Source organism: Ferrimonas balearica, from assembly GCF_019802055.1.
GTDB classification, from domain to species: Bacteria; Pseudomonadota; Gammaproteobacteria; order Enterobacterales; family Shewanellaceae; genus Ferrimonas; species Ferrimonas balearica_A.
Map to the genome: position 1 here is coordinate 1262846 of NZ_JAHVHW010000007.1, position 446625 is coordinate 1709470.

The window sequence follows — 446625 nt, forward strand, 5'->3', positions numbered from 1 at the left end:
AGGTAATCGCCAAGATACCTACTGACTCCGGTGGAAATACTATGCTGTGGGCCGTGCGAAACGACGACGGTGAGATATACCGGGAGTTCACCAGCACCGGTATGGGTTCGATGTTTAAGGTCGTCGGAGCAATGCAAAAGCTCGACTTTACAGACGAACTTGAAGGCAACTTCAGCCCCAACAAGTACGACGGCATCTTCCGTCGCGACAAATAAATCATTACACCACCACTACGTTATCCACTGGGCGCGGAGGCAATCGCCATTCGCGCCCGAACTGTTCCTGCAGTCAGGCTTCCGGCTCGGCCACGCCACACATCCTGACGTAATCCACCAGCGCCTCCGGGCTTGGGTCCAGACCATTCATCTCCTCGGGCTTCATCCGAACACCGCCCGAATTGCATCGTCTTCCGCCCGGGACGCCATTACCTTTTCAGCAGCAATCAGCGCGTCGAGCATTCCGCTCAATACGGCGCTTTGGTTGTGCTGGTAATAATGGTGATCGGTTTCTTTGGCGAGCATCCCGGCGCTGTTGCAGACCGCGACCAGTCGGTTGTCACCGGGGCGAGCTGCGCGGCGCGCCATTCGATAAGCCAGTTGGAACTGTCGTTTTGCGATGTTCATGGGGCACCTCAGAACGGGATCTCGTCGGTTTGGCTGGGCGAACAGGCCCAGGCGGCAAGACAGACGTCCCGGAAGATGGAGAGATCACCATTGGCGGCGGCAAAGATGTTGGCGAAGTCCTGCGCCAACGTGTCGAACACCTGCGCCTCCCCCAGCCGGTAGTGCCAACGGGCGGCACTGAACGCCAGCTTGAAGGCGCGCTTGTGCGGACTCAGATGGCGGTAGCGGCCCGCTTTGCAGAGCGCGGTAACGTGGGCATGGTCATGGAGCAGCATCAGCACCCTCCCTGCGCCAGAAGGCGGCGAAGGTAGCGGCAACACGCGCGACGGTACCGCGCCTGCTCTGCCGATTGGGGGCGGCCACCAGGTAAGCTGCCGTGATAGGAGTTGATCAGGCGTACCCGACCTATGGCCCGGTAGCCCTTGGGGTTATGGGTGGTAATCACAGCTGTTCCCCTTCCGGGGTGATCACCACCAGCTTTGCGCCCAGTGCTTCGAAGTACTTGGCCTTGGGGTTATTGGAATTTTCAGCCTTACAGAATCCTGCAGCACTGGTTCCAGCTTTCTTGGCAGCTTGCCGAAGCGTAAGACCTTGGCTTACTCGTAAAACACGTAATTGCGATCCCAGCATTTGAAGTCCTCCCGGGTGATGGTTGGCACGCCTTTGTCGCAAAGTTAACTAACTAGATTCCACCGGCTCAATACCCCCTTGCTGGGGCACTTTTCTATGTTTGACTGAGACTTAGATGGTCAACTTTTGGTTGAAAAGTTATGAATTTGGACAGCCTTATAAGAGACGCAATCGACGCTACACCGGGGCGTAACGCGAAGTCGTTGGCGGCAGAATTGGGTGTGAGTAGGCAAGCAGTGTGTCGCTGGGCGCAGTGGCGGAAAACACGCATCTTCCCGGATTTCCATCACATCGAGCAGATCGCCGAATACGCGAAAGTTCCGACAGTGTGCGTCTACATGGCGGTTATGGCGGCCAAGTGCCCTAACCCCTCTGTCCGAAGGGATCTACAGCGTGTACTTGTTAACCTGGAGGGTGCTCAGTAATCGAGCAGTGTATATTATGTTAAATGCGCAATGTAAGACGACCAGTCTGATTGGTTATTGCATCCATCCGCTGCTCGCTTCCGTCGCGCTCCTGACTTTTACAGCGCCCCGCGGTCCTACCCGGTTGTCGCTGTGTTGGATGCGCCACGATGACTCATTTCCCTAACTGTGTGTGTTGCGTGCATGCCTGCACGTATCTGCCAGTCGCCAAATCAAAAGCCCCGCTGCTTTCTCAAAGCAACGGGGCTTGTTCTTTTCACGGCGTCTGTCTCGGTTAACTTGCGTCAGCAAGCCAATCGAAGATTCGGGTGTACTGTTCGCCGTGGCTGTCCTCAACGGTAACGAGCATTCTCCAAACCATATAGTTGGATGAACAACTTCCGTAGATCACTTCCGCGTGCCCGCTTTCATCGAACATGACCGGGATGACCCCCATAAACATGTCGCGGCCCTCGATGCGCGCACTGACTACCCGATCGCCCTCTGGCAATGTGAGTTGAAGAGTCAAAGGCTGCTCGCTGGGAGCATGGTGCGGCGCCAGAGTCAGCCCGACAGAACTGACGATGCAGGCTCCCTCGCTGAACTGGCAAAGACTGGGATCAATCGCCTTTTCTACCGATGGTTGCGGTGCCTCAGAGCACGCGACCAACGTCATAACAAAAGGAATCAGGAGCCGTTTCATTGTGTGAAGTCCTTGTACTTGTACGCCGTTTGTACCCGGTTTGAGCGGCGATTATAGAGCAGAACACCAATCTGAATAAGGTTTAACCGTTTGATGACCGGTTAAATTCACACCAATAGTTCAATAATTTACCTATCTGATAACAGTTCTTTGCTACTTTGATCCAGATCAGCCTTTTCCAACGTGGCCTCTCTGGGTTTTTTGACCTGCCTCAAGTATCATGGCCGTGCCTTGATTGATATCACGTTGCGGCAAATCCTGGGACATGAGCAGGCTAAAGAACTGATGTCCTGCCGCCAGGCACACAGTAAATGCAGAAATTGCAGTGGAAGCATCGATATGAACCTGACCCATCCGCAAACCGACTACAACTATAAGGTTGTACGACAGTTTGCCATCATGACTGTTGTATGGGGTATTGTCGGCATGGCTGTGGGGGTGTTAATCGCCGCCCAGTTGATCTGGCCCGCCCTTAACTTTGACACTCCGTGGCTGACTTACAGCCGTCTCCGTCCCCTTCACACCAACGCGGTGATCTTTGCCTTTGGTACCAGTGCCCTGTTTGCCACTTCCTATTATGTGGTTCAGCGTACCTGCCAAACCCGGCTGTTCTCCGATAAGTTGGCCGCCTTCACCTTCTGGGGTTGGCAAGCCATTATCGTTGCTGCTGCGATCACTCTGCCGCTGGGTATCTCCACCAGCAAAGAGTATGCAGAGCTGGAGTGGCCGATCGACATCGCCATCACCCTGGTCTGGGTGTGTTATGCGCTGGTGTTCTTCGGCACGCTGATCAAGCGTAAGACCAGCCACATCTATGTGGCCAACTGGTTCTTCGGTGCTTTCATCATTACCGTTGCTGTACTGCACGTGGTGAACTCCATGGCGATCCCGCTGAGCATGTGGAAGTCTTATTCCATCTACGCTGGCGCAGTCGATGCCATGGTTCAGTGGTGGTACGGCCACAACGCCGTAGGCTTCCTGCTGACCGCTGGCTTCCTGGGTATGATGTACTACTTCGTGCCTAAGCAGGCTGAGCGCCCGGTATACTCCTACCGCCTTTCCATCGTGCACTTCTGGGCGCTGATCTCCCTCTACATCTGGGCCGGTCCGCACCACCTGCACTACACCGCCCTGCCCGACTGGACTCAGTCTCTGGGTATGGTGATGTCCCTGATCCTGTTCGCGCCCTCCTGGGGTGGCATGATCAACGGCATCATGACCTTGTCCGGCGCCTGGCATAAGCTGCGTACTGACCCGATCCTGCGCTTCCTGATTGTCTCTCTGTCCTTCTACGGTATGTCCACCTTCGAAGGCCCGATGATGTCCATCAAGACCGTGAACGCCCTGTCTCACTACACCGACTGGACTGTTGGTCACGTGCACTCCGGTGCTCTGGGCTGGGTAGCCATGGTATCCATCGGTTCTCTGTACCACCTGATCCCGATTCTGTTCGGTCAGACTCGCATGTACAGCGTCAAGCTGATCAACACGCACTTCTGGCTGGCCACCATCGGTACCGTGCTGTACATCGTTGCGATGTGGATCTCCGGTGTAATGCAGGGCCTGATGTGGCGCGCTGTGAACGCAGACGGCACGCTGACCTACAGCTTCGTAGAAGCGCTGTCGGCCTCCTATCCGTTCTACTTTGTACGTTTCGTTGGTGGTGTCTTCTTCCTGGCTGGCATGTTCCTGATGGCGTACAACGTCTACCGCACCGTGACTGCGCCCAAGGGCAGCATCGCGGAACAACCGGCAGCCGCAGCGGCATAAGGAGTACCGACCATGAAATTCAAACACGAGCTTGTTGAAAAGAACGTCGGTCTGCTGGCCATCTTCACCGTCATTGCCATCAGCTTTGGTGGTGTTGCTGAGATTGTTCCGCTGATTTTCCAGCAGGAAACCACTCAGCCGGTTGACGGCCTCAAGCCTTACACCGCTCTGCAGATGGAAGGCCGCGATGTATACATCCGTGAAGGCTGCGCCAACTGTCACAGCCAGATGATCCGTCCTTTCCGTGCGGAAACCGAGCGTTATGGCCACTACTCCGTAGCCGGTGAGTCCGTCTGGGAACACCCCTTCCTGTGGGGCTCCAAGCGTACCGGTCCGGATCTGGCCCGCGTCGGCGGTCGTTACTCCGATGATTGGCACCGTGTTCACCTGATCGATCCCCGTGCCGTTGTGCCGGAGTCCAACATGCCTGGTTTCCCCTGGCTGGAAGAGAACGTGCTGACCGGCGAGCATACCGCCGCCAAGCTGAAACTCTTCCGTGACCAGTTCGGCGTACCCTACGGCTCCGATGAAGAGATCGAAAAGGATGCTGCCAGCGTTAAAGGTAAGACTGAGATGGACGCCATGATCGCTTACCTGCAGGTATTGGGCACCGCACTGAAATAAGGAAGAGATAATGGATTACGGTACCTTTCACGGTTTTTACACCCTCGGCTTGTTGTTCGCCATGATTGGGGTGTTTGCCTGGGCTTACTCCAAGAAAAGGAAGCCGTCCTTCGACGAAGCCGCCAATCTGGTTTTCGCCGATGAGGACAAAGCGAAGGGATCCATTAAGGAGTAATCGCAGATGAGTAACATTTTAAGTGTCATCGTCATCTTCTGTGTTCTGGCGGTTTTGGTGGGCAGTTTACTGCTGCTCATCTGGTGTCAGAAGGACAAGATGGGGAAAGAGGAAGGTGAGTCCATGGGGCACACCTTCGACGGCATCGAGGAGATCAACAACCCGCTGCCGAAATGGTGGAGCTACATGTTTGTCCTCACCATCGTATTTGGTGTTGGCTACCTGGCCCTCTACCCCGGCATGGGTAACTTTGCCGGCCTGCTGAACTGGACCTCTGCCAACAAGCAGATCGTTAACCTTGAGCAGTCTCGCGATGAGGCCAGTGCCGCACGCGCAGACGATGCCAAGGCGCTGGTACAGTACGACCGCGAAGTGGCTGCCGCTGACGCGCACTTCGGTCCTATCTTCCAGGCGTTTGCTGCCCGCAGCATCGAAGACCTGGCTCAGGACGAAGAAGCCCGCAAGATTGGTCAGCGTCTGTTCCTGCAGAACTGCTCCCAGTGTCACGGCTCTGACGCCAAGGGCAGTCGCGGCTTCCCTGACCTGACTGATGGCGGCTGGCTGTATGGTGGCGATCCGCAAACCATCAAAACCTCCATTCTCAATGGTCGTCGCGGCATGATGCCTCCGAAAGGTGGCCTGCCGATTACCGACGAGGAGATCCCGGCATTGGCTGAGTACGTGCTGAGCCTCTCCGGCCGTGACCACGATGCGGAAATGGCGGTTGCTGGCCAGGCTGCATTTATGAAGGGCTGCTTCGCCTGTCACGGCATGGACGGTAAGGGTAACCCGCTTCTTGGTGCTCCGAACCTGACCGATGACGCCTGGGTTTACGGTGGTTCCCGCGGCTACATCATTGAATCCATCACCAACGGTCGTGCAGGTGTTATGCCCGCATGGAAAGAGGTGCTGGGTGAGGAGAAGGTTCACCTCATCTCCTCCTACGTTTACAGCCTCAGCGCAGAGTAAACCGCAACGCCCCGCCTAGTGCGGGGCGTTTTACTTTATGGCCGACCAAAACAACATAACGACAACAGGCCACACACACGAACAGATCATTGTGGATCGCTTAAGCGAACAGCAAAGCGTTCAGCAATCTTAAAAATGGTAGTGCGATCCCTCCATCGCCTCAGTAGTATGGGAGCCCGCTCCCAATGGAAGGTAGAAACATGAAAGTGACCCCCTGGTATAAGCAGTTCTGGCCCTGGTTTCTGATTATCTTGCCGGCCTGTGCTGTCGCAGCCTCTGTCTACACCTTTTTCATCGCTGCCAACTCCCAGTTTTCCATGGTGTCTGAGGACTACTACAAGGAAGGCAAAGGGATTAACCAGGATCTGTCACGGATCCGTGCCGCCAAGAACCTGGGCCTGACGTTCGCCCTGGAAGTGGATGAGAACGAGATCCGCATCATTCAGCATGGTGGCAAGACCATCGATACGGCGATTGAGCTGGAGTTCCACCACGCCACCCTTGAACAGTATGACTTTGTAGAGAAGCTGTTTATGGACGGTACCGGCACCTATCGTCTGCGCCTGGACGCCCCGCTTCAGGGTAAATGGCTGGTGCAGATCGACGCCTACGACCAGAGTTGGCGCCTTCAGACCCGCGCCACCCTGCCCCACGACGGTGTGATCTGGTTGAACTGATATGAGCCTGGCCATGACTTCGCAGCGCTGTTATCACTGCGATGAGCCGGTACCGGCCAACGCAACCTTTTCCACCCTGATCGATGACGTTGAGCAACCGATGTGTTGCCCTGGCTGCGCCGCCGTTGCCGACGCCATCGTTTCCGCAGGGCTATCCGACTACTACCGCTATCGTACCGAGAAAGGCCAGCAGCAGGATGTCCCTGAAGCGTTGGCCAGTCTGATCGCCTATGACCTGGATGAGGTGCAGCAGGAGTTCGTCGCTGCTCGAGGCGATCTGAAAGAGGTGTTGCTGTCCGTCGATGGGATCAGTTGCGCCGCCTGCGCCTGGTTGATTGAAAAACATCTGGCCGCCCTGCCCGGTGTTGCCCGAATCAGCGTTAACACCACAACCCAACGTGCAGTGCTGCGTTGGGATGCTGGCCAGCAAAAGCTGTCTGATCTGCTGTTGGCGATGAACCAGATTGGCTACCACGCCGCGCCGTTCCAGCAAGACGCCCAGGAGGAAAAGAACGCCCGAGAGAGCCAGAACTTCCTGCTTCGGATTGGCCTTGCCGGCCTTGCCACCATGCAGGTGATGATGCTGGCCGTGGCGCTCTATACCGGCTACTTCTACGATCTGGAGCCGGAGTACCGGGACTACTTCCGCTGGGTCAGTATGATTTTTGCGACCCCGGTGGTGCTCTACTCCGCCCAACCTTTCTACTTCAGCGCGCTGCGGGCGCTGATGAGCTTACGCGTCAATATGGACGTGCCGGTGTCCATCGCGATTCTCCTCGCGTATGGCGCCAGCTGTGTCGCTACGGCCAAAGGCACCGGTGAAGTGTTCTTTGAGTCGATCTCAATGTTCACCTTCTTCCTGCTGCTGGGCCGTTTCTTTGAACAGCGCGCCCGCCGAAAGGCCAGTGAGAACGCCAGTAACCTCCAGAAGCTTATCCCCGCAACCGCACTGTTGCTGGAGAATGGCGAGGAACGACAGGTGGCGGCGAAGAGCCTTAAGCCGGGCCAACGCTACCGGGTATTGCCGGGTCAACGCATTGCCGTAGATGGCGTGTTGATCAGCGGCGAAAGTGGCGTCAATGAATCGATGCTCACCGGTGAGCAGGAGCCGGTTCGTAAACTCGTGGGCGCCCCGCTCTATGCCGGCACGGTCAACCTCGACCAGCCTATCGAAGTCGAGGTCACCACCGTTGGTGCGGAACAGCGCATCAACACCCTGGTGAGACTGCAGGAGGAAGCGGCGGCCCAGAAGCCCCAGATTGCGGAGTTCGCCGACCGGGTGGCCCAATATTTTGTGCCCGTCATCCTGGTACTGGCGCTGCTAACCTATCTGTTCTGGCATCAGTTCGCCCCGGAAGATGCCTTCTGGATCATGCTCTCCGTCCTGGTTGCGACCTGCCCCTGTGCACTCGCTCTGGCCACACCAGCAGCACTCACCTGTGGCACCAACCGGATGATGCAGCAGGGCCTGTTGGTCAAGAGTGCACGGGTCCTCGAAGCCCTGCCCAAGGTTACGCATCTTCTGTTTGATAAGACCGGCACCCTCACTGAGGGCCAACTGAGCATTCAGACCGTCCATCGCTTCGCTGAGCAAGAGGATCAAAACACTCTGCTGAAGCTGGCTGCGGCTCTGGAGGCCCACTCCTCCCACCCGGTAGCGAAAGCCTTTGCTCCCCATCGTGATCTGGCACTTCAGGCCCACTCGGTCATCAACCACACCGGACAAGGCCTGGAAGGGATCATAGACGGTCAGCGCTACCGTATCGGCCAGCAACGCTTTATCGGTACTGAACTGGGTGAATCCGGTTGGGTCTTCCTCGCCCGTGAAGAACAGGTGATTGGCGCCTTTGAACTGGCCGACCGCCTGCGTCCCGATGCCCCGGACACCATTGGGCAGCTTCAGCAGCAAGGTATGATTTGCGAGATGCTCTCCGGTGACCCCAACCCGCGTGCGCTGGATCTGGCAGAGCAAGTCGGCGTGAGTCATGCACTGTTTGACCGTAGCCCGGAACAGAAGCTTGAGCGGGTTGCCGAACTGCAGAGACAGGGCCACCGTGTCGCGATGTTTGGCGACGGCATCAATGATGCGCCGGTATTGGCCGGGGCGAATGTCTCCGTCGCCATGGGCAGCGGTACGGATTTGGCCAAATGCCATGCTGACCTGGTGTTGCTGGGCGATAAATTGGGGCCGGTGATCCGTGCCATCGATACCGCCCGCGAAACCAACCGGGTGATCCGGCAGAACCTGGCCATCTCATTGTGTTATAACCTGCTTATTCTGCCCTTGGCGGTCAGTGGCAATGTGCCGCCCTATCTCGCGGCTGCTGGTATGTCGCTCAGTTCGCTGGTCGTTGTGGCCAACAGTCTGCGCCTTTTGAAGAAAACCTCATGAGCATCATCTACGTTCTGATCCCGATAGCCATACTGTTTGTCTGCTTTGCGGTCGCAGCCTTCTTCTGGGCGGTTCGCAGTCGTCAGTACGACGACCTCGACCGTGAGGGCTACTCCATCCTGTTTGACGAAAAAGACCCGAAAAACAAACCGTGAACGGCGAATATCAGTTCTTTGCGGCGCTGCTGGTTGGCCTGATGGGCGCTGGGCACTGTTTTGGCATGTGTGGGGGCATCGTCGGCGCGTTTAGCCAGGCACTGCCTGCTCACCGCCCACTGGGCCAGCGTATGGGCTTTCTGTTTGCCTATAACTCCGGTCGGATCTTTAGCTACATTGTGGCTGGTGCTGCGGTTGGCGGTTTAGCTGGCGCGCTCGGCACCCTGTTTCAACTGGACCACTATCTGGCTGTGCTGCAACTGCTGGCAGGCGTCATGCTGGTGCTGATGGGGCTGTATATCGCTCAGTGGCTCCCCCTGCTTGCTCATGTAGAAAGAGCCGGAAAGCCGATCTGGCAGGCTATGGCGCCGTTACGTCAGCGTTTTCTGCCCATCGACACCACAGGAAAAGCGCTTGGCGCGGGCATGTTGTGGGGCTGGTTACCCTGCGGGCTGGTGTACTCTACTCTCACCTGGGCATTGGCCTCCGCCAACCCGGTAGAAGGGGGTATCATAATGGCGGGTTTTGGCCTGGGTACCCTGCCAGCACTGGTCGCAATGGGCGCTGCAGCAGATAAAATTGCGCAGATTATCCGGAAAAAGCAGGTTAAGTGGTTGAGCGCAGTGGTGTTAATTGCCTATGGGGGGCAAATGTCATATATTGCGCTAAATCAAATAATGTAGCCTGATTGGGACCTGTCAGGTACCATTGAACGGATACTGACCAATGGGAACAGCATGAAATTGGATAGCCTACACGCAAAGCGGCAAGCCGGCAGTGGTTGCACCATTCACTGCCACGACTGCAGCCTTTCAGAGTTGTGTATTCCTTTTACGCTCAGCACCAATGAGCTGGATAAGCTGGACTCGATCATCGAGCGAAAACGGCCGATTCAGAAAGGTGATCTGCTGTTCCAGTCCGGTCAACCTCTCCGTTCACTCTTTGCCATCCGTTCTGGATCCATTAAGTCCTACACCATCACCGAGTCCGGTGAAGAGCAGATCACCGCATTCCACCTAGCTGGCGACGTTGTGGGCTTCGACGGCATCCATGCCGACACCCACCAAAGTTTTGCCCAGGCCCTGGAAACGGCCATGGTGTGTGAAATCCCCTTCGACACCCTCGATCAACTCTCCGGCTCCATGCCGCGTCTTCGTCAGCAGATCATGCGTCTGATGAGCAACGAGATCATGGGCGACCAGGAGATGATTCTGTTGCTGTCCAAGAAGAACGCAGAGCAGCGCCTGGCCGCGTTCATCAGTAATCTGGCCACCCGTTTTGGCAATCGCGGTTTCTCCTCCAAAGAGTTCCGCCTCTCCATGACACGGGGTGACATCGGTAACTATCTGGGGCTCACCGTAGAGACCATCAGTCGCCTGCTGGGCCGGTTCCAAAAGTCGGGTCTGATTGAGGTGAAAGGCAAGTACATCACCATTACCGACCCGGACGCGCTACAAGAGTTAGCCGGACACGCCCGCATCGGTCGCTAAGTTCTCTCAACGCCCAGCTAAATGCTGGGCGTTCTCTTGTTGGTATCTGATCTAGAACAAGGAAAAAGGCCCAGCTTTTGCCAACCTATAGGTGAGGGCCATTGGCTTAAGGAGACACTCATGGGAACCTACAAACGCATCCTGGTCGCGATTGACCCCACCCACGAGGCGCAACCTGCGCTCATCCGGGCGGCACACCTGGCCAAGTGCTGCGATGGCCATCTGACACTGCTGGTCTGCATCTTTGATTTCTCCTACGAAATGACCTCCATGTTGTCGGTCGACGAACGAGAAGCGATGCGAAACAGCATTGTCACTCAACGCCAGGCATGGCTGGAACAGCAGGCACGCACCTATCGGGATCAGGGCATCTCCGTCGATACCAAGGTGGCCTGGCACAACCGTCCCTTTGAAGCGATCATTGAGCAGGCGATTACCGGCCAGCACGATGTGATAGTCAAATCCACGCATCACCACGACAAGCTCAAATCCGTTATCTTCACCCCGACAGACTGGCACCTGCTGCGGAAATCTCCGGTGCCGGTATTGCTGGTCAAAGAGGGGAACTGGCCTGAGCAGGGCAAAGTTCTGGTGGCGGTGAATGTTGCCGCTGAGGATGAGGCCCACCAAACGCTGAACGACCATATCATCGGTCATGCCAAGAAGCTGGCCCGGGCCATCAATGGCGAGATCCATCTGGTTAATGGTTACCCGGGCACGCCGGTTAATATCGCCATCGAGTTGCCTGACTTCGATGCTCACGCCTATAACGAATCGCTGAAGGCCCACCATCAGCTTCGCATCAGCGAACTGGCTCGACAGCATGATATTGATGAGCAGCACTGCCACGTTATCGAAGGCTTGCCGGAGGATGTGATCCCAGAGCTGGCTGAAGAGTTGGAAGCGGAGTTGGTGGTGCTGGGCACCGTTGGCCGCACCGGCTTCTCTGCAGCCCTTATCGGCAATACCGCAGAGCACGTTATTGACAGTCTGGAGTGCGACCTGCTGGCGATCAAACCGGAAGGCTTTGAGTCGCCGGTAAAACCGGAGTGATCCCAATCACCCCCTACAGCTACGGCGGCCTATAGTGCCGCCGTTTTCTTTGCCTGCCCCTTTACCCTTGCGGGTCTTGCTGGAATAATGCCGCACCTGTTCACTAGGCCTTTTTGAGGACTCCATCAGTGCAAGAGCTGAGTCAGAAGCAACAAACCCGGCTAAACAAACTGCAAAAGCGGCTGCGCCGCGAAGTAGGCAGCGCCATCGACGATTACAAGATGATCGAAGAGGGCGATGTGGTGATGGTATGCCTGTCCGGAGGTAAGGACAGCTACACCCTGCTGGATATCCTGTTGAATCTGCAGCATCGTGCACCGGTAAACTTCCAGTTGGTGGCAGTCAATCTGGACCAGAAGCAACCGGGATTCCCTGAAGAGATCCTGCCGGACTACCTCAAAACACTTGGGATCGCTTACCACATCCTGGAGAAGGACACTTACTCCATCGTTAAGGAGAAGATCCCGGAGGGCAAAACCACCTGCTCTTTGTGCTCTCGCCTGCGTCGTGGCACCCTGTACGGCTTTGCCCAGAAGATCGGTGCAACCAAAATCGCGCTCGGCCACCACCGTGACGACATCATTGAGACGCTGTTCCTGAACATGTTCTACGGCGGCAAGCTCAAAGCGATGCCACCTAAGCTGCTGTCCGACGACGGCGCGAATATGGTGATCCGTCCGATGGCGTACTGCCGCGAGAAAGACATCGCAGAGTACGCCGATCTGAAGGCGTTCCCCATCATTCCGTGCAATCTGTGCGGCTCTCAGGAGAACCTGAAGCGCAAGATGGTTAAAGAGATGCTCAACGACTGGGACAAGCAGTTCCCGGGCCGCATCGAAACCATCTTCACCGCCCTGCAGAACACTGCCCCCTCTCAGTTGGTTGACCGCAACCAGTTCGATTTTGTCGGACTGGAGCGTGATCCGGACGCCGAGTTTACCGGTAGCGTTGCTGAAGCTGACCTGCCAGCGTTCGACTTCCTGGATGCCGACAACTCCGGTCATATTCAGCTGGATAAGCGTCAGGAAGAGGCGCGTATTGACGTGGTCAACGTCTACCAACCCTAAACCGCGTTAGACGAAAAGGGCCCCATTACGGGGCCCTTTTTGGATCTGGCTACCGCTGCCCTACCCCAACTTACCGCTTCAAACGTTGCTTGGTCGAAAAAAGGGCCGCAATTGCGGCCCTGTCTTAGCGCTCGATGTAGGGACTGATCCAGATAGGCGGTTGGGAAAACACCACAGTGTCCTCTCCCAATTGGTCCAATCGCAAAGTGAGGCGACCAGAGTCGACTTCTGCTTCCCACTTGGCAGGCTGAACCTCGGTGCCCTCCGCCAGCATCACCACAACGCCGCTGACGTCAGGTTGCAACCAGCGGAAGGGAAAGCCAGCGAAACGCTTTAACACGCCGTCAAACTGCCCCACCATCGCCTGCCAATCAGATTGGGTAAACCGTTGCTGAGTCGTGTCGCTGTAGCGAAGTTGCATCGCGAAATCGCACTGGGCCTCGTCTTCAACCTGAACGCTCAGCACCGCTTTATGGTCTTTGAGCTCAGCATCGAACGGCACCAGAAGTTCCTGGCGAGGGCCGATGGTGAGTGGCAGGGTGTTACCCCGATCGATGATGCTGCCCCCCTGAATGGTGCAGGGCTCGCGACGCTCCCGGTGGTTCAGGTAGAACGCCATGCTGACCAGGGGATAGTCGGTTTTATTGACCACCTTCAGACGATCATAGAAACCGCCATATTCGAGATTTAACGCCTGTGCAGGCAGCGCTAACGCAGCAGTGAGCGCCGCGGCAATCGTCCGTGATTTCATAGCAGATAGGTCCGATTTTGATTGAGCATGGTGAGCAGCTCATCGATGTAAGCTTCTTTTCGCTCTGAATAGCGGATCAATCCCGGGATCAGGTCTTCTGCGCTGGGGGTTTTCCCTTGCAGTCGCATCTTCTGGCGAATATCCCGCAATTCCCGGTAAGCGGGATTGGTATTCAGGTTACGCAGATAGGAGGAGACCGAGTCCTGGACACTGTCAAAACGGGCGACCTCATGATTCATCCCACCCTGACGTTGATTGGGTACCAGGCCACACCCTTTTCGGAAACACCACTGGCCAAAATAGTTCTGGCCTTCGCGGGCAAAGCGGGAACTGCCCCACCCTGTCTCATTCGCGGCCTGAACCAGCACCATGGCGGTGGGAACCTCATCGACGCGAACCAGCAGGTCATCAAGGGTTTCCGGGGTAAAAGCACGGATCTCAACACCGTACACGCCAGCCAGATTGGAAAGGTGGGTAGACTCAGCCTCACTCAGGGGCTGACTCAACAACAAACGTTCCTGAGCGCGCTGAATGAAGGCGCGTTGCTCCGCGATCTTGCGGTTCTCCGCTTCGACCATAGGACGAAGAAAGTTGAAAAACGCCTCCTTCTTCTCAGCCACATCGGTGTAGGCATCGAAATCGGGTTGGCGACTGACCGGAGCGTTTTTGACCACCCTCAGTCCCGCCATTGGCGCTTCGGGACGAACCGCTTCGGTCTCAACCCAGAGCAATGCTGCAGCGACAGCACTGAGGCCCAGAACCACGCTGGCCAAACGGCCGGTTTTAACTGCCATGGTTACGCCTCAAAGTGAGAGTCAGAACGGGTTTCTTCAGACTTGGGCTCCTCAGGGGTAGCCGCTTGCGGAGAGAGTTCAGGGAACAGTTCCCGGAACAGCACACCCTTCATATGGAAGAACATCGGGATCGCGAGTACGAGACCAAGCCCCATCGGGATGGTGGCAACCATCAGGATGACGATCATCGCGGAATAGACGGTGATCACCGCAAACAGTTGGCCATGCACCACCTTGGCGGAATCAATCATTGCCTTGATTGGGGAGCCGCGATGGAACAGGTAATAGAGATTCGCCTGGCTCAATACCGCCATAAGGTAGACACCGGGGAGTACCAGCAAGAATAGGCCGAGGTTAACCACTACCGCAGTGACCAGGGCAATCAGCGACAGCGGGACCGCCATGGCCCAACTCCGGAACACCATGCTCATCTCAACCGGTTGGCCGGTGGCACGGCGCCACCCCATGTACGCCAGGGCGGCTTCAAAAGGGGCCAGGATAAGAACCAGAATCAGCTGTACCGGTTCCATAGACTGTTTGAGCTGTTCGGCGTCGGTAAGATCCAACCCCTGCATGCTGGCATACAGTTGCACCAGCAACATGGCGCTGGCCACCAGAATGACAAAGGTTAACAGCGATGCCCCAAGCAGGGGGTTCAGGTTTTGGCGGGTTAACTCCCACGCTTCCCTGAGTACCGCAAATACGTCCAGTTTCTGCATCGATTTTCGCGTTAGGTTTCTGGGTCAAAACGGCGATTATACCCATCCCCCACCCGACAAAAAACGTCGAATCTTCCGATTGTGCTGTAAAGAAAACCGAAGTTTACACCTTAACCGGTACCAGAAGGACGAAAATCACCAGCACAAGCGTGCTGAGCAGGTACAAGCGAATGAGCGATCCTTGTTTCATCATTTGGCCCTGTTCGTTGGAGGGCCACTGAGTATAGGCAACTTTTTTAAGGGGCAAACGAAAAACCCCCACCGATGGGTGGGGGTTTCGAAGATGGAGGCGCGTCCCGGAGTCGAACCGAGGTCCACGGATTTGCAATCCGCTGCATAGCCACTCTGCCAACGCGCCAAGGCTTTCAGGCTGTCCCCGAAAGCGCGAGCAATTAAAACAGAAAGGACCGAGGGACACAAGCGCCGTTTGCACTCTGCCAGAGCAGATATTTGAAGTTGCTCTAATTTTTCAATGAACCACCTGTTTGAGTGGTTAAAAAACGTCAGAAGAGGCGAATTTGGCACCACCGAGCCGCCGGTTCAGTGGCGTTCGAAACATAAAAAAGGCGCCTTAATTGGCGCCCTTTTAGGTTCGGTATCGGCTTAGTAGACCGAAGCGATGGCTTGGATAAGCGTCGGCAGGTTGGACTCGGTCATGCCAGCGACATTGATGCGACCGGAGCCAACGATGTAGACTCCGAAATCCGCTTTCAGTTTCTCGACCTGGTCTTTGTTCAGGCCAGAGAAGCTGAACATGCCGTTTTGCTGCTCGATAAACCCGAAGTCACCCGGTACACCGGCTTCCGCAAGTCCAGCAACAAAAGCCTGACGCATGCGATGAATGCGTTGGGACATCTGCGCCAGTTCCTCAAGCCACAGGGCTTTAAGTTCGGCGTCGGCAAGAATGGTCGCCACAATTTGTGCGCCATGAGACGGCGGGTTGGAGTAGTTGGTACGGATCACGCGCTTCACTTGCGACATGCCCCGCTCTGCGGCGTCGGCATCGCCAGCCACCAGAGTCAGAGCGCCAATACGCTCGTTGTAGAGACCAAAGTTCTTGGAGAAAGAGCTGGCCACCAACAACTCCCCCAACTGCTCTGCAAAGTGGCGCAAACCTGCCGCGTCGCTTTCAACGTCTTTGGCAAAACCCTGGTAGGCAAAATCAAACAGCGGCAACCAGCCATGGGCCTTGGCGCTGGCCGCCATCTGTTGCCACTGCTCGAAACTCGGATCGACGCCGGTCGGGTTGTGACAGCAGCCATGAAGGATCACTACATCGTCGCTGCCCAGGCTGTTCAGGTCGGCCAACAGTCCATCGAAGTCCAGGGCACGGTTCGCTGCGTCGTAGTAGCAATACTCCTTCACCTCGAGGCCAGCACTTTCAAAGATGCCGCGGTGGTTGGCCCAGGAAGGGTTGGAGATCCAAACCCGCTTACCCGGCAGGTTAGTGGCAATAAAGTCGGCTGCAATTCGCAGTGCACCAGTACCACCGGGCGCTTGTGCTGCACGGGCACGGCTGGCTTTGATCACCTCGTGGTCAGCACCAAACAGAAGAGACAATACTTGCTCCCGATACTGGGGATGACCATCAATACCGAGGTAGCCCTTGGTGGATTCGGTTTCCAGAATGTGGGCCTCAGCGTGCTTTACGCAGGTCAGGATCGGGGTCTGGCCAGCCTCATCCTTGTAGACACCCACACCAAGGTTAATCTTGTTATCGCGGGGATCAGCGCGGAAGGCTTCGTTCAGGCCAAGGATTGGGTCAGCTGGAGCAAGTTCTATCTTTTCAAACATGGGCTTAAGGACTAACAGCTAGAGGAGGGTCGAGCGCCCGTTATACCATGCTCAAAATGCTCTGTCAGCGGGGGGAACTCCCTCTTCCGGTCATCTCTACAAATCCGACGCCGTCTTGGCTTCCCGTCACCTTGACCGGTCCCTCCCAGTAAACGATGTCCAACTGATTGCGTTGATCCTGCGAACGGGTTTCTATCTTCAGTGATATTCCATATTTTGGCAGCGAAAGCGTCCATTTGACCGGATAGGTTGAGTCACCCAGTTCCACCCACTCTTCCGCTTGCCAGTGAATAACATCATTCGCTAACGCAATGAGGGCCCCATCGGGTTGGATCAGAGAACCATCGCAATGGTCTTGCCCAGACTCAGCCGCCAGCAAGCAGAACACCATCAGGTTTTGGCCATCATCGAGTTGAAGCCCCATCCAGTCCCAGCCGCTAAAGCGCTCATCCAGAAACGCCGAAGACCACTCCCTGTCCAGCCATGCCGAGCCGCTGACCTTTCGCCAACCGTCACCCGGATCGAGGTAGCCCTGAACGCGCAATCTAGGGAGGCTGTAGTAATAGGATGCCAGTTTTCCGTCGCCACTTTTGTCGCTGAACCCCTGGTCGCCGTGCTGTACCAGGGGGCTGTCGTCCAACTGAAGGGCGATGGCCAATCCTGCTTCGCTGGCCACCAGATGGAGAGGCTGCAGTGACGTCCCCGCGCTGCGGAGCCACCAGTGGTCGATGCCTGCCACAAAAGGCTCAGGCTCAATCCGAACCTGGGCAGCGCGACCAGCCCGCTGCCAGGCCCGATGATGGCCTTCGGTTTCATGCATCAGGTGGGCAAGATAGCCTTGCCCGTCCCACCAAAAGCTCTGGGTGCCCGCCGGCCCCCGGAATCGAAACAGGGTCCACTGCAAACCATGGTGTTCACCGTGTTCATCCGAGAGATTGGCAGTGACATACCACCACTCAAGACCATATTCACCATGAGGACCATGGTCCCTTGGGAACGTCAGGGTGTAGCCGGGTTCGACCGGAACGCCAAACTCGGAGGTCACAAAGCCAGGAGGTGTGGGCTGTCGTTCACACCCCGTCAGCATCAGGGCGGCGGCGAGCAGTATGCCAGTCCCTGCTGCACCACCAATCTGCCCAGGTTTCCTCTCCATGCCTAACTCTCCATCGCCATCATTGTGGCCGGTGCTGTTTTCAGTTCCCGGTAGGTTGGCCATATCGCCAGCACCAGGCCGCCGGTCAGCGCCATCACCAGATAGCTCCACCAGCCCCCACTGAGGGGATGTACTGCCATGGTCCAACCAAAGCTCAAGGGGTTCACCAGGCTGAGCAACTGGTATCCAAGGATCTGGCCCCCAACCATGCCAATCAACAGGATAGCGAGCAGGAGTGCGAACACCTGCCAAACCCGGGCCCAAAGCAGTTGGCCCGGCGTGACACCGATGGACAGCAGCACCCCATGGTCATGACGCCATAACCGACTGGCCGACGCTACGCTGGCCAGCCAACTGACAAACCCAACGAGCAAGGTCAGGCTCGCCAGGGCATTGGTGATCACAAAGGTGCGGGAAAACAGGGTTAAGGCCAACTCTCGCAGTGCGCCCTGAGGCCGAATCGCACCATCGGGGATCCCCAATTCAGTAAGACGGTCTCTTACCCAGTCGGGCGAATCTGGCGTGGTGATGGCCACGCCCTCAAGCGGGACATGTCCGAGCCCGGCCTCAACCAGGTCTCGCTGCATAGTCACCTGGCCACCCGGGTTTCCGTAGTCGTACTGAATCGCCACAAGCCGACAGCTTAATGTTCTCTGGCCGCTTTGAATGGGGATACGCGCGTCCAGGGCCAGCCCCAGTTGAAGTGCCAGGGGCTCATTGACGATGCAGCCCCCCTCCCCCATGGCTGTCCACCAGTCCGGGGTCGATGCCTTGAAATGGGTAAAGGGCCAGGGCTGTTCCGTCGCTTCGTGAACCACGATCCGAACCGGGTAGTCGTTAACGCTACCATGACGAGAACCAATGGTTTCCACATACACCTCATCAGGGAGCGAATTCAGCTTCCCCAGCCAGGACCTCAGCGTTTTCTCCTGACCTCCAATGTAGTAATCCGCGAACAGGCGCTGATTCAGATGGTCTACCAGAGCCACTTCAAATGACCCCACCATCACCCGGGTAGAAACAGCCATCGCCAACGCCAACGTGATCGCCATCGCCGCCAAAGACAGGTGCTGCCGTTGCCGCTCCTGGTCCGACGCTGCCCAAAGCAGGGTTGCCGCCTGCTCCGGAAGAAGCCGAAGACTGAGCGCAGCCAACCCTCGCTGTACCCACGCCATCAGTTGCGGCGCGACCAGCAGGATGCACAATACCGTCAGGGCACAAACCAGCAGCGCCTGCCAAGCCTGCGTGGCGTTTTGCCAAAGCAATAGGGTCACCAAAACGCACAGGGGCAAAGACCATCTTGCCCAACGCCCCTGGGGTCGCCACAGTGTCCAGGCGCCCATCAACACCATTGAGCCCCATAACAACACGCTGATCTCCAGTGCCTGAACCACAGACCAGTTCACCTGCAATCCACTGCGCATCCCGTACAGGTTTACCAGGGTATCGCCAAGGCCCGGAGCCAGTTGTTTGGCCAGTGCCACGCCGACCGCACTGCCAATCGCCCCACAAAGCAGCGCCAGAACACTCCACTCGGTTAAGATCACCCACAGGTACTCTCGGCGTGTAATGCCCAACTGCTGCATAACACGATGAGCCCGGCGCCGTTTGAGCAGCAATCTTTCAAACGCGTGAAAGGCCAATAACAGCGCGACCGCAAAGGCCAGTACGGAAAGCGCGGAGAGGTTGAGGTTGAGTGCAGCCAGCAATCCCTTCTGAGCCGGATTGTCCTGAGTTACGAGGCTCAGTTCCGGCGGCAGCAAGTTCAACACATGCGCTTTGTCCACCTCCGTCAGAGCGGGCAGCGTCAGATAGGTCAGCTTATCGTCACTGTCGAGCACCTGTGCCAGGGGAGCCAGATCCATCAGGAGAAAGGGGCCGAGACCCTCAACCAGGGTGATGGGTGGCAAACGGGTTCCGTCACTGAGTTGTAACTGTTGTCCGGCTACCCAACCGCGCCTTTCAGCCAGGGCGCGATCAGTCAGCATGGTCCACTCATTATGATGGGCTAGCAGGGTGTTCCCAGCGTTTCTTAATCGAAGCCAATCCCCTTCAGTCAGCAGCGCCCTGCCCTCCAGCATCGGTTCGGTATCGATGCCAGCGCGACGCAACGAAAGCCAAAGGGCATGAGGTATGTGATGCCCCGAGATTGAGGCCTGTATTCTCCAGGGGCGCGAGTCCTGAGTCTGTTCGCTCGACTGTGCGAAGCTGGCTCGTGCCGCCCGATTCAATACTTCGATGGCGCTTAACAATGCCCCGGCGTTGACCAGACCCAAAACCAGCCAGAGCATCAGTGCCCGATGCTGGCGCCACTCTCCCAGAATCCATCGAAACCAAAGCCCCGCCATCATCCAGTCGCCTGATGAAGTTGGCCGCTGTGTAGGCGTAGCCGATAGTCAAACCCCCGCGCCAGGGATTCACTGTGGGTGACCATAATGACCGTACTGCCCAGCTCCCTGGCTAAAGCTTTAAGTTGAGCGACGACGATCTGGCTGTTGGACTCATCCAGATTACCGGTTGGTTCATCCGCCAGAACCAAACCCGGCTCATGGATAAGCGCCCGGCACACCGCGACACGTTGCTGCTCCCCTCCACTAAGTTGATGAGGATAGCGGGACAACAAAGCCGACAGCCCCAGGGCATCGGCCAGCATCTGAAGACGGCGTGGCTTGCCCTGCCGACCCAGCAAGCGATGGGGCAAGAGAAGGTTGTCGTAGACACTCAGGCTTTCCAGGAGTTGGAAGTGCTGAAACACAATGCCGATTCTGCGCCGGAACAGCGCCAGCTCAGTGGCGCTCTTGCCAACCAGGTCATAACCCAGAACGGTGAGCGAGCCCTGTTGGCACGGTTCCAATCCCGCCATCAGGTTCAGTAGCGTGGTTTTTCCGGTGCCACTGTCTCCCACAAGGCTGCACTGAGCACCCGCAGGAAGGGAGAGGTCCAGCCCACTGAGGATGGGCCGGGGATGGGTACCGTCGAGGCGGCTAAAGTGCAAGGCGCTGATCTCAATCATGATCAAACCTTACGTCAGGAATCGGGTTCAGGCTCAGAAGCGCAGAAAAAAATCTCGCTGAGACAAAACCTGTTCAACCACCGCCAGGCTGTACTCGTTTACCTTCCAATGGGCCGGTGCCCAACCGTCAAGAAAGCGAGCAAAGTCGGCAACAGCGACGGGATAGAGCCTGCGCCACTCCTGCTCCAGCTGCTTGCTGGACGGCTCCGGAAGGGTCAGGAAATCGGCCAAAAGCTCAAAGTAGCGGTTGAGCCAGTAGTCCGTCTGTTCCTGCAACTCCGGGCCATCGAACACACTGCCAAGAAAATAGGCAAGATCAACCACGCCTGCGCCGCGCCCAACATACTGAAAGTCCACCGCAGCGACAGACGCTTCGCCAAAACAGAAGTTGGCGGCCTTAGCGTCCCCATGAACCAGGGTTTGCCAACGCGCCCCCTTCAGGGTCCGGTCGATATCTGAGGCTGCTGCCTTCAGGGAAGCATTTTCCATCCGTTGCCACTCCTCCTGCCGGGTATCCAGGTGCCAGTAGCCACCTCGCGCCCACAGGCCCGTGCCCTTGTCGCCAATAAACCTGGCATGGAACTGTGCTAACCAGCGAATGCAATGGTCTATCTGGGCCGGACCAGGTGTGTCGAAACGCTGGTCAAACCCTTCACTGTCCAAATCGGAGAGGAGAAGGTAGGTAGTGTTATCGAGTGAGGTGATACCAAGGCAACGGGGCCAGACGGCATCAACAGGCGAAAAGCGGCGGTACCAACGCTGCTCTACAAGATAACTTTCCAGCTTGCGTTGATGGCCGACGTCAGTATGCCACCCCCTCGGGTGGCGCACTTCGGTCGGTGGCGCAATCCGTTTCAGGATGACCCGTCGCCCATCTGGCCAAAGCCAGCGCTCAATGGCGCCATACCCGCTCCATAGGGACTGAATCGGTTCGCAGTGCGTAGGAGGATCGACATGCAGCAACTGCCCGATGATCGCAGAAGATTGCTGAGTCACAGCTTCGCCAACTGACGATCATGCCAGCGCCCCAACAGCAACAGAGCCAATATCGCGCCAGCCAGAGCAAAGGCCATATCCGACTGGGTGTCCCACACATAACCCTGAGTGCCCAGGAAGGCGTCGGCGGCTTCATCGCTGAGCAGCGCAACCCACCACTCGATCAGCTCATATAATGCGCTGAACGCCAGGCAGACAGACACCACAAACAGGTTCATCCAGCCACGGCTTTTCACCACGGCACGCCGGATAAGGATCTCCCTAGCCAGGATGGCGGGAACAAAGCCCTGCATCAGGTGCCCCACCTTGTCGTAGTTGTTGCGCTCAAAGCCGAAGATCGGCTTGATGGCATCAAACAGAGGCACTTCGGCATAGGTATAATGACCACCGACCATCAGCACGATGCAGTGCGCCAGAATCAGCAGGTAGAGCATGGGCGTGAGGGGGAATCGACGATAGGTGTAAAGCAGCAGTGCCGCGCCAATAAGGGCCGGAGCCACTTCAAGGAACCAGGTCAGGGTGTCCTTGGGCTGATAGCCGGACCAGAGCAGTACCAGAGTAAATACCACTCCCCAGAGAATGGGCTTGATCATCTAAATGCCGGATTAGCTGGAAATTATGGTCACCAATGTTACCTCATGGGCTTAACCGGATGCGAGGCTCAACGCAGTCGCCCGAGTGCGACCTGCCGTTTGCTGTACAGCCAAAGCATCAGCGCGACGACAAAGATGGTGGCGGTAAACGCCAGCGCGACACTGTCGCCCATCACTGCCAGACCGTCTTCAAGCACAAAGTTGTGTATCGTGGTCAACACCATGGCCAGCAGTGAGATCAGGAAGACCGGCGCCGCAGCCGCCTTTCGCATCAGCAGCAATACGGAGCCTAATACGCCGCCCCAAACCGCTATCGCCCAGGCGGTTACCACCCAGGTGGGAAACCCGTAAAAGAACGCCAGCTGCGCCTCGGTAAACTGGCTCATATATTCACTGTTTCGGGTTTGGGTCATCAGGTAATCCATCGCCCCCATTAAATTCCAAAGCAGGGAGAGGACGCCTACCACCCAGAGGTGCCACGGAGTCTTTTTGCGGGAGGGTTCGAGCAGAGAGTGGGCCATAAGCGCCTCAACCAGTTGACCTTATCTTTGCTTCAAGCTAGTTCGGGTGACGCAATGCCGCAACCCTCACAAGGCGATTCTTTCCGCTTGAATCAACAGGTTACGAGGGGTGGTCGCGCGGTCAGTAAAACGAGCTAACGTGACACGGTAGCCCTGCTCCTCAAGGTAACAAGCCCGATCCAGCACCAGATAGAGCTCAAGAGGGCGGCTGAACAGGCTACGGACCAGACTCAGTCGGCGAACCAGGTGCCAACGCTTCTGCCCTTCCTGTTCCAGACCCAGCCAATCCAGGTTGTCCGGCAGGGTGATCCCCTTCTCTCCGGCAGCCCAGTGGCAAAACGACGCAAACCCTTCGCCAAAGCGCTGCTTCTTGCAGGAGGGAACGCCTTCGTCCCTCTGCTCCGGCGCCACCTGCTCCACTAAGGCCTGATAGCCCAGACGATAACTCATCTCCTTGCCTCGGAGTCTCTGTACCCGTTTGGGGGCAGTGGCCGTCTCCTGTACCGCAATGCGTAACTCCTCCCGGGACAGCGCCAGGTTGTGTCGCTCACCGCTAATGGAAAAGGGTTGATAGAGGGCGTTACGGGTCAGGTGATAACAGCAGGGGCTGACCGTCAACGCCGCGGTACTTTGTTCCGCAGCGTGACGCAGTAGTTGACCGTGAAGATCACCGCAGGCGTGAAGTGCCACAGCGTGCTGGTTCTGTTTCACCTCCTGTGCGGCGCGATGGTCCAGCGCGTCAGCGCAAACAAAGCGCTGAGGCAATGCCGCACGATACGCCAACTTCTCACCCTCTTCACACAGCACCGCATCCCACTCCAGGCTGGTTACCTCCACCTGGTATTGCTGGCCAATCAAACGCCCGAGGTGTCCTTTACCCGCGCACCACTCAAGCACCGGGCCCTTGGGCTGCCCCATCGATGCCGTAAAGGCGGCTATCTGGGTCCACTTCCGACCGGGGATGTGGCTGAATTGGCGGTTGTCGACATTTTGAGGCAACTCAGCCTTCAGTGTGGATAACTGGCACAGTCGGATGAGTGCGTTCAGGTCAGGCAGCGACGGGGAAAAGCGCTTGGACGCTTCGGCAGGATCCTGCTCAAGCAACTCAACGGTCTCTTCATCCAGAGCAACAACCTGTTGGGCCAGGTTGGGATACGCGTTCATCCAGTCCGGGTTATGTTCGCGAAAGGGATTGGCGCGCCAGATGCTTTGGTGTTGTTCCAGCAGCAGGTGGAGTTCAGAAAAGAGGGACGCTAGTGGCATAAGGAAGGCGTTACGGAATAAAACGCCATGGTATCAAATCTCCTATTAGCCCCAAAGCACCCGGTTTCTGCCCTCCTCTTTAGCACGGTACAGCGCCTTATCGGCCCGCTTAATCACCGAACCGATGTGTTCATGCTGGCCATGGCGTTGAGCGCTACCGATGCTGATGGTTAAGGTAACGCGGGCCTCACGGATCTCTCCAGCCGGGGTTGGCTGAGTTACGGTTAGGACTCGATTCTCTACGGCAGCTCTGAGTGACTCCAGCGCTTCGTCCACCTCCTGTCTTGCTGCGCGTCTAAATACCAGGGTGAACTCTTCACCGCCGTAGCGGTACGCCCTGGCACCCTTTACCCCTCTAAGCTGGCTGGCCAAGGAGCGCAGAGCCAGATCCCCCCAGGTGTGGCCATAGGCGTCGTTAAACTGCTTAAAGTGGTCTACATCCAGCATGGCGATATGAACGCGCGGACCCGCATTCGACAAATCACCATCAAGGGTTCTGCGTGCCGGCAGACCGGTTAAGCCATCCCGGAATGCCAGCCGATAAGCGCCGTCGAAGACCACCAGTACCAAAATGGCACTGATGCCGGTATAGAGCAGAACGGCACCTGGCCAAGGCATTGGCCATCCACTGACCAACCAGGCCATCGCTCCAAGCAGTAATGGGATCAGTTCGTCCCGTTTTCCGCGCATCATCGCATTCAGATAGCGCGCCGCTGGAAGCGCAAACAGATAGTGCATCGGCGTATCCAAGAGCGACCCGCCCAGATGGGGGCGTAGCCAGTCCCAGGAAAGGTTCTGGAGCAGCAGGCACTGGGCCAGCAGCCAGGTGAACCACCCCATCAGGTAGGCGCCGTTGGCGGGGGCACCGGGCAGCAGGAGGAGATTCAGTGCCAGCAGGAGGTAGATGTTGTTGTCGCTAAGAACAAAAAAAGGTTCAAGCCCGGTAAGAGGAGACTGAAAGGGATAGGCTACCAGCAGGAGAAGACCGAGGTAGCTGTAAAAGGACAGGCGAAACCGCCAGGCCAGGCCTACAGACAACAGCAACAATCCCACCGGGATCAATTCCAGCGACAGGGCATGGTGATCCAGCTGGGCTTGCCACATCGGCAATCCCAAAACCACGGCGACCACCACAATGGCACACCATAGGATGGGGCTCAGTTCCCGAGTCATCGTGTTAAGGCAGACCTGGCAAAAAGTTTCATGGTGAGTTCACCAGTCGACCTGAACCCTCTTCATCTTGAGCTAAAAACAAAAAAAAGCGGCCAATGGCCGCTTCTCTTTTTTACAGGAGACGTTTCAACAACAGGTCCGCCTTAACCCGATTAAGCCGCTTAAGCAGCTTGGCGACCGGCGTGGGGTAATCGTCGACACTTTCCAGATCCTGGAAGTTCTCAACCCGCTTGGTGTGCTCCAGAATGCAGGCACGCTCCTCATCGAAACGGTCCTTCAGCCTCGCCTCCGGGTCGGTGATCAGCAGACCATTCTCTAGGTCCAGCGCCCAGGCGCGAGGATTAAGATTGTTGCCGGTCAGCAGATAGGCATCGTCGTCCACCTGGATGCCCTTGAGGTGGTAACTGTTATCGTTATGCCACCACAGTTGCAAATTGAGCAAGCCTGAGTCGATGGCGCGCTGATGGCGTTTAGCGAACCGCTTGAGGTTCTGCTCATACAGATAGGGCAAACCTCCAACGGGGGAAAACGGCTCATCAGGCTTAATGTAGAAGTCGTTTGCGGTCTTATCGCCCACCACGATGGTTACCCGAACACCCTGCTTCAGGAGTCGGCCGATGGTCTGAGTCAGCTGACTGGGCAGGTTGAAATACGGGGTGCAGATAAAGGCTTCCCGCTCCGCACTCTTGAGAAGGCGAACAATGGTTCGGTTTAGCAGATTACCCTGTCGCCCCAGCCCCAGTAGCGGGATAACACGCAAATCGGAATCGTCATCGCCTTTGGGTAACTGGTAGCGGGCCCGACTCAGGTGATGCTTAAACGCCTTAATCTCCCGGCGCAGTACTTTTGCGCTGGGGACCGGTGCGTGCAGCAGCGACACCACTGCCGGGCTGGCGATCAATTCATCGCGAATGAACGCCAACATGCTGTCGGCCAATTGGGCATTATGAATAAGGTGATAGCGGTCGTAACGGTAGCGCTCGCCGACGCCCATATAGACGTCATTAATGCTGGCGCCACTGTAAACCACAGTGTCATCGATCACGAATCCCTTCAGGTGCAGTACCCCTGCCCACTCACGATTCTTAACCGGCACACCGTAGATCCCGATGGAAACATCCGGGTACTCAGCGGCAGTATCACGATAGAACTGATCGTTGCCCACCTGAGGACCTTTGCCAATCAATCCGCGCTGGGCTCGATGGAAGTCCACCAGGACCTGAACATCCAACTCAGGACGCTGCTGTTTGGCCTGGTAAAGGGCATGCAGCACCTCACGGCCTGCCGCATCCTCCTGGAGGTAGAGCGCTGCGATGTAGATTCGGTGACGGGCGGACGCGATCAACTGCAACAGCCGCTCTCGGTAACAACGAGTGTCGGTGATGATCTCTACCTGCTCCGGGCTCAGACTCTGACTGGCTAGCCCGGCAAGCCAGTGATATTTAGAAGTGCTCGCCATTTTCGTAATAATGACGCTGAGACAGTGGAGATACGATCACCGCGACGTCCAGTTGCGGTGCCTGACACAATTCGCGGATAGCATTGGTGATCAAATTGGCGACCTGATCCTGCACTTCCAATCCACGATCAAACCACAACAGTTCAACCATGGGGTAGCCTCCTCCGGGTTGGCCCCGGAAAAAGAAGGTACTGGCGATGGCTTCAATGGTGATGTGATCATCCGGGCAGGCGAAAAGTTGGCTGAGAGGGTCGATAAGCACGTCGCTCAGAGCCTGGACCTGTTCAGTCGCCAGTCCACGGACTCGCAGATGGGGCATGGGTCGCTCCAATAGAATAAAAAATCTAGCGCGCTAGTTAATCAGACCCTTAGGGATTGGGCAAGGGGGGTTCCGAGCTTACGGTCGCAATGGAGGATAAATGCACCGGAAACAGCAGCAAGCCGTGACCATCGTCACGGCTTACGATATTGAGTTAACCGCTGTTTTACGCGTATTGAATTGCGATAACGGCCAACAGAACGATGGTGCCTAAAGCAAAAGCGGTACCCAGTAACGCATTACGAAGATCCGTATTCATCCCTTTTCTCCCTAATCCAAATCACCTAACCTCATTATGGACAGTGAACAACGACCATTGCAACAAAGCCATAACACACTGATATGCGACTGATCTCTACCCTTTTATTGCTTCTCTCCCCCCTCACTCTGGCTCAGCCGGCGGACTTTGCGACCCTGTTGCCCCAAGGCAGCCAACTGGGACTTGTGGTGATGAACGACCAGGGTAAGGTGATCGCGGAGCATCAAGCGGATACCTTGATGGTACCCGCCTCAACCGTAAAGCTGATCACGGCCACCGCGGCGTGGCTGACGTTGGGCGAATCCTTCCGTTACGAGACCGAATTGCGCGGGCAGGTTAATGGCGGAGCGGTCATGAGGGGCAACCTCACTTTGACGATGCGGGGCGACCCCACACTGACCCGTGCTGATCTGTTCCGTTTGATCGGCGAGTTAAGGCGCCAGGGCGTCAAGGTGATTGAGGGCGACCTGATCATCGATGGCACCGTCTTTTCCGGCTATGACCGCGCCAAAGGATGGCCCTGGGATGATCTTGGTATCTGCTTTTCCGCCCCGGCATCCGCCTACATTCTGGATCATGGCTGTGCCGATGTTCGTCTGACACTGCGTGGCGATAAAGTCGCCCTGGAAAAGCCAGCCCACCTTCCTCTCGATATCGATAACGATGTCCGTATCGGCCCTGAGACTGAGCACTGCCCGTTGGAGATGTCCCGATTAGGCGCCAACCGTTATGTCCTGTACGGCTGTACAGAGCGCAGCAAGGCGCTGTCATTGGCCATTGATGACCCCAGGTCTTACCTTCAGGCGGTGCTGCGGCAGCAGCTACTGGAGCTGGGCATTACTCTGAAAGGGGTTGTCCGGTTTGGTACCGGTGAAGGGGACGTTTTGGCCAGCCACCGCTCTGCCCCACTGCCGGATCTGATCAGGGAGTTGCTGCATGAGTCGGATAACCAGATTTCAGACTCACTGCTTCGTACCCTTGGTCAGAAGCGTTACGGGCAGGGGCGCTACGCGCTTGGCGTTGAAGCCAGCATCAATGCATTGAAACCTTTGGGCCTGGATCTTAGCGGCGCCGCCTTGATGGACGGGTCCGGCCTGTCCCGATACAACCTGTTGTCGCCGAGGCAACTGGCTGAGTTATTGATGCTTTGGCAAACCCACCCAGCCCTGAAAGGCTTATCCGATAAGCTCCCGGTCGCCGGCGTCAGCGGCACCCTGGCTCACCGCCCCGGCACGCGCGATATCAAGGGTCTGCTGCGGGGCAAAACCGGGACCTTTGGCCAGGTTGCGAATCTGGCTGGCGTTCTGGAAACGCCCAGCGGTGATCAGTGGGTCGTCGTTCAGATGGTGAATGGCATGGTGGGCCAACCGGCCCAACGACGAGCCCGTCTCGCCGAATTTGAATCACTTTGGTACCAGTGCCTGCTGAGCCGCTGCCTGCCCAGCCTTCAGGAATCGGTCGCATCCGCCGATAACCTTAAGACTCAACCGCAATGGAACTCAGGCTCATGACCGAATCCTGGCGACGGATGGCACAAACTGCTCAGGGAGAGGCGCTGGTTCAACAGGCCGCTCAAGCCTTCTACGCCGAAGGGCGGTGGCCTTTGCTTGCACTGGCTCAAAGAGAAGGAGAACACGTTCGCCTGATCTGTGTATGCCACAGTGGCCAGACGCTTGCGCCCATAGAGTATCGCCTTGAGCATTCCCCTTGCCGTTCGCTCTACCAGTCTGATCGCCCGTTGGATTCCCTTATCTTTTATCCCCAGTTAAAACACTTCTCCCAGTGGCCTCTGGCGAAACAGTTTGAGCTAGGGTGTTATCTGGGACGACGGCTGGATCTGCCCGATTCGATCGGCGAATTTCACTTGTTCATTATGGATAAGCTCAGCCGGGCGGAGCAGGAACTCCCGCGCCGACTGCTGATCACAGCCAGTGAGCGACTTTCGATGGACATCAAAAGGCAGACAGAACACCAGGAGCTTATCGCCCTTCGTCAGCTACAGCACAACAACCCGTTTGCCTTTGCCCGGCTCTGCCCTTCGGGTCGGCTGCACCAGGTCTCTGAAGGATTCGCAGAGCAGTTTGCCCGTCCTATGGATGAGCTGAACGGCGCGTTTCTCTCCGACCTGGTCGAACTTGGCCCCAACCTCGCTCTGCGGGATCTGTTGACAGCCCCCGCAGGCCTCCGTCGTCCCTGTCGGCTGAAACAACCCAATGGCCAGCTCACCCTCGTTGAACTCTCTCTTACTCCCGTAGATAGCCAATTGGGCCACCTCCTGACCCTGGTCCCTGCTCCGGAGGGACAGAACAGCGGTTTCGAACACGGCAGTCTGGGTGATGAGACCCTTCTCCATGATCGGGTCCAACATGAATTGGCCCGATTGCACCGTAACCATCAGGTTGCCGCGCTATTTTTTATCGGCGTCGAGGGACACCCTGTCAGCCAGGCGCAATGGAAAGCCCTGAATACCCTGCTGAGGCCACTTCTGCGGTCCGAGGATCTGGTTGCTCAACGGGATGAAGCCCACCTCGCGGTTCTGACGGCCTGCTTTGATAACAAGGGCCAACCGCCTCGGGAGCAGATGAACGCCATCGCTCGAAAACTCTATGATCAGTTACGTGACTGGTTGCCCCATGGCGAAGGTCAGTTGCTGTTTAAGAGCCGTTTGCTCACCGCATGGGATAAGGACCCCGCCCAGATCCTGGATCCGGAGTTAGCCACCACCTGGGTGTTACCCGATGCGGATGACGCGCGCAAAACGATCCGCTGATAGACCATAGCCAAGAAGAAATCGAACCTTTTTTTCAGGCTCTTAGTCGAGTTTTCTCTGGGTAGAGTGCGAGATCTTGTCTATACCTAAAAAACTGCATGCTGTATCGCAGTCCGAACAGGGGAGGCAATACGATGTCGATGAAGAGTGCGAAAGAGTTTGCAGTTTGGATGATCGAACGGTTTGGGGATCACCAATCTGGCGTCTATCTCAGCAAATCGGATTTGAGAGAACTGTCCGGCCGTCAAACCCTGAGACAGGACTTTATCGCTGATCTGCACTTTGAACTCACCCGGCATGGGATGGGTTTTGTCAGTGATGCGTTAAAGGAGAAGTACTACCTGTTCTATCTGCCGGAGATCCACTGGAAAGCGGTTGCTGACCGCTACGCCAATCCCAGCAATGTTCACAGCTTGGGGCGTCCAGCATTAAGCCAGCGTAACGGATGAAAAAACAGGGGGCTGGAGCCCCCCGTTTTATTTTCCTCAGAACTGGTCGTGTGGCAGGTCCATTACGCAGGATTCCGGCGCCCGGACTGACGCCAGGTGGGCATCAAAGCGAGGGAAAAGCCGACTAAAGAAGAATCGGGCCAGCGCCTGTTTGCGCTGCACGAAGGCCGGCTCCAACTGCTGTTGATCACGCTCAGCAGCGGCCACCATCTTAAGCCAGAGGTACCCATACACCGCATAACCGGTTGCATGGAGGTAGTCCACGGCCGCGGCATTGATGGCGTCCCCCAGACAGTCACGGGAGCGGAACTCTCCCGCAACTTCCAAGAGCCGGTCAAACGCCTGGTTAACCTGAGCGACCTGCTGCTGCCATTCGGGAGAGACAACCTCCAACTCCTGCTTCACCTTTTGCATCAGCGTCTTCAGCATCGCGCCCTCTTTGGGCAACACTTTACGACCGAGCAAATCCAGCGCCTGAATGCCATTGGTGCCTTCGTAGATCTGCGCAATACGCACGTCCCGCACCAACTGCTCAACGCCGGTCTCCCGGATATAGCCATGGCCACCAAACACCTGCTGTGCCGCAACGGTGCTTTCCAGTCCGGTATCGGTAAAGAAGGCCTTGGCCAGAGGGACCAGCAAGCCCACAAGGTCCGCCGCTTCACTGCTCTCTTCGTGCTTGAGCTTATCCAGGCTCTCACCGGTCAGTACCGCAAGCGCCCGGCCGGCTTCGGTCATGGACGCAATCTGCAGCAACATTCGGCGTACATCACCGTGAACGATGATGGGATCGGAGCCGTTACCCAGCCCCTGACCACTGCCCTGCCCCTGCTTACGCTCCAACGCGTAATCCCTGGCCATCTGATAGCCCGCTTCCGCACAGCCAAGGCCCTGAATGCCAATGGAAAGGCGCTCATAGTTCATCATGGTGAACATGGCTGCCAGGCCACGATTCACCTTGCCAACCAGGTAACCTTTGGCGTCATTAAAGTTGATCACGCAGGTGGCGGACGCTTTGATACCCATCTTGTGTTCGACTGAGCCACACTCAACGCCGTTGGCTTCTCCCAGAGAACCATCGTCGTTCACCTGGATTTTCGGAACCAGGAACAGGCTGAGCCCACGGGAGCCGCCAGGGGCATCCGGCAGTTTCGCCAACACCAGATGGATGACGTTTTCCGTCAGGTCATGATCGCCGCCGGTAATGAAGATCTTGGTCCCGGTAACGCGGTAGCTGCCATCTTCCTGGGGAACGGCTTTGGTGCGGATATGGCGCAGATCGGAACCTGCTTGCGGCTCGGTCATGTCCATAGCACCGGCCCACTGGCCACTGTAGAGCATCGGCAGATAGCGTTCTTTCAGCTCATCGGCACCATGGCTGGCAATACAGAGTGCGGCACCGGCGGTCAGAGAGCTGTAGAGGGCAAAGGCGTTGGACGCGCCGTAACACATCTCGTCAAACAGCACGCCGAGCATCTTGGGCATGCCCATGCCGCCATATTCCGGTTCACCACTCAAACCAACCCAACCGGATTCCGCAAAGGTTTGATAGGCCGCCTGGTAGCCTTTTGGCGTGATCACCTTGCCGTCGACCAGACGTACGCCCTCTTCATCCCCATCGCGATTCAAGGGCGCCACCAGCTCATTTGTGATCTTCGCGCCTTCGTCCAGGATGGCGACGGCAGTGTCCATGTCGACCATCTCCGCTAACGCGGGTAGCGATTGCCAGAGTTCGCTGGCCTGAAACACGTTATCCAGCAGAAACTGCATCTCCTGGATGGGCGCCTTGTAGTGCATGGGTGGCTCCTTGCAGATGTAAACGACTTTTTAAAACGGTTGTTTTAGTTTAGGGACACGAGCGCGCAGGTCAAGGCCTGCATAATGGCACAGGCCTTTTACAGGACCGGAGATCGGGGTCAAAGAAGTGGAAAAAGAAAAAGCGGCCTCAGCCGCTTTTGTTCAACCCTTGTGCCAGATGACTCATGGCAAGACTGACGCCCCCCAATGACCAGCCACCGTCGACGGGTAACACCACGCCGGTGATGTAACTGGAGAGCGGACTGCTCAGTAGCTTGGCGGCATTCGCCATATCCTGCCACTGACCAAGTCGCTGCAGAGGAACCGTGGACGCGACTTTAGCCTGCAAAGCCTCGCCCGGTGCCAGCCTGTCCATCCCTTCCGTATTGGCAATGGGTCCAGGAACCAGTGAGTTAACCCGGATCCCCTCCCTTCCCCACTCCAGCGCCAGGGTACGAGTCAGCATATCGACGCCTGCTTTGGCCGCACAGACGTGAGACTGCATCGGCATCGCCTGATACGCCTGTGGCGCAGAGATGTGGATCAGATGCCCACCAGGGCGCGTCAAATGGGGGTACCCAAAGTGGGCCACATGAAACGCACCATGAAGGTCGATCTCGGCGACCGCCTTGAACCCGTTCGGTGAGAGTGTGGCTGCGGGGGCTGGAAAGTTTCCGGCAGCGCCACTGACCAGCACATCAATGCTGTCCCAGTGCCGGGCCAGTTCAAGATACATCGCCTCAACCCGGTCGGGATCTCTGACGTCTACCTGAAAGCCAAGCGCCTCGGCAGCACCGGCCTGCTTCAGATGTTCAACAGCCGCATCAACCTTGGCTGAGTCGCGACTGGCCACCGCAACACGGGCACCCGCTTCGGCAAACCCCAGTGCGATACCGAGATTGAGTCCGGAGGTGCCGCCCACAACCAGCACTCGATGATCTTGAAATTCCATTCTGCCCTCCCTGGCCAAGGTTTGGGATCAGAGGCTGGCGTTGATCGCCTTAAGGGTCGCCAGCGGATCCTCAGATTGAGTGATTGGACGCCCAATCACCAGATAGTCACTGCCCGCCTGAATCGCTTCAGCTGGCGTCATCACACGACGCTGGTCACCCAGATCGGCACCGGCCGGGCGGATCCCCGGGGTAACCAGTTGGAAATCCTGACCCAGTTCGGCTTTGAGCATAGCCGCTTCACGGGCAGAACACACGACGCCGTCCAGGCCCGCCTGTTTCGCCAGGGAGGCCAGCGCCAATACCTGTTCGTCACCAGAGCGCTTTACACCCAGCTCCGGCAATTCCTCTTCACCCATGCTGGTCAGCACCGTTACTGCGATCAGCTTAGGCGCTTTCTCACCATAGGGCGCCAACGCCTCCTTGGCGGCTGCCATCATCTTGCTGCCACCGGTGGCATGGACGTTCACCATCCACACGCCCAGCTCTGCGGCAGCGGCAACGGCGCGAGCCACAGTGTTAGGGATATCGTGGAATTTCAGATCCAGAAAAACCTCGAACCCTTTATCGGCCAACGCTTTGACAAACTGCGGACCAAACAGGGTAAACATCTCTTTGCCCACTTTCAGGCGGCACTGGCTCGGATCAATGCGGTCAACGAACGCCATAGCGTCCTTCTCTGAGGCAAAGTCCAGGGCAACCAGAACCTTAGGATCTGAAATCATGTATCTCTCCATTATTACTCACCATCCAAGCCACGGATCCGTTTGATCTGTCCCCATGACTTGCAAGAGGGGCAATGCCAGTAAAGGGTGTGGCCGGGAAAACCACAGTTCTGACATCGATATTTGGGTCGCAGCCGGATCTGCTTTTCCACCAGATCCGACAGCAGTACCAGGCTGTCTTTTGCTTGCTCCGAGTCGACCAGGGCCAATTGCAAACGCATCAACTGATGGAACCCGCGCATGGTGGGCTGACGTTTCAACTGACTGAGGATTAACTGCTGCGCCGCATCAGCGCCCTCCTCCCGCTCAACCAGTTTAGCCAGAGCCAGCAGGATACTGACCTGGCCCTCTTTAACTAACAGGTCCTCAAGGATCTCACGATAGCGGAGCGCACGGTCTTGGCGTTGGTACGCTTCCTCAATCGGCTCCACCAGTTCCACCGCAAAGCCACCGCTCTGTTCACACAAGCGCTCAAAGGCCGCAAGTGCGTCTTTGTCCCGGCCCTCTTTCAGGGCCAGTCGTGCTAACTGCACATTGGCTCGGGCGCATTGAGGGTCTGTTTTCAGTGCTGTATTGAGGAGTTTAATAACGGTAGCGCTATCCTGCTCAATACCAGCCAGTTCGCAATAATAGTGCGCCACGGTGGGCAGCAGGGCTTTACGACTGGCGCGCTTAAATCGCTTGGCCACACGGATCGCTTTCCACCACTCTTTGGTTGCCTGGTAGATAGAAAGCAATTGACGCTCGGATTCTTCGCTGTGGTCCGGATCTTTCACCAGTTGCAGGAAGATCTCTTCGGCTCGGTCATAGAGACCGGCGGCCAGAAAGTCCTTGCCAAGTTCCATCATCGCCAGATCTCGCTGTTCAAAGCTGATATTGGGACGGGCAATCAGGTTTTGATGGATCCGGATGGAGCGGTCAACTTCGCCGCGCTTACGGAACAAGGTTCCAAGGGAAAGGTGGGTGTCGAAGGTCTCCTCATCAACCTGCAGCATGTCGATAAACAGATCCACCGCCTTATCGGGCTGGTCCGACAGCAGGAAATTGAGGCCTTCGTAGTAGTTTCGGGAAAGCTGCTGCTGGTTGTTTTGCTGCTTAATGCGAATGCTTCGCCGGCCCATGTACCAACCATAGGCTGCGGCAATGGGCAGCAGCAAAAACAGCAACTCAAGCATCAGGGCGCGTCAGCCGCCTTGACGTCATCCTTGCTGGCTTTGGGGCGCAGCTTACGGATGATCAGCTTCTGGCGAAGGATGATACCGAGGGCCAACAGCCAGCTAAGGATAAATCCGGTCAGGAAAGTCGCCCCCAACAACATGGGCAGGGAGACCTCCCCCTTGGCGATAAAATAGTTGACGGTAACGACCTGATCATTCTGGGCACCAAAGGCCATCATCAGTACGAATAACGCCGCGATCACGGCGGTGATCAAAAAGGCTTTCACACTGACCCCGCTAACTCTCTCGATAGGTTCAGACGATTATCCATTAAAAACCAGTCCCTTGCCATAAGGGGCAAAAAAAACCCCGCCAGTATGGCGGGGTTTTGTTCAGCTCACTCAGAGCGAGTCATTCACGCGTTCACGCAACTCTTTGCCGGGTTTGAAATGGGGGACGAATTTGCCACTCAATTCAACCGACTCCCCGGTTTTGGGGTTACGGCCAACTCGCGGAGCGCGGTAATGCAGAGAGAAACTTCCGAAGCCACGGATCTCGATACGATCACCATGTTCCAGAGTGGTTGCCATCTGCTCCAGCATCTCCTTAATGGCTCCCTCCACTTCCTTACCGGAAAGGTGGGACTGCTTACTGGCCAATCTTTCGATAAGTTCGGACTTAGTCATCCTCGCTCTCCTGCAAGCCAATTGCTGTCACCATCAGGGGAGGTTTCCCTCCCCTCATTGCGGCGATCAGTCGTTACGGGCAGCCTTGAAGGCTTCAGCCATGGCGCTGGAGAACACAGTTTCTTCTTGCTGGTTCAGAGCGTCGATGGCTTCTTTCTCTTCCGCTTCGTCCTTAGCTTTGATGGACAGGCTGATGTTGCGGTTCTTGCGGTCTACACCCATGAACTTAGCTTCAACAGACTCACCAACGCTCAGTACGGTGGAAGCGTCTTCGATACGGTCACGAGAGATGTCAGCTACACGGATGTAGCCTTCGATGTTCTCGCCCAGCTCTACAGTGGCGCCTTTGGCGTCAACAGCAGTGATGGTACCAATAACAATAGCACCTTTCTTGTTGTCGGACAGGTACTTGTTGAACGGGTCTTCTTCGATCTGCTTAACGCCCAGGGAGATGCGCTCACGCTCAGGGTCTACAGACAGTACAACGGCAGAGATTTCTTCGCCTTTCTTGTACTCGCGAACCGCGTCTTCACCAGTGGAGTTCCAGGAGATGTCGGACAGGTGAACCAGACCGTCGATGCCGCCTTCCAGGCCGATGAAGATACCGAAGTCAGTGATGGACTTGATCTTACCGGATACCTTGTCGCCCTTGTTGAAGTTGCGAGCAAACTCTTCCCACGGGTTAGCTTTACACTGCTTCAGACCCAGGGAGATACGACGACGCTCTTCGTCGATGTCCAGAACCATAACTTCAACAGAGTCACCCAGGTTAACAACCTTGGACGGGTGGATGTTCTTGTTGGTCCAATCCATCTCGGAAACGTGTACCAGACCTTCAACGCCTTCTTCGATTTCAACGAAGCAGCCGTAGTCAGTCAGGTTGGTTACGCGACCGGTCAGCTTGGCGCCTTCCGGGTAACGCGCAGCGATGGATACCCACGGATCTTCGCCCAGTTGCTTCAGGCCCAGGGATACACGAGTGCGCTCGCGATCGAACTTCAGAACCTTAACGTTGATCTCGTCGCCAACATTCACGATTTCGCTCGGGTGCTTAACGCGCTTCCAAGCCATATCGGTGATGTGCAGCAGGCCGTCAACGCCGCCCAGATCTACGAACGCGCCGTAGTCGGTCAGGTTCTTAACGATACCTTTAACTTCCTGACCTTCAGCCAGGTTCTCCAGCAGCTGCTCACGCTCAACGCTGTTCTCAGACTCGATAACCGCACGACGAGAAACAACAACGTTGTTGCGCTTCTGGTCCAGCTTGATCACCTTGAATTCCAGGTCTTTGCCTTCCAGGTGAGTGGTATCACGCACCGGACGAACGTCAACCAGGGAGCCCGGCAGGAACGCACGGATGCCTTCCAGCTCAACGGTGAAGCCGCCTTTGACCTTACCGTTGATAACACCGATAACGGTCTCTTGCTCTTCAGCAGCTTTTTCCAGACGTACCCAAGCTTCGTGACGCTTGGCTTTTTCGCGAGACAGCTGGGTCTCACCGAAACCGTCTTCAACGGCGTCCAGAGCTACATCAACTTCAGAGCCGACTTCGATTTCCAGCTCGCCTTTGGCGTTCTTGAACTGTTCGGCCGGGATCGCGCTTTCGGATTTCAGGCCAGCGTCAACCAGAACGATGCCGTTCTCGATGGCGATTACAGTACCCTTAACGATGGAACCCGGACGGGTTTCCAGGCTCTGCAGGGACTCTTCAAACAGTTGAGCAAATGATTCAGTCATGTAAATTTAAGTTTCAATAGGTCGTCCACGTTCATCCTGATCGTGGGGTAGTTGCCTTTAGTTCGCAGCGTCCTGCCGCAAACACCAAAATGGACCGCCCTATTTGGGCTGGTCCAAACTTGTCACCACGTGGCTCAGCACCGCATCAAGTACCTGATCGATGCTCATCCCCGTGGTATCAATCTCGAGCGCGTCTTCAGCAGGCTTCAACGGGGCCACAGCCCGGTTGGAATCCCGCTCATCGCGTTCACGTATCTCGCCTAAAAGGCGGTCAATGCTAACATCATAGCCCTTTTCCTTCAACTGGGCGTAGCGGCGTTCTGCACGCTCCTCCGCACTCGCAGTCAGGAAAATCTTGGCTTGGGCAGTCGGGAAAACCACGGTGCCCATATCTCGGCCATCGGCAATCAGTCCAGGTTGTTCGCGAAACGCCCGCTGACGACGCAGCAGTGCTTCTCGAACCCGCGGCAAAGCGGCCACTTTGGACGCCGCATCCGCGCACTCCTGAGAGCGGATCGCCTTAGACACCGCTTCGCCTTCCAACACCACTTTGACGCCGTCATCACTCGGATGGAATTGAACATCCAGGTGGGCGGCAAGCAGCGAAAGCGCTTCTTCGTTGTCCAGTTCCACATCATGGTGGATGGCAGCCAGAGCCAGAACCCGGTAAATCGCACCGGAGTCGAGAAGGTGCCAGCCGAGCTTGTTTGCCAGCAGTTGGCAGATGGTGCCTTTACCGGCCCCGCTGGGGCCGTCAATGGTAATAACCGGTGCCTGATCAGGCATAGTTATCCTCCGGAATTCTGTACATGCCGACCTGTTAATGCAATGCGCCCGGCCGGCTGGGCGAGCGCATTATACACGAGTTCAAACAGATAGCAGCGCCTGTGCCGATCTTCGGCGCAATTTCTTGCGCGTCAGCGACAGAGACTGGCTAAGCGGTCGAAGTAGTCCGGAAAGGTTTTCGCCGTACAATCGGGGTCGTTGATGGTGACCGGGACACCACCGACCGCCAACAGCGAAAAACACATCGCAATCCGGTGATCATTGTAGGTGTCAATTGCGGCATGCTGCAGAGAATCGACCGGTTCAACCCGAAGATAGTCGTTCCCCTCCTCAACAATGGCGCCGACTTTCTTAAGCTCGGTGGCCATCGCCGCCAAACGGTCGGTTTCCTTAACCCGCCAGTTGTAGACGTTACGGATGGTGGTCGGCCCCTCGGCAAACAAAGCGGTGGTAGCGATGGTCATGGCGGCATCGGGGATATGGTTCATGTCCATATCGATCCCTTTCAGGCTACCGCGACGTGCAGTGATGCTTTCATCTTGCCATTCGATCTCCGCGCCCATCGCCGCTAAGGCATCCGCAAAGTATTTGTCCCCCTGCAGGCTCATGCGGCCCACTCCATGTACGGTGATCGGCCCTCCACCAATGGCGGCTGCAGCGAGGAAGTAGGACGCGGATGAGGCGTCTCCCTCAACCAGGAACCGTCCCGGGCTGGTATAACGCTGACCGGCGGCAATATGGAACTGACGATATTCGCGGTTTTCCACTTCAACGCCAAAACGGGCCATCAACGCCAGTGTGATGTCGATATAGGGCTTGGAAACCAGGTCGCCCTCAACATCAATTGTCAGGCTGTCCTGACACAGCGGAGCAACCATCAGCAGGGCGGTCAGGAACTGAGATGAGATGGAACCGTCGATACTGACACGGCCTCCGCTTAATTGGCCAGCGTGGATTTTCAGGGGTGGAAAGCCGTCCGCCTCCAGATATTCGATCTCCGCACCGAGCGGGCGGAGCGCATCCACCAGGTGGCCGATGGGACGCTCTTTCATCCGCGGCTCACCGGTCAGGATGTAATCGCCCTGCCCCACCACCAGTGCGGCACACAAAGGGCGCATTGCGGTACCGGCATTACCGAGAAACAGTTCCAATGCTTCGGCACCGCGAGCCACAGGTCCCCCCTGGCCGTGCACCAGGATCTCACCGCTCTTTTCATCCCACTGATACGCCACCCCCAGTTGCTTGAGTGCATTCAACATATGCCGAATGTCGTCAGAATCGAGCAGGTTTGTCAGTGTGGTATCACCTTCCGCCAGGGCAGCCAGCAGCAGTGCACGGTTGGAGATGCTCTTGGAGCCCGGGAGGTAGACGTCACCCTGGACGTGGGAGATAGGGGAAAGCGGTAACTGTTTCATGGTACTCCAAAACAAAAAGCGGAAGCCGAAGCTTCCGCATAATGGCCCGAAGCCACCTAGATGTCCATACGGACGGCTTAGCGCTGAGCCAGTACCACGTCCATGGCCGCCATAAAGCGGGTGTTTTCCGCTTCGGTACCGATGCTGACCCGTAGGTGGTTCGGCATGCCATAGCCCGCGATGGGCCGCACAATGACGCCCTGATGCAACAGCGCCTGATAGATGGCATTCGCGTCACCCACCTCAACGGTAATGAAGTTACCAACGCTGGGAATGTAGGGCAGCGCGCGCTCCTTAAAGTAGGACTCCAGACGCGCCATCTCTTTCTGATTCAGGGCAATGCCCGCTTCAAGGTATTGGGTGTCGTCCAGTACCGCAGTGGCTGCTGCCAGGGCCAGACTGTTGCAGTTGAAAGGCTCTCGAACCCGGTTGAGCAGGTCCGCGATATCGGCGCTGGTTAACGCGTACCCCACCCGCAAGCCTGCCAGCCCGTAGGCCTTAGAGAAGGTGCGGCTGATGATCAGATTGGGGTAACGGTTAAGCCATTGGTGGGTTTCCCCACGCTGCTCCGGCTTAACGTACTCGTAGTACGCTTCATCAAGCACCACCAGAACATTGGACGGCACCTTGGCCAGGAAGGCTTCAATCGCCTCCGGCTGCAGGTAGGTGCCGGTCGGGTTGTTGGGGTTGGCGATGCAGATCAGTCGGGTCTTGTCGTTAACGCGGGCCAGCATCCCTTCCAGGTCATGTCCCCACGCTTTGGAGGCGACGGGTACTGCGGTGGCGCCTACAGACTGGGTCAGCAGCGCGTAGACGATAAAGGCATGCTTATCGAAGATCACTTCACTGTCCGGACTCACAAAAGTGCGGAACAGGATCTCCAGCACTTCATTAGAGCCATTCCCCAAGGTGACCTGCTCGGCCGTTACTTGCCAGCGTTCAGCCAGTTTCTGCTTCAGGTAGAAGCCATTGGCGTCGGGATAACGCGTCAGCTCTGCCGTCGCGGCTTCGATCGCCGTTTTGGCCAGAGGGCTGAGACCCAGAGGGTTCTCATTGGACGCCAGTTTGACGATGTCCTGAATGCCGAGCTCCCGCTCCAACTCTTCGACCGGCTTGCCGGGCTGGTAGGGGTGCAGGCCCAGAACGCCCCGGTTGGCCAGGGTCTTAATATCCATATTGATGATCCTTTGCTTATGCTCTTCCCGCCTCAGCATGAGTGCGGGCAAACTCATCCATAAACCGAACCAAGGCGTCAACTCCCGCCTCGGGCATGGCGTTGTAGATGCTGGCGCGCATACCTCCAACCATACGGTGTCCTTTCAGGGCTTTGAGCCCGGAGGCTTCCGCTTCAGCCAGAAAGCGCTGGTCCAACTGCGCATCGTGCAACTGGAATGTAACATTCATCTCGGAGCGATGGCCCGGGGCAACCCGGTTTTGGTAGAAGTCGCTGCCGTCAATAAAGTCATACAGCTTGTTAGCCTTAGCCCGGTTGCGGGCCGCCATCTCGGCCACCCCGCCCTGCTGCTTCAACCATTGAAACACCTCACCCGCCAGATACCAGGCAAAGGTGGGCGGGGTGTTGTACATGGAGTCGTGCTGGGCCGCGAGGGTGTAGTCCAGAATGGCTGGACACTTGGGATCGGCGTGGCCCAGCAGGTCACGACGGACAATCACCAGAGTCAGACCCGCCGGCCCAATGTTCTTCTGTGCTCCGGCATACAACAAGGCGAACCGTGACACATCCAGCTCTCGGCCGAGAATGCAGGAGGAGAGATCCGCCACCAGCGGGGCCTGCACTTCCGGGATCTCAAACATCGCCACTCCATCCACGGTTTCATTCGGACAGTAGTGCACGTAGGTATAGCCTGCGGTGTCCGGGATCCGGGAAAGATCCAGAGTTTGGGATTCGCAGCGCAGATCGAGGCGGTCGATCTCCCCGTATTTTTCAGCTTCTTCCGCCGCCGCTACGGACCATTGCCCGGTTTCCAGATAGAGTGCCTTACCCTGCCCCAACAGGTTCATCGGAATGGCGGAGAACTGTCCGCGAGCACCACCATGCAGAAAGAGCACGGCGTAGTTGTCCGGTATGCCCATCAACTCCCGCAGGTCCTGCTCTGCTCTTTCAGCAACGGCCATATAGTCGCTGCTGCGGTGGGAGAGCTCCATCACGGAGACACCCAGTCCCTGGTAGTCGCAGAACTCCTGCTGCGCCTTACGCATGACTGCGGTCGGCAACATCGCCGGACCGGCACAAAAGTTATATATGGTCACGTACTATTCCCTCTGAATAAAAAACGGGCGCCTCATCAGAGGCGCCCGTCTTCAATGTTGCTTATTCGTCGGCGCCCGTATCTTCGGTCTCGCCAGACTGGCTCTCGGCCGGGCTGTCCGCGGTGCTTTCGCCTTCCGCACCCTCTTCGAGCAATGCCTCATCCACCTCGACTTCGTCGATGCGCTCAAGGCCCACAACCTGCTCGTCTTCTGCGGTACGGATCAGGCGAACACCCTGGGTGTTTCGACCGACTTCGGACACTTCAGAAACGCGGGTTCGCACCAGGGTGCCACGGTTGGTGATAAGCATGATCTCATCATTCTCACCCACCTGAACGGCACCGACCACCAAACCATTACGCTCGCTCACCTTAATGGAGATTACCCCTTTGGTGGCACGGCTCTTGGTCGGGTACTCCTCCTGCGGCGTACGCTTACCAAAGCCGTTTTCGGTCACGGTCAGGATGGCGCCATCGTCGCGAGGCACGATAAGGGAAACCACTCGGTCGCTGCCTTCCAGGTTGATACCGCGAACACCGGTTGCGGTACGACCCATGGAACGAACCTGGTCTTCGTTGAAGCGCACCACTTTGCCGGCGTCGGAGAACAGCATCACTTCGTTGTCACCTTCGGTGATATCAACGCCGATAAGCTGATCGTCATCTGCCAGGTTAATGGCACGGATTCCGGAAGAAAGCGGACGGCTGTAGGCGTTCAACGCGGTCTTCTTAACGGTGCCCTTCGCAGTCGCAAACAGGATGTACTTATCTGCGGAGTACTCCTCTACCGGTAGGATGGCGGTGATACGCTCACCTTCGCTCAGCGGCAACAGGTTCACGATCGGACGGCCACGGGCAGTACGGCTGGCCAGCGGCAGCTGGAACACCCGCATCCAGTACACTTTACCGATGGAGGAGAAGCAGAGGATGGTGTCGTGAGTATTGGCCACCAGCAGACGCTCAATGAAGTCTTCATCCTTCATCTTGGTCGCGGACTTGCCTTTACCACCACGACGCTGGGCTTCGTAGTCACTCAGAGGCTGGTACTTCACGTAGCCCTGGTGAGACAGGGTCACAACCACATCTTCCTGGGTGATCAGATCTTCCATGGAGATGTCGGCGGAAGCGGCGCTGATCTCGGTCATGCGATCGTCACCATACTGCGCTTTCACTTGCTCCAGCTCTTCACGGATCACTTCCATCAGACGAGCGGTAGAACCCAGGATGTGTAGCAGCTCAGCAATCTGTTCGAGCAGCGCCTTGTACTCGTCCAGGATGGACTCGTGCTCCAGACCGGTCAGCTTGTGCAGACGCAGGTCCAGGATCGCCTTGGCCTGCTCCAGAGTCAGGTAGTATTTACCGTCACGGATGCCGAACTCCGGAGTCAGCCACTCGGGACGGGCAGCGTCATCGCCCGCTTTCTCCAGCATGCCGGCTACGTTACCCAGATCCCAACCACGGGACAGCAGCGCTTCGCGGGCTTCGGCCGGAGTCGGAGACTGACGAATCAGTTCGATCACCGGGTCGATATTGGCCAGGGCAATCGCCAGACCTTCAAGGATGTGCGCGCGGTCGCGAGCCTTACGCAGCTCATAAACGGTACGGCGGGTCACCACTTCACGGCGGTGACGGATGAAGGCTTCCAGCATCTCCTTCAGGTTGAACACTTTCGGCTGGCCGTTGGCCAGAGCCACCATGTTCATCCCGAATACGGTCTGCATCTGGGTCTGAGCGTACAGGTTGTTCAGCACCACTTCCGGCACTTCACCACGCTTCAGCTCAATCACGATGCGCATGCCGTCCTTATCGGACTCATCACGCAGACCGCTGATGCCTTCAATCTTCTTGTCTTTGACCAGCTCAGCGATCTTCTCGATCAGACGCGCTTTGTTTACCTGGTAGGGGATCTCGTTGACGATGATCGCTTCGCGACCATTCTTGTCGGTCTCCACCTCGGTTTTGGCACGAACATAGATCTTGCCACGACCGGTGCGGTAGGCGTCAAAGATGCCTTTACGGCCATTGATGATACCGCCAGTGGGGAAATCGGGACCGGGGATGATCTCGATCAGTTCATCAATGGTGGCGTGTTCGTTGTCGATCAGGTGCAGACAGCCGTCCACCACTTCGGTGAGGTTGTGGGGCGGGATATTGGTGGCCATACCCACGGCGATACCGGAGGCGCCGTTTACCAAAAGGTTGGGTACCTTGGTCGGCAGTACCGCTGGGATCTGCTCGGTGCCATCGTAGTTCGGCACATAATCGACGGTCTCTTTGTCCAGGTCCGCCAGCAGTTCGTGAGCAATGCGGTCCATGCGCACTTCGGTATAACGCATCGCTGCGGCGGAGTCACCGTCCACGGAACCGAAGTTACCCTGACCATCTACCAGGGTGTATCGCAGAGAGAATGGCTGAGCCATACGGACGATGGTGTCATATACCGCGCTGTCACCGTGCGGGTGGTACTTACCAATTACATCCCCGACCACACGGGCGGACTTCTTGTAAGGCTTATTCCAGTCGTTGCTCAGTTCGTTCATCGCGAACAGAACGCGACGGTGAACCGGCTTAAGGCCATCACGAACATCCGGCAAAGCCCGCCCAACGATTACGCTCATCGCGTAATCCAGGTAGGAGCTTTTTAGTTCTTCTTCGATGTTAATCGGCGTGATTTCTGTAGCCTGATCAGTCATAGAAACTAAATTCCCTCACAGCGCCCGCCACGACGGCAGTCGCCCCGGTCTTACCGGAAAAAACAGTGATTTGGCATTCTAACACAAGCCACCGTCAATAGAAGCGCACAAACATGGTTTCGCTGCAGCCCCCGCCATGGCTATAATCGAGCCCAGTCAGAGCCTGCCAGAAAGCGGATAAATAGATGTATAACAACGCAAATGTGGATCCTTCCGAAGTCGCTAAGTTTGAACAACTTGCAGCAACCTGGTGGGATCCCGAAGGCCACTCCGGCCCCCTTCACAAACTCAACCCCCTGCGAACCGCTTATATTGAGCGTCACGCCGACGGGCTTTTTGGTAAAAAAGTGGTCGATGTGGGTTGTGGTGGCGGCTTGCTCAGTGAGGCTATGGCCAAACTGGGCGCCCGGGTTACCGGTCTGGATATGGGCGAAGAACCTCTTGAAGTCGCTCGTCTTCACGCCCTGGAAAGCGGCGTAGATGTGGATTACCTGCAGGCCACGGCTGAACAGCATGCCGCAGATTATGCCGATCAGTATGATGTGGTGACCTGTATGGAGATGATTGAGCATGTGCCGGATCCGGGTTCCGTCATTCACGCCTGCGCCGAACTGGTTGCGCCTGGTGGTCACCTCTACCTTTCCACCATTAACAAGACGCCGCTGGCTTACCTCACCACCATTGTGGGTGCAGAACAGGTGCTCAAGGTGCTGCCGAAGGGCACCCACGACTACAACAAGTATCTGCGTCCGTCGCAGCTGATCGCCTGGTGCGAACAGGCCGGTTTGAAGGTCCGCCATGCTGATGGCGTTCGCTACAACCCTCTGACCCAGACTTTCAGCATGACCTCCTCCATGGCGGTCAACTACATGATTCACGCATACAAGCCGGAGGCCTGATGTCGATTCAGGGGGTTTTGTTTGATCTTGACGGCACTCTGCTGGATACGGCGCTGGATCTCGGCGCCGCCGCCAACCGTGCCCTCGCCCGCTACGGCTATCCGCCGTTATCCGATGAGCACGCCTACCAATACAGCTCCCACGGCAGCCGGGGCCTGCTTCAGGCCGCACTGGGACCACTGTTCGAGCGCACCGACTATCACCCCCTGAAAGACGCCTTACTGGACGCCTACCTGGCTTCACTGTGTGTCCACACTCGTCCCTATGATGGCATCCATGAGCTGTTGACCCGGCTCGATGCACAGGCAGTGCCCTGGGGCATTGTGACCAATAAGCCCGGCTGGCTGACGGATCCGCTGCTGGCACAGTTGCCTCTGTTCGCCAGCAGTCGCATCAACGTCAGTGGTGACACCTTCGACGTATCGAAACCTCATCCCAAGCCTCTCCTGGCCGCCGCCGAATCTCTGCAAGTCGATCCCGGCGGTATCCTTTATGTCGGCGATGCCGAGCGGGATATGCAGGCAGCTCAAAGCGCCGGTATGAGAGGGTGTGTCGCACTCTGGGGGTATTTGAGGCCAGAAGACAGCCCTCTGGAATGGCCCGCCGAGTGGTTTTGTGACTCACCCTATTCGCTGGTAAACAAGCTCGGCTTTAATGAGTGAGAAATACGCAAACGATCCACTGGATCGTTTTTTTTTGCCAGGGCATTCCCAAGCGGGAAAAAGGTGTGCTAGGGAAGACATTGCGCCCTATAGCGCCCTTGCAGGGTTAGGCGCTACTAACCCCTTTGCTTTGGCCTCAGCTTACCCACAATTTTGTCCACAGCCCGCCCTCTTGAACCCACCCCGAAACCGCCCTATCTTGTAGTCATCAAATGACGGTCACCTATATGTTGTGGTGACCAGAACATCAAACACACTAGTCGGCACCGCAGTTTGGATGCCTCTTCACCTAGGCTGGGTTGAAGAGCCTTCGTTCCGAACGCACGCCGCTTTTTTGTGTTTTAAGGGCTAAACCACGGACCAGAGCACAGGGCATGAACAGTAACCTACTCGTGACGAAACGAGACGGTCGGAAGGAACCGATCGATCTCGAAAAGATCCACCGCGTCATCTATTGGGCCGCAATGGGGCTTGATAATGTTTCCGTATCCCAAGTGGAGTTGGCGGCACAGATCCACCTCTACGAGGGGATCGAAACCGAGGCCATTCACGAGACCCTGATCAAGGCCGCCGCCGACCTGATCAGCGCAGAGAATCCGGACTACCAGTACCTGGCTGCCCGTCTTGCGGTGTTCCACCTGCGAAAGAAAGCGTTTGGTCAGTTTGAGCCGCCCCACCTCTATGATCATGTGGTCAAGATGGTGGAGACCCGTCGTTACGATGAACACCTGCTGGCGGACTACTCCCGTCAGGAGTTCGATGAACTGAACGCCTACATCGATCACTGGCGTGATATGAAGTTCTCCTACGCCGCCATCAAGCAGATGGAAGGCAAGTACCTGGTGCAAAACCGGGTAACCGGCGAGGTGTACGAGAGCGCCCAGTTCCTCTACATGCTGGTTGCCGCCTGCCTGTTTGCCGATTACCCCAAGGATGTGCGTCTCGAGTACGTTAAGCGCTTCTATGACGCCACCTCCAAGTTCAAGATCTCCCTGCCCACTCCGATCATGAGCGGTGTGCGTACCCCGACCCGTCAGTTCAGCTCCTGCGTACTGATTGAGTGTGGTGACAGCCTGGATTCCATCAGCGCCACCTCCACCTCCATCGTGAAGTATGTGAGCCAGCGTGCGGGTATCGGCATCAACGCCGGCCGCATCCGCGCTCTGGGTAGCCCGATCCGGGGTGGCGAAGCGTTCCATACCGGTATGCTGCCGTTCCTGAAGCACTTCCAGACCGCGGTGAAATCCTGCTCCCAGGGTGGCGTTCGTGGCGGTGCAGCCACTCTGTTCTACCCGCTGTGGCACCTTGAGGTTGAGGACCTGCTGGTTCTGAAGAACAACCGCGGTACCGAAGCCAACCGTATCCGCCATATGGACTACGGCGTGCAGATCAACCGCACCCTCTATCAGCGTCTGATTGAGGGCGGCGAGATCACCCTGTTCTCCCCCTCTGACGTACCTGGCCTGTATGACGCCTTCTTTGCCGATCAGGACGAGTTTGAGCGCCTGTATACCCAGTACGAGCAAGACGATTCCATTCGTAAGAAGCGCGTTAAAGCGATCACCCTGTTCAGCCTGATGATGCAGGAGCGCGCCTCCACCGGACGCATCTATATCCAGCATGTGGATCACTGCAACACCCACAGCCCCTTCGATCCGAAAGTGGCGCCGGTGAAGCAATCCAACCTGTGTCTGGAGATCGCCCTGCCCACCAAGCCGCTTACCCACCCCGAGGATGAGAATGGTGAGATCGCCCTGTGTACGCTCTCAGCCTTTAACCTGGGTGCCATTGAGGAGTTGAGTGAACTGGAAGAGCTGGCGGATCTGGCCGTACGCGCCCTGGACAGCCTGCTGGACTATCAGGACTACCCCATCAAGGCCGCCAAGATCAGCACCATGAACCGCCGCACACTGGGGATCGGTGTGATCAACTTCGCCTACTACCTGGCTAAGAACGGTGTTCGCTACTCCGATGGCAGTGGTAACAACCTGACTCACCGTACCTTCGAAGCGATTCAGTACTACCTGCTGAAGGCCTCTGTTGGTCTGGCCAAAGAGAAAGGCGCCTGCCCGGCCTTTAACGAAACCACCTACAGCCAGGGCATCCTGCCCATCGACACCTATAAGTCGTCCCTGGACGCCATCTGTGATGAGCCGCTGCACCTGGATTGGGATGCGCTGCGTGCTGAGATTCTTGAGCATGGCCTGCGTAACTCGACGTTGTCCGCGCTGATGCCCTCTGAGACCTCCAGTCAGATCTCCAATGCCACCAACGGCATTGAGCCGCCCCGTGGTCTGGTGAGCGTGAAGGGCTCCAAAGATGGGGTGATGAAGCAAGTGGTGCCTGGCATCGAAACCCTGCGTGACAAGTACGAGCTGCTTTGGACCATTCCGAGCAACACCGGCTATCTGCAACTGGTTGGCCTGATGCAGAAGTTTGTGGACCAGGCGATCTCCGCCAACACCAACTACGACCCCAGCCGCTACGAAGGCAATAAGATGCCGATGAAGCTGTTGCTCCAGGACCTGATGCTGGCGTACAAGTACGGTCTGAAGACCCTCTACTACCAGAACACCCGTGATGGCCAATCCGATAGCCAGAGCAAGGCTGACGATAACGACTGCGCCGGCGGCGCCTGTAAGATCTAAGGGACAGAGACCTCATGAGCCAACTGTATAGCACCTTCTCACGCATTCAGAACGACGCGCTCAAGGAGCCGATGTTCCTTGGCAATCCGGTGAATGTGGCCCGATACGATCAGCAGAAGCACCGTATTTTCGAAGACCTGATTGAGAAACAGCTCTCCTTCTTCTGGCGTCCGGAAGAGGTTGATGTCACTCAGGATCGCATCGACTACAACAAGCTGCCGGATCACGAGAAGCACATCTTCATCTCCAATCTGAAGTACCAGACCTTGCTGGACTCCATCCAGGGCCGCAGTCCCAACGTGGCGCTGCTGCCTCTGGTGTCCCTGCCGGAGTTGGAGACCTGGATTGAAACCTGGTCCTTCTACGAGACGATCCACAGTCGCTCCTACACCCACATCATCCGGAATATCGTGAGCGATCCCGGCGTGGTGTTCGACGACATCGTCGTGAACGAGCAGATCCAAAAGCGCGCTGGCGACATCTCGCAGTACTACGATGACCTGATCCACGCGACTCAGCTGTATCAGCAGTTCGGTGCCGGCACCCACGAGATCAATGGCAAGTCAGTAACGCTCTCTCTTCGTGATCTCAAGAAAAAGCTTTACCTGTGCCTGATGTCCGTCAACGTGCTGGAAGCCGTGCGTTTCTACGTCAGCTTCGCCTGCAGCTTTGCCTTTGCTGAGCGCAAGCTGATGGAGGGTAACGCCAAGATCATCCGCTTTATCGCCCGTGATGAGCAGCTTCACCTGGTGGGCACTCAACACATGATCAACCTGATGGCCGACGGTAAGGATGACCCTGAGATGGCGGAGATCGCCATCGAGTGCCACGCCGAATCCGTCGAAATCTTCCGTCGTGCGGCGGAGCAGGAGAAAGCGTGGGCGGCCTATCTATTCAAAGATGGCTCCATGCTGGGCTTGAACAAGCAGATTGTTGAGGATTACGTTGAGTTCATCACCAACGAGCGTATGTCCGCTATCGGCTTCACGCCCATCTTCGATAAGCGCAGTAACCCGCTGCCGTGGATGAGCACCTGGTTAGAGAGCGACACCGTGCAGGTGGCACCTCAAGAAGTGGAGGTCTCCTCCTATCTGACCAACCAGATCGACAACAACCTGGGTGCATCGGATCTGAAGGATTTCGAACTCTGATGGCTCGGATCACCCTGGCCTGTGGCCAGCAGTTGATCCATCAGGATGACCAGACCCCGCTGCTCCGTAGTCTTGAGCATCACGGTCATTACAGCGAGTGCCGCAGTGGCTATTGCGGCGCCTGTAAAACCAACCTGGCAAAAGGCAAGGTGCGTTACCTGACGACTCCAATGGCCTACCTGAAACCGGGCCAGATCCTGCCTTGCTGTTGCGTGCCCGATGGGGACATTGAGTTAGCCTGACTCAAACAAAACCGCGCCATCAGGCGCGGTTTTTTGTGCCCTGCCCCATTTCAGGTCTCTTTCCCTTTCAGAGAGGCATTGAAACGAGCCTGAATCTCCTGCTCGGACAGATCCTCCGTATGGGTCGCTATGGTCCAGATGTGCCCAAAGGGGTCCTGAAGGGTGCCGGAACGGTCACCGTAAAACTGATTCTCTACTGGTCGCAGCGGTTTTGCACCCGCGGTAACCGCTCGTTCAAACACCGCGTCCACGTTCGCGACATACAGACAGAGCGTTACCGGCGAGCCACCATAGTGGGCCGGTGCAAAACTGCCCATCTCTGCACTTTCACTCCCCAACATCAGCGCGCTGTCTCCAATGCTCATTTCGGCGTGGCCTACTGAGCCATCAGGCAGCAACATCTCCATGGTTGTCACCGCGCCAAACACCGTTTCGTAATAGGTCAGGGCGGCCCTGGCATCCTCTACCATCAGATAGGCATTAAGTTGAGAGCCCGTTGGAGAAAAGTGCACATCGCTCATATTCCGCTCCTGTTGCGCTAAGACACGACTATTCAGGTATGGCAGAGCCGCAGCCAAAGCACAAAAAAGCCCCGGATAGCCGGGGCTTTATCAAGCGGAACAGAGATTAAAGCGCGGCAGCCACCTCGGCAGCCTGGCGGATCGCCCGCTTGGCGTCCAACTCAGCAGCAACATCGGCGCCACCGACATAACGGTACGCCACGCCCGCTTCGGTCAGGGCGTCCCCCAGCGTGCGGTTGGACTCCTGCCCCGTGCACAGCACAACGGTGTCCACCTCCAGCAGTTTCTCCTCACCCTTATGGCGGATATGAAGGCCCGCATCATCCACCTTCAGATACTCCACGCCGGACCACATCTTCACACCACGATCTTTGAGCACCGCGCGATGGATCCACCCGGTTGTCTTACCCAACCCTTTTCCAGGTTTGGTCGATTTGCGCTGCATCAGGTGGATCTCTCTGGCGGATTCAAAGGCGGTGCTATCCCGCTCAGTCAATCCCCCATTGCTTTGGTACTTCGGATCGATGCCCCACTGTGCCAGCCAGGTGTTTGGATGCAGGGTGGCCGACTCGTGCGCTTCCGACAGGAATTCGCCCATATCAAAACCGATGCCGCCCGCCCCCATCAACGCCACACGCTGGCCAACCTCCCGCTCACCACGCAGGACCTGTTGATAGGTCACCACCTTCTCATGGTCGACACCCTCAAGGCCCGGGACACGGGGCGTCACACCGGTTGCGAGAATCACCTCGTCGAACGCTTTCAGCGCTTCCGGGTCCGCACGTTCGCCCAGCTTAACGGTTACGCCAAGCCGATTCAGACGCTGACTGAAGTAGGCCAGGGTTTCTTTAAACTCCTCTTTACCCGGGATCCGGGCTGCCAGATTAAACTGACCACCCAGCTGACTCTCCTGCTCAAAGAGCGTGACTTTATGTCCACGCTCAGCGGCATAACACGCGGACGCCATCCCGGCGGGACCGGCTCCCACCACTGCAACGGATTTGGCTTCCGCTACGGCTGGCAGCGTCAGTTCCGTTTCATAACAGGCGAAGGGGTTCACCAGACAGGTGGCGCGCTTCAACGAGAACGTATGGTCGAGACAGCCCTGGTTACAAGCGATACAGACATTGATGTCCTCTCGCTCACCGCGAGCAGATTTCTCAACGAAGTGCGCATCGGCCAGTAGAGGACGCGCCATCGACACCATGTCCGCCTGACCGCTGGCCAGAATCGTCTCCGCCACCTCCGGGGTGTTGATGCGGTTGGTGGCGACCAGAGGCACTTTCACCTCACTGCGCAGACGCTCAGTAATAAAGCTGAACGCGCCGCGCGGGACACTGGTGGCAATAGTCGGGATCCGGGCCTCGTGCCAACCAATCCCGGTATTGATGATGGTAACGCCCGCTTCCTCCAGCCACTTGGCCAGTTGCACCACCTCTTCCCAATCGTTGCCCCCTTCAACCAGATCGAGCATGGAAAGTCGGAAAATAATGATGAAATTGGATCCTACGGCCTCGCGCACTGCCCGAACCATCGCCAGGGGAAATCGAGCGCGGTTTTCCAAAGAGCCGCCGTACTGGTCAGTGCGCTCATTGGTGCGCCGGCAGAGGAACTGATTCAGCAGATACCCTTCAGAACCCATCAGTTCAACCCCGTCATAACCGGCTTTCTGAGCCAGTCTGGCGCATCTGGCGTAATCCTTGATGGTTCGCTTGATGCCGCTTTCACTCAGTGCTTTGGGCTTGAAGGGCGAGATGGGCGACTTCACCGGACTGGCGCTGACGCAGAAGGGGTGATAACCGTAACGTCCTGAATGCAGGATCTGAAGGCAGATTTTCCCCCCTGCCTGGTGCACCGCCTCGGTGACCCGACGGTGTTTGCCGACCTGCCAGGGAAAGCTCAATTGACTGGCGTGAGGCGAGAGGCGACCACGGAAATTGGGCGCGATACCGCCGGTAACGATAAGGCCCACACCGCCTCGGGCTCGTTCCGCATAGAAGGCCGCCAACTTGTCGAACCCACCCTTCTCCTCTTCCAGTCCCGTGTGCATGGAGCCCATCAGCACTCGGTTCTTGAGTTGAGTAAAGCCCAGATCCAGGGGCGCCAGCATATGGGGGTAGGAGTTGCTCATCCTTAAACACCTATTTCAAACATTTGTTTTAGACTATCTCGACGTGACCCCCATCACAAGCCGCCTCTACATCAACCCTCAATAAAGCCTTACAAAACAGCTGAAATTCCGCCTCCACCATTTCATTCGCATGAGATAGCATAGTGTTGAGATACTCTATGGAAGGCAACGCATGTCGACACAACCTTCATTGATTAAACGACTTTTCCGTTTTGTCGCCAGCTTTTTGAACACCACACGCAAGGTGATCGTCAATCTGGTGTTTTTCGCTGTACTGGCCATCGTCATCGTCGCCCTGAGCGGAGATGAGCTGGAGCCGGTTCCCGATGGTGGTGCCCTGGTACTGAGATTGGATGGGATCCTGGTTGAACAGAAACGTCCACTGGACCCTATGGAACTGATTACCGGCCAGGGCAATGATCGTCCCAAAGAGATCCTGATGTCGGATCTTCTGCTGGCGATCAACGAAGCGGCCAACGATGACCGTATCAGCGGCATCGTACTCAAACCCGGAAAGATGAGCGGAGGCCTGGCCAAGCTCGAAGAGGTAGGTCAGGCACTGGAGCAATTCAAGGAGTCAGGCAAACCGGTTATCGCTCAGGCTGGCTGGCTGGACCAGGGCAACTACTTCCTGGCCAGTTTCGCCGATGAGATTCAACTGAATCCCGGCGGCGTGGTCTCCATCGACGGCTTTGGCATGTACCGGGTCTACTACAAGGAGGCCCTGGAGAAGCTCAAGGTCAACACGCACCTATTCCGTGTGGGTAAATACAAGTCTTTTGCTGAGTCTTATACCCGCAATGACATGTCGGACGAGGCCAAAGAAGCCAATCAGGCGGTTCTGACTGACCTCTGGGGCAGCTATGTTGGCACCGTTGCCAGCAATCGCGATCTCGACGCTGCGCAGTTCTCCCCTACTCTGGCGACCCTCAATGCTAATCTGGAAGCCGTTGGCGGCGACATGGCCAAACTGGCCCTCACTCAAGGTCTGGTGGATGAACTGAAGACCGATATCGAGATGCGGGAAGAGTTGATTGAGCGCTTTGGCACCCAGCCTGATGACGAGCACGCCATTAAGGCGATCGGCCTGAGCGGCTATCTCGCACACGTTCGTCCGATGCTTGAAGCTCAGGGGGAAAACCAGATCGCCATCATCGTGGCGAAAGGCACCATCCTTAATGGCGACCAGCCCGCGGGCACCATTGGTGGCATCAGCACCTCCCGATTGCTTCGAGAAGCCCGGGAGGACGACAAGGTTAAAGCGGTTGTACTTCGTGTAGACAGCGGCGGCGGCAGCGCCTATGCGTCAGAACAGATCCGTCAGGAGGTTCTGGCCCTACAAGCAGCCGGTAAGCCCGTCGTTGCCTCCATGGGTTCTGTTGCCGCCTCCGGTGGATACTGGATCTCCGCCAATGCTGACCGCATTTTCGCTCAGCCGACTACCATCACCGGTTCCATCGGCATCATCGGTCTTATCACCACCTTTGAGGAGAGCGCTGCGGCATTGGGTATCCATGCAGATGGCGTCGGGACCACAGAGATGGCCGGACTGAGCGTCCTTCGTCCGCTGCCGGATGGCTTTAAGCATCTGGTTCAGCAGAGCCTCAACAAGGGTTACCAGGACTTCATTCAGCTGGTATCCACCGCTCGTAACCTGCCACTGGAGCAGGTCGATGAGATTGCCCAAGGACGGATCTGGAGCGGTAAAGCGGCACTGGAGAACGGTCTGGTGGATGAGATGGGCGAGTTGGACGACGCCATTGAGACTGCGGCCAACCTGGCCCAACTTGAGGCATACGACACCCGGGTGATCGGACCCAAGCTATCGCCTGAACAGGAGATGCTTCAGCAGTTCTTCGGAGCCGCTGGCACCTACCTGCCTGAGGTTGAGGTGCCGCAGTGGCAGCAGGTGCTGAATGCCCTGACCGCACCGCTTGAGGCTCAGCTAAAGCTGGATGACCCCAACCACCGCTACCTGCTGTGCCTGGAGTGTGCTCCGCTTAGCTAACTCATCGATAGCGTTATGAAAGCCCGGCCATGCCGGGCTTTCTTTTGCCCCCTTCGCCGCTATAATCGCGCCAACAGCACGACCAAAGAGTCCTGAACATGCAAAGAAAACGGATCTACGTCGCTTACACCGGCGGCACCATCGGTATGCAGCGAACCGAGAACGGCTTCGCCCCGGTGGCCGGCTTTCTCACCGAAAGCGTCAATGCCAACCCGGAGTTTCATCGTCCGGAGATGCCGGAGTTCGAGATCCACGAATACGACCAGTTGATCGACAGCTCCAACATGAGCCCCCATGACTGGCAGCAGATAGCGGACGACATTCAGGCCCACTACGACCAGTTTGACGGGTTTGTGATCCTCCACGGCACCGACACCATGGCGTTCACCGCCTCCGCTCTCTCCTTTATGCTGGAGGATCTGGAGAAACCGGTGATCGTCACAGGCTCACAAATCCCTCTGGCCCAGTTGCGCTCCGATGGTCAGCAGAACCTGCTGAACGCCCTCTACATCGCCGCCAACTACCCCATCGCCGAGGTGTGTCTGTTTTTCAACAACACCCTGTTGCGCGGAAATCGCAGCACTAAGGTGCATGCCGACGGTTTCGCGGCCTTTGACAGCCCCAACCTCAAGCCCTTGCTGGAAGCTGGCATTGAGATCCGCCTCGGTGACGCCGTACTGGCTAAGCCCAGCGGAAAAGCGCTCAACGTCCACAAGATCATTCCCCAACCCATCGGGGTGGTCACCCTCTATCCCGGCATCAGTACTGACGTCATTGCCAACCTGTTACGCCAGCCAGTGAAAGCACTGATCCTGCTCTCCTTCGGTGTCGGTAATGCACCGGAGCGGGAAGATCTGCTGTCGCTGCTCAAGGAAGCCTGTGAACGGGAGATACTGGTGGTCAACCTGACCCAGTGTCTGCAGGGCAAGGTGAATATGGCTGGCTACGCCACCGGCAATGCACTGTCCCGCTGCGGCGTTATCAGCGGCTTCGATATGACCACCGAGGCGGCCCTGGCAAAACTCCACTACCTGTTGTCTCAGGACCTCAGTTTTGAAGAGCGCCGTCGCCTGATGCAGACCCCCCTGCGTGGCGAGCTGAGTCACTGAGTGACCACGTTCAGCGGACAATAAAAAAGGCGCCTCAGGGCGCCTTTCTGTTACTCCGGTTTCAGTCGTGCTAAAGGCGCTTCCCGAAACTGTCTTTTTAATTCCGCCTTAGAGAGGTGGATGATGTTGCCGTCCGGCCCCACCGTCAGATGCTGGTCCTGATTACCGTGTTTGGCTTGCCAGGCAATCACCGCCTGCATCGCAGAATCACGCTGCTGTTCTGTCAACACTGTTCCATCGGGCCATTTGCCAGTCTCCACACCAGTCTGCAGTCTCTCAACCAGTTCCGGTGTCAAACTGTCTACCATCGCTTGCCAGTTCACGCTTATTTACTCCTTTTGGCGAGCAGGATCCGCACCCGGGTGACGAGATACGCGACAAAGCCCAGGCTCATCAAGCCGATTCCGACAGGCGCGCGCCAGCCATCTGCGGCTTCGCCGCCCCACCACCACAGGCCAAATCCGCCGACAAAGGCGAACAGGGCGAGGAAACTCTGGGTCATCAGGCTCTGATTGTGCTTGATCTGACGGATCCGGTTAGCCCGTTCCAGGGACTCGGGATCGTCGGTGCGTGCAAACTGACAATGGGGACAAAAAGGGGCTTTGTCTGAGATCCGTTTGGCACATGCCGGGCAATGTATCAACGCCATTGGGCACTCCCTGTTGATGTCTGAGCGCCCACTATAGGGCGCATGGCAGCTTCAGTAAAGCGTGCGGAGGGTCACTTAAACCCCGTACCATGCGAGGTAGGCACGCAACGCCCAGCCGGGCATATAACCCACCCGACGGGCCACCACCCTGCCCTCACCGTCCACTATCACATAGGCCGGGAAAGCGGGTACCCCAAAATTCTCTGCCAGTTGATTATTTCCCAGCCAGATGGGGCCGATGTCCGGATGGCCTTCGAGGAAATCCGCCATCTCCTGGCGGCTTTGGTATGCGAGCGCCACCAGATGGACCTCCCTGCCGGATTCACGCAGGGCATCAACACTGTCGATGGTCAGATCGCAGATGGCACACCAGGGAGCAAAGAGATACAGCAATTGGGCACGCCCGGATTCCGGCAGGATCTGATGCCCCCCTTGCCAACCCGCCACTTCTGACTGAGGTGCCAGTTCGCCAACGGGTGTCATGGCCAGGCCTCTGAGCCATCCACCGCCCCAAAGCGCTAAAGACAACACCAGAACCCAAATAACCCCTTGCTTCAGCATGTTTCGCTACTCCGTAAAAAAGAAAAATCCAGCCCCGTTACCGAGGCTGGATTGGCGATGCGGTTAACGCGGGTCTTACGGTAATACGAGACCGGTTACGCCCAGCATCTTTTTCATCACGCCGATCACCTGGTTGCTGTAACCAAACTCGTTGTCATACCAGACGTACAGTACAGCGCGGTCGCCATCGACGATGGTGGCCTGGGAATCAACGATACCGGCGAAACGGGAACCAACCAGATCGCTGGAAACGATCTCGGTGGATTCGGTGTAATCCACCTGGTTCTGCAGGTCGGAGTACAGCGCGGTCCAGCGCAGGTACTCGTTCATCTCTTCACAGGTGGTTTCGCTGCCCAGGTTCAGGTTCATGATCGCCATGGACACGTTGGGGGTCGGAACGCGGATGGCGTTACCAGTCAGCTTGCCTTTCAGCTCAGGCAGTGCCTTAGCTACGGCCTTGGCGGCACCGGTAGAGGTGATCACCATGTTCAGCGGAGCGCTGCGGCCGCGGCGGTCTGCTTTGTGGTAGTTGTCGATCAGGTTCTGGTCGTTGGTGTAGGAGTGTACCGTCTCTACGTGACCATTCTTGATGCCAAACTTATCGTTTACGGCTTTCAGAACCGGGGTAATGGCGTTGGTGGTACAGGACGCTGCGGACATGATGGTGTCCTCGTCCAGAATGTCCGCATCGTTTACGCCATATACGATGTTCTTGATGCCGCCGCTGGCCGGGGCAGTCAACAGTACCTTGGCGGCGCCTTTGGCTTTCAGGTGCAGACCCAGTCCCTCTTCATCCTTCCAGATGCCGGTGTTATCCACTACCAGAGCGTTGTCGATACCATATTGGGTGTAGTCGACCTGGTCAGGGCTGTTGGCGTAGATCACCTGGATGTAGGTGCCGTTGGCGATCAGCGCATTGTTCTCGTTATCCACTTCGATGGAACCGTTAAACGGACCATGGATGGAGTCACGACGCAGCAGGCTGGCACGCTTCTCCAGATCACCGTCACGGCCACCACGTACCACGATGGCACGCAGGCGCAGGGTGTTGGAAACACCGGTACGCTCAATCATCAAGCGAGCCAGCAGACGACCGATACGGCCAAAGCCGTACAGTACAACGTCACGAGGCTCCAGCTCTTTACCCAGCGCACCTGAGAGTTGGTCTGCCATGTAGGCGTCAATCTCGGACGCGTCATTGTGGTTGCGCCAGTAGTTCACAGCCAGCTTACCGATATCCACACGGCAATGCTTTACGTCCAGGCGGCTCAGCGCCTCAACGAAGGGGAAGGAATCGCGCAGACGCAGCTTTTCACCTTCATACTTGGACACCAGGCGATGGGCTTTGGTGATGTCGATGGTAGAAGCGTTCAACAATGGGCGGCCGTAGATTTGTACTTCAACCCCTTGGTTGCGGTACAGCTTGCCGAGCAGAGGCTGCATCGCCTCGGCCAGTTCGAAACGCTCTTGCCAGCTTTGAAGGTGTTTGTCTGCGGTCATGTACAGAGTCCTATGAAGATGTTCCTTTGGGGAAACAATAGAGCACGCTGAAAATTATTATTCATTATGCTTTCCGCCGCCTACCTTGGCGGCCCGGGAAAGCGCGGCTATTCTACAGAAAACTGTCGCGCGATTTCCAGCGCACCCCAGAGTCCAACCTGTTGCTAAATAACAGAATTTTTCGCCAAGGAGTGGCAATTGTGGTAATTCTCCGATCATGAAAACCCTTCCCCTGATGGCCGTTATGTCGGTCACATTGCTTTCCGGTTGCGACCGGGCCCCCAATGCTCGTGACATCTGCAACGACACACCAGCCCTGTGCACGGACCTCAATACCTCGGGTTGGTGCCGACACAATCGCGCCGCCGTCATTCACGCCCGTTACCAGTTTCAGTCCACCGCTGACGATGCCCACCGCTTTAATGAGATTGTGGAGTTGGAACAGTATGTGGAGTGCATGAGTAACATCGCCCAGATGGTAAGCCGTACCCCCGGCAAGTCCATTGAGCAGGAGCGAAGCCTTTTCTATCTGAAGGGGTTGGAATCACTGGAGAGCCTGCAAAAAGCCACCAGCAAGGCATCCCATCCGGGGTTAAGTCTCTATCATTGGACGCGTTTTAACGACACCGACGCGTTAGAGCGATTTCTCTCCGCGGAGTCAAAAGACCAGATCGAGGGGCTCCTTCTTAAGCGATTAACCGGCATCTACTTCACTAAGTCGAACCCAGAAAAAGCGAAGCGTTATCTGCTCGATGTCGTGGAAGCCAATCCCCAGGCGGCTCGCCTGGATCAGGAACTGTTAACCCAGCTGGGCTTTGTCATGAATGAGCTCGGAGAGCATCAGGCCGCGTTTCTTTTCACCTACCTTGGTCAACGCAATAACAACCTGGCGAGCCCCACAGCGCTGGCCCAGCACCTCGGTTTACCGACCCAACAGACCGAAGCGTTGGTTCAACGGGCCGACGAAATGGCCAATGCCATGAGAGACGGGGAACCCATCCGGGAGAGGTTCAATCTGTAAGGGAATTTCATCAAAAATCGCCTTCAACCGGCGATTTTTTTGTCTGTCCCGGCAGTGTTCGAAAGGGTTGTCTAACCTGAATCCAAACAGCGTCGCTCTGCACCGGGGCAAAGGTCGCTGGTTGCGGTGCGGGCACATCGTTTAATTACCAACATTTTGACCAAAAACACTTGACCGACCGCGACAATATTGTAATTTTACTACATATCGACAAGGCATTACGGAATGAACGCTATGATCAAAGTCGCTATTAACGGTTACGGTCGGATTGGTCGCAATGTGGTCCGGGCACTGTACGAAAGCGAAAAGCAGTACCCCATTAAGATCGTCGCCATCAACGACCTCGGCGATGCCGCCATCAACGCCCACCTCACCAAATATGACACTGTCCATGGCCGCTTCAATGCCAAAGTCGAACACGACGACAGTGCCATCACCATCAACGGTGATCGAATCCAAACCTTCTCTGAGCGTGACCCGAGCAAGCTGCCCTGGGCCGACCTGGGTGTCGACGTGGTATTCGAGTGCACCGGTATCTTCACCACCAAAGCCACCGCTTCCGCACACATTGAAGCGGGCGCCAAGAAGGTGATCATCTCCGCGCCTGGCAAAGAGGTGGACGCCACTGTGGTATACGGCGTTAACCAGGACATCATCACCTCTGACATGACGGTGATCTCCAACGCCTCCTGCACCACCAACTGTCTGGCGCCGTTTGCCAAGCCTCTGCATGATGCCCTGGGCGTTGAGTCCGGCTTGATGACCACCATCCACGCCTACACCAACGATCAACGTCTGTCCGACGTTTATCACTCCGACCTGCGTCGTGCCCGTGCCGCCGCAATGAATATGATCCCGACCAAAACCGGCGCCGCAGCCGCCGTTGGCCTGGTGATCCCGGAATTGGCCGGCAAACTGGACGGTGGCGCCGTTCGTGTCCCGACTGTGAATGTTTCTTTGGTTGACCTCTCCTTTATCGCCAGCCGCGATACCACTGTGGAAGAGGTTAACGCCATCGTAGAGAAAGCCGCCAGTGAAGGGGTTCTCTCTGAAGTTTTGGCGGTAAACCACGAGCCCCTGGTTTCCATCGACTTCAACCACTGCCCGATGTCTTCCACTTTCGACGCAACTCAGACCCGAGTAAGCGGCCGACTGGTTAAGGTCATGGCGTGGTATGACAACGAGTGGGGCTTCTCCAACCGCATGCTCGACAATGCGGTCGTACTGATGAACGCCAAGTAAGGGTTCTCAGGAACAAAAACGCCGGCGATTGCCGGCGTTTTTTTATGCGTTAATCAGGCCCCAGGCAAGCAGGCCACCCAGCAGCATCCACACCAACGGCAACCCCATGGTAGCCCCCTTTGGTTGAGGCGCAGCGTTCGGCTGCCCGGCAAGCTGAATCAACTCAGCCAACTGCTCAGAAACCCGGGCTGATGGGTACTCCATACCACTGCCGACGTGATGCAGCGGAGATTGGAAGCGGTCCAGGCGAAAGGTTCTGCGACTTCCACGCAGTACGCACACTCCCTCCAGATATTGACGTCCCTCTTCCGTCACAAAAAAACGGCATAGCCGGACATCCCTTTTGGAGATCTGCCCATCCCGGTCCGCATAATCGAAACGGCATCGGATCACCGGCAGGTTAATGCTGCACAGTTCCCGGACGGCGGTGGTGGATTCCATCCCCATACTCCTCGGTATCAATCGTTTGAAAACCATAAAAAAACGCTCGCCAAAAGGCGAGCGTTTTTGTCCCGAATCCGGTTACCCCGCAATCGCTTTACGGGACAGTTCGGTAATGCGTTCCCACTCTCCGTTGGTAATGGCATCCGCTGGGGCCACCCAACTGCCACCAACACAGGCCACGTTGGCCAGTTTCAGGTAATCCTGATAGTTGTCCGGGCCAATACCACCGGTCGGGCAGAACGTCAGTCCAGCAAGAGGGCCAGCCATCGCTTTGAGGGCCTTGGCGCCACCGCTGGATTCGGCCGGGAAAAATTTCAGGTGGTCATAACCCTGCTCAATCGCCTTCATGGCGTCAGAAACGGACGCTACGCCGGGGATCAGGGCGATGGGGGCTCGCTTACCCGCTTCCAGCAAACTCTTGGTTGCGCCGGGGCTGATGGCAAATTGCGCGCCCGCTTCGATCACCGCATCCAACTGCTCTGGGGTCAAAACGGTGCCCGCACCAACCAGAGCTTCCGGTACCGCCTCACGAATGGCACTGATGGCATCCAGAGCGCAGTCGGTACGCAGCGTCACTTCCAGAATTTCGATCCCACCAGCGACCAGCGCTTTGGCCAAAGGCACTGCCTGATCGAGCTTTTCAATCACCATCACTGGCACCACTTTGCTGCGGGCAAAGATGGCACTCGGCGGATAAAGCCAGTTAGCAGACATAGGATTTCCTTATTTCAACAGAGCCGACGCACCCAACTCCGGGCTGGCTAACAGGTTACGGAATTGGCTGAAGAGCTCGCGGCCCATGCCCTCGTTGTTGCCACCCAGTTCAGGCAGCGAGATTTCACGCTTGGCCAGCTCCTCGTCGGAAACCAGCAACTGAAGTTCACCACGTTCGGCATCCAGACGGATGCGATCGCCGTTCTGAACCTTGGCCAGCAAACCGCCATCCAGTGCTTCCGGTGTGACGTGAATCGCAGCAGGCACCTTGCCCGATGCACCGGACATACGACCGTCGGTCACCAGCGCCACTTTAAAACCGCGGTCCTGGAGCACAGCAAGTGGCGGCGTCAGCTTATGCAGCTCAGGCATACCATTGGCTTTCGGCCCCTGGTAGCGAACGACAACGATGCAGTCACGGTCCAGTTCGCCGGCCTTAAAGGCGCCATCGAGATCGTGCTGATCTTCCAATACCACCGCCGGGGCTTCGATGACACGCTTCTCCGGATCGACTGCGGAAACTTTAATCACAGCACGACCCAGGTTGCCATTGAGCAGATTCAATCCGCCGGTGGCCTGGAAGGGGTTGGAAACCGGACGCAATACCGACTCATCACCGGACGCGCGCTCAGCGTCCACCCATTGCAACTGGCCCGCTTCAAGCACCGGCTGCTTGGTGTAAAGCTCAAGCCCACTGCCCGCCACAGTACGAACGTCCGGATGGAGGAATCCGCCCTCCAGCAGTTCCCGGATCAGGAACGCCATCCCGCCCGCACTTTGGAAGTGGTTGATGTCCGCCTCGCCATTCGGGTATACCCGTGCCAGCAGAGGAACGGCAGCGGAGATGTCCGCAAAGTCCTGCCAGGTGACCTGGATGCCCGCCGCCCGAGCCATCGCCACGAGGTGCATGGTCAGGTTGGTGGAACCACCGGTTGCCAGCAGAGCAACGATGCCGTTGACCACCGCCTTCTCATCGTAGATCTCCGCCAGGCTGTAACCGCCCTCGCCTTGAGCATGACGGCAAACCTGCTTGGCCGCCGCATCGGTAAAGGCCGAGCGCATGCCGTCAGTCGGGTTCACAAATGAAGAGCCCGGCAACTGCAGACCCATCGCTTCGATCACCAGTTGGTTGGAGTTGGCGGTGCCATAGAAGGTGCAGGTGCCCGGACTGTGATAGGAAGCGGATTCCGCTTCCAGCAGAGCGTCATCACCCACTTTGCCCTGTGCATACTCCTGACGTACTCGGGCCTTCTCTTTGTTGGGCAAGCCGGACGGCATCGGTCCAGCCGGCACAAACAGGGTCGGCAGATGACCAAAGCTGAGCGCGCCCATCATCAGGCCAGGAACGATCTTGTCGCAAATCCCGAGCAACAGAACACCGTCAAACATCGCATGGGATAACCCCACCGCAGTGGACATGGCGATCACTTCACGACTTAACAGGCTCAACTCCATACCGGGCTGCCCCTGAGTGACGCCGTCACACATCGCAGGCACACCGCCCGCCACCTGGGCAATGGAGCCGATCTCCCGGCAGGAGGCTTTGATCGCTTCCGGGTAGGTGGCGTAGGGCTGGTGCGCAGACAACATATCGTTGTAAGCCGTAATGATGCCCACATTGGATTTGTTGAACTGCTTCAGATCGGATTTATCTGCCTTGCCGCAGCCGGCAAAACCGTGAGCAAGGTTGCTGCAGGAAAGCTGACGACGCTGAACACCCTGGCGGCGCTGCTTGTCCATCCGCTCCAGATACTCGGCGCGGGTGTCGCGGCTGCGCTCAATGATTCTTTGGGTAATGGTTTCGATGGTCGGGTTAAGCATCAGGCTTTACTCCAGTAAACGTCGACGGGCACCTTACGCTGATCCAACACAGCTCGAATGGGCATCGCTTTCGCATCCTGACTGGAAAGGGCCTCGTCCAGTACCGTCTTCTTGCTCTCGCCACTCAGGTGCAGGTAGATCTGGCGGGCATTGAGCAAGCTCGATAGCGACAGGGAGATCCTCGGATGGGGCGCCTGAGTCGGTCTAACCGCCAAACAGACCGCATCGGTGGTCAATCCCGCTTCCAACTCCTCCGCGCAAGGGAACAGGGAGGCGGTATGACCGTCATTACCCATGCCCAGAATGACCACATCGAAGGGTCGCGGAAGATTGGAGAGAGTTTCGGACGTCATGGCAGCACCCGCTTCCGGCGTGCCATGGATGTTATACAGTCCACGGAATTTCGCTTTGGCGGCTTTGTCCTGCAACAGGTGCTCGCGTACCAGACGCTCGTTGCTGTCAGGGTGATCCGCTGGAAGCCAGCGCTCATCAGCCAGCGTGATGTAGACCTCTTGCCAGTCGATGGCGATGGCACGCAGTTTGTGGAACAGCGGCACCGGAGTGCTGCCGCCGGATACCACCAGAGAAGCCTTGCCACGAGTGTCTACCGACTCTTGAAGCGCGTTGGCAATACGTTGTGCCAGCGCAGTGACCAGCTCGTCACTGTGCTCAAAGGATTTGAATACAGGCAGCGCGATGGCAGTCATGGTTTACTCCTCCCAGGAACGACCGTCACGGGTGATCAACGCGACCGAGGCAACCGGACCCCATGTGCCGGCCGGGTAGCTCTTGGGCTTCTCATTGGAGCGCGCCCACGCATCCAGAATGGAGTCACACCAGGTCCAGGCCTGCTCCACTTCGTCCCGACGGACAAACAGCGCCTGGTTACCCAGCATGCATTCGAGCAGGAGTCGCTCGTACGCATCCGCAATGCGCTCGTTTTTAAAGGTGTCGGAGAAAGAGAGATCCAACTTGGTGGTTTGCAGGCGCTGGGTCTGGTCCAGTCCGGGCACCTTATTCATCATCTGAATCTCAACCCCTTCATGGGGCTGCAAACGAATGGTCAGCTTGTTCGGTGGCAGTTGGCGATAGCTGTCACGGTAAAGGTTGTGCGGCGGGTTCTTGAAGTGAACCACGATCTCGGAGTGCTTGAACGGCATCCGCTTACCGGTACGCAGGTAGAAAGGCACACCGGCCCAGCGCCAGTTATCGATGTCCACCCGTAGCGCAGCAAAGGTTTCGGTATTGCTGTCCAGGTTGGCGCCCTCCTCTTCCAGATAACCCGGAACAGGCTGGCCCTTCAGGAACCCGGCGGTGTACTGACCGCGCACGGTGTTCTCGTAGATGTTTTCCTGATTGATTGGGCGCAGGGACTTGATCACCTTCACCTTTTCATCGCGGATGGAGTCCGCGTTGAGATTGACCGGGGGATCCATTGCCACCAGAGCCAGAACCTGAAGCAGGTGGTTCTGAATCATGTCTCGCATCTGGCCTGCTTTGTCGAAGTAATCCCAGCGTCCCTCGATCCCCACCTCTTCCGCCACGGTGATCTGGACATGATCGATGGTCCGGTTATCCCACTTGGAGGCAAACAGGGAGTTAGCGAATCGCAGTGCAACCAAGTTCTGAACCGTTTCTTTACCGAGGTAATGGTCAATACGGTAGATCTGGCTCTCTTCAAAGTAGGCCGCCACCTGATCGTTGATGACCATGCTGGATGCGAGATCATGCCCAATAGGCTTTTCCAGAACAACTCGGGTATCAGGTTTGATAAGGCCAGTGGTTTGCAGACAGCCGCAGATGGTGCCGTAGATGGCTGGAGGCGTCGCAAAGTAGTTGACCATCACATGGTCATCCTGAACTTCATCACGAAGTTTCAGGTAGGCTTCTGCGTCAGTGAAATCAAGGCCAACGTAGGTCAGACGAGCGACAAAGCGCTCAAGGGTGGTGGTGCAGAGAGGCTCTTTGACAAAGGTGTTGAGAGCGTCGTTGACGACCTGATGATACTCCTCGAGGGAGAGGTCCTGGCGTGCAACGCCTACAACGCGGGTCTCGGGATGCAACAGCCCCGCTTTGTCCAACTGGTATAAAGAGGGGAGCAACTTACGGCGGGCCAGATCCCCCCGAGTGCCAAACAGGACAAAATCACATGGCTTATTTGCCGAGTCACTTGCCATTGTCACATCCAACTCCTTGTTTCGGCGGCGCGCCGCTGAATGATGTAATTTAACTACATTAGAAAGAAAAATTCCGGCGAGCGCAAGTGGTTAGGACGGGCGCCTTGCTGGCTAACTTTCAATATTGTTTGTAATATACCGGAACACGCTCCATATCGCCGAACCGGATTACCGAGAGGTGCTGGCTTTACAGTATAGTGATTGCCAATGCCCCCTCCCTACTCCTTTACGCGGCGAGTGGGATACGTATCAGGGAAAAGAGTCTGATTGAATGAATACGCTCGAAAAGATCCAAAAGAACCTGCCCAACTTCAGTAAGTCTGAGCGGAAAGTGGCAGAGGTGATTCTGGCCAACCCACAGACGGCCATTCAGTCCAGTATCGCCACCTTGGCCAAGATGGCGGACGTCAGCGAGCCCACGGTTAACCGCTTCTGCAGACGACTCGACACCAAAGGGTTCCCGGACTTTAAACTCCACCTCGCCCAGAGCCTCGCCAACGGCACTCCCTACGTTTCCCGCCACGTTGAAGTCAACGACACCGCTGAAGCCTACAGCAACAAAATCTTTGAATCCTCCATGGCCGCGCTGGACTCCGCTCGCCAGTCCATCGACCCCAATCAGATCAACCGCGCCGTGGACATGCTGACCCAGGCAGATCAAATCTCCTTCTTCGGTCTGGGCGCCTCTTCCGCTGTTGCCCATGACGCCCTCAACAAGTTCTTCCGCTTCAACGTACCGGTCGTCAGCTTTGACGACGTACTGATGATGCGCATGAGCTGCATCAACGCTCGTGAGGGTGCGGTACTGGTGCTGTTCAGCCACACCGGCCGAACCAAGACTCTGGTCGAGGTAGCCCGCCTGGCGAAAGAAAACCACGCCCAGGTCATCGCCATCACCAGTAAAGACAGCCCCCTGGCCCGAGAAGCGACTCTGGCGGTGACCATGGATGTGCCGGAAGACACCGACCTTTACATGCCGATGGCGTCCCGCCTGGCGCAGATGGTGGTGGTTGACGTACTGGCCACTGGCTTTACCCTGCGCCGTGGTCCCCGCTTCCGTGAAAACCTGAAACGTGTAAAGGAAGCCCTGAAAGAATCCCGCTTCGAAAAGAGCCAACCTCTCTGATCCCCAAGGGCCGGTATTCACCGGCCCTTTTTCTATCCCGCTGCAACTACACTTATTCTGGCCCTAGACCCAGTTCACAGATAATGAACTATTTTGACACCATAAATGTATGTAATTTTCTTTCATTTCTGGTGCGTTACTTGTAGCATCTCTAGCCAGTACAGCAACGTATAAGCATCCCTGACGGAGTCAATCATGTTCCGAAGAACCAAGATTGTAACCACCTTAGGCCCGGCCACCGATCGAGATGACAACCTGGAAAAGATCATTCTCGCTGGCGCTAACGTGGTACGGATGAACTTCTCTCACGGCACTGCCGAAGACCACATTGCCCGTGCCAATCAGGTGCGCGAATTAGCCAAAAAACACAACCTCCACGTCGCCATTCTGGGTGACCTGCAAGGTCCTAAAATCCGTGTTTCCACCTTTAAAGAGGGCAAGGTACATCTGCAGATGGGCGCCCCCTTTGTACTGGACAGCGCCCTGCCCAAAGGTGAAGGCGACATCAACGCCGTAGGCCTCGACTACAAAGCTCTTCCCGACGACGTGGTACCCGGCGACATTCTGCTTCTCGACGATGGTCGGGTGCAGTTGCGGGTAGAAAAGGTGGAAGGCACTCAGGTGCACACCACAGTGACTGTTGCCGGCCCTCTGTCCAATAACAAAGGGATCAACAAGCTGGGTGGCGGCCTCTCCGCAGCGGCACTGACCGACAAGGACAAAGAGGACATCAAAACCGCCGCCAAAATCGACGTGGACTACCTCGCTGTTTCCTTCCCCCGCAGCGGTGATGACCTCAACTACGCCCGTCAACTGGCGCGTGAAGCAGGCTGCCGTGCACTGATTGTCGCCAAGGTAGAGCGTGCTGAAGCGGTTGCAGATAATGACGCTATGGACGACGTCATCCTGGCTTCCGATGTGGTGATGGTAGCCCGTGGCGACCTGGGTGTTGAGATTGGTGACCCGGAACTGGTTGGTGTGCAGAAGAAGCTGATCGCCCGCTCCCGTCAGCTGAACCGTGTGGTGATCACCGCCACCCAAATGATGGAATCCATGATCACCAGCCCGATGCCCACTCGAGCCGAGGTGATGGACGTCGCCAACGCCGTACTGGATGGCACCGATGCGGTAATGCTCTCTGCGGAAACTGCCGCTGGCAGCTACCCGGAAGAAACCGTTCAGGCGATGGCGCGGGTTTGCCTGGGTGCCGAGAAGCACCCGAGCGTGGTCGTCTCCAAGCACCGCCTCGACGAGAAGTTCAAAACCGTTGAAGAGACGATTGCACTGGCCACCATGTACGCGGCCAACCACCTCGATGGCGTGAAGGCGATCGTGGCACTGACTGAGTCAGGCAACACTCCTCTGATCATGAGCCGCATCACCTCTCCGCTGCCGATCATCGCCCTCTCCCGTCATGGTGCCTGCCTGAACCGTATGGCGCTGTATCGCGGTGTTCACCCGATTGAGTTCGACTCCACCGAGCACACGGAAAACACCATCGTGAAGGCCGCTATGGAGCGAATTGTTGCTGAAGGCCTGCTGACCTCCGGCGACAAGGTGCTGATGACCAAAGGTGACATGATGGAAACCGTAGGTGGCACCAACACCTGCAAGATCGTGACCGTCGAGTAATGGATAGCGACCACAAAAAAACCGGCCAGATGGCCGGTTTTTTTATGCGCTTTGCTTAACCGATGTGGGTCAGACCGCCCATGTAGGGCTGCAGCGCTTGCGGGATCTCGATGCGGCCGTCCGCTTGCTGGTAGTTCTCCAGAATCGCCACCAGAGTACGGCCAACAGCCAGACCGGAGCCGTTCAGAGTGTGCAGCAGTTCCGGCTTCTTCTCACCGGCGCGGCGGAAGCGGGCCTTCATGCGGCGAGCCTGGAAATCACCCACGTTGGAGCAGGAGGAGATTTCTCGGTATTTGTTCTGGCTCGGTACCCACACTTCCAGATCGTAGGTTTTGGTAGCACCAAAACCCATGTCACCGGTACACAGAACCACTTTGCGGTAGGGCAGACCCAACAGCTGAAGCACCTTCTCTGCCTGACCAGTCAGTTCTTCCAGTGCGTCCATGGAGTCTTCCGGCTTCACCAGCTGCACCAGTTCCACTTTGTCGAACTGGTGCTGACGGATCAGGCCGCGGGTATCACGACCGGAGGAACCCGCTTCGCTACGGAAACAGGGGGTGTGTGCGGTCATGCGTACTGGCAGGTCCGCTTCGTCCAGGATCTCGTCACGGGCAAAGTTGGTCAGCGGCACTTCGGCAGTAGGGATCAGAGACAGCTTGCGGTCGCTGTCTTCAGACAGCGGCTGGGTGTGGAACAGGTCCTCACCAAACTTGGGCAGCTGACCGGTGCCAAACAGACTGTCCGGGTTCACCAGATAGGGAACATACATCTCGGTGTAGCCATGCTCGCTGGTGTGCAGGTCCAGCATAAACTGGGCCAGAGCACGGTGCATACGGGCCACTTGACCGCGCATCACAACAAAGCGGGAACCGGACAGCTTGGCAGCCATGCCGAAGTCGATGCCATTGATCGCTTCACCCAGATCCACGTGATCCTTGATCTCAAAGTCGAACTGACGCGGCTCACCCCAACGGCTTACCTCGACGTTCTCGTCTTCGTCAGCGCCGACCGGCACGGACTCATGCGGCAGGTTTGGAATGCCGGCAGCGATCTCATCCAGTTCTGCCATCAGCTCAGTCAGTTCGGCTTTTTTCGCATCCAACTGACCACCCAGCTCGGACACTTCAGCCAGCAGCGGCTCGATGTCTTCGCCACGAGCCTTGGCCTGACCGATGGACTTGGAGCGACTGTTACGCTCGGCTTGAAGCTGCTCGGTTTCCACCTGCAGCGACTTGCGGCGCTCTTCCAGATCGTTAAGACGGGTGACATCCAGAATGTAACCGCGAGTGGCTAGGCGCTCAGCGGTCTGTGCCAGATCGGCACGGAGAAGTTTGCTGTCTAACATATCGCTCTTTTATTTGCTGTATGAGTAAACCCACTGTTGTCCCAGAAACACCATCAACAGACAGAGCACCAGATTCAGCAGTATATTCAGCAGGGCCTTGACCCACTCCCCCTCCTGCATCAACAGCAGGGTCTCATTGGAGAAGGTGGAGAAAGTGGTTAAGGCGCCCAATAGCCCGACTCCGATCAACGCCTTCCAGTGTGGCGAGAGTTCGAAGCTGGCTCCAAAGGCGTACAGGGCCCCCATCGCAAAGGACCCCACGCAGTTAACCGCCAGTGTACCAAAGGGAAAGGCGGTTCCGAATAGCCGTAAGGCAAGAATTGATGTGCCGTAGCGCAAAGTTGCACCGATTGCACCGCCCAGCGCCACCGCCAACCAATTACTCATCCCGTTTTACCTCACTTTGGCGATCCAATTCTGCAAGATACGCCAACTTTTCAGCGATTTTCTTCTCCAAACCACGCTGTGTAGGGTGGTAGAAGCTGGCATCGGCAAGCGCTTGGGGAAGATATCGCTCGCCAGCGGCATAGGCACCGGGTTCATCGTGCGCGTATCGGTAGTCTGCCCCGTGCCCCAGCTCCTTAAGCAATTTGGTCGGGGCATTGCGAAGATGAATGGGCACCTCCTGATCCGGGGTTTCCCGCGCCAACTGGCGTGCCGCCTTGAAAGCGGTATAAACCGCATTGCTCTTTGGCGCACAAGCGAGGTATACCAAAGCTTGCGCAATGGCTCTCTCCCCTTCGGCGGGACCGACACGATGGAAGCAATCCCAGGCGTTCAGGGCCACTTCCATCGCTCGGGGGTCGGCATTGCCCACATCTTCAGATGCAATCGCCAGGCAGCGACGGGCCACATAGAGTGGATCCCCTCCCCCTTCCAGAATTCGGCAGTACCAGTACAGCGCGCCATCCGGGTTACTGCCCCGAACCGACTTATGTACGGCGGAGATCAGGTCGTAGAACTGGTCCCCTTTATTATCGAATCGGGCAACCGGCTCGCCTGCTACCTCTTTCAACAGTGCCTCGGTCAGTTGGCCCTGATCGGCCATATCGGCCATGAGTTCCAGCAGGTTGAGAGCACGCCGGGCATCGCCATCCACCAGGGAGGCCAACTGCCTCGCCACACTGTCAGGCAGGGTCAAACCAAGCTTTCCGAGCCCTCTTTCCTTGTCATTCAGAGCCTGCTCGAGAATGATCAGGATGCCGGACTCATCCAGCTTCTTAATGACATAGACCCGGGTTCGGGAAAGTAAGGCGTTGTTGACCTCAAATGAGGGATTCTCAGTGGTCGCACCGATAAAGATGACGGTGCCATCCTCGATGTGGGGCAGGAAGGCGTCCTGCTGACTTTTATTAAAGCGGTGGACCTCGTCCACAAACAGCAACGTCTGGCGACCATGGGCCGCCGCTATGTCCTTGGCTTTATCGATGGCGGCTCGGATCTCCTTTACCCCGGAGGTTACCGCAGAGATCCGTTCGACATGGGCGTTGGCGTAGCGTGCCACCAACTCGGCCAGGGTCGTTTTTCCAGTACCTGGCGGACCCCACAGCAGCATGGAGTGGGCGCGTCCCGCCTCCAGCGCTGCCCTGAGTGGCTTGCCCGGTCCGAGAAGGTGTTCCTGACCGACGTAGTCGTCCAGGGTTTCCGGCCTCATCCTCGCCGCGAGGGGGCGAAAATCGGGGCCGAAATTGAGGCTCATGGAGGTCATGGATTACGTTGATCGTCTACCAACGTGCCTTCCGGTGGCGCAAAGTGAAAGCGCCCGTCGTCCAAAGGGCCATTACGGAACTGAGACAGATCCATCGTGGTGGTCACCTGCTGTCCATCCACCAAAGACAGCTTTTCGATGGCGTCACCATCAAAGCAGATCGCCATGCTCTGGATCGTTTCCGCCTCGTTGGGCGTCAGGGTAAAGCACTCCCCCTGCTGGGTGATCTGGTACGCCTCCCACGCCTCTTCATCGTCACTGGAGAGCAGTGACAACGGCGTTTGACCGGTGGCGTCGGTCAATGCGTAGATGCTGACCTGCTCCAGCATCGGATCGTACAGGTAGACATCTTTGCCGTCCGAGAGAATGACACTCTCTTCCGGGCTGTTCTGGTGCCAGGCAAAGCGATTGGGTACCGCCATGGCCAGTGTGCCCTGCCCCTCTTGAAGCACGGTGCCGTCTGACTCCGTGACCACCTGAGAAAACTCGGCCTCAAAAGCCGGTACTGTGGCGAGTTTCGCTTTCAGTGCCTGTTGTGGCGCTGCCATTGCCATGGGAGCAGCGACTGCCACCGCCATGGAGAGGATCCATCTGTTTATCATTGCTGAGGTCCGGGTACCAACACGTCTCGGTTACCATTATGGCCCGGTGAACTCACCAGACCGCTCTGTTCCATCTGCTCAACCAGACGAGCCGCCCGGTTATAGCCAATCTTGAGTTTGCGCTGAACACTGGAGATCGACGCGCGGCGGCTCTCCAGCACGAAGGCGACGGCCTCATCGTAAAGGGGATCGGATTCCTCTCCCCCTTCCGCCGTTTCGCCAGGAAGCAGAATCTGTTCCCCACCGGTTTCACCGGCCAGGATCTCCTCAATGTACTGAGGTTTGGCGCGGGCAGACCAGTCCGCCACCACCTTATGCACTTCGTGGTCATCCACAAAAGCACCATGGACACGGATCGGGACACCGGTACCCGGGGGCAGGTAAAGCATGTCACCCTGGCCAAGAAGCTGTTCAGCCCCCTGCTGATCCAGGATGGTGCGGGAATCCACGCGGCTGGAAACCTGGAAGGCGATCCGGGTTGGAATGTTGGCCTTGATCAAACCGGTAATCACGTCGACCGACGGGCGCTGGGTCGCCAGGATCAGGTGGATACCCGCCGCACGCGCTTTCTGAGCGATACGGGCGATAAGTTCCTCCACCTTCTTGCCCACGATCATCATCATGTCGGCAAATTCATCCACCACCACCACGATGGCAGGCAGTTTGTCGAGGTCCGGCGCTTCGGTCTCCATCGACTGTTCAGGCTGCCAGAAGGGGTCTTTGATCGGTTCGCCCGCTTCCTTTGCTTCCTTCACCTTGGCGTTGTAGCCCTTGAGGTTACGAACACCCAGTGCGGACATCAGCTTATAGCGACGCTCCATCTCGCCCACACACCAACGCAGGGCATTGGACGCTTCCTTCATGTCGGTCACCACCTCGCAAAGCAGGTGGGGGATCCCTTCATAAACCGACAATTCCAGCATTTTGGGGTCGATCATGATCAGGCGAACATCCTCGGGCGTGGATTTGTACAGCAGGCTGAGAATCATGACGTTCACGCCCACAGACTTACCGGAGCCCGTGGTGCCCGCCACCAGCAGGTGAGGCATCTTGGCCAGATCCACCACTACCGGATACCCGGAGATGTCCTGCCCAAGCACCATGGTGAGATCGGACTTGGCCTGATCGAACTGTTCGCAATCCAGCACATCGCGCAGATACACGATCTCGCGGTGCTTGTTAGGCAACTCAAGGCCGATCACCGACTTGCCGGGAATCACCTCTACAACGCGAACCGAAACCGCCGACAGGGCTCGCGCCAAGTCTTTGGCCAAATTGGTGATCTTGGAAACCTTCACGCCCGGCGCGAGATCCAGTTCGAAACGCGTAATTACCGGGCCGGGATGCACATCCACCACCTGTGCGGTGACATTGAAGTCCAGCAGTTTCGCTTCCACCAGGCGAGCGATAGCGTCCAACTCCTCCTGGCTGATGGGATTCTGGGACTTATTGGGGCGGTCCAGCAGTTCCAGTGTCGGCATGGGCGTCGAGGGGGCTTCCGGCAGGGTCGTTCCGGACTTATCCAGCGCTTCCTGCAGGTAGGGCTCCAGTGCCGGTTTGCTGGCTGGGACCGCTACCTCTTCCTGCTCTTCGGGACCGATGACCCAGGGCGGCGTCAGTTCCGGTTCGACACGGACATCCGGGTCGAGTACCGGCTCCGCATCAATAACTGGCTCAAATTCGGGCTCCTGCCAGGGCTCGCCGCTCTTTCGAACCGGTTCAGCACTGTCGTAGTCGTACTCACCCTGCTCTTCGGAGCGGCTCTTACGTCCTTTAAAGCGCTCTACCAGCTCCATAAAGCCACGGGTATCTTCGGTATCACGATCCTCGTGGGCGAAGTGCTTGGGCAGTTGCCATAAAAAGACCCCCACCGCGATGGTCGCCTCGCCGATCTTCTCGGCAATCGTCAGCCAACTGATGCCGGTCATCAGAGTAAAGCCCGCACCGATAAAGCACAGCAGGAACAGCGTGGTACCGAGCAGATTGAAATAGGGCAACATGGCTGCACTGACGACGTCACCGACTACGCCACCAGCAGAGAAATAATGAATGTCGTCGGCATTCATCGACGCCAGGGCGGCAAAGCTGAGCATGGTCAGCAGAAAGCCAATCACCCGAAGGCCGACAGAGAAATAGTCGAGTTCGGCAAGACGGTAGGCCTGGTGGAATGCGAGCCAGCCGATCGCCGCGCACACCGGTGGTACCAGATACGCTGTCAGGCCAAACACAAAAAACAGGATGTCTGCGATCCAGGCGCCGACCGCGCCCATGGCATTACTGACCGGACCTTCCCAGGCCGTCTGACTCCAGCCCGGATCGGCGGGGTGGAAAGTCGCCAGGGCCATCAACATAAACAGCGCCATGATGGCTGTGAGGATCAAGCCCCCTTCCATCAAACGCTGAAGGCCCGTCATTGGTTGCAGATTGGACGATGACAAGTGTCGCTCCTCGACCGGTCCAAAAAAAGATAGATAACCTGCCTACCTTACCAAAAGGCACGGAATGTTACCTACCGTTGCGTTGCCATCGCACTGCCATAGAAACAAAAAGTGCCCCGATTGGGGCACTTTTGTTCAGATACCGGTTGTTCAGGCTGAAGCGCCGTTGGAAATCTGAACGCGACTGGTCTGCTTTACCTCTTCCATCACAACATAGGTGCGGGTGTCCTTGACGGAAGGCAGGCGCAGCAGTGTATCGGAGAGCAGACGACGATAAGCGGTCATATCGCTTACGCGGGTCTTCAACAGATAATCGAAATCACCGGAAACCAGGTGGCACTCTTGAACGTCTTCCAACTCCATAACGGCGCGGTTGAACTGTTCAAAAACTTCTGGGGTGTCGCGGTTGAGGGAGATCTCGACGTAAACCAGCAGAGAGGCGCCGAGGTAGTGCGGGTTGACCTGAGCAGTGTAACCGAGAATGAATCCTTGACGCTCCAGTCGCTTTACCCGCTCCAGGCAGGGGGTGGGACTGAGACCAACTCGCTTGGAAAGCTCCACGTTGGAGATCCGGCCATCCCTTTGCAGTTCATTCAGGATGTTACGGTCGATTCTATCAAGTTCTTTCAACGGCTTTTTCTTGTTATATGCCATAAATACTTCCTTAGTTCCCGTCTAACGCGGGATATTGTCCTGTGTGCACCCAAATAAATCGGGGGAAATGCTCCCGACGGGAGAATATACTAACCGAGCGCCTAAGGCCAAGTAAAATATCGCGAATCATTTAACAGCGATGCAATCCAACAATAACCCTAATAAGAGGACGGAGAAGCATGATCATCGGTGTACCCAAGGAAATTAAGAACCACGAATATCGCGTCGGCATGGTACCCGCCAGCGTGCGGGAACTGACCAACCGAGGCCACGAAGTGCTGGTTCAAACCCAAGCGGGCATCGGAATTGGCTGTACCGATCAGGATTATATTGACGCTGGTGCAAAGATTCTGCCCAGCGCGGAAGCGGTCTTCGCAGAAGCGGAGATGATTGTAAAAGTGAAAGAGCCCCAGGCAGTGGAACGTGCCATGTTGCGTCCCGGTCAAATCCTCTTCACTTACCTGCACCTGGCCCCGGATGCTCCCCAAACCGAGGACCTGGTTAAGAGCGGTGCGGTCTGCATCGCGTACGAAACCGTAACCGACGCCCGTGGCGGCCTTCCCCTGCTGGCCCCCATGTCTGAAGTTGCGGGTCGCATGTCCATTCAGGCGGGTGCGCAGGCGCTGGAGAAATCCAACCAGGGTCGCGGCATGTTGCTGGGCGGCGTTCCCGGTGTAGAGCCGGCCAAAGTCGTTGTTATCGGTGGTGGTATGGTTGGCCGTAATGCTGCCCTGATTGCCGTTGGTATGGGCGCGGATGTGACCATCCTGGATCGCAACGTCAACGTACTGCGTGACCTGAACAACCAGTTCGAGAACCGCGCCAAGGTGATCTACTCCACCGCCGAAGCGCTGGAAGAGCATGTGCTGCAGGCAGATCTGGTGATCGGTGGTGTTCTTATCCCCGGTGCCGCTGCACCGAAACTGGTTACCCGAGAGCACATCGCTAAGATGAAGCCGGGCGCTGCCATCGTAGACGTGGCCATCGACCAGGGCGGTTGTGTGGCTACCTCCAAGCCGACCACTCACCAGGACCCGGTGTTCATCGTTGATGATGTAGTTCACTACTGTGTGGCCAACATGCCGGGCGCCGTTCCGCGCACCTCCACCTTTGCGCTGAACAACGCCACCCTGCCCTACATCATTGCTTTGGCGGAGAAAGGCTATGTCAAAGCCCTGCTGGACGATCAGCACCTGATGAACGGTCTTAACGTCATCGACGGCAAGATCACCTGTCCGGAAGTGGCCGAAGCCCTGGGTTACGAGTACCACGATCCCAAGGAACTGGTAAAAGCCTGATTAAGGCAATCGGCTTTATCTATACAACGGGGGCAACTGCCCCCGTTTCTTTTACCTGTCCTTTTTTTTAGAATCCCGTGCACAGCGATAAAGACTCGGAGAGTTTGATGAGTGACGTAAAGCATTGCCAACTGTTGATCCTGGGTTCCGGCCCTGCGGGCTATACCGCCGCGGTGTACGCCGCCCGTGCCAACCTGAACCCGGTAATGATCACCGGCATGCAGCAGGGAGGCCAGCTCACCACCACCACGGAAGTGGAAAACTGGCCCGGCGATCCGGAGGGCCTCACCGGTCCCGGTCTTATGGAGCGTATGAAGGCACACGCCGAGCGCTTTGAAACCGAAATCGTATTCGATCACATCAATGAGGTGGACCTGAAAACCCGCCCCTTCCGCCTGAAGGGAGACAGCGGCGAGTACACCTGTGATGCACTGATCATCGCCACAGGTGCCAGTGCCAAGTACCTTGGCCTGGAGTCCGAAACCGCGTTCCAGGGCCGCGGCGTATCCGCCTGTGCCACCTGCGACGGTTTCTTCTACCGCAACAAGCCTGTCGCCGTTGTTGGTGGCGGTAACACCGCAGTGGAAGAGGCGCTGTACCTGTCCAACATCGCGTCAGAAGTTCACCTGGTCCACCGCCGCGACAGCTTCCGCGCCGAGAAGATCCTGGTGAACCGCCTGATGGACAAGGTGGAAAATGGCAACATCGTGCTGCACACCGACCGTACTCTGGACGAGGTGCTGGGTGATCAGATGGGCGTAACCGGTGCCCGCATCCGGGACACTCGTTCCGACGCCACCGAAGAGCTGAAAGTAGACGGCGTATTCATTGCCATCGGCCACCAGCCCAACACCCAGATCTTCGAAGGCCAACTGGATATGAAGGATGGCTACATCCTGGTTCAGAGCGGGCTTGAGGGCAACGCCACCGCCGCCTCCGTACCGGGTGTGTTTGCAGCTGGCGACGTGATGGACCACAACTACCGTCAGGCGATCACCTCCGCCGGCACCGGTTGTATGGCAGCGCTGGATGCCGAGCGTTTCCTCGACGCTCAGTAATTCCACCCTGTTTGAATTCACAATGGGGCCTCCGGGCCCCATTTTGTCAGGTTCTCCATGGACAAAGACACTGAACGCCAGCTCACCGGCTGGTTAAAGCAAGCCGCGCAAGCTGGCCGCAACTGGCAGCGTATGGCCACCCTGTTGGGGTTTGCCAATGGCCTGCTGATCATCGCTCAAGCCTGGCTGATGGCCAATCTGCTGCACGGACTGATCATCGACGAGCGGTCCCTCTCCGAATTTTCCACCACTCTGATTTTGCTGTTTCTTCTTTTTCCCGCGCGCTCCCTGTGCCTTTGGGGCAAAGAGATAGCTGGCTTTGAAGCCGGTGCACGGGTCAGACAGCAACTGCGCAGCCAACTGCTGGACAAGCTGGGCCGTCTCGGCCCCGCCTTCATTCAGCAGCAACCCAGTGGTGCCTGGTCCGCCATGTTGCTGGAGCAAGTGGAGAAGCTGCAGGAGTTTTACGCCAAGTATCTGCCCCAGATGATGCTGGTGGGTCTGATCCCCGCAGCGATCCTGGTGGTGGTGTACCCCATCAACTGGGCGGCAGGCCTGATCTTCACTGTAACCGCGCCCCTGACCGTGCTCTTTATGGTCGTCGTAGGCATGGGGGCGGCTGACGCCAACAAACGCAACTTCCTGGCACTGGCACGACTCTCCGGCCACTTTCTGGATCGGCTCCGTGGGCTTCGCACTGTCCGACAGTTCGACCGGCTCGACGCAGAGGTCGAGCGGATGTCGATGGCATCGGAACAGTTCCGCCGCCGTACCATGGAAGTGCTGCGGATGGCGTTCCTCTCCTCTGCGGTACTGGAGTTCTTCGCCTCCATCTCCATCGCCGTTGTCGCGGTCTACTTTGGTTTCTCCTACCTGGGTGAACTGAACTTCGGCCACTACGGTCTTGGCGTCAGCCTGCTGACCGGCCTGCTGGTGCTTATCCTGGCTCCTGAGTTCTTCCAACCCTTTCGCGATCTGGGCGCCTTTTATCATGCTAAGGCACAAGCATTGGGTGCCGCGGAGTCGCTGATCCGCTTCCTGGACACCCCGGAGTTATCTCATCAGCATCAAACCGAATTGCCCGCGTCAGGACAGATCGAACTGTCTGCTGAGAACCTGGTAGTGACCACCGCCGACGGTAAGCCGCTGACTGCCCCCATCAACTTCAACGTAAGCAATGGGGAACTGATGACGGTGGGTGGCGTTACCGGCAGCGGCAAAACCTCCCTGATGCAAGCGATGATGGGTTTCCTGCCCTACCAGGGAAGCCTCACCGTCAATGGCCGGGAGTTGTCCGAACTGCCCCGAGGGCACTGGCTGACTCATATCACCTGGCTGGGTCAGAACCCCGTGCTTCTGCACGGTACCGTGGCCGAAAACCTGCGACTGGCTGACACCAATGCGTCCGATGACGCCCTTTGGCAAGCGCTGGAGCAGGCCCATGCGGCGGAATTTGTGCGCCGCCTGCCCGGCCAACTTAACTATCTGGTTGGTGATCGGGCTGGCGGACTCTCCGTCGGTCAGGCACAACGATTGGCCCTTGCCCGAGCTTTGCTGAAGCCCTCCCCCCTGTTGCTTCTGGATGAGCCCAGCGCCAGCCTCGACAAAGAGAGTGAAACTCTGGTGAATGACGCATTGAGCCTTGCCCGCCAGGGCCGAACTACGATCCTGATCAGCCATCGCCCTGAACAACTTGCACAAGGTGATCAGCAACTGCATCTGGGAGGCCTCAATGGGTGATTTAAAGCCGTTTTTGGCGCTCTACCGCCAGCACTGGGGAAGACTCAGTCTTGGGATTTTGCTCGCTGTACTCACTCTGCTCGGCAGCATTGGATTGCTCTCGCTGTCCGGTTGGTTTATCGCCGCTACGGCGGTAGCTGGGTTGGTGATCACCCGAAGCGCCGAGTTCAACTACATGATGCCTGCCGGGGGCGTGCGCTTTCTGTCCGTCAGCCGTACCGTTGCCCGATGGGGCGAACGGGTGGTCAGCCATGACGCCACCTTCCGGCTGCTGGCCACGCTCCGCAACTGGTTTTTCCAGCGTCTGGCGCCCCTGGGGCCGGGGCAGCTTAAAGATCTGCGTGACGCTGACCTGCTCAATCGCATGGTGGCTGACATCGATGCGCTGGATCACCTTTACCTGCGACTGATCACGCCAGTGGTTGCCGGGGCGATCTCGATTCTGGCGCTGATGGGATTGATCGCCTTTTTTGATGGTCAACTGGCGCTGATCCTTGGCGGCACTCTGTTTGCCCTGCTGGCGCTGTTTCCGCTGGTGTTCTACCGGCTGGGACTGAAGCCCGGAGAGGCACTTTCCGAGCGTCTTACGGATCTTCGCCTGCATCTTGGGGACTGGCTTGAGGCTCAAAGTGAGTTGGCGGTCTTCGGCGCCACTGAAAACCAGCGTTCCAAACTGCATCAGCAGGAGTCCGCCCTGGTGGCCGGGCAACGGTCTATGGCTCACCTTACCGGGTTTTCACAGGCACTGATTACCACCCTCAATGGTTGGGTTCTGCTGATGATGGTGGTTCTGGGCTGGCAACAGATTGGCGCCGCAACGCCTCCGGGACCGCTGTTGGCACTGCTGGTGTTCGCGACACTGGCGAGCTTTGAAGCCCTGGCACCGGTTGCGAATGCTTTCCAGCACCTGGGCCATACACTGACTGCAGCGCGCCGCCTTCGCCCCATCCTGGAGATGACACCGGACCAAACCTTTGGCGAACTGTCGGCGCCCAAAGCGTTTGAGACCTTGTCACTGAAGGCGATCCAATACCGTTACGAAGGGGGGCTCGATCCGGTTATCCATGGCCTGAACCTGACCCTGAGCGCCGGAGAAAAGGTCGCCATTCTCGGTAAGACCGGCTGCGGCAAGTCCACGCTGCTGGACCTGCTGACCCGCCAGTTCTCTCCTAAGGGGGGCGAAATTGAACTGAATGGTCAGCCCGTTGAAGCCTACTCTCACAGCGCACTGAGCCAGACCATCTGCCACATCAGCCAACGGGTACACCTGTTCAATGACACCCTCGCGGACAACCTGAGGCTGGCCAGGCCGGGCGCCTCTGATGAAGAGTTGATCAGCGCTTTGGAGAAAGTCGAGTTGGGTTACCTCGCGGCAGACAATGGCCTGACACAGTGGCTGGGTGAAGGTGGACGCCAGCTCTCCGGTGGTGAACGTCGCCGTCTGGGCCTGGCTCGCGCCCTGCTTCACCCCGCTCCGGTACTGTTGCTGGATGAGCCTACCGAGGGCCTGGACGAAGGCACAGAAAGTCGGGTTCTGGCAGCGATGCTGGCCCACCAGCCGAATCGCACTCTGCTCTACATCACCCATCGTCGGGCGGCATTGGAACAGATGGATCGGGTTTACACCATGGACAACGGGTGTCTCACTCCGACCGTAAATTGAGCGCAAAGCAACGGGGCCAATTGGCCCCGTTTTTTACATCGCTTTGTCGACCCGAACCTGCCCGCCGGAGAGGTAAACCACCCTCACCTCCTGTCCGGCCCGAAACACCATTCCCGGGTCATAATCCTGAATCACCATCAGGCGTTCATCCCCTTCGGTCAGAATCATCATCTCAACCAGACGGTACTGCCGAACCTGCTGTTGATTGGCGGAACGGTTCGCCAGGCCCGCCCCTGCCAACGCGCCAAGTACCGTGGCCACATCCTGACCGCTGCCACCACCAAACTGATGGCCGATAACGCCGCCGATTAAAGCGCCGCCAAACACCTTCCAACCTCGGTTGCGATCCTCAATCAACTCTTCTCGACTCACCTCTCTCACTGACTCTACTGAGCCATAAACCACCTTTTCGACCGGCACTGCCTGGTTACGGTTGTAGTTTGCCAGCGCATTGGCCGCTAGAATGAAACCTATCAGCATCAGGGAAAGACGTTTTATCAGCATGGTGACACCTACCGGTTAGATCCATGCCAATACTATAAGCCCAATATGGTCAGTGCCGTAAGCTATCTGAATCAACACGCACAGTGGTTCCCGCCCGCGCACCAGGCGCTTGAAGAACCCAACGGTTTGCTCGCCATCGGGGGAGACCTCAGCCGAGATCGGCTGTTGCACGCCTACAGAAACGGGATCTTTCCCTGGTTCAATCCCGGAGACCCCATCCTTTGGTGGAGCCCCGACCCCCGGGCCATATTTGACCTTCCCGCCTTTGTGCCCCCGCGCAGCCTGAAGAAATGCGTCCGACAGAACGGCTGGCACTTCAGCGTGAATCTCGCCTTTGATGAGGTGATCGCCGCCTGCGCCGAACCAAGAGCTAAGCAGGATGGCACCTGGATAAGCCCCGATATGCAGCACGCCTATCAGCAGTTGCATCGCAGCGGTCACGCTCACTCTGTCGAAGTGTGGCAAGGGGACATCCTGGTTGGCGGACTGTATGGGCTGGCTCTGGGGGGGGTCTTTTGTGGAGAGTCCATGTTTCATCGGGTCAGCAACGCCTCAAAAGCCGCTTTCTGGGCACTCGCCTGCCACTTCTCAAAAGCGGGCGGCCGGATGATCGATGCCCAGGTGCCCAATGATCACCTGCTCCGTCTTGGGGCCCAGATGGTCCCACGCATGACTTTTCTTGAGCGCTTGCACGCGCTGCGTGACCGGCCGATGCCCGACGCCATCTGGCAACCCGCGAGGTACGAATTCGATGTCTGATATTCGTCATCTCAGTCTGGGTCTGAGCCAGAGTTTCCCGTGCAGCTATCTACCCGACCAGTTCGAGCAACTGCTGGTCAATCGGGAACCAGTAGACGGCGGCCAGTTCGAACAGCTTCTGGCCCTGGGTTTTCGCCGTTCAGGTGGCCAGATCTATCGCCCCCATTGTCAGGCCTGTCAGGCATGCGTGCCGGTTCGCCTGCCGGTTCAGCGCTTTCAGCCCAGTCGCTCGCAAAAACGGGTGATCAGCAAAAACCGGGATCTGGTTTGGCGCGTAACCACCCGCCCTACCCCGGAGCAACAGGCGCTTTACCTCGAGTACATCTGCCAGCGTCACAATGACGGGCCCATGTATCCGCCGTCACTCGATCAGTTTGATCGCTTTTTGGTGTGCGACTGGCTTGAACAGCTCTACCTGGAAGCCTGGCTGGATGACGATCTGGCGCTGGTCGCCGTAACCGATCTGCTGCCCAACAGTCTGTCAGCCACCTACACCTTCTTCCAACCCGCACTGGCAGACCGATCCCTAGGCACCCGTGCGATTTTGGCCCAGATTGGATTGGCTCAGCAGCTTGGTCGAGACTATCTATACTTGGGCTACCAAATCGACGACTGCCAAAAGATGGCTTACAAGACACACTTCCAACCTCTACAGCGGCTTGAGGGCCAGCAGTGGCTGGATTGGCGGGGTTGACGCCTTTACAGCGCAGGTCTTTTGCGGCATGATACGCCGGATTTTTTCTCAGACTTAACGGGATGATTTGCTAGATGGCAAAAGAAGACAGCATCGAGATGCAGGGCACGGTTCTTGAAACCCTGCCCAATACCATGTTCCGGGTGGAACTGGAAAACGGACACGTGGTTACCGCCCACATCTCCGGCAAAATGCGTAAGCACTACATCCGCATTCTGACCGGCGATACTGTGACTGTGGCGCTGACCCCCTACGATCTGACCAAAGGTCGCATCGTTTTCCGTTCTCGTTGATCGGTCATCCCCAAGATTGAAAAGCCCGGCGATTGCCGGGCTTTTTGTTTTCAGGTGGTGGCTTCAGCCATGGTTTCCGGGTACTGGAAGGTTAAGCCGTCATCGGCCACCTCGACCGTTACCCGGCCCCCTTTCTGCAGTTGGCCAAACAGGATCTCATTGGCCAGAGGCTTCTTAATCTCCTCCTGCACCAGACGCGCCATGGGACGGGCGCCCATATCCCGGTCATAGCCCTTCTCTGCGAGCCATACACGGGCATCTTCGCTGACCGACATGCACACACCCTTGGCGTCCAGCTGCGCCTGAAGTTCCACCAGGAACTTGTCGACCACCTTGGCAATCACCTGCATATCCAGATGGTTGAACCAGATGATGGAGTCGAGGCGGTTCCGGAACTCAGGGGTAAACACCCGGTTAATCTCGCTCATCGCATCCGGGCTGTGATCCTGCTGTTTGAAGCCGATGGACTTACGGATGGTCTCCTGTACGCCGGCATTGGTGGTCATCACCAGAATCACATTGCGGAAGTCCGCCTTGCGACCGTTGTTGTCGGTCAGGGTACCGTGGTCCATCACCTGCAGCAGCAGGTTGTAGACGTCCGGGTGCGCTTTCTCAATCTCATCCAGCAGCACCACGGAATGCGGGTGTTTCAGTACCGCGTCTGTCAGCAGCCCGCCCTGGTCGTAACCGACGTAACCCGGAGGTGCGCCAACCAGTCGGCTGACACTGTGGCGCTCCATGTACTCGGACATATCAAAGCGGATAAGCTCTACACCCAGCTGGCGTGCCAACTGCTGAGTCACCTCGGTCTTACCGACGCCGGTAGGTCCGGCAAACAGGAAGTTACCCACCGGTTTGCCCTCGTTGCCCAGCCCACTGCGAGCAAGACGGATGGCGGCGGTCAGGGCATCGATAGCCGGGTCCTGACCAAACACTACCATCTTCAGGTTACGGTCGAGGTTCTGCAGAACCTCTTTGTCCGTTGCGGAAACCGACTTAGTGGGGATCCGAGCAATCTTGGCCACAATCGCTTCGATATCGGAAACGCTGATGGTTTTCTTACGCTTGGAGGCTGGCAGCATCGCCATCCGGGCACCGGCTTCATCAATCACGTCGATTGCCTTATCGGGCAGGTGGCGCTCGTTGATGTGCTTGGCCGCCAGATTAGACGCTGCACTCAGCGCAGCCTGGGTATAACGCACCTGGTGATGATCTTCGTAGCGGCTCTTCAGTCCCATCAGGATCTGAGTAGTTTCTGCTACGGAGGGCTCGACCACGTCGATCTTCTGGAACCGGCGGGCCAGCGCCCGATCCTTTTCAAAGATCCCCTGGTACTCCTGGTAGGTGGTGGATCCAATGCAACGCATCCGACCACTGGACAGAAGTGGCTTGAGCAGGTTGGACGCATCCATCATCCCACCGCTGGCCGCACCGGCCCCGATGATGGTGTGGATCTCGTCAATAAAGAGAATCGCCTTCTCGTCCCGCTGCAACTGCTTCAGCACGGACTTAAAGCGCTTCTCAAAGTCACCACGGTACTTGGTGCCCGCCAACAGCGCGCCCATATCCAGGCTGTAGATGGTGCAGCCCTGCATCACTTCAGGCACTTCATCCTGGGTAATGCGGTACGCCAGACCTTCGGCAATGGCGGTTTTACCGACCCCTGCCTCACCCACCAGCAGCGGGTTGTTCTTACGGCGGCGGCACAACACCTGAATGGTGCGTTCCAGCTCCTGATCCCGACCGATCAGCGGATCGATTCGACCGTTGGAGGCGAGTTTATTGAGGTTGGTAGCAAAGTTTTCAAGCTTTTCGCCACTCTCCTCTTCTTTCTCGGTGAAGGTGCTCTCGTTGCTTTCAGCACCACCAAAACTGTCCTCATCCTGGCTGTCCCGCTTGACGACGCCATGGGCGATAAAGTTGACCACATCAAGCCGGGAAACGTCGGACTTTCTCAGCAGGTAGACCGCTTGGGACTCCTGCTCAGAGAAGATGGCCACCAACACGTTGGCGCCGGACACTTCGTTGCGTCCGCTGCTTTGAACATGGAACACCGCTCGCTGAAGCACACGTTGGAAGCCCAGCGTGGGTTGAGTCTCACGCTCGGTATCATCGTCCGGGATCAGGGGGGTGGTTTGTTCAATAAACACGGACACCTCCTGACGGAGGTTTTCAATTCTGGCTCCGCACGCCTCCAGGGCTTCGCGGGCGGAGGGGTTTTCGAGTAGCGCCAGCAGCAGGTGTTCCACCGTCATAAATTCATGACGGCTGCGCCGGGCCTGTTGAAACGCGTTGTTCAGCGTGATTTCCAGGTCTTTATTCAGCATGTGCGCTCCCCATTACCCCTAGTGTTCGCATCAGGCGCTCTCCGTGGAGCAGAGCAAGGGATGCTCGTGCTCACGGGCGTAACGATTCACCTGTGCAGCTTTGGTCTCAGCGACATCGTGGGTAAACACCCCACAAACGCCCTTCCCCTTGTAATGTACGGTCAGCATCACCTCAGTAGCCTGTTCTGAGCCCATGGAGAAGAACTTGGTCAGTACCTCTACCACGAACTCCATGGGAGTGTAGTCGTCGTTATTCAGGACGACCTTGTACATCGGAGGCGGTGCTATCGCCTGGGATTGCTTCTCATGTTCTACGACATGATCAAGCTCGGTGTCTCTGCTCATGGTAAAAGCTTAGTCACTCCATTTTGATGTTGCAGTCAGGTAAATGGGGCTTTTACCCCTTGACTGCGTTGTTATCTTTTTGTTAATTGGTAACTGTCAGCGCTCGAACGCTGCCACTCTCCAGTGCTTACCTTTCGTTATATGGGCAGCGGAGAGTGATTACAAGATCATTTGGGAAGGACTCAAAAAGAAGGAAGTCGAGGTATGGCTCAAGGAACGGTGAAGTGGTTTAACAATGCCAAAGGGTTCGGATTCATCTGCCCCGAAGGGGGCGGTGAAGATGTCTTCGCGCATTATTCAACCATCGAGATGGAAGGCTATCGCACGCTCAAGGCGGGCCAGGTTGTCGAGTTTGAGATGGAAGCAGGCCCTAAGGGGATGCACGCCTCAAACATTCAACCGGTTAACAAGTGAGTTTCCATCGCTAAGGGTGACCGACGCAAACAAAAAAGCAGACCATCTGGTCTGCTTTTTTTTGCTTTAATGCCGCTTACATGTTGGCAATCACCGCATCACCAAACTCGGAGCAACTGAGCAGCGTTGCGCCTTCCATAAGACGCTCGAAGTCGTAGGTGACCGTTCGGGCAGCAATCGCGCCTTCCATCCCTTTCACGACCAAATCCGCTGCTTCGGTCCAACCGAGGTGACGCAACATCATCTCTCCGGACAGGATCAAAGAGCCGGGGTTCACCTTATCCAATCCCGCGTACTTGGGAGCGGTACCGTGAGTGGCTTCGAACAGGGCCACACCATCACCGATGTTGGCGCCCGGCGCGATACCGATACCACCAACCTGGGCCGCCAGAGCATCAGAGATGTAGTCGCCATTGAGGTTCATGGTAGCGATCACATCGTACTCGGCGGGTCGCAGCAGGATCTGCTGAAGGAACGCATCGGCAATCACATCCTTAATGACGATCCGTTTGCCGGTATTCGGGTTGGTCAGCTGGCACCAGGGTCCGCCATCCATGAGTTCCGCACCAAACTCCTCTTGCGCCAGCTGGTAACCGAAGTCCTTAAAGGCACCTTCGGTGAACTTCATGATGTTGCCCTTGTGGACCAGGGTCACGGAGTCACGATCGTTGTCGATGGCGTACTGGATGGCTGCACGCACCAGGCGCTCGGTCCCAGCCTTGGAAACCGGTTTGATGCCAATACCGCACTGATCGGTAAAGCGGATTTTGGTGACGCCCATCTCCTGGGTCAGGAAACGGATTACCTTATTGGCATCGGCGGTTCCCGCCTGCCATTCCACGCCAGCATAGATGTCTTCGCTGTTCTCACGGAAGATCACCATGTCGGTCAGTTCAGGCTGCTTCAGGGGGCTGGGGGTGCCCTGGTAATAACGTACCGGACGCAGGCAAACATACAGATCCAACTCCTGACGCAGTGCCACGTTCAGGGAGCGGATGCCACCGCCTACCGGCGTGGTCAGCGGTCCCTTGATCGCCACACGGTAGTTCTTTACGGCTTCCAGAGTCTCCTGAGGCAACCAGGTGTCCGCACCGTAAACCTGCGTAGACTTCTCACCGCAGTAGATCTCCATCCACTGAATCTTACGTTTGCCGCCATAGGCCTTCTCCACCGCGGAGTCCAGCACCTTGCGCATCGGTGGGGTTACGTCCACGCCAATCCCATCCCCTTCAATAAACGGAATGATGGGTTGGTCCGGCACCTGTAACGCACCACTGTCTGTGATCTGGATGATCGCTCCCTCAGCGGGTGGGTGGATCTTCGATTCCATCTTCGACTCCTTGTGTCCTACGTTCAGTATTTGGTGTCTGTTTTTTCGACGCCAAGGATAGATTACCGGGCTTTGGCATTTGCCGCCAGATACAAAAAAACCGCCGAATATCGGCGGTTTAGCTTTTACCCTACGACCAAAGTTTAAGCTGGCTCGGAGAGTTTTACGGCCTCTTCGATGCTGGAAACGAAGGCAGACAGGCTGTTGTTGAAGGTCTGGCTGGGGCGCATCGCGCGGCTGACCAGAATCGGGTCCGGACGGTAGTAACCGCCAATGGCCAACGCCTCACCCTGTGCCGCATTCAATTCCGCCACAATGGTGGCTTCCTGTTCGGTCAACGCTTCCGCCAGGGGGGCAAACAGCGCTTGCAGCTCAGCGTCTTCATTCTGCGCCGCCAATACCTGGGCCCAGTACATTGCCAGATAGAAATGGCTGCCCCGGTTGTCCAGTTCACCCACTTTGCGCGAAGGAGACTTGTTGTTTTCCAGGAAGAGTCCGTTGGCAACATTCAGCGCTTCCGCCAGGACTCTGGCTTTCTGGTTGCCGCTCTTGAGGGCCAGATCTTCCAGCGATACGGCCAGTGCCAGGAATTCGCCAAGAGAGTCCCAGCGCAGGTGGTTCTCCTCAACAAACTGCTGAACATGCTTAGGCGCGGAGCCACCGGCACCGGTCTCGAACAGTCCACCACCCTGCAGCAGCGGCACGATGGAGAGCATCTTGGCGGAGGTACCCAGCTCGAGGATTGGGAACAGGTCAGTCAGGTAGTCACGCAGCACGTTACCGGTAACAGAGATGGTGTCTTCACCGGCTTTCACGCGATCCAGGGTATACGCCATGGCGTCAACCGGCGCCAGGATCTTAATGGTCAGGCCCTGGGTGTCGTGCTCGGCCAGGTAAGCGTTGACCTTGTTGATCAGGTTGGCGTCATGGGCACGCTCGGCATCCAGCCAGAACACCGCCGGGTTACCGGTCAGACGGGAACGGGTCACAGCCAATTTGACCCAATCTTTGATCGGCGCATCCTTGGTCTGGCACATACGCCAGATGTCACCCGCCTCAACGGCGTGCTGCATCAAAACTTCACCGTCCTGAGCGACCACGCGAACCGTGCCCGCCTTGGCGATCTTGAAGGTCTTGTCGTGAGAGCCATACTCTTCCGCTTTCTGCGCCATCAGGCCCACATTGCTGACGTTCCCCATCGTAGTGGGGTCAAAGGCACCATGTTCCTGGCAGAAGGCGATGGTGGCCTGGTAGATGCCCGCATAACAGCGATCCGGGATCACGGCCTTGGTGTCCTGAAGCTGGTCATCTTTGTTCCACATGCCGCCGGAGCTTCGAATCATCGCTGGCATGGAGGCGTCGATGATCACATCGGAGGGTACATGCAGGTTGGTGATCCCCTTGTGAGAGTTCACCATCGCCAGATCCGGGCCTGCGGCCAAACCGGCGGCCAGGTCGGCTTCAATCTCGTCACGCTGGGCTTGGGGCAGCGCGGCAATTTTGGCAACCACGTCACCCAGACCGTTGGAGGCGTCGACTCCCAGTTGGGTAAAGGTATCGCCATGCTTGGCAAAAAGGTCGGCAAAGAAGGTTTCCACGCAGTAGCCAAACATGATCGGGTCAGACACCTTCATCATGGTGGCTTTCAGGTGCAGGGAGAACAGCAACCCCTGCGCCTTGGCATCTGCAATCTGCTCAGCGAAGAAGGCTTTCAGCGCCTTGCCACTCATGCGGGCACTGTCGATAACCTCTCCAGCCTGAAGGACGGTCTCCGCCTTCAGAACTTCGATATCGCCGGCTTGGTCGACCAACTCAATGCGAACGCTTTGAGCGGCGGTGGATACATAGGATTGCTCACTGCCGTAAAAGTCACCGTCGTTCATGTGGGCCACGTGGGAGCGGGAATCCGCGCTCCAAGCACCCATAGAGTGCGGGTTCGCTTTCGCGTACTGCTTAACCGCATCCGCAACACGGCGGTCGGAGTTGCCCTCACGCAGCACCGGATTCACTGCGGAGCCCAGCACTTTGGCGTAACGGGCCTGTACGGCTTTCTCTTCGGTGGACTTCGGCTCTTCCGGGTAGTCCGGCACATCAAAGCCCTGGGACTGAAGCTCAGCAATGGCGGCTTTCAGTTGGGGGATCGAGGCGGAGATGTTGGGAAGCTTGATGATGTTGGCGTCAGGGGTCTTGGCCAGCTCACCCAATTCAGCCAAAGCGTCGCCAATGCGTTGCGCTTCGGTCAGCTTCTCGGGAAAATTAGCAAGGATACGGCCGGACAGGGAGATGTCTCGGGTCTCAATATCGATATTGGCGGCGCCGGTAAAGGCCTGAACGATGGGAAGCAGAGATTGGGTTGCCAGTGCGGGCGCTTCGTCCGTGTGGGTATAGATTATTTTAGACATCAGATTGTCCTTATTATTATGGGCACGAAAAGGCGGGCCCAAGTCTCAAAATCGGCGCTCATGATAGATCAATCACAGAGTGAACGGAACGACATTGGGTCAAACCTTCATACCAAACTGGAAAGTAAAATTCCTTTATGCATCAACGTAATAACAGGGCACCTGGTCAGGCCAGAACACAAAAACCCCGCCAGAACAGGCCTTTGCGGCGTCCGAAGAGCGACAAAGGCCCCCGTCGGGTTGTCCTGTTCAACAAGCCATTTGATGTGCTTAGCCAATTTACCGATGGCGGCAATCGAGCCACGCTTGCAGACTACATCACCGAGCCGGGGGTGTACGCTGCAGGCCGCCTGGACCGGGACTCCGAAGGGCTGCTGCTGCTGACCAACGATGGTTCGCTGCAGGCCAAACTGACTCAGCCCGGAAAGAAAACCACCAAAACCTACTACGTACAGGTCGAAGGTGAACCGAGTGATGACGCGCTGCAGGCGCTCCGTGATGGTGTCACTCTGAACGATGGCCCCACCCTGCCCGCCAAGGTTGAGCGAATCGCTGAGCCCCACTGGCTGTGGCCACGCAATCCCCCGATTCGGGAACGTAAAGCGATCCCCACCAGCTGGATCAGCATCACCATCATTGAGGGGCGTAATCGTCAGGTGCGCCGGATGACGGCCCATGTCGGCTATCCCACCCTGCGCCTTATCCGCTACCGCATTGGCAACTGGACACTGGACGGTCTGGCCAACGGCGAGTACCGGGTCATCACACAGGACAAAGGATGAGCCAGCCACGTTACCGACCCTATGTCACGGTGGCCTGTGTGGTCGCGGCCAAGGGCAGTTACCTGCTGGTTGAGGAGTGCATCGCCGGGGAGCGGCGATTCAATCAGCCAGCGGGACACCTTGAAGCGGGCGAATCCGTGATTGAGGCGTGCGCGCGTGAGTTGCTTGAAGAGACCGGGTTGCAATGTCAGCCGCACAGCCTGGTGCGGATCCATCAGTGGCGCACTCCGGATGGCATCGAGTTTTTGCGCTTTACCTTTGGGCTCCGTCTCGATGAGCAGCCCGCGGTTCAACCCAGGGATCCGGCAATTCTGGCCTGCCACTGGCTGACCCGGGAGGAGATCGCCCTCCTTGGACCCCAATTGCGCAGCCCACTGGTGCTGGCCTCCATCGATGACTTTGAGAAGGCCTCCGGCGTACCGCTCTCGATTCTGGATGATCGCTTAATGACCAACTGACGGCGCCTCAGATGAGCCCCCTTCGCCATTCGCGCCAACCGGGGTTTCGTGGTAGAATACGCGCCCGAAATTTTCAATCTGAATTTTGCACAGCGGAACCCCTATTACGATGTCAGATAACCGCAACAAAAAGGTGATCGTCGGCATGTCCGGCGGCGTTGATTCCTCAGTCTCAGCCTACCTCCTGCTTCAGCAGGGTTACCAGGTAGAGGGTCTCTTCATGAAAAACTGGGAAGAGGATGACACCGAGGAGTACTGCGCCGCGTCACAGGACCTGGCTGACGCCCAAGCGGTGTGCGACAAGCTGGGCATCGAGTTGCACAGCGTAAACTTCGCCGCCGAGTACTGGGACAACGTGTTCGAGTACTTCCTGGAGGAGTACAAGGCCGGTCGTACCCCGAACCCGGACATCATGTGCAACAAGGAGATTAAGTTTAAGGCCTTCCTGGAGTTTGCGGCCGAGGCACTGGGCGCGGATTACATCGCCACCGGTCACTATGTGCGTCGACGCCAGCGTGAAGATGGCCAGTTCGAGATGCTGCGTGGCCTGGATAACAACAAAGACCAGAGCTACTTCCTCTACACCCTGAGCCACGAGCATGTGGCGCAGACTCTGTTCCCGGTTGGTGAACTGGAGAAGCCGGAAGTCCGTCGCATCGCCGAAGAGCAAGGCTTGATCACCGCGGACAAAAAAGACAGCACCGGCATCTGCTTTATTGGCGAGCGCAAATTCAAGGACTTCCTGGCGAAGTACCTGCCCGCCCAGCCCGGCGATATCGAAACCACCGAAGGGGAAGTGATTGGCCAGCATGATGGCCTGATGTATCACACCCTGGGCCAACGTAAAGGCCTGCGCATCGGCGGCATGAAAAATGCGGGCGACGCGCCCTGGTACGTGGTCGATAAGGATCTTGAACGAAACGTGCTGATCGTTGGTCAGGGCGCCGATAACCCGCGCCTCTACTCCAACGGTTTGGTTGCCAATCAGCTGCACTGGGTAGACCGTCTGGGCCCGCAGGGCGAAACCGTGATCTCGGTGAAGACCCGCTACCGCCAACAGGATATCCCTTGCACCGTAACGCCGCTGGAGAATGGCGAGTTGGAAGTGCGCTTCCATGAGCCGGTCAGCTCCGTGACACCCGGCCAGTCTGCGGTGTTCTACCACAATGAAGTCTGCCTGGGTGGCGGCATCATTGATCGCGTTATTCGATAAGCGGGACCACTATGCGCCAATCTCTCTCCCAAAGTAACATGGCCTTCGCTGGCCTCTGCCTGGCAGTACACCAGGTACGTGAACTGTCCCGTTTTGGTCGCGTCGACGAAGAACTGCTCGGCGCTACCCTCAACACCGTACTGGTCACCGACCCGGATAGCGCCGAAGACGTTTATCAAGGCTGCGATCTCCGTCTGGGATACCAGACTCTGGTTGACCAACTGGGTGATGGTAATAAGAAAGACGTGGACCTGACCCGTTACGTGGTCGGCATCCTCGCTCTGGAGCGCAAACTGAGCAGCAAGCCTGCCGCCCTGTCGATGCTGGCGGAGCGTTTGTCTCAGGTGAAGCGCCAACGCCACCACTACGAAGTGACCGATGAGCAGGTGCTGTCCAATATGGCGTCCGTTTACTCCGACGTCATCAGCCCCCTCGGTGCCCGTATTCAGGTGGTGGGCTCCCCCGCCCAACTGCAACAACCCCTGAACCAATACCGAATTCGTGCCCTACTGCTTGCAGCGATCCGATCCGCGGTGCTGTGGCGCCAGCTTGGTGGCAAACGCCGTCAACTGGTGCTGTCTCGTCGCGCCATGGTGAAAGACGCCACGCAAGCCCTACAACATCTATAAAATCATCGACCTCATCAAGGAGCTTACATGGAGCTTTCCAGCCTGACTGCCGTTTCCCCGGTGGATGGCCGCTATGGCAGCAAAACCTCGGAATTGCGCGGAATTTTCAGCGAGTACGGCCTGATTAAGTACCGGGTCCAGGTAGAGATTGCCTGGCTGAAACTGCTGGCCACCTGCCCTGAAATCACTGAAGTTCCCTGCTTCAGCGAAGCGGCCCTGGCACATCTGGACGCCATCACCGAGCAGTTTGGTGAAGCCGATGCGGGCCGGGTAAAAGAGATCGAGCGAACCACTAACCACGACGTTAAAGCGGTTGAGTACTTCATCAAGGAGCGTCTGGCGGACAACGCCGAGCTGGCGGCTGTCGGTGAGTTTGTTCACTTCGCCTGTACCAGTGAGGACATCAACAACCTGTCCCACGGCCTGATGCTGCACAACGCCCGTGAACATGTGATCCTGCCTTACTGCCGCCAGCTGATCGACGCCATCAACGAGCAGGCACGCAGCCATGCCGCCATCCCAATGATGGCTCGCACCCACGGTCAGCCCGCCTCCCCCACCACCATGGGTAAAGAGATGGCCAACGTGGCCAAGCGTCTGGAGCGTCAGCTGAAGCAGATTGAAGCGGTTGAGCTTCTGGGTAAGATCAACGGTGCGGTAGGCAACTACAACGCTCACCTGTCTGCTTACCCCGATGTTGACTGGCATCAGCTGTCCGAGCGCTTCGTGACCAGCCTGGGTCTGACCTGGAACCCCTGGACCACCCAGATTGAGCCGCACGACTACATCGCTGAGCTGTTTGATGCGCTGGCTCGCTTCAACACCATCCTGATCGACTTCGATCGCGATGTGTGGGGCTACATTGCCCTGGGTCACTTTAAGCAGAAGACCATCGCCGGTGAGATTGGCTCCTCCACCATGCCTCACAAGGTTAACCCGATCGATTTTGAAAACTCTGAAGGTAACCTGGGCCTGGCCAACGCCCTGTTCCAGCACCTGGCAGCCAAACTGCCGGTATCCCGCTGGCAGCGTGACCTGACCGACTCCACCGTTTTGCGTAACCTGGGTGTTGGTGTGGGCTACAGCCTGATCGGCTATCAGTCCACCCTGAAGGGCATCAGCAAGCTGGAAGTGAACGAGCAGAGCCTGCTGAACGAGCTGGACAGCAACTGGGAGCTGCTGGCAGAGCCGATCCAGACTGTGATGCGTCGCTACGGCATCGAAAAGCCCTACGAGAAGCTCAAAGAGCTGACCCGTGGCAAGCGCGTAAATCAGCAGATCATGGCTGACTTTATTGATGGCCTTGAACTGCCGGAGTCTGTGAAGGTGGAACTCAAGCAACTGACCCCGGCCAACTACATCGGCCGCGCCGCTCAGTTCCTGGACGAGTTATAATCGTTCCAGCCCCCAATCAGCGCCGCCTTCGGGCGGCGCTGTCGTATCGACAGGACGTCCAGGATGAAGCTTAATCTCGATATCCCCGCCTTTCTTCAACAGCACTGGCAACAACAGCCCTGCGTTATCCGCCAGGCCATCCCTGAATTTGAAGACCCGATTGAACCCGATGAGCTGGCCGGTCTGGCCCTTGAGGAGAGTGTCAGCAGCCGCATTGTGATTCGCGATGGAGAGCGCTGGTTCAGCGAATCCGGTGGACGTGAGGATTACAACGATCTTGGCGGTCAAGACTGGCAGTTACTGGTTCAGGCGGTTAACCATCACCATGGACCCGCCCAGTCGCTGTGCGAACAGTTCCGGTTCTTGCCAGACTGGCGTTTCGACGACCTTATGGTCTCTTTTGCGGTGCCCGGGGGCGGCGTGGGTCCCCATATCGACAATTACGACGTATTCATCCTCCAGGGCCAGGGAGAGCGCCGTTGGCAGGTTGGGCAACAGGGAAGCCACCGCCCCAGGCCGAATTGCCCTGGCATGGCGCTGGTTGAAGATTTTGAGCCCATCATCGATGTCGTAATGCAGCCCGGAGACCTGCTCTACATCCCGCCTGGCTTTCCCCATTGCGGGCAGACCCTGACTCCCTCACTTTCCTACTCTCTCGGTTATCGAGCCCCCAGCCAACAGGAGTTACTCGGAGCCCTGGCAGACCACCTGCTAGACAGCGACCAGGGTAAGCGGCGGTTTACCTCCTCCTCGGAATCTGCGCAGCCGGGAGTGCTCAGCCTGACACACCAGAAGGGGATGATGACCCTGCTGCAAAGCCTGTTTGATGACCCGGCACAGTGGCAGGACACTCTGGGTCGACTGCTCAGCCAGAACCGGTTTGAGCTTGATCCCTGGCCCCCATCCCCAGCGTTAACCCAGACAGAGATCGCTGAGGCGCTTGGACAAGATGCGGCGCTCTATCGCCTGGCCGGTCTTAAGGTGTTACAGCTGGAGGGCGCACCGGCCACGGACCTTTACCTGGATGGAGAGCGTTACTCTCTGCCTGAGCCTCTGGCCGACACCGCGACCCTGCTCGCCAACCGTTTGACCCTTGAAGCGAGTGAATGGCGCCCGCTTTTTCAGCTCGCCCCGGATACCCTGCTGGAGTGGCTGAATCTGGGCTACTGGCAACTGGATCACTGACACGACACATGCCTCGCTCCGCATCAAAAAACCCGCAGCCTCAGGACTGCGGGTTTTCTTTATCTACATTGATGACGCTACATGCAGGCTTCGATCTCCAGCCCCAGCTCAGCAGCAACAAATCCGCCCAGCGAGGCCATAGAATCATCCGGGATAACGCCGACATCCGCCAAAGCGCGGGCCAGGTTACGGAGGCCAAGGCGTGGAGAGTCAAACGAGCTGGAGTGCTCACCCATCATGCCCATCTGAGCAAATACCGCCGAAGCCTGACCCCAACAGGCTGCATTGCCCGCCGCCATGCTTTCCGCTTCTGCCACCGCTTTCGGGTTGTTGAGGCAGCGCTCCAGCGAGAGCCCCAATTCCGCCATCAGGTAGTCGGCCAGTGCTCCCATCGTGGGCGCGGAGAGCAGGCCGATGTCATACAGAGCCCGCGCCGTATTAGCGAGGCCAAGCCGGGGATTGCTTTGCTGGCTGGCGTGCTCTCCCATCGCCCCGAGTTGAGCAAAGGCCTGAGTGGCTTCCCCCCAACAACTGTTGGGCGTGGCGTGTACCGACGGTGAAACGGAGAGCAGCAGAAATCCGGCAGAGAACAACGATAAGGACAGAGAACGAGTCAGAGTCTTCACGGCATATACCTCATAGAATTTTCGAGAACAGATCCGGTCGATCCCTGAACGCGTAATAAGCCAAGTGAAATGGTCAGCTTCTGTGGCGGACTCAGAGACTTAGTCATAGTTCACATGGTGCAGCAGAGCAAGCGGTCGCCCTGCCGCAAGGCAGGCGTGCCCTTGACCTTATCCGGTGCTGCGCGTTTCCCTATGCCGAAACAAGAAACGGCCCCCTTTTGGGAGCCGTTTTGCGATATTCATTGAGACATCAATGCCTTCAGTTGACCATCGGCATCTCTTCCCAGATACGCTCATCCTGGTGCATGTTGCCCAGTCCTTCGGCACGACTGACCAGCATGCGAGCCAGGTCCTGCTGAGTCTTATCGGGACTCCGTATCAGGTTTTCCGCTTTCAGTTGCCATGCCAATGAAAAATGGCGAAGTACCTCACGCGCATTGGGCGCCGTACTCTCAGGGATGATGTCGGTGGGCAGGTCGCCGCTGAGCACCCAGAATCTGCGTTTTCTCGGGCCGTTCTCTTCGATTTTCCAGACAGCAACCAGAGGCGCCAGTACGCGGCTCTCTTTCATCACCACCTTGCCGGGCAAAATACCCTTTTCTGCCATGAACTTATTTGCTTTCTGAAACTGCGCTCGCACCCAGGCCGCTTCTTGTTGTTCTGTATTTGCCTGTTCAGTCATCTTCCCTTCCTGGCGAATTGTGATGGAGATCAATAGACCGGAACTTTTCATGACGTTAACGTCAATGTCAAGATGCCTTTCCAGTCTCCTTACCCATGGCCACTGCTCCGATTTGGTGGCAGGGGTCAGCACTGGTAAGGTGCCCCCATAATCACAACGAATGGGCCAATTTACAAGGCCCTCAACGGCACGGAGTAAGCAAGGTGGCTCTCTTTTCCCATCCCTCATTCGATCACCATGAACAGGTGATGTTCGTCCACGATGAAGCCTCTGGTCTCAAAGCGATCATCGCTGTTCATGACACCACACTGGGGCCCGCTGTTGGCGGTTGCCGCATGTGGCCTTACGAGTCCGAAGAGGATGCGCTGAATGACGTATTGCGCCTCTCTCGCGGCATGACCTACAAAAACGCCCTGGCCGGCCTGGAGTTTGGCGGTGGCAAATCAGTCATCATCGGCAACCCCAAGTCCGACAAATCCGAAGCACTGTTTCGTGCCTTCGGCCGTTTCGTCGACTCCCTTGGCGGCCGCTACTACTCAGCAGAAGACGTGGGCATCACCACGTCGGACATCATGATCGCCCATCAGGAAACCCCCTATATGGCGGGCCTTGAAGGCAAGAGTGGTGATCCCTCCCCCTACACCGCTCTGGGTACCTACCTGGGCATCAAAGCGGCGATTAAGCATCAGCGTGGTATCGACTCCCTTGAAGGGATCAAAGTTGCGGTACAGGGTCTGGGACACGTTGGTTTCCACCTTTGCCGTCATCTGCACGAAGCGGGCGCAAAACTGGTGGTGTGTGATCTGAGCGAAACCCAGCTGGAGCGGGCGCGCACTGAGTTTGGTGCCGAAGTGGTCGAACTGGACGCCATCTATCGTCAGGACGTTGACGTCTATGCGCCGTGCGCCCTGGGCGCCACCATCAACGACGACACCATCCCTCAGCTGAAGGCCACCATCGTCGCTGGCTGCGCTAACAACCAGTTGGCCGAGCCGCGCCATGGCGAAATTCTGAAAGAGAAAGGGATTCTTTACGCGCCGGATTACGTCATCAACGCTGGCGGCATCATCAACGTCTCCTTCGAGCGGGACTACAACCCGGATATGGCGGAAGCCAAGGTACGTAAGATCTACGATACCCTGCTGACCATTTTTAAGGACGCCGATGACAGTGGCAAAACCACTGCTGTAGTAGCGGACGAGATGGCACAGGCCATTATCGCAAACGTCCGAAACAAGTAAGGCGGATGAGCGTGCAGAAAGGGGCCTGAGGGCCCCTTTCTTTATTCCAACTCAACAGAGAAACTGCCGGACTTCCGTATCAGGACAATGGGCTCAGGTGAACTGTCGTCCTTTCTGGCGACATAGACCACCCAATAGTCGACATACGGCGTGTTCCAGTCGTAGTAGTAACCCACCGAAATCTCATCCTGCTCATGGTAAAGAGGGTGTTCTCCAAGCAGGTGAGTGCGGTGGCCAACAGAGCCCTTAAACGCCTCCCACATGTCGTACGCCTCGCCAAAGCCTCCCGCCACAGCTTCAATCTGGTTGCCAAGTCCCACTTCGTAGCGACGATCCAGGGGGTATCCGGCATTAGCAACCCGCGCATTCGCCCCACCCCCGCCAAAATGGCTGACATGCCCCCGCTCAGCCATCTCCCGGGCTTTCTCCTGCGCAACCACGGCGAGGATCCCGTCGCATTTCAGTGAACGCCGTTTCTGTTCTGGGTCCTCAATAATCAAGCGTGCCAGTTCCCTGGCCTTAGGGTGCAGACCGCACTCCAATGGAACCGCCAAAGTAGTGGCAGCAAAGATAAGCGCTAATGACATGACAGTCCCTTGTATGTAATAACGACTAATCAACGTGCCAAAGTCGGGTCGCGTTGGCAAATCTGATGCATTTCACTCCACCAGAGAGTATCCTTGTGCGCTGCGTTTTATGGCGATTGAAGAGTAAACCATGCCTGCACTACCGATCCCGGACCACGACATGCTGAAAGCGTGGTTGGAGCAGTATCAGATCGAATACTACCTTTGCACTAGCTGTGAAGGGCTGCACCTGCCGCAATTGCAGGATCTGAATGGGATCTATGACGCCAAAGTGGAGATCGAGGGGGATTTTGTCTACTGCTCGGCCTCCATCGAGCTTCGCCCAACGGGCGTGATGCCTGCGCACGCGGAGCTGGGCCGTCTCAACACCCATTACCCGACCCTGAAGATCTTCATCGAGATGGTGGATGACACCCTGCCCCGTCTGGTGATGTGCCACAACCTGGCTCTGCGTCCCGGTATTGAGGAGGCGCAGTTCATCTACTTCGTGCGGGACTGCATGGAACAGATGGAACAAGCGGCCGAGGAGATTAAGAAGATGGGCATCATTTTCTATCCCGAGGAAGAGGTCGAGGCCCCATCCCCCGCAATGATGCATTAAAAAAAACGCCGGCTTGCGCCGGCGTTTTTACTATCAGGCAAAGATCATGGCCCCGAGGGCAACAATCATTGACAGGCTGCCAACAGTGGCACCCAAGGCAAATTTCAGATCTTTATTCACTGATCATTCTCCAAATCTTACGAATTGGCTGTCCCCACGGGTAGAGTAAAGATCACGTCCGAAAATCACTATCCCAACCCCGGCAAAATGCGAATCGGATCACACCTTTTTACCTTTGCACCAGATTAGGTCAAACCCGCTTTCTTCCTGAAAATCTGACCCATTTTCTGGCTCTGTCAGCGCGGCGTTTTCTGCTAAGATTGAGGCCCAACAAGTTGTTTTGCATAGGCTATCGATCATGTCACAACTCCTGCACACCATGTTTCGCGTCGGCGATCTGGACCGTTCCATTCAGTTTTATACCGATGTGCTCGGCATGAAGTTGCTGCGTAAGTCCGTCAATGAAGAGTACAAATACACCCTGGCCTTCGTGGGTTATGGCGAAGAGAAAGATGGCCACGCGGTGATCGAACTGACCTATAACTGGGGCGTAGACAAGTACGAGATGGGCAGCGCCTTTGGCCATATCGCACTGGGCTTTGAAGACATCTATCAGGCGTGCGACAAAATCCGCGCCGCAGGTGGCTCCATCACTCGCGAGCCCGGCCCGGTTCTGGGTGGCTCTACCCACATCGCGTTCGTGGAAGACCCGGACGGCTACAAAATCGAACTGATCCAACGCTCCCAGGCGGGTGAAGGGGTCGGTGCCTGATGCTTTTCGGGGGCGCACTCTACGCCCCCGGCTTTCCGCTATGACTCTGCTGTTCCTCACCCTGTTTCTGGCTCTGATTATGGTCAGTGGCCACCTGGTGGCCCTGCCCCTTTACTTGGCAATGAGTCTGCTTACGCTTCTTGCGTTCGGACTGGATAAACGCCGTGCTCTAACCGGCGGTTACCGCCTGCCGGAACGCTTTCTGCACTCCCTGGAACTGCTGGGAGGCTGGCCCGGCGCCCTTATTGGTGCACGCCAGTTCCGCCACAAAACCCAGAAACGAAACTACTTGTGGACGCTGTTTGCCATCGCGGGCATCCACTACCTCGTTTGGGCAGCCCTCGCCTGGTTGGCACTGGTTGAGCGCTCAGCCCTATAACTAAAAACGCCAGCCCAAAGGCTGGCGTTTTCTTTTAATCGGCTCGACTCAAGCCAAAATGCTGGTAGGCCCTGTCGGAAGCGATTCGGCCCCGGGGCGTCCGCTGCAGGAATCCCTGCTGGATCAGGAAGGGCTCCAACACGTCCTCGATGGTTTCACGCTCCTCACCAATCGCGGCTGCCAGGTTTTCCAACCCCACCGGACCACCGGCAAATTTGTCGATGATGGTCGTCAGCAGCTTACGATCCAGGTAATCAAAGCCCTCTTTGTCCACATCAAGCAGATCCAGCGCTTTGGCTGCCACTTCAGCGGTGATCACCCCGTCAAACTTCACCTCGGCAAAGTCCCGCACCCGGCGCAACAGCCGGTTGGCGATCCGGGGCGTGCCTCGGCTGCGGCGGGCAATCTCTACAGCGCCTTCCGTTTCCATACTCAAACCCAGCACTTCCGCACTGCGCTGTACGATGTGGGTCAGGTCTTTGACGTTATAGAACTCGAGACGCAGAGGGATACCGAAACGGGCGCGTAATGGTGAGGTCAAAGCCCCGGCTCGGGTGGTCGCCCCAATAAGGGTAAAGGGGGGCAGATCGAGCTTGATGGAGCGTGCTGCCGGCCCCTCACCAATCATGATATCCAGCTGATAGTCCTCCATCGCCGGATACAGCACCTCTTCAACCACCGGGCTGAGTCGGTGGATCTCATCGATAAAGAGCACATCGTTGGGTTCCAGGTTGGTGAGCAGCGCAGCCAGGTCTCCCGCCTTCTCCAGAACCGGACCGGAGGTGGATTTGATGTTCACCCCCATCTCGTTGGCGACGATATTGGCCAAGGTGGTCTTACCGAGGCCCGGAGGGCCGAAAATCAGCAGGTGATCCAGCGCTTCACCTCGGTTACGGGCCGCCTGAATGAACACCTCAAGCTGGGCTTTGGCTTCATCCTGGCCGGTGTAGTCGGTCAGCATCTTCGGGCGCATGGCCCGATCGATCACCTCTTCATCCCGGCTGGCAACCGGAGCAGCAACCAGACGATCCGCTTCAATCATGGTTCACTCCTTACAGCATCGCTTTCAGCGCATCGCGGATGAGCTGTTCGGAGGTCATCCCCGGGGCCGCCACTTTGGCCACCACTTTGCTGGCTGCGGGGGCCTTGTATCCCAAAGCCACCAGCGCCGCGATAGCGTCCTCTTCCGGATCCGGAGCGGTCACCAGGGTATTCTCAATCGGGTTTACGCCCGCCAGGCGGTCGGCGTAGGGGGTCAGCAGCGGGCCACCAAAATTCTTCAGGCGGTCACGCATCTCCACAACCAGTCGCTCTGCGGTCTTTTTGCCGACGCCGGGCAGTTTGGTTAATCCGGTGATGTTTTCCGCCTGCACGGCATCCACAAACTGCTCTGCGGACATGCCGGAGAGGATCCCCAGTGCCATCTTGGGGCCAACGCCGTTGGTCTTAATCAACTCCCGAAACAGCGCACGCTCCTCTTTTGAGGCGAAGCCGTACAGCAACTGGGCATCTTCACGCACCACGAAGTGGGTGAAGATAACGGCTTCCACGCCAAGTTCCGGCAACTGGTAGAAACTGGTCATGGGCAACTGCACTTCGTATCCCACACCACCACACTCCAGCACCACTTCCGGTGCGGCTTTCTCTACCAGTACTCCACGAAGGCGTCCAATCACGGCCATGCTCCCCTTGAATAGGTGTTCTCGACGGTTCGAGACTCCGACAGCAAAACCACTGTCGATATTTACAGTATTTGGCAGATAGTAACGGATTTACCTGAGGTCGTCATCTGGCGCGGCAACAAAAAAGCAGGCCGAAGCCCGCTTTTTCTTCCACCAAAATCAGCGATAACGCCCGCCTACCCGACTGGTGGCCTTGCCCGCCATCGCCACTAATCCCCGTTGCATGTTGGCGTGGGTGATCGCGATAGCCAGCGCGTCGGCAGCATCCGCCTGCGGGGTGCCGGGCAGCTTCAGCAGATGCTTTACCATATGCTGCACCTGTTCCTTCTTCGCACCGCCAGTGCCGACAACGGCCTGCTTAATCTGGGTTGGGCTGTACTCTGCAACGGTCAAACCGCCGTTCAGCGCCGCTACGATGGCGGAACCCCGCGCCTGACCCAGCTTAAGCGCCGAATCGGCATTACGGCCCATAAAGACCCTTTCGATCGCCAACTCCTCGGGCTCAAACTGTTTGATCAGTTCGGAGACTCCATCGTAGATGATCTTCAAACGTGCGGGCAGTTCCCCCTCTGGCAGGCGGATGCATCCGCTGCCCAGGTACTGATACTGGCGTCCACAGAACCGAATCACACCGTAACCCGTTAGGCGCGAGCCGGGGTCGATACCCAAAATGACGGTCACAGAGTCAGCCCAGCTGCGCCATTACGTCGTCGGAGATATCGCCATTGTGGTACACCTCCTGAACGTCATCGTTGTCTTCCAGCACGTCGATAAGACGCAGAAACTTCTCGGCGGTCTCCAGGTCCAGCTCCGCCTTGGTGGAGGGCACCATGGTCACTTCCGCGTTATCTGAGGTCAGTCCGGCGGCATCCAGCGCATCCTTCACCGCGCCAAAGGTCTCCGGCGTGGTAAAGACGTCAATGGCGCCATCCTCTGCAGTTTCCACATCTTCGGCGCCCGCTTCCAAAGCGGCATTCATCACCGCTTCCTCATCGGTGCCGGGAGCATAGGAGATCACGCCCTGCTTGGTGAACAGGTATGCCACAGAGCCGTCAGTGCCCAGGTTGCCGCCCGCCTTGGTAAAAGCGTGGCGAACCCCGGATACGGTGCGGTTGCGGTTATCGGTCATGGTTTCGACCATCACGGCCGTACCACCGGGGCCGTACCCTTCATAGATGATGGTTTCCAGCTCCTGCCCATCCAGTTCACCGGCACCCCGTTTGACCGCGCGGTCGACGGTGTCTCGGGTCATGTTGTTGGACAGGGCTTTATCGATGGCAGCACGCAGGCGGGGATTGGAATCGGGATCGGAGCCACCTTCACGGGCCGCGACGGTCAGTTCGCGAATCAGCTTGGTGAAGATCTTGCCCCGCTTGGCGTCCTGTGCCGCTTTGCGGTGTTTAATGTTGGCCCATTTACTGTGACCTGCCATATCGACTCTCCCTCAAAACAATACCGCCCGGGCAGAACCGGGCGGTAGTCATCTTACTTATTCGGCCTTCTCAGCCGGAATGTGCTGAATTCCCAGCTCCAACAACTGCTCGGCATTGGCCAGGCCTGGCGCGCTGGTCAGCGGACAGGCTGCAGTGGTGGTTTTCGGGAAGGCCATCACCTCACGGATGGACTCGGCACCCACCATCAGCATCACCAGACGATCCAGGCCAAAGGCCAGACCGGCGTGCGGCGGAGTGCCGTACTTCAGGGCGTCCAGCAGGAAGCCAAACTTCTCTTTCGCTTCCTGGTCATCGATGCCCAGTACACGGAAGGCCGCGGACTGCATCTCGGCACGGTGGATACGGACAGAACCGCCGCCCACTTCCACACCGTTCAGCACCATGTCGTAAGCGTTGGACAGCGCGCCGTCCGGGTTCGCTTCCAGCTCTTCCGGAGTCATATCACGCGGTGCAGTGAAGGGGTGGTGCAGCGCGTAGTAGCGGCCATCGGCCTTCTCGAACATCGGGAAGTCCACAACCCACAGCGGCGCCCAACCTTCAGCCACCAGGCCAAAGTCTTCACCAGCTTTCAGACGCAGCGCGCCCATGGCATCCGCCACAACCTTGGCATCGTCGGCACCGAACAGCACGATGTCGTTCGCTTCAGCACCGGTGCGCTCAACGATGGTGTTGACGATCTCGTCAGACAGGAACTTGGCTACCGGAGACTGTACGCCTTCAATGCCTTTACCGGTCTCGTTGATCTTCATCCACGCCAGACCTTTGGCACCGTAGATGCCAACGAACTTGGTGTAATCGTCGATCTGCTTGCGGGACAGGGACGCGCCACCCGGGATACGCAGTGCCGCAACACGGCCTTCCGGATCGTTCGCCGGGCCGGAGAACACTTTGAACTCGACGTCGGTCAGCAGGTCGGCCACGTCAGTCAGTTCCATCGGGTTACGCAGATCCGGCTTGTCGGAGCCGTAACGACGCATCGCCTCTTCGTAGCTCATGTGCGGGAATTCGGGCAGATCGACGTTCATCATCTTCTTAAAGATGGTGCGGATCATCGCCTCGGTGACCGCCATCACCTCTTCGGCGCTCATAAAGGAGGTTTCGATATCGATCTGAGTGAACTCCGGCTGACGGTCAGCACGCAGGTCCTCGTCACGGAAACACTTTACGATCTGGTAGTAGCGGTCCATGCCGGACATCATCAGCAGCTGTTTGAACAGCTGCGGAGACTGCGGCAGCGCAAAGAACTGGCCTTTGTGGGTGCGGCTCGGCACCAGGTAGTCACGGGCGCCTTCCGGAGTCGCGGCGGTCAGGATGGGGGTTTCCACATCCATAAAGCCCTGGTCGTCCAGGAAGCGACGCACTTCAGAAGTGAAGCGGGCGCGGAACTTCAGCTTTTCGCTCATCTCAGGACGACGCAGGTCCAGGTAGCGATACTTGAGGCGCTGCTCTTCAGACACATCGGTGTTGAAATCGATCGGCAGTGGCTCTGCCTTGTTGATGATGGTCAGTTCACGACCCAGCACCTCAATGGCGCCGGTGGCCATATTGGCGTTTACCTGGCTTTCGGGACGTCCGCGTACCAGACCTTTGACCTGAACGCAGAACTCACCACGCAGACTGGATGCGGTTTCGAACACCTCCGGGAGATCCGGATCGTACACGACCTGTACAATCCCTTCGCGATCACGCAGGTCGAGGAAAATCACTCCACCCAGGTCACGACGACGGTTAACCCAACCGACCAGAGTAACTTCTTGTCCGATAAGTGTTTCGGTAACGTGTCCGCAGTAATGGCTGCGCATCGACAGCTCCTGTATTCAATGCTGGTGAGGGGGGCGTATCAGGCCCCCGTCAGGGAAAAAGGGCAAAGGCGGCATTATAGAGAAAAGTTGAAACAAGCAGAAGGCCAAAGACCCGGTCATTACGGACTGTTGCTCAATGTTCAGGCAACTTGGTAGCCGCCCCCGCCCTGCCCCTTCACAAACCGCAGTTGTCGATCCGCGGCCTGAAGCAAACCCACTGCGTCAGCACCATGCTGGGGGAACACCGCAACACCGATACTGGCACTCACCGAAACCTCGGTTCCGTCCAGATCTATCGGCTGATCCAGCTCCATCATCAGCACCTCGGCCACATGTCTGGCAGCGGCCACGCTTTTCACCTGATTCAGAATCACCACAAACTGATCGCCTCGCAGCCTCGCCAGCGTGTCGGAACGCCGCAGTCCGGTGCGCCAGCGCTGCACCACCTTGTTCAGCAGCAGGTCGCCCTTATCCCAGCCCAATCGTCGGTTCAAGGCGCCGAAACCGTCAAGATCCAACAGCAGAACGGCCATCTGTCGATGCTCCCGGGCATGAACCAACAATGCCTGACCCAATCGGTCGTCCAGCATACTCCTTCCCGGCAAGCCGGTGACAGGATCAATCCCGTCGATACGCTGATGTTGTTGTTCCAGCTCCCGACGCTGAATCTGCTCCCAGCGCCAACGGCGATAGATCAGGATAAAACCGAGTGCCAGCACTGGAATCACGGTAACGGAAATCCAGAACAGGACCCCAACCATCCCTCTCATCATCGACGGCTCCCCTTGGCTTCGGGGCTCACCGGACCGGCTCACAGAGTGTACGGCCTGATTAAGATAGGGCTGCCAGGCTGCCTCCTCCTCCGGCAACGAGAGATAGATCCCCAGTCGAGGGGGATCCACTAACGTCGAGACAAAGAGTGAAGGATGGCTTATCCCCCAATGCTGCCATTGTGCTTTTGGTAACAACAGCACTTGCCCTGATTCCAACGCACTGACTGCGGCCGCCCGGTTTCGTACCGTCCTGAAGGCGTTGAATGGATAATGGCGCTTAAGCCAAAGTGACTCCGGGCTTCTGTCCAACACGACCAGAGGCAGAGATTGCATGGCCAGGGAAACCCCTTCAGGCAAGGGCGTTTCGCTGACCAGTACGTAGTTCAGCCAGAGTATCGGATGCGCCCATGGCGAGAGTGGGTTCGATTCCCCCTCGATGGCTAGGCTGACCGGTACCGGTCTGTCTCCTGATTCGGGAGGCTGTTCGGTTAGCATGGTGACCCCGAGTACCCGTCCCAACTGGCTGAGCATCCTTTCCACATCCAGAGAGGACCATGCCCACTGTGGCAGAGTCGAGCGCTCCACCAGCCAGGGGCGGGGATCAGAGATCAGGGGGCGAGCCACGCCCCCAACCAGTGAAGTATCTGAAGAGAGCGTCCAATACTGGGTCAGCGCCAACACCTGCTTCGGTGGCAGTTCAGCAAACCCGCGTTTCACCCTTTCTGTGAGCGCGTTGTCACCGATTGCAACGAGGACATTAAGGGGAATTGCAGGGGTAGCCAGGGTGAGCGCTTCCAGCGTGTCATCCAGAACCGGAACCACCGCTTCAGGCAGCAACACGCCGTCGACCTTGTGATCTGCCAACATGGACAACAGATCTGAAGGCTGATCGGAACTGAACCGGGTAATCTGTTGCGGCCTATTGGACAGCCAGGTCTCATAGCCAGCATTCGTGTAGTAACCCAGCGCCAGCTCGGGTCGCGCCAGCAGTTCCTCATTCTGCCCTTTACGGACAATCAGCACCGTGGGTACCTGATACAGCTCGTACGCTTTTTCCAGGCCCAGTTTGCCCACTTCGGCAGCAACGTGTCCGGCGAACAGGTCCAGTTCCCCCTTGCGCAGCGCTGATAACCCGGCGGGGCCCAGACCAGCAGTGACGAACTGAACCGGCACGCCAGTTTGAGCGGACCAGGCGCGCCACAGGTCCACCAGCAGCCCGGTAGCCCGGCCGCCCTTTCCGTTATACATCAGTGGCGGCATATCGGCGGTGACCCCCACCTTTAGGGGTGCCTGAGGGTTGGTCTGGCCAAGCCAGCGTCGGGCCAGCACTTCGCGGACACCCGCGCCGATCTGATTCAGATCCTGATTTATCTGCTCAATACGCTCTGCCTGCTCCGGTAGCGTGGCGGCACTGACTTCAATGGTGGCCAATGGCAAGCGGCGATGGGCCGGAAACTGACGGGAGATGCGATGCTGTTGCTCCGAATGCTGGAGGTAACCATCCAGGTTGGCGAAAGCCATCACTTCGCCATTCAACGCCGCTGTCAGCAACGCCTCGCGGGAGGGAAAGCGCACCAACGCCGCGGAGGGCAGCCGATTGGTCAGCAACTCCTCGTGAACGGATTGGGCCACCACACCGATGCGATACGGGGCCAGATTGGCCAGTTCGGTCATCCGTGGCAGGTCGCGGTGGATGAAGATTTGAAGAGGAACGGTCAACAGCGGTTCTGAGAGCGCAAACCGTGCTTCCCTTTTGGCACTTCGGGCCACGCCAGCGTGAAGGTCTACTCGACCCTCTGACAGGGCGACGATGCTGTCGGGCCAACTCATCAATTCGAAGGTCACAGGCTGACCGTTCTGTTCCGACCAACGCCGCCAAAAGTCCACCAGATAACCGGCAGGCTCATTCTGACTGTTGCGGTATTGGTAGGGGTAACTGTCTTGCGACACGGCAATTCGCATCGGAGCGGTTTGCGCCTGCCCATCCGGGGCGACGGCAAAAAGTAAGGCTAAAAACAGCCAAAAGGCGACTCGGATCACGGCAATTCCTTGTGAACTTCCTCAGCGGCAAATCAGTGACTTCCTGTCACTGGCGATATCTTGCCCAGGTTGGATCTATATTAACCGCCTTATCGGTTCTGTCTACGGTCTAGGTTGCTGCCCTTCGCCCCGCACCGCTACAATATTTTTTGTTCATTCAGGAAGCTATCATGACCTCCGAACAAGACCGTATTTTCTCCAAGCCACTGGTGAAAGTGGCTGATTTCCGATTCGACGATAAAGTCGCGTCGGTCTTCCCCGATATGATCTCCCGCTCCATTCCCGGTTACGGGCAGATCCTGCATACCCTCGGCGAGATCGCTGAGCGTCGCGCACAGCCCCAAACCCGGGTCTACGACCTGGGCTGTTCGCTAGGTGCGGCCACCACCTCCATACGGCGCGCTCTTGGCGAGCGTGACGTTGAGATCGTTGCCATCGATAACTCCGAGGCGATGGTCAAGCGTGCCCGCGAGCATCTGGACGCCTTTGTCAGCCCGATCCCGGTAGAACTGGTGTGCGCCGACATTCGGGATGTGGCGATTGAGAACGCCTCGATGGTGGTACTGAATTTCACCCTGCAGTTTCTGTCACCGGATGACCGTGATGCCTTAATGGCTAAGATCTACCAGGGCTTGGTGCCTGGTGGCGTACTGGTGGTGTCGGAGAAGCTGGTGTTTGATCAACCGAATCTCCACGAGTTGCTGGATGACCTGCATCTCGACTTCAAGCGCGCCAATGGCTACTCCGAACTGGAGATCAGTCAGAAACGTAACGCGCTTGAAAATGTCATGCGCCCTGACACCACTGAGCGACATATGGCCCGCTTTAAAGCCGCCGGCTTTTCCGAAGCTGGTTTGTGGTTCCAGTGTTTTAACTTCGCCTCCATGGTGGCCATCAAGTAATGGATTTCAGTCGTTTCTATCAGCGCATCGCCGGCAGCAAGCTCAGTCACTGGCTTGAGACCGCCCCTGCACAGCTCTCGGCCTGGCGCCGCTACCATCGCAATGGTCAGTTCCCCAAGTGGGAGAAGGTGATCGCCAAGTTGCCTGACCGCACTCCGACGGTTCGGGAGATCGAGCACGAAGTGCGCATCGGTGCCGCCGATGAACTGCCCGGCGGCGATGTCAGCAAGATCCATAATCTGCTTCGCTGCCTGCACCCCTGGCGCAAAGGGCCGTTCCACCTTTATGACATCCATATCGATACCGAATGGCGCAGCGATTGGAAGTGGGACCGACTCAAGCCCCACATCTCGCCGTTGAAACACCGCACAGTGCTCGACGTCGGTTGTGGCAGTGGTTACCACATGTGGCGAATGCTTGGCGACGGCGCCGACCTGGTGATCGGTATCGATCCGTCAGACCTGTTCCTGGCCCAGTTTGAAGCGGTCAGAAAGCTCTACGGCGGCCATGAAGATATCCATCTTCTGCCCCTCGGCATTCAGGATTTGCCGGCGCTGCATGCCTTTGACACCGTTTTTTCCATGGGAGTGCTTTATCATCGGCGTTCCCCCATCGACCACCTGATTCAGCTTCAGGACCAACTTAACGACGGCGGTGAGTTGATCCTGGAAACTCTGGTAATCGATGGCGACGAAAATCAGGTACTTGTACCCAGTGATCGTTATGGAAAGATGAACAATGTCTGGTACATTCCCTCATCAAAAGCCTTGATGCTCTGGATGCGGAAGTGCGGTTTTGAAAATGTGCGTCTGGTGGATGAGGCGATCACGAGCACCGACGAACAACGCCGCACTGAATGGATGACCAACGAATCCCTCGCCGACTACCTGGATCCTAACGATCCAAGCCGTACCATCGAGGGTTACCCGGCGCCCAAACGCGCCATCATCATCGCCAATAAAGCCCAAAAAACCGGATAAGGAAGAGAAGATGAAGCAAGCCCGTTCACTGGCCCTGGTTTTCACCGCATTGCTGGCCACCGGCTGCGCCCAGCAGCAGGCGGCACCGCCGGCGACCGAGCAGCAGTTGACCAACGCCATGGCCACCCAGCTTGCTCAGATCGAAACGATGCTGGTCAAACGCTGCGACTCCGAAGTGGCAGCCACCACCGAGTACCAGGCGCAGGTACTGACTGAGCTAAACGGCATGAACGTGGGCTTGCTGGCTCTCGCCGAAAAGGCCACCGTTCCGCAGGTGACCTGTCCGGAACTGCCTGCCGATCCGCTGAACCTGGGCGATAAGTTTGTTCTTGGTGAAGTAGAGCGGGTTTATATCCAGGAAGTGGGCCAGGCATTTGACGCCCGGGTTGATACCGGGGCGGTAACCTCCTCCATCAGCGCCACCAACATCCGTCTGTTCGAACGCAACGGTGAACAGTGGGTCCGCTTCGATATCCCCAACAGCGAGATCGCGCCAACGGAACAGGCCACCGAGCCGAAAGAGCCCGCTACCGCCGAGGAGAGCAAAGCCGCAGCTCCCGCCATCACCGTGGAAGCCCGTGTGGCTCGATTCGTCAACATCAAGAAGGCGTCCAGCGAAGAGCCGCAGCGCCGCCCGGTGATCCGCACTCGGGTACGCCTGGGTGATTACGTTACCGAGACAGAGATGAATCTGACCGACCGCAGCCATATGGAATACCCGGTGCTGCTCGGACGGAAATTCTTCAAGGATATCGCCGTGGTTGATGTCAGCCGCAAATACATTCACTCCGGAGATGGCAGCCAGTCTGCTGCGGAATAAGGACTTTGCCCGTGTCACGCAAACCGTTTTATCTGCTGATCTTTGTGCTGATCGCCGCTGGCGTCGGCTACAACTACCAGCGCCACGTCAATGACGGGATCCCATTCCTTCCCGGCACCAGCCAAACCAATTGGACCGTTGAAGCACGTATCACCTTCAATGGTGAGGGCGCCGTTGAGGCCAGCTTTGCGCTGCCCTCCGATCCCGCTTTTAAAACTTTGAGCGAATCCGCCGCCTCACCCGGCTATGGTCTGGCCATGACCATGGAGGGCGATGCACGGCGCGCCACCTGGACCACCCGTGAAGCGTTGGGACGTCAGGAGCTTTACTACACCACCAACCTGGTTCCCACCGGTGACACCGCGCTGCCTGAGATCGCTGAACTACCAGCGCCTGAGGCGGTTGTCTGGGACGAAGGGCTGGATACCGCTGCGCAGGCAGTCATCGAAAAAGCGTGGCAGAAGAGCGCATCCAACACCTCTTTTGCCCGTGAGATCGCCGAAGCGGTAAGTAAGCCGGACCAGCAGCAAAATGTCGCTCTTCTGCTCTCCCGTTATGCACCGGCCCCACTGATGACCCGATTGGTTCAGAGCGCCGGCGTTCCCGCACGCGAAGTGTACGCTCTGAAACTGGAAGATGGACGCCGCCGTCAGGACCTGATCCCGATGGTTGAAGTGCTCGACGATGAGGAGTGGCACCTGTTCAATCCGGCCACCGGTGAGCAGGGGCGCGATGACAAACTGCTGTTGTGGCAGCGCCACAGCACCTCCGTGCTGGACGTAACCGGCGGCAGCAACTCCAACGTCTCCTTCTCCATGATCGAGGACACCCGCCCTGCCCTGGCCACCGCCATCGATATGATGGATAACGGCGGTCTGGCCTCACTCTCCCTCTACAACCTGCCGTTGGAAGAGCAAAGCCTGTTGCGCGGCTTGTTCCTTATCCCCATTGGTGTGCTGGTTGTGGTGTTCCTGCGGGTGATCGTCGGCCTGAAGACCTCCGGTACCTTTATGCCGGTGTTGATCGCGCTGGCCTTTATTCAGACCAAACTGCTGACCGGTCTGGTGGGCTTCCTCCTGATTGTGGCGGCTGGCCTGGTTATCCGCTCCTACCTCTCCAATCTGAACCTGCTGTTGATCTCCAGGATCAGTGCGGTGGTGATTGTGGTGTTGGGGATCATTGCCGGATTCACCCTGCTGGCCTTTAACCTCGGCCTGACCGAGGGCCTGACCATCACCTTCTTCCCGATGATCATTCTGGCCTGGACCATTGAGCGTATGTCCATCCTCTGGGAAGAGGAAGGCGCCAAAGAGGTAATGCTTCAGGGCGGTGGCAGCCTGCTGGTAGCCACCATCACCTATCTGGCGATGGACAACGACCTGGTTCGCCACTGGGCGTTCAACTTCCTGGGTGTTCACCTGATCATCCTGGCGCTGGTGCTGATGCTTGGTCAGTACACCGGTTACCGTCTGCTTGAGCTGCGTCGATTCCGTCCGCTGGCGGGAGAGAAGTCATGATCTTCGTCGATCCCCGCCGCCTGAAAGCCCGTGGGATCATGGGCATGAACCGGCGCAACATCAGCTATATCGGGCGCTACAATCCGCGTAGCCTGTATAAGCAGGTGGATGACAAGCTGATCACCAAGCAGTTGGCACTGAAGAACAATATCGCCACCCCGGACCTGATCGCCGTAATTCGTGAACAGCACGAGATCGACGAGGTTCATCAGATGGTGGCGGGCCGCGACGGCTTCTGCATCAAGCCCGCGCAGGGTTCCGGTGGTAAAGGCATTCTGGTGATCACCAAGGTCGAGGATGGGCGCTACTTCAAGCCCTCCGGCGACGAGGTGACGCCCGTTGAGATGGCCCGCCACTGCTCCAATATCCTCGCTGGCCTGTTCAGTCTCGGCGGCAAAAACGATGTGGCGGTGATTGAAGCGCTGATCCGCTTTGACCCGGTATTTAACGGCATCTCCTACGAGGGGGTGCCGGATATCCGCCTTATTGTGTTTAAGGGCTACCCGGTAATGGGGATGCTGCGCTGCTCCACCCACGCGTCGGATGGCAAGGCCAACCTTCACCAGGGTGCGGTGGGCATCGGCGTTGACATTGCCACCGGCAAAGCGATTCGGGCGGTACAGTTTGACGAGCCGGTCAACCACCATCCGGATACCGGAGAGGACCTGTTCCAGGTTCAGGTACCCCACTGGGATCGCCTGCTGGAACTGGCCTCCGGCTGCTACGAAATGTCCGGCCTCGGCTATCTGGGCACCGATATGGTGCTGGACCGCGACCGTGGTCCGCTGCTTCTGGAGTTGAACGCTCGCCCCGGTTTGGCGATCCAGATCGCCAATGATCGCGGTCTGCTGCCGCGATTGCGGAAAGTAGAAAGCCTCGGTGACATTCCGGTGCCGGTTGAGGAACGCATTGCCCGAGCCAAGGAGTGGTTTGGTGAAGGCCGGGAAGACTGAACGGTTCCGACACTCCCTTAACGCCCTGGCTCTGGCTGGGGCGTTGTTCATTCAACAAGCCAACGCGGCCGAGTTGCTGAACTACTGCCTGAACCAAATCGATGCGGTCGGTGCGCCCGCTGGCACCCCGCTCAACCGCCATCGTCAGTTTGGCCAACTGGTGCTGCTGCAGGACCAACTCAAATATCTGGCGCAAACCGGCAACAGCGACGACCTGGGACGCTGTACCCTCGCGCTGCAATCCGCCATGGGCCAATACCGGCCGCAGTCCCCGCCGAATCCTGAGCAACTGAGCCTGGAAACCCAGCTTATCCATCTCGACAAACATCCGCTTAAGTCGATAACCATCCGCTCCGAGCGCTGCTGGTTGGGGGTCGAATCCACGCCCTCACAAACGCTGGATCTGGAGAGCGGGTCCGTTTCCCGTTACCTCAATCAGGCCGAGGATCCCCTTTGTCGGGAGCGCGTCTGGGTGGCCTATCAGAACCGCGCCAATCCCGATGCGGACCGTCCCCTCAGGCGTTATCGCGAGAACGCTGAGCGACTCGCCTGGCAGGCAAGCTTTCCCAGTGATGCCCACTGGCAACTGCGCCACACCCCGCTGACAAGCCCGGTTCAGGTCGAACAGTTCCTGAATGGCTTAACCCCGGATGGCGATCGCCTCCCGTGGCAGCCCGCCCCCGGTTCGGCCCCCCTGTCGCAGGAACCGACGCAACTGGCACAGGAAAGCCTGGGCTACCTGATTCAACAGTTTGGTCTGTCTCTGCTCCCCATCGACGAACGCCAATGGCAGGTTTGGGACGGGGCACGTCTGCTCGGTTACCTGGAGCTGTCGGCAGGAGAGAGCAACCGGCAAACCACGCTTCAGTCTCACTGGGTAGGATTGAGTCCGGCTGTCGTTCAGATGGTGTACCGCGAGAAGCCCTGGTATCCCCGTCACTGGCACCAATGGTTGGCCCAAACCGCCGAAACCCTGGTTTCCATGGCTGGCCGTCCACTGCCGTACCAGATGCAGCCCAGTAGCGGAGCCGGCTATGGGTTTGGTCGCGCGCTGGCGCGCTCTGAAGGGGTTCAGCGTCAACTCCTTGGGGCTTCCCTGCCCCCAAGGCCATTGTTCGACGCCACCGATCTGTACCAGGCCCAAATGGCGCTCGCAGTCGCCACACAAAATCCCTGGTCCCCCACTGCGCTGCAACGCACCAGCGACGCCTTGTTTGAACGCTATTTTGCGCGCCCTGCACCAAAGGGGCTTACGCCCTGGCCCGGCCACAGCGACTGGGCCATCGCCGGTGCCCGTGCCTATCTGCCCCTGTGGTATGCCAATCAGGGTCAGACACTGCTGGAGCAAAGGCTGAGCGGCACCCTCAGTCCAGAACAGCTTTGGCAGCAACTGACCTTTCTTTCTGAATCAGAAAACGAAAAAGGCCCGGCGGAATTCGCCGAGCCTTTTGAGCGTCACCCTCGTTCGGATCAGGCGGCCGACAACTCCGCGATCTGATTGCGCGCCAGTTCCAGCCCCGCTTCACCACCGGCCACACCCTCGGCGTTGATGGCGGTTACCTGGGTAATGCCGATAAAGCCCATCACGGTCTTCAGGTAGGTGTCCTGATGATTCATGGCAAATGCCGGGCTGGTGGAGGAGTAGTTACCGCCACGAGCGCTAATCAGTACCGCCTTCTTATCCCCCAGCAGACCTTGAGGACCATTTTCGGTGTAGCGGAAAGTGACGCCAACTCGACAAATCTGGTCAATCCAGGCTTTCAGGGAGGACGGCACTGAGAAGTTGTGCATCGGCGCACCAATCACCACTTCGTCGGCAGCCAGCAGCTCTGCTACCAGTTCATCAGACAGGGCAATCGCGTCCTGGGCCTCACTGCCGCGGTCCGCTTCCGGCGTGTAGAAAGCGCCAATGGTGGCCATATCCAGATGCGGCGGCGGATTCACAGCCAAGTCCCGCTCAATCACCTTCCCCTCCGGGTGGCGAGCCTGCCAGCTTTCAACATAGCGTGCTGCAAGGTCGCGAGTATGGGATTGGGTCAGGTTCGGGCTGGAATGAATCACAAGCAAGGTGGTCATGGGAATACTCCGTCACTAAGATTTGTTGTCCATTTTAAGTTCACGAAAGCGAAAATAAATCGCATAATCCCGCTCAAACCATTCGATGGAATAGAACAGTCATGTACCGACCTCACTCCACGCTGGAACAGTGGCGCATCCTCCAGGCCGTAGTCGACTGCGGCGGTTACGCCAAGGCCGCAACGGCACTGAACAAAAGTCAGTCCTCCCTGAACCATGCGGTGGCCAAACTGCAGCAACTTCTGGGTGTTCCCCTGTTGGAGGTGAAAGGACGAAAGGCGGAACTGACGCCCCAGGGCAAGGTTCTGTTACGCCGCTCCCGCGCTCTGACGTCGGAGATTGAGCATCTGGAGATGCTGGCAGCCAACCTTGAACAGGGCTGGGAACCGGAGATCACCCTCTCCCGGGAGATCCTCTACCCCACACAGGCACTCTACCAGGCGATGAGCCGCTTCTACCCGGAGAGCCGTGGTACGCGCCTTACCGTAATTGATAACGTGATGAGCGGCACCGATGCGGCCCTGGCTGACCCGAGTTACGATCTGGTGATCACCGCCCGCACGCACCCTGGCTACCGTGGTCAGACGCTTGGCGCCATCCGCATGCTGCTGTTGTGTCACCACGAACACCCTCTGACCAAGGCCAATGTTATTGATGACAGCCGCCTCTCCCAGGAACTGCAGTTGGTGATTCGGGATACCGGCAAGGACGCGAATAAAGATCTGGGCTGGCTGAAGGCGGAACAGCGCTGGACCTTCTCCAACTTCCATGAGGCGATCGCCGTACTGCAGCAGGGCGTTGGGTTCTGCTGGGTACCAGAGCATTTGGCCCAGCCCCATTTGCAGAACGGCACCCTGACCCACCTGACCCAGGCCACGGTGGATTTCTCACTGCTGCCCCTGTCGCTGATCATCCCTAACCCTCACCGACTCGGGCCCGCCGCCCGGCGCTTTGCCCAGTTGCTGCTGGAGTCCAGCCCCATCGCCCAGCAGGCTGCCACCGCACCGGTTTAACCGGCTCCAAAAGATACAGGGCGTGCTGTATGACCAGCGCGCCCTGCACGTTGCCACGACAAGTGACATCAACGCCCTCTTCGCGCCATCACAAATAGGAAATTGGGCTGGGTGCTTAGCCGAAGGAAGGCTTCCGGGTTGCGCTCTTTGAGCCGCTGAGTTGGCGAGCCCTCCTGGAGCATGGTGATCACAAAGCCGCTATCCGTCACCACACCGATCTGCTCCCCAAGGGAGCGGCGATAAAAGGTCACGGTTACCGGCATGCCAACGGTATCCCACTGTTCGGTGATCGCTTCGCGGGCAAAGTAGTTACCGGAGGGTGAAACCTCGGCGTCCGCCACCGGATGGTGAGTGGAGAACAACAGATGGCCCCCCGGTTTTAGCACCCGGGCACACTCAGCAAAAAAGCGGCTCTGATCTTCCAGGTAGTGGATCATTAAGGGGCTCAACACCAGATCATAATGGCCATCCTGCTCTCCCGGCAGTCCCTCTGAGAGGTCCTGTTGGTAACAGCGAACCTGTTGTTTGCCCCCAAAACGCGCCTGAACGATTTCAACCATGTTCGGCGAGAGATCCACCGCCGTGACTTCGGCACCGCGTGCCAGAAGCTCAGCCACATACTCTCCGGAGCCACAGCCCAGATCTAGAACCCGTTTCCCGATCAGATCAGGCAACGTCGCATCCAGCATCGCCAGAGTGGTCGGGCGCTCATATTCGGCGTTGTAGTCGTTGTCTTTCACCACATCCGCATAAGCGCGGGCGTGCTTGTGATACATCTCACTCATGCTTCGCTTTCCGCCAGTATTCCGTTTCGCTTATTCTGAACCGTCACTTTCGCCGCTTTGTCGGGCTTGCTAAACACCGCTGCGGAACAGGCCTGATGAACGGCACCGCATTATGCCGTATCCATCAGACAGCGCAATCAACAGCCCGAGGCCAGGGGATTCACGCCTGCTGACAAGCAGGCAACTGGACGGATGCTCCAATCAGCGCGTACCCGTTCGCCTGAAACAGCAACCGGACGTGACCTGGATTGCAACCCCGCAACCCGTACGCGACACGCTTTGCTCCCAATGCGTTCATATTGTGACCCCCGTCACCCCTGCTTTTACCCGACCGGCTCCCAACTCGTTTCCAACCTGTCATCACATTCTTAACCCCCGTTCACTTTTTACGATCTCACTGCAAAACAAAAAATGAAGGGAACCTTGAGATGATGAAACACACTTTTCCGATTGCACTGGCTCTGACCCTGGGTCTCGGCGGCTGCAGCAGTGATGACGACGAAACAGCGCCGATCCCACCGCCAAACAACACCCCACCGATTGCTGAGTCGGACTCGGTAACGGTCTACCGCGGTGAAACGGTTGAGATAGACGTTCTTGCCAACGATTCAGATCCCGATGGCGATGCGATCCATATCGTTGAGAGCCAACTGACCATTACCGAAGCCGGGCTTATCTCCTACAGCGCTGCCGCAGACGCGCCGCTGGGCCAAAAGGTGTTCAGCTACACCATCTCCGACGGCGAACTGGAAGACAGTGCTCCGATCTACATCACCGTTAAAGCAAAAACCGAGGTGCCCTCTGAAGCCACCTTTGTGACGGCCGACACCTGTAAATCCTGCCACTCCGGGCACTATGAGCAGTGGCAAGACACAAAGCACGCCCACGACTATCGCCGCCTTTACACCGAAGAGAACAAAACCATTGAGGCGATCATCCCGGAACTGGACTGGGGCACCGAAGCCAACCCGCAACGTCACACCATCTGGGGCATGCCTTATCAGTTCTCCACCTACAAAACTGAGGATGGAAAATACTACGCTCAGCTGCATGACGGTGTGGACCCGACAAAGTCCGTCACCTACCGCATCGACGGCATCTCCAGTACCACCTCGAAGCAGTTTGTCAGCTACGACTTCCCCTCCGACGACGACCCGAATGTCGAGAGCAGCTACGGTCGTATGATGCCCTTTGCCTGGTTTAACGACGGCAATGTGCAGCGCTTTACCGGCTTCTACACGACCGGGGCGTTCTGGCATAAAGACGGTAGCCTGGTTCAGGAGGGAGACATTATCAATTCCGCCTTTGTCGGCCCCATCGACCAGCGTGAAGAGCTCAAAAAGATGAGTTGGGACAACCAATGCCTGACCTGCCACGTCACCGGCGGCAAGGTGCTGGAATGGGACGAGAGCGAGCTTTATGGCATGTTGGCTGGCCACACCAACTCCAAAGACTCAGAGGCTGTGGAGGACGGGATCAGCTGTGAGCGTTGCCACAACGAGGGTTCGCTTCACGCCAGCAGCATGAGCGGCGATGACATCGCCAACCCGGGCAAAATGACGTTCCAACAGTCGGTCGATTCCTGTGCCCAGTGTCACCAGATGTTCAAACACCCGGACATCTACCACTACTCTCAGCCCTACATTCCGGCACTCGACGACGAAGGCAACATCACTACCGGCCAGGGTCAACATTACCGGGTCGGGGACGAACTGACCCAATTCACCGAGTTTGATCCGCAGGGCATGTTCCTTGGAACGACGTTCCGTAAAGGGCAGAAGAACCAGGTCCACGACTACATGAGTTCCAGCCATTACGAGGCTCAAATCGATTGTGTGACCTGTCATGAACCTCACACCATGGGGATGCAACGAGAGGGAGATGCTCTGTGCACAGAGTGTCACGCCGACAAGGGCAGCAACCACACCCTGGCGATCCACGACATGGTGGGGGCCACCTGTATCGACTGCCACTTCGTTGCGACAGAGTCGGTGGCAACTCGCTGGAGCAACGATAACCATACCTTCAAGGCGATCAGCCCGGTTGAGTCACTCGCCAACTTTGATGCACTGGCCCCTTACACCCGGGGCGAGGGAACCAACCCACAAATGACCAAGCTTTGGGGCATGCTGCAACAGATGGGTGGCGCAAACGGTGTGTGTTATTCCAACGGCATCTACCGCAACAGCAGCTACGTGTGCGACTCGTTTGATGTTCTGCCCAACGCGTGCAGCAACTGCCACAGCAGCGAGCATCCGCAGCCGGGTGTCTTTGATGATACCGAGCGGGCCAAGCTGATCCAGGCCACCGAGCGCTATCAGCGCTTCCTGGACCAGCAACAATAATTACCCCCCTGTATATTCAGGCACGCTAAGATGGGCACCGGCTAAGCTGGTGCCCTTCTTTAGGGCATGGTCAATGAGATATGGACAAGCGATGACACCCCAACAGCGAAAACGACACCTGCTACGAACCGCTCTGAAATTGATCGAGGAGCGGGGTTATGTTCAGTTCAACTTCCGTGAACTCAGTGCAGAGGCCAAAGTCTCCATCGGCTCCCTCTACCGCCTGTTTCCGACCAAAGAACATCTTCTGACCACCCTATGGGGCGAGCACATTCAGCGGATGCACGAGTCCTACCAGGTGTTTGAAAACTTTGGCCTGACCGACAAGGAGCAGATCATCTGCAGTGCTTGTTGGCCGTTCCTGAGACAAAAGCTGTCGGCACGCTCCTTTGTCATCGAGATGATTGGCGCCAATCATCAAATGTTCGATGAGCTCAGTGACCAATCGAAAGCCGAGTTGGAGGCGCAGTTTAATGCGGTTTTGCAGAAGCGCTTCAATCAGTTTGCTCGTGCGGTCAAAAGTGGAGCGCTGAACCCTGACGACGGTAAGATCCGCACTGCTATCAAGCAGTTGACACTCATATCCCGGGGGGCAGTGATGATTCAGCAACACGTATTTGTCCCTCCGTCCACTTTCCAGTTGGCGGAGATCATTGAAGCCTGTGACCTGATACTGAGCCAGTTGGAGTGGCGGTCCGACGCCTCCCGGGTCGACGCAAGAAGAATCGAGCTGGCGCTGCGAACCACCTGCGATGTCGCAGCACAACAATCGGATTAACCTGCCTTTGGGCTGAAGATATCAACACACCGGTTGTCGGCTTCGCGCACAGATCCAACACCACAATCGCCCGACTCCAGTGCCGAGTATCCCACCAGCGTGATAACCGGACGCCGGATAATCCTATGGCCACGCCGGATTCGGCTTTATCCAATCCTGCAATGCCACACAAATCTGCGCAGATCCTCTCCGCCGCATCCAAATATTAACGCCTTGTTATCCCTACCGATCCCCCGCCGGGTGTGGTACAGATCGTTCTTTGTCCGCTCATCCCTCAGGGAATAACGATAATCGACAAGGAGTTTTGGATGGACACCCTTTCCCAACTGGTTGGCACAGTAAACGGCATTGTCTGGGGGATCCCCATGCTGGTGCTGATCCTTGGTGTCGGCCTCTATCTGACTATTGGCCTTCGCGTGATGCCGGTGATGAAACTGGGCACCGGCTTTCGCCTGCTGTGGCAGGGCCGTCAGGACAAAGGGGAAAAAGGCGACATCAGTGCCTTCAACGCCCTGATGACCTCCCTCTCCGCCACCATCGGTACCGGTAATATCGCCGGTGTGGCTACTGCCATTGCCATGGGTGGCCCCGGTGCGCTGTTCTGGATGTGGTGCACCGCGCTGGTGGGCATGGCCACCAAGTACGCTGAAGCGGTGTGTGCGGTGAAGTACCGCGAAACGGCGGAGAACGGCGAATTTGTTGGCGGCCCGATGTACTACATCAAAAACGGCCTCTCCTCCAAGTGGACCTGGCTGGCCACCGCCTTTGCGCTGTTTGGCTCCATCGCCGGGTTCGGTATCGGTAACGGCGTGCAATCCAACTCCGTGGCTTCCGCCCTGCAAAACAGCTTTGGCATCCCGGTTGAACTGACCGGTGTAGTGCTGATGCTACTGGTTGGCGCCGTACTGATGGGTGGCATCAAGCGCATCGCCACTGTGGCGGGCAAGCTGGTGCCCCTGATGGCCGCCTTCTACATCGGCGCCGGCCTGGTGGTTCTCGCGCTTAACGCCTCTGCCATCCCGGGCGCCATCGCGTTGGTGATTGAAAGCGCCTTTACCCCGGTAGCGGCCACCGGTGGCTTTGCCGGTGCTGCGGTCTGGGCCGCCGTACGCTTTGGTGTGGCTCGTGGCGTATTCTCCAATGAAGCGGGCCTGGGCTCCGCCCCCATCGCGCACGCTTCCGCCAAAACCAATGATCCGGTTCGTCAGGGTCTGATCGCCATGCTGGGCACCTTTATCGATACGCTGATCGTCTGCTCCGTTACCGGTCTGGCGATTGTGGTCACCGGTGAATGGACCAGCGGCGTCTCCGGCGCTCCCCTCACCTCTGCGGCCTTTGGGTCCGTCGTCCCTCAAGGGGAAGTGATTGTGGCCATCGCCTTGGCGGTGTTCGCTTTCACCACCATTCTGGGCTGGAGCGTCTACTGTGAGCGCTGTGTTCAGTACCTGTTGGGCGACAAAGCGGTTAAGCCGTTCCGTCTGGTGTTTACCCTGGCGGTTCCCCTGGGCGCCATCGTCTCCCTCGACTTTGTCTGGCTGCTGGCTGACACCCTGAACGCCATGATGGCGATCCCCAACCTGATCGCTCTGGTACTGCTCAGCCCGGTGGTATTCAAGCTGACCCGTGAGTACTTTGCTCGTAACGGTGAAGCCAACCCGGCAACCGAATCTCAGTAAGGTTCGCCTAAACAACAAACGCCCCGGTTTACGCCGGGGCGTTTTTGTTTTCCCCTCTGCAACACCCCATTAGGCAGGGCCAACCCGGGCGCCTTTTGGCCCAATCCGACATCCGCTGCGTAACAGAGGGAAATCCGCCAGCACGAGAGGTTAATGTGAAGCGTGCTCTGCTCTGGTTCCGTCATGATCTGCGGTTGGATGACCACCCCGCTCTGCTTCGGGCCGCCGAAGCGAAAGAGCATCTTATCTGTCTCTACTGTGTCGAACCCCGCTGGTTTGTGGCGGACAACTGGCAGTGCCAGCGGGTCGGTGCCCATCCCTGGCGCTTTATTCTCGAGGCGCTGTCCGACCTCAACCAACGCCTTGAAGCCCTCGGCCAGCGCCTGGTGGTTCAGGTAGGGGACCCTCTTACGGTGATCCCCCACCTGATGCGAAACCACTGGATCGATAAGCTGATCATCACCGCGCCGTTTGGTGAAGAAGAACGCCAACAGTACCTGTCGCTGCAGCACTGGCTCGGCCCCAGACGATGTGAGGTGCATCAGGCTCACACCCTGTTCACCCTCGATCAATTGCCCTTTGCCCTCTCTGACCTCCCGGGCACCTTCAGTCAGTTCCGTAAAGCGGTCAAAGGGCTCGATTGGCGTCCCATAGCCCCCCCGGTTAAGTCGCTGCCACCTCCGCTCCCCATCGGCAGCCATGCTCTGCCCGCTGCCACCATCGAACCCAACCGCCACTATCACGGTGGCCAAAGCGCCGGAGAGGCGCACCTCGGCCACTACTTTTCCAGCGACGCACCAAAGCAATACAAACTGACCCGAAACGCACTGGATGACTGGGAAAGCTCCACCAAGCTCTCCCCCTGGCTGGCACAGGGCTGCCTCTCTCCCCGACGGGTGATGGCCGAACTGGAAAAATACGAAGCGCAACACGGCGCCAATGAGTCGACAGAATGGATAGGCGTGGAGTTACTGTGGCGTGAATACTTCCAGTGGACCGCTCTGGCCCACGGCACACGACTTTTTGCCTTTAGCGGAACCGCCGGAGTGCGTCGCCCTACCAGCTTCTATCCCGAGCGCTTTGCCCGCTGGTGTCAGGGACAAACCCCCTACCCCATCGTGAATGCGTCGATGCGGCAACTGAACTGCACCGGGTTTCTCTCCAATCGGGCTCGGCAGCTGGTGGCCAGTGCTTTGGTTCACGAACTCGGCATGGACTGGCGCTACGGTGCAGCGTACTTCCAACAACAGTTAATCGATCACGATGTGGCCTGCAACTGGGGCAACTGGCAATACCTGGCGGGGGTTGGGGCCGACCCAAGAGGTTGGCGCCACTTCGATCTGGAGAAACAAACCGAACTGTACGACCCGGAACGACGGTTTATCCGACGCTGGCAGGGAGAAGCAGCCGCCGCCATGGACAGTCAGGACTCCGTTGGCTGGCCGGTCAAAGCATGAAACCCAGAGCCGAAAAGGTCTGCCCGGTTTGCCATCGTCCATTTCAATGGCGGCGACGTTGGGCCCGCTGCTGGGACGATGTCAGGTACTGCTCTCGCCGCTGCCGCCGTCATAGAACCTCGGAAGGAGTGCAAAATGATCCACACCCTCAGACTGATTCTGGGTGACCAGCTCAACCCAAACCACAGCTGGTTCCGGCAGCGGGATGACGGTGTGCTCTATCTGATCGCAGAGCTGAAGCAGGAAACCGGTTACGTTCGCCACCATATTCAAAAGCTTTGCGCCTTCTTTGCGGCGATGGCGGCGTTTGCCAGTGAGTTACAGCAGGCGGGTCATCGGGTCCGACACCTGACGCTGGACGATACAGCTGCCTACCCTGACCTGCCAGCGCTGATTCGGGCGGTGTTCGAGGAGAGCGGCGCCACCCGCTTTGAGTTTCAGCGGCCCGACGAGTATCGCTTGCTGAAGCAACTGACCTCACTGGACCTCCCCATCGCCGCTCAGCAGGTGGATACCGAACACTTCCTGTTGCCCTTTGAGGAGATCGATACCCACTTCCAGCGCAACAAGGCGCATCGGATGGAAACCTTCTATCGCACGATGCGAAAGCGGTTCGCTCTGCTGATGGAGGGGGACAAGCCGCTTGGAGGTCAGTGGAATTACGACAAGGAGAACCGTCACGCGCTCAAACCGATCGATTGGGCCACCATCCCTGCCCCGCTCTGCTTTGGCAACGATGTTATGGCCATCCGGGCACGACTCGACCGTCACCAGACCGACTCCATTGGACGGCTGGAGGGGGCGTTGATCTGGCCCATCAACCGAACCCAATCCCTCGAACTGTTAAGCCACTTCTGCCACTACGCCCTGCCCGGCTTTGGCCGGTTCCAGGATGCCCTGTCCGAGGGCGCCCCCCATAACTGGAGCCTGTTTCATGCCCGGCTGAGCTTCAGCCTCAACACCAAGATGCTGCACCCGATGGAGGTGATCCAGGCCGCCATCAACGCTTACCAACATAACGAAGCCATTACCCTGCCCCAGGTGGAGGGGTTTGTCCGTCAGATATTGGGGTGGCGGGAGTACGTTCGGGGCATCTACTGGGCCAATATGCCCGGCTATGAAACGCGAAATCACTTTAAGGCAACCCGTCCGCTGCCGAGCTGGTTCTGGACCGGAGAGACCCGGATGGCCTGTCTGCGTCAGGCGATCACCCACTCGCTGGATTACGCCTACGCTCACCATATTCAGCGCCTGATGATCACCGGCACCTTTGCCCTGATGATTGGCGCAGACCCCGATGAGGTGGATGCCTGGTACCTGGGGATCTACATCGATGCCATCGAGTGGGTGGAACTGCCCAATACCCGGGGAATGAGCCAGTTTGCCGATGGTGGCTTGCTGGCTTCCAAGCCCTATGCGGCGAGTGGAAACTATGTGAACAAGATGAGTGACCACTGCCAGAGTTGCGCTTACAACGTCGCCGCCAAAACCGGAGAGGATGCCTGTCCCCTCAACAGCCTCTACTGGCACTTTATGGCTCGGCATGATCGGGAGCTGGCCCGCAACCCCAGGATCGCCGTGGTCTATCGTGGTTGGGACAACCGTCCAGAGGCAGAGCGTCAGGCCATTCTGGCGCGGGCCGAGTGGTGCCTGGAGAACCTGGACGCGCTTTAATCTCCGGGCACTTTTCTGGACAGAGACTGGTACGCGTCCCGTATCGCCATCAGCGCCATATCCTCCTCGGCAAGCCGGATGGCGATGTCCCGCAGCCGCTTTTCATGCTCGCGATGGTCCACGCCATCGACCTTGGCTTTGTAGTGAAACTCGTGGGTCATGTCACCCCAGGCATCCTGGAGCTTTGAGCGGATCTGAATTTCACACAGCATCTGGGCCACCTCTATCCGGGTTTCCCGGGCGCTGCCCTGAATGCTGTCATACCCTACCTCCGCCAACAGATGGATGGCGCGATAGCCTGAGGGTTTGGGAGCCCGAATGTAATCCTCCACCTCGGTTTGAAAGGTCAGGTGTTTGGAGGCGGAGATGATATGGAGCATGCCGATGCAGTCATCGACAAACCAGCACACGACTCGGGCACCAATCAGATCGGTAATGGCGTCCGTGGGCTTTTCAAATGCGGGCCAGCCACGCCGGGCCAGTTTGCTCAGGACGCTGTTGAGGGATTTAACCCGGGTGGTGACCAGCACCGCCTCGTTGGGTAACTGGTGACGGCGGCAATAGGCTTGCGCCAACTGCTCCAGGCGGATCTGCAGCAACGCCCGGATCCGCTCCAGTTCATCGCCGTAGCGGCCAAAGAACTCAACCAGGCGATCTCGGGCCTGCTCCGCTTCAAGGTGGGGGATTTCCGACATTGGGCCTCCGAATTGCTCCCGTCGTAACCCTATGAGTGTACGCGTTATTCAATCAAGCGTGCTTACCTGGATCAAAGAGATCGCCATAGCCGTTGGTAAAGCGGATGCGCAACCCGACCTCAATAATAACGCGTCAGTCTTCAGCGTCTGTTTTGGGTGCCGGACTGCCCTGCTGCCCCCCATTTTCAAACCGGCTTCGGAACGCCGTGGGCGTTACCTGGTTATGGCGCTTGAAGTACTTAACAAAGTTGGTGGTATCGTCAAAACCCAGCTCAAAAGCGATGGACTGAATCGAGCCCCCTTTCATGGATAACTTGCGGGTTATCTCCAGATTGAGACGAAAATCGATGATCTGCTTCGCGGTCCGGCCGCAGCACCGTTTGCACAGGAGATTGAGGGATTTGTAGCTCAGGTACATCTGCTCAGCGTAGGTCTTGGCTTCCCGATACTGGGCAAACTGGTTCTCTACGCGCTCAAGGAAATCATTGAAACGCGCGCGATCCTCATCATTGGCAGCGGAGCCGATATGTCGACGCTCCCGGGCCAGCTTTAACACCAGCGCAGAGAACAGCAGTTGAGTAAACACATCGTCATCGCCTCGCTCCTTCTGAGCCGTCGCAATCTCATTCAACATCGCCTTGCAGGTCTGATTGATGGTGTCATCCATAGGCAGCACCGGCGAATGGGTCAGGCTCATATGGAAAGGCACAAAGTAGGAGTTGCGAATATTGGCTGAACACTCAGAGAAAAAGGCCGGCGTGATACTGACCATTTTCCCCAGGGGACGGTCGTCGGGGTCAAAGGCGTGGATCTGATTCTTATTGATAAAGATGACACTGCCATCCCGGTAGGGGTGTTCCACGCCGTCCACCTGGTGACACCCCGACCCGCGTTCAATGTAGATCATGCAAAAATAGGCGACCCGATGCGGCTCAAACAGATCGCAGGCGTTGCTGCCCTGGTGCTGGCGAAAATGCTCCAGGTCCAATACCTCAATCCCAGCGGATGGATTAAAGGAAGTACGGTACCCGACGGTTGGAATGTCTTCAAAACGGTTCACAGTGCGGCCCTCAATAACCCCTTAATTGCCATCGGTTAGGCCCAGACAGTACCGCTTACCGCGCCATGCCGGGCTTGGCAGCCTTTCCCGCATGCCATTAGGGTCGTCCGATGGGATAAACAGATCAATCGCGCAGCGTCGGGCATGTGACCACCATTACACCTTGCCACCAGGCTTTCGGTTATGCGGTTTTCTTTTGCTCGTTTCATCCACATTTCCTTTCGCTTTAAAGACGCGCAGTCGCAACAGAGAAAGTACTGGCAAACCGTTAGCCGCTACAGGTCCGGGTGACCAGCCAAATGGTCGATTTGATACCAGGTAAAAGATTTGTGAAACGGATCAGACAGGTCGAATTCCTTTAATTTCGAGCAAGTTTTATCTGCTGAAAACTGAAGCATTAAACAGAAAGCGCCCGAGTTAACGGGCGCTCTGACGCAATTGGGCTGACGCCTTACAAAGGGGTTACTTTTTTGGCAACGTCGCCACCTCATTCTCCGCCACAATTCCTGAGTAGACCGGTTCCCAATCTTTCCATACCGGCTGCAGCCCCTTTGTCACAAGGGCATCTGCTACCGCCTGTGGCGTACGGTCATCGTCGATGCTGAACTGCTCCAGATCATCACTGCGCTCGGCATAGCCTCCCGGGCGGGTGCTTGAGGCGGCCGAAGCGGTGGTGATCCCAAGGGGGAAGACATTATCCCGAAAGTGGGCCGACTCCCGGGTGGAGAGCGAGAGGTCCACCTCCGGAGCAAACAGTCTTAACGCGGCAATCAACTGCACCAACTGACGCTCCCCTACCGGCGACACCGGCTCCAATCCCCCGGTACAGGGACGAAGACGGGGGAAGGAGACCGAATAGCGGCTGCGCCAGTAGGTACGCTGCAGGTAATCCAGATGCAGAGCCACCATCGCCGCTTCCACCCGCCAACTGGCCAGTCCCAGCAGAGCACCAATCCCAATCTTGTCGATTCCTGCCTGTCCCAGGCGGTCCGGCGTTTCCAGACGGTAGCGAAAGTCGGTCTTATTGCCGCGCAGGTGGTGTTGGGCGTAGGTACGGGAATGGTAGGTCTCCTGATACACCATGACCGCATCCAGCCCCAGGGTTTTCAGCTCCTGATATTCCGCCGTGTCCAGCGGCTGAACCTCCATCTGCAGATAGGTAAAGTGGGACTTCACCCGGGGCAGCATTCGGCGGAAATAGTCCATGCCCACCTTGGTTTCATGCTCCCCGGTCACCAGCAGGATGTTGTCAAACCCCATCGCTTTGATCGCCTGAAGCTCCCGCTCCAGCTCTGTTTCATCCAGCGTATGGCGCTTAATGCGGTTACTCATGGAGAAACCACAGTAGTCACACTCGTTGGCGCAGAGGTTGGAGAGGTAGAGGGGCACGTAGAGCCCCACATTGTTGCCAAAGCGCTGTCGCGTCAGCTGCATGGAGCGTCCTGCCAGCCCCTCAACGTGGGATTCTGCCGCCGGTGACACCAGCGCCAGAAAGTCCTGCCAGTCCCGCTTTGGTTTGGCCAGTGCCTGAACGACATCCGCTTCCGTTTTGCTGTTGATGGTCAGCGCCAGCGCATCCCAATCCTGCTGCTGCCATTGGAGATAGAAACTCATTGTCTGACCTCAGCTCAGAAACCCGGTCAATGGACTGGTGGCGGCAGCCTGAGTCGACACCGCGCCCAGCCCGGACTCATAGGCGATGCGGCCGGAGGCGACCGCCAGCTTAAAGGCTTCGCCCATGGCAACCGGGTTACCCGCCACCGCCATCGCGGTATTCACCAACACCGCATCAGCGCCCAGCTCCATCGCCCAGGCGGCGTGGGACGGCGCACCAATACCCGCATCTACCACCACGGGCACTTTGGCCTGTTCAATGATGATCTTAAGGAAGGCTTCGGTTTTCAGTCCCTGGTTGGAACCGATGGGCGCCCCAAGAGGCATCACGGCGGCGCAGCCCGCCTCCTCCAGCCGCTTACAGAGCACCGGGTCGGCGTGACAATAGGGCAGCACCACAAAGCCTTCAGCGCAAAGCACCTCGGCCGCTTTCAGGGTCTCGATGGGATCCGGCAACAGGTAGCGCGGGTCCGGGTGGATCTCCAGCTTCAGCCAGTGGGTGCCCAGCGCCTCCCGGGCCAGACGAGCGGCGTAGATCGCCTCCTCTGCGGTGCGCGCGCCGGAGGTGTTGGGCAACAGGTCCACGCCAATCGCCTTCAGCGGGGAAAAGATGTCCCCCTGAGCTCCGGTCAGATCGACCCGTTTCAGCGCCAGGGTCACCAGTTGTGAGCCAGACGCGGCGATGGTCTCCTGCATCAGCGCATTGGAGGCAAATTTACCCGTGCCGGTAAAAAGACGAGAGGAGAAGGTTTTGTCTGCGATGGTCAGCATTATCAGCCTCCGGCAATGACGGAAAAGAGGTCCAGGGTGTCGCCCTCATTCAGAGGGGTCTCTCCCCAGCGGGGCTTACTGACCACCTGGCCATTCAGCGCCACGGCTACACCGGGCTTGTCCTGGCCAAGGTTGGCCACCAGTTCGGCGACGGTGGCCGCCGATACCTGTTGGGGTTGTTGATTCAGGATGATTCTCATGGCGTTACTCACAAAGCGCATTGGCGCATACCGGACACTCCGGTGATTTGGCGAGCGCAAAGCGCTGCCACTGAAAATGCAGGCCGTCAAAACGGTGCAGCCCCGCAGGCGAATCCAGCCCCAGCAGAAGCTGAATCGCCAGCAACGCCTGCAGGGTACCGACGGTGCCCACCACCGGACCCACGATTCCCGCTTCAGCACAGGACGCGGACTGGGTGTGTTCATCGGGATCGCTCAGGCAGGCAAAGCAAGCCGAATCGGCGCTTTGGGGCTGAACCACCAGCAACTGGCCCTGCCAGCCGATCGCCGCACCGCTGACCAACGGTTTGCCCGCCTTTACGCAGGCAGCGTTGATGGCGTGGCGGGTGGTCAAGTTATCGGTGCAATCCAGCACCAGATCCGCCCCGGTCAGCAGTCTGGGCAGAGTTGAGGCGGTCGCCATCCGGGTTTCCACCTCCACCTTGATTGCCGGGTTATGACGACCCACCCACTCTGCCGCCGCCTCTGCCTTGCTGCGCCCCACATCTGCAGGCGTATAGAGGGTTTGCCGGGGCAGATTTGAGAGAGACACCGCGTCGGCATCCACCAGGCGGAATCCGCCGATGCCAGCGCCCGCCAGGTACTGCAACACTGGGCAGCCAAGGCCCCCCAGCCCGATGATCACCACCCGTTTCTGCGCCAGTAGGTTTTGCCCGGACTCCCCCCATTGAGGCAGCAGCAACTGGCGGCCATAGCGAAGGAAATCCTGATCAAGCAACATTGGACACCTCGGTCGCCAGAGTGGGCCAAGCATCAAACGCAGCCTGCAGACTGGTCAGTGCTGCGCTCACATCGGTTGCCTGAGTCACCGCGCGCACCACGGCGATGCTGCCCACCCCGGTTTTGGCCACCTCAATCGCTCGCACCTCATCAATGCCCCCAATGGCCACCGCCGGACAGTGCGGCTGAACCAGTGCAACATAGCGATGCAGTCGGTCCAGACCCTGCGGTGCCGACGGCATCGCTTTGGTGGGGGTCGGGAAGATGTGCCCCATGGCGATATAACTGGGCTTCAGGGCGTGGGCACGGAGGATCTCAAAGTAGCCGTGGGTGGAGAGGCCCAGCTTCAGGCCGGCACGTTGAATCGACGCCAGATCGGCGGATTCCATATCCTCCTGACCCAGATGCACCCCATAGGCACTGTGTTTGATCGCCAGTTGCCAGTAATCGTTGATAAAGAGCCGGGCCTGATGGGCATGGCCCAGTTCAATGGCCCGGGCGATCTCCGTTTCCACGATATGTGGTGATCGGTCTTTGATTCGCAGCTGCAGGGTTTTTACCCCCAGCGTCAGCAGGCGCTCCACCCACTCAACGCTGTCCACCACCGGATAGATCCCCAACTCCGCCACTTCGCTCTCCGCAAAAGGGGCTTCCGGCATATTGACCGAGGCGTTCAGGCCATACGCTCGTGCCAGCGGACTGCCGGGCAATGGCACCGTCGGGAAATCGTTCAGCCGTGTGGGCCAGCCGGTACGCGCCAGCGGGCCCGGGCCTGCGCCATAAGCAACGGCGGCAGACAAGCCGTTGTGCAGATAAGCCCGAACCACCGACAGCGCATCCTCCAACACGTAATCCTGTGCCAACAGGGTCGCCAGTGCCGAAGAGAGCGTGCAGCCGCTGCCGTGGGTGTGTTGAGTATCGATGCGGGGGCCGTCAAACAGGGTCTTCAGGCCCGCGCTGAATAGCAGATCGACGCAGCGACCCGGATGCAGATGATCAAAGTGGCCGCCCTTGGCCAACACAGCGCAGACGCCGCGATCCAGCAACCGCTGACAGGCTTCGACCACCGCCTTCGGGCTGTCTATCGCCACGCCGGTCAGTGCGGCCAGTTCATCACCATTGGGGGTGATCAGCGCCACATAGGGAAACAGGGGGTCGAACTGGTCCATCGCTTCGCTGACATTCAGCATGGCGCCTGAACTGGCTACCAGAACCGGGTCCAGCACCACCGGGGGCAGCGCCCCCTGACGGGCTTCAAACCAGTGGGTCAGTGCCTCGATATGGGCCGGACCCGGCAGCAGGCCAATCTTGATGGCGGCGGGTGGCAAGTCTGCCCAGAGGGTATCAAGCTGGGCCAAAAAGCCTTCTATGGAGATCGCTTCCACATGGTCCACCGCCACCGAGTTTTGGGCGGTGATGCAGGTGATGACGCTACAGCCGTGGCCGCCCAGATCGTGCATGGTCAGCAGATCCGCCTGTATCCCTGCCCCGCCGCCGGAATCACTGCCAGCGATGGTCCAGACGATGGGACGGCGCGATGCCGCTCCGTTGACCTTACTCATGGCTTCACCTCGGAATACAGCTGGGCACCGCCCTCCCGGAACTCCTGCGCTTTCTGCGCCATACCGGTTTGGGCTTCAACGGTGTCGATCTCGATGCGGTTGGCCTGGTTGGCCGCGAAGTCCCGCACCTCCTGGGTGATCTTCATGGAACAGAATTTGGGGCCGCACATGGAGCAGAAGTGCGCCACTTTCGCACTCTCCTGAGGCAGGGTGGCATCGTGGTAGGCCTTGGCGGTTTCCGGGTCCAGGGAGAGATTGAACTGGTCCTCCCAACGGAACTCGAAGCGGGCCAGAGAGAGCGCGTTATCGCGGATCTGAGCGCCTGGGTGCCCCTTCGCCACATCCGCGGCGTGGGCGGCGATCTTGTAGGCGATCAACCCCTGCTTCACATCCTCCTTATCCGGCAGACCCAGATGCTCCTTCGGGGTGACGTAACAGAGCATGGCGCAGCCGTACCAGCCGATCATCGCGGCACCGATGCCGGAGGTGAAGTGGTCATAGCCAGGGGCCACATCGGTCACCTGCGGGCCCAGTGTGTAGAACGGCGCCTCCATGCAGTCTTCCAGCTGCTTCTCCATATTGATCTTCACCAGATGCATCGGCACATGGCCGGGGCCTTCGATGATGGTCTGTACGTCGTGCTGCCAGGCGATGCGGGTCAGTTCACCCAGGGTTTCCAGTTCCGCAAACTGGGCACGATCGTTGGCGTCCACAATGGCGCCGGGGCGCATGCCGTCCCCCAGTGACAGAGATACATCGTACTGGGCGCAGATCTCGCAGATCTCGGCAAAATGCTCGTAGAGGAAGTTCTCCTTGTGGTGATACAGACACCACTTGGCCATGATGGAGCCGCCCCGGGACACGATGCCGGTGACCCGTTCGGCGGTCATCGGGACATAACGCAGCAACACACCGGCATGGATGGTGAAGTAATCCACCCCCTGCTCCGCCTGCTCGATCAGGGTGTCCCGGAAGATCGCCCAGGTCAGGTCTTCGGCGATGCCATTCACCTTCTCCAGCGCTTGATAGATCGGCACGGTGCCAATCGGTACCGGAGAGTTACGGATGATCCACTCCCGGGTTTCATGGATATGGCGCCCGGTGGAGAGATCCATCACCGTATCGGCGCCCCAGCGACAGGACCACACCAGCTTCTCCACCTCCTCCTCAATGGAGGAACTGACCGAGGAGTTGCCGATATTGGCGTTCACCTTCACCAGGAAGTTGCGGCCAATGATCATCGGCTCCGCTTCCGGGTGGTTGATGTTAGCGGGAATGATCGCCCGTCCACGGGCGATCTCATCCCGGACAAACTCCGGCGTGATCGCCTCCGGCAGATTGGCGCCAAAACTCTGGCCCGGGTGGGCTTTCTTCAGGATTTCGTTTCGGATCCGCTCCCGGCCCAAATTCTCCCGGATCGCCACATACTCCATCTCAGGGGTGACGATTCCGGCGCGGGCATAGTGGAGTTGGGAGACGTTTTTACCCGCTTTGGCGCGGCGGGGTTTGGGCAGCTGTTCAAAACGAAGATGGTCAAAACCGCCATCCGCCAGACGCTGTTGGGTAAAGCGGGAGGAGACCTCCTCCAGCGCCTCTGTGTCATCCCGTTCCAGGATCCAGCCCTGACGCAACTTGGGCAGGCCAGCGCGAACGTCCAGCTGCGCGTGAGGATCGCTGTAGGGGCCAGCGGTGTCGTAGACGGGGATCGATTCGTTGTCCCGGGTGATGGGATTGTTCTGGTCGCCGCCAATCACCGAGGGCGTCAGGTGAATCTGTCGCATCCCCACACGAATGTCATCGCGGGAGCCGGTGAGATAGAGCTTCTCAGAGTTGGGAAAAGGGTGCCCTTTCAGGTTATCCAGAAAGGTTTGTGCCGCGTCGCGGCGTTGACGGCGGGAAACGCCGTTTTTCGGGGTGTCAGTCGACATTGCAATCTCCAGGTGTTCCCTATGGAAAATTGCCTGCCGGACGTGAGCCTGTTGGCGAACAAATTGTGCGCCCCCGGATGGAGGTTCCCTGGCTTTGCAGGGATCGACTTGCACTGATAGCTCAGACAAGCCACTGGGGGCGTTGCTTGTTTTCCTACGCCGGTACTAACCGGTTCAGGTTCCACGGATCCCGCTTTCGCGATCTCAGCCCATTCATATTGGGCACTCCGACAAGACCGCCGCAGTATGGCAATAACCCGCCCCAAGTACAACTCGGAACAGTGCTACCCGTCTGGATCATTCCCAATCCATTCAACCGCTTGATAGCAATTTCGCAATATGGCGATCCCGCTCTCAGAACCCGCGCGTCAGCAGCGGGAAATTTCGAATCGGTTGTTACACTGCGGTCATGCCCTGGCCGGCGTTGTCTGGCCTCAACGGAACCGAGAAGAGAAGTCCGATGCCCGCTTATCAAACCCTACTGGACGACGCCGCGCGACTGGTGCGGCTGCACACCCTGACACCGGCGCAAAAGCAGCTGGCTCTCTATCAACGCCTGGAAGCCGAACTGCCGGGCTGCAACTACAGCGACGATGTGGCCGAAGCGGTCAAGAGTGGCCTGCTGCACGAGATGTTCGAGCCCGCCGCCCCCTTCAAGCCCCGCTATACCCTGCCGGACTACGCCAAAACCCTGACCGGCGGCAGCGAGTTTCTGGAGCTGGAACCGGCGCAGGATCTGGACGATGCCCTGCACCTGCTGACCATCCTCTATCAGCACGTGCCCTCGGTCACCACCTACCCGGTCTTTCTCGGCCATCTCGATACCCTGCTGGAACCCTTTGTTGGCGACCTGTGCGATGAGCAGCTCTACAAGAAACTGCGCCGCTTCTGGCAGATGATCGATCGCATCGTGCCGGACTCCTTCGCCCACGTTAACCTGGGACCCCAGGACAGCCGTGTGGGTCGCACCCTGCTGCGCATCGATGCCGAGCTGGCGCAATCGGTTCCCAACCTGACCTTCCGCTACCAGGCGGGCGTCACCCCGGACGATCTTCTGGCGCTACTGACCAACAACATCATCGCCTGCAATAAGCCCCATATCGCCAACCATGAGCGGATCGCCAAAGATTTCGAAGGCGACTACGCCAACGTCAGCTGCTTTAACTCCCTGCCGCTGGGCGGTGGTGCTCACACCCTGCTGCGCCTGAACCTGCGGGTCTCCTTTGCGCTGTGTGACGGCACCGTCGAGGACTACCTGAACACTGCCCTGCCCCGCTGCGTCGACCTGATGGCCCGGGGGCTGGAGCACCGCATCCGTGGATTGGTGGAGGACACCCAGTTCTATCGCCACCACTTCCTGTGTCAGGAAGGGCTGCTGGATCCGGCTAAGTTCACCGCCATGTTTGGGATCTACGGCACCGCCGAACTGGTGAATCAGCTGATGGCTGCTGCCGGGAAATCCGGTCGCTACGGTCTGGATGAGGAAGCCAATACCCTGGCGGAAACCCTGATCGCCGCCTACGCCGAAGCGGTCGACAAGATTGAGATGCCGCACTGCCTGAACAACAAGGTGATGCTGCACGCTCAGTCCGGGATCTCCTGCGACACCGATGAAACTGCGGGCACCCGCATCCCCATCGGCGAAGAGCCGGACCCGGCCAGCTACATCCGCGCCACTGCCCGGATGCACACCTACTTCCAGGCCGGGGTCAGCGACATTCTGGGCTTCGACCCCACCATCCGTCGCAACCCGGAAGCGATGACCCGTCTGATCCGTGGCGGCTTCCGTCTGGGCATGCGGGTGTTTACCGCCAACCTGAGCGATAACGATCTGGTGCGCGTCACCGGTTTCCTGGTGAAGAAATCGGACATCGAGAAGTATCGCAACCAGGCTGAGCGCCACCAGTCCACGGCACTGGGGCTGGAAGCGGTGGATGTGGGCCAGATCCTCAGCCGTCAGGCGCGGACCCTGAACCACGAACAGAACCCCTCCAACCTGTGGTAAGCCTGAAACCGCTGGCACCCGCGCCTGGCGGCCTGACCCTGGGCGCCATCAAAAGACCGGAGCTTAACGCTCCGGTCAACCGGGTCCTGCCCTTCTCCTGCGTAGACGGCCCCGGCAGTCGCATGGTGGTGTTCTTCCAGGGCTGCAACATGCGCTGCGTCACCTGCCACAACCCGCAAACCATCGGACACTGCAATCACTGTCTTGACTGTGTGCCGCACTGTCCCCATCAGGCGCTGCAGGACGCCAGCGTTAATGGTAAGCGGCGTTTGCAGCATAAGGCGGACCAGTGTGAGCGCTGCGATCACTGCCTGCCCCACTGCGAGCGCAGCGGTTCGCCCTATGCCCGCCGTTACGGCGTTGAGCAATTGCTTAATGAGATCGCCGACCACGCTCTGCTGCTGGATGGGGTCACCTTTTCCGGCGGCGAAGCCACTCAGCAGCATCGCTTTCTCACGGAGCTTCAGGCCCGCCTGAAGCGCCATCCCAAAGCCGCTCATCTGAGCCTGCTTATCGATTCCAATGGCTTATTGGATACGGCGCAGTGGGCTCCGCTGCTCACCCACAGCGACGGCGTGATGCTGGACATCAAAGCGATGGATCCGGCCCTGCACAAACGGCTGACCGGTCGGGACAACGCCAAGGTGCTGGCCAGTGCCCGACATCTGGCGGAGCAGGACAAACTCGCCGAACTGCGCTTTCTGGTGATCGTGAACCAGAATGACAGCCAGGAAGAACTCGATGCGTTGGCGGCCTTTATCAAGAGTCTGCCGGGAACGCGCCCCCTTAAGCTGAACGGCTTCCGTCACCACGGCGTCGGCGACACGGCAAAAACCTGGCCTGAAACCCCCAATGAACGCCTGAAAGCGATCGCGCAGTGGTTTGTGGAACAGGGTATCGACGCCCGGGTCAACGGCGAGTTCTGATCCCTTGCGAGCTGACGGGGGCACTGTTAACCTTGCTGGCCCCCGCAGTACAGGAGTTCCCCCACCGTGTCACCATTGCTGGAACGTGACGTTTATCTGTTTGATCTCGATAACACCCTCTATGCGCCGGAGTCCGGCATTCTTGACCAGGTTGGCCAGCGCATGCGCGACTTTGTTGGCCGCCAGTTCGATCTGAACCCGGCTGATGCCCAGGCGTTCTGCCAACGCTACTACAAGCAGTACGGCGGCACCCTGCGTGGTCTGCAACTGCATCACCCGGAAGTCGATCTCGACGCCTTCTCCCAATACGCCCACGACGTCGCCCTGGATGCACTGCCGCGAGTACCGGAACTGGCCGACGAGTTGTTGGCTACCCAGAAACGTCGGATCCTCTTTACCAACTCTCCCCGCGCCTATGCCGAACGGTTGCTCGACCACCTGGGCCTGAGCCACTGCTTCGAAGGCTTATTCAGCGTCGAGCAGGTGGACTTTCAGATGAAGCCCCACCCTCACGCGTTCAAAACCATCTGCGATCACTTTGGTTTTCATGCCGACAGCGCGGTGATGTTTGATGATCAGCCAGACAACCTGAATACCGCCCGCACCATGGGGATGCGCACGGTTCTGGTAAACCGCCACGATCTCGCCAACCCGGACGCCTGCTACCGCACCGAAAACCTCACCGGCTTTCTCAGCGAACTCAACCGACGTTAACCTGCGCCCTTTGCCCGGGATGGTCTACCCTTGCAGAAACCACTGCCTGGGTGGGAGGGCTTATGATCCGCCACTACTACCTCAGCACCAGCCTGTGGGAGCTGGAGCTGGTGGAGCGGCAGCTGGAAAAACAGGGATTGAGTCCAGCCCAGATCCACGTGCACAGCCGTCATCCGTCGCTGATTCGACGGTTTCGGCTGCTGCCGGTCTCCTCGTTGATCCTTTACGATCTGCTCTACTACGCCTGGCGCGGTCTGCAACTGGGCGCAGGTCTGGCGATGACCATGCTCGCACTGGCGTTCTGGTGGGGCGTCGGCGGGCTGGGTTGGGTGCCTATCTGGATGTTTGCTGCTCTGGTACTGGGCTTCTGCACCTGGGAGGGTGGCCTTATCGGCCTGCAGCATCCACACCATCGCATCGACAGCTTTGATAAAGCGATCGCCCAGGGGATGCACCTGCTGATGGTGGATGTGGCTCCAGGACAAACACGCTCTCTCGATGTCGTGATTGCCCGCCATCCTGGCCTGATGGCCCAGGGCACCGCAGAGGGCGTGCCTCAACCCATGCTCACTTTTCAGGAGCGGGTGATGCAGTGGCGCGGACGTATGAAACGCTGAACCCCTTCCGCATCTGGTCATCTAACAACAACGCCCCCAAAATCGGGGGCGTTGTTGATTCCGGGATCGCACGAACTTGAGCCATCAGGAATCATCCAGATTCTTTCTCGACGCCACCTCCGGGGACCGTGCCGGGGCTCGCAGCACCTGATGCCCCCGAAAGCCTCGTACCGTGCCGATAGCAGCGGTCATCCAAGCGCAAAGCAGCCCAACAAACAGCAGGACCGCTGCCCACTCAAACAATGCCAATCCGGTATGCAGGGCGATTTGGGTGGTGCCGGTGACGCAGGTACCAACCGGAAAGGTAAAGGCCCACCAGGTCAGGGCAAACGGCATCTTTTTGCGAATGGCGCGAAGTGTCAGCAGCCCCGCCATAAAGGACCAGTAGAACGCAAAACCCCAGACCGGAATGCCGTACAGGGTGGCCATCGCATTCATGCTGCCTGCCAATGGCTGCTCGACGATATCCAACGCTACCAGGCCCAGAGCCCCTGCCGCCGTAATCGACTGGCCCAAAGGCCCCAGCACAATCCAAAGCGTGGGCACCCTTGCCCCACCAGAGGTGCCGTAGTGCGCCAACCGGCTCCAGATCAGCGTAATGATGATCAGCGCACCAACCAGGCTGACACCAAACAGGGCATAACAGAGAAAGAGCATGGTCTGCTGCAGCGCCAGCCCTGTAGCGTGAGGGATCAGCATGGCACCAATGGCGGCAGAAACCATCGGTGACACTACCGGCATCAGCCAGCCACCGAACGCCGCATCCGGCCGTACCCTGTGGTGGGTAAAAAGTCGAAAAGGCACGACGATGGCCACAATAAAGCCGCTGATGGTGCCAATACACCACAGGGTCCAGGCGATGGTTAACACCGTCTGATGAGAAAACAGATTGTGGCCAAACAGCAGAGTGCCACCGGCGATGGTCATCAGTGCCATCGGCGGTGCGCCCCAGAACTGCGACATCACCGGGTCATCAAAGTGGTGTGCGTAGACATGGGGCTTGCGAACCACCTGAATCAGCAATACCACCACTAGAGCAAGCAGCATCAGGCTGGCTAGGGACCACACCACCAAACCAAAACCGGCCAGTTTTGGCCCCACCAAAGGCAATCCAATGGCGGCATTGGCAATGATGCCGGTGCCCATCACCGAGGCGAACCAGTTAGGGCCAAAGTGTCTGCCAATGGCTTGAGGATCAGTTGCTGACATCGTGCTTTCCTTGAAGGCCAGTTAACGCCCTGTTCCCTGCCCCTATTTGGGCTTTCAGGGGAGCGGATATCGCCCGGCTTTCTTTGCGGTGTCGTCGCAACTTACTGAGGTGTCCATGAATCCACATGAAGCTTCCAGGCACCATCTACAAGCTTAAAAACCAGCACAAAGCGGCTTTTGTGGACCCCGGACTCGGCATCCGTGATGATCAGTTCGCCGGTTGCATAGGACAGGTTGCCCTGCTGCTCAGCATTTTGAGTAATAAGTTCGACGTTCTTGGGATTGGATTCGATAACAGAGACCCAGAAAGGTCTTATCGCCGCTTTTCCGCAGGTCAGCGGTGCTTGGGGGGCGATGATGCAGGCGTCATCCGTGTAGTCGTTAACCAGATAATCGATGTCTCCGGCCACGATGGCTTTGGCGAACGCCTTGTTGGCCGCGTCCAGCTGCTCCAATACGGATTCCGCGTTTCCCGTTACCGGAATCAGCAAACCCATCAAAGCCGTCAGGATTACCGCGATTCGACTTTTCATCACTCGCTCCTCTTTCAACCTCACGCGCCAAACGGAGTCTAAAGCGTAGCCAACGGCTTAGTCAGGGACCCAGTTTTCCATTGGGATTAAGTGAAAGCGCTACTTTAGGGAAATCACCGATGGCCAATGGTTTTGCATTTGAAAGGGCCAGCCGGTGACGCGGAGCGGATACCAGAGATAAAAAGCTAAAGCGCACGGTACGGTTTGTGCCGTCTATTACAGAGTTTGGTTTTCAGCTTTCGGGAAAGGGTGTTGCCTGGAGGCAAGGAGCGGTCATTCATCGTCCAGATATACGCGGGTGCTATCGGCCCGCAGCGGTCAGTCAGGTGATCTGGCTGCACGTCTGCTTTCGAGGGGTTAGCTGACGCTCGAATTTATCGGGATCGATTGACTGCACCCCAAAGCAAGGTGAACAAAACGAAGATAAACATGCTAACTGCAAACTTGTGTTCGTAGCTGCTGTCAGCGACCCACCAGAACAAGATAACCAACGGAATTTACAAGTATTTCATTTGAATTTTTTCATACTATTAAGTTTGGTGGCTAGGCCTCGATAGTCGCTTAACGGCCAATTGCGGTCAGTCGAGGACGCTGCCTGAATAGCCGCTCTTTGCTCCACTGCGGACGCCCAAGCTTGGTTCAATTAACGAGCGTTAACCTTCTTCGACCTTAGCCAGTGCAATCCCTGCAACGCCAAGCAGGCCAGATAGAAAGTTATGGCCACCAAGCCGAGGAACACTGGCCAAGTCGCAACGTAGAGATGAGATGCTCCGGGATAATAATCTGGACGTTCTCGTACCAATAGCAGGTAGCCATATGCACATAGGCTAAGTAAGAGCACTGCATCAGCAGCCACTGAATAAACCCTAGTTCCTCGAATTTTAAAATTGGTTCGAGAGGCAATTGAGAGTGCAGCAAACGAAGGTAATGCTGAGGCAAGGCCTACAGCAACAGCGAAAAACAGCATGAAGCTATCTACACCCTGAGCAAAACCGCTTCTAAAGAGATCGAACAAGGCATTTGTTGTGGCCATTGCCACGAGTGCCACGCTCAGTATCGTTCGGTTCATAAGTAAAAACACTGCTGAGGAATTTGCACTACTTCGTTACACCGTACAGGAACGTGTAGTCCTCGAAAAGCCGGTAATGAGCGTTACAATCCTCTCCCCATGGCCTGCAACGGCTTTTCGCACGGGCGCTTAACGGCCAGGAGCAGTCAGATGAAGCAAATCGAAAAACGTCTGGACTTCACGACAAAGGAGACACTTCGCAATCCAGCTAAGACACAACTTCTGCGCAAGCACTCATCATCGCATCAACGATGTTGGTTCCATCAAGTGAAAAACTAAACTTGCCCAAGCTTGGGGCTTCTACAACCATGTCTTGGCTTTTCAGAACTGATCCCCAAACAGCTTCTGCATCTTCATTTATCAAAAAATAGTGCCAACCTAATTCACTCTGGTACTGACTGATTGCTTGGAACTTTGACTTTCCGGCACCGATAAGAAGTTCTCTTTGCTCGACGAGTCCTTCTTTATCCAACACTTGAACTTGAATAACCCTGCCCTTAACCGGCCTTCCTTTAATTGAATATTCTGAATTAGTGCGAGCCAAACCGACCACCACAGAGAGTTGGGCTTCCCCGCTAACAGAAGAAATTGGCAGCATTGATTTGCTATAGCAGGCGTTTTCGCCGTAGGAAATTTCCCATCGATTGTCATCGATGTTTGCTGCCGAGACACCGAATGTTGCCATAGCGATAGTGAGCCAAAGTGACTTAGTCATGATGTCTATTGTGTGTAGCGTGAGTGCTTCAGATACCAACCAAGCTATAGAAAGATTAAGCGATATGGAAGTTTATGCCTACCACTACAACGGCCGCTATCCGCCCATAAGCGACCGTTCGGTCAGTTCCCGTCTATGACCGCTTGGAGCACAAAGCGGTCTTCCTCGCCAAAGCCCCTAACGACCGCTTCGGGGCGATTACCGCCTTTTTCTCGTTCAGACCGTGCGCCACAGGCAGCACGCTACGGCAAGGTCAGCATTCTGAACCGGAGAGGTGGGGTTCCGCGTAGCGTGGGCTTCTAGCCCACGGGAAATCTTCCCTCCCGACGCCGCAGAGAAAGAAACGGGGCGCATCACTGTGCGCCCCCTTAGCAAGCTTGATGGCTCTTGCTCGTTTACACCATCAACGCTTGCAGCTCCATCATGCCGTGGCGGCGGTAAGGTTCGGCCAGGGCGTAACGACTGTGGCTAACCAGGCCGGTGTGAAGATAAAGCGCCCGGTCCATCGCCCGCTGCACCTCCCTTCCCCGCTCTTGCATGGACAACTCGGTAAAACGCGGATGCAACGCATGCTGTTCGGCGGCGCTCAGACGTTCAGTGAAATGCTCTCCGGAGTAGGACATCTGGGCAGAGAGGCAGTCCATCGCTTCCTCCTTCTGTTGCCATACATCCGCCAGAGAGATACAGCAGTTGGGATGCTTGGGGCTCATATAGTAGATGGTCGGCACCGGATGGGGAGCCAGTTCCGGCATCGACTCCAGGCCAAAATCCCTTCCCGCCAGCGCTATAGCTTCGAGAATCAGCAACATCGCTGGACGGCGGTCCGGATCAAGGTCGTCGAAGCTGTGTTCGGGGTCTTGGGTAATGATGATATCCGGGCGGGTTTCCCGAATGACCCGAACCAGCGCCAGTTTGTACTCCCGGCGCAGGTCGATGCCGCCACGCTCGAAGTCGTTGAAGTCGATGCGCTCTACTCCCAACACCTCTGCGGCGCGCCGAAGCTGCGCTTTCATCTCATCCTTTGCCAGCATGATTGACGCGAATGAGCGCCCGCCACTGTTGGCATTGATCGCGAGCGCACCACCGCACTCAACCATCTCCATGCCATACACGCCGATAAACAGAATTCGCTGACTCATAACGCTCTCCTAGAACTGGTAACGGTAATTGAATTGCAGATTGCGAGGCGTGCCCCGAGTGGTGATCGGATCGCGGTGCTCTTCCGGCGCTGAGGAACCCGGGTTAAACACACTGACGTCGTAGTCATTGTTCAGTGCATTCTCGAGCCTCAGGTTGAATTGGTGTCGGGCCAGACGATATTGCGCGCCCAAATGGAGCAACCAGTAATCCCCCGCCACCGTCTGGTATTGCGTGAACTCACCGGTGTAATGCCCCTGGATAAACAGCTGCAGAGATTCGGATGCCCGGATGTTCAGGTCAGCGCTGGCCAGCCATTTGGGCACCTCGTCCAGCTGTTTATCGCTGCCCTCCTCCTCGCTTTTGGCATAGCTGGTGGCCATATCGAGTTGCCAGTACTCTCCGGAGGTATTGAGCAGGAGTTCCACCCCATAAGTCTCTACCTGGCCCTCCAGATTGCGGAAGTATTTGTCCTCAATGCCGATCAGGTCATCCACCTGTCGCCAGAACAACAGCGGTTCCAGGGTCCAGTCGGACAGGGATACCAAAGCGCCCAGATTGGCATTAAGGCTGTATTCCGGTTTCAGGTTGGGGTCACCGATGATGCCGCCCTCCTCTTCAACCGAGTAGAGCTCTTCAGCGGTCGGCAAGCGAAACCCGGTGCCCAAAGAGGCGTTGAGCCGGACCCTTTCGCTGTACTGGGATTCACCGCCGATGCTCCAGTTCAGACTGTCTCCCGCGCCGGAGATGTCGCTGTAGCGCAGGCCTAAAGCAAAATCAGTATTCAGAATACGGGGACGGAACTGGGCAAACAGAGAGGTAACGGTTTCGGTTTCGCTGACAAACTCCATCACCTCATCTTCGCCCCGGTAGCGCTGCAGTTCGGCTCCGAAGAGCCAGCTCTGATTGGTTTGTTGATCCCAACGGAGGATCGCCTTCAGTCCGTAATCCTCAAACCCCCAGTAGCTGTTGTTATCCATCACGATAATGTCGCCGGACTCATTCTGGTCGATGCGGCTGTAGTAACTGTCCCACGCGTGGTAATAGGCCTTAAGTTGCAGCATCCAGCTGGGATCCAGCCGGTGCTGGTAATCCAGCGTGGCTATCCGTTCTTCGCGCTGATTATCGCTGTCGATGGTGCCGTAGGGGCGAAGCCGTTCCAGATCGCTGTCATTCCACTGTGCCAACAGGGTGAGATAGCGGTCCGTATCCAGCACCCATCGCACCTTGCCCCCCAGATTGGCGACCCGGTATCCACGCTTAACGTCATCGGCGGCGGTCCAGTGGATGTCGCTGTCCTGCCAGAGTTGATGGCCCTCGCTCAGGGCGTAGGCGCCAAACAGGGACAACTCAACCGGCCCATAGGCCCGGCTGAGAAAGAGATCGGTATTCAGGCTTGGCAGCGTATCGGTCCCGATGTTAACGCTGGTTTCGCTCTCCCCCTGGTAGTTGCGGGTGACGATATTGATCACGCCTGCGATGGCATCACTGCCATAGATGATCCCCTGGCCGCCTTTCAGTACCTCAATCCGCTCGATGATGTTGGGGTTCAGGCTGTCCAGGTAGATGCCACCATAAAGCCGATTGTTGAGACGGTTGCCATCAATCAACCAGAGGATGTCCTGCTTGCGGGAGCCCTGGAGGGAGTAATAGGCGCCATCAAACCGACCCCCTTTTCCCGCCGCAAACAGCCCGGGCACCAGTTGCGCCAGGATGTCGTTGATGTCCCCCTGGCCAAACTGTTCAATCTGCTCCCGCTCAACGATGACCAGGCTGTTGCCTAAGCGGGCCTGATCCAGCGCCAGGCTCTCCTCCAGAGTTCGGTGGGTGACCACCATCACCTCATCCACCGCCAATACCGAGGGCGCCGTCTGTGCCAGTGCGATGGCAACGAGCAGCCTTACTTTGTTCATACCAAGTTCCTTTTGTTGTCCTGACGCCCCAGCACCGTGACCTGCGGCCGCCCGTGGACGCCGGTGGCAATGTGGGTTTCGACGCCGTATGCCTTCAGCAGATTTGACTGGGTCAACACCTGCTCCGGCGCGCCGCTGGCGATCTGCTCGCCATCGGCCAGAAGCAGCAGTTGGTCGCAATACTGCGCGGCAAGATTCATATCGTGAAAGCTGGCGATGACGGTGAGGGACCGTTGCCGCAACAGCGAGAGCAGATGATGGAGATGGAAGATGTCCAGGTGGTTGGCAGGCTCATCCAGCAGCATTACCGGGGTGTCCTGAAACAGAGCCTGCGCCAGCATGGTTCGCTGGACCTGCCCCCCTGAAAGCCGCTCCAGTGGCATGCGGCGCAACGCCGTAAGCCCACAGGTTTGCAGCAGTTGATCCAACCAGGTTCGGTCCAGAACCCGATCCGGCGCTTTGCCGAGCGCCACCACCTGCTCCACCGTTAAGCCACCACAGGGGGCGTTGTGTTGCACCATGATGGCCAACTGATGCGCCCGCTCTCTCGGCGTCATGGTCAGCAGCGACTGATCAGAAAACCACAGCCGCCCTTCTCCGGCAGGCAGCAATCCCGCCAACGTCTTCAGCAGTGTGGTCTTGCCACAACCATTTGGCCCCAGCAGCCCCAGCCACTGCCCCTGTGGCAAGCGCAACTCCAGCGGCTTGGAAAGACGCAATCCGTGGCTGGCCAGTTGCAGGTGATCAATGAACAGCATTGGCCTGTCTCCGGATTAGGGACAAAAGCATTGGGGCGGTCACGATCGCCAGAGGAATGGAAAGGGGGATTTCCGTTGGGGCGAGCATGGTGCGGCAGAGAAGATCGACAGCAATACAGAGGATCGCGCCCATCAGCGCTGCGGTGGGGATCAGAATTCGGTGGCCAGCTCCCATCCAGAGTCGGCACAGATGGGGCACCAGCAATCCCAGAAAGCCCACTACACCAGCACTGGCGACCGCCAGTGCGGTCAACAGCAGAATCACCAGGGCAAGAAGACGACGGGTGCTGACCAGAGTCAGGCCGAGGGACTGGGCTTTATCCTCTCCCAGTAGCAGACGGTCCCACTCATGGCTGCGTAGGATAAGCAGTGGCAGTGCGATCACCAGCGCGAGGGACAGGGGCAACAACTCGCGCCATTCGGTGCCCGCCAGGGACCCCATCAACCAGTGCAGGATCTGGCTCAAAGCCCGTTCATCCCCCATCAACATCATCAGGGTGGTGAGTGACGAGCCCAGTGCACTGATGGTGACACCGCAAAGGATCAGCGCAAACGGCGCCAGCCTCAGCCCCTTCTGCTGGGCGGTGACCATTACCAGTGCGAAGGTCAGAGCCGCGCCCAGAAGCGCCAGCAGCGGCTGAGGTACGGAGAGCCCAAGGGTCAAGCCGCCCACAGCAAAAAGGGATGCCCCATTAGCGATGCCAAGCAGATAGGGATCAGCAAGGGGATTGCGCACCAGCGTCTGACTCAGCACGCCAGCGACCGCCAGTGCCGCCCCAACCAGCGCCGCCAGCAGGGCCCGGGGCAAACGCATCTCCCAGATGATCGCCTGTGCCAGGGCGTGATCACTCTGGCGTCTGAGACCTCCCATTAGCTGATTGAGATCCAGTGGCAGCGCGCCCCACGCCAGACTCGCCAGCAGCAACAGCAGCAACACACCGATCCCCAGCCCGTAAACGGTAGCCGGATTGGCAGGCCCCCTCATGGCTGCCAGGCCCGAAACAGTTGATGCGCACGCTCAATGCCATCGGGAAGACGCACGCCCGCCATCGTTTCAGAGAACGCGATGGGGTGAAGTTGTCCGGCGGTCAGAGCGTTGAGGTAACGGGCATAGAGCGCGCCATTCAGATAGGCCTGTTTTTGGTCGAAGGAGGACCAATTGGAATCCACCATCAGGATCAGATCGGGCTGACGACTCAATATCGTTTCCCAGGAGAGATGGCCCCAGGACTTCGGCAGATCAGCGGCGACATTGATGCCACCCGCTTGCTCAATCAGCAGGTTGCCAGCACCACAGCAGCCCGCCACATAGGGCAGATCATATTCACGCAACCACAGCAGTACCTTGGGCTTTTGCTGCGATTCCGGCCACTGCAGTTTGGAGAGACGCTGTTGCTGTGTCTGGACCCAGCTTTCCGCTTCGGCTTGCAGGCCGGTGAGCTGGCCAAGGTTCGCCATATCGCGATACAGCCCGTCCAGCGTCACCGTCTGTCGGGCGCAGGCGGACTCAAACAGGTAACTGCGGGCACCGTAGGCAAGCCAGCGCTCCCGGGCTCCTACACCCCAATCACTAAAGGCGCTGGAAAACCCGGCCACCAGCAAGTCAGGCTTCTCTGCTAACAGGGACTCCGGGTTGGGATACTCCCTGGCCAGAGTTGGAATGGCGTCAAACCGTTCGGCCCAGCGGGACGCCGGGGCATCGTCCTGGTACGCCTGCGCCAGCAGTTGTTGGTCAGCGCCAATGGCGATCAGGGCTTCCGTGGCCTGCTGGTTCAGAGACACGATGCGCTCTGCCTTGGGGGCCGGGGCAAGGTGAACACCACAGTTCTCAATGGCACCGGCGGAATACGCAGACACTGGCAACAGACTCCATACCAGCATGAACAGCAATGACAGCAACCTCACTTCACTCGCTCCTTGATTTCGGTGTGAAGATATTAGATTTCGTCATACTTTGTGTTTCTGATCAGAATCAATAAAATGTGAAGACGTGAAAATTCGTAATACCGAGGATTGAAACGATGACGACTGAGCGGATCACCGTGTCACTGGACAGTGACCTTTTGTCGGAACTGGATCAGATGACGGAACAGGGAGGCTATCGCAATCGCAGCGAGTTCTTCCGGGACCTGATCCGGGAGCGCCGCTCAGAACAGTTGATACAGGCCGAACCGGATACTGAATGTCTGGCGACACTCAGCTATGTGTTCGATACGCGCAAACGCACCCTGCTTACCCGGCTGCAGGACAATCTGAATCAACACCACGACATCGTGAGGGCCAGTCAGATCGTCTGCCTGGACAACCATTTCCGGTTGGAGAGTGTGGCTCTGGTGGGTAAGGCGTACGAGCTGAACCAGTTTGCCAATCTGCAGTTGAGTGAAAGCGGTGTGATGAACGGCTGTCTGCACCTGGTGCCCATGATCCTGGAAAACACCATCTGATCCGGCACTGATATCACTTAGCAGTTGTGGGGGGCCTAGGTCCTGCCACCAATCAGCAGCAGGATAAGCATCCTGAACCGCAGAGAGGGAGCGTCCCGTAGCGTGGGCCTATGGCCCACGTAACCCGTGAGATTCGTGCGATTTTCGCCGATTGCCGTTCTCGCCGTGCGCCACAGGCAACACGCTACAGCAGGATAAGCATCCCGAATCGCAGAGAGGGAGCTTCCCGTAGCGTGGGCCTATGGCCCACGTAACCCGTGAGATTCGGGCGATTTTTGCCGGTTGCCGTTCTGGCCGTGCGCCACAGGCAGCACGCTACAGCAGGACAAACATCCTGAACCCTTGAATCCCCGGTGTTGGTAAGGCGTTCAAGGTCAATATTCATCGTCGTAGTCACAGGTGCTGACGACGGTGTGGTCGAGGTTATTCCAGGGCGGCGGCAATTGCTGGTTAAAGGCCGTCAATTCGGATGTGCCTGCGTGTATTTCGCGGATCGCCGGTAGAGTTCGGTTGAGGTGATAGCGCAGAGCCGACTCTTGCTGTCCGATGGCGCAGAAATAGCGGGCCAGCACCGGCAAATACTCAACTCTGTCGATCAGCGACAACACCGCATCGGCCAGAACCGGAGCCCCGGCCTGACCCATCAACCGAGAAGCACAGGGCCAACGGGTAAATTGTTCAATCAACTCCGCCAGCAGCTCACGGCCTTCGTCACTGCCGGCGGCAACAGCGGGGAAAAAGTGTTTTTCACTTTGCACTTTATCGCCACCAGGTTGCGTTGCGACAAAGGCAAAGAAGAGATGGCCTGCCTGAATGTTGCGCTCAAAGTAAGTTTGCCACGCTGGCATCAGCGCATTGAGACGCTCTAGAGACGCCAGACGGTCACCTTGCTCCTCCAAGTCTCCACATGGGATATCCACCTGACCGCTGGTCATAGGCGTACCCATAAGCGGCGCAGGCAGTTGCAGATCAAAGTGGGTGCGCTGACAGAGTACCGGCTTGGACTCAGCCGCCTCACATAGGGGAACCGGTGCCGCAGTAGGAAGCACCACCTGCCAGAGCGTTGCCCACTCAGGATCGCCAATGGCCAGGGTGAGGATGCTGTTGGCTGGCTCTTGCCCCTCGTTTTTGACGTCGAGGATGGTCAGTTGATCGTGCCAATGGCTCAATGACGCTCTCTCGCCATTGGGGGCCACCCGTTGAAGCTGGTATAGCGGCGAGAGGAGTTCGCCCTGGGATGAGAGGCACTGCACGTAGCCGTCCTGCCACGCCAGCCAGATCTGCTCGCCATCGTCGCTCAAGTACACGCAAGTTAGACACTCAATAAAGCTCTGCAGCGCATCATTGTGACTTGCACTGTGATCGCCTCCAGCGATGGCGTCCAGCGCTTCCACCAGCTCGTCGCAGTCATACTCATCCGCTATTTGGTTCGGCAACAGGGTGCGTACCGGTCGTGACCAGCGCACCTGCTGGCGGTGAAAGTCGATCAGTTGCAGCTCAAATTGGTAAGCCGTTTGACCGTCAGCGCTTTGGACTGCCCTTAGCGACTCGGCGTTGGCCGTGAGCGCCAGCCCGTGGCGTTGGTGAAAGAAGAAGGTTTCGCGCACCGATATCGTCTCCGGTGCGGGTTTGCCGGTCAGGGACACTGGGGTCGTCTGGCCACTTTGGGGAGCGTAACGAACCAGGCCATGAGTGCGAAATTTATAACCGGGCTTGCCGCTGTGCTGATAGAAGACAAAGTCGCCGCTCTCCAGCGCGACCATGCTGCCACCGACAAAATCGAACTCGCAGGGCGGATACTCTGTGACCTGAAGGGAATCCAGATCGATCCGGAACAGGCGGACTTCGCTGAATCGCTCTCCCTGTCTGCGTGCCATCAGCCACAGGGTCGATCCTTGCAGGCTGACATCCTTAAACGGCATCAAACCTAACTTCAGCAAGGGCGCGACCGCCACCTTAACGCCGCTCTGGAAAGGCCAGATATACAGATTGCCCCGCTCATCCAGCGCGACGATGCGGTCGTCACCGAGCCAGGACCGCCACACCACATCGTGTTCGCTGCCGGTCAGTTCGAACTGGCTCAGCACCTCAGTGGCGAGTTGGGAGTTGTCATGAACCTGCACCTGATTAAAACCGCCACCGTAAAACAGCCGGTGTGTGTGTAGATTTTGAGTATTCAACATCTGTCCTTGCGTTGTGGGTGTTGCGCTGGCAATCGATAGGCCATTCTCATGGGGCGTCAGATTAACGCGCCAGATTGAAATCGAACTAATGAACAAACACAACACTTCAACAATGTGATGACGCACATGAACAGCACTCACCAAAAGGTGATAGCAGAACACAGATCGATAATTGGAACCAAAGGGGCCAGAGTGACCAGATGCTGCCTGGGGCGGCACCAGCAACAATGACCAGAAGACTGGATAAATCCCCGGCACATAAAATGCTGATAGACGGTATATTCACTTAACGCCGAGAATATTTTGGATATCACTCAAAATCATTCTGATTACATTCGCTCTGCAATATCTCTTTAGGAGTTAACAGCGTTATCAACCATGACCAAATCAAAAATGAATTTCTCTAATTCGTTGTCGACACTATCCACGTCACGTAGACTTCCGCGCTTTGTATCCACACTCCCCTATTCAGAAAATGCAGATGGCCTATTGGACATCATGCTGTCACGGTAAAGGTATTTTATGATCAAGGCTTTAAGGCAGGAGACTGCGTTACTTGCCGGTATTATTGCTATTGTATTTTTCAGTCTACATGGCGGTGCACTGTTAAATGCGAACAGTCCGCCTGCGGCTTACATTGCGTCGACCGGTTTACTCTTTTATGTCGTAATGATATCGATCTTTGCGGTTGTACGTCACTCCGATGCCCTCGCCATTAAACTGGGCGACCCATATGGAACGCTGATCCTGACGTTATCGGTGGTGTTGCTGGAAGTCATCATGGTTTCCTCTGTGATGCTGACGGGAGAATCGAACCCAGTGTTGGCCAGAGACACCATGTTTGCCGTTATCATGGCGGTATTAAATGGACTTGTCGGTATTACACTATTGATTGGCGGAATAAAGTTTCGTAGTCAGGTCTTCAATCTGGATGGGCTAAAATCCTATCTGGTTGCCATTATCCCTTTGGCGATGCTTTGTCTCATTCTTCCCAGCTTCACGAGCAGCAACAGTTTCGGCAATATGTCCGCGGGATTAACCTGGACATTGGTGATTACGTCAATCGCACTCTATTTTGTTTTTCTGTATGTGCAAACCAAAAGCCACACGCACTTCTTTGTCGATGCGGATCATGAAGACAAGCACACCCATCATGGCCCGCTGGAAAGTAACCTTTATCACAGCATTTTGTTGATTTGCTATCTGCTCGTGGTGATTGTTTTGGCGAAGAACCTGGCAATTCCCATCAATGACAGCATCACCCTTCTTGGTGCGCCCGCAGCACTTGGAGGACTGGTTGTGGCGTTGATTATTCTGGCGCCAGAAGCCGTGGGTGCCATCAAGTCCGCTTTGTCCAATCAACTGCAGCGCGCAATGAACCTGTTTTTCGGCTCAGTGTTGGCAACCATTGCACTGACTGTACCGGCAGTACTGCTTATCTCTGGGATGATCAACGAGCCCATTCGCCTGGGCCTGAAACCTGCTGAAATGGTTTTGCTTGTCACTACACTGATGATGACGACGGTAAGCTTCAGTAGTGGCAAAACCAATACACTTAACGGGGCAACCCACCTGGTTCTGTTCGTGGCCTACATCATTCTGATGTTCGACTGAAATCACACTCATGCCCTGAACACTTGTAGTCCAGGGCATGCACTCTTCCAAGGTATTCCGCCCCACAGAAAAACTCCCTGTTCGCTATACCGGCAACGTAGTCTTAGCCCCTCTTCGGCCACGTACCCGGCCGCGAGCCCTGGACGGTGGACGGCCTCTTCCGAAGCCGTTAACTTTAGTGGAGTTCCCCGGAGCAGATGACGCAATCCCAACGCCCTTGAGCAAAAGATCACATTCAAAGGATAAGCAGCATGAAGGACATACGGGATTTAGACCTTAACTTGTTAAAGTTATTACAAGTCGTTGTTGAAACCCGCAATACGCATGCCGCCGCAGAACGACTGGGTATATCGCAGACCAGTGTGAGTCGAGGTATCACAAAGCTGAAAGAGGTTTTTGGAGACCAGCTTTTTGTCCGAAAAGCGCATGGTGTCGAGCCTTCCGAACTGGCACTAAAGTTGGCCGAGGCTGCCGACGAGATGTATCGACCGCTGTCGAAGGTCATTGAGTCTTACCAAGGCTTTAACCCAAAGGAGTTTGGCGGAGAGATCACCGTTTGCATGCACATCTATTTCCTGGAGCTCTACGGCGCCGGTATCTTTGAAGCATTGAAGCGTGCCCTGCCAAGAGCCAGCTTCAACCTCAGTGTTTGGCAACCCCACTCTCTGACGGACATGCTCAATGGCAAAATCGATTACCTGATTCATTTTGACGGCTTTAAGTTTCCACAAGATATCTATCTGAACGCACTGATAGATATCGACATCTGCCTGGTAGCGAGAAAGGCACATCCAGTCCTCTCACACTCGTCCAATTTGGAAGATATTCATCATCTCCCATTAGCCCGCATCACCATCGATGGCATCAATACCAAGCGAACACCCATCGAAGCATTCTATCAGTCGAGGGGGTATCAGGCGCACTACACTCTGGTCACTCACAGTGTCCATGTTTTACTGGCGCTGCTGAAGCAATCCGATGCCATCCTGTATGGAAGCCGAACTATGAAGCAGCTAAGCGACGAGGTCGCCACCTATCCGTTGCCCCAACTGCCCAATGAGATGCGAAAAGTACAGGTCAACGGAGGCTACCTACAAACTAAGCGGGACTATCCGTTGAATCAGCTTATCCACGAAACCATACAGCGCTATTTTGACGATGTGGTTCAGCCTGAACAACCGCCAGGGGAAACCGGCTAGCCTGATGCATCCAGCCGTATCGAAGAGGTCCGAGACGGATAGATCAGGCTGTCTTTGATCTCATATTTGTACTCATAACTGAAGTCAGGGAATGGGTAGTTATTGGCTTCATGCCACATCCGGATGGTATTTGCTGCCTTTTCTTTAAGTGAACCATCTATCGCTTCCAGAGAACCGACAAACTGATACTGATTGGAGAACGCCAATTGAGCACCAACTGAGTCGATCTGTTCCATCACCATAAACAGGACATCCTCCTGGATAGCGGTAAATTCTTCGTGGCTTCGGCAACGGATGTATGCCAGGACGTTGACATGAATTGCAAACTCTCCCACCCCGGCCAAACGCACCCGCACAGGCTCCTCTTCCAGCATTGGATGTCTCAATAGAACACGCCGCAAATTCACCAACAGCAGCTTCAGTTGATCCTGACTCAGTTCTGAGCGAATCCGGAGCGTATGCTCCATTCGCCGTTTATCCCGTCGTTCAAGGTTATCAATCTCCATGTTCGCAAACTCCGAGTTCGGAATGGTGATGAGCGACCGCTCCAGGGTTCGGATCCGTGTTGAACGCAGCCCAATGCTTTCAATGGTTCCCAGGTTGCCACCGTATTTGCAGAGTTCTCCAATCTTGATGCCCCCATCGGCGTAAAGCGTCAGGCCATTGATGACATTCTCCAGTACCGGGCGAACCGCCAGCGCAACGGCCAGGCCACCAACGCCAAGACCTGTCAGGATTGGAGATATGGAATATCCCATAAACTCAATAACATAGATCCCAACAACAACGATGGTCAGGCCGCCGAATATGCGTGCCAGCACCGTGATCAGAGACGAGTCGACATGCTCACCATTGTGTTTATTGAAGGCGTAGACCATCGCGAAGTAGTTAAACAACGCCATAATGAGCCAGGACATAAAGAAAAATTGGCCAAGAATAAAGACGGAAGTCAGGAACTGATAAACCCCGCCGGTAACCCATATCCCATCATCAATCACCTTTCGCGCGGCAAACAGAAGCAAAACAATGCCAATTAATGCAATGATCTTGCCCGTCTTCCAGCGAATGCCCTTATGCTCAAAATGCGTATCCCAGCGAACACCAAGTCCAAAGCTCACGCCGATAAGAGCCCTACAAGCAATGAAGACAAGTATCAGCGCTGTCCACTGCCATACCGGTAACGGGCCATACATCTCACTGAAGCTATCGGGCAGCGTTTGAATGATGCTTCTTGGCAGCAGTGGGCCGGGAGAAAGCAGAAACTCGTGGTAACTGAGTTCCCTATCAGGCTCTCGGTAAGGCAGTACTCGCATGGTTCGATACAAGCCTGGGAGCTTTTGAATCGAGGTTGCCGAGAAAACGTATTGCCCTTGCCGCTCGCCTTCGTCCAGTTTAATGATCGTCAGGTCTGTGCCGGAAAAGCGCCAATGAGTTAACTCCGTCTGCTCTGGCGTAAGTTCCGGCGCACTCCACAACAGCGCTTCATCAAAACGATCCAGGACTTCTCTGAGCAACAGTACCCGCTCCATCACAACCACTTTTCGGCTGCGATTGGGTATCAAAGAGAGGTCCAGAGTTCGCACCAACTGCCCATAGGCGTGGTTCGCGATGTCGGAATTGAACTCTTCCTTTCTCCATTGCTCAATCAGGACGTCTGAGGCCAGCAGGAAACTCTCAAGGGTGTTTTTAGGGCTGGATGTGTCAGCAAACTCAAGGCGAGTACCGTCAGCCATGGCGACTGATGCGCCGACTGACAGTACGAATAACAATACGAGTTTTGGCATTGCGATTTCCGATGGGGATGAACAGATCGGCAATTCCCGGATTTCCCAATGCGCTTAACGTGGCATAAGGTCAATCAGGGCAAATCAGCAGAGGTGGGCCTGTTGGATGCACCACACCCGTGCACAAAGCGCGTTTGGCACAGAGGGCGTTCTGCTGCGGTCAGCAAAATGCCGGCGAAGGCGGTTGATCCAATTTCGAGGCGGTAGAGCCCGGAAGCATTTCGGTTCCGGAACCACACCGTGAACCTGCCTCCGGGCGCGCTAACTCGATGGGCTCAGTTAATGTATCGATTAAAGAACTGACGAATTTCTTTAATCGCATCCTCCGACTCAGGAACGTCGGCGTTCAAACCCAACAAATAGTCGCCGTGGGATTGGCCATCATAAACATGCAACTCTGACTTGATATCAGCGCGTCTTAGCAAGCGATGCATTCTTACCGTATCGCTCAGCAACAAATCCCGGGTTCCGGTCATAAAGATCGTGGGAGGGAAATAGGTAATCTCGGCATAGATCGGCGAGATAAGGGGATTTTTCTGGCTGTAATCCCCTGCGTAAAGATCGAAGGTGCCCTGCAAAATGCCTTCGCGCTTACCAAGAGGATCAAGACCTTCGAGCACGTACCAGGAATCCGATGTTTCCTTCAGATCGACGACGGGCGTTCCTACAAACAGGGCTCCCGGAAGGGGCAAGTCTTTTTCTAACAGCTTCAATGTGGTGGCCAGAGTCAGATTTCCTCCCGCTGAGGTGCCAAATATTGCGGTTTCTTCCGGGTTCTGAGTCTCTATCAGCGCTTTCCAGACCGATACGGTATCTTCCAGTGCAGCAGGAAAAGGATGGAGAGGGGGTTTACGGTAGTTGATTGAGACAACTTTGGCACCCAGACCATTGGCCATCCAAACCGCTTCTCTCAAAGCGGCTTCATCGCCACCAAACACAAATGCCCCCCCATGAATGTGCATCATCCACTTATCCTTGTATTCCGGACTCACAGATTTTGGCGTGATGAAAAAGGTTTCGACACCCGCAAGCACTCGCTTTTCAACCAAGATGCCTAAACGCTCCACACTCTTCATGGCCACTTCGATTCCCTGTGCATCAAACTGCTTTTGAAGCTCTATCCATTGCTCTGTGTTTTCAGGGATCGCTACCGCAGACTTCGAGGCATCAACGGTTCGGTTTTCGATCAGCTGACTCAGGGGTTCAGACAGCCCCGTCGGCGTCGGAATGTGTCGTTCAACAACCTTCGAATTGGCAAAAACCGGAACGGAAGACAAGCTCACCAGTAACACTGGTAACAGGGATCGTACGGGGAGTAGTTTCATTCTAATAACTCGGCATCTAGCTAACGAATCGAATCACAAACACGAGCGACATTATTCAAGTCGCCTACGGGACAGGCCATGAATTAGAGAAATTCAATTTTGGAGGGCAGACCAGCAATCCGAGTCAATCGACACTGCTCTGGGATGACACCGAACGACGAAATGCCGTTGCCCCACAGCAACGGCATTGCAGCGAATTCCCCGCATTAGCCTGGCTGGCATTGCGAACGGCTTTCGTGGCACCGAGTTACCCGTTCTCAGAGACTGAAAATCCGGCTTCTCGGCTCTGATTGCGTTATCCGGTCAAGGTCCGGTAAAGAAATGCGCCATCCGGTTAAAGAAGGTGTATTCACTTTCCAGCGCCATGATCGCTACCAGCACCAGTATGGCCAGTGGCGGCAGCAGGATGGCGTAGATCAGCGCCAGTCGCTCCCACATCATGTGCATAAAGACGCTGATGATCAGGCCCGCCTTCAGCACCATAAAGATCAGGATAAGGCTCCAGCGCAGCATCCCCTGCAGGTGCAGGTAGTCCACCATGTAGGAGAGTCCGGACAGGACAAAAAGCAGAAACCAGATTTTGAAATAGAGCCCGAGTGGGTGTTGTTGCTGTGTCTGTTCCATGCCGGCTCCTTACCACAGATAGAAGAAGGCGAAGATAAAGACCCAAACCAGGTCCACAAAGTGCCAGTACAGGCCCACGGTTTCCACGATGCCGTAATCGCCGCTGGCCTCGTAATCACCACGGGCCACTTTGCGGGCGTAGATCGCCAGCAGCAATACACCGATGGAGACGTGAAGCCCATGGAAGCCGGTGATCATAAAGAAGGCGGCGCCGAACTGGGCCGCGCCCATCGGGTTGCCCCAGGGACGTACCCCCTCCTCTATCAATTTGGTCCACTCGAACGCCTGCATCCCAACAAAGCTGGCGCCCAGTATGGCAGTGGCGATCATTAGCAGCGCCGCCGTCTTCCGATCCTTGCGATAGCCGTAGTTCACCGCCAGCGCCATGGTGCCGCTGGAGGTGATCAGGATAAAGGTCATGATGGCGATCAGAACCAGGGGGATGGAGTGCCCCGCGATGGTCAGGGCAAACACCTCGGTGGTCAGCGGCCAGGCCTCCACCGCCGACATCCGGGCGGTCATGTAGCCCACCAGGAAAGTGCCAAAGATGAAGGTATCGCTGAGGAGGAAAATCCACATCATCGCCTTGCCCCAGGACACCTTAAAGGTCTCCTGGTCATGGCTCCAGTCCGCCACTACGGTGGACCAGCCGCGCTCTTGGTGTTGCATCGTCCGCTCCTTAAGGCACGTCAACTGGCTGCACACCGCAGAGTGCCGCCAGCGCCTGATAGGTTTCCGGAGTGCTGGTCAGCAGGGCAAACAGCACCAGCCATAACCCCAGCAGAAAATGCCAGTACTGCGCCAACAGGCCCAATCTGGCCACCGCTTCCCTGCTTGCACCCTGCCAGAGACCCGGTAGCGTGCGTCCCCAGATCGCCAGCCCCACCAACAGGTGAGCCCCATGCAATCCGGTTAATAGAAAAAAGAAACTGGCGGCCGGCGTGCTGCTGACGCCATAGCCGCGTTGGGAAAACAGGCTCCATACCCCCCACTGTCCCAGCAGAAACGCCAATGCTGCGATACCGGAGAGGATCAAACACCCCCGTACCAGTATGGCAGCGCCAGCGCGCCCACTGACCACCGCCATATGCAGCAGCACGGAACTCATCAGCAGAAAGACGGTGTTACGCCACAGGGGCATGGCGTCAAACAGGGGCTGCCAGGGCGCTTCGGTCAGCGGTTCCCAGTCGCCCACCTGGGAGCGAATGATCATCGCCAGGATAAACAGCATAAACATGGAGGTGATCACCGCGAACATCAGGTGAACACAGGTGCGCAGCGCGTTAACCGGGCGCCCTACCTTCGCCGTCACTCCCGGTGTCAGCCAGGGTTTTTCCGTCAGGGTACTCATGAGCCCGCCTCCTGTGGCCCGGCGTCATGGCCGGTTCTGGCGTCCTTATCGCTGTCAGTCAGCCCCCAGTCGCTGGTCTGAGGCAGGAAGTCCTCAGGCGCCCCGGGCACGCTGTAGTCGTACGCCCAGCGGTACACCACAGGCAGTGCCGGTCCCCAGTTGCCGTGTCCCGGTGGGGTCTGCGGCGTCTGCCACTCCAGACTGGCTGCACCCCAGGGGTTGGGGCCGGAAGCCCGCCCTTTGTAGTAGCTCCAGGCCAGGTTGAACAGGAACAGCAACTGGCTGAACCCGACAATCAGCGCGGCGACGGTAATAAAGGCATTGAGGGTGGCCGCTTCGGGCGGAATAAAGTCGTAGTTTTCGAAGTTGTAGTAGCGTCGGGGCATGCCGAGCACACCGGCGTAGTGCATCGGGAAGAATATCGCCCAGGTGCCGAGGAAGGTGATCCAGAAGTGCAGTTTGCCCAGGGTGTCATTGAGCATCCGTCCGGTGATCTTGGGATACCAGTGATAGATCCCGGCAAAGATCACCATGATGGGCGCCACCCCCATCACCATATGGAAGTGAGCCACCACGAAATAGGTGTCGGACAGGGGCAGGTCCACCACCACATTGCCCAGGAACAGGCCGGTCATCCCGCCAAACACAAAGGTGAGGATAAAGGAGATGGCAAACAGCATCGGCACATTCAGGCGGATGTTGCCGCGCCAAAGGGTCAACACCCAGTTGTAAACCTTAATGGCGGTGGGCACCGCGATGATCAGGGTCGACACCGCAAAGAAGAAGCCAAAGTAGGGATTCATGCCCGACACATACATATGGTGGGCCCAAACGACAAAGCTGAGACCCCCAATCCCGACGATCGCCCACACCATCTGGCGATAGCCAAAGATGTTTTTGCGGGCGTGAGTGCTGATCAGATCAGAGACGATGCCGAAGGCCGGCAGCGCCACGATATAAACCTCGGGGTGGCCAAAGAACCAGAACAGATGCTGGAACAGGATGGGGCTGCCACCGGCATAGTCCATCTGCTGCCCCATGGAGACGATGGCGGGCATAAAGAAACTGGTGCCCAGCAGTTTATCGAACAGCATCATCACCGCACTGACAAACAGGGCGGGAAACGCCAACAGGGCGAGCACGGTGGCGGTCAGGATCCCCCAGATGGTGAGCGGCATCCGCATCAGCGACATGCCCCGGGTGCGCGCTTGCAGCACTGTGGTGACGTAGTTCAGGCCGCCCATAGTAGCCGCAGCAATAAAGATCGCCAGCGACACCAGCATCAGCACGATGCCGCCATCGACGCCGGGGGTGCCGGGCAAGATCGCCTGAGGGGGATAGAGGGTCCAGCCTGCGCCGGAGGGGCCGCCGGTAACGAAAAAGCTCGCCATCAGGACGATCACCGCCAGGAAGTAGAACCAGTAGCTGAGCATGTTCAGGAAGGGAAACACCATATCCCGGGCCCCCACCATCAGGGGGATCAGGTAGTTGCCAAAACCACCTAGGAACAGCGCCGTCAGCAGGTAAACCACCATGATCATCCCGTGCATGGTGACCATCTGGTAGTAGTTGGCCGGTACGATAAAGTCGAAGCTGCCGGGAAAACCCAGCTGCAATCGCATCAGGCTCGAAAGCACCAACGCCACCATCCCGATGGCGATGGCGGTCAGGGTGTATTGAATGGCGATCGTCTTGTGGTCCTGACTGAACACATAGGTCTGCCAGAATCCCAGCTCATGATGCGTATCGTGTGAGTCCTGCTGTGTGGTCATGCGACCCCCTCCCGGCCTCAATTACTGCTTCAGGCTTTCTATGGTCTGGATCAGATCCAGGATCTCTGCTTCGGTCAGGCTGACCACCGGCATCACCGGTGGGTAACCCTCCACCACTTCGGCGTTTGGGTCGATGATGGCGCGGCGCAGGTAATCCTCATCCGCGATCACTGTGGTGCCATCCAGCAGCGTTCGTTCACTGCCCGCCAGTCCAACCCAGGTTGGCCCCACCAGCTTCTGGCCATCGACGCTGTGGCAGGCTAGGCACCCTTTGGCCTGAGCCAGATCCACACCGGTTAGGCTCTGGTCCGGTTGGGCATCAACGGCGCCACTCACCGGCGGCGCTGCCGGAGCCGCTTCCACCTCACCCGGTGCCCCGCCCTTCTCTTTCATATAGGCAATCAACGCCGCGATCTGCTGATCACTGAGGTCATAGGGGGGCATCACGTTGGCGTAGCCCTGCACCAGTTTGGCGGCGGGTTCGCGAATCGATTCGATCAGGTAGGCGTCGTCCACGGTCAACTCTGTGCCATCGCTCATCACCTCCGCACGCCCGTAGATCCCGCTCCAGCTTGGACCCAGTGGGCTGGCAGCAAAGCCATGACAGCCCATGCAGCCCTGCTCAGTCGCCAGTTTCTCGCCCTCCCGGGCCAACGGACTGAGGGTGGTTTGGGCCAGCGCCAGCTGCGCTTCCGCAAAGGTGGGTTGCTGCGCCAGCCAGAGGGCGTATTCCGCTTCCGGTTGCACTACCACTTTGCCGCGCATATTGAAGTGCCCCACTCCGCAGTACTCGGCGCAAAGGATCTCAAACTCCCCCTCCACGGTGGGGGTAAACCAGAAGGAGGAGACGATGCCGGGCACCGCATCCATCTTGGTGCGGAACTGGGGCACGTAGAAGTTATGGAGCACGTCGAGGGAGCGCAGTTGCGCCTGCACCGGGCGATTGAGCGCCAGATGCAGGGTCGGCGTCTGGATCAGCCGGTCATCCTGACTGGCCGGGTCCAGAGGATCCAACCCAAAAGGGTTGTCGGCACTCACCCTTCGCACATCGGATTTGCCCAGTACACCATCGTCACCGGGCAGGCGGAACGCCCAGCCCCACTGTTTGGCCATGGCCTCCACCGGCAGCGCGTCATCGGGAACCGACACCACTTCGGAATAGACGTACAGGCCGGGGGCCAGCATCGCGATAATCCCAAGGGCGGACAAGCCAGTCAGCCACAGCTCCAGCTTTTTGTTCTCGGGTTCGTAATCGGCGGTACGGTCGGGTCGGTAGCGGAACTTGATGATGGCGATGATGGTAAAGATCATCACCGCAAGGAAAACCAGCCCGGTCACCAGAACGGTGATGCCGATGGTCAGATCGATGTCGCCCCAATTGCTCGCCAGGGGGGGCAGATCCCAGGGGCCGACGAAGTGGAAAATCACCGAAGCCACCAGGATCAGGAGCAGAACAATGGCGATGGCCATAAGCGCACAGTCTCCCGAAATGTCGCATCTCAAGGACGCGGCCCCGGCAGCACCAGACTTCCCTACAGAGTGTGGCTTTCCCAGCGGGTGCAAGCCGAAACATACTGAAGGCTAGGCACAATTTTTCGCTTTCGCTAGTTGGACGAGTTTTCCGGGCAAACAAGGCGGAGCATGTATGAAGGTTGGCCATTGTTTTGGCCAGACGACTGAAGCGCGGCGTCAAAAACGACGAAGCCCCCAAAAACGGGGGCTTCGAAGCGAAAAGGGCTTATCGGCGGGTATAGAGCGCAAAGGCGGGATGAGCCCGCAGCGTGTCCATGGAGCCGCTCAACCCGAAGTCGTAACCACAGAGCCTGAAATTGCCCCGCATCGCGGCGTCATAAACGATGTCGGCGGTATCCAGCGGCGAGAAGTAGGCGTAGTAGATGTCGTCCGGCCACACCTCAACCTTGATTGGACGGTAGCGGTTGTTGTTGTTAAACCGCATCTCGGCACAGCTGCGGTCGCCCTGAGCGGTCAGCTGCGACCACAGTTCACCCTGAGTTGCCCGACTCCCCGGCCACTTGATGATAAGACCATCGTGGTTCATCAGCAGCTCATAGGTGTCCGGCATGGCAACACTGTGCTGAAACTCCGGTGCGGTGGGCTTCAGCGCGGGTTTCGGCACCTCAACAGTCTGTTGTTCCGATTGGGTCTGAGGCCAGAAGGTCAGCACAAGCACACCCAGCACCACCGCGGCACCAATGGCCCCCAGAGCCTTACTCTGGCGCTTGATCAGCGGCACCAGTTGGTTGCCCAGGCGCCCTACTGTTTCACCCAGTCTCGGACCTTTGGGTTCATCGTCCCAGTAGCTGTTGGTGGATTCCGCGGCTTCATAAAGCTCATCCAGCGTGCTTTCGGGGTTCAGAGGCGTCATTGTCGGCTCTGAACCGTCCATCGAAGGTTCAACCCGCTGACGGGCGCTCACCGGCTCTGCAGCCAGGGGGGAAAGATCCACCGGGCCACTGTAGCCCAAGTGCCCTTCGGAACCCGGCGCGTAGCGGGCGCGAAGGCGGCTTTCCGGCAGGGCTGCCAGGGCCAGAACGGCCAGGGCAAACAGCCCGGCCAATACCATCGCAAGACCAGTGAACGGAGCGGCCAACTGGGCCGCCGCCATGGCCAGCCAGAGCGCCAGCAACACGAAAGCCAATGTGCCCGGACGGGCGCTGTCATTGAGTCGTCGCCGGGCACTGGCCAGCACTACTGCAGCGCCAGGCAGCGCCACCAGAGCGCCTGCTGCTGCACGAACCATGGGGGTTGCGGTGACAAAGAGCGCCACGTAGAGCAGGAAAACCAGCACCAGAGCCAGCCCAACCAGTGCAGTGCGCACTCGGCTGTCCCGGCCCTGATTACAAATTAGCGACTTCAGCAATGGCACAGAAATTCCTCAATTCACAAGAGCTAAACGGGGATTAGGGTGAGCCTACCGGATCCACTCCCACCTGTCAGCGGTCGCCGTAAACGATGCCCGGTTGCGGATCAATCTTCGTGGATCTGAACGGTAAACACCGGCACAGGCACCACGACGCTCTGAACCGCCTTATGCAGCCAGGCCAGTTCGGTGCGGTAGTGACCCGTGGTCGAGAAGTAGCAGAGCTGCAGATGGAACACCCCGTTGTCGTAACCGCAGGTCACGATCTCCGTCTGAACCTCCGGGTGGTCGACGTAGGCGCTCAAAGCGCGCTCTACCCCTTCCACATGCTCCGGCGCCAGGTCGAAACTGACGTCGATGCGCATCAACGAAAATGGCGCGCGCTCCTGCGCACCGGATGGGTCCTTTTTCATGGGGCGTTCCACGATGAGTCAAACTGGCTCTAGTGTACCCCAACCGAAGCGGGAAATAACCGCGAACCGGGCCGGTTGTCTAAGCCGCATTCAGAGTGGCAAAAATGGCGCATTTTTAACCGCCAAAACACGGTCTCCGCTCAGCTTTTCACCACTTGATGAGGCAGCGCAATTTCGCCGTGTTTTTCGCTGGAACCGGGGCGGTCCAGCGAGTAGACTTGCGCGCCCTTTTGGCAGATAACGTAGAACGAGATGGCACAGCAATTCGAACTGGTGGCGATCGAGGGTAACATCGGCGTAGGCAAGTCTACCCTGGTTCCCAAACTGGTAGAGCGGTTGAACGAGATCGACGATCGCCCGTGGAAGATGATCCTGGAAGACGTGGACACCAACCCGGAGTTTCAGCGTTTGCTGGCCGCCTTTACTCAGGATCCCAGCCAGCGCATCGCGTTCCAGCGCTTTATCACCAACCATCGTGCTGAGCTGTGTCAGGATCTGGACCCGGCCTACAACTACGTTCTGGAGCGCTCCCTGTACTCCGACCTGGTGTTCTGTCAGGCCAACCTGCAGGAAGCCTGCCGCCCGGACGGCGCCGATCTGACCTACTACTACGACATCTGGGACAAGCTGGACCACTACCCGCAAGTGACCTCCGTGGTCTACCTGCGCTCTGAGCCGCTGCTTTCCTACCAGCGCATGCTGGATCGTGCCCGCGAAGCGGAAAACGGCACCGCCTACGCGTATATCAAGCTGCTGTCCGATTGTCACGACACCTTCCTGCCCCACATCTGCCGGCAGAAGGACACCATGCTGCTGACCGAAGACTGGAGCCACTTCGGCTGCCACGACCGGATCGCCCGCCGCATTCTGCACAAGCTGTAACGCACAGCAAAACGCCGTCCAATGGGACGGCGTTTTTGTTTCGGCTCAACCGGATTAACCGGCCCGCGCCAGCAGCGGTGCCACCACACGGGGCATCACCCCCTGCAGTTTGGCAATCGCGACCCCGTAGTTGGTGATCGGCACCCCGCGTCGGGTGCACTCCCGCAACCGCCGCAGCATCTCGGCCCGGTTGAACATGCAGGCGCCACAGTGGAGCACCAGAGCGTAGGACTCCAGATCGTCTGGGAAGTCGTGCCCCGCCACCACATCGAACTCAATCTGCTTGCCACTGTAGCGGCGTACCAGCGCCGGCAGCTTCACCCGGCCGATGTCTTCATCCTGAACATGGTGGCTGCACGCCTCGGCAATCAGCACCCGGTCGCCATCTTTGAGACGATCCAGCGCCGCCGCCCCCTCGACCATCTGCGCCAGGTCCCCTTTAAAGCGGGCGAACAGGCTGGAGAAGGTGGTCAGGGGTACAGACTCGGGCACCAGTGGCGCCACGGTTTTGATCGCCTGGGCGTCGGTTACCACCAGCGCCGGAGGTTCCGGCAACATGGCGAGGGTCTGGGCCAGTTCGGTTTCCTTACAGATCATCGCGATGGCGCTGTGGTCCAGGGCTTCCCGCAGGATCTGCACTTGAGGCAGGATCAGCCGGCCTTTGGGTGCGGCCATATCGATGGGCACCACACACACCACGGTATCTCCCGGACCATAACAATCTGCAGCCAGTACCGGCTTGGCCTTCAACTCCTCCGGCGCCAGCTCAAACAGCGCCTGGCAGATGGAGCGGCGACCATGGCCAGCAACTGAGCTGGCCTGCTGAAACGGCAGTCCCTGCGCGTCACACCAGATCAGGTCGTCGGCGCTGGGGCTGGCCAGATCGCCCTTGTTGAACACCACCAGTACCGGCAGGCCCAAATTGCGTTGAGACTCGATAAAGGCCCGGTCCGCTTCGGTCAGTCCCAGTTCATCGACGACATAGAGCGCCATATCAGCGCGGTTCAGCGCCTTTCTGGTGGCAGCAACCCGCAGGTTACCCAACTCCCCCTCATCGTCGATCCCGGCGGTATCGATAAAGGTCACCGGACCCAGGGGCAGCAGTTCAAACGGCTTGTTAACGGCGTCTGTTGTGGTACCCGCGGTATCGGAAACGATGGAAACGTCCTGACCGGTGAGGAGGTTCAGCAACGAGGATTTGCCCGCGTTGCGGCGGCCGGCAAGCGCGATGTGGTAGCGCATCCCTCTCGGGGCCTGGTCGGTAACGGCATTACACATAAAGAGTCCTCAGACTGTCGCCCCGGCTGGCGCTGGCAATACGGCCGGTAGCGGTGATGGCGGCTCGCACCTGTTGCAGGCGCGCTTCCAGTGCCAGGGTGCTGCTGTTTTTGCCGGGGTAGATCCCGTAGCGTTCAAACACGGTATCCGGCGTAAACGAGGGCATCACCACGTTGCAGCCCCGACTCAGGGCCTGCTCACGGGCGCCACTTCGCAACGCGTCCAGGGAGCTGGTGGCAGGGATGTTTGCGCCCGGGTTCATCAGCCGCAGAATGGCGCTGACCCGATGGCTTTTCAGCACCGACCCGTTGGGCGCGTCGGCCAGGGGGGTTTGCGGGTGGGAGACAAACGGTCCACAGGCGAGCATATCCAATTGCAGATCGGTGAGTTGCAGCAGATCTTCCGCCAGCATGGCATCGGTAATGCCGGGCAGATCGGTGATCACGCCGCTGCCGGTCTGGTATCCGAGCCGCTTCAGGGCGTGAAGCCGACCCAGTCGGGCATCGAAGTCGGCGCCGGGTCGCAGTTCCGCAAAACGCTGGCGATTGAAGGTTTCCATCTTCAACAGGTAGCGATCCGCCCCCGCCTCCCGCCACGCTTCGAGCTCTTCCGCGTGTCGGTCGCCCAAAGAAAGCGTGACAGCGATGTCCGCCCGGGACTTGATGGCACGGATCAACGCCGCCACATCATTCAGACGGTAGCGATAATCGTCCGCCGACTGCAGTACCACAGAGCCCATACCCAGCTCGATGGCGCGATCCACCGCGTCCAGAATGGCGTCACTGTTCAGGCGATAGCGCCGGGCCTGACGGTTGTTGCGGCGCAATCCGCAGTAGTGGCAATCGTGGCGACACAGATTGGAGAACTCCACCACGCCACGGAGGTACACCTGGTCCTCAAACACGGCACGGGTGACAGACTCCGCCTGCTGAAACAGCCAGGCATCATCCTCACCACTCAACAGGGCAAGGATCTGGCTCTTCTCCAACAGAATCGGTTTGATGCCTGCAGATGGCGTCATCCACGCACCTCCCCTTCCCGGCTTTGGTACAAGGCTGAGCGACACTCCGACACGTGACGGTAACAGGCGCGTTCCCAGAGGCTGCTGTTTGATGCCAGAGGGGCACCGGACAACCACTCCTCCACCTGCCCTTCAGACAAGCCTCCGAGCACCAGCCACAAGCCATCGGATGCGGGCACAACGGAGTGGGCGTAGTGGCCGACGATGATCTGGTCATCGCAGATCAGCACCGGCTGTGTGGGCAATTGGGTGGTCTGCACCCACATCACCTTCTCCAGGTAACGGGACTGCAGATCCGCACACCAGGTGTCGGACTGTTTCACCAGTTCGGCCCGGTGGCTGTCCATCAGAGTGGGCCGCAACATGGCTTCAAACTCGGCTTGCCAGGGACCTTCGCCGCTTGAGATCAGGATCAGCCGGGCCAGATCACCACTGGCCAGTTGCTGCTCTAACGCATTGCCGATGCCGTTGGTGGCAAAGTTGCTGTAGAGCGCGGCATGCAGCAGTACTGTGCAGCTGGATTCGATCGCGCGGATAAGCGCCTCGGGATCCAGCCCCACCCAACCGGTCAGCGCGCCATCCGGTGGCGTTGCGTTGCTGCTCATAAATAGATGTCCCTTACGCCATCGTCGGTTTGGGTCAGACATTGACTGACGTTGCGGCGTCTTGCCGGGCTCATCTTGGCCAACTCTTTTTCGATCAGGGCGTTACCCGCCTCACGGGTGCCTTCGCTGGCGTGATCATTCAGGTATTCGCGGAACGTGATCAGAGCGTTGGGCTGGCAGAACTTGCTGATGAACTGCTGCTTGGCCAGACCCATAAAGTGGTCGCCGGTGCGCCCTTTGCGATAACAACCGGTACAGAACGAGGGGATGGAGCCAGATTCGGTCACCAGTTCATAGATGATGTCGTCCATGGGGCGATGGTCCCCCAGGGTGAACTGGGAAGCGTCCGCATGCTCCTCCTCTGCGGCCTGATAACCGCCCGGATCGGTACGGGAACCGGCGCTGATCTGGGAAACCCCCAGCTCCAGCAACTCTTTGCGCAGTTCGGCGCTCTCACGGGTGCTCATGATCAGGCCGGTATAGGGCACCGCCAGCCGGGTAATGGCCACAATGCGCTTAAAGGTGTCGTCATCCACGTCGAAAGGCGGCCGTTCTGACAGTTCAGAGCCGTGAGCCGGTTCGATGCGGGGGAAAGAGATGGTGTGGGGGCCAACGCCGCAATCGCGTTCCAGCACCTCAACATGGCGAAGCATCGCCAGCAGTTCAAAACGGTGGTCGTAAAGACCAAACAGCGCACCGATGCCAACGTCATCGATGCCCGCTTCCATCGCCCGGTGCATGGCGTACAAGCGGTAGAGATAATCGGTTTTCTGGCCCTTCTTGTGGACCGAAGCGTAAGTGTCCGGGTGATAGGTTTCCTGGAAACACTGGTAGGTGCCGATGGCGGCGGTCTTCAGCACTTTGAAATCGTCAATGCTCATCGGCGCGCAGTTGACGTTGATGCGCCGGATGTTGCTTCCCGGAGCCAGCTTCACCTCGTACATGGTGCGAATGCTGTCCACGATCGCCTCAACATTGTTGCGGGGGTGCTCGCCATAAACCGCCAGCAGACGCTTATGGCCCATCCCCAGCAGCACCTCCACCTCCTTACGGATCTCGTCCTGCTTCAGGGTCTTGCGCTTCAGCCCCTGGTTGTCGGCGTTAAAGCCACAGTAGCTGCAACTGTTGGCACAATGGTTGGACACGTACAGGGGGGCAAACAGCACGATGCGATTGCCGTAGATGGTGTCTTTAACCTGACGGGCCAGGTCGAACAGTTGCTGGTCGAGATCCTGATAGGGGTTCTGCAGCAGGATGGCCGCATCGGAAAGGCTCAGCCCCTCGCATTGGGAGGCTTTAACCAACACCGCCAGCACCTGCTCACGGCTTGGAGTGGCGTGCTCATTCAGGGTGCCCCAGATGGCGTCAGCATCGATAAAGCTGGTGGTGGGATCGTAATCGCGGATATGCAGTTCGTGGTGCGCAGACATGAAAACTTCTCAGATCGACAAGGTGTCAAAAAACAGCAGTCAGTAATCTGACTGCTGTCTGTGGTGTGGCTTATTCGCGTGGGATCACTTGCTGGCTTCGCCGTTGGCGTGAACCGGAACGATCTCCTGCTCTACCCACAGCGGGGTGTACTCAGCGGCATCGTGGTAAGGCACCTTGCCGTGAATCATCATCGCCTTGAAGTCATCGAAGCGGTATACCGCCAGGAACAGGTGAACCGGCAGGAAGGCAGTCAGCACCAGGCCGGAGACCAGGTGGCCCATACCCAGAACGTAGGTCACGTCACGGGGCATGGCGTGAGGCAGCAGCCACAGCGCCAGGCCGGAGAAGATCAGGATGGTGCCGCCAATCAGAACGCAGGCACCAAACAGCTTCTGGCCGGAGTTGTACTTGTTCATCGGCGGAACCGGTACCTTCTTACCCAGCAGGAACTTCTGCGGGTAACCGCCCAGCACCATGAACCATTTCACGTCGCGGTCGGAGAAGGAGAAGACACGGGCAACAAACAGCACCACACGGTCAAAGGCGATCAGAGTGAACGCGATGGCATCCAGCGCCATCACCACGCCAGCCACAATGTGGATGTCGTAGGTCAGCGCCATGCCCGCTTCAGAGAGCGGCTTGAAGAACAGGATCAGGCCAGTCGCGGCCAGCGGCAAAAAGCTCAGCAGCAACACGTAGTGGAAAACACGCACGCTCAGAGGGTGCTTGAGAATGGGACGGGTGTCGTGACTCATGGTTACTCCCTCAACCTTTCAGTTTGGTGCGGTCAACAAAGTGGGTGTGCAGCAGTTCGTGGGACAGGTGTCCCAGCGGCTCACCACCGAACTCTTCGTAGTACTTGGCCACGGCCGGGTTGGCGTGGCTCACGCGCAGGGCTGCAATGGCGTCGTCTTTGTACAGGCCAGCAGTACGAGCCTTGATGTACTCGTTACGGTTCTGGATGCGGCTGGCGATCCAGCCAACCGGCAGCGCCAGTGCCGCCATAAAGGCTGCACCAACGGCCATAAAGCGACGGCGGGACAGGAAAAAGCTGTCTTCAACGAAATCGTAGGTTTTCTTGCTCATCATTCTGTCCTATCAGAGAGTGCCGACCCAGGAGGAGCCGCTGCGATCGATCGGTTGACCGCCGCCGTTTACGCAACCGCCTGCACAGTTCATCACTTCGATAAAGTGATACGGAGAGGTGCCCGCCATGATGTCGTTCAGCAGGGGCTCGACGTTGTTGCCCATGTCATGAACCACGGCAACCTTAACGGTGACCTCCTGACCCAGGTGCTTGTCAAACAGCGTGATCTCGGCATCTTTGACGCCTTTCAGGCCACGAACCGGTTCCAGCTCCAGACGAGCCATCTCTTCGCCGGTCAGCACCTTATGAGCGGTACGAACTGCCGCTTCCATCACACCGCCGGTCGCGCCAAAAATGGTGCCCGCGCCGGTGTACTCGGAGAACATGCTGTCGCCATCAAACTCTTCCGCCTTGGCCAGATCGATCTCCAGCAGCTTCAGCAGTTGAGACATCTCGCGGGTGGTCAGTACCGCGTCCACGTCCTGGTAAGCCTTGGCGTGACGGCCATGCTCTTTGTGGTATTCCCAGGCGTCGTTGAACTCCGGACGGGAGGCTTCCACCTTCTTCGCGGTGCAGGGCATCACGGAAACGGTAAAGATCTGCTCCGGCGGCATGTTGTACACCTTAGCGCCGTAAGTCTTGGCCACGGTGCCCGCCATCTGCTGCGGAGACTTGGCAGTGGAAAGGTTGTCCAGCAGTGTGGGGTACTTGGTTTCCAGGTAGCGTACCCAGGCCGGGCAGCAGGAAGTGAACTGAGGCAGCTTGCCGGCGTCCTTGTCGCCCTGCACCGTGGCGTGCAGGCGATGGATGAACTCGGAGCCCTCTTCCATGATGGTGAGGTCAGCCGCGAAGTTACAATCGAAAATCTTGAAGCCGGCCTGATTCATCGCGCCGTAGAGCTTCTTGGTCACCAGTTCGCCTTTGGGCAGGCCAAACTCCTCACCCACTGCCACACGTACCGCCGGTGCAATAATGCCTACAACGGTGGTGTTCTTGTCCGCCAGTTTCTCGATGACGGTTTGCAGGGCGCTGTGGGTCTCTTCGATGGCATCGAAGGGGCAGTTGATCAGACACTGGCCACAGCCAACGCATTTGTCGTGATTGACTCGATGCGCCGCACCGGAAGCGCCCTCAATGGCGCCAGTGGGGCAGAACTTCTTACAGGCGTCACAGCCTTTGCACTTGGCGGCCTGGATCTCAATGAGACCAGATATCTCGCCGGGCTGATAAGTGGTGGCAGTCATTAGCGTAATGCATTCCTTGTTGTGATTGTTTTTACCCTGGCCCGGCGAATACCGTTCGCTCACATCGAACACACCGAGTCGAGCGCCGAAGACTGTAGGCGAAATGCACTGGTCGGATTTTTGCGTTAGGTCAAATCTGCCCGCCAACCCCCGGATATTTGACGATATTTGAGGTTTTTTTAGCGTCCCAGGCGAGCTTTGAGGAAATAATTTTTCCTCCAAAGCGCTGGTTTTAAAGGCGGTTTTGGCGTTGTTGTCGAAATTGGGAGCTTATCCGACCAATCGACAACAAAGTTAGGAATTGCATAGATTTACAAACCCGTTAACGGCAAATATCTTCGACTTAGGCTCAGTACCGATATCTCGTATTTGCCGTTACGGTATGTCGTAGGAACAGTTCAAACCGTTTTACTCAGGCGGGAGGAAGCGGCTCTTCAGGACGGTGAGGACAGCGCCTGGCTCAAGGCATCAATAAAGGCCCGAACCGTCGCGGTGACATGACGGTTGGGCGGGTAGCAGGCCCAGATCGGTTCGGGCTCAGGTTGGTATGCCTCGAGTACCGGCACCAGCCTACCCTGCTCAAACGCCTCCAGCAGGTAGTGTTCGGGAAGCTGTGTCAGTCCCAGCCCCCGTGTCGCGGCTTCCAGCAACGCCACACCACTGTTGCAGCGAAATGCACCACTGATCTTCATGCTGGTGGGCCGTCCCTCGACGTTGAATCGCCACAGATCGGAAGTGCCGACAAGACAGCGATGCTGGCTCAACTCCTCTACTCCACCCGGCGTGCCATAGCGCGCCAGATATTCGGGTGCCGCGCATACTGCCAATGCGCGCTCCCCCAAGCGGCGGGCCTTCAAAGAGGAATCCGGCAGGTCGCCGATGCGGATCGCCAGGTCGAGCCCCTCCTGAACCAGATCCAGCCGTTGATTGCTGAGCATCATCTCTACGCTCACCTTGGGGTACTGGGCGCAAAACTCCGCCATCAATGGCGCCAGTATCTGCTCGCCAAAGTTGACCGGTGCGGTCATACGGACTCGCCCGCTTGGTTCCGTCTGTTGCTCACTCAGCAGTCGCTGGGCTTCCTCAAGACCATCAAGCAGCGGCCGGCACAGCTGATAAAACTGGCGGCCACTCTCCGTCAGGCTGACCCGGCGCGTGGTTCGGTATAACAGCTGAGAACCCAACCGAGCCTCCAGCGCCGAAACCTGGCGACTGACCTGGGCCGTCGATATACCAAGGCGCTGACCGGCAGCGGTAAAGGACTCCGTCTCCGCCACCGCCACAAATTCATTGATCCCTTCCCACTGCGCCATAGGGGCCCTCATTATTACCGGTGTGCAAAAGTGATTTTCAGTTTGGCCCAATTATCATCAGACAGAGAGTGAATACAATGCCGTCTATGCTTTGGGGCAGCACATACGCCCCCAACTGTTCACCACGGAGCACACCATGACCCCACAAACTCTGAAGTCCAAAGCCGCCGTAGCCTGGGGCCCCGGCCAACCGCTCTCCATTGAGACCGTTGACGTCGCACCGCCTAAAGCCGGTGAGGTTCGCATCAAGATCATCGCGACCGGTGTGTGCCACACCGATGCCTTTACTCTGTCCGGCGATGATCCGGAAGGGGTATTCCCGGCCATTCTCGGCCACGAAGGGGGCGGTATCGTTGAATCCGTGGGTGAGGGCGTCACCAGCGTTAAGGTGGGAGACCACGTGATCCCGCTGTATACCCCAGAGTGCGGTGAGTGCAAATTCTGTCGCTCCGGCAAAACCAATCTGTGTCAGAAGATCCGAGAGACTCAGGGTAAGGGCCTGATGCCCGATGGCACCACGCGCTTCAGTAAGGACGGCAAACCGATCTACCACTACATGGGTTGCTCAACCTTCTCCGAGTACACCGTGCTGCCTGAGATCTCTCTGGCCAAAGTGAACCCGGCTGCCCCACTGGAGGAGATCTGTCTGCTGGGTTGTGGCGTCACCACCGGGATGGGTGCGGTGACCAACACCGCCAACGTGCAACCCGGTGACACCGTCGCCGTATTCGGTCTGGGTGGCATCGGCCTCTCCGCCATCATCGGCGCGGCGATGGCCAAAGCCGGTCGCATCATTGCCATCGACATCAATGAGAGCAAGTTCGAGCTGGCCCGCAAACTGGGCGCCACCGACTGCGTGAACCCCAAGGATTACGACAAGCCGATTCAGGAGGTGATCGTTGAGATGACCGACGGCGGCGTGGACTTCTCCTTCGAGTGCATCGGTAACGTCCATGTGATGCGCAGTGCACTGGAGTGCTGCCACAAAGGCTGGGGCGAGTCCGTGATCATCGGCGTGGCCGGTGCTGGTCAGGAGATCAGCACCCGTCCGTTCCAGTTGGTGACCGGTCGCGTTTGGCGCGGCAGTGCCTTCGGTGGTGTAAAGGGCCGCTCTGAGCTGCCGGAGTACGTTGAGCGCTACATGGCGGGCGAGTTCAAGCTGGATGACTTTATTACCCACACCATGGGTCTGGAAGCCATCAACGAGGCCTTTGACCTGATGCACGAAGGCAAGAGCATTCGCTCCGTTATCCACTTCGACAAGTAAAAACCTGCGCCAAGGCCCCCGCTCCCCGGGGGCCAATTTCGGAACACACAATGACATCACTGACCCAAATCAGTGCCAATCGCAGTTTTGGCGGCTGGCACTATCAATTGGCCTACGATTCAGAGGCGCTGAACAGCCGCACCCGGTTTGCCCTGTTCCTGCCTCCTCATGCCAGCGCAGACCATCCCGTTCCAGTGCTGTACTGGCTGTCGGGCCTGACCTGCACCGATGAAAACATGATGCAGAAAGCGGGTGCACACCGTATTGCCGCAGAGCTGGGCATCGCCATTGTTGCCCCAGACACCAGTCCCCGCGGCGATGAGGTGGCAGACGATGCGGAATATGACCTCGGTCAGGGCGCCGGGTTTTACCTGGATGCCACACAGGCGCCCTGGTCTGCACACTACCGGATGGAGCGATTTGTGGTGGAGGAGCTTCCCGCTCTGATCGAAACCCACTTCCCGGTGTCCGACCGCCGTGCCATCTCCGGCCACTCAATGGGCGGACACGGTGCTCTGGTGCTGTCGCTGCGCCATCCGGGTCGTTACCTGTCGGTTTCCGCCTTCAGCCCCATCAGTCACCCCAGCCAGGTTGCCTGGGGTCAGAAAGCGTTTGAAGCGTACCTGGGGAACGACACTGCGCTGTGGCACCAACATGACGCCACCGAACTCTTGTGTCGCGCCACGGAAGATAATTTCTGTCCGACGCTGGTAAGCCAGGGGCTGGCCGATCCCTTTCTGGACAACCAGTTACAGCCACACCACCTGGTGGACGCCGCCGGGGCCAGTGGCTATCCGCTCACGCTGGAGCAGCATGCGGACTACGATCACAGTTACTACTTTATCGCCACCTTTATCGAGCAGCATCTGCGCTTCCATCAGGAGGTGCTCAACGCCCGGTAATGCCGTGGTGCCGTCCCCAAATTTGGAGGCAGTATGGCCGTAGGATTTACCCGTGATGGCGCGGTCAATGAACAGATCGACGCCACTCTCGAAGATGCCATTGCGCAGATCCGTGCTCAGCAGAGCCATGGACAAAGTGCCCAGTTCTGCATCGATTGTGATGAGCCCATCCCCACTGCACGCCGGCGCGCCCTGCCCGGCGTCCAGCGTTGTCTGGCGTGTCAGGCCCTGGCGGACGAGCAGGTTCGCCGTCACAGCCTGTACAACCGACGAGGCAGTAAAGACAGCCAACTGCGTTAAGGGAGGGGAGATGAGCAACTTGCAACTGATCCAGGTGACGCCTGCGCTTGAGAACGTCTACTACCAGTTGGCACAAGCCTATGAAGGGGAGTTTTCCCGACTGACCCGTCGCAAGCCGTTGGCTGACGGACGTTTTATGCACGACACCCAGCTGGGCGGCGACATCCAGGGCTATCTCTACTACGTGAACGATCGCCCCTGTGGCCTGTCAGCAATTGAACATCGGCCGGGGGAGCATGAGATCAGGGAGTTTTACGTGGTGCCCGCCTGCCGGGGCGCCCGTATGGGGCAGCGGTTTGCCCACGCCCTGTTCGATCTCCATCACGGGGTCTGGATAAGCAAGCAGATCACCGGTGCGGATGAGGCGGTGCGATTCTGGCGCCGTACCATCGATGAGTACACCCATGGGGCCTTTGAGGAGGCGCAGGTCACCGATCCCTATTGGGGACCGGTGAACCAGTTCCGGTTTCGCCGGATTTAGCGCTGCTGGCGCTGATACGCCTGAAGCGTGTTGCGGAGCAGGCAGGCGATGGTCATCGGCCCTACGCCACCGGGCACCGGCGTGATGGCGGACGCCACCTGAGCCACTTCATCAAAGGCCACGTCACCGACCAGACGGGCTTTGCCATCACGCTCCACCCGGTTGATGCCAACATCCAGCACCACCGCACCCGGTTTCACCCACTCCGCTTTGACCAGTTCAGGGCGGCCAACGGCGACGATCAACACATCCGCCTGACGGCAGAGGGCTTCGATATTCTGAGTGCGGGAGTGCACCAGGGTCACGGTGCAGTGCTGCTGCAGTGCCAGCAGTGCTGCGGGCTTGCCCACGATGTTGGAGCGGCCCACCACCACCACGTGCTTGCCCGCCAGTGCCTCACCCATGGTCTGGCGCAGCATGATCAGGCAGCCCAGCGGCGTGCAGGGAACCAACGCATCCGGCGCGCCGACCAGAAGACGACCCAGGTTTTCCGGATGAAAACCGTCCACGTCCTTCTCCGGGGCGATCGCCTGGAGCACCTTCTGCTCATCAATGTGCTTGGGCAGGGGCAGTTGCACCAGGATACCGTGAACATCGGGGTCGTCATTGAGGTCAACCAGCAGTCCAAGCAGGTCTGACTCCATGGTTTCCACCGGAAGACGGTACTCCCGGCTGGCGATTCCGGCTTGCTGACACTTCAGCAGCTTATTGCGAACGTACACCTGACTGGCCGGGTCTTCACCCACCAGCACCACCGCCAGTCCGGGGATCGGCTTGCCCGCTTCGGTCAGCGCACGAACTTCGGCGCCAATCTCGTCGATCACCTGATTGGCGATCGCCTTGCCGTCGATCAGGGAGGCAGTCTGTGTAGGGGAAGTGTCAGTCATTGTTATTCTCGTCGGGCCAAAGGAACCGGGGAGCTTACCGGAGTTCCGGCCAGACCGCGGCGACCTGGATCACGACGTGCAAAAAGGTGCGATCACCGTCGCCTTCGTTTATCTGGCTGTTTTGCGGTAATAACTTGCCAGCGCCAGTAAGCGAGAGGGTTCATTTTCAGCGGCATAACGTCATAATAACGGTCTGCCTTTTCGTGGCGCAGCGACGTTGCGAAGATGGGGTTTTACCCTACCCTGCTATTTTGGGCTCTGCCCACCATCCACCAGGAAACAAGATGTCCCTCTTTGTGCATTTGGGCTGGTTTTTTCGACAGCACGCCCGAACCTATGCGCTGGCCGTTTTGATGCTGCTTGTTGTGGCGATTCTGAACATGCTGGTGCCCTACCTGATTGGCCAGACCGTTGACGGTCTCCTGGCCGTGCCCAAAGGCGGGGACTGGGATGGCGGCTACCTGCCTCACCTGTGCGCGATCGCGCTGGCCCTCTATCTGCTTCGCTTTGGCTGGCGCGTGGTGCTGTTTGGCACCTCCTACCAACTGGGCACCGTGCTGCGCCACCGTTTCTATCAACGTCTGACCCGTCAGGGCCAGGCGTTTTACAGCCGCCACAACACCGGCGACCTGATGGCCCGCGCCACCAACGACATCGACGCGGTCGAGATGGCGGCCGGAGAGGGCATTCTGTCCGGCTTTGACGGCATCCTCACCTTCCTGCTGGTGCTGGCGATGATGTTTGTGGTGATCGACTGGCGCCTGGCGCTGGTGGCGTTGGTGCCCTTCCCCTTTATGGGTTGGGCCTTTTACACCATCTCGAAGCGATTGCATCTGCACTTCCGCGACTCTCTGGAGAAGTTCTCCACCCTGAACGACGCCACTCAGCAAGCCATTGTCGGGGTTCGGCTGGTTAAGGCGATGGGGCGGGAACAGGTGGAGAGCGACCGCTTTAGTGCCATCGCCAACGACGCCGCCAAGAGCAACTACGAAGTGGCCCGCACCGAAGCCCTCTATGACCCGGTGATCTTCGTCTGCCTGACCCTCGCCACCGGCCTGACGCTGGGTTACGGCGCCTGGTTGATCCACCATAACGAGTTGACGGTGGGACAACTGACCAGTTTCTCCCTCTACCTGGGTCAGTTGATCTGGCCAATGTTCGCCTTTGGCTGGCTGCTTAATATTGTTGAACGGGGCAGCGCCGCCCATGGTCGCATCGAGTCGATGCTGCAGGTGCCCGACAGTGTCGAGGATCGCGGCAGTGCCGACGTAGAGGACACCACGCTGACGGTCACCGACCTGACCTTTGCCTATCAAAGCGGTGAACCCGACGCATTGAAATCCCTGAGCCTGACCCTGTCTCCCGGTCAGACCCTGGGCATTGCCGGGCCGACGGGGTCAGGAAAAACCACCCTGGTGCAGCTCTTGATGCGCTACTGGGAAACGGCACAAAACCAGATATCTCTGGGCGGCAAACCGCTGGACCACTACCGGCTTAACGCCCTGCGCAGCGCCTTTGCCTACGTGCCTCAGGACAGTTTCCTGTTCAGCGCCAGCATCCGCGACAACATTGCGCTGGCCTGGCCCGATGCGCCGGATGAGGCGGTGGCCGAAGCGGCACGACTGGCGGCCATTCATGAGGACATTCTGCGCTTCCCCGAGGGCTATCAAACCCTGGTGGGGGAACGGGGCGTTACCCTCTCCGGTGGCCAGCGCCAACGCATCGCCATCGCCCGTGCCCTGCTCTCCCGCGCGCCAATTCTGGTGTTGGACGATGCCCTCTCTGCGGTGGATGTGGGCACGGAACAAACGATCCTGACTCACCTCCGCACCCACCGGCCGGAGCAGAGTCGCATCATCATCAGCCATCGTCTGGCTTCAATGGCGGATGCGGACGAGATCATCGTGCTGAGCCATGGTGAATGCAGTGAACGGGGGAAACACACCACCCTGGCCAACCAGGACGGCTGGTATGGCCGGATGTGGACCTATCAACAGATGGAGGCGCAAATCCATGAGCAGCAGTAAGGCCCGTGGCGGCACTTTCGCCCTGTTGACGGGCTACATCTACCGGGACAAGCCATTGCTGGCCAAGGCGCTGACCCTATTGGTGCTGGCCACCGTTTTTGATGTGGCAGGCCCGATTCTGGCCAAGATCTTTATCGACGACCACCTCCTGAAAGGGGACTTCGCCCCGATGGCACTGGGCGGCCTGCTGCTGCTCTATGCGGTAACCCAATTGGGCAGCGCCTGGCTCCGTTACCAGCAAACCCTGCGCTTCTCCGAGATGGCGCTGAATGCGGTGCTCGATATCCGTCGTCGGGTATTCGGCCATGTGGTGCGTCTGCCGATGAGCTACTTCGACCACGCCCGCACCGGTCAGCTGGTCAGTCGCATCACCAACGACACCGAGTCGATCAAAGACCTCTATGTCCAGTTCCTCTCCAACGTACTGGGCAACGCCATCCTTCTGATTGGCATGCTGGTGGCGATGGCGCTGCTGAACATCAAACTGATGATCATCGCCCTCGCGCTGGTGCCGACGGTGTTGCTGATCATCTACCTGTATCAGCGTTTCTCCGGCCCGGCGGTGACCCACTCCCGGGCATTGCGCTCCGACATCAACGCCAACATCAGCGAATCGATCGCCGGGATGGCGGTGATTCAGGCCACCGCTGGACAGGAGCGTTACCTGGGCCACTTCGATCAGGTCAACGGCGAATACTATGGCGCCCGGATGAAAACGGTGCGGATCGGCGCTGCGCTGCTGCGTCCCGCCATCGACATGCTGGCGGTTCTGGTGCTGGTGGGGATCATCGCGCTGTTTGGCATTGAGGTGGTTGCCGGGGTTGCCGAAGTGGGGGTGCTTTACGCCTTCCTGAGCTACATGGGGCGCTTTACCGAACCCCTGGCGGAGATCACCCAGCGCTTTAACCTGTATCAACAGGCGATGGTGGCCGGTGACCGGGTCTCCACCCTGCTGGAACAGGAGGAGCAGCACTACCAGGCAGAGCAGGCCCGTGTTGAACGGGGCGCCATCAGCCTCAACAACCTGCGCTTCGGCTACAGCGACGATAAACCGGTGCTGAAGGGGCTGAATCTGTCGATCCCGGCAGGCGGTTTCTATGCGGTGGTTGGCCACACCGGCAGCGGCAAGAGCACCCTGCTCTCCCTGCTGTTGAACTTCTACCCCAGTGCCAACGGGCAGATCCAACTGGATGGCCGTGACCTGGCGGAGTATGGCCATGATGGTCTGCGTTCCGGCGTCGGCCTGATCCCGCAGGAACCCTTTGTGCTGGCCGCCAGCCTTTACGATAACATCGATATGGGCCGCGGGCTGGGCCAGGACGCCGTGGAACAGGCAGCCAGACGGGCGCACCTCCATCATGTGATTGAAGCGATGCCCGAGGGCTACCAGACCCAGCTGGGTGAAGGGGGGCTGCGACTCTCTACCGGCCAGCGGCAGCAGTTGATCATCGCCCGCGCCCTGGCGGCCTCACCGCGCATTCTGCTGCTGGATGAAGCCACCGCCAACGTGGACAGTGAAACGGAACAGGTGGTGCAGGAAGCCCTGAACGATCTGCGGGGCGAAGTGACACTGATCGTCGTGGCCCATCGTCTCTCCACCATTCGCCATGCGGACCGGATTGTGGTGCTTTCTCACGGTGAGATCATCGAGCAGGGCGATCACGCCGCACTGATGAGCGACCCGACCGGCCACTATCGCGCCATGTACGAACTGCAGTTGCAGGCTCTGAAAGTGGCTCAGGCAGAGGAACCGGAATCGGTCAGCCTGGCGTAAGCCGTTACCGGCCTAATGCCAGGTAGGCGGCCTGCACCGCCTCCTGGCCGTACTGGCGCTCCAGGGCCCGGATGGTGAAATGCCCCCGGGCCATGCGCTGGTAATGGTCCATAAACAGGGTGTTGATGGTGGCCCCTCCCGCTGCGCCAATGGCGGGGATAGCCTGGGCCGCCACCTTCTGCGACACCTGCACGGAAAAGCGCTGCGCCACCGAGGTGATAAGCCGGATCAGCACCGGGGCGCCTTCACTGGTCATCCCGCGGCTCGCCAGATGCTCTGCGGCCTGGGTGACCGACTGAGCCAGCGCCGCCCGCACCGCAAAATAGCCCGACTCCGCCCCATCGTCCGCGTCCCCCTTGCCGCCCAGGGCAAACACCGTCAAACAGGCCAACTGAGTATCGGTATCGTGAAGATCTTCGCCCTCGGACCGGGCAATGTCGGCGATGGCCCTCAGTATCAGGGTGGTGGATACCGGCAACTCCAGCGCCAGGGCGGGTAAACCAAAGAAGCCCCCAACGCCGCCGCTGGTGGCCACCGCGAACTTATGCATCCGGGTTGAAGGCTGGGCAGACTCGCCGGTTTTCATCGTGCGAATCGCCGCTTTTAGCGCCTGATTCAGCGCCGTTTGCGTCAGGTTGTTAACCTTTTCCCGCCAGCCCGAGGGCAAGCGTTTCATCCCCGCTTCAATGGGGCTGCCCAGTTTGTCACTGATGCGGGCGGCCAGGCCCGGCGACTCCAGCCACTGCCGCGCTTCAACAAGGCGTTGGCGGTCCGCTTCCGTGAGGGGAATCAATTCACCGTTCATGGCGATAACTCCGTGCCAGCTGCTGTTCACAGCGCTCTGCCAGAAAAGCGCGCAGACTCTGGATGCGGGCGCTGAGCTGACGCCGATCCGCGCAGATAAGATTCAAAGGCGCTGCCTCCCCCATCCAATCGGAGCACACCACGTTCAGCCGCCCGGCAGCCAGGTCGTCCGCCACATCCAAACGGGATTTATAAGCGATGCCCTGCCCCGCCAGCGCCCAGCGGTGAACCGCTTCACCATCGTCGGCGCTGCGATCCCCCTTCACTTTTACCGTCAGGCTCTCACCATTACGGCTGAACGCCCAGCGATCATGGCGGTAGGCATCGAGATGAAAGCAGAGGCAGTTGTGATCGCTGAGTCGGGCCGGGTGGTCCGGTTCGCCATAACGCCCGATGTAGGCTGGCGACGCCACCAGCACCCGCCGATTGTTGGGCGCAAGGGGTAGTGCCACCAGATTCGAATCTTCCGGCTCACCATAGCGCAACGAGAGATCGGAGCCGGTTTGATAGAGATCGGAAAGGCGGTCGGAGAGTTGCAGTTGCAAGGTCAGTTGCGGGTGCTGTTCCAGAAACTGATCCAGCCAGGGCAGCAGGGTTCGACGTCCCAGATCCGACGGCAGAGACAAACGCAGGGGGCCCGCAAACTGGCTCTGGTTGGAACGAACCGCCTCGGCACCGCTTTTCAGCAACGCCAGCGCCTCGGAGCAGTGGCTGAGAAACCGCTCGCCCTCATCGGTCAGCTTGAGGGAGCGGGTCGAACGCACAAAGAGGGCCACCCCCAGTTCGTTCTCCACCCGCTTTAATGCCGCACTGGTGGCGGCCGGAGTGAGATCCAATTGACGGGCAGCGGCAGACAGACTGCCCAGGCGTGCCGTCAGCACGACGATATCCAGATCCTGCAGAGCCTTCATTTTCAATTATTGTTTGAAACAGCTTGTGCCAGACTCTAGTTTTTCAAACCAACAGCGTCAAATAAGCTGGCCCCTATCGAGAACAATGGAGATCCCTGATGAGCCAGACCATGAAAGCCGTGGGTTATCACCACAGCCTGACGATCGACGCCGACGACGCCCTGCTGGATGTAACACTGCCGATCCCGGAGCCGGGTCCTAATGACCTGCGGGTACGGGTTGAAGCGGTGTCCGTGAACCCGGTGGACACCAAGATCCGCGTCCGTGTTCAGCCTGCCGAAGGGCAAACCCAGGTACTGGGATGGGATGCTGCTGGCGTGGTGGATGCGGTTGGTAGCGCAGTGGAGGGGTTCGCAGTGGGTGATCGGGTCTGGTACGCCGGTGATGTGTCCCGCCCCGGCAGCAACAGTGAGCTTCAACTGGTGGACGCCCGTATCGCGGCCCACCGCCCTTCATCACTGACCCCGTCTGCAGCCGCCGCCCTGCCCCTGACCGGCCTGACCGCCTACGAGATGCTGTTTGACCGTCTGGGCCTCTGCACCGACACCGACCACAGCGGGGACAGCCTGCTGGTGATTGGCGCCGCCGGTGGCGTGGGTTCTATTCTGGTTCAACTCGCTCGCCAACTGACCAACATCCGCATCATCGCCACCGCGTCGCGTCCTGACAGCCAGAAGTGGGTGTCTGAGCTGGGTGCTCATCATGTGGTGGATCACCGCGGGGATCTGGTTCAGCAAATCAATGAACTGGATTGCCCACCGGTCAAGTACGTGGCCAGCCTGAACCAGACCGACAGCCACCTGGCTGCCATCGCAGAGGTGATCGCTCCTCAGGGCAAACTCTGTCTGATCGATGACCCGGCCAGCTTCGACATCATGCCGTTTAAGCGCAAGAGCGTGTCGATCCACTGGGAGTTTATGTTTACCCGTGCCCTGTTCCAGACGAAGGACATCCAACGCCAGCAGACGATACTGACCCACATCGCCGCGCTGGTGGATAAGGGCCGGATCAGCACCACCGTGGCGGAGCACTTTGGCACCATCAACGCCGCGAATCTGAAGCGGGCCCATGCCCTGCTGGAATCTCAGCAATCCCGGGGCAAAATCGTACTCGAGGGCTTCTGAGACCTTTCGGTTGCCGACCATAGCCGGGTGCCCTCCGCGCCCGGCATTATCCGGTTCTGGCCCGAACCCCGACATTGCTTGGGGAGTCTTTCCCTAACCCCCTGATAGATCCCAGCCTTTCAAAGCCATACCGCAACTGCATAAGCCACCGACAGCCTGATGCGTGCAGCATTTATTGCACCAACAATAATTGTGCTATATTTTCTGCACATATGACTTATGTGCTGCTTTTTATGCACACAGACCAAAACCATCAGCAATCCCGGGGGAAACATGGGCAAAGTGGCGGTACTGACCGGGGACATCGTGGATTCCCAGCAACTGACCAATCCAGAGCAGGAGGCCTACCTGCATGCACTGGAACAGACTATCTCATTGTGTGCTGAGCGGTTTGGGGCCCGGGGTGAGATCTTCCGTGGCGACGCCTTTCAACTCTTGGTTGAGCATCCCGGCCATGGCCTGCTGGTCGCCCTGTTGTTTCGCCTGACTTTGCGCACCCTTCCCCACCAAAAACAGCCCATTGATGCCCGCATCGCCCTGGGGATTGGAGAGTGTGAGACACTCCCCGATCGGGTATCGACCGGCCGGGGGGAAGCCTTCGTACTCTCCGGTCGTCAACTGGATGAGATGAACGACGCCCGCTTGGCGATTCGCAGCACTTCCCCCACTCTTGAGCTGTTTCTGCCGGTTCTGTTTCGCTATCTGGACACGGCGGTATCTGGCCTCAATGCCAACGCCGCCCACGCCCTGCTGCTCAAACTCACCCACCCCACCCTCACCCATGAAGCTCTGGCGAAGAAGATGGGGGTAGGACGCACCTCCTATACCCGGTTTCTCAACCGGGCGGCGTACGCCACCCTCGACGAAACCCTCTCCATGTTCGAAAACGCGATGGGCTGTGATAGGTTCTGGAAAACGGAAGGATAATCAGACCATTTAGGGGCGCCATTGACCGACCTGCCGCTGCTCATCCTGCTTCTGCTGGGCCACCTGCTTGGCGATTTCTACCTGCAGCCCGATCGCTGGGTGGCTGAGCGCAATGAACGCCACAGCCAGTCGGTCTGGTTACCGGTTCATGCCCTGCTCCATGCCACCCTGTCCGGCCTGTTGGTCTGGGCCTATATTGGCACCAGCAATGCCGCTGCCATCGCCTTTCTGGTGATGTTTCTCTCCCACTACATCGTGGACCTGATCAAGTCCTATCAAGCCCCGACTCTAAAGTGGTTGGTGGCGGACCAGTTACTCCATCTGTTCTGGCTGGTCGCGATCTGGCTGATGGTGACTCAGAACGGTTACCCCCACCTGCTGGACTGGCTGCAAGCGGCCCTGAATACGCCACTGTTGCTGGTGATACTGGCCTACCTGTTGGCGATGAAACCCGCCTCGATTCTGATCTCTACGCTGCTCGGCCGCTGGCACCTGGATTTTGAGGATCTGCCTCACGCGGATGATGCATCTGAGGGCATACGGAGCACCCATACCCTCGCCTCTGCGGGCGAATACATCGGCTATATCGAGCGCGGCCTGATTGTCACCTTCCTGCTGACCAACCAGATCGCCGCCGTCGGCTTTGTGCTCGCCGCCAAGTCGGTTTTCCGTTTTGGTGATCTCAAGGATCGGCATGACCGAAAATTCACGGAGTACGTGATGATCGGCACCTTCGCTTCCATGGCGACCGGATTTGTTATCGGCCTGCTGTTGAAACTGGGGTTAGAGGCGCTTTAGCGCCATGCCCCCTGAAGCAGGGTCGTCAGGTAGTACCCAACCCAGATACAGGCGGTGTTGATCAGCGCGCGTGCTATCCAGGGGGCGTTCCCAAAGGTGAGATTTCCCGCTTTTGAGAGCACCACCATCGCGCCCATCAGGGTAAACCAGGGAGTCAGGAAGAAGATTGGCCGCCACTTCACCAGGCTGACAGCAATATCGTGAAGCGCGCCGCTGACCAGGAAGGTCAGTATCACCGCGATCCAGAGCGGCAAGACCTTATGGAGTGGTCGCATCACGTAGCGGGAGAGGTAGTAGCCCCAGATGGGGTTCCAGTAGTGCCAGAAACCGTGAAAGGAGTCTGCGCCGAACGATCGATGCAACATCGCCTGCAGGGAGCCCGGGGAACCCAGCGGCACACCATTGCGTTTTTTAACGTACTCCGCGAGCGATATCCTTCTGTGCATCCTTGCCCTGCTCCACCTGACTCCGGTTGTCTGAACCCTCACCTTAACACCCTGACCCTTTCAGGCCACGGCCAAACGGGATGCACGCGCTCAAAAAAGAGGGGGACCAATTCGGCCCCCCGGTCACGGCATTAAGCTGGTCGCCCGCTAGCACCCTGAGCCCGAAAGGCTGTCCGGGGTGGGCACCAGATTGTCGAAGTAGGCGTCAAAATCCGCACCGCACATACTGGGTATCCCCGCCGGATTAGACTGGCTTCTCGCACCACCACACATGAGCGCCTCGCCACAGCTCAGGGTACTGATGTCGACGATGGGATAACGGAAATGCCTTGGTGTGCCCTCAGCGCGATTATGAACCGTCCACCAGGTGGGTCTGGCTGAACCTAGCCAAACCGGGCAGGAGCCGGAATCTCCCACCGCCTGAAACGCAGGCCGCCCCGCATAGAAGCTCATATTGTTGCTGTCACCAGGCACAAAACCGGCGCGGGTGTTGTATCCACAGCCGCCGGAGTAGTAACCCACATAGATCTTCTCCTCCCCTGACGGCGGATAGCTGGACCCAAGTGACTCAGAACTGCACCAGGGCGGCACAGCGGTATTGGTCCACTTACTTCCCTGGTAATTGGCGTCAACGAAGCAAACCTGATTGGGCTCAGAGTCGCGGATATTCAAGCCCGCATCGACGGTGTTGTTGGTGATAAAGATCCGGGCCTTCCCCGAGGAGTCAAACCCCAGGGTATCGTCCATAAAGGCCTCTACCGTTTGGCTGGACTGGTAGCCGACACCATTAACGGTTGAGCGCATCAGATTGGTCCAGGCAGTGTTGTCCGCCACCCGCCAGTTGTTGTACCCCGCAAACGCATCCAGTCCCCCCATCACCAGCGGCTTGCTGTCGACATCCACAAAGCCGGTGTCCTGGTAGGTTCCGGTGCTGCTGCCGCAGGTGGCAGCGGTGGTCAGGGGGAACGCGCAACCCTGCCCATCGGCGTCAGACACATCATCCAGACGCAGCAACCAGAGATCGTTGGTGCCATTGAGCAGAGCCACATTGCTGCGGCTGTAAGGCACACCCGCTACCGCTATCTGTGTCTGCAAGCGGCGATAGATGCGGGAAACGGTGGTTTTCGCCAGGTCACACTGGGTTTTGGTTTGAGTACCGGCCGGAGGCGAATCACAGACATCGCGCACCGTGGTAACGTCCGGCGTCGCTAACCCCTCATCCACCGCAGCCTGCCAGGCCCGAAAGTGGCGCGCTTCCGCATAAAGATTGGCTGCCTGCGCCTGGATCCCATAGAAGTAGTGGGTCAGATCCTGAACCTGGGCGTAGTAGTCGGTGTCGCCAAAGGTGAAGGAACCCGGTTGGGGAAAGCTCTTTACGCAGGCTGCCATCAAGCCATCAATGCCGCCGGAGGGCACCAGTTGGGTGTGGATACGGGTTAGTCGGGTGACCACCCCGTCATTGGTGTCCAGCACTGCATTTACCCAGGTTTCCATGCAGTTCTCTATGTCTGAGACAGCGCAGGAGGTGGTGGGTGGCAGATCGCCATTGGCGGTGCGATCGGACCAGTCCTGCAAGATGTTGGTCCAGGTGGTGATCTGAGCCACATCATCCGAGATGGTGTTAAACGCCGTGGAGCACTGTCCGGTCTGAATCTCACCTGCAATCAGACTGAGGGCCTGATTCACTTCGGTGGTCAAAGCCGCGATCTGCTCCGATATCCCCTCCAGTTCGTCAACGATTGGCGAGAGATCCACCAGGGGACTGTCGCTTTGGTTGGCGATCCCCAGTGAGCCCAGCAGATAGCTGGTTGCGGTGCTGCCAATCGAGCTGCCCACGCCTCTCAAAACCGCAGAGAACAGTGCGGTTGCCGGATTGGGGCTGGCGCCTAATGGGGCGGTTGCCTGCATGGGCTGCGAATCGGTCGTTGACGGTAGGGGGCCGGATGTATCGCCATAGGCATGGAGACCGGTAATGGTGAGAAAACGTGTGCCCTCCTCCAATCCCAGTTTGTGTTTTTGCACCAGCAGGACCAGGTCCATCAACGCGTCGTGGTTGAGATCGTCATACAGGACCTCCTGACGCCAGGGTCGAGCCTGGTTGGGACCGAGGCGCAAACTCTCGGTGTCGATGGCCAGGATGTCGGCCTCATCCGATTCGGAGCCATAGAGCACCACCGCCACCAAACCGCGCTTTTCCAGTTTCTTAAAGCACTGTTCCGGTTCACTGGCGTTACGCCAAGGGGGGGAACCATGTATGTCGCTCCCTTCATCCTGATGAGGTGACTTTCCTCGAGTACCAAGAGTGATAAGGGCACAGGCCACATCTTCGGGCAGATACTCCAGAGTGTCGGCGTCGAACTCAACGGTACGGTTTGGGTTGGCAAGCGTGGGGGCTATGGAAAGGCACAGCGCCACGAAGAGCAGAAAGGCGGCAGGTATCAAGCGAATGACTGGGTTCACAATCTTCTCCTTAACCAGGCGGGAGAAACGTCCAATTAGTTTTTAGGCACAAAGATCCCCACTGGTTGAAGGTGTGGTTTATGGGGATCCAGCGAAGAAAACGCTTAATAAGGCTAGGTCACTATTTGGGATGCGGGTTGGAAATTACGCCAATATCCGGCAAACCGTGAATAACGGCTGGATTTGGGTTGCCAACAGCCGGTTCTGTCAGCAACCCGTCTGGCGTGGTCTGTGCATTCTGACTTCGGGTTAGAGTCCAATCTTGAGGTTATCTGCCTGCTGGATCCAGTTCAGAAAGGTGGACGCGACGGGAGAGAGGGATTTGGCCTTATGGTGGGCCAGGTACCAGTGGGATTCTATCGGCATCCCCTCCACCGGCAGAATCGCCAGTCCGGAGTCACCCCCAAAAGCCAGAGTGTGAGTGGAGATCACCGAGACCCCAAGGCCGGACATTACCGAGTGTCGAATCGCCTCGTTACTCTCAACCGTCATACGCACATTGAGCTTAACCCCCTGCTCCCGCAGAAAACGCTCCAGCGCATAACGGGTACCAGAGCCATGTTCACGGATAAGGAACGGCTCCTGGGCAAACTCGGCCAGGCTGATCCGTTTCCGTTTGGCCCAGGGGTGATCCGCCGCCGCGATCGCCACCAGAGGGTTATCAAGGAACTCATGGAGGGAGAGCGGCGCATCCTGTGGTGGGTGGCTGAATACGTAGAAATCGTCGCGGGCTTCTGAGAGACGGTCGATCACCTGCTGCCGGTTCCCCACCTTAAACTCAACGTCGATCTGGGGAAACCGCTCCAGGAATCCCCCCAGCAGGTGAGGAATAAAGTATTTGGCGGTGGTCACCACCCCCAGTCGCAATGTCCCCCGCTTAAGCCCCTTCAACGCCGCCAGGTCCATCTCCATCCGTTCGAAACTGGCCAGCACTTCGATGGCGGTTTCCAGGGCACGCTCACCGGCATCGGTAAACTGCAGGCGCCGACCGACCTGATGGTAGAGATCAGCGCCCAGGGTTTCACTGAGTTTCTTCAACTGCATCGATACCGTGGGTTGAGTAAGGTGCAGGCGCTCTGCCGCGCCACTGACGGTGCCGGCCTCTCTCAGGGCCAACAGAATCTCCATCTGTCTCAGGGTCGCTCGGGCACTCATTCCACTCTCCTGTACGCTCCCTTCCCAACTTGTCACTATCGGCAAAGGAGAGTTAATCCAACAATCAAACACTTAACGCCAAAATATAGGCGTTTATCTATATAAATTAAATTTTTTTTCGATTTCCATCTATTTTGATTTGGGAGCACACTTCGCGGCGTTAAGGAATTACCGGAGGATGGAATTATGTCGCGTCGCCTCGCTTTTGAAATGACCATTGCCATGAGCCTGATGCTGATGGGAGGGGCTCTGGCCACCGCGCAAATCAGCGACTGGAGTCTGGCCATGACCGGTCTGATTCTGATGACCACCAGCCTGGTTCTGCGCCCACGCCCGCAACTGCAAACCGCTGCAGCGGAGCGCTAAGTCATGGGTCTGGACATTGTTGTCGCCTTCTTTGTACTGGGCGCTGCCGCCCAGTTTGTCCGGGCCGAACTGAGTCTTCCCAAAAGCCTCTATCAATCCCTGGTTATCTTTCTGCTGCTGGCCATCGGCCTCAAAGGCGGCATCGCCCTCTCCAAGCACGTTAATCCGGCTCTGCTGATAGAAGCGGGCGCCATTCTCGCTTTCGGCTTTGTGCTGCCGCTGATCGCCTTTCCCCTGCTGCGCAGCTTCGGCCACCTGCCCCGGCTGGATGCCGCCACCATTGCGGCACACTACGGTTCGGTCAGTGTGGCCACCTATGCGGTAGCGGTGGCCTTCCTTGAGAGCCGTGGACTGGAGTACGAGCCCTACTTCCCCCTCTTTGTTGCCCTGCTCGAAGCGCCTGCCATCGCCGTCGGCTTGTGGCTGGCCAGCCGCAAGGGCGAAAGCACCGACGGTAAGGCGATCCTGCGCGAGATGATGCTGAACCAGGGCATGGTTTTGCTGCTGGGTGGCCTGTTGATCGGCTGGTGGGGCGGCGACCGGGCCGAGCGCATCATGCCCTTCTTCGGCGAGCTGTTCCACGGCGTACTGGCGCTGTTCCTGCTGGCGATGGGCCAGAAAGCCGCCGAGCGCTGGCGTGAACTGGGCAATAACGCCTCATTCCTGGCCAGCTTCGGCGTGGCCATGCCCCTGATTGGGGCCCTGCTCGGCACCGGGCTGGGCTACCTGCTGGGATTCAGTCAGGGCGGTACCATTCTGATCGCCACACTTGGCGCCAGCGCCTCCTACATCGCCGTGCCCGCTGCCCTCTCTGCCGCGCTGCCCAAGGCGGATCTGGGACCGGCCATCACCGCCTCGCTGGGCATCACCTTTCCCTTCAATGTGCTGGTGGGCATCCCCCTCTACAGCGCGTTGATCACCCGTTTTATTCATTAAGTTCGGAGCCATCATGTCTCAACCGAAAGTCAGCATCATCATGGGTTCCCAGTCCGATTGGGCCACCATGGAAGAAGCCACCAAGCCGCTGGAAGCGCTGGGTGTGGCCTATGAAACCAAGGTGGTTTCCGCCCACCGCACCCCGGATCGCCTCTACCGCTTCTGCAACGAGGCCCATGAGCGCGGCATCCAGGTGATCATCGCCGGTGCGGGCGGTTCCGCTCACCTGGCGGGCATGGCCGCTGCCATGACCCACCTGCCGGTGGTCGCGGTGCCGGTCTCCAGCCGCAACCTGAAGGGGATGGATTCTCTGCTGTCCATGGTGCAGATGCCCCGCGGTGTGGCCGTGGCGTGTCAGGCCATCGGCGGCGCAGGTGCCTACAATGCGGGCCTGATCGCCGCGCAGATGCTGGCCCTGGGTGATGCAGAGCTGACCCAACGCCTGATCGACTGGCGCAGCAGCCAGACCGACTCCGTTGCGGAAGAGGTCGTGAAATGAAAATCGGCATCATCGGCTGCGGCCAGCTGGCACGGATGCTGGCCCTGGCGGGATGGCCCCGGGGGCTGAGTTTCAGCTTCCTGGCTGGCCCGCAGGAAGATCCGGCACCGGTGACCGGCCTTGGCCCCATCTATCGCATGAGCGAGGGCGAGAGCGCCGAATCGATCTACGAAGGGCTCGGACGCCCCGAGGTGATCACCACTGAGCGTGAGCAGGTGGATGTGGCGCTGTTAAGTGCGCTGAAAGCGTTTGCGCCGGTGTACCCCGAAGCGCACGCGGTTTCCGTCTGCCAGCACCGGGCGCGTGAAAAGCAGTTTATCAATGATCAGGGCATTGCCACTGCGCCCTGGCGTCCCATTGATGGCAAAACCGACCTGATCGCACTGGGTCATCAGCTGGGCTGGCCGCTTTTTATCAAGAGCTGTGAAGATGGCTACGACGGCTACAACCAGTGGCGTCTCAATGGCCCGGACACGCCCCTTCCTGAGATACCGGAGGGCGTGGAGTGCATCGCCGAGGGCGGCGTAGCCTTTGAACGTGAGTTGTCGCTGGTCGCGGCGCGTGCGAGCAACGGCAAGGTGGCCTGCTATCCCCTGACGGAGAACCACCATACTGGCGGGATCCTCCAACACTCCCTCGCTCCGGCACCGTCACTGCCAGAGGGGCTGCAGGCAAAAGCGGAAGAGATGGCCCGGCGATTGCTGGAAGCATTGAACTACGTTGGTGTGCTGACGCTGGAACTGTTTCTGGTGGACGGCGAGCTTAAGATCAATGAGTTGGCCCCGCGGGTGCACAACAGCGGTCACTGGACTCAAAGCGGCGCCCTCACCTGCCAGTTTGAGAACCATGTCCGAGCCATTGCCGGCCTGCCTCTGGGGCCCACCAGCGCCCCTCAGCCAAGCGCCATGGTCAATCTGCTGGGTGTTGAGCCGCCCAATCCGGTGATCTGCCCGGACGCCAAGCTGCACTGGTACAACAAATCCGTGCGCCCGGGCCGTAAGGTGGGCCACCTGAATCTGACCCACTCAGACCCCAGCCAGCTTCACCGCCAGGTGGAGGAGTTGGTGGCGGTGCTCTACCCCTGAGCGCACACCAGGGCGCTGTTCATTTCAGGCACTTTTGCCAGAACAGCGCCTTGCCCATTTTTGGGTCCAGTTCATACCCCGCAAAACCCGCTCGGCGATAGGCTTCCTGCGCCCCCCGATTCCCCTCCAGCACCTCAAGCGTCAGCTTGATGCAGCCCCGCTCTCTGGCGAGCCGCTCCAGCTCTGCCAGCATCGCCTGCCCCACACCCCGGCCCCGTTGAGTTGGCACCACCACCACATCGTGAATATTGAGCAAGGGCTTGCACTCAAAGGTGGAGAATCCGCTGAAGGCATTCAGCAGGCCCACCGGCTCTCCATCCAGATAAGCCAACAGCGAGATAGCGCCGGGAACATTGGCCAATGCCGGGCCCAGAGTGGCTTTTACCTGAGGGTTCAGCGGAGCACCTCCGCCCATGGGATCCCGGGCATAGATATCCAGCATCTGCGCCAGTACCGCGCAATCCTCTGGGTTGTGGTAGTCGGCGGTGCGGATGGTCAGGGTTGTCATTGTGATCGCTTCCTTTCGCTTAATGGGGGGTCAAAGAGTTGGGGGCAGGTATCCCGTTTCAGGTAGAGAGGATGTCTCGGCGCCCCGCTAAGGCAGCGCCCCAGGCACGTCAACCGATAGCCGGAGAGCGGCCCTTCCAGAACCGCACGTGCCCGACTTTGCCTGGCGCCCTTGGCGCCCCACGCCACCAGTATGGCGTCACTCTCCCTGGCCAGACAGCTCAACCAGTGGTCATTGAGGGGGCCAACCGGATCCGCAGGGTGGCGAAGGTCGGAGGGCCTGGGACTGCGCCAGGCGTAAAGGTTGGCCAGCCACAGGCTGCCAAAGCCCCATTGTCGGGCGAAGGCGATGCAGCGACGGGAGGTGGGATCATCCCGCTCCCCATCGGCGGTTGAGGGGTTGAGGCCCACAACGAGCAACCGGGAACCCGCCGGGTGCCAGTTTCGCCATAGGGCGTAACGATAATCTCCACAGGGGGAGAACACGGCTCCACGTTTCATGATCAGTCCAACTGGTGAAAAGCCCGAAGAAAGTCGTTTTTGGTCTGCTCAAACTTATAGTGCCCCGGACTGTTCAATGCACGTTTGGGCTCGGTAAAGGCGGGCATGACATAGCCCCAGTTGGAGTTTCGGGCAAAGGCCACCACCACATTGACATGGCTGTCCGTCCAGCGGTTAACGATGGGGTGGCGCTCGCCGCTGGCTTCCACCGTTTTCACCTGGATGCGGTGATAGTTGGGACCGTCGGAGATCAGAATGTCGGTCTGGTGGCCATTATCCAGAACCGGGGTAAACACCTGCCAGCCATCCTGCATCAGCCAACTGATAACGATGCTTTCGTAGGCGGTATTTTTCAGAGCCTGATGGGTGCCCTCAGCGGTTGGCGTCATCCTTCTGGGCATGGTCTCTCCTTATCAGGGGTCTGGTAGGTTCGGGCCAGTCGGTGGCCCCAGGTGCTCGATGGTCAGCGTATAGCGGCCCACCTCATCCCGGCGGGCCGCATTGCGCATCAGGTAGGTCAGAATGCGATATTCACCGTCCATGGCGGCCTCCCCCTCATACTCGGTACCGGAGGTGGAACCGATAAAGAGCGCCGTGTCCTGGTTTGGGCCGGTGACATTGAAATATTGGAACCGGTTGTCGCTATCCAGCACCACTGACCAACGCTGGCCCTGGCAGAGGCTGACCCGGTATTCCATCAGCTCATAGCCTTTAAGCCGCCCCTGCACTGAGACTTTGCCATCCCCCTCCAGACTCAGGGGTTGAATCGGATGCTCGGCAGCCCCCAGAGAAACGCTCAACAACAGCAGCGTGGTCAAAACGATTTTCATGGCGCTTCCTCATCAAAGGTCACGGCAGTCTGCTGCTGATGACGCACCACCACGGTGTCCGCCAGTTTGTCGTGCCAGCCCTGCTTGCGCTTATCGATGCCGACCCAGATCAGCCCCAGCAGAAAGGGGATGGTGCTGACGTAGTAACCCAGGTAGCGAATTACCAGTTGCCCGGTGGTGGGTTTGCCGCCGGTCTTGGCGTCCACGATTTTAAGTTTCAGCAGCATTTTGCCGGGGGTGGCGGATTTGTAGCTCCAGAAGATCAACACGGCAATGGCGGGAAACAGGTAGTTAAGCAGAATGTCCCAGGTGCCATAGAGAAAATCCTGGGAGATCCAGTACTCCTCACCGTAGATAAAGGTCAGGATCGGCGCGATGATCATCGACAACAACAGGGTGTCGATCAACGCCGCCCCCACCCGAATCCAGAATCCTCCGTAGACCAGTTCCTGTTCCTGTTGTTGCATATGTTCGCTCCTTAGCGACGCCACCACTGGCGTGCCCACATGGCGCCGATGCCGGTCAGGCTAAAGCTGGGCAGGGTCGGCGCAAACCAGCTGATGAAGGTATCCCAGACAAAAGACCACTGTGTCCGGGCTCCGGAGCGGAAGATCCCGCCAGGATTCTCCCACCAGTCCCAGGCAGCCATCAGCGTCGACAGCAGTGCCGCCACCAGAACGCCCCACAGTGCCCCTCTGATCGCCGCCCTCACCCACCGGTTGCCATTCATTGCCATCAATACACCTCAATACCAAAAGCCAGCAGACGACGGGGCAAAACCTCGTCCAGGTTGGCGAGGTCAGCCTGATAGAGCTGAATCAGCTTCAATCCAAGCTGGCGATACAGGGTTTGACGTTCACCAAGTGTCTCCGCATCCAAACCCTCCACGTAATCAATGTAGATGGCTCCACGGGGAAGGAAAAAACTGCAGTAGGTTTCATTGACCTGGCCCAGGGTTTCCCTGACCGGCCGCTCGTAAGCGTGGGCCAGGCCAGCCAGATAGAGCCAGTTGTCGATGGTCAACTCTTCGACTGAGCGGACATAGTGGCCATCCAGAGTGCGGTACTTGGCATCAAACTTGGCCCGGAAACTGGCGATGGACCCATGGGTGGACTCCTTATCTGCATCCTTGCCCAGCGCTTGTGCCAGCGCTCGCTTAAGCAGCGGATCGGTTACCAGCGCCGCTGGCCAGAGGCTATAGGGGGCGCCACTGCGCTTGTCCGCCTGCTGAATCCCCCCGGCCGCTCTGCCGGAATCGGTCACCCGCCACCCTTTCGGCGCAGGCGCCAGGTAGCCCACTTCATGCAGCAATCCAAGCAGGCTCTCTCGCCCCAGTCCGGTGGATTCAGACAATTTGGACACACTCAACAGTCCCTCGGCAGCGGGCAGAGTGAGGTTTTCAGGCCACACCACATACTCACCAAACTTCTCGCTGTGGGCGGTGCCACCGCCCGCCAGTCGCCCCTGCTCCGTCAGGCACCAGCGCTCCGCTTCCCTGACCAGGTAACCCGCTTTGGCAAGGCGGTCAAACAGGGTTTTGGCGGGCATCCCAAGGGTCTTGGCCAGAGCGGTGGTGGAGAGGGTTTTGGCCATAACAGGCTCCGAATCGTTCCAGGTTTTCGACAGAGTATCAGTAAGAAAAATCAAAGGCTAACGGGGACTTAGCATAGCAATGCCCCTATTCAGTTACCGATTTCCTCACGGACACCCGACCGGACAGAAAAAAGTGTCCGCCCCGGACACTTCGGACAGTGCCGGACAGCAACAGGCGGCGTTGCACAAACGCCAAAGCCTGAGATTTCAACGAGTTACAGCACATCAGAAAAAGTGGCACGGCTCCTGCTCCTTATGACGCCATAGGTCATTGAGAAACAAGCGGACACTGTGATGATTCAGGATACTTCCGGACAGGATGTGGTACGGCAACGCCCCCGGGCGCGGCGCTGGTTGTGGCCCACCATTGGGCTGACCCTGCTGCTGGCCAGCGGTGGCTACCTGTGGGCCAGTTACGGCCAGGGACAACAAAGCGTGCGCGGCAGCCGCCTGCAGATGGCCACGGTGGAGCGCGGTGACATGGTGCGGGAGATCGCCGCCCGGGGTCGCATCGTCGCCGCCAATGCGCCGGTGATCTACAGCCCCTCTGCCGGACGCATCGCCCTTCAGGTTCAAGCCGGTGAAATGGTCGAAGCGAATCAGCTGCTCGCGGAGATCGACAGTCCGGAACTGCAGGCGGAGCTGTCTCAGCAGCAGGCGGTCGAGGCCAGTCTGGCGCTGGACCTGCAACGCCGAAACCTGGATGCCCGCCGCACCGAACTGGAACTGCAACGTCGGTTGGATCAGGCCAAGGTCACCCTGGTGGCAGCGGAGCGCGAGAAGCGTCGTGCCGACAAAGCCGCCGCGACAGACCTTATCAGCGACATCGATCACCAACAGGCCCAGGATGAATTCGCCAGCGCCCGCATCGCTCACCAGCATGCGGAGCAGGAGATCGCCCTGGCCCGGGACACCCTGAAGTTTGAACAGCAGGCCGCCGAGGTCGAACTGAACCGGCAACGGCTGCGGGTCGCTGAGCTGCAACGTCAGGTGGACGCGCTGTCACTGCGGGCGCCGCTGGATGGTCTGGTGGGCAACACCCTGGTTGAGGAGCGAGAGCAGGTGGCCGACAACCAGCCGCTGCTCTCCGTGGTCAGCCTGACCGACTACCAGGCGGAACTGGACGTTCCGGAGAGCTATGCCGACGAACTGGGCCTGACCATGCCGGTGGAACTGGAGGTGGGTGGCCGTACCCTTTCAGGAGAGATCGCTGGTATTTCCCCGGAGATCGTCGCAAACCAGGTAAAAGTCCGTGTCCGCTTTGATGCCAGTAACGTCAAACTGCGTCAGAACCAGCGCCTGACCGCCCGCATCCTGCTTGAGTCGCTGGAGAACGTGCTGATGGTGCGACGCGGCGCGTTTATCCAGTCAGGTCAGGGCCGGATCGGTTACCGCATCGAGGGCCAGCTGGCCCACAAAATTCCCCTTCAACTGGGCGCCTCCAGCCTCACCCATATCGAGGTGATTCAAGGGCTGGATGCCGGCGACCAGATCATCATTTCCGATCTCTCAGGGCTGCTGAACAGCAGCGAGATCTTCATTAAGTAAAGGAGTTCCCCATGCTGCACATGGATAACATTGGCAAGGTATTTCGTACCGACCTGATCGAGACTCACGCCCTGAGAGGCTTCCACCTTGAGGTAAAAGAGGGCGAGTTCGTGGCCGTCACCGGCCCCTCCGGTTCCGGTAAAACCACCTTCCTCAACATTGCCGGACTGCTGGAAAACGCCAGCAGCGGCCGCTACTACCTGGATGGCGAAGAGGTCAGCATGCTGACCGACCGGGAGCGTTCTCTGCTGCGCAATGAAAAGATCGGCTTCATCTTCCAGGGCTACAACCTGCTGCCGGACCTCAACCTGTTCGACAATGTGGATGTGCCCTTGCGCTATCGGGGTTTCAGTGCCGCAGAACGAAAGCGCCGAATTGAGCAGGCGCTGGAGCAGGTGGGCCTGGCCGCCCGGATGAAGCACCTGCCCTCCCAGCTTTCCGGTGGCCAGCAGCAGCGGGTGGCGATCGCCCGTGCTCTGGCGGGTGAGCCCCGCATTCTGCTGGCCGACGAACCCACCGGAAATCTCGACTCCATGATGGCGCGACAGGTGATGGAACTGCTGCGGGAGATCAACCGCGCCGGCACCACCATCATCATGGTGACCCACGATGCGGAGCAGGCAGCACAGAGCCAGCGCAACATCCATCTGGTGGATGGACAGGTGTGTGATCTGGCGATGCTCAACCGTCGCCGGGATACCGATCCCATCGCGGCCCAGGCATAAGAGGGGCGGATCATGTTTCTCTACTACGTCAAACTGGCCTGGTTAAGCCTTAGGCAGAGTCCGGTGATCAGCGCCCTGATGGTGCTGGCCATCGCCATTGGTATCGGCGCCGCAGGCACCAGCCTGACGGTACACCACACCATGAGCCACAACCCCATGGCCCACAAGGATGACCGCCTCTATGCGGTGCAACTGAAAAGCCATCATGACGATCACCACAGTGGCACCGATGATGGCCTGTATTACCAGATCACCTATCAGGACGCGCACAACCTGAGCCAGCAGTCCGGGCCGGTGCGCCAATCTCCGATGATTCGCACCGGGTTCACCGTCAAACCGGCCAATCCGGAGGTCCACCCCTTTATCGCCGATGGACGCGCCGCCAGCCGCGACTTTTTCGCCATGTTCGATGCGGTGTTCCAGCATGGCGCCCCCTGGAGCGAGGCCCAGGATCAACTGGCTGAGCCCGTTACCGTCATCAGTCAAAGCCTGAACGACAAGCTGTTTGGCGGCGGCAACAACGTGGGTAAAACCATCGACGCCAACGGCCAGAGCTACACCGTGGTGGGGATCATTGACGACTACAAGCCGCAGCCGCTGTTCTACGACGTCAACAATGGGGCCTTTCACGAGCACGAGGAGATGTTTATCCCCTTCAGCCTGCTGCCCGTCCACGAGATCGAAGCCTGGGGCAACTCCAATGGCTGGAAACAGGAGAACATCAACAGCTATGCCGACCGTCTTAACTCCGAGATGTATTGGGTGCAGTACTGGGTTGAACTGACCGGACCGGAACAGAAAGCGGAATACCAGCAGCAACTGGCGGCCTACATCGAGCAGCAACAGGCACTGGGCCGCTTTCCCTCTGAAAATCCGACATCCAGCCTGCGTACCGTCAGTGAGTGGCTCGATTACAACGAAGTCGTGAGCGAAGACAACCGGATTCTGCTTGCCCTCTCTTTCCTGTTCCTGCTGGTTTGCCTCGTCAATATGGTTGGCCTGCTGCTGGCCAAGTTCCTGCGCCGGGCTGCCCACGCGGGCATCCGTCGCGCCCTTGGGGCCAATCGCGGACAGATCCTGGCTCAGCACCTAGTGGAGGTGGCGATCATTGGTTTGTTTGGTGGCGTACTGGGCAGCGTATTGGCGCTGGTGGGTCTGGCCGGGCTGAGGCAACTCTATCCGGGCTATGACCAGCTGGCACGGATGGATCTGACCATTCTCGCCACTCTGATCGCCCTCTCGCTGGTGGCAGCCCTGATTGCCGGACTCTATCCGGCCTGGCGCATTGGCCGCACCAACCCCGCCACCTACCTCAAGAGTCAGTAAGGAGCCGACCATGTTTGAACTTCGCCCCATTTTTTCGGCCCTGCTGCGCAGTAAAAGCGGGCCTCTGCTTATCATTCTGCAACTGGCGCTGACACTGGCGGTGGTCGCCAACGCCGCCCACATCATTCAGGAGCGTCTGACGCTGATGGCGCGGGACAGCGGCGTGGTGGAATCGGAGCTTATCGCCTTTACCGTGGCTGAGATGCATATGGATAAGGACTTCATCAGCCAGCGACGCATGGATGAGCAGGCGTTGCGAGCCATTCCGGGGGTTATCGATGCCGCTGCCAGCAATCAGGTGCCCCTGACCGGAAGCGGATCCTCCACCACAGTCTCCTCCAAGCCCGAGGGTGAAGAGGGTGGCGTCGATCTGAACCTGGGCTATTACCAGGGCAATGAGCACTTGTTTCCCACCCTGGGCCTGACGCTGGTGGAGGGAAGAGCCTTTACCGCCAACGACATCCTGACCGATGCGACGCCCGCTACCCTGCCCTCCCAGGTGATGCTGAGCCGCTATGCCGCAGAGCGCTACTTTCCCGAAGAGAGCGCCGTGGGCAAGCAGATCTACCTGCACGACCATGCCGTTGAGGTGGTCGGCGTATACGACACTCTGCAAACCCCCTGGGCACACCGGGACCACACCTACGCCAGCGCCATCGTACCGATGGAAAACGGCAACTTTTTCGCCCGCTACATGGTGCGTGTCGAGGCCAGCCAGCGCGATGCGGTGTTGACCCAGATAGAGGACGCCATGCTGAAAGTCGCGCCGGACCGGGTGATTCTGAGTCTTCGCAGTTTTGACGACATCCGCTCCCGGGCCTACCGCAATGACAACGCCATGGCGAAGCTGCTGGGGACCGTTATCGTCCTGCTGCTGGTGGTCACCGCATTGGGCATTGTCGGTCTGGCCAGCTACAGCGTCGGTCAGCGCCGTAAGCAGATCGGCACCCGCCGTGCCCTGGGCGCCACCCGCGCCGCCATCGTTCGCCACTTCCTGACGGAAAACCTGATGATCTGTGTGGCGGGTGTGGTGTTGGGCACCCTGGCAGCCTTTGCCCTGAACCAGTACCTGATGCATCACTACGAACTGACCCGCCTGCCCCTGGCCTATCTGGGCAGCACGCTGGTGGGTCTGGTGCTGTTGAGCCAACTGGCTGCGGCGACACCGGCGATAAAAGCGGCACAAGTTTCTCCGGCCCTTGCCACGCGGTCTGTGTAATCAACAGGTACTGGATACCTTGTTAAAAATCCGTAACCTATGATGAGCGAATCAGGGAGCTGAGTGGCCATGGACCGAATTCTTATCATTGACGACAACCCCGCTATTGGTGAGGCGCTGTCGCTCTTGCTGGAGCTGGATGGCCACCAGACCCTCTGCTGTACCTCTCCCGAAGCCGCTCTGGAGATGGTGGAGCAGGAGGAGATCGCACTGGTGATTCAGGACATGAATTTCAGTGCCGACACCACCTCCGGGAATGAGGGCCGAACCCTGTTTCATGCATTACAGGCCAAACAACCCGGCCTGCCGATTGTGCTGCTGACCGCCTGGACCGATCTGGCGATGGCGGTTGAGTTGGTCAAAGCGGGCGCCGCCGATTACCTGGGCAAACCCTGGGACGATCAGAAACTGCGACTCACGGTCAACAACCTGCTGGAGCTGTCCCGCCTGCGCCGTCAGGAGAAAGCGCGCCACTATCAGCAGGCCAGCCAGTTAAAGCGACTCTCCCGCTTTGATCTCTGTGGCATGCAGGTGCACAGCCCGGCGATGGTTGCCCTGCTGGAAACCGCCACCCGGGTCGCCGCCTCCGACCTGCCGGTGCTGATCACCGGCCCCAACGGTGCCGGTAAGGAGCGCATCGCCGATATCCTGCACGCCAACTCCTCCCTGCGGGATCAGCCCTTTATCAAGGTCAACGTCGGTGCCCTGCCGCCGGAACTGATGGAAGCGGAGTTGTTTGGCGCCGAGGCGGGCGCGTATACCGGCGCCACCAAAGCCCGTATCGGCCGCTTTGAAGCCGCCGATGGCGGCACCCTGTTTCTGGACGAACTGGGCAACCTGCCCCTATCCGGCCAGATAAAGCTGCTGCGTGTGCTGCAAACCGGTGAGTTTGAACGGCTTGGCAGCCACCAGACCCGAAAGGTGCGTGTTCGGGTGATCAGCGCCACCAATGCCGATCTGCCCGCCGCCATTCAGGCCGGGACGTTCCGGGAAGATCTCTACTACCGGCTCAATGTGGTGCAACTGGCGCTGCCGGGTCTGGCGGAGCGGCCGGAGGAGATCCTGCCCCTGGCCGAGCACTTCCTGGCGGAGCAGGCCCAACTGAGTGAAGCCGCTTGTCGCGCGCTGATGGCGCACCCCTGGCCCGGCAATGTGCGGGAGTTGGAGAACGCCATCGCCCGCGCCGCTCTGCTGTGCCAGAACGGCGTGATCAACGAGGCAGATCTGGCGTTGGAGCGTCCGCCTGTTGCGCCCACCCGCTCTCCCGCAGAGTTGGATGAGGAGGCGATCACTCAGGCGCTGGCTTGCCATGGAGGGGTGATTGCCCGGGCCGCCCGGTCATTGGGGATCTCCCGGCAACAGCTGTATCGAAGGATGGAGAAACTGGAGATGGTGCGTTGAGCATACGGGTTCTGCTGGTTCTGCTGGCCGCACTCTGCGCCGGCCTTGCCGCCGCCTTTACGGTGGCGATGACGGCACTGCTTCCCGCTTTCTTTGGCCCCATGCCCGAGTGGATGAAAATGGGGCTGATCACCCTGATGCTGTTTCCCCTTCTCGCTACCCTGCTGTTCTACCTCACCCGCCCATTGCGGCAGGGTCTGGCCTCACTGGAGGCCGGAGTGCTCAACTTCTCCGACAGCGATTTCAGTGCTTCACTGCCAGTCCGCGGTTCTCCGGAGATCCGCGCATTGGCGACCCACTACAACCAGATGGCGGTAAAACTGCGTCAGGAACGCTACACCCTGCACCAACGGGAGCTGATTCTGGATAAGGTGATTCAGAACTCGCCGGTACTGGTACTGCTGATCGACCGGGAGCAACGCATCATCCTGGCGAACCGGGAAACCGAGCGCTTCTTTCAGCGCACTCACCTTGAGGGGCACCAGTTCGATACGCTGCTGGCCGAGCAACCGGAAGCGGTGCGGGCGATGTTCCAATCCCATCAGGAGGGACTCTACTCCCTCGCGGAATCGGACCGGCAGAGCGAAACCTACCACCTGGTTCAGGGACAGTTTCAACTGCACAACCTACCCCATCGCCTGATCCTGGCCCGTCGACTTACCCGTGAACTGGCCCGTCAGGAAGCGGCCGCCTGGAAAAAGGTGATCCGGGTGATCAGCCACGAACTCAACAACAGCCTCGCGCCCATCAGTTCCATGAGCCACAGTGGCCGTGCCCTGTTGAACGAACAGAGCGATCCCCGGTTGCAGCGGGTGTTCAACACCATTGAGGAGCGCTGCACCAGCCTCAACCGTTTTATTCAGGGCTACGCCACCTTCGCCAAACTCCCGGCCCCAAGGCCGGAAGCGGTGGTCTGGTCCCCCTTTGTGGAGGCACTCAAGGCGCAATACCCCTTTACCCTGTCCGGCCCCCTGCCGGAACAACCGGGTTGGTTCGACCCAAGCCAGTTGGAGCGGGTACTGGTAAACCTGCTGAAGAACGCCCGGGAAAGCGGCAGCGCCGCCCCTGAGGTGACCCTCTCGATTCAGACGCAGGGGGATGGCGTGATGATCACCGTGGCAGACAGAGGCAACGGCATGAGCCCGGCCATACTGGATCAGGCCCTGCTGCCCTTCTACTCCACCAAGCACCAGGGCACTGGACTGGGGCTGGCGCTATGCCGGGAGATTACGGAAGCCCACGGCGGGCAGATTCAACTGCAAAACCGCGACGGAGGCGGCCTGAAAGTCAGCCTGTGGCTGCCAGAGGGAACGGCCCAAAGCGCGGCAGACGCAGCGGTGACAACAAAGCAGGGATGAGAGTCTGGCAGCGAGCCGTCCGATAGAAAGCGGTGGCGACTCATGCAACCTATTTTAACGAGCAAAACCACCCGCCGTGTTACTACCACATCCACGAAAAGACTGACTTTGGCGCGCTATCTAATGGCTGGTAAGGCGCCAGGAGTGGCCAGTCACAATTTCTATTGCTCTACCCTCTTGAACCCACAATCCCGAGGGCCTGGGCGCAGGCGGTGTCGTGGGATGGCCGCTGTCGCAGGCCCAAAGTAGATTTTGTGACGTGTCTCAAAATGGCCTTGGATGGACGGGCTGCCGGTACCGCTTTAGCATACGATGGCGAGCTAGCGGTCCCGTCCCAGTTGAGTGGCTGGATAAGCAGAAGAATTGAGGGTATTGAGGGTGATAGGAGTGATAAAGGAAGGGCTGGAAAACCTCAAGGCAAAGGGAGTTGGCATGTATAACCAGTGCCTGCATCGCGCGAGAGTTGGTCTGGTCTGCTGCCTGGTGAAGGATAACGAGGGACTTGAGCGTATCTCTGGGCAGCTAAGTCGGATGTGGGCAAGCAAAGGCCAAGGTGAGGGCGAGGCGGAGAAATCGGCTGAGTACCTGGATCTGACTCCTAGTGTGCAGGCCGGTAGCGATTGCCCGTACAGCTTACGTCTTGAGGACTTTCTGACCCGACCGTTGGTGAACGGCATTGCTGTGACAGGCGGGTATGGAACTGGCAAGTCAAGTTTTCTGCATAGTTTCTTCCAGCAAGAGGGCCGGCCCTCTCACATCGTGATCACCTTGGGGTGCTACGGCGCCAGCAGTAACGCGCAAGTGGTCCAGTCTGCTTATCCTGACGCGTCTGTGGATGGGTGTAGTGAGGAGGAGGTGCGCCGGCTGGAGACTGCGGTACTGAAACAGATCCTCTATCGTCAGGCTGACGATACCGATCGCGCTTTAAGACTACGCGATGCTGGTTGTCCCGGTATTTCGGGCGGGGACTGGTTAAGGGCTTTCCTGCTGGCAGCCCTTCTAATGGGCGGCCTGACCGGCATGATCGCCGGTCGGGAGGAGGTCTGGGCCTGGTTGTACGGATTGATGACGTCGGACTCAGGGTTTGTGCTGGTGGCGGTGGTGCTGTGTGGGTTAACCCTTCTTGGTGTGATCGCGTATTTCTTCACCGATGTCCTTGGGCTTATGCGAAAGGTACGGTTGTCGAAGATCAACCCGATTAGCGGCGAGCTGGAGTTGGACCATGCCGGCTCCCAACCAGAGTCGTTATTTAACCGCCATCTTGAGGAGTTACTGGTCTACTTTGGCAACAGCGGCGTCGAGGTTGTGATCTTTGAGGACATGGACCGCTTTAAGGGCACGGCCATCTTTGAGCGTCTCAAGGAGCTCAACAAGATCATCAATGACTCGGACAAGGTAAGGCAGCATGTGCGATTCATTTATGCGGTCCGGGAGGATGTGTTCCAGCTGAACACGGACAAGACCAAATTCTTCGATGCCAACATCTCCATTTTGCCAGTGGTTTCGCCGTTCAATGCAAAGGGTCACCTTCAGGCTGAGCTTGAGCGGGCTGGTCTGTGGATGGGTTCATGGGACTGGGAGCAGAAAAAGAAGCCTCTGATCTCCCTGATCACTCTGCACATCCAGGACATGCGGATGCTGAAAAGTCTGGTGGCCGATCTGCAATGCCATATGGACGTGCTTAGAGCTGACTGGCCCAATGAAACTACTGAGCAGGGGCAGCGTGGCGGTGAGACCCAGGCCATCCTCTTCTCTTATTGCGCCTATAAGGTCTTTTACCCGAACGATTTTGCCAAGATGCTCACTGGCCAGGGTGTGCTTGGGCAGCTGGAAGCCATGGGCAAGGTAGTTGCGGGGTTGCGGAGTGACGTTGCTCGGAATAAGCGGGAGAATATTGAAGAGACCCTGGCAGAGCTTGCTCAAGAGCGATTCGACGGCGCGGACGAGCTTGGTCACCTGCTTCGCTCAAAACTGTTGGAGCTTCGACCGGGTTCGGGTTTGGCTCAAAGCAACCTAAACGGTGTCCAGCTAAATAGTGCGCCGGAGGATTTTCTCAAGAAGGTTCTAGGGCTGAATGGCCAAACTGCTGTGCAGTTGGTTTTCGCGAATCAATACGTGAACAATCATGGCCACAGAAACGTAGACGGCCTGTTGGATGCGATGGTTCCAAATATCCGGCTCCGAGCTAAGCGGTTGGCCGAGAAGGAAACAGAAACGGTCGCTACCTTGCAGGAAGAGGTTATTGCGCTAGAGCGTAAGATCGCCGCAATTGCTGTGGCCGAGGCAAGTAGCTGGATTAGCGCCATTGAAGGCGAGGATCTGCTGGCTGGCAAGCACGAGCACATCGATGCACTCAATGTTTGGTACGAAGAACTCAAAGCGATGCCGCTCTTACGTGCCTTGTTGCTGAATGGGGACCTCCGTGAGAATCACAAAAACTACACCAGTCGAGCCAAGCCCGGTGCGCTGACGGCTCAAGACTATGAGTTTCTTCGGGCGCTGACTGGAGGCGGTGAGTACTATGCGGGGTACCTCTGCACGGATTACAGCGAGATTTTGCCTGATCTTCGGATAAACAATGCTCGTTCACCGGCAGCATACAACCATGGGCTTGTGTGCCACTTGCATGAGAGTCTCGAGGCGGGCGACGGTCCGAATCGGGCTCTGTTGGATGCCATCATCGATGCGCACTACAACCTAAAAGGAGATTGTGCGGAACGGTTGGTGGCCCTGCACACAGTAGCCAAAGAGAGGGCGTTTAGCTATGTGGCCAGGCATTGTAATTACGCGATCGATTCATTGGCTGATCTTGCAGGGGATGATGAACGGTCGGTGCTGTCAGTCATTTTTGCGGTATTAGGGGAGCAAGCTAACCTAGGGGGGAGTGTCATCATCTTGGAAAGTACCACTGACTCCTTGCAGGCGAAGATCGACAATGACCCAAAGGCATTGTTGGTGGCGTTAGCGCGCGGTCCGAAATTCTTTAAGCAGATCGCAGATGGCATGGGAGATTACGGTGTTCGCTTCAAGAACCTGGGTGGCGCACACTTGGACCCCAGTGTAATCCCGACGGCTGTCAAGGAGGAGGTCGTAGAATTGAATCGGGCCACGCTGCCTGTTGTCGCCGGGTTTTATGGCGGCACAGAAGCCCCTAGCTTGCCGGTTCGATACCGTGATCTCCCGTCGAATAAGAAAGGTTTTCAAGCCTACTTGGCGATCCCAGAGAATTCGACTCGTTTTGCGCGGATGATCCTGGAGGGTCAGGTGCTGGCAGTCCCCGATGGAGCAGTGTTTGAGTTGGCGAAGGTACTGGAGGTTGAGTGTGAGGTTTTAAAACTGACACCAGAGACCTTGATCGGGGAGGCCAGCTTTGAGGTAGACGATACCTCGGCGTGGCTTGAGGCCCCGCTTCACCTAGCCTCCGCGTTCAAGAAGCGGAAAGTATCGCCTAAGTGGGGCAACGTAATTGAAGCCCTGAGGTTTGGCGGAGACGATGTTGATGTTAAGGCGGCCCTGGATGCGGCCATATGCCTCTTTATGTCGGACCCGACTGTGAAACCTGCTTTGCTGGAAAGCGTGGATGGCCTGGATGAGGACGTCCGTGCAGACCTGTGTAAAGCTATTGAGATGGGTCGTATTCCACTTGAGGTTGGGTTCGATTACCACGTGATGATGGCCGATCCCTTTGAGGCTGAGGCTCTGCGGTCTATGTCCCGTGAGGAAATCGAGCGTTATCAGGGGACCCGAATGCTTAAGCCGGATGAGGAGACAATCCGGGTTTTGATCGAGAAAGGCCTTGTCCATAAAGCGGCCCAACTGGTGCTGGACCATGTTGATAACTTGTTCAAAGACGGGGTGTGGCGGATTGGGCTGGGACCCTATGCTGGACTGGCAGAGACGCTTATAACCTCGGCTAAATTGAGCAAGGAGCAGCTGTTTACCCTCATTTCTGAGGGGGCTGTGTCGGCCAAAGCACTTGCAGAGTCCCCCCTAGTACGACGCCTGATCCTCCCGCCGGTGGGTGAGGTAGAGTTGCCAGAAGGTAAACCGCTTAAGCATGACGAGGTGGCTATGGATTGTGCCGAGCAGGCGGGTCTGGCGTTCGAAGTACCAATGATCCCGGAGAATATCCTAAGCGCACTGCTCGTGGACAATGCGTTGTCTAAGGATTACAAATTTAGAGTCCTTATTGGTCAGGCGAAGCACCATGCCTCGGCGATTTGGGATTTCACCAGGCAGGCGATGGGTGAAACCTCAGACGTTAAAGGCATGAAGGGTTTAACCCTGGCTGACAGCAATCTGGGCCGCGCACTGGGCGTGGCAATGGTGCAGGCTGGGGCGATCTCTTCGGTTTCCCTAAGGGGGGGTGGGGTTGTGGCTTACAATGCTTACCGCCAGGGGCCGGTCCCCGCTTAAGGCCCTTTAAGTTCGCCGGCGCTCGTCGCCGGCGACTTATAGTGGGGTAGGCGAAGAAGAGTTCAAGGGGTCAGGGTGATCGAAACCCCGAGTGACTCCTTTGGGGGCGATAGCAGCCCCCCAAATTTAAGTAACCCGCCCGCTCCGTCGCCGACTTCGAGGGCTTGCGTGCAGCGCAAACCGCAGGGAGGCAAAGGGGAGTCCAGAGGGGCGAAGCCCTTCTGGTTGCTGCCGCCAACGCGGCGCCCATCCTTACATTCCACCAAGCCGATCATGCCGCAGGCATCCTCTTTCCCCCTACCCCACCTCAGCATTACGCCACCAAATATTCGCTCAGCAACGCTTCAATGGCGTTGACCACCTCCGCGCAGGTTTCGGCGTTGAGGGCGTCCGGGTGGGGCGATGCAAAATGGCCGGTGTCATTATCGAAGTACTGACCGGACGCGTTGGCAAAATCCTCGGAGAGTGCTGCCCGAACCACGATGTCCGCGCCGATGCTGAGATCCCCTCCGGCGATACCAAACGCCTCCGTCACCATCTTGCTGCCCAGCAATGAACCGGGATTGACCGCTACGATGATGGGGTCCGTTGGCGCCCGGTTCAGCCCCCAATATCGTGACCACATGGTCAGAGCCAGTTTGCTCTGGGCGTAAGCGGCGCCATCGGAGAGAAGACGCTCTCCCCGCATGCCGTCGAGTTCGACACTGGACTGAGCCGCCGAAGAGAGGTTAACCACCCGCCCTTCTGACCCAAGCAAAGGGGCCAATTTCCTCGCCAACAAGTAGGGAGCGAGCGCATTGACGACAAAGCGGGTATCCCAGCCCTGCTCGGCCCGTTTATGAGGCGTGGCGTAGACCCCGGCGTTGTTGATCAGCACATCCAGCCGGGTGCCGGATGCGAGGATATCGGAGGCCATCGCTACCACCTCGTCGAGGTTGGAGAGGTCCGCCAGACAGGTTTGTATCGGGCCTGCCCCGGGAAGTGCGCTGAGCATCGCCTGACAATCCGCCAGCTTTTTCTCGTTGCGACCGTGGATCAGCAGAGAGTGGCCCGCCTCCGCAAGGTAGCGTGCGGTGGTCAATCCAATCCCGTCGGTGGCGCCGGTAATCAGAATGGTTTTCGCCATGGTCAGGCGCTCCTTAATCGCAATGGTGCCGAAACCCACGGTTTCGACGCCGGTTAATCCACAATTCCGTGGCCGCACGCTCCACAACAGAATGCGCCGGACGATGCCATTGAGTGTATGGGCAAAGTGCGCTGTTCGCCCGTTGATCGCGGTAAACGATTGGAAAAATGAAAGATGCGTAGTGACGGGTAGCGTGGGCTTACAGCCCACGGCCGCACCCAATTCAGAACCTCCTGTCCGTGGGCTAAAAGCCCACGCTACGGATCAACTGCCGTAAGACACGCAATAAAAAAGCCTCCACAAGGGAGGCTTTTTTTCAGGATTCCGGGCGGCTTAGTCCAGAGAGATGGCCGCTTCCAGAGTCAGCTTGATCATGTCGTTCAGAGTCAGCTGACGCTCTTCCGGAGTCAGGTGCTCACCGCGAACGATGTGGTCGGTAACGGTCATCATCGCCAGTGCCTTGGCACCGAACTCAGTGGCCACGCCGTACAGGCCAGCCGCTTCCATCTCCACACCCAGCATGCCGTACTTGGCCATGGTGGCGTAGCGGCTCTCGTCCGGGCTGTAGAACAGGTCGGAAGTGTAGACGTTACCCACGTGGTAGTTGGCGCCCAGCTTCTCTGCCGCATTCACGGCGGCAGACAGCAGGCCGAAGTCCGCGATCATGGCGAAGTCGGTGCCCGGGAAGCGGGTGCGGTTAACACCAGAGTCGCTGGAAGCGCCCATCGCCAGTACTACGTCCATCATCTTCACGTCGTCGGAGATGGCGCCGCAGGAACCGATGCGGATGATGTTTTTCACACCGTATTCGGTGATCAGCTCTTTGGCGTAGATGGAGATGGACGGTACGCCCATACCGGAGCCCATCACGGAGATGCGCTTGCCCTGGTAGGTGCCGGTAAAGCCCAGCATGTTACGCACGTCGCACACCTGCACCACGTCTTCCAGGAAGTTCTCAGCGATGTACTTGGCACGCAGCGGGTCGCCCGGCATCAGTACGGTTTCAGCAAAAGCACCTTCCGGCGCATTAATGTGAGGAGTCATGTGAGTTCTCCGATTATTGGAAGGTAAACAGCAGGCCCGCAATGGTGCCGCTCATCAGGTTAGCCAGGGCCGCAGCCAGCAGGCAGCGAGGGCCGATTTGACCCAGGATATGACGACGCTCTGGTGCCATCGCGACCAGACCGCCAATCACCATGGCCAGTGAGCCGAAGTTGGCAAAGCCACACAGCGCAAAGGTCACGATGATCTGAGTTTTCGGGCTCAGGGTTTCGGATACGGCCATAAAGTCGACGTATGCCACGAACTCGTTGATCGCCAGCTTCTGACCGATAAAGGAGGCCGCCACCTGTGCTTCCGCCCACGGCACACCCATTACCCAGGCCAGCGGCGCCAGCAGCACACCCAGAATGGTTTGCAGCTGCAGTTTGGCTTCGGCAGCGCTCATTACGGCTTGCACGGCAGCGGCGTTATTGTCGCCCAGGTTCAGAGTGCTGAGGTTGTCGATCAGCACGGCGCGATCAACGCTGGTGACCCACTGGCCAATCTCAGCGGCATTCAGGCCGGAGGCTTGCGCCAGAGAAGCGGCAAAGTCGCCAAAAGCAGGCAGGGTGCCGGCGGTGGCCTGCAGGGCGGAGAAGGCCGCAGCCAGGTCAGCGTTGCCGTAACCAAAGAATGCGGCAGTCCCCGCAATCATGCCGTTGATCATGGCGATCAGGGCCACGAACGCCAGCAGCAGCGCGCCCACCTGCAGTACCTGCTGCATCCCCATGCTGGCACCGGCGGCAGCGGCATCCAGGACGTTGGCGGGCTTGTCTTCGACCTCGTCCACCACTTTGTTCAGATCCTCTTCCGCTTTTTCGGTTTCCGGACACAGCAGCTTGGCAAACAGCAAGCCAGCCGGTGCCGTCATAAAGCAGGCGGTCAGGATGTACTTGGGATCGATGCCCAGGGAGATGTAGCCAATCATGGTGCCACCCGCCACGGAAGCCAGACCGCCGGTCATCACGGCAAACAGCTCAGAGCGGGTCATGCGGTTCACAAAAGGACGCACCATGGAGGGGGCTTCAATGGGGCCCACAAAGATGTTGGCGGTGGCGGAGAGGGATTCCGCGCGGGAGGTGCCGAGAATGGAACGCAGCACACCACCGATACCACCGATCACCTTCTGCATCACGCCCAGATAGTAAAGGACGGAGATCAGGGCGCTGATGAACACCAGCGGGCCCAGTACGTGGAGCAGGAAGATAAAGCCAACCTTAAAGTTGGCCAGGTCTCCCAGCAGGAAGCTCAAGCCGGAGTTGGCGTAGCCAATGACGCTGTTCACACCATTGGAGGCGGCCTGGAGGACGCTCTGGCCAGCGGGCACAAACATCACGAAGGCACCAAACGCCACCTGAAACGCCAATGCGCCAGCAACGGTGCGCACGTTGATCGCACGCCGGTTCTCAGAGAACAGCAGGGCGATACCGATCAGGGTCGCCATCCCCAGCAAACTGATGAAAACTTCCATAAAAATTACCACGAACTTAAGAGTTAGGTTCGATGGTAATTTCATTCGATGAAGTGTCGAGAGAGCCAGATCACAGCCCGGCACCCGTGTCGCAAGAGGCTGCTCAAGCCTAAGAAAACCGGTGACTTTCTCGCCACAACCTCACATCAGGCCCACCCTCACGACACCGCCGGGCAACATCCACAACAGCGCCATTACTATCGGTCAAATTCCATACCGATTCACTCTCGCTTGTGCGGGTCAAATAGTGAGCGCACAGGGCGTAATTATCTTTCAGATTCGTTCTGAAAGAACAGTCGATAGCGGCAAGGGCTGGTGATTACTTTGCCGTTTTACACCAAAGGGCATACAGGCTATCCACATCGCCGCTACAAAGCAGCGGCATTGCCGCCTTAAGCTCCGCCTCCGGCCATAACCACCAGGCCATCTCAAGCAGTTTGGCGACCTGCGCTTCCTCAAATCGATGACGGATAACGCGAGCCGGGTTGCCCGCCACGATAGCGTAGGGGGGCACATCCTTTGTGACCACCGCCCGTGCCGCAATAACGGCGCCATCGCCGATTTGGATACCGGGCAAGATCATCGCCTCACTGCCCACCCAGACGTCATTCCCCACAACCGTATCCCCGGCGGGTTGCCAGGCATCCTGTGCGCCCTCAAAGGCGGGATTGGACTGGTAGAAGAAGGGAAAGGTGCTGACCCAATCGGTCCGGTGGCCCTGATTGCCCGCCATAACAAAGACGGCACCGGTGCCGATGGAGCAGTAGCGGCCGATGATCAGCTTATCCACGTCGGTACGGTCCGGAATCAGGTAACGGACGCACTGCTCGAAGGGGTGGCCGTGATAATAGCCGGAGTAATAGCTGTGCGCCCCCACCTGGATATTGGGGTTGCTGACCTGTTCAGAGAGGGGTTTGCCCACAAAGGGCGATTCAAAGTAGTTGCTCATAACGCTCCTTAAGAGGAAGCGCAATGATAGTTCAGCGCCCGGCTTTATGACGTGCGCTGGCTGGCATTTGCTGGCTCAGATTCAGGGTTGTTCCGGGGTGGCCGTGATCCAATGGGGTGATCCCAGCGCCACTATGTCCTCACCCTGGGCCAGCAGTGCACTGTCGTCGTCACAGAGCACCACCGGATAACCAACCCGCTGGGCCAATGCCCGGGCGTCAGTGCTGATCGCCATAGAAGCGTGCGGGACAAACAGCAGTGGCAACAACTGAAGGCCGGACATCTCGTCGAGTGCCACCTCATTCCTGTCACCACAGAGCAGCGCCGATTCCACCGACTGGGTCATCACCATCGCTCCGGCACTGACCCCCACTATCGCCCTGCCCGACTCAACCCTTTCACGCAGGCAGGACAGCAGCCCCCGGTGACGAAGCGCAGCAAGAAAGCGGAATGTATTGCCCCCGCTCAGGTGGACCACATCGCAATCCAACACCTTTTTGGCCACATCTGCGTCATAGCGTCCCTCCAGTTCGAGGTAGTGCACCTCACCGGCCCCCATACTGCGATAGCGCTGCATCACCGGCTCAAAATAGTGCCACTGGGGGTCGGGTTGTGAGGCGATATAGCCGATGGAGGGGCGGTTCATGCCCGCCATTACATGGCGTAGCGCGGTCAGAGCGACCGGACGCTCCGGATGGCTGAGTAGCGCGATCATCCGCTGACAGGCTCCTGTTCACTGACGGCGGCCGGGGCACCTTGCTGCGACCGGCCCCGCACAAAGGTGTTCTTCACCCGGCGGGAACGCAGCATGTACGGCACCCAGATGGCGCAACTGACCACGGTGCGCATCATCTGATCGGCGGTTTCTTTGTCCCAAACCGGCATATCCGGCAGCACCAGCGTGGTGACCCAGATATCCAGGGGGATAAACAGCAGGAAGCTGAGCAGCACAATGATATAGAGGCGAGGAAACCAGTGGTGACGGGTAAAGTAGAGGCCGATCAACACCAGGGTGGCCACCAGCATCACCAGGTTAAAGGCGAGTTCGCCGATGATCAGAGGGCCCCAGAGCGGGTGATAACTCTCCAAGTTGAGATCGGTAATCACCTCAAAGGTGCCATCGGTAAAGAGTTCCGGATAGAAGCGAAGCTCCATAAACAGCCGAATTGGCGCGATGCAGACCCCTATCCCCACCAGAATCAGCCAGCCTCCCAGGCCAACCGGCCCCGGGTCAGCGTCCACTGCCGTTTGCGTATCCTTGCTCATCCGTGTGCCCTTGTGTGGTGTCGTCCATCCAGGACGACTCAAACCACTAACCTAGCAACCAAGTGGTTGATGTCACAAGTGGAATCATCAGTCCAAACGCTTCTTAAAGCGCAACGATGCCACTACCAGGCCGATTACAGTAAATCCCGCCAGCCAGATGGCGTCGGGTTGCAGGTCAGCCAGGGACGCATCCCTGAGAATGACACCCCTGATCGCTCGCATAAAGTGCGTGGCGGGCAGCACCTCTGCAATCTGCTGCGCCAGTTTCGGCATCCCCTCATAGGGGAACATAAATCCGGACAGCAGAATGGAGGGCAGCAGCACAAATACCGTCATCTGCATCGCCTGAAGCTGATTGGTGGCCAGCGTTGAGATCACCAACCCCAAAGACAGACTGGCAGCAATAAACAACCCGGTGATCCCCGCGAGGCTGGCCAGCGAGCCACCTAATGGCACATGAAACACCCAATAGCCCAGCCCCAGAATGATGGCGACCTGGATAAAGCCGATGAACACGTAGGGGATGATCTTACCCAGCATCAGCTCAATGGAGCGCACCGGCGTGTTGATCAGCATCTCCATGTTGCCGCGTTCACGTTCACGTACAATCGCGGCAGAAGTAAACATGATCATGGTCATTGTCAGGATCACGCCGACCAATCCCGGCACAATGTTCACCGCGGTTCGCTGCTCCGGATTGAAAAACAGGGTGACCTCAAAGGTGGGCACACTGCGGTTGGCGGGCTGGCGCAGGAGTTCTTTCAGCGGCATGGCGCGCAACCCTTTAATGGCGGCCGCAATCATGGTGTCGGAGCCATCCACCAACCAGTGCGCCACCGGGCGGCTGGTCTCTTCGTCCGTGGCCGGCGGCGTCCCCAGCCCGACGCTTTGATTACGGACCAGACGCTGGCTGAGGTCCTCCGGTATCACCAGTGCAGCCCGCACCCGTGAGCCTTTGATGGCCTCATTCGCCTCCTCGATGGTGGCGTACTGCTCAGTAAAGGTGACCACCTGGGTGGCACTGATGGTCTGCACCAGAATGCGCGACAGCGCGGTATCGCTTTGGTCCACCACCGCTACGGGGATATGGCGAATATTGGTGTTAATAGCGAACCCAAACAGCATCAGCTGAATAAGGGGGATCATCACCACCATGCCAAAGGTCATGCGATCCCGGCTGAGCTGAGTGAGTTCCTTACCGACAATCGCCAGAATGCGACTAAGACTCCGCATTTGCCTGCCCTCCCCGGCCACCGGTGCAGGTGACAAAGACGTCTTCCAGGCTGGGGCGAACCGGTTCAATACTGGTTGCCGAGCCCAACATCGGTAACGTGGCGAGCCAGCGCTCCGGCGACTCGATCCTATCCGCAATCAACACCCGCAGACGCGCCCCCAACTGGGCGGCGGACATCACCTCGGGCAGCGCCATCAATTGCTTTTTCAAGGCACGCAGATCCGGCGCGGCCACCTCAACGACCCGGGCGCCCATATTGGTCATCAACCCTTCCGGGCTGCCGTCAGCGCGCTTCTGCCCCTCCTCCAGAATCGCCAGACGATGACAACGCTCCGCTTCATCCATGTAGTGAGTCGAAACCAGAATGCTGGTGCCCTGATCGCACAGGTCGAACAGTTGCTCCCAGAAGTCCCGACGGTTTTCCGGGTCCACCGCCGAGGTGGGCTCATCGAGAAACAGCAGCCGGGGTTTGTGCAGCACCGCTGCCGCCAGAGCCAGACGCTGGCGCTGACCTCCGCTCATGCTTCCTGCCCGTTGATTGCCTCGGTCAGCAAGGCCGTAAACCGACAACAGCTCCTCGATCCGTTTGCGGCTCTCCCGGTATGGCAGGCTGTAGATCCGCGCCACAAAGCGCAGATTCTCCAGCACCGTCAGGTCTTCATAGAGAGAGAACTTCTGGGTCATGTAGCCGATCTCCCGCTTAAGCGCCTCGGCATCACCGGGCAGCGGGTGTTCAAGCACTCTTACCGTGCCCTCTGAGGGGGTGAGCAGTCCGGTCAGCATCCGGATGGTGGTGGTTTTGCCGCAGCCGTTGGGGCCGAGAAAACCGTAGATGGTGCCTGGCGCCACCTGAAGGTCGATGCGGTCTACTGCGGTAAAGTCGCCAAATCGCCGGGTCAGCCCCTGGGCTTCGATTACCCACTCCATCCGCTTACTCCCCGACCGGCATATCAACCTGGACCGGCACGCCACTGGGCAAGCCCGATGCGGAATCCGGCAGCTGAACCTCAGCCAGATACATCAATCGGCTGCGCTCCTCCTGATTCAGGGCGTAATAGGGCGTAAAGGCCGGTTCCTGGCTGATCCAGCGCACCCGGCCCTTGATCGGCTCAGACAAGCCATCCACATGCACTGCCAGTTCGATGCCGCTGGTGATGCGCACGCGATAGGGCTCTGGCACATAGATACGGGCATAGGGAGCGGCCCCGGCAAGCAGCACCGCTACCGGGCTTCCCACGGTCACCCGCTCACCCAGATTCCAGGGCAGGCTGTCCAGAACGCCGTCCCGGGTGGCGGTGACGGTGAGATCATCCAACCGCTTGCGTTCACTCTCCAGCGAGGCCTGATTCGCGGCCAGCTCTGCGGCAGCCATGCGCAGATCCTCTTCCCGGGTGCCGTTGGTCAGCTCCCGGAGTTGTTCCTGGGCACTGCGAAGATTGGCATCTGCCGCATCCCGATTGGCCAGCGCCCGGTCCAGTTCCGCCTGGCTGATCATCCTGGCGGCCACCAGGTCACGATTGCGTCGGTAGGTTTGCTGGGCATCCACCAGCGTAGCCCGAGCACCGGCAACACGAGCCTGAGCGGCGGCCACCTCCTCCTCCCGCGCCCCGTTACGAAGCTTCTCCAGATTCGCTTCGGCCCGCAGCACCTCGGCTTCCGCTCTGGCAACCATGGAGCGCTGTTGGCGATCATCCAACTGAACCAGCACATCCCCGGCCTGAACCGTGTCGCCCTGAGCCACCGGCAATGCCACCACCACTTCGTTAACCGTTGCGGTCAACGCGACCCTGTCCCGCTCCAGCGTGCCCAGCGCAAGGTGGGACGCCTGGGGGGAGCAACCCGCCAGAACCACAAAAACGAAAGTCCAGACCACTCGTGCCATGGTGTGCCTCATTGGTGCCTTTGTCTGCTGTTACTGTTGGTCAAATCCATTTGGATTACAAGATGATGAGATCAAGCCCAGGAGCCCTTTATTAAGCTCATTCAACCCCGTTCACTTCGCTTGTGCATCGGCCGATTGGGCCATGAATGGCTACACTGACAAAGGCATCCCGACATTCCGGTGGCCCATTTATGAGTGCAGAAGCTCGAGTTCACATACTCCAGGGTGTGCTTCGTGTGGCTGGCGTCATCATGGCGCTGGGCTGGTTGCCCCTGTCCTGGCTCTGGCCCTCTGGCTGGGGCTGGCACCTGGAGACGGACCACCTCTACTTCGAACTGATGCTGGGGATCTACGCGACTCTGGGCGTGTTCCTGTTCTGGGCAGGCAGCGACCCCCTCGCCCACCGCAGTCTGATCTGGTTTGCTGCGTGGTCCAGTCTGGTACACGCTGGCATCATGACCTGGCAGGCGCTTGCGGATCCTGCCCACTTTGGCCACTTCTGGGGCGACGTCCCCGCGCTGTTGTTGCTGGCCGTGTTGATCTTCCTGCTGATGCCGAAAAAGGGGTGGGACCTCTCCTAGCCTCACATTGCACCCGTTATGCCCCTGTGATATACGGAGTACTTTGTTGTTTTCACGGAAGATTTGGCTGTGCAGGATCACACGCAAGACCTGGAGTTCGTACGCTCCGCCACTCTGAGCACCATCGCCCACACCGACATTCGCCCCAGTCAACTCCACGGATTTGGCCTTCACGCAACGGCAACCATCCCGGCGGATACCCTCCTCTGTGTGCTGGATGGTCAAGTGATGCCCATCGCCCATTACCAGGCGATTGAGGAGCAGGTCGGCCCCACACTGGGCGGTTACCGCAAGTACGTGTACATGGAGTGCAACTACCTGGACAAGGAGACTCTGCTCGCCCGTCCATTCCGCACCAGCTACAGCTACATCAACCACTCCCGGACTCCGAACACGGTCCTGCTCCGCCATCCCCTGCGCCTGGTTGCGCTGCGGGATATCGGCCCGGATGAGGAGCTGACCGTGGATTACCGGAAGGAACAGCTTTCCGACGATTACCTGAACGATCCCGCCAAACAGTTTCTCTAAGCGGGGCTCGTCAACATGATTACCATCCGCGTGATGTGCGTTCAGCCCATTGAGGTGAGCGTGGACCAGTATGAAAACCTGCTGGTTCGAAAGTCCCATGCCCGCTCCCTGCGGGACCGCTACAACAACAACCCGTTTCAAACCCGCTGGCTACAGCAGTTCCGCCAGCACCACCGCAAATTCGTGAACTACAAATCGCTGTTCTCGGACTCCACCAGCCGGGTCGATGCCAATCTGCTGAAACCCGACCTGCAGCAACCGGCGTTTCTGGTGGGCGGTGAGCATGACCTCTCCCAGTACCTGCTACCCGAGGAGACGGTGTACGACCTGGTGTTTGATCCCCGCTTCTTCAACTTCGTGCTGGTTTACGAGTTAGCCTTTGCGCTGCCGGACCACAAGCTGGGACAGATCCTGACCGCCGACCAGGCGGATGTCCGCCAGGACGACCTCTACAACACGGTTCGCGGACTGATGGTGAAGGAGCAGGATGACAGTCCCCTCTCTGAGTGGGCCAATCAGATCCGTGCTCAGGTGCTGGGTGAAGTGGAGCAGCTCTGCCGTTCCGAGCGCCGCCGCAATAGCCTCAAGGTTGCCAGCATCGGCAATAACTCCGGCAACATCACCCTGTTTGTGGACGCCTCCGCCCGGGACGAGCGGATTAAGAACCTGTTCCTGAACTGCAACGCCAACGCCGAACGCCTGCTGGGCAACCGCACAACGGTGGTGGACAATGACAAGGTTCACTACGCCTTTTTTAGTCGTTTTCACACCATTATCAGCGACGATCCCCGCTATTACCTGCGTTATGCCCCCATCCAATACCACATCCAGTTCATCTGGTTCTATGTGCGCTACTACAGCGAGATCATGGAAGCACTGAACCACCATGTGCTGGCTCTGAACAGCCGCGCCCGCATCGGCAGTAAGCGCCACGTGATCGACGAGTACATCAACAAGATTGAACAGCTGAAGATGCACAATGAGAACTTCAAGCTGGCGATCGAATCGGACAACAGTGCGGTGTACGCCAAGATTGAGGGCAAGTGGAACATTGAGAGCAGCCTGGCAAACGCTCAGTCCTATGTTTCCTTCTTTAAGGACTATCTGGAGCGGGCCTACATCCGCAAAGCGGAACGAGCCAGCCAGCGCCAAAACCACATTCTGTTTGTGATCTCCTGCATTCAGATCCTGGGTTTGATCAGCATCTGGAGCGACTACCTCGGCCTCTCCAAACTTCAAACCGCCATCATGGGCGTCAACCACCAAAGCGCCGATGAATGGGTACTGCATATCAACACCTGGTTACCCATCGGACTCTTTGCCAGCCTCATCTCCCTGGTGGTGTTTGCCTACGTCAAACGGGAGTAACCCATCACAACAGGAAAGCCCGGCTCAGTTGTTAACGCGCTGAGCCGGGCTTTTTTTTGGTAGGGGCCCACTGCTCCACCCGTGCGCAAAACGGTTCAGGTCTGCGCCTATTCTTCCGAGTCGAAATCCAACCCAAAGGTGGGAAGCTTTTGGGAAAGCCTGATGCGCTGCGCGGTGAGTATAAAAAATGGCCCTCAAGGGGCCATTAATTACTGGGCTATTCGCCATTAACCGTGCGTTTGGCCTTATTGGGTGAACTCCGGATATTCGAAGTCATGACACTCCGCGCACCAGTTTTGCGCGGGCTTATGCTCGCTGTGGCAGAAGGTACAAGGAATATCCGCACCCCAGTGAGGTGAGTTGTGCGGGTTATCGGCGTGGTGCTCCGTCGCCTTAGCCAACTCTTCATAGGTGCCGTGACACGTCATGCAAGCGGCTTCTGGAGCGGGCTGCTTCAAACCATCCTGATGACAGCTTTTGCAGTCTTTCTGTTCATACATAAAGCTGTGGTTCTGACGGCCTTCACGGTCACCCGCCACGTTAATCAGTTCGCCAGCTTGGGCTCCAAACGCAAGCACAGTGCAGAACACTGCAATCATCGGTTTCATCGTTTCACTTCCTTGGTTCAGGCTTTGGCAACTTCTTCACCGGCGATGATGCCGAAGGAGAACGCGTCGGGGCAGGAGCAGGATGTCAGGCGAATACGGCCAAACATGCCTCCGGTGGCTTCGCCACAGGCGTAGAAACCGGGAATGGGCTTCTGAGTATTGATATCAATCACCTGAGCGGCGGTGTTGATCCTCACGCCACCTTGCGTGTACGTGAAACCAGGCTGAGTTTTAATGGCGTAAAAAGGCGCCTGCTCGACGGTAACACCGTTAAGCTCGGCGACGTTTTTGCCAAATAGGGGATCGGTGCCAGCTTTGATGTTGGCGTTGTACTCGGCCAGCGTGGCTTTCAGGCCAGTCAGGTTAATCCCTTCCGCATCACAGAGGGCTTCCAGCGTGTCGTATTTGACGATGGTCCCCTCTTTGAGGGCCAACCCGAGTCGCTGCTTGTCGTGGAAACTGTCAATGCCCTGCTGGTCGTAGATGTTCCGAGGGAAAACCCCACCATTCTTATCCATCATGTAGCAGATGGCTTCGGCCAGGGTCTGACGGTTGTTTTGTTCATTCACGAATCGCTTGCCGGTTTTCGGGTCGACCATCGTGCCCCATTTCATGTCTTCGGTTGGGATTTTGAAAGAGAACCGCATCAATGACATATGGATGGGATGTGCACCGGCGGCAATCATCGATTTCAGTGCGCCGGACGTTGCACCAATGGCGGTTTTTGCCGGGATGTATTCGCGAATATTGGGGAACTCCGCACTGCGGAACTCAACGTCTCGCGAGTATCCACCGGACGCCATCACCAACCCCTTAGTGATGCGATAGTTTTTGTACACACCACTGGTGTTTTCGCGGTCATCATTGGCCAGCGTTCGGTCGAAGTGATAGTTCTCACGCACCTGGATCCCAACAACCCGTCCGTCATCATCCCGATAGATTTTTTCAAACTTGGTGCGTCTGCGGATCTGACCGTTGAGGGTTTCCACAAAGTAGCGACGCAGAGGACGCAAAATGCCATTACCGCCCCCACCGATGGGGTAAAGGGTACGAGGCACGCTGTGGCCGCCCAGGAATTTCAGCTTGTCATGAAATTGGGCGCCACGCTCGATGGCCCAAGGCAGGGCACGGGTTGTGGTTTCCGCCATCTTCAAGGTCAGTTCGTAGTGGTTTTGGTAGCCACCTGCCTTTGACATGTCGTTGGCAAACAGCTCAGCGCTGTCTTCGATCCCTTGTTGTTTCTGCAGGTGACTGTTCACCACCGCGAAGTTGAGGCCACTGATGGCGGAGGTTCCCCCCAACATCGGCAGTTTTTCCAGCATGACAAGACTTTTGACGCCATTCTCGATGGCACTGATGGCCGCGCAGGTGCCCGCCAGGCCTGAGCCAACAACGACAACTTCAAAGGTCTCATCCCATTGAATGCCCTTATCGACTGGCGTCATGGCCATGACGGGAGCCGCCGCTCCGGCGGCACCTAATGCCAGGCCTTGCTTAAGGAAATTACGGCGCGAAACCGCGGTGGATTGAGCCATCCTGAACTCTCCTGATGTGTGTTTAATACCCACTCAGTTGACGTTAACCAGGTCTGGCTTAGCGATAGTGGTTTACCGCACCACGGAATTGAGTGTGACCTTTACCTCGATTAAGTGGGGGATAACCAAAAAAACAAATTCACTTTAATCCTGAAAATATGGAACCTATTCCGGCCCTGAATTAAGCTCAGTATTTTTCACAAAAATAATATTTAAATGAGGCTTTTCCCGACTGGTAGATGCATTATCACTCCCATATGAGTAGGACACCCAAATGGAAGCCACTGAGTTGTGCCAAAACCAGAATCTCATGGAAAACGCTTTAAAAAACGCGCACTCATAGCCACTTCCTTCGCCCTTTCACCGAGTCAACGGAGACCCTTTGCGCCATGGAAGCGGCACAGCTAAACCTTGTCCCCTGATGGTGAAGCCGTTAACTTACCTCAGCGATTCATAATAACTAGCGCATGGAGGTGCTATGCAATTGGCTTTGCGACTCGTTGTTTTAGGGGTCCTGCTCCCTTGTGCCGTGCTTGCACAACCAATGGTAACCATCAGTGGCCAGGTAACTGACAGACAGGGTCAACCCGTTTCCCGCTGCGACGTGATTTTCAATCCCAGCAGTTGGATTGGAGACGACTCGCTCTACTTCAAATGTGACGCCGAGGGGCGCTATCTTGCCGAGATCCCGGCTGGACACTACAACTCGATGTACAGCCTGGATCTCCCCGAATATGGGAAGACTCAACTGGAGTTTTGGGGATGGAACCTGCAGTTCGTTCAGGACGAAGTGATAGACATCGCTTTTGATACCATTGAGGTCTATTCCCTAAGTGTCTGGGCATCCAATGGCGGCTCACAATCCATTTTTGCCGCCTTTCGTCCGATGCACCTCGCCTCAGCTCTGGAGCCCAAGATATTCAATCAAACCATTGCCGGGAAGGAAAAGGCCATCTTCGACATCACGCCTGAACTCGACGCTCGATCCATCGAGGGAAGCATTGATGGTCAACCTATCGAATTACTCAGCCATCACTGGGTCTACGAGCGCTTGAACAGTTGCAACAATGTGCCCAAAACACTCAACACGGAAAACGGCTGTTTTATGCCGATGATTGTCGCTCAGTTTGTTCGGCCGAAACTTGAAGAGGGCAAGCACCTGCTTCGCGTCCGTTTGACCGATCTCGCTACCGGCGAAATTGGCGAGGGGATCACCCACTTTGTCAGTAATCAGAAGGGACTGGGCTTCTAAAGCTCGACCAAGCCTGGATGCAAGCCGGTTGAAAGAGTGAAGAGCGACCCTGCCCTACCCCTATCAACCGGCTTCATAATGCCGGACTGCCGCCACTGGACACCGCACCGCTATCGCCAAGTTGAGCGCTAAAGTGGGTGTCCAGTTAACGTCCAGTGTTCTACGACGCCAATTTCACATAGCAGCGTTGATCCGGAGCCAGGATCAATACCCGGGCCTGCGCGCTTTTGCCTGTCGATGCGCCATCTTGTGAGATGTCCACACCAAGGCAAGGGAAGACGATGAGGTCATTCCTCGCAATCAACACGTTCACCAGGTGCTCATCGTAAGCAACATTGATCTGAGGCGATAACGTCAGTGGGTCCAGGTTGGACAGTACGGTTTGTCCATTGATGATGACATCGAGCGGCTCCGTCGCAGCCGGGTCTCTTGCATCAATCAGGAACAGGGGCACCATCCCTTCAGCGGGTTGAACCTCAGGTTTATCGGTTGAAAAAAGCCGATAGCGACCTGCCAGTTTATTCCCAACGGCGAAAATCCAGGTTTGTTTCTCGCCATCCACATCTATCAGGCTTTCAACCAGTACGTCTTTTGTATTCCGGTCTATCGACGCAACGGACAGTTTTGTTATTGATTCTCTGCCAGAGCCATATCGCCAGTTGGTACGCTCACTGGTACCATAAAGAAGATGACCAACACTGAGACTGTAACGATGATTCGCATTGTCGAACGCATAATAGTCCGAGATGGAATAATCTGTACCATCATAGATGAAATCAAATATCCGAATATCTAAAGTTGCCTTATTTTGGTAAGGCGTTTGAGTCGTTAAACTTTCCTTACCACTCTCTCCTCCACAGCCATATATACCACTTGCCACTAAGGCAAACAGAATCACTATCTTGTTCATAAATTTCACCACGTGCTGATATGCAAAAGAAGTCGAGTGTTAAAGCGAAATGCCGTTTTTATCCATCAGTGCAACAACCATCTTCGGGCAGCGAAACACTTTTCCGATATACAGCCAGGTAGGCTCCGGGTTCATCACCGTCACTGAGTAGCGACTTTCCATATAGGCCAGGGTGGCTTCAATGGTGGCACACCACCGTCCATCGACTTGAGCCTCAGGATGCTCAGACAAGGGGAGGATGTGCCATGATGAAGCGCTTATCTGCGGGCAGATATAGACACTCCCCTGCTCATCAACAACCACTTCGCCACCCAATCGCGCTTCACGAAAGCGCTGATTAACGTCTTCTTTCGCACCTGTATTAATCTTTATGGAGTATAGATATGGCATAACTTTACATCTGATCGATTATTTTTCAGGTAATGGGATGATGGATGCCGGTATCGCTTTACGGCTACAGAAACTCCCGTGGGTCTCTGATACTGAGATCAACATCATCTAGATATTCAGCCAACTTACTGACCGACTTAACGGAAATTTTATTTCGCCAAAGCTCAACAAGTCCTTCTCGCTCAAGCCATTTCATGACTTCATTAACTCGCTGTCTTGCAATTCCAGTCATATCGCTGAGTTGTTGTTGAGAGATGGATATCTCCAATGGCAATTTTTTACTGTTAATATGAGCCAATATCTCCAGTAGTTGAAAAACAATCCTGACATTCATGTTTTCATTGTTTATCAACTGACTTTGCAACCACTTATCTCTCGACTCAAAACTGAGAGAGTAAAACCATTTGTATATTTCAACATTCTTCTCAGCAATGGCCGCGATCTGTCTGTTGCTGAAATGGATGATGGAGCAGGGCTCAATCTCGACAAACATGAAGGGAGAAAGCGATGACCCCTGCTCCATGTAGTTTCCAAACCAGTCACCCTGCCCCACGATGACGCAGTTGGCGGTCTTCAGGCTGGGGGTCTGTATCCCGATAGCCAAAGTGCCGCGCTCAACAAAGTTGATCCCCTGGCTGATCAGTTCGAACTCCTTAAAGTTCGAGTCTTCCATCAATATTCTCTGGGCAATGGACGTTAACTCCGCCGTCAGCTTTGACGACAGCGATGTGGTCCACCTCAACGGTATGGAAGTTACGTCATTGCCCATCGTGCTTGCCTTTAACGCGCCTGCTTATTAGTGAGTTGCCGGGTGACACTCAGCCCAATCTTTTCACCGGCTCTGTCTGATTGGTTGAAGTATAACCATCCGCCTTCTCCCGGAAGTATCCGTTAGCGGACACTCGGGATGACCTTTGAATCGGGACTCGCGCCGGATCGCTCAATCCGATACTCTGCCCCACTCCCAAACGCATCGGTTTATGGTTCCTGTAGGGGCCCCTTCAACTTAAGAGTCAACAATGCAGCACCATTTGCTCGAAGCCTATCAGGGCGAGATCTACGGCATCGGTTTTTTTCAGCACATGCTTGAGCAACGTCCCGAAGATGAGGCCGAGTTGTGGCAGGCTCTGTTGGCTGTGGAGATCCGAACGGCAGCGCTATTGGTTCCGGAACAGGCGGTCAAGGTCAGCGCCCCGGAGCGTGCCGCCCTGTTGCGCAAAGGGATCAATGAGGCCCGTCGTTGGCAGGCGTTGCCCCAGCCGCAACTGCTTTCGACCCTGTGCGACTGGGTGGGGCCCTACGAGGTGCGCTACCGGCAGTGGGCGGAGCAGGACAGCGCCCTTAAGATGGTGGCCGAACACGAAACCGCTCTCTATCAGAGCCTTTGTCATGCCCGGGATGGCCTGCCCTTTCATCCGCCACTGCAGGCGTTTCTGACACGCTACTCCTTGTAAACCTCAAATTCGCCGGGCCGCCAGGTTTTCTCAAACCAGGGTTCCAGCGGCCCATACAGTCTGAGTACCGCAAACCACCCTTTGTCCGGTGTGGTCTGGATCCAGTTGCTCTCTCCCTGTGCCGGAGGCGTGGGGCCAAAGTAGAGGTCCACGGAACCATCCTCGTTGTAGTTCAGCGCATCCCGCACATTGTTTTTGCTGGGGAAGCGTTGGTCAGTTTGCAGTTCCGAGCGGGTCTGTGTGTCATACACCACCACGGACCAGAAGTTCTTGGCCGGTACCGGCGCTGGCAGGGTCAAGCGGTAGCTCATGGTTCCATCCAGGAAAGCCCCCTTTGCATCCGTTGCGCTAAAGGCGTACTGCGACCCCACTCCGGGGATCTCCAGCGCCATCGCGGGCGTATTGACCGTCGCCGCATAGAAAAACAGCGTGCGGGCATCCAGATTACGTCCCCCGTCACCATCGGCAATCAGCCATCGGTAATCCCCTCCGACAAAGCCGGTATACCAGCCGCTATCCGGGTAGAGGAACGCCTCGGGAGCACGGGGCTTCAGCCAGATGGTGCGCGCCGTGGCGTTGCCAACGGCCGCCGATTCTTTAAGCAGTTTGGCCATACGGGGGTCCGGCTCAAAGGGCTGGCCTTTCTGCATCCCGATGGCGCTCGCCAGACCCAGCAGATGCGGGGAAAACAGCTCTGCCGGCTCCCGTTGTATCACCGCGTTCACCTCGTCAAAAAAGTGCTCATTGTTGGCGTGAATGGTGTTAAAGCTGCGCTCAGAGCCATTGATAAAGGTCATTGGCGGCGGTGACTTCACCTGGCTTAGCGGGTACACCTTCAACCCCTCCCGCCACATGGTGACCGCCGGCTCCGCCCTGCCCTCCACCAGCATTCCCCGAAGGATTACCCAGTTCACATAGCTGGCTGATTGGGCAACGAAGTAATCCCGGCCATCAACGCTGACTGGCTTGTTGTCTTTAGAGGGCTCAATCGTCCCCTGATAATCCGGCGGCAGGATCAGGTAATGACCGCCTTTGCCCGCATCCGGTCCCGGACGCCCCATATCGATCACAAAACGGAAGAAGGCGTCGTTGACCGTGCCCGGCCCGGCTCCGGGCGGCACCTCCACCACTGTGGGGCCGTCCCGCTCCAGATCGAGAAACACCGACGCGTATACGGTGTCGGTATTGCCGGTCAGGAACAGGGGGCGGGCGTCCATCAACTGTTCAAACAGCACCGCCTCGTTAAACCGAGTGGCCCCGATATCTGCCAGCCCACGGCGCAACGCCTCCATAGAAGCCGCCGGGACAAAGTTCAGGAACACCTCAACTCCGCGCATAAAGTCCAGATGGTCATAGAGCGCGGTAACCGTTTCAGGCGTTGGCCGACCATCATCAAAGCGCAGCTCACCCAAGCGGGTCTGCACCGTGTCGGGCGTCGTAATCGATTCGGGAACCGGGGGATAGGCTCTAGGCTCCGCCATCACGGCGGAGGTAACCAGAAGAAACAGGGAGATAAAGCAGGGTGACGCTTTCATCTTGCGCTCCTTTGTCTGGCGCTTCGTGAATTCACTTTCAGAGGGTTAAGCCCTCCTTAGCGTAGTCGGCTTTTGGTGCCAGCTCGCCCTTCCCAAAGGGGTGTTTGTCTCTCGGTAGAACGGCTTGGGTTCTATTCTCTAGAGTCCACTACCTCGTTGTCCTGACCCTAAAGGAGCGAATTCAATGCGATTTTTCTCTCTGTTTCTGGCCTCCTTGCTGACGGCCTCTGTAACGCCGGTTTTCGCTGAGCAGGCGGATACCCTTTATCGGGGAGGAGCCATCCTGACCATGAATGATAACCAGCCTCGCGCTGAAGCACTGGCTGTGAAAGATGGCCGCATCATCGCCGTGGGAAGCGAGTCTGACGTGATGAAGTTCAGCGGCGCCAACACCCAGGTGCGGGAGTTGGACGGTAAGGCGCTTATCCCCGGGTTTGTCGACGCCCATGGCCACGTTGCTGCCGTAGGCTTACAGGCGCTGGCTGCCAACCTGCTACCGCCACCCGATGGTGACGTTAACAGCATTGCGGCACTTCAGACGGTGCTGCGCCAGTACGCCAGCGAATACGAAGCGCGTATCAATCGGGTGAACGCCATCATTGGCTTTGGCTATGACGACTCCCAGCTTAAGGAGCAGCGCCATCCAACCCGACAGGAACTGGACACGATACGGGATGACATTCCGATCTACATCGTTCATCAGTCGGGCCATCTGGCGGTGGCCAATACCAAGGCGCTCGAGGTCGCAGGCATCACCGAGCAGACTGAAGAGATGCCGGGAGGCGTGATCCGGCGGGAGGCAGGTAGTCAGGTACCTAACGGCGTGTTAGAGGAAACGCCCCATTTTATCGCCCTGCAAAAGGTGCTTGGCAATCTGGATGCCCAAGGTGCCATGGAGATGATTCGGGCGGGGAGTAAACTGGTTACGACCTACGGTTACACCACGGCGCAGGAGGGGCGCGCCACCACCGGACAGGTGCTGTCGATGCAGGCCCTGGCTGCAGGGGATGATGGGTTTGAGATCGACATCGTGGCTTATCCTGATGTCCTGGTAGACCGTGCCTTTATCGCCGAGCAAGTCTCCCGGGACTACCTCAACCGGGTCAGGGTTGGTGGTGCCAAGCTCACCATCGACGGGTCTCCCCAGGGCTTTACCGCCTGGCGGGATCGCCCCTATTACGCCCCACCTGAGCAACTTCGCGGCGATTACGTCGGTTACCCTGCCGCTTCACCTGATCAGGTGTTTGACGCCGTCAACTGGGCCTTTGCCAATGATATTCAGCTGTTGACCCACTCCAATGGCGAAGCCGCCACCGACTTGCTGTTGGCCGCCGTCGGCGCCGCAGAGGCCCAACATGGCAACGAGGATCGCCGTGCAGTGCTAATTCATGGTCAGTTTTTGAGGGAGGACCAAGTGGACAGTATAAAGCGGCTCAAGCTGTTCCCTTCGCTGTTCCCCATGCACACCTTCTACTGGGGCGACTGGCACCGCGAACGCACTGTGGGACCGGAACGAGCAGACAACATCTCTCCCACTGGCTGGGTATTGGCCAGAGGGATGCGATTCTCTACCCACCACGATGCCCCAGTGGCATTCCCTGACTCAATGCGGGTACTGGACGCTACCGTCACGCGCCGTAGCCGCAGTGGCGACATCATCGGACCGACTCACCGGGTCGATGTGATGACGGCTCTCAAAGCGATGACCATTTGGCCTGCCTGGCAGCACTTTGAGGAGGACGATAAAGGGTCTTTGGAGCCAGCAAAACTGGCGGATCTGGTGGTGCTCTCTGCAGATCCTACGGCCATCGACCCTGAAAATCTCGACCAAATCAGAGTGTTGCAGACCATCAAGGAGGACCGGGTGATCTATCGGGCTGACGAGCCCGCCACCACCAGCCTGTTGTGGTCACCCAATCACCGCAAAGTGGCGCCGGATGGGCCGTTCTGGCGCCTCATGCTGCATCCCGCTCACCCCTACTGAGCTGTAAAACCTTACTTTCGCCTTACTCACTGCCTACCTGGAGTGGTTCAGCCTCTGAACCACTTTGGGTAGGCTTGTTCCGGTCCGCGTTCGACACGGCAAGTCTCACTTTTTAAGGAATAAAAACAATGCGGTACCTTATCTGGACAACGGATGAACAGTCCGACCTGCTCTACGCCTCTGCCCCCGTTCAGGAGCCTCACCAAGCCTATTTCTCCGCTTCGGTCATGCCTCACTTGCGTCCGGTGACCGCCGACTTCTATATCGGCAGTTTCGCGGTTCTGGTGCAGACCACGGCGCGATGGAGCTATCTGCTGGCCGAAGACAAGCTGTATTGGTGCATCCTGTGGACGCCCGGGATGCTGGTGTTGGAGATATCGGAAGAGGGCACCCTGCGTGCTGCCGCCATCCGCCGGGGACCCGCCAATGAGCCCGCAACGGGGCCACAGCACCATCTGGTGTTTGATGCCTGGAACGCTCAGGAGGACGCCAGCCACTATCGAGCCAACGGCTTTGCCCCGGCGACCGAGCAGGAGCGCAGCCGGTTTACCCGATGCATCTCTCAGCTGGATCGCCTTGCTCCACAGGTGGACGCCCGGTTCCAGGAAAAACCGGAAACTTTTCTGGCGGATTGCATCGCCAACATCGCCCAATGGGCGGGCAATGGCCGCTGATTCAGCGTTACAAAACATGAAAACCCGCTTACTGCTGCAACTCCGCGCACTGCATCGGTTCAGTGCGTCGGAGCCCTCACTCCCCTCAGAGCAACAGGTTCGGGCGTTCGAACAGCGCCACCGCCTCATGCTCCCCCCTATTTATCGAGCCTTTATTATGGAACTGGGTTATCTGAACCCCGGTGGCCTCGAACTGCTTCGTTTGAGCTGCCCCCAATGCCCCGACCTTGACCTGGAAACCCTGCTGCATAAAGCACGCCGAAGAGGATTGCCCAACGAATTGCTGCCCTTCGTTCACCATGATGGCCAACACTACTGCTTTGACCTCGGCACGCCTGAGCCCGAGCACGGTGTGGTGTTTTGGCATCCCGACGGAGAAGCCGGTATGGACACCTGGCAGGATTTTGAACAGTGGGTGGAGTTCTGTTGGCTGCCCCTGGCCCGGGCGTAATCCCGGAAGTGAGTCACTGTCCTGAGTCCGCGCTTCAATATCCCGCTGGCGTAGCATTGGAGATTCATCACGCCAGCCTTTCAGAAAAAGTTCATCTTTCCCCAATCTGTCAAAATACCCTTTAGTTTCATTGAGATAGATAACCACCTTTGCCCCACCTCTGCCACCGATCACAAAGTTAATGCACCGTTAACATTTCTGACATGCCGCGCCATCAGGTTGTGCACCGACGTGGCAACGCCGTTTGCTTGTCACGCCTACGAACAAGACAACCCAATGTGTGATTTGGAAACGACAATGAACAACTCTTTCAAGCTTTCTCTGTTGGCAGGCGCGCTTCTGGCGGTGCTGACTGGTTGCAATATCGATGGTTCCGATGGTGTGGATGGTGCTCAGGGCGCCCCGGGTGAGCAGGGACCGGAGGGTCAACCCGGCGCCGATGGTCAGGCCGGCAGCCTGACCCGCCTGGCGACCGTACCTCTGGGTGCCGAGGTGACCGGCATCTTCCTGACAGAACAGGGGGATCTGTTCTTCAACCTGCAGCACCCCTCAAGCGCCAATCTGGAAACCGACCACAACGGCATCCCCTATAACCGGGGCACCGTTGGCGCTTTGGCCGGGATCAACCTCAACCAGCTGCCGATGGATCTGGTGGACGCCCCGGTTCCGATCTCCCCTAAAGAGCAGGAAACCGTGGTCACCGCTTATGGCCAGTACCAGGTGCTGGGACAGAACGGCGACACCTATGAGGGCAAGCTGGCTAATCGCCTCGGCGTGGTGATGAGTCTGGATGGGGAAACCGCTGTGGTGGACACCGACATGCCAGACTTTAACGCCTTTATTCCCAATGGTGAGGGCAAGGGCTACCTGTTCACCAACTGGGAATACATCCCCGGTGGCATGAGCCGCCTGGCTTTGGCTAAGCAGGAAGACGGCAGTTGGAAAGTGGAAGACGCCCTGATGGTGGACTTCGCTGCCGTACACGGCACCGCAGCCAACTGCTTTGGCAGCCTGACCCCCTGGGGTACGCCGCTCTCTTCCGAAGAGTGGATCGTCAACTCCGACCTCTCCGGCACCACGGATCCGAGCTGGAACGCGCCGGGGAATGAGGATGTGGCCCGAATGGACACCATGACCGGCGATGCCTTCCCCAACCCCTACCGCTATGGCTACATCATCGAAGTCACCGACCCCAAAGGCACCCCCGCGCCCGCCAAACACTACGCGATGGGTCGCTACGAGCATGAAAACGGCGTGGTGATGCCGGATCAGCGCACCGTCTACCTGTCTCAGGACGACACCGGCGGCGTCATGTTTAAATTTGTGGCGGACGCGGCTGGAGATCTCACCTCCGGCACCCTGTATGCCGCCAAACTGACTCAGGATGCCGGCAGCAATGAGCCGCAAACCACCGGTTTCGACATCGCGTGGATCGAGATGGGCAGCGCCAACAACGATGAGGTGGAAGCCTGGATCGCCGAATTCGATGACATCGACACCAGTGATTTCGTTGAGGGCCAGTCCAGCTACCTGACCCTGGCTGACGTGGAGGCCTGGGCAGCAGGCGCCGCCAACTACCCCACCGTGGCCGAAGGCGGCAACCCGGTTACTGCAGGCAAGCCGATGGACGATCGGGTGGTGTTCCTGGAGTCACGTCAGGCCGCCAACCTCAAAGGCGCAACCGCCGAATTCCGCAAGCTGGAAGGGATCAACATCAACGCCAAGCGTGCCGAAGAGGCCGTTGATGGCGTCGATCTTATCCCGGGTGAAGACGTCACCCAGGCGTACGTTTACTTCGCCATCGCTGATCTGGACAAGACCATGATCGACGGTGAAGGGGACATCGCGCTCTCCAGCCGGGTGAAGGATTGTGGCGGCGTTTACCGCATGCCGTTGGAGACCGGCTACAACGTCAGCCGGATTGAGCCGGTACTGATGGGCGGCACCTACCGCGACAGCCTGACCGGCGCGGAGCGCTGCGATGTGAACCAGTTGTCCCAGCCGGACAATGTGGTGGTGATGGAGGATGGCCGCATTCTGATTGGCGAAGATGGCTTCCAGGTCAACAACACCCTGTGGCTGTACCGCCCCCTGAGCAAGTAAGCCCCACCCAGCCGGAGCGGCGTGCCGCTCCGGCCTTTCTGCGCAGAATAACAGTATGAAATCAGTCAGCTTTGCCCTGATCCTGCTGCTGGCCATGCCCGCATTAGCACAGGACACCCTGCCCCTCGCCTTACGCGACGACATCCCGGCTCAGGCCTATCTTGATCAGGATGTGCTTTATAACGGCGAGTCGGTGATCCCTCCTCAGTGCTATACCCGAACAGAGGGGCAGTACAACCCCTGCTACGTCTGCCACCAGAGCTACCGCGACGGCCGACCCAACATCATGAATGACGGCGATCTTCAGGGCAGCTACGAGTTCTCCGAGCTGGGTTTTAACAACCACTGGCAGAACCTGTTCCGGGACCGCAGAGCCCAGATCGCCGCCATCGAAAATGCCGAGATCGACGCCTACATCCAGCAAGACAACTACACCCCCTGGATCGCCCGCCTGAAAGCCGGTGATTGGCAGGGCGCGATTCCGGAGATCCGGGGTCTCGCCTACCCTGAACGCGCCTTTGACAGGGAGGGCTTTGCCCGGGATGGCAGCCAGTGGGTGGCGTTCAACTACAAACCCTTCCCCAGCACTTTCTGGCCCACAAACGGTTCCGCCGGGGATGTGATGATCCGTCTTCCTGCACCGTTCCGTCAGGTCGATGGCGTGGAAAACCGGGACCTCTACCTGGCCAACCTCAGCCTGCTGGAGATGGCGATAAAGCAGCAGGACAGCCTTAGTGTCCCGGCGCTTTCGGAACGTCGCGCTGGCGTAGATCTCAATGGTGATGGGGAGCTGTCGGACGCGATCCACACCCTGCCCCGTCACACCCACTATCTGGGAGACGCAGCCGAACAGCCCCTCACCGATATGCTCTATCCCCAGGGCACAGAACTGCTTCACACAGTGCGTTACCTGCAGGTCGACGCCTTTGGCCGCATCGGTCCGGCACCGCGAATGAAGGAGGTCCGGTATATGCGTAAGCACAACACCACCACGCCACTCCAGCTTCGCTCTGCGTACTACGGCGAACAGAAGGAGAAGGTGTTTGAGCAGCTGCCTCAGTCCACGTTCCATGGTGATCGTGGCCTGGCCAATAACTTCGGCTGGACACTGGATGCCCACATCGAGGACAAGCAGGGCCAGTTGCGTCAACAAAAACCCCAGGAGTTGGCTTTCTGCAACGGCTGCCACAAGACCATCGGCACCACCATCGATCAGGTGTTCTCCTTTGCCCGCAAGCTGGATGGCGAGGCAGGATGGGGCTACCTGGACCTGACGGTTCAGCAGGACGCGCCGGTACGGGGTGAAGCGTTCGGCGAGTACCTGACCTACCTGGCCCGGGTCGGCGGTGGCGACGAGTTTCGGCAGAATGATGAGATGCTGGCACGCTGGTTTCAGGCTGATGGCAGCGTGAAGGCCGACAAGGTGGCAGCACTGCCCCACATCGGCGCGCTGATTCTGCCTTCGCCTCAGCGCGCTCGTGACCTGAACAAGGCCTATCGGCTGATCGTACAGGAGCAGAGTTACCTGTTTGGTCGCGATGCCGTGCTGGCGCCCGCCGAAAACGTCTATCGTCAGGTGGCGCCTGATGCGGTGCCCCTGCCCGAGACACACCAGCACCTTTACGACCTGCGTCTGAACTGGCGGGCGGTGGGTTCGCGGCTTTCCGCCGCAGTGATGGACTCCACGCCATGACGGTGCCGGACCTGTTTCTGGTCAGTTGCCTGGCCATGGGGGCCGGGATCGGAGCAGACGTGGCTTTGGCCAGCGCCGGAGCCGCCTCCCTGCCACGGCGGGCGCGCTGGTACTGGCTCACCGGCGTCTGTGCCACCCATACCCTGTTTCCGATGGCCGGGTATCTGCTCACCTTTTTTTCGGCGCTGTGGGTTCCGGCTCTGTTGCCCGCTCTGGGGGTGCTCGCCGCCGCGCTGATCTTCCGTTTTTATCTGGATGCAATCCGTCAGCCCGTGGAATCGCCAGCCTTGCTGAAACAACTCAGTTGGCCGCTGCTGCTGGCGATCAGTTGGGACGCTTTATGGTCCGGCCCTGCCAAGTCCGCCCAGGTGCTGGGCTGGACACCCTTTTGGGTCTGGTTCTCCTTCTTTGTGGTGGGATTGGTGGTACTGGGCTTCGGGGTATTGGGGTTGCGCCTCGGCCGCATGCTGCTTCGCCTGCCGATCAGCGCCGGTGCCTGTCACTATCTGCAACTGACGATTCTCGGTTACTTCGGCGCTCTGGCGCTGTGCCGTTACAGCCTGACCTGGGAGGTGCCTGCTTGGGTATTGTTCAGCGTGTCGGCCCTGATCACCGCTCTGGGGCTGATATCGAGAGCTGCGCCACAGCTTTTGCGTAACCCGTAATTTCCCCTGTTTATTGCCGGTATGGGGGGCTATACTGGCCCTCCTTCTCTTCTCAAGGCATCTGTTACACCGTGAATCTGTTGAGAGTTTTGCTGCTGTCACTGCTGATGGGCTTTACTGCCCAGGCACTGGCGCACACCTCAGCCGATGTTCATCCCGGTCATCAACAGGTGTTTTCCGGTGCGCCCGACGCCCATGATGCGCCTCATCAGGTGGATTGGGGTCTGTTTACCTCGCCCCGCCTGCTGCAGCTGTTTCAACGTATCGCCCCTCTGCCAGAGCCGGATTACGAGCTGCTGATTGAGTTCGCCGTCCCCCTGGCACTGGAGCTTCAGCTGGGCTACGTTGAGCCTCGCTCGCCTCAGTTGGACTGGCATCTGAATATCCGCCCTCCCCGCAACCGCCTTGGTGGCTGGAAAGAGAGTAACCAACTCTACCGTCATCTCGGTCAACGCAACCCCATCGTCTGACTCTGCCCCGGCGCCCTTTGCCGGACACACTCCCGTGCGCCACTGAGCACGCGGGGACCGCGCACCATCCTAAGGCTCCGGCCTGACTGAGTGCGCACTGAAGGCCCCAAGTCGGCCTCATGCAGAGAATGATGATGAAACCACACTCCCAAACCTCGGCGGTGATCAACCGATATCCCGCCTGGAAATACGTAGTGCTGATTGTCACCCTGGTGGTGATGACCCTGAGTGCCCTGCCCTCCTGGTATGGCGAAGACGCCGCCATTGATATCCACTGGCAGCAGGCCCAGGATGCGCAACGCACCCAGCAGTACCTTGAGTCCCAGGACATTCACGTTAAAGCGATCACTCAAGATGGTGATCAGACCCAAATCGTCCTGAGCGACCCCAACAGCCAGTTTGCTGCCCAGGCCGCCCTGAAAAAGTGGATCGGCCCGGAGGACAGTCTGGCCCTTTCTCAGCGTCCCGCCGCGCCGCAATGGCTGCTGGGTATGGGCTTTGAACCGATGAGCCTCGGCCTGGATCTCCGTGGCGGCGTGCAGTTCCTGCTGGACGTGGACATGGACCCGGTCTTTGCCGCCCACCAGCAGGGCCTGCTTCAATCCCTCCGCGGCACCGTCCGTGGTGTTCGTGCTCAGGCCCAGTTTGACCACAGCGTGACCACCGGACAGTTGGATGAAGCCCAGCGTTCGCAAGCAGTGGCCCTGGTGCAGAAGGACTATCCGGACTGGACGGTTCGCAGTCATGGTGACGGCTTGAGCTTCACCATGAAGCCGGAAACGGTAGAGGAGTTGACCCGTCAAACGGTTCAGCAGAACCTGCAGATCCTGCGCAGCCGGATTGAGGAACTGGGCATCACCGAAGCGGTGGTACAGCGTCAGGGCGCAAACCGTATCCGCATCGAACTGCCCGGTGTGCAGGATCCGGTGGCCGCCAAGAAGGTGATCGGCGCCACCACCAGCCTGGCCTTCTATGAAGTGAATGTGAAAGAACCGGTTCAGGGCAAAACCCTGCCCCTGGCTCAGGGCGGCACCGTCTCCGTGAAGCGACTGCCGGTATTGACCGGTGAGCACATCATCAATGCCAGGGCCAGCCTGGACCAGATGGGGCAGCCCCAGGTTGAGATCGTGCTGGACGCCGCCGGTGGCCGCATGATGTCTGACTTCTCGCGCAATAAGATCGGCTTTCCGATGGCCACCGCTTTCAGTGAGTACCGCCAGGATAACCAGGGCCGCTCAGTGGTGGACACCGAAGTGATCAGCGTGGCCACCATTCAGGCCCATCTGGGCAGCCGCTTCGTAATCACCGGCAGCGGCTCCATGGCGGAAGCACAGCAACTCGCGCTGCTGTTGCGGGCTGGCTCCCTGACTGCCCCGGTGGTGATTGTCGAAGAGCGCACCATCGGCCCCACCCTGGGTGCCGAGAACATCGAGAACGGCTTTAAAGCCCTGGCGGTGGGCATGGGCGCCACCCTGCTGTTTATGGCCCTCTGGTATCGCCGTCTGGGCTGGGTCGCCAACGTCGCCCTGGTGGCTAACCTGATCACCCTGTTTGGCCTGATGGCCCTGCTGCCCGGCGCGGTACTCACCCTCCCCGGCATCGCGGGTCTGGTACTGACCGTGGGGATGGCGGTAGACACCAACGTACTGATTTTCGAACGGATACGGGACATGGTCCGGCAGGGTCACAGCCTGGCTAAAGCCATCCACTTGGGCTTTGACCGGGCTCTGACCACCATCTGGGACGCCAACCTGACCACCATGATCACCGCACTGGTGCTGTACTCCATCGGTAATGGTCCCATTCAGGGCTTTGCCCTGACCCTGGGCCTTGGCCTGATGACCAGCCTGTTTACCGGTGTATTCCTCTCCCGTGCCCTGATCAACCTGGTCTGGGGCCAAGACGCCCGTCGTAAGGTGACCATATGAGATTCGATATTCGCTCCCTGACTCACTGGCGCTACCTGACGGCGCTGTTTTCCGTGGCCCTGACTGTGGTGGCCCTGCTTGCCCTATCGGTTCGGGGCCTGAACTGGGGCATGGACTTTACCGGTGGGGTGATCACCGAGGTCAAGATGGATGCCCGCTACAGCGGCCCCGACCTCACCCAAAGACTGGAACAGGCAATGGGCGAAAGCGTCAGCCTGGTTCAGGCGGGCGAGCCCGGTCGTTGGCTGGTCCGCACCGGACCGGTGGATCCCGCCGCAGAAAACGACATCACTGCGCTCTCTGTGCTGCAGGGGATCGACCCCGATGTGCAGCTGATTGCCTCCAGCGTTGTCGGTGCCCAGGTGGGCCAGGAACTGGCGGAAACCGGTGGATTGGCGGTGCTGTTCTCCATGCTCGCCATTTTGTTCTACCTCTGGTACCGCTTTGAGTGGCGACTGGCTTCCGGTGCGCTTCTGGCACTGCTGCACGATGTGGTGGTGGTGCTGGGCCTGTTTGCGATCACCCAGATGGAGTTCAATCTGACGGTACTGGCGGCGGTTCTGGCGGTGGTGGGCTACTCACTCAACGACTCCATCGTGCTGTCCGACCGGATCCGCGAGCTGCTGCTGGCCAAACCTGGCTGGCCGCTGACCCGCATCAATGACACCGCCGTACGTCAGACCTTCTCGCGCACCATGGTGACCTCCGGCACAACGCTGACCACTGTTGCAGCAGTATGGGTCTTCGCGGGGGCCTCATTGCACGGCTTTGCGATTGCCCTGTTTGTAGGAATCGTCAGCGGTACCTGGTCCTCCATTGCCATCGGCACCGTTATGCCGGAGATGGCCAAGCTGAGCCCGGAACACTACCGCCCGGAGCCGATCCCGGATACGCCGTAAGCGATCCCATTCGGCGCCAAAACCCACAACCAAAAACACGGCCAATTGGCCGTGTTTTTTTATCCGTAAAAGCCGGACTTATGCACTCAGGCGATGGGGTAGCTGGATCAGACCCGGCCAGTTATCGGCACACTCGATCACCGATTTCAGTGAGAGGCTGATACAGGCATCCGGATCCCCTCCCATCGCATTGGCCTCATCGCTGTCCGATTCCATCAGCGGCGTCAGGGTTACAGCGATATCAAGATCAGTAAAGGTCATAAAGGCTCCTTGTCGCTTGGACATTGCTGCATTAAGTAAAGCGCAATTGAGCAGGCGCGCTGAAGAGCATCCCTGACTCATCTGACAGTATGATGAACGCATTGATGTCGGCTATGGGCCAGCAAACGGTAGGCACAAAAAAGCCGGGGCAAGCCCCGGCTTTTTTTGATGCTTAACGCGATCAGCTCTGACGAGTGTCTACATAAGCTTCCAGTTCAGCAACGGATACGGTGGCGATGGCTTCGCCGTCCAGGCTGAACTCAACGCGGTCGCCCTGACGCTGGCCCAGCAGCTGGCGCTCGGTACCGTCTTCAAAGAACAGGTTCATGCGGGTGCTGTCCTGATCCAGGTACTCCATCTGGATACGCTCAACCTTGCCCTGGAGCTTCTGATCCAGCTTGGGGTTTTCGGTCAGGCTGCTGTCCAGGTGCTGGTTCACCTTGAAGATCGCTTCTACCGGCATATCAACAACCGCCGGAGAGCGGCCGGTGATCGGGTTGGTGCCGGTCCAGAACTCGATGCTGTTGAAGATAAACAGGTCAGCCATGCTGGCGATGCCGTATACCGGGCTCATCAACATAAACAGACCAGCGCGGCCGTAGCGGTTGTCCACAACAGACAGGTTAGCTTTGGTTACGGCGGCGGATACGCCCATCTGGCCCATGCAGCCAGTCAGGGAGGAGGTGGTCAGGGCAACAGCCACTGCGCTCAGAACGAGCTTCTTCATCTCAAACGTCCTATGAAAAAAAACCGGCGGATTATAGGCGCGTGATTAAGAAGAAAACACTCCAGACCAGTCGTTTGGCGATTATTTAACCCAAGTGAATTCAGGTATCCCAAAGATGAATCTGGTGAGATAAAAAGTGTGGCGAAGAGCTATAGACAGAGAGCGCAGATCCCCGGTTCAGGATTTTTTATCACGGTCGCCCATCGGGTTAAAAAACGCCCCAAACAGTTGCGTTGGATTAAACTCCTGCATCCGTTTTAGCTCCTGCTGCCACTGTTGTTGCTGCCCCAGCAAACTGACCATGGCCTGCTCCAGCCACTGTCCCGCCATACCGCTCATCTGACTGTCATAAAGGCGGATGATCTCTTCCAGGAACTTATCGGTCAGCACAGAGGCGTGTCCTTCACTCTCCATCTCTGCCAAAACCTGCAGCAACACCTGACGGGTCAATGGCGCGCCGCTCTTGGAGTCCACCACTTCGAAGCTCTGGTAGCTCTTGATGTAGTCCCGCACATCCGCCAGCGTGATGTAGCGCTTCAACTCCGTGTCGTAGAGGCGGCGGTTGGGATAGCGTTTGATTAACTTCATGGCGACGTCCTGTGCGGGCTTTGGCTCAGTGTAGGGAGTTGGTCCCGGCATGGAAAGGACCAGAAGCCACAGGATACAATATGAATTTTTTGTGCGCTGCACAATTTTGCTTGATCTTTCATCAATGGCTGCCTAAATTGAACAGGAATTGTGCAGTGCACAATCGTTATTCAAAGCACTTTATGGGAGCTCTATCCATGTTTACTGACGTTAAGACCCAGTTTGATGAGCAGCTGCAGCGCAACATTGAGGCCAACAGCAAGGTGCGTGAATTGAGCACCCAATTCGCCAGCGATGCTGCAATGCGAAACAACGATTTTGTTAATCAGATGGTGCAAAGCAGCCTGGAAAACAGCCAGGCATTGGCCCAGTGCGCCACGCCGACACAGTTGCTGGAAAAGCAGGTGGAACTGACCAATCAGTTCCGGGAAGGGGTGGAGAGCTATCTGAAGACCAGCTTCGAGGCACTGACCCAATACGGCCAGACTGTCACCGAGTTGACCGGGGAACTGGTGCAAGCCAGCAGCCCTAAAGTCACGCCCTCCAGCCGCCGCAAGAACCCCAAAGACGCTTGATCCCAGCCCTACCCCCAACCCGTCGAGCGGCGAGTTGGGGGTCTCTTTTTCAAATTGCCAAGCGGGTCACACTCCATTCGGCAAACTACCCCTTTTGAGGCAGTGTGCTTGTCAAAACAATGCGTTACGGTTTTGGCATTAAAAGAAGGAGAGTGCGATGTTCTGGCGGATCCCGTTACTGGTTCTGGCCTACCTGCTGTTGGCTGCCCATTTTATGCGTTTTGGCGCTCAGCTCCCTATGGCGGTGCTGGCTTTGGCTCCGGTGCTGCTGTTTGTCCGAAAGCGATGGGCCATTCAACTGCTGCAAGCCGGGCTTGTGATTGGTGTTGTTGCGGTCTGGTTTCCCAGCACGCTTGAGTTCATTAACCAACGGCAGTCCGTTGGCGCTCCCTGGCTCAGGCTGGCCGCCATCATGGGTGGCGTGATGCTGTTTACCCTGAGCGCCGCCTGGGCGATTCATCCCTTGTGGCGAGACGCTAGACCGAAGAGCTAGATCAAAAAAGACCGGCAGTTACCGGTCTTTTTTCGTGCCTCTATCAAGCGGCTTTGCTGGTTTTCGCCGAGGCTTTTGCAACCGGTTTGGCCGCTTTCCCGCCTTTCAGCAACGTCATCAACTCAGCCTTCCGCTCTGCCAGGTACAGCGCCAGTTCTTCGAGCTTTTCCTCTTCCACCAGCGCTGACTGGGCCAGAATCGGCTCCAGTGTTTCAGCCAGATCCAGCATCTTGTCGTAGGCGTCCGCTTCGGCTTTGGTTGAAAAGGTCATCCGCTCCTCTCCGTCCCGCTCCACCACGTACTTGACGATCACCGCCATGTCCGCATCCTCATTGTCATTGGCTCAATCCGCGCCCAGAGTAACAAAGGGCCCTGGATAAATAAACAGTGTTTTGTGCAAAGGGTAATCTCACCCTTTAATTCAGGCTTGGCTACGCTTTAGAGAACAGAGAAGGATAAGTGAGTGATTCCCGCCCATTTTGTGGCAACGCCACCCTGCGCGTCGGAGTCCCTCAATGCTAAGGAAAGCCAGTCAACCATGAGCCGTTCCGTTTTACTTTGGGCGTTACGCAGAAAAGCGCAACGCTGGTGGCGTTTTCGCCTCCGAAATCTGCAGTTTCTTTTGGCGCGCCCTCATATCCATATCGTGGTTCACGAGCCTGAGCGTTGGGTTCTGGGCTATTTCGAGTGGCTGAACCGCTATCATCCCGTGGTATTCCAGCATCTGCGCTTCAGTTGCAGCGATGGCCTGTGCGCGCACTGGTGGCCCGGCGGTCGGGCGCTCTTTCCCTGGTTGCCACTCTCAGGCCAGGACCTCACCGCGCCACCCACCTCGGGGTTACTGGCGCTGGAGCAGCATTACCGGGAAAAGGGGCTGCCGGTGCTCAATCCGGTCTCGGAATTAAGCCACACTCGCCACGCCACCGCACTGGCCACCGCCCAGGAGTTGGGTATGCAGTGTGCGCCTCTCCAACGCTGCCATCAGGAGAGCGATTTCAACGCGCTGAGCCTTGACCTTGGTTTGCCCTTTTTACTCCGGGATCTCAGTGCCCTGGATCAACGTCCGATAACCATCCACAGTCGTCTGCAGTGGCAACAGGTGCCCTGGCGGCAACTGAAGCAGCCAGTGGCGTGCAAAGGATTGGGTTGCAAGTCGGAGAGCAATCAGCAGTTGATCCTCGGTGTGGCCACCGGAGAGCAACTCACCCTCTTTCACCCCCAGTTCATGCTACCGGTTTCTTTACCCGGCGTGGATGCGGGTGCAATCCACCGACTGCAGCAGTCACTTGGGCTCGAGATGCTGGCGCTGGAGTTCAGCCTGGACAACCGTGGGGCATTGGTGTTGCGCAATGTGGCGCCGTTAGCCCCCATGCTGGAGAACGACGCGCGGCTGAATGTCAGTGCGGAAAGGCAACAAGCCTGCTATGCCGCACTGCTCGAGGCACTGCTCAGCGGTGTTGGATGGCACTACGATGGGATGCGGCTGTCCATCCCGTCAACGCCATTGCATCGTGTGTCGGCTGATTATCTCCACCAGGAGATTGAGCGCGCCCGCAACCAGAATCAGCGCCAGCGCCTCGTCATACCGAAACAGTTCAAACGCGCTGTCGACGAAAAAGCCAAGGGTCGCAATACCGAGCATGCCCATCATGGCGGTTTCCCGCACCATCGACTCAAACCGGTACATCAGCAAACTGGTCATCCCCGGGTAGACCCTGGGTAGCAGTTCGTAATGGTGGCGATTGGCACCACGACTGGCGTCCGGCCTCAAGGGCAGCCGGTCCGCTTCCCGCGCTGTCAGAAACGCCACCAGCGCACCATTATGCAGTGCCAACGCCAACGCGGCGGGCAACATGCTGGGACCCAGCACCAGAACCAGTACAAAGGCGAGCAGCAACTCCGGTACGGATCGGCCCAACAGCAAGCCGGCCTGGCCCAGATAACGCCAGCGCCCGACCAGGGCACGACTGGCCCAAGGCCAGAACAGCAGGGCAAACAGAAAACTCAGCGCCAGCGCGAGGCCCGACACCAGCAAGGTGCCTCGCAACCCCTGCCAAAGCTGCGGCATCAACGCCTGCCCCCAGCTCAATAGACCCGAGAGATCCCCCTCCAGCAGCGGCACGGGCCAGATCGCCTGCCCCAGAAAGTGCCATAGCCAGCTTGGGTCGGGCCATAAAGCGTCAGGAAGCCAGTACAGTGCAGCAGCGCCAAGAGGGATCAGCAAAGCAGGTCGGGCCCACCATCGCAGGGTGCCAATCAACAGCAGGAATAGCCAAAGCAGCGCGCCCCCCTCGGCGTAGTACCCCTGCCGATACGCCGTTTCAAGATAAAACCCCAGTGTCGGCAGCCCGATGAATCCCAGTACGGTTGAGGAACGCAATGCGCACTCAAAACGGTATCGGGTGTAGCTCTTCAGTGCTGGCCACATGGGCGCCAACCGTGCATACAGCACCCTGTCGAGCCAGCGGGTCTGTGGCGGCAGGGCTCGCTCCACCTCGACCGGTGATTGGTCGAGGATTTCTGAGTAGACCCGGGCAAACATGGCACCGAACGGCAGCGTCAACGCCAGCACCCCCGTCAGTCCCGACAATCCGAACAACTGCATAAAGATCAGAGCCCAGAACAGCTCATGAATCGCCCGAATCCAGGCACAGATCCCACGGACCCACCAGCGATGGTAAAACAGGGCAATGATGGCCCCCAGCGCCACCCCACCTCCGGTGCCTAGCAGTGCAAAGGCCAACGTGGCGAACAGCGCTTCGGCCAGATGCTCAGTGGCAAAGAAGTCAGGAACAAGCAGCCCTTGTCCGAGTCGCGACAGCTCGTTCAGAGGCTCGGTGCGGGTTAACGTCAGGTCGCCGAGAAACACGCAGAGCAAACCGACCAGAGCAACGCCTCCGGTCAGTCGCCTTAACGACCGGGTCATCATAGATAGAGGGCGTCCAGATCGGACTGAATAACGGCCACCGCTGGCCGGTCCCACAGGATGCGCCCCTCAGACAGACCTATCACCCGGTCAAAGCAGGCCCGCGCCAGCGACACATCGTGCAGCGCCACAATGGCGCCCTGATGGCGGGACAGTGCTATCTCCATCAGCGCCCTGCCCTGCACAGCATCCAGGGCGGACACCGGCTCATCTCCGATAAATACCGGCTTGTTGCGGCACAAGGCCCGGCCCAGTGCGGTGCGCTGACGCTGGCCTCCGGACAGATTGGCCACCGGTGTCATCAACTTGTCGGCGATGCCCAGGGAGTCGCACAGCGCGGCAATGTCGCGGCGAGGGCCCGGCAAGGGCCAAAGCAGGTTAAGCAGATTGTAGAAACTGTTGTGACGTTCCAGCTGCCCCATATAGATGTTGTGAAACACCGAGAGGGGCTCTACCAGCCCCTGCGCCTGGGGGCAAAGGGCAATATGCTCAGGGGCCTGCTGGTATAGGTGGGAGAGTAAGGTGGTTTTTCCAACCCCTGAACGGCCAAGCAGTGCCACTTTCTCGTCGGTGCCGATGGTCAGGTTCACCCCTTCCAGAACCGGCACCTCCCCCTGTGTCAAAGTGGCATTGTCCAGCCGAAAGGGCGTCATCAACGCAGCAGTCCGATCGCCTCCGCCACTTCGGCGATTGGCTGATAGTCTTCATTGCTGGCTTCAACAAACCCCTGACGAGGAAACGCGGCGAGCAGGTCCGGATCGCTCATGGCCAGCAGCGCCGCTTTGACTCTGGCACTGAACCCCTCACCGAAGCGGCGATCCAGATCCCCACGCACCGTCCAGTGGTAATCGGGATACGGCGGTGTTTCCCACATCACTTTGATCTTGGCCGGGTCCACCTGGCCGTCACGAATCGCCTGCTGCCACACCTTGTAGTTCACGGCTCCAGCGTCGTAAACCCCGGCCTGAACCTGGGCCAGGGTGCGGCTGTGATCCCCGGAAAAGCCAACGCGGCTGAAGATTTCAGAGTCCTTACCCAGGTACTTTTCGATGTAGTACTGGGGCATCAACCGACCGGAGGTGGACCCCTTCGCGCCGTAGGTAAAGCTCAGACCCATCAGGTCTTCCCGCTTCAGTTCCCGCTGATGCGCCAGGCCGGTTTTGGTGTTCACGACGAAATAGGTGCGGAAAAACTGGTCTTCGTAGCCCTGAGCGATCGCCTGAGAGCCTGGCACCATACGCCGTGCCTGCAAGCCGGAAAGACCGCCGAACCAAGCCAACTGGACCTGATTGTTGCGAAACGCGGTTACGGCGGCGGAGTAGGATTTCACCGGCAGATAGCGCACCTCGACCTCCAGCGTGTCGGACAGGTATTCGGCCACCTGTTCGAAGCGGGTTCGCAACTTCCGCTCATCCTGATCCGGGATTGCGGTAAAGTACAGTGTCTCGGCGCCGGCCTGCACCGACAGCAACAGCACGACTGCAACCAACAAAGCACGAATCATGACGTCATCCTTGGTGAAAAAGGGGAACGGTATTCTACTTCAATGACCGTTTTTTGCCATTTCTGTTAACAGGAAATGAGAATGCCAGCTCACGATTTTGCTACAGTGGCGACACTCTGCTCTGCAAGTTCAGCAAAGATACAGCCGTGAAGCGTATGCTGTAACGGTTTTAAAGCCTTTTCGGACACCCGGTATGCAAATTCTCGTTATTGAAGATGATCCGCTCCTCTGCCACCACCTCAAGGTTCGCCTGACTGAGATGGGAAACCAGGTCCAGGCCAGTCAGACCGCTTCCGAAGGGGAGTACCTGGCCAACAACTATCCGCTGGACATTGCGGTGATCGATCTGGGCCTGCCAGATGAAAGCGGCTTGTCCCTGATCCAGCGCCTGAGAGAGCAGGACAAAGCCTTCCCGATCCTGATCCTGACTGCCCGCGACAGTTGGCAGGACAAGGTTGAAGGCCTCAATGCCGGTGCAGACGACTATCTGGTTAAGCCCTTCCGCATGGAGGAGTTGATGGCCCGTCTGAACGCCCTGGTGCGCCGCAGCGCCGGTTTTATCAAGCCTGAGATCAGCTGTGGCAACCTGAAGATGGACCTGACCGGCAAAAGCGTCACCCTGGCGGGCGAACTGCTGGAGTTGACCGCGTTTGAGTATCAGATCCTTGAGTACCTGATGCGTCATCATCAGCAGGTGATCTCCAAACAGCGTTTGCTGGACGTGCTGTACGAGGATCGGGAGGGCGACCCCAATACGGTTGAGGTGATGATCTCCCGTCTGCGTAAGAAGTTGATCAGTGGTGGCATGGACAACCCGATTGTTACCATTCGCGGTCAGGGCTATCGCTTTAACCAGGCCTGCCAATGACCATGCGTTTTCGCCAGCTTTGCCAGCGTCCCACCATATTTCGACGGGTCATCGGCACCTCGATGATCGTGCTGACGCTGGCGATTCTGACGCTGGCCGGTGCTGAGCGCTATCTCAACGAAAACGACCTTTATGGCCGTACCGCCCGAACCATTCCCTCTCAGCTGGCCTACATCGGTGAGGAGTTGCGGGAGGATGGGGTGCAGATTGGTTCAGGCACGCTGGCCAGTGACGAGCAGTTCAAACCCGGCGCCAACCTGTTCGCGGTGTGCCACGACACCCTCGGCAGCATCTTCGTCTCCCGTGGTGCCCGAAGCCAGGGCCTGGTCGGGCTGTGCGATGCGGCACCGATGGATCCGGACTCGTTGCCCACCCACCCGATAACCCTCAGCAACGGCCGCCCCTACTACCTCTACTCCCTCGCCTTTGATACGGACAAAGGTCACTACGAAGTGATCATCGCGCGGGATGGTGCCGAAGCGGCCGCGGAGCTGAAAACCCTGGACCGCCGTCTGGCGATTAAGGTGGCCATCACCCTGCCCATTATTTTGCTGCTGTTGATCAGTGCTGCCCTCTGGGGCATGAAACCGTTGAAACACCTCGGCCAGCAACTGCATGAGATCATCAAGGGATCGCGTACGCGCCTGGATACCCCTCAGGCCAACGAACTGCATGAGATCACCATGGCGCTGAACGAGATGCTGACCCAGTCAGAACGGCGCAAAGAGACCTATCAGAACGCCATGAAGGACCTGGCTCACAGCCTCAAAACCCGACTGGCAGCCAGTCAGGCGATTCTTGACGAGTCGGGGGACCCGGCGGACAAACGTCAGGAGCTCTATGAGCAGTTGGGCCAGATGGACCTGCTGGTGCAGTACCAGCTGCGTAAAGCCACCATGGGTCGCCAGGGTCTGAGCCAGTCCAACACCCCCTTCGAGCCGGTGCTTCGCCAACTCTCCGCCATGCTGAATAAGGTGTACCGGGACAAGGCAGTGACCTGCCAACTGGATCTCGACCCTGAATGCCCCTTCCCCGGTTCCAAAGAGGACCTGATGGAACTGATGGGCAACCTGATGGACAACGCCTACCGCTTCGCGCTCAATACTGTCCGGGTTTCTGTCAGCCGAACTCCGGCGGGCCACTGTCTGCTGCAGGTCGAAGATGATGGCCCGGGCATCGACCCCGCCGAACGACAGCGGGTGCTGCGAAGAGGCGAACGTGCCGATGAGCGTCACCCCGGCCAGGGGATTGGATTGGCGGTCTGCCATGAGTTGGCCATCGCCTATGGCGGTGAACTGACCATTGATGAGTCGCCTCTGCAGGGCGCCCGCATCAATCTGCTCTTTCCGTTAGATGGTTATTCCACCAAGGTATGAACGGTAAACGCCTCCTGCACGGTCTCTACTCTGGCAGACACCACAGGAGGCTTTACCATGAACCGATTGACTCTGCTCGGCACACTGCTACTCAGCGCCACCTCGGTATTCGCAGGCGAACTGGAGCTCGGTGAAAATGTGCGGGTTCTGACCCTGAACGGTGAACCCGTCAACGCATTTAATGAAAGCCTTGGCATTGGTCCCGGTTCGCAAATCATCACGGTACGCTTTGATGCTCTGTATGAAGCCACTGCAGAGGATCATGAGTTTGTCCGTTCGGCCGTTCAGGTCATTCGTTTTGAAGCGGACGGCAATGAGCGCTACATCCTGCAGACGCCCCGGATGGATCTGGCACAGGCACGTCGTTTTGCTGAAGATCCCCAGTTCCAGCTTACCCGCAGCGATGGTGAACGGGTCGCCCACCGGACCTGGAGCCGCGATGAATTGTTAGCGGAACTGCTGGCCAAACCGTAACACCCTGTACCCTTTAGATTTCTGTTCATATAAACTGTCGGCAACATCAAAGTTGCCGTCAGTTATGAGCTCAACAAACACCAAACTCACTCTCGATAAAGTCCGGGTCGGGCACTATGTTCGATTGCCAATTCCTTGGCGGGACCACCCCTTTATGTTCAACAGTTTTCAGATCAAGGAACCTCAGCAGATCGCCCTGCTGAAGCGTCTGAAACTGGAGTTTGTCTACATCGACCCCGAGCGCTCCGATGTCAGCGAGGCAGACGCCTCTTCGCAGCCAACCGCGAACGAGGACGCCATCGCGCAGGCACAGAACGCGCTGGCGGAAGCCAAAAAAGCCCGCATCGAACGGCTTAAGGCCTATCGTCGCGGCTTGAAAACCACCAGCCAGAAATACCGGGATAACCTGGCCAGAACCCGTTCGCTCAGCAGCAAGGTACGCGCCCGCCCCGAAGAGGGCGTTCGGGCCGCGACAGAGATGGTTCAGGGCATCATGGAGGAGTTGATGACCTCCGACGGCCTGGAGCTTCACCTGATGAGTGAAGGGGAGCACAAGGACGCGATCCACCATCACGGGCTCAACGTCACGGTACTCGCCCTGATGTTGGCCAAACGTCTCGGCCTGACCGAAATGGAGATGGAGATCGTTGGGCTTGGTGCCCTGTTCCATGACTTTGGCAAACTTCGGCTGCCCGGTGGGCTGGCCAGCCGTCTGCCCAAGACGCAGGCGGAGCTTTCCGCATACAAGTCCCACCCGAACCTGGCAACCCAGTTGATTGACGGTGACAACGGGCTGCCCTGGCAGGCGGTGGCGATCATCCGCCAGCACCACGAGTTTCTCGATGGTACCGGCTATCCGGAAGGAATGAAGGGTGAGCACATCGATCCGCTGGCCCAACTGGTGACGGTGGTCAACGAATACGACAACCTGGTTCACCATCCGGACCCTCGCAAGCGGCGCACTCCCAATATCGCGCTGGGCTGGATGTACAAACATCGCCAGGAACAACTCAACCGCTTGTACCTGCAGCAGTTCATCAAGATGATGGGGGTCTACCCACCGGGCTCCATTGTGCAACTGGACAACGGCCAGTACGGCATCGTCATGTCCATTAATGAGCAAAATCTGCTGAGTCCCAACGTCATGCTCTACGATCCTGCCATCCCCGTGCAGGAAGCGGCCGTACTGAGCCTGGGTGATGAGGGGCTTAAAGTGACTCGGTGCGTGCCGCCGGACGCCTTATCAAAATCGGCGTACGAGTATCTGAGCCCCAGAGAGCGCATCAACTACTTTATTCAGGGCAAAAAGAGCTGACCCACTGGGTGAAACCCAGATCTCAGCGCCACAATACCGGGCCAGAGTTTTTCTGGCCTGGTTATCCCCTCAGTGCTTAAGCGCCTCCTCCTCCCTAACCCCCTCAGTTACCTTGCGAAACACCAGCAGGCCATCCATCTTTAACGGACGCGCCTAACCGACGCGGCATGGACCGACCTTCCCGACATTGGACGTTGCGGCTACCCAACGATACGGAGGGGAGCATGACTTCACTGCCGGATTTCGACACGCTGCAACAACTGGCCCAACACGACCCGGATGCCCTTGCCCGCCTGCGCCAACGCCTTATCGACGAGACCATCCAGTCCGCCCCACCCGCCCGACAAGCGCAGCTGCACGCCCTTCAGTCCCACGTGGACCGAACTCTGCAACGATCCAGCAACCCCTACCACGGTTTGGTGCAGGTGATGGCGATGATGCAGGACAAGTTGTACTGCCTCGCTCTGGTGATGAACGAGCCGGACGTCTACCTGAGTCAACAGGCAAATATCTTGCCTTTTAGAGCAGATGTTAATCAGCCCGGAGATCAGGGCAGCAACGGAGCGTGACCAACCCGTCATAAATGGCGATTATTCGTGTTCGATTTTACTCCTGCTGGCTATGCTGAGAGCCCCCCAAGCGCGCTATGACGGCGCCCAAACCACCGTACACGCAGAATGATCGATGTAATTCACGCCATTTGGTATCAGGATGTGGGATTCTTGCAGCAATATCCCCACATTTGGCTACTGGTACTCTGCCTTTTTCTGATCCTGATGATCGAATCGGCCTTCGTATTCCTGCCCCTCCCTGGGGACAGCATCGTTATTTTTGGTGGTGCACTGGTTGGGCTGGGCATCGTGGATCCCAGCGTCAGTATTGTGGTGATTCCAATGGCCGCGGCAGTGGGTGGATACCTGGCATATGAGCAGGGACGATGGCTGGAGCAGCGCCCCTCCCGTTTCAACATTGAGCGACTTCTGCCCAATGGCACCCTGGAGCGAGCGGCAGAGCTGTTTCGCCGTCGCGGTATCCTGGCGCTGTTTGCCGCCCGATTCCTGCCCTTCGTGCGGGTACTGGTACCGATGCTGATGGGAGCCGCACGTTTGTCACGTCGGCGTTTTGCTCTGGTGAATGCCATCAGTGCGTTCTGTTGGGCCGGATGTCTCGGCCTGTTTGGCGCCTTTGTGGTGAACACCCCCTTCTATCAGGAACACAGCGCCCTGATTGCCCGCGCCGCCGTATTGCTGCCATTGGCTCTGTTTGCCTCGGCAATCATCGCCGTGCTGTACCGCCACTTTCGTCAGCAGCCGCCGACGCTGCCCAGCATGTCGGTCGATGTTCCGCTAACGCCGGCTCCTCAAGGCGAGCAGAGTGCCCTGGACCAGAACATCGAACAGGATCACACCGTACGCTAGGGACTGCACGGTCCACCACGCTGGCAGATGAGTGGGCAGGGCCAGCACTAAAGCCAGAGTGATGGGGCCGCGACTGGGCGCCAACAGCCAGATGCTGCGCTCTCCGGGTTTGATGGGAAGCCCTGGCCACAACAGCCAGGGCAACAGCGACCCAAGTCGGATAAGCGCGGCACTGGCAATGCCCAGCCCCATAGCCCAGTAGCGTTCCGTGAACATGGCGGCGGTCAGGGAAAAGCCCAGTATCACCACCAATGCGTCACCCAAGAATGGGCTTAATCGGCGACAGGGCAGCGTGTGCTGCCATCGGCTACGAACCCAGAATACGGCCGTTAATACCACCACCAACCCCGGAATCCCCAGCACTAACTCGCTCAGCAAAAAGAGCCACCAAAGCCATAGCCCGGTTCCCAAGACACCCCACTGCGCTCCCCCACTCAGGCGCCAAACCTGTGCCCCCACCCATCCCACCAGCAGCGCCATCGCCAACAACTTCACCAGCGTCAATACCAGAACCGGCAGGGACACCGAGCCCAACTCTCCCACACTGACCAACGTCAGCAGCAATGCCAGAGTGAGAGGTTCCACTACCGCAGCTTCCCCTTCCAGCCAGGCATTGACCCGGGGGTATTGTTTTACCCAGGGCTCACCGAATGCCGGGTCAACGGTGGCCAGCAAAGTGGCCGCGAGGAGTGCGGACAGCAGGGGGAATCCAGGATGATCGAGCCCCTTGAACAAGGCATAAGTGGTCCCGGCCAGCATCAGGGAGAGGGTCAACAGTGACTGCAATAAAATATTCAGTCGATAACGGGCCAGCCGCCGCAGCGGCAGTCGCGCAGCCATCTCCCAGACCAGAATGGGCAGGAAGAGGTAGAGAATCACCTGAGTTAACCCCTGAGCATCCCAGCCACTCTCCCACCCCATCAGGGAGACGCTCTGTCCGGCCACAGTGCCCAGTATCAACAACAGGGGATAGCGAACAGCGCTGTCCAGAGGGCGGCACAACGCCACCACTGTCGCCAGTACGGCCACCGAAAGGATCCCATTCAACGCGGTTACCCCCGACTTCGACCCATTTACCTTAAAGCGGGACTTTTGCCGGTGAAATCCCGACCGTTAGGTGCATTTTCCGTGACACTTAATTGAATTTTATATTTCAACCCGGGCGCAAAAGCCCATGAATCGTGGCACTGGAGGCGCACGAAACAAACGCCAACATAACCTTAACTTTAGTGAAACATTCCGCAACTAGCTTGCTTCGCCAACTTCATCACAACAACACGCAAGTTGGTTGCGGAGACCTTCAATGAAACTGAAAAATCTCTTTACTCTGAGTGCCCTTACGTCTGCCCTGCTGCTCGCAGGCTGTGGTGGCGATATCAATATCAATACTGGTAGTGAAACGACGCCCACCACTCCGACCAATCCCGATCCGACCTCGCCCACTGAAAAGGCCTATGGCGCCTTTGCGGCCCGCAGCACCCAAATGGCAACGGTGGACGGCAAAGAGGTTTGGACGCTGTCTGGCAACCTGATTGGTGAGAGCATCAACCTGGGAGCCGATGTGGTCTGGGAGCTTTCCGGCGCCGTGGTTGTGGGGGGAGACAACACCAATCAGACCGTACTGACCATCGCTCCGGGCACCAAGATCCTTGGAAATTCCGACGCCTATCTGGTGATCAGCCGCGGCTCTCAAATTATGGCTGAAGGGACTGCGGCAAACCCGATCGTTTTTACTTCTGTGGAGTCCGGTCTGGGCCTGACCACCGACCGCGGTCAGTGGGGGGGGCTGGTACTGCTGGGCAACGCCCCGGTGAACTCCTGTGCTGATCTTGCCAACTGTGACGTGGCATTCGAGGTCGGCAACCACAACTACGGCGGCAATAACGAGGCCGACAGCTCTGGCTCGCTAAAGTATGTTCGCGTTGAGTTCGGTGGCTTCAAGATCAACGACACGCAGGAGCTGAACGGCGTCTCCTTTGCCGGTGTCGGCTCCGGCACCCAGGTGGATTACCTGCAGGTGCACATGAACGACGATGACGGCATCGAGTTCTGGGGTGGCAACGCCACGGTGAAGCACGTTGTGCTGACCGGCAACTTCGACGACTCTCTCGATTGGACCAACGGCTGGCGTGGTGCAGCCCAGCATGTCTACATCCGCACCGAAGACAACAGTGCCAACCGGGGCATTGAGGCTGACAGTTCCAAGTCCGGTACCGATGAGCCGATGTCCAAGCCCACGCTTGCCAACCTGACCCTGCAACTGGGTGGGGGCACCAACGGCGGTGGTGATGATGCGGAAGGGATCCTGTTCCGGGTCGGCACCGGCGCCAGCGTTTTCAACACACTGGTCAAGGGCAGCCTGGAAACCGGTGAGTGTCTGGAGATCAACGACGCCAGCACCATCGCCAACGCCGATGCCGCCGAACTGACCATGACCCACAGCCTGATCGACTGCGTCGAGCCGTTCAAAAATCCGAAGGATGATGGCGGCAATGCCCTGATGGATGTCGCCGCCTGGTTCCAAGGCCAGGAGGGCAACCTCGTTGGCGCTGCCGCACTGGAAGGCTACCAGCCCTCTGCGGTTTCTCCGGCCCTGACCGGCGGAAAGACCGGCCTGGCCAACATCGACAGCCGCCTTGACGATGCAGACTACATCGGGGCCTTTGATGGCAACGACGACTGGACTCTAGGCTGGACCACCGCCATTCACGACGAGGGTGACACGCCAGTTGTGCTGACTCCCCTCACCTCCTGCCCGGCGGGCACATCCAACGATGCCGCAGACGCCGCATTGATCGAGGGTACTGATCTGGTCTGCACCCTGAGCGGCAACGTAACCTCCAATGTGACTCTGCTAGCAGGCACCAACGTCAAATACAAGCTGGACGGCGGCGCCGTGGTGATTGGTGGTGATAAGACTCAGAGCGCCACACTGGCGATTCAGGCCGGTGTTGAAGTTTACGGGACCAGCAACAGCTATCTGGTGATCAGCCGTGGTTCCAAAATCATGGCTCAAGGCAGCGAGGCGCATCCCATCGTATTCACTTCCTCGGAGGATGTACTGGGTCTGGCCACTGACCGCGGCCAGTGGGGCGGCCTGGTCCTGCTCGGCAACGCACCGGTCAACACCTGCGCCAGCCTCGATGACTGTGACGTGGCCTTCGAAGTGGGCAACCACCTGTTCGGCGGCAACAACGATGCCGACAGCAGTGGCCAGTTGAGCTATGTCCAGGTTCGCTACGCGGGCTTCAAGATCAATGACACACAGGAACTGAACGGCATCAGCTTCGGCGGCGTAGGATCCGGCACTCAGGTAGACCACATTCAGGTGCACATGAACGACGACGATGGTGTCGAGTTCTGGGGGGGCAGCGTAAGCCTGAAGTACGTCTACCTGACGGACAACTTCGATGACTCTCTGGATTGGACCAACGGCTGGACGGGCAAAGCCCAGTACGTGTTCATTACCCAGCAGGACAACGCCGCCAACCGCGGTATCGAAGCGGACAGTTCCAAATCTGATCCGCTGGGCACGCCGTTCTCCAATCCGACTCTCTCCAACGTCACCATTCTGCCAGCGGGTGGAAACAACGGCGGTGATGACGCGGAAGGTATGGTGCTGCGCGTAGCGACCCGCGCTCAACTGGCCAACTTCGTTATCCAGGGCGGCGCCAATACCGGCGAATGCCTGGAGATTGATGACGCCTCCACCCTTGCCAATGCTCAGGACGGCACTCTGACCATGACCCACTCCATCATCGACTGCGTTGAGCCGGTGAAAAACGAAGACAGCTTCGACACCACCGCCTGGTTCAATGGGCAGGAAGGCAATGTCATCGGCGCTGTGGAGCTGAACAACGGCATGCCCACCGCGTCCTCCATTGCCCTGGGCACAGGTAAGGACATGAGCAGCGTCGACAGCTTCTTCGATGCCACCGACTACAAGGGCGCCTTTGACGGTCAGAACGACTGGACTCAGGGCTGGAGCTACCAGCAGTAAAGGCTCCTGAACACCGGGGCGGCACATCGCCCCGGTGTTTCCCGCCGTATCGTCCATCGGGTTGCCAAAGCGCAGCCCGCTTATCCAAGGACTCAGGAACGTCTAAGCATGAAATCCCAACCCCATTTTCAAACCAGTCCGACCGGATTGGCGGTCGCCAAAGCGCTGTCTCTCGTCAGTGTACTGAGCTTTCCCGCCATCGCGGCTGATGCCGATACCGAGACAGAGAGTCAGCAAGTCGAAGTGATCTCCGTGGTTGGCCGCCTGCAGCGTGCCGCTTCAGAAGTGGTTGAAGAACGTAGAGAGACTCCCTATGTTTCGGACCTGATGGGCGCAGACCAGATCGCCCGCACCGGAGACAGCGACGCCGCTGCGGCCCTGCGACGTGTAACCGGCCTGACCCTGCGTAACGGTCAGTTCATCTACGTGCGCGGTCTGGGTGAGCGCTACTCATCCACTTCGTTGAATGGCGCCCAGGTGCCCTCTCCGGATCCCACCCGCTCAGTGATCCCGATGGATCTGTTCCCCGCCGCCATCATTCAGTCCCTGTCGGTACAGAAGGCCGCCTCGCCCTCAAGCCCGGCCACCTTTGGCGGTGGTCATGTGGATATCCGCACCAAAGCGATCCCTAATGACTTCTTTTTCAAGGTCTCCGTCGGAGGCCAGTACAACACCAACAACAGCGATGACCGTCTGACCTACCCCGGAGGCGATGACGACTGGCTGGGCCGGGATGACGGCACCCGAGCGCTGCCCCAAACCATTACAGACGCCTTTGCCAACTATGGCGGCGTGTCGGTGACCGACATATTTCGGGTGGTTCAGAATGCCGAGGAGGCGGTGGCAATCAATCAGGGCCTGGCCCTGGAGATGAACCGCAATATGACTTTCCAGGAGAAGAGTGCCAATCCAGGCTTCCGAGGCAGCCTGAGCTTTGGTCATAACCTGGATCTGGACGACAGCGGCGACTGGCGCTTTGGTTTTGTCGGCGGCACTTACTACAAAAACCAGACCGACAACTACACCCAGCGAGAAGCGGAACTGGCCAACGCTCAGGGTGACCTGAGTTCCAGTTCAGAGGTTCGCGGCAGCGAGCAGATCGTACAGTGGTCAGGCATGTGGAACATGGGGCTGGAGTGGACCGACGATCACACCATCAGCACCCGGACCACCTACCTGAATGACACCTCGGACGATGTCCGTATTACGCTGGAAGAAACGCTGGACACCATCAACGAGGATCGCGCTCTGGAGGTGTATTCGGTGGAGTACGAGGAGCGTACCCTGATCAGCAATCAGATCAGTGGTCAGCACTTCTTCCCCTACCTTGGGGACATCGAGGCCAACTGGCAGTACACCGATGCGCGTGCCCGGCGTCAGGCCCCCAACGAATTGGATTACTCCTATTCGGTACTTGAGGATGGCAGCGGCAATGTCACCGAACGCACCATGGCCAAACGGTCTGATGCGGCGGTTTATCGCTACAGCGATCTGAAAGACGACACCGAGAACTACGGCGTCGACCTGATGCTCCCTCTGTTCATTGGCGATGCCGAATTGAAGGTGAAAGGCGGATACGAGTATTTTGAACGGGCGCGAACCTCCTACTCTACCCGTTTAGCCTTTGACGCCTCCCGCTATCAGCGCGATAACCTGGCGGGTGATTTCAGCCAGGTATTCTCCGACGCCAACATCACCAACCCCGACAACGGCTTTGCTCTGTTGGACACCACTTCAGAAACGGACGACTACGTCGCCGCACAGATGATTGACGCCGGTTTTGCTGAGTTTGATCTGAACTGGGCTGATGCCTTCCGCCTCAATGGGGGTGTTCGTTACGAGGATTTCCGTCAGGTGATGCTGCCGCTGACCCCAGAGGGTGAAATCTCAGATGAGGGGGGCCGCAACGATATTCTCGACTACACCACTGCCGAAGATGGCTGGTACCCCTCGCTGTCCGGCACCTGGATCATGAATGACGAGATGCAGTTACGCCTGGCCTACTCCAAAACTCTGGTGCGCCCTGACCTGAGGGAAGTGGCACCGGTTCGATTCAAGGATCCGATCACCGGCTTCGATATGATTGGCAATGCGGCCCTGACCAGCTCCGACATTCAGAACTTCGACGTGCGCTGGGAATGGTATCTGGAGAGCGGCTCCAACCTTAGCGTCGGCGCCTTCTACAAGGATCTGGAGGCCCCCATCGAATCGGTTCAGGTGGTGACCGAACAGGACACCCTGCTGACGTTCCAGAACGCCGAAAGCGGTGAGATCTATGGCCTGGAAACCGAGTTTCATCAGGAACTGGGCTTTATCGATGAAAGCTCTGCGATTTGGGACGGGTTCTTTATCGCCGGCAACCTGACCCTGAGCGACTCTGAGATCAATATCGCACCGTCGGGCAACATCAATCCGACCCACACCCGTCGTCGGATGACCGGCCATTCCAAGTGGGTGGCGAACCTGCAGTTGAGCTTTGACTCTCCCGATAACCTGCACGCCGCCACTCTGGTCTACAACGTATTTGGTGACCGCATCGCTTACGCGGGCAGTGCTGGGCTGAATGATGTGCTGGAGCAACCATTCCATTCACTGGATTTCACTTACACCCTTTATCCTTTGGACCAGATGGCGGTGAAATTCAAAGCGAAAAACATCCTGGGTGAAGAAACCCGGTACCAGCAGGAGGGACAAGAGGTGTTCTGGAAGGAGCCGGGTACCGAGTTCACTCTGACCTTCGGCTTTACGTTTTGAGGAGCGTTCCCGCCGGCCAGCGTCGGCGGGAACTGTGCACTCAAAAGCATTGGTCAAAGCGAGTGTTCTTGAGTGCACTGTTGGCACCACAAACCGCATCCGGAGCCCAGTGCTTTGGACTACCCGTTCCGCTCCTGCAAGGGCTTCGGCATCCTTTGGGGTGCATTGGGATAACAGGAAACGGCCCGGCTTTTCCTTGTTGGCCAGCCGTTTCTTCCTTGAAGGGTTCAACCTTGCAGGAGCGAGCCTACTCCTCCCACTCACCCCAATCGGTACTGTTGCCCTGCTCCGCCAGGGCCGCAGGCAGGTAGCCCATTCCCATATGGCGCTGTTGCACGCTGATGTGGATCCGGTGCTCCGGCAACACCGAGCGCAGATGCTCACCCAACAGTCGATAGAACCCATCCAACTCCTCGTGTTGAGGGGCAAGCGGGTCTTCATCCAGGTTGGCAAACAGATGGGTTTCCAGTTCCAGCCCGCTTTGCTGCGCCTCACGCGCCATCCAGGCCAGGGGGATGTCAGACAGACGACCACTTCCAGGATCCCGGTGATAGCCGCCGCCAATGTCACTGTGCACACCGGCAAACCACACCTGCTTCAAATCAGAGCCCGCTTTGGCCTGCCACAGGGCCGGAGCAAAGTCCCGACGCCGCTCATCCAGGGAGAGCGCATGGCGGGCCACCTCAACAATCGGCGCCAACTCGGTGTCATGAAACATATGGCGCTCATTGAGCCAGCCAAGCATCCGCAACGGTATGCCCAGAGCGCCCACCGTATCAAATGCGCCAAGGAAGCGGATACGCACCTCCTCATTCACCGAATAGTGCGCGCGAAACAGCATCGACTGGGGATCCTGAGGATGGATATTGCGATCCTTGAACAGATCGAAAGCCTGAGGAATGCGGTTGGCGTGGATCCGCTGCAACACACCACAGTTATAGAGCAGACCCGCCAGACTTCTAACCGTGTACGCGCCCCGGCTGAAGCCGAACAGGTAAAGGTGGTCACCGGGTTCGTAGTTCTGAACAATAAAGCGGTAGCAATCCTGCACATTCTTGTTCAGACCCCGACCAAAGGCCCCGCCGGTAATCGGTTGGCAATCGGCCCCTACCCCCCAGTCATAGAACACCACCTGAGGCTTGCCGTTACCATCAAAGGGAGCAATGGCCCTGGACAGCTTCAGAATGTTGGTTGCGGTATCCTGCTCATGATCCGGTTCCGGACCGTTCCAGGTGCCATCTGCACAGATAACGATGTTTTTCATTGCCCCATCCCTGGTGACTGCCTAACTGTGGGATGCATTACTATAAAGCACTGGAAAACAGTGAAAAGTCCTAAGGTGTCATAACGAGCATTCACTGAGCGAATTGAGGAAGTTCTGCTTCCTTTTGTGATTTCCCCCAAATGAAAGTTGAAGATTTTTCAATCAGATGCCTATATTGGTCAGGAATCAAACAGCAAAAGGAGTTGTCCATGGCCAAAAAGATGTCCAACAAACGCTTTCGCCAGATGATGAAGGATTTGAACAAGCGTAATACCGGCGAGACGCCGAAGAAGGATGCGGCCTAAGTCGCAATCCGGATTAGCAGGGGCCCATCAGGGCCCCTTTTGTTTGCCCCCTCAATCCCCCACTACACTTGTCAGACCGAACTCTCTGGGGGAACTCCATATGCGTTGGCGCGGTCAGCGGCAAAGCCGCAACGTCGAGGATCGTCGGGGGCAGCGTCGCCCGATGGGCCTGCCCCTGCCTCGGGGAAAAGGAGGGCTGATTGGCCTGGCCGTTGTGCTGGCCGGTCTCTACTTCGGGTTGGATCCCGCCCTGTTGATGCTGCTGGTTGGTGGCGGAGGCGGAACCCCCACTTCCGCCGTATCGCCCCAGGATGACGAGTGGGCCCAGATGACGGCAGTGGTACTGGCGGACACGGAAACCTACTGGCACCAACAGTTTCAGGCGGCGGGTCAGCAATACCTGGAACCGACTCTGGTGCTCTATCGGGGCCATACCTCCACCCATTGCGGCACCGGCCAAGCGGCCATGGGCCCCTTCTACTGTCCTGCGGACCAGCAGATCTACATCGACCTGAGCTTCTACGACGATATGCGGACTCAACTCCAGGCACCGGGCGATTTTGCTCAGGCGTATGTGATTGCCCATGAGGTGGGACACCATGTGCAAACGCTGCTGGGTACCAGCGCCAAGATTCGCCAGTTGCAGCAGGGGGTCAGTCAGGCAGACGCTAACGCCCTGTCAGTGCGACTCGAGTTGCAGGCGGATTGTTATGCGGGTGCCTGGGGCCACTATCTGGCACAGGAGGGACGGCTTGAGGCGGGTGATCTGGAGGAGGCGCTCGGCGCCGCCCAGGCGATCGGGGACGATCGATTGCAGAAACAGGGACAGGGTTACGTAGTGCCGGACAGCTTCACCCACGGCAGTTCGGCGCAGCGGCTCGCCTGGTTCCAGAAAGGGATGAAAAACGGCGACCCGGGAGACTGCGACACCTTCTCCGTCGAAAACCCCTGAACAAAAAAGCCCGACCGTTTCCGGTCGGGCTTGGACACTGTGTGAGAGCGTCAGATTAGTTGCGCTTCGGCCACTCTTTGTCAACGCGCTGCTCGAGGAAGGCTTCCTTCTGAGCGTCCAGCTTAGCCTTGTCCCAACCTACCAGGGCCTGAGCGGCTTCTTTGGTAGAGATGTCCGGGATGGCAACCGGCTGGGCAACACCGTACTTGGTCAGGACTTTCTTCAGCTCAGCCTGGGCTTGCAGACCGATTTCCTGAGCAGAGGCCAGCAGACGCAGGGCTTCTTGCGGGTTGTGAGCGTGAACACCGTGAGATGCGATGGCGAAGTCCCAGCGCCACTGAGCGTGACGGATGTGGGTCAGGGCCTGCTTCATCTCAGCTTCGGTCGCACCGGCTTCCCAGGCGGCACCCGCTTCGAAGTGGGCGCGAACGATGATGGCTTCCGCTTTCAGCTTCTCAGCGTTGATGGCTTCTTTGTTGGCCTTCAGAGTGGCTTCCAGGTCAGCTTTGCTGTCGTGGCAGGAGGAGCAAGACACATCAAAGTTGTCCAGAGCGTTACCGACGTTGTGCTTGGAGAACTTACGACCCTGCTCGTTGGTCACTTTCGGCATGTGACAGGTGATACAGGTCACTTCCATCTCGGCGTGAACGCTGGTGGCCCAGGTCTCAAACTCCGGGTGCTGAGCTTTCAGCATCGGCGCTTTGGAGATCTTGTGAGTCCAGTCGGCGAAGCCGATGCTGTCAAAGTACTGCTCGGCACCTTCTGCGGTGAAACCGTTCTCCCAGGGGAAGCGCACGTTGTTGTGGTCGCCCTTGTCGAAGTAGTACTCAACGTGACACTGACCACAGGTCTGAGCCGCTTTCATGTCGCGGGACTGCTCGGAGAACTTCATGTCCACCTTCTCCATCGCGCGCTCAGCGTAGGGGCGTGACAGAGTCAGTTTCGGAGTGCCGCTTTCGTGGCAGTCAGCACAACCGATGGCGTTACCCATCTCGTGGCCCCACTTGCCAAATTTGTGGTCGTTAAAGTTGCCTTCGCCCACTTCCTGATACATGCGAGCCACATCAGGGGACTTACAGGACCAGCACGCTGCGGGCATCGGGCCATCGGTGTCGTTCATCGGGCCACCGGTACGCAGAGTCTGAATCACGTCGGTCACGGCGTAGTAGTGGCCGCGAGCCTTATTGTAATCTTTGGAGAAACCGTAGCCGGCCCACAGAACAACCAGGTTGGGGTCGTCGGCCAGCAGGTCAACAATCTGGTCAGTCTCAGCGGTAGTCGCCCAAGAGGCGTACTGGTTGGGGAACTTAGCCTTCCACGCTTCGTTGTCGGACTCGACCGGTTTGGCCATTGCACCGCCGCAGATACCAGCAACGGCAACGGACAGTAAAAGTTTATTAATGGTTTTCATCATCATCCCTCATGGTCGCTTAGTGTTGCGACTGCGAGGTCAGATTAGGTTTTCCGAGCGTGTCGGGGCATACCCCATTGGGGGTAGATGGGAGGTTACGGGAATGTGATCACACATAATCAACAAAAAAGGGAAAAGTTCTTTCATTTTCCGCGCTTTGTGTTGCGATCGCTGACTGGTAGACTGGCGCCTTCGAAAAAGGTTCCCCATGTCTGACTGGTATTTGTATCTCATCCGCACAAATGCGGGCCATCTCTACACCGGCATCACCACCGACGTTTCCCGCCGCTTCAGCGAACACCTGGCGGGCGCGCCCAAAGGCGCAAGAGCACTTCGCGGCAAAGGGCCGCTGACCCTGGTATACCAGACGCTCGTGGGTGATCGCAGCACAGCGCTGAAACTGGAATACCGGGTAAAACAGATGAGTAAAGCCCAGAAAGAGGCGTTGGTTACCCTTCAGCAGCCTCTGTGTCCCGATCACGCAGATACACCACCGCATCCCGAAACGCCTCGTTCCAGGGCACCGCTTGCGGCAGACGATAACCATAGCGAAAGCGGTGGCGCTCAAGCAGAGTGATGGAGCGCTGGTTATCCGGCAGACACAGGGCCACCAAACGCTCAAATCCCCACTGCCGTTCTGCCTGCTGACACAACCAGGACAGCCCCCGACTGGCCAATCCCCTGCCCTCACCGCGCTGAAGCATCATAAACCCGACTTCTGCGGTGGCCTGCTCCATTGGCAGTCGCCGCAACCCAACGATGCCCAGAGCGCCCTGTTGATCTTCCATCACCCAGCAACCCCAGTGATCCGCCTCCGGGCTCCAGGGCTTCAACCGTTCGGTCATCAAACGCTCAATCTGGCTGTCGGTTAGGGCGGGGCCAATCCTGGCCATCCGTTCGGAGTCGCCATACAGGCCACGAATCAGTTCGCGATCCTGGCTGGCAATGGGTCTGGGGGTCATGAGCAATGAGGGTCGTTAAGTTTGCAGATAGCAGGCGGCCAATCAGCGCCAGAGATCAAATTTCGTGGAGTCAGGCCGTGCGTCGAATGATCAAAACCACTTTGGCACCCGCACTGAGCAAAAAGCCCAGTGCCAGCAGACAGGCAACGGTCACCATGCCGGAAACCTGCTGGGTCAAATCGGTCCAGAGCAGCAATCCGCCCCCCAGCGCCATCATCAGAATGCCTGCCCAAAATACAACGGTGATCATTGACCTCTCCTAGTAGAGCCTTGCCTCGCCATCGGGGCGGGTTTTCAGCACCTTCAAAAACCACATGTACTGACCTCGATGACGGTTAATCAAGCGCTCCATCTGTTCGTTCAGTATCCGGGCTTCAGTCGGCTTGTCCACCCGTTCCAGCGCCAGCGGAGCATCGATACTGACCTGAATATGTCCCCCTTCCAGCCCAACGGTCAGGGGCAACACCACCGCTTCGGCGCAGTGCGCGACTCGGCTGATGACCGGCAGCGTTGCTTTCTGAGTGGCGAAGAAGGGGGCGAATTCACTCTTGTCGGCACCATGATCCTGGTCCGGCAGATAGAAGAAGCTGTAACCCTGCTTAAGTTCACGAATGACCGCAGGCAGGCCCGCATTGCGGTGAAACAGCTTGCCACCAAAGCGCGCACGTTGACGGCAGGAGAGCCAATTGAACACCGGGTTTCTGTGGTGCTTCACCATCCCCAGCATCGGCAGACCGGCCATCGACAGGCCGACGCCGGCGTACTCGATGCCAAACATATGAGGCACCAGAAACACCACCGGCTTGCCCTGCTCCTGAGCGGCACGGACATGCTCCATACCGGCGATGCGGATCTTGTCCTGCAGATACGCCTGGCTGCGAACCGCCAGGGTGCCCATCCCCATGCCCACCATTAGAAAGGTGTAGCAAAGCTCATTGATCAGGCCATCCCGCTCCTTTTGAGGCATATCCGGGTAACAGGCCTTCAGGTTCGCCGTGGCGATCCGGACCGGTTTCTTCAGGATGGGGCGAAACAGGGGAACCATACAGATAGCCACATAGTGGCGAACGCGAAGAGGAATAAAAGCCAGTATCGAGAGTGCAGCAATGGTGATCCAGGCTCCCCAGCAGCGGGGGTGAAGCATGGTTGGGCAGAAATCGACGTGGTAACAGCGACGGGCATCCGTGGTCATAGCAGTCCTGTCCTTAGGGTTTTTCGTTTTGGTTTTTCCTAAAGGTGCGACTTACCTTAACTCAAACTGAATTCACTGGACAGAGTAAAAAAAAACGCCCGCATTTTGCGGGCGTTTTTTGAACTTGATCGCGTCAGCGCTGTTGCTGCTCATACAGACGATAGGGGTCTGTCTCTCCCTCAGGCCGGCTTTTAAGCAGCTTGAGGTTCCACATGTACTGCTCCGGACAGGGGGTCAGCAGCGCTTCGATCTCCTCGTTCATGCGGCGGGCATCGTAGCCACGGTCACCGGAGGGCAGATCCCACAGCGGCGGACGGATGTGACCCTCATAGTATCCCGTCTGTGGGTCATAGGTTGCCAGCATCGGCACCACCACAGCGCCGGTACTCTCAGTCATGCGGCCAAGGCCCGGCAGCGTCGCCTTGTGGGTGGCAAAGAACGGCACGTATTCGCTCTTGTCCATGCCGTGATCCTGGTCCGGCAAATAATAGGCGCTGTGGCCATCGCGAATGGCATTGAGAAACTGCTTAATGCCATCCTTGCGCGCAAACAACTTACCGCCATAACGAGCACGGAGCCGGCACATCAGCCAATCCACCAGCGGGTTCTTGTCCGGGTTCATCATGGTGGTCATCGGGTAACCCCGTTTGGCCAGCAGCAGACCCGGGAACTCAATCGCCCAGCTGTGGGGGACCATCAAAATCACCGGCTTGCCCGCTTCCAGCAGCGGGATCAGATGCTCCTCGCCAATCAGACGAACACGCTTCTCCAGAAAATCCGGGCTGCGAACCAGCAAACAGGAGTAGGACAGCAGCACCTGGGCTGCACGCTGAAACATGGCTTGGATAACCTGCTCCCGCTTGGCGTCATCCCAATCGGGAAAGCACAAACGCAGGTTTACCTGGGCGTTGCGATAACCGCGCTTGGTCAACTTCGGGCCGAGCGAACCGATAGCCGCCGCCAGTCGGTCGCGTATCCGAAAAGGCACAAAAGCCAGCGCCGCGGCGAGGCCGACCGCCAGCCAGATCCCCCAGTAACCGGGGGCCAGAAATTTCCACTGGAATTGGGGTCGGTGCTGAGTTTCAGCCGAACTGTGCTGAGTCACAATATATTCAACTCCCGCTAACGAAGGGCGCCGAGATCCACAACTAAATATTGCTAAAATCAAAGCAAAACGGCGCCTTAGAGGCGCCGTAGTCTAGCGAGTCAAACGCGAAGTTCAAGCGCTGTGGGTAACCACTGTCGGGTGCAGCAGATTGTGATGCACCGGGCAACGATGGCAAACCTTGTCAAAAAACGCCTGTTTCTGTTCATCGGACAGGTCCGCGTCGATGCGTGCCGTGGCGTCGATGCTCTTGAAGCCGATCGGATCGTCAGTGGGTTTTCCGGCCAGGCCTGCCGGGTTCAGAATGCCGGTCACATCAATGTCGATGCCGCGCAGTTCGATACCCTCTTCACGAGCCACCATCTTAGCAATGGCCGACAGACAGCCCGCCAAAGAGAAGAGGAAAGTTTCCAGCGGGTTTGCGCCTTCGTCAGACGCGGTGGGCTGGTCGATCACCAGGTGGTGTCCGCGCACATCGGCGGTCACCTTCCAGCCAGAGGTCATGGAAGTGGTGATCTTGTACTGCTTGTCGGCCATGAATAAGCTCCTTGCATTAGTTTTCGCTGATATTCTTTCGCGACCACCCGATAAAGGCAAGTGATCCATCCCACCATTTTGACATCTTTCCGCCCCTGCGCCATGCTGCATCGCCCCAAGTGATAAGAGAAATAACGATGAACCAGCCTCGCGTGGGAATCGGCATTATTGTCCTCAGAGCCGACGGCAAGATACTGATCGGAAAACGCCAGGGCGCACACGCCCCCTACTGGTCCATCCCCGGTGGCCACCTGGAGTTGGGCGAGACCTTCGAAAGTGCCGCCATTCGTGAGATTGAGGAGGAAACCGGACTCACCATCCAGGATCCTCAGGTGATCGCCATCACCAATAACCTCCGCACCTTTCGGGAAGAGGGGAAGCACTATGTCTCTGTGTGCCTGCTGGCACACCACGACGGTGAGGAACCGGTCAACCGGGAGCCGGACAAATGTGAAGGGTGGGTCTGGGTCGAGCCGACTGCCCTGCCCCAACCCCATTTCGATGCCAGTGAACAATCGGTTGCCTGCTTTCTCGCCGAACGCCCCTATCTTGGCGCAAGCTGAACAGAAGTTGTCAGATCCGGAAAAGCCTTTACTCTGCTGAGGGTCGGCATGCTACTCTGCCGCCGCATTGAACACTTTTTATCTTGGGGAACTCTGTCTTGAGCCAGGCTCTGCTGCATCACAAAATCTACCGTCACCCACAGCCCAAAGACTGGGTGGTGATGGTTCATGGCGCCGGTGGCAGTTCCAATATCTGGTTTCGCCAGCTCAAGGCCTATCGTGCCCAGTTCAACGTGTTGCTCCTGGACCTCCGTGGCCACGGTGCCAGTAAAGAGATCGTCAAGCACCTGATTGAGGGTAAGTACTGCTTCCGCTCCGTTACCCGGGATGTGGTTCAGCTGCTGGACCACCTGCGTATCCGCCGGGCTCACTTTGTGGGCATCTCACTGGGCACCATTGTGATCCGCACCCTGGCTGAACTGGAGCCGCAACGGGTCAAGACCATGGTGCTGGGCGGTGCCGTGACCCGTCTTAACCGCTTCTCCCAACTTCTGGTCAACGTGGGCAACGCCCTGAAAAATGTGGTGCCCTACATGTGGCTCTACCGTCTGTTTGCCTGGATCATCATGCCCAAGAAGGCGCAGGCCCCCTCCCGTAACCTGTTTATCCGGGAAGCCCATCGTCTGTGTCAGAAGGAGTTCAAGCGCTGGTTCCGCCTCGCCGCTGAGGTGAATCCGCTGATGCGCTACTTCAAGGAGAAGGAGTTGAGTATCCCGACCCTCTATATCATGGGCGATAACGACCACATGTTTTTGAAGCCGGTTAAGGAGATGGCCAAAGCCCATCGCCACGCCGACCTGGCGGTGATAGAAGATTGCGGCCACGTCTGCAATGTGGAAAAGGCCGACGACTTCAACACGCTCTCCCTTAACTTCCTTCAGCAACACAGCCAGCGTGCCGCCTGACGGCACGCCCTCCCGACAGCGCTAATCAGCGCGCACAAACTGAATAAACCGGGTAAGGTGGCGTTAATCCGTCGTCAGGAATAACGCCATGGAACTGACCTGCCACTGCGGCAATATCCGCCTGACCGCCAGCAAAGTGCCCGCCGAACTGGCCAGTTGCAACTGCTCCATCTGCCGCCGTTACGCCGCCCTGTGGGCATACTATCCGCCGTCTGAGGTTCAGGTTGAGAGCCTGGAGCAGCCCCCGGTCAGCTATATCTGGGGCGACAAAGAGGTGGCATTTGAGCATTGCGGCGTGTGTGGCTGCATCACCCACTACCGCACCCTACCCAACTGCGACAGTGAGATTCTGGCTATCAATATGAGGTTGGCCGAAAACGAATTGGTGCAGAGCCTGCCCCGACGCGCCATTGATGGGGCCAGTTACTGAGGCGGCGGTTCAATACAGGGGCAAATCCCAGTAATCGTTCGGATAGGGCTCGTTATTAAGGGTGAAGTGCCACCACTCCTTGTCGTAGTTGCTGAACCCCTCACTCTCCATCAACAACAGCAGCAGTAACCGATTGCGCCGCGCCTCGGCGCTCAGTTCGCTATGGGCGGTGTGAGATACCGGGTCAAAGCAGTCATAGCCGCTGCCCATGGGCAGTGAAGGATGGGGGCCGGATTCCTGATGGCTAAATCGGCAATCGCCGTCCGCCCCCAACGCCTTGCTGCCTTGCTCTGCATTCAGGGATATCAGGGTAAGATCCACCGTACTGCCGCGACTGTGCCCGGATCGTGCGGCGATATAGCCCAACTCGAACAATTGGCTCTTTGCAATGTCCGGGTAGTAACGGGCCTTCATGCGGGTATCGGCAGGGTCGTCAGCCCAGCGCACAAAGTGGTCCACCGCACGCTGAGGCCGGTAACAGTCATACACCTTCAGGCCCAGGCCGTACTCTGACGCTTTACGTTGCACCCGACTTAATGCTTCCACGGCGGCAGGGGTCAACAGGCATTGCGCCTGTTCGTAGCCGATCACCACCTGCCCGATAAAGTTGTCACGGCCTGCATAGCGCAGCTCCTGAACGATGTCCGGTGCTGCCGCTTGCAGTGGCACCAGATCCGGCGACGGGTTCTCTGCCCCCGCCGTCAAAGGCCAAAGCAGTGCCACTCCAATTGGGCACCTCAACGGGCTTCTCCCAGCTTCTGGGCAAACCAGCGATCGCAGGCGCTGTGGCCACTGTCGCCCCATGGGGCATCAAGGGGCACAAAGCCATTGGCCAGATAGAGTTTCTGCGCCGAATCCATCGGCCCGAAGGTTTCCAGGTAGCAGTGCTCGAAGCCCAGTTCTTGTGCTTTGCTTAAGAGGGCTTGCATCAACGCGTGCCCCACCCCCTTACCACGCGCCTCAGGCGCAAGGTACATCTTCTGCAGCTCACACACCCCTTGCAGGTGACAGGAGAAGGGGGCAATGCCGGCGCCACCCACCAACTGGCCGTCCAGCAGAGCCACCAGATATTGGTGATCGGGTTGCGCATAGACCTGACTCAGGCGATCCAACTCGGGATCGGCCCAGGCAAAGCCAGGACGGTTGGCGCCAAATTCGGTGAGTGCGGCGCGGATAATGGCAGCGAGATCCGCGTCATCGCAGGATTGGATGGGTCGAAGCAACAGGGGCACAGCAACAGTCTCGTCGTTCGTAAAAAACCAAAACTAACATGGTGTTGCCGCCCCTGTCAGGACGTTATCGGCGACGCAGTCGCATCACCATGGCGACAGCGAACAGCCAGGACCCCAATGCGCCTATCAGGTACCAGGGCGACGCGGTATCCGGCAGATAGGTTACTTCAGCCACCACCACCTCTTCGATGATCTCCACCGGCTCGTCGCTGGTAGCATGGACAATCTCAAAGCGATCGTGGGGGATGTAGAGTGTCATCTCGTAACCACGGGGGAGTCGATCCAGGTCCACTTGATCATTCAGTTTCACATCCCGGTTGAACTTAACGGTCACTGCCTCCTTGGTGCCATCGTTCTCGTGGACATCCAGCGTAATGCTGTGATTGGGATGCGCCCGGACAAAGTCGGCTTTAATCTCAACCCGCTCCTCACCATCGCGCATCACCACCGCCTGACAGGCCTTGGCAATTTCGGGGTACTTGGCCAACACATCCGAGTGCCACTGTACTTCGCTGCAGTCAGTGGCCTGAGCCAGGCTACTGAACATCGCCAGCAGCATCGCTGGCACACTCCACAACCACTTACTTCTGCTCATCATCACGACTCCTAATGAGGACCCGGTATCTCTGTCCGGGTCGCTTTTACGACGTAGCGCTGAGGTGCACTACCCAAAAAATAGAAGGGGTAACAGGTGATCAGGGTGAGTTCGGCTTCCGCTTCGGGTTCCAGCACCCAGACATCTTGCGGTTCAACAATCAGATGACGCTGCACCTCAAAGCGGTGGCGTTGGCCCTGTGCATCGGTGACCCACAGAGGATCGCCCGCTTTCAGTTCCCCCAGTCGACGAAAGAATCCATCACGATGGCCCGCCAGTGCCAGATTGCCGCTGCCATCCAGTGCGCTGCCATTGTCGACCCAGCCGACGCCCTTGTTCAGTTGCCGCTCCATCACGCCGTTAAATACCGGCACGACAAGGTCAATGGCGGGAATCGCCAGCATGGCTACCGGCACATCGTAAGAGGCCGCTGCACGCTGGTAGCTTGCTCGACGGCTCTCAGACCAACGGCTGGCCTCCGGTCGCACCGGTGCCGAATCAGCGTCCAGCGTGGCGATGGGTTGCTCCAGATAAAGGGGTTCGGGTTCCGATTGGGGCAAGGTCTGTGTTGGGGTGTCGAGCGGCGCTGTGTCTGTCTGCACAGATGACGGCAGTTCCGGCGCTAAAGCGGGCTCCGGAGCTGAGGGAAAACCATCAGGCGGGGCCGTCGGTTCGCTGGGCGAGAGTAGCTGAACCCCGGTGTCCGGAATGGTTGGGACATTTTGTTCAAACTGCGCCATCGCCTGCTGATAGCCCCAGTGCGCGTGCCAACGGGACAGAGCAAAAATACTCAGCAGTAACAGCCCCAGCCAAAAGCTGATTTTCTCAACCCAAAGCCACATCCGAACCCCGCTTCCTACTTCAAAATGGAGACCACTGAAGTGCTACAAATTTCGGTAGTTCAAGGTGTAGTACAGGTTAAGCCGGAGCACCAAAATGTTACGCCAACATCCGGATAATCGCAGTTTGAGTAATGCGCTTGCGATACCCCTGAAAAAGGTCAGCTTACTCCCGATGCCCTGCTACAAGGCCCGGAAATTTCAGCGTAAACTGTGCCCCAACTCCTCCCGATACTGCGGTAGCCGTGCGTTTCTGTCTTGTTTCCATTCTTCTGCTACTGTCCGGCTGCGCGCAATCACCCGCCCCCGTCGAGCCAGCAACCCGCAATCAGCACGAAGCTGGGGCGGGCGTTCAGCACCTGCTCAAGCAGCAATACGCCGCCTGGGCAGGCGTGCCCTATCGTTTTGGGGGAGAAAATAAACGGGGAGTCGACTGTTCCGCTCTGGTACAGCTCACCTATCGGGACCAGTTTAAGGTCACCCTGCCCCGCTCCACCGACGCTCAGGCAACCGTGGGCGTTTCCGTCGGGCGGGATGCCGTTCGGCCCGGTGATCTGGTGTTTTTCAAAACGGGCACCCGAACCCGCCACGTTGGCATGATGGTGGATGAGATGCGCTTCCTGCACGCCTCCACCAGTCGGGGCGTGATGCTTTCCCGGCTCGACAATCCCTACTGGGCCAGACACTACTGGCAAGCACGCCGGGTGATGTAAGCCGCTACACTGTGGGGCATGAACGCCGCCAATCCCCGTTTCCTGACCGACGCCATGCTGATACGTCTGGCGCGCTGGCTGCGTGCTCTGGGTTACGACACGCTGGACTGTCCCGGCGCCAACGACGCCCAACTGGTTGCCCGCGCCAATGACCAGCAACGATGGCTCCTCACGCGGGATCGGGCCCTGCTCAGTGAGTTACGCCCGGCCACGGCCCTCTACATCGTCAGCCAGCAACCACTGGAGCAGTTGGGTCAGGTGCTGAGCCATTTTCAACTGACACCCACTCACATTCCCTTCAGCCGTTGCATGCTGTGCAACCGTCCATTGGTCCTGCTCTCTCCTGACGTTTCCCTCCCCACCTACGCCAGTCACCGTACCAACGAGCTCTGCAAACGCTGCCCCGCCTGCAACCGGGTCTACTGGTTTGGTGCCCACGCAAACCGAATGACTCAGACTCTGAATCGGGCTGGGCTGTTGCCACCGGGTTGATTTCCTCTCCCCCTCCCACGCCAGAGCGAAACGGTTACGGAGAGCCGATTCCTGTTCAAGCCTCATTGCCCTTTTTCCCATTCCACTCCCCCAACACAGGTTAATGGAATGTTGCGATCTGAATAATAAATACTGTATACAATATGCTTCCGGTTAAGGATGTATCGGAAAAACAATAAAAATTCAGATCGAAGGAAGATGGCATGTTCAAACCAACCCCTGTCGCACGGATGCTGCTGTTGGCGCTCGCCTCAGCCCCGATGGCATTCGCCGAAGAACAGGATCAGAAACAGGTCGAGCAGGAACCGCTCGAGCGAATTGAGGTAACCGGCACCCGAATCAAACGCACCGATATGGAAACGGTGTCCCCGGTTTATGTTCTTAACTCAGAGGATCTCAAAGCCCAGGGCTTTGCCAATGTGTACGACGCACTGGACGCCATGAGCCAGAACACCGGCACCTTTATCGGTGAAGAGAACACCAACAACTTCAACGCCAATGCTCAGTCACTGAACCTGCGTGGCTTCGGCCCGGGTTACACCCTGGTGCTGCTGGATGGCCGCCGGATGCCGGTCCTGCCGAAACCGGCAGGTGCAGTTGCCGGCAACGTGGTTAACCTGGCCACCATCCCCACCGCTGCCGTTGAGCGTATCGAAGTGCTGACCGGTGGCGCCTCCGCCATCTATGGCTCTGATGCGGTGGCCGGGGTGGTCAACATCATCACCAAGAAAGGGGTGGACTACACCGAAGCGAACTACCGCTATGGCGACACCAAAGATGGCGGTGGCCGCTCCAACAAGTTCAGCCTGGTTTCCGGCAGCAACTGGGACAACACCAACCTGACCTTCGGTGTCGAAGTGGACCTGCGTGATCCGATCTACGGCGATGACCGGGATTGGTTCGACGAACCCACCGACTCGCCCGATCCGCAACAACACTCCCTCAGCCAGGTGATGTCCTACTGGGACCGCTATAACCCGCACGCCTGGATGCTGAAAGACCTCAGCGGCGAGTGTGAAGCCCAGGGTTATGAATCGGTACAGCCGGGCTGGCTGTCCGAAGAGTACGAAGCCGATCCGAATCCCTACTACTGCGGCGACAATGTGTTTGGTGAGTACACCATCCGCAATGGCCGCGACAACTACTCCGGCTTTTTGAACCTTCAGCACCAGTTGAATGACGACACCGAATTCTTCGTCAGCGCCATGGGCTTCTACGGCACTGCCGATGCGGGCCTCTACCGCTACGGCTACAGCGTGGACTATGACGTTTACGACGACATCAGCACCTTTGAAGGCTTCCAGGGCAGTCGTCACGTCTACCGTCAGTTCCGCAGCTGGGAAACTCCCACCAGCAACCAGACCTTCGATGAGTACACCGGTCTGCTGGATATCGGGATCCGTGGCACCCTGGCCGACGAATACGATTACACCCTGGCGGTTTCCGGTGGTTACTACGATTACCAGGACGAAGTGGTGCGCTTTAACGATCAGGCGATGCTGACCCTGATGTTCGGTGAAAAGGGCGTGGATTGGGACCAGCCCTGGGAAGGCGCCCGCTGGGTGGTGGTCAACTCGGATCAGGTTGACAGCGATCTCCGACTCACCGATTTTGACCTGTTCGGTGACCTCTCCCCCGAGATGTTCAACGACGTCGTGCAATCCTCCTTTGGCGAAGGCAAATCCTGGAACTTCACCGTTTCCGCCGATATGTCCGGTGATATCGCTACCCTGCCCGCCGGTCCGCTGCAGTTCGCCGTGGTCACCGAGTTCCAGCGCGAAGGCTACGAGTTCATCACGGACGCGGCCACCGTCAACGGTGATATCTATGGTTGGAGCGGCATCAGCGGCAAGGGCGATCGCGGCCACTACGCCATCGGCGCCGAATTCCTGATCCCGGTGATGGACAACAACTTCGGTAAGATGGAGCTTCAGGCTGCGGGTCGTTACGACTACTACGATGACGACTCCTCCGTAGATGGCGCCTTCACCTATGGTACCGGCCTGACCTACCGTCCCATCGAGCAGTTTATGCTGCGCGGTAACTACGCCACCTCGTTCCGCGCCCCGGATCTGCATTACCTCTATGCCGATCGCAGCTCCTCCTACTCCACCGCCTCCGACTACTACAGCTGCCGTCAGGATGGCGTAGCCTGGGACGACTGCAGCCAGCAGTACACCGTCTACCCGCGCCAGTACGCGGAAGGCAATATGAACCTGGAGGAAGAGACCGGCTACAGCGCCCAGATTGGCTTTGTGGCGGACATCACCGAGGGGCTCTCTCTGGTGGTGGACTACTACAAGATCAAGCTGGAGAACCAGGTGGGCATCCTCGGTTCCGACACCATCCTGCGCTATGAAGCGGAGTGCCGCACCGGAGAGGACCGTTACGGTAATCCGGTAGACATCAACTCCGCCAAGTGTCAGGAGATGATCAGTCGCGTTACCCGCAGTGGCGGTGGCGGCGGTGCGGCCAACACCCCCACCGAAGTGGTGGCCTCCGCGTTCAATACCGGCCTGCGCGAGCAAACCGGCATCGACGCCAGCCTGGATTACCTGCTGAAAACCTCAGTGGGTGACTTCAGCGCCAAACTGGCCTGGACTCACATCCTCTCCACCAAAGAGGCTTACCTGCCGGAGGATGACGTGGAGGAGGTGCGCAACGCCCAGTGGAACAACGAGTTCCGCACCCAGACCAATCTGACGCTCCAGTGGAGTCACGAGCAGGCCTGGGTCGCCACCCACATCTACCGCAAAGGCACCTCTCCGGTGGCTTCCGCAGACGAGTATGAGCGTTACGATGCGTGGACCACGGTGAACCTCAGTGGCGGTTACGACTTTAATGACAATCTCTACCTGCAGGCGGCCATCACCAACCTGCTGGATGAGAAGCCGCCTCAGGCGGAGTCTGACCGTTACTGGCCCTACGCGGACATCAGTAAGTACAGCGCCGTCGGCATGGAGTACTTCCTGACCGTGGGTTACCGCTTCTAAACCCGCAGTAAATATCCACCTGCATAGCAGGTGGCTTTGATTAGCCCCCTTTAAGGGGGCTTTTTGTTTTCGGGGATGCCACAGCCATGTGACTGTAGAGGCACCATTCCCCCCTTTGCCGGGAGCGGCCCGGCGGCCGCCAGAAGGGCTATCGCCCCTCTGGACTCCCCTTTGCCTCCGGCGCGGCGAATGCCCCTCGCTTCCTCTCCTTCTCATTTCAGCTCTGCCCAGACTCGCTTCCATGCTCGGCTGGCCACTCGGGCCTTCCCTGGCCCTTGGCTTCATTCCCAGTCACTCCCGCTCGGCGCCGCGAGTCGGCGAAGGTGGACGGCTTTCGCCGTGAAAGACCTGCGGACAACATCAAAAGGTTTCGATTTCGAGGCTCTTCTACTTATCCGTTTACGCGAGGATATTTAGAAGTCTCAACTCTACGGACAAAGCCCCGAGGGAACGATCACCACTTCCATAGGAGGTGGTTTAAGACTGGTAATAAAAAGCCGGCCATCAGGCCGGCTTTTTTAATGGCTGCTCGGTTACAGACTGGAGCGCCACTTCTGGTTATCGCCATCGTGGCGACGGTAAAGGATCACGGCAGCCCCCGCCCCCTCACCGGCTGCATCCAGTGCCAGACCGGAAGCCATGCGCGCACTGAACACCTTGCCTTCCTTATCAAAAGCCTGCTCCGGTGCATTGGCGTTACAGCTGGCCAGAGCCAACTGCTGACCATCCACGGTGTTGCCATTGGGGATACTCAGACACAGGTCGCCCGGAAGATCGCTCTTAATGCTGCCGGCGATGGGATCGAAGTACCACTTCTGCCCCGCCCTGTTCTGACAGGCCTGAACCGTAATGGTGGCACCACTCCCGCCGCTTTCCGGCGCACTCAGACACAAACCGGCCCGCTTATCGCGCAGACTGACCCAGCGATGAATGGTCATCTCCGGACGCAGCAGCCACTGCTGATTGGCCTTGCCGTGCAGGCTCCATTGACCCACCTGTGAGTCATTGCCAGTACCATAGGCGTCGGCAACGATATTGGGATTATGGGCATTGCGGACAAAGCGTCCGTCGTAATCCCAGCGCAGGTTATCACTGTCCACGCACTCCCATACCACTACCTCACCGCCTTCGTAAGCCTGACCGCGGTTATCCAGACAAAGCGCCCGGTTGGCCTTGTTCTGAAACTGGCGCGCGTTCTCGTCGTAGAACCAGCGCTGGTCCCAGGCGTTTTTCTCGCAGTCGTACAGAATCACATTAGTGCCGTTGGTCATCTCCGAGCCGTTGCCGGGGATGTCCATACAGCGCCCTGAGGCCCGATTCACGATGCGAACAAAGGTGGGCAGCGGATTGACGTACTGAACATCGGTGCTGGCTTCCGCCCTCTCCCACATCTGCAGGTAGGCTTCGGCGGAGTTCATGATCGCCTCATACACCGCCCCACCCTGCTGCTGACGCACATCCTCAATATGGTCGGCCAGCATGCCGTAGTGGGACATCCCATCCTGGTTAAAGTCGAAGGTGCGATTACCTGACTGCTGACGATGGAAGGTCAGGCCAAACTCGCTGGTGAACGGATAGAGAAGCGGGTCAGTATCCGCATCCGCCCTGGGGCCAGCCTGTCCGCCCAGGCCACTCATATCGGTGCCCAGGCCCACGCCCGGCAGGTATGCCGTCTCGGCAATCACATTCAGATACTGTTGGATGCGACCACCCACCGAGTTGGCGTTGCTGTTATAGGGCGCAGCAAAGCCCCCGGCTTTGAGCAGTCGGACGGTATTGGGATGCAACCCTTCGGTGCCGCCGTTCATCCAGCTGTGGGAGGTAATCACCCCGCTGTAGCCACGGGCCTCAACAATGTCCATCACCTCGGTGGCGGTATGGGCGGACATATGGTCCAGCTCAATCAGCATCCCCATATCGATCATACGGTTGACCAAGTACACACCCTTCTCGCTCAAACCATGCTTGTTGCAGTGCTCGATGGTCTCGTCGTATTCGGGGTTGAGGCCCACACCGTCGAGGATATCCTTCAGCACCGGTACCTCACCAATCAGAGGGAAACCGGAGGTAAAGCGGTTACCCCGGGTATCCGCGTCACACTCTTCAGTTTCAAAGAAGTGCCCGGTACTGAGCACCTGCCCCAGGTTAATAAAGCCATCTTCCACCCGGGACCCTGCCAGCTGGTTATCGAACTTATGGGTGGGATACAGCACCCGGACTCCGGCGTCGTACACCGCCTGCAGTTGCGCCTCGATCTGAAGGCGGTTGCAATCGTCATTCTCACCGCAGTTGAACAGCTCCGACGCCTCGATGCCCATCAGCACCGCCAGCTTGCCGTCGGCAATCACCGCCCGCGCTTCCTCCGGAGAGCGCACCAATCGGAAGAAGCCTGTGCCCGGCCCACCGGACTGCACATCGATGTAGGCCTCAATCTCATGCAGGCGCTGGATCTGCAAAAAGATGCTGTCCATGGTGTTGCAACTGTTGGGGTTCACCCAACTGGCTGGGTTGATGGTGGACTGCGCATGACAGAGCACCTCGTTCTCTACCAGGTGGGTCACCATCAGCCGCAAACCACCGGCCCAGGCGCGCTCCATCCACTTGTAGTAGTAGCCGCTATGAGTGAGCTGAACCGGGTTGGGCCAGAAGGGAAAGTCCGGCCAGCCACGGGTGTCGTAACGGTAGTTGGCGTCGCCATAGGCGTAGAGGTTGCCCACCAGATCCAGTGAGCCGTCCGGGCCGTGGATCTCCTCACTGTCGCCCAGAGCATGGGTGACGCCCCAGCGGTGGAACGGTTTGCCGTGCATCAGCTTGCCGCCCATAAACTCGTAGGAGGTGATGTGGGTATGGGGATCCGCGAGCCCTCGCACCGGGCCACCGGCATCGCCCTTCAGCGCATCCAGATCGCCCTCAACATTCACCTGAATCTCGGGAAACGGCGTGCAGTCCTGCTGCGCCACCAGGGTAAACGTGGCCTCAGAGTTGTTGTCGTTGGGGTTCAGCAGGTCGAAGAAATAGAGCCCGCCACCCCCGTAGTTGTGCCGTAACTGGCGATCGAGCCCGATGCCGTGGAAACGGTACTGCACCGCCTCACCGACGTCGGCGCTGATGCGCCACTCCGCGTACTCGCCGGGGTATCGACCGGCACTCACCTCAGCGGGCAGATGGCTGGCAAAGTAGCGGCCATCCCGGTCCGTCATCATAAAGTGCTTATCGCGGGTGGGCTTAAAGTAAAAGTGGGTGGCGTCTTCCAGACTCACCGCATCGAAACGATAGCTCAGGCCATCGTCCACCGTTCCGCCCTGGTGGAAGCGGCGCATAAAGTGCCCGTTGGTGGGAGATTGAATGGCGTAACAGCCCTGAGCCAGCTGGTCTACCGCTTCTGCCTCGGCATCAGCCAGCGCGGGAAAGGCGGCAATCAGGGGAAGTGAAGCAAGGAAGATGCGGCCAAAACCGGCTCGGCGCTTTGGCGGCGTTTTGTCGTTAGCAGAGAGATCCATAGTGATCGTCCATCAAGAAGATTGCTGTATAGGTGTACGCAACTGCTGACTTCTGCGGCGTTCAGATATAGGCCAGCCAAACGCTTAATTCAAGCAAGTGTTTGGATGCAAGAGACGCCTAAAACAATGGAGCAAACACTTAAAACAGAGGGGTTTTGCTGAATTGGCGGGCAGTTGCCATTGGGGCACGGGTTGGATGCCATGGATTTCACAAGTGCACCAGTGGAGTGAACCGTGGCAACAAAGAAACATTTTCACCTAACACGCGTAAGCCGGAATTCCGGCATCTGAACCTTTACCTGGAGCCGGAATGCTCCCTCGCTGGTTTAGGACACCGCTTTGCCGTAGGGTGCTGCCTGTGGCGCACGGCCTGAAAGGGAAAAAAGCAACAACCGCGTTCATTCGTCGCCCGAATTCCCGGGGGTTCCGTGGGCCACAGGCCCACGCTACACGAAACTCCCCCACTCCGGTTCAAGATGCCGTTCTTCCTGTAGCGTGCTGCCTGTGGCGCACGGCCTGAAAGGGAAAAAAGCAACAACCGCGTTCATTCGTCGCCCGAATTCCCGGGGGTTCCGTGGGCCACAGGCCCACGCTACACGAAACTCCCCCACTCCGGTTCAAGATGCCGTTCATCCTGTAGCGTGCTGCCTATGGCGCACGGCCTGAAAGGGAAAAAAGCGATAGTTGCCACGGAGCGTGCTTTGATTCTTAAGGCGGGGATTCTTAAGGTGGGTGTCCAACTAAGCAGTTAGGTTGTCGGTGGATGTCTCGTTAGGCCGGTGCCTCGCCAGCCATTGAGACAGGGTCGATGCAGCCAGGGAATTAACACCTGAGACCAGGCGCGTTTACCTTTCCGCCCTATAGGGTGCGCCACCTCACAAAAGCGCAGTCAGTTGCGCCCAATGACTCAGAGATGTGTCCTAGTTGTTTCCAAACTGAAACCGGTAAGCATAATGATAATGGTTACCATTCAGCTTGGATTAAGGATATCCCGTGTCGATTAAAACAAACCTGTCCCTCAGCCTTGTCGCTTCCGCTCTGATTGGGGCGCTTTCTCATCCTGCGATCGCGAGTGAGGACAAAACCAGCGTCACTGAAACAATGACGATTTTTGGCAGCCATAACCCCCTGAACCTGGCCCCGGGGAGTGCCCACCTGATTTCTCAGGAAGATCTGGACACCTTCAAGTTCACTGACATCATGCGTACGTTATCGACGGTTCCTGGTGTGTATGTGCAGGAAGAGGACGGCTATGGTCTGCGCCCCAATATCGGCATGCGCGGGACAGGTCAGAATCGCTCAGAAAAAGTCACCGTCATGGAAGATGGCGTTTTGGCTGCCCCAGCGCCTTACGCCTCTCCAGCCGCTTATTACTTCCCTACTGCAGGGCGTATGGAAAGCATTGAGGTGCTTAAAGGTTCTTCCACCATCAAATATGGGCCGCGAACCACAGGCGGTGTCGTGAACCTGCTGTCTCGTCAGATCCCTGATGCCGATATGGCAGGAATGGTTGACCTGAGTCTCGGTCAGGATGGCTTTGGTAAAGTGCACGCTTATGGTGGTGGTCAAGGCGATCGCGTAGGCGCAGTGGCAGAGGTGTACCACTACCAGGCTGATGGCTTCCGAGACATCAACCACGTCGGTGGGAACACCGGTTTTGACAAAACCGATGCTTTGGCAAAGGTTCGTTTTACTTCAGAGCAAGGCGCTCAGTTCCACCAGGAGCTGGAGGTGAAACTGAAGTACTCTGAAGAGACTTCCAATGAAACCTACATGGGGTTAACGGAGGAGGATTTCTCCAGTAATCCTTACAGTCGCTACAGTGCTTCCCAAAAAGACCAGATGGACACCGATCATAAGCAGGTGCAGTTGAGCCATCGGATTGAACTGACGCCCGAGATCAGTCTAGGCACGGTGGCTTACTACAACGCCTTTCATCGCAATTGGTATAAGGCCTCTAAGGTTGATGGGAAAAGCCTGGGTGATGGAGGCATCGAAGCGGCAGCCGCGTTTGATGCCAATCCAAATGGTGAAAGCCTGTCTGTAGATGTTAAAGCCAATAACCGTGACTATTTGTCTCAGGGTATTCAAACTGAGCTGAATGCCGTATTTGGCGAGCATGAACTGGCCTTTGGCCTGCGCTTACATGAAGATGAAATGGACCGCTTCCAGTGGGTCGATAAATATCAACTCAGCAGCAATTATGACTGGAGTCTGATTGAAGCGGGCGTGCCCGGCACTGACTCTAACCGAATTGATAGTGCTAATGCTGTCGCCGTATATGTTCAGGACCAATTCACTGTTGGTGACTTTAATATCCTTGCCGGCCTGCGGTATGAAGATATTGAAACTCGCCGTTTAGATTGGGGCAAAAACAACCCGGCACGCATCGGGGCACCAGACAAGAACATCGAAAACAGTTTTGATGCATTGTTGCCTGCTCTGGCCGCCACCTGGCAGATAACCGATGATCTCCTGATGTTGGCTGGCGTACAAAAGGGCTTCGCACCGCCGGCTCCAGGTAATGCCAGTGGCGATATTGAAGAAAGCTGGAACTATGAGTTTGGCAGTCGCTACAACGCGGGCGAGCTGAGCGTTGAGGCGGTGGCATTTTATAGTGATTACAGCAACATGCATGGTAACTGTACCGCTGCACAAGGCTGTGATGAGGAAGACCTGGATAACCAGTACAACGCGGGCGAAGTGGACGTCAAAGGTCTTGAGTTGAGCACAGCCTACACGTTCAACGCGGATGGGACAGTCATGTTCCCGGTTAAACTGAGCTACACCTACACGGATGCAAAATTCGCCAATGACTTCAGCTCTGACTTCGAAGTTTGGGGCGATGTGAAAAAGGGATACGAGTTGCCCTATCTGCCTGAGAATCAACTGTACTTGTCTGTAGGGGCTCAAGCCGAAGCATGGCAGGTGAACCTGGCAACCCGTTATACGGATGACATTCGTACAAAGGCTGGCACGGGTTCTATTCCTCAAGAGGAACTGATTGAGGCAAAGACCGTTGTAGACCTCTCCGCTCGTTATTTCATCGGGCAAAATCAAGAGATCTATTTCCTCGCGGAAAACTTGCTGGATGAAACCTATATGACAACACGCGTTCACGGTTCCATCTTTGCGGGTAAACCGCGCAGTTTTGCAGCGGGCTATACGGTTAGATTCTAAGTTCCGACACAGGCCTCGGCAGTCCACACTCCGAGGCCTTTCTAATTCTCGGCTTAGTGATATTGCGCGTTACTGGCTTCCGTGGGCCACAGGCCCACGCTACGCGAAACAAACCCACTCCGGTTCAGGATGCCGATCTTGCCGTAGCGAGAGTTAAGAGGACACCCATCTTAGAGTTACTGGTCACCCGAATTCGCCGGGGGACCGTGGGCCACAGGCCCACGTTACGCATAACTTCCCGGGGTTCCATGGGCCACAGGCTCACGCTACGTGTCACTCCCCTCTTCCGAGCTTGGCGGAATGAGTTCAGTCACAGACAAAAAAAGGGGGCTTAACGCCCCCTTCTCTATGTGCAAACCCGTTGCACGCGATTACCAGATCCGAACCCGATCCTCTTTGGGGATATAGAGCTTGTCGCCCGGCTGGACGTCAAAGGCTTCGTACCAGGCATCGTGGTTACGAGGTGCCAGAGCACGGTAACGACCCGGGGCGTGGGTACCCGCACGCAGCTGGTTAAGCATGCTCTGCTCGGTGCGCTTCTCTTTCCAGACCTGAGCCCAGGCCAGGAAGAAGCGCTGATCGCCAGTCAGGCCATCAATCACCGGCGCCTCTTCACCGTTCAGGCTGAGCTTGTAGGCGTGGTACGCCATTGCCAAGCCGCCAACATCACCAATGTTTTCACCCAGGCTGTTTTGGCCATTCACAAAGTTATTGGGGATGGGTTCGTACTTGTTGTACTGAGCCACCAGGTTGTCAGCACGGGCCTCGAAAGCCGCACGGTCTGCGTCAGTCCACCAGTTACGCTGAATCCCGTTCGCGTCGGACTTGGAGCCCTGATCGTCAAAGCCGTGGCCCATCTCATGACCAATCACCGCACCGATACCGCCGTAGTTCACCGCCGGATCGGCATTGGGATCGAAGAACGGGGGCTGCAGGATAGCGGCCGGGAACACAATCTCGTTAAAGGAGCTGTTGTAATAGGCATTCACCCGCTGCGGAGTCATGCCCCAACGGTTGCGGTCGGTCTTCTCCAACTCGCGCTCAACGCTCTGGGCATTGAAGAAACGACGCAGTGCCTGCACATTGCCAACCAGATCATCGTCGGACAACTCCAGGCCATCAAACGACTGCCACACATCCGGATAGCCGATCTTCGGGTTGAACGCCGCCAGCTTAGCCCGGGCATTCACTTTGGTTTCTTCCCCCATCCAGTCGAGTTCGTCAATGCGCTGACCCAGTGCGGTACGCAGGTTCTCAACCAGCTCGGACATCTGCTGCTTGGAGGACTCAGGGAAGTACTTGGCGACGTAAACCTTGCCAATGGCAAAGCCCAGCGACTCAGTACCGGACATCTGCTCAACGGCGCGCTTCCAGCGAGGACGGGGCTCAACCTGACCGTTCAGCGTCGTGCCATAGAAACGGAAGTTGGCGTCGTAGATCGCTTCGGAAAGGAAGCTGGCGTTGTTGCTGATGGTGTGGAAGGTCAGGTAGTCCTGCCACACGTTCAGCGGCTCGTTGCCAATCAGTTCGATCATCGCTTTGGTCGGCTCAGGATAAGCAATGTTCAACTGCGGCAACTGGTAGCCGGAGGGGGCAATAAAGCGATCCCAATCGAAGCCCGGGTACTCCTTGGCCAGGTCTTCACGCTTGATCTGGTTCAGGGTCAGGTCGCGGTTACGACGCTTCTCACGGGGCCACTGCTGCTCAGCCATCTTGGTTTCCAGCGCCAGAATGGCCTGGGCGCGTGATTCGGCATTATCAACACCGGCGAAGTTCAGCATCTCGGCGATGTGCGCCAGATAAGCCTCGCGGATTTTGACGAACCGTTCAGCGTCTTCCAGGTAGAAGGAGCGATCCGGCAGGCCCAGTCCCGTGGCGAGCAAGGTCAGTTCGTACTGATTGGGATCCAACCGGTTGAACCACATGCCACCGGCCAGAGGGCTGGCCGCGCCGGTCAGCCACGCTTCACCGAATACGGTGGTTAAGTCTGCACGGGAGTCGATGGCCCGAATCTGGTCCAGCGTGCCCTGAATCGGCTTGAGACCCGCGGCATTGATGGTGTCGACGTCCATGTAGGCGCGGTAGAAGTCAGCAATCAACTGCTCCTCTTCGTTCAGATCGTCGCGAGAGAGGATGTCATCGATGATCCCCTTAACCCGCTCCTCACTGCGCTCTCCCAGTTTGTTGAACGCGCCATAGCGGGTTTTGTCCGCGGGCATCTCGTAGTTGTCGTACCAATTTCCGCTGGCGTAAGCGAAGAAGTCGTCACCGGGACGAACGGACAGATCCTGCGCGCTCAGGTCGATACCAAAAGTGCCCAGTTCGGCTTTGCCCTGGGGCGCTTGTACTACGGTTGCGTCTTGGGTCTCGACGTCAGAAGTGCCGCAACCGGTAAGGAAGGCAGCCGTCAGGGCCACCGCCAGGATTGATCGCTTCATTGCTGTTTGCTTCCTTGTTCCATCGTTATCGTTATGAGTGCGGTCCGCGAAAAGCGACGCTCTACCCGGAGCGGCACAGAGTGCCACATTATGGCTCTATACGGGCTAGTTTCACTCAATGTTCCCATGCCCCTGCTGCACACACTGTTCGTTTTAACAGTGTGTTGTCGTTTGGGGCACCATGCGGCGAGTTTAAAACCTGACACCCAAAATGCCAACCGGGCCTCAACACCTTGTAACACAATGTTTTCGGTAACAAACTGGCCCCCTTTGGGAACAAGTGACCCGTGGCTTATTGCTTACCGAGTGGGATTGGCTTCGTCCATCATCATGCGCGGCATTGTCACCAGAAGCCTCAGGCTCGACTTAGCCACTGCGACTTACGCACGGGAATCAATATCAGTTCAGTGACGGGTTGGTGGCAGCAGCCCCGGCTGAGGGAAATTCGGGCGGGTTGGCAAGTTTGATCTGGACGCTTTGACCGACGCTTTTCTCTTAGCGAAGCGGCTTAGGGCCGGAACGGTTGGTCGGCTATATGGTATCTAACCCGTCAGAGTAACTGGGCTTGGCGCCAACCGCGTTTGGTAGTCGCTCGAATTCACAGGGGTTCCGTGGGCCACAGGCCCACGCTACGGTTAACGCCGCCGTTTCGATTCAAAGTGCGAAGCCAAACGTAGCGTGCGCCTGTGCCGCACGAACAGACCGAGAATGTGGCAGCAATCGCCCCAGAGCGGTCATTGAAGCGTTCAATTACTCCGAATTCTTAAACCTTACCGACGAAGCACCGCGACCCATCGTCCCAGGTTTAACAAGCTGGTCAGCGAGGCAGCGACATAGGTCAGTGCCGCCGCCTTGAGAATTTTCTCCGCGTGCTTCAGATCACCGTCGTGCAGGTACTCGCCTTTCTCCAGGAGCGGCAGCGCCTTGCCATAACTGGCATCGAACTCAACTGGAAGGGTAATCAGGTGTACCAAGGTGCTGAGTGCCATCGAAACAATGCCAATCACTATCGTTAATGCTCCCGCCTGCGGAAGGCGGGTTAGGAGTAGGATAAGCGGAGTCGCCATTAGCATAATGCCGGCAAGGCGCTCGCCGACCATTGCTGCCTTAACGAGTTTCTGCCGCGCCAGGAACAACGATTCGCCGCGTGAATCCTGAATGGCGTGCCCCACCTCATGGGCGGCAACCGTCACTGCCGTCAATGAGTATCCTGAGTAGTTTTTTGGCGTCAGACGCACAGCCTTAGCGGCCGGGTCATAATGATCACCGACAGAGGTCTCCTCTACCTGGACGTCGTCTAGGCCGTAACTGTCGAGCAGGTGGCGCGCGAGTTCGCCACCGCTTCCCTGCTTGCGGTAACGATCGGCCGGCTGACCGTACTTTTCCATCACGTGTTTGACCCACATCCCCGGCAAGAAAACACATAACGTGATGATGAGTAAGATGATTATCCAGAACATTTAAATCGCTGTGTAATGAGCATTTGTGCGGCTACCGACTATTGTACGCAGAAAAATGAGCAACAGATGCTTGCCTACGATTACCCGCTTCAGAATCTAGCGCAAATAGGAAACGACTTGGGCCGATGAGCTATGCGACAAGCCCGTGCTACTCTAAACACCTGAAAGTGACTGCTGCCGCAACACCGCACCTTCCGACGTAGGCTGGCACTCTACACGGGCAAAAACAGTCGTTCACCTAAGTCACGAAGCGCCCCATACCGGAGGTTTGGGTTTTCAATCTACTCGGACCCCTTCGGTGCCTGCCTTTGACGACGATTTGGGCTGAGAGGATTGGTCTTGAGCCTTTGCCCTGCCCTGTTAATCCACACTCTCACCCCGGTGACGGCGTGAGGGGTCTATCGGCTGCGGTCACTCAACCTGAGGCGGAAATCACAGTGATTAAGGCTGGGTTAAAGGCAATCTGCCACGGATTCGTTATATTAAACAATGACTAATCAACCAAGAAACGAGGATCCGACTATCAAACAGCATCACACTGACACAACTGCGCGCCGTGGCCTTTGGATAAAGCTGGGCGTTCTAGCCACGCTGGTGCTGGCAGTTGTCATGATATTTAACGTGATTCCTAAAGGGTTTAAGACAACGCATGAAGAGATCGGGACAGGAAAACCGGCCGTGGTGTTTGTCTACGATCCCAACTTCACCTCGAGCAACAGCCAGACAGAACAGATGAATGAGGCCCGACGTCAGGTTGGCGATACGGCGTTCTTTTTGATCGCTCGGGTAGGCTCACCGACGGGTGAGGAGTTCCGCGCGAAATATCGGGCCAACTCCTCTGAAATTCTGCTGTTCTCTCCTTCCGGGCAGTTGATCGAGAGAGACCGCGCGGTCAAGAGTGCGGGCAATATCATCCAATGGGTGAAATCAGCCAGTGCCACCACAGGTGGCGACGCCAGGTAGGCGGGTCAGCTCAAGACGGCCTGTCGACACTCGCCTGATCGGCTTTGGAACCCCCTGAGGGCCTGTTGTTAGGGGTACCGTTGCCCAAGATTTGAGTTTGCTGTGGCGAGATAAAAACAGCCCGAAGGAGAGACCCTTCGGGCTTTTTAGTGGGGTATCTGGATCCAGTACGCGGGCCAACACGACCTGGGTTCTAAAAGTGGGTGTCCAGTTAAGCCCTTCATTGCTGTTTGCTTCCTTGTTCAATCGTTATCGTTATGGGTCCGGACCGCGTCAAGAGACGCGCTGACCGAAGCTGCACAGGGTGTCGCACTATGGCTGTATGCGGCGTTGTTTCACCGTTCGGTGCAAAGCAGCATCAACCGCCAAGCTCGGCTCCAGCCACCAATAGTCAACTCGGGTAGAGAGGCCCCCAATGGAGCCTGCCCCCCCTTTGCACAGCCGCTCCGGGTTGACAGTGCCATGTCGTTTTGCGCCGCTATCCGGCGAGTGTAAAACCTACCACCCAAAATGCCAACCAGACCACAACAGTTTGTAACACAAGGTTTTTAGCCAACTCATTTTACAGGGTGCCGGGCATAAGCAAGCCGATGGGTTTGATACCGGGTAGCATCGACAGTGCATCATCATTCGTGGCCGGTTGAATAAAGGGGGTAAAGGCGGGTGTCCAGTTATCCAGTTCGCATGTACTGCTCGTTACTGATTGGACTTGCTTTGACTCACTCAGACAAACCTTTAATACACTTACCAATAAAGCAGCTTTTCTCAGTATCACTAACAGATTCTCTTTGATTCCTTATTTTATAAATTTGCTCACAAAACTCAGATTTATTCAACAAATGTTGTCCAAAACCAAAATTGACTTTCGAATTTATTGAGAGCGTCACAGTTAAAACTATCAATGTCAAAACCCACGCCCCAAAACGACTGTAATATCTAGATAGGTAATTAGCTGTAGGTATTACAAGTAACCACCAAGCCAGCACTAACGCTGCAGTTCCTAAAATTCCACCAAACCACAACTCATTTTTGTTGATAGAAATACTTGCACTTCCTGTTACCATGACTCTATTTAGTGCAAACCAAAATAGAATCAAAGAAATGAAGTTTAATAAAGCATAAGCCTGAATAACCTGATAAAAATATAGTTTATGAGCACCAACCCTTCTGAAGCATGTTACGAAGGACGCTGAGGCCCAAAATATCAAGCCGAAGATCAAAGCCTGCACCAAAAGATTAATTGATAGTAGCACCGGGTTAATCACTGAAGGAAATTCTAGTATATCAAAACCTTTGAGAATCCAATCTAGCGTTATTAATACGCTTGTTACCAATAAAATTGAATTTACCAGGTTCTTAAAACTATACTTTAATGGCGTACTTTCCCATTCACCGTCTAAGATCTCTGGATTTTTTATAAAATAGTACATTTCTTTATAGAAAGCATAACCTGGAACTGACTCAAGCATAATTTCTTGCTTACCATATTGTTTTGAGAGCTGGTTTAATAACATTCCAAATACAAAAAATTAGAGTTATTAAAGATGGTGTCCCGCGAAGATGCAGAAAGTGTCTAACTGGACACCCAGCTTTGCACTTCTCGGGAAGCCTCATTACTGCCCAGTTGCTGGCAATCCGCCTTAGCTTTGCTGAACTACCAATACCACGGCAGGGGCATGACAAACAACGGGGAACCTAAGCTCTTAAAGCCTAGCTGGACACCCATCTTTGCATCCACAAGAGAACTCTATTCGGAATGCCTCGGTTTCTGCCTGCACGTGGTCATCCAGCAACGTCTGCTGAACCGCCGTTGCAGCAATGGGGACACGCCACGCAACGGGGAACGAAACCTCTTAAAGTGGGTGTCCAGTTAAGCCCTCGCCTGATCGGCTTTGGAATCCCCTGAGGGCCTGTTGTTAGGGGTACCGTTGCCCAAGATTTGAGTTTGCTGTGGCGAGATAAAAACAGCCCGAAGGAGAGACCCTTCGGGCTTTTTAGTGGGGTATCTGGATCCAGTACGCGGGCCAACATGACCTGGGTTCTAAAAGTGGGTGTCCAGTTAAGTCTGTTCAGATCAACGACCAGTCAACCTGTCTGGTCCCGAGGACCTCCAATGACCGCTGCTGGCGCCGAACCGAGCGGTCGACGCAGACGCTGCCAGCGAGAGGCCTCTCCACCAGGTTGACGGGCACCAGACGCCCCATTGCAGCCTTTTAGAAGGCACTAATGTAATGCCTCACTCAGCCGTAGCTTTAATTCGCTCTTAAATGCTTGATTACATCACATTTCCATTTACTAATGACCAATGGTGAGGCATTAGTTCGCGGATGGTTTTGAATACAAGCTCATTGCTATTAGTAGAAATTGCAGCTTTGACATCCCCCCCCCAGTGAACCAAGCGCTCTTGGCATATTCCGCAAGGGGACAAAACCAAAAACTCACTGTTTTCGTCTGCACGATAGATGCACAATGAGTGTGTTACCTTCTCATTCAGCTTGTGCGCTTCAAGATAGGCTCCGACTTCCATACAAAGTGATAGAGCATCATTCATTGTATCCGGTGCAATGCTCGTCAGTACTTTTCCAGTTTCAGTTCTCACTGCTGCGGCACCGCCCCATCCTGATGGATAGCGTGTATTTATCAAATCAACCGCCGCTTGGTACAGCTCTATTTCTTCACTGTTCATGGTGCTCCTTAATCCATGTTCTCCCAGCGCTATAACGCCAAACTAAGCGGTACAGCTTTGCTGCATCCTCGCTTGAGCGCCTTGTTAGCAGAGCCCAGTAAAATTTTTAATGAGATCCGGCAATACTGTTTGGTCTGTTTCAAAACCGAACTCGCACAATTGCGATAGCATGGAGTGCTCAATAAATTCTCCCGACACCACAACTTACCCATTTGATTGTACATAATGGTAATGACTTGGTCATCATATTCTGCCTTAAGCTCTGCAACACCACAGGAATATGAGCTCATTGCACTTAGGCTTTGTAGAAAATCTTGAGCGCAATGCTTACCAAAGAAGAATTGTCGTTCACAGTGCAGCCAGCTATTACAAAGGCTAAACATTCGTATGTGTCCGTTCCTGCATCTCTGATATTTCGCAGCTCAAGCTGCTTACGTTCATCATTTTTTTCATACTCAGCTACAGCTAACAGTTAATTTGGTGGAATTTCCACTTTCACTCGCAGCTAGCTTAGACTGAATATGCACGGTGAAACCGCGCCAAAGCCATGAATGACTGGTTGTGGCAGCATTTCCGCCAGTCAACGTACGCGCCACAGCGGAATCACGGTGCCGTTTTCCCACTTCAGGTCCCGCCAGTCATCCCTCCCCTACCCCAACTTGACGCTTTAGTAACCTCTGCCAACCTTACAAAGCACCGCTCTGCTGCGGTTCCTCTAGGTTGCTGGGAAGGGAAATGGGGCGACATTTATGGCTTAAGTTCGGGTTGCTCTCTTTGCTGATGGCCGCTTCCTGTTCGTGGGCTTCTGCCGACAATAAGCCGGAAACGGAGGCAATCGCTCGCCCCGGCATCACCAACAGCAGTTGGGAGGAGAAGGTCGTCTCCCCGGTGGTCTACCGAGATCCTTACGCCGTCGCCCTGTTTAATGCCCCCCATGGCGAGGATCGCGAACGGCTTAACTCGCAATCCCTGTTGGTTGGTGGCTTTATCGTGACCACCGCGGGTGTGCTTGCGCTGCTGCCCAGCGATTTTACCCAGTGGGAAGACTCTGAAGAGCCACTGCATAAACGCTGGTGGGATAACGTCAGAGCAGGGCCGACCTGGGACAGGGACGAGTGGTACCTCAACTGGCTTGGCCACCCCTATCTTGGCGGCATGTTCTATCAGGTGGCGCGTAAATCCGGTTACCGGCAGTGGGATGCCTTTATCTACAACACACTGATGTCCACCTTCGCCTGGGAGTACGGGGTGGAGGCCTTTGCGGAGGTGCCCTCCATTCAGGATCTGGTGATGACCCCTTTGCTTGGTTGGGTCTACGGCGAATGGGCGTTTCAGAAAGAGCGCGAAATCATTCAGCGCGGCCGTACCGTGTGGGGCTCACGCTTTCTTGGCAATACCGCCCTGCTGTTTCTGGATCCCATCGACGCGTTGGGGTGGCAGGTCAATAACCTGTTCGGCAGGAAGATCTTTATTGCTGGAACCGGTTACTGGGGCTACCAGGAAGCGCCGCTGGCGGATGGCCGTAGCGACGAGCAGGTTTATCTTCAACTTCACTACCGTCTGGGGTCGGGCAAGCCGCAAACCGGAGACCAATACCTCCCCTCCAGTGCCTATTCGACTCACAGTAAAGACCCGGTGGATTACAGCATCGTCAGCTTCTCACTGGGCAGCAGCTATCTGAATCTGGATGACCTCTGGCTGGCAAACAACGCGTGGGCCCCCACCTACACCTTCGGTATCCACTTCTACCCTTCCCTTTCCGCCCGGCTTAGCTATACCCGCACCAAACTGGATTCAAAGCGTGGCGGTGGCGAGTTTATCTATGAGAATTACAGTGCGGATCTGCAGTATTACTTCCTCTCTGAGCATCGCATCCGTCCCTTTGTGACCGTTGGCTTTGGCGAAACCCTGCTTGAAGAGGATCTGGAGCAAAACACCTTCCAGTGGAATGGCGGCATCGGCCTTCATCTCAAACTCAGTAACAAGTGGGCGTTTCAGTTTGACTGGCGCTCTTTCTACGGTAAACAGAACAGCAGCCACGATGCCCTCTTTACCGGACAGCTGATCTATCGTTTTGGCCGAGGAGAATACGGAGCGCTGTAAACCACCCACTTCTGCTATTAGTAGTCCGATTTTCTTACCGGATTTCAGACAATGATCACTTTCCTCGTGATCAACCACACGGTTTCCTCAACGTCGCTTGAACTTTCCGTTCGCGCCCCTAAACTCCCGCGCAATTTGTCTGGAGCTTAACGACGGGAGAGAAAGATGTCGGCAGATACTGAGTACGGATTGGAACCGGTACCGCAACACGCACGTAAGGGATTTGTGCCAATGACCCTGGTGATGCTGGGACTAACCTTCTTCTCCGCCAGTATGTGGACCGGGGGAACATTAGGAACCGGGCTCTCGTTTGATGATTTCTTCCTCGCCGTGCTTATCGGCAACCTCCTCCTCGGTATCTACACTGCATTTCTTGGTTACATCGGCGCCTCTACCGGCCTCTCCACTCACCTTCTCGCTCGTTACTCTTTCGGTACCAAAGGCTCCTGGCTTCCCTCCGCTCTGCTTGGCGGCACGCAGGTAGGCTGGTTTGGCGTCGGCGTTGCCATGTTCGCCCTGCCGGTTGAGAAGTTCACCGGCATCGACGCGCAAATCCTGATTCTGATTGCCGGTGTCGCCATGACCATCACCGTGTTCTTCGGCATCTCCGCTCTGATGGTGCTCTCCACCGTCGCCGTACCCGCCATCGCCCTGCTGGGCGGTTATTCGGTCTTCCTGGCGACTGAGTCTGTGGGCGGCATTGAGGCTCTGGCACAGCTGACTCCGGCGGAGCCCCTCTCCTTCAACCTGGCCCTGGCGATGGTGGTCGGCAGCTTTATCAGCGCCGGTACCCTGACCGCGGATTTTGTCCGCTTCGGTAAGAGCCCGAAAACCGCCGTGGCGGTCACGCTGATCGCCTTCTTTATCGGCAACTCGCTGATGTTTATCTTCGGTGCAGCGGGCGCGGCGGTGACCGGCCAGTCCGACATCTCCGAAGTGATGGTGTTGCAGGGTCTGCTGGTGCCCGCCATCATCGTGCTGGGCCTCAATATCTGGACCACCAACGACAACGCGCTGTACGCCTCCGGCCTCGGCTTTGCCAACATTACCGGCGGCAACGCCAAGATCCTCTCCATCATCAACGGTCTGGTGGGCACCCTGTTCGCCATGTGGCTCTACAACAATTTCGTGGGCTGGCTGACTTTCCTGTCCGCCGCCATTCCACCGGTGGGTGGCGTGCTGATTGCGGATTACCTGCTGAACCGCAAGCGCTATCATCGCTTTGATGAATCCCAATTCCAGACCGTGCGTTGGAGCGCCCTGAGCGCCGTCGCACTGGGCGTAGCGGCAGGCCACTTCCTGCCCGGCGTGGTGCCGGTCAATGCCGTACTCGGCGCTGCCCTCTCCTACGTGGTACTTAACCGGCTGGAGTCCCGTATGACTGCAGCCAGCGTGACGCAATCTGAAGGAGCTTAATCCCCGATGCTCATCAACAATGTTCAACTCGAAGGCCAACAGGGACTGTGGCAGATCCAAAGCGAACAGGGCGTAATCCGCGCCCTGGTGCCGATGGCTGACGCGCAACCCGGCGACGCCATCGATGGTGAGGGTGGCCTGGCGGTCGCTCCCTTTATTGAGCCGCACATCCACCTGGATACCACTCAGACCGCCGGACAGCCCAACTGGAACCGCTCCGGCACGCTGTTTGAAGGCATTGAGCGTTGGGCAGAGCGCAAGGCGATGCTGACCCCTGAGGACGTCAAAGCCCGTGCCCGCCAGACCCTGAAGTGGCAGATCGCCAACGGCGTTCAGTTTGTCCGTACCCACGTGGATGTCTCCGACCCGGAACTGGTAGCGCTGAAAGCGATGCTGGAACTGCGGGAAGAGATGAAGGAGTGGGTCACCCTGCAGATCGTGGCCTTCCCGCAGGAGGGGATCCTCTCCTACCCCAACGGCAAGGCGCTGATGCGTCAGGCGATGGAGCTGGGCGCAGATGTGATCGGCGCCATCCCGCACTTCGAATTTACCCGTGAGTACGGCGTCGAGTCCCTGCACTTTATGTTTGATCTGGCGGATGAGTTTGACTGCCTGGTGGACGTGCACTGCGATGAGATCGACGATGAGCAGTCCCGCTTTGTGGAAACCCTGGCCACCCTGGCGCTAGAGCGTGGCGTTGGCCATCGCGTCACCGCCAGCCACACCACGGCGATGCACAGCTACAACGGCGCCTACACCTCCCGTTTGTTCCGTCTGCTGAAGATGTCCGGCATCAACTTTGTCGCCAACCCGCTGGTGAACATCCACCTGCAGGGTCGCTTCGACACCTACCCGAAACGTCGCGGTATTACCCGGGTGAAGGAGATGCTGGAGAGCGGCATCAACGTCTGCTTTGGTCATGACGATGTGTTTGACCCCTGGTACCCGCTGGGCACCGCTAACATGCTGCAGGTACTCCATATGGGGATGCACGTCTGTCAGCTGATGGGCTATGACCAGTTGGACGACAGCCTTAAGCTGATTGGCCGCCACAGCGCCCGCACTCTGCAGGTGGAAGATCAGTACGGCATCGAAGTGGGTAAGCCCGCCAGCCTGCTTATCCTGCCTGCCGAGAGCCAGTTTGATGCCCTGCGCCGTCAGGTTCCGGTGCGTTACTCCATTCGCCACGGCAAGGTGCTGGCGCAAACCCGCCCGGCGCAAACCGAGCTGCACCTGGGCGAAGTGGAAGCGGTGGACTTCCGCCGCTGAGGGCGCGGGAGTTCACGCACAAAAAAGCGAGCCAATTGGCTCGCTTTTTTTATGGCTCGATGAGTGCCCTTAGAGCATATGCCCATCGACACAGGTGCCCTGCACCATCAGCTCCCGCAGATCTTTCGGGTCCGGGATCTCCGACTCCTCGATCCCCAGAAGCGGCGCGATAAGACGGGCGAACAAGCGCCAGTGGGCCAGCAAGGCCTCGTCATTGTTACTGCCGTAGGTTTGGGTCAACAGAGGCCGCAGAGTGGCGGGCGCATCAGAGAACATGCAGCAGAACCACTTGATCTCCGCCATGTTGGAATCGGTCAGGTAACCGGCCTGTTGAGTGCGTTCCAGTTCAGCAAGAAACACCTTCTCGGTGTTGCCGGTCAGGTCATACAGGTAATCGAACAGCTCCTCTTTGGAGCCCATGGCACTGGCCGCCAGACGGGAGGGCCGGGGATCGATCAACAGGCTGGCCATCAGGCGCACCATCATCTGGAACAGGCGCTTATTGGGCGGCAACGCTGGGTCGGTTTCCTCCACCAGGGTGTGCATCAGCCCCTGAATGTAGAGGTGGATCTCGTCGCAGATCCGGTGCCAGATCTGCTCCTTGCTGCCAAAATGGTGGCGGATCAGGCCGTGGGAGACCCCCGCCGCCTCGCTGATCTCTCTCACTGAGACCTTATCAAATCCCTTCTGGCTGAACAGGTCCGCTGCGGCACACAGAATTGAGCGCTTGGTCTGTTCCGCCGCTTCAGCGCTTTGGCGTCCGCTGCGTTTATCTACCATATCGGGTCACTTTGGTTGAATCATCAATGGGTTTCATTATGCCCGCCTGGACCGGAAGTTGGCCAGTCACCGGCTCACACCGTTCTTATTATCCACATGTAAAGCAAATTTGCTATCCACAGGGAGAGCAAATATACTTTCCAACCGTATAGTAACGTACACCCTGTTAACGCACCGCTCTCATTGCAGGAACTGATTTCCATGATGGATCGCCACTCCCCCCCTCCCACGCGGCTATTGGCTGTTTTGATGGCAGCCGGTTTGCTGCTCTCCGGCTGCTCGGAAGTCCAGTCTTTCCCGGTTCAGGAAAGCGAGAAGCCGGTAAAAATTCTGCAGGTCCCCCAAAATCACAACGCCTTGTCCCATCGCTTCTCAGCACAGATTGAAGCAGGTGATCGCGCTCAACTGGCGTTTCGGGTGCCCGGTCAGATCAATGCAATAAATGTGCGGATGGGGGAACCGGTCACTCAGGGAGCCATCCTGGCCACACTGGATCCCACCGATTACCTGATTGCCGTCGAAGCCCGTCAGGCGGAGTACCAATTGGCCAGAGTGCGACTCGCCCGTACCGAGCAGCTGTTTGCCCAGCAGTTGACCAGCGAAGACCAGCGGGATCGCGCTCAAACCGAGCTGACCGTTGCCCAGGCCCGACTCGATCAGGCCAAGACGGATCTGGCCTACACCCAGTTGGTCGCGCCCTTTGATGGCGCCGTTTCTCTGACCCATAAGCGGGCCCATGAAGTGGCGGGCGCCAATGAGCCGGTCCTCAACCTGCAAGGGGATCAGGCCCTCGATATCGCCTTTAACCTGCCCGGTCAGTATGCCCGCCTGTTGAGCGACGCCCAGCCGGTGCAGTTCAGCGTGCGTTTTGCCCACCACCCGGGATTGCAGTTGCCGGCCCGCTACAAAGAGAGCGACGCGCAGCCTGACCGGGACACCAACAGCTTTCGGGTGATTCTCTCCGTCGAACGCCCAGACAACATCAACCTGCTGCCCGGCATGGCCGCCGAAGTGGAAGCCTCTTTGCCCACCGACGATCGCCCCCTCTGGTTTCTGCCCAGCGAAGCGATCGTGGCCCGTGACGGCCAACGGGTCACCGTCTGGCAGGTGGATGAGGACGACCGACTGGTGCCGCTGGATCTGATTCTGAACAGCCAGGGCGCGGTGGTGTCCGGTGCCGATGCCGGAACCCGATTGGTGGCTGCCGGTGCACAGGAACTCAAGGCAGGACAAAAGGTACGCCACTGGGTACGGGAGGGAGGACTGTGATGATGCTGGAACGACACCTGATGCGACTCTGGCCGCTGCTGCTGATCCTTGCGATTTGGCTGATTGCCGGTTGCAGCCCCCAGGCCCCCAAGTCCCCGCCACAGGCGTTGGCGGTGGCCACCATTACCGTTGCGGGTGAGGAGCAGGCACCGCAACGCAGCTTCAATGGCCGCGTTGTTGCTCCGGACCTGACCCGCATGGCCTTTCGCATCGATGGCAAACTGGACCAGTTGCTTATCCGTCCGGGCCAGCGTGTCGAAGCGGGACAACTGATCGCCACCCTGGTGGATCGCACTCAACAGCAGGCGCTGACCGATGCCAAAGCGCAGTTCACCCTGCTCGAACGCCAGCTCAGCCGGGCGCAACAACTGCAACGTCAGGGTTCCGTTTCCGATGCGGAACTGGATGAGCTTAAAGCCAACTGGCGTCTGGCCCGTGCCAACCTCAACGCCGCCAGGGCCCGGCTCGATTACACCCGCCTGACCGCCCCGTTCAGCGGCGTGGTGGCGGAAGTGCACAAGGAGCAGTTCGAAACCCTCAGCCCCGGCGAACCGGTGGCCAGCCTGTACCGGGCCGACCGTCTTGATGTGCAGATCCCGGTGCCCGACAGCCTGCTTTCTCAGATTGACCCCAACTCCCCGAGCATCGGCTACGCCCCGGAAGCCCGGATAGAGGGCTTCGCTGAGCCGATTCAGATGCGCTACCTGGAGCACACTCTTGAACTGGACCCGAAAACCCGCGCTTTCCAGCTGTGGCTGAGCGTGCCGATTGAGAGCGTGGATTGGCGACCCGGCCTGCCCGCCACCGTTACCGTGGATATGGCCAAAGCGGGGCTGACCCTGCCTCAGGGCGTTCGCGTTCCCCTCAGTGCCCTGAGTGCTGGCGCACAGCCCGGCCAGTTCCGCGCCTGGAAGGTGGTGGCAGACAAAGTAGAGCCGGTAGAGGTGGCCGTCAGTGCCATTACGCAGGCCGGTGCACTGGTCAGCCATGGCCTGACGCCCGGCGACACCCTGGTGGTGTCCGGCCTGTCCCGACTTGAGGCCGGTATGGCCGTTCGTCCCCAACCGATCACGGAGTGACACCGACAATGAACATTGCGCAATACGCGATCAAACACCGGGTGATCAGCTGGATGTTTCTGGTCATTCTGGCTGTCGGCGGTGTGCTGGCGTTCCAGGATCTGGGACGTCTGGAGGACCCGGCTTTTACCATCAAGGACGCCATGGTGATCACCCAATATCCGGGCGCGACCGCCATGGAGGTGGAGGAAGAACTCACCTACCCGCTTGAGAAAGCGATCCGACAACTGCCCTACGTGGACAAGATCAACTCTACTTCCACCCCCGGCATGTCGCAGATCATGGTCAGCATGAAGATGGATTATGGCGCTGACGAACTGCCGCAGATCTGGGATGAACTACGCCGCAAAGTCGCCGACGAACAGCCGATGCTGCCACCGGGCGCCTATCCCCCCAAGGTGATCGACGACTTCGGTGATGTGTTTGGCGTGTTGCTGATGGTCACCGGCGACAACTACAGCTACAGCGAGCTTAAGTCCTATGTGGACTACCTGCGCCGTGAGCTGGAGTTGGTGGACGGCGTTGGCAAGGTAAGCCTGGCGGGAGAGCAGCAGGAGCAGATCCACATTGAGATCTCCCTCAAAAAACTCGCGGCCCTCAATCTGGATGTGAACACCGTTGTGGGGCTGTTGCATCAGCAAAACGCGGTGTTGGATGCGGGTAAGATCACCATTGATGGGGAGTCCCTGTATCTGCGCCCCGGCGGCTTCAACTCCAGCGTGGATCCCATCATCCATGGTCGTGACACCGGCCAACTGGTGCGTCTGACCGACGTAGCCACCCTCCATCGCGGCTTTCAGGAGATCCCCACCAATCTGGTCCAGTACAACGGCCAGAGTGCCATCAGCCTGGGCATCAGCTTCGCCACCGGCGTTAACGTGGTGGAAGTGGGACAGCGCCTGGACGCCCGACTGGCAGAGCTGGAGGCGGCCCAACCCGCAGGCATCCAACTGCACACCCTCTATGACCAACCCAAGGAGGTGGACCAGTCCGTCGACGGCTTTATCATCAGCCTGGCTGAGGCGGTGGGCATCGTGATTCTGGTGCTGCTGTTTGCCATGGGCTGGCGCAGTGGCCTGATCATCGGTCTGGTGCTGCTGCTGACGGTGCTGGGCACCTTTATGATGATGCAGTGGACCAACGTGGAGCTGCACCGCATCTCCCTTGGCGCCCTGATCATTGCGCTGGGGATGCTGGTGGACAACGCCATTGTGGTGGTCGAGGGGATACTGGTGGGTCGGCAGCGCGGCCTGTCCAAAGTGGACGCCGCGACTGCCATCGTCAAACAGACCGCCTGGCCGCTGCTGGGCGCCACGGTGATCGCCATCACCGCCTTCGCTCCGATTGGCCTCTCTCCGGACGCCACCGGTGAGTTTATGGGCTCGCTGTTCTGGGTGCTCTGCTACTCCCTGTTCCTCAGTTGGATCACCGCCCTGACCCTGACGCCTTTCCTGGCGGACCTGCTGCTGCCCGCTCAGACTGAAAACGAGGACAACCCGCAGGCCGAAACCCGGGATCCCTACCAGGGCTTCATCTTTACGCTGTTCCGGGGCAGCCTGGCCTTTGCCATGCGTCACAGGGCGCTGACGCTCGGTGCCATGCTGTTGCTGCTGGTGGGTGCCGGTGCCGGATTTGGCTTCGTAAAGAACGCCTTCTTCCCGCCCTCCAATACGCCGATCTTCTATCTGGATCTGTGGATGCCGGAGGGCACCGATATTCGCGCCACCCATAAGATGGTTCAGGATGTCGAGCAAACCATTCTGGCCAAGCCGGGGGTGAAGTTCGTCACCTCCACCACTGGCCAGGGGATGCAGCGCTTTACCCTGACCTACCAGCCGGAAAAGCAGTACGCCGCTTTTGCTCAGCTGCAGATCCGCACCGACACGCGGGAACGGATGCAGGCGCTGATGCACACCCTGGCCAGTGAACTGCCGGAACGCTACCCCCAGGCGCAGTTTCAGCAGCGCCTGATGGAGATTGGTCCCTCCCCGGCGTCCAAGATTGAGGCTCGCCTGAGTGGCCCGGACCCGGATACCCTGCGCGGATTGGCTGGCGAAGTGGAAGCGATCTTCCGCAACGACCCGGGTGCCCGAAATATCCGCCACAACTGGCGCGAACGCACCAAGGTGCTGGTGCCGGTGATCGACGAGTCACAGGCGCGGCGCCTGGGGGTCAGCAACGAAGAGTTGGCTGGCACCCTGCAGATGGCCTTCGGCGGCAGCCGTGTCGGCCTCTACCGTGACGGCACCCGAATGCTGCCCATTGTGGTGCGCCTGCCGGAAGCGGAGCGGGTCGATTTTGGCAGCTTCGACAACATCACCATCTGGAGTCCGACTCTGCAGACCTACGTACCGGTTCAACAGGTGGTCAGCCGGGTTGACCTGATCTGGCAGGATGCGGTGATTCAGCGAAAGGACCGGAAGCGTACCCTGACGGTCATGGCGGACCACGACATCCTTGGGGATGAAACCGCCGCCAGCTTGTTCAATCGGGTTCGGCCACAGGTGGAAGCCCTGCCCCTGCCTCCCGGCTACAGCCTGGAATGGGGGGGCGAATATGAAGCGCAGAACGACGCCCAGAGCATGCTGTTCAGCTCACTGCCGATGGGCTACCTGTTTATGTTCATCATTACCGTGTTCCTGTTCGACTCCCTGCGTAAGCCGGTGGTGATCTGGCTGACGGTCCCCCTCTCCGTCATCGGGGTGACCGTTGGCCTGCTGGCCACCAATCAGCCGTTCACCTTTACCGCTTTGCTGGGTCTGCTCTCTCTGAGCGGCATGGTGCTGAAGAACGGGATCGTGCTGCTGGACCAGCTCAATCTGGAGCTGGGCTCCGGCAAGCCGCCCTACCAGGCGGTGATGGACGCGGCGGTCAGCCGGGTGCGCCCGGTCAGCATGGCGGCACTGACCACCATTCTGGGGATGATCCCTCTGGTGTTTGATGCCTTCTTCGCCTCAATGGCGGTGACCATCATGTTCGGCCTCGGCTTTGCCACCGTACTGACTCTGGTGGTGGTGCCGGTGCTGTACGCCAGCTTCTACCGCATCCGGCCGCCGGTACCCGGTGAAGCCCCCTCCCCGGCCTCTGCGCAACCAATAGCGGCCTGAAGGAAAAGCAAAAGGGCGATCGAACGATCGCCCTTTTCTTTTGCGGGAAGGGGAATGCGCTTCCCCATTCGGGACTCAGGGAGCAAGGGTGTTTTTGTAGATCACCCCATCTTTCATAATCAGACGGATGGTTTCCGGGCTGTCTGGACGGGGCTCGGCATCAAACCACTTATCACCGGAGCCCACTACGGAGAAGTCCTCGAGCGGGTTGCCATCCAGAATCAGGATATCGGCGTAAGCTCCCTCTTCTATCACCCCCAGCTTGCCGTCCAGATAGGGGTTCATAAAGTCCCCGGTCATGGCGGCGATTTCGCCCCCCACTGAGGTCATCGCCACCAGCGAGGCATAGGGTCCAAAGAAGCTGTTGTTCAGATGCTTTTCGTAGGCGATCTGGATATTACAGGCCGCCACAGAGCCCACGCAGTCGGTATGGAATCCCCGCTTTGCGGGACAGCGCTTCATATTGTCCACATACCCGGCAAACGTGGCGCTGGCTGACTTGGCTTTCGCCAGGCTGGCGGGCACATTCTTTACCGCCGGAATGTCCAGCAGACCCGGGTCAAAGGCGGTCAGATTGGTGGTGATGTAGGCGCCCTTCTCCTTCATCAGTTCGGCAATGTCGCAGTCAAAGGCAAAGCCGTGCTCAATGCTTTTTACCCCCGCCTCAAGGGCGGTGATGATCGCCTCCTTACGATAGGAGTGGGCCATCACGTAGCTGCCATATTCGTTGGCGACCTGCACGGCCGCTTCAATCTCTTCCGGCGAGCCCGCCAGCAACTGCCAGGGGTCAAAGGCGGACACCACGCCGCCGGATTGCATGTATTTAAGCTGGGTGGCGCCCATACGGAAATTGTTGCGGCCGAACTTATGCATATCCGCCACACTGTCCACCTCCTGCGCCAAATTGAGGCGGCCGAAGTTGGTGTCCTCACCGGGCGGCGACGTGTAGTTGGCGAAATCCGCATGCCCGCCACGAGTGCCAAGAAACGCGGCAGAGGGATAGAAACGGGGGCCAAGAATGCTGCCGGAATCGATGGCCCGACGAAGCCCCGCATTGGCGCCCCCGGCATCCCGAACCGTGGTAAAGCCCTGCATCAGGTACATCTCGGCCATCTGGGTACCGTGAATCGCCAGGTCTTCCCAGGTGGCTCCGGCTTCCATTGCTGGCAGGGAGGGGCCCGGCAACATCAGGTGGGCGTGGTTCTCAATGAAGCCGGGCATCAATGTGCCCCCTTTACCATCGATAACGGCCGCGCCGGGGACATTCAGCGGTTTAGCGGAAACGGTTTTGATCAGGTTGCCTTCAACCAGGACATTGGCGTTTCTGATCAGCTTCTCGTTGACGCCATCAAACACATTGACGTTGATAAACAGGGTCTGGCTGGGTTCAGTCTGTTCAGCCAGAACCGTTCCGGACAGCCCCAGGGCAAGTCCAACCACAGCCAGGATTGCATGCAACCGCTTCATCTCTGCCTCCCGCAACAACAGGATGGTGATTTTTTCACCGCGTAAGCAAAGGAGTATAGCGTTTCCAGCGGGTTAGCCAGTGCAGAGCGTCAGTTCAGCACCAACTCCGCGATGGCACGCTGTATGCCGACCACATCGGTGCCCTTTTTCAACTCCCGAACGATGGGGTCGCTCTGGCCAGAGATCCAGATCTTCAGCTCCGCATCCATATCGAAACGCCCGCTGGTTTCCACCAGAAAGTGAGTGATCGATTTAAAGGGGATGGAGTGATACTCCACCTTTTTGCCGGTGACCCCCTGCTTGTCGATCATCAGCAACCGCTTATTGGTGAACACAAACAGATCCCGAATCACTTTGTAGGCCAGCTTGAGTTGCTCACTGGAAGCGAGAATTGGCGCCAGCTCCCGGTGCAGTTCGTCCAGATCCACTTCAGTGGCGTTGCCCATCAATCCATCCAGCAGTCCCATATCTCCTCCTTAAGGCAGAAAAAAACCCGAAGCCAGAGGCTTCGGGTTGGTATCAGGCTTTGGCCGCTTTCAGCGCCTCGCGCTCCTGGTCATTCAGGAAGGCCGCTTTCAGGCCGTTCTCCTGAAGGGTTCGGCACTGCGCTTCGGTCAGTCCGACTTCCGGTGCGGCCACTTCATACTCATGGCGCAGGTCCACCCCTTCCACGCCGGGATCGTCAGTGTTCAGCGTCACCATCAGCCCTTCCTTCAGGAAGGTGGTGATGGGGTGCGACGCCAGACTGGCGACCGTGGTGGTCTGAATGTTGGAGGTCAGGCAGGACTCAAGTGCGATACCCTTTTCCCGCAGATACGCCATCAGGGCTGGATCTTCCACCGCTTTAACGCCGTGGCCGATGCGCTCGGCACCCAGCTCCCGAACCGCATGCCAGATGCTCTCCGGGCCCGCTGCTTCACCGGCGTGGATGGTCAGACGGAAACCGGCATCCCGGGCGATGCGGAAATGGTCCTCAAACAACGGGCCGGGCTTGCCCAGCTCATCACCGGCCAGATCCATCGCGGTGATCTTGTCCCGAAACGCCAGGCACGCCTGAAGTTCGGCGTGGCAAGCGTCCGGACCAAAGGTGCGGCTCAGAATGCCGATCAGCTTCGCTTTGACCCCAAAGTCGCGGCAACCGGCCTGAACCCCATCAATGACCGCTTCCACCACCCCTTCCGGGCTCAGGCCGTGAGTCATCGCCATATAGCCGGGAGAGAAGCGCAGCTCCGCATAATCGATGCCATTGAGCTTCAGATCTTCGGCGTTCTCGTAGGCCACTCGCCGCACTGCATCGTAGTCCTTCAGTACCGCCACACCCCAGTCGAGTTTGGCCAGAAAGGTGACCAGATCGGGGGCGTTGTCGGTGATCTGAACATGGGGGATAAGCGCCTCGTAGCTGTCCGCAGGCAGCGCGAGATTATGCTGCGTACCCAACTCCCATATAGTGCGAGGCCGGATATTGCCATCCAGGTGGCGATGCAGATCCACCAAAGGCAACGTGTTATCAATCATCTGGAATTGTCCTTTTATTTTGATTGCTCTATGGCGCGGGCGATCTTTGTCGCCCTGTTTTTGTCACTATAGAGTCCCAAAAGGATAACCGAAAGGCGGATTCAATGGCAGACGGGCGGGTCGCCGGCCAGGCTTAACCCTTTGCCAGACCGGGGTTACTGCCCGTTAAGTGGCCGTCCGAAGAGGTGGCTAGAGCGAGGGATCCCGCTGCGGTTCCGCCATCAATTGCAACTCCGCCAACTGACGATACAGAGCACTCTCATTGAGCAAATCGGCGTGTCGCCCCACCGCACTGATCGCCCCCTTATCCAGCACCACCAGCCGGTCCGCATTCACCACCGTGGACAAGCGGTGGGCGATGATCAGTGTGGTGCGACCCGCCATCAACTGTTCCAACCCCTCCTGAACCGCCACTTCGCTGGCGGCATCCAGGGCTGAAGTGGCTTCATCCAGCAACAGGATGGGTCGGTCAGCCAGGATCGCCCTTGCGATGGCGATGCGCTGCTTCTGACCCCCGGAAAGCCGCACGCCCCGCTCTCCCAGATCCGAGTGATAACCACCGGGCAGTTCCTCCACAAACTCATGGGCACGGGCGGCCCGACAGGCGGCTTCCACTTCGGCCATCGACGCCTCCGGACGACCGTAGCGCACATTCTCCAGCACCGAGGTGGCAAAGATCACCGGCTCCTGAGACACCAGCGCAAACTGAGAACGCCACTGGTGAGGATCACACTGATGGGTGGAGACCCCATCCAGCGAGATCTCCCCGTGCTGAGGGCGATAAAACAGCTTCAACAGCTGAAATAGGGTGGTTTTACCCGCACCGCTGGGGCCCACAAAGGCCACCCGCTCACCGGGCTTGATGGAGAGAGAAAACGCTTTCAGAACGGGGCGATTTAAGGCGCTGGGGTAGGCAAACTGGACCTGTTGAAACTGGAGGGCGCCGCGCAGAGGCGCAGGCAGTATCTTGGGTGAGGACGGAGCTTCAATCGATGCCGGAACCATCATCAGCTCACGCAATCGCTCACTGGCCCCGGCTGCTCGCTGGATCTCCCCAATCACTTCACTGAGGGTAGCGACCGCACCCGCCACCAATACGGCGTAGAACATAAAGGCAGTAAGCTGACCGGCGCTCAGGCCACCCGCCATCACCTCTAACGCCCCCATCCAGCTCACCAGCGTGATGGCACTGACGGAGAGCAACATCACCGCAGCAATCAGTCCGGAGCGATAGCGGATCCGCTTTACCGCGGTGGCCATCACCGACTCCACATCCCGGTGGAAATGGGTGCGATCCACCGGTTCATGACCATAGGCCTGAACCGTCTGTATCTCATGCAGGGTTTCATCCACACGAGCCCCCAGATCCGCCACCCTATCCTGACTGGCGCGACTGAGGGTACGTACCCGGCGGCCAAAGAACAGGATGGGCACCAGCACGACCGGTACGGCGACGGCTACGGCCAGCGTCAGTTGCCAGCTGGTCACCATCATCATCACCCCCCCGCCGATCAGCGTCAGGGCGGATCGCAGCGCCATCGACAAACTCATCCCCACCACGGTTTGCAGTACGGTGGTATCGGCGGTAAAGCGCGAGATCACTTCGCCGGTTCGGCTGGTTTCATAGAACTCGGGCGACAGGGTCAATAGGTGATCAAACACCGCTTTGCGCAGATCAGCACTGACCCGCTCCCCCAGCCAGGTCATCAGGTAGAAACGGACAAACACCGCCATCGCGCCTACCAGATTGATCGCCAGCACCAGCAGCATCATCCGATTGAGCGCAGTTGGGTCACCGGAGAGAAACCCCCGATCCACCAGCAGGCGCACCCCCTGCCCCAGCGCCAGCCAGGCACCGGAGCCAACCGCAAGGGCGACCAGCGCCAGAGCGACACGATGACGGTAGGGGCGAAGAAAACCCCAGAGCCAGGGCAGAATGGAAGAGGATGCGTGCATACAGCGCCTTAGGTAGTCAGCCGATATCCGATGGTAACGCAAAGGGAAAGCGTAACGTATCGGCAACCCCTGGTTAAATCCATAAATCACTGATGCCTTTGCTTTAATCCTCCATAGGCGAGGTATTGTCACCACCCAATCCAACTGGCTTAACGCAGACGACCAGCAGTATAGTGAGGACATCAGCCATATTTGACGCGACTGGAAAGGATGCCATAAGCGATGTTTCGGTTTTTACGCTCTCTCGTTTCCCACGACCTGTTGATTGAACTGAGTCAGGAGAAAATCACCATCCAAAGATTTCGCTCTGGCCATCGGTTGGAGTATTCCCCCTGGCTGGCGTTGGAGATGGAAAACGATAAGCCCACCATCAAGGCAATTGGTGACGAGGCGAAACGGTTGTCGGGGCCGACTATCCAGCGTGTGAACCCTTTCTCCCATCCCCGCAGCTTTGTCGGTAACTTCCAAGTGGCGGAGAAGTTGCTTCAACATGGGATCCGGGAGTTTCACTCATCACGACTGCTTCGACCGGCGCCCCGGGTGGTAATACACCAGCTGGAAAAAGCCGAGGGTGGACTGACGGATATCGAAATCAGGGTGCTTCGTGAATTGGCACTTGGCGGCGGAGCCCGAGAGGTCATTGTGCATACCGGAAAAAGGATCCGCCCCCAGCTTGAGCGGTTTGAGGATCTGAAAAGCCGCACGCCATCACATTGATTCGCACAGTCCTAAAAGTGGCTCAATAAACCCAAGCGGGCCCCTGACGCTGAACAAAGAGTTCGCCACATCAATGGCCTCAATAAGGTGGCCCCATCCCTTTAATAGCCAAATCGAATTACCTCAGAACCAGCTGCTACTTTTTATTCCGTAATTTTTGTGACAGGTAAAAGTATACAAGCTTTCCCCCCTACGATCTTATTTCCTTGCTCCCGATCACTCTTTGAACTCACCCCATTTTCACCTACCCCAGTTAACTCAACACCTCAAGTTTACTTTTTGTTCACATTATTTGCCTTGCGTGATCCTCGTCACGTCAAATTTGGGGGGGATTGCTACTTTTTAATTACCTAAATTAGCCATTTGAACATTAGGAGGTGCTGCACAAAGCACTCAATATGAAGCAACGAAGGCCCCACTGAAGGTGCAGGGGCAGAATTCAAAACAAACCACAACGGCCGGTTTCAGGCGGGTTTTGGGCAGGGAAGCAGATTCCCTGCCTCGGGCTCGCTCATGCTCAAAATCGCCTACACCGTCCGGGCACAACCCTGCACCGAGATTCAACGGTCTCAAACTGAATCAACGGAGAATGATGATGACTGCACTACGATTGACCGGATGCCTGGGATTATTCCTGATAGCATTCGCTTCCCAAGCCGCCAAACCGGTCGATAACGACGGTGACGGCTACCGAGCCGGACAAGACTGCGATGACAACAATCCTGCAGTCTGGCAACTGAACAGCTGCGGTGAGTGTGCCGTAGAACCGGTTGCCGGTTGCGGCGTCGATAACCCCCACGCCAGCCTCGGCTGGACAGACTATCCCAGCGCCTGCCAAAACTGCCATGACGGCGGTGAAGGCGGATTCCAGTATCAGGAGATGTTTGGCTCCACCCATTACCAGTGGACCGGCGAAACGCCCGATATGGTAAACCAGGGCGGCACCCTCCAGGGCAAGCTGACCAATGCGGTGAACAGCTACTGCATCAACATCGAAGGCGACTGGCCGGTCTGTGGCTCCTGCCACGCAGGGCGCGGCATCAAGCCGGGTGAAGGCGATACCGTCGCCAACGTCGACTGTCTGATGTGCCACAACAGCGACTACGCGCTGAACCGCGTCCGTCTGCCTGATGGTAGCTTGGGCCCCTCCCAGGGCACAGACAGCGCTACACTGGACAGCTACGTTCAGAACATTGCGCCGCCGACCCGTACCAACTGCCTGAAGTGTCACGCCTTTGCCGGCGGTGGTGATGGCGTGAAGCGGGGCGATCTCTCCTCCGCGCTGATGGCCAATGGCGACCCCCACTTCGATGTGCATATGAACGCCACTGGCGCCAACCTGCAGTGTCAGGATTGCCACCAGTTCATCAACCACCGTGTGATTGGTAAAGGCTCCGACCTGCGACCCACTGACGACATCGTTCGTGGTGCCGAAATCACCTGCGCCAGCGCCAACTGCCACCAGGGCATGGACTCCGGTACCGGCCACGCCGCAACCGGACGCCGTGGCGAACCGGACCGTCACGTAGCGCGCGTAGCCTGCCAATCCTGCCACATCCCGACCTACGCCAAAGATCTGGGTGACCCGGCCCATGTGCCCACCGAAATCCACCGTGATTGGCAGCACCACCACGACGGCACACCGGCGGACGGCGTATCCGGTCCTGGCCACCCGCACACCGATAAGGCTGCGAACCTGGCCCCATGGCTGCGCTTCTGGAACCGTAAGAGCGACAACTACCTGTTGGGCGATCAGGCGGTGCTGGATCCGGAAACCGGTCGCTACCCCACTTCTCGCCCAATCGGCGGGGTCAACGACGGCATGCTGGTGCCCTTCAAGTACAAGACCGCACTGCAACCCATGACCGTGGCTGACCAACGGATGATCGCGCTGAACACCTTCGAGTACCTCAAGGGTTCAGGGGATGCTGTTGCGTCTACCGAGTCCGGCCTGGTGAACATGGGTTACCCAGCCAATGAGCCCTATGAGTGGATCGAGACTGACACCTTCCAGATGATCAACCACGGTGTGAATCCTGCCAGTGATGTGGCGGATTGCAGCCAGTGTCACGAGACCACTCTGGATCTGGCCAACGACTCGATGCTCGACACCATGGGCTACAAGCTCAAAGGTCCGAAAGAGCAGGTCTGTAACCAGTGTCATGATGGTTCCAAGAGCCTGCCGCGCACCTGGGATAAGATGCACAACCACGTCAGCAAAGGCAGCACCGGTATCGATTGCGCCTTCTGTCACGACGTACAGCGCCCTGAGCGCGGCCTCTGCAGCCCCTGCGACAGCAGCTGCTCAGCGGAATACGTGGACAACGTGCCCTACCCGCATCAGTGCGATTAACGCTTTAGCTCCCAACTGCGGGCCACCCCACGGCCCGCCCCGTTTAAGGGCGCCATTGGCGCCCTTATTATTTGCCACATCTTGGCGATTGAATTCCGACTGAGCACCATTCAACTGAAGTCAGTTAATCAACGGATTAAATAATACATTCTGGATATTTATCATGGACTTAAGTAAATATTTAGCCAGATTAAAACCTGCATCTTAATTACATAGAACCTATCGGTTGTTCCGCTATATCAAGTCGCTAGAATGCCCCATTCCGCTATATCCCCCCACATCTCCATTTCCTAATTGGAGAGGGATTTCTGCACCCCAAATTTGGAGGCATCCATGCGCACAAAATGGCGTTTCCTACTGGCGGCCTGGCTGGTGTTACTCATCACTGGCTGCGGCGGCGGTAGCAGTGATGAGAGCAACTCAACCACTGTGCCCCCGATCACCACCCCACCGGAGGAGACGGTTCTCCCCTCTCACCCTGGACTCAGTGCCAGAAGTGTGACGGCCCAGTACCATCCGGAAGGCACACTGCACCCTGAGATCCAGGGCCAGAAAGGCACATTGAGCTTTGAGCTGGATCCCGGCAGCGCGGACGATGTGGTCGAGGTTGACGTCCGCAGCGGCCAACTTCGGGTCCTGAACCAAGGGGAAGCCGTCATCCGCATCCGTGACAATGGCTTGCCAAACTACAAAGCCGCTGAAACCGAATGGCAGATCACCATTACACCGGGGGCACGGGGCCAACTCCTGACCAATGACCTCACCCTCTCTTACGGTGACAGCCCTGCGCCTTTACGGGTATCCGGTGCCATTGGCCAACTCCACTACCGCCCGATGGAGGACCACCCCATCATCTCCATCGATGAGTCCGGGCGGGTCACCGCTTTGGCGGTCGGCACCAGCTTGGTCCATATCGAGGATGACGGTGGCCGCAACTACCAAAGCTCCAGCGCCGCCGCCTTTGTCCGTGTCATGCCAGCCCAGGGCGGGGTTGCCGAATTCCACGATCTGGGTGACAAGCCCTATGTGCCTGGGGGCACACTGCTTCCCTCATACAGTGGCTCGCTGGCACATCAGGTTCACTTTGTGCTGGATGACTCCGACTCACACCAGATTGTCCGTCTTGATCCAGATTCAGGCGAGATGAGCATCCTGAGTGCGGGTCAGGCCTGTGTTCGCGTCGAGCAAAGCAATGGGCCGGGTTTTGAAACGCTGGCAGACCAGCGCTTCTGCGTTAACGTACTCCCGGCAGAAAACACCGGGCTGGTGATCTCTGGTGCGCCGCTGGCGTTTGAATTTGACGGAATCGTCGAGCTGCCGGTGAACGGCGTACAAGGCACCCTGACCCTCGCTCTCGCCGAGGATGCCCCTCAGGATGTGGTTGCCATTACCGATGACCAGCGTCTGGCCCTGCTGGCACCTGGCGAAGTGCGCCTGAACGTGCAGGATGACGGCGGACGAAACTACCTGCCAAGCCAGCACACTGTGACCGTCACCGTGCTGCCACTGCCCCACCCCGGTCTGTCAGCCCTCGATATCTCCCGTCCCTTTGACGCTGACGCTCGCTGGATACCCGCCATTCAGGGGGCACAAGGTGAAGTGAGCTATCGGTTGGCAAAAGAGCAGGATGCCACGCGAGTCCGTCTGGATCCGGTTTCCGGTACTCTGACGCCCTTGATGCCGGGTCAATCCACGATTCTTGTCTCCGACGATGGCGGGCGTTACTACGCCCCGGCACAAACGCCATTTACCCTCACCGTCGACAAGCTGGAAAACACCGCCTTGAGTGCGACGCCGTTGGTGACCCAGTATCAATCCGGCCAACAGCTGATGCCGGTGATTGAAGGGGCACAAGGCGCCCTCTCTTTCACCCTGCTGGATGGGCAGGATGTGGTGACCATCAATCCGGACCACAGCCTGACAACGCTCAAACCTGGCTACGCGGTGCTCAACGTAACCGACAGCGGTAACGACTGGTACCAGCCCGCAGAAACCCTGTTGACCGTCACCGTTTACCAGGCTGACAGCCCCATGGAGGCTCAGGGTCTTACGCTGACCTATGCTCCGGATGCCCAGGGCGCCATCTCGGTCATCGGAGCCGTTGGCACCCCGAGCTTTGCCATCAGCAAGGGCTCAAAGCAGGACGTGGTCGCCGTTAACCCCCAGACCGGTGTCGTCACCGTACTCAACGCCGGCACCACTAATGTCACGGTGACCGACCCGGGTGACACCAACACCGCCTCCTACCGGCAGATGGTAACGGTTACAGTCAACAAAGGGGCCGCCAACCCCAATCTCAAACTCGCCAGCGAGCAGATCCAGGGTATTTATGGCCAACTGCCCCTGACCGCCCCGCAGTTGACCGGCGTGGAGCCAGACGCCTGGGTCAGCTACTGGATTGAGGATGCGGCACAGCGCCAGATTGCTCAGATCGAGTCCCGTACCGGCGTAATCACGCCGCTGCAGGCGGGCATTGTTGAAGTCGCCGTAACCGAACACAGCCGAAACTACGAAGACAGCCAGGTGCACTACCAGGCGATCATCGAACTGGGACGGCATGAAGGGCTCAGAGTCGACAGCGCCACGCCGACGAACTTTGCCTTCTATCCGGATATGCGGATAACGGCCCCGATTATCGACAATCAATACGGCATGCTGCACTTCTCCGCTACCCCATCGGCCGATTATGACTTGACCGATGACGGCACCCTGGTGGTGCACCGCCAGCCGCCCACGGGACTTATCAGCCTTATCATTGAAGACAACGGAGGCAACAAGGTCACACCAAGCCTGGCTCAACATACCCTCTATCTTGATCGCATCGACCGGGAGTCCGGACAGCCGGACACCGTCACCTTTGAGGGTCAAACGCTGGTGTTCGATGGCCGTATCGACATCATGAAGGGCGATCACAGCCAGCTGGAGTTGGCCAGTGGCAATGACTTCGGCACAGAGGTGCAGTTACCGGATGGCAGTGGCTACACCCGTGTTAAAGCCTCGGTGACCCTCGAGTCCAGCGGACAACGTGTTCCGGTGACGCTGCGTTTGAGCACCCGCGGGGATTGTCAGGAAGCCTGGCAGTGGTTGCCACTGTCGGCGCCCATGTCGGTCTACTGCAACGGTAACCAGCAGGTGCGGATCACCCTGGCGCCGGAGGACGACTACAACGGTGCCCTGCCTGCGGGCCACTATTTCTCCACAGAGCCTCTGGTGCTGACTCAAAGGGCAAAGCCCTGGGTCAATGAAGGTGTCACCGAGATGGGTGATGCGGTTGCACGCAAATGGTGGCTTATCGACATCGATATGCGCCTGCCCTGAACGAACGCAAAAAGCCCGGCAGTTGCCGGGCTTTTTATTTGTTCCAACCGGGATTGAGTCATGCCGGCATTGGGGCCGGGTAGCGCCGCAATCAAGCGGTGGTGATGGTGGCTTCCACCAGCGGCTTTCCAGCACTGTTGGCCAGACGAAGGGCGCTGCCATCGCGCTCAATGGTGCCGTTGCCGGGCATCAGTACGGGACGCTTAAAGTCAAAGCTGGCGCCGGTTAACGGCTCGGATACAGCGGAGAGCATCCGCGCAACCATGTACATTCCGTGGGCGATCGGCGCATCAAAGCCAAAGGGTTTGGCGGTGATCCGGTGCAGGTGAATGGGGTTGTAGTCGCCGGAGATCCGCGCATAACCACGGGCCACCTGGGGCGACAGTGCCAGGGCTTCGAGGGTCTGCCACTGGTACTCCACCTTGGGGGCACGAGTACCGGCACGCCGACGGCGACGACCGCCTTCCGCAGGCAGGCGCAACAGACAACGGCTGGTGTATTGAGCGCAGCAGGTGGCGCCCTGAGTAAATTCCGCCACCAGTTCGAACTCCAACCCCTTTTCGGTGCGCTCCTGCTCACCCACCTTCACCACCACATCGTAGGCTTCGTCCGCCTTCATCGCAGTATGCAACTCAAAGCTGACGCCCAGGTGGATCATGCCCAGAGGTTGAACCGGTACATTTTTGTCGGTGAGCAGCATCAGCTGGATCGGCTGAGTCGCAACAAACAGGTAGGAGAGCGGCAGCACATCGGGGGCGAACCCACAGAAGGCGTTGTAGCGTTTGAGCTGCTCCGCTTCAAACCGGAACCCTTCGACCTTCATCTCCATGGCCGGCAGTTCTCCAGGCGCACAGCGCTTGAGAAAACCTTTCCATACCAGGCTCAGATTGGAGGGGATCTCGTTTTGGGTCAGGGTTTGAATCATAGGGTTACAGTTCCTTTCGGTCTTAAAAGCCCGCAAAGGATACCTGTAGGGCCTCGTAAACGAGGCCCGACCAGCTTCCTATACCGGCTCGAACGCCAGGGCTTCCCGCTCCTGGGCCAGTCTTTCCATGTGTTGCTGGGCCATCTCATCAAGCCACTCCAGCACCGCTTTGATGGCGGGTACCTCCTGACGATCAGGATGGCACACTGCCAGATAATGCTGCTCCGCTTCGACAAAGGCGTCAATGGGCACCACCAGCGCACCGGAGCGAACCGATGGCGCCACCATGTGCCAGCGTCCCAGTGCCACGCCCTGCCCGGACATGGCGGCCCGGTAGGCCAAATCCGCACGGTTAAACACAAAACCGCGAGTCACGGCCAGAGGATCAATCCCAGCTCGTTCGGCCCAGAACTGCCACTCAGTGTAGAATCCGGTGCCCTGCCAGGCGGTCTCATCATGCAGCAGCAAACAGTCTGCCAGGCCATCCGGGTTCTGCCACAGGTTGTGCTCATCCGCGTAATCCTTGCTGCACACCGGCACCAGCATCTCACCAAACAGCACATGCTGATGCAGGCCAGAGCGATCTGCCCGGTCGTAGTACACCGCCACATCCACAGGCTCATGCTGGAAGTCGGTGGAGCGGGACTGAGCGCGCACCTGCAAAGTCATCTTGGGATAACGACGATGCAGATCCCCCAATCGCTCGGACAACCAGCAGCGGGCAAAGCTGTGGGGCACCGCCATGCTGAGGGTGGAGGTGAACTCCTGCTGACGAATGTCACGGATGGCGGATTCCAGCCCACCGAGGGATTGGTCCAGCACCGCCATCAGGCCCTGCCCCTGCTCCGTCAACTGCAGGCGACGGTTAAAGCGCAGGAACAGTTTGAAGCCCAACTGCTCTTCAAGTTTTTTGATGCGGTGGCTGACGGCACTCTGTGTCAGGTGCAGTTCTTCGGCCGCCTTGGTGAAGCTCATATGTCGGGCTGCACTGGCAAAACAGTGCATGGAGGAGAGAATGGCGCTACTCAGCATGGGGGCCTCGGATTAACAGCGTTCATATGAAAGTCATTTTATTTCGCTGTTGACCCAACGCAAGGAAACCTATACTGCGAAGCATCAGAACGGGATGGGACTCACATTTGCCTGGTGAGTTGAGTTAGCACCTTATCCCTGACCGTTCCAGCGTTATTCTCCGTCTCCGAATAGACGCTGTTCAAGCGAAAAAATTGGAAAGCCCGGCACCTGGTGTCGGGCTTTCACTCTTTTTCCCCCAGGACGCACCACTGCGCTCCCAACTGCACCCCATATTCGCCATCCCGGCATTCGGCCTGCTCCGCCAGACGATAGTACAGCGCACGCGAAATCTTCCCCAGCATTCCATGCCACAGCCGCACATAGGGTATGCCCTGCTTAAGCAGCCAGGGGTGATCATCGCTGACGGGGCAGCGCACGCCATTGGGCCCGTTCAGCCACCACTGACCATCATCGGATTCCAACTCCGTCAGCAGAAACGGCGCATCCTGAACCCGGACCCGCCACTTCTCCACCGGGGTCACCAGATAGTGGTGGCCATCGGATTCTGCTCTGAGCACCGATGCGAATAACTGCACCAGCGCAGGCCGCCGGAACGGCTCACCCTGGCAATACCAGTTGCCCTCCCGGTCGATCTCAATGTCGATATCGCCGCACAGGGGGGGATCCCAGCTGTCCAGCTTGGGATTCTCTCCCACCTGACGGACGAGTCGCTCAATCACCTTCAATCAGTTCCAGCAAAACCTGCAAGGGGTGGCGCAAGCCCTTCAGTCCAAATCGCTTAACCTGGCTGCGACAGGAGTATCCGCTGGAGAGCGGCTCCCCCTCCTCTTTCGCCAACTCCGGCGCCCAGCTCATATCGAACAGCTGACGACTTCGCTCCAGATTGGCCACCTCATGGCCAAAGGTGCCCGCCATACCGCAGCAACCCAGATTGACGGTTTTCAATTCGGCACCAAAGTGACCCAGAACCTGCTGCCACTCAGTTGCGCCACTGGGTCGCACACTGTTCTCCGTGCAGTGCCCCATCAGACGGTAGTGATGCCCGCTCTGGGGGCGCGGTGTCCAGCGATCCAGGTGACGGGCCAGAAACGACTGCAGCACCTCAACCTCAAAGTCGCCCCGCTCCTCTTTCAGAATGGTGACGTACTCATCGGAATAGGTCAGAACCAGAGCGGGGTCCAGCCCCACCATCGGCACTTTGTAAGCCGCCAGACGGTTCAGCGCTGCGGCAGAATTGCGTGCAGTTCGACGGAAGCGGTCCAGGAAACCCTTGATGTGCTGAGGCTTGCCATTGGGCAGGTACGGCACCAGCAGCGGTTCAAACCCGAGCCGGGCCAGCAGTTTCAGTCCCGCTTCCACCAGGGCGGCATCGTAGTGGCTGTTAAACGGGTCCTGCACCAGCAACACCATATGGCGGCGCTCCTCGCTGCTGGCCCGCGCCAGGCGTCGCTCCAGTTCAGGCAGGGTCGAGGGCTGATGCTGCCCGACCCGCTCAGTCAGAGTGGGGACCGAAAGCGCCGGCGGATCCACGTAGCCCACCAGGGTCTTCAGCAGCCATTGGCTGGCACGGTTCTGGCTCAGGCTGTTCACCAGTTTCGGGAAGCGGGCCTGCAGCGGCAGGCTGTCCTCAAGGTTGGCAACAAAGTGGTCTTTCAACGGACGCAGGTAGCGGCCGTAGTAGTGGTGCAAGAACTCCGCCCGCAGCGTCGGGATGTCCACCTTAACCGGACAGGCACCGGAACAGGCCTTACAGGCGAGGCAACTGAGCATGCCCTGGTGCACTTCATGGGAGAAGTCGGTCTCCTGAGAGAACTGATTCCGAACCCGTTGCCACAAGGGCGCGCGGCGCGGGGGATATTGGCTGAGATCCACGCCCTCGCGGGCCAGCAGTCTGAGCCAGGCCCGATAAAGCTCAGCCCGTCCTTTGGGGCTCTCTACCCGATCCCCACTCGCTTTGTAGGAGGGGCACATGGGGGAATCAATCTGGTAGTTAAAGCAGAGGCCGTTGCCATTGCAGCGGATCGCCCGCTCGTACTCTTCGCGGCTTTGTGGGCTGATGCGTCGGTTGAAGGCGCCCCGGGTGGGCGACTCCACCGGGTAGAGTTCATCGTCACTGTCCAGTGGTGTGCAGATCTTGCCGGGATTGAGGCGGTTGTCCGGGTCAAACCACCCCTTAATGCGGCGCAAATCCTCAAACAGCTCGCCAAATACGGCAGGGCCATATTCAGAGCGCACGCCCCGACCATGCTCGCCCCACATCAGGCCACCATACTGGCGGGTCAGTTCAGCCACTTTGTCCGACAGGACCTTAAGCTGTCGCTCGTCCGCCGGATCGCAGAGATCCAGGGCGGGCCGCACGTGCAGTACCCCCGCGTCGACGTGGCCAAACATGCCGTACTGCAGACCTTCCGCATCCAGCAACGCCCGGAACTCGGCTATAAAATCCGCCAGCTTTTCCGGTGGCACGGCGGTGTCCTCAACAAAGGCCAACGGCTTACGGGGGCCCTTGGCATTGGCCAGCAAGCCCACCGCTTTCTTGCGCATGGCGTAAACCCGACCGATGCTGCCGCCATCGCGGCAGACTTTGTAGCCCAGTACCGCGCCATTGTCGCCGCTGTCGAGCCGGGCCAGCAGTGCGATCAGCTTACCCTCCACCTCATCGGCTTCTCCGGCGAACTCCACCATATTGATGCCGTCAAAGCGGTGAGCCTGCTCCGCGTCCTCCGGTTCCACCAGGTCCGCGACGGTATGCCAACTGACGTCTTCCCGTGCCAGGTTCAGCACCGTGGCGTCGATGGTTTCCACCACCGTGGCGTGCGCGTCCACCAGTTCCGGGGCGTGACGCAGTGCGGAATCAAAACTGTCGTACTGGATGTTGACCAGCACCCGGGTGTCCGGAATGGGGGTCAGGTCCAGGGTCGCTTCAACCACAAACGCCAGGGTGCCCTCACTGCCGCAGAGCAGACGGGTCAGGTCCAGAATGTCGGTGTCCGGGTTGTAGACGTGCTTAAGGTCATAGCCGGTCAGGAAACGATTGAGTTTGGGGAAGCGGGCTTCAATCAGCCCCTGCTTCTCCTGACACAGGGCCACGACAGATTCCGCCAGTTCCCGGGCCCGGCCCTTCAGCGCGTTACGAGCTGCTTGATCCCAAGGGCCGGTGATCAGTTCGCTGCCATCATCAAGAATCGCGCGGATGGCGATCACGTGATCCGAGGTTTTTCCATACACCAGAGAACCGGCACCGGAGGCGTCGGTGTTGATCATTCCGCCCAGGGTAGCGCGGTTGGAGGTGGAGAGATCGGGGGAGAAGAACAGGCCATGGGGGCGCAGTTCGTCGTTCAGGGCGTCCTTGATCACCCCGCACTGCACCACCGCCTGACGGCGCTCGGCATCAATGGAGACGACGCCACGCATATGGCGGCTGGTGTCGATGATGATGCCCCGGTTAAGACTCTGGCCGTTGGTGCCGGTGCCGCCACCACGGGCGGAGAAAGTCAGTTGACGAAACTCCGGGTTCTGAGCCAGTCGCAGTGCCAGTTGGATGTCATCGCCATCAAGGGGGAACAACACACCCTGAGGCAGCATCTGGTAGACGCTGTTGTCCGTGGCCAAGCTGAGCCGGTGGCCATACCGGGTTTCCACTTCACCTTGAAAACCGGCGCCTTTAAGGGCGCCGAGATAATCCCGATACTGGGGTTCCAGTACCGCCTGAGGATCCAAAGCAGGGATCATGCACTCTTCCTTGCGCGGTCGCGTTTCGCGTCATTGTGCCCCATGGGATACACAAAGAAAAAAAAGCCGCTCAGTGAGCGGCTTTTTTGTCGTCAAGGAATTATGACGTTATCGAGTGACCTTATTTGGCCAGCTTCTTACCCAGGAACAACCAGGTGTCCACTACGGTGTCCGGGTTGAGGGAAACGGAGTCGATGCCCTCTTCCGCCAGCCACTGGGCGAAGTCTTCATGGTCGGACGGACCCTGACCACAGATGCCCACGTACTTGCCACGCGCCTTACAGGCTTTGATGGCCATGGACAGCAGCGCCTTAACGGCAGCGTCACGCTCGTCGAACAGGTGGCTGATGATGCCGGAGTCACGATCCAGACCCAGAGTCAGCTGAGTCATGTCGTTGGAGCCGATGGAGAAGCCATCGAAGTGATCCAGGAACTGATCAGCCAGCAGGGCGTTGGAGGGCAGCTCACACATCATCTGCACCAGCAGACCGTCCTTACCACGCTCCAGACCGTTTTTGCCCAGCTCAGCGATCACCGCTTCCGCTTCACCGACGGTGCGAACGAAGGGGATCATGATCTCGACGTTGGTCAGGCCCATCTCACCGCGAACGCGCTTGATCGCTTCACACTCCAGGGCGAAGCAGTCACGGAAGCTGTCGTCGATGTAACGGGACGCACCACGGAAGCCCAGCATCGGGTTTTCCTCTTCCGGCTCGTAGCGGTCACCGCCCACCAGGTTGGCGTACTCGTTGGACTTGAAGTCAGACATACGAACGATGATGCGCTTCGGATAGACAGACGCCGCGATGGTGGCCACACCTTCCGCCAGACGGGAGATGTAGAACTCACGCGGGTCATCATAACCTGCCATCATCTCAGCGATTTCAGCCTTGGTACCCGCGTCCTGGTCTTCCAGGTTCAGCAGGGCCTTCGGGTGTACGCCGATCATGCGGTTGATGATGAACTCCAGACGGGCCAGGCCGATGCCTTCGTTCGGCAGACGACCGAAGTCGAAAGCGCGATCCGGGTTACCCACGTTCATCATGATCTTCATCGGCAGTTCCGGCAGCGCGTCTACGCGAGACTCGCTTACGGAGAACTCCAGCTCACCGTCGTAGATGAAGCCGGTGTCACCTTCGGAGCAGGACACGGTCACTTTGGCACCGTTGGCGATGGCGCTGGTGGCGTTGCCACAGCCCACAACTGCCGGGATACCCAGCTCACGAGCGATGATCGCAGCGTGACAGGTACGGCCGCCACGGTTGGTCACGATGGCAGAAGCGCGCTTCATGATCGGTTCCCAATCCGGGTCGGTCATGTCGGTTACCAGAACGTCACCGGGCTGGATCTTGTCCATATCTTCGATGGAGTCCAGCACCTTGGCGGTACCGGCACCGATCTTATGGCCAATAGCGCGGCCTTCGCACAGTACGGAGGAGCGGGAAGCCAGGTTGAAGCGCTCAATCACCTGAGCATCTTCGTTGGAACGTACGGTTTCCGGACGGGCCTGTACGATGTACAGCTTGCCATCCAGACCATCTTTGGCCCACTCGATGTCCATCGGACGACCGTAGTGCTTCTCGATGATCACCGCTTGCTTGGCCAGTTCCTGAACCTCGGCATCGGTGATGGAGAATTGGCCGCGCAGTTCAGCCGGCACATCGCCGATCTGCACCTGCTTGCCGTGGCTCTGGTCGGCAGAGTAAGTCATCTGCACCAGCTTGGAGCCCAGGTTACGACGCACGATGGAGTTGAAACCTTTGGCCAGAGTCGGCTTGTGTACGTAGAACTCATCCGGGTTAACCGCGCCCTGCACCACCATCTCACCCAGACCATAGGCGGAGGTGATGAAGACCACGTCTTCAAAACCGGATTCGGTGTCGATAGAGAACATCACACCGGAGGAGGACTTGTCGGAACGCACCATGCGCTGCACACCGGCGGACAGAGCCACACCGCGGTGGTCATAGCCCTGGTGTACACGGTAGGAGATGGCGCGATCGTTAAACAGAGAGGCGAATACGTGGTGGACAGCCAGTTTTACGGCATCAATGCCACGTACGTTGAGGAAGGTTTCCTGCTGCCCGGCAAAGGAGGCGTCGGGCATATCTTCGGCGGTGGCAGAGGAGCGTACGGCGAAGGAGACTTCGTCGCCACCGTCTTTGGAGAGCTGAGCGTAAGCCTGCTCGATGGCGTGGTTCAGTTCCTGTTGGAACGGGGTATCGATGATCCATTGACGGATGCTCTTGCCGGCTTCAGCCAAGGCGTTAACATCGTCCACATCCAGGGTGTCCAGCAGAGCGTAGATCTTTTCGTTCAGTCCACTTTGCTCAAGAAACTCGTTGAATGCCTCAGCGGTGGTGGCAAAACCACCGGGTACCTGTACACCAGCGTTGGCCAGGTTACTGATCATTTCACCCAGGGAAGCGTTCTTGCCGCCCACCCGGTTGACATCGTGCATGCCAAGTTCCTGGTACCAGAGTACGTATTGGGTCACAGTTCTATCCTCACAACCTCGGTTTAAGTAGGGCCCCTTCCTGTCGGGGCGCGGGCATTTTACACTGGGGACGGTTGGAGCGTAAATCGCTAATTTTATTTGTAATTTTATTACGACATGAGGTCAGAATGGGACGTAAGGTGTTCTATATCTCCGATGGCACCGCCATCACAGCAGAAGTGTTTGGTCATGCGGTACTCTCACAATTTCCCATTGAGTTTGAACAAATTACCATCCCCTTCGTTGAAACCTTAGACAAGGCGGAAGAAGTCAAGCAGAAACTGAATGACTGTTTTTTTACAACAGGTGAGCGTCCTTTGGTGTTTCATTCCATCGTGAATCCGGAGATCCGCACCATCATCTACAGCTCCGAAGCGCTCGATTATGACTTCCTCAACACCTTTGTTGCCCCGCTTGAACAGCAACTGGGGGTAAAAGCGGAGCCGCGCATCCACCGCACCCACTCCATCGACAACGCCGCCTATGCGGATCGTATTGATGCGATCCACTACGCGATGGAGAACGACGATGGCATCACCATGAAGAACCTGGACCAGGCGGATGTGATTCTGGTGGGCGTTTCCCGCTGCGGTAAGACCCCCTCCAGCCTCTACCTCTCCATGCAGTTCGGCATCAAGGCGGCCAACTACCCCTTTATTGCCGAGGATATGGACAACCTGAAGCTGCCACCGGAGTTGAAGGCCCATAAAAAGAAGATCTTTGGCCTCACCATTGAACCGATGCGTCTGCACGAGATCCGCAACCAGCGTCTGGAGGGCAGCACCTACGCGTCACTGCGCCAATGCCGGATGGAGGTGAAAGAGGTGGAGATGATGTTTAAGCGAGAGCGTATCCCCTTCCTTAATACCACGTACCACTCCGTTGAAGAGATCGCGACCAAGATCCTCTCCGAGACCGGATTGGAACGAAAAATGTTCTAACCCCACAGCCCGGTGGCGGCGATTTGAGCGGCCACCGGGTTCCCTCCAAAAAAGTCGCTTAACTGCACAAAGTTCAAGCGATTTTCTGCCCAGATCCCGCTCTTGTCACACTCATCGACTCGGGAAATTCGGTATACTCAACCAAATTTGCCGCACGATGTGCCGCGCTGCGCGGTGCGAATGCTTCACCGGCTGACTGTTTTCATGACCATTAAGACTGACGAACTACGCACTACCCTGCTTTCCAGGGTGATCTCCCCCGCCGAACTGGCGGCGGAATTTCCCCTCAGCGATGGCGCCGCCACCGCATTGGTGCAAGCCCGCCGTGAGGTGGAAGCGATTCTGAGCGGGGAAGACCCGCGCCTGCTGGTTATCATCGGCCCCTGCTCCATCCACGACACCAAAGCTGCGGTAGAATACGCCCGCCGTCTGGCCGAACTGAGCCAGGAGTTGAAAGAGGACCTGCAGATCGTAATGCGGGTGTACTTTGAGAAACCTCGCACCACCGTTGGTTGGAAAGGACTGATCTCCGATCCTGATCTGGATGGCAGCTTCAGTGCAGACAAAGGCCTACGGTTGGCCCGTGAGTTGCTGGTGACCATCAGCGAACTGAAACTGCCCATCGCCACCGAGTTTCTCGATATGGTGAACGGTCAGTACATCGCCGATCTGATCACCTGGGGGGCCATCGGCGCCCGAACCACCGAGTCCCAGATCCACCGTGAGATGGCCTCAGCGCTCTCTTGCCCGGTTGGTTTCAAGAACGGTACCGATGGCAACATCAAGATCGCCGTAGACGCCGTCCGTGCCTCCCGGGAGCCGCACATCTTCTATTCACCGGATAAAGATGGCCAGATGAGCGTGTACCGTACCCACGGTAACCCGTTCGGTCACATCATTCTGCGCGGTGGACAAGCCCCCAACTACCAGGCCGAACACATCATTGCCGCCCACGACGAACTGCAGTCGGTCGGCGTGATCCCCAACCTGGTGGTGGACTTCTCCCACGGCAACAGCCAGAAACAGCACAAGCGTCAGCTTGAGGTTGCCCGTGATGTAATGGCGCAGATGGTTGAGCCTCATGGCCGTGCCATTGCCGGTGTGATGGCGGAGAGTTTCCTGGTTGAGGGCAGCCAGAAGGTGGAACAGGGCAAGCCTCTCACCTACGGCCAGAGCATCACTGACGGTTGCCTCAGTTGGGCAGAATCGGAAATTTTGCTGAGGGATTTGGCACAGGCCAGTCGGGCCCGCCGCCAGCGTCTGGGCTGAGTTGCAGCCAGTTCGTGATCCCCGTCCCACCCCGGCGTTTTGCCGGGGTGACTTTTATCACGTCGTTATTTTTCATACAGTAATCTTTGATAACAACGATAATGCGATAATCAGGACGAGCCTACGCCATGGATCACGCCGAGTTACACATACTGATCGCTGACGATCACCCGCTGTTTCGCAGCGCGCTAAAACAGGCTCTTGCCGGACGACTCGACGCCAGATGGGACGAAGCGGACAGCGCCGACACTCTCGAGTCCAAGTTGAAGGTTCAGCAGCCAGATCTGGTTCTGCTCGACCTGGAGATGCCCGGCAGCCACGGCTATTCCACCTTGATCCATCTGCGCAGCCATTACCCCGGCGTTCCCGTGGTGGTAATCTCCGCGCACGAGGACCCGACCACGGTTTCCAAGGCGCTCTCCTACGATTGCCAGGGCTTTATTCCCAAGTCCGCCAGCCCGGAACAGATTGCCGAAGCCCTGCACGTGGTTCTGGAAGGCGACACCTACCTGCCGGAAGGCATGGCGGAGCTGGCAGAGCCCAGTTATGAAGTAAACGATATTGGCGCCCGACTGGCGGAGCTGACGCCACAGCAGTACCGGGTGCTTCAGATGTTTGCCGAAGGGATGCTGAACAAGCAGATCGCTTATGATCTGGGCGTCTCCGAAGCCACCATCAAAGCGCACGCCACCGCCATCTTCCGGAAACTGGGTGTCCGCAACCGCACCCAGGCGGTGATCGCCCTGCAGGGGCTGGAGATGGAGAAAAAGGTGCTTTAACGCGCCGACATCACCAGCAGATGCCACAGCCATTTCAACAGCTGTGACGGAGGCTCGCCCCAGTGCTGCCAGGCACTGGGGTTTTTGATGCTGTCAGACAAGGCAAGGCCAATATGATAAGCGTCCACCCAGTTGCCCTGCCCCTCTGAGCGACCCAGAGCGCTGACCCGCTCCGCCACTTCCGGCATCAGGGGGCCGCGCCGATCCTTCGGCACCGCTTCGGGCTTCAGTCGATATCCGCCATGCCAGTTCAATTCGAAGCCATATCGACGCGACAGGGATTCCAGCGTCTGCCCCACATCCGTGCCGATAAAGCTGGGGTCCGCCACCAGCATCCTCACATCCCTGTCCAGCCGAACTTCTCCGTGAACCTGAGCTTCAATGTAGTGATCCAGGTTGCCCATTGCCGGTGCATCCAGCCAGTGGGCGGAAGGCCCCTGTGACAAGCGGGTCAGCAGGTCGGGCAATCTGAGTTGGGACAGCCCCAGTGCACTGTCCCGTTCAAAACACTCGGTCAGCAGTTCAGAGAACAGAGCGTCCGTTTCGCTACGTGTACCCCGGGCAGCGGACAGTCGGTGCGAGTCGCCGAAACAAAACGTCGAGCGCGCATTCAGTTGGGGGTGAAGCAGGAAATAACAGGAGCCAAAACGTGGCGACGGGCCATCGGAGTGAGGCAGCAATTGCCAGGCACCATACTTGGGGCGGGCATCCGGGGCACTGTGTGGCCCATAAGCCTCCCCGAATAGCTGCGCCTCCCACTGGGCGCGCCGACCATTCGCGGCAGGATCCAGCAATCCGCCGGAGATCCCAGAGGTGAATTGATTGAGGTAGCGGCCGGTTTCAAACAGGGATTCTGCCACCCGGGCGCCGTTGGCCGTCAGCCGGTCCGGGTGGAAATGAAGGGCAATGGGCGCCTCCGCCAAAACCCGGCTTCGGCAGGCGTGCCAACGGGCGTCGTCCAGATCACTCATCGCCAGCAGATGGGCGATATTGGCCCTTGCCTTATCACGCTCGGCTCGTGCCAGGCGCGCCACGTGGTTCAAGGCCGCTTTGGCTGACGCATCCATTACTGTCTGTGACATAAGCCCACTCAATCCATCCCTTAGAGACCTGTTCTATCACTCCTTGTGCGACAGAAAAAGCCAACTTCTTCATCCTGTGAACCCACCATGGTTAACGGAGTTTTTATTCAATGTCACTTTGATGTAGCCTGACGCAGCCCCATAACAACAACGAAGCATTACCAATGAACGGCACTGACACACAAGCAACGAACGATTTACGGGAAGTTAAACAGTTTGGCCTATGGGCTTCCATTGCCAGCCTGAGTTACGTTTTCTGGCTGGTGGGCGGCATGGAGTTGATTGAACGCCTGGCCTATTACGGCGTAAAAAGCTCCGCGGCCCTGTACGCCAAAGCCCCGGCTTCTGCCGGCGGCCTCGGGATCAGCATGGGCGACTTCGGTATCATTCTGATGATCTGGGCGCTCCTGCAAACCTTTGTTCCGGTCTTCACCGGCGGCATCTCCGACCGGGCTGGCTACAAAGAGACCATCTTCGCCTCTACCGTACTGAAGATCGCCGGCTACCTGATGATGGCGTTCTTTCCCACCTTCAGCGGTTTCCTGGTCGGCGCCATCCTGCTTGCTACCGGTACCGGCATCTTTAAGCCCGGCATCCAGGGCACTCTGGTGCTGGCCACCCGCCGCGAGAACAGCTCCATGGCGTGGGGGATCTTCTACCAGACCGTCAACATCGGTGGCTTCCTGGGCCCCCTGATGGCGGTACATCTGCGCCAGCTGTCCTGGGACAACGTGTTTTTTGCCTGCGCCGCGATCATCTCCCTCAATTTCCTGATGCTGCTGGCCTACAAAGAGCCAGGTAAGGCAGAGCGCATTGAGCGTCAGGCCAAGATCAAGCGTGGTGAGATTAAGCAGGAAGCCCTGTGGAAAGACGCCTGGCAGGAGCTTAAGAAGCCTATCGTTCTCGGCTATATGCTGGTTTTTGCCGGTTTCTGGTTCCTGTTTAATGCCCTGTTTGATGTGCTTCCGGTGCACATTGCCGAATGGGTGGATACCCGCGTAATTGTCCAGGACCTGTTTGGTCCGCAGGGCACACAAAACGGCTTTGCTCAGTTCTGGCTGGGGCTAGATAACAGCGGCACCAAGGTAATGCCCGAGGGGATGCTGAACCTCAACGCCGGCATGATCATGACAAGCTGTTTCCTTATTGCCGCGCTTACCGCCAAGTTCCGCATCATGACCGCCATGTTTGCCGGCGCCGTCGCCAGCATCATCGCCTTTGTGATCATCGGCAGCTCCAACTTTGCCTGGGCCATGGTCTTTGCCATCGCCCTGTTCAGCTTGGGCGAGATGATGATCAGCCCGAAGAAGAACGAGTTCATGGGCAACATCGCTCCGGCGGGTAAAAAGGCGATGTATCTGGGCTTTGTGATGCTGCCCCAGGGGATCGGCTGGGGCCTTGAGGGCTACTGGGGCCCGAAACTGTATGAGATGTACGCGTCTAAAGAGACCTTCTCCCGTCTGATGCTGGAGCAAGAGGGCATGAGTGTTGCCGCCGTCGACGCCATCCCTCAGGGTGAAGCCTTTATGCGTCTGGTGGAGTTTACCGGCCAGGACCCCTACGTTCTGACACAGTTCCTGTACGAAACACACAATATCGGCTTTGCCTGGTATCTGATCGCCGCCGTCGGCAGCCTCTCCGCGCTGGGGATTCTGCTTTATGGCCGCTGGTATCAGCGGTTGCAGCAGCAACAAGCCTAACCCCCTACCGGCCCCGCTCTGATGCGGGGCCTTTCTTTATCCCTCGGCCCTATCCACACACAGCGTTAGTTTTGCTTACGCTCAGCAGCATGCTTCCCTGCTGTCACCCCTCTACACTGCGTCCAGTCTCGCGGACCACCGCGCCACCAGGAACCATCATGAAAAGCAAAGCGATCTGCTGGGGCTTTCTTGCTCTTGCCATCATTACCGAAGTCGCAGGCACCAGTGTGATGACCCTGATTGAGGAGGACAAGGGGGTAAAATACGCCCTGCTTTACGGGTTTATCTGCGCCTCCTACTACTTTCTCGCCCGAGCCGCCAAGCGGATCCCCATCGGCATCGCCTATGCCTTGTGGGAGGGACTGGGTCTCACTCTGATCACTCTGGTGGGGATACTCTGGCTTGGCCAGATCCCCTCCCCCATCACTGCATTGGGCCTGCTGCTGGCCATTGTCGGGATCGTCCTGATTACTTTGGGCGAAAACCCCGACCGGGAGGCGGCATCATGCTAAATGCCTTTATGGGTTACGTGGTAGTGGCTGCCCTATTGGATATCGGCGCTAACCTCTGCGCGGCCAAATCAAAAGGATTCCAACACCGAGGCTGGGCCACCGCTACCATCGTCCTGATCCTCGCCGCCTTTACGGCGCTGGCTCAGGCGGTAAAAGGGATGGATCTCGCGGTCGCCTACGCCACATGGGGGGCGTTGGGGATCATTGGAACCGCCCTGCTCGGCCAGGCAGTATTGGGGCATCGGCTCAAGCCTATCGGCTGGGTGGGCATCGCGGTAATCATTGCCGCGGTGGTCCTGATAAAAGTTGGATAAAAAAACCGGGGTGACAGCCCGGTAGCGTTTAATTACTCTTACGCTGAATGCCGGACTGTCGCTATCCTCCCTGGAGCCTCTGTGAACACCAAAGCACTACACCATCTGGTTCTTGCCATCCGGCTGGGCTCTCTCGCCAGGGTGGCCGCCCAGGTGGGCCAAAGCCGCAGTGCCATCAGCCAATCTATCTCCGCCTTGGAGGACCAATTCGGGGTCACGCTGTTTGAGCGCTCCGGCAACGCCATTGTCCCTACCGAAGTGGCACTGGCCCTGCTGGAGGATTGCGAGCGTTTGCTGGCGACCGAACAGCGGATCCGCGAGCGCTGCCAGCAGTATCTGCAGACCCAGGAGAGCCAGATCCGCATCGCCCGTGACGATGCCCTCCCTGAAGTCTGGTGGCGGGAAGCCATCGTGACGCTGAAGCAGGAGTTTCCCCTGATGAGCTTCGTGTTGGTACTGGCGACTCCTCAGGAGCTACCCGCTCAGGTGGCCTCCGGGGCTGTTGACCTGGGATTCGGCCTTGGATTGCCCCCCCACCCGGATCTACTGCAACGCAGTATGGGAAGAATGCGCCTGCAACGGGTCGCCAGTGCTGCCCACCCCCTTAGCCAGCGCACGCGCCTGGACCAGGATGACCTGCAAAACAGCACTCAGGTGACCCTGGCGGCAGCACTGCAGCATGAAGTTCACACCGCACATCGGCTCAGCAACGACTACATCGGCTTATCCAGCTTTGAGCAGATCCGGGATATGGTAGAGCAACAGGTGGGATGGGCCTGGCTGCCAGCACCGCTGCTGACCCGACGCTTACGCAGCGGCCAGTTTAAGGTGCTGCCCCTCGCACCCAACAGCCTGTGGCAGGAGTACCAGGTGTGTTACCGCCAATCCTTTCCGCTGGGACGGGTCAGTGAGCGCCTGTGTGAACGCTTGTCGGACTGGCTGCTGAACTTCGACTGAGGGACTACGCTTGGCCTGAGTCCCTCAGTCGCCAATGCCATGTCCTCTTTACTGGAAACTCTCCAACATACCCTGCCCCAGGAGGGATACCTGCAGTGGATCGGCGTGCGCACCGGACGGGGACAACCGGTGAGAATCCTGGACCGGGTCGAGGTATCCACTGAGTCGGGCCTGGCAGGGGATCGATTCTCCGGCCGGCCCGCAAGTCCGCGTCAGGTTACCCTTATCCAGGCGGAGCATCTTGAAGTGCTTGCTCAACTTCTTGGTATCCCAATTGACCCTGCCCTGCTGCGGCGCAATCTGGTGATCGGCGGCATCAACCTGATGGCGTTAAAGGGTCAGGCCTTCAGCATCGGTCCGGTCGTTCTGGAGGGCACCCGGGCCTGTGCGCCCTGCAGCAAGATGGAGCAGGCGTTGGGGCCGGGAGGGTTTAACGCCATGCGAGGCCATGGCGGACTGTGTGCCAGGGTATTAAAAGGGGGAATCATCAGCGTGGGTGATCCGGTAAGGCTCCACGTTAACCGTTGGTAACATCCTGTTCTTTATTTATCCATTTCAGCCAGTTAGTGTAACGGCTCGACACGTCGCTACAGGGAATGGAGCATGTTCAAAAAGGTGTTCAAATGGACCGCACTGACGCTGGTCGCTGTGCTGGTTCTGGCCGGAGGGTTCGCCGCACACGAGTGGTACGCAAAGAAGCCGTTGTTTTTCAGGGCATTCGTTGACCGCGAGATGGTCAAAATCGCGTTTGATAGCCCGGAAACGCTGACCTCGCTCGGCTTTCTTGAGTCTATGGGCATTAAGGGCCACAACGCGCTGCTCAATGATGACAGCCCGGCCAAAGGCGATGAGATGATGGAAAAGGTGAGCGAAATTCGCGCCACCATCATGGAGTATGACGATGCCAGCTTGAGCGAAGCCGACCAACTCTCCAAAGAGATCGCGCTTTACCTGCTGGATTACGCCGAAGAGGCGAAACCCTACCGCTATCATAACTACCCGGTGAATCAGCTGTTCGGCGTCCAGAATGGCTACCCCAGCTTTATGCAGGCACAGCATCAGGTTCATACCGTGGAGGATGCGGAGAACTACCTGGCGCGTTTGACCGGCGTGAAGCTGAAGTTTGAGCAAAACCTGGATGGCATCCGGTTGCGCACCGAAAAAGGGATCATTCCGCCCCGTTTTGTTATCGAGCGGGTACTGACAGAGATGAACGACTTTGTCGCCACCCCCATCACAGAGAACATTCTCTACGCCTCTCTGCAAACCAAGCTGAGTGAAGCCGAAGGGATCACCGCCGATGAACAGCAACGCCTGCTGGCAGAGGCGGAACGACGCATCCGGGACGACGTCTACCCCGCCTACCAGGGGTTTATTGATTACTTCGTCGCGCTGAGTGCCCAGGCTGATACCGACGATGGCTTCTGGCGCCTGCCCCAGGGCAGCGAAGCGTACGCCATGGCCCTGAAACTGTTTACCACTACCGACTACAGCGCTGACGAGATCCACCAATTGGGACTGGATGAAGTCGCCCGTATCCAGGCAGAGATCCTGACTATCCTGGCCGGTGAAGGTTTTGATACCGAGGCGGGATTTACCGCAGCCATTGAAGACCTCGCTGCGGATCCGCGCTTCTATTACGAGGATAACGACGCCGGTCGGCAGGAGATCCTGCAGGACTACCAGGCGATTCTGGATGAGATCGACTCCGGCTTGAGTGACGCCTTCAATATCCGTCCCAAAGCGGGGATGGAGGTAGTACGCATTCCGGAGTTTAAAGAGAAAACCGCACCCGGTGCCTATTACCAACAGCCTGCGCTGGATGGTAGCCGCCCAGGGCGTTTCTTTGCCAACCTGTACGACATCAAAGCGACCCCACGCTATAGCATGCGAACCCTGGCTTACCATGAGGGCATCCCGGGACACCACTTCCAGATCGCCCTGGGAATGGAGCAGGAGGGCCTGCCCTTCTTCCGCCGTATGTCACCTTTCACCGCATACGTTGAAGGCTGGGCACTTTACAGCGAGCAACTGGCCTGGGAGTTGGGCTTTCAACAGGATCCCTTCGACAATGTTGGCCGTCTGCAAGCGGAACTGTTCCGGGCGGTGCGACTGGTCGTGGACACCGGCATCCACCACAAACGCTGGACCCGGGAGCAAGCGATCGAGTACATGCGCGACAACACCGGAATGGCGAAATCCGACGTCATTTCCGAAGTGGAACGCTACATCGTCATGCCTGGTCAGGCCACCGCCTACAAAGTCGGCATGATGAAGATCCTGGAGCTTCGTAGCAAAGCACAATCCCAGTTGGGTGACCGTTTCGACCTTCGCGACTTCCACGACGTGGTTCTGCAGAACGGCGCGGTTCCGCTGGACGTTCTGGAGCAGCTAATCGAGCGCTATATCAACGATAAGCAAACGAGTTAACACCAAAGGGGGCCAAATGGCCCCCTTTTCATTTCAACACTCTCATTGATGCACGTTTGTCATTTCAACACCTTGTTGCCTATGGCATCTTAGTCCTAATCTAGTTCTACTCTACTGATTGGCCTGAGCCCCATGCCGAAAACGCGTCGCCACACTCTGCAAGACATCGAGCTCCTGACCGCATTGGTCAAAACCCGCAGCCTGACAGAGACCGCCGGGTATCTCGGAATTTCAGTCCCCGCAGTCAGCCAGGCTTTGGATAAACTCAGAGAACGCGTCGGTGATCCCTTGCTGATCCGCGATGGTCGAGGTATGACCCCCACGGCACTGGCAAGCCGGGTCGCAGAGAGTGCTGAGACTCATTTAAACGAGTTAACAGACCTACACCGTAACCTGATAGCCAGTGGCAATAGAGACACCCTGGACATCGCCTTTCCCCCTGCTTACGAAGCACTACTCCTGGATGCCCTGCTTGAGTGTGATCGACGGCCCGATGATCTCACCATCCACTGCGCGGAACTGGATACCAACGATTACCTGCAGGAAGGCAGCCGGGTTATGGAACTCCTTGGCAAACGACAGTTGGACATCGCTTTGGTGCTCTACCCCATCGAGGATCCCCGTTTTCATTGCATCAAGGTGATTGAAGACCAGATTGTGGTGCTGCATCGCAAGGGCCACCCACGCATTCGAGAGATGGACGCCGAGACCTACTACGCCGAAGAGCATGTGGCATGGAAGATGGCCTTCTACCGCCAGGCATGGCAACGGATGGCGGGCATTCAACTGGAGGAGCGTCGCATCGGTGCTGTGATCAGTGACAGCTTCTCTCTGGGGAATATCGCCTCAAAAAGTGACCTCATCGCTTCGGCGCCCGAAAGCCTAGCCCGACGCTGGATGAAATCCCTGCCACTGGAGATGAAACCCTTCCCCTTTAAGCACCGCCCTATCAGCACTTACCTGGTTTATCACAAAGCGTATGCGCGCCCAGAACTGGCCCGATGGGTTCAGGACGCCTGCGAATCACTTAGTCAGTAATGCGGGAACCGCACCACCGACAGGCGCTTTGGATGAAGTGCCTGTCGGGAACGCGCCATAGTGAAAGGCAAACAAAAAAGCCCAACCCCTTATCAGGATTGAGCTTTGATGTTGTCCGCATCGCGACTGTGGAAATGGTGCCCGAGGCCGGACTTGAACCGGCACGACCAGAGGTCGACGGATTTTAAATCCGTTGTGTCTACCAATTCCACCACTCGGGCGGAGTATAAGATGGAGGCGCGTCCCGGAGTCGAACCGAGGTCCACGGATTTGCAATCCGCTGCATAGCCACTCTGCCAACGCGCCTTAACTTGTGTCAAACCGGCAATTGCCCGTTTGCGAAATTTGGAGCGGCACACGAGGTTCGAACTCGTGACCTCAACCTTGGCAAGGTTGCGCTCTACCAGCTGAGCTAGTGCCGCTTCGTTATTTGCACTTTTTAGTGTGCGAGTTCGCTTCCCTAAGGTTGCGCTACTCTCTTTACCCACACTGAGCGAGTGCCGCTTCGTCTAAGTGCTTCTTTCGAAGCCTGGGGAGTTAACCCCTTGTCCGTAAAGCCGTTTGCCCCCGAACACGCTGCGCATTTTACGGGGTTGGGGAACTAAGTCAACCGCCAAATCGCCTCTCAATGCGCGTTTGCCGCCTTTTCGAGCACTTCGCTCAGGGAGGCGACAACCCCGGGATAATTCACGTTCAATAACGTGAAATTATCCGTGTCGAGTCAAATCACTCCAGGCTGCCCGGATGTAGGAAAGCATGGACCAGATGGTCAAGAAGGTCGCTACGCCCAACAGCCCGAAGGAGATATTGGTCAACAACGGGTTGCTGAAGTGAATGATCAGGCCGGTAATCGCGATCATCTGTGCGGCCGTTTTAAACTTACCCAACCAGGAAACGGCAACGATGCCCCGTTTCCCCATCTCCGCCATCCACTCTCGCAGTGCGGAGATCACGATCTCGCGGCCAATCATTACGATAGCAGCCAGGGTGATCAGCATATTGTCGTAGTCGGCAACCAACACCACCAGAGCCGTCGCCACCATCAACTTATCCACCACGGGATCCAGGAAGGCACCGAACGGAGTGGACTGGTTGAGACGACGGGCGAGATAGCCGTCCAGCGCATCGGTCAGAGAGGCCAATACGAACAATCCGGCCGCCACCAGGTAGGACCACTTCCAGGGAACGTAGTACAGGGCAATGAAGACGGGGATCATCACCAATCGGATTAGGGTGAGGATGTTTGGGATATTAAGCTTCATGTCGTTCCCGGCAGGTGTGCAGGGGGGCAATCATGCCGTATTTGGCCTTACATTCGCAATGCGTCATAAATCTTTTGTGCCAGTTGCGGGCTGATACCTGGCACTTTTGCCAACTCAGCCACACTGGCTTTCTTAAGCTCTTGCATTCCGCCAAGAAATTTCAGCAACTGCTGACGTCTCTTGGCCCCGACTCCCGGGATCGACTCCAGTACCGACTGCCCACGGGCCTTACCCCGAGCGGCGCGGTGTCCACTGATGGCGAAGCGGTGGGCTTCGTCCCGGATGTGTTGGATCAGGTGCAGCGCCGGAGCGTCTGCGGGCAGGTGAATCACCTCCCGGGTAAAGCCGAGAATGAGGGTCTCGAGACCTGGCTTGCGACTCTCCCCCTTCGCCACCCCCACCATTAACGGCTGAGGCAGTCCCGTGTCCGCCAGCGCCGCCTCCATCACGCCTTCGGCTTGGGTCAATTGGCCCTTACCGCCATCGATAAAGAGAATGTCCGGCAGATTGTCCGCTTCCGTTACCTTTTCATAGCGCCGTTTGAGCGCTTGCGCCATCGCAGCATAGTCATCACCCGGGGTAATACCATTGATGTTATAGCGCCGGTACTCCTGTTTTGCCGGGCCTTCCGCATTAAACACCACGCAGGACGCCACGGTCTTTTCACCCATGGTATGACTGATGTCGAAGCACTCCATGCGGCGTATGGGCGCTTCCAGCTCCAGCGCCTCGGTAAGCTGACGGAAACGCTCAGCCACGGTGCTCTTATGGGCAATCCGTGAGCTGAGTGCGCTGCGAGCGTTGGTTTCCGCCAAACGCTGAAACTGTGCGCGCTCGCCTCGGACCCGGGTCTTGATGGCAACCCTGCCCTGCCCCCGCTCGTTAAGCATCGCTTCGAGGGCAGGCAGGTCTTCACAGGGGACGTTCAGCACAATCTCCCTGGGTATATGGCGCTCTTCACCACCGCCAAGGTAGAACTGCAGCAAAAAGCTACTGACCAGCTCATCAATGTCGGTGTCCCGAGGCACCTTGGGAAAGTAGCTTCTGCTGCCCAGGATCTTACCCTGACGGATAAACAGCAGGTGACAGCAGGCCATCCCGCCCTCCAGGTGCACGCCGATGACATCCAGCTCCGCCTGGTGTCCCTGTACCCCCTGCTGTTCCTGAACGGTTCTGAGGGCCTGGATCTGGTCCCGGTACTGCGCCGCCTTTTCAAACGCCAGCGCCATACTGGCCTGCTCCATCTTCTCCGCCAGCTGGCCAATTACCGTCTGACTCTGCCCCTGCAGGAACAAGCGGGCGAGCTTCACCTGCTGGCTGTACTCCTCATCGCTGATCATCCCTGTACAGGGCCCGCTGCAGCGTTTCAGTTGGTACTGCAGGCAGGGACGGCTGCGATTTCGATAAAACCCATCCTCACACTGTCGGATGGGAAACAGCTTCTGCATCAGGTGGAGGCTTTCCCGCACCGCCCCACCATTGGGGTATGGACCAAAGTAATGGCCCTTGGCGCGCTTGGCGCCACGATGGAACGCCAAACGGGGATGCTGATGGTCAGACAGGAAGATATAGGGGTAGGACTTATCGTCCCTGAGCAGCACGTTGTATCGGGGCATGTACTGCTTGATGTAGTCATGCTCCAGGATCAGCGCTTCCGTCTCGGTGTGGGTGACCGTGACTTCGATATGGCCTATCTGCGCCACCAGGGCGCGGGTTTTGGTGCTGGGAAGGTTGCTGCGGAAGTAGGAGCTCAGACGCTTCTTCAGGTCTTTGGCCTTGCCTACATAGAGGACAGTGCCGCCCGGTGCGTCGTACATGCGGTACACACCGGGCTCACTGGTGACCGAGCGCAGAAACGCCCGGGCGTCAAAGGTGTCAGTTGGCATGGTTACGGGGTTCAGATCTTCTCTGAGTCCACCATACCATAACGAATCGCGAGACGGGTCAGCTCCACGTCGCCGTTGATCTTAAGCTTCTCAAACAGGCGGTAGCGGTAGCTGTTGACGGTTTTGGGGCTCAGGTTCAGCTGCTCAGAGATTTCCGAGACCTTCTGACCGGACGTCACCATCATGGTGATCTGCAGCTCGCGCTCGGACAGATCATCAAAGGGGTTCTTCTCCGGGTTAAAGGGCTTGAGCGCCATCTGCTGAGCGATCTCCGGCGCGATATAGCGCTGACCGGAGGCAACCACACGGATCGCCTGAACCATGTCTGCAGGCGGAGCATTTTTGGTCAGGAATCCGGCAGCACCAGCCGCCATCACCTTGGACGGGATCGGCTCTTCGGTGTACACCGTCAGAATAATGATGCGGGCATCGGGGTTGTAGCGGAGAATCTTGCGGGTCGCCTCCAGGCCACCAATGCCTGGCATACTCATATCCATGAGAATCACATCGCAATCGTGCTTCCGGCACCAGGCAACGGCTTGTTCGCCATCTTCGGCTTCGCCGACCACCTTAATCCCTCGCTCGTCCTCAAGGATGCGACTGATCCCGGTACGCACCAAGGCATGGTCGTCAACTAATAACACGTTGATCACAGTGAAGCCTCTCTATCCACTTGCGGTTGGCTGTGTCGGATTGTGATTCGATGATACTCGCAAATGGCAAAGCGTCAATAGCCGGAACAACAAGGCTGAATACTTATTTGTCATACACTTAGCGTCAATAACGCGGCTAAGTATCTGATTTGTGATCTGACTCCGAGCTGTCGGTATCAGCCTGGTTATACAAAACCACGATTCACTCATTTTCCGCTGATTGACCCGACAGAACTCGCCCCTGCCCCCTCACTCTGGTTTGAAAACAAAAACACCGCCAGTTATGGCGGTGTTTTGCTCGGATTATCGGTTACAGCGACGCGAACTCGTCCACGTCAATCGCCTTACGACACAGCGCATTGGCATTCAGTACCGTCTCGGCTTGCTCCTTAGACAGCACGTCATGTTCAACCGCCGCTTCCAGCAAAGAGTCGCTGACCGGGCCTCGGGGCAGCTTACCGGCACGCTGCGCCTTCTTCAGAGCCTTAAGTAACGGGGCGGCCTGACGCTGAGCCAGGAACGCCTGCTCCAACTCGGTTACACCGTCATCCAGATCGCCATCGACCGGACAAAGATGGGTCAAACGATTACGCAGGCAACCGGGCTCCATGATCGCTTCGGCCACTTCCCGTTTGCGGTCATCATTGGGGCCCTTGAAGTGGTTGCCCAGCGGGAACAGCAACGCACGACACAGCCACCCCACCGGACGGTTGGGGAAGTTTCGGATCACCCCATCCAGCGCTTTTGCCGCCTCAAAGGTGGCCTGCTCAATGGCGTAGTGAACAAAGGGCAGGTCCGCTTGCTGACGACCGTCCATCTCGTAGTTGCGCAGTACCGCAGAGGCCAGGTAAAGCTGGCTCAGCACATCACCCAAACGGGCCGAGATCATCTCACGACGCTTCAGGCTGCCACCCAGTACCATCATCGCAATGTCCGTCATGATCGCCAGGTTGGCGCTCAACCGGTTGAGGTGCTGGTAGTGACGACTAGTTGGGCCCGCCACCGGTTTCTCAGCAAAGCGGGAGCCGGTGATGGCGTGTCCAAAGGAGACCACAGCGTTGCGTACTGCATAAACGATGTGGGAGATCAGCAGGCTGTCAAAGCGCTTCAGGCCAGCGTCGTCGTCGGGATTGGCAACCGCTTCCATCTCCGCCAGCACATAGGGGTGACAGCGGGTCGCGCCCTGACCGAAGATCATCAGGTTGCGGGTCAGAATGTTCGCCCCTTCCACGGTGATGGACACCGGAGAAGCGATGTAGTTGTTGCCCAGATAGTTCTTCGGCCCCAACTGAATCCCTTTGCCCGCGTGAACGTCCATGGCGTCATTGATCACGCTGCGGCCCAGTTCCGTCATGTGGTACTTGGCGATGGCGGTGATCACCGACGGTTTCTGGTTGGTGTCGATGGCCGTTACGGTCAGCTTACGGGCGGATTCCAGGGTATAGGTATTGGCGGCAATCCGGGCCAGTGCCTCCTGGATCCCTTCGAAGTCGCCGATCTGCACGCCAAACTGCTGGCGAACACCACAGTATGCACTGGTGGTGCGGGTAGCCAGGTGGGCGGTGGCCGTCGCCAGGGCCGGCAGTGAAATGCCACGGCCTGCGGAGAGACACTCCACCAGCATACGCCAGCCTCGACCGGCATAATCCGGACCACCGATGATCCAATCGATGGGGATAAATACGTCTTTGCCGCGGGTGGTGCCGTTCATAAAGGCCATGCCCAGAGGATCATGGCGATTGCCAAGCTCAACGCCGGGGTGGCTGGAGGGGATCAGTGCACAGGTGATGCCAATCTCCTCGTTGTCGCCAAGCAGGCCATCGGGATCGCGCAGTTTGAACGCCAGGCCCAGAACGGTAGCCACAGGTGCCAGGGTGATGTAGCGCTTATCCCAGGTCACCCGGATACCCAGCACCTCTTCACCGTTGTGCTCGCCTTTGCACACCACACCGACATCGGGAATGGCGCCAGCGTCAGAACCGGCAGTCGGCGCAGTCAGGGCAAAACAGGGCACCTCTTCGCCCTTGGCGAGGCCGGGCAACCACTGCTTTTTCTGTTCATCGGTGCCGTAGTGCGCCAGCAGTTCACCCGGACCCAGGGAGTTGGGCACCATGACGGTCACGGCAGCACTCATGGAGCGTGACGCGATACGGGACACAATGGTAGACGCGGCATGGGCGGAGAACGCCAGACCGCCATAGGCTTTGGGGATAATAAAGGAGAAGAACTTCTCCTTCTTGATGTACTCCCAGACCGGCTCGGGCAGGTCCTGCTGGCCCTGAACGATCTCATAGTCATCCAGCATGGTCAGCAGCGTGGCAACCTGGTTGTCCAGGAACGCCTGCTCTTCATCGGTCAGCGTATTGGCGGGGTAGCTGTGCAGCTGGTTCCAGTCCGGAGCACCGCGGAACAGCTCACCGTCCCACCAGACATTACCGGCTTCCATCGCTTCCCGCTCAGTTTGGGAAAGCGGCGGCAACACGCGCTTAAAAAAGGCAAACGCCGGGCGGGAGATCAACTGACGCCGTATATCGGTGACGCCGAAGATCACCAACAGGGCGATCAGAATTAAGAACAGCAACGTCATGATACTTCCTCTATCAGACTGTGTTGGAGATCAGGGGCCGGCGCGGCAACGCCTGCGGCCATGTAGGGAATGATTCGTCGGATCACCGATTCGATGTCGTTGTTCTGTTGGAAGTCTGCACGGGCAATGTCAGACAGTGCATCGAAGGAACTCATGGTGAAGACGACGGTGCCAAGGGTGAAGTGAAGACGCCAGAACACTTCCACCATGGGCAGATGGGGTGCGGCTTTGTGCACCAGGGCCGTAACCCGGTTAAGCACTTCGCCGTAATGGGTGGTCACAAACCAGCGCAGGTGGCCCTGGCTTTCGATATAGCCACGCCCCAGCAGTTGCAGGAAGATGGCGGTACCGTGACTGCGCAGGTCGTCCAGATCCAGCATCGGCTGAACCATCGCCTCAAACACTTCCTGCAGGGTCAGGTCCGGTTTCTGCTCCAGTTCAATGAAGGCCTCGTTGATCGCGGGCATAAAGCGATCAAGATAGCGGGCCAGCACCGCCTGGATGAGTTCCTTTTTGGAACCGAAGTGGTAGTTGACCGACGCCAGATTGACCTCTGCCTTGCCGGTAATCAGGCGCAGCGAGGTTTCCGAAAATCCCCGCTCAGCGAACAGGCGTTCTGCTGCGTCCAGAATACGATGCTTGGTGCTTTGTCGATTGGCCATAGCCTCACCCGTGGTTTCAAACACCCGTTTAAAGTAAACAGGACACAACCGTTTGTCAAAGTTCTTGTCACAAGGCTAAAGAGTCGAATTTCAAGGGGATAGTGCCTGATTGACCAAAATTCGAAAAATATACAATCGCGGTGCTGAGAATGAGCTATACAGATATTAAGGTCGAATTTCGACGCATCCATATTCACTCCCTGGACCTGGCGAGCCCAATCTGTCACTGCGCGCCGGGTCTTTTTTTATCCTGCGATCGGCCTTCAACCCCGGCAACCATTTCGCTAGACTGGCGCCACCTTTCCATTACATAACAACAACACAAGGAATCTGTGATGACCGCCATGCCGAAATGGGCCCTGAGTGCCTGCGCTCTGGCGCTGTTGACCGCCTGCAATAACGAGTCAGCCGTCCAGGCCAAAGCCGCCATCGAGCCCTCCCCCAAAGCCTTTATTGATGAAGCGGAAGCGGACCTGTCTCAAATCAGTGAAACCGCAGCGCGAGCCGAGTGGATCTACGCCAACTTTATTACCGAAGACACCGCCGCGCTGGCCAGCGAAACCGGCCGCATCTATACCGAAAAGGCGGTTCGCTACGCCTCGGAAGCCGCCCAGATTGATGGCAGCCAACTCTCCGAAGCAGACCAGCGTAAACTGGCCATCCTTCAGCGCAGTCTGACACTCCCCGCCCCTTCAGATCCGGACAAGAGCCAGCGGCTGGCGCAACTCAGCACCGAGCTGGGCGGCCTGTACGGCAAAGGCCGTTTCTGCATTACCCCTGAAGAGTGCCTGAGCCAGCCTCAGCTCTCCTCCATCATGGCCAGCAGCCGTGACCCGGAAGAGCTGAAAAAGGTATGGGCGGGCTGGCGTGACGTCGCCAAGCCAATGCGTCCCCTGTTCACCGAGCAGGTTGCCCTGGCCAACGAGGGTGCCCAGGCGTTGGGCTATGCCAATGTCGGCGAACTGTGGCGCAGCAAGTACGACATGCCCGCCGCCGAGTTCCCCAAGCAGTTGGATGGGCTCTGGAACGAGGTAAAACCGCTCTACGAAGCTCTGCATTGTTACGTCCGTGGCGAGCTGGGTGAAGAGTATGGTACCGATGTGGTGCCGCAGAGCTCTCCCATCCCCGCGCACCTGCTGGGGAATATGTGGGCACAGCAGTGGGGTGAGATCTATGAGCTGGTGGCCCCCGCTGACCTGCCGGGGCCGGGCTATGACCTGACCGCCCTGCTGGAGCAGCATGGCTACGATGAGATCCGCATGGTGGAGCAGGCGGAAACCTTCTTTACCTCCATGGGCTTTGCCCCCATGCCCCAGACCTTCTGGGAGCGCTCACTGTTTGTGGAGCCGCAGGATCGTGACGTGGTGTGCCACGCCTCCGCCTGGGACTTGGACAACCGTGAAGATATCCGCATCAAGATGTGCATTCGCAGGAACGGCGAAGACTTCCGTGTGATCCACCATGAGCTGGGCCACAACATCTACCAGCGCGCCTATATGGACCAGCCCTTCCTGTTTAAGGACAGTGCCAATGACGGCTTCCATGAAGCGATTGGCGACGTGATCTCACTCTCCATCACCCCCAACTACCTGCAGGAGATTGGGCTGATTGAGACAGTGCCGCCCGCAGAGAGCGACATCGGACTGCTGCTGCGCCAGGCACTGGATAAAGTGGCCTTCCTGCCGTTCGGTCTGATGATCGACCAGTGGCGCTGGAAGGTGTTCTCCGGTGAAATCACCGCCGAGAACTACAACGCGGCCTGGTGGGATCTGCGTAAGCAGTACCAAGGCATTGAAGCTCCGGTCGCCCGAACTGAAGCCGATTTTGATCCCGGCGCCAAGTACCACGTTCCGGCGAGCGTCCCCTACACCCGCTACTTCCTGGCTCACATCCTTCAGTTCCAGTTCTACCAGGCACTGTGTGATGAAGCGGGCTACGAAGGCCCCATCCACCGCTGCTCCCTGTACGGCAGCAAGGAAGCCGGTGCCAAGCTGAATACGATGCTGGAGATGGGCCTGAGTCAGCCCTGGCCCAAGGCGCTCGCGGCGGTGACCGGATCAGAGCAGATGAGTGGTAAAGCGATGCTGAACTACTTTGCCCCGCTGCATCAGTGGCTGGACGAGCAGAACCAATTGGCTGGCCGTCAGTGCGGTTGGTAAGGACTCTGAAACCATAAAAAAGGGGCGCCGAGGCGCCCCTTTTTCTCTGACTTTTTGACCCTCAGGGCTCTGAGGAAACAGCGGGCAAGCCAGGAATAAACTCCCTGCCGTGGGGGATCTGAATACTGGACCCGCTAAAGGCCTCACCAACAGGCTCCACCCGTCCTCCCAGACATTGCGCCAGAAACGCCTCGGTTACCGCGTAGAACGCAATGTTGTTCTCCGGCTTGGCAAAGCCGTGCCCCTCATCGGGAAACAGCACATAGCTCACCGGTATCCCTTTGCTCTTCATCGCCTGGACAATCTGATCCGACTCCGCCTGTTTCACCCGGGGATCATTGGCGCCCTGAGCGATCAACAACGGTTGCTCGATGTTATCGACGTAGGTCAGCGGCGAACGCTCCTTCAACAGTGCCCGTCCCGCTTCGGTGTCCGGGTCGCCAATGGCGTTGGCAAACACCCGCCGGAAGCTGGCCCAGTATGGGGGGATGGAGTCGAGTAGCGTCTGCAGATTGGAGGGGCCCACAATGTCGACGCCACAGGCAAAAGCGTCTGGGGTCATGGTCAACCCAGCCAGAGTGGCATAGCCGCCGTAACTGCCCCCCATAATGGCGACTTTGCCCTCCTCGGTAACGCCCTGCGCGATGGCCCAGGCCTTGGCGTCCAGCAGGTCATCCTGCATCGCTCTGCCCCACTCTTTATTGCCAGCGTTCACGAACGCCTTACCAAATCCGGTGGAGGAACGGAAATTCACCTGCAGCACTGCATAGCCGCGATTTGCCAACCACTGAACCAGGGAGGAGTAGCCAAAGGTATCCCGTCCCCAGGGGCCGCCATGCACCAACATCACCATGGGCACAGGCTCATTGGCGATGCCGTCCCCTTCCGGATCGGTCTGAAGCGGCAGAGTCAGATAGGAGACCAGTTCCAGCCCATCACGACTGGGGATGGTGACGCCGTTCATCTTCGCCAGCGGCAGACCGGCAAGGGAGGGGTTGGTCACAAAGAGTTCGGACAGGTTGCCACTGTCCCGTTCATACACCTTATAGATGGGAGAGCCGTCGCTCTCATCGGTGTAAACGGTCCAGAAGTTGGTGTCCTCGGAGATCGCCAGCACACTGGCGCCACCGGAGAGTTGGCGATTCAGTTGAACAATGTCCTTTTGGAAGTTGGGGTCTACGGCAAACCACACCGGGCGGTGACGATCCTCCGCATAAGCAAAGGGCTTATGGGTTCGGGGATCAAACAGTACCGCAGAGACATCCACTCCGTTGGCCGCGGCCAGTACCTGAGTCGCCCCATCCTCTAGCCGGTAGTAGACCAACGCGGCGGTATCCCGGTCCCGACTGTCGAGCAGGTAAACTCCCTCATTGTTCTCATCGAAGCCCAACAGCGTCGTCGTCAGCATGTCCTCAGAGGGAATGGTAAAGCGGGGAACCCACTGAGCGTTTTTCCATTCATAGACGGTCTGCCCTTCGCTCTCGGCTGAGCCCAGAGCCATCCGTACTTTAAGGTCGTTATCCACCAGAATAGAGGCCATGCCCGGATTCTCCGCCAGCAGGGTGCGTTCACCGCTGGCGAGGTTCACCAGATAGAGATCGTGCCAACGGGGATCCCGGTCATTCATTCCGATCACAGCCTGACCCGGGTGACTGCGGCTCTGCGCCACCATCTGCGCCTGCACGCCCTCGTAGGGGGTCAGATCCAGAACCTCACCGCTGGCCAGGTTGATGCGGTACAGGTGCCAGTTCTCATCCCCATCCTGATCCTGAATATAGAGAACATGTTCACTGTCCAGCGCCCAGAAATGGGCAGGGATCCCCCGGCCCGTATCGCCGGTGATCGCCTTGGCCAGGTTGATATCTCCACGAGGGGCAACCCAAAGATTCATCACACCGTCCAGCGGTGCCCGGAAGCTCATCCACTCACCATTGGGGCTGATCCGGCCCTGAAAGCGGTCGGGATTGCCAAACAGGGTGGTCCTTTCAATCAGGGGGATGGCCACCGCTTCGGTAGAGGCGGAAGGTTCCTGAGCCGGTGGCGTCGAACCGCTGCAGGCGCTCAGGCCCAGTGCTAAAGCCAAAGAGATAAGGAGAGGTTTCAACATGGTCAGTTCCATTGTTCGCTGAAGGGCACCGCACTTCGCCCGGTAGAGAGTTCACCCCGAAAGGAGCGATTTTTTTCATCACCTGAATCAACATAGCAGACTAAAAATCAAACGCTTAGTTATGTTCTGTGGTGGTGGCTACCCCCTGCCTGCCAGAGGAATTGACGGCGAATCAATGGCCTCTTCCGCAGGCGATGCTTTTTTGGCCAGGTGGCGCTGTATCTGGCCCCGCCTTCGGGTATAATCCCGCCCTCTTTTTTGTGAGCCCCTTTTTCAGCGGAGATCTTCAGACGCTATGACCGTCAACACTTTCGATCCCAATGCCCAGAGCCACGTTGCCGAACAGCCCAGCACCACCCACGCCACCAAAGTGGCGCCGGAGATGGGCAATGGCGGTGCCGGCACGGGTACCCGCATCGGTTTCATCAGTCTGGGCTGTCCCAAAAACCTGGTGGACTCTGAGCGGATCCTGACTCAACTGCGCATCGAAGGTTACGACATCGTCAACACCTACGAGGGGGCGGACCTGGTGATCGTCAACACCTGTGGCTTTATCGACTCTGCCGTACAGGAGTCGCTGGACACCATCGGTGAAGCGCTGAAAGAGAATGGCAAGGTGCTGGTGACCGGCTGTCTGGGCGCCAAAGAGGATGAGATCAAGCAGATCCACCCCAAGGTGCTGGGCATTACTGGTCCTCACGCTTATGAGATGGTGTTGGAACAGGTGCACGCGCATCTGCCCAAGCCGCAACATGATCCGATGACCAGCCTGATCCCGGACCACGGCGTGAAGCTGACTCCACGTCACTACGCCTACCTGAAGATCTCCGAAGGCTGCAACCACAAGTGCACCTTCTGCATCATCCCTTCCATGCGCGGCACCCTGGACAGCCGCCCGATGGGCGAAATCCTGGATGAAGCCAAACGTCTGCAGGCGGCTGGCGTCAAGGAGTTGCTGGTGATCAGCCAGGACACCGGTGCCTACGGCGTGGATGTGAAAAACAAAACCGCGTTCTGGAACGGCATGCCGGTAAAAACCTCCATGCTGGCGCTGTGTGAAAAACTGGCGGAGTTCGGGATCTGGGTGCGTCTGCATTACGTCTACCCCTACCCGCACGTTGAAGATGTGCTGCCCCTGATGGCAGAAGGCAAAATCCTGCCCTACCTGGATATCCCGTTCCAGCACGCCAGCCCGCGCATCCTCAAGCTGATGAAGCGCCCCGGCAACGCCGAGCGCACGCTGGAGCAGATCAAAGCGTGGCGCGAAGTGTGTCCCGACCTGGTGATCCGCTCCACCTTTATTGTCGGCTTCCCGGGCGAAACCGAAGAGGACTTCCAGTTGCTGCTGGATTGGCTGGAAGAAGCCCGTCTGGATCGGGTTGGCTGCTTCAAGTACAGCCCGGTGGAAGGGGCCAAGGCCAATGAACTGCCCGACTCTGTGCCGGAAGCCGTTAAAGAGGAGCGCTTCCAGCGCTTTATGGCGGTACAGGCTCGCATCAGCCGTGAAAAACTCGCCGATCGGATTGGCCAGGAGATGCTGGTGGTGGTTGATGAGATTGGTGAAGATGGCGCCATTGGCCGCAGCTACGCCGATGCTCCGGAGATCGATGGCCGTGTGATCATCGGGGGTGAGTACGATCTGAACCCCGGTGATATGGTGTGGGTCAGCATCGAATTCGCTGACGACCATGACCTGTTTGGCACCCTGGTTGAGGATGACGAAGCGTAATTCGTCACTTTCCGCCTAAAAAAGGACCGCTTTGCCGGTCCTTTTTTTGTGCCAGTTGCTGTAACAAACCCATCCTGGATCACAGTTGGACACAGAAAATGTCAGTCAATCGCGCTGTTTTTGTGGCCATATTGTTTGCGTTTGCGGCATTTGACGGTTACAAACCCCGAATTGGGGTTGTTTCTTATGCAAAACCTCCTCTACTATCCCTACCCACAACGACAAGGGCGCCAACGCCCAGAGACAAAATAATAAGACCAGGAAGGAAATTATGAGCTCGAAGTCCATTGAGCGTTCAGACACGCCCCAAGCCATGGAGCAGTCTGGTGCCTTTCGCCGTTTTCTCGACGTTGTCGAGCGGCTGGGCAATCTACTCCCCCACCCCATCACCCTGTTTGCCATCTTCTGTGTTGGCATCATCCTGATCAGTGGCATCGCTGGCTACTTTGACCTCTCCGTAGCCGACCCGCGTCCGGAAGGCGCACCGGGCCGTGCCGCCGATGGCCTGATCTCCGTGGTCAGCCTGATGAGTGCCGAGGGCCTGCAGCGCATCGTTTCCAATCTGGTCACCAACTTCACCGGCTTCGCCCCTCTGGGTACCGTGCTGGTAGCCCTGCTGGGTGTGGGCATCGCTGAGCGCGCTGGCCTGATCTCCGCCGCACTGCGCGGCCTGGTGATGGGCGCCAAGCCCCGCCTGGTGACCTTTATTGTGGTGTTTGCCGGCATCATCTCCAACACCGCCTCTGAGCTGGGCTACGTGGTGCTTATCCCACTGGCCGCGATGATGTTCCACTCTCTTGGCCGTCATCCACTGGCCGGTCTGGCCGCAGCCTTTGCCGGTGTGTCCGGTGGCTACAGCGCCAACCTGCTGCTCGGCACCGTTGACCCCCTGCTCTCCGGCATCACCGAAACGGCGGCTCAGATCATTGACCCCAACTACACCGTGGGTCCGGAAGCCAACTGGTTCTTTATGATCCTCTCCACCTTTGTGGTGGCCGGTCTGGCCATGTTTGTGACCGAGAAGATCGTGGAGCCCAAACTGGGTAAGTACGACATCCGCGAGGCCGCCGAAGACGTCACTCACGATAAGATGGAAGGACTGAGCGCCAAGGAGAAGAAGGGCCTGAAAGCGGCTGGCCTAACCCTGCTGGTTCTCTCTGTACTGCTCTCACTGACCATCGTTCCGGAGTGGGGCGCACTTCGCCACCCTGAAACCGGCCTGGTTGCGGGCTCTCCATTCCTGAAAGGGATCGTGGCCTTTATCTTTGTTTTCTTCGCCATCCCCGGCATGGTCTATGGCCGCATCGTTGGCACCATTAAGACTGACCGCGACGCCATTGATGCCATGGCCCACTCCATGAGCACCATGGGCATGTACATCGTACTGGTGTTCTTCGCCTCCCAGTTTGTGGCGTTCTTCAAGTGGACCAACCTGGGCGCCATCACCGCCGTAGCGGGAGCGGACATGCTGAACAGCATCGGCCTCAGCGGCCCGCTGCTGTTTGTCTGCTTTATCGCGGTGTGTGCCTTCATCAACCTGATGGTGGGCTCCGCCTCCGCTCAGTGGGCGGTTACCGCGCCCATCTTTGTACCGATGCTGATGCTGGTGGGTTACGCCCCGGAGACCATCCAGGCCGCTTACCGTATTGGTGATTCCGTCACCAACATCATCACCCCGATGATGAGCTACTTCGGCCTGATCCTGGCGGTGGCGTCCCGATACAAGAAGGACTTGGGCATTGGTACCCTGGTGGCCACCATGCTGCCCTACTCCATCGTGCTGTTTATCGGCTGGAGTCTTACCTTTGTGGTGTACGTATTCGTACTGGGTCTGCCGGTTGGTCCGGGTTCCCCGATCCACTACACGCCGTAAATTTCGGCAACAAAAAACGCGCTCAGATGAGCGCGTTTTTTTATGGGCCAATGCCAGTCAGCGCTTTTGATGACGCTCCCGGTTTTCCGCTTTTTCCCTCGGGCTTTTGCGCAACAACACGTACACCGCACCGGTGCCGCCATGCTGCTTCAACGCCGTGTGGTACGCCAACACCTCAGGGCAGTTGGGCAGCCAGGCGGCCACATAGCTCTTCAGCACACCGCGGAACGGTTTTGAATTGAGCCCTTTGCCGTGCAGGATCAAACCACTTCGGATGTCGTTCTCCAGGCAGTCACGTACAAACTGCAGCACCGCCTGACGCGCTTCCGCCACGGTGTGGCCATGGAGGTCCAGGCGAGCGTCAATGTTGTACTTGCCCAAGCGCAGATTTTTATAAACCCCATGCTGCATGCCGCCACGGGTCCAGCCAATCACATCATCCGGATCCACCGGCTCAACCGCTTCCAGAGTCAGCCCATCCCGCTGCGCCACCACTTCCGCTTCCGCCGCCGCACGGCGGGCTCGCTGCGCTTCAGTGGGGTCCGATGGTCCTCCGGTAATCGCCCGGGTCTGGTCCGCTTTCAGGGGCACCACATCGGACATTGCCTCGGCAAAGAGGTTGGTGTCGTCACGTTCCATCAGGCCCTCTCACTGTAGAATACTCATGACCGCCATTATATCGTGGTGGACACCGGCCCTACCACGCCCATCACAATTTGTAATCCTTTCGCCCTTTACAAATCGGCGCGAGAACGCACAATTGTGTCGTGTTTGTTAAGTTCTGAGCGCACTTTGAAGTTACTTATTCCTACTCTCGCCCTGATGTTCTCCGTGTTGGTCACCCCTGTCCGGGCCAGCACCGACTCGCTGAATCAGGAGATTAATGAGCTTTATGACACCTTCGTGGAGTCCTATTTTGCGCTCGACCCTGAACCTCTTGAGTCCCTTTATAGTCCAGACGCCTGTCTGATGGGCGTGTCCGATGAGAGCGAGTTCATCCGTGGCCGTGAAGCGATCACCAAGGCGATCAACAAGTGGTTTGAAAAGGTGCGCAAACGCGATGCGACCATCAAGATCGATTTTCGCGTCATCGAGCGTCAGCATGAGGGCGCGGTGGTCACCGATGCAGGCTATTACCTGATCCGTTACACACCGAATCAGGCCAGCGAGCAGCCTTCCAGCGAGTTTGCCGGAAAGTTTGTAATGAGCTTTAAACGCGGCGCCGATGGCAACTGGTACATCTTTATGGATTCCGCCAATCGCTCGAAGCCGGAACTGTTTTATGCCGCCAGCGCGGAGCCGGGGCTGTACTTTTCCAACCCCTCAGAGATAATGCAGGCCGAATTGCCAAAGAAGTAACCGACCTGCATGACCCAATGCCCCTGTGGCAGCACGCTGGATTACGCCACCTGCTGCCAACCCCTTCATGACGGCCACTCCCGGGCCGATACCCCCGAACAGCTGATGCGCTCCCGCTACAGCGCCTATGTGCTGGCCAAAGCGCCCTATCTGCTTGCCACCCACCACATCGACTATCGTGGTGCCTTGTCGGAAGCGGAGCTGCTGGCTTCCTGCCAGCAGACTCAGTGGCAACGTCTTGAGATCCTCGATGCGCCAGCTCATGAAGGGGATAAGGGAGAGGTGGAGTTTCGTGCCTGGTACCGGGACGGCACGGCATTAAGGGCGATGCATGAGCGCTCTCGCTTTGTTCGGGAGCAGGGTCAGTGGCTGTATTGCGATGGCCGGTTTGATCCCAAGCCCCAGGCGAATCGCAACGCCCCCTGCCCCTGTGGCAGCGGCAAAAAGTTCAAACGCTGCTGTGGGGCTTAAGCGGGCTCAGTAACGCGAAGATATTGCGCCTCAAACTGGTGGACATCCACCGGGCGGCCATAGAGAAACCCCTGAACCATGTCACATCCGCAGGCTTTCAGGAACTCATGCTGCTCGGCGGTCTCGACGCCCTCTGCGGTCACCACCAGATCCAGCGCCTGGCCCATGGCGATGATGGCGGGCACAATCTCCCGATTTTCCCGGGAATGCTCCAGATCCATCACAAAGGAACGGTCGATCTTCAGTTTCCGAACCGGCAAGCGCTGCAGGTAACGCATGGAGCTGTAGCCGGTGCCAAAATCATCAATCGCCAATACGATGCCCAGCTCGCCAAGCTGATTGCATAACCGGGACACCACCTGGATCTCCTCCAGCAAGCTGGTTTCGGTGATCTCCAGTATCAAAGTACCCGGGGTCAGTCGGTAACGGTTGAGCTGGTTCCAGCAGATTTCGTAAAGCTCCCCGCCAAGCAACTGCTTGGCTGAGACATTCACATGCATCTGCAGGTTGGGCCAACGCCGTTGCCACAGATGCAGCTGATAGAGGGCTGTTTCCAGAACCCAGCGGCCAATGGGCTCGATGGCACCGCTGTCTTCGGCGATCTCAATAAAGCGCGCCGGACCCAACTGCCCTTGCTGGGGATGGCGCCACCGCAACAGCGCCTCCGCACCACGAACCCGACCGCTCTCCAGCTCGACCAGCGGCTGGTAGTGCAGTTCAAACTCCTTTCGGACCAGCGCTTTACGCAGATCCTGCTGGATCTGTACCTGCTCACAAAAGCGCTCTCTCAGAGCGTGGTCAAACAGCTGAACTTTCCCGGTGTGTTTGGCTCTCTCCATCGCCAGATCCAGGGCCGCCATCGGGTCCACCTGATCACCCAGCAAATCAAAACACACACCCGCCAGACTCAGGGACACCTGGTAGGAGCGGCCACCAACCTGAACCGGTGAATCGATGCGCGCTTTCAGGCCCAGGGCCAACGCTTTCAGTTCCTGCTGCGGCGGCACATCAAACTGAACCACAAACTCATCCGCACCGATTCGCGCCGTCAGCGCCGCGCCCAAACGCTCTGCCCCATGGCGCAGTCGCCGGGCGATCTCCTTAAGTACCCTATCGCCAACCGCATGGCCGTGGAGATCGTTAAACGCCTTGAAGCCATCCAGGTCCAGCAGCAATACAGCGACCGGCTTGCATTCGGTCAGCCGCTTCAGAAAGTAGGCTCGGTTATAAAGCCCGGTCAGAGCACAACGCCAGGCAAGGTTTTCCAGCTCCGCCTTATGCTCCCTCTCGGCGGTAATGTCGTCGGAGTAAAGCACCAGATAAGCCTGGTTATTCTCTGTGACGACCCGGTTGGCCCGAAAATCGATCCAGCGAACCACCCCTTTGGGTGTTACCACCTGAGCTTCACCGCGACAAAAGCCTCTTTCCTGAACCTCTTCCAGCGCCAGCTGAGCATGCTCGGGGTTTTGCTGGAACATCATCAGATGCTTAACCGGTTTGTCGATGTAATCCTCGACCCGGCCCCCGGCCAGGCGGACGTAGGCCTGGTTCACGTAACGGATCACCAGACTGTCGGCATCAACGATTACCAGTCGCTGGCTGGATTGCTCCATGGCATGCCGAAACAGGTCCAGTTGGTTGGCCTGGCTGGATTGATGCTGAGTAGCCAATGCCAGCGCCAGCTGATCCGCTAATTGACCGACCCAGTGCGCGTCCTCAGCACTCCATTGGCGGGGCCGAAGTGATTCAACACAGATCACCCCCTCCAGATGGCCATTGATCCGAATGCCAGCATCCAACATGGCATGGATCCCATTGGGCACAAGGTAGCTGGGCGCAAATGCCTTGGTGGCCGGATGCAAGCGAGCGACATCGGCTCGGAGAAAGCGATGTTGATAGAGGTGAGAAAAGTAGTCCGGCGCGGCATCGGTATGGATGGGCGCATCAACAATGGTCTGCCCCGCCATCTGATGACGGCAAACCGGCAAAAGCGCGGATTGGTCGTCGGAAAAACGCCAGATGGATGCGGTTTCTGCCCCCAGCTGTTCACAGGCCAGCCGAGCCGCCACCTGAGCAGTGTGCGTAAAATCTCCGGCTTGCTTTTCTGGCAGCTGTATCAGCTGCTCAATTGCGTCGGCACGTCCCTGCTTCATCGCAACTTCAGGTGTTAACAATGCGTAAGTAAAAAGTAAGGGACACAGTATCCTGCGTCCCTTAGTCGTTCAACTCTATTTTGCGATTCATCGCCTTAGCTGAGCTGCATCTCAAAAATCAGACGCTCAGCCGCGCAAGAAAAGACCAGTTTGGCCTGCAAAGTGTGACTTTCTGCTTGCCATACCGCGTCCGCTTTCACATCGGCGAAACGGGCTTTGGCTGCCTCTGCGAGTTTGTCAAACTCAGCGCGGGCATCCGCTTCACTGGAGGCCTCAATGGGCAGATTCAGAATGGTATCCTCTTCGGCGATCACGGCACCAACATCCATATAGGCACCACAGCATTCGGTGATCAGGTCTTGAGTCTTAGACTCCATAGGAAACCTCTTAACAAAGGGGGGAACCGCCCAAGTATAGGCAGTGAGGGGCATTCATCCTGTTGGCTGGATCACAGAGTGTGGCTTTTCATTGAGCCAGACCAAGAAAACCGCTGAAAGCTTGCTCAGGCACAGGCACGCAGCGCGGCGCTCTGCAGTCGTTGTTCAGCAATCAGGTCCGCCAGCGCCATCTGGGCCGGGAAAACCCGCATCTGTGAGGCCAGGGTTTGCGGGTTGCGAGCCGCGGGCTCGGCATTGGAGAGGGCTTCAGACAAGCCATAAGGGTATTCGCCGCGCACATCCAGCGGCTCTGGAGTCAGGCACTGTTGCAAGCGAGATTGGGGCAAGCCCCCCTGATGAAACGCCTGAGCGCAGGCATCGCTGCGCAGTGTGTCGCTGTAGTGACCCACGGTGGGCGCATCATCGGGCAGTTCAAAGCGGTGACGAAGGGGCAGAGGTTCCCCTTCCGGCGTTTTTTCCAGTTGGAAGCTGCCGTGGTAACGGACGTCCTGCACCATCATCGACAGCAACAGGCCGAACTCGCCCCGGTGGCCCTGATGGACCGCCTGGTTGAGCGCACTGCCCAGTTGCCATTCGTTGACTAAAATGCCCTCAGGCCGCATAGAAAATACCCAAAAATCATCGCTACAGTCTGTTTATCGCCCCAACGGTTCAAAACTTTAGGCAAGATTTGCATTTAGGGGTTTACAGGTAAAATCCTGCTGTTACTATACGCCCCGCACTTGTGGAGGGGTTCCCGAGTGGCCAAAGGGATCAGACTGTAAATCTGACGGCTCCGCCTTCGAAGGTTCGAATCCTTCCCCCTCCACCATATTGCCGCTGTGGCATCGGCCCTTGATGACCACCGCAAAACAAGTAATCCCGTGGAGGGATTCCCGAGTGGCCAAAGGGATCAGACTGTAAATCTGACGGCTCCGCCTTCGAAGGTTCGAATCCTTCTCCCTCCACCATCTTCTGCTGTGTCATCAGCCCTTGATGAGCATCGCAAAACAAGTAACCCCGTGGAGGGGTTCCCGAGTGGCCAAAGGGATCAGACTGTAAATCTGACGGCTCCGCCTTCGAAGGTTCGAATCCTTCCCCCTCCACCATCTTCTACAATTTGCTTTACCCCGTGGAGGGGTTCCCGAGTGGCCAAAGGGATCAGACTGTAAATCTGACGGCTCCGCCTTCGAAGGTTCGAATCCTTCCCCCTCCACCATCTTCAATAGAAAACGCCACCCATCGGGTGGCGTTTTTGCATTCTGACTCCGGATAATCTGCCCTTACGACGGTGAACACCAAGTCTTCTGGTGAGCACCGCCTTAACCGGGACTACCCTTCCCGCCGCAGCGGCTTCAGCAGATAGCCCAATCCGTTGTGTTTGATCTCAAGCACCAGCGCCAGTTTCGGCCCAAGCGGCGGCGCTGGCCACCCCTTGCCCTGCATCCAAACCAGGTAGGCGATCGGCAGATCCATAAGGCGCCGTCCGGCATATTTGCCAAACGGCATGGTGTCATTGGCAAGCTGGCTTAACAGCTGAGGGTCCATTGCGATACCATGCGGCGAACGTAAACGAGCATTATACGGGATTTTTATGCCGCGCAATTGGGTAAACTGGGCCATCGCCCAGATTGAGGCCGACTTTCAACGCAGTGCGGACACGCACCTGATCAAGCTGGATCTGCCTCACTTAACCGATATCGACATCTATCTGAAAGATGAGAGTACCCACCCAACCGGTAGCCTGAAGCACCGCCTGGCGCGCTCCCTGTTTCTCTACAGTCTGTGTAACGGTTGGATCCGGGAAGGCACGCCGATCATCGAGTCCTCTTCCGGCTCCACGGCGATCTCCGAGGCGTACTTTGCCCGCTTGCTGGGCCTGCCGTTTATTGCGGTCATCCCCAAGTCCACCGCCCAGAAGAAGATCGACCAGATTGAGTTTTACGGTGGCCGCTGCCATCTGGTGGAGCCCGCCGATATCTACACTGAGTCCGCTCGCTTGGCTCAGGAGCTGAACGGTCACTATATGGACCAGTTCACCTATGCCGAGCGCGCAACCGACTGGCGCGGAAACAATAATATCGCCGACGCCATCTTCCGCCAGATGCTGCATGAGCGCTTCCCGGTGCCGAGCCATATCGTGATGAGCCCGGGTACCGGCGGCACCTCCGCCACCATCGGTCGTTACCTGCGCTATCAGAAGGTGGATACCCGCCTCTGCGTGGTGGACCCGGATAACTCCGTTTTCTTTGATTACTTCCAAACCCTGGACAACAGCCTGACCAGCACCGCCTGCTCCCGCATCGAAGGGATCGGCCGCCCCCGGGTTGAGCCCTCCTTTATCCCCGGCGTAGTGGATGAGATGCGCCAGATCCCCGATACCGCGTCCATCGCCACCATTCTGTGGCTGGAGCAGATCATCGGGCGCAAAACCGGCGCCAGCACCGGCACCAACCTCTATGGTGTGCTTCAGTTGGCGGATGAGATGCGTCGCAAGGGCGAATCCGGATCCATCGTCACCCTGATCTGCGATTCCGGTGAGCGCTACCTCGACAGCTACTACGATCCCAAGTGGGTGGCGGAGCGCATTGGCGACATCCAACCCTACGTCGATCAACTGGCCCGTTTCTCTGAAACCGGAGAACTGGAGGCGCTATGAGTGAAAAACGCATTGCCGTCGTGGTGTTCAGCGGCGGCCAGGACTCCACAACCTGTCTGGTTCAGGCCCTGACCCACTATGACGAAGTGCACGCCATCACTTTCGACTATGGGCAGCGTCATTCCCAGGAGATCGAGGTGGCTCAGAACCTGGCCAAACAGCTTGGGGTTGCGGCCCACAAGGTGATGGACGTCAGCCTGCTGGGAGAGTTGGCCATCAGTGCGCTGACCCGCGATAACATCGCGGTCGCCAACGAGTTGATGGATAACGGCCTGCCCAACACCTTTGTGCCCGGACGAAACATTCTGTTCCTCACCCTGGCGGGCATTTACGCCTATCAGGTGGGTGCCCAGACGGTGATCACCGGCGTGTGCGAGACCGACTACTCCGGCTACCCCGACTGTCGGGATGAGTTTGTGCAAGCACTGGAGAAAGCGTTGGTGCTGGGTATGGACCGCCCCCTGACTCTCGCCACACCGCTGATGTGGCTGGATAAGGCACAGACCTGGGCCCTGGCGGATCACTACGGAGCACTCGAGCTGGTGCGGGACAACACCCTGACCTGCTACAACGGCATCATCGGCTCCGGTTGCGGCACCTGTCCCGCCTGTCAGTTGCGCGCCCGTGGTCTGGAGCAGTACCTGGCCAACCGTCACACCATTCTGGACGATCTCCGTGCCCAGTGCGGCCTCGACTAAGGCCTTTGGCTGGCCCAGCGCAGACCAGTGGGCCGGCCCGGCATTGTTGTCGATCCTGGCGCTGGTGTGCTGGGCCCTGCCCTCACTCTACGAGCCTCTGATCTGGTCCCGCAGCGGACTGGATCAAGGGCAATGGTGGCGACTCTGGAGTGGGAATCTGCTCCACTCCAACACCGCCCACCTTTTGATGAATCTGGGCGGCCTCTGGCTGATCTTCGCCCTGCACCAACCCCACTACCGCTGGCGCCCCTTCCTTTTGGCCTGCCTGACGATGTGTCTGATGATCGGTCTCGGCCTCTACTGGTGGGTACCCGACACCAGCCGCTATGTGGGCCTGAGCGCCCTGCTGCACGGCCTGTTCACTCTGGGAGCCATACTGGATATCCAGCGCGGATGGCGAAGCGGTTACGCTCTGTTACTTGGGGTTCTGGGCAAGATTGGGTGGGAGCTCTACCATGGCGGCAGCGCTGAAGTGGCAGCACTCATCGACGCCCGGGTTGCGGTGGAGTCCCACGCCCTGGGCGTCTTGAGTGGTCTGTTGTGTGGTCTGGGGTACTGGCTTTACCAGCGCTCCTGATAGCTGCCGCTGCCCTCACCGGTCAGGAAGCTTTCCGCCATCAGTTTCATCGCCTGGTCGTAATCCCCCTCCAGCGCAGCCTGATACTGTTGCTCAGCCAGCGCTTGCTGATGGATGGCGCCCGCTGCGGTCGGGAAATCCTGGATCAACACGTTGATGTCGACCGGTTCCGGTGCCGCACCTGTCGGTGCCGGAGTACTGCCATCCCGGTAATACGCCAAACCCGGGCCTATCACTTCACTCTGTTGGTGAACCTGGCTGCGCAGCTCCCCCTCTGCCTGCGGATTTACCTGAGCGATCTGAGGTGCAGGCAACTGGTAGTTAGCCACCACCAATGCCGCAGCCAATACTGCAAATGCGATCACGTTCCGTCGATTAACCATACTCACCTCCCCTCCCACAACGTCAATGGGGGACACTGTAAGTATGGCTCAGCCAGAGGGGATCAGGAGGTGACCAACTGTCCCCGCAGTGCCTCGACCTGGTCGCGGATCGCTGCCGCTTTCTCAAACTCCAGGTTGCGGGCATGCTCGTACATCGCTTTTTCCAGTTCGGCGATGGACTTAGCCACCTTACCCGGATCCACAGCCTGATAGGTGGGCTTGGTTTCCGCCACCTTGCGACTGCTGCGCGATTTGCCACCCACATCCATCACATCGGTGATCTTCTTCACCAGCCCCTTGGGCACGATGCCATGCTCGGCGTTGTACGCCTCCTGCTTGGCACGGCGACGACGGGTTTCGCCAATGGCCCGTTCCATGGATCCCGTGATGCGGTCGGCATAGAGAATCGCCTTACCGTTGACGTTACGGGCCGCCCGGCCCATGGTCTGGATCAGGGAACGATCCGAACGCAGGAAACCCTCTTTGTCGGCATCAAGAATCGCCACCAGAGACACCTCTGGCATATCCAGCCCCTCCCGCAACAGGTTGATGCCAACCAACACATCAAACTCGCCCAGACGAAGATCCCGGATGATCTCCATCCGCTCCACCGTGTCCACATCGGAGTGCAGATAGCGCACCCGGACACCGTGCTCCTCCAGGTATTCGGTCAGGTCCTCGGCCATACGTTTGGTCAGGGTGGTGACCAGCACCCGCTCGTTGGTCTCGGCACGGAGGCGGATCTCCGACAACAGGTCATCCACCTGGGTCGCAACCGGACGGATCTCAATCTCAGGGTCGAGCAAGCCGGTAGGACGCACCACCTGCTCCACCACGTCACCTGCGGACTTATCCAGCTCGTACTTCGCCGGTGTCGCGGAGACAAAGACGGTTTGGGGCGCAATCGCCTCAAACTCTTCAAATTTCAGTGGCCGGTTGTCCATCGCCGAGGGCAGGCGGAAGCCATACTCCACCAGGGTCTCTTTGCGGCTGCGGTCCCCTTTGTACATCGCCCCGAGCTGCGGCACGGTAACGTGGGACTCATCGATGATCAGCAAACCATCGTCCGGCAGGTAATCGAGCAGGGTCGGCGGCGGCTCGCCCGGCGCCCGGCCGGACAGGTAACGGGAGTAGTTTTCAATGCCGGAGCAGTAGCCCAGCTCCAGCATCATCTCCACATCAAATTGGGTGCGCTCCTTGATGCGCTGTGCCTCAATCAGCTTGTGATTATCCAGCAGCTGCTGATGCCGTCCCTTCAACTCATCCTTTATCTTGTCGATCGCCCCGATAATGGTTTCTCGCGGCGTCACATAGTGGGTTTTCGGGTAAACGGTGTAGCGCGCCACCTCCCGGCTCTGTGCGCCGGTCAGCGGGTCAAACAGGGAGAGGCGCTCAATCTCCTCATCAAACAGCTCAATGCGAACCGCATCCCGGTCCGAGTCCGCTGGGAAGATGTCGATCACCTCTCCCCGAACGCGGAAAGTACCGCGCTCAAACGCCATATCATTGCGGGTGTACTGCAGCTCAGCGAGACGCTTCAGAATGTCACGCTGGTTCATGATGTCGCCTTGACGCAGGTGCAGCAGCATCGCCATATAGGCTTTAGGATCGCCCAGGCCGTAGATGGCAGACACCGAGGCCACCAGCACCACGTCACGACGCTCCATCAGTGCCTTGGTGGCAGAGAGTCGCATCTGCTCAATGTGCGCGTTGATGGACGCGTCCTTCTCGATAAAGGTGTCTGTCGAGGGGACATAAGCTTCTGGCTGGTAGTAGTCGTAGTAGGAGACGAAATACTCCACCGCGTTATCCGGGAAGAACTCCTTCATCTCCCCATACAACTGGGCCGCCAGAGTCTTGTTGTGGGCCAGGATGATGGTGGGTCGGTTCAACTCGGCGATCACGTTCGCCATGGTGAAGGTTTTGCCGGAACCGGTTACCCCGAGCAGCGTCTGGTGAGCCAATCCGGCATCCAGCCCTTCTAGGAGTTGAGCGATGGCGCCGGGTTGATCGCCGGCGGGTTGAAACTGGGATTGCAGCTTAAAGGGTCGACTCACGGACAGCCTCGGTTGGTTTGTCGCGGTTACAGCATAGGTGGTACCAAACCCAGCGCCAGGCGATCAGCGCGGTCAGAACATTGGCCACCGCTGCGCCGACAAAGACGCCGGTCAATCCAGCGAGTTTACCACCGATATACGCCAGGGGCAGGTACATCACAAACAATCGGATGACCGATAGCCCCAGTGCCGACAGGGGCCGGTGCAGCGCATTGAAGCTGGAGTTGGACAGGATGATCACCCCTTGAGCGCCGTAGGAAAGCGGCAGGATGCTGACCAGCAGCGCGATGGTGGCAGCCACTTCCGCATCCTGACCAAACGCCTGGCCAATCCAGCCTGAAGAGAGCAACAGAAGAAGGTAGACCCCACCCTGAAACAGCAAGACAAACTTGATCACCTGACGATAGAGCAGCCGTACCCGGTCCATATGTCCCGCTGCCGCATTCTGACTGATCAGTGGCGGCAGACTCATGGAGAGCGTCAAAACCACCAGAGTGGAGAGCGACTCCAGTCGGGTCCCAACCCCAAACGCCGCCACTGCCGCCTCGCCATAGCCCGCCATAATGGCGGTCATCAGCCCCATTGCCAGTGGAGTCAGAATGTTGGAGCCCGCAGCCGGTAGCGCGATCGCCAGGATCTCCCGATACCCCTGCAGGCGCTCCGACCACTCACGGAACCAGCCCACCGCTTTCATGCGGAAAACCAGCATATAGATGATCACCGCACTGGAGACCAGGTTGGCGCACACGGTCGCCAATGCCGCCCCTTTGAGCCCCATGGCGGGCACCGGACCCCAGCCAAAGATAAAGAGCGGATCCAGCGCCGCATTTACAAAAGCGCTGGCTGCCATCACCAGACTGGGCAACCGGGTGTTACCGTTGGCGCGCATCACCGCATTGCCGATCATGGGGAAGGTGATGAACACCACGCCCAGCAACCAGACGCTCATAAACTGGTTAATCAGGTCGAGGGAGTCCCCTTTGGCCCCCAGGGCACGAAACAGCCAGTCATGTCCGAACCACACCGGCACCGCCAGCACCAGCACCAGACCAGCGGACAACGCCAGCGCAGAGCCTCCCAGAGCCCTTGCTCTCGCTTGCTGCCCTTTGCCCTGAGCCGTCGCCACAGCCGCACTGGTCCCTATCCCCAAGCCAATTACTACGCTGAACAGGGTAAAGGTCACCGGAAAGGTAAAGGAGAAGGCCGCCAGCTCTTTGGTACCCAGCAAACTGACAAAGTAAGCGTCGACAAAGTTGAAGGTCATCAACAACACCATCGCCAACAGCAGCGGCCAGGTCATGCGGCGCAGGTGAGCGATAACGTCGCCTTGGGTCAGTTGGTGAACGTGGGGACGGGACACAAGAGCTCCTGGAGAGAGTCAAACGGCGACGATTGGATAACAACCAAAACTAATACACAACCCCGACTTCACAAAAAGTTGTAAAATTTCAGTTTTGGCGCGCCGCGGTCGAGGGCGGCGACATTATGCGCTAAGTGTTTGTTTTTTATGCTCGAGTCAATTATGCACAATCGTTGCTCAACTTGCTGCAAACCCTGTAGTGACGCGGCCTGACACCTTCATTCACGAGTTCATTAACACAGTTATCCACAAAATCAGTGGATAACAACGATAAACCCAGAGCCGTTCTGGCTTAGAAAATGTCAACCTTTTTTTCCTCTCCATTAGTCTTAGCGAAAGAAAAAACGTCATTCGTAACTCACTGACTACACCCCAGATTCTTCGCCCATTCAAACGACACTCGAAGCAAAAATCATCCGCAATTGCCGATCAATTAATCCCATTGCACAGAGGGTAAACAAACGCGCCTCTGACAGGGGAATTTTTGGGGACGGCTGTTGACTACCCATTAGGTGCCCATTAAGATGCGCTCCGTCCTTGAGACGATGATGTTCCCCCTTAGTTCAGTCGGTAGAACGGCGGACTGTTAATCCGTATGTCGCTGGTTCAAGTCCAGCAGGGGGAGCCACTTTTAAGTTGGACCCTGCCGTGAGAACGGCGGACTGGCTCTTGTTAGAATCGGCGTATGTCGCTCACTCAAGTCCAGCAGGGGGAGCCACTTTACTGAGGCGTCAGACAAAACACGCATCACAACCTGTTCCCCCTTAGTTCAGTCGGTAGAACGGCGGACTGTTAATCCGTATGTCGCTGGTTCAAGTCCAGCAGGGGGAGCCACTTTTCCTGAGGCGTCAGACAAAACACGCATCACAATCTGTTCCCCCTTAGTTCAGTCGGTAGAACGGCGGACTGTTAATCCGTATGTCGCTGGTTCAAGTCCAGCAGGGGGAGCCACTTTCGAAGGCCTCGCATCAGCGGGGCCTTTTTCGTATCTGAAGCGTCGGTAGAACGGCGGACTGGCTCTGGTCAGAATCAGCGTATGTCGCTGCCCCAAGTCCAGCAGGGGGAGCCACTTTCGAAGGCCTCGCATCAGCGGGGCCTTTTTCGTATCTGAAGCGTCGGTAGAACGGCGGACTGGCTCTGGTCAGAATCAGCGTATGTCGCTGGTTCAAGTCCAGCAGGGGGAGCCACTTTCGAAGGCCTCGCATCAGCGGGGCCTTTTTCGTATCTGAAGCGTCGGTAGAACGGCGGACTGGCTCTGGTCAGAATCAGCGTATGTCGCTGCCCCAAGTCCAGCAGGGGGAGCCACTTTCGAAGGCCTCGCATCAGCGGGGCCTTTTTCGTATCTGAAGCGTCGGTAGAACGGCGGACTGGCTCTTGTCAGAATCAGCGTATGTCGCTGGTTCAAGTCCAGCAGGGGGAGCCACTTTCGAAGGCCTCGCATCAGCGGGGCCTTTTTCGTATCTGAAGCGTCGGTAGAACGGCGGACTGGCTCTGGTCAGAATCAGCGTATGTCGCTGCCCCAAGGTAGCGTGGGCCCTGGCCCACGGTTACACCCTAGTCCCATTCCATCGCGGCTTTGCAATCAACCTCCTCTGCGCTCTGATTCACAACCCAATGCCGCCAAGTGGCTTTACGCTCTTCCCTGACGCCTCCCCTGCCCCTTCACTTCTCTAAACCCCTTTTTACCCGGGTAAAAGCCGGTTTCATTTATCGTCTCATTCCCCAGTTGACTCTGATTCACGCATTGCGGTCACCAATGACTCCCCAGCCTTGCTACTGACACCCGGACGATCTAGGATCGCTACACTCATTTGCCGTAATTGATTGATATGGCAACGGGCCCTGCCCCAGTACGTTCAATAGCCCGAACAAATGCCAAATTGGCAAACCGCTGTGTAAGGCAATTCGCGATAAGGAGATCGTGGTCTTATGTTGAGCACCCGTACCACTCTTTTCTGCTTGATTGGCCTCTATCTGGCCGCGAGTGCCGCGCTGCTTATGGTCGGTGCTCACGCCCTCCATAACGAGATTAGCGATGACCGGTCAGAACTTCAGATGGCGCTGGACAGCGCACTGGAGGCCGGTGCCGATCCGGAGCAGATCCCCAGACAGCTTTCGCAAGAGCTTCCGCTGGCGTACGCCTTTATCCGTGATCGCAATGATGCGACTCAGACGGTGTTTGGCCGATACCAGGAACCCCGCCATCTGTTCGCGCCTATGCTGGACCTCTACTCCAGTAACCTGACTCTGGAGAGCCGATGGCAGGATCTGGATATCCGTCTGCAACTGGATGGCGATCGATACCTCTCCAAGGCCACAACGGTTCTCATCAAACCGATGTTGTTGGTCAGCATTGTATTGCTGCTGGCACTGCTGTTGGTCTCCTGGCGCAGCGTGCGGGTGAAGAATCATCTGTGGACTCTGGTCAACGCCATTGAGCGCTTGCCCAGTCTGGAACTTCCCAGCGACCTGGACCGGGTGTCCGGCCAACTTCGCCCGGTGGGCAAAGCCCTGTTTAATGCCCGCTCTCAACTGAAAGAGCGGATGGCCAGCCTCAGCAAGCGTCATCTGCACAGCCAACCCATTCTGGATCCGGTGTCCGGCATCAAAACCCGCGCCTTCTTTATCGAAGAGATGGAGCGCCCTGCCAGTACCGACCTCCATCACGGCCACCTGATTCTGTTGCGCGCCAGCGCCCTCGGCCAGATCAATGAGCGACAGGGTCGCAACGGTGGTGATCGTTATCTCGCGGAGATTGGGCATCTGCTGAAGCAATACGCCCGGAAAGAGAAGACCGGCTACGGCTATCGCTACGGCGCGACCGATTTCATTCTGCGCCTGCCGGATTGTGACCAGGACAACGCCAGATTACTGCTTAAGGATCTCAGCATGCAGTTGGCTGAGTTGGCCAAGCACCATGAAGTGGACAACGCGGGCAGCCTGGGCGCCATCGCCTACCATCAGAGCGATCGCATCAGCCAGCTTCTGACCAATCTGGACACCGCCGTCAGTATGGCGGAATCGATGGGCGCGCACGGACACTACCTGATGGACAGCTCACTGGCGGATCTGGGCCTCGATTCCGAACGATGGCTGACGGTGATTGATGATGTACTGGAACAGGGAAGACTGCACTTTATCCATCAGCGTATTCAGAGCAACCGGGATGACCGTCCCCTGTTTACCGAGATGCTGGTGCGCTTTCAGAATGTGGATGGCAACCCGCTGCCCACAGAGCCGCTGTTCTCCATGGCGGCGCGCTATGGCAAGGTCTCGCAACTGGACAAGATGGTGGTGTCCCGGCTGATACGGGAGCTTTCCAATGACGGCGACAGCATTGAAGCGTTCAGCCTGAACCTGGCCAATCACTCCTTTAACGATGTGAAGTTCATCCACTGGCTTGAGCACCAACTGCAGGATCAACCCAAACTGGCCAGTCGCCTGGTGATCGAGGTCAGTGAAAATAGCATTCAGCAGAATCCGACCCACGCAACGGATATTGTTCGACGCCTCCATCGTCTCGGCGCCCGGATCTGCATCGACCATTTCGGTACGGCACTGACGTCGTTCCGCTATCTGCAAATCCTGAAACCGGACTTTGTTAAGCTTGAGCCCAGCCTGATCCGGGATATCCAGGATAATCACAACAATCAGTTCTTTATTAAGATGCTGATGGAGATCGCAGTACGCCTTGAGCTGAAAGTGATCGCCACGCACGTTGAAAGCGCCGATGAAAAAGTGACCCTGGAGCAACTCAAGGTTCACGGGCTCCAGGGGCACCACATCGCCATGCCCAAGCCCATTCATCCGATCCGAGCCTGATCCGTGGCCCGGTTCATTGCCGGGCCGCCGATTCTCTGAGCAGGAAACCAGTAACCCTGCTTGCAGTCAGTTGTTTCGCTGCGCGGATTTACCGATAATGGCGGACTACTTTTCAACACGACCGCATTGTCATGACCGAATACCTGTTGTTGCTGGTGGGCACCGTACTGGTCAACAACTTTGTGCTGGTGAAGTTCCTGGGCCTCTGCCCGTTTATGGGCGTGTCCAGCAAACTGGAATCCGCCATAGGCATGTCTATGGCCACCGCCTTCGTTCTGACCCTGGCCTCCACCTGCAGTTATCTGGTTCATCAGTATCTGCTGGTGCCGCTGGAGTTGACCTACCTGCGTACCCTCAGTTTCATCCTGGTGATTGCCGTTGTAGTGCAATTTACCGAGATGGTCGTCCGCAAGACCAGTGCCTCCCTCCATCGGGTGCTGGGCATCTATCTGCCTCTGATCACCACCAACTGTGCGGTATTGGGCGTGGCCCTGCTCAACATCAATGAGCAGCACGATTTCATCAGCTCCGTCCTTTACGGCTTCGGCGCTGCGGCCGGTTTTGCCCTGGTGTTGATTCTCTTCTCCGCCATGCGTGAGCGGCTTGCAGCGGCGGATGTGCCCCTGCCCTTTAAAGGCGCCTCCATCGCCATGATCACCGCGGGCCTGATGTCCCTTGCCTTTATGGGCTTTACCGGACTGGTTAAGTAATCGATGAGCAGTATTCTTTTTGCCGTATTGGTCCTGGCTGGCCTCGCGCTGGTGTTTGGGGTCCTGCTGGGCTACGCCGCTATCCGCTTCAAAGTGGAAGGCGACCCCATGGTGGAACAGATCGAACAAGCGCTGCCCCAAACCCAGTGCGGGCAGTGTGGATTCCCGGGTTGCCGCCCCTATGCGGAAGCGATTGCCAAGGGTGAGGCTCCGATCAACCGCTGCCCGCCCGGTGGCGAAGCCACGGTACAGAAACTGGCGGATATGCTGGGGGTGGACCCTGAGCCCCTGGACGCCGACGCCGACAGTCGCCCCAAAGTGGCCTACATTCGCGAAGCGGAGTGCATCGGCTGTACCAAGTGCATTCAGGCCTGTCCGGTGGACGCCATCGTTGGCACCGGCAAGCAGATGCACACCGTGATTGCCGACCTGTGCACCGGCTGCGACCTGTGCGTCGAGCCCTGCCCGGTGGATTGCATCGACATGCTTCCCATCGCGGTAACCCCCCAGAACTGGAAGTGGGATCTCGAAAGCATCCCGGTCCGTATGGTGCAGTAAGGAGCGATCAGTGCAGACTTTGTTAGAGCAGATCGATCAGGGCCAACAATGGACCTTCCCCGGCGGCATCCATCCGCCGGAGCGTAAAACCCTTTCCAACGGCACGCCGATTGCCGGCTTGCCGATGCCGGAGCGCTTCTGGGTGCCGGTTCGCCAGCACATCGGCCAGAGTGGCCGTCTGCTGGTGGCCAGCGGAGACACCGTGCTTAAGGGCCAGGCGCTGACCCGGGCCGATCACCCGATGGCGGTTCCCGTGCACGCCCCCACCTCCGGTACCGTTGGTCGCATTGAGCCTCGTGCTATCGCGCACCCTTCCGGCTTGTCGGAGCTGTGCATCGAGATCCTGCCGGATGGAGAAGATCACTGGCGTCCCCGCGAATCCCGGGTCAACGTCGAAGGACTGGAGCGGGATGCCATTCTGGCTCGCATCCGCGACGCTGGCATTGCCGGTCTGGGTGGCGCCACCTTCCCGGCCGCCATCAAGCTGAGCACCAATAAACCGGTTCAGTACCTGATCATTAACGGTGCCGAGTGCGAACCCTACATCACGTCGGACGACCGTCTGATGCAGGACCATGCCGAGGCGATCCTGGCTGGCATCGACATCCTCGATCATCTGTTGCAACCGGAGCGCATTCTGTTTGCGATTGAGGATAACAAGCCCGCCGCCATTGCTGCGGTGCGCACCGCATTGGCCAGCAGCCACCGGGACCCAAAACGCTACCTGCTTCGGGTGATCCCCACCAAGTACCCCTCCGGCAGCGAAAAGCAGCTGATTCAGATCGTCACCGGGCTGGAGATCCCCAAAGGGCAACTGCCCGCGGATCTCGGTGTGCTGATGCAAAACGTGGGCACCTGCTACGCGATCAAGCGCGCCGTTCTGGACGACGAGCCGCTGATTGAGCGGGTGGTCACCGTCACCGGTGAGCAGGCGGGCAAGCCCGGCAACTACTGGGTGCGTCTTGGTACCGACATCCAATGGTTGCTGGAGCAAACTCAGTCGAAGCCGCAACCGGGACAACCCCTGATCATGGGCGGCCCCATGATGGGCTTTGCCTTGCCAGCCACGGATGTGCCCGTGGTTAAGGCCACCAACTGTCTGTTACTGCCCAGCACCCAAGAACTGCCGCCCTCCCCGGCCGCCCGCAACTGCATCCGTTGCGGCGAGTGCGCTCAGGTGTGTCCGCAAAGTCTGCTGCCTCAGCAACTCTACTGGCACAGTCAGGCGGCTGAATACGATAAGGCCGCACAGCTGAACCTGAGCGACTGCATCGAGTGCGGTGCCTGCGCCTTTGTCTGCCCCTCAGACATTCCTCTGGTACACCACTACCGCATCGCCAAAGCGGAGCTGCGGGAAACCACCCAAAAGGCGCAGAAGGCGGAAGAGGCCAAGTTGCGATTTGATGCCCGTCAGGCGCGCCTGGAGAAAGAGAAAGCCGAGCGCGAGAACCGTCACAAGCGTGCAGAGAAAACCGCACCGGCTGCCCCCAGCGCTGGCGTCGAAGCTGCACTGGCCCGCATCAAAGCCAAACAGGCGGCGACCGAGGGTGAAACCGATATGGCGGAGCTGCGGCGTCAACGTAAAGAGCAGGCCCGCGCCGCAAAAGCCGCCCGAGAAGACGCCGGCACCGCTTCCGGCGATGATCGTCAGGCGGCCGTTGCCGCTGCTGTCGCTCGCGCCAAGGCAAAGCAGGGAGCGCAGGAGAACGATTCTGCTGAAGTGCCGTCTGCTGAGGATAAGCGCAAAGCCGCCGTGGCCGCTGCCGTAGCGCGCGCCAAGGCCCGACAGGCCGGTGAAGCGAGTGATGCCGCCGCGGACGCCCCGGCTGACGACAAACGCAAAGCCGCTGTGGCCGCTGCCATCGCCAAAGCCAAAGCGAAGCAAGCCGCCGGCTCCGATGACTCTGCCGCCGACGCTCCGGCTGAAGACAAGCGCAAAGCCGCTGTGGCCGCCGCCATTGCCAAAGCCAAAGCGAAGCAGGCGGCTGAAGCGGGCGATGCCGCTGCGGAAGCTCCGGCTGAAGACAAGCGCAAAACCGCTGTGGCTGCCGCCATTGCTAAAGCCAAGGCAAAGCAGGCGGCTGAATCGGACGATAGCGCCTCTGAAGCTCCGGCTGAAGACAAGCGCAAAGCCGCTGTGGCCGCGGCCATCGCCAAAGCCAAGGCGAAGCAGGCGGTTGAAGCGGGCGATAGCACCACTGAAGCTCCGGCTGAAGACAAGCGCAAAGCCGCTGTGGCCGCCGCCATTGCCAAAGCCAAGGCGAAGCAAGCGGCTGAAGCGGGCGATAGCGCCGCCGAAGCTCCGGCTGAAGACAAGCGCAAAGCCGCTGTGGCCGCCGCCATCGCCAAAGCCAAGGCGAAGCAGGCTGCCGAAAAAGCCGAGCAGCAAGCCGACAGCGAAGCGTCGGCTTCGGACTCCGCCAAGCCAAAGGCTACCGAGAGCGATCCCCGCAAAGCGGCCATCGCCCGGGCTATTGCCAAGGCGAAAGCTAAGCAACAACAGAATTCGGATCAGTAAGAGAGGACACTGATGGCGTTTAAAATGGCCTCGTCCCCCCACATTCAGGGGCGTATGCCGACCCATCGCGTCATGCAGTGGGTTGCCCTGTGCACCCTGCCCGGCATTGTGGCGCAGTGGTGGTTTTTTGGTTGGGGCAACCTGGTGCAGATCGCTCTGGCGGTCACTACGGCCCTGGTGGCCGAAGCGCTGTGCGTTAAAGCCCGTGGCCGGGATGTCCGCGCCACCCTGTCGGACTGCACCGCACTGGTGACCGGCCTGCTGCTGGGGATCTGCCTGCCGCCACTGGCCCCCTGGTACGTAGCAGTACTGGGGTCGGTGTTTGCCATTGTGCTGGTGAAACAGCTCTACGGAGGGATCGGCCAAAACCTGTTCAATCCGGCGATGGCGGCTTACGTGGCCCTGTTGATCTCCTTCCCACTGCCGATGACCCAGTGGCTGCCGCCGCAGGCACTGGCGGCCACCGCTCTGGGGCCGTTGGATACCCTGATGATGGTGTTTACCGGCACCGATGCGATGGGGCACAGCGTGGATGCGCTTCGCCTGGGCATCGATGGCAGTACCATGGCCACGCCGTTGGATACCCTTAAGACCGATCTGACCCTGGGCCTGACCGCTGGCGAGAGTCTGAACAAGCCGATCTTTTCGACTCTGGCCGGTGTGGGCTGGGAGTGGGTCAACCTGGCGTTTCTGCTGGGCGGCCTGATGATGCTCAAGCTGAAGGTGATCCGTTGGCATATCCCGGTAGCGATGATCGCGTCCCTCGGCCTGTGTGCCCTGATCGGCCAGATCCTTCACCCGGATGGCACCGGCAGTGTCACCCTGCACCTGCTCAGTGGGGCCACCCTGTTTGGCGCATTCTTTATCGCCACGGATCCGGTTACCGCCGCCACCAGCAATAAAGGACGCCTGGTCTTTGGCGCGCTGATCGGCCTGCTGGTCTATCTGATCCGCAGCTTTGGCGGTTACCCGGATGCCGTCGCCTTTGCCGTCATGCTGGCCAATATGAGCGTACCGCTGATCGACTACTACACCCGCCCCCGCACCTACGGACATGGAGGCAACCGATGATCCCGTCCATGAAGAAAAATGGCCTGTTGCTGGCCCTGTTCGGGATCGCGTGTGCCGGCGTCGTTGCCCTCACCTACGAAGGCACCAAGAGCCAGATCGCGGAGCAGCAGCGTCGTCAGTTGATGAACACGCTGCATCAGATCATTCCGGCGGATCGCTACGACAACGAGCTGTACAACCAGTGCCTGCTGCTCTCCAGCCCGCAGTACCTTGGCAGCAAGGCGCCGCAACCGGCGTTTCTGGCCACCAAGAACGGTGAGCCCACTGCCATCGCCATTGAGACCACCGCCCCTGACGGCTACAACGGTGACATCAACATCATCGTCGGCATCGACTGGAACGGTGAGGTGCTTGGCGTCCGTACTCTGAGTCACCAGGAGACCCCCGGGCTGGGCGACCTGATCGAACTGCGTCGCTCCGATTGGGTATTGTCCTTCAATGGCTACCGGCTCGAGAATGAGAAAGACCCCCGCTGGGCGGTAAAACGGGATGGCGGTGAATTTGACCAGTTCACCGGGGCCACCATCACGCCGCGCGCCTATGTCGGCGCCGTCAGGAAGGTGCTTAACTACTTCAACCGCAACCGGGATACGCTGGTCAACGCGCCCCGGTGTGGAGGCGAATCATGAGCCAATTTCGCGATATTGCCTGGCAGGGATTGTGGAAGAACAACCCCGGTATTGTTCAACTGCTGGGCCTCTGCCCTCTGTTGGCGGTCACCAATACCCTGACCAACGCCATGGGACTGGGTTTGGCCACGCTGGTGGTGCTGGTCAGCTCCAATATCCTGGTATCCCTGCTGCGCAAGGGGATCCCCAATGAGATCCGCATTCCGGTTTACGTGATGATCATCGCCGCTCTGGTGACCTGCGTGCAGTTGCTGGTAAACGCCTACGCCTATGGCCTCTACCTGTCACTGGGGATCTTCCTGCCGCTGATCGTCACCAACTGCGTCATCATCGGCCGGGCCGAGGCCTTTGCCTCCAAGAGTCCGGTTTGGGCCGCCGCCCTCGATGGCCTGATGATGGGCCTGGGCTTTATGTTGGTGTTGATGATTCTGGGTGGCGCCCGCGAGCTGATTGGCCAGGGCACGCTGTTTGACGGCGCGGATCAACTGCTGGGTGACTGGGCATCGGTGTTGCGACTCCAGGTGGTTGACCTGCAAAGCCCCTTCCTGTTGGCTCTGCTGCCCCCCGGCGCCTTTATTGGCATGGGCCTGCTGATCGCCCTGAAAAACACCATCAACGATAAGGTGGAAGCGCGCTTCAAGCCCGCCGAGACCGCCGTAGAAGAGAAAGTGGAGCGGGTGCGCGTCACCCAGTAACCCACAACCGGATTGAGGGAACATGAATAAGGACAAACGTCGCCTGATCCTGGAACGGCTCCAGGCCAACAACCCCAAGCCAGAGACCGAACTGGAGTTCACCAGCCCCTATGAACTGCTGGTGGCAGTGGCACTGTCAGCGCAGGCCACCGACGTGTCGGTGAACAAGGCGACACGCAAACTGTTCCCGGTGGCCAACACCCCTCAGGCGATGCTGGACCTCGGTGTCGAGGGGGTGAAGGAGTACATCAAGACCATCGGTCTGTTCAATACCAAGGCGGAAAACGTCATTAAGGCGGCACGGATACTGGTTGAGCAGCACGGAGGCGAGGTGCCGGAGGATCGGGCCGCGCTCGAGAAGCTGCCGGGCGTGGGCCGCAAAACCGCCAACGTGGTACTGAACACCGCCTTTGGTTGGCCCACCATCGCCGTCGACACCCACATTTTCCGGGTCTCCAACCGCACCAAGTTCGCCATGGGTAAGAATGTGGATGAGGTGGAGCAGAAACTGTTGAAAGTGGTGCCTGCGGAGTTCAAGGTGGACGTACACCACTGGCTTATCCTGCATGGCCGCTACACCTGTCTGGCGCGCAAACCTCGCTGTGGCTCCTGCCTGATTGAGGATCTGTGTGAGTTTAAAGATAAGGTGTACCCGGACGAATAAACCCGTTTGCCGGCAGGGAGGCCGACAACATGACACCCACTCCGATGGAGCTGACGCTCCTGCCCCAACGCTACACCCTTCACCGATTGCCACCGGACACGCCGGTGGCGCCTCACTGGCTCAGTGGCAGTCAGTTGGTCAGCCTGACCCGTACGGAAGAGGAGCTCTCCATACTGGCGCCGGAATCGATGCTGATTGAAAGCGATCGCCAGGAGGGCCCATGGCGCGCCTTTAAGGTGGCTGGTCCGCTGGATTTCGAGCTGGTGGGGATCCTGGCCCAACTGAGCACCACCCTGGCTGAGGCCCATATTCCGCTGTTTGCCCTCTCCACCTTTGATACGGATTACCTGTTAGTCAACGCTGACCGGTGCGGTGATGCCGCCAGCGCGTTGCGCCAGGCAGGACATACGGTGTTGCTGCTGTAAGGAACAGCTCAACGCGGAAAAGGCGGAACAACAAAAAACGGGGAGCGAACGCTCCCCGTTTTGGCATCAATAGCGGGAACGACGGGGCGGACGCGGTTCCCGGGGTTTGGCTTCGTTGACGCGAATATTGCGCCCGCTCAGCGGCTGCTCGTTAAGGGCCTGGATCGCCTTTTGTCCCTCATCGGAGTTGGGCATCTCAACAAACCCGAACCCTTTTGAGCGACCGGTTTCCCGGTCCATGATGACGTTGGCGCTCAAGACCTCACCGTGTGCAGCGAACGCCGCAAGAAGATCTTCTGAAGTGACGGAATAGGACAAATTACCGATGTAGATATTCACGTTGTTTTCTCTGACACATGGGCTTGTCGTGCTCACGCTGCCTCCCGGTCAAGCCCCACCAGGCTGGCAACGGCCGGTATCACACCGGCGCATACCCCTCGTCATCGCGCATGAGTGTCCGACGGTCCCCTCAGACTGCCGTCACCGCCACTCCACACTTTGGCGTTTATGTAGGCAAGGTTAAGTAAAGCGCAGACTGATGACAGGTCAAAGAAAACTCTGCAATCTTTTTGTTTATCATTGGTTTTAACTGTTCTGTCCCCCTCGCCTATCCTTGCCTTTTGCCGGTCTATGGGCGATAACTTCCCCCACCCTCACTCCTCGGTAGACGTCATGATTTCAGACTCTCTCTCTGGCCTGACCCCCTTCTTGCTCTATTTCGGCACCGGCCTGGTGGCCATGGTCGTGTTTAAGGTGCTCTACGCCCTGCTGACCCCTTTTGACGAGTGGCAACTGGTCAAACAGGACTTCAACACCGCTGCCGCCATCAGCATTGGCGGTGCCCTGCTTGGTTTTACCCTGGCGCTGGCCTCTGCGGCCAAGCACTCCGTCGCCTACAGTGACTTTTTGATCTGGGCGGCGATCGCCATGGCGGCACAGTTGCTGGCCTTTATGGTGGTGCGCTTTATCCTGATGCCCACCATCGTCAGTAAAATCGAGAACAATCAGATTGCCGGCGCCGTGGTGCTGGCCAGCGTCAACATCAGCGTTGGCGTGCTGAACGCCGCCTGCATGAGTTACTGAAGAGGCCGTTGATGAAACGCAGTCAAAATGTACGTGCCCCCCGCTTCCGAAAAGCCCTGCCAATGGCAACGTCGGTGGCGATCTCCATCTCGCTGGTGCTCTCCGGATGCAGCCCGGCCCCCCGGGAAGAAGCGCAGATCTACCGCGATGCCGATGAGTGCCTGCAGGTTTACCCGGATCAGGGCGAACTGTGCCAGCAGGTGTTTGGCTCCGCCCAGATGGACCACCTGGCCACCGCCCCACGCTTCCTCGATCAGCAGCAGTGTGAAGAGGAGTTTGGCCCCGGTAACTGTGAATCCGCGCCGGAAGGCAGCCAGGGGAACGCCACCGGAGGCAGCTGGTTTATGCCGATGATGATGGGTTACATGATGGGCAACCTGATGGGCGGACGCAGTGTGCGTCAAGCTCCGGTCTACAGCTCCAGTTCCCGCACCTCTCCCCTGCGGGACAAGGTGGTCACCGCCAACGGCGATGTGGTGGGCAACCGAGGCGATCGCACCGTGCGCCCGGCTCCCAGCGCCTTCCAGAAAGCGAGTGCCCCAACCCGGGTCACCCAGTCCGGCGGATTCGGACGTATGGCGCAGCAAAAAGCGCAGGCCAGTCGTTCCGCCACCCGCACCTCCAACCGCAGTTTCGGAGGGTAAATGCAGCGTCACCTCATCAGCCCACGGGCCCACTGGCAGGAGCAGGCCCGCCAGTATGGATTCCATTTCCACACCATGTATGGCGAACCCTATTGGGATGAGAGCCGTTACTACGCGTTCACGCTGGAGCAGATTGAGCGGGATCTGGAAGCCCCTACCGAAGAGCTGAATCAGATGTGCATGGAGGTGGTGGACCAGGTCGTCAACAACGAAAACCTGCTGCGCCGCTTCGCCATTCCCGAGGAGCACTGGGACCTGGTGCGCAGCTCCTGGCGCATGCGCGATCAGCACCTGTACGCCCGGATGGATCTGGCCTATGACGGTAAAGGCCCCGCCAAGCTGCTGGAGAACAACGCTGACACCCCCACCTCACTGTACGAGAGTGCCTTTTTCCAGTGGCTCTGGCTGGATGACCGCCTGAAAGATGGCACCCTGGCTCAGGGCAGCGACCAGTTCAACAGCATTCAGGAAGCGCTGACTGCGCGCTTTGCGGAGCTGAAACAGCAGTGGCCGCCGGTGCCGCTCCACTTTGCCAGCTGCGAAGAGAGCGATGAGGATCGGGGCACAGTGCAGTATCTGGCCGACTGTGCCGAAGAGGCGGGCATCGACACCCGCTACACCGCCATTGAGCAGATTGGTCTCTCCAAGCACCAGCAGTTCCTTGATGCGGAGGGCGAGGTGATCCGCGCCTGCTTCAAGCTCTACCCCTGGGAGTTCATGCTGCGGGAGGAGTTTGGCCAATACCTGCAGAAGGCGAATGTGCGTTGGCTGGAGCCGGCCTGGAAGTCGGTTCTTTCCAACAAAGCGATTTTGCCGGTGTTGTGGCATAACCATCCCAACCACCCCAACCTGCTGCCAGCCTACTTCCCGGACCACCTGGATAAGTGCACCGAATCCAACCTGGTGAAGAAACCCATCTACTCCCGCGAGGGCGCCAACATCGAGATTCTGGAGGGTGGCAAAGTGGTGGAATCATCCGAAGGTGACTACGGCGAAGAGGGCGTGATCTACCAGGGCTATCATCCACTGGCGAAGTTTGGTGATGACCACGCGCTGATCGGCTCCTGGCTGGTGGGGGACCAGGCCTGTGGCATCTCCATTCGCGAAGACCGCAGCCGCATTACGCAGGATCTCTCCCGCTTTATCCCCCATATCATTCTGCCCTGAGTCTCAGCGCAGAAAACGATGCAGAAGCGGCGCCCGGGGCGCCGCTTTTTTCTCTCCGCTCAGGCCAGAAGAAACGCCGTCAACTCCCGCCACAACGTCTCCTCGCGCCGGGGCTCAAAGAAGCTGAAGTGCCCGACACCTCCCAACGCCGTCAGGCGGGCCCCTTCAATGATCACCACCTCTGCCGGAGCCGCGGGATAGCGCGTCGCCAAATCCCGCACCGCCGCCGGGGGCGCGTAGCGATCATCAGCAAAACCGTAGTGCCGCATCGGTTTGTCGAAACGCCGGTAGGCGCTGAGATCCAGTTGGTGGCTGGGGCAGAACAGGTAATCCCGGCGCCGTCCCCAGCGCGCCCACTGCCGGATAAGACCGCTGGGCAGATCCCGTCGCGCCAGCCCGACCTGACGGGCAGGAAACCGGTTGCCCAGACTCAGAGCCGGTGCCAGCAGGTGCCAGAAAGCCCACATCCCCAAAGCACGCCCACCGTAATGGCGCCAGTAGGGCACTGAGCTGGCCACCGTCACCGCGCGATCCACCCGCTCATGGCCGGGAACCAGAGCCAATGCCTGTCCACCGAAACTGTGTCCGACCCAGTACAGGGGATGGTCGCCAATACGGGCTGTCAGCGCCGCCAGCGCCACCGCCAGATCCTGCTCGGCCCAGTCCTGCAGCCCCACCCGACTCGCCTTGGGCGTGGTCAGGGGCGAGCCCCCTACCCCGCGGTAATCCAGGCTCAATACCAGCAGACCCTGGTCCGCCAGATAGCGCGCCAGGTGGCGATAAAACTGCTGGGTTACCCCCAGTGCCGGGGCGATCAACACGCCGCCCCGAAGGGGGGCAGATGGGGAATAAAGTACGACCTGGATCCGCTGCCCATCCGGGCAGTCCAGCATCAGGGTTTCCATGGACAAAACGAGGCTCCTTGCCGTAGTCGAAATCCTATCATTGGTGTTGCCGCTCTGGTTGGCAAGAGACTAGTGGAACGCTTCCCAAATCGGTGCCCATCCCAACAGGCCCAACAAAATCACTATCAGTGCGGTAAGCTTCATGCGGTAACCCAGTGGCAGCATCTCCTGACGCTGCACCACCCCGGCGCTGTAGAGCACTGCGTTACCCGGTGTGGAGGACGGCAGGATATAGGCGGTAGAGCCCCCCATGGCGAGAATGATGGCCACCTCCGCCATCTCCAGCTCCAGCGGCACCACCAGATAGAGCACCATCGGTCCCCAGATCGCTACGGTACCGGAGTTGGTCACAAACTCGGTAAAGGCCATGATGGTCACCAGCATGCCCAGCACCAACAGCGGCGCCGGGATCACCTCGCTGATCGGCTGCAATCCGGCGCCGAGGCCACAAGCCACGCCCAGATGTTTCAGCACCTCACTCAGCACCAGTGCACTGACAAAGATCCCCACCGCCGGCCACTGCACGCCACCGAGCAACGCAGGTACCCGCTCGCCACTGAGCCAGGCCAGCGGCAGGATGGCCAACATCGGCAGGGCAATGGCCAGTTGCCGCGCCAGTTCCCCCTCCTGGCGATAGCACCACAACCAGTTGATCAACACGCCAGAGAACACCAGCAGTATCCAACGCTGGGCCGGTGCCAGTGGCACATCGTCGGGCAGTTGGATTACCCGCTCGCCAAACTCCGGAGCAAACACCCGGCGGGCCACCAAGGCCCCCAACAGCCACAGCGACAGGGTCAGCGGCAGCATCAGCTTGAGCCAGTCCAGCATATTGATTTCAGTCAGCCCCGCCACAATGAGACTGGTGGTGCTGCCAATGATGGAGGAGATCCCCCCCATGGTGGCACTCAGCACAATCAGCACGCCGATGTACTTCTGCAGCGGCGTGGCCTGGGTACCGTATTGATAGGGGGCCAAAGAGAGCGCCAGAGGGAAGAACAGCGCCACACTGGCGACGTTGGTCACCAGCATCGAGGTAAAGAACGCCAGGGTGGCAAAGCCGGCCAGGGCTAGGCGCGGGCGGCCACCGCTCCAGCGCAGCACCTTGACCTTCATCCAGTCGCCGAGGCCACTGCGATGAAAAAGGTAAGCAAAGACAAAGCCGAACACAAAGATGCTGATCACCGGATTGACGGTCTTGGCCATCACCAGCGATGGGGAAACCACCCCAAGCAGCAACGCCACTGCGGGGATCATCACCCCGGCATACAGCGGCCCAATCACCCCCGTTGCCCAGCACAGGATCGCCAGCGCCAGCAGCCCAAGACCTTGCGCCATCGGTGGCATCAGGGACAGAACCAGCGTGGCACCGGCCGCTACAGAAAGACTCAATACGTGACGCTGACTCATGAACGCCCAATCCAAAAGATTCAGTCGCCAGCGTAACAAAGCCAGCCTGACCGGAACGGGGTGCGGCTCCCGCCTTGAAACGGCAGCAGCCATTCGATCAACAAAACGTGATCCAGCGCCAGCAACCGTAACAGGGATAGGTTTGCTGGCGCCGGGACAGGGTCAGAACAGGTACTTCAGGTGCGCGGTCAACAACGTGTCGTCGAACTCGGTGCGACCGGCCGCATCGGTAAACTCGCCATCGTAATAGGAGGCGATGGCGCCCACCGTCACCTGTTTGGACAGGGCGTAGTCATAGCCCAGCGAGTAGGCGTAGGCTTCGCTGTCGGTGACGGTGTTCAGGTCCGCACCGGCATTGCTGGTGATCTTACCTAGGCCGGCGTTATCCACACTCCACTGGGCTTTCACCTTGTGGGCACCGTGTTTCCAGGCGGCGCTCAGCAACCAGGAATCGCCATCCAGGTTGGTGTATTGCAGTGACTCGGAATCCTGATACAGCGCACCGAACTGCCAGCTGCCCAACTTGTAACCCGCCGCCACCCGCACCGCTTTGAGGCCATTAAGGCCGTCGGCGTAGGCCAGCGCCAGATAGTGCGGGGTCTTTTTCAGTTTGCCGTCGCCGTACACCAGGCTGACCGCGTAATTGTTGGCGTCGTCCAACTCCGCCTTGCCACCAAAGTCGTCTTCCGGTGTGTAGGTTGCGCCCAGCTGGAAGCCCGCCAGCACCGGCGTGCGGTAGGTGATGGTGTCACCCAGACGATCGTTACCGGCAATCAGGCGGTTCATGTCGGACGAGGTGATATTAAATTGGTCAATACCGCCTTCGACTTTCTTAAATACGGTGTCATTTCGGCCAAAAGTAATTTCACCGAATGAACCATCAAGCCCAATATAAGTATTACGAGACTTAAATACATCCGAGGCGCTGTTGTCGAAGCTCTCAATGCCCGCCTCGGCCTTATAGATAAGGTTAAGGGTTGATGAAATTTCGTGCGTTCCTTTCATGCCAATGTAGGAGGCATAGTTCTCCAGACTGGTACCATCCACCTTCTCATTCCCGGCCAGACCGTTGTCAGAGAAGGTGCCCCCAACCCAGAAACGACCATAGAAATCAGGACCTTCAGCCAGTGCTGACGCGGAAACGCTGGCGGTCAACAACACCAGAGCCATCTTTTTCATAGTTACTTCCTCTTATGATTTGGAGGGCAGTCTATGATGCGAAGATATTTCACTTTTTGAGGAAGCTCACAGGCAATTCCATTACCCTTCAGAAATACTTAACGTCACTTAACGTAATTGAAATTAGCCGGAAACTAACTTTGAAGCGGATCAAAATTTTCATTTCCCTGCGGTTGTTATCATTTTCCCCGTTAAATAACTCGACCAAAAAAGGGTGTGATGATGAAACTCAAATTAAGTGTACTGTCCGTTGCAGCGGTAATGCTCTCTCTGTCTGGCGCCGCTTATGCGCAAGGCGGTTCTCTGGCGGATTTCCATAAATCCATGGGCGGCTGTGATACCTGCCACAGCAAACCGCTGAAAGTCAGCGACAGCGAAACCCATGAAAACGCCCAGTGCCAAAACTGTCACGGTGGTTACGAAGACCTGGCCAACGACAAACTGGAGTTTGATCCTCACACCTCCCACCTTGGCGACATCAACTGCACCTCCTGCCACCGCGCTCACGATGCGCCGAAGATGTACTGCAACGAGTGCCACAGCTTCGACGACGTAGAGATGCCGTTTGCTGATACCAAAGCCAAACCGGCCTGGGACGCCGAGTGGGATCAGGAAGCCATTGCCAAAGCCATTAAGGCGGGTCCGAAGGAGACCACCCAGGTGGTGATCGTCGGTGCCGGCTCTGCCGGTTACAACGCCGCCATCGCCGCTAAGCGCGCCGGCGCGGACGTGATTCTGCTGGAAAAAGCCCCGTTCACCGGCGGCAACTCCATGCTGGCCGCCGGTGGCTTCAACGCTGTGGGTACCCCGCAACAGGCCAAGAAAGGGATCGATGACAGCATCGAGTCCTTTGTGGAAGACGCCATGAAAGGCGGTCGTTACCAGAACGACAAAGCGCTGGTGCAGATCATGGCGGAAGAGTCTGCCGACGGCGTTAAGTGGCTGGAGTCCCTGGGCGCCAACATGGATGACCTGAAGCGCTCCGGTGGCGCCAAGGTGGAGCGTACCCACCGTCCGACCGGTGGCTACAGCGTGGGTCCACACATTATTGACACCCTGCGCGCCGCCGCTGAGCGCGAAGGCATCGATGTGCGCCTCAACTCCCGCGTGGAAAAACTGGTACTGGACGACGATCAGCGCATCGTGGGTGTGGTGGTACACGGTAAACACTCCGGCCACAAGATGATCGGCGCTGATGCCGTGGTTCTGGCCACTGGCGGTTACGGCATGAACAAAGAGATGGTGGCCTACTACCGCCCCACCTTTAAGGACATGACCAGCTCCAACAATGTTACCGCCACCGGTGACGGCATCCGCCTGGCCAAAGAGATTGGCGCGTCCATGACTGACATCGACTGGGTCCAGGCCCACCCAACCATTGGCAAAGACAGCCGCATCCTGATCTCTGAAACCGTACGCGGCGTGGGGGCCATCATGGTGAATGTTCACGGTGAACGCTTTATCAACGAGCTGACCACCCGTGACCGTGCCTCCGACGCCATCCTTAAGCAGGACGAGCAGTACGCCTGGCTGGTGTTTGACGAGCAGCTGATCGAGAAGAAGCAGATGGTGCGCGGCTACGAGCACCTGGGCATGCTGAGCAAAGCCAACACCATTGAGGAGCTGGCCAAGATCACCGGTATGGAATCCCTAGCCAAAACCGCTGAAGACTACAACCGCTACCAGGCTACCGGTAAAGATGAGGCCTTTGGCCGCAGCGACATGCCGCTGAACCTGAGCCAGCCTCCCTACTACGCGGTGAAAGTGGCGCCGGGCATCCACCACACTATGGGTGGCGTTGCGGTGGACACCAACTCCAACGTGCTGAACCTGCAAAGCTGGCCGATCCAGGGCCTGTACGCCGCCGGTGAGGTGACCGGTGGGGTGCACGGCTACAACCGCCTGGGCGGTAATGCCATCGCCGACACCGTGGTATTCGGTCGTCGCGCCGGTGAGCACGCGGCCGAATACGCCACTAAGAAGTAAGTTCGGGTCCTCTCCCTCATCACACATCAGCGGGGCCCTCGGGCTCCGCTGATGTGTTTCTGTGACGCGGTCCCGTCCATCGGGCCAGCCATCCCAGTACACTCGGGAGGCTTAAACAGGAACCGGATATGCGCATTACCCTGAAACAACTGGCGGTGTTCAAAGCGATCTGCGACAACCGCCAGCTCTCTAAGGCCGCCCGCCAACTCCACCTTTCGGTGCCTGCGGTCAGTATGAATCTGAAGGAGCTGGAGAGTTCGCTCGAAGCCAAGCTGCTGGAGCGCACGCCCCACGGCCTGGTGCTGACCGATGCCGGCAACCTCGCACTGCAACAGGCCAACACCATACTGAAACAAACCCAGCAACTGGAAGGGTTGTTCAAGGACCGCTCTCGTGGCCTTGGAGGCAGCCTGAGTATCGGCGCCAATAAGACCTCGGGTAACTACGTGCTGTCGCGCAAGCTGCCCCGTTTCAAGACCCTCTACCCATCGGTTAATACTCGCCTCAAAATCGGCTCAAGTGCTGATGTTGAAGCGATGGTTGAGCGCAACGAACTGGATATGGCCTTCGTTGGACAGAAACCCAGAGATAAGGGCATCAGCTATCGCTGCTGGCGTCATGATCGACTTTGTATTGTGGCAGCGCCGGGCCACAAGCTGGCACACCGGGCCGCCACCCCTGCTGACCTGACGGCCGCCACCTGGATCCTTGACGAGGAAGACTCGGCCACCCGCATTGAGTCGCTGAATCTGCTCAAATCTCTCGGGGTTTCGGTTCAGGATGAGATCATCATGAACACCATGGGCGCGATTAAACGTGCGGTTAGTACCGGTCTGGGCTTGAGTATCCTGCCCCTTCTGGCCGTGGACGCCGAACTGGAGCGCGGTGACCTGAAAGAGGTGGAAACCGGCGCCGTGCTTGAGCAGCGAGAACTTTACGTTATCTACAAAGCGGATCAGCTTACGCCTCTGATGGCCCGCTTCCTCAGTTGCTGCGGCCTGCAGGACTACGAATAACGCGGGTTGCGTCAGGAAGCTTGCAGAAGCGTCTCGCCTGATAACGGTCAGACCGTTAACAAGCCACGCCACAATGCGCCAACGCACCCCAAAAAAAGGCCGCCTTTCGGCGGCACACATCAGGCGAACAAGGAATAGAGGTGAAGCCAGTGTGCCGGGAGAGTTGGCTGGGCGAGGATAGAGGCTCAAGGCCCGACATCCTGGCTTCTTTCTGCTTTACGGGTTGATGTCCGGGCGGGATCACCACAAAGAAGGTCTTTTTCTCAACGAAAATCCCGGGAACGCACCGCCAGTTTCTGGATCCGCTCCGACCAATCCTCCAGCCTGCCTGCAATCACATGGATCACCTCCCCCTCCCGCTCCAGGATGCCGTTGACCTTCAGCAAGCGCGCCGTCAGATAGGGCTGACGCTGAGCCCGTGCGGTGTCCGCCCACACCACCACATTGGCGTTGCCGGTTTCATCCTCCAGGGTGATAAAGGTCACCCCGGAGGCGGTACCCGGCCGCTGACGCCCCACCACCAAGCCCGCCAGCTGCACCAGTTGCCCATGCCGGCAATTGAGCAGTTCCGCCGCGGTCAGACAGCGTGCTAACGCTCCCTGCTCCCGCAACAGGCTCAAGGGGTGGCGGCCGAGGCTCAGCCCCAACTGGTGATAATCCGCCAGAATCGACTCCGCCTCCTCCGGTGCCGTCAGGCTGACCTGGGTACCGGTTTCACACTCCGCAAACAGCGGCAGTTGCTGCGCCTCCCCCGCCAGCAGCCAGCGCGCCTGATGCCGGTGGCCCGCCAGATCGGCCAGCGCATTGGCACTGGCGAGCGCTTCCAGCGCGCCCCGGTCAAGCCCGGCACTTTTCACCAACTGATGCACCGAGGTGAAGCCCGAGTCCGGCCGCGCCGCCAGCAGAGCCTCGGCAGCGCGACGACTCAACCCCTTCACCAGACGCAACCCCAGACGCAACGCCATCTCACCCTCAACCGCTTCCAGCTGGTGATCCCACTGGCTGTGGTTGACGGACACCGGACGCACCACGCCACCATGGCGCTGCAGGTCCTGCACCAATTGGGACGGGGTATAAAACCCCATTGGCTGGCTGTTGAGCAGCGCGCAGGTAAACGCCACCGGATAATGGTACTTCAGCCAGGCGGACGCGTAGGCGAGCAGAGCAAAACTGGCGGAGTGGGACTCCGGAAATCCGTACTCGCCAAAGCCGCGGATCTGGCGAAAAATCTGGTCCGCAAACTCGGCGCTGTAGCCCCGCTCCGCCATACCGCCCTTAAGCTTGCGCTCAAACTTTTCCAGCTCTCCATGGCGCTTCCAACTGGCCATGGCCCGGCGCAGTTGATCCGCCTCACCACCGGAGAACCCGGCTGCCACCATCGCCAGTTTGATCACCTGCTCCTGGAAAATCGGCACCCCCAGGGTGCGCTCCAGTACCTCACGCACCGCTTCACTGGGGTAGCTGACCGGCTCAAGCCCATGTCGTCGCTTCAAATAGGGGTGCACCATGTCCCCCTGGATAGGGCCGGGGCGGACAATAGCGATCTGCACCACCAGGTCGTAATAGCAGCGGGGCCGCAGTCGGGGCAGCATATTGCTCTGGGCCCGGGATTCGATCTGGAACACCCCGATGCTGTCCGCGTGGCACAGCATGTCGTACACCTCCGGCTCCTCCCAGACCACGTCGGAGAGTTGCATCGGGTGCTTCTGCCACTCCCCCACCAGCGCGAGACAGCGACGAATGGCGCTGAGCATCCCCAACGCCAGGATGTCCACCTTGAGCAGCCCCAGGGCCTCCAGATCATCCTTGTCCCACTGGATCACCGTGCGCTCCGCCATCGCCGCGTTTTCCACCGGTACCAGCTCCGACAGGGGGCCAGCGGAGATCACAAAGCCTCCCACGTGTTGAGACAGGTGACGGGGAAACCCCAGCAACTGTGCAACCAGCGTCAGCAGCAACTCGCCGCGACGGCCACTCAGCCCCAACGTCCGAAGCTGCTCCTGCCAGGGCCGGGTCGGGTCCCGCCTATCGACACCGCGGATCCAACGCTCAATCTGCCCCTCCTCAATCCCCAGCACCTTGCCCAGATCCCGCATGGCACTCTTAAAGCGATAGCTGATCACCGTGGCCGCCAGCGCCGCCCGATCGCGGCCATATTTGCGGTAGATGTACTGGATCACCTCCTCCCGCCGCTGGTGCTCAAAATCCACATCGATGTCCGGCGGCTCATCCCGCTCCCGGGAGAGAAAGCGCTCAAACAGCAGGTTGACCTTGGTCGGGTCCACCTCGGTGATCCCCAGGCAATAGCAGACCACGGAGTTGGCCGCCGACCCCCGCCCCTGGTGCAGGATCCCTTCCGCTTTGGCGAACTGAACAATGTCGTAGATGGTGAGGAAGAAGTAGTGGTAACCCAGCTCATCGATCAGGCTGAACTCCTGCTCCAGCTGCCGCCGAACCGGCTCCGGCAACGTGTCACCAAAGCGCTGCCGGGCGCCCTTCATGGTTTCCTGGCGCAGGTACTCGCTGGCGCCCATCCCCTCCGGCACCAGTTCTGCCGGGTACTCATAACGCAACTCATCCAGGGAGAAGTGGCAGCGGCCCGCAATGGCCGTTGTAGTTTCCCGCCAGGCCGGGCGGTGACGCTGAGCCAATCTTTCCTGCGGCTTCAGGTAGGCTTCCGCATTCCCTGCCACCCGACCTCCGGCCTGCTCCAGCGCACAGCCCAGGCGGATGCAGGTCAATGCGTCCAGCAGCGGCTGACGCGATTTTTCGTGCATCCGCACTGGATCCGCCGCCACCAGGGGCCGACCCAGTTGCTCACCCAGCTGTTGTTGCGCCAACAGCCACTCCCCCTCCCCGCCGCGCAGCAATCGCTCCGCCATCAGGTAGAGTCGATCCGGGAACCGCTCCGCCAGCCAGGCCCCCCGCTCCTGCGCTTGCTCCGGCACGGGGGGAGACCACAACAGCAAACAATTCGGCTGACCAAGATCCTCCCAGTTCAGTCTGTACTGCCCCTTTTCACTGCGACGCCGGGCGGTGCTGATCAGGGCCGATAGTTCGCCATAGCCGATGCGGTTCATCGCCAACAGCACCAGACGGTGCTCCGCCAGCACAAATTCGCTGCCCACAATCAGTTTTAGCCCCTGCGCTTTGGCCGCCATATGCGCCTTTACCACGCCAGCCAGGGAGCACTCATCGGTCAGCGCCAGGGCCCGATAGCCCAGTGCTGCCGCCTGCTCCACCAACTCTTCTGGATGAGACGCCCCCTGCAGAAAGCTGAAGTTGCTGAATGAGCGAAGCTGGGCAAATCCCATGATCAAAACCACCCGTGCACAAACCAGCCCCGGCCATCCCGGAACAGCCACATACGCCGTCCCGCACCGTCTTCCGCCACGAAGTAATCACGCGCTACAGGGTGCTCATCCCACCAGCCGGTTTCGATCCGCTCCGGGCCGCTCACCAGCGTCAAACCGGCGCGCGCCACCGGCACCGGCTCCGGCAGCAGCCAGGGGGGCCGTTCGGGGAGGTCGTCCTGCCCCTTTCCCTGCCCCGGCAAGCAGCGGCGCTGGGCCAGCTCCGGGCGACCCTCAGCCACGGTTTGCAGGCTGTAGATCCGCTCAGAGCCCAGACGAGCCTGAAGCTGGGCCAGCAGATCCCGTGCCGCCCGGTCAGGACGCGAGCCCGCCAGCAGGGTTCCGCCCTCCAGTTCCAGTGGCAACAGAGTGGGTGCCGACAGCTCCAGAGCCATCACCGGCTCATACAGCACCAGCCGCTCCAGTTGCAGCTGGCACAGGGTCATCCACACCTCCGCCCGGTGCTCCGGGCCAGCAGGGCGCAGTATCAGTTCGGTGGCAGGCCGGTGGCGATGGCGCAGACTCAGCTGCAGATGGGTGGCGGCCAGTTGACGACGGCGCAGCACCTCCGCCAGTTCCAGAAAGAGTCGATTCAGTGGGAAGCGCAGCACCGCCACGGTTTCGATCTCCTCCATCATCTCCAGCCGTCGCTGGTAATGCTCCGGCGGCACAAAATGGGAGCGGGGGTCGGGACGCTCCCCCAGCAGCCGCTCCAGATAGAGCAGCAACTCCGCCCCGAAGCGCTGTCCCAGCTCCGCCCGAGGCAGTGCCAGCAGGGCCTTCCCCTCACGCACTCCCATCCCCGCCAGACGCGGCTCTGCCTCACCGGGCAGTGCCCAGGCGCTCAGTGGCAATGGCCCCAGCGCCTCGCGGACGGGGCGGGGCTTCGGCTCATGCTGTCCCGCCTGAGCCAGCAACGCGGCCGCCAGCGGGGTTTCCGACAATGCCCAGCGGGCGGGGAGCTGCAACGCTGCCAACCCCTGCTCCAATGCGGCTATCCAGGCAGGTAAACCGCCAAACAGGCGCAACATTGAGCGCACCTCCAGCACCAGGGTATGGGGTGGAAACAGCATGACCTGTCCACTGAGGCCATAAGCCCATTGGGCCATCGCCTCCAGCATGGGGGTTTCATCAGGCATGGGGTAACACAGCAGGCTGTCACACAGGGCGGTGGCCGTCGCCAGGCGCTGGCCAGAGACCACACCCGCGCTTCCGGCGGCCTCGTTGCACTGCCGAATCATCAGGGGATGGCCGTCGATCAGTGCCATCGGACGCATGCTGTCCGAGACGCCCCGGGCCAGGTGATGCAGTGCCAGGTCCGGGAAGTGGATGCCCGCCAGCATCACCAGGGCCCCTGCACCAACACCGGCGTGTTCAGGGCAGAGGATGGCCCCTCTTCCCTGAAGGGCAACAGAAAGGGGGCTCTGGGCCAGCCACCCCGCTGCTTCAGCAGGGTGACGCGGATCCCGCCGGAAGCGTGGGCCCACTGCAGGCGCAGAGGCACCGGGTGGGGCTGCTCCGCCAGCACCTCAGGCAGATGCAGCATCAACAGACAGCGGCCCCGCTCCGCCGCCAGCTGCAAACGGCGTACCTGCGCCACGGTCGGGGCAGAGAGCCAGGCCAGGACCAGACCACAGCGCCCACTGTTCAGCGCCTGCTCCAGTGCCCACAGACGCTCCTGTTCACAAGGGGTTTCCACACAGACGAAGCGACTCAGATCCACGCCCAACTGCTGCAGCCCCGGTCCATAAGGCAACAAGGGCGGTGCAACACAGAGCAGCCAGCGGGATTGTTCAGCCTGACTCAAGAGAGGCTGCAACAGAGGAGAGAGTCCGATCGCTTCACCCAACAACTCCACCACCCCATGCTGAGGCCACCCCCCCTGCGCCAGATGCTGATCCAACCGGGCAAACCCCGTTGGGATCCCCCCTTCACGGAGCGCATTCTGACTGGCCAGCCAGATGTCGTTTCGAGTAAGTAAATGAGAAACCGACGCTTCCATCATGTCCAAAACAATTACTGTATAGATATACAGTAATTTTAGTGTTCCGGTGAATGAGCGCAAGTAAAATAGAAGGCATAGAGGGTGAAGATACGCACACTTCACGATGTGCCTGCTATGCTGACAACTCGGAAATTCGCTGTAACAAGAGCAAATAACCGGCCCGTTCCAGCCGCCGAGACTGGCGTCAAACTGAGGAACCTTGCGGAATTCACTATGCCGATAAGCAGTTACGTGACATTCAAGCAGTACTTAGAGCAAGACAGGGTTCGCTCCAAGCGCTCCCCGGGTGCAACCAAGTATTTTTTTGATGCAATCTGGCAATTTACTGTGCTGCTGCGTCTTTGCGAATGGTTGTACAACAGCAAACACCGGACCGGTTACCTGCTGCTCTGCCCTTTGTTTCGCTGGCGCTCAAGAACCCTGGGTTTCACCATTCCCATCAACACCTTTGGCCCCGGGCTTTATATCCCCCACTACGGCACCATCGTCATCAATACCCGGGCCCGCATCGGGCGTAACTGCACCATCCATACCGATGTCTGCATTGGCCGCCACCCCGACAGCAAGGAGCGCGTCCCCACACTGGGAGACAACATCTACATCGGTCCCGGCGTGAAGATCTACGACACCATCACCATCGCCAGTGGCGCCACCATCGGCGCCAATGCGGTCGTAAATCGGTCGTTTAATGAGGAAAACTGTGTATTGGCGGGGGTGCCAGCCAGAATGCTGGTCAAAAAAAGTGGGGCCTCCCAGGCCCCACCTTTGCACTTAGCGTCCTTCTCCTCGCCGCCCGACCATTAAGCCCCCAGTGCCTGAGCGTGGAAGCGCAGGTGGTCGTCAATAAAGGTGGCAATAAAGTAGTAGCTGTGGTCGTAGCCGGGATGCATCCGCAGGGTCAGGGGGTGATCCACCGCTTCGCAGGCGGCCCGAAACGCTTCCGGCATCAACTGCTCTGACAGGAACGGGTCCTTGCTGCCCTGATCGATCAGGATCGGCAAACGCTCCTCGGCGCTGGCCACCAGCAGGGTGGCATCATAATCCCGCCAACTCGCCTCATCCGGCCCCAGATAACCGGCAAAGGCTTTTCGCCCCCAAGGCGCCTGGGTGGGGTGGCAAATGGGAGAGAACGCCGAGACCGACGCGTACACACCCGGGTTACGCAACGCCGCCACCAGGGCCCCATGCCCCCCCATGGAGTGACCACAGATGCTCTTATCCGCCCGAACCGGCAGGTTGATCTCCACCAGCGACGGCAACTCATCGGTCACGTACTCGTACATCCGATAGTGATCCGCCCAGGGTGGCTCAGTTGCATCCACATAGAAGCCTGCGCCAGAGCCGAAGTCATCATCGTCATGCTCTCCAGGCAGCGTCAGCCCCCGGGGGCTGGTGTCGGGACAGACGATGGCCAGGCCCAGTTGTGCCGCCAGACGAAACGCCCCGGCTTTCTGGCAAAAGTTCTCGTCGGTACAGGTGAGACCCGACAGCCAGTAGAGTACCGGCACCCGGGCCGCCATCACCTGGGGAGGCAGAAACACCGCAAACACCATCTCGGTTGAGGTGGCCTCACTGTGATGGCGATAACGACGCAACCAGCCATCAAACACTTCGGTCTGGGATAACAGTTCCATCATCGCTCCTTGGTTGGGTTCGCTGCGGTGGTCGTCGCAGTATAGGTGCGGATGCGGTCAGGCGTCAGGGCGCGACCCGACGACGGGCCTCGCCCTCCACCAGGATGCACTGATCCATATAGCCAGCTTGCACATCCAGCCGGGTCTCCACCGTCATATTGACCAGAAACTCGGTATCAGCCCGTGATGCCATGGCCCGTTCCAGCGCCACCTGAGTGGACGGCGGCTCACCCGCAGGCAGCAGATAGATCCAGTATCGCTGGCAGCTCATGCCCGACGCCGCACCTAAACTTTCACTGTCTACTCGCTGTAAGGGGCCAGAATAACTGTGTGCAGCAAAGCTGGCAGGGCCACCACTCTGGCAGCCCGCCAACAGCGCTGTAACAAGCAATAGTCCGATTCTCTTTTTCATGGAACTGACCGATAATGAACAAGAATTTCCCCCAGACTACCAAGCCTGAGTCCCAGCGCAAATGACCAAAGACAAGAACGCCAACGCCGACAGCCTGATGCGGATATGGAACACCCTGGAACGGGTGCCCTACGGTCGCGTGGTCAGCTATGGTCAGTTGGCGGACCTCGCCGGTCTGCCGGGGCGGGCCAGGTTGGCCGCCCGGGCACTGCGGCTGGCCCCGGCTGAGCGTCAACTGCCCTGGTACCGGGTCATCGGCGCCAGTGGCAAAATCAGCATCCCAAAAGACAGCCCCGGCTATCGGGAGCAGATGATGCGGCTGCGCAATGAGGGAGTGGAAGTGAACAATGGCCGGGTGGCGCTGTCCCTGTATCAGTGGCAACCGGATTTGGCCGAACTGTTGTGGCAACTGGATTACTGATTAGGAACCGCCTTTGATGATGCGTCTGCTGTGCTGTTTATTGCTGGTGCTGCCCATGTTGGGCCAGGCCGACCCCTTTACCCCCTTCCGGGCGGACTACGAAGTGTTCCACGGCAAGTCCTCCCTGGGTGGCGGCTATTACACCCTGGAGCAGCTCGGAGAGAACCGCTACAAAATGGGCTATCAGAGCAGCGTTTCCTGGTTGCTGCTGTCGGACGTTCGCACCGAAACCACCGAATTCCTGCGCCAGGAAAACGACGTACTCAAGCCACTGAACTATCAGATGAAGCGCAAGGGCAGCGGGCCGGACTTTGGTGCCAGCATCCAGTTTGAGGGCAGCCAGATCGTCGCGCGCTATAAAAAACGGGAGAAGGTGTTCCCGATGCAGAACCCCATCTACGACTCCCTGCTCTATCAGCAGCAATTGCGCCTGGATGTGGCAGCCGGGAAACCGGAGATGCACTACCCACTGATTCAGAAAACCGCTGAACGGGAATACGTCTATCGCCTGGTCGGCGAGGAGGAGGTCACCATTCCGATGGGAACGGTGAGCACCATAAAGGTGGAGCGGATCCGCGAAGCGGGTGATCCCAAGCGCACCCTGATCTGGTTTATTCCTGAGATGAACTACGTGGTTGCCCGCCTCGCCCACTTCGAGGATGGCGAACTGAAAGCGGACATGCGCCTGCAAAAGGTGACGTTCAACTGAGCCCGCAGGCCCGGGGGAATTACCCCTGGGCCACCACCTTCCCCTCTCGGAACAGGCACCAACTGCCCGGTTCCATCTTGTGCCATTGCTCATTGCTGGTCAGTGGCCGGGTCGCAATCACAGTGACCACATCATCCGGCGTGGTCTCCTTCTTAAAATCGATCACCACCTCGGTATCGATCAGCCGCGCCTCCCCAAAAGGGGCCTGACGGGTGAGCCAGTGCAGGTTACTGCCGCACAGCGCCAACAGATAAACCCCGTCGGTGATCAGCATATTGAACACCCCAAGCTCCTGCAGCGCCCTTCCCTCTTTGGCCAGAAAACGAAACGCTTGCCTGCGATCCTTCGGGGGCTTGGGATAGCGCTCAGCCAGTCGGTCCATCAGGGTACAAAAGGCCAGTTCACTGTCGGTGTTACCCACCGGAAGAAAGCGTTCAGGCTTCAGCGCCTGTCGGTAATCGCTCAGCTGCCCATTGTGGGCAAAGCACCAGTTGCGACCCCACAACTCACGGCCGAAGGGGTGGGTGTTCTCCAGGCAAACCCGCCCCCGGTTGGCTTGGCGGATATGGCTGACAACGGTTTTGGACTTGATGGGATAGGACTTAAGCAGACTGGCCACCTCGGAATGACAGCTCGGATCGCTGTCCTTAAAGGTGCGATTACCGGGGCCATCATAGAAGGTGATGCCCCAACCGTCCCGGTGGGGGCCGGTTTTGCCTCCCCGCTCCACCAGACCGGTAAAACTGAAGACGATGTCCGTCGGCACATTGGCGCTCATCGCCAGTAATTCACACATGAATATTTGCGTCCTTTTCTTTCCCTTACCTGCAGCGTGACGCCGCTTGCGCCTAGGATAGCGAGAAAGCCAAATCTCGCCCAGCCCCGTATCAACCAACGCCCTAGCAAAGAATCAAACGATTGTTTACTTTTTTCGTGACACTGGTCGGATCTGTGTCATACACTGTGATCACTCGCACAGTGCCTGGCGCACCGAGACACAAGGAGAATGACTGTGACTACCCTGCTTTGGAGCCTCGCTGCCATCGTGATTCTGGGAGCGGCCCTATACCATCGGGCCTCCCTACTCGTGTTTACCGCCCTGACTGCCGTCCTGCTCGGGATTGGCCAGTTTTTGGGCCTGGTTGGTCCCATTGGATGGGGACTGTTTGCTGTGGTGTTCCTGCCGTTGAACCTGGCTCCGGTACGCCGCGCACTGCTGACCGCTCCGATCCTCAAGGTGTTTAAAGGGATCATGCCGGAGATGTCCCAAACCGAAAAAGACGCCATCGAAGCTGGTACCGTCTGGTGGGATGCGGACCTGTTTTCCGGTAAGCCCAACTGGAACACCCTGCACAACTATCCGGCCCCCACTCTGACCGCCGAGGAGCAAGCGTTCCTGGATGGTCCGGTGGAAGAAGTCATGAAGATGGTGAACGAGTTTGAGATCACCCACTATGACGCCGACCTGCCTCAGGACGTGTGGCAGTACCTGAAGGACAACAAGTTCTTCGCCATGATCATCAAGAAGCAGTACGGCGGCCTGGAGTTCACTCCCTACGCCCAGTCCCGCGTTCTGCAGAAGCTGGCTGGCCACTCCACCGTTCTGGCCTCTACCGTGGGCGTACCCAACTCTCTGGGCCCGGGTGAGCTGCTTCAGCACTATGGTACCGAAGCTCAGAAAGACCACTACCTGCCCCGTCTGGCGGTAGGCCAGGAGGTCCCCTGCTTCGCTCTGACCAGCCCGGAAGCGGGTTCCGACGCCGGTGCAATCCCGGACTTCGGCATCGTCTGCAAAGGCGAGTGGGAAGGGAAAGAGGTGCTGGGTATGCGCCTGACCTGGAACAAGCGCTACATCACCCTGGCGCCAGTGGCTACCGTACTGGGCCTGGCATTCAAACTGCGCGACCCGGACGGCTTGCTGGGCGGTGAAGAAGAGATCGGCATCACCTGCGCCCTGATCCCCACCGACATGCCTGGTGTGGAGATTGGCCGCCGTCACTTCCCGCTGAACAACATGTTCCAGAACGGTCCAACCCGCGGCAAAGACGTGTTTGTGCCCCTGGACTTCATCATCGGTGGTCCGAAGATGGCCGGTCAGGGCTGGCGCATGCTGGTTGAGTGTCTCTCTGTGGGCCGTGGCATCACCCTGCCCTCCAACTCTGCCGGTGGCGTGAAGACCATCGCTGGCGCAACCGGTGCTTACGCCCGCGTTCGTCGTCAGTTCAAGCTGCCCATCGGTAAGATGGAAGGCATTGAGGAACCGATGGCCCGCATTGGCGGTAACGCCTACCTGATGGATGGGGTCACCACCCTGACCACCACCGGTCTGAACCTGGGTGAGAAGCCCTCCGTTATCTCTGCCATCGTTAAGATGCACCTGACCGACCGCATGCAGAAGTGCCTGATCGACGCCATGGATATCCACGGTGGTAAGGGCGTCTGTCTGGGTCCGGACAACTACCTGGGTCGTGGCTATCAGGGTGCGCCCATCGCCATCACCGTAGAGGGTGCCAACATCCTGACCCGCTCCATGATCATCTACGGCCAGGGCGCCATCCGCTGCCACCCGTATGTACTCAAGGAGATGACTGCCGCCTTTGATAAGGACCAGCGCAAAGCACTGGGTGAGTTTGATGCGGCGGTATGGGGCCACGTTGGCTTTGTCTTCAGCAACCTGGTACGCAGCATCTGGCTGGGCCTGACCGGAGCACGCTTCTCCTCCAGCCCCTTCAGCGACAAGACCAAGCGTTACTACCAGCAGATGAACCGTTTCAGCGCCAACCTGGCCCTGCTGTCTGACCTCTCCATGGGTCTGCTGGGCGGCAGCCTGAAGCGTAAAGAGCGGATCTCCGCCCGTCTGGGTGACCTGCTGAGTCAGCTCTACCTCGCCTCCGCGGCCCTGAAGCGCTACCACGATGAAGGCCGTCAGGTGGAAGACCTGCCGCTGCTGCAGTGGGGCGTAGAGGACAGCCTGCACAAGCTGCAAACCAGCCTGGATGAGCTGTTGGACAACTTCCCGGCCTTTGGTGGCCTGCTGAAAGTGCTGCTGTTCCCCTTCGGCAAACCGATCAAGCGTCCCTCTGACACGCTGGATCACAAAGTGGCTCGCATCCTTCAGACCCCGTCTGAGACCCGCAGCCGCCTGATTGCCGGCCAGTGGCTGGAGCCGCACCACAACAACGCGCTGGGCACCCTGGAGCAGACTCTGGAGCGCATCCTTGCCGTTGAGCCTCTGTACGACAAAGTGTGCAAGGCCGCAGGTGAGAAGCTGCCCTTTATGTTCCTGGACCGCATTGCCGTGCGTGGCCTTGAGTTGGGTGTGCTGACCGAGCAGGAAGCGGAGCAGTTGCGCATTGCTGAAGTCGGTCGACTCCAGGCGATCAACGTCAGCGACTTTGACCCAGAAGAGCTGAAAGCCAATCGCCCGACCGCGCCGTCAAGCGCAGACCAAGCCGCATAAGGCTTAGAGAGAAAAAGGCCGGTTTGAAACCGGCCTTTTTTTTGATCCCCGTCACACCAGCCCGCCCCACAAACCGAGAGCCACATCACGCCTGAGCGACGTTTCTCAATGACGATCTCGATATCAACATCGTCTAAACAACTTGCAGTGAAATTATGTCAACGTGTGCCGGTGCGCATGGAATTTGCCACGGGAGAACACCACGATGAATAAACATGAGTCATTGATAAATAGAGCGTTTTCACCGAAAGCTTCCAGTTTTACCCTGGCCGAACAAATCGTTTCGGTTACTCAGATTGCTCACAAGATAGTGATGCTGTCTGACCTTCTTGGTCCCTGCCCCCGCCCGACAGAGCATCAGGATGCCCTTGTCGCCTGGCAGGAGGGACGCTACCTGATCCGACTGCTCCGTCAGAGTCGCCAGATCCAGATGGCGGACACCGCCGTGCCGGAACTGCGCGTTGCTGTAGAGCGGTTTCAACAGGCAGAGCTGACCGTACCGGTTGAGCTTCTTGCCCATTTCCACTCCCCCGCCTATCTGCAAGAGGCCCAGGCCAGACTGTCTGCGTTGATCGAATAAACGAAAAAGCCCCGGCATCGCTCCGGGGCTTTTTGCGGCGTCCGCCACCGCAGGTGTTTACAACACCACCTGCTGATCCGCCTCTTCCAGGCTGACTTCACCCTTATTCAGGCGCCGCAGCAAATTGATATTGGCCGCCACTGCTCGATGGCGATTGATATAAATCGCATGAAGGATCGCCAGGGTCGGGCCGGAAGCCAGCCGGTCGCCTCGAATCAACTTGCGGATCGCGTCTGGCGTCAGGCCGGTTAACTCAGCCAGTTGTCGATTGTCATAGCCAAAGTGATCTTTAATCACCTGGATAATCTGCTTTGCATCGTTTTTCATGCCAGTCCTAAAATCAGAGCCTCTGTCTCGAATAGTAGCGATTGGTGACGGCAAACCAAAGACCGCTTACCGCTGAGTCGTCAGGCCCGGACCGGGCCCTATAGTGGCCACTATCCAGGCTCCGATCGCACCAAGGTTTGTGAGCAAACGTCCGCCAGCTATGCAGACCAGAGCGGGTAAAGCGTAAGAACTTCCATTCATCAGCCAGCCTCACAGCGATTGCACATAAGATTTGATCGCGCCTAACCGAACCACGGCGGCCCCAACCATGTCGAGAAAGCCCAGTGCCGGGTGGGGCTTATTCGCGCTGATCCAGGCCGAGCCGGTCGTTCCCAAAGGCATATCGAGCCCCTCTGGCACGTCGAACTCCAGAATCACGGTACGGCCCACCGGTGCAGCCCCTCTCTGGATGAACCCGCCAACACTCTGATCAAAGGGGAACGGGCTGCCCTGAGACTCGCCGGTCGCCATGGTGATGCTGTGCACTCTGGCGCGGAAGATCTGCCCGGGGTAGGCGTCGACATAGAACTCAGCAAACTGGCCCGGCTCAATGTACTGGTAGGATTGATCGGCAATCCGCATCTCGACGAACTTCCGTCCGGTGTCGTACACATGTAAAGCCCCCACCCGAGAGCCCTCGCCCACCAGCACATGCGTCACCAGGCCGTCATGCTTTGCCGTAATGACATTGCGGGACAGCGTCGCGGCTTCGCGATCCCGCTGAGCAACACGCTCCGCCAGATGCAGCTCTGCCAATTCGACCGCTTCCTGCGCCGACCTCAGATCATCCAGCGACGCGTATTTACCCAGGTCGACCTTATCCGCCAGGCGGCGTTGAGCCTGGGCGAGCTTTACCTGCTCCTGCTCTACCCGCGCTTCCGCTCGGTCCAAACGGGCCACCTGCTCATCGTCCCGCAATCGGTACAGCTTTTGACCCTTAGTGACCCGCTCGTTGTGGTCAACATAGATCTCGACAATCTCCTGACCGATGGGCGGCGACATCACGGTATGGGGCGCCCGTACCTGAGTCGAGTGCGTCAGATCCGCCGGGGAGTACAGCCTGTGGGCGAAGAACAGTGCCGCAAACAGCAACACACCCCCCATCGTCGCAATAAAGTAGTTTCTGGGGCGCTTCGCGACCAACCCAAAACGGAACAGCAACCAACAGATCAGCACATAGGGGATCAATAACTCTTTCATGCTTTCTCTCCCACAAACCAGACGCGCAGCGCCTCCCAATCCACCACCATTAACAGCGCAGCCAACACCCAAAGGGGCTTAAACCACAAACCAAAGATACAGAGCCAGAACACAAATCGCCCTTGAGCCCGCTCTTTCGCCAGCTTTTTGGGAAGGCTGTGTAGCTTCCAGAACTGAAGTGCCAGAAACACCACGAGTCCCAGCGTCACCAACAACAGCACCCACATAAACATCGGGCTATCCAACAACGGCATGATGGCGGGGACCTGAGTCCACTCCATCTCTGTCGCATGTATCTTCATAAGTCTCCTCTTTGGGTTTGCGCGCCTCTGAAGCAGCGTATCGGGCAGTTCTCTGTCCCCTTTGCGTTTGATAAGGCGAAGTATCACACAGACATAAGTATCGAAACAGAAATCAAATGTAACAGTGTGCGATACAATGTCTCGCTTTTGGGCCCATTGTGGTACACAAGAATACGCTGGACCCAGCGGATTGGAGAACGGGTAGCGCGAAGCGCCATATAAGACGATCAGATAGGGAGGCTCAGTCAGAAAAGGGGCTCACAGGGCCGATGCGGCCAATCGCAAAATGGGTGACCTGTAAAAAAAGCCCGCACAGAAGCAGTGGGGCCCCCTCTTCAAGCTCACCCTGCGACGGAATAGAGGAGAGGGGCTCACGCGCCTTTTTCACCATCAAAAACAAAAAAGGGGTTGGGTGGTGTCAGGTGCTGGCAGCTTTCCGGACTGCGCTCGAGCAGACGTTCGGTTGAGGTGCCGAAACCACAACCTCATAAGGATATCGCGACATTCAGCCAAACCGTCGTCCCCGGCAGAAAACGCAAAAAGCCCGGCTCATCGGGCCGGGCTTTCTATCACAAAAGTCAGCGGATTGGTCACACCATCAATACTCTACCCGTACCACCACGCGACGGTTAAGGTCACGCCCCTGGGTTGTCCGGTTATTGGCGATATGGCGCTGCTCGCCATGTGCCGTGGCAAAGATCCGGCTCTCATCAATGCCCGCTTGCACCAGGTAGCTTTTCAGGGTCTTGGCCTGTTGCTGAGTGATCGCCTGATTGGTGGCCCTGGAGCGGTGACTGTCGGTGTAGGTGTCGGTCAACACCAGCTCAACCGCCGGGTCCAGTTGGAGATACTGGATAATCTGCTCCACCCGGCGCTGGGACTCCCGGGTCAGTTCCCCATCCTTTTCCTGGTAATGCAACACGGAGAAGGCGATGTCCTCGTAGCCAAACGGCAGCAGCGTATCCAGGCAGTTCACGAACTCCCGGTAACTGGGGCCGAAGTTGGCGGCAGAGAGCCCAACCGCCACCTGATCCGGGCTGTACCAATCCTGGTAGAAGAAGGTCGGCTGCATCCCCTGCTCCAGCTCGGTCAGCATCAACCAGGCCTCCTGCTTGGGCAGTTCACCGTTAAAGTGGCGGTAATAGGTGAGTTCACCGATCTCACGGGGCGGAACGCCGGGGCGCCAGGCCGGTGCCACAGAGCGCACCCAGGCCTCGGTGGTCACATCCGGTTTACGGCGCATCTCCAGGGTAAAGTTCAGATTCAGTTGCTTGCTGGCACGGCTGACAAACACCGCCTTGCCATAGCGGGGAATATTGTGGGTAAGGACGCATTGCAGCGGAGAGGATTGCTCCAGCTCCCACAGCGAGCCCTCAATCGGGGCCACGTAGTTGCGGATCCCACCCTGAGCAGCCGTACTCATCAGCAGCATCAATAAAGCTGTCCAGCGCATCGTTCCCAATCCCCCATTACCGTTCTGTTTCTGGTTATCGGCGTCTTCTGACCAGGCTTTAGCTCGAAGAAGCACCAATCGGCAAGGTCGTGCCATTTCAATCACCATACCGGTTTGCGATAATGGCCGGCCTTGCGAATCAGCCAGATTGTTTTATGACCAACCAGAAAGACGCCCATCTCCTTTGCAACCGTTTCCGGGGCTATTACCCGGTCGTGATTGACGTGGAAACCGCCGGTTTCAACGCTCAGACCGATGCCCTGCTCGAGATCGCGGCGGTCACCCTCAAGATGGATGAGGAAGGTTGGCTCAAACCGGACCAGACAATCCACTTCCACGTTACGCCGTTTGAAGGCGCAAACCTGGAACCGGCTGCGCTGGAGTTCAACGGCATCACCGACCCCTTCAGCGCCCTGCGCGGTGCTGTCTCCGAGCGTGAAGCCCTGTCTGAGATCTTTAAGATGGTACGCAAGGGACAGAAAGCGGCGGGCTGCAACCGCTCCATCATCGTGGCCCACAACGCCACCTTTGATCAGAGCTTCGTCAACGCTGCGGCTGAGCGGACCAAACTGAAGCGGGTGCCCTTCCACCCCTTCGGCACCTTTGATACCGCAGCCCTTTCCGGGCTGGCGCTGGGCCAGACCGTACTGGCCAAAGCCTGTCGCACCGCCGGTATCCCGTTTGATAATAAAGAAGCGCACTCCGCGCTGTACGACACCGAGCGTACCGCTGAGCTGTTCTGCCATATCGTTAACCGCTGGAAAGAATTGGGCGGCTGGCCGCTGCCCCCGGCAGAATAAGCGATGGCAAAAGGCGACCCGAGGGTCGCCTTTTTGATCTCTCTCTGTCTGAAACCGGCACAAAAAAGGCGACCTTAACGGTCGCCTTTTTGGCTCACTGTGGCTTACAGGCCTTCAGCGTGCTCGGACAGGAAGCGGGCTACGCCGTCCGGGGAAGCGTCCATGCCCTGCTTACCTTTTTCCCACTGAGCCGGGCACACTTCGCCGTGCTCTTCGTGGAACTGCAGAGCGTCAACCATACGCAGCATCTCGTCGATGTTACGGCCCAGCGGCAGGTCGTTTACGATCTGGTGGCGAACCAGGCCTTCCTTGTCAATCAGGAAGGACGCGCGGAAGGCAACACCGGCTTCCGGGTGCTCAACGTCGTAGGCCTGACAGATTTCGTGCTTAACGTCAGCAACCAGCGGGTAGCGAACTTGGCCGATGCCGCCGTTCTCTACAGAGGTGTTACGCCAGGCGTTGTGGGAGAACTGGGAATCGATGGAAACACCAATTACTTCTACGCCACGCTTCTGGAACTCTTCGATGCGGTGGTCGAAAGCGATCAGTTCGGACGGGCATACAAAGGTGAAGTCCAGCGGGTAGAAGAACACTACAGCGGGCTTGCCTTTGATAGCAGAGTGCAGGTTGAAGGAATCTACGATTTCACCGTTACCCAGTACAGCAGCTGCAGTAAAGTCCGGGGCTTGACGACCTACGAGTACGCTCATTTTCCATCTCCAAAGTATTGGCTTAATTTCCGTCGGTTAGCGATGTCGCTTACCGTTGCGATGCATAATACGTTCGGTTCTAACCGGGCACAACACCTTTCCTGTTCTACTTTTTCGATTGCGCCGAGAGAAAAACTGAATGTCGATTTTGTGTTATCCCGCTAACACTTTTGCCTGCGGGAGGAAAAAAACGCAGTCCATTCTGCCATCCATATGGACAGTGAACCGGTGATCCCTTACAAATGGGAGCCTTGCGACACCCATTCCGATAAGAAAAACGATTGAGACACCCCTTTCTATGAATGCAGTCATTATTGCCGTAGCACTGATGCTGACCCTGAGCCTCGCCCGGGTCAACGTCGTGATCGCCCTGATCACCAGTGCTCTCGTTGCCGGTTTGACCGCCGGTATGGACATCAATGCCACCATCTCCGCCTTCAACGACGGACTGGGCGGTGGCGCCGAAGTGGCCCTGGCCTACGCGCTGTTGGGGGCGTTCGCTGTGGCGCTGGCCCATACCGGTATTACCGACCTGCTGTCCCGCTCCATTATCCGCCGTCTGGGTGGAACGCCCGATCCGGCCACAGTGCGCAAGGTTCGCGTATTGCTGCTGATGGCCATTCTTGCCATGGCGGTAATGTCTCAGAACCTGGTGCCGGTACACATCGCCTTTGTGCCGATCCTGATCCCGCCGCTGCTCCATGTGATGAGCAGCCTGCGCCTGGACCGTCGTCTGGTGGCCTGTGTCATCACCTTTGGCCTGGTCACCACCTATATGGCACTGCCGGTCGGCTTCGGCCTGATCTTCCAGGAGGGCCTGCTGCTGCAGAACCTGCTGAGCAACGGTCTGCAGGCCCAGGTGGACAGTGGTGCCGTCCAACAATTGGTGGTGGGTGATGTGGCTTCCGCTATGGTGATCCCTGCCATCGGTATGGTGATCGGTCTGGCCATCGCCATCTTCATCAGTTACCGCAAGCCCCGAGATTACAGCGAAGCCCAGATCCTGGCGACGGAGCCGGAGCATACCGAACTGAACCCCCGCCGTATCCAGGTGGCACTGGTGGCCATCATCGCGGCACTGGGTGTGCAGCTGTGGACCGGCTCCATGATTTTCGGTGCCCTGATCGGCTTTGTGATTTTGAGCGTGGCGGGGATCGACAAAGAGGAGATCACCGCTCAGGACGCCTTTACCCGCGGCGTGCATATGATGGCCAATATCGGCTTTATCATGATCGCCGCCAAAGGGTTTGCCGAGGTGGTTAAAGCCACCGGTGAGGTGCCGATGCTGGTGGAGTCCGTCCAGAGCATCATTGGCGACAACAAAGCCCTGGCCGCCTTTATGATGCTGTTTGTGGGCCTGGTGATCACTATGGGGATCGGTTCCTCCTTCTCCACCATTCCGATCATCGCCACCATCTATGTACCGCTTGGCCTGAGCTTTGGCTTCTCGGTTCCGGCCATCATTGCTCTGGTGGGTACCGCTGCTGCACTGGGTGATGCGGGTTCTCCGGCCTCGGATTCTACTCTGGGTCCGACCTCCGGTCTGAATGCGGACGGTCAGCACGACCACATCCGCGATACCGTGATCCCCACCTTTATCCACTTTAACCTGCCGCTGTTGGCCGCAGGCTGGTTGGCGGCGATGGTGCTGTAAGCTCGGCCTCCTTGCTTCAACGCCCCGCACTGCGGGGCGTTTTTGTTTCTCGATATCGGGCCTGACTTCCGCGCCTGGGAACCGTTACACTGTACGCCGAAAAATCGATGAGACCCCCATGGCCTACACCCTTCGCCCCTACCAACAAGACGCCGTTCAGGCGGTTATCCGCCACTTTCGCCAGAAGCGCAGCCCCGCTGTCGTCGTGTTGCCAACCGGCGCCGGTAAGAGTCTGGTGATTGCGGAACTGGCGCGCCTGGCTCGTGGGCGTGTACTGGTGTTAACCCACGTGCAGGAGTTGGTGGCGCAGAACCGGGAGAAGTTCGATTCCTACGGGCTGGAGAGTTCAGTCTACTCTGCCGGACTGGGCCAGAAGGACATCTCCGCCAAAGTGGTGTTCGCCTCGGTGCAATCCCTTGCCCGGGCTGAAAGCCAGCTGACGGAGCCCTACTCCATCGTCATCATCGATGAGTGCCACCGCATCAGCCAGGAATCCGAAAGCCAGTATCAAAGCCTGCTGTCCACACTGCGCGAGGCCAATCCGTCACTGTGCGTTTTGGGTCTGACCGCCACCCCCTACCGGCTGGACGGCGGCTGGATCTACCAGCGTCATTACCAGGGCACGCTGCGAAGCACCGAAGCCAAGCCGTTTGAGGAGTGCATCTACGAACTCCCCATCAGCCATCTGATCAAGTCCGGCTACCTCACACCGCCCACCATGATGGATGGCGCCGTGGCCAGTTGGTTGCTGTGCGACGATGGCGACGAGCCAAAGCTCAATCCGGAGCTGCGAGGCCGTGCGACGGCGCTGATCTGCGAACAGCTGATTGATCAGGCAAAGAGCCGACAGGGGGTGATCGTGTTCGCCGCCAGCGTGCGTCATGGCCGCGAAGTACTGTCTCTGCTGCCCGAGGGGCAATCCGCCCTGCTTACCGCAGAAACCCCCAAGGTGGAGCGTCTGCAGTTGATCGAGGCGTTCAAGGCCAGGCAGTTGAAGTTTCTGGTGAACGTGGCGGTACTGACCACAGGCTTCGATGCCCCCCATGTGGATCTTATCGCCCTGCTCCGCCGCACCGACTCCGTTGCGCTGTTTCAGCAGATGGTGGGACGGGGGCTGCGCCTGTCGGAGGGCAAAACCGACTGTCTGGTGCTGGATTATGCCGGTAACGGCTACTCCCTCTACTCCCCGGAGGTGGGTGAACCGCGCCCCAACCCGGACACCACCCCGGTCAGCGTGCCCTGCCCCAAATGTGGCCACGACAACGCCTTCTGGGGCAAGACCGATGAAGAGGGATTGGTCACCGAGCACTACGGCCGTCGTTGTCAGGGCTTCCAGAGCGATGAGAACGACAAAGCGATCCAGTGCGACTACCGCTTCCGCTATAAGGAGTGCCCCGATTGCCTGGCGGAGAACGACATCGCGGCCCGGGACTGCCACGGTTGCGGAAAAGCCCTCGCCGACCCCGACAAGCGCCTGGCCGAAGTGCTGCGACTGAAAGACTACAAGGTGCTGCGCTGCGCCGGTCTGAGTCTGGATGCGGTCAATGGCAAACAGGGCGTCCGCCAGATTGAAGTGACCTGGCACGATGAAGATGGGGAGACCCTGACCCGGCGCTTCGGCTACGACACACCGGGGCAACGGGGCCTGTTCTACCACCAGTTTGTCCGCAACCATCTGAAGAGCCCGGGGCTGCCGTTGCGACTGCCGGACATCGACTCGGTTGTCCGTCAGTCCGACCGCTTCCGCCACCCGGATTTTGTGATCGCCCGGTTCGAGAACAAACGGTACTGGAAAGTGATTGAAACCCTGTTTGATTACCAGGGGCGATACCGAAAAGCCGACAGCGCTTCCGCTTAGTGGCGATTACCTTAATCGCATTTCCCGGTTTGGCTTTGCCGCCTGAGCAGGGCATAGTAGCGCCTTCACAAAATCATGAGCCCAGCATCGCTCAGGGCCACGCCCAATCGTCTGAACTGTGATATAACGGCTCAGCAAAACCAAATGGAGAACACTATGTTTGTGGTTATTTTTGGCCGCCCGGGCTGCCCCTACTGCGTACGTGCTAAACAAATTGCTGAACAGCTGCAAGAAGACCGTGACGATTTCAAATTCCGTTACGTCGACATGCACGCCGAGGGCGTTTCCAAGGAAGACCTGGAAAAGACCGTTGGTAAGCCGGTTCACACCGTGCCGCAGATCTTTGTAGACCAGCAGCACGTGGGCGGTTGCGACGATTTTGAAGCGTTTGCCAAGGAAAACCTGGGCCTGTACGCCTAAGATTCAGAATTCTCCTGAAGAAGCGGCCATCAGGCCGCTTTTTTTGTAGTAAAATAAAAGCCTTATTAACGAGGAGGAGAAAGCATGTTGGATTTGCTGTTGACACAATTTGTTCTGCTTTGGGCGGTGATCGATCCCCTGGGATCCGTGCCGGTATTTCTCTCTAATACCAAAGGAATGAGTGCCGCACAGCAACGTCGCATCGCTTTCAAAGCCATCTTTATCTCCGCCATCACGCTGCTGTTCTTTTTGGTCGCGGGCCAGGTGCTGCTGGAAGCGATGGAAGTCCCCCTTCCCGCCTTCCAGGTTGCCGGTGGTCTGGTGCTGTTGCTATTTGCACTGACCATGATCTTCGGCGAGAGCAAGCCTGAGCAGGAGATGGCGCTCAAGGATGAAAACCTCTGGGACAAAGCGGTCTACCCGCTGGCCATCCCCTCTATCGCCTCCCCGGGTGCCATGCTGGCCATTGTGATGCTGACCGACAACTACCGCTTCAGCTTTGCTCAGCAGGCCGTAACGGCGGGTATCATGATTTCGGTACTGGCCATCACCCTGCTGCTGCTGATGCTGGCCAATCCGATTCAGCGGGTTATCGGTACCGCAGGTGCCGCCATCGTCAGTCGGGTAATGGGTTTGATTCTGGCTTCGGTCGCTACGAACGAGTTGTTAAGCGGCATCTACCACTACTTTACTCAGATTCAGGGCTAACGCTCATTGCATTAAAAAGGCCGGCATATGCCGGCCTTTTTCTTGCGCGTAACGCTTACAGGGCGTACTTGAAGGAGAGCATAAAGCGGTTAAGCTCTCCGTCGTCACCGTCCGCCTGTTCGTTAAGAGCGTACAGGTACTCCACCCCAATGGTTACCGGCTTCACCGGCGAGTACAGCAGGTTGATGTTACCGCTGTATGAGGTTTCATTAGCGTTGGAGTCTTTCAGTACATCCGGGTTATCCGCTTCGAAGGCCGATGCGGTGATGTTGGTGCGCCAGCGATCATTCCACCAGTGCTGGTAGGAGACAAAACCGGATACGGAGGAGATGGTATCCGCGCCGCTGCCGGTCAATGCTGCGCCGTTCACGAAGTTCAGTGCAATATAACGCCCTGCACCATCACCGTAGTTCAGCATAAACTTCAGCATATCCCGGTTGAATACCGGCACGACACCGGCAAAGGAGACGCCATAGCCGGTTTCGCTTTCGTCCAGTCCACCCTCATCGATCTCCAACTGACGCAGCAGACCCGCCAGAGAGAAGCTGGCATCGCCGCCTTTGAAGTTATAGCGAGCCACCAGATCCGGAATGTAGCTGGAGTCAGACTCTCTGCGACTGCCATCCGCATTGGTAAAGGTGGCTTTCGGGTTTTCAATTGCAACCTGGAAGCCGCCTGCGGTGTAGCGGATCAGACCCTGACGAACAAAGGGTGTGCCTTCAGCTGCGCCCACGAAGTCCAACGCTTCGGGCAGTGCTCCGGGGTTCTGGAAGGTACTCCAGGTTTGACCGGCGGTCCAGTTGTCGAACGTGACGGTAGCGTGACGCAGACGCGGTGAGTAGCTGTTAGACACCCGCTGGTTACCGTCAGAGTGAGTGAAGAAATCCAACTCCAGGAAGAACTTCAGCTTATGACCATCCATATCGGTGTTGGAAGTGAAGTTGAAGCGGGTTTCACGGGCCTGGAAGTCGGTCACCGTGCTGGCACGGGTGTCGTCTCCATAGATGGTGCCCGGCACGTAAAACTGACGGGACAGATTACTGTCTCCCGGCGCGCCGTTACTGTAGTCACTGACCATCAAGTCCGCTTTGACGTAGCCGCCAAATTTGAACTCAGTATCAGCCTGGGCAAGTGGTGAAGCCGCCAGTAGCGCCATTGCCACTGGAGCTAGTGCAGTTTTTGGCAGTTTGAACGTGTTCACCTAGATCTCTCCCTGTCATAGTTATGATCCAAACGTACTATCCAGCAGCCACACCCCACCCTGTATTGGCAAAAAGTCGAAGACAGAACAGGAACATCTGCGCTACCTGCAATCAACATAGTACAGAATTCGAACTTTATTCCATGATGAAACAGGAAGTTTTACGCTTTTGCCTGGCTTTTTCTAAGTCACTTAAATGCCGAAATAAATATTGAACGCGATATATCGGCGGTATAGGGCGACAGGGAAAACTGCGAGAAATGGATGGGTCGCTGGCGAAATACCACAACAACAACAAAAAACGGAGAGAGAAATAAAACAAAGCGTGGTGGGTTGTGAAGGACTCGAACCTTCGACCAATTGGTTAAAAGCCAACTGCTCTACCAACTGAGCTAACAACCCACTGGGGGATTTCGCGAGAAACAAAGAGGTGGTGGGTTGTGAAGGACTCGAACCTTCGACCAATTGGTTAAAAGCCAACTGCTCTACCAACTGAGCTAACAACCCACAGGGGATTTCGCGAGAGGCGAAGAGGTGGTGGGTTGTGAAGGACTCGAACCTTCGACCAATTGGTTAAAAGCCAACTGCTCTACCAACTGAGCTAACAACCCACGATAGGATTTCGCTATGGAGCGAAGAGTGGTGGGTTGTGAAGGACTCGAACCTTCGACCAATTGGTTAAAAGCCAACTGCTCTACCAACTGAGCTAACAACCCACTAAAAGTGCCTTCGCTGAGGGCGAAGAGTGGTGGGTTGTGAAGGACTCGAACCTTCGACCAATTGGTTAAAAGCCAACTGCTCTACCAACTGAGCTAACAACCCACTAAAAGTGCCTTCGCTAAGGGCGAAGAGTGGTGGGTTGTGAAGGACTCGAACCTTCGACCAATTGGTTAAAAGCCAACTGCTCTACCAACTGAGCTAACAACCCACTAAAAGTGCCTTCGCTGAGGGCGAAGAGTGGTGGGTTGTGAAGGACTCGAACCTTCGACCAATTGGTTAAAAGCCAACTGCTCTACCAACTGAGCTAACAACCCACTCTGATACGTCTTCAGTGTCAGGCTTGACGCCCTCCCCTGTCGACGGGCGGCTATAATACCAAGTTCGTTTGGCCATGCAACCGGATTTTCAGATTTTCGTGCCGCTTGCCCACAAAAGCGCCGAAACGGTTAAAAAATCCAATTTATCCAGTGCCAACAGGCCTTTGACGGCATTTAGTTGAGGTGTTTTTGCGCCATCTGGGCAGCACTGCTGCCGCTGTATTCGCTGATCACCTGCTTGAAAAACCGCTGGGCTTTCGCCTTATCCCCTTGTCGGTCCGCGATCAGACCCTGCTTCAGCAAGGAGTCAGAGCGCTTTGAGGACTGAGGATATTTGTCTGCCACGGTACCGAACATGGTTGCCGCTTCGCCCAATTGCCCCTGATTGTAGAGCAACTGTCCCAGCCAATAATACGCATTGGCAGTATAGCTGGACTCGGGATACTGCTCGATGAAGCTACGGAAGGCCGGGATGGCATCATCAAAGCGACGCTCTTTGGTGGCCAGGTTCAGCGCCTGGGTATAGGCGTCCGCTTCAGAGAGGGAGGAAACCGATGGGGAACTGGGGGTGGAAGTGGCAGCTGGAGCAGCGGCCTGAGGAGCACTTTGCAGTTTTGCCAGGTCCTGATAGAGCTGGCGCTGGCGTTCCAGCATCTGCTGGATCTGGTAGGCCTGGCTCTCACTCTGACCTCGCAGTTCACCAATTTCACGCTGCATCTGATCCAGAGTTTGCTGGAGCTGCAACTGAGACTGGTTGCGGGCTTGCATCTGACGCTCCAGACGATCCACACGGCTGTGCAGGTCACCTGTGCGGGCATTACTTGGGGCAGCCTCTACAACGGGAGCGGGCGCAGCCAATGGCTGCGCCCCCCAGCATAGAAGTGCCGTAACAATGACGACTCGCTTCATAGCTTTCCTTTCGGATTAGTACACCAGTACTGCACGACGGTTTTTGGCGTGCGCAGCATCAGTGGCAGAGGAGTCCAGCGGCTTCTCTTCACCGTAGGAAACGATGGTGATTTGAGAAGACAGTACGCCCAGACCCTGCAGGTAACGCTCTACAGCCTTGGCACGACGCTCGCCCAGGGCGATGTTGTACTCAGGAGTACCGCGCTCGTCGGCGTGACCTTCGATCAGTACCTTGGTGCTCGGGTTTTCAACCAGGAACGCCGCGTGGGCTTCCAGCAGCTCGGCATACTGACCAGCAACATCGCTGCGGTCGAAGTCGAAGTAGATGATGTGCTCCTGACGCAGCTGCTCGTACTTCTGACGCTGGATCTCTTCCGGAGTCTGTACCTGCTCGATGGCACCGGTTTGTACGCCGGATTCAACCTGCTGCTGGTTAGAGCTGGAGGAGGACTGGGCATCGGTGTCGCTGGTAGAGCTACAAGCAGTCAGAGCCAGAGCCGGAACCGCAATCAGCAAACCCTTAAGAACTTGGTTCAATTTCATCGGACGAATCCTATTTTTTCTACTTAATGACGATACTTCTTAGAGGTACGGCGACCAGGCAGGGGCTTTTACGTTGCCCACCTGCACTGGCAGTCGCGCCTTAAAACGGCCATCCATGGAGACCGCAGCCAAAACTTGTCGACCATTATGGGTGGTCCCATAGATGATCATGCTGCCATTGGGCGCCACACTTGGAGACTCATCGAGATAGGTCTCGGTGAGAACGTCCATGTAGCCGGTGCTCAGCTCCATGCGCGCAATGTTAAATTTTCCGTTGGTGCGATTTACCATCACCAGATAGCGACCATCTGGCGTAATCGAACCCCCGAGGTTCCATTCACCTTGGAATGTAAGCCTCTGAATTCGACCGGAATCCAAATATACTCGATATATCTGGGGCCGACCACCCCGCTCGGAGGTGAACACCAGCGACTTGCCATCCGGCGACCAGGTCGGCTCGGTATCGATGGCATAGTGGTTGGTGATCCGCTTCAGTGCGCGAGTCGCCAGATCCAGGGTATAGATCTCAGAGCTGCCGTCCTTGGACAGAGTCATCGCCAGCTGTTTGCCATCCGGAGACCAGGAGGGCGAACCGTTGATGCCGGCAAAGCTGGTCACCCGCTCACGCTGCTGCGTGTAGAGATCCTGGATGTAGATCTCGGAGCGGCGGTTTTCGAACGACACGTAAGCCAGCTTACGGCCATCCGGTGACCAGGACGGTGACATCAGCGGCTCGCGTGAGCGCAGCAGTACCGTCTCGTTGTAGCCATCATAGTCGGCCACACGAAGCTGGAACTTAAAGGGCGCGGCAGATTCATCCACGGTCACGTAAGCGATTTTGGTGAGGAAGGCCCCTTTGGTGCCGGTCAGCGCTTCGTACACCAGATCGGAGATACGGTGGCCATAGCGGCGAAACTGCGCTTTCGGAATGACGGTTTCCCGGCCTTCGATCACGTGGTCCTTGGTTTGCACCAGACCGTTGCCATCAAAGCCTTTGGAATCACCGCCAGTGGCCTGAGCGCGGATAAGATCCACCAACTCAAAGCTCACCTTGAACTGATCCGGCCCCTGCTGGCTGACCTTCCCCAACACCACGGCTTCGGCGCCGGTGTTGATCCAGGCTTCCAAGTTCATCTGCGGCTCAACGCTGATGTCGGTCTGGGGCAGTTGAGTAACCGGCAGCGGATTGAAGCTGCCGGAGCGACGCAGGTCGGAGGTAACCACATCGCTGATCTGCTCCGGCATCGGCCCGGGACCTTCCCACACAAAAGGCACCACCGCGACCGGACGGGCCGCATTCACCCCTTCCGTGATCACAATCTCCAAAGTGGCACGTGCTGGCATCGACACCAGCAGCACCAGGGCCATCACGGCCTGAACAATACGTGGGATCCAGTTGTTCATCATGTCCTTACAGTTCCGGCTTAAAGGTAATGGTCAAATCTTTCATCTGCTGATAGACATCAGGCTCAGCAGAGACAGGCAGATTCCCGGCAGCACGGATGGCTGCTTCCGTCGCGCGACATACCTGCGCATCGCCACTGATGACGCTCTGGCTGATTACAAAACCATCCGGCGCCAACATCAGGCGAACACGGCATTCTTTGCCACGCATGCTGCGGTCTTCCCGCAAGTTGCGTTTGATTGCCTGCTGAATCAGGACTGAGTAGCGGTCAACTTCGCTGAGTACCTGCTGTTGACGGACCGCAGCCAATTCGGCTTGCTCTGCCGCCATTTGAGCAGCCAGGTCTTCTTCACGGGCTTTGCGCGCCGCCTCTTCCGCTTCCTTACGCTTGCGCTCTTCCTCTTTGCGCTTGCGCTCGGCCTCTGCCTTGCGGGCCGCTTCCTCTTCCGCCTTGCGCTTACGCTCGGCTTCCTGACGGGCAGCTTCCTCTTTAGCGGCCTTCTCCGCAGCCTGACGAGCGCGCTGCTCCTCCTCCTGCTGCTTGATCTTAGCCAGCTTGGCGGCTTCCTCCGCCTTCTTAATCTCAGCCTGACGCTGCTGACGCTCCTGCTCCAGCTTTCTCAGACGCTCCTGTTCGGCCTGGCGTTTGCGCTCGGCTTCCTTGGCCTGACGGTCAAGTTCTGCCTGACGCTGACGCTCCGCTTCACGGGCTGCCGCTTCCTGGGCACGGATCCGTTCCACATGTTGCTCGACCTGCGCCTTATCCACCGCCACCGCCTGCACCACCGGCGCGCTGGCCTGAGGCTGGGGCTTCGGTTTGCTGGCGAAGTCCACACTCACTGCCAGCAGGCCCAGCAGACCGGCGTGCAGCAGCACAGAGATGGTCAGAGGCAGCCCGATAGGCTGCTGGCCGGGTTTGGATTGCTTACTCATTGGATTCCGTCATCAAACCAACAGACGGTACGCCGGCGCTCTGCAGGCTCACCATCAACTGAACGATCTGGTCATAGGAGACTTGTCGGTCACCGTTCACCACCACAGGCCGATCCGGGTTGATCTGCAACTCAGCCGCCACCAGCGCCGCCAGCTCATCAAGCATCAGCGGTTTGCGCTCATCCACGGAGCCGTTATCGAGGAAGTACTCCCCCTCTTTGTTGACCGAGGCCACCAGCGGCGGCTTGGAGTCAGCGGAGAGGGGTTCGGCACTGGCCTGAGGCAGATCCACCTTCACCCCCTGAGTCACCAAGGGGGCGGTGGCCATAAAGATGATCAACAGCACCAGCATCACGTCGATGTAAGGTACGACGTTGATCTCCGCCACTTTACGGCGTCGTTTACGCTGGTATCCGGCCATCATGCGCGGGGTTCTCCCTGCTGGCTGTATGCCTGGCGGTGGAGGATGGCGGAGAACTCCTCCATAAAGTTGGCGTAGCTGTTCTCCAGCTTTTCAACCCGGGTGGAGAAGCGGTTAAAGAAGATCACCGCGGGAATCGCTGCAAACAGGCCCATGGCGGTTGCAATAAGCGCTTCGGCAATACCGGGGGCCACCATGTTCAGGGTGGCGTGCTGCACGCTGCCCAGGGCGATAAAGGAGTTCATGATCCCCCAAACCGTACCAAACAGGCCGATGTAGGGGCTGGTGGAGCCGATGGTGGCCAGCATCGGCAGATGCTGTTCCAGCTTATCCACCTCCCGGGAGAGGGAAACGCGCATCGCCCGGTAGCTGCCATCCATCACCGCTTCTGCGCTGCGGGAGGATTTGGAAAGACGGGCGTACTCTTTGAATCCATTGGTGAACATCAGCTCCAGGCCAGTATTCTGGTCACCACGGGCGGAAAGCTCCTGGTACAGGCGGTTCAGGTCCACACCGGACCAGAAGCGGTCTTCAAACCGCGTGGCCCGACGCTGGGCTTCCTTCAGGGCTTTGTGTCGCTGGAAGATCACCGTCCACGCGGCAATCGACATCATCAGCAGGAAAATCATCACCAGCTTGACCAACAAGCTGGCTTCCAGGAATAGGCCAATAAACGAAATCTCAGCCGGCACGTGCAAGCTCCTGTTTGATCGATTGAGGGATTTTTGTCGGTGTAAATGAGTCGGCACTCAAGCTGCCGATCTTGACCTGGGCCTGGCAATAAACCTCACCCGCCTCATCCATAAGCTGCTGTTCAAACACCAGGCTGACACCGCCAAGTTTGACCAGACTGGTCACGACTTCGAGTTGTTGATTGAACCGAGCGGGACGGACGAAATCGATGGTCATCTGACGGACAGCAAACACCAGGTTTTCTGCCATCAGCCGATCCTGCTCGAAACCGAGGCTGCGTAGCATCTCAGTCCGCGCGTGTTCGAAGAAGTTCAAATAATTGGCGTGATACACCACGCCGCCAGCGTCCGTGTCCGAATAGTAGACGCGGACCGGCCAGTGAAAAGCTCCGCTCGCCACAGCATCCATCGCTCTGTTAAATGGTCCGGCTACTATACCCGAGCCCTTTGTGCGATGGGAGAGGCGAGAGCGCGCTTGCGCAGCAAATAACTGATAAAAAGCGCTAACAAACGGCCAGACTTGAAGAAAACGATAAAAATGGCGGCCATTTGGCCGCCATTTTCCCGTTGCAGACGCTTACAAATTGTCCGGAATGGTCAGCCCGAAGCTGTGCCACAGGAAGGCGTAAATGTCCCGCTCCTCCGCGATGCGCATGGCGGTCGGCTTGCCCGCGCCATGACCGGCATTGTGCTCAATACGGGCAAAGATGGGGGCTTCACCCTGTTGGGCCGCCTGTACCGCTGCAGTGAACTTGTAACTGTGGGCAGGGACCACACGGTCATCGTGATCCGCGGTCATTACCATGGTGGCAGGATAGGCCCGCTCAGCCACGTTGTGGTACGGGGAGTATGCCTTGAGGAACGCGAAATCCTCGGCGTTATCCGCGCTGCCGTACTCCGGGATCCAGGCCCAACCGATGGTGAACTTGTGATAGCGCAGCATATCCAGCACCCCCACCGCCGGAAGCACGGCAGCAAACAGGTCAGGACGCTGAGTCAGTGCCGCACCCATCAGCAGGCCACCGTTGGAACGGCCGTACGCCCCTAAGCGCTCACTCCGGGTGTAACCCTCTTCAATCAGGTACTCGGCAGCCGCAAAGTAGTCATCAAACACGTTCTGCTTGTTCTCACGCATGCCGCCCTGATGCCAGTGCAGGCCGTACTCGCCGCCACCGCGCAGGTTGGGTACTGCGTAAACGCCACCCATATCCAGCCAGGCGATAGTCGCCGGGGAGAAGCGTGGCGTGACGGAGATATTGAAACCGCCGTAGGCGTACAGCAGCGTCGGGTTCTCACCGTCCTTCTTCAGTCCCTTCTTGTAGGTGATCAGCATCGGCACCTGAGTACCGTCTTTGCTCTTGTAGAACACCTGTTCAGAGACATACTCCTCCGGGTTAAACGCCACTTCAGGCAGTCGATGGGCTTTCACCGCATCACCGTCGAAGTCGTAGCGGTATACCCCTGCCGGATGGATGGTGGAGTTGAAGGAGAAGTAGAGGCTCTCGTCGGTGCGACGGCCACTCAGACCCACCACGCGACCGGCACCCGGCAGCGCGAGGTGATGACGCTGCTTACCGTCCAGACCGTAAACGGTCACGTCCGCCAGCACGTCTTTCAGGCGCACCACAACGAAGTGGTCATTCACCACCTTGGCGCTGTCGATAGGAGAGGCGGATTCCGCCACCAGAGTCTGCCAGTTGGCCGGGCTGGGATCCGCCAGATCAATGGCTACGATGCGACCGTTGGGGGCATCCAGATCGGTCTTGAAGTAATAGCGGCTGTCGTCGTTACCCAGGTAGCTGACCTCTGCCACCAGATCGGCAACCAGAGGAGAAACCTTGCCACTGGCCAGGTCCATCATATAGACGCGGTTACGACGGTCAGTCCCTTGCCACACGCTGATCAGCAACGTCTTGCCATCATCAGACAGGGTCGGGGCAAAGCCCCACTCCGGTTGGTCCGGACGCTCAAACACCAGCGTGTCCTCGCTCTGTGCGTCACCGATCTTGTGGTAGTAGAGCTTCTGGAAGCGGTTCACCTCCTCCAGTTTGCCCTCCCCTTTCGGCGCGTCGTAGCGGGCGTACCATACACCCTCACCGGCTTTGTCCCACTGGGGCGTGGAGAACTTGATCCACTCAAGGGGTTCGCCCAGTGCCTTTCCATCTTCAACACGAACAAAGTGCCACTGCTGCCAGTCAGAACCGGACTGGGATACGCCGTAGCCCAGTACGCTGCCGTCCGGGCTCACGGAGATGCCGCTCAGGGAGACGGTGCCCGCGTCGGACAAGGTGTTGGGGTCCAGCAACACCCGTGCTTCTGCACCGGGCTGGTCAATAACATAGAGTACGGACTGGCTTTGCAGCCCGTCATTGCGGAAGAAGAATTCACGCTCCCCTTTGAACCAGGGCGCGCCCACTTTTTCGTAGTTCCACAGCTCGCTGATGCGGTTTTCAATAACATCACGGTTGGGGATCGCCGCCAACAGCGTCTCACCGTAGAGCCGTTGTGCTTCGACCCACGCCTGAGTCTGAGGCTGTTGCGGGTCTTCCAGATAGCGATAAGGGTCGGCCACTGCCTGGCCGTGCAGTTGATCCACAACCGGTCCACGGGGGCTTTCCGGCGCTACAGGCAGGCTGCTTTGACACCCTGCTAACAGCAGCGCGGCCACCAGGCTGCTCCACTTGCTCTTGCTTAACATCGTGTTACTGCTCCCTGTGTTGTTGTTATGTAGCATGAGTTGTAAACGGCGCCACTCTACCCAGCTCTCGGGGACGGGATCAACTCACCGACGCAAGAGATCTGGCACACAAACTAGATTTTTTTACCCTGAAGATGCATATCGAGCGTTCATTCATTTGCCATTCAGGAAGAAAAATCCGACCCTAAGCTCCCGTTTTATGCGGCATTAGTGACCAGGCAGGCAAATTATTCCCGAACTGTTCCACCCCCGCATTCACCGGCGCATTAAATTACTTTTTCTAATCTGAAAATGGAATTTTTCTAGTTTGATGGTAACCGGGGAGCTACCTAGAATACGCCCTGTATTCGGAACAGTCCGGCGACTACGCCGCCCAAATCCGACGTTATCGACGCTTAAGCAACGCCGATAATGTTCCCTGGTTCTTTTGCTTAACTTCCTTCTTAGATTGTTGATTGCATTCAATCTTACCCGCTGAGTTTCAGCGGGTTTTTTTTTGTCTTTTTTCAGCACTAATGGCTTTCGGCATGTAAATATCCACCTGCATAGCAGGTGGCTTTGATTAGCCCCCTTCAAGGGGGCTTTTTGGTTTATGGGGATGCCACAGGCATGTGACTTCAGAAGTATCATTACCCCCTTTGCCGGGAGCGGCCCGGCGGCCGCCAGAAGGGCTTACGCCCCTCTGGACTCCCCTATGCCTCCGGCGCGACGAAAGCCCCTCGCTCCCTCTCCTTTCCATTTCAGCTCTGGCCAGACTCGCTTCCATGCTCGGCTGGCCACTCGGGCCTTCCATGGCCCTCGGCTTCATTCCCAGTCGCTCCCGCTCGGCGCCGCGAGTCGGCGAAGGGGGACGGCTTTCGCCGTGAAAGACCGGCGGACAACATCAAACGGATTCGATTTTGAGGCTCGTCTACTTATCCGTTTACGCGAAGATATTTAGAAGTCTCAACTCTACGGGCAAAGCCCCGAAATTCTGTTCACCACCGCCATAGGCGGTGGTTTTGGGATGACAAAAAAAACGCACGGCAAGCCGTGCGTTCTGTTGTTACCCGTCAGCGCTACTGGAAGAGGAAGACGTACCCCAATATGGCGAAGGAAAGCAGGGCCGCAAACACCACAGGGTAAAGCAGGTAGCCATCACTGGCCCGCCGTGCCCGGAAGAAGCAGAGCTTGATCAGCAGGATGTTGTAGGCCACCACCAGCAGGGCGATGATGCAGCCGTAGACAAAGGTGAGCGAGTCGAGCACCAAAGCCACGCCCCCCAGCAACAGCCAATCCCCTACGATGAGGTAAAGAAAATACTTCTGTAATCTGTCCGGACCATGCCGCTGAAACTGGCTCATCGTCCATCCCTCTTGCTTTTCAATCGGCTGATGGCGGAGTAGAGCGCCAACAGCTGAGTCTTTTCCATCTCCTCCCAGGACAACCCGTAGAAGTGCAGTGCCCCCTGTACCGGGCTCTTTCGCACTACCCGGCAGGGCAACAACAACTCCCCGATCTCCAGTTGTACCTGGGTGTCCATCTCGATGGGGGCCGCACTGATCAGGCCGCACCCACCAACACTCACGTCCTTCAATGATCCCAGGCCCAGCACCTTGTCGCGAAACCAGTGGGGCTTGATCAGTCTGGCGGGAATGCCGTCGCAGGCCAGCACCAGGGGCTGCTCCGGATCATCGCGTAACGACAGTCGTGCATGGGCCCGTCGATTGTCCTCGACGCACTGCTGCTCATCACTCATTGCGTCGCCTCAGCGTAACGCCCCCGGGGCTGATTGCCCTCCGCGGCCTGCTTGGCCACCGGCACACTGTGGCCGCCGGGCACACCGAACAGGTTACGCAGTTCCGCTTCCGCCTTGTGAGTCAGCACCATCAACTCAATGCGACGATTGGCGCTGGCGCGTGGGTCATCGTGAATCACCGGCACCTGATCGGCCATCCCCACCACTTTAAAGAACTGGTTACGCCCTACGCCGCCGTACTCCAACGCGCGCCGCGCTTCCAGCGCGCGCTCACTGGACAGTTCCCAGTTGCTGCTGTTGTTGCTGCGAAAGTGAGTGGAGTCGGTGTGGCCGGAAACCATCAGCGGGTTTTCCACCTTCTTCAGCAACGGCGCCAGGGCAAACAGCAGATCCTCAAAATAGGGGGTCATACGGCTGCTACCACGGGCGAACATAAACTGGTTCAGGTTGTCGCGGATCAGGATCTTCAGCCCCTGGGGTACAACCTGCACCGCCACGTTATCCGCAATGGCGGACTGCTCGATGATGCGGGTCGCCTCGCGGGCCAGCACCTCAAGTTGCGCCTGTGTCTCGACCGGGCCCGGCAGCAGACTGGTGAGGCTGTCGCCCTTCCCTGCTGCCGCTCCGCGCTCCCCTTTGGGGATCTGGTTCACCATCGCCGGTCCGGCGCGGTCAACACCGGTACCGGTTGCGGGCATCACCGCTTCGGTCATCGACAGGGTGCCATCCAGTTCCAGGATGTGGGGCCGGTTTGAATCCCAACTGCTGCCGGTGCTGGCATCCAGCAGGGATTCACCGGTCAGGGCCTGAACGATAGCGGCGCGCTCCTGCTTATCCGCAATCTGGACCAGCCACAGCACCAGAAACAGCGCCATCATCGCCAGGGTGAAGTCGGCAAACGCCACCTTCCAGGCCCCGCTGGCATTGGCACGCTTGCCGCCCAGTGTTCGGGCCTTCAGCACCACGACCTCTTTGCCGCCCGCCATCAACGCGGCTCCTCAGAGAGGTACCGCTCCAACTGCAGGAAGGTGGGACGGTTCTCCTCCTGAATCAAACGGCGTCCGGCATCCAGCGCTAACAGCGGCTGTTTGCCCGCAACCTGAGCCACCATGATCGCTTTGACACAGTGGAGCTGCGCGATTTTTCGGTCTATCAGGTGGGCCATGGCGGACGCAGCAGGCTCAAACAGGCAGTAACAGGCAAAGACCCCCATAAAGGTGCCCACCAGCGCCGCCGCCACATGGACACCGATCATGGTCAGCGGCCCATCGATGGCGCCCATGGTGATGATGATACCCATTACCGCAGCGAGGATCCCGAAGCCCGGCAGTGCCTCACCGGTGCGGTGCATGGCGTGGGAGGGACGCATGCGGTCCTCCTGCAAGCGGTGGATCTCCTCATCCATCAGGTGCTGAAACTCGTGGGAGGTGAGTTTGCCCATCGACTGCAGGCGCAAATTGTCGATCAGGAAGCTGAGCAGCATCGGCTGACGCAGAACGGCGGGATAGGTCAGGAAGATGGAGCTTTCGAACGGCTTCTCGATGTGCTCATCCAGCACTTTCAAGCCGTTACTCCGGATCTGGCCCATCAGGGTATTCATCAGCCCGAACAGCTGTGGGTACAGCTCCGGGTCCTCTTTCTCGTAACTGACAATGCCTTTGAGCTGAGACAGGGTATCGCGCAACACCGGCATTGGGTTAGAGATGATGTAGGAACCGATGGCGGCGCCCATCACAATCAGTACTTCCGCCGGTTGCCACAGTGCCGCCAGTTGGCCCTTGGCCAGCAGAAAGCCCCCAAACACCGATGCGATAACGGTTAACAGGCCAAAAAACTTTAACATGGGTAATTCCTTACTGATCCTGGTCCCACTCCTGATAGATCCCCTTGAGCTGCTTCACGGCGTGCTTGTGCAGCTGACAGATGCGGGACTCGGTAAGTCCCAGCGTCAGGGCGATCTCTTTGAGATTCAGTTCGTGTTGGTAGTAGAGCGAGAGCACCAGCTGCTCCCGCTGATTCAGTTTGGCCAGGGCGCTGGCCAGAGTGCGGTGCCGCTGGAAGCGCTCGGTTTCATTGCCCTCCTGCTCCAGGCTGGCGCCAGCACCAAGCAGCTCATCCAAACTCTGTAACGATTCCGCCTGAGAGGCGTAAAGGCGCTCCCGGTATTGGTCCATGGAGAGCGCCAGCGCCTCTGCCACCTCCTGGTCATGAGGGGGGCGGCCCAACTCACGGGTCAGCCGCCGAACGGTATCGTTGAGTTCGTGGGATTGCTGACGAAGTTGGCGGGGACGCCAGTCCTGGCGTCGCAACTCGTCTAGGATGGCGCCGCGGATCCGCAAACTGGCAAAGGCGATAAAGCCGTTGTCAGGCTCACCAGGGTACCGCCTCAGAGCATCAAGCAGGGCCATCAGGCCAATCTGCTCCATGTCCTCAGGCCCCATCATTGGGCCACAGTGGCTACGCAGTTGCCCCATGGCCCGTTTCACCAGGGGCAGGTACTGACGCAGATAGTGGTTTTCATCGTGCGCCCGGCCGGTGGGCGTAGCCACCGGATCCTGATAAGCGTGTTCGGTCTGCAGCATGGGCCGTCCTTTATTGCACCACGAGTCGGGTAAAGAGCACGTCGTCGATCTGATCCGGGTAGCCATTCCGGCTCAAGGTGTCCGCCAGCAGCAGCTTGACCTCGTTCTGAAGGCCGTTAAGGTCCTGGAGCTGGCTGAGCTCCTCATAATGCTTCTTGGAAAACAGATGCATCAGACCGTTTCGCACCAGCGGTTCAGCCTGGGTCAGCACTTCGCCAAACTCTGCGGAGTTGCTCTTGATGGCCAGCTCAAGCTGGACATAGTGCTGATACTGTTCGCCGGGAATGCTGATAACGAAGCGGTCAAGCTTGTGAAAGTGCGCGGTGGGGGTAACAGCGAGCGCCTTGGTGTCCTGCTCCCACCAGTGTGATGTCTGGGTTCCAGCCCAGTAGCTGCCTCCAGCGGCGGCGACGAGAATCACCAGGCTGCGGGCCAGTTGGTTGCGATTGCTCCCTTGGGAATGCATGTCCTTCTCCTGCCCTAGGCCAGGGCATCAATCTGATGGTTAAATGGGTCTTCCGATGGCGCTCGGCTGTGGCTGGCTGCGATCAGGCTGGCGCGGGCAACACCCGGCTCGCGGGTCTCCGGCTGTCGTCCATCCCCTTCGCTGCCCACATCCACATCCACCTGGCCGCCGTGGCTCTGCCCCAACTCGTCACGCAATCGCTCTGCGCCACTTTGCAGCGCCTCGCGAACCGTGGGGTTGGCGGCATTGAGTTGCACGATGAGACGCTCTCCCTCCAGGCGTACGTTCAGTTCGATTCGGCCCAGATCCGGCGGGTCCAAACGCAGTTCCGCACTCTTGATCTGTTGCTCAAACTGGAAACGAAGCTGGTCCCGCAACGGCGTCAGCATCTCCCGAGCCCAATGCTGAGCCTCCCCCGGCAAGCTGAGCGGGCCCCACTGGGGCAAACCACGGGTTGCCGGATTGGTGGCATTGGTCGTTGCAGAGCCGCTCTGCGCCAGGGCGGAAACGGCGGCAGTTCCCTCGTTGCCTTTCCCCTCGCTACCCAGTTGAGCGGCCATCTCCGGACTCACTACCGGTCGCAGCGCGGCCAGCAGTTCGGTGTTGCCGATACGGGTGTTGTCGGTGCGACTGGCCAGCGGCAGTTCACTGAGGAGAGCGCCCGTTGAGGGTCGGCCATCGTGTTGGTTTTGGGCCAAGGCTGCGCTTGCAGGCAGAAGCGTGTCTCGCGTGTTCGCAGCGTTTCCTGCGCGGGTCATCGGTGTGGTCAACGGTGCCGGGCGACCGTCAATGGCGCCCTGCATTTGGGCCACCTGCCCACTTGGGACCGTCTGACCGAGACCCTCGCCGCCCTGTGACACGGCAATGCCGGTTTGAGGCTGTGCCACCTGAGGTGCCACCTGACCGTCAACCGTCCCGGCCTGCCCGACACGAAACCCTTTCGCCAGCACTGAGCTGGCATTGGTCTCCGGTCCCATAGAGGCCGGTCCGCTTAGGGGCATCAACAGACCAAAGCCTTCACTGGCCGTGTCGGTTTGACGCTCGCCAGGTTGAGCCATCGGGCCCGTCGCATTTTGAGCTGGGGGGGATGAGGGGAATATCCGCACCTTAGTCTCCACTTAGCTTGGTCAATTCGTAGGCGCTGAGGCCTTCCTTGTCCTGACGCAGTTTCTGCATCCGGTTTGCCAGTTCATCCCGGGCCGTCACCACCTGGAACAGTGCTTGTCGGTGGGCTTCTGCCAACACCCGACGGGCATGCTGTTCCGACGGTTCCTCAGCCCGCCCGGCTTGCTCCAGACGCTGTCGCATCGCCATATCCAGCTTTCGCAGCTGATCCCAATCCTGCTCATCCGCAGCCTGGGTCAGCAAACGAGCCAGCTTTTGCCACTGCTGACAGCGTGCGCGGAGCTCAATATCAGTTGAGGTTTTGCCAACCGTCGCGGACATCGCTGATCACCTTGACTACGGGAGCAAACAGAGTGGCGTCGTTTTTGAGGCTGGCCTGAAACAGTTGCTGACTGCAGTAGTCGTACAAGCGATGCAGGTTCTGGGCGATCTCACCGCCCTGCTCCATATCCAGCGCACTGTCGAGGCCATGGATGATGTCCAGGCACTTGCCGATGCTGGCGCCTTTTTCCGACACCCGACGAGCGGCCAAATGCCCCTCGGCACGAGCAAGCTCATCCAGCAGGCCCTCCAGCAGCATTCGCACCAGTTCGTGCTGGTTGGCCGCAGCGGCACGGGCGTTAACATTGGTGTGCTTGTAAGCATCAAAGGGGCTTTGGTCGCTTAACATGAATCTCTCTACTGGTCTGGAAAGGGGTTAAAACAGGCCGCTGGACTGCTGCATCTGCAGGGTCAACTGCTCCACGCGCACAAACTGCGCTAGGTAGCGGTTGTACACCTGCTCCATGCGCATATCGTGCTGCTCCATCCGGTCTTCCACCCGACGGATGCTTTGCTCCATGGAGGTCTGACGGTTTTTGAGGTAACCATCGTTTTCGGTGAAGCTGGTCAGGGCACCGTCGATGCGCTCAAACAGACCGCCGGGCTCAGAGAACAGGTTCTGAACCTTATTGCCGTGGGTTTCCAGGGCGTTTTCAAAGTCGCTGCTGTTGAGCTTGAGCTTGCCGTCACGGCCGATCTCAATGCCGATATCAGAGAGACGCAGGCCGTCGGCGGACTCCGCATACAGTTCGCTACGCAAACGCTGGCTGAGGCTCCGCAGCGCCGGGTCGCCGGAGAGCAGCCCCACACCGTCGGAACTTGTGTCGTCATCGCCGGTGCCGGTGGTTTTGCCGAAGGTGTACTTGCCGATCTCGTCGATCAGAGCGTTGTACTCATCAATAAAGGACTGTACGGACTCGGTGATCGCTTCCTTGTCCTGGCCGACAGAAACGCGCAGGGGGCCACCGATAAAGTTGCCACTGGCGTCGGTCTGGTGAGCCTGTTTCAACTCAATGGTCAGGCCGCTGATGACGTTATCCAGGGTGTTGGAGGCAGAGCGGATCTCAATGGGGTTGGTCTCACCCATCAGCACAATGGCGTCCTGGGCCTTTGCCATCTCGTTCATGGTGCCGGTGATGTCAGTGCCATTGTGCGCAATGGAGATGGCATTGCCTTCACCGGTTTCGGCACCGGTCAGCACCAGGTGAACCTTATCGCCGCTCTGTACCAGCGAGGCCTGGACGCCAGGGTTGAGGTCGGAGTTATTGATGGCGTCACGCAGCTCATTAAGGTCTGCGTAGTCCGCCATATTGAGGGTCATGGTTTCGCCGCCAACACTCAGCGAGATCTCGCCGGCCGGCAGCGGGCCGTCAAGGGAATCAAACTCCCAGGAGAGCTGATGGGCACTGGCCATCTGCTTAACGTAAAACGCGTAGTCACCGGTCGCCGCATCACTGCCAGCGGTGATGTTGGCCATGCTCTCATCGGAGATCTCAACGCCCTTCTTACTGAACGCGCCGTCAGAGATCTCCTTCATGCTGCTGCTGAAGCTATTGAGCTTGGACTCAATCGCTTTGTACGCCGCCAGCTGCGCTTCGTACTGCTTCTTTTGAATGCTGTAAAGCTGGTCCTTTGAGGCGCGCTCCGCCTGCACCAGCATGTAAGCCATATCAGCGGGGTTGATACCGGAACCGATCATACTCTCTCCTTTAGCTGACACTTGTTTGCAAACTTAGTGCCAACCCACAACGTCTTTTATTATCAATGTGTTAGAAACGAATTAATGCAATTGCCTACACCGATACTTCCGGTTGTTTCGGGGGGAAGGAAACCGTTCTTCCGCTTGGCAAACCGCCGCTCCTGGCAGTTATAGGCGTCGGGAATGGAGGGGGACTTGAATGCCAGGCGGCGCACCTAAGTGCCGTTTCAGCAACCGGGCGATGAGGTCACTTGGCCAGCGTTTCAAACGACGCTGAGCCGGTATTTGCAAAGGGGCCTGACGGGCTGTCAGAAAGGGACTGCAGACCCGACAAGGGCGCAATGAATAAAAGGGTTGGCGGGCACTACCGACATGCCAGAATCGCCGGGAAAGCGGCACAAAAAAGGGGCCCTGAGGCCCCCATTTTTGAGTCGGAAGAGATTCCGAATCTTACAGCAGACCCATTACCAGGCCGCCCATCTGGTTGGACTGAGCCAGGATGTTGGTGCCGGCCTGAACCAGCAGTTGGTTCTTGGTCATGTTGGCAGTTTCAACAGCAAAGTCGGTGTCCATGATACGACCCTTGGCCGCTTCAGTGTTCTCAACGATGTTGGACAGGTTGCTGATGGTGTGCTCCAGACGGTTGATGTTGGCACCGAACTTGGAGCGGGCTTCGTTCACGGTGTTGAACAGGGCGTCAACCGCGGTGATTTCGCCGTTAGAAGCGGCGTTATCGGTCAGAGAGCCCAGGGCGCTGAAGTCGATGGCAGCGATCTCAGCGGACACATCCACGTCCAGAGTTTCCGCTGCGGAAGCGCCAATCTGGAAGGTTACTGCGCCAGCACCAAATTTACCGCCGTTCAGCAGCTTCTCGCCAGCGCCGTAAGTGGTTTCGTCCATGATACGGGTCGCTTCGGCTTTCAGCTCCTGGTATTCCGCATCCAGAGCAGCCAGTTCGGCAGCACCGTTGGTTCCGTTAGCACCCTGGGTGGCCAGGTCCTTCATGCGGTAAGCGATGTTGGTCAGCTCGTCCAGAGAACCTTCAGCAGTCTGCATCATGGAGATGGCATCCTGAGAGTTACGCATGGCAACGCCCATACCGCGAGACTGAGCTTCCAGACGGTTGGCGATCTGCAGGCCAGCCGCGTCGTCTTTAGCAGAGTTGATGCGGAAACCAGTAGACAGACGCTCCATGGCGGTGCCCATGGCGGAGTTGGAACGACCCAGAGAGTTCTGAGCAACCAGGGAGTTGTAGTTAGTTTGAATAGACAGCATGGGGATTCCTCCAGTGAAGTGCTGTTAACTGTTGCACTTACTCAAAACGTCCTGCCCCTCGATTTCCTTAAGCTGTTATCCAAAAAATTTTGCAAACTAACCATATCTTTATGTTTTTAAAGGATTTAAATCCATTCGCTCGAGTTTGAGCACGGACTGTTTCTCAACACTAAAAGCGGCAATCGATGAAAATTTAACGACTGTCGTTAAAAGCTTCGGGATGCCTCGCAGTGCAAACAGGGTGCCCAAACTCACCATTCAACTCCATCCACCTTGGCCGGTCGCGCCACAGGATCCAGTTGAACGGACTCAAACCGCCCATCAGGGTAAACCACCAACATGGCGTCATCAGCGCATTGGGATTCATCGCAGTACCAGACAGGCCCTCCCAGATGGTTCGCCAAATCACTCATTCGATGCTGCCACTCACTCCAGGGCCACTCCTCTTTACCATCGATATCGATCATATAGCGCCATCTTGAGTCATCACTCTGTGCGTGCACACAAGCCCAGATGGTGCTGTTCATCACCGTATCGATTCGTGCCGCCAGCTCCCGATGCATCACAATCGAATCGGGAGGTATGCCAAAGCTTTCGCTGAGAGCGAGTGCTAACGACTCGGCGGTGACACCGCATTCAATCAGGCAATCCAGGCCAGTCAGCGTCATGATCTTCTCCATTGTTCCCAGGTAAGTGGCCACACACCTCGCCAGATAACCGCGACTTTGATGTTCCGGAACGGCCCTCCCGTTGAAGGGTGACGCCCCTGCTTTTGTGCTTGCTCGGGCCGAATGGGCGCACTTGGCAAGTCCGATTTCCGGTAATGCGCTCAGCGTCCATCACGCCGCTGTTCTCCCGCATCGAGGCTGTTGAACCCCATTCTTGCAATCGAACCTACTGGCGAGGTGGAAAAGGCAAAACCCCGACCGAGCGAACAAGGGCCAAGGCGGCAAGAGTGGCTCGCGGAAACGATAAAAAAACGCAGCACTAAGGCTGCGTTTTCCAGTCGGCATGCGGACTTCGGTTCAGGTCCTGAGCAAATCGGTTACCTGCGATCGGGACAGGTTGGCCTGAGCCAACAAAGCGCCAACCTGCGAGGCAAAGGGCGAGCGGGCCAGATCGCGGTTGAGCTCCGCCAACACACTGTCCACATCGCCCGTGCCGGTGAAGCGCCGGATCTTATCCAGTCGGGCCGACACCGTCGCCTGCAGGTTATCCAACTCGCTAAGTTGGGTATCCACCTTATTCAGGGTTTTGCGGATCTTGGCCTGCGCCTGTTTCAGTTGCTCTTGACCGTCGAACCGCCACTCCCGCGGATCCGCCCAGGGATAGACTTCCTGGGTTTTCACCACCACGCCATCACCGGCGGGCAGGCGCTGCCCCTGCCCTGCCATCCACAGACCCCCTTCAAGCTGAGTCTGCTGTTTGGCATCGAGTAGCAGCACGGGCCGGCCATCCTGGCCCCGTTTAACCTGGATGCCCAATCCCGACAGGCCATCCTTCAGCGCCGCCATCACCCGGTCGGAATTGCCCTCCCCGGGCAGAACAAACTCACTGCGCTGGTCACCGAGCTGCACCGCGATCCGCTCATCCCGGGGTTTAACGGCGCTCAGGTCCGCTCCCTTGATGGCGTACTGTCGGGGCGCCGGCCCCTGCTGCCCGCGAACCAGGTTAAGCTGATGATCCAGCAGCGGCTTACCGCGGTATTCTGCCTTCAGCATCAGCAGTCGATCCCGCTGCTGGGCCATTGCCTGACCATTTCCGTCGCCCTGACGGATCGCCTGATCGACCTGACGTTGAAGCAGCGACAGTTGGGTTTTGGCCTGACGCAAAACCTGAGCACCGGTTTGCGCGGCGGCCACCTGGTGTTGCCCCTGACCCACCGCTGCCCAGCGCCGATAACTCTCCATTCGCCACTGGGGTACGCTGACACCGGCTTTGCTGGTGCTTTTACCCTCGGCGGAATGGGCCACCGCCCCGGCCGGAGCGGCCTGGGCCTGACGTCGTTGTTGGACCGACAGTGTGTCTGAGACGGCGCTGACCATCGTGTGTCTCCTTACAGATGGTTAAACAGGCTGAGCTGGTTGATCTTGACGTAACTCTGCTGCGTGGCCTGCAGAGCGGTCAGGTAGGTGGCGAGCGCCAGGCTGGCCTCGGCGTAATCCAGGTTCTCAATCTCACCGATCAGTTCCTGGTTAAACATGCCGATATCCTGGTGGGCGGTCTCCAGCAGGTCCATCGCCTGCTGACGTCCACCCAGTTCGGTCATGGTCTGTCCGATGCTGCTCATGGTGCTGTCTACGGTGCCCAGGGCGCTGTTGAAGGCGGCTTCAAACGCCGGATCTCCGGGCGCCAGATTGGGGTCCTCCAACACGGCGATCCAGTTATCCAACTCGTTAAAGATGTCGCTGCCACCGGAAAAGAACACCGCACCGGCGGTGTCGTTTCCGGGGATCCAGTTACCCTCGCCCACCGGCACATCCCGTTGGGCCAGATCACCCTGGTAGACCCAGTTGCCGTTGGCATCGCGCTCCACCGGCGGGGTGTTCACCTCATTACCGGAGTAGATGTACTTGCCCTTCTCATCCTTGGTGTTGACGTGCTCCACCAGTGAGTCCTGCAGCACGCGCAGCTCAGCAGCAAGGCCTTTGCGGTCTTCGTGGGTCAAAGATCCGTTGTTGCCCTGCAGGGTCAGGTCCCGCACCCGGTAGAGCACATTGTTCATGTTATCCAGGCTGGACTCTGAGCGGCTCAGGCTCATCCGCAGGCTGGAGATGTTGCTCATGTACTGGTTAAGCGACGACTGCTCCCGCTGAAGGCTGAGGGACTGCACTGCACCCAGCGGATCATCGGAAGGCACATTCAGCTTTTTACCGGTACTCATCTGCTGCAGCACTTTGCCGTAGTTGGCCTGATTCATCTGCATGCTGCTGAGGTTCAGCCGGTGCATCTGTTGCATGGAAACGCGCATGGTTGGCCCTCTTAGAACATGGTCAACATGGTTTGGAACAGTTGATCAGCGGTGCTGATCACCTTCGCATTGGCCTGGTAAGCCTGTTGGTACACGATGATGTTGACGCCCTCTTCATCCAAGTTGACGGCACTGACGCCGTCGCGCTCGTTCAAAGCACGCAGCAGCTCACCGTCTGCGGAATCGGACTCCAACTGAGCCTGACGGCTCTGGATCCCCAGCTCTCCCAGGTACATGGCGTACGCCTCATTAAGGGTGGCGTCACTGCCCAGGGAGGTGAAGGTCAGCTTGGTGTCCGCAAAGGCCAGCAGGTCCTTAAGGTTGGTGTTGTCACCGGGCGCCCCGTTCTTACCAAAGGCCAGCATCTCGGCGGTGAAGCCGTCAGTGACCTTCAGCGTGCCCGCCGGGTTGGCCGGATCGTAGGTAAAGAGATCCAGCGTCGGTGCGTTGCCATTCAGGTCGGTACCGTTGGCCAGGATGGCGTTGAATCCATCCGCCATCTGCATCGCCAGCTCATCGATAAAGTCACGACTCTGCTGCCAGTTGGTGTCACGGTATTCGAACAGCGCCCCCATCTTGCCACCCACCTCATCATTGATCTGGTAAGTGGTGCCGCCAATGGAGAGGCTCAGCGCGGAGAACTGGGGATTGTTGGGGTCCGGGTACGCTTCGAACTTGGCCGGGGAGGTTCCCAGCACCAGCGGTTGCCCCTTGGGCAGAGTGACGTTGATGGTGCCGTCCGCATTCTCAGTGGTGCGGATGTCCACCATCTCAGCCAGTTCTGCCACCGCCTGATCACGAGCATCCAGCAATTGGGGCGGCACGTCACCGCTGCCCATGTTGCTTTGGATCTCCTTGTTGATCCGGGCGATGTTTTCCAGACGGGTATTCACCTCCGTCACGGAGCCCTTGATCTGCTCCTCAATCTGCTTGAGCTGACTGTCCAGGCTCTGGTTGATGGTGGTGAAGCGGCTGGCCAGGGCCTTCGCTTCATTCATCACACTCTGACGGGTGGCGATGTCGTTGGGGCTCTCCATGGCGGAGTTGAGTGCCGCAAACAAGCTGTCCAGACCCATGGAGATGCTGGCACCCTTGGAACCAAACACCTCTTCGGTTTTGCCCAGGTAGCTGGCTTTGGTATTGGAAAAGCCCGCTTGCGTGCTGGCGCGCCAGATCTGCGCGGTCAGGTATTCATCCGCCACGCGGCGGACGCCGTCCACCTGGACGCCGGAACCGGCGCCCATAAAGCCGCCGGGGCGGGCACTCACCAGCAACTGCTGGCGGCTGTAGCCGGGCGTGGTGGCATTGGCAATGTTGTTGGAAGTGATGGCCAGGTGCATCTGGGCAGCGTGCAGCCCGGAAAGGCCATTACCAAGCATGTTCATCAGGACTCCTTATCAGCCCGGGGGATCACCAGGGCCGGTTGCATGGCGCGGATAGGCACCACCTGCGGTTGCGTCTCTTGCCCGTTATGGGCGACCGCTTCGGCCTGAGGCTTTAGCGTGCTCTCCTCGCGGGGAGAGAGTTGGCGAACCATCACCTCCGCCAGGCCAATCCCCTGGTGGCGACTCATGTTCTGAGCCAGTTCGGCGTCATAGAAGTCGTGGAAGACACCGCGCTTCTCGCTCAGGGGACCCTCATCATCCTTCAGAGCATCGGTGGCGGAGCGCATCTGCTTCAGTACCGTCTGCAGAAACTGGGTTTCAAACTGACGGGCCACTTCGCGCACCGCACCGGACTCGCCATGCTGCTGCTTCAGTTGGTGAGCACTCATGCCCGCCAACGCACTTTGGGGGTGTTCGATACGCGTCATCAGATCACCACCAGTTCAGCATCCAGAGCGCCCGCTTCATCCAGCGCCTGCAGAATCGCCATCAGGTCAGTGGGCGCGGCACCCAGGCTGTTTACCGCCCGGACGATCTCATCGAGGCTGGTGCCTTCCGGCCAGACGAACATGTTGGCGCTGCCCTGGCTGATGTCGATCTGACTGTCCTGAATCACCGTGGTGTCGCCACCGCCGAAGGCGTTAGGCTGGCTCACCTGCTGACGCTCGGTGATGGTGACCGTCAGGTTGCCGTGGCTGACCGCCGCACGCTGCACCCGCACCTCCTGACCGATCACCACGGTGCCGGTACGGCTGTTAAACACCACCCGTGGCCGCTGGCGGCCCACTTCCACCTGCAGCTCCTCCAGCATCGACATAAAGGTCACACGCTGACGAGGATCCATCGGTGCCTGAACCAGCACTTTGGCGTGGTCCTGTGCCCGGGCCACGTCAGGGCCGAACAGGTCATTGACGCTGCGCTCGATATTGCGGGCGGTCTTAAAGCTGGGCTGGCGCAGATTAAGCACGATATCAGGCAGTTCGCTGAAGGTGGAGGGGATGTCCGCTTCCAGGATGCCGCCACTGGGGATCAGTCCAACGGTGGGGGTGTTGATGGTCACGGAGCTGCCGTTGCGTCCCTCGGCGGTGATGCCGCCCACCACCAGGTTGCCCTGAGCCACCGCGTACACTTCACCGTCAACACCGTGTAGCGGTGTCATCAGCAGAGTGCCGCCGCGCAGGCTTTTGGCATCACCGATGGAGGAGACCGTGACATTAACGGTCTGGCCCGGGCTGGCCAGAGGCGGCACAGTGGCATGTACCGCCACCGCCGCCACGTTTTTCAGCTTGGGATCGATGCGGTCATCCAACTGCACGCCAAACTGCTTAAGCATGTTGACCACGGACTGGCTGGTGAAACGCACCTGGGATTTATCCCCGGTGCCATCCAGACCCACTACCAGGCCATAACCCACTAACTGGTTCTCCCGAACCCCCTGCACATCGACGATGTCCATCAGCGGCCGGGCCTGTACCGGGCCCAGCAACAGGAGGGAGAGAACGAAACCGAGAATCTGTCTCATAAGTTCGCCTTAGAAGGGGAAGATGGGGTCGTTGAAGAAGCGCATGCCCCAACCGGGCGCATTGACCTCCGCCAGGGTGCCACGGCCCCCGTAGCTGATGCGGGCATCGGCGATGCGCTGGGAGGAGATGCGGTTGGCCTGATCCACATCCTCGGGACGCACCAGGCCAACCAGACGGATGTACTCATCCCCCTGGTTCAGACGCAGCCACTTCTCACCACGGATCACCAAAACACCGTTGGGCAGCACGCCGGAAACGGTGACGGTGATGGCACCGGTCAGCTGGTTCTGCTGGGAGGAGGATCCGTTACCGGAAAAATCTCTTCCGCCCCCCAACTGAGCCTGACCTGAGCCGGTGCTGCCGCCGAACCCATAGGAGCCGGAACCCTGCAGACTGGAGTCCTTGGAGGTGCTGGTGCCCGCTTTCTTGCTGGCCTGGGTTTTCTCCTCCAGATCCACCGTCAGGATGTCACCGATGCGGTAGGCACGGCGGTCCTGATACAAGGCCAGGTTGTAGCCCTTGCGGTAAAGGCTGCCGTGGGCCGGAGTGGGCAAAGAGAACTCCATCGCTGGCGGCGCATACTCCGGGGCGTTGGGCTCGGTCTTTTCCGGCAGGTAGCGGCTGCTGCAACCGGTCACAATCACCAGGCACATCAGTACCAGGACCCAGCTGAAAGCTTCAGGACGGATTCGGCTCCAGGGTGTCATGGCGTCCTCCTTAGAGCACCTGGTTCAGGTACTTGAGCATGTCGTCGGTGGAGGAAACCACCTTGGCGTTCATCTCGTAGGCGCGCTGAGTGGAGATCATCTCCACCATCTCCTCCACCACGTTGACGTTGGCGCCCTCCAGGGTGCCCTGCTTCAGCTGGCCCAGAGCGGCATCGCCCGGGATCCCTTCAATCGCGGCGCCAGAGGCGGCAGTTTCGCGGTAGAGGTTGTTGCCAAAGGCTTCCAGACCGGCCGGGTTGGTGAAGTTCACCAGGGTGATCTGACCCAGCTCCTGCGGCTCGGCATCGCCAGCGATCTGAGCGGTCACGATACCATCGGTGCCGATGGTGACGGTCAGCGCGTCCTCTGGGATCTCCACCGCCGGAACCATGGGCATCCCTTCGGAGGTCACCACCAGGCCATCGGCATTGCGGTAGAACTGGCCGTCACGGGTATAGGCGAAATCGCCGTTGGGTTGCTCCACCTGGAAGAAGCCCTGGCCCATGATCGCCATGTCCAGCGGCTGATTGGTGGTAATGATGTCGCCGGTGGTGAACACCTTCTGAGTGCCGGTAATGCGTACGCCGGTACCCAACTGCAGGCCGGAGGGCAGTTCGTTCTGCTGATCCGCCATGGCGCCAGGCTGACGCTGCGTCTGGTAGAACAGGTCGTTAAAGGAGACCCGGTCCCGTTTGAAACCGGTGGTGTTCACGTTCGCCAGGTTGTTGGCGATGGTGGTCATCTTAGTGTCTTGGGCGGTCAGGCCGGTTTTGCTGACCCACAGTGCAGATTGCATCGTTGTTTCTCTCTGTTATCCATCACGGAGCAGCCGGTTGCCCGCTTGGGCCAGGTTCTCGGCGCTCTTCATCAATTTCACCTGCAGCTCGAACTGCCGGGACAGGGACATGGAGGCCAGCAGCTCCTCGACGGCAGTCACGTTGCTGCCCTCCAGAAAGCCACTGGCCAGCTTGACGCCCTCATCCTGGGCCGCCAGCTCGCCATTCTCCTGCCGCATCAGGCCGTCAGAACCTTTCACCAACTGGTTGGCTTCGGGGTTGACCAGCTTAAGCTGGCCCACCTCTTCAATCAGCCCACCTTCGGCAGGAAGCAGGCTGATGGTGCCGTCCTCGCCGATGTTCAACTCGCGGTACTCCGGCAGTTGGATGGGGCCGTCCAGTCCCAGCACGGCGCGGCCGTCGATGGTGACGAAACCATCGGCGTCCAGCACCATGCCACCGGCACGGGTGTAGGCCTCGCCCTCCGGAGTCTGAACCGTCAGCCAGCCGTCACCCTGGATGGCCACATCCAGGGTTCGACCAGTGGCGTTCAGTTCACCGGCTCGCAGGTTGGCGCCGGATTGCTGGGTTTGCGCCAGAACTCGGGTCTGCAGGCCGCTGCCGCCCAGAGCATGGGCCTGAACCCGCTCCAGGTCGGCGCGGAAGCCGTTGGTGTTGACGTTGGCCAGGTTGTTGGCGCGAATGGTCTGCGCCTCCATCACCCGGTTGGCCCCACTGGCCGCGGTATAAAGCAGCTTATCCATGGGTCAGCCTTAGATTGCCGCGAACAGCGACTGGGTCAGCTTGTCCTGAGTGCTGATCACCTTGGCGTTGGACTGATAGTTGCGCTGAGCGGTCATCAGGTTGACCAGCTCACCGGTCAGATCCACGTTGGATCCCTCAATCGCGCCCGCAGTCAGGCTGCCCAGGGTACCGGTGCCCGCCGCACCGGTAATCGGCTGGCCGGAGGCAAAGGTGGCGGTCCAGGCGGTATTGCCCACCTGCTGCAGACCATTCGGGTTGGGGAAGTTGGCGAGGATCACCTGGCCCTGAAGCTGGTCCTGACCGTTGGTGTAAACGCCATAGAGCATGCCGTTATCGTCGATACGGATGCCGCTGAGTTCACCGGAGCTGTAACCATCCTGACGCATGCTGGCCACCGCGAAATCGGAGCCGAACTGGGTCGCGCCATTGAAGGAGAGGGAGATGTCCAGAGCGGAAGCGCCATCCAGAACCGGTTTGCCGTCTGCATCCACCAGGTTCGCCGGGATGTTGAGGGTCAGATCCTGGCCGCTCACCAGCGCACCGTTGGAATCAAAGGTAACGGAGGTGTCAGAGGCGTAAGCGGTAATGTCGGTACCGTCCAGTTCATAGCGCACTTCCCACTGGTTCGGGCCGGTCTTCATGTAGTACTGGGTCAGGTTGTGCTCGTTGCCCAGAGAGTCGTAGATCTTGGTGGAGTTGAGCGCGTGGTAGGTGGACGCGTCTGCCGGATCGAAGTTGGCCGGATCCACCGCCTCGTTGCGGGAGTCCAGGTTCAACACCAGGCCCATGCTGCCGGTGGCGCTGGCAGGCAGAGAGCCGGTCTGCACCTGCAGGTCAGTCACGGCACCGGTCAGCAGTTGACCATTGGGGCCCACCTGGTAGCCCTGCAGTTTGCCGCCGTGGGCGTCCACGACGTAGCCGTCCTTATCCTGGGCGAACATGCCGGAGCGGGTGTAGGTCATGCTGCCCTGGTTGTTGGTCATAAAGAAGCCGGATCCGGAGATCGCCATATCCAGCTCGCGACCGGTGTAGAGCACGTCACCGCCGGTGTTGAAGTTTTGGGAGACGTTGGACACGGTCACACCGCCGCCCTGGCCACCCGCGTAGACGGAGGCAAACTCGGTACGGGCACCACGGAAACCCGGGGTGGACACGTTAGCGATGTTGTTGGAGATGGTGTTCAGTTCCTGGCTGGTGCTGCGCAGGCCGGACAGGGCAATGTTGAAAGACATGGAAGTATCCTCTTATTGGCCGTCAGGCCATTTCACGAATGTCGAAAATGGAAACCGCACCCAGGCCGTGGCCCAGCTCCAGCATCATGTAGCCAGTGGCGGAGTTGATGTGCACCTTGTTGACGGTGGCCGCGACCATGGTCAGCGCCTCACCGCTTTCGCCACCGGCGGTCGTCTTGGCTTTCAGGTTGTACTCACCCGGCGGCAGTCCCAGGGCTTCCGGATCCAGCTCAAAGGCCACTTCGCCCTTGGCCTGGCTGCCCTTCTCGATGGTGGCGACCACGTCACCATTCTCATCGGTGATCTCCAGGGTCAGGGACTCAACGCCGTTCTCCAGGAAGATCTTGCCGTCCACCACATCGGTGCCCAGCTCGACGGTGTCGGCGTCCACCAGCACCTCACGACCGATCAGGTTGGTGGTGCCCAGTACCTGCAGGTTTTCCATCAGGATCGCCTGGTTCTGCTGACCCATACGCAGGTGCTCCAGACTCTCTACCTGAGAGAACTGGGCCAGCTGAGTCACGTACTCGGTACCGTCCAGCGGGTTGAGCGGATCCTGGTTCTGGATCTGGGCCACCATCAGGGTCAGAAACTCGTTCTTCAGTGAGGTAGAGCTGTTGGGGTTATTGGTGACCTGCGGGTCGGCGCTGGTCTGGGTGCTCTGGGCACCATCAATGGCGATGCTGTTCACCGGTTACATGCCTCCAAGTTTGAGCAGGCTTTGCTGCATGGAGCGGGCGCGGGACATGATGTCGACGCTGGTTTCGAACGCCCGGGTAGCGGCCATCATGTCGGCCATCTCCTGGACGGTGTTGACGTTGGAATAGGTAACGTAGCCCTGCTCGTTCGCCATCGGATGGTCTGGCTCGTAGCGGCTCTCCAGCGGCGCGTCCGATTGCACGACACCGGCAATCTTGACGTTGGCGCTCATGCCGCCTTCCTGGTTCTGTTCATACAGGGTTTGGAACACCGGCTTCAGGGCCCGGTAGGCACTGGCCTCGTCCGGCGCTGCCGCTTCGGCGTTCGCCAGGTTACTGGCCACCGTGTTGAGGCGGATGCTTTGCGCGTTCATCGCCGAACCGGCGATCTGGTAGATGTCGACAAAGGACATGATTAGCGACCCTCAATGGCCTTTTGCAGGCCCTGGATTTTCATGTTCAGGAAGGTCAGGCTGGTCTGGAAATCCATCGAATTCTGCGCGAATCGGGCCTGCTCCTGTCCCAGTTCAACGGTGTTGCCATCCGCCGAGGTCTGATAGGGCACACGGTAAGCGTGCTGATAGTCACGGGTGACTGACTGACCGCCCTCCAGCTGAGTCATCAGCTTGGAAAAGTCCAGGTCCCGTGCCAGGTATCCGGGGGTTTCGGCGTTGGCCAGGTTGCCTGAGAGCACCTTGGCCCGCTCCACCCGAAAATCCAGGGTGTGTCCATGGACACCCAGGGCGGCATCAAGATTGATTGCCATGACGACTCCTTATCTGCTTGTCTCGGCTAAATGGCAGTGCGACCATAGTGGTCGGCGACAATGACAAAACAAAAACCGTGCCAAGGTTTCTTTTATTTAATTATCAATGACTTATAAAACATCCCCGGCAAAAATGGGAATCCACTTTTCCGCCTGGCTTCCCCTGCTCTGTCTGCTGTTTCCCCCCCTGGGAAGTGCGGAAGACGCTACGGTTTCCGCCGCCAAGCAGGTAAAGGTCGGCCTCCATACCACGCTGGACCGTGAACTGACCCAATGGAGCCAGCGCCGGGGGCTGACACTGCGTCAGCGCCAGATCCGGGTGGAGCCCACCTCCGGGCTCAACAGCCAACAGGCCTGCACCGTTCCACTGGTGATCGACCCCCCGGCGGATCAGGCCCTGCCCCTGGGGCGCATTCAGCGCCAGGTTCGTTGCCCCTCTCTGGGCTGGCGCTACTTCGTGCGGGCCCGGGTCAGCGCCCTCGCCGACATTCCGGTCGCAAAGCAGCGACTCGGACGGGGACACACCATCACCGCTTCGGACCTGACTCTGGCGAAAAGGGAGTTGGGGGTCAGCAGTCAGGACTGGGTGTTTGATAACGGGACGTTGGTAGGACAGAGCGTGCGTCGGTCCATTCGACCAGACCAGCCGATACGGCACAGCCAGATCACCGCACCAAACTGGGTGAACATGGGTGACGAGGTGATCATCGAAGCAGCCAGCGGCGGCTTCAGTGCAGTGATGAAAGGGGTCGCCTTAGACTCAGGCTCCGAGGGAGAGCCGGTGCGCGTGCGTAACCTCAGTTCGGGTACCATCATCACCGCCTATCCGATCGCTCCGGGAAAAGTGCAAACCCGGTTTTAAGTTTTGACGTCCAGGGGTCGCTTTTTTGACAGTGACAAATAATTTTCCCCTGAGCAGCGAGTCAAGATCATGGAAATCAACAAATTATCCTCGAACTTCCCCGCCAGCCTGGCGGCACAGAAATCGCCGATCAGTTCACCGGAAACCAGCGCCGCGCCTCTGCCGAAGCAGAAAGACGCGATCAGTGAAGACTGGCAACTGCTTGAGCAGGCCGAGCAGGAGCTGGCCACGCTCAACGATGTGGACATGGACAAGGTAAATGCACTGCGTTCTGCCCTGAGCGAAGGCCGTTTTGAGCTGGATCTGAATGACCTGGCCCAATCCATGTTGGAGCAACACGGTTAAATGACCAGTAAACGGGAACGCCTGCAGCAGTTGGTTCGGGAGATCCGCCTTGATATCGAGGATTACCAGCAGTTGCGGGCACTGCTGCGCCATCAGCGCAGCCTGCTTGAGCGTCGGGATCAACAAGCGTTAACCCAGCACAACGAGCGGGTCGAAGCCCTCTGCAGTAAGCTTCAGGTTCGTGCGGATCGCCGTACCGAGACCCTGGAGTTGCTCGGGGTGTCCGCAGACGCTGCGGGCATGCAGCGACTGTTTCAGGCCCTGGGCCCGCAAAGCCGTCACACCATGACCAGCCTGTGGAACCATCTGCAGCAACTGGTCAAGGATTGTCAGGTGGAAAATGAAGTGAACGGCAAACTGCTGGCTGGCCAGAAGGCCCTGCTGGATCGGGTTCTGAACGCCGGGCAGGGTGAAGCGCAAACCTCGGACTATGGGGCGCTGAGTCCGACCTGATCAGCGCCTTAGCCCCGACACACCTCCCTGTGCCAACAGACTGGCCCCCTACTTTGGGGGCCTTTCTTTTTGGGGCCTCTAAGCCTCTCCGGGTCGGGCACAAAAAAACCGGCCAACAGGCCGGTTCATTCAGGATGACGCGCTAACCTGGCCGTTTACGGCCAGCCAGTTCGTCCATCTGTTTCTGCTCCAGGCGGCGGGCGTGGTTCTGCAGACGCCGCTGCTTCTCCCCTTCCAGCCAGACCAGCCCCTGACGACGGCCAAGTTGGCGTCGCCATTGCCCATCCAGACTGGCCAGATCGGCCTCCGCCACCGCCTGCTGACGCTGGCACTGCTCCACCAGAGGCTGCAACTGGGTCACCATCTGGCTGCGATTGGCCATCAGCAGGATATGGCCTTCGCCCGCGCCGCTGTAGTCCTGGATCAGCGTGTTAAGCTGCGTTTCATGCTGGCGCAACTTAACCAGTCGTTGCTGACGCTCGGTACGCTGGTGGCCCAGAGCCACCAGACGCTTCTCCTGTTGCTCCCGCAGCAGGGCGATAGGATCAGCCATGCTCAATCTGCTCCATCAACTGACGTAATCCTTCCCGACTGGCTTCATACCCTTCGGATTCATGCATGCTCTGGCGCAAAAACTGGGTGATCATCGGCTGCACCCGCACCGCCAGATCCAGCTCCGCATCCTGGCCCGGTTGGTAGCCGCCCAAAGGCAACAGCTCCCGCACCTCCTGGAAACGCGCGTTGAGATGGCGCAGCCGCTGCATCGCGGCCTGGTCGGCCTCATCCACCAGTTGAGCCGCAAGGCGGGAAGCGGAGGCGTTCACGTCAATGGCGGGAAAATGCCCCTGCTCCGCCAGCGCGCGGGAAAGCACGATGTGGCCATCAAGAATCGCCCGGGCGGCATCGGCTACTGGGTCATTGTGGTCGTCGCCCTCCACCAGAACGGTGTAGAGCGCCGTCAGACTGCCCTGCCCGGTCTCGCCATTACCCGCCTGCTCCACCAGGGAGGGCAGCTGAGTAAAGGCGGAGGGCGGGTAGCCCCGGGTGGCGGGCGGCTCACCGAGGCTGAGGGCGACTTCGCGCTGAGCCTGGGCGTATCGGGTCAGAGAATCCACCAGAAGCAGCACATCGCGCCCCTCGTCGCGGAAGCCCGCAGCGATACGGTGGCACAGGCGCATGGCCCGCAACCGCATCAGCGCCGTGGCATCGGCAGGCGCCACCACCACAACGGCGCGTTGGCGCCCCTCTGGGCCCAGTGCGTGCTCGATAAATTCGCGCACTTCCCTGCCCCGCTCTCCGACCAGACCCACGACCACGATGTCGGCCTGAGTAAAGCGGGTCATCATGCCCAGCAATACTGATTTCCCCACACCGGAGCCTGCGAACAGACCAAGTCGTTGACCTTTGCCAACGGTCAGCAAGCTGTTGATTGCCCGGACGCCAACGTCGAGGGGAGCATCGATGGGACGACGAAGAAGGGGGTTGGGGGTATGAATTCGGCCGGAGAGGGAGCGAACGCCCTGAAGCGGCCCCAGGCCGTCAATGGGTTCGCCGCAACCATCCAGCACGCGACCAAGCAGTCCCTTCCCTACCACTGCTGGCGCCGTGCCGGGCAGGGGTTGAACCCGCGCACCGGGCACCAAGCCATCGGTGGGAGTTACCGGCATCAGGCAGAGGGTATCGCGGTGAAAGCCCACCACTTCCGCCTCTACCATGGAACCGTCGCGGCGCTCAACGAGGCAGCGTTCACCGGTGCCCAGATCGCAGCCGACCGCTTCAAGCAGCAGGCCGGTGACCCGTACCAGCCGCCCGTAGATGCGGGCAACCGGTACCGCAGGCCAGTCAATGATTGCCGCGTTATGGGGCACTCACCGCCTCCGCCTGTTCCGCCAGGTCCATCGCTTCCAGGCGGGCCTGCACCTGAGTCATGCAGGCGTCCAGTCGCGCCTCGGCAGACGCGTCCGCATCCAGGTTGTCCGACACCACCCGGCACCCGCCGGGGCTGATGCTGGGGTCCGGCACCAGAGTCCAGTCCTGGATCCGCTCCGGCGCCAGCTCTTTAAGGCGCTCACAGGCGGCAGGTTCGAGGTGGATCTTCACCCCTTCCTGGCCATCCGGCAGCGCACGCAGTGTCTCTTCAACCAGCGCAAGCACCTGCTGAGGCTGCAGGGTCAACTCGCAGCGGATCACCTGCTGAGCCACACGCTGCACCAACTCCAGAATCAAATCTCGCTGCTGGCGAACCTGGGACTGGTAGCCCTCCTCCAGCACCGCTTTCAGGGCCTTAACCGGCACCAGAACCTGATCCAGTTCAACACGGCTCTGTTCAGTGGCGTGGGTTAACCCCTCCTGACGGCCACTGGCAAAGCCCTGCTGACGTCCGGCTTCCTGGCCCTGAGCCAATCCTTCTTCGTAACCGGCCTGATGCCCCTGCTGCTGACCCTCTTTAAAGCCGCGGTCGAAGCCCTCTTGGTAGCCTTGCCAGTTATCGCCCTCACTCTGACCCTGAGCGCCTTCCACCGGCAGAGGGGTGAAACGGTACAGTCGGGCTCGGGCCCCGTCCAGGCGCCATCGATTTTGCATCGCCATCACTCCACCACTCGCTCTTCGTACAGTTGCAGCTCAATCTCACCTTCGCTCATCAGGCGGCGGGCGATCGCCATTACCTCGGCACGGGCGGCGTCCGCACGGGACAGCGCCACCGGTCCAAGGGACTCGACCTGAAGCTCCAGCGCCTGGGACATCCGCTTAGGCAGCGAACCGAACAGGCGACGTTTGAACTCGGAATCCAGCCCCTTCATCGCCAGCGCCAGCACCTCCTGAGGCACCTCCTGCAGCAGGTATTGAAGGGTTTCGTCGCTCTGGCGGGCCAGGATGATGAAGTCGAACATGTTGGACTCCACCTCGACCGCCAGCCCCTGATCGTGGAGTTTGATCATCTCCATCAACTGGCTGCGATCACCGCTGAAGCGGTTAAGAATGCCGGCCACCTGGCGAACGCCGGTAACACGGGTATGGCTGCGCTCATTGGCCACCACCAGACAGCGATCCACCAGCTCCTTAAGCTCCTCGATCACCTCACGGTCCAGCTCACCCAGTTGGGCGATCCGCACCAGCAGTTCGTCATGGCTGGACTCCGGCAGACGTTGCAGCACCTGGGAAGCGGCATCTGGCGGCAGCAGGCCGAGCAGTACTGCTTGCAGCTGCGGGTGTTCCGGTGCGATCTGGCGGGCCAGCAGCGCAGGTTCCACCCACTCAAGACGCTGTACCAGGGTTTTCACTTCGTCGCCATAGATGGAATCGAGCAGGCCCTTGGCCAGCTTGTCCCCGAGGGCGAGATCCAAAGTCCGCTGCAGGTAGCCGCGGCTGGCACGAGCGATGCCCGCCTGTGCCCGGTAGTCGTTGAAGAACCGCTGCAGCACACTCTCCGCATCGTCCTGACGAACATTGGAAAGCCGGGCCATCATCTGGCTCAGCTGCTGAACCTGATGGCTGGAAAGGTGGGACAGCACCCGGGCTGCCCCCTGTTCACCCATGCTCACCAGCAGCATCGCTGCCTGCTCAACGCCCCCCAGCTGGGTGGCCACTTCTTGATTAGTCGCGCTCATTGTTGCCCATCCATTGCGTGATCACTTCCGCCACACGGGCCGGTTCTTCATTTGCCAGCAAGCTCAGGTGCTCCAGCTGGATCGACAGGGCGGAGCCCGGCGGCGGCAGTTCCGGTACCACCGGCTCGCTGACCGGCTCATGCACCGGCAACAGCGCAGCCTGGGCCGCTTCCGCCTGTGCTTTCTCCTGCTCCACGGTACGGGTCAGGTGCTTCACCAGCGGCCGCAGTACGAACAGGATCAGGCCAAGACCGAGGAAGGCGCCGATCAGGTAACGAACATAGATCTGGTACTCCTGAGTCTGCCACCAGGGCAGCGGCTCCACTTCCGGCATCGGCTGGGCCGCGAACGGGAAGGCGTGCAGAGAGAGGGTGTCGCCACGGTTGGCTTCAAAGCCGATGGCGTCCTGCACCAGTTGACCCAATTGGTCCAACTGGGCCTGGCTCCACTGAGCCGCTTCGCTGTTCAGCAGCACGGAAACCGATAGGCGCTCAAGCTGCGCCTGCTGGAACTTGGTGTGGCGCACGGCGCGGCTGGTTTCAAAGTGGCGCTCGCTCTCGTTGGAGAGGTTCTGGGCCGGTGCGGCGTCGCCCGGTTCGCCTTCGGTCGCGGGCGGCTGGTTGGACAGGGCGCCAGGAATGCCAAAGGCCAGATCGCCAACGCGGCTGTCGGAACGGCTCGCCTCACGGGTCACCACGGTGTTCTCCGGGTCAACCTGCTCGCGGGTCTCCTCGATCTGATCGAAGTTCACCCGTGCCGCCACCTGAACCCGGTAGTTGCCGTAACCCAGCACCGGCAGCAGCATGTCGCTGGCACGCTGACTCAGGGCCTGCTCCATCTGCTGGCTGTAGGTCAGCTGGCGCTCACCGGAGCGGGCCAGCTCCTGAGCGAGCTCCAGGTCCGCACTGAGCAGGCGGCCGTTCTGGTCCACAACGGACACCGCGTCCACCGGCATGGCGGTGACCGCACCCACCACCAGGTTCACGATAGCTTCGACCTGGTCCCGGCCCAGAGTGGCACCGGAGTACAGCTCCAGCATCACTGCCGCGGAGGGCTTCTCAGGTTGTTGACGAATAAACAGGGTGCGCTTGGGGATCGCCAGGTGAACCCGGGCGCTGCGCACGGCTTTCATCGCCATGATGGTGCGAGACAGCTCCCCCTCAAGGCCCAGACGGTAGCGAGCCTCTTCCAGAAACTGGCTGCTGCCGAGCGCGCCGGCTTTATCCAGCAGCTCCATACCGGCGGGCATTTTGGCGCGGATACCCCGGGCAGCCAGGGTCATACGGGCACGGCCCAACTGGTCTTCGAGCACCAGGATCTGGCCGGTATCGGCCTGCATGCGGTAGGGGATCTTCTCCGCTTCCAGCACCTCAATGATCTCGGCGCTGTCAAACCCTTCCTGACTGCCATACAGCGGGCGGTAACCCTGACTGGCGGTCCAGAGCACCAGTACGATCACCGTGGCCACCACCGTGGCCATCACAGCGATCACCAGCACCTGGCGGTCACTGCGGCTGGCGCCCTGCCAGCGGGTCCATAAGCCCTTGACTCGATTCATCAAGCCGCCTTCATTCGGCGGCGTCAGAGTATCAGCGGTTGCTGTCGTCATCCTTTGCGTTCCTTACAGCGGCATCTTCATGACGTCATCAAATGCCGTCACCAGTTTGTTTCTCACCTGAACCAGAGCACTGAAGGTCAGGCTGGCCTTCTGCGAGGCCACCATGGCGCCCACCAGATCATCACTGCGACCGAGGTCAACCGCAGTGCGCATGGCATCGGCTCGGTTCTGATCGCCGCTGATGGCGTTCACTTTGTGGTTCATCAGCTCGGTAAATGAGGGAACCGCGCCGGTAGCGCCCAGCTGGCGGTCCATCGGGTTGGGGCCGATGGCAATTTCGCCAGCGGCACGTTCCCGGTGCAGCTGCAGGGTCTCCTGCATACGGGCCTGGGTCAGGGCGATGGATTGGGGCATGTCAGACTCCAACTTGAAAATCAGGCGGCATCAGAGGGGCGCAGCAAGCGGTCGATATCCCACCCCTGCTCCCGCATCTGGGCCAGTTTGTAGCGCAGGGCCCGGGTGGTCATTCCCAGTGCTTCGGCGCTTCGGCTGCGATGGCCATCAAAACGGCGCAGCACATCCACGATGTATTGGAATTCAGCCTGTCGCTTGGACGCTTTCAGACCGGTTTCAGCCTCAACGGGCATCTGGGCCGGTTGCACGGAGGCGGGCAAGCCCAGCTCGGCAACCTGCAGGGCGGTACCGCGACGCATCACCAGGGCGCGCTGGACGGTGTTCTCCAGTTCTCGGACGTTGCCGGGCCAGTCGTGGCCGAGCAGGACCTGGCGGGCAGGATCACTGAAATGGCAACGGCTGCCGTCGCCGTATTGGTTCAGGAAGTGCTCCGCCAGCGGCAGGATGTCCTCCCGACGTTCGCGCAGCGGCACGGTTTTGAGCGGCAGCACATCAAGACGGTAGAACAGGTCTTCACGGAAACGGCCTTCGGCCACGGCCTGGCGCAGATCCTGGTTGGTGGCTGCGATGATGCGGATGTCCAGCGCGGTCCCCCCATGGGCGCCCAGTCGCTCCACTTCACGCTCCTGCAGCACCCGCAACAGCTTGGCCTGCAGCAGCAGCGGCATCTCGCCAATTTCATCCAGCAGCAGCGTGCCGCCGTTGGCGGCTTCAAATTTGCCGGGCTTGTCGGCATAAGCGCCGGTAAAGGCCCCTTTGACGTGACCAAACAGTAAGGATTCGAGCATCGATTCGGGAATGGCGGCGCAGTTCACCGCCAGGAAAGGCCCATCCGCACGGGGTGAGTGACGGTGGATAAAGCGGGCCAGTTGCTCCTTGCCGGTGCCGCTTTCGCCGGTCAGCAGAACACTGGCGTCGGTTTGCGCGGCCCGGTGAGCCAGCATCAGAAGTTGGCGCGAGCGAGGCGAGACCGCCACCACATCGGAGGGGGCCTGCTCCAGTTGCATCAAACGGGTCAGCTGACTGACCAGTTGATCCGCGTCCAGCGGCAGCAGCAGGTAGTCCTGGGCACCGTGACGCATCGCCTCGCTGGCCAGCTCCGTCTGCTCCGGGGCGACCAGGGCGATCTGGTACTTGCTGTTGCTGCTGGCCAGTTGGTCGGCCACCTGATCGGTGCCGCATTCGCTGAGATCAACCAGTCCAACCCAGACAGGCTCCATATCCCGAACAACCTGGTAGCCCTGCAACTCAAGTTGGGTCTGAACGATACCGGGAACCGTCAGTGAGCCCAGGCCAAGGCGGGGAGCTTCAACGTGCACCACCGGCCACCTCCTGTACCTGTCCATCCCGCACCAGACGAATCGTCACACGGCGATTTTGATCACGTCCTTTGCTGCCAGCATTGCTGACCAGCGGGTAACGCTCGCCGTGTCCACGTACCTGGATGCGGCTGCGGTCGACGCCGCGCTCATGCAGCAATGCGCCCACTTCATCCGCCCGGTCACGGGAGAGTGCCAGATTGGCCAGGTGGTCACCCACGTTGTCGGTATGGCCATCCACCAGCACCTCGGTGATGCGGTGATCGGCGGCCACGTAGGCGGCAATGTTATCCAGCTCATTCAGCTGTGCCTTACTGGGCAGCAGCTGCCCACTGCGGTAGTTCAGTGTGACGTGGCGCACTTCAGAGAAGGGTTTGGGCACCAGCGAGGTTCGACACTCGCGGAACTGTTCCAGCGCACCGCGAACCGCGATGGGATCGGCACTGAGCCGATAGCCGGATTCCTGGCTGATCTGGACATCCAGTTGCCAGCCCAGGCCGCGCTCGAGGGCCTCCAGATAGGGGGTCGCATCCCCCTCCATCGAGGCCTGACGACCATTCCATTGCCACAGACGCAATGCAGTGTGTGCCGGAGCCTGATGCTGCCATTGGGGAGCAACCAGGCGACTTTCGCTGTGAACCGGCACGTTTACCAGCCAGTCGGCACGCAGAGACAGTCCCAATGACCTCCCCGGCCGATCCGCCAGCACCAAGGTGCCAAAGCCCGCAACGTCCTGTCGCAGTTCGCAGTGAAACCGGTCTCCCTGATAGCGCCACTCTGCCCCATCCATTGGAGTTTTAAACTCACTGAACTGGGGAGCTGCATGGCAGGAGAGGCCAAAGAGAAATAGAAGTGATGTCCCTGCTGCTTTTTTAATCATGGCACTCGCTATCCGGTCACGGTCTTTTTAGTGTGGCGACAAAATCTGCATTGCCGTTTAATTTTCAGGGCACAAACTTAAATTCAAACAAGGGTGAAATGCAATATTGATATTCAGATTTTTTTACTGTTATCGTATCGCACCAAAGCCAGTCATATCAGGCAATTGCGGCAAACCAGACGTCAATTTAATGGCAGGCAAAACGGAATTTTGACAGTGGCCAAAAATGAGTAATAGGGATCTCATAATTTTGAGAAAAATAATTGACGAAGATTTGTCGGCGTCAAAAATTATTACAAAGTCAGTTTTTTGTCGCGCTGTCAAATAATCAACTCAGTGATACATATTCCGAGTTTTTTGTTTTTTACTAAGTTCGTCACAACATTTAGGGAACCGAGTGAATGAAAACCACAGCCAAAGCCACTGTGCTTCGCGCCTCGGAACAGCACACCTATCGCCCGGTGGCACTGGTGCAGGAGCGACTGGCCCGCAGTCGCCTGCTGTTCGAGCTCGAAAAGCGTCAGAGACTGGTACTGGACGCCGTTGGTCAGGCACTGACTCCCGGCACGGGCCGCGGGCAGAGCCCACTGGCTGCCATCTCGACGGTTATGGACAGTGCACCGCTGGGGCGTGAGCTCACCTGGTTTCAGTTAAGCCGTGAGCGACAGCCACTGATCTGGTGGGGCATCGACCGTTGCAGCCTGGATCAACTGGCCAGCAGTTATTACGGGGGTGGTCAGCGTCCACTGTTCTCGCCGCTGACTCCGCCCAGTCAATCCGAGCTACGCCTGGTAAAACGCCTGATGGTCACCGCCCTCTCTACGCTCGCTCAGGAGGAGTGGGAGATGGAGTTGCTGGAACTGGAGCAGATTGAATCCGACCAGGATCTGATGGCTCCGCTGCGCTGGCAGTTTGACTGGAGCCGCGAAACCTCCCTGCCCAAGATGCAGTGGATGCTGAGCGATTACGCTCTGGCCCGTTTGACCCGCACCCCGACGGAAACGCCCGTGGCACCCGATCTGGCGGTGAAACTGAAACGCCGTCTGCACCAGCTCCCTATCCGACTCTCCTGTCAGTTGGCGCATCAATCCATGCCGACCCAGGCCCTGGCAAACCTCCAACCCGGCGAGGTTCTGCCGCTGACCCTTATCCGACGCAGCCCCGTTGCCATCGGCGGCCGCCCGATTTTCCACGCCACTGTCCATGCCCATGAGGGGCAGCTGGTGGCCAAGCTCACTCACGAACTACATCAACACGAGGAATGATCGATGTCCGAAGATACTTTGCTGCTGGACGACGACCTGCTTCTGGACGACGACCTCTTTGCCGATGAGCCTGCTCCCAAGGCGGCCGAAGCGGCGCCGCGAGCCCCGCGGGATATGAACTTCTTCAGCCACCTGCCGGTTCAGGTGTCCCTGGAACTGGCCAGCGCCGAGCTGAGCCTGGGCGAGCTGATGGGGCTGGGCCAGGGCGACATCGTTGCACTGGACCGCATGGTCGGCGAGCCGCTGGACCTGCGGGTAAACGGCACCCTGCTAGGTCGCGGTGAAGTGGTGGAAGTGAACGGCCGCTACGGCGTGCGCCTGTTGGAAGTGGAAGCAAGCAAGCTTTCCGGCCAGGGCAACTGACACCATGCGGGTATGGCTTCTGCTACTGATGCTGTTGAGCCCCTCGGCATTCGCTGAGGGGGGACTGACGCTCTTCACCCTGTCCGACGGGGCCAGCAGTCAGGAGTTTGGCGTAAAGATGGAGATTCTGGCGTTGATGACAGCGCTGAGTTTCCTGCCCGCCATGCTGCTGATGATGACCAGTTTTACCCGGATCATCGTGGTTCTGGCGGTGTTGCGTCAGGCCCTGGGGTTACAGCAGAGCCCACCCAACAAGCTGCTTGTCGGCATCGCGCTGGTGCTGACGCTGTTCATCATGAGACCGGTCTGGACCGAGATCCACGAGCAGGCGTTTCTGCCCTACGATGGCGGTGAGATAGGGTTGAAGGAAGCGGTTGCCCGGGCCGAAGTGCCGCTGCGCGCCTTTATGTTGGGCCAGACCCGGGAAACGGACCTGGAGCAGATGCTGAAAATCGCCGGTGAGCCAACTCAGCTTGCCGCCGATGAGGTGCCGTTTTCCGTGCTGATGCCCGCCTTTGTGCTCAGTGAGCTCAAAACCGCCTTCCAGATCGGCTTTCTGCTCTTTATCCCCTTCCTGGTAATCGATCTGGTGGTGGCGTCGGTGTTGATGTCGATGGGTATGATGATGCTCTCACCCCTGATCATCTCGCTGCCGTTCAAGTTGATGGTGTTCGTTTTGGTGGATGGTTGGTCCATGACCGTCGGCACCCTCGCAGCCAGTTTTGGTATGGGTTAGGAGAGGCCATGGACGCGCAACAATTGACGGCCATTTTCGCCGACGGGATTTACATGGTGGTGGCGATGGTGGGCGTACTGATCATGCCCGGCATGGTGGTTGGCCTTGTCATCGCCGTGCTTCAGGCTGCCACTCAGGTTAACGAACAGACCCTCTCCTTTCTGCCCCGACTGCTGATCACCCTGTTGATGGTGCTCTTTGCCGGCAACTGGCTGCTTCAGCAGCTTGGCGACCTGTTCAATCGCCTGTTCCACGACATCCCCATGTTGATTGGTTGAGCATGTTTGCCTTCACCACCGAAGAGATCCTGTTGATGATTGGCCGCGTCTGGTGGCCATTCTTCCGAATTGCCGGTGCCTTCACGCTGCTGCCGTTCTTCTCCAACGGCCACATTCCGGTTCGGGTGAAGGTGCTGTTCGCCTTTTTCCTGGCGGCATTGGTTGGCCCGATGCTGCCCACCCCACCGCCGGTGGATCCCCTCTCTCCCCGTGCCCTGCTGATCGCGTTCGAACAGTTGGCGGTTGGCGCCATGATGGGGCTGATGCTGTCGATGCTGCTGCACATTCTATCGATGCTCGGGCAGATGCTGTCGATGCAGATGGGCCTGGCGATGTCGGTGATGAACGACCCCGCCAACGGCGTAAACCACGCTCTGCTCGGTCAATGGATGGTGATGTACGGCACCCTGCTCTTTCTTGCTCTGGACGGTCACCTGGTGGCTCTGGGTGTGCTGGTGGAGAGCTTCACCCTCTGGCCCATCGGCAGCGGCGTGCTGGACCTGCCGCTGATGACCCTGATCATGAAGTTTGGGTGGACCTTCGCCATGGCCCTGATGCTGGCGTTTCCCGCGGTGATGGCGATGTTGATGGTCAACATCACCTTTGGGGTGCTGAATAAATCCGCCCCCAGCCTCAACGTCTACTCACTGGGTTTTCCCCTGGCGATGATGCTGGGCCTGGTGAGCATCCTGATCTCCTTCAGCGGCCTTCCTGAACGCTATGCGGATCTCTGCCTTGATGCGCTTACCGCCATGCACCAGTTTGTCGGGGGGACGCCATGAGCCAGTCAGCCGCCGACAAAACAGAAAAGGCCACACCCCAACAGATAAAAAAGGCCCGCGAGAAGGGCCAAGTTCCCCGCTCCAAAGATCTGGCCACCGCCGCGCTCTTTATCGGCTGCGCCCTGATGCTGCTGGCCAGTGCGGATTGGTTTGCCAGCGGCACCGCCGAACTGTTGCGCTTCAATATGGCGCTGACCCGTGAAGACCTGATGCAGCCCGACATCATGGTGCGTCACGTTGGCGCGTCGCTGGTGGCGATGATCAACCTTCTGGCCCCCCTGTTTCTGCTGATTGCCGTGCTGGCAATGGTGGCAGGCGCCATGCCCGGTGGCCCCCTGCTCAGCCTGAAGAATGCTGAGTTCAAAGGCAGTCGCATCGACCCCATCAGTGGCATCAAGCGGATGTTCTCGATGAAATCCGTGGTGGAGCTGCTGAAGTCGATTCTCAAGGTTTCCCTGATCCTGACCACCCTCTACTTCCTGCTGCGGGGTCGTCTGGAAGGGCTGCTATCCCTTTACCGGCTGCCACTGGACCAGGCGGTCAGCGAGGGCGTCAGCTTTCTGGCATCCGGCATATTGGTACTGGGTATCGTCCTGCTCTTTATCGCCCTGATCGATGTGCCCTGGCAGATCTTCGACCACAAGAAGCAGCTGAAGATGACTCGTCAGCAGGTCAAGGACGAGCACAAACAGATGGAGGGTAAGCCGGAGGTGAAGGCCCGCATCCGGCAGATCCAGCAGAAGATGGCTCGGTCGCGGGCGGATACTGCCGTACCCAAAGCCGATGTGCTGCTGACCAACCCCAGCCACTATGCCATCGCACTCAAATACGAACCGGACCGGGCCGATGCGCCCTTTGTGTTGGCCAAAGGCACCGACGAACTGGCTCTGCATATGCGTCAGTTGGCCCGCCGTCACGGGGTTGAGATTGTGGAAGCACCGCCGCTGGCCCGGGCGGTGTACCACTCCACCCAGGTGGACCAGATGGTGCCTCAGGCCCTGTACGTGGCGATTGCCCAGGTGCTCTCCTACGTACTGCAACTCAAGGCGTACCGCAGAGGCCAGCAGCAGCGGCCCGATCCGCTGCCCAGTTTCCATATTCCCAAGCATTTGCGTCACTAAATCGAGGACTCGATGATGAAGTTTGCCCTGCCCAACTCGCTCGGCATCAAACAGAGCTTTATCGGCATTCCGATAATGCTGCTGGCCGTGCTGGCCATGGTAATCCTGCCGCTGCCGCCCTGGCTGCTCGACATGCTGTTTACCTTTAACATCGTGCTCGCCATCCTGGTGCTGCTGGTGGCTGTTGCAGCTACCCGGCCGCTGGACTTCTCGGTATTCCCTACCGTGTTGCTGCTGGCCACCCTGATGCGCCTCACCCTCAACGTGGCCTCCACCCGGGTGGTGCTGATTGAAGGTCACCAGGGGGGGGATTCCGCCGGTAAGGTGATCCAGGCCTTTGGTGAAGTGGTGATCGGCGGCAACTATGTCGTCGGTATGGTGGTGTTCCTGATTCTGATGATCATCAACTTTGTGGTGATCACCAAAGGGGGCGAGCGTATCTCAGAGGTGAGTGCCCGCTTTACTCTGGACTCCCTGCCCGGTAAGCAGATGGCAATCGACGCCGACCTGAACGCCGGTGCCCTTTCTCAGGACCAGGCCAAGGCCCGTCGTGCCGAAGTGGCGCGGGAAGCGGATTTCTACGGCAGTATGGACGGTGCGTCCAAGTTTGTCCGTGGGGACGCCATCGCCGGTATCCTGATCCTCTTTATCAACATCATCGGCGGTGTGGCCATCGGCGTGTTCCAGCACGACATGAGTGCCGGTGACGCCTTCCGAACCTTCGCTCTGCTTACCATCGGTGACGGCCTGGTGGCGCAGATCCCGTCGCTGCTGCTGGCGGTAGCCGCCGCCATCATCGTCACCCGGGTATCCGACGCTGAAGAGATGCCGGAGCAGGTGTCCCGGCAGTTGCTGGCCAACCCGGCCGTGCTGGGCACCACCGCTCTGGTGATGGCGATCATCGCTTTGGTCCCCGGCATGCCAACCCTGGCGTTTGGCACCTTTGCGCTGGTGCTCCTGTTTGTCGCCTGGAAACAGCATCAGTTTGCCCCTCCGGCGCCCCTGGATGTGGTTGAAGAGAAAGTGGAAGCGGCCCGTGCAGAGAGCAAAGCCCCTACCTGGGAGGCGCTGCCCTACACCGACACCTTTGAGGTCAGCCTGGGTTACCGGCTTGTGCATCTGGTGGACAAAAACAAGGGCGCGGAGCTGCTGACCCGTCTGACCGGGATCCGCCGTACCCTGTCCGAACAGGCGGGCTTCCTGCTGCCAGAGGTGCGCGTCCGTGACAACCTCTCCCTGGCGCCCACCAGCTATCAGATCGCCTTTATGGGGATCCCGGTGGCTTCCGGTGATCTGGAGCCGGACCGCCTGCTGGCGATTCAGTCCGGCCAGGTGTACGGCAGCATCGACGGGACCCTGACCAAAGACCCCGCCTATCAGATGGATGCGGTCTGGATCGACCCGGACAATAAAGCCAAGGCGTTGAACCTGGCCTACTCGGTGGTGGACAGCGCCACCATCATCGCCACCCACATCAGTAAGCTGATGCGGGAGCGACTGGCGGATCTGATCCAACACGACGACATCACTGCACTGAACGACCGTCTGACCGCCCAGGCACCCCGTCTGGCGGAGTCGCTGAATAGTGCGCTGACGCCGATCCAGCAGTTGAAGGTTTACCGTTCGCTGCTGCGCGAGCAGGTCTCGCTCAAGGACATCCGCACCATCGCCACCACCCTGCTGGAGTGTTCTGAAAACACCAAGGATCCGATCCTGCTGGCCGCAGACGTTCGTTGTGCCCTTAAGGAGACCATCCTCCATCAGATCGCTGGCAGCCGACCCAAGCTGGAGGTCGCCACCCTCGCGCCGGAACTGGAGCAAACCCTGATGAACGCGCTGGCGCAGGCACAGAAAAACGGCCAGGTCCCCCTGGACAGCTTTGCCATCGAACCCGCGCTGCTGGCTCAGTTGCAAAGCAAGATGCCCTCCCTGACCGGAATGATGCAGGAACAGGGCAATCCCGCGATTCTGCTGGTGCCGCCGCAACTTAGACCGGTTCTGGCGCGCTACGCCCGTGCCTTTGCCCGGGGCCTCAACGTGCTCTCCTACAACGAGATGCCGGAGGACCGCGAGCTGGCCATCGGCGCCACTCTGGGTTAACTCTCCCCTGCAATTTGGCGGCCTTCAGGCCGCCATTTTTTTCCCTCCTCTTACGGGCTGTTCATTGGGGATTTTTTGTATACAATCTTCAAAAACCGAACAGCAAGGACCCTTATGACTCTGCCAATCGGCGTCGGTGGCGCTACCATCGAGGACGAGCTGACTCGTCTGCGTGCCCTCTCCTTCCCCTTCACTCCTATTACTGCCGAGGAGTATCAGACCCGTCGCGAACGTCTGGTCGCACAGATGAAGGCCAACCAGGTTGGTGCGGTCTATCTGAACGCCGGCACCAATCTTTATTACTTCACCGGACTAAAGTGGTACGCCAGCGAGCGTCTGGTGGGCGCCCTGCTCACCGTTGAGGGCGAGTTGGTCTATGTTGCACCCCATTTTGAAGCGGGTTCCATCGCGGATTTCTGGCTGGAGCCAGGCCCCATCGCCCTGTGGCACGAACACGAATCCCCCTATGCACTGGTGGGCAGTGAACTGGCCAAGCGCGGACTGTCTGACACTCCCCTCGCGGTGGATGGCAGCGCAGCATTCTTCCTCGCTGATGGCCTGCGCCAGGCGAATCCGGGCCTGACCCTGATCAACGCGGACCCCATGCTGACCGCATGCCGTGGTTGCAAATCTCCGGCAGAGATCGCCCTGATGCAGACCGCCAAAGCGATGACTCTGGAGGTTCACAAGTCCGCTGCCCGTATTCTGAAAGCAGGGATCAGCACCACCGAAGTAACCGCCTTTATCAACGAAGCTCACAAGGCGATCGGCGCCCCCGGTGGTTCCAGCTTCTGCATCGTGCTGTTTGGTGTCGCCACCAGCTTCCCCCATGGGGTTAAAGAGCCTCAGATCCTCAAAGCCAATGACTGGGTACTGATCGACACCGGCTGTCTGGTTGAGGGCTATAACTCCGACATCACCCGCAGCTACTGCTTTGGCCAGGCCAGCGACGCTCAGCGTCACGCCTGGGAAGCGGAGAAGGCCGCTCAGCTGGCCGCATTTAACGCCGCCCAACCGGGCGAACCCTGTGAAGCTGCCGACTATGCCGCCCGCGCAGAGCTTGAACGCTTTGGTTTTGGCCCCGATTACCAACTGCCGGGTCTGCCCCACCGTACCGGTCACGGCTGCGGTTTGGATATCCATGAAGGGCCCTATCTGGTGCGTGGCGATGCCACGCCGCTGGCCACCGGCATGGTGTTCTCGAATGAGCCGATGCTGGTTATCCCCGGGCAGTTCGGCGTTCGCCTGGAAGACCACTTCTATGTGGGTAAAAACGGCCCGGTATGGTTTACCGAGCCCAGCCACAGCCTGGATGACCCGTTTGGCCTGAACGCCTGAGCGGCTGACGATTCACTAATATAAAGCCCCCGCCCTGGGGGCTTTTTTGTTGATGGTGGAGGCAGGGATGCCGACAGGGGGGATCTCACAGGGGCGTACCGAAACCGATGCAACGCATCGCAGTCCGGTGAGGTGGCGGCAGGGATGCCGACAGGAGGGATCTCACAGGGATGTGTTGTTACACCAGAGTAAGCAGACCCACTCAACCGTCCACGCTCCCAAAACAAAAAAGCCTGACTCTTTCGAAGGGGGCGCCCAGCCTCAGGCTTTCTCTTTATCGATGGCGGAGTGGGCGAAGGAGACCGTTGCGCCGCAACGCAGTGCCGTAGCGGCTGCCAGGGATGGCGGCCTGGGGGCTCTCACAGGGGCGAGCCGAAACCGATGCAACGCATCGCAGTCCGGCGAGGTGGAGGCAGGGATGCCGACAGGAGGGATCTCACAGGGATGTGTTGTTACACCAGAACAAGCAGACCCTCGGAACCGTCTATCCGCCAGAAACGAAAAAACCCAGCCGTTAGGCTGGGTTCTTCGTTATAAATGGCGGAGTGGACGGACTCAACGCGCCGAGCTTCGGACGCGACCCGTGCGCAGCACCGGGGAGCGGATAAGAAAAAAGCCTGACTCTTTCGAATCAGGCTTTCTCTTTATAGATGGCGGAGTGGACGGGACTCGAACCCGCGACCCCCGGCGTGACAGGCCGGTATTCTAACCAACTGAACTACCACTCCGCACCAAACTGGTTCTTTTCGCCAATATTATCGTTGAACTTCGCATCCTCGTTCAGTCACATAGCTCACTATGCTCCTGAAGTCGTCGCTTGTTCGCCTCAATCTTGGCAAAAAGCACTGCGTTTACCGCAGATTTTAATGGGTGCCTGGCGGTGACCTACTCTCGCATGGGAACTCCCACACTACCATCGGCGCGGTTGCGTTTCACTTCTGAGTTCGGCATGGGATCAGGTGGGACCACAACGCTATTGCCACCAGGCAAA

The 446625-nt window shown here is 58.3% G+C and carries 410 protein-coding genes, 19 tRNA genes, 1 rRNA gene, 1 pseudogene and 1 riboswitch (1 of these 432 running past the window's edge); of the genes and pseudogenes, 188 read left to right on the top strand and 243 right to left on the bottom strand.

The annotated features are described in order from the left end of the window. On the top strand, nucleotides 1-215 hold the 3' portion of the coding sequence (locus tag KUV52_RS13365) for a hypothetical protein (RefSeq protein ID WP_222526420.1). The gene continues 55 nt to the left of window position 1, outside the view; 215 of the gene's 270 nt are visible here — the last part of the coding sequence; its start codon lies off the left edge, out of view; it ends in the stop codon at nucleotides 213-215. Nucleotides 216-377: 162 nt separating this feature from the next. On the opposite strand, the gene KUV52_RS13370 is transcribed toward KUV52_RS13365, so the two are convergent. The 4 genes from KUV52_RS13370 to KUV52_RS13385 all read right to left on the bottom strand — a co-directional run bounded on the left by KUV52_RS13370 (nucleotide 378) and on the right by KUV52_RS13385 (nucleotide 2360). Then, nucleotides 378-623, bottom strand: a complete 246-nt coding sequence (locus KUV52_RS13370; protein WP_222526421.1) for a hypothetical protein — start codon at nucleotides 621-623, stop codon at nucleotides 378-380. A gap of 8 nt (nucleotides 624-631) precedes the next feature. Beyond that, the gene (locus KUV52_RS13375; protein WP_222526422.1) at nucleotides 632-898 is read right to left on the bottom strand and encodes a hypothetical protein; all 267 of its coding nucleotides are present in this window, start codon (nucleotides 896-898) and stop codon (nucleotides 632-634) included. Between the two features lie 166 nt (nucleotides 899-1064). After that, nucleotides 1065-1253 carry a helix-turn-helix domain-containing protein gene (locus tag KUV52_RS13380; RefSeq protein ID WP_222526423.1) on the bottom strand — a complete coding sequence of 63 codons (189 nt, stop codon included), beginning with the start codon at nucleotides 1251-1253 and terminating at the stop codon, nucleotides 1065-1067. 699 nt (nucleotides 1254-1952) lie between these two features. After that, nucleotides 1953-2360: a hypothetical protein gene (locus KUV52_RS13385; protein WP_222526424.1), complete on the bottom strand. Its 408-nt coding sequence runs from the start codon at nucleotides 2358-2360 to the stop codon at nucleotides 1953-1955. Nucleotides 2361-2699: 339 nt separating this feature from the next. Between KUV52_RS13385 and ccoN the strand changes: the two genes are divergently transcribed. The 11 genes from ccoN to ttcA all read left to right on the top strand — a co-directional run bounded on the left by ccoN (nucleotide 2700) and on the right by ttcA (nucleotide 12732). Further along, nucleotides 2700-4130 (top strand): cytochrome-c oxidase, cbb3-type subunit I, encoded by a 1431-nt coding sequence (gene ccoN, locus KUV52_RS13390; RefSeq protein WP_222526425.1) that lies wholly within the window; start codon nucleotides 2700-2702, stop codon nucleotides 4128-4130. Between the two features lie 12 nt (nucleotides 4131-4142). Continuing rightward, the gene (gene ccoO, locus KUV52_RS13395; RefSeq protein ID WP_222526426.1) at nucleotides 4143-4754 is read left to right on the top strand and encodes a cytochrome-c oxidase, cbb3-type subunit II; all 612 of its coding nucleotides are present in this window, start codon (nucleotides 4143-4145) and stop codon (nucleotides 4752-4754) included. Between the two features lie 10 nt (nucleotides 4755-4764). Beyond that, a complete protein-coding gene (locus tag KUV52_RS13400; RefSeq protein ID WP_222526427.1) occupies nucleotides 4765-4929 on the top strand; it encodes a cbb3-type cytochrome oxidase subunit 3 in 165 nt (54 codons plus the stop codon). Nucleotides 4930-4935: 6 nt separating this feature from the next. Next, nucleotides 4936-5898 (top strand): cytochrome-c oxidase, cbb3-type subunit III, encoded by a 963-nt coding sequence (gene ccoP / locus KUV52_RS13405; RefSeq protein WP_222526428.1) that lies wholly within the window; start codon nucleotides 4936-4938, stop codon nucleotides 5896-5898. 200 nt (nucleotides 5899-6098) lie between these two features. Continuing rightward, complete coding sequence (locus KUV52_RS13410) at nucleotides 6099-6575, top strand: FixH family protein (RefSeq protein ID WP_261389983.1); 477 nt, start codon at nucleotides 6099-6101, stop codon at nucleotides 6573-6575. Between the two features lie 13 nt (nucleotides 6576-6588). Then, nucleotides 6589-8967, top strand: coding sequence for a heavy metal translocating P-type ATPase (locus tag KUV52_RS13415; RefSeq protein ID WP_222526850.1), 2379 nt, complete (start codon nucleotides 6589-6591; stop codon nucleotides 8965-8967). After that, nucleotides 8964-9122, top strand: a complete 159-nt coding sequence (gene ccoS, locus KUV52_RS13420) for a cbb3-type cytochrome oxidase assembly protein CcoS (RefSeq protein ID WP_222526430.1) — start codon at nucleotides 8964-8966, stop codon at nucleotides 9120-9122. The genes KUV52_RS13415 and ccoS overlap by 4 nt, the downstream gene beginning before the upstream one ends. Further along, the gene (locus KUV52_RS13425; RefSeq protein WP_222526431.1) at nucleotides 9119-9805 is read left to right on the top strand and encodes a sulfite exporter TauE/SafE family protein; all 687 of its coding nucleotides are present in this window, start codon (nucleotides 9119-9121) and stop codon (nucleotides 9803-9805) included. The genes ccoS and KUV52_RS13425 overlap by 4 nt, the downstream gene beginning before the upstream one ends. A gap of 54 nt (nucleotides 9806-9859) precedes the next feature. After that, entirely contained in the window at nucleotides 9860-10612 is a 753-nt protein-coding gene (locus KUV52_RS13430; protein WP_222526432.1) for an FNR family transcription factor, read from the top strand. A 120-nt stretch (nucleotides 10613-10732) separates the two neighbouring features. Then, nucleotides 10733-11665 (top strand): universal stress protein UspE, encoded by a 933-nt coding sequence (uspE, locus tag KUV52_RS13435; protein ID WP_222526433.1) that lies wholly within the window; start codon nucleotides 10733-10735, stop codon nucleotides 11663-11665. Nucleotides 11666-11793: 128 nt separating this feature from the next. Then, on the top strand, nucleotides 11794-12732 hold the full coding sequence (gene ttcA / locus KUV52_RS13440; RefSeq protein ID WP_222526434.1) for a tRNA 2-thiocytidine(32) synthetase TtcA: 939 nt from the start codon (nucleotides 11794-11796) through the stop codon (nucleotides 12730-12732). A gap of 124 nt (nucleotides 12733-12856) precedes the next feature. Here the strand turns inward: ttcA and KUV52_RS13445 are convergent, their stop codons facing one another. From KUV52_RS13445 to KUV52_RS13515, 15 genes are all read right to left on the bottom strand, one after another. Beyond that, nucleotides 12857-13483 (bottom strand): DUF2987 domain-containing protein, encoded by a 627-nt coding sequence (locus KUV52_RS13445; protein WP_222526435.1) that lies wholly within the window; start codon nucleotides 13481-13483, stop codon nucleotides 12857-12859. Continuing rightward, nucleotides 13480-14277 (bottom strand): glucosaminidase domain-containing protein, encoded by a 798-nt coding sequence (locus KUV52_RS13450; protein ID WP_222526436.1) that lies wholly within the window; start codon nucleotides 14275-14277, stop codon nucleotides 13480-13482. The genes KUV52_RS13445 and KUV52_RS13450 overlap by 4 nt, the downstream gene beginning before the upstream one ends. Nucleotides 14278-14279: 2 nt before the next feature. Continuing rightward, a complete protein-coding gene (locus KUV52_RS13455) occupies nucleotides 14280-14996 on the bottom strand; it encodes a hypothetical protein (RefSeq protein WP_222526437.1) in 717 nt (238 codons plus the stop codon). A gap of 284 nt (nucleotides 14997-15280) precedes the next feature. Further along, a tRNA-Cys gene (locus tag KUV52_RS13460) sits at nucleotides 15281-15354 on the bottom strand. Nucleotides 15355-15599: 245 nt separating this feature from the next. Next, on the bottom strand, nucleotides 15600-16790 hold the full coding sequence (locus KUV52_RS13465; protein ID WP_222526438.1) for an amino acid aminotransferase: 1191 nt from the start codon (nucleotides 16788-16790) through the stop codon (nucleotides 15600-15602). Nucleotides 16791-16854: 64 nt separating this feature from the next. Further along, a complete protein-coding gene (locus tag KUV52_RS13470) occupies nucleotides 16855-17943 on the bottom strand; it encodes a lipocalin-like domain-containing protein (RefSeq protein WP_222526439.1) in 1089 nt (362 codons plus the stop codon). 2 nt (nucleotides 17944-17945) lie between these two features. Continuing rightward, entirely contained in the window at nucleotides 17946-20294 is a 2349-nt protein-coding gene (locus KUV52_RS13475; protein ID WP_222526440.1) for an FtsX-like permease family protein, read from the bottom strand. Then, on the bottom strand, nucleotides 20291-20956 hold the full coding sequence (locus KUV52_RS13480; protein WP_261389985.1) for an ABC transporter ATP-binding protein: 666 nt from the start codon (nucleotides 20954-20956) through the stop codon (nucleotides 20291-20293). The genes KUV52_RS13475 and KUV52_RS13480 overlap by 4 nt, the downstream gene beginning before the upstream one ends. Before the next feature lie 33 nt (nucleotides 20957-20989). Beyond that, a complete protein-coding gene (locus tag KUV52_RS13485; RefSeq protein ID WP_222526441.1) occupies nucleotides 20990-21952 on the bottom strand; it encodes a phosphotransferase in 963 nt (320 codons plus the stop codon). Beyond that, entirely contained in the window at nucleotides 21949-22545 is a 597-nt protein-coding gene (locus KUV52_RS13490; protein WP_222526442.1) for a DUF2238 domain-containing protein, read from the bottom strand. Before KUV52_RS13490 ends, KUV52_RS13485 begins: the two co-directional genes overlap by 4 nt. 68 nt (nucleotides 22546-22613) lie before the next feature. Next, nucleotides 22614-23066 (bottom strand): hypothetical protein, encoded by a 453-nt coding sequence (locus KUV52_RS13495; RefSeq protein WP_222526443.1) that lies wholly within the window; start codon nucleotides 23064-23066, stop codon nucleotides 22614-22616. 66 nt (nucleotides 23067-23132) lie between these two features. Beyond that, a complete protein-coding gene (locus tag KUV52_RS13500) occupies nucleotides 23133-24329 on the bottom strand; it encodes a methyltransferase (protein WP_222526444.1) in 1197 nt (398 codons plus the stop codon). A 45-nt stretch (nucleotides 24330-24374) separates the two neighbouring features. Next, a complete protein-coding gene (locus tag KUV52_RS13505; protein ID WP_222526445.1) occupies nucleotides 24375-25502 on the bottom strand; it encodes a GGDEF domain-containing protein in 1128 nt (375 codons plus the stop codon). A gap of 112 nt (nucleotides 25503-25614) precedes the next feature. Continuing rightward, on the bottom strand, nucleotides 25615-26961 hold the full coding sequence (pssA, locus tag KUV52_RS13510) for a CDP-diacylglycerol--serine O-phosphatidyltransferase (RefSeq protein ID WP_222526446.1): 1347 nt from the start codon (nucleotides 26959-26961) through the stop codon (nucleotides 25615-25617). Then, nucleotides 26945-27280: a DUF1904 family protein gene (locus tag KUV52_RS13515; protein WP_222526447.1), complete on the bottom strand. Its 336-nt coding sequence runs from the start codon at nucleotides 27278-27280 to the stop codon at nucleotides 26945-26947. The genes pssA and KUV52_RS13515 overlap by 17 nt, the downstream gene beginning before the upstream one ends. Nucleotides 27281-27622: 342 nt before the next feature. On the opposite strand from KUV52_RS13515, the gene dacB reads away from it, so the two are divergent. The 3 genes from dacB to KUV52_RS13530 all read left to right on the top strand — a co-directional run bounded on the left by dacB (nucleotide 27623) and on the right by KUV52_RS13530 (nucleotide 30758). Beyond that, the gene (dacB, locus tag KUV52_RS13520) at nucleotides 27623-29050 is read left to right on the top strand and encodes a D-alanyl-D-alanine carboxypeptidase/D-alanyl-D-alanine-endopeptidase (protein WP_222526448.1); all 1428 of its coding nucleotides are present in this window, start codon (nucleotides 27623-27625) and stop codon (nucleotides 29048-29050) included. Next, nucleotides 29047-30309, top strand: coding sequence for a hypothetical protein (locus KUV52_RS13525; protein ID WP_222526449.1), 1263 nt, complete (start codon nucleotides 29047-29049; stop codon nucleotides 30307-30309). Before dacB ends, KUV52_RS13525 begins: the two co-directional genes overlap by 4 nt. Nucleotides 30310-30443: 134 nt before the next feature. Continuing rightward, a complete protein-coding gene (locus tag KUV52_RS13530) occupies nucleotides 30444-30758 on the top strand; it encodes a hypothetical protein (RefSeq protein WP_222526450.1) in 315 nt (104 codons plus the stop codon). 36 nt (nucleotides 30759-30794) lie between these two features. On the opposite strand, the gene KUV52_RS13535 is transcribed toward KUV52_RS13530, so the two are convergent. The 12 genes from KUV52_RS13535 to gyrA all read right to left on the bottom strand — a co-directional run bounded on the left by KUV52_RS13535 (nucleotide 30795) and on the right by gyrA (nucleotide 44974). Then, complete coding sequence (locus tag KUV52_RS13535; protein WP_222526451.1) at nucleotides 30795-32555, bottom strand: acyl-CoA dehydrogenase C-terminal domain-containing protein; 1761 nt, start codon at nucleotides 32553-32555, stop codon at nucleotides 30795-30797. A 148-nt stretch (nucleotides 32556-32703) separates the two neighbouring features. Beyond that, the gene (locus tag KUV52_RS13540; protein ID WP_222526452.1) at nucleotides 32704-33507 is read right to left on the bottom strand and encodes an SDR family oxidoreductase; all 804 of its coding nucleotides are present in this window, start codon (nucleotides 33505-33507) and stop codon (nucleotides 32704-32706) included. A 27-nt stretch (nucleotides 33508-33534) separates the two neighbouring features. After that, nucleotides 33535-34230: an orotidine-5'-phosphate decarboxylase gene (pyrF, locus tag KUV52_RS13545; protein WP_222526453.1), complete on the bottom strand. Its 696-nt coding sequence runs from the start codon at nucleotides 34228-34230 to the stop codon at nucleotides 33535-33537. A gap of 14 nt (nucleotides 34231-34244) precedes the next feature. Continuing rightward, a complete protein-coding gene (lapB, locus tag KUV52_RS13550) occupies nucleotides 34245-35405 on the bottom strand; it encodes a lipopolysaccharide assembly protein LapB (RefSeq protein ID WP_222526454.1) in 1161 nt (386 codons plus the stop codon). Then, nucleotides 35405-35674: a LapA family protein gene (locus KUV52_RS13555; protein WP_222526455.1), complete on the bottom strand. Its 270-nt coding sequence runs from the start codon at nucleotides 35672-35674 to the stop codon at nucleotides 35405-35407. The genes lapB and KUV52_RS13555 overlap by 1 nt, the downstream gene beginning before the upstream one ends. A 114-nt stretch (nucleotides 35675-35788) precedes the next feature. Beyond that, a complete protein-coding gene (ihfB, locus tag KUV52_RS13560) occupies nucleotides 35789-36073 on the bottom strand; it encodes an integration host factor subunit beta (RefSeq protein ID WP_222526456.1) in 285 nt (94 codons plus the stop codon). Nucleotides 36074-36139: 66 nt separating this feature from the next. After that, the gene (rpsA, locus tag KUV52_RS13565; RefSeq protein WP_222526457.1) at nucleotides 36140-37810 is read right to left on the bottom strand and encodes a 30S ribosomal protein S1; all 1671 of its coding nucleotides are present in this window, start codon (nucleotides 37808-37810) and stop codon (nucleotides 36140-36142) included. Nucleotides 37811-37909: 99 nt separating this feature from the next. Beyond that, nucleotides 37910-38596 carry a (d)CMP kinase gene (cmk, locus tag KUV52_RS13570; RefSeq protein WP_222526458.1) on the bottom strand — a complete coding sequence of 229 codons (687 nt, stop codon included), beginning with the start codon at nucleotides 38594-38596 and terminating at the stop codon, nucleotides 37910-37912. A gap of 131 nt (nucleotides 38597-38727) precedes the next feature. Next, nucleotides 38728-40011, bottom strand: a complete 1284-nt coding sequence (gene aroA, locus KUV52_RS13575) for a 3-phosphoshikimate 1-carboxyvinyltransferase (protein WP_222526459.1) — start codon at nucleotides 40009-40011, stop codon at nucleotides 38728-38730. Nucleotides 40012-40088: 77 nt separating this feature from the next. Further along, the gene (gene hisC / locus KUV52_RS13580; RefSeq protein ID WP_222526460.1) at nucleotides 40089-41186 is read right to left on the bottom strand and encodes a histidinol-phosphate transaminase; all 1098 of its coding nucleotides are present in this window, start codon (nucleotides 41184-41186) and stop codon (nucleotides 40089-40091) included. 16 nt (nucleotides 41187-41202) lie between these two features. Beyond that, a complete protein-coding gene (serC, locus tag KUV52_RS13585) occupies nucleotides 41203-42282 on the bottom strand; it encodes a 3-phosphoserine/phosphohydroxythreonine transaminase (RefSeq protein ID WP_222526461.1) in 1080 nt (359 codons plus the stop codon). A gap of 61 nt (nucleotides 42283-42343) precedes the next feature. Continuing rightward, the gene (gyrA, locus tag KUV52_RS13590) at nucleotides 42344-44974 is read right to left on the bottom strand and encodes a DNA topoisomerase (ATP-hydrolyzing) subunit A (RefSeq protein ID WP_222526462.1); all 2631 of its coding nucleotides are present in this window, start codon (nucleotides 44972-44974) and stop codon (nucleotides 42344-42346) included. Nucleotides 44975-45159: 185 nt separating this feature from the next. Between gyrA and ubiG the strand changes: the two genes are divergently transcribed. The 5 genes from ubiG (at nucleotide 45160) to yfaE (ending at nucleotide 50576) form a co-directional block, all read left to right on the top strand. Further along, nucleotides 45160-45873, top strand: coding sequence for a bifunctional 2-polyprenyl-6-hydroxyphenol methylase/3-demethylubiquinol 3-O-methyltransferase UbiG (ubiG, locus tag KUV52_RS13595; RefSeq protein ID WP_222526463.1), 714 nt, complete (start codon nucleotides 45160-45162; stop codon nucleotides 45871-45873). Beyond that, nucleotides 45873-46535, top strand: coding sequence for an HAD family hydrolase (locus tag KUV52_RS13600; protein WP_222526464.1), 663 nt, complete (start codon nucleotides 45873-45875; stop codon nucleotides 46533-46535). The genes ubiG and KUV52_RS13600 overlap by 1 nt, the downstream gene beginning before the upstream one ends. Before the next feature lie 374 nt (nucleotides 46536-46909). Beyond that, nucleotides 46910-49183, top strand: a complete 2274-nt coding sequence (nrdA, locus tag KUV52_RS13605) for a class 1a ribonucleoside-diphosphate reductase subunit alpha (protein WP_222526465.1) — start codon at nucleotides 46910-46912, stop codon at nucleotides 49181-49183. Between the two features lie 14 nt (nucleotides 49184-49197). After that, on the top strand, nucleotides 49198-50334 hold the full coding sequence (gene nrdB / locus KUV52_RS13610; RefSeq protein WP_222526466.1) for a class Ia ribonucleoside-diphosphate reductase subunit beta: 1137 nt from the start codon (nucleotides 49198-49200) through the stop codon (nucleotides 50332-50334). Then, entirely contained in the window at nucleotides 50334-50576 is a 243-nt protein-coding gene (yfaE, locus tag KUV52_RS13615) for a class I ribonucleotide reductase maintenance protein YfaE (protein WP_222526467.1), read from the top strand. Before nrdB ends, yfaE begins: the two co-directional genes overlap by 1 nt. A gap of 50 nt (nucleotides 50577-50626) precedes the next feature. On the opposite strand, the gene KUV52_RS13620 is transcribed toward yfaE, so the two are convergent. Together KUV52_RS13620 and KUV52_RS13625 are read right to left on the bottom strand one after the other, a co-directional pair. Beyond that, on the bottom strand, nucleotides 50627-51097 hold the full coding sequence (locus KUV52_RS13620) for a VOC family protein (RefSeq protein WP_222526468.1): 471 nt from the start codon (nucleotides 51095-51097) through the stop codon (nucleotides 50627-50629). A 106-nt stretch (nucleotides 51098-51203) separates the two neighbouring features. Next, nucleotides 51204-53228, bottom strand: a complete 2025-nt coding sequence (locus KUV52_RS13625; RefSeq protein WP_222526469.1) for an FAD-dependent oxidoreductase — start codon at nucleotides 53226-53228, stop codon at nucleotides 51204-51206. A gap of 172 nt (nucleotides 53229-53400) precedes the next feature. Here KUV52_RS13625 and sppA point away from each other — a divergent pair, with 172 nt between their 5' ends. Beyond that, nucleotides 53401-55236: a signal peptide peptidase SppA gene (sppA, locus tag KUV52_RS13630; protein ID WP_222526470.1), complete on the top strand. Its 1836-nt coding sequence runs from the start codon at nucleotides 53401-53403 to the stop codon at nucleotides 55234-55236. A 98-nt stretch (nucleotides 55237-55334) separates the two neighbouring features. Then, nucleotides 55335-56345 carry an asparaginase gene (gene ansA, locus KUV52_RS13635; RefSeq protein ID WP_222526471.1) on the top strand — a complete coding sequence of 337 codons (1011 nt, stop codon included), beginning with the start codon at nucleotides 55335-55337 and terminating at the stop codon, nucleotides 56343-56345. A gap of 50 nt (nucleotides 56346-56395) precedes the next feature. Here the strand turns inward: ansA and KUV52_RS13640 are convergent, their stop codons facing one another. The 4 genes from KUV52_RS13640 to KUV52_RS13655 all read right to left on the bottom strand — a co-directional run bounded on the left by KUV52_RS13640 (nucleotide 56396) and on the right by KUV52_RS13655 (nucleotide 59055). Then, the gene (locus KUV52_RS13640; protein WP_222526472.1) at nucleotides 56396-56668 is read right to left on the bottom strand and encodes a YeaC family protein; all 273 of its coding nucleotides are present in this window, start codon (nucleotides 56666-56668) and stop codon (nucleotides 56396-56398) included. Between the two features lie 2 nt (nucleotides 56669-56670). Further along, nucleotides 56671-56994 (bottom strand): zinc ribbon domain-containing protein, encoded by a 324-nt coding sequence (locus KUV52_RS13645; RefSeq protein WP_222526473.1) that lies wholly within the window; start codon nucleotides 56992-56994, stop codon nucleotides 56671-56673. Nucleotides 56995-57069: 75 nt separating this feature from the next. Further along, nucleotides 57070-57555 carry a TlpA family protein disulfide reductase gene (locus KUV52_RS13650; RefSeq protein ID WP_222526474.1) on the bottom strand — a complete coding sequence of 162 codons (486 nt, stop codon included), beginning with the start codon at nucleotides 57553-57555 and terminating at the stop codon, nucleotides 57070-57072. A 75-nt stretch (nucleotides 57556-57630) separates the two neighbouring features. Further along, nucleotides 57631-59055, bottom strand: coding sequence for a glyceraldehyde-3-phosphate dehydrogenase (locus KUV52_RS13655; protein ID WP_222526475.1), 1425 nt, complete (start codon nucleotides 59053-59055; stop codon nucleotides 57631-57633). Between the two features lie 217 nt (nucleotides 59056-59272). Between KUV52_RS13655 and KUV52_RS13660 the strand changes: the two genes are divergently transcribed. Both KUV52_RS13660 and gap read left to right on the top strand, forming a co-directional pair. After that, a complete protein-coding gene (locus KUV52_RS13660; protein WP_222526476.1) occupies nucleotides 59273-60076 on the top strand; it encodes a DUF2989 domain-containing protein in 804 nt (267 codons plus the stop codon). Nucleotides 60077-60310: 234 nt separating this feature from the next. After that, nucleotides 60311-61318, top strand: a complete 1008-nt coding sequence (gene gap, locus KUV52_RS13665; protein ID WP_261389986.1) for a type I glyceraldehyde-3-phosphate dehydrogenase — start codon at nucleotides 60311-60313, stop codon at nucleotides 61316-61318. A 42-nt stretch (nucleotides 61319-61360) separates the two neighbouring features. On the opposite strand, the gene KUV52_RS13670 is transcribed toward gap, so the two are convergent. The 5 genes from KUV52_RS13670 to zwf all read right to left on the bottom strand — a co-directional run bounded on the left by KUV52_RS13670 (nucleotide 61361) and on the right by zwf (nucleotide 66474). After that, the gene (locus KUV52_RS13670) at nucleotides 61361-61759 is read right to left on the bottom strand and encodes a WYL domain-containing protein (protein ID WP_222526478.1); all 399 of its coding nucleotides are present in this window, start codon (nucleotides 61757-61759) and stop codon (nucleotides 61361-61363) included. A gap of 81 nt (nucleotides 61760-61840) precedes the next feature. Continuing rightward, a complete protein-coding gene (locus KUV52_RS13675; protein WP_222526479.1) occupies nucleotides 61841-62476 on the bottom strand; it encodes a bifunctional 4-hydroxy-2-oxoglutarate aldolase/2-dehydro-3-deoxy-phosphogluconate aldolase in 636 nt (211 codons plus the stop codon). A 9-nt stretch (nucleotides 62477-62485) separates the two neighbouring features. Next, nucleotides 62486-64297, bottom strand: coding sequence for a phosphogluconate dehydratase (edd, locus tag KUV52_RS13680; RefSeq protein ID WP_222526480.1), 1812 nt, complete (start codon nucleotides 64295-64297; stop codon nucleotides 62486-62488). Next, nucleotides 64297-65004, bottom strand: a complete 708-nt coding sequence (gene pgl / locus KUV52_RS13685) for a 6-phosphogluconolactonase (protein WP_222526481.1) — start codon at nucleotides 65002-65004, stop codon at nucleotides 64297-64299. The genes edd and pgl overlap by 1 nt, the downstream gene beginning before the upstream one ends. A 3-nt stretch (nucleotides 65005-65007) precedes the next feature. Then, nucleotides 65008-66474, bottom strand: coding sequence for a glucose-6-phosphate dehydrogenase (zwf, locus tag KUV52_RS13690; protein ID WP_222526852.1), 1467 nt, complete (start codon nucleotides 66472-66474; stop codon nucleotides 65008-65010). 271 nt (nucleotides 66475-66745) lie between these two features. On the opposite strand from zwf, the gene KUV52_RS13695 reads away from it, so the two are divergent. Beyond that, nucleotides 66746-67600, top strand: coding sequence for a MurR/RpiR family transcriptional regulator (locus KUV52_RS13695; protein WP_222526482.1), 855 nt, complete (start codon nucleotides 66746-66748; stop codon nucleotides 67598-67600). A gap of 195 nt (nucleotides 67601-67795) precedes the next feature. Then, nucleotides 67796-69232, top strand: coding sequence for a pyruvate kinase (gene pyk / locus KUV52_RS13700; protein ID WP_222526483.1), 1437 nt, complete (start codon nucleotides 67796-67798; stop codon nucleotides 69230-69232). A 55-nt stretch (nucleotides 69233-69287) separates the two neighbouring features. Here the strand turns inward: pyk and serS are convergent, their stop codons facing one another. The 6 genes from serS to lrp all read right to left on the bottom strand — a co-directional run bounded on the left by serS (nucleotide 69288) and on the right by lrp (nucleotide 75979). Continuing rightward, nucleotides 69288-70577 (bottom strand): serine--tRNA ligase, encoded by a 1290-nt coding sequence (gene serS, locus KUV52_RS13705; protein WP_222526484.1) that lies wholly within the window; start codon nucleotides 70575-70577, stop codon nucleotides 69288-69290. Nucleotides 70578-70586: 9 nt separating this feature from the next. Further along, nucleotides 70587-70964, bottom strand: coding sequence for a fluoride efflux transporter CrcB (crcB, locus tag KUV52_RS13710; protein WP_222202717.1), 378 nt, complete (start codon nucleotides 70962-70964; stop codon nucleotides 70587-70589). Further along, entirely contained in the window at nucleotides 70957-72285 is a 1329-nt protein-coding gene (locus KUV52_RS13715; RefSeq protein ID WP_222526485.1) for a replication-associated recombination protein A, read from the bottom strand. The genes crcB and KUV52_RS13715 overlap by 8 nt, the downstream gene beginning before the upstream one ends. Beyond that, nucleotides 72282-72887, bottom strand: a complete 606-nt coding sequence (gene lolA / locus KUV52_RS13720) for an outer membrane lipoprotein chaperone LolA (RefSeq protein ID WP_222526486.1) — start codon at nucleotides 72885-72887, stop codon at nucleotides 72282-72284. Before lolA ends, KUV52_RS13715 begins: the two co-directional genes overlap by 4 nt. Continuing rightward, nucleotides 72884-75301, bottom strand: coding sequence for a DNA translocase FtsK 4TM domain-containing protein (locus tag KUV52_RS13725; protein ID WP_261390062.1), 2418 nt, complete (start codon nucleotides 75299-75301; stop codon nucleotides 72884-72886). The genes lolA and KUV52_RS13725 overlap by 4 nt, the downstream gene beginning before the upstream one ends. Nucleotides 75302-75475: 174 nt before the next feature. Further along, nucleotides 75476-75979, bottom strand: coding sequence for a leucine-responsive transcriptional regulator Lrp (gene lrp, locus KUV52_RS13730; protein ID WP_222526488.1), 504 nt, complete (start codon nucleotides 75977-75979; stop codon nucleotides 75476-75478). A gap of 179 nt (nucleotides 75980-76158) precedes the next feature. Between lrp and ald the strand changes: the two genes are divergently transcribed. The 4 genes from ald (at nucleotide 76159) to cydC (ending at nucleotide 81738) form a co-directional block, all read left to right on the top strand. Continuing rightward, on the top strand, nucleotides 76159-77277 hold the full coding sequence (gene ald, locus KUV52_RS13735) for an alanine dehydrogenase (RefSeq protein WP_222526489.1): 1119 nt from the start codon (nucleotides 76159-76161) through the stop codon (nucleotides 77275-77277). Between the two features lie 107 nt (nucleotides 77278-77384). Beyond that, the gene (gene trxB / locus KUV52_RS13740) at nucleotides 77385-78335 is read left to right on the top strand and encodes a thioredoxin-disulfide reductase (protein WP_222526490.1); all 951 of its coding nucleotides are present in this window, start codon (nucleotides 77385-77387) and stop codon (nucleotides 78333-78335) included. A 57-nt stretch (nucleotides 78336-78392) separates the two neighbouring features. Continuing rightward, on the top strand, nucleotides 78393-80075 hold the full coding sequence (gene cydD, locus KUV52_RS13745) for a heme ABC transporter permease/ATP-binding protein CydD (RefSeq protein WP_222526491.1): 1683 nt from the start codon (nucleotides 78393-78395) through the stop codon (nucleotides 80073-80075). Next, on the top strand, nucleotides 80068-81738 hold the full coding sequence (gene cydC / locus KUV52_RS13750; RefSeq protein WP_222526492.1) for a heme ABC transporter ATP-binding protein/permease CydC: 1671 nt from the start codon (nucleotides 80068-80070) through the stop codon (nucleotides 81736-81738). The genes cydD and cydC overlap by 8 nt, the downstream gene beginning before the upstream one ends. A gap of 33 nt (nucleotides 81739-81771) precedes the next feature. Here the strand turns inward: cydC and KUV52_RS13755 are convergent, their stop codons facing one another. Beyond that, nucleotides 81772-82242 carry a glycine zipper 2TM domain-containing protein gene (locus tag KUV52_RS13755; RefSeq protein WP_222526493.1) on the bottom strand — a complete coding sequence of 157 codons (471 nt, stop codon included), beginning with the start codon at nucleotides 82240-82242 and terminating at the stop codon, nucleotides 81772-81774. 45 nt (nucleotides 82243-82287) lie between these two features. Here KUV52_RS13755 and aat point away from each other — a divergent pair, with 45 nt between their 5' ends. From aat to infA, 3 genes are all read left to right on the top strand, one after another. After that, nucleotides 82288-83001, top strand: a complete 714-nt coding sequence (gene aat / locus KUV52_RS13760) for a leucyl/phenylalanyl-tRNA--protein transferase (protein WP_222526494.1) — start codon at nucleotides 82288-82290, stop codon at nucleotides 82999-83001. Then, on the top strand, nucleotides 82994-83695 hold the full coding sequence (locus KUV52_RS13765) for an arginyltransferase (RefSeq protein WP_222526495.1): 702 nt from the start codon (nucleotides 82994-82996) through the stop codon (nucleotides 83693-83695). Before aat ends, KUV52_RS13765 begins: the two co-directional genes overlap by 8 nt. Before the next feature lie 74 nt (nucleotides 83696-83769). Beyond that, entirely contained in the window at nucleotides 83770-83988 is a 219-nt protein-coding gene (gene infA / locus KUV52_RS13770) for a translation initiation factor IF-1 (protein WP_013345495.1), read from the top strand. A gap of 50 nt (nucleotides 83989-84038) precedes the next feature. Here the strand turns inward: infA and clpA are convergent, their stop codons facing one another. Next, on the bottom strand, nucleotides 84039-86315 hold the full coding sequence (clpA, locus tag KUV52_RS13775) for an ATP-dependent Clp protease ATP-binding subunit ClpA (protein WP_222526496.1): 2277 nt from the start codon (nucleotides 86313-86315) through the stop codon (nucleotides 84039-84041). Nucleotides 86316-86345: 30 nt separating this feature from the next. Further along, a complete protein-coding gene (gene clpS, locus KUV52_RS13780; protein ID WP_222526497.1) occupies nucleotides 86346-86660 on the bottom strand; it encodes an ATP-dependent Clp protease adapter ClpS in 315 nt (104 codons plus the stop codon). Between the two features lie 204 nt (nucleotides 86661-86864). On the opposite strand from clpS, the gene cspD reads away from it, so the two are divergent. Beyond that, the gene (gene cspD, locus KUV52_RS13785) at nucleotides 86865-87074 is read left to right on the top strand and encodes a cold shock domain-containing protein CspD (RefSeq protein WP_013345498.1); all 210 of its coding nucleotides are present in this window, start codon (nucleotides 86865-86867) and stop codon (nucleotides 87072-87074) included. Between the two features lie 76 nt (nucleotides 87075-87150). On the opposite strand, the gene icd is transcribed toward cspD, so the two are convergent. Together icd and KUV52_RS13795 are read right to left on the bottom strand one after the other, a co-directional pair. Then, nucleotides 87151-88404 (bottom strand): NADP-dependent isocitrate dehydrogenase, encoded by a 1254-nt coding sequence (icd, locus tag KUV52_RS13790; RefSeq protein ID WP_222526498.1) that lies wholly within the window; start codon nucleotides 88402-88404, stop codon nucleotides 87151-87153. Between the two features lie 143 nt (nucleotides 88405-88547). Then, nucleotides 88548-90806, bottom strand: a complete 2259-nt coding sequence (locus KUV52_RS13795; protein WP_222526499.1) for an NADP-dependent isocitrate dehydrogenase — start codon at nucleotides 90804-90806, stop codon at nucleotides 88548-88550. Between the two features lie 137 nt (nucleotides 90807-90943). On the opposite strand from KUV52_RS13795, the gene rluE reads away from it, so the two are divergent. From rluE to KUV52_RS13825, 6 genes are all read left to right on the top strand, one after another. Further along, nucleotides 90944-91588, top strand: a complete 645-nt coding sequence (rluE, locus tag KUV52_RS13800; protein ID WP_222526500.1) for a 23S rRNA pseudouridine(2457) synthase RluE — start codon at nucleotides 90944-90946, stop codon at nucleotides 91586-91588. After that, nucleotides 91585-92046, top strand: a complete 462-nt coding sequence (locus KUV52_RS13805; protein WP_222526501.1) for an NUDIX hydrolase — start codon at nucleotides 91585-91587, stop codon at nucleotides 92044-92046. Before rluE ends, KUV52_RS13805 begins: the two co-directional genes overlap by 4 nt. Nucleotides 92047-92155: 109 nt before the next feature. After that, on the top strand, nucleotides 92156-93259 hold the full coding sequence (gene mnmA, locus KUV52_RS13810) for a tRNA 2-thiouridine(34) synthase MnmA (RefSeq protein ID WP_222526502.1): 1104 nt from the start codon (nucleotides 92156-92158) through the stop codon (nucleotides 93257-93259). A gap of 11 nt (nucleotides 93260-93270) precedes the next feature. Next, on the top strand, nucleotides 93271-93888 hold the full coding sequence (gene hflD, locus KUV52_RS13815; RefSeq protein ID WP_222526503.1) for a high frequency lysogenization protein HflD: 618 nt from the start codon (nucleotides 93271-93273) through the stop codon (nucleotides 93886-93888). Between the two features lie 27 nt (nucleotides 93889-93915). Next, nucleotides 93916-95283: an adenylosuccinate lyase gene (purB, locus tag KUV52_RS13820; protein ID WP_222526504.1), complete on the top strand. Its 1368-nt coding sequence runs from the start codon at nucleotides 93916-93918 to the stop codon at nucleotides 95281-95283. Between the two features lie 63 nt (nucleotides 95284-95346). Continuing rightward, entirely contained in the window at nucleotides 95347-96468 is a 1122-nt protein-coding gene (locus KUV52_RS13825) for a cupin domain-containing protein (RefSeq protein ID WP_222526505.1), read from the top strand. A gap of 77 nt (nucleotides 96469-96545) precedes the next feature. Here KUV52_RS13825 and KUV52_RS13830 read toward each other — a convergent pair whose 3' ends face one another. Together KUV52_RS13830 and KUV52_RS13835 are read right to left on the bottom strand one after the other, a co-directional pair. Continuing rightward, the gene (locus tag KUV52_RS13830) at nucleotides 96546-97094 is read right to left on the bottom strand and encodes a hypothetical protein (protein WP_222526506.1); all 549 of its coding nucleotides are present in this window, start codon (nucleotides 97092-97094) and stop codon (nucleotides 96546-96548) included. 259 nt (nucleotides 97095-97353) lie between these two features. Beyond that, nucleotides 97354-97776: a DUF4826 family protein gene (locus tag KUV52_RS13835; protein ID WP_222526507.1), complete on the bottom strand. Its 423-nt coding sequence runs from the start codon at nucleotides 97774-97776 to the stop codon at nucleotides 97354-97356. Nucleotides 97777-97979: 203 nt separating this feature from the next. Here KUV52_RS13835 and KUV52_RS13840 point away from each other — a divergent pair, with 203 nt between their 5' ends. Continuing rightward, entirely contained in the window at nucleotides 97980-99017 is a 1038-nt protein-coding gene (locus KUV52_RS13840; protein ID WP_315900139.1) for a Glu/Leu/Phe/Val dehydrogenase dimerization domain-containing protein, read from the top strand. A 41-nt stretch (nucleotides 99018-99058) separates the two neighbouring features. On the opposite strand, the gene KUV52_RS13845 is transcribed toward KUV52_RS13840, so the two are convergent. After that, a complete protein-coding gene (locus KUV52_RS13845; protein WP_222526508.1) occupies nucleotides 99059-99604 on the bottom strand; it encodes a CAP domain-containing protein in 546 nt (181 codons plus the stop codon). Between the two features lie 130 nt (nucleotides 99605-99734). Here KUV52_RS13845 and KUV52_RS13850 point away from each other — a divergent pair, with 130 nt between their 5' ends. From KUV52_RS13850 to KUV52_RS13860, 3 genes are all read left to right on the top strand, one after another. Continuing rightward, nucleotides 99735-100205, top strand: a complete 471-nt coding sequence (locus KUV52_RS13850; protein WP_222526509.1) for a YbjN domain-containing protein — start codon at nucleotides 99735-99737, stop codon at nucleotides 100203-100205. A gap of 358 nt (nucleotides 100206-100563) precedes the next feature. Then, nucleotides 100564-100977: a lactoylglutathione lyase gene (gene gloA, locus KUV52_RS13855; RefSeq protein ID WP_222526510.1), complete on the top strand. Its 414-nt coding sequence runs from the start codon at nucleotides 100564-100566 to the stop codon at nucleotides 100975-100977. 40 nt (nucleotides 100978-101017) lie between these two features. Beyond that, nucleotides 101018-101356, top strand: coding sequence for a DUF1294 domain-containing protein (locus tag KUV52_RS13860; RefSeq protein ID WP_222526511.1), 339 nt, complete (start codon nucleotides 101018-101020; stop codon nucleotides 101354-101356). A gap of 34 nt (nucleotides 101357-101390) precedes the next feature. On the opposite strand, the gene ruvB is transcribed toward KUV52_RS13860, so the two are convergent. The 6 genes from ruvB to KUV52_RS13890 form a co-directional block, all read right to left on the bottom strand. Then, on the bottom strand, nucleotides 101391-102398 hold the full coding sequence (ruvB, locus tag KUV52_RS13865; protein ID WP_222526512.1) for a Holliday junction branch migration DNA helicase RuvB: 1008 nt from the start codon (nucleotides 102396-102398) through the stop codon (nucleotides 101391-101393). Between the two features lie 10 nt (nucleotides 102399-102408). Further along, nucleotides 102409-103032, bottom strand: a complete 624-nt coding sequence (gene ruvA, locus KUV52_RS13870; RefSeq protein WP_222526513.1) for a Holliday junction branch migration protein RuvA — start codon at nucleotides 103030-103032, stop codon at nucleotides 102409-102411. Between the two features lie 165 nt (nucleotides 103033-103197). Beyond that, complete coding sequence (gene ruvC / locus KUV52_RS13875; RefSeq protein ID WP_222526514.1) at nucleotides 103198-103719, bottom strand: crossover junction endodeoxyribonuclease RuvC; 522 nt, start codon at nucleotides 103717-103719, stop codon at nucleotides 103198-103200. Between the two features lie 4 nt (nucleotides 103720-103723). Then, nucleotides 103724-104470 carry a YebC/PmpR family DNA-binding transcriptional regulator gene (locus KUV52_RS13880; RefSeq protein ID WP_222526515.1) on the bottom strand — a complete coding sequence of 249 codons (747 nt, stop codon included), beginning with the start codon at nucleotides 104468-104470 and terminating at the stop codon, nucleotides 103724-103726. 57 nt (nucleotides 104471-104527) lie between these two features. Continuing rightward, entirely contained in the window at nucleotides 104528-106294 is a 1767-nt protein-coding gene (gene aspS / locus KUV52_RS13885) for an aspartate--tRNA ligase (protein ID WP_222526516.1), read from the bottom strand. 140 nt (nucleotides 106295-106434) lie between these two features. Next, on the bottom strand, nucleotides 106435-109107 hold the full coding sequence (locus KUV52_RS13890) for a diguanylate cyclase domain-containing protein (protein ID WP_222526517.1): 2673 nt from the start codon (nucleotides 109105-109107) through the stop codon (nucleotides 106435-106437). A gap of 170 nt (nucleotides 109108-109277) precedes the next feature. On the opposite strand from KUV52_RS13890, the gene cmoA reads away from it, so the two are divergent. The 6 genes from cmoA to KUV52_RS13920 are packed head-to-tail and all read left to right on the top strand — an operon-like array spanning nucleotide 109278 to nucleotide 115777. Continuing rightward, nucleotides 109278-110009, top strand: a complete 732-nt coding sequence (gene cmoA / locus KUV52_RS13895; RefSeq protein WP_222526518.1) for a carboxy-S-adenosyl-L-methionine synthase CmoA — start codon at nucleotides 109278-109280, stop codon at nucleotides 110007-110009. Then, nucleotides 110009-110989 carry a tRNA 5-methoxyuridine(34)/uridine 5-oxyacetic acid(34) synthase CmoB gene (gene cmoB / locus KUV52_RS13900; RefSeq protein WP_222526519.1) on the top strand — a complete coding sequence of 327 codons (981 nt, stop codon included), beginning with the start codon at nucleotides 110009-110011 and terminating at the stop codon, nucleotides 110987-110989. The genes cmoA and cmoB overlap by 1 nt, the downstream gene beginning before the upstream one ends. Nucleotides 110990-110999: 10 nt before the next feature. After that, the gene (locus KUV52_RS13905) at nucleotides 111000-111809 is read left to right on the top strand and encodes an ATP-dependent zinc protease (RefSeq protein ID WP_222526520.1); all 810 of its coding nucleotides are present in this window, start codon (nucleotides 111000-111002) and stop codon (nucleotides 111807-111809) included. An 11-nt stretch (nucleotides 111810-111820) separates the two neighbouring features. Continuing rightward, the gene (locus KUV52_RS13910; protein WP_222526521.1) at nucleotides 111821-113326 is read left to right on the top strand and encodes an inactive transglutaminase family protein; all 1506 of its coding nucleotides are present in this window, start codon (nucleotides 111821-111823) and stop codon (nucleotides 113324-113326) included. Further along, entirely contained in the window at nucleotides 113323-114279 is a 957-nt protein-coding gene (locus KUV52_RS13915) for an alpha-L-glutamate ligase-like protein (protein ID WP_222526522.1), read from the top strand. The genes KUV52_RS13910 and KUV52_RS13915 overlap by 4 nt, the downstream gene beginning before the upstream one ends. Continuing rightward, complete coding sequence (locus KUV52_RS13920) at nucleotides 114260-115777, top strand: hypothetical protein (RefSeq protein ID WP_222526523.1); 1518 nt, start codon at nucleotides 114260-114262, stop codon at nucleotides 115775-115777. Before KUV52_RS13915 ends, KUV52_RS13920 begins: the two co-directional genes overlap by 20 nt. Here KUV52_RS13920 and KUV52_RS13925 read toward each other — a convergent pair. After that, entirely contained in the window at nucleotides 115750-116355 is a 606-nt protein-coding gene (locus KUV52_RS13925) for an FMN-dependent NADH-azoreductase (protein WP_222526524.1), read from the bottom strand. The two genes, KUV52_RS13920 and KUV52_RS13925, sit on opposite strands and share 28 nt — an antisense overlap. A 101-nt stretch (nucleotides 116356-116456) precedes the next feature. On the opposite strand from KUV52_RS13925, the gene KUV52_RS13930 reads away from it, so the two are divergent. Further along, nucleotides 116457-117368 (top strand): LysR family transcriptional regulator, encoded by a 912-nt coding sequence (locus KUV52_RS13930; protein ID WP_222526525.1) that lies wholly within the window; start codon nucleotides 116457-116459, stop codon nucleotides 117366-117368. A gap of 68 nt (nucleotides 117369-117436) precedes the next feature. Here KUV52_RS13930 and KUV52_RS13935 read toward each other — a convergent pair whose 3' ends face one another. After that, on the bottom strand, nucleotides 117437-118153 hold the full coding sequence (locus tag KUV52_RS13935) for a class I SAM-dependent methyltransferase (RefSeq protein WP_222526526.1): 717 nt from the start codon (nucleotides 118151-118153) through the stop codon (nucleotides 117437-117439). Nucleotides 118154-118584: 431 nt separating this feature from the next. On the opposite strand from KUV52_RS13935, the gene KUV52_RS13940 reads away from it, so the two are divergent. From KUV52_RS13940 to KUV52_RS13965, 6 genes are all read left to right on the top strand, one after another. After that, the gene (locus tag KUV52_RS13940; RefSeq protein WP_222526527.1) at nucleotides 118585-120498 is read left to right on the top strand and encodes an Ig-like domain-containing protein; all 1914 of its coding nucleotides are present in this window, start codon (nucleotides 118585-118587) and stop codon (nucleotides 120496-120498) included. A 91-nt stretch (nucleotides 120499-120589) separates the two neighbouring features. Continuing rightward, a complete protein-coding gene (locus KUV52_RS13945) occupies nucleotides 120590-121276 on the top strand; it encodes a TetR/AcrR family transcriptional regulator (RefSeq protein ID WP_222526528.1) in 687 nt (228 codons plus the stop codon). A 308-nt stretch (nucleotides 121277-121584) separates the two neighbouring features. Continuing rightward, nucleotides 121585-122952: an alanine/glycine:cation symporter family protein gene (locus KUV52_RS13950; protein WP_222526529.1), complete on the top strand. Its 1368-nt coding sequence runs from the start codon at nucleotides 121585-121587 to the stop codon at nucleotides 122950-122952. A 155-nt stretch (nucleotides 122953-123107) separates the two neighbouring features. Further along, nucleotides 123108-124409, top strand: coding sequence for a DASH family cryptochrome (locus KUV52_RS13955; RefSeq protein WP_222526530.1), 1302 nt, complete (start codon nucleotides 123108-123110; stop codon nucleotides 124407-124409). After that, a complete protein-coding gene (locus tag KUV52_RS13960; RefSeq protein ID WP_222526531.1) occupies nucleotides 124406-124576 on the top strand; it encodes a DUF2256 domain-containing protein in 171 nt (56 codons plus the stop codon). Before KUV52_RS13955 ends, KUV52_RS13960 begins: the two co-directional genes overlap by 4 nt. After that, nucleotides 124545-126083, top strand: coding sequence for a cryptochrome/photolyase family protein (locus KUV52_RS13965; protein ID WP_222526532.1), 1539 nt, complete (start codon nucleotides 124545-124547; stop codon nucleotides 126081-126083). The genes KUV52_RS13960 and KUV52_RS13965 overlap by 32 nt, the downstream gene beginning before the upstream one ends. Here KUV52_RS13965 and KUV52_RS13970 read toward each other — a convergent pair. The 8 genes from KUV52_RS13970 to thiC all read right to left on the bottom strand — a co-directional run bounded on the left by KUV52_RS13970 (nucleotide 126080) and on the right by thiC (nucleotide 134672). Further along, nucleotides 126080-126778 (bottom strand): GTP pyrophosphokinase family protein, encoded by a 699-nt coding sequence (locus KUV52_RS13970; protein WP_222526533.1) that lies wholly within the window; start codon nucleotides 126776-126778, stop codon nucleotides 126080-126082. The genes KUV52_RS13965 and KUV52_RS13970 overlap by 4 nt on opposite strands. Before the next feature lie 133 nt (nucleotides 126779-126911). Continuing rightward, entirely contained in the window at nucleotides 126912-127838 is a 927-nt protein-coding gene (locus KUV52_RS13975) for a helix-turn-helix transcriptional regulator (RefSeq protein WP_222526534.1), read from the bottom strand. Between the two features lie 462 nt (nucleotides 127839-128300). After that, complete coding sequence (gene thiH, locus KUV52_RS13980) at nucleotides 128301-129452, bottom strand: 2-iminoacetate synthase ThiH (protein ID WP_222526535.1); 1152 nt, start codon at nucleotides 129450-129452, stop codon at nucleotides 128301-128303. Nucleotides 129453-129461: 9 nt separating this feature from the next. Further along, the gene (locus KUV52_RS13985; protein WP_222526536.1) at nucleotides 129462-130223 is read right to left on the bottom strand and encodes a thiazole synthase; all 762 of its coding nucleotides are present in this window, start codon (nucleotides 130221-130223) and stop codon (nucleotides 129462-129464) included. A gap of 2 nt (nucleotides 130224-130225) precedes the next feature. Continuing rightward, on the bottom strand, nucleotides 130226-130423 hold the full coding sequence (gene thiS, locus KUV52_RS13990) for a sulfur carrier protein ThiS (protein WP_222526537.1): 198 nt from the start codon (nucleotides 130421-130423) through the stop codon (nucleotides 130226-130228). A gap of 4 nt (nucleotides 130424-130427) precedes the next feature. Then, entirely contained in the window at nucleotides 130428-131183 is a 756-nt protein-coding gene (locus tag KUV52_RS13995; protein ID WP_222526538.1) for a HesA/MoeB/ThiF family protein, read from the bottom strand. Further along, a complete protein-coding gene (gene thiE, locus KUV52_RS14000) occupies nucleotides 131173-132744 on the bottom strand; it encodes a thiamine phosphate synthase (protein ID WP_222526539.1) in 1572 nt (523 codons plus the stop codon). Before thiE ends, KUV52_RS13995 begins: the two co-directional genes overlap by 11 nt. Continuing rightward, a complete protein-coding gene (gene thiC / locus KUV52_RS14005) occupies nucleotides 132741-134672 on the bottom strand; it encodes a phosphomethylpyrimidine synthase ThiC (RefSeq protein WP_261389988.1) in 1932 nt (643 codons plus the stop codon). The genes thiE and thiC overlap by 4 nt, the downstream gene beginning before the upstream one ends. Nucleotides 134673-134805: 133 nt before the next feature. Beyond that, nucleotides 134806-134912, bottom strand: a riboswitch (TPP riboswitch). A 220-nt stretch (nucleotides 134913-135132) separates the two neighbouring features. Between thiC and KUV52_RS14010 the strand changes: the two genes are divergently transcribed. The 4 genes from KUV52_RS14010 to KUV52_RS14025 all read left to right on the top strand — a co-directional run bounded on the left by KUV52_RS14010 (nucleotide 135133) and on the right by KUV52_RS14025 (nucleotide 138934). Continuing rightward, nucleotides 135133-136677 (top strand): YjjI family glycine radical enzyme, encoded by a 1545-nt coding sequence (locus KUV52_RS14010; protein ID WP_222526540.1) that lies wholly within the window; start codon nucleotides 135133-135135, stop codon nucleotides 136675-136677. Then, nucleotides 136671-137603, top strand: a complete 933-nt coding sequence (locus KUV52_RS14015; protein ID WP_222526541.1) for a YjjW family glycine radical enzyme activase — start codon at nucleotides 136671-136673, stop codon at nucleotides 137601-137603. The genes KUV52_RS14010 and KUV52_RS14015 overlap by 7 nt, the downstream gene beginning before the upstream one ends. A 66-nt stretch (nucleotides 137604-137669) precedes the next feature. After that, nucleotides 137670-138317 carry a pyrimidine 5'-nucleotidase gene (locus KUV52_RS14020; protein WP_222526542.1) on the top strand — a complete coding sequence of 216 codons (648 nt, stop codon included), beginning with the start codon at nucleotides 137670-137672 and terminating at the stop codon, nucleotides 138315-138317. A 62-nt stretch (nucleotides 138318-138379) separates the two neighbouring features. Next, a complete protein-coding gene (locus tag KUV52_RS14025) occupies nucleotides 138380-138934 on the top strand; it encodes a hypothetical protein (RefSeq protein ID WP_222526543.1) in 555 nt (184 codons plus the stop codon). 84 nt (nucleotides 138935-139018) lie between these two features. On the opposite strand, the gene KUV52_RS14030 is transcribed toward KUV52_RS14025, so the two are convergent. The 8 genes from KUV52_RS14030 to KUV52_RS14065 form a co-directional block, all read right to left on the bottom strand. Continuing rightward, nucleotides 139019-140143: a TDT family transporter gene (locus KUV52_RS14030; protein WP_222526544.1), complete on the bottom strand. Its 1125-nt coding sequence runs from the start codon at nucleotides 140141-140143 to the stop codon at nucleotides 139019-139021. A gap of 101 nt (nucleotides 140144-140244) precedes the next feature. Continuing rightward, nucleotides 140245-140676, bottom strand: coding sequence for a YybH family protein (locus tag KUV52_RS14035; protein ID WP_222526545.1), 432 nt, complete (start codon nucleotides 140674-140676; stop codon nucleotides 140245-140247). 1277 nt (nucleotides 140677-141953) lie between these two features. Further along, nucleotides 141954-142460, bottom strand: coding sequence for a hypothetical protein (locus KUV52_RS14040; RefSeq protein WP_222526546.1), 507 nt, complete (start codon nucleotides 142458-142460; stop codon nucleotides 141954-141956). A gap of 395 nt (nucleotides 142461-142855) precedes the next feature. Further along, entirely contained in the window at nucleotides 142856-143599 is a 744-nt protein-coding gene (locus KUV52_RS14045; RefSeq protein ID WP_222526547.1) for a PIG-L deacetylase family protein, read from the bottom strand. A gap of 9 nt (nucleotides 143600-143608) precedes the next feature. After that, the gene (locus KUV52_RS14050; protein ID WP_222526548.1) at nucleotides 143609-145510 is read right to left on the bottom strand and encodes a TonB-dependent receptor plug domain-containing protein; all 1902 of its coding nucleotides are present in this window, start codon (nucleotides 145508-145510) and stop codon (nucleotides 143609-143611) included. Next, a complete protein-coding gene (locus KUV52_RS14055) occupies nucleotides 145507-146268 on the bottom strand; it encodes an ABC transporter ATP-binding protein (protein ID WP_222526549.1) in 762 nt (253 codons plus the stop codon). Before KUV52_RS14055 ends, KUV52_RS14050 begins: the two co-directional genes overlap by 4 nt. Further along, nucleotides 146255-147253, bottom strand: coding sequence for a FecCD family ABC transporter permease (locus KUV52_RS14060; RefSeq protein ID WP_222526550.1), 999 nt, complete (start codon nucleotides 147251-147253; stop codon nucleotides 146255-146257). The genes KUV52_RS14055 and KUV52_RS14060 overlap by 14 nt, the downstream gene beginning before the upstream one ends. Continuing rightward, nucleotides 147250-148125, bottom strand: coding sequence for an ABC transporter substrate-binding protein (locus KUV52_RS14065; protein WP_222526551.1), 876 nt, complete (start codon nucleotides 148123-148125; stop codon nucleotides 147250-147252). Before KUV52_RS14065 ends, KUV52_RS14060 begins: the two co-directional genes overlap by 4 nt. Nucleotides 148126-148289: 164 nt before the next feature. On the opposite strand from KUV52_RS14065, the gene nikR reads away from it, so the two are divergent. After that, complete coding sequence (nikR, locus tag KUV52_RS14070; RefSeq protein WP_222526552.1) at nucleotides 148290-148712, top strand: nickel-responsive transcriptional regulator NikR; 423 nt, start codon at nucleotides 148290-148292, stop codon at nucleotides 148710-148712. Between the two features lie 374 nt (nucleotides 148713-149086). Here the strand turns inward: nikR and KUV52_RS14075 are convergent, their stop codons facing one another. Beyond that, nucleotides 149087-150895, bottom strand: a complete 1809-nt coding sequence (locus KUV52_RS14075) for a hypothetical protein (RefSeq protein WP_222526553.1) — start codon at nucleotides 150893-150895, stop codon at nucleotides 149087-149089. Between the two features lie 522 nt (nucleotides 150896-151417). Between KUV52_RS14075 and KUV52_RS14080 the strand changes: the two genes are divergently transcribed. Both KUV52_RS14080 and KUV52_RS14085 read left to right on the top strand, forming a co-directional pair. Further along, nucleotides 151418-152509, top strand: a complete 1092-nt coding sequence (locus KUV52_RS14080; protein WP_222526554.1) for a calcium:proton antiporter — start codon at nucleotides 151418-151420, stop codon at nucleotides 152507-152509. Between the two features lie 251 nt (nucleotides 152510-152760). Beyond that, complete coding sequence (locus KUV52_RS14085) at nucleotides 152761-153708, top strand: LysR family transcriptional regulator (protein ID WP_222526555.1); 948 nt, start codon at nucleotides 152761-152763, stop codon at nucleotides 153706-153708. On the opposite strand, the gene KUV52_RS14090 is transcribed toward KUV52_RS14085, so the two are convergent. From KUV52_RS14090 to KUV52_RS14130, 9 genes are all read right to left on the bottom strand, one after another. Continuing rightward, complete coding sequence (locus tag KUV52_RS14090) at nucleotides 153705-155492, bottom strand: mechanosensitive ion channel family protein (RefSeq protein ID WP_222526556.1); 1788 nt, start codon at nucleotides 155490-155492, stop codon at nucleotides 153705-153707. The two genes, KUV52_RS14085 and KUV52_RS14090, sit on opposite strands and share 4 nt — an antisense overlap. Nucleotides 155493-155767: 275 nt before the next feature. Further along, nucleotides 155768-156817, bottom strand: a complete 1050-nt coding sequence (locus KUV52_RS14095; RefSeq protein WP_222526557.1) for an alpha/beta hydrolase fold domain-containing protein — start codon at nucleotides 156815-156817, stop codon at nucleotides 155768-155770. Between the two features lie 303 nt (nucleotides 156818-157120). Beyond that, a complete protein-coding gene (locus KUV52_RS14100) occupies nucleotides 157121-157441 on the bottom strand; it encodes a cytochrome C oxidase subunit IV family protein (protein ID WP_222526558.1) in 321 nt (106 codons plus the stop codon). Nucleotides 157442-157450: 9 nt separating this feature from the next. Then, on the bottom strand, nucleotides 157451-158110 hold the full coding sequence (locus KUV52_RS14105) for a heme-copper oxidase subunit III family protein (RefSeq protein WP_222526559.1): 660 nt from the start codon (nucleotides 158108-158110) through the stop codon (nucleotides 157451-157453). 10 nt (nucleotides 158111-158120) lie between these two features. After that, nucleotides 158121-158792, bottom strand: coding sequence for a cytochrome c oxidase subunit 3 (locus KUV52_RS14110; RefSeq protein ID WP_222526560.1), 672 nt, complete (start codon nucleotides 158790-158792; stop codon nucleotides 158121-158123). Continuing rightward, the gene (locus KUV52_RS14115) at nucleotides 158789-160564 is read right to left on the bottom strand and encodes a cbb3-type cytochrome c oxidase subunit I (protein ID WP_222526561.1); all 1776 of its coding nucleotides are present in this window, start codon (nucleotides 160562-160564) and stop codon (nucleotides 158789-158791) included. Before KUV52_RS14115 ends, KUV52_RS14110 begins: the two co-directional genes overlap by 4 nt. 21 nt (nucleotides 160565-160585) lie before the next feature. Further along, complete coding sequence (locus KUV52_RS14120) at nucleotides 160586-162034, bottom strand: cytochrome c oxidase subunit II (protein ID WP_222526562.1); 1449 nt, start codon at nucleotides 162032-162034, stop codon at nucleotides 160586-160588. A gap of 268 nt (nucleotides 162035-162302) precedes the next feature. After that, nucleotides 162303-163403 carry a hypothetical protein gene (locus KUV52_RS14125; RefSeq protein WP_222526563.1) on the bottom strand — a complete coding sequence of 367 codons (1101 nt, stop codon included), beginning with the start codon at nucleotides 163401-163403 and terminating at the stop codon, nucleotides 162303-162305. Nucleotides 163404-163552: 149 nt separating this feature from the next. Beyond that, a complete protein-coding gene (locus KUV52_RS14130) occupies nucleotides 163553-163858 on the bottom strand; it encodes a hypothetical protein (protein ID WP_222526564.1) in 306 nt (101 codons plus the stop codon). 252 nt (nucleotides 163859-164110) lie between these two features. On the opposite strand from KUV52_RS14130, the gene KUV52_RS14135 reads away from it, so the two are divergent. Then, nucleotides 164111-164740: a deoxynucleoside kinase gene (locus tag KUV52_RS14135; RefSeq protein WP_222526565.1), complete on the top strand. Its 630-nt coding sequence runs from the start codon at nucleotides 164111-164113 to the stop codon at nucleotides 164738-164740. Between the two features lie 54 nt (nucleotides 164741-164794). On the opposite strand, the gene hydF is transcribed toward KUV52_RS14135, so the two are convergent. The 8 genes from hydF to KUV52_RS14175 form a co-directional block, all read right to left on the bottom strand. Further along, nucleotides 164795-166018, bottom strand: a complete 1224-nt coding sequence (gene hydF, locus KUV52_RS14140) for a [FeFe] hydrogenase H-cluster maturation GTPase HydF (protein WP_222526566.1) — start codon at nucleotides 166016-166018, stop codon at nucleotides 164795-164797. Beyond that, entirely contained in the window at nucleotides 166011-167039 is a 1029-nt protein-coding gene (gene hydE / locus KUV52_RS14145) for a [FeFe] hydrogenase H-cluster radical SAM maturase HydE (RefSeq protein ID WP_222526567.1), read from the bottom strand. The genes hydF and hydE overlap by 8 nt, the downstream gene beginning before the upstream one ends. Then, the gene (locus tag KUV52_RS14150; protein WP_222526568.1) at nucleotides 167036-167644 is read right to left on the bottom strand and encodes a hypothetical protein; all 609 of its coding nucleotides are present in this window, start codon (nucleotides 167642-167644) and stop codon (nucleotides 167036-167038) included. Before KUV52_RS14150 ends, hydE begins: the two co-directional genes overlap by 4 nt. Continuing rightward, nucleotides 167641-169074 (bottom strand): [FeFe] hydrogenase H-cluster radical SAM maturase HydG, encoded by a 1434-nt coding sequence (hydG, locus tag KUV52_RS14155; protein ID WP_222526569.1) that lies wholly within the window; start codon nucleotides 169072-169074, stop codon nucleotides 167641-167643. The genes KUV52_RS14150 and hydG overlap by 4 nt, the downstream gene beginning before the upstream one ends. 84 nt (nucleotides 169075-169158) lie before the next feature. Then, entirely contained in the window at nucleotides 169159-169830 is a 672-nt protein-coding gene (locus tag KUV52_RS14160; RefSeq protein ID WP_222526570.1) for a cytochrome b/b6 domain-containing protein, read from the bottom strand. A 10-nt stretch (nucleotides 169831-169840) separates the two neighbouring features. After that, nucleotides 169841-170161 (bottom strand): iron hydrogenase small subunit, encoded by a 321-nt coding sequence (locus tag KUV52_RS14165; RefSeq protein WP_222526571.1) that lies wholly within the window; start codon nucleotides 170159-170161, stop codon nucleotides 169841-169843. A gap of 12 nt (nucleotides 170162-170173) precedes the next feature. Next, complete coding sequence (hydA, locus tag KUV52_RS14170; protein WP_222526572.1) at nucleotides 170174-171406, bottom strand: [FeFe] hydrogenase, group A; 1233 nt, start codon at nucleotides 171404-171406, stop codon at nucleotides 170174-170176. Between the two features lie 434 nt (nucleotides 171407-171840). Beyond that, on the bottom strand, nucleotides 171841-172719 hold the full coding sequence (locus tag KUV52_RS14175) for a LysR family transcriptional regulator (RefSeq protein WP_222526573.1): 879 nt from the start codon (nucleotides 172717-172719) through the stop codon (nucleotides 171841-171843). A 136-nt stretch (nucleotides 172720-172855) separates the two neighbouring features. Between KUV52_RS14175 and KUV52_RS14180 the strand changes: the two genes are divergently transcribed. The 4 genes from KUV52_RS14180 to KUV52_RS14195 are packed head-to-tail and all read left to right on the top strand — an operon-like array spanning nucleotide 172856 to nucleotide 175669. Next, complete coding sequence (locus KUV52_RS14180; protein WP_315900136.1) at nucleotides 172856-173986, top strand: S-(hydroxymethyl)glutathione dehydrogenase/class III alcohol dehydrogenase; 1131 nt, start codon at nucleotides 172856-172858, stop codon at nucleotides 173984-173986. Nucleotides 173987-174036: 50 nt separating this feature from the next. Further along, nucleotides 174037-174888 carry an S-formylglutathione hydrolase gene (fghA, locus tag KUV52_RS14185; protein ID WP_222526574.1) on the top strand — a complete coding sequence of 284 codons (852 nt, stop codon included), beginning with the start codon at nucleotides 174037-174039 and terminating at the stop codon, nucleotides 174886-174888. A 33-nt stretch (nucleotides 174889-174921) separates the two neighbouring features. Then, nucleotides 174922-175188, top strand: a complete 267-nt coding sequence (locus KUV52_RS14190) for a DksA/TraR family C4-type zinc finger protein (RefSeq protein WP_222526575.1) — start codon at nucleotides 174922-174924, stop codon at nucleotides 175186-175188. Nucleotides 175189-175198: 10 nt separating this feature from the next. Beyond that, entirely contained in the window at nucleotides 175199-175669 is a 471-nt protein-coding gene (locus tag KUV52_RS14195) for a GNAT family N-acetyltransferase (RefSeq protein ID WP_222526576.1), read from the top strand. On the opposite strand, the gene folD is transcribed toward KUV52_RS14195, so the two are convergent. After that, nucleotides 175666-176556 (bottom strand): bifunctional methylenetetrahydrofolate dehydrogenase/methenyltetrahydrofolate cyclohydrolase FolD, encoded by an 891-nt coding sequence (folD, locus tag KUV52_RS14200; protein ID WP_222526577.1) that lies wholly within the window; start codon nucleotides 176554-176556, stop codon nucleotides 175666-175668. The two genes, KUV52_RS14195 and folD, sit on opposite strands and share 4 nt — an antisense overlap. Nucleotides 176557-176840: 284 nt before the next feature. Here folD and KUV52_RS14205 point away from each other — a divergent pair, with 284 nt between their 5' ends. Beyond that, on the top strand, nucleotides 176841-178583 hold the full coding sequence (locus tag KUV52_RS14205; RefSeq protein WP_222526578.1) for an ABC transporter transmembrane domain-containing protein: 1743 nt from the start codon (nucleotides 176841-176843) through the stop codon (nucleotides 178581-178583). Beyond that, complete coding sequence (locus tag KUV52_RS14210) at nucleotides 178570-180357, top strand: ABC transporter ATP-binding protein (RefSeq protein ID WP_222526579.1); 1788 nt, start codon at nucleotides 178570-178572, stop codon at nucleotides 180355-180357. Before KUV52_RS14205 ends, KUV52_RS14210 begins: the two co-directional genes overlap by 14 nt. Nucleotides 180358-180361: 4 nt before the next feature. On the opposite strand, the gene KUV52_RS14215 is transcribed toward KUV52_RS14210, so the two are convergent. Together KUV52_RS14215 and KUV52_RS14220 are read right to left on the bottom strand one after the other, a co-directional pair. Beyond that, nucleotides 180362-181162 carry an EcsC family protein gene (locus KUV52_RS14215; RefSeq protein ID WP_222526580.1) on the bottom strand — a complete coding sequence of 267 codons (801 nt, stop codon included), beginning with the start codon at nucleotides 181160-181162 and terminating at the stop codon, nucleotides 180362-180364. Then, the gene (locus tag KUV52_RS14220; RefSeq protein WP_222526581.1) at nucleotides 181152-182072 is read right to left on the bottom strand and encodes a LysR family transcriptional regulator; all 921 of its coding nucleotides are present in this window, start codon (nucleotides 182070-182072) and stop codon (nucleotides 181152-181154) included. The genes KUV52_RS14215 and KUV52_RS14220 overlap by 11 nt, the downstream gene beginning before the upstream one ends. Before the next feature lie 110 nt (nucleotides 182073-182182). Between KUV52_RS14220 and KUV52_RS14225 the strand changes: the two genes are divergently transcribed. The 3 genes from KUV52_RS14225 (at nucleotide 182183) to KUV52_RS14235 (ending at nucleotide 184921) form a co-directional block, all read left to right on the top strand. Continuing rightward, entirely contained in the window at nucleotides 182183-183196 is a 1014-nt protein-coding gene (locus KUV52_RS14225; RefSeq protein WP_222526856.1) for a zinc-binding alcohol dehydrogenase family protein, read from the top strand. 273 nt (nucleotides 183197-183469) lie between these two features. Beyond that, nucleotides 183470-184123: a SatD family protein gene (locus KUV52_RS14230; protein WP_222526582.1), complete on the top strand. Its 654-nt coding sequence runs from the start codon at nucleotides 183470-183472 to the stop codon at nucleotides 184121-184123. Nucleotides 184124-184144: 21 nt separating this feature from the next. After that, nucleotides 184145-184921, top strand: a complete 777-nt coding sequence (locus KUV52_RS14235) for a DUF3307 domain-containing protein (protein ID WP_222526583.1) — start codon at nucleotides 184145-184147, stop codon at nucleotides 184919-184921. Here the strand turns inward: KUV52_RS14235 and KUV52_RS14240 are convergent. From KUV52_RS14240 to KUV52_RS14250, 3 genes are all read right to left on the bottom strand, one after another. Then, nucleotides 184918-185367, bottom strand: coding sequence for an MBOAT family O-acyltransferase (locus tag KUV52_RS14240; protein WP_222526584.1), 450 nt, complete (start codon nucleotides 185365-185367; stop codon nucleotides 184918-184920). The genes KUV52_RS14235 and KUV52_RS14240 overlap by 4 nt on opposite strands. A 147-nt stretch (nucleotides 185368-185514) precedes the next feature. Continuing rightward, the gene (locus KUV52_RS14245; protein WP_222526585.1) at nucleotides 185515-187827 is read right to left on the bottom strand and encodes a hypothetical protein; all 2313 of its coding nucleotides are present in this window, start codon (nucleotides 187825-187827) and stop codon (nucleotides 185515-185517) included. A 249-nt stretch (nucleotides 187828-188076) separates the two neighbouring features. Beyond that, the gene (locus KUV52_RS14250) at nucleotides 188077-188982 is read right to left on the bottom strand and encodes a LysR family transcriptional regulator (RefSeq protein WP_222526586.1); all 906 of its coding nucleotides are present in this window, start codon (nucleotides 188980-188982) and stop codon (nucleotides 188077-188079) included. A gap of 186 nt (nucleotides 188983-189168) precedes the next feature. Between KUV52_RS14250 and KUV52_RS14255 the strand changes: the two genes are divergently transcribed. The 4 genes from KUV52_RS14255 to KUV52_RS14270 are packed head-to-tail and all read left to right on the top strand — an operon-like array spanning nucleotide 189169 to nucleotide 191868. Next, nucleotides 189169-189348 (top strand): hypothetical protein, encoded by a 180-nt coding sequence (locus KUV52_RS14255; protein ID WP_222526587.1) that lies wholly within the window; start codon nucleotides 189169-189171, stop codon nucleotides 189346-189348. A 3-nt stretch (nucleotides 189349-189351) separates the two neighbouring features. After that, nucleotides 189352-190284, top strand: coding sequence for a sodium-dependent bicarbonate transport family permease (locus KUV52_RS14260; RefSeq protein ID WP_222526588.1), 933 nt, complete (start codon nucleotides 189352-189354; stop codon nucleotides 190282-190284). A 13-nt stretch (nucleotides 190285-190297) separates the two neighbouring features. Beyond that, a complete protein-coding gene (gene purE / locus KUV52_RS14265; RefSeq protein WP_222526589.1) occupies nucleotides 190298-190783 on the top strand; it encodes a 5-(carboxyamino)imidazole ribonucleotide mutase in 486 nt (161 codons plus the stop codon). Continuing rightward, nucleotides 190780-191868 (top strand): 5-(carboxyamino)imidazole ribonucleotide synthase, encoded by a 1089-nt coding sequence (locus KUV52_RS14270; protein ID WP_222526590.1) that lies wholly within the window; start codon nucleotides 190780-190782, stop codon nucleotides 191866-191868. Before purE ends, KUV52_RS14270 begins: the two co-directional genes overlap by 4 nt. A gap of 19 nt (nucleotides 191869-191887) precedes the next feature. Here the strand turns inward: KUV52_RS14270 and KUV52_RS14275 are convergent, their stop codons facing one another. The 7 genes from KUV52_RS14275 to KUV52_RS14305 are packed head-to-tail and all read right to left on the bottom strand — an operon-like array spanning nucleotide 191888 to nucleotide 195299. After that, nucleotides 191888-192376 (bottom strand): GNAT family N-acetyltransferase, encoded by a 489-nt coding sequence (locus tag KUV52_RS14275; RefSeq protein ID WP_222526591.1) that lies wholly within the window; start codon nucleotides 192374-192376, stop codon nucleotides 191888-191890. Next, complete coding sequence (locus tag KUV52_RS14280; RefSeq protein ID WP_222526592.1) at nucleotides 192373-192876, bottom strand: DUF1643 domain-containing protein; 504 nt, start codon at nucleotides 192874-192876, stop codon at nucleotides 192373-192375. The genes KUV52_RS14275 and KUV52_RS14280 overlap by 4 nt, the downstream gene beginning before the upstream one ends. Before the next feature lie 2 nt (nucleotides 192877-192878). Then, nucleotides 192879-193277: a hypothetical protein gene (locus KUV52_RS14285; RefSeq protein WP_222526593.1), complete on the bottom strand. Its 399-nt coding sequence runs from the start codon at nucleotides 193275-193277 to the stop codon at nucleotides 192879-192881. 12 nt (nucleotides 193278-193289) lie between these two features. After that, entirely contained in the window at nucleotides 193290-193706 is a 417-nt protein-coding gene (locus tag KUV52_RS14290) for a hypothetical protein (protein WP_222526594.1), read from the bottom strand. Then, nucleotides 193703-194173: an RDD family protein gene (locus KUV52_RS14295; protein ID WP_222526595.1), complete on the bottom strand. Its 471-nt coding sequence runs from the start codon at nucleotides 194171-194173 to the stop codon at nucleotides 193703-193705. Before KUV52_RS14295 ends, KUV52_RS14290 begins: the two co-directional genes overlap by 4 nt. An 11-nt stretch (nucleotides 194174-194184) precedes the next feature. Beyond that, nucleotides 194185-194442 (bottom strand): hypothetical protein, encoded by a 258-nt coding sequence (locus tag KUV52_RS14300; protein WP_222526596.1) that lies wholly within the window; start codon nucleotides 194440-194442, stop codon nucleotides 194185-194187. Next, the gene (locus tag KUV52_RS14305; protein ID WP_222526597.1) at nucleotides 194442-195299 is read right to left on the bottom strand and encodes a hypothetical protein; all 858 of its coding nucleotides are present in this window, start codon (nucleotides 195297-195299) and stop codon (nucleotides 194442-194444) included. Before KUV52_RS14305 ends, KUV52_RS14300 begins: the two co-directional genes overlap by 1 nt. Before the next feature lie 294 nt (nucleotides 195300-195593). On the opposite strand from KUV52_RS14305, the gene KUV52_RS14310 reads away from it, so the two are divergent. The 7 genes from KUV52_RS14310 (at nucleotide 195594) to KUV52_RS14340 (ending at nucleotide 207292) form a co-directional block, all read left to right on the top strand. After that, nucleotides 195594-196847: an efflux RND transporter periplasmic adaptor subunit gene (locus KUV52_RS14310; protein ID WP_222526598.1), complete on the top strand. Its 1254-nt coding sequence runs from the start codon at nucleotides 195594-195596 to the stop codon at nucleotides 196845-196847. Nucleotides 196848-196858: 11 nt separating this feature from the next. Further along, entirely contained in the window at nucleotides 196859-197572 is a 714-nt protein-coding gene (locus KUV52_RS14315; RefSeq protein WP_222526599.1) for an ABC transporter ATP-binding protein, read from the top strand. Nucleotides 197573-197584: 12 nt separating this feature from the next. After that, nucleotides 197585-198898: an ABC transporter permease gene (locus tag KUV52_RS14320; RefSeq protein ID WP_222526600.1), complete on the top strand. Its 1314-nt coding sequence runs from the start codon at nucleotides 197585-197587 to the stop codon at nucleotides 198896-198898. A gap of 10 nt (nucleotides 198899-198908) precedes the next feature. Continuing rightward, nucleotides 198909-200117 carry an ABC transporter permease gene (locus KUV52_RS14325; RefSeq protein WP_222526601.1) on the top strand — a complete coding sequence of 403 codons (1209 nt, stop codon included), beginning with the start codon at nucleotides 198909-198911 and terminating at the stop codon, nucleotides 200115-200117. Nucleotides 200118-200186: 69 nt separating this feature from the next. Further along, nucleotides 200187-201518: a sigma-54-dependent transcriptional regulator gene (locus KUV52_RS14330; RefSeq protein WP_222526602.1), complete on the top strand. Its 1332-nt coding sequence runs from the start codon at nucleotides 200187-200189 to the stop codon at nucleotides 201516-201518. After that, nucleotides 201515-202876, top strand: a complete 1362-nt coding sequence (locus tag KUV52_RS14335; protein WP_261389989.1) for a sensor histidine kinase — start codon at nucleotides 201515-201517, stop codon at nucleotides 202874-202876. The genes KUV52_RS14330 and KUV52_RS14335 overlap by 4 nt, the downstream gene beginning before the upstream one ends. Nucleotides 202877-203263: 387 nt before the next feature. Next, the gene (locus KUV52_RS14340; protein ID WP_222526603.1) at nucleotides 203264-207292 is read left to right on the top strand and encodes a hypothetical protein; all 4029 of its coding nucleotides are present in this window, start codon (nucleotides 203264-203266) and stop codon (nucleotides 207290-207292) included. A gap of 313 nt (nucleotides 207293-207605) precedes the next feature. On the opposite strand, the gene KUV52_RS14345 is transcribed toward KUV52_RS14340, so the two are convergent. The 9 genes from KUV52_RS14345 to KUV52_RS14385 form a co-directional block, all read right to left on the bottom strand. Continuing rightward, nucleotides 207606-208418, bottom strand: a complete 813-nt coding sequence (locus KUV52_RS14345) for an SDR family NAD(P)-dependent oxidoreductase (protein ID WP_222526858.1) — start codon at nucleotides 208416-208418, stop codon at nucleotides 207606-207608. Nucleotides 208419-208751: 333 nt separating this feature from the next. Further along, complete coding sequence (gene deoD / locus KUV52_RS14350) at nucleotides 208752-209462, bottom strand: purine-nucleoside phosphorylase (protein ID WP_222526604.1); 711 nt, start codon at nucleotides 209460-209462, stop codon at nucleotides 208752-208754. Between the two features lie 13 nt (nucleotides 209463-209475). Then, nucleotides 209476-210930, bottom strand: coding sequence for a NupC/NupG family nucleoside CNT transporter (locus KUV52_RS14355; RefSeq protein WP_222526605.1), 1455 nt, complete (start codon nucleotides 210928-210930; stop codon nucleotides 209476-209478). A 319-nt stretch (nucleotides 210931-211249) separates the two neighbouring features. Beyond that, nucleotides 211250-211879 carry a type B chloramphenicol O-acetyltransferase gene (gene catB / locus KUV52_RS14360; protein ID WP_222526606.1) on the bottom strand — a complete coding sequence of 210 codons (630 nt, stop codon included), beginning with the start codon at nucleotides 211877-211879 and terminating at the stop codon, nucleotides 211250-211252. 81 nt (nucleotides 211880-211960) lie between these two features. Continuing rightward, complete coding sequence (locus KUV52_RS14365) at nucleotides 211961-212593, bottom strand: Type 1 glutamine amidotransferase-like domain-containing protein (protein ID WP_222526607.1); 633 nt, start codon at nucleotides 212591-212593, stop codon at nucleotides 211961-211963. Continuing rightward, nucleotides 212590-213144 carry a DUF2569 domain-containing protein gene (locus tag KUV52_RS14370; RefSeq protein ID WP_222526608.1) on the bottom strand — a complete coding sequence of 185 codons (555 nt, stop codon included), beginning with the start codon at nucleotides 213142-213144 and terminating at the stop codon, nucleotides 212590-212592. Before KUV52_RS14370 ends, KUV52_RS14365 begins: the two co-directional genes overlap by 4 nt. A gap of 87 nt (nucleotides 213145-213231) precedes the next feature. Beyond that, a complete protein-coding gene (locus KUV52_RS14375) occupies nucleotides 213232-214377 on the bottom strand; it encodes an ABC transporter permease (protein ID WP_222526609.1) in 1146 nt (381 codons plus the stop codon). Next, nucleotides 214364-215305 carry an ATP-binding cassette domain-containing protein gene (locus tag KUV52_RS14380; protein WP_222526610.1) on the bottom strand — a complete coding sequence of 314 codons (942 nt, stop codon included), beginning with the start codon at nucleotides 215303-215305 and terminating at the stop codon, nucleotides 214364-214366. Before KUV52_RS14380 ends, KUV52_RS14375 begins: the two co-directional genes overlap by 14 nt. A 4-nt stretch (nucleotides 215306-215309) precedes the next feature. Then, nucleotides 215310-216260: an HlyD family secretion protein gene (locus KUV52_RS14385; RefSeq protein ID WP_222526611.1), complete on the bottom strand. Its 951-nt coding sequence runs from the start codon at nucleotides 216258-216260 to the stop codon at nucleotides 215310-215312. Between the two features lie 191 nt (nucleotides 216261-216451). Between KUV52_RS14385 and KUV52_RS14390 the strand changes: the two genes are divergently transcribed. From KUV52_RS14390 to KUV52_RS14400, 3 genes are all read left to right on the top strand, one after another. Further along, nucleotides 216452-216841: a DUF6632 domain-containing protein gene (locus tag KUV52_RS14390; protein ID WP_222526612.1), complete on the top strand. Its 390-nt coding sequence runs from the start codon at nucleotides 216452-216454 to the stop codon at nucleotides 216839-216841. 69 nt (nucleotides 216842-216910) lie between these two features. Next, nucleotides 216911-217369, top strand: coding sequence for an SET domain-containing protein (locus KUV52_RS19040; protein ID WP_222526613.1), 459 nt, complete (start codon nucleotides 216911-216913; stop codon nucleotides 217367-217369). Nucleotides 217370-217384: 15 nt separating this feature from the next. Further along, the gene (locus KUV52_RS14400; protein WP_222526614.1) at nucleotides 217385-218737 is read left to right on the top strand and encodes a hypothetical protein; all 1353 of its coding nucleotides are present in this window, start codon (nucleotides 217385-217387) and stop codon (nucleotides 218735-218737) included. 245 nt (nucleotides 218738-218982) lie between these two features. On the opposite strand, the gene KUV52_RS14405 is transcribed toward KUV52_RS14400, so the two are convergent. Beyond that, nucleotides 218983-219345: a cytochrome c3 family protein gene (locus tag KUV52_RS14405; RefSeq protein ID WP_222526615.1), complete on the bottom strand. Its 363-nt coding sequence runs from the start codon at nucleotides 219343-219345 to the stop codon at nucleotides 218983-218985. A 17-nt stretch (nucleotides 219346-219362) separates the two neighbouring features. Next, entirely contained in the window at nucleotides 219363-220880 is a 1518-nt protein-coding gene (locus KUV52_RS14410; RefSeq protein WP_222526859.1) for a flavocytochrome c, read from the bottom strand. A gap of 478 nt (nucleotides 220881-221358) precedes the next feature. Between KUV52_RS14410 and KUV52_RS14415 the strand changes: the two genes are divergently transcribed. Beyond that, on the top strand, nucleotides 221359-222132 hold the full coding sequence (locus KUV52_RS14415; RefSeq protein WP_222526616.1) for a carboxypeptidase-like regulatory domain-containing protein: 774 nt from the start codon (nucleotides 221359-221361) through the stop codon (nucleotides 222130-222132). A gap of 160 nt (nucleotides 222133-222292) precedes the next feature. Here the strand turns inward: KUV52_RS14415 and KUV52_RS14420 are convergent, their stop codons facing one another. The 3 genes from KUV52_RS14420 to KUV52_RS14430 form a co-directional block, all read right to left on the bottom strand. Then, nucleotides 222293-223042 (bottom strand): hypothetical protein, encoded by a 750-nt coding sequence (locus KUV52_RS14420; RefSeq protein WP_222526617.1) that lies wholly within the window; start codon nucleotides 223040-223042, stop codon nucleotides 222293-222295. Between the two features lie 39 nt (nucleotides 223043-223081). Further along, nucleotides 223082-223432 (bottom strand): hypothetical protein, encoded by a 351-nt coding sequence (locus KUV52_RS14425; protein WP_222526618.1) that lies wholly within the window; start codon nucleotides 223430-223432, stop codon nucleotides 223082-223084. 64 nt (nucleotides 223433-223496) lie between these two features. Next, nucleotides 223497-224201 carry a Crp/Fnr family transcriptional regulator gene (locus tag KUV52_RS14430; RefSeq protein WP_222526619.1) on the bottom strand — a complete coding sequence of 235 codons (705 nt, stop codon included), beginning with the start codon at nucleotides 224199-224201 and terminating at the stop codon, nucleotides 223497-223499. A 250-nt stretch (nucleotides 224202-224451) separates the two neighbouring features. Between KUV52_RS14430 and KUV52_RS14435 the strand changes: the two genes are divergently transcribed. Continuing rightward, nucleotides 224452-224886, top strand: coding sequence for a hypothetical protein (locus KUV52_RS14435; RefSeq protein WP_222526620.1), 435 nt, complete (start codon nucleotides 224452-224454; stop codon nucleotides 224884-224886). Here KUV52_RS14435 and KUV52_RS14440 read toward each other — a convergent pair. Then, a complete protein-coding gene (locus KUV52_RS14440; protein WP_222526621.1) occupies nucleotides 224874-226421 on the bottom strand; it encodes a DUF1254 domain-containing protein in 1548 nt (515 codons plus the stop codon). The genes KUV52_RS14435 and KUV52_RS14440 overlap by 13 nt on opposite strands. A 184-nt stretch (nucleotides 226422-226605) precedes the next feature. Between KUV52_RS14440 and KUV52_RS14445 the strand changes: the two genes are divergently transcribed. The 9 genes from KUV52_RS14445 to secF all read left to right on the top strand — a co-directional run bounded on the left by KUV52_RS14445 (nucleotide 226606) and on the right by secF (nucleotide 237288). Then, nucleotides 226606-228405: an amidohydrolase gene (locus KUV52_RS14445; protein ID WP_222526622.1), complete on the top strand. Its 1800-nt coding sequence runs from the start codon at nucleotides 226606-226608 to the stop codon at nucleotides 228403-228405. Nucleotides 228406-228533: 128 nt separating this feature from the next. Next, complete coding sequence (locus tag KUV52_RS14450; RefSeq protein WP_222526623.1) at nucleotides 228534-229079, top strand: hypothetical protein; 546 nt, start codon at nucleotides 228534-228536, stop codon at nucleotides 229077-229079. 16 nt (nucleotides 229080-229095) lie between these two features. Beyond that, nucleotides 229096-229530, top strand: coding sequence for an SMI1/KNR4 family protein (locus KUV52_RS14455; RefSeq protein ID WP_222526624.1), 435 nt, complete (start codon nucleotides 229096-229098; stop codon nucleotides 229528-229530). Between the two features lie 297 nt (nucleotides 229531-229827). Further along, the gene (locus KUV52_RS14460; RefSeq protein ID WP_222526625.1) at nucleotides 229828-231633 is read left to right on the top strand and encodes an alkaline phosphatase PhoX; all 1806 of its coding nucleotides are present in this window, start codon (nucleotides 229828-229830) and stop codon (nucleotides 231631-231633) included. 55 nt (nucleotides 231634-231688) lie between these two features. After that, the gene (locus KUV52_RS14465) at nucleotides 231689-233326 is read left to right on the top strand and encodes a hypothetical protein (RefSeq protein ID WP_222526626.1); all 1638 of its coding nucleotides are present in this window, start codon (nucleotides 231689-231691) and stop codon (nucleotides 233324-233326) included. Then, nucleotides 233323-233991 carry a hypothetical protein gene (locus tag KUV52_RS14470; RefSeq protein ID WP_222526627.1) on the top strand — a complete coding sequence of 223 codons (669 nt, stop codon included), beginning with the start codon at nucleotides 233323-233325 and terminating at the stop codon, nucleotides 233989-233991. Before KUV52_RS14465 ends, KUV52_RS14470 begins: the two co-directional genes overlap by 4 nt. Nucleotides 233992-234062: 71 nt before the next feature. Continuing rightward, nucleotides 234063-234461 carry a hypothetical protein gene (locus KUV52_RS14475; protein ID WP_222526628.1) on the top strand — a complete coding sequence of 133 codons (399 nt, stop codon included), beginning with the start codon at nucleotides 234063-234065 and terminating at the stop codon, nucleotides 234459-234461. Between the two features lie 128 nt (nucleotides 234462-234589). Continuing rightward, on the top strand, nucleotides 234590-236389 hold the full coding sequence (gene secD, locus KUV52_RS14480; RefSeq protein WP_222526629.1) for a protein translocase subunit SecD: 1800 nt from the start codon (nucleotides 234590-234592) through the stop codon (nucleotides 236387-236389). Next, the gene (secF, locus tag KUV52_RS14485; RefSeq protein WP_222526630.1) at nucleotides 236386-237288 is read left to right on the top strand and encodes a protein translocase subunit SecF; all 903 of its coding nucleotides are present in this window, start codon (nucleotides 236386-236388) and stop codon (nucleotides 237286-237288) included. The genes secD and secF overlap by 4 nt, the downstream gene beginning before the upstream one ends. Before the next feature lie 78 nt (nucleotides 237289-237366). Here secF and KUV52_RS14490 read toward each other — a convergent pair whose 3' ends face one another. The 3 genes from KUV52_RS14490 to phaR form a co-directional block, all read right to left on the bottom strand. After that, nucleotides 237367-237549, bottom strand: coding sequence for a hypothetical protein (locus KUV52_RS14490; RefSeq protein ID WP_222526631.1), 183 nt, complete (start codon nucleotides 237547-237549; stop codon nucleotides 237367-237369). Nucleotides 237550-237730: 181 nt separating this feature from the next. Then, the gene (locus tag KUV52_RS14495) at nucleotides 237731-238276 is read right to left on the bottom strand and encodes a DUF3332 domain-containing protein (RefSeq protein ID WP_222526632.1); all 546 of its coding nucleotides are present in this window, start codon (nucleotides 238274-238276) and stop codon (nucleotides 237731-237733) included. Nucleotides 238277-238453: 177 nt separating this feature from the next. Beyond that, nucleotides 238454-238864 (bottom strand): polyhydroxyalkanoate synthesis repressor PhaR, encoded by a 411-nt coding sequence (gene phaR / locus KUV52_RS14500; RefSeq protein ID WP_222526633.1) that lies wholly within the window; start codon nucleotides 238862-238864, stop codon nucleotides 238454-238456. A 197-nt stretch (nucleotides 238865-239061) separates the two neighbouring features. Between phaR and KUV52_RS14505 the strand changes: the two genes are divergently transcribed. Both KUV52_RS14505 and KUV52_RS14510 read left to right on the top strand, forming a co-directional pair. Continuing rightward, nucleotides 239062-239439 carry a phasin family protein gene (locus KUV52_RS14505; RefSeq protein WP_222526634.1) on the top strand — a complete coding sequence of 126 codons (378 nt, stop codon included), beginning with the start codon at nucleotides 239062-239064 and terminating at the stop codon, nucleotides 239437-239439. Between the two features lie 157 nt (nucleotides 239440-239596). Then, complete coding sequence (locus KUV52_RS14510) at nucleotides 239597-239932, top strand: hypothetical protein (RefSeq protein ID WP_222526635.1); 336 nt, start codon at nucleotides 239597-239599, stop codon at nucleotides 239930-239932. A 43-nt stretch (nucleotides 239933-239975) separates the two neighbouring features. On the opposite strand, the gene KUV52_RS14515 is transcribed toward KUV52_RS14510, so the two are convergent. From KUV52_RS14515 to KUV52_RS14530, 4 genes are all read right to left on the bottom strand, one after another. Then, entirely contained in the window at nucleotides 239976-240251 is a 276-nt protein-coding gene (locus KUV52_RS14515; RefSeq protein WP_222526636.1) for a YebG family protein, read from the bottom strand. Between the two features lie 1176 nt (nucleotides 240252-241427). Then, nucleotides 241428-242861: an ABC transporter permease subunit gene (locus KUV52_RS14520; RefSeq protein WP_222526637.1), complete on the bottom strand. Its 1434-nt coding sequence runs from the start codon at nucleotides 242859-242861 to the stop codon at nucleotides 241428-241430. Next, nucleotides 242858-243511: an ATP-binding cassette domain-containing protein gene (locus tag KUV52_RS14525; protein WP_222526638.1), complete on the bottom strand. Its 654-nt coding sequence runs from the start codon at nucleotides 243509-243511 to the stop codon at nucleotides 242858-242860. Before KUV52_RS14525 ends, KUV52_RS14520 begins: the two co-directional genes overlap by 4 nt. Then, complete coding sequence (locus tag KUV52_RS14530) at nucleotides 243511-244362, bottom strand: putative selenate ABC transporter substrate-binding protein (RefSeq protein WP_222526639.1); 852 nt, start codon at nucleotides 244360-244362, stop codon at nucleotides 243511-243513. The genes KUV52_RS14525 and KUV52_RS14530 overlap by 1 nt, the downstream gene beginning before the upstream one ends. A 193-nt stretch (nucleotides 244363-244555) precedes the next feature. Between KUV52_RS14530 and KUV52_RS14535 the strand changes: the two genes are divergently transcribed. From KUV52_RS14535 to KUV52_RS14560, 6 genes are all read left to right on the top strand, one after another. Next, entirely contained in the window at nucleotides 244556-245230 is a 675-nt protein-coding gene (locus KUV52_RS14535; protein ID WP_222526640.1) for a response regulator, read from the top strand. Further along, nucleotides 245227-246606, top strand: a complete 1380-nt coding sequence (locus KUV52_RS14540) for an ATP-binding protein (RefSeq protein ID WP_222526641.1) — start codon at nucleotides 245227-245229, stop codon at nucleotides 246604-246606. The genes KUV52_RS14535 and KUV52_RS14540 overlap by 4 nt, the downstream gene beginning before the upstream one ends. 57 nt (nucleotides 246607-246663) lie before the next feature. Continuing rightward, on the top strand, nucleotides 246664-247080 hold the full coding sequence (locus tag KUV52_RS14545; RefSeq protein WP_222526642.1) for a DUF2057 family protein: 417 nt from the start codon (nucleotides 246664-246666) through the stop codon (nucleotides 247078-247080). A 64-nt stretch (nucleotides 247081-247144) separates the two neighbouring features. Next, the gene (locus KUV52_RS14550) at nucleotides 247145-248395 is read left to right on the top strand and encodes an HD-GYP domain-containing protein (RefSeq protein ID WP_222526643.1); all 1251 of its coding nucleotides are present in this window, start codon (nucleotides 247145-247147) and stop codon (nucleotides 248393-248395) included. Nucleotides 248396-248619: 224 nt separating this feature from the next. Beyond that, entirely contained in the window at nucleotides 248620-248964 is a 345-nt protein-coding gene (locus KUV52_RS14555) for a DUF3135 domain-containing protein (RefSeq protein ID WP_222526644.1), read from the top strand. 207 nt (nucleotides 248965-249171) lie between these two features. After that, the gene (locus KUV52_RS14560) at nucleotides 249172-249813 is read left to right on the top strand and encodes a DedA family protein (protein WP_222526645.1); all 642 of its coding nucleotides are present in this window, start codon (nucleotides 249172-249174) and stop codon (nucleotides 249811-249813) included. Here KUV52_RS14560 and KUV52_RS14565 read toward each other — a convergent pair. Next, nucleotides 249742-250842, bottom strand: a complete 1101-nt coding sequence (locus KUV52_RS14565; RefSeq protein WP_222526646.1) for a cation:proton antiporter — start codon at nucleotides 250840-250842, stop codon at nucleotides 249742-249744. The two genes, KUV52_RS14560 and KUV52_RS14565, sit on opposite strands and share 72 nt — an antisense overlap. A gap of 274 nt (nucleotides 250843-251116) precedes the next feature. On the opposite strand from KUV52_RS14565, the gene KUV52_RS14570 reads away from it, so the two are divergent. Further along, complete coding sequence (locus KUV52_RS14570; RefSeq protein WP_222526647.1) at nucleotides 251117-253813, top strand: hypothetical protein; 2697 nt, start codon at nucleotides 251117-251119, stop codon at nucleotides 253811-253813. A gap of 108 nt (nucleotides 253814-253921) precedes the next feature. Continuing rightward, on the top strand, nucleotides 253922-256567 hold the full coding sequence (locus KUV52_RS14575; RefSeq protein WP_222526648.1) for a TonB-dependent receptor domain-containing protein: 2646 nt from the start codon (nucleotides 253922-253924) through the stop codon (nucleotides 256565-256567). A 247-nt stretch (nucleotides 256568-256814) separates the two neighbouring features. On the opposite strand, the gene KUV52_RS14580 is transcribed toward KUV52_RS14575, so the two are convergent. Then, nucleotides 256815-257831 (bottom strand): DUF2235 domain-containing protein, encoded by a 1017-nt coding sequence (locus tag KUV52_RS14580; protein WP_222526649.1) that lies wholly within the window; start codon nucleotides 257829-257831, stop codon nucleotides 256815-256817. A gap of 405 nt (nucleotides 257832-258236) precedes the next feature. On the opposite strand from KUV52_RS14580, the gene KUV52_RS14585 reads away from it, so the two are divergent. Next, nucleotides 258237-259088: a neutral zinc metallopeptidase gene (locus tag KUV52_RS14585; RefSeq protein WP_222526650.1), complete on the top strand. Its 852-nt coding sequence runs from the start codon at nucleotides 258237-258239 to the stop codon at nucleotides 259086-259088. A 55-nt stretch (nucleotides 259089-259143) separates the two neighbouring features. Here the strand turns inward: KUV52_RS14585 and nrfA are convergent, their stop codons facing one another. Continuing rightward, a complete protein-coding gene (gene nrfA, locus KUV52_RS14590; protein ID WP_409996481.1) occupies nucleotides 259144-260505 on the bottom strand; it encodes an ammonia-forming cytochrome c nitrite reductase in 1362 nt (453 codons plus the stop codon). A 202-nt stretch (nucleotides 260506-260707) separates the two neighbouring features. On the opposite strand from nrfA, the pseudogene KUV52_RS14595 reads away from it, so the two are divergent. Continuing rightward, a pseudogene (locus KUV52_RS14595) lies at nucleotides 260708-260926 on the top strand (GIY-YIG nuclease family protein); the annotation flags it as partial. Between the two features lie 22 nt (nucleotides 260927-260948). Here the strand turns inward: KUV52_RS14595 and KUV52_RS18915 are convergent. The 5 genes from KUV52_RS18915 to KUV52_RS14615 all read right to left on the bottom strand — a co-directional run bounded on the left by KUV52_RS18915 (nucleotide 260949) and on the right by KUV52_RS14615 (nucleotide 264295). Beyond that, nucleotides 260949-261461, bottom strand: a complete 513-nt coding sequence (locus tag KUV52_RS18915) for a GNAT family N-acetyltransferase (protein WP_261389990.1) — start codon at nucleotides 261459-261461, stop codon at nucleotides 260949-260951. A gap of 70 nt (nucleotides 261462-261531) precedes the next feature. Further along, complete coding sequence (locus tag KUV52_RS14600; RefSeq protein WP_222526653.1) at nucleotides 261532-261711, bottom strand: hypothetical protein; 180 nt, start codon at nucleotides 261709-261711, stop codon at nucleotides 261532-261534. Between the two features lie 9 nt (nucleotides 261712-261720). After that, complete coding sequence (lpxM, locus tag KUV52_RS14605; RefSeq protein WP_222526654.1) at nucleotides 261721-262653, bottom strand: lauroyl-Kdo(2)-lipid IV(A) myristoyltransferase; 933 nt, start codon at nucleotides 262651-262653, stop codon at nucleotides 261721-261723. 133 nt (nucleotides 262654-262786) lie between these two features. Continuing rightward, a complete protein-coding gene (lpxM, locus tag KUV52_RS14610) occupies nucleotides 262787-263758 on the bottom strand; it encodes a lauroyl-Kdo(2)-lipid IV(A) myristoyltransferase (protein ID WP_222526655.1) in 972 nt (323 codons plus the stop codon). Between the two features lie 114 nt (nucleotides 263759-263872). Further along, nucleotides 263873-264295 (bottom strand): OsmC family protein, encoded by a 423-nt coding sequence (locus KUV52_RS14615; protein WP_222526656.1) that lies wholly within the window; start codon nucleotides 264293-264295, stop codon nucleotides 263873-263875. A gap of 137 nt (nucleotides 264296-264432) precedes the next feature. Between KUV52_RS14615 and KUV52_RS14620 the strand changes: the two genes are divergently transcribed. The 3 genes from KUV52_RS14620 (at nucleotide 264433) to KUV52_RS14630 (ending at nucleotide 266193) form a co-directional block, all read left to right on the top strand. Further along, the gene (locus tag KUV52_RS14620; RefSeq protein ID WP_222526657.1) at nucleotides 264433-264858 is read left to right on the top strand and encodes a nucleotide triphosphate diphosphatase NUDT15; all 426 of its coding nucleotides are present in this window, start codon (nucleotides 264433-264435) and stop codon (nucleotides 264856-264858) included. Between the two features lie 98 nt (nucleotides 264859-264956). Beyond that, the gene (locus KUV52_RS14625) at nucleotides 264957-265763 is read left to right on the top strand and encodes an alpha/beta fold hydrolase (protein ID WP_222526658.1); all 807 of its coding nucleotides are present in this window, start codon (nucleotides 264957-264959) and stop codon (nucleotides 265761-265763) included. Between the two features lie 88 nt (nucleotides 265764-265851). Beyond that, nucleotides 265852-266193, top strand: coding sequence for a GFA family protein (locus KUV52_RS14630; RefSeq protein WP_222526659.1), 342 nt, complete (start codon nucleotides 265852-265854; stop codon nucleotides 266191-266193). 9 nt (nucleotides 266194-266202) lie between these two features. Here the strand turns inward: KUV52_RS14630 and KUV52_RS14635 are convergent, their stop codons facing one another. The 4 genes from KUV52_RS14635 to KUV52_RS14650 all read right to left on the bottom strand — a co-directional run bounded on the left by KUV52_RS14635 (nucleotide 266203) and on the right by KUV52_RS14650 (nucleotide 268862). Continuing rightward, a complete protein-coding gene (locus KUV52_RS14635) occupies nucleotides 266203-266916 on the bottom strand; it encodes a M15 family metallopeptidase (RefSeq protein ID WP_315900133.1) in 714 nt (237 codons plus the stop codon). A gap of 14 nt (nucleotides 266917-266930) precedes the next feature. Beyond that, on the bottom strand, nucleotides 266931-267425 hold the full coding sequence (locus KUV52_RS14640; protein WP_222526661.1) for a GNAT family N-acetyltransferase: 495 nt from the start codon (nucleotides 267423-267425) through the stop codon (nucleotides 266931-266933). 64 nt (nucleotides 267426-267489) lie between these two features. Further along, on the bottom strand, nucleotides 267490-268020 hold the full coding sequence (locus tag KUV52_RS14645; protein WP_222526662.1) for a hypothetical protein: 531 nt from the start codon (nucleotides 268018-268020) through the stop codon (nucleotides 267490-267492). Nucleotides 268021-268031: 11 nt separating this feature from the next. Continuing rightward, the gene (locus KUV52_RS14650; protein ID WP_222526663.1) at nucleotides 268032-268862 is read right to left on the bottom strand and encodes a class D sortase; all 831 of its coding nucleotides are present in this window, start codon (nucleotides 268860-268862) and stop codon (nucleotides 268032-268034) included. A 242-nt stretch (nucleotides 268863-269104) separates the two neighbouring features. Between KUV52_RS14650 and KUV52_RS14655 the strand changes: the two genes are divergently transcribed. The 3 genes from KUV52_RS14655 to KUV52_RS14665 all read left to right on the top strand — a co-directional run bounded on the left by KUV52_RS14655 (nucleotide 269105) and on the right by KUV52_RS14665 (nucleotide 273057). Beyond that, nucleotides 269105-269572 carry an NlpC/P60 family protein gene (locus tag KUV52_RS14655; RefSeq protein WP_222526664.1) on the top strand — a complete coding sequence of 156 codons (468 nt, stop codon included), beginning with the start codon at nucleotides 269105-269107 and terminating at the stop codon, nucleotides 269570-269572. An 18-nt stretch (nucleotides 269573-269590) separates the two neighbouring features. Beyond that, entirely contained in the window at nucleotides 269591-270064 is a 474-nt protein-coding gene (locus KUV52_RS14660; protein ID WP_222526665.1) for a Mut7-C RNAse domain-containing protein, read from the top strand. 203 nt (nucleotides 270065-270267) lie between these two features. Further along, nucleotides 270268-273057: a TonB-dependent receptor plug domain-containing protein gene (locus KUV52_RS14665; RefSeq protein ID WP_222526666.1), complete on the top strand. Its 2790-nt coding sequence runs from the start codon at nucleotides 270268-270270 to the stop codon at nucleotides 273055-273057. A 533-nt stretch (nucleotides 273058-273590) separates the two neighbouring features. On the opposite strand, the gene KUV52_RS14670 is transcribed toward KUV52_RS14665, so the two are convergent. After that, complete coding sequence (locus tag KUV52_RS14670) at nucleotides 273591-276557, bottom strand: ricin-type beta-trefoil lectin domain protein (protein ID WP_222526667.1); 2967 nt, start codon at nucleotides 276555-276557, stop codon at nucleotides 273591-273593. A 999-nt stretch (nucleotides 276558-277556) separates the two neighbouring features. On the opposite strand from KUV52_RS14670, the gene KUV52_RS14675 reads away from it, so the two are divergent. Further along, nucleotides 277557-279737 carry a TonB-dependent receptor family protein gene (locus tag KUV52_RS14675; RefSeq protein WP_409996485.1) on the top strand — a complete coding sequence of 727 codons (2181 nt, stop codon included), beginning with the start codon at nucleotides 277557-277559 and terminating at the stop codon, nucleotides 279735-279737. A gap of 371 nt (nucleotides 279738-280108) precedes the next feature. Here KUV52_RS14675 and KUV52_RS14680 read toward each other — a convergent pair whose 3' ends face one another. Together KUV52_RS14680 and KUV52_RS14685 are read right to left on the bottom strand one after the other, a co-directional pair. Then, a complete protein-coding gene (locus KUV52_RS14680) occupies nucleotides 280109-282175 on the bottom strand; it encodes a M13 family metallopeptidase (RefSeq protein ID WP_222526668.1) in 2067 nt (688 codons plus the stop codon). Between the two features lie 770 nt (nucleotides 282176-282945). Beyond that, complete coding sequence (locus tag KUV52_RS14685) at nucleotides 282946-283635, bottom strand: zinc metallopeptidase (RefSeq protein WP_222526669.1); 690 nt, start codon at nucleotides 283633-283635, stop codon at nucleotides 282946-282948. 489 nt (nucleotides 283636-284124) lie between these two features. Here KUV52_RS14685 and KUV52_RS14690 point away from each other — a divergent pair, with 489 nt between their 5' ends. Then, complete coding sequence (locus tag KUV52_RS14690) at nucleotides 284125-284598, top strand: hypothetical protein (RefSeq protein ID WP_261389992.1); 474 nt, start codon at nucleotides 284125-284127, stop codon at nucleotides 284596-284598. 719 nt (nucleotides 284599-285317) lie between these two features. On the opposite strand, the gene KUV52_RS14695 is transcribed toward KUV52_RS14690, so the two are convergent. Together KUV52_RS14695 and KUV52_RS14700 are read right to left on the bottom strand one after the other, a co-directional pair. Next, a complete protein-coding gene (locus KUV52_RS14695) occupies nucleotides 285318-286112 on the bottom strand; it encodes a hypothetical protein (RefSeq protein WP_222526670.1) in 795 nt (264 codons plus the stop codon). 761 nt (nucleotides 286113-286873) lie between these two features. Then, complete coding sequence (locus KUV52_RS14700; RefSeq protein WP_222526671.1) at nucleotides 286874-287284, bottom strand: cytidine deaminase; 411 nt, start codon at nucleotides 287282-287284, stop codon at nucleotides 286874-286876. A 735-nt stretch (nucleotides 287285-288019) separates the two neighbouring features. Here KUV52_RS14700 and KUV52_RS14705 point away from each other — a divergent pair. The 3 genes from KUV52_RS14705 to KUV52_RS14715 all read left to right on the top strand — a co-directional run bounded on the left by KUV52_RS14705 (nucleotide 288020) and on the right by KUV52_RS14715 (nucleotide 292072). After that, nucleotides 288020-289387 (top strand): DUF3943 domain-containing protein, encoded by a 1368-nt coding sequence (locus tag KUV52_RS14705; RefSeq protein WP_222526672.1) that lies wholly within the window; start codon nucleotides 288020-288022, stop codon nucleotides 289385-289387. Between the two features lie 165 nt (nucleotides 289388-289552). Further along, the gene (gene codB / locus KUV52_RS14710; RefSeq protein WP_222526673.1) at nucleotides 289553-290803 is read left to right on the top strand and encodes a cytosine permease; all 1251 of its coding nucleotides are present in this window, start codon (nucleotides 289553-289555) and stop codon (nucleotides 290801-290803) included. Nucleotides 290804-290809: 6 nt separating this feature from the next. Then, entirely contained in the window at nucleotides 290810-292072 is a 1263-nt protein-coding gene (locus tag KUV52_RS14715) for a cytosine deaminase (RefSeq protein WP_222526674.1), read from the top strand. 69 nt (nucleotides 292073-292141) lie between these two features. On the opposite strand, the gene KUV52_RS14720 is transcribed toward KUV52_RS14715, so the two are convergent. After that, entirely contained in the window at nucleotides 292142-292852 is a 711-nt protein-coding gene (locus tag KUV52_RS14720; protein ID WP_222526675.1) for a TetR/AcrR family transcriptional regulator, read from the bottom strand. Between the two features lie 249 nt (nucleotides 292853-293101). Between KUV52_RS14720 and KUV52_RS14725 the strand changes: the two genes are divergently transcribed. Genes KUV52_RS14725 through KUV52_RS14735 form a run of 3 tightly spaced genes read left to right on the top strand, consistent with a single transcriptional unit; the run spans nucleotide 293102 to nucleotide 298307 of the window. Continuing rightward, nucleotides 293102-294121: an efflux RND transporter periplasmic adaptor subunit gene (locus KUV52_RS14725; protein ID WP_222526676.1), complete on the top strand. Its 1020-nt coding sequence runs from the start codon at nucleotides 293102-293104 to the stop codon at nucleotides 294119-294121. Then, nucleotides 294121-295200: an efflux RND transporter periplasmic adaptor subunit gene (locus KUV52_RS14730; protein ID WP_222526677.1), complete on the top strand. Its 1080-nt coding sequence runs from the start codon at nucleotides 294121-294123 to the stop codon at nucleotides 295198-295200. The genes KUV52_RS14725 and KUV52_RS14730 overlap by 1 nt, the downstream gene beginning before the upstream one ends. A gap of 8 nt (nucleotides 295201-295208) precedes the next feature. Then, nucleotides 295209-298307, top strand: coding sequence for an efflux RND transporter permease subunit (locus KUV52_RS14735; RefSeq protein WP_222526678.1), 3099 nt, complete (start codon nucleotides 295209-295211; stop codon nucleotides 298305-298307). A 75-nt stretch (nucleotides 298308-298382) separates the two neighbouring features. Here the strand turns inward: KUV52_RS14735 and KUV52_RS14740 are convergent, their stop codons facing one another. From KUV52_RS14740 to KUV52_RS14755, 4 genes are all read right to left on the bottom strand, one after another. After that, nucleotides 298383-299774, bottom strand: a complete 1392-nt coding sequence (locus KUV52_RS14740) for a metal-dependent hydrolase family protein (protein ID WP_222526679.1) — start codon at nucleotides 299772-299774, stop codon at nucleotides 298383-298385. A gap of 89 nt (nucleotides 299775-299863) precedes the next feature. Then, on the bottom strand, nucleotides 299864-300241 hold the full coding sequence (locus KUV52_RS14745) for a PH domain-containing protein (protein ID WP_222526680.1): 378 nt from the start codon (nucleotides 300239-300241) through the stop codon (nucleotides 299864-299866). A gap of 52 nt (nucleotides 300242-300293) precedes the next feature. Beyond that, nucleotides 300294-301289 carry an adenosine deaminase gene (add, locus tag KUV52_RS14750; RefSeq protein ID WP_222526681.1) on the bottom strand — a complete coding sequence of 332 codons (996 nt, stop codon included), beginning with the start codon at nucleotides 301287-301289 and terminating at the stop codon, nucleotides 300294-300296. Nucleotides 301290-301478: 189 nt separating this feature from the next. After that, nucleotides 301479-303245: an ABC transporter transmembrane domain-containing protein gene (locus tag KUV52_RS14755; protein ID WP_222526682.1), complete on the bottom strand. Its 1767-nt coding sequence runs from the start codon at nucleotides 303243-303245 to the stop codon at nucleotides 301479-301481. A 222-nt stretch (nucleotides 303246-303467) separates the two neighbouring features. On the opposite strand from KUV52_RS14755, the gene KUV52_RS14760 reads away from it, so the two are divergent. From KUV52_RS14760 to KUV52_RS14770, 3 genes are all read left to right on the top strand, one after another. After that, a complete protein-coding gene (locus tag KUV52_RS14760; RefSeq protein WP_222526683.1) occupies nucleotides 303468-303962 on the top strand; it encodes a rod shape-determining protein in 495 nt (164 codons plus the stop codon). 595 nt (nucleotides 303963-304557) lie between these two features. Continuing rightward, nucleotides 304558-306315 carry a hypothetical protein gene (locus KUV52_RS14765; RefSeq protein ID WP_222526684.1) on the top strand — a complete coding sequence of 586 codons (1758 nt, stop codon included), beginning with the start codon at nucleotides 304558-304560 and terminating at the stop codon, nucleotides 306313-306315. A 333-nt stretch (nucleotides 306316-306648) separates the two neighbouring features. After that, nucleotides 306649-309633, top strand: a complete 2985-nt coding sequence (locus tag KUV52_RS14770; protein ID WP_222526685.1) for a hypothetical protein — start codon at nucleotides 306649-306651, stop codon at nucleotides 309631-309633. Nucleotides 309634-309724: 91 nt separating this feature from the next. Here KUV52_RS14770 and KUV52_RS14775 read toward each other — a convergent pair whose 3' ends face one another. The 5 genes from KUV52_RS14775 to ppsA all read right to left on the bottom strand — a co-directional run bounded on the left by KUV52_RS14775 (nucleotide 309725) and on the right by ppsA (nucleotide 317822). Continuing rightward, nucleotides 309725-310558: a MaoC family dehydratase gene (locus KUV52_RS14775; protein ID WP_222526686.1), complete on the bottom strand. Its 834-nt coding sequence runs from the start codon at nucleotides 310556-310558 to the stop codon at nucleotides 309725-309727. A 78-nt stretch (nucleotides 310559-310636) separates the two neighbouring features. Continuing rightward, entirely contained in the window at nucleotides 310637-311590 is a 954-nt protein-coding gene (dsdC, locus tag KUV52_RS14780; protein WP_222526687.1) for a DNA-binding transcriptional regulator DsdC, read from the bottom strand. 224 nt (nucleotides 311591-311814) lie between these two features. Beyond that, complete coding sequence (locus KUV52_RS14785) at nucleotides 311815-312312, bottom strand: DUF1285 domain-containing protein (protein ID WP_222526688.1); 498 nt, start codon at nucleotides 312310-312312, stop codon at nucleotides 311815-311817. Further along, nucleotides 312305-315325, bottom strand: coding sequence for an FAD-binding and (Fe-S)-binding domain-containing protein (locus KUV52_RS14790; protein ID WP_222526689.1), 3021 nt, complete (start codon nucleotides 315323-315325; stop codon nucleotides 312305-312307). The genes KUV52_RS14785 and KUV52_RS14790 overlap by 8 nt, the downstream gene beginning before the upstream one ends. Nucleotides 315326-315446: 121 nt before the next feature. Then, nucleotides 315447-317822, bottom strand: a complete 2376-nt coding sequence (ppsA, locus tag KUV52_RS14795) for a phosphoenolpyruvate synthase (protein ID WP_222526690.1) — start codon at nucleotides 317820-317822, stop codon at nucleotides 315447-315449. A 128-nt stretch (nucleotides 317823-317950) separates the two neighbouring features. Here ppsA and KUV52_RS14800 point away from each other — a divergent pair, with 128 nt between their 5' ends. From KUV52_RS14800 to KUV52_RS14810, 3 genes are all read left to right on the top strand, one after another. After that, complete coding sequence (locus KUV52_RS14800) at nucleotides 317951-318763, top strand: pyruvate, water dikinase regulatory protein (protein WP_222526691.1); 813 nt, start codon at nucleotides 317951-317953, stop codon at nucleotides 318761-318763. A 204-nt stretch (nucleotides 318764-318967) separates the two neighbouring features. Beyond that, entirely contained in the window at nucleotides 318968-320032 is a 1065-nt protein-coding gene (locus tag KUV52_RS14805) for a 3-deoxy-7-phosphoheptulonate synthase (RefSeq protein WP_222526692.1), read from the top strand. Nucleotides 320033-320160: 128 nt separating this feature from the next. Then, nucleotides 320161-320811 (top strand): response regulator transcription factor, encoded by a 651-nt coding sequence (locus KUV52_RS14810; RefSeq protein ID WP_222526693.1) that lies wholly within the window; start codon nucleotides 320161-320163, stop codon nucleotides 320809-320811. Here the strand turns inward: KUV52_RS14810 and KUV52_RS14815 are convergent. After that, the gene (locus KUV52_RS14815) at nucleotides 320808-321893 is read right to left on the bottom strand and encodes a DUF3626 domain-containing protein (RefSeq protein ID WP_222526694.1); all 1086 of its coding nucleotides are present in this window, start codon (nucleotides 321891-321893) and stop codon (nucleotides 320808-320810) included. The two genes, KUV52_RS14810 and KUV52_RS14815, sit on opposite strands and share 4 nt — an antisense overlap. 164 nt (nucleotides 321894-322057) lie before the next feature. On the opposite strand from KUV52_RS14815, the gene KUV52_RS14820 reads away from it, so the two are divergent. The 7 genes from KUV52_RS14820 to KUV52_RS14850 all read left to right on the top strand — a co-directional run bounded on the left by KUV52_RS14820 (nucleotide 322058) and on the right by KUV52_RS14850 (nucleotide 328844). Next, nucleotides 322058-323593, top strand: coding sequence for an MFS transporter (locus tag KUV52_RS14820; protein ID WP_222526695.1), 1536 nt, complete (start codon nucleotides 322058-322060; stop codon nucleotides 323591-323593). A 158-nt stretch (nucleotides 323594-323751) separates the two neighbouring features. Beyond that, nucleotides 323752-324105 (top strand): DMT family transporter, encoded by a 354-nt coding sequence (locus KUV52_RS14825; RefSeq protein WP_261389994.1) that lies wholly within the window; start codon nucleotides 323752-323754, stop codon nucleotides 324103-324105. Further along, a complete protein-coding gene (locus KUV52_RS14830; RefSeq protein ID WP_222526696.1) occupies nucleotides 324099-324419 on the top strand; it encodes an SMR family transporter in 321 nt (106 codons plus the stop codon). Before KUV52_RS14825 ends, KUV52_RS14830 begins: the two co-directional genes overlap by 7 nt. A gap of 81 nt (nucleotides 324420-324500) precedes the next feature. Beyond that, complete coding sequence (locus tag KUV52_RS14835) at nucleotides 324501-325376, top strand: LysR family transcriptional regulator (protein ID WP_222526697.1); 876 nt, start codon at nucleotides 324501-324503, stop codon at nucleotides 325374-325376. Between the two features lie 39 nt (nucleotides 325377-325415). Further along, on the top strand, nucleotides 325416-325907 hold the full coding sequence (locus KUV52_RS14840) for an MOSC domain-containing protein (protein ID WP_222526698.1): 492 nt from the start codon (nucleotides 325416-325418) through the stop codon (nucleotides 325905-325907). 72 nt (nucleotides 325908-325979) lie between these two features. Continuing rightward, nucleotides 325980-327806, top strand: coding sequence for a DUF885 domain-containing protein (locus KUV52_RS14845; protein ID WP_222526699.1), 1827 nt, complete (start codon nucleotides 325980-325982; stop codon nucleotides 327804-327806). 132 nt (nucleotides 327807-327938) lie between these two features. Then, nucleotides 327939-328844, top strand: a complete 906-nt coding sequence (locus tag KUV52_RS14850; RefSeq protein ID WP_222526700.1) for a LysR family transcriptional regulator — start codon at nucleotides 327939-327941, stop codon at nucleotides 328842-328844. 135 nt (nucleotides 328845-328979) lie between these two features. Here the strand turns inward: KUV52_RS14850 and KUV52_RS14855 are convergent. From KUV52_RS14855 to KUV52_RS14890, 8 genes are all read right to left on the bottom strand, one after another. Continuing rightward, nucleotides 328980-329065, bottom strand: a tRNA-Leu gene (locus tag KUV52_RS14855). 11 nt (nucleotides 329066-329076) lie between these two features. After that, a tRNA-Cys gene (locus KUV52_RS14860) sits at nucleotides 329077-329150 on the bottom strand. Nucleotides 329151-329190: 40 nt separating this feature from the next. After that, nucleotides 329191-329266 (bottom strand) — tRNA-Gly (locus tag KUV52_RS14865). A 285-nt stretch (nucleotides 329267-329551) separates the two neighbouring features. Further along, complete coding sequence (gene pgsA, locus KUV52_RS14870) at nucleotides 329552-330106, bottom strand: CDP-diacylglycerol--glycerol-3-phosphate 3-phosphatidyltransferase (protein ID WP_222526701.1); 555 nt, start codon at nucleotides 330104-330106, stop codon at nucleotides 329552-329554. Between the two features lie 47 nt (nucleotides 330107-330153). Then, nucleotides 330154-331992 (bottom strand): excinuclease ABC subunit UvrC, encoded by a 1839-nt coding sequence (gene uvrC, locus KUV52_RS14875; RefSeq protein WP_222526702.1) that lies wholly within the window; start codon nucleotides 331990-331992, stop codon nucleotides 330154-330156. An 11-nt stretch (nucleotides 331993-332003) separates the two neighbouring features. Then, nucleotides 332004-332645: a UvrY/SirA/GacA family response regulator transcription factor gene (gene uvrY, locus KUV52_RS14880; RefSeq protein ID WP_222526703.1), complete on the bottom strand. Its 642-nt coding sequence runs from the start codon at nucleotides 332643-332645 to the stop codon at nucleotides 332004-332006. Nucleotides 332646-332955: 310 nt separating this feature from the next. Beyond that, nucleotides 332956-335232, bottom strand: a complete 2277-nt coding sequence (locus KUV52_RS14885) for an acyl-CoA dehydrogenase (RefSeq protein WP_261389995.1) — start codon at nucleotides 335230-335232, stop codon at nucleotides 332956-332958. Further along, nucleotides 335229-335894, bottom strand: coding sequence for a TetR/AcrR family transcriptional regulator (locus KUV52_RS14890; RefSeq protein ID WP_222526704.1), 666 nt, complete (start codon nucleotides 335892-335894; stop codon nucleotides 335229-335231). The genes KUV52_RS14885 and KUV52_RS14890 overlap by 4 nt, the downstream gene beginning before the upstream one ends. 335 nt (nucleotides 335895-336229) lie before the next feature. Between KUV52_RS14890 and KUV52_RS14895 the strand changes: the two genes are divergently transcribed. Then, nucleotides 336230-338053, top strand: coding sequence for a M2 family metallopeptidase (locus KUV52_RS14895; protein WP_222526705.1), 1824 nt, complete (start codon nucleotides 336230-336232; stop codon nucleotides 338051-338053). 61 nt (nucleotides 338054-338114) lie between these two features. On the opposite strand, the gene KUV52_RS14900 is transcribed toward KUV52_RS14895, so the two are convergent. After that, on the bottom strand, nucleotides 338115-340160 hold the full coding sequence (locus tag KUV52_RS14900) for a S9 family peptidase (protein ID WP_315900129.1): 2046 nt from the start codon (nucleotides 340158-340160) through the stop codon (nucleotides 338115-338117). Nucleotides 340161-340455: 295 nt separating this feature from the next. Here KUV52_RS14900 and rimO point away from each other — a divergent pair, with 295 nt between their 5' ends. Together rimO and KUV52_RS14910 are read left to right on the top strand one after the other, a co-directional pair. Beyond that, entirely contained in the window at nucleotides 340456-341889 is a 1434-nt protein-coding gene (gene rimO / locus KUV52_RS14905; RefSeq protein WP_222526707.1) for a 30S ribosomal protein S12 methylthiotransferase RimO, read from the top strand. Between the two features lie 271 nt (nucleotides 341890-342160). After that, on the top strand, nucleotides 342161-343762 hold the full coding sequence (locus tag KUV52_RS14910; protein ID WP_315900128.1) for an AbgT family transporter: 1602 nt from the start codon (nucleotides 342161-342163) through the stop codon (nucleotides 343760-343762). Nucleotides 343763-343819: 57 nt separating this feature from the next. On the opposite strand, the gene smrA is transcribed toward KUV52_RS14910, so the two are convergent. Continuing rightward, nucleotides 343820-344401 (bottom strand): DNA endonuclease SmrA, encoded by a 582-nt coding sequence (gene smrA / locus KUV52_RS14915; RefSeq protein WP_222526708.1) that lies wholly within the window; start codon nucleotides 344399-344401, stop codon nucleotides 343820-343822. Nucleotides 344402-344554: 153 nt separating this feature from the next. On the opposite strand from smrA, the gene KUV52_RS14920 reads away from it, so the two are divergent. Continuing rightward, nucleotides 344555-345121 carry a YybH family protein gene (locus KUV52_RS14920; RefSeq protein ID WP_222526709.1) on the top strand — a complete coding sequence of 189 codons (567 nt, stop codon included), beginning with the start codon at nucleotides 344555-344557 and terminating at the stop codon, nucleotides 345119-345121. 9 nt (nucleotides 345122-345130) lie between these two features. Further along, nucleotides 345131-345592 (top strand): YchJ family protein, encoded by a 462-nt coding sequence (locus tag KUV52_RS14925; RefSeq protein ID WP_222526710.1) that lies wholly within the window; start codon nucleotides 345131-345133, stop codon nucleotides 345590-345592. On the opposite strand, the gene KUV52_RS14930 is transcribed toward KUV52_RS14925, so the two are convergent. From KUV52_RS14930 to KUV52_RS14940, 3 genes are all read right to left on the bottom strand, one after another. Continuing rightward, nucleotides 345589-347745, bottom strand: coding sequence for a putative bifunctional diguanylate cyclase/phosphodiesterase (locus KUV52_RS14930; RefSeq protein ID WP_222526711.1), 2157 nt, complete (start codon nucleotides 347743-347745; stop codon nucleotides 345589-345591). The genes KUV52_RS14925 and KUV52_RS14930 overlap by 4 nt on opposite strands. Nucleotides 347746-347840: 95 nt before the next feature. Next, nucleotides 347841-348122 (bottom strand): DUF406 family protein, encoded by a 282-nt coding sequence (locus KUV52_RS14935; RefSeq protein WP_222526712.1) that lies wholly within the window; start codon nucleotides 348120-348122, stop codon nucleotides 347841-347843. Between the two features lie 125 nt (nucleotides 348123-348247). After that, a complete protein-coding gene (locus KUV52_RS14940) occupies nucleotides 348248-348745 on the bottom strand; it encodes a VC2046/SO_2500 family protein (RefSeq protein WP_222526713.1) in 498 nt (165 codons plus the stop codon). A 124-nt stretch (nucleotides 348746-348869) separates the two neighbouring features. Between KUV52_RS14940 and KUV52_RS14945 the strand changes: the two genes are divergently transcribed. The 4 genes from KUV52_RS14945 (at nucleotide 348870) to KUV52_RS14960 (ending at nucleotide 349341) form a co-directional block, all read left to right on the top strand. Continuing rightward, nucleotides 348870-348954 (top strand) — tRNA-Tyr (locus KUV52_RS14945). Nucleotides 348955-349008: 54 nt separating this feature from the next. Further along, a tRNA-Tyr gene (locus KUV52_RS14950) sits at nucleotides 349009-349093 on the top strand. A gap of 53 nt (nucleotides 349094-349146) precedes the next feature. Beyond that, nucleotides 349147-349231, top strand: a tRNA-Tyr gene (locus KUV52_RS14955). Between the two features lie 25 nt (nucleotides 349232-349256). Next, nucleotides 349257-349341: transfer RNA gene (locus KUV52_RS14960), tRNA-Tyr, on the top strand. Between the two features lie 113 nt (nucleotides 349342-349454). Here the strand turns inward: KUV52_RS14960 and KUV52_RS14965 are convergent. Then, entirely contained in the window at nucleotides 349455-349670 is a 216-nt protein-coding gene (locus KUV52_RS14965) for a DUF3820 family protein (protein ID WP_222526714.1), read from the bottom strand. Between the two features lie 46 nt (nucleotides 349671-349716). Between KUV52_RS14965 and KUV52_RS14970 the strand changes: the two genes are divergently transcribed. The 3 genes from KUV52_RS14970 to rrtA are packed head-to-tail and all read left to right on the top strand — an operon-like array spanning nucleotide 349717 to nucleotide 352056. Beyond that, nucleotides 349717-350781: a PLP-dependent cysteine synthase family protein gene (locus KUV52_RS14970; RefSeq protein WP_222526715.1), complete on the top strand. Its 1065-nt coding sequence runs from the start codon at nucleotides 349717-349719 to the stop codon at nucleotides 350779-350781. Further along, entirely contained in the window at nucleotides 350778-351479 is a 702-nt protein-coding gene (gene queC / locus KUV52_RS14975; RefSeq protein WP_222526716.1) for a 7-cyano-7-deazaguanine synthase QueC, read from the top strand. The genes KUV52_RS14970 and queC overlap by 4 nt, the downstream gene beginning before the upstream one ends. Continuing rightward, entirely contained in the window at nucleotides 351457-352056 is a 600-nt protein-coding gene (gene rrtA, locus KUV52_RS14980) for a rhombosortase (RefSeq protein WP_315900126.1), read from the top strand. Before queC ends, rrtA begins: the two co-directional genes overlap by 23 nt. Here rrtA and KUV52_RS14985 read toward each other — a convergent pair. The 3 genes from KUV52_RS14985 to KUV52_RS14995 form a co-directional block, all read right to left on the bottom strand. Continuing rightward, nucleotides 352041-352439 (bottom strand): hypothetical protein, encoded by a 399-nt coding sequence (locus tag KUV52_RS14985; protein ID WP_222526717.1) that lies wholly within the window; start codon nucleotides 352437-352439, stop codon nucleotides 352041-352043. The genes rrtA and KUV52_RS14985 overlap by 16 nt on opposite strands. A gap of 62 nt (nucleotides 352440-352501) precedes the next feature. Further along, on the bottom strand, nucleotides 352502-354496 hold the full coding sequence (uvrB, locus tag KUV52_RS14990) for an excinuclease ABC subunit UvrB (protein WP_222526718.1): 1995 nt from the start codon (nucleotides 354494-354496) through the stop codon (nucleotides 352502-352504). Beyond that, nucleotides 354480-355856, bottom strand: a complete 1377-nt coding sequence (locus tag KUV52_RS14995) for an MATE family efflux transporter (RefSeq protein WP_222526719.1) — start codon at nucleotides 355854-355856, stop codon at nucleotides 354480-354482. Before KUV52_RS14995 ends, uvrB begins: the two co-directional genes overlap by 17 nt. A 552-nt stretch (nucleotides 355857-356408) precedes the next feature. Between KUV52_RS14995 and KUV52_RS15000 the strand changes: the two genes are divergently transcribed. The 12 genes from KUV52_RS15000 to KUV52_RS15055 all read left to right on the top strand — a co-directional run bounded on the left by KUV52_RS15000 (nucleotide 356409) and on the right by KUV52_RS15055 (nucleotide 366948). Continuing rightward, nucleotides 356409-356484 (top strand) — tRNA-Asn (locus KUV52_RS15000). Between the two features lie 130 nt (nucleotides 356485-356614). Next, nucleotides 356615-356690: transfer RNA gene (locus KUV52_RS15005), tRNA-Asn, on the top strand. Between the two features lie 41 nt (nucleotides 356691-356731). After that, nucleotides 356732-356807: transfer RNA gene (locus KUV52_RS15010), tRNA-Asn, on the top strand. Nucleotides 356808-357785: 978 nt separating this feature from the next. Continuing rightward, entirely contained in the window at nucleotides 357786-359678 is a 1893-nt protein-coding gene (locus KUV52_RS15015) for an EAL domain-containing protein (RefSeq protein WP_222526720.1), read from the top strand. Between the two features lie 131 nt (nucleotides 359679-359809). Further along, nucleotides 359810-360388: an electron transport complex subunit RsxA gene (gene rsxA, locus KUV52_RS15020; RefSeq protein ID WP_222203292.1), complete on the top strand. Its 579-nt coding sequence runs from the start codon at nucleotides 359810-359812 to the stop codon at nucleotides 360386-360388. 3 nt (nucleotides 360389-360391) lie between these two features. After that, nucleotides 360392-360946: an electron transport complex subunit RsxB gene (gene rsxB, locus KUV52_RS15025; protein WP_222526721.1), complete on the top strand. Its 555-nt coding sequence runs from the start codon at nucleotides 360392-360394 to the stop codon at nucleotides 360944-360946. 10 nt (nucleotides 360947-360956) lie between these two features. Continuing rightward, complete coding sequence (rsxC, locus tag KUV52_RS15030; protein WP_222526722.1) at nucleotides 360957-363464, top strand: electron transport complex subunit RsxC; 2508 nt, start codon at nucleotides 360957-360959, stop codon at nucleotides 363462-363464. 12 nt (nucleotides 363465-363476) lie between these two features. Continuing rightward, nucleotides 363477-364535 (top strand): electron transport complex subunit RsxD, encoded by a 1059-nt coding sequence (gene rsxD / locus KUV52_RS15035; protein WP_222526723.1) that lies wholly within the window; start codon nucleotides 363477-363479, stop codon nucleotides 364533-364535. Further along, entirely contained in the window at nucleotides 364532-365164 is a 633-nt protein-coding gene (rsxG, locus tag KUV52_RS15040; RefSeq protein WP_222526724.1) for an electron transport complex subunit RsxG, read from the top strand. The genes rsxD and rsxG overlap by 4 nt, the downstream gene beginning before the upstream one ends. Continuing rightward, nucleotides 365161-365859 (top strand): electron transport complex subunit E, encoded by a 699-nt coding sequence (locus KUV52_RS15045; RefSeq protein ID WP_222526725.1) that lies wholly within the window; start codon nucleotides 365161-365163, stop codon nucleotides 365857-365859. The genes rsxG and KUV52_RS15045 overlap by 4 nt, the downstream gene beginning before the upstream one ends. A 22-nt stretch (nucleotides 365860-365881) precedes the next feature. Next, entirely contained in the window at nucleotides 365882-366523 is a 642-nt protein-coding gene (gene nth, locus KUV52_RS15050) for an endonuclease III (protein ID WP_222526726.1), read from the top strand. A gap of 29 nt (nucleotides 366524-366552) precedes the next feature. Continuing rightward, nucleotides 366553-366948 carry an ACT domain-containing protein gene (locus KUV52_RS15055; RefSeq protein WP_222526727.1) on the top strand — a complete coding sequence of 132 codons (396 nt, stop codon included), beginning with the start codon at nucleotides 366553-366555 and terminating at the stop codon, nucleotides 366946-366948. A gap of 66 nt (nucleotides 366949-367014) precedes the next feature. On the opposite strand, the gene KUV52_RS15060 is transcribed toward KUV52_RS15055, so the two are convergent. After that, nucleotides 367015-367287: an RNA recognition motif domain-containing protein gene (locus KUV52_RS15060; protein WP_222526728.1), complete on the bottom strand. Its 273-nt coding sequence runs from the start codon at nucleotides 367285-367287 to the stop codon at nucleotides 367015-367017. A gap of 333 nt (nucleotides 367288-367620) precedes the next feature. On the opposite strand from KUV52_RS15060, the gene KUV52_RS15065 reads away from it, so the two are divergent. Genes KUV52_RS15065 through KUV52_RS15075 form a run of 3 tightly spaced genes read left to right on the top strand, consistent with a single transcriptional unit; the run spans nucleotide 367621 to nucleotide 369842 of the window. Beyond that, nucleotides 367621-368031, top strand: coding sequence for a DUF350 domain-containing protein (locus KUV52_RS15065; RefSeq protein ID WP_222526729.1), 411 nt, complete (start codon nucleotides 367621-367623; stop codon nucleotides 368029-368031). 11 nt (nucleotides 368032-368042) lie between these two features. Then, nucleotides 368043-368675 carry a DUF1190 domain-containing protein gene (locus tag KUV52_RS15070; RefSeq protein WP_222526730.1) on the top strand — a complete coding sequence of 211 codons (633 nt, stop codon included), beginning with the start codon at nucleotides 368043-368045 and terminating at the stop codon, nucleotides 368673-368675. Next, nucleotides 368676-369842: a glutathionylspermidine synthase family protein gene (locus tag KUV52_RS15075; protein WP_222526731.1), complete on the top strand. Its 1167-nt coding sequence runs from the start codon at nucleotides 368676-368678 to the stop codon at nucleotides 369840-369842. Nucleotides 369843-369901: 59 nt separating this feature from the next. Here the strand turns inward: KUV52_RS15075 and KUV52_RS15080 are convergent, their stop codons facing one another. The 3 genes from KUV52_RS15080 to KUV52_RS15090 all read right to left on the bottom strand — a co-directional run bounded on the left by KUV52_RS15080 (nucleotide 369902) and on the right by KUV52_RS15090 (nucleotide 373336). Further along, nucleotides 369902-370747: an alpha/beta fold hydrolase gene (locus KUV52_RS15080; RefSeq protein WP_261390081.1), complete on the bottom strand. Its 846-nt coding sequence runs from the start codon at nucleotides 370745-370747 to the stop codon at nucleotides 369902-369904. Between the two features lie 69 nt (nucleotides 370748-370816). Further along, a complete protein-coding gene (locus tag KUV52_RS15085) occupies nucleotides 370817-372157 on the bottom strand; it encodes an SLC13 family permease (RefSeq protein WP_222526733.1) in 1341 nt (446 codons plus the stop codon). A gap of 162 nt (nucleotides 372158-372319) precedes the next feature. Next, nucleotides 372320-373336 (bottom strand): porin, encoded by a 1017-nt coding sequence (locus tag KUV52_RS15090; RefSeq protein WP_222526734.1) that lies wholly within the window; start codon nucleotides 373334-373336, stop codon nucleotides 372320-372322. 222 nt (nucleotides 373337-373558) lie between these two features. Between KUV52_RS15090 and KUV52_RS15095 the strand changes: the two genes are divergently transcribed. Further along, nucleotides 373559-375322: a flavocytochrome c gene (locus tag KUV52_RS15095; protein WP_222526735.1), complete on the top strand. Its 1764-nt coding sequence runs from the start codon at nucleotides 373559-373561 to the stop codon at nucleotides 375320-375322. A gap of 128 nt (nucleotides 375323-375450) precedes the next feature. After that, a complete protein-coding gene (locus tag KUV52_RS15100) occupies nucleotides 375451-376338 on the top strand; it encodes a LysR family transcriptional regulator (RefSeq protein WP_222526736.1) in 888 nt (295 codons plus the stop codon). Nucleotides 376339-376601: 263 nt separating this feature from the next. Here KUV52_RS15100 and KUV52_RS15105 read toward each other — a convergent pair whose 3' ends face one another. From KUV52_RS15105 to imuA, 3 genes are read right to left on the bottom strand one after another with little or no spacing between them, the layout of a single operon-like run. Further along, nucleotides 376602-379652: an error-prone DNA polymerase gene (locus KUV52_RS15105; protein ID WP_222526737.1), complete on the bottom strand. Its 3051-nt coding sequence runs from the start codon at nucleotides 379650-379652 to the stop codon at nucleotides 376602-376604. Between the two features lie 2 nt (nucleotides 379653-379654). Next, the gene (locus KUV52_RS15110) at nucleotides 379655-381034 is read right to left on the bottom strand and encodes a Y-family DNA polymerase (protein ID WP_222526738.1); all 1380 of its coding nucleotides are present in this window, start codon (nucleotides 381032-381034) and stop codon (nucleotides 379655-379657) included. Next, a complete protein-coding gene (gene imuA / locus KUV52_RS15115; RefSeq protein WP_222526739.1) occupies nucleotides 381034-381693 on the bottom strand; it encodes a translesion DNA synthesis-associated protein ImuA in 660 nt (219 codons plus the stop codon). Before imuA ends, KUV52_RS15110 begins: the two co-directional genes overlap by 1 nt. Before the next feature lie 216 nt (nucleotides 381694-381909). Here imuA and KUV52_RS15120 point away from each other — a divergent pair, with 216 nt between their 5' ends. Beyond that, nucleotides 381910-382500, top strand: a complete 591-nt coding sequence (locus tag KUV52_RS15120; RefSeq protein WP_222526740.1) for a serine O-acetyltransferase — start codon at nucleotides 381910-381912, stop codon at nucleotides 382498-382500. Here the strand turns inward: KUV52_RS15120 and fghA (KUV52_RS15125) are convergent. Both fghA (KUV52_RS15125) and KUV52_RS15130 read right to left on the bottom strand, forming a co-directional pair. After that, complete coding sequence (gene fghA, locus KUV52_RS15125) at nucleotides 382497-383330, bottom strand: S-formylglutathione hydrolase (protein ID WP_222526741.1); 834 nt, start codon at nucleotides 383328-383330, stop codon at nucleotides 382497-382499. The two genes, KUV52_RS15120 and fghA (KUV52_RS15125), sit on opposite strands and share 4 nt — an antisense overlap. A 64-nt stretch (nucleotides 383331-383394) precedes the next feature. Then, a complete protein-coding gene (locus KUV52_RS15130) occupies nucleotides 383395-383601 on the bottom strand; it encodes a hypothetical protein (RefSeq protein ID WP_222526742.1) in 207 nt (68 codons plus the stop codon). A 202-nt stretch (nucleotides 383602-383803) separates the two neighbouring features. On the opposite strand from KUV52_RS15130, the gene KUV52_RS15135 reads away from it, so the two are divergent. Continuing rightward, complete coding sequence (locus tag KUV52_RS15135; RefSeq protein WP_222526743.1) at nucleotides 383804-384163, top strand: MGMT family protein; 360 nt, start codon at nucleotides 383804-383806, stop codon at nucleotides 384161-384163. 16 nt (nucleotides 384164-384179) lie between these two features. Further along, entirely contained in the window at nucleotides 384180-384872 is a 693-nt protein-coding gene (locus KUV52_RS15140; RefSeq protein WP_222526744.1) for a DUF3108 domain-containing protein, read from the top strand. Nucleotides 384873-384891: 19 nt separating this feature from the next. On the opposite strand, the gene KUV52_RS15145 is transcribed toward KUV52_RS15140, so the two are convergent. After that, nucleotides 384892-385668, bottom strand: a complete 777-nt coding sequence (locus tag KUV52_RS15145; protein WP_222526745.1) for a class II glutamine amidotransferase — start codon at nucleotides 385666-385668, stop codon at nucleotides 384892-384894. Nucleotides 385669-385884: 216 nt separating this feature from the next. Between KUV52_RS15145 and fadE the strand changes: the two genes are divergently transcribed. Then, nucleotides 385885-388332: an acyl-CoA dehydrogenase FadE gene (gene fadE, locus KUV52_RS15150; protein WP_222526746.1), complete on the top strand. Its 2448-nt coding sequence runs from the start codon at nucleotides 385885-385887 to the stop codon at nucleotides 388330-388332. A gap of 313 nt (nucleotides 388333-388645) precedes the next feature. Continuing rightward, nucleotides 388646-388912 carry a hypothetical protein gene (locus KUV52_RS15155; protein WP_222526747.1) on the top strand — a complete coding sequence of 89 codons (267 nt, stop codon included), beginning with the start codon at nucleotides 388646-388648 and terminating at the stop codon, nucleotides 388910-388912. 57 nt (nucleotides 388913-388969) lie between these two features. On the opposite strand, the gene KUV52_RS15160 is transcribed toward KUV52_RS15155, so the two are convergent. From KUV52_RS15160 to KUV52_RS15175, 4 genes are all read right to left on the bottom strand, one after another. After that, complete coding sequence (locus KUV52_RS15160) at nucleotides 388970-389239, bottom strand: helix-turn-helix domain-containing protein (RefSeq protein ID WP_222526748.1); 270 nt, start codon at nucleotides 389237-389239, stop codon at nucleotides 388970-388972. A 210-nt stretch (nucleotides 389240-389449) separates the two neighbouring features. After that, complete coding sequence (locus KUV52_RS15165) at nucleotides 389450-390439, bottom strand: efflux RND transporter periplasmic adaptor subunit (protein ID WP_222526749.1); 990 nt, start codon at nucleotides 390437-390439, stop codon at nucleotides 389450-389452. Then, nucleotides 390436-390741, bottom strand: a complete 306-nt coding sequence (locus tag KUV52_RS15170) for an Mg2+ and Co2+ transporter (RefSeq protein WP_222526750.1) — start codon at nucleotides 390739-390741, stop codon at nucleotides 390436-390438. Before KUV52_RS15170 ends, KUV52_RS15165 begins: the two co-directional genes overlap by 4 nt. A 598-nt stretch (nucleotides 390742-391339) precedes the next feature. Then, nucleotides 391340-392290 carry a flagellar protein MotY gene (locus KUV52_RS15175; protein ID WP_315900123.1) on the bottom strand — a complete coding sequence of 317 codons (951 nt, stop codon included), beginning with the start codon at nucleotides 392288-392290 and terminating at the stop codon, nucleotides 391340-391342. 59 nt (nucleotides 392291-392349) lie between these two features. Here KUV52_RS15175 and rnt point away from each other — a divergent pair, with 59 nt between their 5' ends. Next, on the top strand, nucleotides 392350-392994 hold the full coding sequence (gene rnt, locus KUV52_RS15180; RefSeq protein ID WP_222526751.1) for a ribonuclease T: 645 nt from the start codon (nucleotides 392350-392352) through the stop codon (nucleotides 392992-392994). A gap of 104 nt (nucleotides 392995-393098) precedes the next feature. Here rnt and KUV52_RS15185 read toward each other — a convergent pair whose 3' ends face one another. Continuing rightward, nucleotides 393099-393704 carry a peroxiredoxin gene (locus tag KUV52_RS15185; RefSeq protein ID WP_013345788.1) on the bottom strand — a complete coding sequence of 202 codons (606 nt, stop codon included), beginning with the start codon at nucleotides 393702-393704 and terminating at the stop codon, nucleotides 393099-393101. 298 nt (nucleotides 393705-394002) lie between these two features. Here KUV52_RS15185 and KUV52_RS15190 point away from each other — a divergent pair, with 298 nt between their 5' ends. The 4 genes from KUV52_RS15190 to KUV52_RS15205 all read left to right on the top strand — a co-directional run bounded on the left by KUV52_RS15190 (nucleotide 394003) and on the right by KUV52_RS15205 (nucleotide 398344). After that, on the top strand, nucleotides 394003-395358 hold the full coding sequence (locus KUV52_RS15190) for a Na+/H+ antiporter family protein (protein ID WP_222526752.1): 1356 nt from the start codon (nucleotides 394003-394005) through the stop codon (nucleotides 395356-395358). Between the two features lie 118 nt (nucleotides 395359-395476). After that, the gene (locus KUV52_RS15195; protein ID WP_222526753.1) at nucleotides 395477-397216 is read left to right on the top strand and encodes a DEAD/DEAH box helicase; all 1740 of its coding nucleotides are present in this window, start codon (nucleotides 395477-395479) and stop codon (nucleotides 397214-397216) included. A gap of 156 nt (nucleotides 397217-397372) precedes the next feature. Continuing rightward, nucleotides 397373-397636: a GrxA family glutaredoxin gene (locus KUV52_RS15200; RefSeq protein WP_222526754.1), complete on the top strand. Its 264-nt coding sequence runs from the start codon at nucleotides 397373-397375 to the stop codon at nucleotides 397634-397636. A gap of 84 nt (nucleotides 397637-397720) precedes the next feature. Beyond that, nucleotides 397721-398344, top strand: coding sequence for a MarC family protein (locus KUV52_RS15205; RefSeq protein WP_409996482.1), 624 nt, complete (start codon nucleotides 397721-397723; stop codon nucleotides 398342-398344). A gap of 55 nt (nucleotides 398345-398399) precedes the next feature. On the opposite strand, the gene KUV52_RS15210 is transcribed toward KUV52_RS15205, so the two are convergent. The 40 genes from KUV52_RS15210 to KUV52_RS15405 all read right to left on the bottom strand — a co-directional run bounded on the left by KUV52_RS15210 (nucleotide 398400) and on the right by KUV52_RS15405 (nucleotide 428212). Then, nucleotides 398400-399545, bottom strand: a complete 1146-nt coding sequence (locus KUV52_RS15210; protein WP_315900122.1) for a DcaP family trimeric outer membrane transporter — start codon at nucleotides 399543-399545, stop codon at nucleotides 398400-398402. A gap of 326 nt (nucleotides 399546-399871) precedes the next feature. Then, nucleotides 399872-399947: transfer RNA gene (locus KUV52_RS15215), tRNA-Lys, on the bottom strand. 29 nt (nucleotides 399948-399976) lie between these two features. Continuing rightward, a tRNA-Lys gene (locus KUV52_RS15220) sits at nucleotides 399977-400052 on the bottom strand. A gap of 28 nt (nucleotides 400053-400080) precedes the next feature. Then, nucleotides 400081-400156: transfer RNA gene (locus KUV52_RS15225), tRNA-Lys, on the bottom strand. A 29-nt stretch (nucleotides 400157-400185) separates the two neighbouring features. Beyond that, nucleotides 400186-400261, bottom strand: a tRNA-Lys gene (locus KUV52_RS15230). Nucleotides 400262-400291: 30 nt separating this feature from the next. Continuing rightward, nucleotides 400292-400367: transfer RNA gene (locus KUV52_RS15235), tRNA-Lys, on the bottom strand. Nucleotides 400368-400397: 30 nt separating this feature from the next. Then, nucleotides 400398-400473: transfer RNA gene (locus KUV52_RS15240), tRNA-Lys, on the bottom strand. Nucleotides 400474-400503: 30 nt separating this feature from the next. Next, nucleotides 400504-400579, bottom strand: a tRNA-Lys gene (locus KUV52_RS15245). 177 nt (nucleotides 400580-400756) lie between these two features. Beyond that, nucleotides 400757-401491, bottom strand: a complete 735-nt coding sequence (ybgF, locus tag KUV52_RS15250) for a tol-pal system protein YbgF (protein WP_222526755.1) — start codon at nucleotides 401489-401491, stop codon at nucleotides 400757-400759. A 15-nt stretch (nucleotides 401492-401506) separates the two neighbouring features. Next, nucleotides 401507-402034 carry a peptidoglycan-associated lipoprotein Pal gene (gene pal, locus KUV52_RS15255; protein WP_222526756.1) on the bottom strand — a complete coding sequence of 176 codons (528 nt, stop codon included), beginning with the start codon at nucleotides 402032-402034 and terminating at the stop codon, nucleotides 401507-401509. A gap of 39 nt (nucleotides 402035-402073) precedes the next feature. Further along, the gene (gene tolB, locus KUV52_RS15260) at nucleotides 402074-403438 is read right to left on the bottom strand and encodes a Tol-Pal system beta propeller repeat protein TolB (protein ID WP_222526757.1); all 1365 of its coding nucleotides are present in this window, start codon (nucleotides 403436-403438) and stop codon (nucleotides 402074-402076) included. Nucleotides 403439-403445: 7 nt separating this feature from the next. Beyond that, nucleotides 403446-404372, bottom strand: a complete 927-nt coding sequence (gene tolA, locus KUV52_RS15265; RefSeq protein ID WP_222526758.1) for a cell envelope integrity protein TolA — start codon at nucleotides 404370-404372, stop codon at nucleotides 403446-403448. Further along, complete coding sequence (gene tolR, locus KUV52_RS15270; RefSeq protein WP_222526759.1) at nucleotides 404365-404796, bottom strand: protein TolR; 432 nt, start codon at nucleotides 404794-404796, stop codon at nucleotides 404365-404367. Before tolR ends, tolA begins: the two co-directional genes overlap by 8 nt. Then, nucleotides 404793-405485 carry a protein TolQ gene (tolQ, locus tag KUV52_RS15275; RefSeq protein WP_222526760.1) on the bottom strand — a complete coding sequence of 231 codons (693 nt, stop codon included), beginning with the start codon at nucleotides 405483-405485 and terminating at the stop codon, nucleotides 404793-404795. The genes tolR and tolQ overlap by 4 nt, the downstream gene beginning before the upstream one ends. Further along, nucleotides 405475-405894 (bottom strand): tol-pal system-associated acyl-CoA thioesterase, encoded by a 420-nt coding sequence (ybgC, locus tag KUV52_RS15280; protein WP_222526761.1) that lies wholly within the window; start codon nucleotides 405892-405894, stop codon nucleotides 405475-405477. The genes tolQ and ybgC overlap by 11 nt, the downstream gene beginning before the upstream one ends. A 168-nt stretch (nucleotides 405895-406062) precedes the next feature. Next, the gene (locus KUV52_RS15285; protein ID WP_222526762.1) at nucleotides 406063-408183 is read right to left on the bottom strand and encodes a prolyl oligopeptidase family serine peptidase; all 2121 of its coding nucleotides are present in this window, start codon (nucleotides 408181-408183) and stop codon (nucleotides 406063-406065) included. Between the two features lie 1058 nt (nucleotides 408184-409241). Beyond that, a complete protein-coding gene (locus tag KUV52_RS15290; RefSeq protein ID WP_222526763.1) occupies nucleotides 409242-409526 on the bottom strand; it encodes a hypothetical protein in 285 nt (94 codons plus the stop codon). Beyond that, nucleotides 409523-409921 carry a PilZ domain-containing protein gene (locus KUV52_RS15295; protein WP_222526764.1) on the bottom strand — a complete coding sequence of 133 codons (399 nt, stop codon included), beginning with the start codon at nucleotides 409919-409921 and terminating at the stop codon, nucleotides 409523-409525. The genes KUV52_RS15290 and KUV52_RS15295 overlap by 4 nt, the downstream gene beginning before the upstream one ends. Then, a complete protein-coding gene (locus KUV52_RS15300) occupies nucleotides 409918-410907 on the bottom strand; it encodes a flagellar motor protein MotB (protein ID WP_222526765.1) in 990 nt (329 codons plus the stop codon). The genes KUV52_RS15295 and KUV52_RS15300 overlap by 4 nt, the downstream gene beginning before the upstream one ends. Further along, entirely contained in the window at nucleotides 410907-411764 is an 858-nt protein-coding gene (motA, locus tag KUV52_RS15305) for a flagellar motor stator protein MotA (protein ID WP_222526766.1), read from the bottom strand. Before motA ends, KUV52_RS15300 begins: the two co-directional genes overlap by 1 nt. A gap of 10 nt (nucleotides 411765-411774) precedes the next feature. Beyond that, the gene (locus KUV52_RS15310) at nucleotides 411775-412503 is read right to left on the bottom strand and encodes an RNA polymerase sigma factor FliA (protein ID WP_222526767.1); all 729 of its coding nucleotides are present in this window, start codon (nucleotides 412501-412503) and stop codon (nucleotides 411775-411777) included. 10 nt (nucleotides 412504-412513) lie between these two features. Then, the gene (gene fliL / locus KUV52_RS15315; RefSeq protein ID WP_222526768.1) at nucleotides 412514-412969 is read right to left on the bottom strand and encodes a flagellar basal body-associated protein FliL; all 456 of its coding nucleotides are present in this window, start codon (nucleotides 412967-412969) and stop codon (nucleotides 412514-412516) included. Between the two features lie 14 nt (nucleotides 412970-412983). After that, nucleotides 412984-414027 (bottom strand): flagellar hook-length control protein FliK, encoded by a 1044-nt coding sequence (locus KUV52_RS15320; RefSeq protein ID WP_222526769.1) that lies wholly within the window; start codon nucleotides 414025-414027, stop codon nucleotides 412984-412986. Between the two features lie 49 nt (nucleotides 414028-414076). Next, nucleotides 414077-414415: a hypothetical protein gene (locus KUV52_RS15325; RefSeq protein WP_222526770.1), complete on the bottom strand. Its 339-nt coding sequence runs from the start codon at nucleotides 414413-414415 to the stop codon at nucleotides 414077-414079. Further along, nucleotides 414384-414764 carry a flagellar export chaperone FliS gene (gene fliS / locus KUV52_RS15330; protein ID WP_222526771.1) on the bottom strand — a complete coding sequence of 127 codons (381 nt, stop codon included), beginning with the start codon at nucleotides 414762-414764 and terminating at the stop codon, nucleotides 414384-414386. Before fliS ends, KUV52_RS15325 begins: the two co-directional genes overlap by 32 nt. 27 nt (nucleotides 414765-414791) lie before the next feature. Continuing rightward, the gene (gene fliD / locus KUV52_RS15335; protein ID WP_222526772.1) at nucleotides 414792-416114 is read right to left on the bottom strand and encodes a flagellar filament capping protein FliD; all 1323 of its coding nucleotides are present in this window, start codon (nucleotides 416112-416114) and stop codon (nucleotides 414792-414794) included. A 450-nt stretch (nucleotides 416115-416564) separates the two neighbouring features. Then, nucleotides 416565-417389, bottom strand: coding sequence for a lateral flagellin LafA (lafA, locus tag KUV52_RS15340; protein WP_222526773.1), 825 nt, complete (start codon nucleotides 417387-417389; stop codon nucleotides 416565-416567). Between the two features lie 251 nt (nucleotides 417390-417640). Beyond that, nucleotides 417641-418057, bottom strand: coding sequence for a hypothetical protein (locus tag KUV52_RS15345; protein ID WP_222526774.1), 417 nt, complete (start codon nucleotides 418055-418057; stop codon nucleotides 417641-417643). A gap of 357 nt (nucleotides 418058-418414) precedes the next feature. Then, complete coding sequence (locus KUV52_RS15350) at nucleotides 418415-419434, bottom strand: hypothetical protein (RefSeq protein ID WP_222526775.1); 1020 nt, start codon at nucleotides 419432-419434, stop codon at nucleotides 418415-418417. A gap of 11 nt (nucleotides 419435-419445) precedes the next feature. Next, nucleotides 419446-420360 carry a flagellar hook-associated protein FlgL gene (gene flgL / locus KUV52_RS15355; RefSeq protein ID WP_222526776.1) on the bottom strand — a complete coding sequence of 305 codons (915 nt, stop codon included), beginning with the start codon at nucleotides 420358-420360 and terminating at the stop codon, nucleotides 419446-419448. Nucleotides 420361-420371: 11 nt separating this feature from the next. Then, nucleotides 420372-421745 carry a flagellar hook-associated protein FlgK gene (gene flgK, locus KUV52_RS15360; RefSeq protein WP_222526777.1) on the bottom strand — a complete coding sequence of 458 codons (1374 nt, stop codon included), beginning with the start codon at nucleotides 421743-421745 and terminating at the stop codon, nucleotides 420372-420374. Beyond that, entirely contained in the window at nucleotides 421745-422173 is a 429-nt protein-coding gene (locus KUV52_RS15365; RefSeq protein WP_222526778.1) for a rod-binding protein, read from the bottom strand. The genes flgK and KUV52_RS15365 overlap by 1 nt, the downstream gene beginning before the upstream one ends. Continuing rightward, nucleotides 422173-423267, bottom strand: a complete 1095-nt coding sequence (locus KUV52_RS15370; protein WP_222526779.1) for a flagellar basal body P-ring protein FlgI — start codon at nucleotides 423265-423267, stop codon at nucleotides 422173-422175. The genes KUV52_RS15365 and KUV52_RS15370 overlap by 1 nt, the downstream gene beginning before the upstream one ends. Nucleotides 423268-423276: 9 nt before the next feature. Continuing rightward, a complete protein-coding gene (gene flgH / locus KUV52_RS15375; RefSeq protein ID WP_222526780.1) occupies nucleotides 423277-423975 on the bottom strand; it encodes a flagellar basal body L-ring protein FlgH in 699 nt (232 codons plus the stop codon). 10 nt (nucleotides 423976-423985) lie between these two features. Then, nucleotides 423986-424771, bottom strand: coding sequence for a flagellar basal-body rod protein FlgG (gene flgG, locus KUV52_RS15380; RefSeq protein WP_222526781.1), 786 nt, complete (start codon nucleotides 424769-424771; stop codon nucleotides 423986-423988). Between the two features lie 15 nt (nucleotides 424772-424786). After that, nucleotides 424787-425515 carry a flagellar basal-body rod protein FlgF gene (flgF, locus tag KUV52_RS15385; RefSeq protein WP_222526782.1) on the bottom strand — a complete coding sequence of 243 codons (729 nt, stop codon included), beginning with the start codon at nucleotides 425513-425515 and terminating at the stop codon, nucleotides 424787-424789. A 9-nt stretch (nucleotides 425516-425524) separates the two neighbouring features. Beyond that, entirely contained in the window at nucleotides 425525-426748 is a 1224-nt protein-coding gene (gene flgE / locus KUV52_RS15390) for a flagellar hook protein FlgE (protein ID WP_222526783.1), read from the bottom strand. A gap of 22 nt (nucleotides 426749-426770) precedes the next feature. Next, the gene (locus KUV52_RS19045) at nucleotides 426771-427439 is read right to left on the bottom strand and encodes a flagellar hook capping FlgD N-terminal domain-containing protein (protein WP_222526784.1); all 669 of its coding nucleotides are present in this window, start codon (nucleotides 427437-427439) and stop codon (nucleotides 426771-426773) included. A 3-nt stretch (nucleotides 427440-427442) separates the two neighbouring features. Further along, on the bottom strand, nucleotides 427443-427859 hold the full coding sequence (flgC, locus tag KUV52_RS15400; protein WP_222526785.1) for a flagellar basal body rod protein FlgC: 417 nt from the start codon (nucleotides 427857-427859) through the stop codon (nucleotides 427443-427445). A gap of 2 nt (nucleotides 427860-427861) precedes the next feature. Next, nucleotides 427862-428212 (bottom strand): flagellar basal body rod protein FlgB, encoded by a 351-nt coding sequence (locus KUV52_RS15405; RefSeq protein ID WP_222526786.1) that lies wholly within the window; start codon nucleotides 428210-428212, stop codon nucleotides 427862-427864. A 133-nt stretch (nucleotides 428213-428345) separates the two neighbouring features. On the opposite strand from KUV52_RS15405, the gene flgA reads away from it, so the two are divergent. The 3 genes from flgA to flgN all read left to right on the top strand — a co-directional run bounded on the left by flgA (nucleotide 428346) and on the right by flgN (nucleotide 429872). Next, nucleotides 428346-429074 (top strand): flagellar basal body P-ring formation chaperone FlgA, encoded by a 729-nt coding sequence (gene flgA, locus KUV52_RS15410; protein WP_222526787.1) that lies wholly within the window; start codon nucleotides 428346-428348, stop codon nucleotides 429072-429074. A gap of 69 nt (nucleotides 429075-429143) precedes the next feature. Beyond that, on the top strand, nucleotides 429144-429419 hold the full coding sequence (flgM, locus tag KUV52_RS15415) for a flagellar biosynthesis anti-sigma factor FlgM (RefSeq protein WP_222526788.1): 276 nt from the start codon (nucleotides 429144-429146) through the stop codon (nucleotides 429417-429419). After that, nucleotides 429420-429872: a flagellar protein FlgN gene (gene flgN, locus KUV52_RS15420; RefSeq protein WP_222526789.1), complete on the top strand. Its 453-nt coding sequence runs from the start codon at nucleotides 429420-429422 to the stop codon at nucleotides 429870-429872. A gap of 142 nt (nucleotides 429873-430014) precedes the next feature. Here flgN and KUV52_RS15425 read toward each other — a convergent pair whose 3' ends face one another. From KUV52_RS15425 to KUV52_RS15460, 8 genes are read right to left on the bottom strand one after another with little or no spacing between them, the layout of a single operon-like run. Continuing rightward, nucleotides 430015-430425, bottom strand: a complete 411-nt coding sequence (locus KUV52_RS15425) for a flagellar FliJ family protein (RefSeq protein WP_222526790.1) — start codon at nucleotides 430423-430425, stop codon at nucleotides 430015-430017. After that, the gene (locus KUV52_RS15430; protein ID WP_222526791.1) at nucleotides 430418-431740 is read right to left on the bottom strand and encodes a FliI/YscN family ATPase; all 1323 of its coding nucleotides are present in this window, start codon (nucleotides 431738-431740) and stop codon (nucleotides 430418-430420) included. Before KUV52_RS15430 ends, KUV52_RS15425 begins: the two co-directional genes overlap by 8 nt. After that, nucleotides 431730-432455: a flagellar assembly protein FliH gene (gene fliH, locus KUV52_RS15435; RefSeq protein ID WP_222526792.1), complete on the bottom strand. Its 726-nt coding sequence runs from the start codon at nucleotides 432453-432455 to the stop codon at nucleotides 431730-431732. The genes KUV52_RS15430 and fliH overlap by 11 nt, the downstream gene beginning before the upstream one ends. A 5-nt stretch (nucleotides 432456-432460) precedes the next feature. Beyond that, nucleotides 432461-433480 carry a FliG C-terminal domain-containing protein gene (locus KUV52_RS15440; RefSeq protein WP_222526793.1) on the bottom strand — a complete coding sequence of 340 codons (1020 nt, stop codon included), beginning with the start codon at nucleotides 433478-433480 and terminating at the stop codon, nucleotides 432461-432463. Continuing rightward, a complete protein-coding gene (fliF, locus tag KUV52_RS15445; RefSeq protein WP_222526794.1) occupies nucleotides 433467-435089 on the bottom strand; it encodes a flagellar basal-body MS-ring/collar protein FliF in 1623 nt (540 codons plus the stop codon). Before fliF ends, KUV52_RS15440 begins: the two co-directional genes overlap by 14 nt. 12 nt (nucleotides 435090-435101) lie before the next feature. Continuing rightward, on the bottom strand, nucleotides 435102-435452 hold the full coding sequence (gene fliE / locus KUV52_RS15450) for a flagellar hook-basal body complex protein FliE (RefSeq protein ID WP_222526795.1): 351 nt from the start codon (nucleotides 435450-435452) through the stop codon (nucleotides 435102-435104). A gap of 20 nt (nucleotides 435453-435472) precedes the next feature. Next, a complete protein-coding gene (locus tag KUV52_RS15455) occupies nucleotides 435473-436720 on the bottom strand; it encodes a sigma-54 dependent transcriptional regulator (RefSeq protein ID WP_315901010.1) in 1248 nt (415 codons plus the stop codon). A 40-nt stretch (nucleotides 436721-436760) separates the two neighbouring features. Continuing rightward, nucleotides 436761-437651 (bottom strand): OmpA family protein, encoded by an 891-nt coding sequence (locus KUV52_RS15460; RefSeq protein WP_222526797.1) that lies wholly within the window; start codon nucleotides 437649-437651, stop codon nucleotides 436761-436763. A gap of 401 nt (nucleotides 437652-438052) precedes the next feature. Here KUV52_RS15460 and KUV52_RS15465 point away from each other — a divergent pair, with 401 nt between their 5' ends. The 8 genes from KUV52_RS15465 (at nucleotide 438053) to KUV52_RS15500 (ending at nucleotide 445634) form a co-directional block, all read left to right on the top strand. Then, on the top strand, nucleotides 438053-438916 hold the full coding sequence (locus KUV52_RS15465; RefSeq protein ID WP_222526798.1) for a FliM/FliN family flagellar motor switch protein: 864 nt from the start codon (nucleotides 438053-438055) through the stop codon (nucleotides 438914-438916). A 3-nt stretch (nucleotides 438917-438919) separates the two neighbouring features. Beyond that, the gene (locus KUV52_RS15470) at nucleotides 438920-439279 is read left to right on the top strand and encodes a FliM/FliN family flagellar motor switch protein (RefSeq protein WP_222526799.1); all 360 of its coding nucleotides are present in this window, start codon (nucleotides 438920-438922) and stop codon (nucleotides 439277-439279) included. A gap of 4 nt (nucleotides 439280-439283) precedes the next feature. Then, nucleotides 439284-440015: a flagellar type III secretion system pore protein FliP gene (fliP, locus tag KUV52_RS15475; protein ID WP_222526800.1), complete on the top strand. Its 732-nt coding sequence runs from the start codon at nucleotides 439284-439286 to the stop codon at nucleotides 440013-440015. 8 nt (nucleotides 440016-440023) lie between these two features. Continuing rightward, the gene (locus tag KUV52_RS15480) at nucleotides 440024-440293 is read left to right on the top strand and encodes a flagellar biosynthetic protein FliQ (protein WP_222526801.1); all 270 of its coding nucleotides are present in this window, start codon (nucleotides 440024-440026) and stop codon (nucleotides 440291-440293) included. Nucleotides 440294-440295: 2 nt separating this feature from the next. Next, nucleotides 440296-441075, top strand: coding sequence for a flagellar biosynthetic protein FliR (gene fliR / locus KUV52_RS15485; RefSeq protein WP_222526802.1), 780 nt, complete (start codon nucleotides 440296-440298; stop codon nucleotides 441073-441075). Beyond that, nucleotides 441072-442196: a flagellar biosynthesis protein FlhB gene (gene flhB / locus KUV52_RS15490; protein WP_222526803.1), complete on the top strand. Its 1125-nt coding sequence runs from the start codon at nucleotides 441072-441074 to the stop codon at nucleotides 442194-442196. Before fliR ends, flhB begins: the two co-directional genes overlap by 4 nt. A 12-nt stretch (nucleotides 442197-442208) precedes the next feature. Next, entirely contained in the window at nucleotides 442209-444296 is a 2088-nt protein-coding gene (gene flhA / locus KUV52_RS15495; RefSeq protein ID WP_222526804.1) for a flagellar biosynthesis protein FlhA, read from the top strand. Nucleotides 444297-444410: 114 nt separating this feature from the next. After that, complete coding sequence (locus tag KUV52_RS15500; RefSeq protein ID WP_222526805.1) at nucleotides 444411-445634, top strand: M24 family metallopeptidase; 1224 nt, start codon at nucleotides 444411-444413, stop codon at nucleotides 445632-445634. 651 nt (nucleotides 445635-446285) lie between these two features. Here the strand turns inward: KUV52_RS15500 and KUV52_RS15505 are convergent. After that, nucleotides 446286-446362 (bottom strand) — tRNA-Asp (locus KUV52_RS15505). 144 nt (nucleotides 446363-446506) lie between these two features. Beyond that, nucleotides 446507-446621 (bottom strand): 5S ribosomal RNA (rrf, locus tag KUV52_RS15510). Nucleotides 446622-446625: the final 4 nt, after the last annotated feature.

Coding starts and splice junctions, on each gene's coding strand:
- KUV52_RS13825 (WP_222526505.1), top strand. CDS start 95,347: ATGAAGCTTAATCTCGATATCCCCGCCTTTCTTCAACAGCACTGGCAA.
- KUV52_RS13995 (WP_222526538.1), bottom strand. CDS start 131,183: ATGTTGCTTGATCAGGATTTCCTTCGCTATGGCCGCCAGTTGCTGCTG.
- KUV52_RS15155 (WP_222526747.1), top strand. CDS start 388,646: ATGCTGTCTGACCTTCTTGGTCCCTGCCCCCGCCCGACAGAGCATCAG.
- KUV52_RS14455 (WP_222526624.1), top strand. CDS start 229,096: ATGAAAACCCGCTTACTGCTGCAACTCCGCGCACTGCATCGGTTCAGT.
- KUV52_RS14790 (WP_222526689.1), bottom strand. CDS start 315,325: ATGATCCCTGCTTTGGATCCTCAGGCGGTACTGGAACCCCAGTATCGG.
- KUV52_RS13655 (WP_222526475.1), bottom strand. CDS start 59,055: ATGACCGCAGACAAACACCTTCAAAGCTGGCAAGAGCGTTTCGAACTG.
- ccoN (WP_222526425.1), top strand. CDS start 2,700: ATGAACCTGACCCATCCGCAAACCGACTACAACTATAAGGTTGTACGA.
- KUV52_RS15190 (WP_222526752.1), top strand. CDS start 394,003: ATGAATGCAGTCATTATTGCCGTAGCACTGATGCTGACCCTGAGCCTC.
- KUV52_RS13530 (WP_222526450.1), top strand. CDS start 30,444: ATGTCGATGAAGAGTGCGAAAGAGTTTGCAGTTTGGATGATCGAACGG.
- KUV52_RS13660 (WP_222526476.1), top strand. CDS start 59,273: ATGAAAACCCTTCCCCTGATGGCCGTTATGTCGGTCACATTGCTTTCC.
- KUV52_RS14380 (WP_222526610.1), bottom strand. CDS start 215,305: ATGGAGTGGGTAATCGAAGCCCAGGGGCTGACCCGGCGATTTGGCGAC.
- aroA (WP_222526459.1), bottom strand. CDS start 40,011: ATGAAACAGTTACCGCTTTCCCCTATCTCCCACGTCCAGGGTGACGTC.
- KUV52_RS14935 (WP_222526712.1), bottom strand. CDS start 348,122: ATGGAGTCTAAGACTCAAGACCTGATCACCGAATGCTGTGGTGCCTAT.
- KUV52_RS13480 (WP_261389985.1), bottom strand. CDS start 20,956: ATGATTGAGATCAGCGCCTTGCACTTTAGCCGCCTCGACGGTACCCAT.
- KUV52_RS14180 (WP_315900136.1), top strand. CDS start 172,856: ATGACCCCACAAACTCTGAAGTCCAAAGCCGCCGTAGCCTGGGGCCCC.
- KUV52_RS14530 (WP_222526639.1), bottom strand. CDS start 244,362: ATGATTCGTGCTTTGTTGGTTGCAGTCGTGCTGTTGCTGTCGGTGCAG.
- KUV52_RS14165 (WP_222526571.1), bottom strand. CDS start 170,161: ATGAGCAAGAAAACCTACGATTTCGTTGAAGACAGCTTTTTCCTGTCC.
- KUV52_RS14735 (WP_222526678.1), top strand. CDS start 295,209: ATGAACATTGCGCAATACGCGATCAAACACCGGGTGATCAGCTGGATG.
- KUV52_RS14120 (WP_222526562.1), bottom strand. CDS start 162,034: ATGGCCATCGCCATTGTTCTGCTCCTGATCCTGGTGGCTTCGGTGATT.
- KUV52_RS14815 (WP_222526694.1), bottom strand. CDS start 321,893: ATGTCACAGACAGTAATGGATGCGTCAGCCAAAGCGGCCTTGAACCAC.
- cydC (WP_222526492.1), top strand. CDS start 80,068: ATGGGTGATTTAAAGCCGTTTTTGGCGCTCTACCGCCAGCACTGGGGA.
- KUV52_RS14385 (WP_222526611.1), bottom strand. CDS start 216,260: ATGGCACGAGTGGTCTGGACTTTCGTTTTTGTGGTTCTGGCGGGTTGC.
- KUV52_RS15070 (WP_222526730.1), top strand. CDS start 368,043: ATGAAACGCAGTCAAAATGTACGTGCCCCCCGCTTCCGAAAAGCCCTG.
- KUV52_RS13645 (WP_222526473.1), bottom strand. CDS start 56,994: ATGGCGTTGATACATTGCCCGGCATGTGCCAAACGGATCTCAGACAAA.
- ihfB (WP_222526456.1), bottom strand. CDS start 36,073: ATGACTAAGTCCGAACTTATCGAAAGATTGGCCAGTAAGCAGTCCCAC.
- KUV52_RS13965 (WP_222526532.1), top strand. CDS start 124,545: ATGATCCACACCCTCAGACTGATTCTGGGTGACCAGCTCAACCCAAAC.
- KUV52_RS14285 (WP_222526593.1), bottom strand. CDS start 193,277: ATGCCCAGAAGGATGACGCCAACCGCTGAGGGCACCCATCAGGCTCTG.
- hisC (WP_222526460.1), bottom strand. CDS start 41,186: ATGGATATTAAGACCCTGGCCAACCGGGGCGTTCTGGGCCTGCACCCC.
- KUV52_RS14055 (WP_222526549.1), bottom strand. CDS start 146,268: ATGCTGTTCATTGATCACCTGCAACTGGCCAGCCACGGATTGCGTCTT.
- KUV52_RS14420 (WP_222526617.1), bottom strand. CDS start 223,042: ATGAACAAGATAGTGATTCTGTTTGCCTTAGTGGCAAGTGGTATATAT.
- lafA (WP_222526773.1), bottom strand. CDS start 417,389: ATGCTGTCTATTCAAACTAACTACAACTCCCTGGTTGCTCAGAACTCT.
- KUV52_RS13805 (WP_222526501.1), top strand. CDS start 91,585: ATGAGCCAGCCACGTTACCGACCCTATGTCACGGTGGCCTGTGTGGTC.
- KUV52_RS15130 (WP_222526742.1), bottom strand. CDS start 383,601: ATGAGCTGCCAGCGATACTGGATCTATCTGCTGCCTGCGGGTGAGCCG.
- rsxB (WP_222526721.1), top strand. CDS start 360,392: ATGAGCAGTATTCTTTTTGCCGTATTGGTCCTGGCTGGCCTCGCGCTG.
- KUV52_RS14830 (WP_222526696.1), top strand. CDS start 324,099: ATGCTAAATGCCTTTATGGGTTACGTGGTAGTGGCTGCCCTATTGGAT.
- hydA (WP_222526572.1), bottom strand. CDS start 171,406: ATGACTGCCACCACTTATCAGCCCGGCGAGATATCTGGTCTCATTGAG.
- cspD (WP_013345498.1), top strand. CDS start 86,865: ATGGCTCAAGGAACGGTGAAGTGGTTTAACAATGCCAAAGGGTTCGGA.
- KUV52_RS14535 (WP_222526640.1), top strand. CDS start 244,556: ATGCAAATTCTCGTTATTGAAGATGATCCGCTCCTCTGCCACCACCTC.
- KUV52_RS14725 (WP_222526676.1), top strand. CDS start 293,102: ATGGCAGCCGGTTTGCTGCTCTCCGGCTGCTCGGAAGTCCAGTCTTTC.
- KUV52_RS13450 (WP_222526436.1), bottom strand. CDS start 14,277: ATGGCAGTTAAAACCGGCCGTTTGGCCAGCGTGGTTCTGGGCCTCAGT.
- KUV52_RS14030 (WP_222526544.1), bottom strand. CDS start 140,143: ATGTCAGCAACTGATCCTCAAGCCATTGGCAGACACTTTGGCCCTAAC.
- KUV52_RS14440 (WP_222526621.1), bottom strand. CDS start 226,421: ATGAAAGCGTCACCCTGCTTTATCTCCCTGTTTCTTCTGGTTACCTCC.
- KUV52_RS15135 (WP_222526743.1), top strand. CDS start 383,804: ATGACCAAAGACAAGAACGCCAACGCCGACAGCCTGATGCGGATATGG.
- KUV52_RS14630 (WP_222526659.1), top strand. CDS start 265,852: ATGGAACTGACCTGCCACTGCGGCAATATCCGCCTGACCGCCAGCAAA.
- rsxD (WP_222526723.1), top strand. CDS start 363,477: ATGGCGTTTAAAATGGCCTCGTCCCCCCACATTCAGGGGCGTATGCCG.
- nrdA (WP_222526465.1), top strand. CDS start 46,910: ATGAACAGTAACCTACTCGTGACGAAACGAGACGGTCGGAAGGAACCG.
- KUV52_RS14900 (WP_315900129.1), bottom strand. CDS start 340,160: ATGTTGAAACCTCTCCTTATCTCTTTGGCTTTAGCACTGGGCCTGAGC.
- KUV52_RS15205 (WP_409996482.1), top strand. CDS start 397,721: ATGTTGGATTTGCTGTTGACACAATTTGTTCTGCTTTGGGCGGTGATC.
- cmoB (WP_222526519.1), top strand. CDS start 110,009: ATGGATTTCAGTCGTTTCTATCAGCGCATCGCCGGCAGCAAGCTCAGT.
- KUV52_RS14375 (WP_222526609.1), bottom strand. CDS start 214,377: ATGCGGAGTCTTAGTCGCATTCTGGCGATTGTCGGTAAGGAACTCACT.
- KUV52_RS14505 (WP_222526634.1), top strand. CDS start 239,062: ATGTTTACTGACGTTAAGACCCAGTTTGATGAGCAGCTGCAGCGCAAC.
- KUV52_RS14215 (WP_222526580.1), bottom strand. CDS start 181,162: ATGAACGGTGAATTGATTCCCCTCACGGAAGCGGACCGCCAACGCCTT.
- hydG (WP_222526569.1), bottom strand. CDS start 169,074: ATGTCTGCGCACCACGAACTGCATATCCGCGATTACGATCCCACCACC.
- KUV52_RS14390 (WP_222526612.1), top strand. CDS start 216,452: ATGAGTGCAGAAGCTCGAGTTCACATACTCCAGGGTGTGCTTCGTGTG.
- KUV52_RS14130 (WP_222526564.1), bottom strand. CDS start 163,858: ATGAAAAAGGACCCATCCGGTGCGCAGGAGCGCGCGCCATTTTCGTTG.
- cydD (WP_222526491.1), top strand. CDS start 78,393: ATGGACAAAGACACTGAACGCCAGCTCACCGGCTGGTTAAAGCAAGCC.
- cmk (WP_222526458.1), bottom strand. CDS start 38,596: ATGCCTGATCAGGCACCGGTTATTACCATTGACGGCCCCAGCGGGGCC.
- KUV52_RS15310 (WP_222526767.1), bottom strand. CDS start 412,503: ATGCTGCAGACCGAACACGCTTATCAGGATCCGGTGGCTACGCCCACC.
- KUV52_RS15320 (WP_222526769.1), bottom strand. CDS start 414,027: ATGGCTCAACCTGGCGAGCGTCAAACCGACACGGCCAGTGAAGGCTTT.
- KUV52_RS14760 (WP_222526683.1), top strand. CDS start 303,468: ATGTTTCGGTTTTTACGCTCTCTCGTTTCCCACGACCTGTTGATTGAA.
- KUV52_RS15460 (WP_222526797.1), bottom strand. CDS start 437,651: ATGATTAAAAAAGCAGCAGGGACATCACTTCTATTTCTCTTTGGCCTC.
- KUV52_RS14105 (WP_222526559.1), bottom strand. CDS start 158,110: ATGCAACACCAAGAGCGCGGCTGGTCCACCGTAGTGGCGGACTGGAGC.
- sppA (WP_222526470.1), top strand. CDS start 53,401: ATGTCGACACAACCTTCATTGATTAAACGACTTTTCCGTTTTGTCGCC.
- KUV52_RS14400 (WP_222526614.1), top strand. CDS start 217,385: ATGATTACCATCCGCGTGATGTGCGTTCAGCCCATTGAGGTGAGCGTG.
- KUV52_RS14545 (WP_222526642.1), top strand. CDS start 246,664: ATGAACCGATTGACTCTGCTCGGCACACTGCTACTCAGCGCCACCTCG.
- KUV52_RS14310 (WP_222526598.1), top strand. CDS start 195,594: ATGATTCAGGATACTTCCGGACAGGATGTGGTACGGCAACGCCCCCGG.
- KUV52_RS13970 (WP_222526533.1), bottom strand. CDS start 126,778: ATGTCGGAAATCCCCCACCTTGAAGCGGAGCAGGCCCGAGATCGCCTG.
- flhA (WP_222526804.1), top strand. CDS start 442,209: ATGATGAAGTTTGCCCTGCCCAACTCGCTCGGCATCAAACAGAGCTTT.
- nikR (WP_222526552.1), top strand. CDS start 148,290: ATGACGACTGAGCGGATCACCGTGTCACTGGACAGTGACCTTTTGTCG.
- flgH (WP_222526780.1), bottom strand. CDS start 423,975: ATGACACCCTGGAGCCGAATCCGTCCTGAAGCTTTCAGCTGGGTCCTG.
- KUV52_RS13490 (WP_222526442.1), bottom strand. CDS start 22,545: ATGATCAAGCCCATTCTCTGGGGAGTGGTATTTACTCTGGTACTGCTC.
- KUV52_RS14095 (WP_222526557.1), bottom strand. CDS start 156,817: ATGAAACTACTCCCCGTACGATCCCTGTTACCAGTGTTACTGGTGAGC.
- KUV52_RS14520 (WP_222526637.1), bottom strand. CDS start 242,861: ATGATGACCCGGTCGTTAAGGCGACTGACCGGAGGCGTTGCTCTGGTC.
- fliP (WP_222526800.1), top strand. CDS start 439,284: ATGCGGGTATGGCTTCTGCTACTGATGCTGTTGAGCCCCTCGGCATTC.
- KUV52_RS14115 (WP_222526561.1), bottom strand. CDS start 160,564: ATGACCACACAGCAGGACTCACACGATACGCATCATGAGCTGGGATTC.
- clpS (WP_222526497.1), bottom strand. CDS start 86,660: ATGAGCAGAGACACCGAGCTTGATCATGTCGTAGAACATGAGAAGCAA.
- KUV52_RS14840 (WP_222526698.1), top strand. CDS start 325,416: ATGTCCTCTTTACTGGAAACTCTCCAACATACCCTGCCCCAGGAGGGA.
- rsxA (WP_222203292.1), top strand. CDS start 359,810: ATGACCGAATACCTGTTGTTGCTGGTGGGCACCGTACTGGTCAACAAC.
- KUV52_RS14550 (WP_222526643.1), top strand. CDS start 247,145: ATGAGCTCAACAAACACCAAACTCACTCTCGATAAAGTCCGGGTCGGG.
- KUV52_RS13950 (WP_222526529.1), top strand. CDS start 121,585: ATGGACACCCTTTCCCAACTGGTTGGCACAGTAAACGGCATTGTCTGG.
- nth (WP_222526726.1), top strand. CDS start 365,882: ATGAATAAGGACAAACGTCGCCTGATCCTGGAACGGCTCCAGGCCAAC.
- flgE (WP_222526783.1), bottom strand. CDS start 426,748: ATGTCTTTCAACATTGCCCTGTCCGGCCTGCGCAGCACCAGCCAGGAA.
- KUV52_RS14585 (WP_222526650.1), top strand. CDS start 258,237: ATGCGTTGGCGCGGTCAGCGGCAAAGCCGCAACGTCGAGGATCGTCGG.
- KUV52_RS14745 (WP_222526680.1), bottom strand. CDS start 300,241: ATGGGACTGCTGGATGGATTGATGGGCAACGCCACTGAAGTGGATCTG.
- KUV52_RS14965 (WP_222526714.1), bottom strand. CDS start 349,670: ATGGACCCTCAGCTGTTAAGCCAGCTTGCCAATGACACCATGCCGTTT.
- thiH (WP_222526535.1), bottom strand. CDS start 129,452: ATGAGTTTCTATCTCCAATGGCAGCAGCAGGATTGGGATGCGCTGGCG.
- KUV52_RS13765 (WP_222526495.1), top strand. CDS start 82,994: ATGTCTGATATTCGTCATCTCAGTCTGGGTCTGAGCCAGAGTTTCCCG.
- KUV52_RS15170 (WP_222526750.1), bottom strand. CDS start 390,741: ATGAAGATACATGCGACAGAGATGGAGTGGACTCAGGTCCCCGCCATC.
- fliR (WP_222526802.1), top strand. CDS start 440,296: ATGTTTGCCTTCACCACCGAAGAGATCCTGTTGATGATTGGCCGCGTC.
- KUV52_RS14365 (WP_222526607.1), bottom strand. CDS start 212,593: ATGATCGCGCTACTCAGCCATCCGGAGCGTCCGGTCGCTCTGACCGCG.
- queC (WP_222526716.1), top strand. CDS start 350,778: ATGAGTGAAAAACGCATTGCCGTCGTGGTGTTCAGCGGCGGCCAGGAC.
- KUV52_RS13625 (WP_222526469.1), bottom strand. CDS start 53,228: ATGAGCAACTCCTACCCCCATATGCTGGCGCCCCTGGATCTGGGCTTT.
- purE (WP_222526589.1), top strand. CDS start 190,298: ATGTCTCAACCGAAAGTCAGCATCATCATGGGTTCCCAGTCCGATTGG.
- KUV52_RS13985 (WP_222526536.1), bottom strand. CDS start 130,223: ATGCTGACCATCGCAGACAAAACCTTCTCCTCTCGTCTTTTTACCGGC.
- KUV52_RS13845 (WP_222526508.1), bottom strand. CDS start 99,604: ATGTCATTAGCGCTTATCTTTGCTGCCACTACTTTGGCGGTTCCATTG.
- KUV52_RS15350 (WP_222526775.1), bottom strand. CDS start 419,434: ATGGTCAGCGCCGTCTCAGACACACTGTCGGTCCAACAACGACGTCAG.
- nrdB (WP_222526466.1), top strand. CDS start 49,198: ATGAGCCAACTGTATAGCACCTTCTCACGCATTCAGAACGACGCGCTC.
- fliF (WP_222526794.1), bottom strand. CDS start 435,089: ATGACGACAGCAACCGCTGATACTCTGACGCCGCCGAATGAAGGCGGC.
- aat (WP_222526494.1), top strand. CDS start 82,288: ATGGTCAGTGCCGTAAGCTATCTGAATCAACACGCACAGTGGTTCCCG.
- KUV52_RS14850 (WP_222526700.1), top strand. CDS start 327,939: ATGCCGAAAACGCGTCGCCACACTCTGCAAGACATCGAGCTCCTGACC.
- KUV52_RS13695 (WP_222526482.1), top strand. CDS start 66,746: ATGAATACGCTCGAAAAGATCCAAAAGAACCTGCCCAACTTCAGTAAG.
- KUV52_RS14460 (WP_222526625.1), top strand. CDS start 229,828: ATGAACAACTCTTTCAAGCTTTCTCTGTTGGCAGGCGCGCTTCTGGCG.
- KUV52_RS14415 (WP_222526616.1), top strand. CDS start 221,359: ATGCAATTGGCTTTGCGACTCGTTGTTTTAGGGGTCCTGCTCCCTTGT.
- KUV52_RS15015 (WP_222526720.1), top strand. CDS start 357,786: ATGTTGAGCACCCGTACCACTCTTTTCTGCTTGATTGGCCTCTATCTG.
- KUV52_RS14560 (WP_222526645.1), top strand. CDS start 249,172: ATGATCGAATCGGCCTTCGTATTCCTGCCCCTCCCTGGGGACAGCATC.
- KUV52_RS15085 (WP_222526733.1), bottom strand. CDS start 372,157: ATGAGTCAGCGTCACGTATTGAGTCTTTCTGTAGCGGCCGGTGCCACG.
- KUV52_RS14825 (WP_261389994.1), top strand. CDS start 323,752: ATGAAAAGCAAAGCGATCTGCTGGGGCTTTCTTGCTCTTGCCATCATT.
- secF (WP_222526630.1), top strand. CDS start 236,386: ATGAGATTCGATATTCGCTCCCTGACTCACTGGCGCTACCTGACGGCG.
- KUV52_RS14600 (WP_222526653.1), bottom strand. CDS start 261,711: ATGATCACCGTTGTATTTTGGGCAGGCATTCTGATGATGGCGCTGGGG.
- uvrC (WP_222526702.1), bottom strand. CDS start 331,992: ATGCCAACTGACACCTTTGACGCCCGGGCGTTTCTGCGCTCGGTCACC.
- KUV52_RS14660 (WP_222526665.1), top strand. CDS start 269,591: ATGAACGCCGCCAATCCCCGTTTCCTGACCGACGCCATGCTGATACGT.
- KUV52_RS14490 (WP_222526631.1), bottom strand. CDS start 237,549: ATGACCTTTACTGATCTTGATATCGCTGTAACCCTGACGCCGCTGATG.
- zwf (WP_222526852.1), bottom strand. CDS start 66,474: ATGGCAAGTGACTCGGCAAATAAGCCATGTGATTTTGTCCTGTTTGGC.
- KUV52_RS13470 (WP_222526439.1), bottom strand. CDS start 17,943: ATGGAGAGGAAACCTGGGCAGATTGGTGGTGCAGCAGGGACTGGCATA.
- uspE (WP_222526433.1), top strand. CDS start 10,733: ATGGGAACCTACAAACGCATCCTGGTCGCGATTGACCCCACCCACGAG.
- flgG (WP_222526781.1), bottom strand. CDS start 424,771: ATGCAATCTGCACTGTGGGTCAGCAAAACCGGCCTGACCGCCCAAGAC.
- KUV52_RS14910 (WP_315900128.1), top strand. CDS start 342,161: ATGAGCTCGAAGTCCATTGAGCGTTCAGACACGCCCCAAGCCATGGAG.
- KUV52_RS13535 (WP_222526451.1), bottom strand. CDS start 32,555: ATGCACTACAAGGCGCCCATCCAGGAGATGCAGTTTCTGCTGGATAAC.
- KUV52_RS14260 (WP_222526588.1), top strand. CDS start 189,352: ATGGGTCTGGACATTGTTGTCGCCTTCTTTGTACTGGGCGCTGCCGCC.
- KUV52_RS13415 (WP_222526850.1), top strand. CDS start 6,589: ATGACTTCGCAGCGCTGTTATCACTGCGATGAGCCGGTACCGGCCAAC.
- KUV52_RS14695 (WP_222526670.1), bottom strand. CDS start 286,112: ATGTTATTAAACCAGCTCTCAAAACAATATGGTAAGCAAGAAATTATG.
- pyk (WP_222526483.1), top strand. CDS start 67,796: ATGTTCCGAAGAACCAAGATTGTAACCACCTTAGGCCCGGCCACCGAT.
- KUV52_RS13495 (WP_222526443.1), bottom strand. CDS start 23,066: ATGGCCCACTCTCTGCTCGAACCCTCCCGCAAAAAGACTCCGTGGCAC.
- KUV52_RS14685 (WP_222526669.1), bottom strand. CDS start 283,635: ATGTTCTGGATAATCATCTTACTCATCATCACGTTATGTGTTTTCTTG.
- KUV52_RS13505 (WP_222526445.1), bottom strand. CDS start 25,502: ATGACTCGGGAACTGAGCCCCATCCTATGGTGTGCCATTGTGGTGGTC.
- KUV52_RS14230 (WP_222526582.1), top strand. CDS start 183,470: ATGGGCAAAGTGGCGGTACTGACCGGGGACATCGTGGATTCCCAGCAA.
- deoD (WP_222526604.1), bottom strand. CDS start 209,462: ATGACTCCTCACATTAATGCGCCGGAAGGTGCTTTTGCTGAAACCGTA.
- KUV52_RS14195 (WP_222526576.1), top strand. CDS start 175,199: ATGAGCAACTTGCAACTGATCCAGGTGACGCCTGCGCTTGAGAACGTC.
- clpA (WP_222526496.1), bottom strand. CDS start 86,315: ATGCTGAATAAAGACCTGGAAATCACGCTGAACAACGCGTTTCAACAG.
- KUV52_RS14025 (WP_222526543.1), top strand. CDS start 138,380: ATGATCCGCCACTACTACCTCAGCACCAGCCTGTGGGAGCTGGAGCTG.
- KUV52_RS15440 (WP_222526793.1), bottom strand. CDS start 433,480: ATGAGCGCGACTAATCAAGAAGTGGCCACCCAGCTGGGGGGCGTTGAG.
- dsdC (WP_222526687.1), bottom strand. CDS start 311,590: ATGCTGAGTAGCGCCATTCTCTCCTCCATGCACTGTTTTGCCAGTGCA.
- imuA (WP_222526739.1), bottom strand. CDS start 381,693: ATGGAAGCGTCGGTTTCTCATTTACTTACTCGAAACGACATCTGGCTG.
- KUV52_RS15365 (WP_222526778.1), bottom strand. CDS start 422,173: ATGACGCGTATCGAACACCCCCAAAGTGCGTTGGCGGGCATGAGTGCT.
- KUV52_RS15090 (WP_222526734.1), bottom strand. CDS start 373,336: ATGAAAAAGATGGCTCTGGTGTTGTTGACCGCCAGCGTTTCCGCGTCA.
- KUV52_RS14315 (WP_222526599.1), top strand. CDS start 196,859: ATGCTGCACATGGATAACATTGGCAAGGTATTTCGTACCGACCTGATC.
- KUV52_RS18915 (WP_261389990.1), bottom strand. CDS start 261,461: ATGACCCCCAGACCCATTGCCAGCCAGGATCGCGAACTGATTCGTGGC.
- KUV52_RS13475 (WP_222526440.1), bottom strand. CDS start 20,294: ATGATGGCGGGGCTTTGGTTTCGATGGATTCTGGGAGAGTGGCGCCAG.
- fliS (WP_222526771.1), bottom strand. CDS start 414,764: ATGTTAAGCGACCAAAGCCCCTTTGATGCTTACAAGCACACCAATGTT.
- KUV52_RS13915 (WP_222526522.1), top strand. CDS start 113,323: ATGATCTTCGTCGATCCCCGCCGCCTGAAAGCCCGTGGGATCATGGGC.
- KUV52_RS13930 (WP_222526525.1), top strand. CDS start 116,457: ATGTACCGACCTCACTCCACGCTGGAACAGTGGCGCATCCTCCAGGCC.
- KUV52_RS14770 (WP_222526685.1), top strand. CDS start 306,649: ATGCGCACAAAATGGCGTTTCCTACTGGCGGCCTGGCTGGTGTTACTC.
- pyrF (WP_222526453.1), bottom strand. CDS start 34,230: ATGATTTCAGATCCTAAGGTTCTGGTTGCCCTGGACTTTGCCTCAGAG.
- ansA (WP_222526471.1), top strand. CDS start 55,335: ATGCAAAGAAAACGGATCTACGTCGCTTACACCGGCGGCACCATCGGT.
- KUV52_RS14570 (WP_222526647.1), top strand. CDS start 251,117: ATGAAACTGAAAAATCTCTTTACTCTGAGTGCCCTTACGTCTGCCCTG.
- KUV52_RS15425 (WP_222526790.1), bottom strand. CDS start 430,425: ATGGCTGATCCTATCGCCCTGCTGCGGGAGCAACAGGAGAAGCGTCTG.
- rluE (WP_222526500.1), top strand. CDS start 90,944: ATGCATCAACGTAATAACAGGGCACCTGGTCAGGCCAGAACACAAAAA.
- fliD (WP_222526772.1), bottom strand. CDS start 416,114: ATGATCGGTTCCGGTATCAACCCCGCTGATATGGCTTACATGCTGGTG.
- KUV52_RS14730 (WP_222526677.1), top strand. CDS start 294,121: ATGATGCTGGAACGACACCTGATGCGACTCTGGCCGCTGCTGCTGATC.
- KUV52_RS15165 (WP_222526749.1), bottom strand. CDS start 390,439: ATGAAAGAGTTATTGATCCCCTATGTGCTGATCTGTTGGTTGCTGTTC.
- KUV52_RS14010 (WP_222526540.1), top strand. CDS start 135,133: ATGCCCGCTTATCAAACCCTACTGGACGACGCCGCGCGACTGGTGCGG.
- thiC (WP_261389988.1), bottom strand. CDS start 134,672: ATGTCGACTGACACCCCGAAAAACGGCGTTTCCCGCCGTCAACGCCGC.
- icd (WP_222526498.1), bottom strand. CDS start 88,404: ATGGAATCGAAGATCCACCCACCCGCTGAGGGAGCGATCATCCAGATC.
- KUV52_RS15055 (WP_222526727.1), top strand. CDS start 366,553: ATGACACCCACTCCGATGGAGCTGACGCTCCTGCCCCAACGCTACACC.
- KUV52_RS14435 (WP_222526620.1), top strand. CDS start 224,452: ATGCAGCACCATTTGCTCGAAGCCTATCAGGGCGAGATCTACGGCATC.
- KUV52_RS14100 (WP_222526558.1), bottom strand. CDS start 157,441: ATGGAACAGACACAGCAACAACACCCACTCGGGCTCTATTTCAAAATC.
- KUV52_RS13375 (WP_222526422.1), bottom strand. CDS start 898: ATGCTGCTCCATGACCATGCCCACGTTACCGCGCTCTGCAAAGCGGGC.
- pgl (WP_222526481.1), bottom strand. CDS start 65,004: ATGACTGCCATCGCGCTGCCTGTATTCAAATCCTTTGAGCACAGTGAC.
- KUV52_RS13715 (WP_222526485.1), bottom strand. CDS start 72,285: ATGACCTCCATGAGCCTCAATTTCGGCCCCGATTTTCGCCCCCTCGCG.
- KUV52_RS14045 (WP_222526547.1), bottom strand. CDS start 143,599: ATGAGTCAGCGAATTCTGTTTATCGGCGTGTATGGCATGGAGATGGTT.
- KUV52_RS14085 (WP_222526555.1), top strand. CDS start 152,761: ATGAAGGACATACGGGATTTAGACCTTAACTTGTTAAAGTTATTACAA.
- KUV52_RS14925 (WP_222526710.1), top strand. CDS start 345,131: ATGACCCAATGCCCCTGTGGCAGCACGCTGGATTACGCCACCTGCTGC.
- KUV52_RS15045 (WP_222526725.1), top strand. CDS start 365,161: ATGAGCCAATTTCGCGATATTGCCTGGCAGGGATTGTGGAAGAACAAC.
- KUV52_RS13410 (WP_261389983.1), top strand. CDS start 6,099: ATGAAAGTGACCCCCTGGTATAAGCAGTTCTGGCCCTGGTTTCTGATT.
- serS (WP_222526484.1), bottom strand. CDS start 70,577: ATGTTAGACAGCAAACTTCTCCGTGCCGATCTGGCACAGACCGCTGAG.
- KUV52_RS13935 (WP_222526526.1), bottom strand. CDS start 118,153: ATGAGTGAGATGTATCACAAGCACGCCCGCGCTTATGCGGATGTGGTG.
- dacB (WP_222526448.1), top strand. CDS start 27,623: ATGCGACTGATCTCTACCCTTTTATTGCTTCTCTCCCCCCTCACTCTG.
- KUV52_RS13600 (WP_222526464.1), top strand. CDS start 45,873: ATGTCGATTCAGGGGGTTTTGTTTGATCTTGACGGCACTCTGCTGGAT.
- KUV52_RS14355 (WP_222526605.1), bottom strand. CDS start 210,930: ATGGAAGTTTTCATCAGTTTGCTGGGGATGGCGACCCTGATCGGTATC.
- KUV52_RS13455 (WP_222526437.1), bottom strand. CDS start 14,996: ATGCAGAAACTGGACGTATTTGCGGTACTCAGGGAAGCGTGGGAGTTA.
- rpsA (WP_222526457.1), bottom strand. CDS start 37,810: ATGACTGAATCATTTGCTCAACTGTTTGAAGAGTCCCTGCAGAGCCTG.
- KUV52_RS14940 (WP_222526713.1), bottom strand. CDS start 348,745: ATGCGGCCTGAGGGCATTTTAGTCAACGAATGGCAACTGGGCAGTGCG.
- KUV52_RS14150 (WP_222526568.1), bottom strand. CDS start 167,644: ATGAGCAGCAACGCAACGCCACCGGATGGCGCGCTGACCGGTTGGGTG.
- KUV52_RS15140 (WP_222526744.1), top strand. CDS start 384,180: ATGATGCGTCTGCTGTGCTGTTTATTGCTGGTGCTGCCCATGTTGGGC.
- KUV52_RS14495 (WP_222526632.1), bottom strand. CDS start 238,276: ATGAAGAAGCTCGTTCTGAGCGCAGTGGCTGTTGCCCTGACCACCTCC.
- KUV52_RS14970 (WP_222526715.1), top strand. CDS start 349,717: ATGCCGCGCAATTGGGTAAACTGGGCCATCGCCCAGATTGAGGCCGAC.
- flgL (WP_222526776.1), bottom strand. CDS start 420,360: ATGCGCGTTTCCATGCAACAGATGCACCGGCTGAACCTCAGCAGCATG.
- KUV52_RS14510 (WP_222526635.1), top strand. CDS start 239,597: ATGTTCTGGCGGATCCCGTTACTGGTTCTGGCCTACCTGCTGTTGGCT.
- KUV52_RS13905 (WP_222526520.1), top strand. CDS start 111,000: ATGAAGCAAGCCCGTTCACTGGCCCTGGTTTTCACCGCATTGCTGGCC.
- KUV52_RS15325 (WP_222526770.1), bottom strand. CDS start 414,415: ATGTCCGCGACGGTTGGCAAAACCTCAACTGATATTGAGCTCCGCGCA.
- KUV52_RS14540 (WP_222526641.1), top strand. CDS start 245,227: ATGACCATGCGTTTTCGCCAGCTTTGCCAGCGTCCCACCATATTTCGA.
- phaR (WP_222526633.1), bottom strand. CDS start 238,864: ATGAAGTTAATCAAACGCTATCCCAACCGCCGCCTCTACGACACGGAG.
- lolA (WP_222526486.1), bottom strand. CDS start 72,887: ATGATAAACAGATGGATCCTCTCCATGGCGGTGGCAGTCGCTGCTCCC.
- KUV52_RS15500 (WP_222526805.1), top strand. CDS start 444,411: ATGACTCTGCCAATCGGCGTCGGTGGCGCTACCATCGAGGACGAGCTG.
- KUV52_RS14160 (WP_222526570.1), bottom strand. CDS start 169,830: ATGAGTCACGACACCCGTCCCATTCTCAAGCACCCTCTGAGCGTGCGT.
- KUV52_RS15345 (WP_222526774.1), bottom strand. CDS start 418,057: ATGACGCTGACTGGCCTGGATTGCCTGATTGAATGCGGTGTCACCGCC.
- KUV52_RS14890 (WP_222526704.1), bottom strand. CDS start 335,894: ATGGCCAATCGACAAAGCACCAAGCATCGTATTCTGGACGCAGCAGAA.
- KUV52_RS15080 (WP_261390081.1), bottom strand. CDS start 370,747: ATGGAAACCCTGATGCTGGACTGCCCGGATGGGCAGCGGATCCAGGTC.
- ccoO (WP_222526426.1), top strand. CDS start 4,143: ATGAAATTCAAACACGAGCTTGTTGAAAAGAACGTCGGTCTGCTGGCC.
- fliE (WP_222526795.1), bottom strand. CDS start 435,452: ATGCCCCAATCCATCGCCCTGACCCAGGCCCGTATGCAGGAGACCCTG.
- KUV52_RS14040 (WP_222526546.1), bottom strand. CDS start 142,460: ATGACTAAGTCACTTTGGCTCACTATCGCTATGGCAACATTCGGTGTC.
- KUV52_RS15110 (WP_222526738.1), bottom strand. CDS start 381,034: ATGCTGGCGGGCATCCACTTCCCGGACCTGGCACTGCATCACCTGGCC.
- cmoA (WP_222526518.1), top strand. CDS start 109,278: ATGACCTCCGAACAAGACCGTATTTTCTCCAAGCCACTGGTGAAAGTG.
- flgM (WP_222526788.1), top strand. CDS start 429,144: ATGGAAATCAACAAATTATCCTCGAACTTCCCCGCCAGCCTGGCGGCA.
- KUV52_RS14060 (WP_222526550.1), bottom strand. CDS start 147,253: ATGAGGGGGCCTGCCAATCCGGCTACCGTTTACGGGCTGGGGATCGGT.
- codB (WP_222526673.1), top strand. CDS start 289,553: ATGTCGGCAGATACTGAGTACGGATTGGAACCGGTACCGCAACACGCA.
- flgN (WP_222526789.1), top strand. CDS start 429,420: ATGACCAGTAAACGGGAACGCCTGCAGCAGTTGGTTCGGGAGATCCGC.
- KUV52_RS14300 (WP_222526596.1), bottom strand. CDS start 194,442: ATGGCAATGAATGGCAACCGGTGGGTGAGGGCGGCGATCAGAGGGGCA.
- rnt (WP_222526751.1), top strand. CDS start 392,350: ATGACCAACCAGAAAGACGCCCATCTCCTTTGCAACCGTTTCCGGGGC.
- KUV52_RS15195 (WP_222526753.1), top strand. CDS start 395,477: ATGGCCTACACCCTTCGCCCCTACCAACAAGACGCCGTTCAGGCGGTT.
- KUV52_RS13525 (WP_222526449.1), top strand. CDS start 29,047: ATGACCGAATCCTGGCGACGGATGGCACAAACTGCTCAGGGAGAGGCG.
- KUV52_RS15160 (WP_222526748.1), bottom strand. CDS start 389,239: ATGAAAAACGATGCAAAGCAGATTATCCAGGTGATTAAAGATCACTTT.
- KUV52_RS14465 (WP_222526626.1), top strand. CDS start 231,689: ATGAAATCAGTCAGCTTTGCCCTGATCCTGCTGCTGGCCATGCCCGCA.
- KUV52_RS14280 (WP_222526592.1), bottom strand. CDS start 192,876: ATGAAACGTGGAGCCGTGTTCTCCCCCTGTGGAGATTATCGTTACGCC.
- ccoS (WP_222526430.1), top strand. CDS start 8,964: ATGAGCATCATCTACGTTCTGATCCCGATAGCCATACTGTTTGTCTGC.
- KUV52_RS13960 (WP_222526531.1), top strand. CDS start 124,406: ATGAAACCCAGAGCCGAAAAGGTCTGCCCGGTTTGCCATCGTCCATTT.
- thiE (WP_222526539.1), bottom strand. CDS start 132,744: ATGAGTAAGGTCAACGGAGCGGCATCGCGCCGTCCCATCGTCTGGACC.
- KUV52_RS14690 (WP_261389992.1), top strand. CDS start 284,125: ATGACTAATCAACCAAGAAACGAGGATCCGACTATCAAACAGCATCAC.
- thiS (WP_222526537.1), bottom strand. CDS start 130,423: ATGAGAATCATCCTGAATCAACAACCCCAACAGGTATCGGCGGCCACC.
- aspS (WP_222526516.1), bottom strand. CDS start 106,294: ATGCGCAGCCATTACTGCGGACACGTTACCGAAACACTTATCGGACAA.
- KUV52_RS14320 (WP_222526600.1), top strand. CDS start 197,585: ATGTTTCTCTACTACGTCAAACTGGCCTGGTTAAGCCTTAGGCAGAGT.
- KUV52_RS14210 (WP_222526579.1), top strand. CDS start 178,570: ATGAGCAGCAGTAAGGCCCGTGGCGGCACTTTCGCCCTGTTGACGGGC.
- KUV52_RS14895 (WP_222526705.1), top strand. CDS start 336,230: ATGACCGCCATGCCGAAATGGGCCCTGAGTGCCTGCGCTCTGGCGCTG.
- KUV52_RS15120 (WP_222526740.1), top strand. CDS start 381,910: ATGCCGATAAGCAGTTACGTGACATTCAAGCAGTACTTAGAGCAAGAC.
- KUV52_RS14645 (WP_222526662.1), bottom strand. CDS start 268,020: ATGAGCAGAAGTAAGTGGTTGTGGAGTGTGCCAGCGATGCTGCTGGCG.
- rsxG (WP_222526724.1), top strand. CDS start 364,532: ATGATCCCGTCCATGAAGAAAAATGGCCTGTTGCTGGCCCTGTTCGGG.
- KUV52_RS14330 (WP_222526602.1), top strand. CDS start 200,187: ATGGACCGAATTCTTATCATTGACGACAACCCCGCTATTGGTGAGGCG.
- KUV52_RS13385 (WP_222526424.1), bottom strand. CDS start 2,360: ATGAAACGGCTCCTGATTCCTTTTGTTATGACGTTGGTCGCGTGCTCT.
- KUV52_RS13400 (WP_222526427.1), top strand. CDS start 4,765: ATGGATTACGGTACCTTTCACGGTTTTTACACCCTCGGCTTGTTGTTC.
- tolA (WP_222526758.1), bottom strand. CDS start 404,372: ATGAGTAAGCAATCCAAACCCGGCCAGCAGCCTATCGGGCTGCCTCTG.
- KUV52_RS13940 (WP_222526527.1), top strand. CDS start 118,585: ATGAAACACACTTTTCCGATTGCACTGGCTCTGACCCTGGGTCTCGGC.
- KUV52_RS13835 (WP_222526507.1), bottom strand. CDS start 97,776: ATGACTGAACAGGCAAATACAGAACAACAAGAAGCGGCCTGGGTGCGA.
- flgA (WP_222526787.1), top strand. CDS start 428,346: ATGGGAATCCACTTTTCCGCCTGGCTTCCCCTGCTCTGTCTGCTGTTT.
- KUV52_RS14775 (WP_222526686.1), bottom strand. CDS start 310,558: ATGATTCAAACCCTGACCCAAAACGAGATCCCCTCCAATCTGAGCCTG.
- KUV52_RS14755 (WP_222526682.1), bottom strand. CDS start 303,245: ATGCACGCATCCTCTTCCATTCTGCCCTGGCTCTGGGGTTTTCTTCGC.
- KUV52_RS14290 (WP_222526594.1), bottom strand. CDS start 193,706: ATGAAAATCGTTTTGACCACGCTGCTGTTGTTGAGCGTTTCTCTGGGG.
- KUV52_RS14295 (WP_222526595.1), bottom strand. CDS start 194,173: ATGCAACAACAGGAACAGGAACTGGTCTACGGAGGATTCTGGATTCGG.
- ald (WP_222526489.1), top strand. CDS start 76,159: ATGATCATCGGTGTACCCAAGGAAATTAAGAACCACGAATATCGCGTC.
- KUV52_RS15290 (WP_222526763.1), bottom strand. CDS start 409,526: ATGAGCCAGTTTCAGCGGCATGGTCCGGACAGATTACAGAAGTATTTT.
- KUV52_RS13755 (WP_222526493.1), bottom strand. CDS start 82,242: ATGCTGATAAAACGTCTTTCCCTGATGCTGATAGGTTTCATTCTAGCG.
- fghA (WP_222526574.1), top strand. CDS start 174,037: ATGACATCACTGACCCAAATCAGTGCCAATCGCAGTTTTGGCGGCTGG.
- KUV52_RS15470 (WP_222526799.1), top strand. CDS start 438,920: ATGTCCGAAGATACTTTGCTGCTGGACGACGACCTGCTTCTGGACGAC.
- secD (WP_222526629.1), top strand. CDS start 234,590: ATGATGATGAAACCACACTCCCAAACCTCGGCGGTGATCAACCGATAT.
- trxB (WP_222526490.1), top strand. CDS start 77,385: ATGAGTGACGTAAAGCATTGCCAACTGTTGATCCTGGGTTCCGGCCCT.
- KUV52_RS14305 (WP_222526597.1), bottom strand. CDS start 195,299: ATGGCCAAAACCCTCTCCACCACCGCTCTGGCCAAGACCCTTGGGATG.
- ubiG (WP_222526463.1), top strand. CDS start 45,160: ATGTATAACAACGCAAATGTGGATCCTTCCGAAGTCGCTAAGTTTGAA.
- KUV52_RS14620 (WP_222526657.1), top strand. CDS start 264,433: ATGAACCAGCCTCGCGTGGGAATCGGCATTATTGTCCTCAGAGCCGAC.
- infA (WP_013345495.1), top strand. CDS start 83,770: ATGGCAAAAGAAGACAGCATCGAGATGCAGGGCACGGTTCTTGAAACC.
- KUV52_RS14700 (WP_222526671.1), bottom strand. CDS start 287,284: ATGAACAGTGAAGAAATAGAGCTGTACCAAGCGGCGGTTGATTTGATA.
- KUV52_RS14250 (WP_222526586.1), bottom strand. CDS start 188,982: ATGAGTGCCCGAGCGACCCTGAGACAGATGGAGATTCTGTTGGCCCTG.
- KUV52_RS14205 (WP_222526578.1), top strand. CDS start 176,841: ATGTCCCTCTTTGTGCATTTGGGCTGGTTTTTTCGACAGCACGCCCGA.
- hydE (WP_222526567.1), bottom strand. CDS start 167,039: ATGACGCCATCTGCAGGCATCAAACCGATTCTGTTGGAGAAGAGCCAG.
- KUV52_RS15100 (WP_222526736.1), top strand. CDS start 375,451: ATGCGCATTACCCTGAAACAACTGGCGGTGTTCAAAGCGATCTGCGAC.
- KUV52_RS13370 (WP_222526421.1), bottom strand. CDS start 623: ATGAACATCGCAAAACGACAGTTCCAACTGGCTTATCGAATGGCGCGC.
- flgC (WP_222526785.1), bottom strand. CDS start 427,859: ATGTCCTTTGTCGACATCTACCAGATCGCCGGTTCGGCGATGAACGCG.
- edd (WP_222526480.1), bottom strand. CDS start 64,297: ATGCTTAACCCGACCATCGAAACCATTACCCAAAGAATCATTGAGCGC.
- KUV52_RS14050 (WP_222526548.1), bottom strand. CDS start 145,510: ATGAACAAAGTAAGGCTGCTCGTTGCCATCGCACTGGCACAGACGGCG.
- KUV52_RS14370 (WP_222526608.1), bottom strand. CDS start 213,144: ATGAGCAAGGATACGCAAACGGCAGTGGACGCTGACCCGGGGCCGGTT.
- KUV52_RS14325 (WP_222526601.1), top strand. CDS start 198,909: ATGTTTGAACTTCGCCCCATTTTTTCGGCCCTGCTGCGCAGTAAAAGC.
- KUV52_RS14135 (WP_222526565.1), top strand. CDS start 164,111: ATGGCACAGCAATTCGAACTGGTGGCGATCGAGGGTAACATCGGCGTA.
- flhB (WP_222526803.1), top strand. CDS start 441,072: ATGAGCCAGTCAGCCGCCGACAAAACAGAAAAGGCCACACCCCAACAG.
- KUV52_RS14930 (WP_222526711.1), bottom strand. CDS start 347,745: ATGAAGCAGGGACGTGCCGACGCAATTGAGCAGCTGATACAGCTGCCA.
- KUV52_RS13465 (WP_222526438.1), bottom strand. CDS start 16,790: ATGTTTGAAAAGATAGAACTTGCTCCAGCTGACCCAATCCTTGGCCTG.
- KUV52_RS14820 (WP_222526695.1), top strand. CDS start 322,058: ATGAACGGCACTGACACACAAGCAACGAACGATTTACGGGAAGTTAAA.
- KUV52_RS14720 (WP_222526675.1), bottom strand. CDS start 292,852: ATGGTAGATAAACGCAGCGGACGCCAAAGCGCTGAAGCGGCGGAACAG.
- KUV52_RS14810 (WP_222526693.1), top strand. CDS start 320,161: ATGGATCACGCCGAGTTACACATACTGATCGCTGACGATCACCCGCTG.
- KUV52_RS14665 (WP_222526666.1), top strand. CDS start 270,268: ATGTTCAAACCAACCCCTGTCGCACGGATGCTGCTGTTGGCGCTCGCC.
- KUV52_RS13515 (WP_222526447.1), bottom strand. CDS start 27,280: ATGCCCCATCTGCGAGTCCGTGGACTGGCGACTGAACAGGTCCAGGCT.
- KUV52_RS14885 (WP_261389995.1), bottom strand. CDS start 335,232: ATGACGTTGCTGTTCTTAATTCTGATCGCCCTGTTGGTGATCTTCGGC.
- KUV52_RS14345 (WP_222526858.1), bottom strand. CDS start 208,418: ATGGCGAAAACCATTCTGATTACCGGCGCCACCGACGGGATTGGATTG.
- gyrA (WP_222526462.1), bottom strand. CDS start 44,974: ATGACTGATCAGGCTACAGAAATCACGCCGATTAACATCGAAGAAGAA.
- tolR (WP_222526759.1), bottom strand. CDS start 404,796: ATGATGGCCGGATACCAGCGTAAACGACGCCGTAAAGTGGCGGAGATC.
- KUV52_RS14175 (WP_222526573.1), bottom strand. CDS start 172,719: ATGGCGCAGTGGGAAGGGATCAATGAATTTGTGGCGGTGGCGGAGACG.
- KUV52_RS14220 (WP_222526581.1), bottom strand. CDS start 182,072: ATGAAGGCTCTGCAGGATCTGGATATCGTCGTGCTGACGGCACGCCTG.
- fliL (WP_222526768.1), bottom strand. CDS start 412,969: ATGCATTCCCAAGGGAGCAATCGCAACCAACTGGCCCGCAGCCTGGTG.
- KUV52_RS15145 (WP_222526745.1), bottom strand. CDS start 385,668: ATGTGTGAATTACTGGCGATGAGCGCCAATGTGCCGACGGACATCGTC.
- KUV52_RS13380 (WP_222526423.1), bottom strand. CDS start 1,253: ATGCTGGGATCGCAATTACGTGTTTTACGAGTAAGCCAAGGTCTTACG.
- KUV52_RS13675 (WP_222526479.1), bottom strand. CDS start 62,476: ATGTCTGCTAACTGGCTTTATCCGCCGAGTGCCATCTTTGCCCGCAGC.
- folD (WP_222526577.1), bottom strand. CDS start 176,556: ATGACTGACACTTCCCCTACACAGACTGCCTCCCTGATCGACGGCAAG.
- KUV52_RS14470 (WP_222526627.1), top strand. CDS start 233,323: ATGACGGTGCCGGACCTGTTTCTGGTCAGTTGCCTGGCCATGGGGGCC.
- KUV52_RS14800 (WP_222526691.1), top strand. CDS start 317,951: ATGGGACGTAAGGTGTTCTATATCTCCGATGGCACCGCCATCACAGCA.
- KUV52_RS15300 (WP_222526765.1), bottom strand. CDS start 410,907: ATGGCGGGCGGCAAAGAGGTCGTGGTGCTGAAGGCCCGAACACTGGGC.
- KUV52_RS14110 (WP_222526560.1), bottom strand. CDS start 158,792: ATGAGTACCCTGACGGAAAAACCCTGGCTGACACCGGGAGTGACGGCG.
- KUV52_RS14430 (WP_222526619.1), bottom strand. CDS start 224,201: ATGGGCAATGACGTAACTTCCATACCGTTGAGGTGGACCACATCGCTG.
- lrp (WP_222526488.1), bottom strand. CDS start 75,979: ATGGCATATAACAAGAAAAAGCCGTTGAAAGAACTTGATAGAATCGAC.
- KUV52_RS15465 (WP_222526798.1), top strand. CDS start 438,053: ATGAAAACCACAGCCAAAGCCACTGTGCTTCGCGCCTCGGAACAGCAC.
- KUV52_RS14275 (WP_222526591.1), bottom strand. CDS start 192,376: ATGACAACCCTGACCATCCGCACCGCCGACTACCACAACCCAGAGGAT.
- crcB (WP_222202717.1), bottom strand. CDS start 70,964: ATGAGTAATTGGTTGGCGGTGGCGCTGGGCGGTGCAATCGGTGCAACT.
- KUV52_RS14405 (WP_222526615.1), bottom strand. CDS start 219,345: ATGAAACCGATGATTGCAGTGTTCTGCACTGTGCTTGCGTTTGGAGCC.
- KUV52_RS14680 (WP_222526668.1), bottom strand. CDS start 282,175: ATGAAGCGATCAATCCTGGCGGTGGCCCTGACGGCTGCCTTCCTTACC.
- lapB (WP_222526454.1), bottom strand. CDS start 35,405: ATGCTTGAGTTGCTGTTTTTGCTGCTGCCCATTGCCGCAGCCTATGGT.
- ybgF (WP_222526755.1), bottom strand. CDS start 401,491: ATGAAGCGAGTCGTCATTGTTACGGCACTTCTATGCTGGGGGGCGCAG.
- KUV52_RS14410 (WP_222526859.1), bottom strand. CDS start 220,880: ATGGCTCAATCCACCGCGGTTTCGCGCCGTAATTTCCTTAAGCAAGGC.
- ruvB (WP_222526512.1), bottom strand. CDS start 102,398: ATGATTGAAGCGGATCGTCTGGTTGCTGCTCCGGTTGCCAGCCGGGAT.
- KUV52_RS14555 (WP_222526644.1), top strand. CDS start 248,620: ATGACTTCACTGCCGGATTTCGACACGCTGCAACAACTGGCCCAACAC.
- KUV52_RS15295 (WP_222526764.1), bottom strand. CDS start 409,921: ATGAGTGATGAGCAGCAGTGCGTCGAGGACAATCGACGGGCCCATGCA.
- KUV52_RS13445 (WP_222526435.1), bottom strand. CDS start 13,483: ATGAAATCACGGACGATTGCCGCGGCGCTCACTGCTGCGTTAGCGCTG.
- ybgC (WP_222526761.1), bottom strand. CDS start 405,894: ATGGATGCTGTGGCGAGCGGAGCTTTTCACTGGCCGGTCCGCGTCTAC.
- KUV52_RS14650 (WP_222526663.1), bottom strand. CDS start 268,862: ATGTGGCTTTGGGTTGAGAAAATCAGCTTTTGGCTGGGGCTGTTACTG.
- KUV52_RS14985 (WP_222526717.1), bottom strand. CDS start 352,439: ATGGTTAATCGACGGAACGTGATCGCATTTGCAGTATTGGCTGCGGCA.
- catB (WP_222526606.1), bottom strand. CDS start 211,879: ATGAGCAACTACTTTGAATCGCCCTTTGTGGGCAAACCCCTCTCTGAA.
- KUV52_RS14580 (WP_222526649.1), bottom strand. CDS start 257,831: ATGAAAAACATCGTTATCTGTGCAGATGGCACCTGGAACGGTCCGGAA.
- KUV52_RS14845 (WP_222526699.1), top strand. CDS start 325,980: ATGTTCAAAAAGGTGTTCAAATGGACCGCACTGACGCTGGTCGCTGTG.
- KUV52_RS14270 (WP_222526590.1), top strand. CDS start 190,780: ATGAAAATCGGCATCATCGGCTGCGGCCAGCTGGCACGGATGCTGGCC.
- KUV52_RS13880 (WP_222526515.1), bottom strand. CDS start 104,470: ATGGCAGGTCACAGTAAATGGGCCAACATTAAACACCGCAAAGCGGCA.
- KUV52_RS15370 (WP_222526779.1), bottom strand. CDS start 423,267: ATGAGACAGATTCTCGGTTTCGTTCTCTCCCTCCTGTTGCTGGGCCCG.
- yfaE (WP_222526467.1), top strand. CDS start 50,334: ATGGCTCGGATCACCCTGGCCTGTGGCCAGCAGTTGATCCATCAGGAT.
- KUV52_RS13650 (WP_222526474.1), bottom strand. CDS start 57,555: ATGCTGAAGCAAGGGGTTATTTGGGTTCTGGTGTTGTCTTTAGCGCTT.
- KUV52_RS14740 (WP_222526679.1), bottom strand. CDS start 299,774: ATGAAGCGGTTGCATGCAATCCTGGCTGTGGTTGGACTTGCCCTGGGG.
- KUV52_RS14705 (WP_222526672.1), top strand. CDS start 288,020: ATGGGGCGACATTTATGGCTTAAGTTCGGGTTGCTCTCTTTGCTGATG.
- KUV52_RS14515 (WP_222526636.1), bottom strand. CDS start 240,251: ATGGCGGTGATCGTCAAGTACGTGGTGGAGCGGGACGGAGAGGAGCGG.
- flgF (WP_222526782.1), bottom strand. CDS start 425,515: ATGGATAAGCTGCTTTATACCGCGGCCAGTGGGGCCAACCGGGTGATG.
- KUV52_RS15480 (WP_222526801.1), top strand. CDS start 440,024: ATGGACGCGCAACAATTGACGGCCATTTTCGCCGACGGGATTTACATG.
- KUV52_RS14190 (WP_222526575.1), top strand. CDS start 174,922: ATGGCCGTAGGATTTACCCGTGATGGCGCGGTCAATGAACAGATCGAC.
- nrfA (WP_409996481.1), bottom strand. CDS start 260,505: ATGATGATGAAAACCATTAATAAACTTTTACTGTCCGTTGCCGTTGCT.
- KUV52_RS15105 (WP_222526737.1), bottom strand. CDS start 379,652: ATGGGATTTGCCCAGCTTCGCTCATTCAGCAACTTCAGCTTTCTGCAG.
- KUV52_RS15075 (WP_222526731.1), top strand. CDS start 368,676: ATGCAGCGTCACCTCATCAGCCCACGGGCCCACTGGCAGGAGCAGGCC.
- KUV52_RS14450 (WP_222526623.1), top strand. CDS start 228,534: ATGCGGTACCTTATCTGGACAACGGATGAACAGTCCGACCTGCTCTAC.
- KUV52_RS15095 (WP_222526735.1), top strand. CDS start 373,559: ATGAAACTCAAATTAAGTGTACTGTCCGTTGCAGCGGTAATGCTCTCT.
- KUV52_RS14240 (WP_222526584.1), bottom strand. CDS start 185,367: ATGCACAGAAGGATATCGCTCGCGGAGTACGTTAAAAAACGCAATGGT.
- mnmA (WP_222526502.1), top strand. CDS start 92,156: ATGTCAGATAACCGCAACAAAAAGGTGATCGTCGGCATGTCCGGCGGC.
- fliH (WP_222526792.1), bottom strand. CDS start 432,455: ATGCAAAATCGATGGCGCCTGGACGGGGCCCGAGCCCGACTGTACCGT.
- KUV52_RS14575 (WP_222526648.1), top strand. CDS start 253,922: ATGAAATCCCAACCCCATTTTCAAACCAGTCCGACCGGATTGGCGGTC.
- gap (WP_261389986.1), top strand. CDS start 60,311: ATGATCAAAGTCGCTATTAACGGTTACGGTCGGATTGGTCGCAATGTG.
- pal (WP_222526756.1), bottom strand. CDS start 402,034: ATGAAATTGAACCAAGTTCTTAAGGGTTTGCTGATTGCGGTTCCGGCT.
- KUV52_RS14670 (WP_222526667.1), bottom strand. CDS start 276,557: ATGGATCTCTCTGCTAACGACAAAACGCCGCCAAAGCGCCGAGCCGGT.
- pssA (WP_222526446.1), bottom strand. CDS start 26,961: ATGGCGAGCACTTCTAAATATCACTGGCTTGCCGGGCTAGCCAGTCAG.
- KUV52_RS15185 (WP_013345788.1), bottom strand. CDS start 393,704: ATGAGCGTACTCGTAGGTCGTCAAGCCCCGGACTTTACTGCAGCTGCT.
- KUV52_RS14525 (WP_222526638.1), bottom strand. CDS start 243,511: ATGACGCCCTTTCGGCTGGACAATGCCACTTTGACACAGGGGGAGGTG.
- KUV52_RS13670 (WP_222526478.1), bottom strand. CDS start 61,759: ATGGAATCCACCACCGCCGTCCGGGAACTGTGCAGCATTAACCTGCCG.
- add (WP_222526681.1), bottom strand. CDS start 301,289: ATGATTGATAACACGTTGCCTTTGGTGGATCTGCATCGCCACCTGGAT.
- motA (WP_222526766.1), bottom strand. CDS start 411,764: ATGTTAAAGTTTTTTGGCCTGTTAACCGTTATCGCATCGGTGTTTGGG.
- KUV52_RS13850 (WP_222526509.1), top strand. CDS start 99,735: ATGCCTGCACTACCGATCCCGGACCACGACATGCTGAAAGCGTGGTTG.
- KUV52_RS15175 (WP_315900123.1), bottom strand. CDS start 392,290: ATGGCACGACCTTGCCGATTGGTGCTTCTTCGAGCTAAAGCCTGGTCA.
- hydF (WP_222526566.1), bottom strand. CDS start 166,018: ATGTGTAATGCCGTTACCGACCAGGCCCCGAGAGGGATGCGCTACCAC.
- KUV52_RS13795 (WP_222526499.1), bottom strand. CDS start 90,806: ATGTCTAAAATAATCTATACCCACACGGACGAAGCGCCCGCACTGGCA.
- KUV52_RS13945 (WP_222526528.1), top strand. CDS start 120,590: ATGACACCCCAACAGCGAAAACGACACCTGCTACGAACCGCTCTGAAA.
- KUV52_RS13430 (WP_222526432.1), top strand. CDS start 9,860: ATGAAATTGGATAGCCTACACGCAAAGCGGCAAGCCGGCAGTGGTTGC.
- KUV52_RS14765 (WP_222526684.1), top strand. CDS start 304,558: ATGACTGCACTACGATTGACCGGATGCCTGGGATTATTCCTGATAGCA.
- KUV52_RS14090 (WP_222526556.1), bottom strand. CDS start 155,492: ATGCCAAAACTCGTATTGTTATTCGTACTGTCAGTCGGCGCATCAGTC.
- KUV52_RS15405 (WP_222526786.1), bottom strand. CDS start 428,212: ATGGCAATCAATCTTGATGCCGCCCTGGGTGTCCATGGACACACCCTG.
- KUV52_RS14445 (WP_222526622.1), top strand. CDS start 226,606: ATGCGATTTTTCTCTCTGTTTCTGGCCTCCTTGCTGACGGCCTCTGTA.
- ccoP (WP_222526428.1), top strand. CDS start 4,936: ATGAGTAACATTTTAAGTGTCATCGTCATCTTCTGTGTTCTGGCGGTT.
- lpxM (WP_222526654.1), bottom strand. CDS start 262,653: ATGACCACGGATGCCCGTCGCTGTTACCACGTCGATTTCTGCCCAACC.
- fghA (WP_222526741.1), bottom strand. CDS start 383,330: ATGGAACTGTTATCCCAGACCGAAGTGTTTGATGGCTGGTTGCGTCGT.
- gloA (WP_222526510.1), top strand. CDS start 100,564: ATGTCACAACTCCTGCACACCATGTTTCGCGTCGGCGATCTGGACCGT.
- KUV52_RS15065 (WP_222526729.1), top strand. CDS start 367,621: ATGATTTCAGACTCTCTCTCTGGCCTGACCCCCTTCTTGCTCTATTTC.
- flgK (WP_222526777.1), bottom strand. CDS start 421,745: ATGAACATGCTTGGTAATGGCCTTTCCGGGCTGCACGCTGCCCAGATG.
- KUV52_RS13620 (WP_222526468.1), bottom strand. CDS start 51,097: ATGAGCGATGTGCACTTTTCTCCAACGGGCTCTCAACTTAATGCCTAT.
- KUV52_RS13725 (WP_261390062.1), bottom strand. CDS start 75,301: ATGACGGGCCTTCAGCGTTTGATGGAAGGGGGCTTGATCCTCACAGCC.
- KUV52_RS14715 (WP_222526674.1), top strand. CDS start 290,810: ATGCTCATCAACAATGTTCAACTCGAAGGCCAACAGGGACTGTGGCAG.
- pgsA (WP_222526701.1), bottom strand. CDS start 330,106: ATGAAGCTTAATATCCCAAACATCCTCACCCTAATCCGATTGGTGATG.
- tolB (WP_222526757.1), bottom strand. CDS start 403,438: ATGAACAACTGGATCCCACGTATTGTTCAGGCCGTGATGGCCCTGGTG.
- KUV52_RS13500 (WP_222526444.1), bottom strand. CDS start 24,329: ATGCCACTAGCGTCCCTCTTTTCTGAACTCCACCTGCTGCTGGAACAA.
- KUV52_RS14035 (WP_222526545.1), bottom strand. CDS start 140,676: ATGAAAAGTCGAATCGCGGTAATCCTGACGGCTTTGATGGGTTTGCTG.
- smrA (WP_222526708.1), bottom strand. CDS start 344,401: ATGGAACGTGACGACACCAACCTCTTTGCCGAGGCAATGTCCGATGTG.
- rimO (WP_222526707.1), top strand. CDS start 340,456: ATGACCGTCAACACTTTCGATCCCAATGCCCAGAGCCACGTTGCCGAA.
- KUV52_RS15285 (WP_222526762.1), bottom strand. CDS start 408,183: ATGTTAAGCAAGAGCAAGTGGAGCAGCCTGGTGGCCGCGCTGCTGTTA.
- KUV52_RS14805 (WP_222526692.1), top strand. CDS start 318,968: ATGACCATTAAGACTGACGAACTACGCACTACCCTGCTTTCCAGGGTG.
- hflD (WP_222526503.1), top strand. CDS start 93,271: ATGCGCCAATCTCTCTCCCAAAGTAACATGGCCTTCGCTGGCCTCTGC.
- KUV52_RS14425 (WP_222526618.1), bottom strand. CDS start 223,432: ATGCCATATCTATACTCCATAAAGATTAATACAGGTGCGAAAGAAGAC.
- KUV52_RS13925 (WP_222526524.1), bottom strand. CDS start 116,355: ATGACCACCTTGCTTGTGATTCATTCCAGCCCGAACCTGACCCAATCC.
- KUV52_RS13860 (WP_222526511.1), top strand. CDS start 101,018: ATGACTCTGCTGTTCCTCACCCTGTTTCTGGCTCTGATTATGGTCAGT.
- KUV52_RS14075 (WP_222526553.1), bottom strand. CDS start 150,895: ATGTTGAATACTCAAAATCTACACACACACCGGCTGTTTTACGGTGGC.
- KUV52_RS15200 (WP_222526754.1), top strand. CDS start 397,373: ATGTTTGTGGTTATTTTTGGCCGCCCGGGCTGCCCCTACTGCGTACGT.
- KUV52_RS14080 (WP_222526554.1), top strand. CDS start 151,418: ATGATCAAGGCTTTAAGGCAGGAGACTGCGTTACTTGCCGGTATTATT.
- KUV52_RS14255 (WP_222526587.1), top strand. CDS start 189,169: ATGTCGCGTCGCCTCGCTTTTGAAATGACCATTGCCATGAGCCTGATG.
- KUV52_RS14225 (WP_222526856.1), top strand. CDS start 182,183: ATGAAAGCCGTGGGTTATCACCACAGCCTGACGATCGACGCCGACGAC.
- KUV52_RS13540 (WP_222526452.1), bottom strand. CDS start 33,507: ATGGAATTTCAAGATCATCGAGTGCTGGTTGTGGGCGGCACCTCCGGA.
- purB (WP_222526504.1), top strand. CDS start 93,916: ATGGAGCTTTCCAGCCTGACTGCCGTTTCCCCGGTGGATGGCCGCTAT.
- KUV52_RS14615 (WP_222526656.1), bottom strand. CDS start 264,295: ATGGCCGACAAGCAGTACAAGATCACCACTTCCATGACCTCTGGCTGG.